Source organism: Erysipelothrix sp. P66 (assembly GCF_038682365.1).
Classification (GTDB): domain Bacteria; phylum Bacillota_I; class Bacilli_A; order Erysipelotrichales; family Erysipelotrichaceae; genus Erysipelothrix; species Erysipelothrix piscisicarius.
Genome location: NZ_CP152290.1, coordinates 403,700 through 865,072, shown reverse-complemented (window position 1 = coordinate 865,072; position 461,373 = coordinate 403,700). Strand labels below are relative to the sequence as shown.

Here is a 461,373-nt window from a genome sequence, read left to right as displayed (position 1 = left end):
CTGATAGAATCATTGATTGTAAATCTCGATCTAATGAATGAATTACACCTTTATCAATATTCATAATTACCTCCACGATGATACCTAACTAATATAACAAAAAACAACATGGAAATCATGTTGTTTTAAGTAAATAATGTGTCATCCCTAACTTAGATACGTTCTTGTTTTTGCTTAATATAACAAATTGATCCAATAGCCACAACCACAAGAACACTTGTATATAGAACAATGTACGTCCAAGGTTCAACGCGCGCTTGGATAAATTCCTCACTCAAAATGGGTGCCTTATGCTCAGAACTTTGCAGCAATTCAACATATTTATCTTGATGGGACCCATCTACATTGATTGCAGGACGTTCAATTGAATTCACCCGAATTTGAGGACGCTTTTCATCTTCTTTAGCGGGAATTGAACCAAAAGCTAGAATTGACACGGATAATGATACTGCTATTATTGTTGGTTTAAACATCCAATGCCTCATTTCTTCCCTTATAATTTATCACAATAAGTTCACATTGTTCAATGATATTTGCAGAAAAGAAAAAAAGACGATTCTTGGATCGTCTTTTTAGGAAATGGTTGCACGAATTAATTCTACCGGATCTTCTACATTACCACTTGGCATGGTTACCGACTTACGGAAGATGCCTGGTGTCATGTTTTTTTGTTTTACAAAGTTTCGATGAAATGTTTTACTGTTGTTATAACCTACAGCGATGCCGATGTCGACAATCGCCAAATCGGTTGATAAGAGGAGCTCACACGACTTATTGATCCTAAGATAATTCAAGAAGTCTTCAAAGTTCATTTCAACTTGGAAAAGCAGAATCAAATTTAACTCAACAAGTGGTATGTTGAACTTATCCGCTACTTCTTGAATTTTTAAGTTTTCTTTGTAGTTGTTATACATGTAATTTAAAACTTGATAAGAAAGACTTAATTCCTTATCATTAATCACTTGATGAATATTTCGATAAATCTTACGATATTCATTCGGTGTGGTTCCAATACGTTCATTATATACTTTTGATAAATGTGATGCATCTGCAAATCCCGTCAATTCCGCAATCTCACTCAGTGACATCCCTGTATAAATAAGCAAGTCTAAGGATTTCACAATACGCATCTCATTAAGTAACGCAGTAAAAGACAACCCTGTTACATCATAAATGTACTTACTGATGGCAGACTCACTCATATAGAAAAAGCCTGATAGTTTCGAAAGTGTTAATTTTTCACTCAAATGCGAGTATAAATATTTGAAAATTTTATAACGATGATCAAGTTCAATTTCTTGATTTGACTTCATCTTACATTCCTTCTTATTCGCAAATCGTTGGAAATGAATGACAAGTTCGATCAATTTATTAGTGACGTAAAGTTTCGATAAACTTTGTTCTTCAGGAATGTCGAGGTTTGATTCAACGCCGACTTCATCACGAATTTCATCTAAAACCTTTAAAATAACGTCTGCCTCTTTGGCAGTACATTGAATCACGTGATTTTTTTCTAAGGGTCCTGTCACAGCAATCATATCATTACTTGGATTCGCTCCACACTTCATCGCTTGAGAAATGTAATCGATATTATAGATTATGCGCACAAATTGGAGGGGCCTGGCCACGCTCTCAATTTCTGTAATTTCCCAAGGAAGAATTGCGATAAGAGAATTTTCTCTAATAGGATAACTTATACCGTCAATCAAAATCGTTCCCTCACCTTTTTTGATAAAGAGAAAGCGTGACGCCTGATGAATGATCGGATAGGTTGGTAAGTCAATAAATTCCATGTCAAAACTGCATAGCTTTCGCTTATCAAATCGAGAGCAGTTTTTACCTTGTATTTCAGTTACAAAGTCCATGAAATATACCCCCTTTCACACTTCTTGATTACACTCTTATTGTACACTAAAAAAACACTTTTTTACAGTACCTAGATTGCCCTCTTACAGCATAAATTATTTAATCTTAATCATGTTTTACGACAAAAATAAAACGTGCAAGGATTGGCATCTTACACGTTAAATAAACTTAAAACCCCTTGAAACACCAATATATCGAAATCAATCTCACCAAGATACATATCGATAATCGTAAATAAGCATTGTCATGTTCTGGAAGATTGTTAATATCTTGCTAAAAGAAAAAGGAATGGAAGGCAACATCCATTCCTTGATTCATTTTTTTATTATAGTTTAAATTATAAGCATCGCTCCGGTTAGGATAATAACACTTACGATCGCAATTATTAGAATAATTTTCTTCGAGAATTTAATCCATGTAGAGTATTCAACTTTGGCGATTGCAAGACCACCCATGATAGCTCCACATGTTGGAGTAAAGAGGTTGACAAGACCACTACCCGCTACAAAGATCATTACCATAACTTCAGGACTAAAGCCTAATTCAGATGCAAGTGGAGCCATAATTGGCATCGACACAGTTGCAAGTCCTGATGAGGAAGGAATAAGGAAGGTTAGTACGAGATAGAGTAAGTATGCAAGCGGTGCAAAGATGATTCCAGACACCCCTTTTAGTGCGTTTGCAGCATTGGTTAAGATGTAAACATCTAGTCCTGTTTCAGTCATAAGAACTGAAGCACCACGTGCTAATGCAATAACGAGAACAACACTCATCATATCGGCAGCGCCATCCATGAATGTATCGACGATTTCTTTCTCGTTAAGTTTACCAACAATACCAATAATGATACCCATGAGCAGGAACCATGTTGTTGCTTCTTGGAAATACCATTCTCCAAATGGAATTCCTGTTAACCAAGCAGTCCAGCTATCAAAGAATGTAATTCCAAAGGATCCCCATGGAATAAAGGAAAGAATCATTACTAAGAATGTAATACCAAACAAAATAAGAACTGTTTTGTGTGTTCCGGTTAATTCAACAGCGGTTGCACCTTCTGCATGTCCATAATGTTTATCAATTTCTTGTTGTTCTTGAAGTGAAAGGATGGTAGATCCTTTATCTTGTTTAACTTTTTTCGCATAACTCATTACAAAGTAAATTGAGATTAAGAGTGCGGAAATCCATAATACAAGACCAATTAACATAACAAGTCCATTATTTACTGGAATGTCTTTAGGAATGGCATCCAGAGCTGCACCAACTGCAAATGGGTTAATTGTCGATCCAAGTACCCCAGCACCCGCACCAAGCAAGACAACTGCGGAACCAACAACAGCGTCAAACCCTGCTGCAACCATGGTTGCAGTAAGCAGTGCATAGAATGGCACAGTTTCTTCAAGCATTCCGTAGGTAGAGCCACAGATTGAGAAGAGTGTCATTAATACTGGAATAATTACAAGTTCATTACCTTTAAGTTTTTTAACTAAAGCAGCAATCCCCGCATCCAATGCACCAGTTTTTGTTACAAGTCCCAAAAATCCCCCTAGAATCATAACAAACACACAGACATCAATCGCATCTGCAAAACCTTTAACTGGAGCCATCATGACTGTTGATAATGTAGCACTTGTTACATCAGGAATTAAGACTGTTACAAGAGCTAAAACAAACAGAATGATGAAAAGAATTGAAAACGATGAAAGCATTTTTCTAGATTTCTTTTCTTTTGCCATATTTTTCTCCTCCGTATGTCATCTATATAGATTGACTATTTTTCGATGATCGTTCCGGTAACGCCTGCAAGTGCATCTTTTGCTCTCACAAGTGATGTAACAAGAGCTTGACCCTCTGATGCATGTTCAACAAAATCCAAACACGCTTCAATCTTAGGCAACATACTTCCAGGAGCAAAATGGCCTTCCTTGATGTATTGTTTTGCTTCTGCAACATTCATCGTTGCAAGTTCTTCTTGTTGTGGTGTGTTGTAGTGAATGCAAACACGATCCACTGCCGTTAAAATAATAAGCATATCGGCATTTAGGTCAAGAGCAAGCTTTGAGCAAGAACGATCTTTATCAATAACAGCTGCAACCCCTTTATAACCTTCAGCTGTTTCTATAACAGGAATACCGCCACCACCGACTGTAATGACAATATCGCCTTGACCTGTTAATTGCTTAATAAGATCAATTTCAACGATTTCTTTTGGTAATGGTGAAGCGACGACACGACGATACCCACGTCCTGCATCCTCCATAAAACTGTATCCCTTTTCTGCTGCAAGTTTCACAGATTCTTCTTCAGTATAGAAGAGTCCTACAGGTTTCGTTGGTTTTTCAAATGCTGGGTCGTTTTCGTCCACAATCATTTGAGTCACAACACTTGCACAGTGTTTATCTATTTTACGTTTACGCAATTCGTTTTGAATAGCTTGTTGTAGATGATATCCAATGTAGCCTTGACTCATCGCCCCACATTCTGGAAAAGGCATGGCTGGAGTTCCACCGCCATTATTTGCAGCGAACTCCATTGCCAAATTAATCATACCTACTTGAGGACCATTACCGTGACCCACGATCACTTCATAGCCTTCTTCAGCCATATCAACGATTGTTTGTGCTGTTTGTTTAACGAGCTCGATTTGCTCTTCAGCATTATTACCGAGTGCATTACCACCAAGAGCGATTACAATACGTTTTCCCATAGAAATCGCCTACTTAAGTGTTGCATACATCACAGCTTTGATCGTATGCATTCTGTTTTCTGCTTCATTGAAGACTTTTGATTGTTTTGATTCAAATACTTCGTTTGTTACTTCCATTTCTTTTAAACCATATTTTTCATGGATTTCTTGTCCAATTGTAGTCTTAAGATCGTGGAATGAAGGTAAGCAGTGTAAGAAGATTGCATCATCAACTGCATTTGCCATAACATCACTATTTACTTGATATGGACTTAAGAGTTTAATACGTTCTTCCCAAACACTATCAGGTTCACCCATTGATACCCAAATATCAGTGTAAATGACATGAGCACCTGTTGTTGCTTTTTTAACATCTTCAGTTAATGTTACAGTACATCCGTTTTCTTTTGCGATTGCACGGCATTCTTTAACTAATTCTGCGTGTGGCATTTGTGCTTTTGGTCCACAAGCTGTAAAGTTAAGACCCATTTTTGCACATGCTACCATAAGTGAGTTTGCAACGTTATTTTGAGCATCCCCCATAAATACAAAGTTTAGACCTTTGAGATAACCGAAGTTTTCTTCAATTGTAAGTAAGTCTGCGATCATTTGCGTTGGGTGGAATTCTGTAGTTAAACCATTCCATACTGGAACGCCTGCATCATCTGCTAATGCTTGAACAATTTCTTGTGCATAACCACGATATTCGATTCCATCATACATGCGACCAAGTACGCGTGCTGTATCAGGAATGCTTTCTTTTTTACCCATTTGGGAACTACCTGGATCTAAGTATGTAACACCCATACCCAAGTCCATACCTGCTACTTCAAATGAACAACGTGTACGTGTTGACGTTTTTTCAAAAAGTAATACGATGTTTTTTCCTTCGAGGTAACGGTGTGGTGTTCCTGTAAGTTTTAAATTTTTAAACTCTTTTGATAAGTCTACTAAATATCTAATTTCTTCTGATGTGAAATCCAAAAGCTTTAAGAAGCTTCTTCCGCTTAAATTTACTCCCATGTGATCTTAATCTCCTTTATATTATTTTTTATTAAATATCTTCACGAACTAATGGCATACTCATGCAACGAGGGCCTCCACGACCACGAACAAGTTCGGCACCACGCAACTCGATTAATTTGAGTCCATGTGATTTTAATAACTCGTTACTAATTTCGTTACGGTCATACACAACAACAACACCTGGTGCGATTGTTAATGTATTGGAACCATCATTCCATTGTTCACGTTCTGAAGCCATCATGTCTTCCCCACCACATTTAATTAATGTTACAGGACGTCCAACATGTTTTGATAAGATGGATTCCAGATCGGTATCAATCTTAACAATATTCACATCACCATTTGTACCTTTAGTAATCTCAAATACTTGAAGTGGTCCAAGGATACCTGGGTGAATTGTAAATTTGTCATAGTCAACTTGTGTAAACACTGTATCCAAGTGCATAAATGCACGACTGCTTGGAATATCAATTGCAAGAATTGTTTCAATTTCTGTGCCCTCAACATTGAAGATATTATGTGCGATGTCTTCAATTGCTTGAGCTTGTGTACGTTGTGAAATCCCAATCGCTAATGTTTTAGCGTTGATGTTTAGGATATCGCCACCCTCAATGTGGAAATCTGCTGTACGATCATAATAGTAAGGAACATTTCCTTTGTATTCTGGATGATATTTGAAGATGTAGTCTGCATAGATTGTTTCACGATTACGTGTTACAGAATACATACGATTCAAGCTTACACCATCACCAATTGATGCAAATGGGTCACGTGTAAAGTAAAGGTTTGGAAGTGGATCCAAGATTAAATCTTGAACCTCTCCAGCCATTTCAACTAATGACTTTTTACCTGAATGATCAAGTTCATGTGTGCGAACACCTTCCATTGTTTTTAATACAAGTTCTTTTTCATCTTTAATTGAATCTAAGAAATTGTAAACCATGTCGTGTTCACGTTTGGTTTTGATGCCGCCTTCTTCAATGAATTGATCTAAGAATTGTTTACGTAGATTTGAATCTTTAATTACTTCTGCCATTAAATCTTCAAGGTAAACAACTTCAATATCGTTATCACGAAGTGCTTGAGCAAACTTGTCATGCTCATCTTGTGCATCCTTAAGGTAAGGAATGTCATCGAATAGAAGACGTTCTAGTGTATCGGGAGTAAGGTTTAAAAGCTCCCTACCAGGTCTATGTAATAAAACTTTTTTAAGCGTTCCAATTTCGCTTGTAACTCTAATTGCGCTCATTACGTTTCCTCTTTTCTTTTTTTCTAGGTTTTGAAAGTGAACTGATCAGGAACACTTTCATCAACCGAACATAGAGTGTCTAATTCCCATGGGTTGTGCGACCTTCTATGTTTACATTTACATTGTAAGCGCTTTTTTGATTGCGTGTAGGACAATTAACCCATTTCAAATTGTATTCTTAGCATTTGCGGAATTTCATGTGATTTTTTTGATTAGTTCCATTTAAACATATAAAAACCCACTTAAAAGTGGGTTTTTATCATAAATGAAATCTTCTCGCCTTTTTTATAATCATGCAAAGAACACATTCAAAGGCGTAAATTTCCGATTATTTCTTAATCGATGTCCTTTTCAAGTTTTAGAAGGGTCTGTTTTAAAGTGAGTCCGCCTCGAAATCCTGTTAGTGCCCCATTTTTCCCAATAACCCGATGACAAGGTACACAAAGAAGTAGTGGATTTTGAGAGACCGCGCGAGCAACAGCACGCGTCTTCCGTGTTGTAAACAACATGTCTGACAGAGCCTCGTAACTGATCGTGGATCCATAAGGTATGGATTGAAGCCCTTCCCACACTTGACACTGGAAGGATGTGCCAATCAACTGGTAGCGAAAATCAAAGCATGTACGCTCACCTGATAGATATTCGTTTAATTGTTCTACGACTTCCTCACAGGCCTGCATGTCCAATTCTAAATGATCCACTTTAAATTTTCGTTTAAAAAAATCAAGATCCTCTGCAGTACTAAGAAAAACGATGTTGTCTTGGTGTTCAACAATAAGATAATCATGTCCTTGAATATTACAGATTCGACCAATCATAGTTATCCCTCCGTCGGTTTATGATACCTGGCTTAATGTTCCATTTTCAAGTTTCCATACCTCATCCGCAATTCTAAGAGTTGAAGCTCGATGGGATACAATGAGAATGGTTTTGTCTTGTTTGTAAGCTACAATCGATTTTAAGATTACAGCCTCATTAAGGCTATCTAAATTGCTTGTGGGTTCATCTAAAAGGATAAAATCGCCTCCATGTAAAAAGACGCGTGCTAATCCAATACGTTGACGTTCTCCAGATGATAAGTTACTTCCAAGTTCTTCCATCATCGTATCATACCCTGAAGGAAGGGTCATGATAAAATCATGAACTGAGGCTTGGTTTGCTGCCTTATAAATTTCATCCTCGGTTGCATTCGGTCTAACCAAAGCAATATTATTCTTAATTGTATCTTTAAAGATATCCGTATCTTGGCTCATCATACTTTCAATACTTCTTAGATGTTGGGTTTCAATTTCCTTAATATTAAGATCATTAATGTGAACACTGCCCTCGTTCACATCCCAAAAACGCATAAACAGTTTCAAAATGGTGGATTTACCCGCACCGCTTTCACCAGTAAGTGCAATAATTTTATTTTTACCGATGTTCATCGAAATCCCATCCAAAATCACTTCTTGGTCATATTTAAAGGTTACATCCCGCATGGATGCTTCGTTAAAGGGTTCTTTTTCACCAACTGAAACCGCGTCAACCTGGGGCTTTTCATCCAATAAGTCAAGAATTCGTTGTCCGCTCGCTAATGTATGATACAAATCACCACTCAAATTTGACAATGCAATGACTGGGCCAAACGAACTCATATGCAACGTAAATATCAGTAATAGAATTTTGAAATCCAGATTTCTTCCATAATAAAGAATCGCAAATCCTGACAGCATGATGATGAAATCAACTACCACGCGCATCAGACTTTGATATCGATTGAGTGGATTTTGCTTTTCATTAAGATCATATGTTCGTTGTTTGAGTAAATCCATGGTTCGTTGTGAATTTTGATATTGTTCCAGTTCTTCAATACCTCGAATTGAATCCAAAACCCGTGTGTTTAAGTCTCCTAAGTCATTTCGTATCTCAAGTCCCAGTTCATTTCCTAATTTACTGCTCATAATTGGGATAACAACACCTACAAGAAGCAGTGCACTTAAAGAAATCAATGCTATGGTTCCAGCTCGGAAAGCAATTGTGAGAACCACTGTAACGGAAATTATCACTGCAATAATAATGGGCGAAATCGTATGGGCATAGAACACTTCTAATAACTCTACATCATTGGTTATCATTGCAATTAAATTTCCGCGATCTTTTGTCTCTAATTTTGCGGGGGCCAGGGCTCTTAATTTCTCAAAAACTTGATGACGGATATGGGCTAACAGTTTAAAAGCTATAAAATGATTTAAAGCTTGTTCACCATATCGAAACACCCCTCTTAATAAGCCACTGCAAATAAGAATGATGAGTAAAAAAGTAAATGAATTGCTTTCAATAATTTCGACTACAATACGTGCTGATAAATAAGGAATTCCGATGGCCGCGAAATGCCCTAGTACGCCAAGGGTAATTGCGCCCAACATCGGAAGATAGAGTGGCTTTACAAACCCTACAAGACTTTTCATAATACCTAATCCAGTTCGCTTTTTCATCGTTAACATGCCTCCAAGAAAATATAGTTTTCAAGATCTTGTTGTGCTTTTACAAGTTCTTGATAAACCCCAGGCGTTTCCATAAGGGTATGGTGATCACCACATTGAACAATCTCACCTTGATCAAGTACGTAAATGCGATCACATTCAAAACAGTTTGCCAAACGGTGAGAAATCATAATAATCCCTTTTCCGTCATGACGAAGTTGTTGAATGGTATTAAGAATAATCATTTCACTCTCAACATCAATATTGGACGTTACTTCATCAAAAATATAGAATGGGGTATCGTGAACTAAAGCACGTGCAAGAGCCAAACGTTGTTTTTGTCCTCCAGAAAGATTAGAGCCACGTTCCTTAATTTCATGATCAAGACATAACTCAAGATTTACACGATTTAAACATGCTTTAAGACTCTCATCGGAATAAGAACCGCCCATCATCAGATTTTCGCGGACACTCCCCTTAAAGATAATACTGTCATGACTTACATATGTTACATGTTTATAAAGTTGACTGCAGTTAATCTCTTGACCACCAAAATAGAGGTGTCCGGATTGCGGAAGAATGCGTCCCATAAGCAAGGCGACCAACGTGCTCTTCCCCGAGCCACTTTCACCAACAATACCAATAAATTCATGGGACTCTGCATAAAAGTTTATTTTTGATAAAACGGGCGAATCTGTATATGAAAACGATACGTCTTCGACAACATACCCTTGATCACTGAATGAGTCCGATAAGATCTTTTTACAATCTGCCTCCGTTGCAAGTAATTTAAATATTTTCTCGCTTGCAGCCATTCCATTCATTGCGATATGGAAATAGGAACCCAGCTGGCGCATTGGAATAAAAAACTCGGATGAAAGTAAAATAAAGAGTAACATTCCTGTTAGGGAGAGAGTCCCTGATTTATAAGCAAAAACTGAAATGACAAGTGCCAACATGGCTCCCCCATAGGCGACCAAATCCATCACGGATATAGAATTCAATTGCATAATCAAAACCCGCATGGTCACTTTCCGAAAAGATTCGGCATCCTCATCCATTTGTTCTTGACGCAAACGATCTGCATCAAAGACTTTTAAGGTTGTCAGACCTTGAAGGTTCTCAAGAAAATGATCGCCTAAACGTGTGTATTTCGACCAATACTTATTTAATAATTTTTTGGCAAGCTTCTGAATTACAATGATTGATAAAGGAATCAACGGAACACAAATAAAAAGAACAAACGCTACACGAAAAGAATACTGAAGCAAAAACACAAAGAGTGTTAAAGGTGCAAGAAGACTATAAATAAATTGGGGTGTATAAAGGGCAAAATAATTTTCGAGTTGTTCAACCCCTTCTGTCGAAACTTGCGTAATTTCACTGCTCGTTAAAACCGATTGATAATCTGATCCAAGCTCAAAGATCTTCCCAAAAATTAACGATCGCATTTTAATTTTTACACATGAACTTGTCTTTTGCATTGCACGCGAGCTTTTAAAAATTGCAATCCCCTTTAAAACAAGGGCAATCCAAAAATAAAATGGAACATGGAACGACATGCCTATATAATGGTCGCCTAAAACCTTAACAAAAACATACGTTAATACGATATTTGTAATGAGTGCGACCCATTTATAAAAAACTGTTTCCAAAATTGGTTTTTTTGCTTCCTCAACAGTCTTTATGAGTTGAATATTGATCATACTTTGAATCCTCCAGCATCGTTACGTCATCTTCATCTGCAATTTTAAAGATAAAATAATAATATTTAAACAGAATAAGCAAACCGATTATGATGCGTGCGTAAAAATTCTTTGAAAAATAAAAAGCACACGCCATCATGATCGTAGCCAAGCATAAAATTTTCTTTTTAGTTTTTCGCTTCATCGTATGTTTCGTGACAAAATCATCCAAATGATTTTGATATACCGACGTATGCGTTAACCAGTGATGAAATCGGTCAGAACTCTTTGCACCACATATGGATGCACATAACAAAAAGGGCGTTGTGGGTAGCACTGGGAGCAATACACCCAACAGGGCTAATCCTAAAAATAGAATTGCTAAAATCATCATAACTGTTCGTCTCATAATCCACCTCGTCAAGAAATTATAAACGATAAACAACGCATTAATCATGTGAAATCATTTGAATTCATATATTTTTAAGAAGTGAAATCTAAATAGTGTCCGAAATGCACGCACTTGTGTAATTTCACCTCAAATTAACAATTGTTTTGCGCGATACTATTCTTCTCTTTTTAGGCTTTTATCTGGATTCACCACATGATATAATTTCCAAGTAAAAAATAGAGGTATGAATATGGAATCATGGATTATTACGTCGAAGACAATTGGACAACGCATTGACCATTTTTTAAATGAACACCTAGACCTATCACGAAGTAAAATTGCGAGTATGATCAAAGATGGAACCATCTTATGTAACGATATGCCCACGAAAGCAAATTACAAAACGAAGCTCAATGATTGTATTACCGCTTCAACCTATCAAGTAAAAACATTGGATATAGAACCTGTTAAAATGAACATTGATGTCGTTTACGAAGACGAATACCTTCTTGTCGTGAATAAACCCAGAGGCCTTGTCGTACATCCGGGTCATGGTGTTAAATCTGATACGTTACTTCATGGATTGATCTATTATTTAAATCACAACAAAGATCACTATATTCGCCCCGGTCTTGTTCATCGCATTGACCGAAATACATCTGGACTTCTTGTCGTTGCCAAAGATGATAAAACACATCAATTTCTCGCTGAGCAGTTGCTTGATAAAACAATGAATCGAACGTATTACGCCTTAGTTCACGGCGTATTGCCACAGGCCCATGTTCTGGTTGATGCGCCCATCGGCCCTGATAAATCAAACACCAAGATTATGACTGTGAATCAAGCACGGAGCAAACCAGCCCGAACCCATTTCGAGAAAGTTGAAACTTATATAAACTCAAGTTTGATTCGTTGTAAACTTGAAACTGGAAGAACACATCAAATACGTGTTCATGCGCTTTACGCTAAGATTCCGCTTCATGGTGACCCCCAATACGGGCACCCGCTTGATGCAGATCAAAGTGGCCAATACCTTTGTGCTTCAAAACTTGAATTTATTCACCCTAAAAGTTTAAAACTCATGCAATTTGAAGTGCCACTTCCTGAATATTTTATCGAGAAAATTAAAACAATCACACATGCAAAGTAAGTTTTTTTCCCAAAAGAAAAACAAACATCACTGAAGTATTTAGCGATGTTTGTTTTTTTATGCTTCCAATCGACTCATAATTTTAAATAACAGACTCATTCCAAAATTCCCCAAAGCCATCCATAGACATGTCCTAAAGGGATTCTGTTTCAATGAAATTTCCGTACCGAAGCGCTGTTGGAGAGCATCCAGGATTACAGGCGAAATAAGATAGAGTGCAAGCATTAAAGCGGCTGTAATGAATGCAATCTTCCCAAAAAGTTTCGTCCAATGCCAGCCCGTATTCATAAGCATGAGCGTTAAAAGAATGAGTGCTATACTGACAAGGGTCCCTATGATAATCTTACTGCGTTTGTTCATAAACCAATGAACCCCAGTTAACACGCGTTGTTGGTTGGGAGAAAGTTCTTGTTGAACACGAGTAATGATGGTTTCATACGTACGCTGCACATCGGGATGATTTAAAGCCTCCTCCACAACTGCACTGACTTCTTCAACCGAAACATTGCCCTCGCTCAATGACTCAATTTCAGGGGCATAGGATTCAATATAGGATTGAACCTCTCCCTTTAATGCAAGCTCATTCATACTGATGTCACCCGTCACGACATCACTTAAAGCATTCGTTACCAGTGTTTCAGAAATTTCTTGAAATTTTGGATTTTGAACGACCTCTTTTTGCAATGCATCAAACTCATTTTGCTTTGGTTCTGGAATCATGGCGCGAATCGGCTCAAAGTAGTGCGCTACCTGTGTTTCAACATCCATAAATGTTGGTTCAATAAATGAAGAGATCTGTCCCAATTGGGATTGTACCATCAATGTGCCAACCAATACGAACATAGCAACAATTACAAGCAAACTCAAAAGTCCATTAACAATTTTTTTCATAATCCACCTCAAAGTCCATTATACATGATTCGAATCATTACGGTAACAGCCTTTGGTTATGATCTTGTGTACGTTGCATTGCCTCTTGAAATTGATTTTGATCTAAATCATCCCGTTTTCGAAACTCAATAAAATCACAACGCTTAGATAGTTCATGAATCAGAAGATCACCGATGTATCGTGGTGTCAATTCATACCCTGTAAGCATGTCCAATGATTCCATGGAATGGGGATTAACATCGACGACATCGCCCCGGCAGTGAGCATAAAAATCTCGCACCAGTTCACCTCGTTTTATTTGGTCACCGCAGACACTAATGTAACATACCATTGATGTTTTTGACCCTGAACGACGTTGCGCAGTACCACAGAACTTTTTCCCGTGTATACTCATATCCGTATCACCAGGACAATATGCACCCGTTACTTTATATATCTCAATTTTATTTGAAATGGGTTGAAGTGCTTCACGAATAAAATCACCATACATAAGGTAGTTATCGTTCATCGACGCAGAAGAATGAAATGTAAGTGACATATTCAAAACCCCTTCATCCGCCACGATTGAACGACCCCCCGAGTTACGAATCATAACCGGTTGTCCTTGTTTTTGGTAAAACGCAAGCCCTTTATCAAAATCATCCATTCTTACATCATCAACACCCATATTGATGCCTTTATGTTGAAAAAGATGTAGAATCAACTCATCTTCTGCAACATTTTTTAACGAATATGCATCTATTGAAGTCGATATAAAAGCATCCTCCGTTTGCATAATTTCATCAATAACAATTCCCTTCATACAATCCCCTACTTTCTAACTCAATCTTAGATTCATCAATCCTCCAAGTCAACAACCATGACCTTTCACAAACACATGATATAATCGAGACAAAGGAGGCATTTTATGGAAAAACAACAATACGATGTGTTGCAACAGCTTTATCTTTTGTACCAAACCCGTTGTGATCGAAAAGATTGTTCGCGAACGGTTTCTAATTTCAACAGTTCATTCATACAAGAAATTGCTTCAAACCTCGACCTAGATGAAGAACAGGTTAAAGAGAGCATCACGTTACTCCAAGAAGCGGGTTATACGAAACTATGGGTTGTTGGTGGTTTTGAGCTCACGCGACGTGGCATTCGAGAAGCGCAACGATTATTTCAATAAAATCTAAAAAAAACGCTCAACAAAACCTGCGAGCGTTTTTTTTGATACCCTTTAAAAGCGGTCATAACTTATTCAAATGTATGTTTCAAAATCCGTTTTAACGTCTCATCATCATTAAATTCAAATTGGTCAACAAGACTTGCATCGAGATGCGTTAAAAAACGACTGTTTCCCATTGAATCCATGGCGATAATTGCTTCTCCATCTTCAGATCCCGCATACGCACGTTCGATATTTCTAAAACCACGAGCATCTGCTTCTTCCATTATTTTTCGTGCAAGAAATTCACGTTTATCAATATAAGACGCTACTTCTTCATTGGTTACAAGATATGCATCCACTTGGGTTGCATCATCAACCATCCCTGTCTCTGAACTATCCATGTATACTACTGGAATCACAAAGACCGAAATTCGTTCATTAGGAACAAACATGTGTTTTGTGATTGGGACACGCTTACCACGGTAGTGAATTTCCTCATAATCAGGCAAGTTTTCTCGATTGATCGAGTAATCCGTAAACGGTTCTTCGACCCCTTCAATTTGGTACTGTTCAATTTCAATATGAGGAATTTGTTTGATAAAGTTAAGCGCATTTGCTTCTGTATCAAAGATCCCTAATGTATGATGACGCTCATACTGCATTATTTTAACAATAAACATTGTCTTACTCCTTCCGACGCTCCAGCGCTTTAAACGATAACGTTATTTGCTCAACATTTATATTTCGACCGATAACTACGAAATGACTTTGCGTTTCTTGGTTTTCATCACCATAATCAATCATAAAGGTGCTCGCAACCCCCTGAACGACAATGGATGCATCGATTCCCTCTACCGACAAAAGCCCTTTATAACGAAGAAGATCATGTCCCATTGATTCTACCAGTTCCACAAGCCACTCTTTAAAATCAGAAAAAGATAGTGGATTTTCAGCGTAAAGTGTCAAGGTATCCACGTGTGAATGACGATGATGTTTGGTTTCATGCGATTGATTTAAAACCGTTTGATTTAACGAGGCATACTTGGTATGTGATGCATCAAAACGGTCTTCATTTAAAAGATGAAGATAAGTTTGATCCTGTTTTAAAAGAGAAACTGGAGCTAATGGATTAATAGCTTTTAACTTACCTAAAAGGGAATACGGTGTTGATGAGGCTTTCGTGATGTAAATCCGATCAGCAAAAGCGATTTGCTCCAACGATTCACGGTAGTGTTCCAATGCTTGATCCCCATTGAGTGCATCCACAAGGGTAATAATTTCGTTTAAAAAGAAATGGTTTTGGATTGGTTGTGACTTTAAAATCGTTTGAATTAAGGGATTTACTTCCGCAAGTCCGCTTGTTTCAATGATGATTGACTTCAAGTGCATCTTTTGGGCCTCAAACTGTTGCTTTAAGTCTAGAATCGCACGTTCAAATTCACGATCATCGACACAACATAAACACGCACTGTTAATTTCAAAAATACGATCTTGATCATATTTAATAAATGCTTTATCCAGGTTTACAGATCCAATTTCATTGATAATTAAACCAATTGTATCGTCTTGAGACTCACGTAGAATTTGATTGATGAATGTTGTTTTTCCAGATCCTAAAAACCCAGAAATAATTGTAATTGGGATCATAGCGCCCTCCTTATTAATAATTCTATTATGCGTGAGCGACAGAATTCACGCAAGTAAAAAGTGTCTTAATTCAAAATAAAAAGATCCATTGATGCCAATTCAATCAAAGTAGAGAGGTTTGTTTGACAAAACCGGTTTACTTAATTAGAATGGTTAGTGTTGTCGTCACCGATACGTGATGATTTGTGGAGGAAAGAATAACAATATGAAAAACAAAACAATCTTAAGAACCTACTTTAGTTTCTTCTTAAGTGGGATCTTTATCCTAGGTATTGGCGCAATTATGCCAGACCTTATTACAAACCTGAATCTCTCTTATAGCGATGCAGGAACCTTACTCTCAATGTTTGCGGTAGGTAACCTACTTTCTAACTTTATCAGTCCCTTTGTATCTGAACGCTTCGGAAACAAAATTGCGATTGGTATTCTCGCTGCACTTGTACCCTTAAGTTTTTTATCGATTGTAGTATTTACAGAATCCATTCGTAAAATATTATGGCTTGGATTTATCTTAATGGGAATTGGACGTGGTGCCGTAAGTATTTTAAGTAATGCCATCGTTAATGATCTTAGTGATAATAAGTCACGAGACATGAATATGCTTCATACAATTTTTGCGATTGGTGCCGGTCTTGCATCCTTTGTAATTATTGGTTTGAAAAAAATTGGATTTGACTTTAATCAACTCATTCTATTTTTAACTGCAATTACAACCATTTCATGGATTAATTATCTCACCATGGATCTCGATTTAAATGGACAACAAAAATCCACAAATGTTGTGGAAACGCAAAAATTAGACTTCGCTTTCTTTGCAGTTGCATTTGTTATGTTCTTCTATCTAGGTTTGGAGAATACGATTAACGGTTGGTTTATGACCTACTTAAAGAGTATGAACATTTTGTCCGACGCATTTGCTGCAACCTTAGTTTCCTTGACATGGATTATGATAATGATTGGACGTTTAATGACTGCATTTATTTCTCAAAAAGTTAAAGGATCCAAACTGGTGTTGGTTTATACCGTTGGAGCCGCAATCGCATTCTTTGGTCTTGTATCAACAATGAATCCAGTCATTATTACAATTTCGATTTTAGGACTTGGATTATGTCTTGCAGGAATCTATCCAACAAGTATTGCGAATACATCAAAATATGTTATTGGGAACCAAAAACGTTTAGCCTTATTGCTTACATGTGCTGCATTAGGTGGAATCATTACCCCTCAAATTATTGGATCAATTGCAGACCGTACAAGTATGGTTTTCGCGATTAATGTTCTTGCAATCAATGCAATTGCAATGGTATTCTTCGCATTTATCTCTGATCGTAAATTATAGAAATAATTCAAACCACTTTCGAAATAAAGTGGTTTTTTTTTGTTAAAAAAAACCAATTCTTCATGAATTGGTTTAAACGCGTAATGTATGCTACGACTCTATCGTAAATATGATTTCATCAGCATCCTGATGTGTTGCGATCTTACTTCCTGCTAATACCACACCAACATAGATCATGAAGTAGCCACATGTATAAATGATGCTTGGAACGCCATTTAGAAAACTTAATGCTACCGGTGGTGTTGAAACATACCCATAATTTGTTTGGATTAGATGGTTAATAAAACTTACGATGATAAAATAACCACCCACCATCTTGATGACACCTAATGTTGCACTTTCCTGCATGGAGAAATGATAACGATACTTCATATAGAGTGGCACTAAAATCATTAATGAATGTCCTACAAAAAATTGTATAAACATCGCATTCGGGAAGCTAAACCCACTGGTATCTGCTAAAATCAAGGCAGTTACGGCTGCAGGAATTCCAAGCAATCCCAAAACTTCATAGATACGTTCCTGTTTCGATACAAGTAGGATAATTGTCATAATCTGCAAAATACGACATGGATAAAGCGGTAACGCGTCATGTAAGGTCAGTTGATGATTCATCGCATACCAACTATAAAGTAACCCCTGTTGAATCAAATAGACGCCAAGGAAAACCCATCGTAACCAAGCATATTTCCCCATTGCAATTTCATCACGTTTTTTAATCACTATTCCGATACAAATCCCCGCCAATATTAACATTAAGAAATGAATCGGCGTATAGAGTGTAAAAGGGTTTTGACTAAAGTATAACTTTTCACTTAATTGACTCATAAAAACTCCATTTTTCTTTTTTTAAAGTAACATTCATTATACCCTATTTCACAATAAAATCACACTGATTTTGGCTGAATCAAAATGAAAGGACGTTAATAATTACAAAGAATGCATTCCTCCAAATCTAAAACAGAAGGGCTTTAGGTTCTAGCTTTTCTATTAAAACATTGTGAATAAAAAACACCAAAAAGAATTTGGTGTTTGGATCGATCAAATCGATTCACGAATTAATCTATCGTTAAGGATTTAATATAGACAGGATGATTGTTTTTCGCGCGATAACTTCGGTCAAGGATATATCCATTTTTTAAGTAAAGATGCTGCGCGGAATCGGTGGTTAGGATGAGTTTAAAGACTTGATTTGTCTGCGCTTCGCTTTCGACTTCCATCAGTAATTTTGAAGCCAACCCATGTGTTCGATGGGATGGCTTGACCCAAAGTTCACGAACAAACATCACATGCTCCGTAAAAAACCAATGGCTAAGATGATCATATCGATACATGATAAACGCAATGATCTGACCCGCTTCTTCATACGCTAAAACTTCATTGTTTTCTTCACGATTCATTGCTTCAAAAAATTCATGATGATTGCTTATTTCATAACCAAATTCATGAAAATACGCCATAAATGCATCTTTAAAGAGTGCATCGGTTAAGTCATCAATACATACTTTTTTCATTTAATTACCTTCCTTTTGAACCTTTATAATCGTGTCTGCTCTAAAAATATCCAAAGGTATTTTAAAAAAATAAATTTAGAGGGATCTCATCATATTTTTTCATCATTAATCCCTCCTTTCTCTAAAAAAGTATAACATAGAATACATTTCATAATCGATGTTTATTATCATTAACAGACCCTATCAAAAAAAGAACTCATAATCATGAGTTCTTTTTAAACCATTATTGTTGTTTACGTTTCTTTTTAAGACTTACAACATACATCAACCCACCAAGTGTAATCAGTGTCGTCACATTTCGTGATCCAACACCGGTTGTTGGTAATGTGGTTGGTGGTGTGGTTGGTGGTGTGGTTGGAGTTTCTGTTTTCTCATTTGGGTCAATGACAATAGGTTTGTCTTCTTCCTTTTGAATCGTTACATCAACTTTAAATTCTTTTACATATGGATTGGATTTCATGCGGAAGAATGAACGCTGTAAGCGTGTAAGACGTACCGTTACCGCATAAGTTCCTTCCGTATTTTGGTCGACAAGTTCCATAAAATTCGTTTCAATATCAAACGCAATGCCGTCTGGGTTTTGAATATTAAGGGCTTCAATAAATGCCGCTTCTGTGATTGGTTTTGAACCATCTAACGTAACATTTGGATTCAAGGTAATTGAATCTAAAGGTCCCTTAATGGTTTGATCACGATATTCTAAACCAAAAATCGCTTCACGAAGATTATTCGTAACAACCTCAAGGATTGAAGTTGTTGCGGATGCATCATTAAAACTTACATTTGCAAATGATAGTTGTTTATCTAAAGCTGCAAGACTTTCCTCAGTATAAAGTGATCGATCAATGCTCTCAGCAATTTCAATCATCGCTTTAAGCGATGCACGTGCCTTCTCAATTTGATTGCCAACTTCTTCTAAGTTATCGATATGCTCTTGCAATAACTGTGCGAGACTCTCCAGTGTTTTCACATCTGAATTCAGATCATCCACAGCATCTTGCGCTTTAAGAATTGATGCTTGCATCGCTTGTACACCAGTACTTTCATACCCTTCGATATCAATGTTTTTAGCCTTTGTAATCATCGCTACTAAAGCATTGCGTGCATCGCGTATCGTTGAGTCATAAGTAACTGTGTATGTTTCTGTATTAATACCATCCTCTGCTCTTACAACATATTTCATCCCATTATCGGTTTCAATAGCAGTAATGCTCGCATTCTGCGATGTCTTAAGTTCGAGTTCAGGTAGATTATTTGTTTTTTGTTCATAAACAAAATTGTTATTTTGCGCGAATGCATCAATTTCTTTTCCATCAACAAGTAATGTCACGTTAAAGTCTTGATGTGCTTTAGCGATGCGATCATAAACTTCCACTTCTGTAATCGCAATTCCTTTTTTGTTGGCTTGTTTGGTCATGTTAATGCGTACCGCATATGTTTCCACACCATCAAATGTTAACGTATTCATGGTTTCATACGCAAACGGTTTTGCCTTCAGGTTTTGTACTTCAACCCAATTATTTGGATTATTCAGGACTGAATCCTCACTGCTTATATGACCAAATTTTGTTGGCAATTCTGGTTTAATTCCTTCTTTCAAGACTTCAACTACATACGAACCAGGGAATCCTGTTCCATTATCTTCGAAGAAACCAATATTAAAGTTATCAACGAAGCGTGGTGCCATAGTCCCTGCATCCGCAAAGACAATTCCCACCCAGTCTTTTTCGCGACTTTGTGCTTGCCAGTTGGTCCAACGGTTTGCAGGACTGTTAGTATACGAGATAACCGCATCGTTCATTGCACTGACACGATCGTTAGAACCTGGACCATCGTTTGTAAAGGATGCGATTGCAGCTGGCAATTCCGAACCGGTCCACATCTTAGCGATGTTATCGCCTTTTTCGTAATTGGCGGTAACGCGGATCGAAAGCGTTGTTTCGGCATTTGCTGTTTCGACCATACCTTTGAGTATATAGGTCCCTGGGGTTTTTAAGTTTTCTTTATCAAAGGTTTCCCAAGTGACATTAAATTCATCAACACGACCCGTATTGTGGTATGCCTTTGCTTTAAGTGGTAGTTTAAAGGATTTATCTTGAGGTGTCACAAGACTAAAGCTTTCAACACCGACATAACCCTCGACAATAACCTTAGCGACAGGTTGAAGTTTTGTACCCTCAACATGACCCTTAATTTCAAAGGTTCCGTATTCTTCAAGACGTTGTTCATCAAATGCATCCCAAGTTACTGAAACGTCTTTATCAAAGAGTGTTTCATATTGGGCTGTAACGGTTTGAGGCAGTTCAATCTTCTTACTGCGATCTGTTCTTATCACGATTGGTTTAAATGCTTTAATCGGTTCTTGAACATCATTTTTCGTTACCGTAAAGGTAACATCGTTGCTTTCGTATGATTTACCACCGTAAGCAATATGCGCTTTAACAGTATACGTTCCCTCTTGATGTAAGTAGATTAAGCCCGATTCCATACGAACTCCTGATTTTTCACCTTGGACCACTTCATATGTGATATCAAGTAGTGAAGGTGCAATCACTGTTCCATCTTCAAGGAAACTTTCCAATTTAAAGGCAATGGTTTCCTGAGTTTTACCTTGTAAACGATCGAGTGTAAGGGTTGAATGATCATAAACTGGATCGGAAACAACATAAGTCAAATCATAATCTTTCGAGTTTAACCCATCTTCAGATGTAACACGAACTTTCCCTTGATAATTATTATCGCGGGTAGGTTGGACGACATTTACAAAAGAACCTGGTTTTGCTGTACCCTTAAGAATTGGTAATGCTTTTCCAAATGGTACGCTTACAACATAAACATTTTGATCGGATTTAAAGTTTTCTAACGGTTTGTCATCAAGATGAATCATTTCCAATTCAGCTTTAGAATTGGCTTCAATCTTAAGGGTATCACCGATTACTTTTAATTCAGAAAGACCCATAGGTCTTGGCTTATCGCCATTCATTTGTGAAGTCATATTGAGGCGAATAAACTTCGCATCAACTGTATCAAAGGTGATTGGAATTTCCTTGGTCACATCCCCTGCTGTCACCACAAAATTATCATTTTTACTTTGATTTACAACAGGTGTAAAGGATACACCATCAACACTTGTTTCAATGATTAAGGAAGCAGGTACTTTCGTTGTATTGTCTGTAAAGAAATGAATTCCAACTTGATGGATTGTTTCAATCTTTTCAAACTCTAACATGACCCATTCTTCTTTTTTGTCACCATAATTATTAACCCAGTTGGTCCATCGGTTTTCAAAAGCAATGGTACCATCATTAATCCGTTCGATTCGATCACCACCACTCATGTAGGAGCTTGTAGCGATTGGATACGTATCTTGTGGACGACGCACGGCAATATTTTCTCTTACCGCTTTCGGTTCTAACACTGTAATATGGGCAGTGACCGGATAATCCTGACCACCCGAATGTGCTTGACCGGAAACCTTGATAATGCCTGCTTTCGCAACCATAGCTTCAGAAATAGAGTCCCATGTTACCGGTAAGTTTACTTCCGCACCATTTGAATAATAAGCGGTAACGGTTGAGGGTAAGGTTGGTACGGTGCCCTTTGGCGTCGCAAGGATTGGATCAATAAGATCAGTAATCATGCGCACCCATACGGTTGCCGTTACAGGGCGTGTTACCCCTTCGACGGTTCCATTCACTTTAAAAGATCCAGGTTGTTCAAGGTTCGATGCATCGATGGTTTCCCAACTTACATCCACTTTCTTTTCCGTTCCGTCAGAGTAAATAGCATTTACAGTCGTTGGGAGTTCAGGTTGGACATGTGTTTCGGTAAATACAGAAACATCATCAAATCCTAAAATTTCAGGGGTCTCAGGTTGTTTCTCAATCGCAAAGACTTCAGTCTTTGCTTCAGATAAGTTTTCAGCTTTCGCAGTCAACTTAAAGGAACCTGGTTGGCCATCCGATTTCACAATGACAAGTGCTTTACCATTGAACGCTTTTCGTTGCCATGTACCATCATGTTGTGCTTTATAACGTTCATTACTTGCAGGATCCCCATTATCGACCCCAACAATCTCACCATTTCCCTCTAGGGTAAAGATGATATTATTTTGAGCATTCGGATTCATCACACCGTTTTCATCTACTACATTCACATGAATGTAGGATAAATGATCACGACCATTTTGAATCACACGTTTTTCAGGAGCTAATGCTACAGCTGCAGATCCTTTTGAAGTCTGAATCACATCTTCAGCGATAACGTTGCCCTCTGCGTCTTTCGCAACGGCTTTTAAAGTACCAGGTTTAAAATCCAAGCGCCATTCTAAGTATAATTCTTTAGCATTGGCACCTTCCTGATAAGGACGACCATACGCTGTTGTTTTTTGAACAAATGCTTTTTCGCCCAGTGAGACGTCATCTAAGAACAACTCAACCTTCGCCGCATTGGAGAAGATACGTACGGGAATTTTCCCATCGCGTGTTCTCATATTGTAGTCTAAAAGCGATTCTTTCTCCCAGTTCCAGTGTGGTAAGATGTGCACCATTGGATCAGTCTTTACATCTTTCCATTGACTTTGATAGAGGTAGAAATCATTTTTAGGGAATCCAGCGGTATCTATGATACCAAAGTAAGATGATTTTGGTGGCGTTTGATTTTGGTTGTGCCATGGTGTTGGCTCACCAATATAATCAAATCCGGTCCAAATAAACTGACCCGCATACCCTTTTTCATCACGATCTGGAATCCATGAATTGGTTGCTGTTTTACCCCAACCAACATGATCATTACCATAATCCGATTGTTGATACTTACGCGCTGCACTGTTGTCATGCGAACGTAATTCATCCGGGAATGCATAAACACCACGACTTCGTGTTGCTGAGGAGGTTTCAGATCCATAAATTAACCAATCTGGATGTTTTGCACGAATCGTTTTATAAGAATCTTCAGCATAGTTGATTCCAACTGCATCAACTTCAGCACTGATACGCTCATGTGCACCTGTTGCAGCCCAACGGTAAACATCTTGTCCCATGGTTGTATAGCGCGTTTCATCAACTTCTTTCGTCCATCGGTGTAAATTACGGATCGTTTGAACCGCTTTTTCACTACCTCCGTTGGACTCTCCAATTTCATTACCTAAAGACCACATAATGACTGCAGGTGAGTTTTTACCACGTGCAATCATACGTTTAAGGTCATATTCTGCCCATGTTTGGCCTTCAAGTGCTTCGGGATGGGTTGCTTTTGCATCGAAGAAACGACCATAATCATAAGGCTTTTTACCACCATACCATGTGTCAAAGGCTTCATCGATAATCATAAGTCCCAAATCTTCAGCAATCGCAAGGAGCTTATCATCTGCAGGGTTGTGCGTAATTCGAACAGCGTTAACGCCCATATCTTTTAGAATTTCCATTTGACGTCGCATTGCATCATAATTCGCAACTGAACCCAGTGCCCCTTGATCATGGTGCATTGAAACTCCATAGAACTTAACATCGTTACCATTTAATGAAAAACCGCCATCAGGAGTCCAATTCATAAAACGATAACCAAATCGTTCGATTGTCTCATCGACGACACGGTTATTTTTTAAAACTTGTGTTTTAACGCGGTACGTTACCGGTGTGTCGATATCCCATAACGTTGGATTTGTAACCTTTATGGTTGAATCCAAGGTGTGTTCTTTCCCAGCTTGAATTTCAACTTCTTTCGTTTCGGATGATCCCATTGAAGTTCCATCAACCGTTACAACTTCAGTTTTAACTTTAACTTTTTCAGCTTTTTTTGATTTATTTACGATGGTCGTCTTAACATCAGTCGTAACCTCATGACCAACTTCTTTTTCTAAGTTTGGTGTTAAGACGGTTGTTCCATACTCTTTTACGGAAACATCGTCAGTATACGTTAAGGAAACATCACGATAGATTCCACTTCCTGAATACCATCGACTACTTGGCTGTTTATTCACAACTTTGACCGCAATCGTATTCGGGCCTTCTTGATTGATATAATTCGTTATATCATAAGAAAAAGGCGTGTAGCCGTTCGGATAGTTTCCAACTTCTTTACCATTCACAAATACCGTGGAATCCATATAGACGCCACCAAAATTTAAACGAACATGTTTGTCCATCTTTTTATCAAAAATAAATGTTTTGCGATACCAACCCGTACCACCATTTAACAAACCACCCTCATTTTGTGCCGGTGAGTTATGGTCAAAATCAAAAAAGATTGACCAGTCATGAGGTAATGATAACGATTGCCAATCTGTTTCATCATAATCAACTTCGCTTGGACTTGATGCGCCTGAAACATTCAGCTTAAATTTCCAATCATCATTAAAATCAACATTTCGTGAATCTGTTTTGATTACAACAGGTTCCACGACAGCAGCATGGATTGGGGTTTTTTCTATGAAAACACTTGAGCACGTCACAGCTACCACCACCCCCATAATTTTAACTGCTTTTCTAAATGACGAATTCATACTCTTCCTCCTATTTAGTAAAAACCAGTAAACATTTAAATATCTTTAATCGATATCTTTACCAAAGATATTTCTCATGTATTTCATATTGTTAGCGCTTACGTGTCCATTATTGCGTTTGCAAGCATACTTGTCAAGTGTAAACGGTAACATTTCACAAGTAAAATATTGGTAAACTTTACTTAATTCCCGAATACCCTTGTATGAGTGCTTTTAACCCTAAACGTTACTTGATTATCGTTGTTCGTCAATTAACCTTAAAAATCCTTTGGTAAAGCGTAAAAATAGAAATATGATATAATAATAGAAAAATGGAGGCACTATGAAAAAAATCACAACCTTACTTGTTATGAGTTTTTTTGTTTTAATTTCACTGACTGGGTGTTCACAGACCCCTAACCAACCGAAACCGGATGCGTCATCAGAGGTTCAAGACTTCTCAAAAGACACCAATCCTGTCGTCACAATCGAAATGGAAGATGGCGGTATTATTAAAGTAGAACTTTATCCAGATATCGCTCCAAACACCGTAAACAATTTTATTAGCTTGGCTCAAAATTCGTTTTACGATGGCTTATTATTTCATCGCGTCATTCCGGGATTTATGATTCAAGGTGGTGATCCTAAAGGAACCGGAACTGGTGGTCCTGGCTATACGATAAAAGGCGAATTCGCTCAAAACAATTTTGATAATCCTATCAAACACCAACGTGGTGTTATATCGATGGCACGCAGCAAAGGCAATGATACAGCAGGTTCACAATTTTTTATCGTAACCAGCGATTCCCCTCATCTTGACGGAAGTTATGCCGCTTTTGGAAACGTTATTGAAGGCATGGAGACCGTTGATCGGATCGTGAATGTGAAAACAAATCAGGAAAATCGTCCTGTCGATGGAAGCGAACAAGTTATGAAGCATGTAACAGTGGATACCAAAGGGAAAACCTATACCACTCCGACTCAAAGTTAGGTGTATTATGTAGAGACAGAGGATGCGATAACCGTACAGAAAATGTACGGTTTTTTATGTTATAAAAAAAAGGAGTTTCCATGAAATGGAACTCCTTATAATCCGTTGATTCTTTAGTCTAGTTTGAGGTTGGGAGGACTCGATTGACTTCTCCCGCCAAATTCGAAATTGGAAGTGTCTGAAGCACTACTTGACCGGGTCCAGTCAACTTAACCAAGAAGAACCCTTCACCACCGAAAAATTTATTACTTAAACCTTTTACGGTTTCAATTGCATAAGATACACCGGATTCAAACATAAATAAATTCCCTTGATCGACTAATAAGGACTCACCTTCTTGAAGATCATACGTAATGAGTGACCCATCCGCTTCAAGAAAGAGGTTCCCAATGCCTGAAAATTTTTGAAGAATAAAACCCTCACCACCAAAGAATCCAGCCGATAATTTTTTGGTGAATTCGTTGGAAAATTCAACGCCTGGTTCCGAAGCGAGAAAGGCATTTTTTTGAGCGATAAAGGTTTTAGAACCGTCCATAACGATATGTTTAATTACACCTGGCATCGACATTGCGAACGCAATTTCTTGATTGGAAGCCTCAGCAGTATACGTATTTTGGAAAAATCCTTCTCCCGAAAAAGCACGACCAAACGCTTTCTTAAAGCCGCCTCCCGAATGTACCTTATAAGTCATATTGGAGGTCATCCAAGACATATTTCCAGCACTTGTAACTAAGGACTCCCCCTCATTAAGAAAACAGCGTAGGACTGGATAAGTCCCTTCAATTTTAAATTCCATAAACGTTCTCCTTTTCTTGAATTATATCATAAACAACAAAAAGAGGCATTATGCCTCTTTAGTGTTCTTTACGATAAGACTTATAAACGAAAACCATTCCCACTAACGCTACGCCCATTGCACCGTATAGCAGTGTTTTTGATGCGGAAACCCCAGTGTTTGGCAAGGTTTTTGAAGTAGGTGTTGCACCTTGATCCGATGGACTTGGAGTATCTTCTTTTGTTGTTTCAGAACCACTAGGTTTTTCCGTTTTCGGCTCCTCCACCTTCGGTTCCTCTGTTTTGGGTTCCTCTGTTTTGGGTTCTTCTGACTTTGGTTCGATTCCCTTAAGTTTTTGATCCAATGCCTTCAATTTATTAAACGCATCATCCGCAATTTGCAGCGTGTGTGCTTGGTAATCAAAATCAGCGGAACGCATCATAAAACGCTTCTCTATATTCAGTTGATCTTCAATTAAAGCATCTTCAAGTTCCTGCCATTGATTCTGAATTTCTTTACGTTTCGCATCATCTCCAAACACTTGATGCGCAATTGAATTCGCATTCCAATACCATGAGTTTTCATCAAATGATGTACTCGTAACTTGGTAAGATTTATGCGTATCCGTTATGGTTCCCATATAAGGAATATAAGGTGAAACCAAGGGTGAACCCACAGCAAGCCACATTACCGCACCCGCATCTGTTGGCAGCGAATCTTTAATTTGAAAGATATGTGCTTCCATTGTATTAATATTACCAATTGGATATTTAAGTCTTCCTTTATCGTATTCTCCGATAATATTCCCTTTGTTATCCAATTTAATTTCATCGGAAGGAATAAAGTCTGTACCTTCGAGTCGGTTCCGTTGGAATTTCATCACATCCTTCAACCCAACCTTACCATCCATCGATTGTAGTAATTCAAAGGTATCATCATTATAATTAATGGTGCTGTTTGGGTTGATTGCTTTGATCCCAGACCAAACGCGAGAACGGTTCCCCTCACTCATTTTTATTGGATTGTATGAATTTGCGATATGGAATGATCCATTTTGTTCAACATAGCGACCGGCTGCTATCGCAGTCTCTTTAAGATTTTCGGACTGGATTACCGCTCCCTCATCAAAACCATCAAGCGTTCCAAGGTAAAAAGCATTTGGAAAGACCCCAAACTTATCATCAGGGAATTTAATGGCCGCATATTGGTGACCGGAAAGAATTTCCATATACCACACTTCATCCTTGTCCGCTAAAACAACAATATTTCCTTCGCCAGCACCCTTTTCATCAATTACGTTTGCAATAAGTTCGATCCCTTCACGAGCAGATTGAATGCGTGGTAAAATTAACGTTGTGATGGCCGCCTCTGTTAATCCATCCGATAAATAGGGATCCACAGTTTTATAAGCTGGATCATATTTTGCAGATACCGTAGCCGTCATCACAACCCCTTTTTCATTAATTCCAGCAGCATCATACATACCTTCTTGCGGGGTTACATCAGGAATCGCCGTGTATTTAAAATTATGTTCACTTTGTGGATAGCTAAATCCATTCGATGGGTCTACAAATGGAACCGAATTATCAATCATCCGTTCCCCCACATTTTTAACAACAAAGGTTTTATTATGATTTAATTCAAGGTCTTCAGTACGACCAATAATTACAGAACCATCCTCGGTTAAATTTTTCCCAACAATGATACCGGTACAAGCAAAGGCACTTGTAATGGATAAGCTCATACCCACAAGACTTAATAGACCTGTTAATGCAATTTTTTTTATTTTATTCATAGTTTCCTCCATTTATAAAAAAATGCACACGAAAACACAACGTAGTTTGTTCTTTTATACCTCCCTTTCTATGTCTAAATTCATAGTATCATAATGTTTATTTTTGAAAAGATACGATTGGAAACTGGGCAATCATGTAATATTTTTCATCCATTAAGGTCTGGGCATGACACATCTAAAATAAAAAAAACGATATACATGATGTATATCGTTTTCGTTCTTATGACTTCACAAGTACGGGTTCCTCATTTTGTAAGGATTGAGGGGATTCATGATACGTTTTAAGATTTAATTCTTCTAAGTCGTGTGCAACACAGACCGCACTGACCCCATCATCCACAACATTAATTGCCGTGACAAGCATTTCGACAGGACGGTTAATTGCGAGAATAAAACTGTATGCAGCAAGAGCATATTGGTTTGTATATCCCATTCCTGTAAGGATTGTAAAGAGTAGAATGGCTCCCGATCCCGGTGCAGCTGGCGTACTGATGGAACCAATGATGGTTAGAAGAATAATTGAAACTAACTCAACGATTCCAACATGATACCCTGCTACCGATGCAACAAAGAGCGTCGCAATAATTTGCATGACTGCAGTTCCTGTCATGTTAATGGTGGAAGCGAGAGGCACAATAAAGGAGGCGACCGCTTCATCAACACCAAGCTCATTCATTACGGTCTCTTGTGTCAATGGCAGCGTCGCTGCTGATGATGAGGTAGAGAAGCCAAATACAGCAACTTTATACATCTTCTTAATAAATGGAATGGGTGATAACCCCGTCTTGATTGCAATAAAGAGCGGAAACAACACAAACCCTAAAACAAGAAGTGTTAACGATGTTAAGATCATGTAAATGAGAGCGGGTTGTAAGTAATCCGTTCCATATGATGCGAGCGTACGAACAAGCAAACAGAAAATTGCAATCGGACCAAACTTCGTAATAACGACATCCAATAATTTCATAGAAAGAAGATAAATTTCATCAATAAGTTTCGGTAAAACTTCCATTTTCTCACCGAGTTGTTGAGCCATAACACCTACAATAAGCGCCAGCACTACAACCGCGATAATATTTGAATTACTGCTGAGTGTTCCTAAGGCGTTATTATTAAACGCATTAAGCAACATCGATAATGGGTTGGTCTGATTCACAACCCCTTCAGTAATCTCAATTGCACCGAGATTCGCAATTTGGAAGACCCCTAATTTATAAGCGGTAAATCCAGTAACACTTGCTAAGACGATTGCGATGGCCAAGAGTTGCATAAAATTACCGAACCCTTTTTTGGCGAGTTTATTTAAAACGCGTGTTTCTTGAATTTGTTGAATTGAACGCACAATTGATGTGAAAATGAGTGGCACTAATACAAGTTGTAATAAGCGCATAAAGATCTGACCAATAATATAGAAAATACCAATTGCTGTTGTATTTGCCGGCTGCAAGATATCCGCAAACAATAAATCATTAATTTGCTTCCATAGTGAAGCATTACCATTTCCAATCAAGGTTTCTCTTAAAAAGATAAAACCAAGACCGACCCCTAAACCTAAAACCAATGTCCAAATAATTCTACGTGTGAAGTTGTTTTTCTTCATATTTCCCTCCTGTATTTGGTTCCAAATAATAAGTTTTCCAAAAAAAAAACTTATTTTGAATCAAATAAGTCCGAAAAGAATATAAATATATACTAAAAAAATATATTTTTACTCCTTATAAACATCTCGTGCTTACTTAAAGGATTCGTATGTAGTGTATCAAAGTTACTCTAAGAATTCAAGACCCATAATACGACAAAATATGATTTTTAAAACAAGGGTCCGAAACGGAAATAAAATAAGGTTTCATGATTGCTTGTGTTTTCTGTGCTTGGGATGAGGCAAGTACAATGGTTGGATGATAAACCCTAAACCCCATCTTTCCCGGTGTATGAGCCGATTTTAAAATTTTAAGCTTATCAAAATCATCGCCACAAATCGCAAAAAAACCCGGATTCGATTCATCTGATACATAGATGAGCAGACCATCTTTTAAATCTGATAGGCAGTATGGAATGTTTTGTAAATCTTGAATATCTTTTTTCCAAAGTGTTACAAAATGACCCTTCTTTTGAGGCGTGCTCCGCCCCTCTCGAAAAACAATTTCAAATTGATGGTTAATCATAACATTCATCCCTGAATAGGCTTCATTATAGGGATCTCGTGACATGATATTTACCGGAATACCTGCTTTAAGCAGTGCTTCAATGCCTTCTGACATATAAACTCCTCTCATTAAAAAGAAGTCCTAAGACTTCTTATTTGTTTATTTCGTATTCAAGAACATCCTTCGCAATGTCCGCTTGTGTTACCGTATGGTCGTCGTTCACAATCATGATTTTCTTACCATCTAAAGCATCTTCACCATATTTTTCTTTAAGGTAATTCAGGGCTTCACGTTCTTTAACTTTATCTTGAATAATGTCTTTTTCGATTATTTTTTTAACGATTACACCAACACCGAGTACGGCTGCTGCACCGAATGCTACTTTAAATAATTTATTCATAATAGTACCTCCTTGTTAGTAATATTATAACACGCCCTCTCACGATTATCATTAATTATCATAAGACGTTCACATCAATTAAATGTTCCGCAATATATTCCGCCACGCCATTCTCATCATTACTTCTCGTAATTGTATCCGCAACGATTTTTAAAGTATGTCGAGCATTTTCCATTGCAACACCAATCCCCGATTGTTTTATCATGGTTAGGTCATTATCACTGTCACCAAAACAAATTATCTCATTAGGTTGTATCCCACGACTTGCGGCATATGCCATTATTGCATCGCCTTTATTAATGCGCTTAGGCATTATTTCCGCCCACCCAGGCGCAACCATTAACAGATCAAAATCCGACTCCATTTCAAAAGCAATACGTTCCTTTACCAATTCCGTATAGTCTACATTTTGAATATAGACGATTTTCAGAATTGAATCTCCCTTTTCAAAACGGTCGTGAATATCGTCTAAATGATTTATTTTAGACACTCTTGTGCCATCACTAAAAAATCTCAAGCGATCTTCATCTTCACCAAAAACAAAATCTTCTTCCGATTTGGAATCCATTTGAAAATATATAATGTCATCAAAGCAATAGAGAATGCCCATAAAATACTTCGTACCCAGTGCCTCCATGCGCTCACATGCTTCATAACTCATTGGAGGTTCAATTGCCTTATAATTTCGAATAGGATGCTCTACACGCATCCCATTGAGTGACACAATGGGAATTTCATTTGGATCAAGACCCAAGGCTTCCGCAATCGCTGCAGCACTTTCATAATTTCGGCCCGTCGCAAGCATGAACTCATATCCTTGATTGCGCGCTGCATGAATCACCTCCCGTGTACGGTCCGTAATGACATGTTCAGAATTCAATAAAGTACCATCAATATCACTTGCTATTAACTTAATCATAAAAAGCTCCTTTATCTATTTATTTTCAAGATTTTTCATTACTTCCACTAATTTGTTAAACATCGCGTCCTCATAAGGGCTGTGTCCACTTGCCTCCACCAAATGAAATTGTACCTGATCCAGTTTTTGTGCTAACGCATAAGCACCACTGGGGCGACAATCCACATCATACCGTCCATGCACAATTTCAGTTGGAATCGATTGAATACATTCAATATGATTGAGAATGTATTGATCATCATCCCAAAACATGTTATTCGCAAAGAAATGACACTCAAGCGTCGCAAGACTGATGTCACCATCAGAGATTTCTAAATCCTGTGCCTTAGGTACCAAATGTACTAACGAGCTTTCCCATGTTGACCACGCTTTTGCACACAGTCGTTTTTGCTCATCATCGCCTTTGGTGAAAACATGATAGTAAGCACTGATTAAATCATGACGCTTATCAGGAGCAATGACAGCTTTAAATGCTTCATGTTCTTCTGGGTAAAAATACGATGCCCCTTCTTGATAGAGCCAATCAATATCCGATTTTCTTCCCAAAAAGATACCTCGCAATACCAATTGCGAAACACGATTTGGATGTTTAATCGCATATAACAGTGCTAATGTTGATCCATAACTCCCACCAAATACAATCCAAGACTCAAGACCATAATGTCGACGAATCATTTCAAGATCTTCAACACCTGTAAAGGGCGTATTATCTACCAAGGTCGCAAAGGGTTTTGACTGACCGCAACCGCGTTGATCAAAAGCAATCACAAACCATTTCGATAAATCAAAAAAACTAAAGGATTTCTCAGAGATCGACCCACCCGGTCCACCGTGTAAAAAAACAACCGCAGGATTCTCGCGATTTCCACGCGTATAAACCGCTAATGTTTGACCATCATGCGTTCTTAATTGTTCTGTTATTTCCATCTTTAACCTCTTTTTCTTTTTATTATTATATCATGAATTTAAATTTGTCTAGAAAACTTGAAATAATATATCGTAATCGCTATTATAAGTATGTTATGTAATTGAAAAGAGGTCAAACTATGAACGAATTACAACGCGAAGATTATAATATTTTAGTTTGGGTTAAAGCATTTTGTGAACGAGAGAAGATTAATTATTTCCTTTATGCAGGGACATTACTGGGTGCGATTCGTCATCAAGGTTTTATTCCCTGGGATGATGATGTTGATATCGCAATGGAGCGCGAAGATTTCGAACGGTTTGATACACTCATGGCCAAAGAACTTGACCATAAATCACCTTACCGATACCAATCACGCATTAAGGATAAATACCTTGCGATTGAGTATTCCAAAGTACGCTCCGATGTTTTAAAAATCAAAGAAACTGTTTCAAAAACACAAAAAGGATATGAAGGTGCATGGGTTGATATTTTCCCAATGGATCGCGTTCCAGACGACGAGACGCTACGTCGTGAACAATTTGAGCAGGTCAATAAGTATACGCGTCTTCTACGCATTTTCTTATTAGTTCAAGAAACGGAGAATGATAAAGGCGTTAAACTGATCGTAAAGAAAACAATGCAATTCCTTAATGAAAAATTATACAAGATTAATGTTTTTATTCCAATTTTGATGAAAAAACGCTATAAAGCCATGACCAAATACAAGGACGTCGATACGACATATATTGGAGACTTAAGTTATTTATACTTTGAAAATTACGACCAATTTAATGCAACGTTAATTGATCGTAAATATATTGAAAACCCAGTCGAGGTTCTCTTCGAAGATGAGATGTTTAAGGTGCCAACCGATTCCGATGCAGTGTTAACACGTGCATTTGGTGACTATATGACACTCCCAAAAGAAGAAGACCGAAAGATACACCGTATTGAAACCTTAGAATCATAAAAAAAAGTGTATGTTCCCATATCTGGAACATACACTTTTTTCTTTTATCAAATCTCAACCGCACCACTTTTACTTTTATTAAAGTCTATCTCATAGGCCGTTTTGAAGTCAAATATTTTTCGCGGCATTGAGTTAATTTTGAAGCAAATATCATCAAGATATTGTTGCGCTATATCATACATTGATTTTCCTTTTGGTATAAACCTTCTCACGATTGCATTCGCTCTTTCATTGGTTCCACGTTGAAAAGAACAGTATGGATCACACTTATATAGTTTCACACCCAACCGCTTGGCTGTAATCCCTAATGTTTTAAATTCAAGTCCATTATCTACTGTTATCGATTTCGTTGTTATATTATTCTCTTCAATAAATTTTCGAATTAAGTTTGATGTGTAATAGTCATATCGATATTCTGCTTTAATAAGCCAGGTCATTCTTGAGCAGCGGTCTACAATGGATATAATCGCTGCAGATTCATGTTTCTTACCGATTATAGAATCGATTTCGAGATGGCCAATCTCGTTACGTTTCTCAATGTATTTAGGTCTAAGGCTAATTGGAAGTACTGTTTTCTCTTCCAAGTTCCATCTCAAGTGATTCATCATTCCACTAATTCTCTTTTTACGTTTTCGACGTTTATAGCACATTTTATTTGGTTTTATATCAAGTTTACCTTGATTAATCCAGTTATAGACTTGCTGCGATGAAACACACGGTTTATATGGATGATATCGTTTATAGTTACTCAAGCATACTTCTACCGAATGAACTTTAGGATCATAGTGAGAATGCAGATATTCGATTAGGTGGGAATATTTTTCTCGAATATCAATCGTTCGTTTCTTATAGACATTATTTTTATATCTAGAAATCGTAGAATGAGATATATTGAGTTTACGTGCTGCCTTGCGCATAGAGTAGCCGATGCTTAATAGAATATCAATTTGGTCTTTCATTTTTTTATCTAATTGTTTATACTTCATATGGGAGCTCCTTTTAGTCGGGTGGGCTCCTTTTATTATACAAAAACAACCGCACCTTGGGTGGTGCGGTTGAGATTTGAATTTAGGAAAAAAGTGTATGTTCCCATATCTGGAACATACACTTTTTTATTTAATCTGCAAAGTTATCAAAATACCCTTGAACAAACACAATAGGCGTTCCTTTATCGCCAGAACCACTTGTTAAGTCACAAAGTGAACCAATAAGGTCAACCAAACGACGCGGTGTCGTTCCTTGTGCAGCCATATTGCCAACTAGATTATCATCTTTATCTTTAATATGAGCTTCAATTGCTTTCTTAAGCGCTTCACCTTCTAAATCTTTAAAATCATTATCGGCAAGATACTTAAGTTTCAATTCATTCGGTGTACCTTCAAGCCCTTTTGTGTAAGCTGGAGAAACTGTAGGATCTGCAAGTTCCCAAATCTTTCCAATTGGATCCTTAAACGCACCATCTCCATAAACCATAACTTCCACATGCTTTGAAGTTGCTTCAAGCATACGTTTTTGAATATCTTCAACTAAATCTGTGCATTCTCTTGGGAAAAGTTTTACAGAATCTTCAGTAGATTTATTTGAGCCAAGGAGACCATAGCGTTCATTATAACCACTACCATCAACACTTTCATTTAAAATATCGTCGAGACCACAAACAATTTTCGCGCCATTATCGCGTAAAATTCGTTTCGTACGTGGATTGGTATGAATATCACACGCTAAAACTTTATCTGTATAATCTAAGATTGTGCGTGGGTTGTTTGAGAAAATAATTTCAACTTCCGCACCTGCTTCTTCAATAATACTTGCGTAATAAGCAACGTAATCAATTCCAGTGAAAGGGTGTTTGTTCTCACCAAACAAACCACGATATTGCTCAAGATTTAGAACATCACTATATGGGTTAATACCTGATGCATCAAGCTGATCAAGACTCACAAGTTCATTACCTACTTCATCTGAAGGGTAACTTAACATGAGCACTACCTTATCAACACCTTTAGCGATTCCACGTAAACAAATTGAAAAACGGTTCCGTGAAAGGATTGGGAAAATCACACCCACAGTTCCACCTTCCATTTTCTTATTTACATCTTTTGCAATGGCATCAACAGAAACATAATTTCCTTGAGCACGAGCAACAATGGACTCCGTTAATGCGATAATATCACGATCACGCACATCAAAATTTTCACTCTTTCCAGCTTCCAAAATGCTTTCTGTAACGATTTGAGCTAAATCATCACCTTCACGAATGATCGGACAACGAACACCTCTTGAAACAGTACCAATTTTTCTTTCCATATATAACATCCTTTTTCTTTATAAAACACTGAAAGCCTCGTATAGAGGCAATCCATTAATGATTCTAACACATTTAAGCATAAATTTAAATAAAAAATATAAAACAGTATCACTTTAGGATACGTTTATGCTATGATATCACTAAAACAATTTTAGAGGTTAACCAATGAAGTCAATTCGTTATTATATTTATTATATGAAAGTCAAAAATAAGAAAGCAAAAGATCGAGGGATGCAATTTGAGCTCGATGCCTTTAAACAATTATCACAAATTCCAAAGTCGTATACGTATCATGGCACATATATTCCGATCCATCGAAATAATGGCATTACAGAAATTGATCTCATTGTCGTAAATTGTCACGGTATCTTTTGTTTTGAGGTTAAATACACAAAGCACCCGTTCATAGGATCACAAGATGCTCAGTTTTGGTATAAAAAAGGTACTCATCAACGTATACGTAATCCTTTTATCCAAAATCGCTATCACGTCGAAGCACTGGCCACCTATTTAGGTATGGATGCTGCCTTGATTAAGAATTGTGTTCTTGTTAATCAAATCGATCAGCCTTTACCCGATCTATTCACCCTTAAATCTGCGATGACTCAAACACGTTCGAGCTCAAATCGTCTGTCTCAATCCGAGATCCGAAGCATTAATCGATTATTACTCAAACGACAGCGGTGGATGCTCTTTAAAAAATGGAAACATCGTCGTTATCGTAAAAAAATGTCCAAAAAAAATAGAACGCTCAATTAAGCCGTTCTATTTTTTTAAGGCACCACTCAAATCAAAATGATATTGCGTTGTATTAATGGTTAGGGTACCTACAGCCATTCGACCACTTTTTTTAAGATAATACCATTGATTCTTATAGTGTTTCCAACCGGTTTTCATGGATCCTGATGATTCTAAATAATACCAATCTCTACGAACCTTTTTCCATCCTGTTGCCATGGCCCCTGACGATTCGAAATAATACCATTTTTGATTGATTTGCTTCCAGCCTGTCACCATGGATCCCGATGATTCCAAATAGTACCATTTCTGATTAATTCGCTTCCAACCAGTCGCCATCATTCCGGATGGTTCAAGATAATACCATTTATTCTTATCTTTTTTCCAACCAGTCGCCATAGCGCCTGATTTTTCAAAAAAATACCACTTATTTTCAATTTTACGCCAACCACGAATCATGGTAGCATTCTCATCAAAATAATACCATTTTCCCTGAATCTTTGACCACTGTTGACTCAAAGCACCGTGTGGTGTTAGATAATACCACTTATTCGAAATCTTTTTCCAACCTGTAATCATGCCTTTATGAGGATCAATCACAAATCTTTTATTCATAAGCATAATCATCCCGGTTTTTGGATTACCCTTCTCATCAAAATAGTATTTAGAACCCGAAATTGTTTTCCATTGTCCTTTTACTAACTTAAGATTCTCGTCGCGATAGGACGATCGACCTTCTAAGCCTTGCCAACCCGAGTAGAGTAACGGTTCCTTTAGTTTAACCTTGGTCTTTATTTTCTTCTTATCTCCCTGATTTATAGCAGGATTTTTCTTTTGACCCTTTAATTCGAGCGTTTCAATTTCCTTAAGAATCTGAGCCAACTCAATAGAGTCACTGCGTTCTTGTGCATTTTGAAGTTTTTGCCTTAAAATCGCTTTATCTTTTTCCGAGATTTTATGACTTTGAGTTATTTTGAAACTAACATGTTCCACGCTTGTGATAAATAAACGATGCTCCTCATTTAATTGACTTGCTTGTTTACGAACCTTATCAAGTTGATGCTCATCTTTACTCGACTCAATCGCCCCCACCAGCTTTTCAAAATCTTCAACGGTCAGAAATTGAAATGTTTCGTGCAACGTTTGTTTTAACTCATTCTTTTTATTTTGAAGATTAACACGCTTTTCCTCGTCTGTGATCATCTTTTTAATTGCTTCAATTTTGCGACGTTTCGTTTCTCCTTCAAGTGCTTTTATTTGATTGAGGTAATCGTTGCGTCTTGAATTTGTAAGCATCGCCTTACCTTCAAGATATCTTTGAAATTCGATGTCATCCGGATTACTTGATTCATCCAACACAGGATTTTTTTGCTCATCCTTATCTTCTTGATCCATGCGTTTCCATGGCTTGCCACCTTTTTTTATATGTTCTAATTCAATCTTCTCAAAAAAGGGAATCACTTGTCCCTCCAAGTCTTTTGAATTCATCCAAATGCTCGCGAGCTGCTCCGCATAGTAACTGCGACTATTTTGATCGAGACGATCAAAGGACTGAATCGCTTTAAGATACGACGGTATTAGATTGCCATTTCGCTCTATTTTTTCTTCTAAAGCTTGAATTTCCGCTCTTAACTGATTGAGCTGCATGTCATCGATGGTTTCTTTTGAGCGATCAATAAAGTGTCTTATTTGATAACCGGATAAAAATCTATTTTGGCTCAATTCACGTTCAAAACGTTCAAGATTGCGTAATCGTTTTTTCTGTGCAACACTTTTTTCAACGATTGATTTAATTTGATTTATTTTTTCTTGTCGTTGATGAATTGGTGTTCGTTCAATCATACGAATATACTTTTCGATATGATCAACATGACGTCCAATATCTACTTGATCATCATCCATATCTTCAAGTGAAACCAAATAAGCTTTTAAAGCAACCAAATCACGGGCACGCGGCACGCTTTCATCAGCGTAAATCGACGCATCAAATCCTATAATACTTGCAGTACACAATACAGTACATGCCAATGATAACAGTCTTATTTTCATGTACAAAATCTCCTTAAACTGTAGAATGCCCTTAGGATAATTGAGAACGTTTCAAATGTAAAGACTAAAAATTAAATACGCCAAAGGGTAGTTAAAGTGAATTTAAAATGAGACAAAGAAATCAAAAGCAAGATAGTCACAACACGTAAAATTAATACGACATCTAAAAATCATCAATGAAGGCTTTACGGTCCCCTATCCGCAATCCATAACGATTTCGAAGATCATGTCATAAGAGCATGATACATCATGTAGGAACGCAAGCTGATTTGGTATAATAAAAAGGTAAGAAGGAGGCATAATATGAAACTAAATATTGATTGTGTAAGAGATATTCTACTCCATCTCGATCACCCCGAACCAACCATCACCTTTGAAGCACTGTCACTGGGTGATTTGCAAAATGTTTATCAACAGCATGAGTGTCTTGATCATCTCCGTAAAATGCATCATGCACATATTGTAACCTTGTCACAATCGGATTCGGAGAATCCTTCAATTCAATTAACTCCAAACGGACGGAATCTTATCGAAGCTGTTAAAGATGATCGACTTTATCAGGAATTCAAAAAAGAAATCAATGAAAAGTATCCAATCTATACAGTCGAAATTTTTGCTTATGGACTGTTTGCATACCGTTCTACACGATATGGACTCTAAGAATGCACTGTCGTTGCATTCTTTTTTTTGTCTTTAAAGGAATGATACATTTGAATTAGGATGAAAGAAATTACTGCCGGAACTACCCAAGCCAAACCCTGTCCATTTAGCGGGACTCCTTTCAAAAGCGATCCATTCGTAAACACATACACATCAATGATTGAAACCATCGACATTAAGGTCGTGACACCAATTGTTGCTTTATATACTGAATGCTTGAGATCCGCAAACAATTCAAGAAAGCTCAATACAATAAGAACCATGGCAATTGGATAGATTGCTTCCAATAAAGGAACTGATATCTTTAAAATCTTACTTAACCCTAAATTTGAGGTAATAAAACTCCATATTGAAATCGCAATAACCCAATTTTTATATGAATACCTTGTTTTCGATGAAAAATACTGGCTGCACGACGTAATTAACCCCACCGAAGTTGTAAGACATGCTAAGGTAAAAATGATTGCTAATAAAAGAACCCCAACTGGTCCAAAAATATGCGTGATGATATGCGCAAGGGTTTGTGCGCCGTGTTCTGAATAACCGTATGCATGACCACTAAGCGCACCTAAATAGGCAAGAGATCCGTAAACAATCATCAACAAGACCCCTGCAAATAAACCGGATCGAACGGTATTTTTTACGACATCTGATTCTTCCGTTATTCCAAGACTTTGAATGATTTGCGCAATGACAAGTCCAAAGTTTAAAGCAGCAATGGTGTCCATCGTAAGATAACCATCAAGAAAGCCTTGAACAAAAGGTGTGGTTTGATAATTTCCAATTGGTGTCGTAAAACCATCAAACGGTTTTATAAAACTTCCTACAAACACAATAATCATAAGCACAAGTAAAAGGGGTGTTAGGACTTTCCCCATTCGATCTACCAATTTCGTCGGATTTTTAGAAATAAAATACGCAATCGTAAAAAAAACAAATGTAAATAAAAATAAACCAATTTGCTGATATCTTGCCAAAGAACCCAAGAAGGGTGCTACCGCCATTTCAAAAGGCAGACTTCCCGCTCTTGGAATTCCTAAAAGCGGTCCAATAGAAAGATAAATTAAAAACGTAAAAACCAATGCAAATTTAGGGTGAACTTTTGATGCAAGAGGAAAGAGGCCTCGATGCTTTGATATGGCAATCACCGCAAAGATGGGAAAACAAACCGCAGTAATATAAAATCCTGCTAAAGACAACATTGTGTGGGATCCGGAAAATTCTCCGAGAAACGGTGGAAAGATTAAGTTTCCCGCACCAAAAAACAATGAAAACAGTGTTAATGAAACAAATAATGTATTTTTTCGAGATAATTTCTGCATATACTTCTCCTTAATTCATAAAATAATCGACAAAAAAACCTCATCCACAAGGGACGAGGTTATCGCGTTACCACCCAAATTCCATACAAAGTATGGCTCTCAACGTACATAATAATACGCGTTTCGGGTAACGGGGAACAGCCGGTATCACTTACTTATTTCAGCAATACATCTAAGTGATGATTTTCAGATACTCTTGAATCATTGACTCTCAGCTAATGTCAACTCTCTGTGCACGCAACAAGTATCGTACTCCTTCACTATCGTAGATTTATTTTCATAATAATAATCAATCTACGGTGGCTTGTCAATACATAATCTCTCAAAAATATTTATTGATGTTTACGACGAGAATCCAAGAACATCAAGAATCCCATTACAATCATCACAAATACAAACCCTGGAAGATCAGACGCACGACCTGTTGAAGGTAAATGACTTTCATCATTTACACCATTGTCATCTGAATTTGATGTTTCATCGCCTGCACTTTCATTTGTGCCAGGCTTTTCATTCGGCGTTTCTCCAGGTTTTTCTTCCGGTTTTTCTTCCGGTTTTTCAGGTGTGATACCACCATTACCATTTTGATCTTCTTTTATCAATTCTATGGTTTGAGTACGTGTTTGACCATTTTGGGGATTTAGATCAAATGAAAGTGTTTTTATATTTGATGCTGAGCGCATCAACATGTTTTGATCATTTAATGAAATTTCAACGTCAATCGTATCAACAGATTGCGATGGATCACTAACACTTACAGTTAGCTTTCCATTTTCATAACGGAAAAGATAAGAACCAGGTTGAAGGTTTAATGAACGAATTGGTAAGTCTTCAATATCAAGATTTAGGTGATCTTCCTTAAAGACATTCACCGCAATAATCTGTTGTTGTTCATCATATGCTGCGTGCATTGACGCATCATTTCTTAAAATATGAATTGGATTTGCTTGACTCAATGATGCTGTTTCAGCTTGGTTGTACTGCGGTAAGATCATGACAGCGTAGGATGCATTATCTGCATGAGCTGAATGATTTTGTCGAATGGATACGAAATCATTTTCATACTCTTTATCATTACCAAACAAGGTATTAATCGATTGGTAGGTTCCTTTACGCGTTTCATATTCAAATGTAATAGGTGCCTCTTCTAAGAATACATAGCCAACAGCATCATGATAATGACTGGATTCATAATGAGCCCACATATTTGGTGTGACGGTCATTTCATGTTGTGAATCGGTCAAGACTTTACCATTAATTGAGAATTGATCTCCAAGACGTGTATCGATTATGCGATTTTCAAAAATCGTTTCAATCGTGTCTGGTGAAGTTCCATGAATGTTACTTCCCATTAAAATTACTTTATCGTCTAAGAAAAGATAGGATTTCTGTGCAGTAAGATCTTGTTGATTGAAGTTAGATTTATCGAGCTTCATTACTGCAGCACCATTAGCACCTTGTTCAACCCCACCAACAAAACTTTGGGGTGATAGCAATCGTTCTCCACTGCTTAAGGCGAGTTCACGCGTATCCAATGTTACACCTGGTAAACGATATGGATTCACAGTTGGCCAATAACTGACTCCGAACTGGCGATCATCATGGGTATAGAGGTAATACATACCATCTCCGGTATACCACCCTTGCCCATTTTCACCACTGAAGGACTCAAAATTAGCAATACGATTGGAGTACATACTCAATCCGAGTGTATAACGATCATGATGTACGGCAACACGATCCATCGCAGAGAAAATTGACACTTTCTTTTCAAGTTCAACAGGATCACGATCTGCACTTAATGCTTTTGTGATCTGTTCTGCATGTTTCATATCACGCACATGATCGAGTGGATTAATGGCTTTTTCGATTTTCGGATACCAAAGCGCTGTGACACTTTCCACCTTATCTCTAAATAAGTCAGGGGCAATCTCACTGACAAACAGAAGGTTACCGAGCATGCTGAAGCCACCACCATATGCACTGGAGGACTTCATAAGTTCAGGAGCACGCGACATTCCGCGTCCTTGAACCATTGCCATAAGTTGCCCTTCATGGAGCATACTGATAAATCCACGTTCTAATACAGGGAATAACGTTTGGTATGTTGATTCATCCAAATGCCATGGACTTGGTTGTAATAGCGTTAAAAGGCTTGATACCCCTTCTAAATAAACGGAACCGTATCCGCCTGTATAGGGAATTGTTTTATGTTGAACCATTGATCCATCTTCATAGATACCATCTTCCGATGTCGCAAGTTCAAATAAAGGAACTAAATCGTTTTGAAGTCGCTCTAGCTTGGAAACATCTTCACTTAATAAAGCGGTTCCTAACAAACTCATTGCTAAATCCGTACGGTTTGCTCCAGTCGCAATATCGCCTTTTTTACTCATCTGGTCAACTGCATTCGGTACATAGCTTGCCACAACCGCTTCTAACGCCTCAAGGCGTTGATGAGGAAGATAGTCTGCAAGTAAGATTAAACTATCGGTAATTGCTTTGGCACTACCAATTTGATAATCCCACCAATTTCCTTCAAAGACCGATTGATTTCCGTTATAATTAAAGACTTTATAAAGGTGTTCCATACCCGAAACAATTTCTTCATAAACATCTCGTTGTTGATAAAGAGCCGATTCTGGCATTTGATATGCAAGTACGACTGCTTTAAGATTACGGAATTGTTTTGTCATATTCGAAGATTTTGTAGCACTGGTGTTCTCCCAAAGATCTTCACGATAATCATTTGTTTTTTTCATACTACGATAGAGTGATTCGCCTTCACGAATAACTTTATCTTTAAATGAATCTTTAAGAGGACTTGAGATACTGCTATCACCAATATAGCGCGCTTGCCACTGATGAATCATCGATTGCATCGCTTCATTTTTTTCAGTCGCTATAACTTCTACATGAATCGTTTTTAAAAGTCTTGTTCCTGAGAAAATTTGAATCTCGGTTACCCCTTGTTTTTGCGGTAACAGTAATCCTTCTTCTGTTACATTCACGATTTTTTGATCTTTAGAAATAAATGTCAAATCACGATAGTTAGCATGACGGGGTGTTAATTCAAACTCAATGAAATACCGTTGATTTTCATCAATTTTAAGATTGTCTGATGCAACTGAAAGAGACTGAATCGGTAATGAGGTCGAATTCAAAACCGTCACGGTTACTTCATCATAAACACTTGGATCAAATGCAGATCGAACTTGAACTTTTGCGATTCCCGGTTTTAAACCAACAATCGATCCTTGATCAACAGTTACAACGGACGGATCACTGGATGACCACTCTAAAGTTTTTTGATTGATTGTCTTAGGCTCTGTGGAAACCGGTAAGAATATTTTTTGATTCAATGCCATTTCAAGAGCATTCGTATCCAATTGAATGGATGTTGCTCCAATTGGCTTTTCATAAAGCATTAAATCATCAAGGAAGTAAGATCCTTTCGTATTATGCATCCGGAATACCGGTAAAATCTGTGTCGTTTTATCATCAGTTGTGAATTCCACTTTAAAACGAACCCATTGATCGGAAGCATTAATGGTATCCGCATGGACTACACCTGATAATTTGTTGGCAGCATAACCATCAACTTGTAAATTAATACGAGCTTGAGGTGCATTCAACGTTTCAAGGTTTTCAGATTTAAACCATCCCTCATACACATACGTTGTCTCAGGTTTCACATCATAACGTTTTTGAGGTTTAAAGAAACTTAAAGCACTTTGATCATTACGCTCAAGATTTATCTTCACAGCATACGATCCATCTTTAACATCCGATTTAACCATTTCCGCACTGTAGTACGATGCATCGAGGTTTGAAGATTTATAGCGTTCAAAAACCCATGATTCAGGTTTTAAATCTTGATCCCAGAAACCAACATCCTGATGCCAATTGATTTGACTTGTGTTGCCTTTATTTGGAGCCTTAACGAGTTTTTCAAAACTACCATTTTCTAAAATATTTACGGCAAATAAGTTTGTATCTTTCGGTGCACGTACACTTACATGAATCGTTTTACTCAAACCACTTTTAGAGTCGAATACTGTAATCACACTGTTTCCCTCTGAAACTGCAGTCACAATCCCTTGAGCATCAACGGTTGCGATACCGAGATCACTGGATGACCACTCCAAACGATCTACAGGATAATCACTGGGTTCCACAATCGATTTAATGCTGGCTTGATCTTGAGGTGCTAAAGTCATTGCATCTTGCACCACATCAAGACTTGTAAGCTTAATATCCGAAGCAATTTCTTTTTCCTGCAATGAAATATTTTTAATTGAATACGATCCTTTTATAAATGAAAATTTAAATACGGGTAAAAAGTCTGTTGCGGATTCAATTTTAAATTCATGCTCGAAGTCAGTCCACGTGGACGCTTCAGGAAGTTCAAATTCTATTGAAGGTTTGATGATCGTATTTTGATTGTATTGATCAATGGTTAAATTGACGGAAGTGGGTTTTCCGTTTGCAACGATACTAAAATCAGTTTTATACGATCCTTTCACAATATAGGTTGTATTCGGTTTTGCCTTGATTTTTTTCTCGGGTTTGAAAAAAGACATTGGGGTTTGGTATTGACTGTTTGAAGAAACAGTCACCACACCTTGATTTAAATCTGCCTTATATTGAGAACGATCAAGGGATGAACCACTATAACGTTCAAACATCCACCCAAGTGGCTTTAGATCATTTGTCCAAAAGCCAATGTCTTTATTGTTTGTTTTATTACTTTCATCCATGGGCACAACATTTTCGGTCAATGAAAAATCAGAATTGACAAAATACTCATCTGCTGAAGCGGGTTGCCCAACATCCAACGCTTCGATACGTTGTTGAGTTGGGAACAACGTAATCGTAAGAAGCAGCGTGAGTAAAAACATAACGGTTTTTCTCATAAATGTAACCTCTTTCTTTTCAAGGTGATTATAAGGTAAACCGGTTAGGTTGTCAATTACTTTTAACATTAATCATTAAAAAACAGATTCTTATCGAATCTGTTCGTTTATTTTATTTTTAGGTATGTTCGAAATCCACGTGCTGCATAATAGGAATCTGCACCATTATGATAAATGAAGACTGTCCCATAACGATAATCTCCAAATATTGCGCCTCCACGATCACGAATGTTTTTTGGGGTCTTAAGCCATGATGATGTTTTCTTATCGACCACATCATAGGTTTGTAGAAATTGGTACAAGTTCTCATCCAACAATGCAACCCCTGCTTCATGCGCAATTTGAACTGCACTACCGCTTGGTTTGTTCTTTTTACGTTGTTCTAATGCTAAAGCATCATAACACAAGCTACGACGCCCAGAAGGACTCTCTGGGGCACTATCCATATAGAGCCATGAATGCTCTTCTACAACGAATAAATCTGGTTCACCATTCGTTTCTTCCATCCACATTAATGAATCCACAAATTGCGAATTGGATGAGATCACATCCAAAACATCATCCCAAACAATTGTTGGATGACGGTGTTCATTCATTTCAAAACGTTCTTGTAACGTTACAAACAATTCTTGTTGGTTCATGCCATACTCCCTCTATCCTTGTTTCATATCTTGATAATACATTAAAACCGATTTACGCGTAATAATTCCCATAAACTTATTACGGTCATCCACAACAGGAACAAAGTTTTGATCTAAGATCCGATCTAAAACATAACTCAGATCGACATCAATGGTCACGGGTGGATTCCAAGAATGACGCATAATATCTTTTAAATACACTTCTTCAACATCTTTCATATCGGTAATTTTTTCATGAATTAAATACCAAAGAAAATCCCCTTCATTAATGGTTCCGTAAAATTGACCATCTTCTGTAATGACTGGCATTGCGGTATAACCATGAAATTTCATCTTTTCCAATGCTTGCCGCACACTAGCGGTATTGGTAATATAGCCAATCAACCCTTTGGGTTTTAATAAAAATGCAATACTTGTATAAGGTGCTTCATTTAAATGTTTTGAATTAATATTATTTAATGTTGTCATAGTCCCATCCTTTTACATGCTTATTTTACCATGACTTCCAAAGACGTCTGTCAAATCACATAACATTACACATTCCGCTTCAAGATTGCATCCATCCAAAGGGGTGCATACGCTGACGTACACCCTTTAGAAACTTTCATCTCTTTATAGACACCACATGCTTCACCAATCGCATACGCGCGATCCACAAATTCAGGATAGCCAAAGCCAATTTCACACAACGCACGATTCATCATCCATTGCGTTAAAGGTTGTGCCTGCTCTAATTGCATTTCAATTTCATCAAGAACATGTATGAGCTCATCCTTGGATTTTTGCTTACGTTTAATGGCATCCACGACAAAGGTCCAATACGCCCGACCAAGTCGATCTTCCGACTCACTCCTTAAGCGTTCAATCCATGCATCTTTATCCTTTGAAAAAATAAGACAGCGAAAAATTAAATCTTCTTGAAGCGTCATGACGCGCACCTCATTTAAGAATTGAAACACCGTCGGTTCATCCAGTTTGTTGGGATCAAAAAGAAGCACAGCGAGCAATTGATAATCAATAATCCCTGACTTCCATAGGCATCGTGCCAACTCGTGTTCAAGCCCGATTTCTTTTGCCAGTTTACGGATAACGCCTAAAGGAATTCCCACCGTATTATCATCAGCGCCTTGTTTGATTAAAGTTTTACGACGACTCTCATTTTGAAAACGCTCCAAATCCAATACCACCGATTCATATGTCCATGATTTCATGCCATCACCTCTCTTCTCATTATAACGATGTATTCAACATTTGACGCGTCAAACGACCATCACACCTTTCACTTGATTTATCTTTACAAAGACGTATGCTTATTAAAAAAGGAGTTTTTATGTCAAAAAATATGAAACGCATTCTAGTTGGTATCCTTTGTGTATGCTTGGGTTACCTTTACGTTCATGCACAAGCACCTTCCCTTACTAACTATACAGTGAAACATCAACCAGGGATGACACCCCATGAAACCATGAATGCATGGCTCACAGGCTACTTACAAGCGCATCAGTCACGATGGAATCAAAACGATCCGTTGATTGATTTTACGATTGAATCGTTGGAACCTGTTGAACCCATCGGCGAAGATGAAGGTTGGTTGATTTTTGACGTAACGTTTACCGTTGAAGCAGGAAGACGTCCGGACAAACTCTTTCAAACACTACCCCTTCAAAATAATAACCACTACACATACCACCTAATTCTATATATGAATGTTGAAAACAATGTACTTAAATACCAAAATGATATGACAGAAAAAACGTATCGGGAACAACACTTCCCTACGACACCCAGTTATGAATCCGATACGCAAGCATCGTTTTACGATGATCAAAATATGTTTCTCCGTATCCGTGAAAACGAAAACAAGCCTTGGATTGAAACACCCATCGCGTCTGCAGACTTCACAACATCCTCTCAAGGTCATTTCAAAAATGACAAACGAATATTCAGTTTTAAAAACCATCATGAAGTTTTATATCAAAAAGACGGGAATGTTATTGTGGGTGGAACGATGGATGGTGGAACAACGTGGTCCTCAACAACAATCTTTGATGAGCCGCCTTTATCCATCATTACGGCAGGCTATCTTGATTTTGTGGGCGAGACCGGGATACTCGCATTATCCAGTCATGTTGCATTAAACGCAGAAATTGTAAGTTATCATTATACCTTGGACAATGGACAAACATGGACTTCACAACCCATACCAAACTATACCCATAAGATTACGGATGCATCCCTAAGTGACTCTAAAACACTATGGGTAACCCAACCCAATTCACCACACCTTTATCGAAGTCTTGATTATGGTGAAACATTTACTGAGGTTGCCTTACCCGCTCAAACGCTCAACGATACATCAATTCTCTGGAATGATATCTTTATTCAAGCAACAGCACCACAACGCGTGGATCATCACCTCAAAGTCCGCATCACCCAAAATAACGGAGACTACCGTCAGAATGCCGATGCAATCTTTATCAGTAACGATAACGGTAATACCTGGAACTTTAGTGAATACATCATTCCTCAAAAAGTATTTTTCAAATAAAAAAGACACCCGGTATTGAACTGCCCCCAATATCTTGGACGGTTTAATTAAGAGTTAAACTAAAGGATTGATTTCTGTACTGTGCAGGAGTCAGTCCTTTTAGTTTGCTCTTAATTCTTTTGTTATTATAATAGTCGATATATTCTTCGATTGCTATTGTTAATTCTTTAATGCTTTTGTACGTCTTTTCTAAACCGTAATACATTTCTGATTTCATTATGCCAAAGAAACTTTCCATTAACCCATTATCAATGCTATTCCCTTTTCTTGACATACTTTGAATTATGTCTTTTTCTTTGAGAGTTTCTACAAAAAATGCATGTTGATATTGCCACCCTTGGTCAGAATGAAATATCAGATCTTTAACGAATGTGTTTTGTCGAAATGCTTTTTCAAGCATGTCTTTGATTTGATCTAAATTAGGACTTGTAGAAACATTGTACGAAATAATGTATCGTCCACATGCATCTAGAATTGGAGAAAGATATAACTTCTTGTCACCGACTCTAAATTCAGTCACGTCAGTGAACCACTTTTCATTAGGGATGAGCGATTCGAAGTCCCGCTTTATATGGTTTTCTGCTACAGAACCTACCGTTCCCTTATACGATGAATATTTCCGTTTCTTGCGTATCAACGAGTGTATTCCTAGTTTCCCCATTAAGCGCAGCACTTTCTTTTGATTCACTACATGACCACGATTCTTAAGCTCCAAGGCTATTCTTCTATACCCATATAGTTCTCTATTTTCGTAGTAGATTTCAATAATTAAATTCATTAATTCATCATTCTTAAAATCTGTATCAACTTTTGAAACATAAAAATAGTAAGTTGATCGCGATAAACCAGCGATTTCAAGTAAGAGCTGTAAGGGATACTTCTGTCGTAGTGAGGAGACTGCCTTTACTTTGTCTTCTTTTCTCGCTCCACCCTTTGTTTCACTACGGCATTCAATTTTTTTAGATATTCATTCTCTGCTTCAACGTATTGAAGTTTTTTCTTGAGTTCTTTGATCTCTTCTTCAGTAGTTAAATTATCTTTATCGTTTGTTTTCTGTTTTGTCATGGAAGGTCTTCCTCGTTTCTTCTCAATGACATTATAACCGTTTTTCTTATAGGCTTGTATCCAATTATAAAGTATTCCTACAGAACTCAGCCCAATTTCTACAGCAGTTGCCGACATCGATTCGTGGTGGATCAAGACACGGGTGATTACCTCGAGTTTGAATTCAGGAGAATAATAACGGTTTCTATCCTTTCTTAAAATCTCAATACCATGAGTATCAATAAGACGCACTAGGTGATTGATAACACTCGCTCTAATACCATAGGATTTTGAAAGTGATGGAATTGTTTTTCCGTTCTTTCTTAACGTATATATTTCTATTTTCTCTTCTCTTGTTAACTTTGACATATAAAAACCGAACCTCCTCATCTTTGTTCAAGATTTGGGGTTCGGTTCATATTCAAATACCGAGTGTCTTTTCTTTTATCAAATCTCAACCGCACCACTTTTACTTTTATTAAAGTCTATCTCATAGGCCGTTTTGAAGTCAAATATTTTTCGCGGCATTGAGTTAATTTTGAAGCAAATATCATCAAGATATTGTTGCGCTATATCATACATTGATTTTCCTTTTGGTATAAACCTTCTCACGATTGCATTCGCTCTTTCATTGGTTCCACGTTGAAAAGAACAGTATGGATCACACTTATATAGTTTCACACCCAACCGCTTGGCTGTAATCCCTAATGTTTTAAATTCAAGTCCATTATCTACTGTTATCGATTTCGTTGTTATATTATTCTCTTCAATAAATTTTCGAATTAAGTTTGATGTGTAATAGTCATATCGATATTCTGCTTTAATAAGCCAGGTCATTCTTGAGCAGCGGTCTACAATGGATATAATCGCTGCAGATTCATGTTTCTTACCGATTATAGAATCGATTTCGAGATGGCCAATCTCGTTACGTTTCTCAATGTATTTAGGTCTAAGGCTAATTGGAAGTACTGTTTTCTCTTCCAAGTTCCATCTCAAGTGATTCATCATTCCACTAATTCTCTTTTTACGTTTTCGACGTTTATAGCACATTTTATTTGGTTTTATATCAAGTTTACCTTGATTAATCCAGTTATAGACTTGCTGCGATGAAACACACGGTTTATATGGATGATATCGTTTATAGTTACTCAAGCATACTTCTACCGAATGAACTTTAGGATCATAGTGAGAATGCAGATATTCGATTAGGTGGGAATATTTTTCTCGAATATCAATCGTTCGTTTCTTATAGACATTATTTTTATATCTAGAAATCGTAGAATGAGATATATTGAGTTTACGTGCTGCCTTGCGCATAGAGTAGCCGATGCTTAATAGAATATCAATTTGGTCTTTCATTTTTTTATCTAATTGTTTATACTTCATATGGGAGCTCCTTTTAGTCGGGTGGGCTCCTTTTATTATACAAAAACAACCGCACCTTGGGTGGTGCGGTTGAGATTTGAATTTAGGAAAAGACACCCGGTATTCAAATACCGAGTGTCTTTTTAAAACATTATCCAAAGAATGTGAGGAGTAATCCTGCAGCAACTGCAGAACCAATTACACCTGCAACATTCGGACCCATTGCATGCATGAGTAAGAAGTTTGAAGGATCTGCTTTTTGCCCTTCAACTTGAACAACACGTGCTGCCATTGGAACCGCAGAAACCCCTGCAGCCCCAATCATTGGGTTAATCTTATCTTTTATAAAGAGATTCATTATTTTAGCAACAATAACCCCTGAAGCGGTTCCTACCGCAAAGGCTACAAGTCCTAAAGCAATGATCCCTAAAGTTTGTGTATTAAGGAAGGTTTCAGCATTCGCTGTCGCACCAACTGTCATTCCTAAGAAAATTGTGATGGTATACATCAATGGATTCTTAGCCGTTTCAACAAGATTTGGAACAACACCGACTTCTTTTATTAAGTTTCCAAACATCAACATCCCTACAAGAGGTGCTGCACTTGGAACAATTAAAGACACTAAGATCGTTACAACAATCGGGAAGAGAATTTTTTCTTTTTTAGACACTTCACGAAGTTGAACCATTTTAATTTCGCGCTCTTCTTTTGATGTTAGCGCACGAATAATAGGCGGTTGTATGACGGGTACAAGCGCCATATAGGAGTAAGCAGCAACAGCAATTGGACCTAATAGATGCGGTGCCAATTGGCTTGTTAAGTAGAGCGCTGTAGGTCCATCAGCGCCCCCAATAATTCCAATACTGGAAGCTTCCATCACATTAAATCCAAGTGCAATCGCACCTAAAAACGCAAAGAAAATACCAAACTGTGCCGCAGCACCCAGGATTAAACTTTTAGGGTTTGATAGGAGTGGACCAAAATCAGTAGCCGCTCCAACCCCCATAAAAATCAGTGGTGGAAATAGACCAAGGTGAACCCCTTGATAAAGAAGGTTTAAGACACCCCCTTCTTCCATAACCCCTGATAACGGTAAGTTTGCAAGCAACATACCAAATGCAATAGGAATCAATAAATAAGGCTCATAGCCTTTTTTAATCGCAAGAAATAACAGTGCGCACGCGATTAGAATCATAATAAATTGTCCCAAAGTCATGGCCGCAAAACCCGTTTGATTAAGAAAATCAAATAGTATGTTTAACATATCTTAACCTCGGTAGGTCAACAAGTCTTGACCATTATCGACGACTTGTTTCTCAGAAACAAGCACTTGATCAATCACACCATCCTGATCGGCTACAATTTCATTTTCAAGTTTCATAGCTTCAATAACCATAACAGGTTGTCCTTTTGAAACGGATTGTCCTGGTTTCACAAGAACACTCAGTACTGAACCTTGAATGGGTGCTTTCAATGCAGAACCAGAACCGCTTGATGCGATGGGTGTTGAGGCTGTTGGCTCAAAATCTCCAACTTTTTCAATTTCAACCTCATAAACTTTTCCATCTACAGATACTTTATATTTTTCCATTCATATCTCCCTTCTACTTAACTCTCTTAATTGATTTAATACGAATATTTTGAGCTTCATTTCCTTGAGCTAAACAACTTACGACCAGTTTCGCAACCAGACGGTGTTCTTCATCGTTCTCGTCGACGCCATGTTGTATTGGCGCTTCCGGTTTATCAAATTTTGATAAAACTGCCGTAAAGCCTTGAAGTACAAGCGCTAAGAGTAAAAGAATTACAAATACGACAAGCATCGAAAATAAACTCACGGTTAATCCATCTAAAAATGTAAAGGTTGGAATCATATTGTTTCCCCTCCATCAAACATCTTAAACTCGATAACATCAGGACGTGCTTTCGGTTCTTCACCTTCTAAAATAGCATTTTGCGGGAAAAGAATATAGGATAATACTTCCTCTTCCAATGCTTCCCGTCCTAATTTCGCTTCAAGTTCGACTTTATTTGCTTCAAAGACACTTGGCATGGATTCCACAGGTTGCTTTTCAACACGTTTTTCATCCTTCAAAATAAGATTGATTACATCTTCATTAACTGGTCCTGGGAATGTGCCATAAAGTCCCATTGCATAGTCTTTAATCTCCTTAGGTACCATTTTATAACGTGTTCCTGTTAATACATTTAATACCGCTTGTGTCCCTACCATTTGTGAAAGTGGTGTTACTAACGGTGGGTAGCCCAAATCTTCACGAACCTTTGGAATTTCTTTAAGAACCTCTTCGTAACGATCGGATGCTCCTTGATCTTTTAACTGACTCATCAAATTACTAAGCATTCCGCCCGGTACTTGATAGGTTAAAATATTGGGATTAATCATTAATGCTTTCGCAGGATATTGACCACTTGCAATGTATTTAGTTGCAAGTTCATTTGCTTCTTCGTATGCGCCTTGTAAGGCTGTGTGTGTAATTGTTGTTTCACGATTTGTAACATGTGCTGTTTCAAGCAATGTTTCCAATGCGATATGGGATGTCCCATTTGAAAACGGTGAGATACAACCATCCACAATATCGACGCCTGCCTTCATCGCTTGTTCAAAAACAAGACTTGATAGACCGGTGGTTGCATGTGAATGAAGGTTAATTGGAACATTAAGTTCATCTTTTAAACGTTTTACAAGTTCAAAGGTAACGTCCGGTAATAAAATCCCTGCCATATCTTTGATACAAATAGAATCAGCTCCAGCATCTACCAATTGTTTTGCATACGTAACATAATAATCAATATTATGAACGGGACTTACCGTATAAGAAATTGCACCTTGACAGTGCCCACCATGTTTTTTTATAAAGTAAATTGCATTCTTAACATTTTCGATATCATTCAAAGCATCAAATACACGAATGATATCAATACCATTTTCAAGACTTAAACGAATAAAGCGTTCTAAAGTATCGTTATCATAATGGTGATATCCTACAATGTTTTGACCTCGTAACAACATTGAAAACGGTGTATTGGGTGCAACACGTTTCATATCTCTTAAATTTTGCCATGGACTGCGTTTAAAGAAACGAAGCGCACCATCAAATGTGGCCCCACCCCAAACTTCAAGTGAATTCAAACCAACTTTGTCCATCTCGGCTAAAATTTTAAGGATGTCTTCATGTTCCATACGGGTTGCAAGTAACGATTGATTTCCATCACGTACCGTTACATCATTAATTTTAATTGTTTGCATAGATCTCCTTTCTGAACTATTGCATTACGGAATGAAAGAGAGACTTTATAGCCTCTCTCTTTCCATCATTCATTACATAAAGATTGAGAATAATATGGATCCAATGATGAGCACGATCGCCCCACCCAGACGGGAGGATAATTGTGCGTAAGCCATAAGACCCATACGGTCTCCAGCTCCAAGAACAGCAAGGTCACCAGAACCTCCACGGTTTGCCATACATAAACCAGCTGTAATCGCTGCATCAATTGGGTAGAATCCTACAAACCAACCAACGATTGCGGAACCAAGTGTTGCACCTACAACAATTGCAAGAGCAAGAATGACATTACTGAATGATAATGCAGCTGCAAGTTCTCCAAGGTCTAAATCAACACCAACCCCAACCATGATAATTAATACAAGGTATTTTGAGAAGAATGATTGAAGACGTTTTGCACCTTCACGAATATTTTGAGGAACAACACCTGTTGCAGCTAAGATAACCACAAAGATAATCATGTAAGCAAGGTTATGAATCTTAACCCCAAAGATACTTGGTAAGATTAGTTTACTCATTAAGAATCCAAAACCAAAGCAAGCAAGACCTAATACAAGTCCAGCAGCAACATCTTGAAGTGTTGGATCATATTTTTCATCTTCTTTAACAAGTTCTTCAGATTCATTACGTAAGATTGTATTCTTGTTTCCGGTTAAATTAGGACGTAATTCACCAAGACGGTCAAGTAATGATGCCATCATGATTGCAAAGATATTTGCGACTGTAAGAATAATGATTGCGAATTGGTAGTAGTTTTCACTTGGAAGACCCGTAACATCCGCATACATTTGTGATAGTGGAACTGCTCCACCACCATTACCACCACCCATTACAGGTAGAACGTAGTTTAAGATAATATCTTGTGGTGCTTTACCAAATAGAAGTCCCACAACAGCTGCAAGTAAGAATGCGCCTAACAGCCCTCCAAGGATTGCAGGAATGTACCCTACAAAACTCTTAAGTAAAACTTTACGATCAAGTGATAAAACACTACCAGTAATTAATACAATAATAAATAAGTTTAAGAAGTTTACTTTTTCTGTAAAGTTTCCAATTGATTCGACATATACTTCTGGAAGAATGTTGAAGTATACCATTGCGGATGTTCCCAAGAACGCAAGAACAATTCCTCCCCCAACATATTTATTCCAAATTGGGATACGTTTTCCAATTTCATAAAGTGGAATACCGATTGTAAACATAACTAATAGTGTTGCTGGCATATCGGTTCCGAAGGTTTCTGTAAAAATTCCAAGTGCACCGATTGCAAGGATTGCTAGCATAATTGGCCATTGAATCCCATAAAACTTAAGTTGTTTTTTCTCTGACATAATGTCCCCCTAGATGTTTTTTACTTGACGAATCACGTCAATAAGTGTTCCATCGCGATATTCTACTAATGCTACGACATTATCCTCAAACTCAATGTCTGCAGGTTCCCCTACAATGTCGTAAGCCATATCACGCAACGCTTCAATTGTAACTAATGGTAAATCTGTTTTCTTTAGTGCTTCAAGAATATCAGGTCTTGCTGGATTAACCGCAACCCCATAATCGGTAACAAGAATATCAACACTTTCTCCTGGTGTTGTTACGGATGTTACAGATGTACGTACAGTCGCCAAACGACCACGAACTAATGGTGAAACAATAATACAGCACTTCGCACCTGCTGATGTATCAACATGGCCACCTGGTGCTCCTTGAATGGTTCCATCGGAACCAACAACAACGTTAACGTTGAAATCAACGTCAATTTCAAGTGCTCCTAGAATTACATAATCTAATTTATTAACATATGCACCTTTATTTAAAGGGTTTGCATATTCTGAAGTTGAAATTTCAAAATGATTTGGTGTTTCATGCACTGATTCAACACTTGCGATATCAAAATCTTGTGTATCTGCAATTGCATGAATATAACCTTCTTTAAGCATATCAACCATTGGTTTAACGATACCACCTAAAGCAAAACTCATTTTAATATCTTGTTCTTGCATCGGTTGTTTTAAGAATTGTGTTACCGCTAAACTTGCACCACCAGCTCCAGTTTGGAAGGAGAAGCCGTCTTTAAACCATGGCGTGTTTACAACACATTTGGTTGCATATTCTGCAATCATTAATTCACGTGGATCTTGTGTCATACGAATTGCATTTCCTGCAATTTTTGATGAGTCTCCAACTTTATCAACCTCAACAACATAATCTACATCAATTCCTTTAATTGAATATGGATTATTTGGGTAAGGTACAAGCGTATCTGTAATCACGACAACTTTATCAGCATAACGTGCATCCACATCAGAGTAGCTAAGAACACCACAATCTGCTTTTCCACCTTTACCCGAAGCGTTTCCGTATACATCACTTGTTGGTGCCCCAATAAAGGCAACATCAATTTTAACTTGTCCGGTTTCAATAGCGCGAACGCGACCACCATGTGAACGAATTAATGCTGGATTTTTAAGTTTTCCGGCAGAAATTGCATCCCCAATTTCATCACGAACACCTGAAGATGAAATGGTTGTAATCGTACCATCTTCAATTAATGGAACAATTGAAGCATGTGCTTTCCCTAAAGAAGAAGCGCAAAGATAGAGATCCTTAATTCCCATATCTTTAATTACTTCAAAGACCATTGCCGCAATGTAATCACCATTTCTAAAGTGGTGATGGAATGAAATACACATACCATCTTTAAGCCCTACTTTTTCAATGGCTTCACGAATGGAAGCTAAAACTTTTGAATCATGTGGGTTTACTTGAGCTTTAATGGTTGGTGCAGCTTTTGTATACTCATAATTATCACGATAATATTGACCTTGGAAGGCTTCAACACCATCTACTAGAAATTCATCAGGAATTATACGATTTACTTTGTTTTTCATATTAAATCCCCCTTATATACGCCTGCTGCTTGTGCGAGTTCAAGGGTACGTTTCGCCCCTTCAACATGGGCAACGTCAACCATTTGTCCATCAACAATAAGAACTCCAATACCTTTGGCAGCACTTTCCTTAACACCTTCTACAATATGCAGAGCATGTTCAATTTCTTTTTGTGTTGGTGTAAAGACTTTATGGATTGTTGCAATTTGTCTTGGTGAGATAATTGACTTCCCATCAAATCCCATGTCTTTAACCAATCGTGTTTCTTTTTCAAGACTCTCAAAATCACTTAAATCTGTATGAACCGTGTCAAATGCCATGATTCCCGCTGCACGTGCCGCAATCACAAGCATTGATCGAGCCATGAAAAGCTCTTCCCCAGTTTTTGTACGTGTAGCGCGCATTGTACGGGTAAAGTCTCCAGCACTTAATGCAACCCCCATCATACGTGGGCTCGCTGTACAAATTTCATAAGCGTTGATCACTCCAAGTGGTGATTCAATGGCTGCCATTAACATTGTTGATCCCACTTCACGACCAAATTCTTTTTCTGCTTCCGCCATTAAGCGTTCCACATCATAGATTTCTTCTTTCGTTTCGGTCATCGGTAAACGAATCCCTTCACATCCTCCAGCAATTGCTGCACGAATATCTTCATGATAATACGGCGTTGTTGCGGGATTAATACGAACCCAACGTTCCACGCCATGATAATCTACTGATTTTAATGTATGGTAAAGTTGAACACGTGCTGAATCTTTTTCACTTTCCGATACCGCATCTTCTAAGTCTAAAATGACACAATCTGGCTTGTAAACATAAACATCCTTCACAAGTGAAGCACGTTGTGCATTTAAGAACATCATCGTACGTCTAATTCTATTTTTCATAATTTAGACCCCCAAGGTAGGTTCTCTACTGTATCGCTTGCACGAAGAACAGCAGTTTGTACGCGTGCTTTGATTGTACAATCTAAAGCACCTTGATCTTGAACGACAATTTTCGCATCCTTGACTTCCAATGTGTCTAAGACTTCATGAACCGTTTCAAGAATCTGAGCGCCATATTGTTTAATGACACTACTGTTTAATTCTACAGAGACTCCATCTGTAGAAGGTTCCACCATAACTTGTACATCACTTGATTCCAATGTACCAGCTATTGCGCTGTGTTTTATTTCCATCTCTTCTCCTTCCTCCTATATCACAAACATCACACTTGTAACATAGGTTCCTGTACTTAATTAATACCATATGGCAAACGCTTACATCAAGGGTTCAGGTCCTTAAAGAACATTCAAAAAACACTTATGAAACAATTCTTTGGTATGCTATTATTGAATTGTGAAGAAAAGGAGATTATTATGATTAAAAAACTCTATATTAAATCCAATCCACGGGTAAAGGAAGAATGGTTAAACCTTTTAATGCAAGAGGGCATCCGAGAAGAGTCTACATTAGAAGAGACATACGGATATTATAATGATGCGGATGAATTGATTGCGACCGCATCACGTTATCAAAATGTCATTAAATGTGTTGCTGTTGACGCCACCCATCAAGGGGGTTCCTTGTTTAATGAAATTATTTCTCATGTCATGAACCAAAATGTTCAGGAAGGTTATTTTAAACATTATGTTTACACAAAACCTGGGTGTAAGAAAGGGTTTGAGTATTTGGGATTCCATGAAATTGAATCGGTAGATCATACCTTAGTTTTTATGGAAAAAGCCATCACCGGATTTGATGCTTTTATTAAAAATCTTGAATCAATAAACCAAAACAAACCCAACACGGCTGCGATCGTGATGAATGCAAACCCATTCACTCTGGGCCATCAATTTCTCGTAGAAAAAGCTGCTTCAGAAAGTTCCTTTGTTTATGTATTTGTTTTAAGCGAAGAAATGAGTGCTTTTAAAGCAGCCCAACGCATTGAACTTGTACGTCAAGGAACATCTCACCTTGATAATGTAAAAGTGCTGCCTACTGAGAATTATATGGTTTCCAGTGCAACCTTCCCCTCTTATTTCTTGAAGGAAGATGATGATGTAACCTTTGTGCAAGCACGCCTTGATGCACGTGTATTTGCCCATCACATTGCTCCAGCCCTAAACATTACAAAGCGCTATGTTGGCTCCGAGCCCTTCTCAAATGCCACAAACCTCTATAATGAAGCGTTGCAAGCAGAGTTTAAGGGAAAACTTGATTTAGAGATCATCGATCGCATCGGAAATGATGAGAGTATTATTTCCGCAACCAAAGTACGATCACTGCTTGCAGAAGGAAACCTTGAAGCGGTTCAAAAATTTGTACCTAAAACAACTTACGCCTTCTTTGAAAGCGACGAAGGAAAACAGGTAATCGCCTCCTTAAAAGGAGCACTGTGAATGAATGAGGTTTCGTTAGAAGCAATGCTGACAGCGCGCGAAAAACGCGCTCAAACCATCCAAGCGTTGAAACAACAATTCCCAAATCAAACCATAATTAGTTTTAAACTCAATATACCTGGTCCCATTAAATCAACGCCCGATTATCAATGGGCATTCAAACAAGGTCTCATTGAACTCGACCAGATTGCAACGTGTTATGAGTGCCAACTTAATAATCATACCGGACCTGAAGCGTATTATATGAGTCATCTTGGACCCGATTCAGTCAAGAAAAGCATGGTTATGATTGAGGATACACATCCTCTTGGCCGTCTTTTTGATCTTGATGTTGATGGTAAAAGTCGTAAAGATCTTGGACTTCAACCGCGAAAATGTCTTATTTGCGATGATGACGCGCATGCTTGCAGTCGCAGTCGCAAACATACGTTAGAAACGGTAGTCGAAACGATAAACTTGCGCATTAAACATGCAATGAAGAACCAATAAACACTGAAAAAACACCCTATTGTAAACTCTTGGTATTTTAAAGTTTACAATAGGGTGTTTTTATGTTAATCTTCAATCGCAAAGGAGGATTCTATGAAAACCAAAACAGTCCTTGATTTACTCATTGAAAACCAACATTCATTTATAAGCGGTGAACAGATTGGTGACATGCTGCATATGACGCGTGCTAACGTATGGAAAGAAGTAGATAAGTTACGAAAAAAAGGCTATACCATTCATTCAGTTCGTAATAAAGGGTATCAATATGTTCATAATGCCAACAATTTATCCAGCGCTGCAATCCGTACACATTTAAATCACAGTTTTATTGGAGACATTCACTGTTACGACAGTACCCCTTCCACAAACGCACTTGCAAAAGAAATGATTCCCGAAGGTTTTAAAGAACCGTTTCTAATTGCAACCGACCATCAAAGCGAAGGACGGGGACGTCGGGGACGCTCTTTTTATTCTCCATCCAAAAACGGTATCTACATGAGTCTGGCTTTTGTACCGACATTGACCCTTGAAGATACTCAACTAATCACGATAATTGCAGCACTTGCGGTTAAAGAGGCATTAAGTACGCTTTACCATCTTCACGTTGATATTAAATGGCTTAACGATATCTACGTGCATGGAAAAAAACTTGCAGGAATACTCACCGAGGGTGAAATCATCCTCGAAAGCAATCAATACCGTTATTTAATTCTTGGCATTGGCCTGAATGTATTCCATGACCCAAACCTTCCTGCGGACCTTAATGAGATTTATACATCACTCGATCAATACGTCAACACAGACATTGATCGCAATAAACTCATTGCAACCATCACGGACTGTTTTTTTAGCCTCTACGCTGATTTCCCTCAAAATCGTCAAACCATCATCGACGACTATCGTGCATCATGTTTTATCATCAATCATTATATTTATATCAATCAAGACCTCTCTGAGCGTTTTTGGGTCAAGGATATTGATGAAAAAGGACAACTTATTGTTTGTGACGAATCCCAAAATATCCGCACCTTAAACTCAGGAGAAGTAAGTATTCAAGGAGAAACATATTATGAACGTTAAAGATCTTGCACTCTCATCCCTATTTTCTGTATTTATTATCATTGGATCGATGATTAAAGTTCCAATTCCATATGTACCCTTTACATTGCAAGTCCTTGCGATTTGCCTAAGCGCCTTGCTATTAACACGTAAACAAGCCGTCATGGCGGTTTTAATTTATATTATGATGGGGCTCATTGGATTACCCGTATTTGCAGGGGGAATGTCTGGCCCAAATATCGTGATATCACCAACATTTGGGTTTATTCTAGGATTTATTCCAATGGTCTATGTGATTAACACCCTCTACCATAAATTGCCTAAGAATCGTCGTTTTATCGCCTTCGTATCTGGAGAAATCATTCTTTATACTTTGGCTCTTCCAATTCTTTATTTTAATCTTAAAACGTATCACGGTATTACACTACCCATATCAAAATTATTTATTTCATATTGTTTAATGTTTGTTCCTACCGATGTTTTATCCATGACACTCAGTGCATTCATTACATCCCGTATGCCTGAACACATAAAAAACAAAAAGGATGCCTAATCAGCATCCTTTAATCTTTGGTCTCGATACATTTGAATAAAAATACTTAGTGCAAGCAAATCAGCCGTTCCACCCGGGCTTAAATTCCGTTCGATAAATGCATGATTCATCTGTATTAGGTGCGCATCTAAATCGTTATAATCGCAATGTGCCAAGAATTTACCGTACTCCAACCCTTCAATCCCCCCACGCTTTACCATATTCGTATCATTATTGGATCGCATTAAGGCTAGGAGGGCTTTCTTTCGAGCAACCTCTTGATCATCTTCAGAATCTAAAATTGGTAGTGCAACTTCAAACACATGCGGAATGCCCATCTCTACCTCGCCACGAATGCCGGTAAAGCCATAATCTCGAAACATCCGTTCTCCATGCGTCCTAAATGATGTAAGCGAGGATAATTCAGCTTCCACAAGACCTTCCGTCATGGCTTGAATTCCTTCACGAAGTGTCTTTAAATCAGGTGTTTTGAGATAAGCAATGGCAGCAATGACCACACCATAGAGAAAATTAGCGCCTTTGTGCGTATTGACATTTGAGGTTGCATCAAACATTGCTCTCTCATTTTCAATACCAACCTTTCGAATCACATTGAACAGTTCTGGAAGCGAACCTTGATGCTGCAATCCTGCATCAAAATACGCTTCAAAGCCAGGAACGAGTGCAAAACAACTCTCTATAAACATATTATAATCCATATCGTCATGTGATCCTGAATCTAGAGGATCCACCAACCCTGGTTTCGGATACAAACTGACTTCTAAAATTAATGACTTTAACGCAAGTAAGACAATTTTATTTTTTTTCATATTGTAATTGACGGTCCATTTCTAAGAGAATAAAATCTCGAGATTCTAAGAGATGTTCCGTAATCACCATTTGAACTTGTTCAACATCATTGTTTTTTAAACATCTAAAAATAAGGCGGTGCTCATGCAGCGCTTTAGCACGGCGACTATCTGCTTTTAATGAAATATCTCGGAAACGAATGATATAATCTCGAAGACGATTTTGAATCGTCTCCAATCGAGGCATTTCCGCAAATCGGTAAATCATCGTGTTAAACTCTTTCGACATCTCAATAACCTTTTCCACGTCACCAACCGCTTGTGCAGCTTCTGTTTCAGTCAGCAATGCTTCCATAACCGCTTCACGTTCTGGTGTCATAAGACGCATCGCATTTGTGGTTGCTAAGATATCTAAAGCAGTACGTATCTGGTAAATCTCGTAAACATCCTCATGGGTAAAGGTTGTAACCACAATACCGTAATTTGGCACATATTGAACAATTTCTTCATTTTGAATGCGGTGCAGCGCTTCCCGAATTGGTGTACGACTTACATTCAACGCTTGTGCGTAATGCTTCTCATTAATCCGTTCCCCCATTGGAATCACTCCATGAATGATTGCAGATCGCAATCCTTCATAAATGATCTGATTTAAGGGAAGATTCTGATTTAAATCAATCATACCAATGACATCACTCATATAATCTCTCATCATTACCTCCTTCTATTCAAATCGCTATTTAAGTCCATTATATGAAGAAAGAACTCAAATGTATACATTATAAACACTTAAAAAACACTATGAAATCCGTGTGCAATTCGTGTGTCTTATGACCGAAGATTCCATTCATTTTTATTATACCCTAAGATTTTAGACCAAAAAGTGAAAAATTCGTATATATTCATGATATCTTTAGGATTTAGATGTATATTGATCTCTAACAAACAAAAAAAACACCTAAGATTCAGGTGTTTTTTTGTTTATCTAAGTAATAATATATAAAATTTTTAGTTAACACGGTTTGCAGTTGTGCCTGTTTCGAGAATTTCAAGCACAGATGTTAAAGCAAATTCCATAATATTACGCACAGAAACATCTGTATAGTGAGCAATATGTGGTGTGAATAAGATTTTTTCGTGATTCAAGACTTCTAAGAATAGTTCATCTTCGATTGTTTGATTTGAGAAATCTTTCGGAATAAATGGACTTTCATTTTCGTAAGTGTCCAATGCAGCACCTGCAAGGTGTCCTTGGTCAAGCGCTTCAATAAGTGCTTTGGTATCTACAACTGATCCGCGAGCAGCATTAATGAAGTATGCATTTGGTTTAAATTTACGGAACATTTCCGCATTAAATTGATGATGGTTGTCTTTTGTTGCAGGAACATGTAGGCTCACAACATCTGACATTGAAACAAGTTCTTCTACTGAATCAACATAAGTAACAAATTGTTTTGCTTCATCATTTTGATATACATCAAAAGCAACAACACGTGCACCAAAAGCGCTGAATAATTCTGCTGATTTACGGCCAATATGACCTGTACCAACAACCCCTACCGTCATTTCTTTTAGAAGACCAGCACGGATTTGTGGTTGCCAACGGAAATCGTGTTGACGTGTTTTTTCTTCAATCACGCGAAGTTTACGAATTAAGCTTAATGCTGAAGTCACACTAAATTCCGCAATGGACTCTGGTGAATAACTCGGAACGTTTGTAATGATTAAGCCATTCTCTGTCGCTAAATCAAGATCATAGTAATCAAAACCTGCACTACGTTGTGCAATTTGTTTAATTCCGTATCCTTTAAGAATTGAATACATTTCTGGCTCTAATGCAGTATTTTGGCTTGTTGAGAGACCATCAAACCCTTCAACCATATGGATGTTATCCATTGATAATTGACCTTCTGCCATGGTTACTTCAACGTTGTTACGTTTAGCCCAATCAAGTGTGAGTTCGCGTTCTTCTTCACGAACATTAAAGACGATAAATTTATACATTATGTTTACTCCTTCTCTTAACTATTTGCTTGAATTAAATGTAAAGATTTCATTTTTGTAAAGATCCATTTTTGTAAAGATCGTATGGGTAACCATAGCAATCCCTAATGGAACAACAAGATATTGCACAAGTAAGATAACAATACGTACAACAGGTGTTGCTGTCATAAAGCTATAAGCATTAATTGGACCCGCAAGTCCTGTTATACCAAAGCCAGCGGATGCTGTTGTACCTTGAATTTGGAAAATATAAGCAACAACACCGGTTACTGCCGCATTAATAGCAATTGGTAAAGACATAATCGGATTTTTTAAATAGTTAGGCATAAGCATCTTTGGACCTGCAAAGAAGAGTGCAAATGTTGTCCCTTTATTATTTACTTTTGATGAACCATAAGCAAGTGTAAATACTGTTGCTGCGATTCCTACGTTTGCTGCACCAGAACCAAGACCAGCTAGTGAAATTGCATATGCAATTGCAACTGTTGAGAGTGGTGTCACAATAATTAACGCGAAACATACTGCAATTAAGATCATCATCAAGAGTGGTTGTAACGTTGTAAAGTTTGCAATTAATGATCCTAATAAACCTGTGATCTTACCCACGTAAGGTAATGTTAATAAACCGATAAATCCAGGAATCACCCCACCAAGAATTGGTGTAATAACGATTGCAAGATTTGGAATACGGTTGTTATACCAACGAATGATCATGATTGCAACTGCAACTGTAATCATCGTATTGATTAAATCACCCGTACCTTTTAATACCCATGCACCTTCAACAAGACGTGCAGCTCCACTACCAATAAAGGCAGCCCCAATAACTGAAGCCATTTGTAGACCATTTAGTTTAAATTCAAGAGATGAGAACATCCCTACTAAAACAGGAACTGTAAATTGGATTGCAAATACAATCCCCGCAAGTGTTGCAAATACTGCAAAGTGGCTTCCGAGAGCCTTAAAGATTTCTCCAAAAATTGCATTTGGAATCAATCCAACAACGATCCCCATCGCTGCTCCTTGTAAAATCTTATTCATAAAATCTTTGGAATTCATTTTCTCCATAATTTCCCCTTCTAAGTTGTGAATCAACTAACAACTAGTGTAAAGTGATATTATCATGCAGTAAAATGACTGTCAATCGGCTCTCTACACATTCTTAATTTTATATATTCTAATCAAATTTCGTCATTTTTAAACAAAAGGACCAAAAAGCCACTCTTTAGTTAATCAAACGATTACTTTTTCGATTCTGCGGTTATATTTTCCCGTTTTTCTTTGCTTTGAACCGACGTCGTTTGTGAATTAATTCGTTTAATGTACAACTTTTATCGTTAAATCGTTAACTTTAGATTTGCAGAGGATATAAAAAAACTCATCGTAAGACGACGAGTTCTAAATATATTCATGAATGCATTCTAAGAATTGCGTTCCATATAGTTCCAATTTTTTCTTCCCAACACCTTTTACAGATAGAAATTGTTCTGGATTTCGCGGCATTAAACTGCACATATCAATTAACGAAACATCTGAAAAAATAACAAACGGTGGTACGCCGCGTTGATCTGCCAATTCTTTACGAATTGATTTAAGTGCTTGAAGCAATTCGGTATCCACTTCATGAATTGTTGACCGCGCCTCAATGTGTTGATTATCTTTCGGTAGACGAATGCTTAAGACGTTTCGTTCCATTAAAAACAACTTTCCTTTGGCCGTAATTTTTAGGATGTTATATTGATCCGTAAGTCGTTGGACATAACCGACATCAATTAATCCTTGAATGATCATTTCAAGCTGTGCTTTTGAATGCGCCCGCATAATTCCATAAGTGCTGAGTTTGTCCAATTCTAAATCCATAATCCGTTTTATTTTTGATCCTCTTAAGACATCAATGACTAAGCTTGAGCCATAACGTTCATCCATCCGTAGAATACACGACATAATTTTCTGCGCCTCAATGGTCACATCAACTTGCTTATAATGGTTTAAGCAGTTAAAGCATTGGTTACATTCCATGGGTGCTGGTTCATCAAAATAGGTCATGAGTTTATAGCGAAGACATTGGGTTGTTTTACTGTAGTCGACCATTTGTGACAAGCGTTCATTTGCACGTTTTTTGATTACTGTAAGATATTCGAGATCTTCGTGACTTTCATCGAGTTGTTCGATAAAAAATTGATTTGTACGAATATCTTTACCATTATAAAGCAAAATACATGTGGCAGGTTGCCCATCCCGTCCTGCACGGCCGGCTTCCTGGTAATAACCTTCCAATTCTTTCGGCATATTATGATGAATCACAAAACGAACATTAGACTTATCAATACCCATACCAAAAGCATTAGTTGCGACCATCACTTGAATATTTTCTTGAATAAACGCATCTTGGTTTTGAATACGAATTGCACTGTCCATCCCTCCATGATATCCGAGTGCCGAAATATCATGACTTCTTAAAAGTTGCGTAACAGTTTCAACTTCATTGCGCGTTTGACAGTAAACAATCCCAGAATCCGTGGTTTTTTTACATATATCGAGAATAAACTTCTTTTTATCCGCATCGCTTAATTCTCGTGTTTGAAAGAATAAATTTGGGCGATCAAAAGACTGAATGGTTTCAAGGGGTTTTGAGAGTTTGAGGTTAATCTTGATTTCTTCGCGTACGCGTTCGGTTGCAGTTGCGGTAAAAGCCGTAACAACAGGCCGTGGATGGATCATTTCGATAAATTTTGGAATGTCGAGATATTGCGGTCTAAAATCATTGCCCCATTGTGAAACACAGTGTGCCTCATCAATCGAAACTTGAGAAATTGTAATCTTTTGAGCTAATGCACGAAATCGTTGTGTTAGTAATTGTTCCGGTGCGACGTAAATGAGTTTGTAATGATGTGCCCATGCACGTTCATAAACCAATTGTTTTTGATGGTCATTTAAAGAACTGTTAATGTAGGCAGATGGAATCCCCATCAGATTTAGAGCATTCACTTGATCTTTCATCAGTGAAATTAATGGTGATACAACAATAGTAATTCCTTCCAACATTACTGCCGGCACTTGATAACACAAAGACTTGCCGCCACCAGTAGGCATTAATGCTAAAACATCTTGACCACTTAAAATAGCCTCAATAATGGCTTCTTGGCCACTTCGGAAAGCATCAAACCCAAAATAATCTTTTAAAACATGGTATGTGTTCATGATGCCTCCTCTTTACCTTAAACTGAAAGCAGTACCTCACGATGTTCTTTTTCAAATGCATCTAAGATTACACGTGCCTCATCTGTCGTTTTGGTATCCATTAATGCAGTTCTTAAATCATTTGCCCCCTTAAATTCTCGAATATAGATCTTAAAGAAGCGGTGTAAGTGTTTTGATAAACCAGGTTCTTGTGCTGAATACAGATCGTATTGATCAAGATGATAACGGAAAAGATCAAGAAGTTCTTTCGCACTATGATCTTGCGGTTCTTTTTCAAAAGCAAATGGATTATGAAAAATACCCCGTCCAATCATCACGCCATCGACACCGTATTGATCTGCAAGGTCTTTACCCATTTGATAATCCATAATATCACCATTAATTGTAATTAAAGTGTCCGGAGCAATCGCATCACGTAGTTTTAAAATTTCAGGAATCAGCTCCCAGTGAGCATCAACCTTGCTCATTTCCGTCTTTGTTCGAAGATGAATCGACAAATTCGCAATATCTTGACGTAAGACATGTGCAATCCATATTTTATACTCTTGAACATCGCGATGTCCTAATCGTGTTTTCACACTTACTGGAAGACCGCCTGCCTTTGCGGCTTGGATAATTTCAGAGGCTACATCCGGTCGTAAAATCAAACCCGAACCTCGACCATGTTTAAAAACATTGGGTGCAGGACAGCCCATATTGATGTCGATCCCTTGAAATCCCATTTCTGCCAATCCAAAACTCATATCACGAAAATAATCAGGGTTATCACCCCAAATATGTGCAACAATTGGCTGTTCATCCTCAGTGAAAAGCAAACGACCGCGTAGACTTTCACGGCCTTTCGCATGGAAATAACTCTCACTATTCGTAAATTCCGTGAAATAAACATCGGGTTGTGCTGCTTTTGCTACAACATGACGAAATACCACATCCGTAACATCTTCCATCGGTGCTAGTATAAAAAAAGGTTTTGGTAATGTCTTCCAAAAATTATGTGTCATGATTTTTCCTCGCTTCATATCTTACTCATTTTTTTAGAGCCTTTGTGACTTATTGTCCCATTTTTTTATCATTTTTTCAACACATATAAATCGTCGCTTCCCATAAAAAAAGACCTAAGCGTCGCTTAGGTCTTAAAATAATTCAATTGATTTATTTTCGTTTGCGTTTTAGAACCATTAATACCGTTCCTGCAACCATGAGTCCCAAACTGATTCCCCGTAATGGTAACGCAGATACTCCAGTACTAGGGAGTAATGGTTTATGTGGCTTACCCGGTTCTGGCGGATTTATCGGTGTAATAGGAATGGTTGGTTCATCAGGTGTTTTAACGGGAACTTTCACGGACGTTTCAATTTCCTCAAACGGATTTGAAACCGTTGCAGTATTCACAAATTCCTCGACACCTTCGAGATTGGACATTGCAGTAACCTCAAAGGTTAACGTTAATTCATCAAAACCACCAAGATTTACAATTATACCCTCGACTAAGTCCGAAACGCATAAGGAGGTATCCCCTACAAGCGTTGAGGTGACCGGTTCATCATTTAGATTTTTAAACGAATAATTCAAGACAACTTGATCTAGATGATCCTTTTCTTGAATGATATTTATGATATCTTTTAAATTATCACGAATAATTGTTTTATATGACATGACATTCGACTGATTTCGAACGTGAATTGTATACGTCAAGCCCTCATTCTCTTCCACAAAATCATCCCCGTTAGTTTCCGTAACAAGCTTTTCAAGATCAAGTTTTGGAAGATCTACAGGAACCTCAATTTCAGTAGTAGGAACATCATTTACAGTCGCAATATTCGGAATCATCGGGAACCCGGATTCATTCATATTAGGTATGGTGCTGACATCTAGTGTTGGTTTTAATGTCACGGTAAACACCAATTCCACAAGTTCTTGATCATCAAGATTCGCAAGAACAATTCCTTGAATTAAATCCGCAAGTGTATAGGTATTGCCTTGTGTCGATACGACACTTACCGCTTCAGGTTTTTCTTCAATGACATCAAGAAGCGCAGTCATCGGATCAATAACATAAACATTCTTAGCAGCCATCGGACCTTTATTTAAAATTCCTATTGTATACGTTACCGTATCGCCAGGTTCAGCAAGATGTTTGTCATCTTCAATTTCTGCTTTTTTATAAATGCTTAATCCTGTATTCCCCGCAAAGATAATGGCCGTCGCATCAACTGTTTCATAGATATTTTTAGCAGTCACTTTATTCACAAGTGATCCTGAAGCTAATGCGCTGAGATCATCCAATGCTGTTACACTAAAGGTTAGTGTTATGGATTCTTGTGAGCCAAGATGGGCTTTAAATCCATCTACGAGATTTTGGAGCGTTAAGTCTGTTCCGTCATCAAGCGTTGAAACAATGGGTTTTCCTTCTAAATGATTAAATACATAACTTACCGCAACATTAGAAAGCGCAGTTTTTTCTTTAATCGAATCCAGTACATCTGTAAAAGGATCTTGAATGGTTACACCATGGGCATAACCGAGTCCTATATTGGTAACTTCAATCGTATACGTGAAGGTTTCATTTTGAGTCACCCAACCGTTTTCATCTGCATCCAGTACACTTTTTTCTATTTTAAGTTTTGGTAATTCAACTGGAATTTCCACTTCAGGAGATGGATCAAAATCTGCATAGGCAACATTATAAAGTACCGGATTTCCCGCTTCATTATGATGGGTGATCGTTGAAAGATCTAAGGTCGCTTTTAAAGATACCGTAAAATTGAGTTCCGCGGTTTTACCGGGATCAAGGCGTACAAGATAAATCCCGCTCATCAGTTCCGCTAAAGAATAGGTCGATGTTACGCCATCGTGGATCATCGTTACAACCACATCTTCCGGACGTTCCGCAATGAAGGGTGCTACCCCATCAAAATCGTCCATGATTTCAACATTATAAGCGGGTGCATTTCCGTCATTTTTTACTACAATCTCATAAGTAAAGGCTTCACCTTGACTTACAGCACCGCTTAGATCATCATCTGTAACTTTTTTATGGATGATTAAGACACTGGATCCAATTGGAATGGATGTGGATGAATCTTTAAGTTCTTCCTCATGTTTTGCGAAGGCTTTGTTTCTGAGCAGTTCGCCTTCCAATTCATCGATCGTTGTTACTTTAAAGCGAAGGGTAACCCGATCCCCCGCACTGAGTTTAACCTCAACGCCTTTATTTTTATCTGTTAATGTTTCAAGGGTTAATGGTTCTGTCGTAATGAGACTTGATGTCGCTGTATTCCCATCGGCTCGATCAAAAACAGCTTCAACTGTTACACTTCCTAAGCTCTCTTTTTCTTTAATACTATTTAGAATTTCTTTGAGTTCATCATAAATAACGACAGAATCAAGCACAGTTTGTTTCGTATTCTCAACTTCAATTTCATACTCAATTGCTTCACCAGGACTTACAATCCCATTCACTTCATGACCACGATCAATCGGTAATCCTAAGTCTTTTACTCGCTTCACAATTTCAAATCCCGACTCACCCGTGAGAATAAATGCACTGTCGTCATTTTCGTATTCCGTGGTAACGATTTGCCCTTGTTCATTTAACTCATCAACATCCCAATAAACATGAGCGGTATTGTCAAGATGATGGGGTGCTGGAATGGAATTGATGTTCGCATTTGCGGTAAAGGTTAAGGTAATCTCAACCTCATCTTGGATTGCGCCCGAACTATTTAGAGGCAGCATGCCTGTAAATTCTAGACCGCCTCCCATTAACGATGCAATCGTATGACCTGGAACCGCCACATTGTTTCGCTTAACCTCAATGGTACCATCACCAACTGTTACGTAGTTTTGAACTTCAGTTAGAAGATCCTTTATTTTCATATCACTCATAACACTGCCTTCATTATGAGCTTTAATGGTATAGGTAAACACTTCTCCCGGTGTCAAAATTAAATCACCGGTATCATCAACGACCTCTTTAGTGATTTGAAAGTATGGATTGAGACCTGGAATTTCACGATCAATTTCTACCGGTGAAAGTAATTTTTCGTACGTCCACTCATGAATGTATGCGATATCCCCAAAGGATTTTCCTTGTCCACTGTTTGCGCCAAAGAAAGGTCCATTTCCTTCAAGTTGACCATCAACACTACGATAAATACAGTCATTACCATAGCGCCATTTAAAACTACCGTTAGACTCTGTCCCAGCAGTCGCGTCCATTTGACCTTCAAATGGACCACAACCACTAACGATACGATCATTTACAGGACGATGATCCCAATAAACTACATCTGCATTCGCTATCGGACGCATTAAACCATTAATACGTTCAATTGTAATACCCGAACGCAAGTCTTCAATATCATACCCTACAAAATGGATCTCACCACTTCGATCTATATCTGAGAAAATATGGACCGTTTGAGTAATTGGAACAGGAACACCCAGTCCATTTAAACCATGCCAACTCAGTGTAACAGGTTGACCACTTCGGTAAATCGTACTTAAAGTCACATCGACATCATCATCGTAGGATCCATTATTGTTGGTATCAACCTTTACTTCCACAAGTCCTTCATAGTTATTAATATCAACACGCACATCAACAGCTTGTGTATCATGAGATGTACGACTGTAGGTCATACTTACAAATTCAGGAAGCTTGATTTCTTGAGTTAGCCATGTCGATTCACCATCTGCATAGGTTGCGGTTTCGGGCATATCGTCATCCGGAACACTTGCAAAGAGTTTATAATTTGTTACTCGACTTGAACAATCCGAATCATCGGCTGCTAAGATATAATTGGGAATCCCAAATGCCTCATCCTTAAAAGCAATACCACCTTTTTTTAAGGCACTTTCATAGATTGGAGCACAAGCACTATCGGACTCCTCAACCAAACCTGCAGCATCACTTGTAATGAGAGAATCTTGACCGTTAAATCCATACAGCGATTGTTTGTAAATATAGCCGTCAATCATCATATGATAAAACACAAAATCTTCAAAAATATTTGCATTTTGAGTCAATTCAATCTGTTCAGACCATGTTCGCCCTAAAGCACGCGTTCCATCTGCTTTTAGAATGTGGAAACGATAGCGTGCTGTTATGTTTTTTGTCTTCGGTATAGTAAAAAGATAAATCCCCGAAGCGGGAGCTTTCAGCCAGTGATTTTCATTAGTTGCATCAAATTTATTGACCTCAGGATTTCCAGCTAAGGCATCCTCAGTCACTTCACGAGCATCACCAACATCAAACATCGTTTGATTTGACCCTGCATTTGCCGGTGTATTATTAATCGCTACAAATTTCAACGATTTTGAAACGCCCGGTCCCTCAAGGGTATAGTCCAAGTTATGTTTATTATTAATCCCTGACTTACGAATAAAGGTCCATTCGATTGCAAGGCTTTCACCCGCATTTAAATAGACATCAAATTTTGTATTGAATGCATTTGAAAAAGTATCAAAAACACTCACATCGCCTGGATTCATGCGCGTAATCGAATCCGAAGGCGTATCTTTTTGGACTGCATCTTCTTTAGACTTTGTTTCGCGTTCCGGTTTAACTTCCGGTGAATGCGCATCCTCATCATTTTCATGAGAAACTCCATCGTCGATGTGTTCCGTTTCAATCACATCATCGTCCAAAAGTTCATCATCTGAATCTTCATCACTTGGTGTTTCAGTTGGAACGACGACCTCTTCTTGAATTTCATTTATAAGTTGATCATCTTCCTTAATACCTTCTGTCACTGCGTTCACACCTATGCTGGATAATACCATCATTCCAACAAGTGTGAATAACATCAAACGACTTTTTCCATTTTTAATTTTATTCATGACATCCTCCTACCCCATAATCAGTTTTAGACACAAATTTTTATAGAATTCGTTGAAAGCGGATCTTCACAAAGATGTCCGATAAAATACATGAAATACTTATACAAAGTATAGCATACCGCCATTGTTTAAGAAGCGCTTACACCTCTTTTCATCTCCTTTTCATCTACCGCTACGAAAGTATAAAAAAAAACACTTCTAAACGAAGTGTTTCCTTATTATTTATAGCATCGCACCATTTTGGTTAAATCGATACCATTTCCCTTGGATTTTGTGTCGTCCGGTTATCATGGCTCCTGAATCATTGAGATAGTACCATTTTTGATTTATTTTCTTCCATCCGATTGCCATCGCGCCCGAATTTTCGAGGTAATACCATTTGTTGTTTACCTTCTTCCATCCAGTTGCCATCGTTCCAGCATTTTCAAGGTAGTACCATTTGTTGTTTACCTTCTTCCATCCGGTTGCCATCGCGCCCGAATTTTCGAGGTAATACCATTTGTTGTTTATTTTTTTCCAACCAGTTGCCATCGCACCAGATTCCTCAAGATAATACCACTTGTTCGAAACTTTTTTCCAACCCGAAGCCATTTCACCTGAGTTCTCAAGATAATACCACTGATTCTTAACCTTTTTCCATCCCGTGGCTATGGAACCATCGTGTTCTGTTAAGTACCACTTTTTATGAACTTTATGCCACCCTGATGTCGTTCCTTTTTCAGCCGTTGCATAATAACGTTTTTGATTTACATTAAAAAACCCAGTTAAAGGCAGTCCATCTTTACTAAAGTAGTAGTTGTTTTGACCGATTTTTTTCCATGTATTTTTAACACGATTCCCGTGTTCATCAAAGTATGCTGATTTTCCCGCTGTTTTTTCCCACCGATTCTTAAGGATAACCTCTTTTGGTTTTTCTGGTGCAATCGGCTTGATTGGCTGTTTCTTATATTCTTGGATGGCATCTTCAATCCGTTGAAGTCGTTTATCTGCTACAAACGATAATCCTGATAAATCGCCTTGAGGCCATGTTTTAAATATATCTTCCGCAAGATAAGTTTGAACGGATGACAGATTTGGATAGCGTTGAGCTAAACTTAACGCTTTTCGTGCGGAATACTCTAATGAGACAAAATCCATGTGGTGCATTACCTTTTGAGAAACATACGCTTCAACATCTTCCACGCGATTTTTATTTTCCAATTCCGCTAACATCGCTGCTTTTGGAATCCGCATCGCTTGATATTGTTTCCAAAAAGGTTTATATCCTTGGTAAAATGCTGTATTCGGTAATGCCTTAAATTCATGATCGATTGATGCTTCCATGGTGTACAAACGATTTATTTGACTTCTTGCTTTTACTTTAGCGTTTTCAAGAAGTGTCTCGGGTGCTTTTAAACGTGCTTTTTCGTTTGCCTCTTGTGCTCGCTTAAAGACACTTTGCATCATATATTCATTTTTATCATTGTACGCAGACTCCATCTCATTATCATAATGATTCTTTTCACTTTGAGTTAGAAACTTCATCTTAAAAAGATCGTCTCGAAGTTTTAAATAAATATCTGCCATCAAGGAATTCTTTTTATCCAAGGCAAGAAGTTCTTCGCGATACGTAGCCAGTGCCTCAAGGGGGGCACTTTGTATAAGCTCGATATAATTTTCTTTCACCCCAGATGGAATGTAAAAGAATTGTCCGCGAATCTCTTCGGTTAGTGCTTCAATTGCCTTAAGTCGCGTTTCTCGAATTTTACGTTCTTCAAACGGTTTCTTGAGCGCCACAATTTTTGCTGCTTGTTGATCTACCGGTAGTTTTTTTACCTGATTAATATAATGATTGGCCCGTTCTTCAGTCATGCCTTCAAATGAGTATAAATATGCTTTAAACATTATCAATGCTCGGTCAGGTGTCAACTCTGAATAATATTTTAAGTCCTGTTCGGCTTGTGTTAGTTCTTGCGCATTAATCAGTGTTGTTTTATGCATCAAAACCGTAAAACCAATACAAGCACATAAGACACATTTTAAAAAACGTGTTTTGTGTTTTGTTCTGTATGTCATAACGTTTATCCCCTCTGTTCTTTTTTGAAACATTCTGTTGCATTTTGATATGTTTCTGAAATTAAAATAAAATATTTCGAACGTCATGTAAAGATTTTTTTTCGTTTAGCGGCTATTTAAGGTCTCTATTAAGATTTCTTAAGATTTAGGCACCTAAAAACCTTAAAAAATAGACCTTTAACGCAATCCATTGTGAAATTAATGATACCGGTATCATTTTTATCGATAACCTCTTGACAACACAGTTGTTCTCATGTATTTTGGTAATGTAAATGAATGTTCACATGTTACTATTTAATTAGGCAGGGTGATTACAAAACGTCGTTTTTGTAATTGTCCTGTCTTTTTCTTTGGAAGGAGGTTAAAGTAACGTGAACCGAAACTATAAGGAGGAAACAATGAAATACTTAAAGAAGCAATTCGTAATCTTAGCATTAAGTTTTGGATTAGCACTCGCTGGTTTTGGAAATAAGGTCTATGCGGACGAACCCGCCAACGTCCCTTTAAGCATTCTTTCGATTGATGCCGGTCGAAAATACTTTTCTGAAGATCAATTAATGGACATCATCAATCACGCGCATCAAAATGGTTATACTGGAGTACAGATACTTCTTGGAAATGATGGTCTACGCTTTGTTTTGGATGATATGTCCATGAATGTACAGGGGAAAACATTTGAAAGCGATGCAGTTAAAAACGCAATCACAGCCGGAAACAAAAGCTATTATGATGATCCTCACGGTGATGTTTTAACTGAAGTGGAAATGACGCGCATTTTAAAACACGCTAAATCAATTGGAATCGATATAATTCCTGTTATCAATAGCCCAGGACATATGGATGCTATTCTTGTAGCTATGGAAGAACTTGGATTAACAGACGTTCGTTACCAAAACAACGGTAAGATTTCGAAGCGAACTGTAAATATTGAGAACAAAGAAGCGATTGCCTTTGTTCAGGACTTAACTAAAAAGTATGTCGATTTCTTCGGCGATTCAGGTGCATCATCCATCTTCAACTTTGGTGCTGATGAATATGCAAACGACGTCTTCACATCACCAGGATGGGGTGAACTTCAGAAAAAAGGCCTCTATGATGACTTTATAGAGTATGCTAATACTTTAGCTAAGATTATCAAAGATGCCGGGATGAAACCCATGAGTTTTAATGACGGAATCTACTACAACAGCAACGACCAATATGGAACCTTTGATCAAGACATCATTATTTCTTATTGGACCTCAGGATGGTGGGGATTTAATGTCGCAAAACCGCAATACTTTGCATCAAAAGGACACCCAATTCTTAATACAAATGATGGTTGGTACTGGGTTTTAGGTCGCATCGATAAAGATGGTTATAACCTCAAAGACGCGCTTAAACGAACACAAGCGAACGATTTCAATGTATTAGCTGGCGGCAGTACGATTCCATCAATTGGAAGCATGCAAGCCATTTGGGCTGATGATCCTTCACAAGATCATGGTATGAATCATATTATGGAACTCATGGATGCTTTTGCGACACGACACGCAGATCACATGGTGAAACCTGCAGACTATTCAGAGCTTGATCATACACTCGGTGCAATTCCTCAAGATCTTGACCTTTATACTGATGAATCTGTTGCGAAACTTCAAGAACTTGTGGATTCTATTGTTCGCTCCTACCGCATTCCCGAACAAACTAAAGTAGATGAAACAAACAAACACCTTGGAGCAGCTATCAAAAATCTTCAATTAAAAAAGGCTGATTACTCGAGACTTAATGCATTAAAAGATCGTGTCGCAAAATTAAACGCAGATGACTACGAAAACTTTGAAGTGATTACAGATGCATTAGCTTCCATTGAAGAACATCGTAACATCACACAACAACATGATGTCGATGCGTGGGTTACAGCTTTAGAGAATGCTATGAGTTCCTTAAAATTCCGTAACAGTGAACCTAGCATGCCATCACCTAAAGATGATGACACCAAAATCATTGACACGATAACAGATAAGAAGCCCACACCTTCAACCACAACTCAAACAACAGTTCAAACAACAGCAGAAACACTACCTCAAACAGGCGTGCAAAGCAATGTTTCAGCCAAAGTTATGGGAAGTCTAGTATTGGTCGCTGGTGCTTGGTTCATAAAACGAAAATCTTAACCATTGAATTTATATAAGCAAAAGACACACAAGAATCGTGTGTCTTTTTTACTTTATGTTTTTTCTAAGGTTTATACGTCAAAATGTCATTTTTGATTTTTTCCATAAAACATTTGTTTCTACTCTTATGGCTATATCTACACCGTAGTTACTGACGTGGTGGTATATGGTAAATCTTCAGATGTTTTTTTAATCCTTCACGGGATCACTTAGAATCGTAATATGTCGAATAACATCCCAACTGACAATGTTGTTTCCAACATAAAGATACATGTAATCTGAGTAACCCGTAAAGGAACCCGTAATCGTATCGATGAGGCGATTGTTTCCATCCCGTATGTTGACTTGAATGCTGATGCGACAGGACTTGGTAAAAGCATGTTGGAGCACTGAGTCCATTTCTTCTCGAGTCATTTGTGGAAGTTCAATGACTTCCTTTGTCGCATGAGTTTGTCCTTCATTAATTGTTTTTGTAAGTTCTGATAAAGCAAAGGCAGTTCCCCATTTCAAACCAAAAGGACGATCATGATAGTCGTTATAATTTGTAAATGTTTTTTTTGTTCTTCTCCGTGTCATCATCACAACCTCGACTTTCAATCCCTTCCATGCCCCCTGCATGCCCTCCTACTAAGGAACTTCGAGCAATGGCACGCCCACCTTGTGTCAAACTGCTCGCGTAAACAAGTTTTGTAAAGCCAAACTTCGTGCGTACATCATCAACCACTTGATCCAATTTGCGATCGCGATCCACAATTTCAATCGGCTCAAAAAGATTAAGTTGATCTTGGGTTGGACTTTCCAGTTGAGTGCAATTAATACCGAGATTTCGTACAACTTGAACATCGTAATACTGATCAAAAATTTTGAGTAACGCTTCCGCAATCCGTGCACTGTTATTGGTTGCCTCAATTTTCACTTGCTTACTAAATCCCGTTTTTCCAGTATCATCAATATAGCTCAGTGAATAGCCAATCCATAACCCAATGCATTTGGTGTATTTATTTTCCTTACGAAGCCGTGTTGCGACTTGGTCGGCCATTTCACGAATGACCACGATAATTTCCTGTTTGTTAGTATAATCGCGATTTAAAACCTGGGAGTTTCCAATTGATTTTGATTTTGGCGTATACACTTCACCTAAAAACGTACGGTCGATACCCCATGCATGGGCATAAAGTTGCAAACCAATTACGCCCATCTCTTTTTTTAGATGATTGTAGTTGGCGTGTGCGAGTTGCTCAATGGTCTCAATCCCCATACGTTTAAGACGCAAAGCAGTACGATTTCCAATCCCCCAAAAATCGGTAATGCTTTCAATCTTCCAAAGTTTTGTTGCGACATCTTCATAGCGCCATTCCGCTTTCATATCGCGAGTATGCTTCGCTTCATTATCAAGTGCAAGTTTCGCAAGCAATGGATTATCACCAATACCAACCGTCGTATAAATTCCCGTATCATTGTAAACATGCGTTTGAATCATCTTCGCCAGTTCGTAGGCACTCTTACAATTAAAGTATGTTAGTGAATCCGTAACATCTAAAAATGTCTCATCGACCGAATATGTTGAAACATTTTGATCATCAACATAACATCGGAAAATTTCATTAATCTGTCGGTGAATGGCCATGTAAAGATTCATTCTGGGGGGTGCAATCACGAGGTCTTCAGGATATGGAAACGGTAAATCACGTGCACGACTTACATTGCTGATTCCAAATGCTTTCTTAGCCATCGGACTTGAAGCAAGTATCAGTCCACTGCCACGTTCACGAACGCTCTCACTGGGATAACTCATCACCACTAATTTCGTTTTTAATGGATTTAAACCCCGGGCAACGGCCTCACACGATGCGTAAAAACTTTTACAATCAATGCATAATATATCGCGTGACGGCTCTTTCTCATAATCAAAGACCAGATTCATGTAAACCACCTCCTGTCTAAAATTATAACGAAAATAGACGACACTTAATGACGTCTATTTTAAGTTTCTAAATAAATAACATGATCTGCGAGCGCGATTAAATCTTGATCATGCGTTACAACAACAACCGTTTTCCCACGCGCCTGTAAATCTTTTAGAAGATCAAAAATAAGATATTTATTCGCTGCGTCTAAACTACCCGTAGGTTCATCCGCAAGAATCAGATCACAAGGTTTAAGGAGTAATCGGGCAATCGCAATTCGTTGTTGTTCTCCCCCGGAACATTGATAAACATGTTGATCTAAAATATTGGGCAGTCCTACCTGATTCAAGGCATCAAGCATCGTATCTTGAGAAGTCTTTAACCCTTCCATCGCAATTTTTAAATTATAGGCTACGGTCTTTTCTGGAACCAATGCGAAGTTTTGAAATAAATAGCCAATATGATTGCGTAACATGGTGGTTGCCCTCCGTGAAAAGGGTTTAAGATTTCGCTGGGTTAAAATTGTGACATCCCCGCTATCCGGAACATCCAAAAGCCCCATGATATTTAAAAGCGTACTTTTTCCAGATCCCGAAGGACCGGCAATAATCGTAAAACTGTTTTGAGGAATCGTAAGCGAATAATCTTTAAGAATTACACGATTTCCAAATGTTTTGGTAATGTTTTCAAGTTGAATCATCCTAAATCTCCTTTCAAGAAATACAACACATGTTCATTTTCAAATTTTCGAATTTGGTAAATCATCCAGATAAAATCCGTTAAGAGTACAAGAAATGATAGAAATGTTAGACTTTGAATCGAAATCTTTGGACTCCCTTCTGAAGCCATCCTCGTTGAATACATAATCACAATCACATAGCCAACCACAACAGACATCATATTCCACACAATCACGCCACCATAGCGTTCCATGTGATGTTTCCCCTGGAGATACTGTACTGAAACTTCCATACCTTTTTGGTCGATAAACATCTCAAAAATCAAGCTTGAAAACAAGACCATGAGCGATAAGATTGCACCGAACATCACATAAAATTTAAATTGATTTTCTTTATACAGTGTCATCGTTGTTTCAAAGACGTCTTCTAATCTTGTGATTTCAGGCATATCGCTCCACTTTGAAATCTCTTGAACAACGTGATTAAAAGAAGCTTCCTTCGATTGTGAAGCAAAGACTGAATTCGTACTAATCCACTCCACAAATTGTGCGTCTGGCGTCACTACTATTAAGATGGGGACGTTCCTACGAATGCTATTGCGGGTATTTTGGTACGTTGTTGAGGCGACGTTTGGTGTTTGACGGACTGGGATGGTATCCACTTCAAAATGTGGTATTGGCATATCCTCACTGCCTTCAGGTACAAGCATCGTGTTCCTTTCAAGTCTCCTTAAATCAAGAACATGACCCTCTCTTGTGAGAATTGACTCACCGTTAAGTGCATTCCGATTTGTAATAATGTATCCCAGGTCTCCATAACGATCTATCATTGAATCACTATTGATATACGATAAACCATAATGTTCTACCAATTCAAAGACCTTCATATTAAACGCATCCGATTCACTCGATGTCGTGTCATAACCATAGTTAATTGAACTGATCATTAATCCTGATTGCAATGCTGGGGTCTTCGAAACAATATGTTTATATTGTCGAATGTTTTGATAGGAATCATAGATTCCTACCAAGGGAATCGCTAAGATTACTACCGCAACGATTTTAAACCATGGAATAACAATCTGGATAATCCTAGATTTTGTACGTCTCTTTAGAAACATGCTTTTTACAGTAAAAGTTTGAAATAAGAAAAACAGGATTATTGTAACCATGACAAACCCAAAATAGATTGCTGTAAGTATGCCTAAATTACGAAGATATCGTAGTGAGATCGTGTGAATGAAACCAATGTTTATCACACTCATCACGATGAATGTGCTTATGAAAACAGCGAGATATCCTAAAACGGGTCTTAGAAAGATTTTCTTAAAGATAAGAATCGGTCGGTTGCCATGGAGGTGTCGAATGGTGATTTCACGATTTTCTTCCAAATTAATCATGACAAGAATGGTAAATAACGTCCCAATCGTTAAAATTAAGAGTGAATTGGGAAATTCAAACGGATTGGTGAAAGCGTTCAGCTGCATGAGTTGATCAAGTACTTCAACTTCTCTAGAATCATCTGAAATCACCATACCACAGTAGGCGTGATCACTTACATCCGCACAGGGAATCAGTGGTTGCAGAAAATCGTTATAAAATGCATCTTTAAACGTTCCCATCTTTTCCGGTTGCACAAATACTTGAAGACCAACAATGAGATGCTCCGACTGATTGTCTCTATTTTCCAAAAAGTGAAGCGGATAGTAGTTGATTTCTGGATTGTAGGAATCACTTTTTGGCGCGTTTTCATTACGATTAAACGGTAATACGTACGCAGTCGCATCTTTGTGAAGCGGATTGTTTGAAATAGAGCGCTGTTCTTCTTGAGATTTAAAATTGAAATCATCGATACGGTCACTCAGTTTTAAGTGGTTCAAAACTTGACTTTGATCCGTATAGACATAGAAATTATTGGTATAACGATCTTGATTATTAATCACACCATCATAATTATATTTTTGAAAAAACGCAATCAGTTCGCCAAGAAACGATGATTGGCTTCCTTGATACCGTTCCATACTCAAACTCATAGTTACTGTCTTCATTGACCCATTAAGCTGTTCTTGTTTAAAAAGCAAATTTTGACTTGCTTTATAGCCTCGATCAAATTGTGTAAACGTAATATTAAACAAAAGCAATGCCGTTAAAATCGTAAAAATGTAACCAAGTTTACGCATCAAATCCCCCCTTATTTTACGAAAAAACACAGAATTTTTACTGTGTTTTTTCAATTAAAACGTTTATTTCAGGCTTACCGTGGATGAATCATGGATTCGGGTTTTAAAGCCTCATCCACCTCAGCCTCACTCATCAAGCCTTGTTCAAGGACTAAAGTCTTAAGTGATTTATTTTCTTTAAGGGCTTGTCTGGTAATTTCAGAAACTTTCTCATAACCCAAATATTTCACCAATGCTGTTGCCATCGCAAGTGAGTGTTCCACGTAATCTTGAATGCGATGTTCATTAACTTTAATATCCTGAATTGCATGAATGCGTAACGTTGCGCATGCATGGCGTAAAATCTCCAAGGATTCAAACAAGTTATCGAATAAAACGGGTTCAAACACATTCAACTCCATTTGCCCGGCTTCGGCGGCAAGAGTAACCGTCGCATCATTACCAATCACTTGAAAACAAACTTGATTCACAACTTCAGGTATCACTGGATTAACTTTACCCGGCATGATTGAACTTCCCGGTTGTTTTTCAGGAAGAAATATTTCATTAAACCCTACCTTGGGTCCTGATGCCATCATCCGGATGTCATTACAAATTCGCGATAAGCCTACCGCAAAGGTCTTTAATGAACTATGAACATTCGCAAAGCCATCGACGTGCTTGGTTGCATCGACGAGGTCTTCTGCACTTACAAAAGATTTTCCTGTAATTCGACTTAAGTGCGAAACAGCTTGTTCGCGATACCCTTCAACTGAATTAATGCCCGTCCCTACTGCGGTTGCCCCTAAATTAATAACTTGCATTTCACTCAGAGACTGTTTTAACCGTTGGATATCACGGCGTATTACAGACTCATAACTATGAAAGACTTGCCCCATTGAAATCAAAACGGCATCTTGAAGATGGGTCCGTCCGACTTTGATGATCTTACTAAATTCCAGGGCTTTCGCATGAAATGTATCTGCGAGAAAGGTCATCTCTTCAACCAACAACATCCCAAGATTTAAAACCGTTAGTTTTCCAGCTGTTGGAATGATGTCGTTTGTAGACTGTGCCCGATTCACATGATCATTGGGATGGATGTAGTCATAAACACCAATCGGCCGGTTTAATATTTGGGCTGCCCGATTAGCGATAATTTCATTTACATTCATATTCATGGACGTCCCCGCACCTCCTTGAATCGCATCTGTGATAAATGCATCTTTATACTTACCACTTATAATCTCATCACATGCAAAAACAATTGCATCACAGCGAGGTCCATCCAACTCACCCACTGATTTATTGGCAAGGGCACACGCCTTTTTAACCTGAGCCAATGCTAGGTACATCATATCATTGACACGTCTTCCTGTTATCTGAAAATTTTGAAGTGCACGGACTGTTTGTGCACCATACAAAGCATCCTTAGGAACCTTAACGCTCCCTAAAGAATCATATTCAATACGAACATTTTGGTTTTTCATACCGTTCTCCATTTTGTCTTTAAGTTCATTTAAATATTACTGGGCTTCGTCAGGTTTAATCATTTTTTGATAATCAAAAAATGCATCAAATTCATCGGGACGCATTGCCCCAAGTTCTACTACGACCGTTTTTATGCTTTTACCCTCTTGATGAGCTTGATTCACAATTTTCGCGGTCTGATCGTAACCAAACTTACGATTTAAAAATGTGGCAGTCATTAAAGATTGATGCAGATTATCGGACATTTGGTGTGTATCAACATCAAGCCCTTTTAAACATCGAAGGTTAAAAGAATTCAAAGCATCCGAAAGTAAGCAAATTGACTGACTGGTGTTATGGATAATTAATGGCATAAAGGTATTTAATTGGAAATTCCCCAATGCCGCACCAATGGTAATGGCAGTTTGATTTCCCATAACTTGTGCACACACCATCATTAAGGCTTCACACTGTGTTGGATTCACCTTTCCAGGCATGATCGAGCTCCCCGCTTCATTTTCAGGCAATACGATTTCTCCCAAACCACAACGCGGTCCACTGGCTAAAAAACGGATATCATTTGCCATCTTCATACTGTTTGAAGCAATAGCGGCTAGGGCGCCTTGTAAGAAAACAAAACTGTCTTTAGAACTGATGGCATGGAATTTATTGGGAGTCGGTCTAAACGATTCGTGATACATTTGATTCAAAGCATCACATACCGCTTGGTCAAACCCTTCGTAAGCATTTAAACCCGTACCGACCGCTGTGGCACCAATTGCAAGAGATCGCAAAGACTCTAAGCACATATGTAATTGTTCAAGGCCTTCATGATACATATGCCGCCATGCCCCAAGCTCTTGACCAAACGTAATCGGTGTTGCATCTTGAAGATGTGTTCGACCGGTTTTCATTATAGATCCATATTCTGCGATTAATTGATCAAATGTTTCAATCATGTGTTCCATACTTGGAATGAGCCGAGTTTTAATCAACAAAACCGTACTTAAATGCATGGCAGTTGGGAACATATCATTAGAACTTTGAGCATAATTAACATGGTCATTGGGGTGAACGCCTTCCCCTTTAAAGTGCGTGTTTGCAATGTGTGCAATCACTTCATTCACATTCATATTTGTTTGGGTACCACTTCCGGTTTGCCAAATTGAAAGCGGAAATGCATCGTCTAAATCATTTTCTAAGATAAAATCGCATGCATCAGTTATTGCACGAACCGTGTGTTCCGCTATTTTATGATGAGCATGGTGAACTTGGGCCGAAACTTTTTTTAAAACAATCAAGGATTCAATCAAGGATTTAGGCATGGTTTCCTGACCAATTGGAAAATTTTCAATGCTCCGTTGGGTATTAACACCCCAAAGTGCATCGTTTGAAATCTCAATACGTCCAAACTTATCTTCAAATGTTGACATTTAGTCCTCCTTTGCAACACCCGTTTCAATGGCTTTTTGAGCTACTGCGTTTGATACTGCATCCACAACACGTGGATCAAGTACACTTGGAATAATATATGTTTCACTCAGTTCTTCTTCGGTAATTAAACTTGCGATAGCTTGTGCAGCAGCAAGTTTCATGGATGCATTAATTTCCGTTGCATAAACGGAGAGAGCACCTTTAAAAATTCCTGGAAAGGCGAGGACATTATTAATTTGATTGGGATAATCGGAGCGTCCCGTCCCAACAACACGTGCGCCGCCTTTAATTGCTTTGTCGTAAGGAACTTCTGGATTTGGATTTGCAAGTGCAAAAACAATAGCATCTTTATGCATTGACGCAATATCTTGTTCCGTCAATAAATTCGCAATGGAAACACCAATAAAAATATCTGCATCCACAAGTAAGTCTTGTAATGTTTGGGCTTCCAAGTCATCGCTTAGATACTGACATAAATCCGCTACAACCGCATCATCTTCATATGACTGTGTTGTTGAGATAATGCCTTGGCTGTTTGTCGCATAAAGATTTCGTGCACCGTATGCATAAAGCATCTTGATAATCGCACTCCCTGCAGCACCCGTTCCTGAGATCACAATCTTGGTGTCAGCTAACGCTTTTCCCACAAGACGACAGGCATTGATTAGTCCTGCCAGAACAACAATTGCGGTCCCGTGTTGATCATCATGAAATACAGGGATTGATAATGAACGCTGTAATGTTTCTTCAATAAGGACACATTCAGGGGCCTTAATGTCTTCTAAATTAATCGCACCAAATGATGGTGCAACCATCTCACAAAATGCAATGATGTCTTCAGGTGTTTGCGCATCAATCACTAAAGGAATCGCATTGAGACCTGAAAAGGCTTTGAAGAGCATTGCCTTTCCTTCCATAACCGGAAGGCCCGCCTCCGCACCAATATCACCTAACCCTAAGACAGCAGAACCGTTACTGATCACCGCGACCGTATTGCCCTTCCATGTATAGTCGTAGACCTTATTGAGATCTTCTTTTATTTGAAGACAAGGCTCTGCAACGCCTGGAGAATACAAAAGTCTCAGGTCCTCTTGTGATGTTACCGGTTGTTTAATATCGACTTCAATTTTCCCTTGAAGTTTTCGATGTAATTCTAGTGATGCATCTTTTAATTGACTCATACAATACTCCTTCTATTTTATCTCTATTTTATCATTTTCATCTATTAAATAGGTTAAGGCTGTGTGTAAATCCAAAAGAAAGCAATTATGAACAACATGATTATACAAAAAAGCCCGAAGCAAAGGCTTACGAGCTTTTTCAATCTAAAACTTTAAGATCTATTCACGATTTTTAATAGCCATCAATGCCATGCCTAAGAAAACAAAGATTGATCCGATCTGATTATCTGTAATTCCAGTTTGCGGCAAAGTCTTCGTTTTGGATTGGTGTTGATAATGATTGGTGATATCAAATCCGTCGACTGTTGATTGATAATTTTGAATTGGTAGTTCATCAACTGTATAACGAATACGTTTTCCTTCTTTGTATTTTGGTAACATATCAAAGGAATACTTCCATCCATCATTTGCATAAACATCTTTCGATTGGACATGAACCCCATCAGCATAAAGTCGAATCGAAATAGAGTTTGGTCTCATGGTTTCTCGATTTTGATCGTTCCACAGTTTCTGGCCTTGGATTGAAATAGTTTCGAGAACATGAGTATTAGTAAGAATTGATTTTGTTCCATTTTCAAGCACTGAACTGCTTTGATATCCTGGAACTTCCGACACCTCTTGAACATGATAATCAACTATTACTCCGTTTGAATCAAATCTTGGCAAATCACTCCAAGTAAACATCCATTGCATACTTTCATCAAGGTTAACTGGATTACCATAAGGAACTTGGTTCGCATATAATTGCACCTGAATCGATAGCGGACGTAGACCATCCCGATTATTGTCATCATCCCATACCTTTAAAACCTGATGTGATATAGTATTCGATTGATAACGATTATGAAGGTCAAAGCCATCTACGGTTAAATCGAATCCTGCCACTTCATCTTCGTCAATTGAATAGAGAATTTCTTTTCCATCCAAAAATTTCGGGAGATTTGGGAATTGATATGCCCATCCTTGATCTTTGGTCACAGTTTTCGATTCAATTTTAGTTCCATTTGCATAGAGATTAACCGTTATTTCACTTGGAACCACACTTTGATTGAATGGTTGAGTATTTGGTGACACCGCTTCGCTTTTTGTGTCAAAATGCCAGTATTTCTTACCTTTAATTTCAATCTGTTCTGGACTATGACGGTTCGTAATGGTTAAGCCCTCAACAACAGAATCATAACCCGGCACTGCGTCCTCATGGACTGTATACACAATTTCATTGCCAGCATCATCCAACTTTGGAATATTTAAAAATGTATACTTCCAATTTGTTTCGGCTGAAACAAATTGTTTATAAGTCGTGTCTGCACCGTTTGCACGTAAACGAACCGCAATTTGATCGGGTCGAATTCCATCACGATTATAATCATCGTCCCATATTTTTTCACCCGATATTGAAATTGTATCGATAAAACGCTTATTAATAATCTCAGTATAATATTCTTTCGTCCCATCAAAATCATTTTCTGTGATGCGCAGTTCTTTATCTAGTCGCATATACCCTTTTGGAGCTTCAAGTTCTTTTATTGTATAGTGATCTTTTAAAAGACCCGTGAGTACTCCAATCCCAGTTTCATCAGTTGTGATTGTACCTACTGACTGCCCAACTGAATCACGGATGACATCAAACTTCGCACCGGCTAAGGGTGTGCCCGATTCATTTTTCTTAAGAATTCGAATCGTGTAATGATATCCATTTGCGTATCCTCCCGATGTTTGAAATGTAAGCTCCGTATCTCGTTCCCTAATTATCTCCTTATTGGCTTTCATAACGGCATAGTTTTCAAACGATTCACCATTTAAGGCATCATGGTTCGAAAGTACTTTGTAATCAATTCGATAACCGACTTTATCTATATCACCGAAATCTACAGAAAATTGGGTTGCATCTTCATTTATCAATATTTGAAATTTATCCGTTACATCGCGACTTTCGTCCAAGACAAATGAGCCTGCATCATTTACACGCCAAATACCTTGTGTAATTTTAAAGCTTGAAACATCATATCTTAATCCCGGTGATTTCAATGAATCTTCAACATGAACATCATTATACGTTGCGGCTGAGCCATTGATTCTTAAGACATAACGGAGTTCAGTTCCGTTATCATTATTAAACCAAGCATATTTAGTAAATTTTTCAGAAGGATTATCACCAACTTTTTCGTATTCCAAATCACCAACAAAGTAAGATTGACCGTCAATATCAATCCATATAGGAACCGATTGCTTTTCAGTAATGGTTTGTGTATCAATGCGAACATTTACAAAAAGACCTCCACTGACATCTGAATGATGTTCGGGATAATCGGTATAGGTCATTAATATTGTTTTAGTTTGAGCATCCACTTTTGCGACAGCAATAACATCGCCTTTTTTATTTTCAATATTAAATTCTTGATCTTTTAGAAGTCGTAATGATTTTGGTAATTGAATAAGGGTGGTATCCCCTTTTTTCACTGTATTGTTAGGAAGTTCAAACTCAAAATTTAATTGGACATCAGTCCATTGATTAATGTTTGAAAGTGGCTTCCCTTTACTATCTGTAATTGTCATTTTGGTAATATAACGATTATCCGCATATACATTACGAACTGAAGCGGTCCCCAAAATGTTTAGAATCAAACCAGTCATGAGTATAAATACCATAAAATAATGTTTTTTCTTAAACATCACATACCCTCCTCTGCATTTATGATTATATACATTCACAAATAAATCTTATATTACCTAATTTATGATCTCAACACGAACTCTACCATTCATAGTTGAACGGCAGCAATTCGTCAAAAGTCATTGGTATGACTCACTTTCAACTACAATAATTTGTTATTTTAAATGAGTTATTCACATGTGCGATGGCGTACAAATCGACAAACGAGAAGTAACATACCAAAAACAATTAAGTAGTGTGAAACAGTATCACGTTCGCTAACGCCCGTCAACGGCAAGGTATTTGGTTCGTCCTTATTATTTGTTATCGTTTTGGATTTATTCGTAGATTTTATTTCAGGTGGCATCACTGAGTGGGATTTATCCTCGTGTTGTTCTGGTCGATTTTGGGTATCTAAATCATGTTTTGGGGTGTTCTTTTCCTCTTGCGAAATCTTTGGCGAGATTACAATTGTTATTGGATGAGAAACCACATGTCCTGATTTAAAAACGACATTAAGATTGCGCTTGAGCGTACCTTCAACATCATAGTCGACAGGTACATCCAACGTCATTGTTTGAATCTCTGGATGATCCTTTAAAAGTGACTCAAACAAATACGGATTTCCTAAAGATGTCATAAATTCTTGAGGTAAATTTACTTTGGGCATTGGCTGCAGCGGAATAAGCGGGCTCGTTTTCACAATACGACCAATTTTCAAGCGACCCGTCATCATTTTTTCTCCATCACTCAAATCTTTTTTTAAGAAACGAATCTCATGAACTAAATCAAGATCTTTAAGTGTAAATTGATGGTTTTCATTATCATATGTGATTTTATCCGAGAAAATATCAGGCTTAATTACGTCTCCATCAATCCACTTAAATGGATTCTTAAATGAGTACACACCTTCATGTTCTAAAAGGTCAACTTCCGCAACTTGGTCAAATGCTTTCAAGTCTGTAACTGAACTTGGGATATGACTCAAATCAGAGATTCTATTTTTGGAAAGATCAAGTTCTTTCAGTTGCGGTAACGTCTTCAATAAATCTACATTTTTCAATTCATTATTTTTGAAATTCGCAAAGACAAGTTGGTTTAGTTGGGCTACATCTGGCAATGATTCAAGCCCCAACGATTCAAGCGTCAAATATTGGAGTTGGGGATGATTAAGACTCAACGTCCTTGGATTAATCCGTTCATCCCGAACGATAAGACGCTCAAGTTCTTGGTAACCTCTCAGAAAGTTCGCATCTTCCATTCCGGTATTTACCATCGATAAATCACAGATTGTGTTGGGCAAACGCTCTGGATTAACGACATTAATATTTTGAAATCCAAGTTGAGTAAGATGAATATTTTTCAGAACATCCGCATCAAATTGTGTATCATTTTTCTTGAACTGAGTAATCAAGAGACTCTTTAATTCATTTAAGTGCTTGAGTGGGGTATAGTCCCGCACTCCTGAATTCATAATCATCAGTTTCTTTAAGTTTGGAATGTATTCAAATTCATCTAGACTTTTGGTATTGCGAACTGGAAATCGATTTAAATCCTCTATTCCCTTTAAAGACTCTAAATCAAAGGCATTTTCTTTTGATTTCAATGCCCGTTGGACGGCATTTCGAATCCCTTCATCCTCGAGGGTAATGGATGCAGCATGTACAGGTATTTGAAACCAAAACATAAATGCACACAGTAAAACAACAATTTTTTTCTTCACGGTATCCTATCTCCTTTATTCTAAATGCAAAGTGTTCGCATTTAGAATATTCGATTTTTAGCGATTCGTCAACCTCTTTTATATAAATTTGAAGGATATACTCTAAAATAAAAAAATCGTCATGTACTGAAAACATAAAAAAACAGACATGATAATTTTCATGCCTGTTTAAGAAAAACATACGTTTTAGTGTTCGCTACGCTTTGCTTTTATCACTTCTAAAACAAGTAACAAAGCACCGAAGCCAATGACTGCTTCACCATAGTATGATTTTGAAATTCCTGTATTAGGAAGTGGATCGGGTGTTTCAGGTTTCTCAGGAATTACCGGTGCATTATCATCAATAACGTGAACTGTTATCTCTGCATAAGTATTCTTTTCATCACTACGTGTCTTAGATTTTAGGCTATACATAATCGTGTATTCGCCTACTTGTTGTGTGTCGACGGAACCTTTGACGTCAATAGTATCCAGTGAGAACGCGATAGCATTCCCGTCTTTGTCTGTTGCGGACACGAAGTTATCTTTAGCATCCCACGTATCACCAACATGAATCGTCGAGTCTTTTGCGTTAATACGCGTTAAGTCTTCTTTGACCACAACCGTCGCAATTGAGGAAGTGGATCCATATCGATAGGTAATTAAATACGTACCTGGCTTAGTCGTATCAACAACCCCTTCAACAGTAATATCCTCAAAGGCAATCTCATTTCCCTGAGAGTCACTTGCTTTGACGAAATTATCTTCCGATTTCCACGTATCACCAACATAGAGCGTACTGTCTTCAACATCAATTTTTACCGTTACTTTTGAAAAGGGTGTGATTACATTTCCTTTAAACTCAAGTTCACCACCATTATAAACACGGTGATAAGACCATTCAGTAATCATTTCACCCGTGTCTACCGTAAAATTAGTCCAGTTCATCGTGGATGTCGTGTCATCAAATGTTCCCGTTGCATGACTTCCAAGCGGATCGACCCACACGAGTGGTTGACCCTCATAATCGATAAGTTCAATTTTTTGAGCATATGAATCACCTTGAAGTTCGACGGCATCTTCATAAATTCCCTGCTCATTAACGTAAATCATAACACCCGGACGAAGTGCTAAAATATCATTTAAAGATGAAATATCAGAAATATGATTTTGATCGAGGCTGATACTATTGGCATAACCAACATTAGGACCATCTGGCGCAATCGCAATGCTTAAGATGACACCAATATCATCATTGTTTAATCCTGAATTATCAAGGTTTATCGTTGAAATCTTCTTGCCTTCTAAAGCAACAATTGAACTTAACGGATTGTTTCCAATTGATAAGTAACCGATGGCATCAAAATGAGCAAGTGCACTAATGTCTTCGATTTCATTGACACTTAACGTAATCATATCCATTTCAGTTTGTGGCATTTGATTTAAAAATGAAATATCGCTAATTTTATTTTGTGCTGCACCAAACGTTCTTAAATGAGCTAGGCTTGAAACAAACGAGATATCCGTTAAACCATTTTTTGTTAATAGTAGGGTTTCAAGATTATCCAATTGACCAATCCAACTAAAATCAGCACCGGCATAATGAGCTTCCGCAAACGTAATTGATAAGGATTCTAAGCTTGCCTTCGCATCGACAATAACTTCTAAATCCGTAACATGATCCCCTTTAATCTCAAGCGTTTTCAACACGGGATTGGTTCCAAGATTTGGACCAATTTCAATCGCATTCGCATTATTACGCAAAACGATATTTGATAATACCGGTAAATTTTTAATGGGTTCAAGGGATGTAACATTTGTATTTTGAATGGTAATGGTTTGAACATTAACAAGTTGGTCAATTCCCGTTAAATCCGCTACATCTGCTTTATCAATATCCAATATCGTAACATTTAATAAATCGGCTGGTGTTAAATCTTCAACAGCTATATTAAGCTTTGTTGCAATAATCTCACGTAAAGCAGCATCCGGTATTAAATCTTCTACCGTTCCTGCTTTTAAAATAGGCGTGACAGTGTTTTCTGAAGCTTCCAAAGCCATTAAAGGGGTAATTCCTGAGACAAGTAAACTTAATGCAGATGCAATCATAACCTTCTTTTTAATCATATATTATTCTCCTCTATACTTTAATTAGAAATATCATCAATACAAATAGAAAGCCTGGCTTCGAAAAAACACATTTTGAAAAACACAACCCCCTTTCACATGATCAATGACCCCCTCTCATTTGTTTTTCAATTAAAAGTTGACTGATTGAAGTTAACGCGGAAACACGACCGCCCGTAACAGTTGAAACTATCACGGTATCTTTCAGACGGTCCACCCCAACGGTAAATGAGTCTGTAATGATAAGGGCGGCGGATGTTGGTTCAAAAACAAACTCAATCAACGATGGATTGTAGATATGACTTAATTCCGTCTGAATTTGGTCTCGTAAAATAAAATCATAAGCAAAATCCAAATAAATCGATACTTTTGGCAAATGAGTGGGTTTAAAAGGCATGGTGAGGGCCAAAAAATTTAGAAATGATTGGGGGAGTTCATACGAACTCAAGAGCGCTTCAACATTAATATCATGGACATTTGACTCAAATAACGTTTGAAGCTGTTCATGCAACATCGATTCTCCGACCACGATATTTTCACACAGCGTGTAAATCACAAGCAACTCAGTCACATCCAGCGTCTCATTGGTCCAACCATAATAGGATGCAATTTGATGTTTGATACGTTCCATAGTATGAACATGATCGATATCAGTTTGCATGTACAAATTAAGAATACGATCATGAACTTCTGAACTGTATAATGTTTGATTTAATTGGAACGTATCATGCAGAACTTGATCGATTGGAATATTAATGAAAGAGGCTTTATCTGTATTTATAAAAAGTGAGTATTGCCCCAACACCGATGTCGCATTTTGGTAATGACACTGAATCATCATTAGATCGGCCAAAGTAAATTGACGTGGCGTAAATAACTTAATAAAGCGGTAACTGTGATACAAGCAATTTAAAGGATGACCCGCAAGCACAATTGAATTTTCTTTCAAATCAAAACGCAAATCGTAGTTGGAAAACACATCATTAATTTCTTGAATGCGACGATAGGCCGTACTGCGCGAAATATGTAATGCGTCTTCGATCTTATTTAGGTGACAGTGTCCATCCGACCTAAAATCCTCTAAGATTTGCGAAATCATGGCCACACACTTACTTTGACTCGCATAAAACGCAAACATTTTATAAGCAATATTTCTTAAATAGTACTTTTCTTCTTGTTGAAGAGCACCGAGACTCTCATATTGAGTTCCCGTTACTTCGTAAACATCTTGCAAAACATCTTGAACAAGACGACTTTCATGGCGTTGTGAATAGAAGGTTTCTTGGGAACCCGACTTCAATGAAACGATCAATAATTCAAGTTTAAATTTTTCAGATTTATTCATCAATTCAATCATAGAATCCCCTCCTGTTTTTAGCCTATGGATTAAAAATTTAATGTAGTATATTAAGATGATAATACCATGTGATTGAACCTCACACTATGAAAATACATTTCACAGTACATCGGTAGTATTTCTGTAGCGTTATTTTATTATAGATATTCAACATGTGCGGTTCAATCTTTGTCTTGAAACGCCAAAAATTGTGACACAAAGACCTGAAAATGGAAAAAAAACTCACAGAGACGTGAGTTTTCCTAAATTCAAATCTCAACCGCACCACCCAAGGTGCGGTTGTTTTTGTATAATAAAAGGAGCCCACCCGACTAAAAGGAGCTCCCATATGAAGTATAAACAATTAGATAAAAAAATGAAAGACCAAATTGATATTCTATTAAGCATCGGCTACTCTATGCGCAAGGCAGCACGTAAACTCAATATATCTCATTCTACGATTTCTAGATATAAAAATAATGTCTATAAGAAACGAACGATTGATATTCGAGAAAAATATTCCCACTTAATCGAATATCTGCATTCTCATTATGATCCTAAAGTTCATTCGGTAGAAGTATGCTTGAGTAACTATAAACGATATCATCCATATAAACCGTGTGTTTCATCGCAGCAAGTCTATAACTGGATTAATCAAGGTAAACTTGATATAAAACCAAATAGAATGTGCTATAAACGTCGAAAACGTAAAAAGAGAATTAGTGGAATGATGAATCACTTGAAATGGAACTTGGAAGAGAAAACAGTACTTCCAATTAGCCTTAGACCTAAATACATTGAGGAACGTAACGAGATTGGCCATCTCGAAATCGACTCTATAATCGGTAAGAAACATGAATCTGCAGCGATTATATCCATTGTAGACCGCTGCTCAAGAATGACCTGGCTTATTAAAGCAGAATATCGATATGACTATTACACATCAAACTTAATTCGAAAATTTATTGAAGAGAATAATATAACCACGAAATCGATAACAGTCGATAATGGACTTGAATTTAAAACATTAGGCATTACAGCCAAGCGGTTGGGTGTGAAACTATATAAGTGTGATCCATACTGTTCTTTTCAACGTGGAACCAATGAAAGAGCGAATGCAATCGTGAGAAGGTTTATACCAAAAGGAAAATCAATGTATGATATAGCGCAACAATATCTTGATGATATTTGCTTCAAAATTAACTCAATGCCGCGAAAAATATTTGACTTCAAAACGGCCTATGAGATAGACTTTAATAAAAGTAAAAGTGGTGCGGTTGAGATTTGATAAAAGAAAACTCACAGAGACGTGAGTTTTTTATTATGATATCTTTCCATTATGATCATGTGTTCGCTTAATCAGTAGAGCATGTTTAAAATCCATACCGAGATCTTCAATATATAAACTTAATAGTTTTTGGTAATCCGATGCATTCGCAATCACTCCAATCAAATCGACCTGTGAGGCCACACACGCTTCCACAAACTTAAACAATCCTTGCCCAACCTTCTGATTTCGATAAGGTTTCGAGACAAACAATTCATCCAGCTCGAAGACACGTTCACCAACTTGATTGTACGATGTCGCTTGTGATAATTCTTTAATTGTTCCCAATGCATAACCTATAATCTTTGCTCCATCCATTGCCATAAATAATTCCTTATCCCTATAGTAGTCTTTAGTATTGGCACTATAAGCCGAACTGCATTGTTCCTGTTCCCATTCTTCTGATAATTTAACGAATGCATCCAGATTGACTTCATGCATTGTTTCAAAATTCACTTTTCGATATTTTATCATCATATTTGTCTCCTGTGTTCAATTTAGAGTTATTATAATTGTATAATTACGAATTGAAACTATGATACACATTTAAAAGCGTTTCCTAAAAATAGCCCATGCCATTAAAATGACATAAACCATTAAAGATTTTTAATAAGTTTTTATACCTTTTCCCTATCTTTTATTTATTCGATTTAAAATAGGACACCAGGATGATTAATATCCTCTGGTTGGAATTGATTGATTTGAACTGGAAGGTAAATGCCATCCGATTTAATGCCCCCTCCTAAACTTTCCAAAAATATTTTCTCTGAGTTGTTACTCAAAGTTATACAATCATGTGTCAACAAGCGATCTACTTCCGAGATAATTCTTTCTGAAACTTCAAAATAATCTTGTTGATTGATATTAAAATTCTCTTCTGATTGTAAAGAATCAACAACAACCGCTTGACTTAGTATTCGATACTCATAAGCAAAACGCATCATCGCAAAAACCAATTCCTGTAAATGTGCCTCGTATGCATCATGACTCATTTCGTATTGCGATCGATCAATCATTACATCTACTGCCTCCTTAATGGATTCCGATGGAACGATTTCTATTGTGCTTTTCGATTCGGTTGACACATTTCGATTGAACTTCTTCTTAAAGAAGGGTTTTGCCTTATTAGTCCACCATGGCATAATAATATGTTCACTCACCTTAACAGCCACAATTACAGACAATAACCCAATTAGGCTCTCTTTGACTGAATCATCACGTGCTTGATTAAGATGATCCGATTCATAGTAGGAATGATCGAATCCATAATCATCATCAACGACTTCCCATTCCACAATATCTGTAACACGATTATGACTATCTTGGCTCACGCCTCTAACACGATGTTCATTCGTTTTCGATTGAACGAGATGTTCACCTTCCCTTAAAATCGGACGATACTTTTTATTTGTCATATTGGATACCCGCCTGTTATCTCTTAGTAATGTCTGTCGTCAAAAACCACTTTAAACCCTGATACTAAAATTACGATAGACAGATTTCTTATAAACCCATCATATCATAATCAAAGTAAAAACAAATAAATATTATCGATGGATAAAATATAACGAAACGAGAATTTAAATCATAAAAAAAAGATTTCAAAATGAAATCCTTTTAGTCTTCTAAAATTTCTTGGACGCGTCCCACTCGTCCGTCAGCTAACATTACTTTGATGCCATGTGGATGATGTGAACTGTTTGTAAGAATACGGTCTACATACCCTTCTGTAAGCTTCCCTGTACGTTGGTCTTGTTTCAACACAACATTAACATGGGCGCCTATTGTTATATCTCGACGATTTTTTCCGTTCATGTAATTCCCACTTTCAATTTTCTTATTCATATTATATCATATCGACTCCCATCCGATTCAAAACAATGTATACGATTCACGATCGATGCTTATTCAATAAAGTTCATAATTGATTACCAAGGTCGATGTTCATCTTAATTTCATCTTAGATTGATGTATATCCATGCGTTATCAGACTTAAAACTGATATACTTTATCCATGGAGGAACCTATGAAAAATACATATACTTTAAATAATGATTTGGAAATTCCTGTAATTGGTTTTGGTACATGGCAAACACCAGATGGTGAGATTGCGGAACAATCCGTACTCGATGCACTGGAAGTTGGATACCGCCATATTGACACTGCTGCCGTTTACGGTAACGAAGAAAGTGTTGGTCGTGCAATTATTAAAAGTGGCATTCCTCGTGAGGAGCTTTTCATCACAACAAAACTATGGAATGACGCTCACTCTTACGAAGGTGCTTTAGAAGCCTTGGATATATCATTGAAAAAACTTCAATTGGATTATGTCGATCTCTACCTTATTCACTGGCCCAACCCGCTCCCACTTCGTGATACTTGGGAACAAGCAAACGCTGAGGCGTGGAGAGCCATGGAAGAGGCTTATCGTGCCGGTAAGGTTAAGAGCATTGGGGTATCTAATTTCCACCCACATCACCTTGACGCACTTTTAAAAACAGCTGTGATTAAACCAAGTGTGAATCAGATTTACTTTAAGTCCAAGTGACATGCAAGAAGAACTTGTAGCATACAATAAAGCACATGGTATTCTAACCGAAGCATACAGCCCACTTGGAACAGGCAGTATCTTCGAGGTTAAAGAACTCCAAGAAATCGCTCAAAAGTATAACCGCACAGTAGCGCAGGTTGTTCTACGTTGGTCGATTCAACATGGTTTTTTACCTCTACCAAAATCAGTAACTACAAGTAGAATTATTGAAAACCATCAAGTATTTGATTTTGAATTAGATCAAGAAACAATGACTTTCATAGACTCGTTAAAAGGTACCGCGAAAGTAGCACTCGATCCTGATTCAGTAGATTTCTAAGATTTAACGTACCCAATCATATACAAAACACGCTCTTTGACTGACATAGATTCAGTTACATGAGCGTGTTTTTTAATCAATGTTTAATTGATTGGTTTTTATGCGTAATCAACAATGACATTTTTATCTTGTATTGTTAAGACGGTATCTGCTAGGTGCTCGATATGTTGATACTCATGGCTTGTGAAGATAATGATTCGGTCTTTATTAATATATCTTTTCATTAAGTCAATGAGTACCATTGTTGACCTTTTATCAAGAGCATTAAAGGGTTCATCTAAGAGTACGAGATTGGGTTGTTCCATGAACGCTTGAATAATTCTTAACTTTTGTTTCATTCCTAACGAATAAGCCTTATATCGCTTGTGAATATTGCGTTCCATATCGAAGATTTGAATTAATTCGTTAAGGAAGGTTTTATCCGTTTGTTTACGAATATTTATCAAGTACTCGAGATTCTCCATACCTGTGTAATTTTTGATGAAATGCGAGTCATTAATTAAAACACCAACACTCCTTGGAAAGTCACGGTTTACACCTAATGTTTCACCATACACATTGATTGCTCCTGTGTTGGGTTTAGAATAGCCGCATAACATCTTCATTAGGACGCTTTTTCCAGATCCATTCTCGCCAACAAGTCCTACAATTTTTCCCTTCGGAAGTTCCAAAGAGACGTCTTCGAAAATTTCTGTTTTTTTAAATCGCTTCGATACATTTCTTATCTTAATCATAATATTCTCCAATCTTTTTTGAATGACCCCAGTATAAAAAATAAGTCATAACAATGAAACATATATAGATTGAGATATACCGTAAATTGATATCATACGTGTCAGGCATTACAATTAAATGATACTTGCCGATGATTATATCTGCTAACAACAACATAAATACAGTAAATATTTTGTGAATTGATCGGGAACCGTTTTTTGTTGCTATGTTTATAAAATTATAAAGTAGTTTTAAAAATACCATCAAGAGTGCTATCTTGATGCCCTGTAAAAAAAGTTCAACTAAACTATTAGGAGACAAAACGAAACGAACGTGTTGAGTGTTCGAAAAAGCAACTAAAAGTGCTCCATAACCCATAATTATCACGAAGGAGTTCTTTAAATATTTTAAAAATAGATAGATCCAATAACGGGTTATACTTTTAAATCGTGACATCATAAACATATGAATTGACGTTTCTTGTTCACTTACGGTATCTGTATAGAGAAACAAGTAATACACAATCAGATTCAATACCCCAAAAATTATTATGTCTTTGAAATAGAGTCCGACTCTGCTGAATGCAGATGAGTTCATAAAATATACCTTATACTCATCGTAAATTTGGAATCCATGTGCCGTATCAAGGTGTACGTTTACTAAGTGTATAAAAGTGATGGTCAGTAATGGGAGGACCATCATACAAGGTAAGATTTTTTTTATTTTTCTAAACTTCATAGCGACGACAACTTATAAAGTACAATACTACTGCTGAGATAATCGGAACCAGCAGTGACGATAGATACATAAGTGTATTAGGATAACTATAAGCTCCTGAAACGATCACAGCTGATGGATCGAACATATATCTAAAAACGGAGTTATAAGGGATAAATAATGAACTTGCGATTGAAAAAGAAATAAAATACATCGTAAATGCTAGTGTTGCCATAGGCAAATTTGTGAAATAAGGGACTACAAAACCATATGCGACACCATAGATTAATGGGACTACAAAGAATACAAAAATTCCCCATAATAAGTGATACAGCCTACAGTGGTTTAAAAAGAAATCTTTCGGCAGCCAATCTATGAATAGTTTTACCGGAATACCAAATTGTATATCATCTGCACTCACTTTGCTTCCAAACAATGAGGCGAATATATAGAAAATTAAATAACCCACGAAGATTGCTATTGAGACTTTAAGCGACTCTTCAAAAATCTTCTTCCGTATGAATTTTGAATAACAATCAAAACGATAACACTCAAAAAAGTACTCATTGTTCTTCTTTAGGTAGATGTTTATCCCAACAATAGTGATAAATAGAGGAAGTAATAATTGAAATAAATTCGAGCCCCAGATCATCATACTAATGTAGGACCCTACACTTTGATGAAAAAATGGCCACCAATTATTCTCTCCACCGAATTCCAACGCATCGATTCCCGAAAACTTAAAACCATTCTGAAATCCTTCCCAAAGCGTTGATAGCGTGTGATTATTAGATTCAAGAGAAATGAAGAATACAGATGTAGAAAGCAATACAATTAGTAGATAATCACTATTTTTTCTTACGTTACGTGAAAGCATCTTACAATTCCTATCCTATTTTAAAGTCTTACGGTCTCCAAGATCCCGAAACTTGTGTATACCCACTATCCCATATATTTTGTCTGCGAGCTCGTAGATCATATTGAGTTCCTCTCTTTGTATTGGTATTTGTTATTGTAAAACAACCCGAGTCATGATTCATAAAAAGAACTTCTCTTTGTTCCTTACCCGTTCTAGAATTATGAATCGAAAAAAACATGTTGAGTCCTTTTAAAGACGAATAATCCCATTCAATACCACTTGGGCTATACGTCTCTTTATCAACGACACTTGAAACTATCGCTCTTTTTCTATTTGCACGACCGTCGAAACCATAATAATAACAATTATAGTCCGTTGGTCCAGCAGGTTCATTCGCTTGGACGGATAAATCAACGATGCTTCCTAACACCATAGTAAAAATCAAAAAAACCAATACACAAAACGTTTTTCTCATAATCACCCTCCTATTCTTTTGTGTACGCATAAAATATAACACAAAAAAAGCCCCTATTTTACTCCGCTATTTCGTATTAAAGACACGATTTTATTTAGGAAATATTTAGATTATTGCATATAATACTTCCATTTTATATCTCAGTATTAAATTAGATACGGAATTTTTTTAATTGTCGTTTTACTCTTAAATGACAAAAAAGTGCGAATGATTTCGCACTTTGCATATATATTCTTTTATCGAGTAATACCTAATTCAATAATTCTCAATAATTTTTCGAAAGTATTAAATCAGTATAAAGTTTATCGCTACAATACCGCATCGACCCACCTATCAAATGGTTTAAAACTATTATTTTTAATAACATAATTCTCATTATTCACGATCAAGTAATAATTACCTACATTGTTAAATTCGTAAGTAGTTCCACTCTTTAGATTTATTGTTAGTACTATCATTCCACCATAGATAACTTCCATTTTACTCTTAGAGATTTTCTCTACCTCAAATTCATTTAATGCGTCTTCGAGTTCTGGGATATCTTCAGCATTCACTTCACGTTCTAAAACAGTTGGACCGATATGTCTCTCTATGCGAACACTTTCAATACCATTTAACTCAATATCATCTTGCATTGTCTTAAGCATGTCTTGCTTACTACAACCGGAAATGAACGCTAAAACAAGTACCCATACGATCATGAACCTTTTCATTCAAATTCCTCCTGTTAATTTTATTATACATGTTTTTTATCAACTTTAATCTATGTAGGATTATTCCAATTTAAGGAATTTACCACATAAACATAAGACTTATAAACATAGTATTTTCATCTTATTCATTGTCTAACATCATGGTGTTAAACTGTGAATTTCTACATAATGAAGAAAACCCATTTTTTATAAAAAAGTGCGGTCATTTACCGCACTAACAAAGCTATACTCATTTATAGGGCTGTAGATATTCAAACTAAATGATTTCTTCCAAATAGATAGATTGAATCTGATTTTTTTGATTCATATCCATATGGGCTATTCTTTAACAATATTAAGCAAAGAATAAATAAAAGCTATTATCGAAAATACAAGTAATGCATATGACAAGAGATTAATCATTGTAAGTCCTTTAAATTGTAAGAAGATGTTCCATGAGTCTCCACTTATACTCCGATCGGCAGCATAAAACACATGTGCGATTCTTAGTGCAACAAAAGCAAAAAAGCCTGCACCAAATGTTGTTTCTCCAAGTTTCATTGCCTGTTTACTTTTATTCATAATATTCCCCCTCATAATTTTATTAATAATAAACTACACTCAATATTTGAATATAATTCTCTTTTTTAACACTGCACTTACCTTGTACAAATAGATCTAGGGAGTACGAATTATAAACAAATCTTCCCCTGAAGACCCGTTTCTACTATGACTAGGTGCTGGTAAGCCAATTCGATGACTATGTCAGAACATGCATTCTGCTCTATTGATTTGAATCTATAAGATTAAATAACTTGTTCATTATGTATTGGATCATAGGTTACGTTTTAAATGCTAAAATTGAAAATAAAAAGCTACTATCTAATAGTTTATAGTCGATTCTTTTCTCAAAGAAATACTCCGATATTGATTATAGAAAAAGCATCTATCGATATTATTCATACCTTATAAAATCATGCTTCAACTTAGAAAGCCCTTACACAGATTTTACCATAACGTGGTCAATAATCAAGACACTTTGTCAAAATAAAAAATAATAAGTGCATTGGTAATCTGTCTTCCGATATAGATTCATTTTAAGTGAAACATCAACCTACCTCAAAAATCATATCGAGAAAATTATTTCTTCTATTATTTTGCGTATCCATCTGGTAACAATTCAAACACCTTCATCATTAAAAATAAAATAATAAAACCTAAATGTGATATAAATTGTGTTCGAAGATGAAAATAATCTATAAAGAATTACCGTGAATTGAAGTATTTATAGCCACTATTTACAGTTAAAATGATTCTAGTTATATATGGATTTATGAAATGTATCCCTTCAATCTTATTTATGCTATATTATATTCATATATGGGAGGGGTTATTATTATGTGGAAAGCTAAAAGTAAAAAAGAACAATGGATTGCAACCGTAATAATATGGATTGCTGGATCTATCGTGTTTGGGTTAACAGGAGAGTCTGATACAATTGCAACACTTATGGGCGTAATTTGTATAAGTCTTACTATTTATGTGTGGGTTGCTACATCGAATGATTTCACCAGTAAGCCTAAAATTACAAAAAATACAATTCAATCAGAAGAATTTCAGAAAGATAGAGATGATTTTAAACAAACTAAAAAATTGAACAGAGTGGCTAAGATTTCTCAAAAACGAGGTAAAGAATTAGGAACAGGCCAATTGTGTTGTCCTAAATGTGGATGTACACAATTATCATCTAATAAAAAAGGCTTTACCTTCTGGACAGGTATTATAGGATCAAAGAAAGTGTTTATCACTTGCATGCAATGTGGAAAGCGTTGGAAAGCCGGAAAATATAGATAAACATAGGAAAGTGCTTAAAATTTAAGTCTCAACCGCACCACCAAAGGAGCGGTTTTTTTGTATTGATTAAAATAGTAAATTAAGTGCAACACCCCTAAAAAACCATAATCCATTCGTAGAATAATGTATTTGACAAGACAACCAATGGCTAGCACTATGAGTTATAATCATATGCACATAACTATTGTAACTTTTTGGTAAACATCTGGTAACATTTTTATATTCAAATACGAAAAAACCCACTTAATAGTGGGTTTAAATTTTAAATGGTGCCCGAGGACGGTTTTAATTAAAGAAATCATACATAGAAATTAATTATACATAAATTAATAATAATCCACTTAATAGAGTATATTTTTTCGAATTTTGTCATTTATGAACAAGTTAGTATCACTCTAATTCAGTTTTTTTGTAGATTTTTGGTAACCTTTTAATATGTTCGTATGAAGCATATCATTCATACTCCAAATAAGATCTAGTAATCACTCTTGCACTTCCATAAATTTTTCTAAGTGTATTAATACGTTCAATTTCTTCTTGCAATTCTTTGTTATGAGAGTAAACAATTACTTCGCGAATATTACACAATTCATCAATACCTTCAAAAAAAATCCTTATCAGCCTTAATGCTATGACCTAAGACAATTAATGTATCAACAATTTTTAGTTTATCTTTTGGGATTCCAAATTTAAAAGGAATAGATTTATAATTATTACTTAAATCTTCAATAAAAGCTTTGATACCATACTCCAATAATTTTGAATAGTTTTTCACGATCAGACCAGCACCGTGGCCATCAACACCTCTATTAATCGATATCTCCTGAACATAGTAATTATGTGCTTCTTCGATTTGATTACTCGAATAATTATTATATTTAAGACCCCTTATAAATCTTAGCTCATCCCTTAGATAGTCTTTATTATATCTGTCATAGTGACCACCTACAAAGTTATGAGGAATCGATTCTAGACCATGCCCCAAAACAATGAAATTTTCTTCGAGACTACCGTGAGGATGAATACATTCTATACCATATACGTCTTGAACTGTATTAGTATAGTTGAAATTAACAACTAAATTACCAGGTTTTAAAATTTCATGTAAACAAAGATTTTTTTCGATATTTCCAGGTTTATAAATTTCTAACAGATATTTTATAAATTGTATTTTAAGATCCTCTATGGTTTTTGAAAATTCTGAATAGTACCCTGTAAACTCATTATTGTTACGAATTATTTGGTCGGTTTCCTCACGCGCACTCTCTTTTCGTGCTATAGCAATAAGTTCTTCTATGTCTAGCCAATTATTCGTCAAATCTAGATCAACATTTTCTGCTAAGATCCTCTGGAATTTAGCAACACTTTGTTCTTCGTAATAACTACTAAAAAAATCACTGTATTGAGTTTTTAATCCATGATGTAAATCAAAACCATTACCAATAATAATTAGTGTATTATTATGTGTATTATTATGCATATAATTATCTTCTTTCTACAATATTAAAAATCTAATTTCATAAAAATTTGCTAATTAGTTATGGAAATAATTTTTTCAAGAACAACTTCCTTGTATTTCTGATTACCATAGGGAAAGTCTAGTACATCTCCATAAACTAGGTACTGCCCAATCTTTGAGTCAGTTTCTGGTCTAATTCCAAAAGCATCCCAAAGTGCCAAGTATTCATTATTTTTTAGCTTTTCAATTAACTCTTTATTTTCTTCGAATTCGTAAATACTATCTCTATTTAATTGTGTATTCATTAAAACTAGCAAAGCCTCCACATCATAATCTTTTTTTCCGAAATCTTGTGATTCTATTCTTTCATTAGCATTACTAGAATAAGTCTCTTTAATACGATCATAATTTAAGTAGGGAATTTGTCCGATTTCAATATTATTTTCAAACCAAAAAGTTCCCTCTAAATTTAAAGTACTCCTATAATAAAAAACTCTTTCTAAAATTGGTATTGTCAACTCGTGTTTTTTTTCATAACTATCGAACATTTTATCAAAAAGAATGAATACTTTCTGTGAATTTAAACTATCACGTCTACTTTGATGAGGAAAATAATTGTTTGTTTCTTCCACCTTACGTTGGAAAATATGTTTAATTAAATCATTTGGAACGTGACGAACTTCAGATTTCAGTGCTCTTATAGCGTTTTCTTCCAATATTAATTGTACTTTTCGGTATTCATCCTCACTCATTCGAGTAATATAATTCAAAAACTCTGAATATAGTAGTGAGTTGTTGGAATCCAAAAAGATTTTTCTCAATTTTAGATTATTATCATTCAAAATACTTTGTAACTGAAAAATGGAGTGTGTATTAACAATTTCATTAATATAATAGGCATTTCTATTTGAAATATAGTCAGTAGGATTATTGACATTCGGTTGCAACAAATAATTTGTATATAATACTGCATCGGATTTTATATCGTCATTCACATTAGGGTCAATTACGTAGTTATCCGTCCCTTTGATATTATATAATTCCTGTTTTTTTTCATCTATTTGAGGTAATAGTTGGTCTACAAGATTTTGATAAAGTCTAACGTGGAATAAATAGAGATATATTATTAAGATTTGCTGAGAAATTTGAACTTTCCCTAATTTATCATTACTGATTAATTCCTGATGAATATAGGTAAGAAGATGATTCGCGTCTCTGGCTGTACGCTTCTCTTTTTCAAAAATATCTTTTATATTATCTAACTGGATATAATTATTACCAATAATTTCCTTGATTTTTTTTAATAATTCTACCGCAATATTAGATGAATGCAGTGGATAGGGTAAACTAACTTTTTTATCTATTATTTTTGAAATATAATCAAGTTTAATATTATCAAGATTGTGTAAATCTCCTATAAAAACCACTCTCGTTCTACCGTGTATTGAATTAAAAATCAAAAACAATTCATTACGTACACTCTCTTCTAATCTATCGAAATCATCAATAATTAAAAGTTTAGGCCTTCCAATATCAATAAGCGATTGCATTGATTTACCCATGTAGTAACGATCCAAATCAACCCATTTTGCACCAATAAACGTATATAACGTTGTTATGATTGTTGAAATTGACAAGATCATCCCAAATAACATTGATTCAGATTCCGATACTGAAAATTCTTTTGGTGAAAAACCTTTAAATGCAATAAATATACTCCCCATAACAGAAAGGAATATAAATAACTTAATAGTTCTATTTATTAATTTAGATTTAAACGGATAAATGCTCTCAAACATTAATTGAGATAAAGTGCTTTTATCTTTGGGTTTCCACAACTCCACATTTATAACACGGATATCTTTTCGTAGATATTTCTCAACCTCTTTTATATATTCAGTTTTTCCACTTCCCCATTTACCATCTAAAAAGTATGTTTTAGGTGAATCATTAATCATATTTGCAAAAATTTTAGCATTGTTAGATGTGTCAATTTTTTCAATTCTAACCATTTTATAGAAATCCTCCCTTTTTTTATAATTTAACTACAAATTATTACTTATTCAAAATGAGGCTAGCCATATCAAAAAGAAAACTAATAAAGGGTTTTAAATTTTCATACGTTTCTTTATTTATCTTTTTTCTTAAAAGTCTAAGTGAATTTTGAACTTCCACAGAATATGTGATTTCAAATTCTTTCCTACATGTTTTTAAAAACTTACTATACCTAATTAGAATATCCTTCTCGTAAATGCTTAACTGCCTATTCTTAATTAACTTTATAAATTCCTCCTGCACAGTGAGTAATAATAAACCTTTTAATAAATATACGTAGAAAATATCATTCTGCTTTATTTCCCGTCCATTTGAAATTAGATTAATTGCACAATCTTCTAAATTCATGAAGATAGAGTAATTTATAGAATTTGATATAGTTTTTTCTACAAAATTATCTACCGAAAAGGTAATATAACGTTGCTCCTTAGATTTTAAAATGTCAAAATTAAAATTTTCTTTTATTATGATATCTAATTTGTAGTTTAAGGAATATGCCAGAATATTTTTCCCATCAATAATAGAATGTTCCCGAACACATTTGTATTTATATAAATTATCGGGTCCCAGAATTGCTGAGCGTGCTGTGCTATCAAATGAATGAATAAAAGTATTAGTAAATATATTCAATTCCTCTGCCGTGAAAAAACTCTTATTAGTTGGGTCAGCATGAAATCCTAAGTCCGAATGATATGGCAACTCGCTAATCGGTTCGACAACAATGAACCATTTTACTCCAGTAGACAGCTCTAAACAAGAAAAAAAAGTTTGAATAATATGACCACTCTTCGCATTTATTCTAAAGAAAGGCGTTAATTGGACATAACTAATAATTGTATTCTCGTTAAATAACTTAGATATAAATGTATTCATTGCTAAACTAATCCCCTTTAGATTTTTTTTACATTCTTTTAAACTTTTGTTATAATTCCTCTCAAAGCGATATGTAGGCTCATTTTTTTTAAAAAACTTTAGATAGTTTAAAGAATCTTTCAAATCTACAATATTGATGAGATCACTAAAATCATAATCAAAATTATCTCCATGATTAACATTTGATAATACTAATCGATGATTTATACTATTTAACTTATATTCTTTTGGTAACTGGTACGCTTTGCAAATATATGACATATTCTCCCCCCCCTGCAATAAATAAGAAATACACTCTTAATTCATATGATAACGGATATTTTCTGATTTATCCATCAGAATTAAATTTCTCTAATAGACTTTATATTATACAATTTTATTAGTTCCATACTCATACTAGCACTGCCATAAAAATATTGGATTTAATTAATTATTAATCATTCCCATTCTTTACTAATAAGTCACTTCCCATCCATTGAAAATAAAAAAAGCCATCGCTTCGGAAACCCCTAATAAATGAGGTCCTACTTCCAATGGCTTTGATACTAATATATTATCATTTTCTCTTATGTAATCAATAAGCTGCGGTAAATTGGATAATTAATCTCTAAAGACGAATGAATTTCTCAAAACCACCTTCAATTCAGAAAGTGTTTTTTTTATACTCTATCATTAATAAAGTTCGTACGTTCAATCTTTTCTAAACGTCCCTCATATTCATTCAGTCTGCGGTCTTGCTCGACATCTTTATCATCTTTGGACTTTTGCCATTCAAGTAAGTTGTCAACTGATACCGTGAACTTCGTAATCGAAACGGAGAGTTTGAAAATTGATACAATTGTTAGGATTCCTACTAGAAAGAGTAATCCAATAAATTCTGTATTACTCATAATCTATCCTTTAAATCCAATTCCTGATTGCCACTTAACCCCTAACAAGAAATTAACAAGAATTATGATAATTATGTTGAAACGGTAACATTAAATCATGTGGTAGAATAATATCTCAACAATATTTCTTTGTCGAAAAAGAAATCAACAATCTTAAGATCAGAACAAACCATCAGTAAACACATATTACCTTACTTTGGGAACACAAACATTGAACACATTACAGTTCGTGATATCCAACGGTGGCAAAATAATCTGCTAAAAAAGAGAGTTCGTGGTAAAAAAGATGGTCCTTTTTTCAGAAATAAGTATCTTGAAAACATTCAAACACAATTTAAATCTGTATTAAATTTCGCACGAATATACGAATACATAGAAACTAATCCGTTTGAAAAAATACCGATAGCGTTACGAAGAGAGTATGAAGAAAAGAAAAAAATGACAATTCTAACTAAATCTCAATTTGATACATTTATGAGAGTTGTTGACAATCCAATCGATTATGCAATATATAGTGTTTTATATTGGTGTGGACTTCGTTCAGGAGAATTACTAGCTTTAAAAATCAAAGACTATGACAAAATAAAAAAGACACTACATATTCGGACTAATTATGATACCAAGAATAGAATTATTACACATACAAAAAATGATCATGAAAGAATTATTAAAATACCAGATGTATGTGCATCAGCACTTGATAGAGTACTGAATGAATATCCTAATAATAGTGAAAATTATTTTTTATTTGGTTATCATCATATAATACCTAAATCTACACTAGATAATCGCAAAATAGCATATTGGAATAAAGTGAACCCAGAAGTTGCTCAAGAAATTGAAGCATTAGGTATTTCAAGAAATAGTTATGGTGGATTTTTAAATGTCCCTTGGTTCACATTTCACGAATTAAGACATACTCACGTTTCGACGCTGATTGACATTGGGTGGGAAGCCAAGGATATTGCTGATAGACTTGGCCATAGCGTCCATGAGGTAAACGAAACATACGGTCATTTATTCCCTCAAAGAAAAGACGAGATGTTTCAAAAATTAAACGATCTATAATTTTTGGTAACTTTTTGGTAACCTTCTGGTAACATTTTTATATTCAAATACGAAAAAACCCACTTAATAGTGGGTTTAAATTTTAAATGGTGCCCGAGGACGGAAACAATTTTTTGTTTTTATGAGTGTTTAAATGTATGTCGAAGCCTCTATTTAGTGGTTTTTACTTCTTCTGTAATTTTTAATATTTTTAAAATGTATCCCCACAGTATCCCCATAGAAAACTTGACTATTAAGTTCTCATTGTATATCGACTTAAACTATTTAAATTGTATGAACTTAACCTAAAATATTAATATAAATGAACCTTGTAATGGTATAGTGAATTTGTAACACCTGTGTATAATCCAGTACAATGGAAGAATCAGGAGAAAACATATGAAACGTTACAGTACAGAAATGAAGAAGAAAATCGTTACAGCTAATATCCAAGATGGACGTACCATTGCAAGCCTTGCCTCTGAATATGGTGTATCAACCGCGTCCATTAATAACTGGATTCGTGATTACCGCAAAGAATGCCAAGCAACATCTGAAGCAATGAGTGAACTAGAGTTAATGGAAGAGAATCGTAAACTCAAACAAAAACTCGCTGAAGCCGAAAAGGAAAATGACTTTCTAAAAAAGGCAGCAGCATTCTTCGCGAAGGAAACAGGCAAGTAATCTATAAATTTATTGATCAGCATAAGAACCACTTCGGCTTACGTTGGTTATTAAAACGATGTGGTGTTTATGCCAACGGCTATTATAACTATCTCAGAAATACAAAACGGGTATATCATCAAACCAAGCAAGCCATCAAAAATAAAATCAAAGATATCTTTCATTCCACAGGCGGCATTGTAGGTCATCGTGGAATGGTCATATTCTTAGCTCGTGATGACATTAAGGTCAGTAAGACTACCGTTCATAAATATATGAATAAAGAGCTACAACTCTACTGTATCCCCGCTAAGAAGCGCCCACGATACGTTGAAGGAACGAAGCATGAGATATTCCCCAATCACTTATCGCAAGACTTTGATATTGGAGAAAAGAACACAGTTTGGTGTACGGACTTTACTTATATCAAAGGATGGGATGGCAAATTCCAATACAACTGTAGTATTTTAGACCTTTCGGACCGGAGTATTGTCGCTACTAAAACAGGTCGAACGATGACAAGTGGCCTTGCGAAAGAGACTTTAGAGACAGCACTGTCATCACAGAAAGAACGTCCAAAAGACTTAATCCTCCACAGCGACCAGGGTAGCCAATTCGCATCGTATGATTTCACAGAATATTGTCTAAAAAACAATATCAAGCAAAGTATGAGTAAAGCAGGATGTCCCTACGATAACGCAGTGATGGAACGGTTCTTTAGAACCATGAAGTTTGAACTCATCAATCGATTCCGATTTAATAATAACAAACAACTTGAAACCGCAATATCAGAATATGTATTTGGGTGGTATAACCAAGTGAGGCCGCATGCATCAAACGGCTATAAAACCCCAAACGAAATTAGAAACACTTAGGTCTATTTATACACTAGTGTTCCAAAAACGCTTGACCACTACACAAAAACGCTTGACCACTACAATTTCATGCTAGATGATACTATATTTAATGATTGATATTACTTTATTTATCTATATATAGAATACTTCTCCGATAAAAGATTTGGTGTATTAAAATTGCTAATAATACTAAACATTTGATATAAATCATTATAAAATTCTCTGTCCGGGATAATTATGGAGTTGGATATAATGTCCGTCGAAGTACGTGCCATTTTTTTTAAGTATTCATTTTTTAATAAAGATGACTCTATTTTCGGACTGAAATAAACGTCTTCTACATAAGTAATTAGAATATTTGAAATTAGATGTAATTTCTCTTCATTTGAATATTTCTGAAATTGATTAAGAAAGCTTTTATATCTAAATCTATTTATATTCTCAATAAATAATAGAATTATAGAATAATTATCTTGTGGATAAACCGCAATTTGAATGCTCTTCATCATAGTACTAGGATCATGACTAAATACATCATTGATAATCTTACCATCTAAGTCAAAAACTAAAGCTACTGAAACTTGAGAAGCAATCGGCACGACATAAGGAAGTCTAGTTTCATATATTTTTGTGAATCTAGGTGAATTTTGTTCAACAGCTTTTTTAGATCTAACAAAATCATTATTAATTTCATGTAAATCAAGTTCAATTTCTTTCAATTTATTGATTATAGATACGATTGGACCATGCTCTTCAAACTGAAAAATATGTTGTTCGAATAATTTTTTCTCAACATTTCTTTTATGTAAATTTTGTAACATATTTTTCACAGAAATCTGAGCCATCATTTTCTGAGTAATCTCTCTACTGATTTGCTCAACGTCTTCATAATCTCTAAAAAATGTACTATCACATTTATTGCATATATTATGAAAAACACCTGTGTTATTCAAACCTACTTCAATATCAAAAAAATCAAATTTGATAAAATTGTTCGTTGTTATAATTTTACCATTATCAGCTATTGATTTCAGAACAAATTGTGGTATTGAATGTGAATTGCAGAAACTAGACACCTCTTCATCACACAACATACATGTGAATTTCTTAGAATTAATTCTTGCTTCTTTGAAAGCTTTACCAATTTTTTTCTTTGATTCAATTGAAATATCCTCATTATCAAGTTCTGCTAAGATAGATTTCATTTTTAGGCTCCTTTTTCACAATCAAAAAAACTATGTAAAAAAACACTTATCTTGAAGTGTTTTTTATTTATTTAATTAAACTAAAATTGTATGAACTATTACCCAGCAAAGTATTGCTACTTTTACTATTATTATATGCACTTGGCATCACGTAATTATCAACTGTAGTAGGATTAGGTATAATTGAGAGACTTGACATTCGAATCGAATTTTCTCTAACTATTACTACATTTTTTAAATTCTCTTTAATTTTATTAATATTGTTTTTCATAATAGCTCTCCTTTTTATAATTATATATACCAATTAGTATGTTGTCAAATATTTCAAATCTAGACTATTAGGAAGCATTAGCATATATTTGATACGATTTGTTATTACTATTTTCAATGATTTTGACAGTCGGCGTCATATCCATTAACAGTATATAACAGTGATGCAATGAAAGTAATGCTTCTTGATAGTCTTGGTGATTCTCTGCCAATGATACTTTTAAGCCGCATTCCGAACAGTGTTTATAATCAAATGGTCGACCATGTATTTTTGATGCCTTATTCTCATTAAAGGCACTGACAATATTGCTAATCACCTCTTGATCATTTTTTTTATCGAACATGCAACTTCCTAACCAATCATTAGCCAAAAGTTCCGATAATTCAATAGATTTTCTCAATAATCTCTCAAACGCTGGAGGGTATTTTTGGAGTTCAATATACCAATAACTAGATTTTTCAGGTGATTTTTCCAATTCGTGTTTTGCTTCGACAATTGTGTCTAATAAATCAATCGCTGCTAGTCCATTAAATTGTGGATCAATTGGTCCAAGACATGCATGTTTTGTCATAATTATTTCTTTTGCAGAAAATGCTATCATTGTCCCAGCAGACATCGCCTGAGAAGGAACAATAACTCTAATATCATCTTTGAATTTCTCGCGAATATATTGAACTATTCTTTCCGCGGCCGCAGGAGAACCACCAGGTGTATGTAAAATTAAATCAAGTCCTTTATCGAAATCTAATCCACTCATGGCATTAGTGATTCCTGTCATATCAGAATCGTTGATATCTAAATTTGGAACACTCTTAGAATTGAATGCTGAGTAATACACAATCACTTCTCTTCCAGTTATTCTTTTATACTCTTTTAAATACTTATATCTAACAACATCTATGTTATTCTCGTTGGCTTTTACCTCTTCGAAAATATCGCTCCACGACGGCATACATCTTCCTCCAATTCTTATTTTAATCATAACCTATTAAAACATAAAATGCCACCTCTAGATGGGAGGTGGCTTTGCCTATATTCTATCTTTAATAAAGTTCGTACGTTCAATCTTTTCTAAACGTCCCTCGTGCTCATTCAGTCTACGGTCCTGCTCGACATCTTTATCATCTTTGGACTTTTGCCATTCAAGTAAGTTATCAACGGATACTGTGAACTTCGCAATCGACACGGAAAGTTTAAAGATTGATACGATTGTTGGGATTCCTACTAGAAAGAGTAATCCAATAAATTCTGTATTGCTCATAATCTATCCTTTAAATCCGATTCCTGATTGCCACTTAATTCCTACAATTTGCGGATCAGCATAAGGAATGTTGACGATGTAATGACCATCCGCGATTTGACGTAAGATTTTGAACTCACGATTACGAGCACTTAATCCATCAGGATATTGATACGTAAAGTCTTCATTATAAAGAGGTACGTATCCTGCGTAGTCATAAATGACAAGGGTTTGCCCTGTGTAGTCTGTGACTTTGCTTGATTGCTTTCCATAGACACGTCCAACAGGTTTGTCGGTTATCGTTGCACGTGTTGAATCCACAAAGATTTGTTGTTTACCAAAATCACGTGTTTCGATACATGCTACCTGTGGATTTATCCAGTCTACAATCTCATAGGAAATTCCTGTATTGGGTTCAAGTTCCATCACTTCAATGTAGTGACTAATATTCTGTGCAACCGGCACCACACCCATGTCATAAGTCCCATATCGTGGATAATCTTTAAGCGGTAATAGGTTAATATATTTTCCTTTAGTGTTCTTGCTTGGCACTGGTGCTTCATAAGATGTTGCAGGTTTAAGCGGTGCTAGATAACGAATGACTTTCATTCCCCATTGATGTTCCACATCCTGGATACTACGGCCATATTTGAATAAGAATCCATTGGTTCGTTCACTGTAAGCAGACTCCGATAAGTATGCACGACCATTTTCTATTTTTTCGATAAAAGCGACATGGCCATAGTCATCAAGGTCACCGGGTACACCGAAGACAACAATACCTCCTACTTCAGGCTTATCACTGAGAACTGCACCATCACCGTCCCCCCATCGCTTTGCATCCCATCGACAACACGGATAGTCTGGACGAATTTTAAAAACTTCAAGCATACGTCCAAAAGCATACCAGGTACAATTCCCAAGCGCATATTTGTTCTTTAAACCACTCATGGTTCCTTGCACACTTAATGGTGCAAATTCGTCATGGTAGGGGTTCATGGTGCCATTCGCGTATGAATTGTATTCGGGAAGACGATGTAAATCACTCCCTGTGGTTCGTATTTTAAATAATATCATGATGACCTCCTTCACTAATTTGCAAGGCATCTTTATGATTTAAACCTCCCACAAAGGCTTCAATCCACATCGTCAATTCCTCATCGGTAATATCAATACCGACTTGATTGAGGGTCACTTTTGCACGATGTTTTGCCATGCTAAATTTATCATCCGACAACACATGTTCTCCCGCTACTTGCTCCACAAACATAACGGCTGCTTTCGCAATATTCGCAATTTGTTTTTGTTGTTCTAAAGATATCTTAACATTGTAGTATTTTTTCATTTTCATCCCTAAAAAACTTAAAATAATTGTTCCAGCTGTGATTAAAGTTGGATGCAATAGATTTAATAATTCATTTAATAATTCACTCATGTGGTTTCACTCCTTTATCGTTTGAAAGTTGTTCAAGATACGCTTTAATCGAATCAAGACGTTTAATTTCTTCAGTAATGCGATCATAAGGTGCTTTCTTTTCAAGCATCTTGTTTAAAGCTTGTTGGTGTTCGCGTTCTTTACGCTCCACAATAATTTCATCTTGTGAATAATCATATTGACTGCGTTCCACTTCAAGCGCTTTAATTTTTTGATTAATTAGGTTCAACATTATAACTCCCTCCTATTTCCAACGGCCAATTACGTGGTAATGGGCCCAAATCCAGTTTGATGTCGTGCGATATGTATATAAGGTCATTTGTGACGAACTATCTGGTTCAAATGAAACGTGTTCTTGAACATCCGGTGCAGTCGTATTTACTGAAGTGATTACCGTATACTTTGTATCGATAAATGAAATTGGAAAACGTACAACTGCGGATCCTCGATTTTTTGCTTGGATATCGATTCTTACCCTGCCCCATACTTCTAAACGGCCACTTTGATGTTTAATATAGCCACCCTCTCCATTAAGTTTTTCTTCCTCAGCTGATAATACCGTGCGCCATCTACCGTAGTTCCAAACACCATTACCATCCGTCATCATAGAACGTTGGTATTCAACGCCATTTAAATCAAAATAGCTTTGCATCACATACATCCAGGGTGCATTTTTATTTGGATACTGTCCTGCTCTTAATGTACGAACTCTAAAAATTCCTGCATAAGGACACGGTGCGTTGTATGACTTAGATGCATTGGCATTCGAACTGATGAGATAGTCTCCATCGTTATAGTAGTCGTTGAAATTTATCACACCGACACCGATTGGATATCGTCTTCGACCTGTTTCTGTATCGAGAACTTGAATTTTTTCTTTTTGATAAATATTTCCCTTAACACGCAACAAGTCTTTGTCAGATTCATTCACCACCATCCCAATCCCAACACTTGTTTCATTCCAACTCATCGTGACATTTGATGTTGGAATCAATAGCGGATAGGTTACTGTTTTTAAGCCATCAAATAGTTCAACGATTAAAGCATATTGTTCGTGTACTAAAAAACCACTCAACAATCGGTCAAGTGATCCATTTTGGGTATACGTGTTTTCTGCATGTGAAACACTATTTTTAAGAATGCGTACACGAAGTTTATTGTAACCAAGTTGGGTAAATCTCAGTGCACCTTTAATATGAATGTAGGTTCCTAGTGTTGCAGGGTTTCCAACCGAATCGGTACGGGTTTGCGTTAAATTCTGAACACTTGGATAGGTATAGGGTTTTACATCATACAGATACTCAAAGCTTGCCTTACGGTTTCGTTTGGTTTCAACCGTTATAATTGCTTTCTGCTTTAACCCTGCTTTCAAGAGAACACTGGTAACACCACCGGTATTTGAGTAGTTTTTCCCTTCAATTTGAATTGCAGTCGATTTAATACTTGTTCCTGTTGGTGCATTGGGTTTATACGCATAACGGATTGGCGAATTGTGTTGCAGGAATCCATTTTTCACTAAGGCGTTTGCTTCACTGAGTTGAAGTCCTGATACCGTAATTTTATTATCTGCTTCTTTAATATTGACGGTTATCGTATAGACGTTATAGCCAATACGATTGCCACTTGCATTAAGGGTTGTAAGCCACAGATACATCTTGCGACTTGAGACGGTAGGCATTCGATTGAGTAAACTATTTTTTTGACTTTCTGTAACATTAAACGTCACAAGTCCTGCGCCAATATTTTTTTGTTGCAACCAATAATCGGTACTGCTATCACTATTTTCATACATTACATAAACGTTATGTCTAAATGAACTGTGTTTTGCTTCAATACGAAGCGACAGGACATCTCCAATGGAGTATACACTTGGATAGGATGATAAACTCGATTTTCGTGGAATTGTTTTTAAAACAACACTACCTTGAGCTCTTACTGATCCATTCCCTAATGGATTGACTAATGAAACCGAAATATCATAATAGACCGTCTTGGTTCCATTGTCATTGTGACCAACATTACGCCAACTCCAAGAATCTAATACAATGTAATCTGTATTTCTAAAATCATAGGCAAAGGAACTTGAATACGACTCACCATAAATCGTTTGGTTAAGACTTGAGTTTGCATCCGCGTTCCATCGCGAACCGGTTGAACGCAAGCCAATTTCCCAACGCATCGGTGTGAAGTTCGATTCAATACTTTGATTCCCGACTTCATACCAAACCTCAAGATAAACACCACCTGAATTTGGTATTTCGCGATTTTCTTTTCTCACCCATGCCATTACTGCATCTCTCCTTCTACCGGTTTAATAATCGTAATGGTTTTTGATTGAGGGTATTTCATAATAATATGATTTCCAACAATAATATCCATTAAAGCAATAACACTGGTAATCCGTAATTTTTGATTATCCATAACCGCAACCGCTACACCATTTTCAATAAACTCAATGACATTATGGCCAATATGAACGGAAACAGGGTTTCCACTTTTTCCAATGATGGCGCCATTTTCATCGATACGAAACCAAGACTTCATTTCCTCAATACCATTAATGAGCTTTACAATTTCAAAATTATATTGATCTTGAAGTTGTCGGTAAATTGTACGTGTTTCTTGACGTATCTGTTCCTGAAATTGATCTCGTTTATTCAGTGCTTCATCGACTACTTCTTGAAGTTCAGACTGTGATTGCGTAATAAGCGTTATCGCTTCATTTGAAAATAGATCTAACGATGAACCTATGTCACTTTGAAGCATATTTGCTGTGATTGAGTTCGCGCCAATAAAACTAGAGTTAAAACGCCCATCTTGTGTCAAAGCATATTCGAATGGACCCTCATTACCATTTTTTGAAAAACCTAGTCCCCCAAGACCAAAGCGCCAAACATTTTTAGCCTTTTCTTTAGGTAATGCGTCGAGAACTAAGATTTCATGGTCATCAATATAAATTTTTCCGGTTTTATTAAGTTGGTTGATTGTTTTCGTTTGTTCTTGAGTTAATTTTTCAAGTTCAGATGTTTTCGTATATGCTTGCTTTATTTGATCCTGAATCGCTTCAAACCGTTGTTTTACATCTCGTGTGACATTACCAAAAACAAGTGACTTAACCCTTTTCAAACATACATCATATACGTACTCTTGCACCTCCGTATTGAGAAAAACAAGCGGATGCTTTACCACAACTAAATCACCAATGTCTAATTCTTGGTTTACATCACTTTTAACGGTGTAGCTTACCATTGGAACCGCATGTTGTGTAAGATGTTTAATTGCATAATTTCGCAATTCCTCAATCAGTGCTTCTTCCTTAGGATTCTCTTCTTCAAGTTTCGATTCAAACTGTATCGTTTTAACATACGGTGTTGAATACTGTTTCTTAGACTTCAAAAACCGTTCGGGTAACATGAGTCCGTTTGGACCTGTTGGATAAAGGGTTGTAACAACTTGGCTCCAATCCTCATAAACTTCCACATTTTGTAAATCACTTCCGTAAGTTAGCGTTGCTCCTTTATCTACCGGTTGATTCCGATTAAAAGTTACTGTGAAGTTATCTGCATCAAATACACCGTTCCACCGTTCTTCCATAACTTGCCATGCTTCAAAAAGCGTTTTACGAATAAAGTATGCCGTTTGTACATCATTAACGTTCGAAAGCAGTTTAAATGGAGATTTTTCATGGGTATTTTGATTTAAATAGTTTAATGCTGCAATTGCACTCAACTTTGTTGGACGAACATCCAGTAGAAAATATTTTTGCGCATCAAACATAACGTGATGAGCTTGAAAAAGAATACGTCGTGATGTGAATTTTATATTCGAAATACGAAAAGCTTGTGGATTAAGTTTTGACTTCGTTTTAACAACACAAAGATAGTCTTGTAAAATATGCCGTTTATAACGAGAAGCACATTCTACTTCGATATACCAACCACTCAGTGACCGTTTTTTTGTTTCAACACACTTGTAAGCATCAATACAAATATTCCCATTCGAATCAAAATTATCGTCGTTAGGGTTAAAGATTTTAATCATAGCCAACGATCCTTTCGTTTAAACTCAACAATGCACATCCCTTTATGAAAACGCACTTCATTGTTTCCAGACTTAAGTATGGGGAAATCCCATCCAATTTTAAGATTCCGATTACGATTCAAGCCTTTATACGTGCATATTTTACGATTACAATCAATGATTACTTCATGCTCTTGATCACCAAATCGATAACCGAGCCGAATTCCATTAATACTGATTTCGACATCACTGCTTTGTACCTTTGTTAATCGAATTAGCGGTCTTGAAAAAACTGTCCCGATATTGGTGCTATTTGTAGTGTAACGATCATCCACATACCAAAATGGTTCACGTTCAAGTGACAACGTAAATCGCTGCATCGTCACAAACCGCTCAATGTTCAACGCGTCATAAATATCTGCAAAGGTATAACGTCCTTGATACTCCACTTTAATCTTTTCTACTAAGGTAGCAAGGAGGCGATCTGTTTTGCTTGGATCGATAATTTGAACCTCTAAAGAAATTGGTAACGAACTGTAACCAAGTGGTATCCGCTCACTACCATCCTTTCCTTCAATATCGATTTGTTCAAAGCGTAAGGGAGCCCGACCCAATATTTTAGTAGGTTCTTCAATTAAGATACCGAGTTCTTTTTCTGTTAAATTATTAAATTTCATCATGACATCACCTCTAATAATCGACGGTCGATGAGGCGCACAAACCCTTCATCATCCAACTCTAATTTAAGTCCCGATAGTACACGTTTTAAGACTCGGGCCAATTTATCATAATCAATCAATGGCGTTTGATTGGATCCGCCGCTTCGTGTCAATGGAACAACAGATGTACGGCCATTTTCATGTCTTAATAACTCAGGACCCGCTTCACCAACAATAGCCGACCCAGTAAGCAAATCACCACCAGTGGCAAGGTATGTCATTTTCCCAATATATCCGATATCAAAGCCCATTCCGCCAACACCGGGAACCCAACTAGGAATTTTAATTTGATTGATGCCTGAGATAAAAACATTGAGTCCTTCAATGAGTGTGTTAATACCTGCAATAATCAAATTAATCGGTGCCTTTACAATGCCATAAAGAATATTGGCAACACCATCTACAATCAGTTTAATACCATTCCAAGCACGAGACCAATCTTGAGTAAAGACACCTGCAACAAAATCAACAATACCTTTAAATACACGAATTACCCCTTTGGCAATACTTTCAAAACTACTTAGCATGATTTTAATAATATCGATGATGATTGAGACACCGCCCTTAATTGCGTTCACAAATATTGTTACATTTGCCACTAATAGTGATCCAAAACTTTCAACAAACCACGCAACAAAAGGTTGGATTGACGACCATAAATTTAATAACTCATTAGAAATCACACCGATAAATTCAACCCAATGGTCCCACAAGGGTTGAATTGCTTCGTCCCATAATGTATTAAGTGCATCTTTAAACACTTCAAAGATAGGCTCGATGATCTCTTTATAAACTTGATATAGTAACTCACTAATTCCTTGCCATGCTTCGCTCACATTGCTTCTAAAGGTATCATTGGTGTTCCATAATTCTAAAGTCGCGGCAGTAAATGCCGCAATGACGGCTATGATGGCTGTTATCGGAAGGATTAAACCACTAACTGCAGCACCTACTGTTCCAAACATCGGTACAAGTGTTGTTGTAAACAAAGTAATGAGATTGGAAGCTGCTCCAGCGAGTGTTCCAAAGATAAGTAATAGCGGACCTATCGCAGCTACAAGACCACCACTTATTAAAATAGTTGCTTTCACAGGTTCTGATAGGCCATTTAACCATTCAACGGTATTTTTAAGCCCACCCACGAATCCTTGAACCGATGGAAGGAGCAAATCACCAAAACTAATGGCTAAATCGTTAGTAACATTTTTTAAAATTTTCATCTGTGATTCGGTCGTTTCATATCGTGTGGACGCTTCGTTCGTTAATGCAGTATTTTCTTCCCACGCCACATTTCCTAATTCAATTGCATCGCTGAAAATCTCACTTGCATTTGCTGAACGCAAAAGAGCGTCACGAAGTCTTGTTTCTTTGATTCCCATATCATCAAGAATTTTAATCGCGGAATCACCTTGTTCGGTAGCCTCGGATAATCCTTTAATAAAACTCAACAAGGCTTGCGAAGCATCTTCTTTAAAAGCTTTTGAAAATTCATCCGAAGTCATCCCTGCAATGTGGGCGAACTGGCTTAATTCGTGGCCACCTTCTTCAACCGCCAATTGCATTTGAACCATTACCTTACTGAATGCGGTCCCTCCTGCTTGCGCTTCAAGACCAACACTCGATAATGCTGTCGAAAGCGCTAGAATATTACTCTGGCTCATTCCTACTTGCGCTCCTGCGGCACCTAAATTCATGGCCATGTTAGCAATATCGGCTTCGGTTGTCGCAAAGTTATTCCCTAAAGCAACAATAACCGACCCTAGACGAGTAAAATCTTCGCCACTCATCTTTGTTATGTTGGCGAATTTTGCAAGCGTGGTTGCCCCTTCTTCTGCACTGAGATTGGTCGCCTCACCAAGATCAATCATGGTGCGTGTAAATTGAACAATATGTTCCGACTCAATCCCAAGCTGACCCGCAGCTTCTGCAACAGCACTAATTTCTTGTGTAGAAGCCGGTATTTCTTTGGCCATCTTTCGAATTTCATTCGTAGTTTTATGTAATTGTTCCTGAGTTCCTGGAAAAGTTTTAGCAACCCCTGCAATGGAACTTTCAAAATCTACTGAACTTTTAATCGCAAGACCAGTTGCTGCCGTGTATGCACCAGTGAACACGGACATTTTTTTTCCTGCACTTTTAAGATCATCTGATGTTTTGTCGAGTTTTTTTGAAAAGTCTTCCAAATCAGCCGTTCCCGAATTGATTTTTGAAGCTGTTTTTTCAACCTGACTTCCGTAGCGTGATAGTTCCGCTTCCGCCTGTTTTAAGGATGCTTTCTTTTTGTCAATTTCTGTAGTGGATGCAGATTCATCTTTTTGAAGTTCATTTAATTCGGTTTTGAGTAAACGAACCTTATCCGCTTGGATATCATAGGCATTTCTTAAATAATTAAGTTTATCTGCAAGTTTTTCACTTGTCTTAGTAGATTCCGTCCACTGAGTTTGAACCAACTTAAATTGTTGGTAATTTTCACGTAAAACCGCATTTACAGATTGGTTTGTTTTAATGAAATCGACGGCACCGTCTGCTTTAAAGACTAAACCTACCCTTTTTAAATCATTTGCCATATTATTGTCGCTCCAATTCTAGGTACAATCGAACAATTTCATTAAACTCAATTGGATTCATGTGCATCAACTCTTTTTCGCTTAAACCGACTTTGAGCGCAGTAAACTTGAGTTGCGCCCAATCTATCGTCGCTTCCTTTTCTGACTGCGGTTTCCAGATTTCTTGGATGTTTCTTTTTTTTTATATGCTTTTTGAATTTCGAGTTGCTTTTTAATAAAATTAAATACTTTTGCATAATCATTGGGATTCACAAGGCGAATTGCTTGTTTATAGGTTAATACATCATCATGATTTGCTTGAATAACTGCGTAAACAAATGAATTAGACAACCGAACTTGACTTCGTGTATTTAATTCATTAATACGGTCTTGTAATAACTCAATCGACCCTTCACGCTCTTCCAAATATTCAAGAACAAGATAATTCCACTCGAGCTTAATATTGGTTCCATTTTTCAATGTTAAAATCATGGTCTACTCCTTTCCATAAAAAAGGGGGCTTATCCCCCTACGCTTACTTGTTTTAATTGCTCTTTTGTTAAAATTGGTTTTTCAAAAAACTTATCTTCCGTGATGCCCTTTGGAAACGATGAAATTTCACTATCAATATAGTTTTTAACATCATTCATCTCATTAAAACTATATGCCCGAATTTTGATGGATGAATTTTGTTCGCTAAATTTTTCTTCACTTGTTTTAATATCATCGCTATTTTCAACAAGTTGACACTTCGGATACCACACATAACGAACTCCACCCAACTTACGTTCTACATATCCAAAAGCAAAATAGGGGCGTTTTGAAGCTCGTCCACTTGAAATAAGCCCACTTTCATCAATAACATCACCACGTAGCTTTGCGAGCGTTTCAACATCAAATGCAACAACATCAAGCGCGAGTTCAACTGACGAAGTTTGAGATATTGTTTCATATAAAATACCTGAAGAACGTACGTTACTACTCTCTGAATTCTCTGTAGTACCCAGGGTTTTAACGGTTTCTTGCTTAATCGTTGGCGAAAACTTTGCGGGATCATATTCACCTTGTGCATTAGGTGTATTAATTGCAATATATTGTGCACCAACTGTTAGTTTTAAAAACGGTTTTTTTGTTTCCATAACTTTCCTTTCTATAACTCTAGTTTGAGTTTTTCTATCATAATTTTTGTATACTTACTCTGATTTAATGCGTACGTTGGACCCAAGAATGGTTGGCGTGGTGTTCCCCATCGACGTTTTGATGAAGCACGTGTTCCGAACTCAACAAATCGCAACCAGTATACTCCTGATCCAACTTCAACTTCTCCATGCTTCGCACGACGATACGCCATCTCATCTAGCATGTGTTTGTGTTGTGATGATCGAATTTTCGAATAAGGTTTCGGAAGTCTTTTTAAATCATTGACATATGCTTCTGCTGCATCTACTAACACATCTTGAATATGTTCTACATTATATATTAGTAATTTGAGTTCTTTTTCGAGTGCATCAAATCCAATTCGTAAATTTTCAGGTTCATCAATGAGATGCATTATAAATCCTCAAACACAGTGACAACAAATGTTGAATGAATCATTTGTTCTGACTCAATATATTCATGAAAAATTGGAATATAAAGTCCTTCATCAGCCAACTTGTTTTTTAACTCAAGCAATTTAGCGTGGCGTGGTGTTTTCGAAAAAAAAGATACCTGATACGTTACAGTGCTTTGATATTCATCACCACTTGATAAAACAGAACTCCATTCATTTTCAAAATAAACAAGACGAGGAAATAACTTAGCATTCCGATCATTTTGAATACCTTCATTAACACAAATTTTTAAAGAATCTAAAAGTTCCTTAAGTTTTTCTTTAGTTAGCACAGTCTTAAACCTCCTCAATTTTGGGATTTTCATAGTGAACAAGTGTCAAATCCGTTTGCGGAAAGCCATAGCGATCTGTGTAATGATACACATTGTATATTTTATGATATGACTCGTTTATTTTTAATACATGCAAACTTGTTAGTTCGAGAATCTGCGGAATATTAATTTTTAAGCTGATATTAAGTTCACGTGCTTCAAATTCATATCTGAGTCTGTCAGTTACCGATAAAAGACGAAAAGCTACTTTCTTTTGACAATCTTCCAAGTATTCTTCCGGAAAGTGACCTTCTGTTTGATTAATTTTGAAAAGATGGGCGCCACCACTGTTATAAGTTGGAATTGTAGTAGCGAATTTGGAGATTGGTGTAATCACCCGCATACACCTCCTTAAATTCCGCAAGTCTTGAAAATCTACGGTAAAGCACATAATTTTTAAGGAGTACACGCGCCTTTAAATCACGATCGTAATCAATGATACATCCTGCAATCGCGTTAATATCTGCTTTACCTTCTTTAATGTATGTTTCTAGCAGTTCATCAGAAAAAAACGGAGAAATTCCTTGTTCAAAGCGAATTTCTGATACTAAATTCATGTGTTAGTTACCTTCTTTTTAGTTTTACGACTGTTATTTTGAATCGAACTGGAATCATCAATGTGGGTGTTATTTCCATCAGTTTCTTCATCGAGCACCTTCTCTAAATTATCATTTTCAAGTTCTTCATCAGATTCGTTCTTTAAAACACTGTCCTCGGAATCAGGAATATTCATCGGTTTAATTAATGGAATACCAGGAATATTATTTGAAGAACTTAATTCTAAGATGCGGTTTTCGGATGGCTCCAATCCTTCGCGTGGATAGATATCACCCACCTCATATTGGTAGTTATTATCCTGTAGATCGTGCCAACGCTTGATTACTATGTATTTCATGATTGTTCCTTTCTAACAAGACTTAGGCCCCCACACCTAAGTCTTTAACATTAAAAGCAAGGGGCGCTAGTGTTGTGATATTTAATAAGACGGTCATGTTTTGCTTTTTGAGACGTCCATTACCGTAGGTAACAACTTTAAAAGCACGAACATGATCTAAGAATTTAAATTCATCCGATTCATACAGACCCATGCGGCTAATACCTGCGCTATATCCCATTGGAACATATAAGATTGCTTTGTTTTGTGGCACTGAAGTTGCTTGGACAATTTCAATATTAAACGGAAGCACTTGTCGATACTCTCCAATTGCTGATAAATAAGTTGTCGCTGGTAGTACTTTTGTAAAATAATCACTTGGATTAACTATTAAAACTAATTTGGAAAGTGTACGTTTTCCATCATCACTTAACGTTGCAAGGTGGGGTGCAAGAGCCTCAGCTGAAAATGATTTGATTTCTATAGCATCGGCATCAGGATATACACCACTTTGTACATTTCCTTTCAAATTTTTAATCATTCCTACCGGCGCATTCTTCCCGTTTCCTGCAATAATTCCTTCTTCTAGTCCTTCTTCATTAACCTCTAATAAGACTTCACGAACATACTTATCAACCCATTCATGTCCAAGTTCGATAATCCCTAAAGGAATGAGTGAAAATGCCGCTAATTTATGGATTTCAAAATCAATGATTTCGAGTTGTGCAGTAATTTCTTTAGTGATTGTTTCATCCAGTGCACCCCAAGCAGCTTTGCCGACTTTCTCTGCTAAAATCCACTTTTTAACACCTGCTGGTGACCAATCAATATATTGGAATAAAGGACGTGATTGTTTTAAATCTTCAAAGACATAATTTGTAATTGATGTCGGAATTAAATCTTCTTGCTTTCCTTTTGTGAAGCCATGACTTGCTTGCATTGGATCTGTAATTAACTCATAAAATCCATGTTCTTCTGCTGATAGATTACGCAAGCCATATTTGTCAAAGAGATGATTATTCGCAGATACTTCTTTTGCCATACTTTGATATTCATTAACAATCGATTCAAGTTTGTCATCCAATAGTTTTTGGACTGACTCGATAATTACTTGCCCTTTTGCTTCTTTAGGGGCATTTTGGATTAATTGTACAAGTTCATTTGTTTCTAATTTTGATAGTTTCATAGGTTCTCCTTTTCCTTTCTAAAAGAAATCATCATCTTGTTCACCCAAGTTTGTGATTTTTGTTCTCAGTGCTTTGTTTTCTTTAATGAGATGAGCAAGATAACGGTCATTTAAACATTGATTTGCTTCTGCCTTTTCAAGCACGGTCGCAAATCCAAATTCATAAGCTTCCTTTGCCTCAAGCCAAGTTTCTTGATCCATCATATTGCGAATTTCCGCTTCAGTTAAGATTGTTTTTGATGTGTAAATATTGATACTTGGCTGAGTAATTTTTTCTAAATCATCTGCTGCTTTACGCATCGTATGGGCATCACCTTCCGCTTTGCTCCATGCATTATGAATCATTAATAGTGAACTTTCAGGAACAATACGCTTCGATCCTGCCATAAATATGACTGATGCAATACTGCAAGCAAATCCATCAACAATAGTAGTGACGTTACCACCAAATGAATTCAATAGATTATAAATAGCAAGCCCTTCACTGACACTTCCACCCATTGAATTAATGCGAACACATAGACTTGGTGTATCTACCTGATCCAATGCATCTTTAAAGCTAAGTGCAGATACATGTTCTGATTCAACATCAAACAATATTTCCCAGACTTCTTGCTTTCGTATTTCACCGTATATATAAAGTTCTGTTGTAGTATCGCTTTTCTTAACAAACTGCATTACTTCATTCATCTTTGTCTCCTTTCTCCTCATGCTCTACATTCATATAGTTTTTTGTGACGTACCGTCGATTAGCCCACGGCTCATCAATTTGAGGCTCTCCCATGTTGTGTTGTATATCATTGAATGAATACCCCACACTTCGCAACTTATCAATACTAGAGGCAACATCCATAATGTTGAAGTATTGTAATGCGAATTTATTGGCAACAATTTTTTGGCCACTCAAATATTCCTCCTCTGAAATTAAATGCGCATTCAGCCCATCTTCGATTATTTTTAAAATCGGCAACACTGCAAAGGTGATGAAATCATTAGTTCCAGTTGACTTATCCGTCTTACTTCCGTAGAAAACGTCGAGTGGAATTCCAAAAGCCATCGCAACCATATCTCCGTATTTTCGAATGAGCTTCAAGTAATCATCCGAATTAGACTTTGACTTACTTGTAATTTCTTCAAGTTTCATGCTCGATGGTAGGGGTACGACAACTGAATCATCAGACTCTAAGTGACCTAAGACATTCTTTACATAATCCTTCATGTTAACCGGATTTCCATCTTGATCGCATAACTCGATATTTGACTGTGGCATTGTAAATACATACTTAATTCGATTTGATATCTTAAACGCATTGGATGCAACGTGCAGCATCTCAACATACGACTGATAGAATGTTTTCATGAATGCATGTACTTTACAGTTCCCTAAAGTTAAAAAAATTACATCCTCTGATGTAATCGTTTTATTTAAAAGCAGTTCATTCCCATTAGAATCTTCAAGAATAACGGAAGTATATGTTTTATCCAACATAACTTCTTCTCCAGTTTTGAATGATTTTGCAAGGTATAGTTTTTTTCCTGAGATTACAATAAGACATTCATTCTCTCGGAAAAGTTTACGCACCACTCGCATCCAAAATGTAGTGCCTGTGTCATTACAATTTGGAACAACATTAAGGGTATAGTAAACCTCATTAATTACTTTTTGATTACCATCGTAATATTGAAAGTCTACCTTGGCGATTGTCTTTGCAATCATTTCAATTGCGCTCTCAATCATCAATTCTTGAAGTTCAAGATGCTTTGCCTTTTTTTCAACAATATCATCTAAAAAATCGACGCGGTAACCATTTTTCTTAAAGACATTAAAAAAATTCAAAGATTTCCCCCTCCTTTCTACATCCAAATTTGGATGATTTTCTTTTCCAAAAGTTCTCGTGCTTGACATGCATGAACTAATGCCATAAATGGATCATTTTTACGTAATTTAGGCTCTATTTTTTCAAATGTAAGTAGGCCATCTTTTTTAATTTGTAATGCTGTGTTATTTATAGCCCAACGCATAATGGCACTGTCACCAATATTAATCGTACCATCCACAAATAATTTTTCGATAAAGGGAGCAACGATGTTATATACTGATTGATTAATGCGTATCATACGTATCATTCCAGATGGATTATCGCGTGACTCTACTGCAATCCCATAGGCTTCAAACGAGCGCTTCATTAATTGATAGCGATGACTATCCAAAACAATCTTCTGAATGCGATATGTGCGCATCGCATCAATAACCCATCTCACCAAATAATCTTCGTGAATGTAGTCTTCGTCAATCACCTCAAAATCAATAAAACCAGGTGACCCATACTTATCAAATGGAAACTTAATTTCAGAAAAATGCTTGCTTCTTCCACAAATCCACGTTTTACTTTTCCAAATGTATTCTTCATTTTTCATAAATAAAAGACCCACAGAAGCAAAGTCATTAAATTGAGCAAAATCAATACCGACAACCGCATTGCTTCCCGGCTCAACGTAAGTATCGCGCGGAATCTTCTCCTCAACATCACTGTAAGATGCTTTGAGAATGTTGTTCCATGATGTTAATGCTTGTTCATGATCTTGCATGGGTATATTCATCCGTTTTGAATAGAATTCTGTTTTATAGGATGGTTTTGTTAAAAAATTGTAATAGTCAAAGATTAAAGCAGATCTAAGAATCGGAAGATATCGCAAGCTCGGATTTGCCTGCTCCCAAAGTGTTGTATCAATATCATTGGGATCATTGGTTTCTAAGTTTTTTTTCATTGGTTTATGAATATCTTCGCGTTTCATCCGACAAATAAAAGGAAACATTCTTAAATAGTTTGCTTCTCCATGAAGTACGGACATTGAAAGTTCAATTTTTTCATCAAGAGGACCATCTCGGACAATACCATTCGTGGAGATTGTCCATGTTCGCGCATGTTTAACCTTCCCAAATCCTGATGTGAATACATTAAGTTGTTTGTAGTCCTCATAACCATGTAATTCATTAAAAATAAGCATTCCACTTTTCTTTCCATCCTTTGTTTTCGCATTTGATGTGTTGTACTTGAGCCGTGATCGTGTTTTACGGCCAATGATCACAGTTTTATTCCAATAGAACATCTTTCGCATTATTTTCTTGTTTGCTTCCAGCATATCGTAAAGAATCTCAAATGAGTCTTTTGCCTGATCTTCACCATTAGCGATAATATCGATGTTGTAATTAAAGACACCATACATTGGAGACAGTAAAAAAAGTGCAAGTGGCATGAGATATCCGTCTTTTCCATTACCACGCCCCATCAAATCAAAAATATCTCTAAAAATTACATTTTCTGGATTTTCTTTTTCATACATGAATACAAAAGCATAATGGAATTTTTGAAATGGAAATAAGGGATAAAACCAGCGTTCACAAAACGCGATACACTTGTCCAACGTTTCAGAGTCAAAGAAAATATCATCACGCATTAATGTAGGCGTAACAATATTTTTTATGAGCAATTTAACTTCTTCGCTAATAGCGTCAGGATTCTCATCAACAAATTTCAGATAATCATCAATTGCATCATGTGTAATCATCTTCTTCATAATCATCGAAATCATCCGGAAGTGATACATTTAACTCTTTAAGAACACGAAGGATTTGTGAGCTTACCGTGATTAAACTTTTTACGGATTCATTAGAAGTGTCTTTTTTAAATCCATTTCCCGTTGTAACTTGAATACGTAATCCATTTTTGATAATGTCATCCTCTAATGTATCTTTTAATTTGAATAAAAATACTGTATGATCAACCAAATCATCATAAAATTGACCGTATTTATTCAATTTTGCAAGTTGATCTTTTAAATCTTTTTCAATTAAATCATACTTTTCAAGACGGGCTTTCTTGGTTCTTTTCGACTTTGACATGGCCATACCACCTTTCGCGCGCGTAAATCAAAAAAATCTGGACAGTCACCACTCCACACCCGCTCCTCTTAAGCGATATACTACGCTAGGATTTAAGGGGGGGGTATTACACTTCCGCAATGGTAACAATAAAAAGTCCATCCACTACTTCAACCTTCAACAAATAGTCATAGAGACTCATCTCTTTGCCAAATTTAAAGGAAAGGTCAAACAATCCTAAGTGATCCATAACCAATTTAATATCTTCATCATCATACGCACACAATAGTGTAAGAACTGATTTGAATACTTTGAGGATGCTTTCTGTGTGTTTGATTTGTTTGATTGGAACTTTTGATACACAAGCTGTTGCAAACAATTGAACCGCAGTTACATCATCATTTTGACAATAGCAAGTCTGGAAAATATCCTCAGAATGTTTTAATACGAAACTACTTTTATCTTGATGAATTACTTTCGCGTTCATACTTTTAATAAACTCAATTCGCTTCATACTACCACCTTTCTTGCGTTATCTTTTTCTTAGGTTTAAAACGATGCTGTTTACGCTCTTCAATAATTTCATGAGCTTCAAATGAGAGACTGACAAGGTTATCTAAATCCAAACACAGTTCTGGACATTTTCTAATCGGAATAATGTGATGAACAGTATTCGCCCTACGAACTTCTAATTGCTTTGGTCTGTGTTTGTCATCATGCCATTTGCCTATAAAAAATTGACATACATGTTTATCTCGCATTAAAGCTTTTTCACGAGCAATATCCCAGTCTGTAGATTTATAGAACGCATTAACATTCCCTTTTGAAATTTCTCTAACCCAGTCTTTAGGTTCACTTCGACGTGCTCTTCGTTTCTTCATTTCACTTCACCTTAATTTCTACAAAATTATTTCGACACTGTTCCACAGAAACAATTAAGGTTTCACCCTTTCGAAAACACAGAAGATGATTTCGTGTCACTTTAAAAGGACTGACTACATCACCTAAATTCAGTTGAACTTTGTACGCAGACTTCGTACACATTACAATCGTTGGTCTTATACATTTTAGAATCATGCTTTCTCCTTTCAAGAAAAAAAGACACCTTTTCAAGTGTCTTTCCAAAAGAAGGATAACAGCCCATATATGTGAGACATCAAGATTCACATTACCATATTAACATGTAAAATGTACTGACAGTGTCGGAGTTAGAGGTCATACTCTTTTAGGACTTCTGATAACTCTTTGTCGATCAAATAAATCATTACTGTTCTCGAATAATTATAACTTTCGGCAACTTTCGACTGAGATTCTTTAAGTACATAGATGCGAATCAACATATCTTTCACATTAGGAGAACATTTATTTAAGACTTCTTCAACGTCCAAAATGCGCATTCTCCATTTATTAATTTCGCGATTCAATAATTCTTCTTTTTGCATGAGATCTAATTTTGGGATCAAAGACCATTTAACCTTTACATCTCCAGACTTTGAATAATCTATACCGCTTATTTCATAGAGCTTCGTGCAGACTTGTTCTAGCTTTAAATTAAGATTAATTATTCTTAAACAGTAGTAATTTACGGATTGTAATTCATTTTTTAAAAAATTTAGAGCATTTTGCTTTTTTCTAAATGTCATAACATTGACTACCTCCTATTTTCTTATTATTTAAAATTTAGCGTGACATATTATTTTAGAAAACACCCCATGACTCCCAATATTTTATGCATTTTTGTATAAAATTGATTCTAAAATCTGTATGTCGTACTATAAGAGTAACTATATTAGAGAGGGGATAATTTAATAGGATGTTAATGAATAAAAACTCAATAGAGGAAATTAGTAAAATCATAGGTGAGCATTTAACAGGAACTGAAATAACTAAACTACTAGAAGTAGCCGAATTCCCAACAAGTGATTATCTTGAAAACATGACAAAATGGCGAAGATTGGACAAGTTATTTAATCAATACTCAGATAATCATCATTCGCAAAATCACGTAATAAAAGTAATCGAGCTTTTTCTTGATCCGAGAAAATTTATTAATAGAGATGATGTCCATAAAGATATTCTAGAAAAAATGAATTTATTATTAGCTTTTGACGGTATTAAAGTACTCGATTCTGGAAAATTGCAGAAAACGGAAATAGTAACTACTTTAAGTGAGGCAAATATCAACGTATCATCTTTCAAAAACAGACTAATAGAGTTGAAAGTTCATCAAAAAATTATAGTTTATTGCACTCCAGATATTCTTAATGAAGACTACACATCTATTATCTTGGAATCAACTAAAGGATTATATGAAGAAATACGTAAAAAAACAGGACTTACTAAAGATGGTTCAAGGTTAATTGATGAATGTTTCTGTATCCGTGATCCCTATATTGTTTTTAATACCTTAGAAACGGAGAGTGAAAGAAACGAGCATAGAGGTTATATGGAACTTCTAAAAGCAATCACTAGTCTATTTAGAAATCCAAGGGCACACACTCCGAAAATATATTCTGTAGATAATGAAAGTGACTGTATTCAAATTCTTAATTTAATTTCATTTGCATATTATAGACTTGATATTTCTACTACTATCAAATCTCAAGTCTAGTAAACTGATGAGGCGTTTTTATTATTCAAAAAAGTAGTTCCCTACTTTCAAAAAACTTATTTTGTATCGATAGGTTTCTATTCATGTTTGGATGGCCATAGCATTAATATCAAATAGGAAGATAACCTGTATGTTATTTTAATTTTTGAAACACTCAAAATACGTTATTTTAAAGGCGTATGATGAGTGTTTTTTATTTTGATACTTTTTGTAATTTTGCACACTCACTTTTATGCATCTTCTAGCATTATATTCCCTCTATTCTCTAATTTTTGCCGAGTATGATTTGCCCATTTCTCAACTGCGTTCATTACTTCATCTGGTGCGATTTTATTATGTTTACCTCTACACTGAACAACTGTATTACGATTAAATTCGAGTGTGTACAAAGGTTTTTCTTTTTGATTTTTTTCTCGAATAAATACAATTGTGGTTTTACCCTTTGCATGATTATTTATATACATTGCCCCGCCTACACAATGGTGCAACATTTTTCCCTCTAAAATTAAATCATTAGCACTTTTAGGAATCAAAAAACTGTAATCATCAATCACTTCCTCCAGATGCTTTAGTTCTTTAAATCTTTCCTCGAATTCTTTCAATTCTACATCTCGTTTTCGCCGATTCAATAATTCAACTGCGTTATCATGCGCATTGCATAAATTGCTTGGCAGCAGCACATTGGTTCCTTCAAGTGGAATATTAAGTTCTTTCATTAGATCAAGATAATCGAAATAAGTCTTTAAATCAATTTTGTATTTCAAAACCCAATTTTGAAACTTAGTAATTCCAATTCTTTTGGGAACACGTTTGATATCGTGGTAATTTATATACTTATGGATTCCAGGAACAACAGTTCCCCCTTTGTTTAATATCCTTCGATTTAACTCAAACTCTTTAAAGGACACGTTTGAGTCTCTGAGTAAATGTTTGTTTTTCTTTAACCATTTTCGGTTAATGGTTCTCATATCTACATTGATGTTATTCAAGACTTCATGCGAAATTATCTTGGCATTTATTTTTTGTAAAAATTCAATTTCACGTCTAAATCTATATACATGACTTAATTGACATCGTTTGATTTGGTTCTCGCCAAAAGAAATATACTTAAGCTCCGACACCGTTTGAATACGTTTTTCCCAATTATTATCAAAAAAATGTGTTTGACAATAAGGTCCTCCCATGATTCCGTAGATGTTTGATAACCCAAATATAAATTGATTGAAGTATTGAGTTATTTTAATGTGACGACCGTTCTCAAATATCTCAAAATTGGTTAACCTTCGTTCTAAAAATTCTTTACCTTGCTTTATAACAAGCCAATAGCCATACGATTGAATTTCTATTCTCTTTGTTGTGACCAATACAATAGCAAACGAATAAAACTTGCTAGGAAGCGATAAACATGAATTCTTCATAAGTCGTTTTGAGACGATTATCGAAGATCGTCGCGTTGAGGAAATGATTTGCTTCTGTTTGTTCTTCCACTCATATACAGGTATTTGTGATTCACACCAATCAAAAAAATGCTTTGGTGGTTTTAATTTACGAGTAACGTAATCCTCTGGTTTCATAGATCAAAAATAGATAGTTGTACTTCGTCAGAAGTATCATTCCTTCTTTTCATTGCATTCCGTCTTTTACGTTTCTCATCATTGTCCACTTTTTGCTTAGTATTAGTTTTTACAATGACGTTTTCTTTTGAAACATTTGTGGAAGATAACATAAAGTATTCTTTAACCCAACTAAATACAGCTTCATCAGTAGCAATTCCGTAATTGCCACTTCTTTTAACTTTCGAGGCACAATATGATAATGCTTCTGCTAAGTTTTTGCCCTTCTGAAGTATCCCTGCAAATAATTCAGTATCGTTTTGATCTGAAATCCAATTATGAATCTTGTCAATAGCATCGTTATTCGAGCGGTTTACTTCTTCGAGTAATTTGTTGAGTGCTTGCTCTTTGATTTTATTCATGATACTTCCTCCTCGAATTTCTTGAAAAAGTCACCGATGCCCATATGCGAGGAATAGATTTTGCTAATTTCATAATTGATAATGATGTCCTTCCCTACCATTACCCCCACAACTCTAATCAAATCTCCTTGATTTAGCCACTTTCCGTTCAGATATTGGCTCTTTTTTAATCTCCAAGTGGTATTTACCCTTGGAACACAAATCACGCCGCTATAGCGATTTATGAGCGTCTGAATTTCTTTCAAGTATATACTCTTGTTCTTGCTTGATTTTGATTTTTGATATCGCTGCACAAGAGAGAGTAGCAATTCATAATCTAGATGTGCTTGTTTCAAAAATTTATATGATGTCACACTCTTTCTCCTTCTCTTTTTGACTATTTGTGTTTTTCTGATGAATCAGATTCCGAATGTTACGTTTTACCTGATCTACATTTATTTCAGTTTTGCAATCATTTGTATAAGTCGGCTGTTTAATTTCAAAAGCATGAAATCTTTTGGACGACATTGGTTTATCACAATTTTTGAAATCTTTTATTTCATCCTCCCACCGCTCACCATTCAAATATGTTGTTGGTAACGGAATGTATTTCCCATCAGCTTTCTTCCAATCTTGACAATTTGCTCTTCTCTCCAAATCTGAAATAATCGTTTGCGCAAGTTTTGGATTTTTTCGAATAATCTGAATTAATTTTGTTTTAGCTTTCTTCTTGTCCTGCCGTTTTGGATAAAGCTTCCAAAACATCTCAAAAACTTCATGGGGACTATAGGGGTTATTATTAATCTTGTAATATTCATTACTTGTATTATTATCTACGACAATTTTGCGGATAGGGGTATCCTCAGATTTGCGGGTACCCTCCCCGCAATTTTGCGGATAGGTATCTGCAATTTTGCCTATAGGGTCGTGTGTCATTATTTCAACTTGTATGACCCGTTTATCGATTTCTTTAGAGTTCTCTTTATACAAAATTTGAATGCTGATATAACCCAATTTAGCAAGTTTATTAATACGTCTCGAGATTGTGTCTTTTGAAACATTATAAAGACTTGCGAAATACTGGTTTGAGGCCCAACATTGACCGTTCTTTTGAGTGAGTGCGGTAATTTCAGAATATAAGATCTTATCACTATCACTAAGTCGTGTATCATAGCGAACATGCGCTGGAATTATTGAGTAAAAGTTTGGGTGTTCGATATTCATAATAATGTCTCCTTCTTTAATTTCATTACTTTGAATCTGCCATTCATAATTTTTACATTTTGATTTACGCTCCAAATCAAACGATTTATTTCAATTCCTGTTTTTTCAGAAATCTCTTGTAATGTTCCTTTACAGATTATTTTTTGATCAATTATGTCATAAATTGAATACAATCTTATCGCTCCTTCTTTAAGTTTTTATAGTGAACAATTAGCACAGAATATCGTCTCAAATGCGGTAGATAACCTGTATATTATTTTATTTTTTAAAAACTACTTTATACGCAGTCTTTAAGGTGTTTAAGACACTTTTTAAAAATGTATACTTTTTGTGTTTTTCTTGATATGATTTTAGTAGTAGAAAGCAGGGAAATAATGGGAATTTATGACAATAACTATTGGGCAGCTAAAATTTGTACTAATGGACATATAGTTGATTATGGCAATGGAGAAACAGACTCATTTTGTAATAAATGTGGTTCAAAAGTTCTTGATAGTTGTAATTCTTGTAAAGCACCAATTCGTGGAGCAAGTCGTTATATCAGTATGGCTTATGATGATTGGTACGTGTATAGTAGTGCGGAATTAGAAAATATGGTGCTTCCATATTACTGCCCAAATTGTGGAACTGCCTATGAATGGACTCAGAATATCTTAAATAGTGCAGTTGAATTACTCTCTCTTGAAGATTCAATTAGTCAAGAACACAAAGACCTAATTAGAACAGCGATACCCGACTTGATCGTCGACACACCTAAGTCACCAGTCGCTATAGCTAAGTTCAATAAGGGCTTTTCTAAACTTTCAAAGCCAATTAAAGATGGAATGTATCAACTTTTAGTCGATGTTTTATCTGCTTCAATTAAACAACAGCTTTTTCCAACCGACTGAAATTTTCCACATCTTAAACAGAAATTATCTGTACTAAGAATCGTCGTATTACACCAGTAGCACTTTATCAAGTGGGCAGTGTCTTTATTGACATCGTCCACTTTTCTAGTTTTATCAATCATTCTACATCTTCCTTTCTCTTGTGATAAGGTTCTATTATTATGATTTTTTATTATCTTATTTACATACACTTGTACAGTGTGTATATCTCCATTTTCGTAAATCTACACTTTTTATGATTTTATTGATATTATTTTGATGTGAAAGGAGGTGAATTGAATGAAATTGAATCATGAATGTGTACGTGATTTACTCTTGTATCTCGAATCTCATCTAGAATTGAACGACTACTATGATCTTGCTAAGTCTGAGCTTCTTGAAACCTCTAATTTTGATAAAGAAGTAATTTACTATACTGCGATGAAATTAATTGAAGCAGGATACATTGATGGAAAACCTAGTTATGCTTCAAATGTATTACTTAGGTTCCCAATTTCTTCTATAACTTGGGAAGGTCATAAATTTTTAGATAACATACGAGATGATGATGTTTGGAGAGAAACCAAGGGTATCATTAGTAAATTTACATCCGTTTCGGTCTCTATGTTAGAAAATATTTCAAGTCAAGTAATAACAAATATTATCTCTAAGCAGTTGGGCTTAAACTAATCAACAATCGCCCAGTTATCTGCAGTTAGATCATCTAAATCAGGATTCCACCGAATACAACTGCGGTTTTCTATTGTATCAATTACAATGCAACAAGCGGGAGTGTTTGTCGGTTTAATTTTTAAGTATACTCTTCCATCTTTTAACGGTCTGGCTATAAAGCGGTTCTCTTCAACCGCTTTTTTTGAAGCTTCTACAATATTCATCTAATTTCCTCCATCGATTTTAAATAGTCCTCTAATGTACCTCTTGTATATATTCGTGTCGTTTCTACACTAGAGTGTCCTAAGATATCACTTAATTGAGCGAGTTTAAGCTCGCCTTTTTTATTTACAAAGTTGAATCCGAAATAATGTCTAAAGGCGTGAGGATTTACTTTTTTCTTATTGATTTTGCATAATCCTGCAATCATTTTTAAACCATCATAAATTTGCCTGTAATCGAGATTAACAACCTCTTTGACATCTTTATCAAGTGTCTTAACAAATGCTCTTATTTCACGTCCTAATGGTCCTGGTAATGGAACTTTTCGGATTTTACCCTTGTTATCAACCGATACATATTTGTTTTGAACTGCACCAATCGTAAAGCTCGATAGTTCATTGACTCGAACTCCAGTTTCTCCCATAATACGAATAGCAAAATATAAGTTCATATCTCCTAATGATTTAGCCTTCATCCACATTCTTTTGAACTCATGATCATAGATACGGTGTGGCAATGTATTATCACCTTGACCTATCATTTTGGTAATTTTCAAAATACCTAAATCGCAATAAAATAAGAAACGATTAACGGATGTTATGTAGGAATTTATTGTTGACACTTTCTCATATTCATCCAACAAATCTTGTTTAAAACAGATAAGATCATCTTTTGTTAAATATGAATCATCTGAAGTATATCGATCAATGAGTCGCCTTGCTCCCCTTAAATAAACTTTCTTTGTACTTTCCGAAAACTCATGTTCATGCAAGCTCTTGGGATATTCCAAGTAGTATTCTTCAAGGTCTGATCGATACAATGTAGGAATCTCTTCAAGTTCTTTTTGAATCGCTTCAAGTTGAGTTTGTAAAAAGGCTCTTTTTGAATTCTGATTTAAGTTTTTTGCCTTTTTGGGCATTTTACCTCCCCCTTTCAATTATTGTGAAATTAAGTTCTCGCTATTTCATACCCTTTTGACACATCATTTCGTTAGACTGCTACGATGTGGTTAGAAAGGAGGGATTAAGTGAAAGAGTATCTATACAACAGAAGTAAAACGGATGGAGTTTACCATGAAGTTCATGTCACCACCTGCAATCATTTGCCTGACATGGAAAACCGTGTTTCACTCAAAAAGTACAACAACTGTCATGATGCGATTAGAGAAGCAGAAAGGCTGACCGGCGACCATGATTTTGATGGATGCAAGTACTGCTGCAAAAATTGTCACAACGGATAAACTATTAAGAACAGCGTGGTTTAGTCTAGCGTTGTTCTTTTTTTAGTTCCTCTTGGTAAATATCCATAAATTGTTGAAAGTCATCATCTCCACACTGACAGTAACGTTGCCTTATTGCCTTTATATCCATGCCGTATACTTCCCAATATTCGATTAGTAGTGAATTTAAAGCTTCCAATCCTGACTTTTTCGAATCATAAAAGCAATACTCTGATCCACACTTAATCCCTCCTGGATTGTTATATTCGAGCCATAATTGGCTCGTACCATTTCCTGTTTCAAGTCGCCATGTAGTACTTACGAACGCATCAAATTTAGGATCTCTTCATTTAGGTTCATTCGTAGTCGAACTCTCTAATAATAAACTTTGATTGTTCTTCATTATTTCAATTTCTTTAACCAAGTTTGTTTGCTCTTCAAATAAATTATTCGTTATAATTTTAACGTCATTAATCAAGCTACGATTCTCTGCCACTAAGATAAGCGTAAAAATTGAAAGCAGTAATAGAACTATGGTGACAAGCATTGTTATGCCACAAAAAATTCGTTTTAATCTATACATTTTCACTTACGAAGACCTCCTTAATCATTGCTTAATTTCTCTCAATAACGGGTAGAATTTCTTTTTCCTTTAATAACTCATACAAGAAAAGTCGCCCCTTTTGCGTCCATTTCGTATTCATCACTGTCTTTTCTAAATTAAAAGCATCCTCAATAATAATTGTTTCCGAATGGGTGTATCCCTTACCTTGATGCTGCTTATACAATAGCCATTGATCCGATTGTTTGTATTGAACTCCATACTCATGGAGTAATTTATTCATTGCTTGACCACTCATTCCATAATCTTTAGCTATCTGGGTAATTGTTACCAAAGATTTAGATTTCAAGATTTTATCTGTATAATCGGCCTTGGGCTTCAATTCTCCGATTATTTGGTTTTTAATCTCCAGTTCTTTTTGTTGTTGAGCGGCTAGTGCTAATGCATCCGAAAAAGTTGAAGGAACTTCGTATTTTTCGAAACGACGAATATCTTTTAAAATTATTTTTATTCTTTTCTTGAACTGCTTTGCAATGGGTTTTCGCGATTGCATCAATACTTCATACAAACCGTCTTCAGTGAGAAACCACATTTCACGTTTTTGACCTGAAGCAAGGATTGTTTGCATCAGCTTTTCATCTTCATCTACAGTTTTAATCATTTCACTCGCACGACTATGTTCAATCCATTGAGCAACATCTTGAGCTAAGAATAGAGGATTATCAATACTTCCATAAATTTTGAATCTTTTATCCAAGATTTCAGTTTCTTTCAATACAATAATATCTTTCATTTAAATCTCCTTTCCATTAATTACTTTGCAGGTAGTATTCTTACTCTTTTCAAAAATGATAACTACGTTTTATCATTTCTGCATCGCTTCTTCTTTTTATTCCGCCACTCATGAAATAATTTTTGAGGGACTCTATTTTCAAACATTTCAAACTCTAGTGTTTCAATCTCGTATTTCTTAACATCATCAAATATGCGAGATGCATGTTCATAACTACATGCTAAATAGTTCTTAATATCTGTTTTATAAATATATTGTTTTTCCTTGCCATTTTTGGAATAAATCATGTTATATCCTATCCTCCGAAAAAAGTACATGAAAAGTAACAATTATAACGAAAATTCAAAATTTCAATCTTAAGAATCAACTTCAGTGTTTTTCGAATATAATAATTAAAATCTTGATTGGTATTCAAGATACCATTTTGATTTAAAAAAATTACAAGTTCAACTTATTCAAAACTTTCTTTTCCATTGACTTAAATTCCTCAATATCTTCTAATTTTACATTAAAGTTTCGCTTTATAAATATAAAATCTGGCAATGTCCAATTTATCAATCCTTGCTCTTTTTGCGAGTATGTAGATTGAGCAAGACCCATTTTAGATGCCATCTGTGATTGTGTAAGATTTGATGATTTTCTTAACATACGAATATTAATATTATTCATTGCACCCCTCCTGTTTGGTATCCTCAATACCAATTTATAATAAGATTTCGGTATTGTCAATACCAATTATTAGATTTATTGATATTTTTTTTGTTTATATTATAATGGTATTACCAATACAAATTAAGAGAGAGGTTAATTATGAATCAAGATGAAAAAGAAAGATTAGGACTTATTTTAAAAAAATACCGTATTAAAAACAATATGACTCTAGAGTACGTTGCTGATAAGCTCAATATTACTCATAAGTCTGTCCAATTTTGGGAACAAGGTAAAAATGAAATCAAATTATCAAAACTGATAGCTATTTCTAAACTCTATAATATTTCAATAGACTCTATATTAGAAGAAGCAAATATAAAATAATGGAGACATTTTAAATGGGGGGACTATGTTAAATCGTAAAAATAATCTAATCAAAAAGTTAAATATATTATTGAAAGATATCATATTTCTGTTACTCAAAGCGCTATACTTTTTTGTTAATGTCGCAGCGATATTTTGTATATTTAGCGAAATTTTCCTATTCTTTTCTCTTTTTAAAGATCAAGAAAACGTCGGCGCTTTTTATACCTGTTCAATAATTTTGGCTATAGTTGTATACATACATTTACACCTCAAAAAAGAAATTAAGAAATTAGAACTACAAAGGACTTCAAATATAAGCCCACAAATATATCATATCAACAATGATAATTTAGTTTCTTCTGACAAATACGAACCTAAAAACTCATTTATAAATATTGATATAGAGAAGAAAAGCGATTATATAGATGAAAATCTAAATAATAGTAAAATTGGAGTTCCTGAAAACATAACAAAAAAAATAGTAAAGAATAAAGTTTATTCTAGAGTTTCCAAGAAACAATCAGAATATGAATTAAGCGAAGCAATAGCTTTAGACCAAAACGTTTTGAATGACCACGACTTGTTAACTCGTATCGTTGAATTTGTTGTTCATGAGAGTACTTTTAGTCAAAAAAAATTACAAAATGAATTTGATCTTGATTTTATAACACTCTCTTCATATTTAGATACACTAAGAACGCTTCAACTTATAGATTACAAAAACGAACGGATTAATATCCATTTTGACCTTTCAGATATTATTTTAAGAATAGAAAATGCGCGTACATTTCATAAAGATTTAATAACACGAAAGAGATTTGAATCACTTAAAAATCATACTGAATTTGAAGATTTTATAATTGACCTTGTGACAAAGCTTGATTATGAAATTATTAAAATAGTACCACAAGTCAATAATCAAAGCGTTGATTTTATTGCAACAAAAGATAAAGTTAAATTTGCATTTCAATGTAAATTTCATAACGCTCCAATAAGCTATGGTACCATCAAAGAAATAATTTACGGAGTAAAATTTTTCGACTCACACGTTGGCGTAGTTGTAACAAACAATAGTTTTAGAAAACCTGCAAGAGAACTTGCAGATTCAAATAACATTGTACTTTGGGATGGCGATGATTTAGTAAGACTCATTAACTCTATAAATTACTAATAGCTATAGCTAACAAAAAGATAATTAAACAAACTACCTTTTAACGATCTCATGAATAGTGAAAGGATGATTTTAGTATGCCTGTATATAAAGATCAAAAACGAAATACCTGGTATTTTGATATCAGGTACCGAGACAGTTTGGGAAAGGTAAAAAGCATAAAACGACGCGGATTTGACAGTAAACAAAAAGCAATAAATGCAGAGCGAAAATTCTTAAAAGAAATGAAAAAGGACGATTTACCAAAATCGAGAATGTCTCTTAGAGAAATAGGAATAGAAATGGTTGAATTATCAAAATATGATGTTAAAGAACAAACATATAAAGCAAATTTATACAAAGTAAATCAATTTATCCCTGATACTGCTATTGCATCCATTACACTAAGAAAAGCATTAGCTTGGAGAAATTCATTGGCAGAGATTAAAACACCTATTCGCCATAAAAAAGACGGTTCAACCATAGGTGGTAAACCGTATTCAGTTAAATATAAAAATGAAATCATTGCACTTTATAAATCGATATTCAGATATGCAGTAAAGATGGAGTATATATATAATGATGTCTCTATCAATTTATCCCCATTTAAAAAACAATTTGAAGATATGACCAAATACAATATTATCGATTATGAGACTTTTATGGAGGCCTGGAAAAAACTCCCGGAAAGGACCCTCGTAAATATTTATTTCAAATTATTTATTTTACTCGCATTTTCTACAGGTGCTCGACGAGCTGAGTTAAAAGGACTCACTTTTAAAGATTATGATGGTAAAGGAATTTCAATTAATAAATCTGTCACAGGAAAAAATTCTGATCGTGCAAAAATAGAAAAGACTAAAACTGCCGCTTCCGTCCGATATGTTGAATTAGATAACTTTACGGTCACTCAAATGAATAATTATATCGAATTTATTAAATCAAAATTTGATGTAAAACAATCAGACTTTATTTTTGGAATCAAAACTCCTCTTCCAAATAACACGATACAATACGCATTCAAAAGAATGGGGCTTGAATGCAGGTTACACGATTTAAGACATTCACACGCGACGCTTCTAATACAAAATAACGTCCCAATTAATATTGTTTCAAAAAGACTAGGACATTCAACAGTTGAGATGACTCTAAAAGTATATACCCATGCATTTGCTGAAAGTCAGGATAAAGCTGTTGATGTATTAAACAAAATGTCCTCTACCACTTAAATGTATCCCCACTGTATCCCCATGCCAAACTTAAGCATAAAAAAGCCCACTATATAGTGGGTTATTTTCATATTGGTGCCCGAGGACGGACTCGAACCGTCATGAGTTTTACCTCGCTGGATTTTGAGTCCAGTGCGTCTACCGATTTCACCACTCGGGCATGTTGTTTGCTTAATAATAATATCTTAAAAGGGGCTTAAATGCAACCTAAAACTTAAAGTATTTCACATAAATAACGAATTTATTTATTTCCAATGAAAATAAAAGAGTTCACGCATGTGAACCCTTCTATTTCTTTAAAATTTGATCTTTTAATACTTGGTATTGTTCTTTATTAATCTCGAGGGGTTCATGGCGCATAGCACGCTCGATTTCAGTAAGTGCGCGTTGGTCATGACCATTTTCTTCCAAGATCATCGCTTTACGGAAATACCAAACACCTTTAAGTTCCTCGGGGGATTGTTCGATCAAGGTATCAATGGCTGCGAGTGAGTCCATATCGTGATTAATAAAAATTGATTCATCCAAATCCAGTTTCTCAAGAAGCTGGGTGCGATTATCCATATCCGATTCGCGAATAAAGGTACGCAGTGCTTCAAGTGCTTGTTTGGTGGATTCAACTTCATCACGCATTAATGCATATTCATAAAGTTTCATTAAGTACTCTAATTTTTGATTGCGGTTCATATGAAGTTTCTCCATACCCTGCGCAATGCTTTGAACCTGCTCACTGTCATTGACACTCATAAAATAATTAAGTTTAAAGAAGTTACGGTTAAATGTGGGGATGGTCAGTTTCGCAAGCCAACTATCAATATTTTTCGTGAAGGTTGGGGTGTCACTTTCCATAAATGCTTTCATTGCCTTATCACTCGCTCTTTTACCCAGTAATCGGATTAAAAGTTGGATCGCGATAAATGCAACGACAAAGATCATAAACAATTTTAAGTAATCCATGGCTTCCTCCTATTTGGAATATCTAGTACTATAATAGACTATTTCACGTAATAATGAAATCCCTATCACCATTATTCGAAGTTTTCAAATTCGATAATCCCACATGCAACCCCAAGCATTTCCGGATGTTTGTATGCATCACGTTGTAATTGGGTTGTTTTGTCCATGCGACTGATTTCATACATATCGGTTGTCCCATAGATGCGTTCCAGTGCTTGATATCGGTTATGTGAAGAAGCAATGACTTCGAAGCGATTTCCAAACTGAACGATATGGCTGTTTGGATCACCAATTAAAGCCATAATCCCGCGATGAATTAACCATGTTCGGGTAATAAACGCTTTAAAATGATGTTCGGGGAAGGTCTTTGTAAAGAAGTCATGCGCTTGTTTGAGGGATGCATCGATGGCTTGTGGTGATAAATTGGCATCACGTTTTATATGAATGTTAAGCATCATGGTGTTTTCAGGAAAACGGTGTTTTTGTTGTTGGGGTAAGTGCATGGTGTCATGACCACTCCGTTCAATCTCCGCATAACTGAATGGAAAAATTTGATAACGCAAACTTCCAAGTTCAAACATTTCAAAACGGAACATAAAACGTAACCAGATGACATCACTATCGCTGAGTCCATAATGATCATTGGATTTATGATAACGTTCAATACGATAGTTTAGGTCTTGAATGCTGGCGTTAAAGATTGCATCGTCAATACCACGCTGAATATATTGTTCTTTGAGCTCAGGAAGCATATAAAGCGTCCGCATGAGGCGTTCTTGGGGATTGAGTTTCAATATAGGGAGTGCGTTCTTTTCACCCGTATACGGCTTCGCACACGTTTCTAAGACATATTGATAGTTATCGTATTGTGAGATTAGGATTGAAATTGCATCGTCATTAAACTGTGCTGTTTTTAATAGTTTCTTAAGCATTAGGGCACCTCTTTCATAAATTGGAAAAAAAGACATCATGAAGATGTCTTTTAAGCATTAATTGAGAAAATGTCTTCAGACTCGGGTGTTACCGATTCCCCTTCTTTAAGAAGCGTAATGGATTGTCCTGAAGTTAGAATAAAAGGACTTACTAAAGATTTTCCGTTTTCACGAATATAATCAAGATCCACAGTGGTTAACAGATCACCTTGGGTAACCTTATCACCTTGCTTCACAACACCATTAAATCCTTTACCATTAAGTTCCACCGTATCAATTCCTAAATGAATTAACATCTCCACACCACTTGCATCCGTAATGCCAAAGGCATGACCTGTAGGAAAGACCAAAGTTACATCACCGCTAATGGGTGCATAGACCTTACCATCAGTGAGTTCAAGGGCATAGCCATCCCCCATCATTTTGGTTGAGAACACTTGATCTGGAACATCCTTAAGCGCTAAGACGGTACCGGTACCAAATGAACGGTATGATTCTTTATTTTTTTTAAACAAACCAAACATAATATCGTCCTCCAATCAGTTACTCTAATTTTATCATATTATTTTAAAAATATAATTGTTAAGTGTTTGAAATTTACGCATAAATTTCGTAAACGATTTCGGATTTGGAAACTAAGCCTTGAAATCGTGAAGGGATTCAAGCAGCGCCACTAGGAATTCATAAGTACGGTCAAACGACGCGATATCCAAACGTTCATCCGGTGTATGAATATCAAACATAATTGGACCAAAACTTACAATATCGATATGAGGCATTTTACCCTTCCAAATACCAAGTTCCATTCCACCATGTGTTGCTTCAGTTTCCATGTCTTGACCACGAAGTTCTTTATAAACACTCATTGTACGTTCGCGTAATTTTGACTTCGCATCGTAGTTCCATCCAGGGTAACGTGACGTAAACTCGGTCTCAAGATCATTTTGTGCTGCAATCCACTCAACTTGACGCATTACCGTATCCAAGACAAACGCTTGCGTTGCACGAATCGACATGGTGATTTCAAGTTCGTTTTCGTCTAATCGTACTGTCCCAATATTTGAAGACGTGATGACCAAGCCTTCAATTGCTTTACTCATTTGAATTACACCGTAAGGAAGCATAAAGAGTGCATCCACAACACGACGTGTGTCTGCTTCACATAAAGCACGCGTTGTATGACCTTCTGTTAAGGTAAAGTTTAAACCCGCGTCACTGAATTCATATTGTTCTTTAAAGCCTGCTTCCATTTCTTTAAACCATGCTTTAAATCCTTCAAGATCTTTCATGGCTAAGGTGAAATCATGTTCACGCGTGATCGCGTTCATTTTTAAACCACCCTCTGCAGCAACCACACGGAAATCAAATTGATCGAGTGCACGACGCATAATGATTCCTGCAATCTTGGAAGCATTCCCACGCTCTTGATCAATTTCACCACCTGAGTGACCACCTAAAAGACCACGAATTGATACGGTAATTGTATCCGAATCAATATCTTCAAATTGTACTGCCTTCGCAAGACGTGCACGCACACCCCCACATGAGGATACATACGTTTCAACTTCACCCGATCCATCCAAACCAATGCATAATTCTGACTTAAGCATTGATGTATCCAGTTCAGTCGCACCCGTTAAGCCCGTTTCTTCTTGAACCGTAAAGACGCATTCAAGGGCAGGATGTCCCATTTCTGAGTCCGCTAAAACTGCCATCATATACGCAACCCCGGCACCATCATCAGCACCCAACGTTGTATTATTAGCATAAAGCATCCCATCTTTAATAATCAGTTCGATAGGATCCACATCAAAATCATGATTACTGTCTTTGTTTTTTTCCGCAACCATATCTGTATGGGATTGAAGCATTACAGTCGGTGCATTTTCATAACCTTGAGTTGCCGGCTTAAAGATAATCACATTCCATAATTCATCTTGGATGTAGTCTAAACCTAATCCTTTCGCAAAATCAACTAAGTGATTACTAATTGCTTCTTCATTAAACGAAGCACGAGGAATCGCACTGATTTCTCTAAAATATTTCATTACAACTGATTCACTCATAAAAGACCTTCTTTCTTGTTCTTTGTCGTATAAATCATATCACATTCCTTTGAAATATCACATAAATCAATTATATTATTAATAAGGAGGAGCAGTATGAAAAAATTTATCACAGAATTCAAAGAATTCGCAATGCAAGGGAATGTGATTGACATGGCAGTTGGGGTTGTTATCGGGGGTGCGTTTGGGAAAATCGTAACGTCACTGGTAGCAGATATCTTTACACCACTCATTAGTTTATTAACCGGAGCCGCAAACTTTGAGGACTTGAAGTGGGTTATTAAACCTGCAGTCGGTGAAACACCCGCCGTTGTCATGAGTTACGGAAACTTCCTACAAGCAACAATCGACTTTATTGTCATTGCTTTATGTATCTTCATGGTTATCCGCGCTATGAATAAATTTAAAAAAGCACCTAAAGTTGTGGAAGAGGCACCTGCACCAAAATCAGATGAAGTTGTGTTACTTGAAAACATCTTAGATGAACTCAAGAAAAATAAATAATCGCTGAAAAAGCATAAAAAAATAACACCTATTATAAGCGGTGTTATTTTTCTTATAGTAGTATTATAGCTACCATAATAGATTTTGTCTCCCAAACTAAATCCACCATGTCTAAGATTCATCACGTCTCAGACACGTCTATTATATCAAATTTTTCTTACTTTTCAAATGCTTCTTGCAAGCGTTCAGTTAAATATGTATTGCGTTTGGCTTCGTGGTGATTTTCAACTGCGGTGTGAAAGGCATCCAATTCACCAACCAAGACGAGTGATTTTGAAGATCGCGTTGCCCCGGTATAGTAAAGTCGACGGGATAACATGCGGTAAAAATCTCGCACTGCTACAAGAATCACAATGGGATATTCCGACCCTTGAGCTTTATGAACGCTCATGGCATAAGCATGGGTAATGTTTATATAGGAAGATGGCTCATACTCGACGAAGTTTCCATCAAAATCAACAACCAAACGTTTGGCTTCAACTTCCACAAGCATCCCAATATCGCCATTAAATACAAAATCATCCGGTTGATTTTTAAGTTGTAAGATTTTATCCCCTTCTCTAAAAATCCGTGTCCCGTACATGATTTGTGCTTTTTGAGGACTTTCAGGATTACACATTTTTTGAAGGAAGTGATTTAAATTATCAATCCCAGCTGGACCTGAGTACATGGGTGCTAAGACTTGAATATCGCTTAAATCATAACCACGCTGCATAGCTTCATCCACAACCTTTAAGACAATATCTTTGACACTGCCATAACGGCTATCAAAGAACCGGACATCACGATGATAATTTGAAACATCCAGAAGACCTTGATTCATATTAACCGCTAAGTCAATAACTTCAGATCCGGCCTCTTGACGGTAGTTTCGTTCTAAGGAAATTGTTTTAAATACCTTCGATGCAATTAAATCCCCTAACACAAAACCACTGCTCACTGATGGAAGCTGATCTTTATCACCCACAAACAGCAGTTTTTTTACCCTCTCCGATGCTTTTAAGATATGAGCAAGAAGCCATGTATCGACCATTGAAAACTCATCGATAATTAAAATATCGGTTTCTAATGGGTTTTCTTCATGCATACCAAACTTATTGGATTCCAAATCCCATTTAAGAACAGAGTGAATCGTAGCGGCTTGGACGTTGGTTAATTCTTCCAAGCGTTTTGCGGCACGCCCAGTCGGCGCACATAAGGTAATGTGTAGCCATGGACAATTTGCTTGGAGTAATGTGACCACACCCGATAACAAGGTACTTTTCCCCGTTCCCGGACCACCGGTGAGAATCATGACATCTTCACATAAAAAGGACTCAATGGCTTCGCGTTGGGTATCATCAAATTCAATGCGAAGCTGAGATTCTATTGAAGCGATTTTAGATTCCAAATCATCCAGATCAAAATCATAACCTGTGTATTTAAAATTCTTAAGGGTTTCGGTAACATAAACTTCACTATCATATTGCGTACGGTGGTAAAGACGATCACCATCTTCAACCAATTCACCGCTTTGAACCAGCGCTTGATACGCCGCTTCCACTCGCTCTGCATCCCCCATTCGCACACCATCAAACAATTTATCTTTGGTAATAAAACTGTCACCCGCCCCAAAACAAATTGTTTTATAACGGTCAAGAACCAGTGCCTCAACACGCAAGGGATCATCCAGCGCATAACCAAGCGACATTGCGACTTTATCAGCGGTTTTAAATCCAATACCATCGACGTCATAAACAAGACGATAAGGATTTTCACGAATCACTGAAATCGCATTATCACCGTATTCTTTGTTTATTTTAATAATTTGCTTATTTCCAAGTCCATGGGCAAGCAAAAACGATACCGCATCTTCTTGCGCGTCTTGTTTGCGAATCACCGAAACAATCATTTCCGCTTTCGCTTCCGTAATCCCTTTAACGTCAAGTTTAAAAGACTCATCCTCACGAATTTGATCTAAAACATCTTCGCCATAAGTATCCACAACTGCAGTTGCCGTTTTTTGACCGATACCGGGAAAATTGGGTCCACTTAAAAAACGAATAATAAAATCACGGTGTTGGGGAAGCATTTGTTTAAACGCAATGACATCAAACTGCATGCCATAACGTGGATCTTCGACGTAATCCCCTGTAAACTCATAAAATGAATCCAGCTCTAAAGTCGCCAATGGCCCCTTAATGGTCATTGGCTTTTGATTGCTATTGAAAAGAACAATCCGGAAAATACCATATCCAGATTGTTCATTTTTAAATATACATGTTTCGACAGATCCTTTAATCGTTTGTTCCATAATATTGACCTCAAATCTAACCTAAAAACATTGGTAGAATTACAGTTAATGTTGCGAAGGTATTGTTCAACATATGGACAAAAATTGCTCCCCATATTGAACCTGTTACTTCAAATGCCATAATCATAAAAATTGCCATTCCTGAATAAGGAATTAAGTAAATCAATTGCGTTAAATCTCCGGTAAGCATCATATTGGGTAAGATATGGATTAACCCAAAGAGCAAACACGAAATTACGATGCTTGATCGGTATGATTTTTCAGAACGCAAGGATTGGTAAAACGCTCCACGAAAGACAATCTCTTCCACAATGGGCGCAAACACTATTGTTGCAAACATATTTAGATACGGAAAATTACGCAACCCTTCATTGACCGCTTCTTGATTGGCACTTACGACACCACTTCCCAGAATTAATTGAACCAACAAACCCAGTGCAATATTAAATAAAAGCAAAAGACCCGCAATCCTAAAAACAGGAATTATATTTGTACGTATGTTTCGTTTAAAGAAATAATAGCTTGCACGTAATTGTCGATGGACAATAGCGACCGTGGATATCAGCGTAAAAAGATAGATAAACATTGCGACACGAGGTGTCACAACAGTTTGGGAACCACTAACCCAAGCTCCTAAGCGTGGGTAAAGGTATTGATATCCACAAAAATAATTTATAATCACAAGAATCAATTGCAGGGGTGTAAATTCAAACCGTCCCTGATCAAGATCATAATTTCGAATCATAAGTGACTTCATTTCCATTTGTATCAAAAACACGGTCAATGCGACCACCACCAAGACAAGCTTCACCAAGGTAGAATACCGCTTCTTGACCCAACGTTACCGATTTCACATCATCAATCATTTCAACACGGAGTCGCGTCGCATCAATCCAAGCAATACGCACTCGCACATCTTTTTGACGATATCTAAATTTTGCGGTACATTCAAGATCCGCTTTTTCATCCGCAAACCAGTTCATTTCCGCAATTTCGGCAGCACCGGCAAAGAGCATTGGATGGTCTGCGCCTTTTCCAACATAGATACGGTTTGTTGATAGGTCTTTTCCCACCACAAACCATGGGCCTACAGCCGTACTGATGTCCAAGCCATGGCGTTGACCTATTGTATAGAACATAACACCTTGATGTTTTCCGAGTACTTTTTGTGTATCCACATCGATGATATCCCCTTCCACATCTTTAAGGTAGTTTTTAAGGAAATCACGATATTGACGTTCACCAATAAAGCAGATGCCCGTAGAATCTTTTTTGGTTGCTACCGGTAAATCTAACTCTAAGGCGATACGACGAACCTCGTCTTTGGTTAAAGAACCTAATGGGAATAATACCCGTGGTAACACTTCAGGACGAACACGGCTTAAGAAATACGTTTGATCTTTATTTTGATCGACGGCACGATACATTTTCCCATCACGTGTAATGGCATAATGACCGGTCGCAAGTGCTTCAAAACCATTCGCATCCATAAAATCATAGAATGCATCAAACTTCACAAAACGATTGCATAAAATGTCCGGATTCGGAGTATTTCCGCGTTCGGTTTCTGCTAAGAAAAATGAGAACACATGATCCCAATATTCTTTAACGTAATCCACACGAAGCAATTCTAAACCCAAATGGTCAGCAACACGTTTCGCATCATCATAGTCCACTTCTTGTGAACACATATCATCTTTAATGGTTGGGTTTCCCAGAATATCATTATTCGCAAAAGAATCCCAATTACGCATAAAAGCGCAAGTAACATCATGTCCTTGCGATTTTAATATATGAGCCGCGACTGCGCTATCGACGCCTCCAGATAAACCTACTAATACTTTCATTTTTCATCATCTTTCATTGCCATGCTGCATGACCCATACTTTGGACAGGTTGGATCACACGAATGTCTATTTGCCGAACGTAATTCCGGCGGTAGAAATGCATCGATTTCTTCTTCATCATACCCCACTAAGAATGATTTATCATTCATAATGATTGGACGTTTTAAAACGGATGGATGTCGTTGAATAAATGTAATTAATTCACTCATCGATAATTCCTCTAAGTCAAGTTGTGATTCTTGCATCACTTTTGAACGTTTCGAGATAATATCTTCCGTACCGTTTTCACTTCGCATAAGTAAATGTTTAATTTCTTTCTCGCTAAGAACCGATGTAAATATGTTTTTTTCAATAAATTTTAAATTCCGATCTTTAAGCCATTGTCGAACTTTTCGACACGACGCACAACCAGGAGATGAATAAAGAACAATCATGTGCAAACCTCCCTTTTAATCAATTATACATTTTATATGTATATTTTGAAAGACCTAGAAAATAATTCTAGGTCATAATTCATGAATCTTTTTGATATTTATGTTAGGCGAACTTAGTTGCGTTTCCAATCAAGACCAAATTTCGATTGCACATCATGCAATGTTGCTTGGGCTTGAGGACGGACACGGGATGCGCCTTCCGCTAAAACATCATTGAGTGTATTGGATTCAATACACTCGTGATAACGTGCTTGAATCGCCTCTAATTCAGCGCAAACAACGTCTGCGACTGCCTTTTTAAAACTTCCATATTGTTGGCCTTCAAATACTTTTACGGCGTCATCAATACTGATTTCTTTCAGTGAAGCATAGATGGTTAGTAAGTTCGCAACCCCTGGTTGGTGTTCTGGATCATATTGCACAACACCAATACTATCCGTCACTGCTGACATAATTTTCTTACGTGCTTTTTTAGTGTCTTCTTTTAAATAAATGACCCCTTTGTCCCCTTCGCGATCTGATTTACTCATTTTCTTGCTTGGATCTTGTAAGGACATAATGCGTTTTCCAACCTTCGCAATGACCGGTTCTGGAATTTTAAACGTATCCCCAAATCGATTATTAAAACGTTCGGCTGTATCACGTGCTAACTCAACGTGTTGTTTTTGATCTTCACCAACAGGTACAAGCTCGGCACCGTGAATTAAAATATCGGCTGACATTAAGGTTGGATACGTATAAAATCCAGCACTTAAGGAAACACCGCTGTCTTTTTTATCTTTATATTGAGTTTGACGGTTTAATTCACCCATTGGGGTAACACACGATAATAAGAAACCAAGTTGCGCAATTTCAGGAACATCACTTTGGAGAAAGATGTCTGTTTTTTGCGGATCAAGACCACATGCCAAATAAAATGCCAAGGCATCCCTTAAATTGGTCTCAAGTTCTTCCGGATCAATCGGCATGGTAACACAGTGTAGATTTGCGATAAAAACACTTAAATCGTATTCATCTTGCGATGCTACAAAAGGCTTTAACGCGCCAATATAGTTTCCTAATGTTAATTGTCCTGTTGGTTTAATACCACTAATCATTCTCTTTTTCATTTCATTGTCCTCCATAAACATCCATTAAATAGATTTCTTCGGCACGTTCTGCTGTAATTTCTTGGGCATCAACCAGACGATTTAATACATGACGTTGCCGCGCTTTCGCAGCCTCAAAATTAGAACTCAAGGCATAATAAGACGGTGATTGTGGCAACCCCATCAAAAGCGTCGCCTGTCCTTCATTCAATTCGAAAGGTAGGACCTCAAAATACCCCATGCTTGCATGGTATATCCCGGAATAACCATCACCGTAATAGATTATATTTAGATACATCTCCAGGATTTCTTCTTTAGTATACGTTAAAAGTAAGTCACGTGTTACAAAATATTCGGATACTTTCCGCACAAAAGAGGCATCATGATCAAAATATATATTTTTAGAAACTTGTTGTGGAATGGTTGATCCCCCTTCCACAAGTTTACGACTTTGAATATTATGAACAATCGCACGTAAAACTGCACGCAAATCCATTACCGATTTCCGAGTAAACAAACGGGAGTCTTCCGTAGCAACCATGGCCTTTAAAGCAAGGTCAGGGATTTCATCGATTGTAGTATATGCTTCATCTTTTTTTAATTCGATTAAAACCGTATCAATTGGTTTTTTCAGGATAACCGATTGATACTCTTTGTATCCGAAAAAGAGGATGACCCCCGCAACCACCAAGGCAACGGTCACCATCATTAAAACAAGTTTTCGTATCAGTTTTCTCATATTCACACATCGTAATAAAAAACACAGTCGCCTGTGTTTTTTATTGTCCCATCGACTTCATGATCTGACGAATTTGCGCTTCGGACGGTTTACGTCCCATTTGCATGTACATCGCACGAATCATTTTTTCGTTAATTGGTGGGTTTTCTTTTAATTGTTTTTCAAAATACTTCTTACTTAAGAAGAAAGCAACGACACCTCCAACCAATAACCCTAAAACAAAATAAGTAATTGATAAACCTGTTGTACTTAGTAGTGTTAGCATACTCTCACCATCCTATATCTATCTATATTTTATAACGATTCCTTGATAAACACAAGGACCGATTTAATCATTCAAAATAAAAACCCAAAGGGTTGATATTATTCCCTGTGTTAACAGGTGGGTATCCTGTCATGGGTTTAGGATTCTAATAAATTAGCTTTCACACCACGCATAAACATCCGGATTCCCTTATATCAAAGTGTCGGAAATATATTTCCCTTTGGGCACCACTATTATAACACACAATTCATGGTTTCGTGATATACTATATGAGAAAATTACGAGGTGAATGTATGAAATTAAGTAAAAGTTTCTTTTATACCATTAGGGAAGATGTTCGTGATGAAGATTCTACCAGTGGTAACCTACTCGTTCGAGCTGGGTATATTAAAAAAAGTTCTTCCGGGGTATATATGTATATGCCACTTGGTTTAAAAGTTAAAAATAAAATCGAAAACATTATCCGTGAAGAGATGAACGCCATCGATGCACAGGAAATGACCATGCCTACCTTGATTCCTGAAGATGTTTATGTAGCCTCAGGACGTCGTGATATTATTGGTACCAGCATGTTCCAATTGGATGACCGTTTTAAAAAACCATTTGTTTTAGGTCCTACGCATGAAGAGTTGTTTGCGCAAGCAGCACAAATGAAAATTCGTTCGTATAAAGATATGCCATTTAGCCTTTATCAATTTCAAACGAAATTTAGAGATGAAGCACGTCCTCGTTTTGGTTTAATTCGTGTACGTGAGTTTGTGATGAAGGATTCCTATACCTTTGATGCTGATCTTGAATCCGCTGACAAGTCCTATGACGCGATGTTTGAAGCGTATAAACGTATCTTTAATCGTGTTGGACTGGATTATCGTATCGTTCGTGCAGACACAGGTATTATGGGTGGTTTACTCTCTGAAGAGTTTCAGGCTGTTACTGATATCGGTGAAGACATCTTAGTACTTGGCGAAGAAACAGGATATTCAAGTAACCTTGAGGTTGCGGAAAACGTAAATCGTATTCAATCTGATGAACCATTCTTAAGTATAGAAAAAGTCTATACGCCCAATGCACGTACAATTGAAGAGGTTGCTTCATTTTTACAACAACCCGTTCAAAAATTTGTAAAAACATTAATCTATCGCTTGGATGATCAATATGTTGCCGTTTGTGTTCTTGGAGACCGTGATGTAAATGAAACTAAGCTTGCGAAATTATACAAAGCAACGGAAGTTGAACTTGCCGACTTTGAAAATGTTCAAAAACATACGGGTGCTTCTGTCGGATTTGCAGGACCTGTAGGTCTTGAAATTGATGTTGTTGTTGATAAGATGATTGAAGGATTACGAAATTTCACAGTGGGTGCAAATGAAAATGACCACCACTTCATTAATGTGAATCATTCTGATTTTAAAGCAACACACATTATCGACGTATCAAATGTTAAAGAAGGCGATCCAAACCCAGATGGTAAAGGCGTTCTTACATTCTCAAAAGGGATTGAAGTTGGAAATACCTTTAAACTGGGGACAAAATATTCAAAAGCAATGGGTCTTGAATACCTAGACCAAAACAACAAACTTCAAGATGTGTATATGGGATCTTATGGAATTGGACTGGGTCGTACTCTTGCAGCTGTTGTTGAACAAAACAATGATGAAAACGGTATTGTATGGCCCATGAATCTTGCGCCATTCCAAGTAGCAATCGTTGTTATCAATAATAAAAACGAAGAACATATGGCCTTCGCAGACGATTTATATCAAGAATTAACCCAAGCAGGACTGGAAGTGATTCTCGATGATCGTAAACAACGTCCAGGTATTAAGTTTAACGATATGGATCTCATTGGGGTTCCATTACGAATTACCGTCGGACGTGATGTGGAACACGGTGAAGTCGAACTGAAGGAACGTAAAACTGGTGCGGAACAAAAAATTAAACGTGAAGACATCTTGAGTGTTCTTAAATCTTATATGTAAAATACAAAAACTGGACTTAATCATCCAGTTTTTTTTATGCTTTTATAAAAAAAAGAAGAAGCCGAAGCTTCTACTCTTTTTCCTCACGATGATGTTTCAATACAAACATACCGATTCCTGAGATTAATAATAAACTACCATAGAGTAAGACATTGTTTGCACTTACACCTGTTTGAGGCAATTGTTCTTTACGAACACCCAAGACTTCAGGTTTTGAAGGTTCACCAGGTTTCGTAGGTTCAACAGGTTTTGTAGGTTCTTTTGGTTCGTGTGGATCTACAATGACCGGTTCATCATAATAGTTTGTAACGGTTAAACCGTCTTCACTGTAAACCGCAACATAACCTTTTGGTACATCAAGTTCGATAACGGTATAAACATAATCTTTTCCATTAGGATCTGTTTTTGGTAAATCCTCAAAGACTGCTGTTTCCTCACCATTGACTAAATCTACCGTAATTCCCATTTCAATGCCATCACGGACTAACCCAAATGTGATGGTAGGTTTAACACTTGGACCACCGTCCCAGATTTTGTGTGCGGTAATATCGATTTTCTCAACGATAAAGTGATTGGTAATTGTGAGTGCATCCGTTTGTTCCATTTCATAGCCTACCGGAACATTGACTTCTTTTGCGGAATAAACGATTTCATTTCCTGCTTTGTCAAGAATTGGTAAATTCTTAAATGTTACCACATCAGTACCTGATGTTAAGGTTTCAAGATGATTTTCAAGTGCAATATCATTTGCATAAAGTTGAATTTGAATGGTTGGGTGAACCGCAGGTCCACCAACCCATACTTTGTTTACAGCTACATCACGTAGGTTATAGGTATTGGTTACTTCAAGTCCATTTTCATGTTTGATATAGTTTTCTAAATCTGTTGTTTCTTTAACAAAATATGTGTATTCATGACCTTCTTTGTCGAATTTTAACTGTTTTCCAAAATCAGCGGTTGTTTGACCATCAACCAATTCCATGGTTGCACCTTCAACACGTTCTGAAACACCGTTTGCGCTACGGTAGAGATCAAATGTTACCGCAGGCCGTGGTGACGTACCACCCACCCATTTCTTTGTCGCAACAACATCAATTCGTTGGTAATCGTTGTAAATTGACTTCGATTGGGATTTTTCAGTCATTTCAATTTCATATTCTGTTGAATCCAACTCAAACCCATCACGCGTTTTGATTTCTTTTAAGGTATAACTACCGGGTTCAAGATTGAAATCAAAGATACCATCTTCATTGGTAATTCCTTCTATTTTCTTGCCATCTTTATCTGTAATCTCAAAGGTAACGCCTTCGAGCACTTCATCTGTATCTTTAATAAATTTTTGCACGCGGAATACACCTTTTTCCTTCATTTCTCCACCGATTGTCGCATCATCAAACATATTCACAACGGATGTATCAGTATAATGTTTGGGTGTATCCGTCACAAGATTTCCGGATTCATCTTTATATTCAATTGTTGACGCATTTTTATAATTTTCAAGTTTCTTATCAAAAGCACGCGTATCATAAGTAACGGTAAATGTTGTTTTTGCTGCTTTTTCTCTTGGAATCATTACCGTTAGAACTTGACCCTCAACAGTAATTGTTCCATATTCTTTATTAAATTCTTCAGCACTGATGTGTTTGAGTTCTCCATTGGCTTCCACGTCAACCATGATTGATCCATCAACCAGTTTATGACCTTCACCAATTGTATCGATTACCTTCACATCGGATTGCACTGCTTCTTTAGGACTGTTGATGTTTAACCACCAGTTCATATCGCCGTGAACTTCTGTTGAGAATGTTCCGGTTTTCCAGTAAAAGATTGGACTTGGTTCAACACCTGTAGGGGTTCCAGGTTGTGAGATTGTAATCATTTGTTTATCCAATGAACCCAATCCAAGATTGGTTGGAAGTTCCGCAATTTTATCTTCTTCACCACGGTATGCATTATCGTATACCGATTTTAGATTAATCGTACCTGTAACGTTTTCAAGTTGAAGTACATCCTCCATAAATTCAAAATGAATGTGACTTCCATTAAAGGTTAACTCACCAAGGGTGATTTGTTTTCCATTTTTATCAAATGCATGTACAGGCATTTTTGAACCCATAGCACGAAGGGAACGTAAACTTACCTCATCATTACTTGGTAATGTTAACTCGAAATAATCACCTGGTTTAAATTTAACTTTTTGACCATTGTTCATATCGCTGAACGCTAAGTTAAACTCAATAGGTTGACTTGGATTGTTAATTAATCCCTTAGGATTAACGTCGAATTGGGTAAAGATCGCTTCATTTGTATAATCTTTAGGACTGCTTGATGCATTCACATTTGTGGTAATACCTGAAACGATTAGAACTAAAGCAATAAGTGACCTTAGAATCAACTTTGTCTTCGTATTTTTCATATTCTCTCCTTTACTTGTGAACTTTCATGACCTGTTCACAATCTCTTTGTATATGTAGTATATGACCTTTGTCACAAAACTTACACATTTTTGCACCTTTTCATCACAAAGTTATCACGATTCCTTACAAAATGTATCTAATGAACAAACTTAAGCAATTGTTCACTTATTTATGGCATTAAATACACAAGATTTTGCACAATAAAAAAAACCTACGTTTATGTAGGTTTTTTAGGCTATTTTCTTTTTTTGCGTCTTAGAATTAATCCCATCGCAATAAGACCCAATGCAGCAGTATACTGCATTTGCGATCCACCAACCCCTGTATTTGGAAGAGCACTTAAGCGATCTTTACTCATTCCTAATACATTAACTCCATGAAGTGGTGGTACTGATGGTTTCGTTGGTCTGTTGTTTAGGGAACCAACTCCATTATCTATTTTTGTATAGGTATTAATTGCGGTTAAACCATCCGCACTGTATGTAATTTTATAACCGGGAACATCATGTTCCACAATATGATATTTAATGCGTTTTCCAAAGTCATCAAAAACAGGCTGACCTCTGAAACTAACCGACTTCACACCCGACCCTAAGATTTTTTTCACACCAAGGGGTTTGTTGTTGGCATAAAGTTCAAAGACGACATCCGGTTTATCATCTGGTCCACCAACCCATACTTTATGGGCAGTGATGGTTTGAGAACCTGGATTGAAGGTATTCGTTACGGTTAATCCGTCTGCACTATAGCTTACGTCATACGCTTCATGTTTCGTACGTTCTTGAACCGAATAGTGAATGATTGATCCATCTTGATTACGAACTGGCAGTTTTGTGAAACGTGCTTGTGTCGTGCCGTCTTGCAAGGTTGCCGATTGATCCGTCTTAACGCCATCTGCATATAAATCAAAAATCACGGTTGGACGATTGCTTGATGCACCACCCACCCATTTCTTCGTTGCAATCACATCACGAATTCCTTGCTTATACGTATTGGTTACGGTAAGTCCATCTGAACTATAACTTACGTCATAATGTTCAGGTACATTCACTTCTTCAACACGATACACAATTTTTGTTCCTTGTGCTGTATAAACAGGCACATCCGCAAAGGTAACCGTCTTCTCGCCAGAAGCAAGAACTTGGGTCATCCCTGTAGCCTTTTGATCAGCGTAAAGCTCGAAGGTAACATTTGGACGTGACATTGGGCCACCATTCCATCGTTTTGTCGCACTTACATCACGCATGCCTTGATTAAAGGTATTTGTGATTGTTGTTCCTTGATAGGATACATCGTAATTTTCAGGAACATCACGTTCTTGTACTGTATATACAATATCAATACCTGCCTCATCACGTTTTGGTAGGTCTGTAAAGGATGCTTCATGTTCTCCATGTTGGAGCGTCAGTGCATGTTCTGTTTTAACGTTATTCGCGTATAAATCAACTACAATTGTAGGATGTGTTTCGGGACCATCAATCCATACTTTTTTAAATGCAACCTCCGTTACACCTGGATTGTAAGTATTGGTTACCGTTAAGCCATCATCGCTGTAAGAAGCATCAAAGAACTCAGGTCCTTGTATTTCTTTTACGCGATACTCATAACGTCGTCCTTGCGTATCAAACTCAGGAACGTCTGTAAACGATACCGAAGCCATCGAAGGTGTCAGTGTCTCTTTTTGATTCGGTACAGCTTCAAAGGCTTTATCTTCAACACGACGATACAACTCAAAAACAACATTGTCCCGTGCTTTTTCGCCACCAGACCATACTTTAAAGGCACTCACCGTTTTTAATGGCGCATGATATGTATTGGTAACCTCGATTGTATTCGCGTCTGTTATCGGTGCTACGGAAACTGTATAGTTTTCGGGTACAGAAACTTCGCGAACAGCGTATTCATACGGTTTACCTTGATGATCATTTTGAGGAACATCCACAAAATCAAGATGGGATTGACCCGAAGGTAATTGTTCTTGCATACCTAATACATCTTTAAATTCATCGTGTGTCCCTTTTAAGCGTCGCGTTAATTGGAATGTGGTGTCAGGACGAACTTCAGGTCCATCAACCCATGTTTTTAGAATACGAATGGATGTCGTCGGTGATACGTAGTGATTATAAACTGTTAAGCCATCGGGACTGTATTGCGTTACCGTATTGGGTACCGACGTTAATTCCTTAACAAAATACGTATACGTTTTACCTTCGTCATCACGTACTTCTAAATCTTCGAAAACGGTAGTTGTTTCTCCATCACGTAAGGTTTGAATCATACCCGTTGACTCCCCTACTTTATCGGATGGGGATGTCGTACGACGTAGTTCAAACTCAATATCAGGACGTGGACTGATACCATTAGTCCATACCTTTTTCGCAATCACATCACGCAAACCATAATCATAGACATTCGTTAAGGTTACACTGGTATCACCGTCATGCGAAATATTTTCAAGACTATAATGTTCAATCTCATTAACTTCACGAACACTATATAAATAAGGCACATTGTCCTCATTAAATTTCGGTAAGTTCGCAAAGACAATATCGTTATCGCCAGGCATCATGCTTTGAATCATCCCCGTCGACTCACCATTGCGAATGAGCTCAAGTTCTAATGGAATTGAAGGTCCAGGACCTCCCTGCCATATTTTTTTGACGTTTAAGTGTGTCACCCCTTCTTGGAAGGTGTTGGTAACCGTTAAGCGATCAGCACTGTATGTAACAGCATAATTTTCTGGTACTCCGGATTCACGAACAAAATACGTAATTGTTTTCCCATCCATTGTACGTTTGGGTAAATCTGTAAATGTTACAACTTGTTCTTCTGATTCTTTTAAAACACGTTCCCCATTAGGTACTGGTGTTTCAACACCATCTATGGCTTGATAAAGTCGTAGTGTTACCGTCTCCTTGTGTCCACCCACCCATATCTTTCGAGCGGTAACTGATGTATTACCTTGATCATAAGCATTGATTAATTCAAGGTTATTCAAGCTTTCAATTTGAGTGTAACCATTTGGTATGTTCACTTCTTTAAGTTTATATTCAATACGACGTCCATCAAGTGCAAAGGTTGGCATTGAATCAAATCGTACCGTATCACTACCACTTTTTAAAATTTTTGATGCAACACCGCTGTCACGATAATCTGTTTCGCCTTCATAACGCTCTTGAAGCTTAATCTCGATTTCCGGTTTAAGTTCCGGTCCACCACGCCATACTTTTTTACCATAAATTGGGCCTGTTTTGACGTCAAAACGATTAATAACCGTTAAAGGATCTGAAAATGAATTCAAACCTAAATAACCCTGCGGCACTTCGACCTCATTGGCGAAATAGGTAATCGTTTTCCCATCCAATGTTTTAATTGGAAGGTCACCAAAATGAGCCTCCGTTTCACCATCTTTAAGTTCGATTGGTGCAAGTGGAACCGGTAGAATTTCATTGGAGCCTTCAACCCGTTTTGACAGCACAAGTGAGATGGTAGGTCTTGGACTCGGTCCGCCTTCCCATACTTTACGCGCAATAATGGCTTTGGTCGGTATTTGGTAATCATTAATAATCTTCAAATCTGTACCCGACCCTTCATATCGAGTTACATAATGATCCAATTGCGTTAATTCCTTAACAGAATAGACAATATCTCCATCATGATCTTGTTTTGGTAGATTTCGATAAACTAGATTCGTTTGACCATTTCTTAAAGTTCGTTTTCCATTTGAAACCGGAACTCCATTTGCGTAGAGTTGAATCTCAATTTCAGGACGTACTTCCGGACCATGATTCCATATTTTCTCAACATTTACAGAGATCATATCCGGTTTGAACGTATTGGTAACGGTTAAACCATCGGCACTGTAGTGAACCTCATAGTGTTTAGGAATATTCGCTTCGCGTACAAAATAACGGATTGATTTTCCGTCTTGAGTTGTTTTAGGAAGGTTCTTGAATGTAACAGATCCCTCACTTAAATCTTGATAGACCCCATTAACTGCCGAAGAAACGCCATCAATACTTTGGAATAATTGAAATCTTACAGTAGGATGATTGCCTTGGTTCAAGGAATCCACCCAAACTTTATTTGCAGTCACATCGACATACTCCATACGGAATGTATTTGTGACCGTTAAACCATCGTCGCTATACGATGCATCATATCCTTCTGGAATGACAACTTCACGTACGCTGTAAACAATTTCTTTGCCTTGTTCATTATACTTAGGCATATCTTTGAATGTATGACTGGTTTGTTGGGTTAGGGTTATCGTATTTTGTGTATCAACACCATCCGCAACTAAAACATACTTCGTTTCAGGACGAACAGGATTCCCTCCGACCCATTTTTTGGTCATTGTTACGTCTTTTAATAAGTATTCATTTTCAATATGATTCGGTTTAATAATGTTTTCTTTATAATTTTCAGGTACGTCAACCTCACGAATACTATAATCAATCGCAACACCACCCTTATAAGCCGGTAAATCTTTAAACGTTACAGAGCTTTGACCGGATGGAATTTCAAGGATGCTTCCTTCAACAAGTTCACCATTTGCATAAAGTTGAACAGAAACAGATGGTTTCGCAGAAGGTCCACCCTTCCATGTTTTAAAGACTTTAAAATCCGTCAACTCGGTATCTTTAATAAATGTATTCGTAACAAAAATTTCATTGTTTTCATTAATTGGTGTGATGTCAACCTGATACTCATCCGTTGCGAAACCTGCTTCTTCTACAGAATAGGTAATCGTTTGACCCGTAGCGGTTGCTTGAGGAAGGTCTTCAAAAACAACAGATGATTTTCCGCCTTCAAGCGTCAAAATACGACCTGATTCGGTTGTAACGCCATCAACTGTTTGCATTAAGTTAAATGCAACTACAGGATGTGGCGAAGGACCACCAACCCATTTTTTGGATACTTTAACATTTGTTTTCTTAATTTCATTTTTAAATACGGCTAAAGTACCAACTTCCGCATTTTGATCTACATCTACCGTGATTGGTTTTGAATCAACCACAAGCCAAGAAGGTGCTTCAACTTCTTCAATGGTGTAACGACCATCTTTAAGCGAAAGATTAATTACGCCAGATTCATCTGTAGTAACACGTTCAATAAGAGCACCACGATCATTTTTCACAGTAAAAGTAACACCAGATACAGGTGTTTCAGTTCCATCAACGACTTTCACAATTCGTAAAACACCAGGCTTTGGCTTATTACCAACAATCGAACCGGATGCATAATGATTTTCAACAGATACATCTTTTTCAATGGTTTGGGGATAGCCTTCATGATCATAAAAACTCGCCACAGCTTTATTTTCCATCTCAGCCTGTTTCAAATCTGTGATTTTGGTGTTATACATGACTTCAATTGAAGTATAGTGTAATTTGCCTGGATGGGTTGCCACAATTAAAGACTGACCATTAATCCATACGCCACCATACTGATCTCGAAACGCCTGTTCACTAACCGTAAAGCGATTTCCGGTATGATCGGTAACCATAAATACTAAGGATCCTGGCATGTATTCATGACCCGTTCCAATTGTATCGCGTACCGTCATCTCAGACATAAAGGGTTCGCGTTCACCGTTTAATAGAAGAACCCATCGCACGACCTCTTCCTCTTCACGGGACATTCCGCCCAATTTCGCAAACATCTCATAAGAACCACTTCCTTGAAATTGACCTTCAATTTGTACCGACTTTTGAGAAACATTCGTTCCAAGATTGGTATACAGTGTTTCTTTGATGTTTTGTGTATTATCATTAAATCCTTCAACTCTAAATGTGAAAGAACCTGCAATATTGTTGAGTTGATCTACTTCATCTGTAAACACAACATGAACATTACTTTCTGTCACATAGACATGACCGAGTGGTTTTTCAACCCCAGGCATGGTAAGCTTAATCGTTTGTGAGATTCCTTTGAGTCCCACGGAATAAGGAGATCCATTCGAATCTACTTTCTGCTCCATTGGTAATCGGAGTTCCATAACATCACCAGAATTCAACTTGCGATTTCCGGATTCCGCAAATTGAACTGTAACGCTGGTTTCATACCCATGGTTTAAATTAGTATTTGAGAAATTAAAATCAGTTATAAGACTGTTTTGATTTGCGACACGTGCTGTATCTGCATCCAACTGAACTCCAGTTGATACAAACATGACCACAGCCATCAAAAGTGCAAATAGCTTTCTTTTCATATACCCTCCCATGAATCCAAATATAAAAATTTAGACTAACGGTATCAATATACACTATTTTTAAGAAAATTTCACTACATTCGCACAATTTGTTCTCGTAATATACATAAACTTAACACAACTCCCATATATTTAACGATAAATGACAAATATAAGGTAATGGAGACAAATAAAAAAGCGCTATAAAGCGCTCTCTTGTTCAAGATCATCTAATTTTAAATAAACATCGCGGGGTTTACTACCCTGAGCTGGACCAATGACACCATTTTGTTCTAAGGCATCGATCATATTGGCTGCACGATTATATCCAATTCTAAAACGGCGTTGTAATAGAGATGTTGATGCTTTTTTCTGACGAACAACATATTCTTGAGCTTCTTGGTAAAGTGGATCTTCTTCCACACCCAAGACCCCTTGGTTTCCATCAACACCATCTAATTTAATAAAGGAATCATCAAATCGTGGTTTTGCTTGGGCACTTGCTTTATCCGCAATTTTCTTAACTTCGTCATCACTGACATAACATCCCTGAACACGAATTGCATGCGGTTCACCCATTGGTACATACAACATATCGCCATATCCAAGCAATTTTTCGGCACCGGTCTCATCCAAGATGGTACGCGAATCAATTGCACTTGACACCGCAAAAGCAATTCTCGAAGGAATATTTGCCTTAATGATTCCTGTTACAACATCCACGGATGGTCGCTGCGTCGCGACAATAAGATGTATCCCCGCAGCACGCGCAAGTTGAGTAATTCTTTGAATACTTGTCTCAACCTCTTTACCGGCAACAGACATTAAATCTGCCAACTCGTCAATAATAACGACAATCCACGGTAATTTTGTCAGATTTTCCGCAGGGAAGGCTTTCACTTTCTCATTATAAGATCCAATATTTCGCACCCCAGCTTTTGAAAATAAATCATAACGTTGTTCCATCTCCTCAACAACAACTTTCAAAGCTGCTGATGCCTTATGCGGATCATCAATAACCGGACCAATTAAATGTGGTATTTCAGTATACGGTGTAAATTCTACTTTTTTGGGATCAATCAAGAGAAGTTTCAAATCTTCAGGTGACTTCGTAAGAAGTATGGATGTAATAATTGTATTCATACATACCGACTTACCACTTCCGGTTGCCCCCGCCACAAGTAAATGAGGCATTTTATTTAAAGCAACTGTAATCGGTTTTCCAGTTAGATCTTTACCCAAAGCAACATTAATGTTATCTTCAGCCATAAATTGTGACGAACCCATCACAACATCTTTCATCTTAACTGGAACCATTTCCACATTGGGAATTTCAATCCCCACTGCACTCTTACCTGGAATTGGTGCTTCAATACGTAATGTTTTTACTGCCAATTCCATCATTAAGTTATCTTGAATTGAGGCAATGCGACTGATTTTCACATTACTATCCGGTTTTAATTCGAACTTAGTAACTGCTGGTCCAATATGTATATCCATAAGAGCAGCATCAATACCAAACTGTTTTAAAACTGCAATTAAACGGTCACCTTTATCTTTAGCACTGCTAACATTTGCTTTTGAGGTATTCGAACCACGTCCCGCCTCTAATAAGTTAATGGAAGGAACTTTGTAATGATCAAATGAACTGGATCTAAAATCCTCACCGTGTTCAAGTGCTTCTTGTGTACTTGTTTTATCTGATAATGAAACCGGATCTAAACCTGCATTTTCAAGACCAAACGGATTCTCATCAGATTTAGCGACATCACTTGGAATCGTTGCGGCTGGTTCGTCCATTGTCATAAACGGAGTTTTAGAAGTCGGTTCAACACCACTTTGAGGTGGATCAAAAGAAATAAACCCAGCTTTCGTTGGCTCTGTCTCAGATGCATAATCATTTAATTTCTCATCCAATTCAACTTGTTTTTGATGAAGTGCTTTCTCACGTCGTTTTGCTTCTTTTTGTTCACGACGTTTTTCAAATGCAGACTTGGTAGCATCCGTACTCTTTTGAGCACTACGCAACATTTCTCGAGGTGTAAACAAGAGAGCAAGACCACTTAGAATTAAGACAATCACAAAGAGCAATACACCCGCACGATCTACAAGATACGATAACAAACCAAATAAAACGGCTCCCACTACACCACCATAAGCATTCTCATTCGAATTCATAAAAATCTTAGGAATTCGATTAAAATACTCGGATATAACCGATAAACCGGATGCTTGAGGTTGTAGAAAGAAATTAACCGAAAGAATCATTGCTGTAAACAAAAGTCCAACAGCTGTCCAAAAACGCCACGTTTTATGTTTATGATCAGTATCAATCATTTTATAAAAGGTAATACCTATGATTAAGATATGGTAAGGCATTGGATATTGACCTACTAAAACACGCATGCATTGATTTAAAAAACGACCAATGACACCCAGTTCAAACATCGCAATAATTGCAAGTGCAATCAAAGAGAGTTCAACAACAAATTTAATAAGCTCTTGTTGTTTAAGCTGTTCTTTTTTAGTTTTCTTTCCCTTAGAACTCACTCAATCACCCCTATCAGATATGAATTTCGATAATAACAGGTAAAATCATCGGACGCTTTCCTGTTTGTTTGTAAATGTATTTCGCAATAACATCACGAGCTTCATTACGTGCCGTAACATTATCGTATTTATGCTTCTCAACAAGTTTCAAAATCGTTTGTTCAAGAATAACACCGACTTCTTTCATAATATTATCGGCATCTTTTAGGTAGATAACACCGCGTGATTGCACATCGGGTCCGCCCAAAATTTCTTTAGTTTTATTATTAATTACCATACCTACGATGATTGATCCATCCGTTGCCAATGTTTGACGATCACGGAGCACTAATCCTGATGTATCTAAATGATCTTTACCATCAATCAACATATCTTCTAATTTCAGAATTTCTGAAGTAGCCTTTAAACGTCCTTCATCAAACTCTGCAACTTGACCGTTGTCTAAGATCACGATATTACCAGCACTGATACCCATATCAACAGCAACACTCGCATTCGCTACAAGATTTTGATATTCACCCTTAACCGGAACATAATACTTCGGTTTAAGAAGTGCAATCATCATTTTTAAATCTTCTACCGATGCATGCATTGGCATAACATCTTTATAGTTGAGTGACATCACTTTAACGCCATCTTTATACAATTCGTTAATCATTGCACCTGCGACCGCTTCAGTACCAGGAACAACTGGAGATGCAACAATCACATGATCGTTTTCATTCACTTCAACAAGTTGATCTTCCCCCATCGCAATGCGTCCCATTTTATTGAACACACTTGGACCAATATCGGATACAATCACGACAACATCTTTAATATCATTATTAAACTGCTCTGGCTTAATTTCTAAACCTTTAGGCATGTGGTAATAGTTAAGACGTTCAAGATGCTTCATCAAACGGCGTTGCTTTTCACCGTAGAAAAACACTTTACGTTTAAATTTCTGTGCTGTCTCAATAACTTCGATAAGTCGGTAAATATTTTGTTCGTATAAAGTAACAAGAATACGTTCATTTGTCTCTTCAAAAACACGTTCAATTCGTTTTGTAATACGATGATTTGGGGAAGTAAATCCTTGACGTTTCGAAGCAACAGACTCGGCTGTTAATAAGAAAACACCTTTTTTCCCTAATTCAGAGATGTTTGCGACATCACACATAAAACCTTGATTACGCACATCAAAATCAATAATAAACTCACTTGAATGAACAACATAACCTTGATCTGTATCAATTGCAATCCCAAATGTATCCGGAATTGAATGTGTCAAACCAAAGGCTACAAAACGACGCTCACCAATTTTAAAACGACTGTTACGTTTAATTTTGTGAATGTGCGCATTCTTGACTTTATTTTCTTTAAACAAGTCTTCAATCATCAGCGCAATCAAAGGTGTTGCATATACCGGTGCATTTACTTCCTTTACAAGATAAGGGAGTGCACCCATTACGTCATCATGACCGTGTGTGATAAAAATTGCTTTAACACGCTTTTTATTTTTCTTTAAATATGATAAATCGGGAATGACAATTTCGACACCCAATTGATCAGTTTGTGGATATTTTAAACCTGCATCCACGACATAAATCTCGTCATTAATCTCAATGACCGACATATTCTTGCCATCTTCATCAAGACCTCCTAATGCGAGAAAACGAATTTTATCCATAAAATCTCCTTTTAATTAATTTCTATTATGATGTAAACCATTTCCTATATTATACACTAGATTTCCTTCACTTAAAAACGAAGCACTAATGTTTGCACAGAAACTTCAATAAAAAAACCAAGCAAGGCTTGGTTTTACTTACTTTAAATTGCAATTCTTTGAATTGACTTCGACTTCATCGTCTTATCATCAACATCAATCACTACAGCATTTAAGAATGCATCACCTTTGGCCACTTTGAAGTGTGTTTTTTCATTTAATATTACGCGATCATACAACTCATCAATGTCACGTCCAATAACACTATCACAAGCGCCACACATTCCGACATCCGTAATATAGGCTACCTGGCCAATAATACGTTCATCTGCAGTTTGAACATGTGTATGGGTTCCAACCATCGCATCAATTTCTTCAGAATAAATATGTGCAAATAACATCTTTTCGCTGGTCGATTCTCCATGGAAATCTACAAAGTAGTAATCATACTCCGTATTTTCTAAAAGCCAGTCCATATAAGGATAAGGCCGATCACCTACACGATTCATAAATGCTTCACCATAGAGGTTTACCACACAAATTTGTTTTCCCTGAACATCAAAAACTTTATAATAGTTTCCAAAATCAATGGGTTCAATATTCGCAGGTATCAATAGATTCGGACATGCATCATAATCATCGATAATTTCGCGTTTTGCAAATGTATGGTTTCCCATTGTAATGCACTCCACACCTGCTTCGGTTAATTGATTGTATATTTTCTTTGTAATGCCTTTACCATGTGCACTGTTTTCACCGTTTGCAATCGTAAAGTCTATTTCGTATTGCTCTTTTAACATAGGTAAGTGGTCAACAACAATTTGTCGACCACTTGCTCCTACGATATCACCTATAAATAATATCTTCATTACTTAGCTAACTCCATTGCGCGTAATTCACGAATCACAGTCACTTTAATTTGACCAGGATATGTGAGTTCTTCTTCTATTTGTTGACGAATATCGCGTGCTAGTTTTACCGTTTGAAGATCATCGATTTCATCTGGTACAACCATAACACGTAATTCACGACCTGCTTGAATTGCGAATGCACGTTGAACTCCTTCACGAGTTGATGCAATCGCTTCAAGTTCTTCAAGACGTTGAATATAATTTTCAAATGACTCAAAGCGTGCGCCTGGTCGTGCTGCACTTAATGTATCCGCCGCTGCGACAAGTACGGCAATCGCACTGGTTGCTTCAGTATCACCATGATGTGATGCAATTGCATTAATCACAATTGGATGTTCATTATGTTTCTTCGCTAAACGTACCCCTAAATCCACATGGCTACCCTCGATTTCAAAATCAAGACCCTTACCAATATCATGGAGCAGACCTGCACGCTTCGCAAGTTTTTGATTTAAGCCAAGTTCAGCGGCCATCATCCCCGCTAAATTCGCAACCTCAATACTATGAGCCAAGGCATTTTGACCATAGCTATAACGATATTTCAGACGTCCCAGAATGGTTACAATTTCTTTATCCATCTTACTAATACCTAAATCAAACAAGGTATCCTGACCCGTTTTATTAATAACTTGATAAAGTTCTTTACGTGCTTTATCAACAACTTCTTCAATACGACCTGGTTGAATTCGACCATCAGTCATAAGCGTATCCAATGCCATTCGTGCAACTTCACGACGAATTGGATCAAAACATGATAATGTAATAATTTCAGGTGTGTCATCGATTAATAGATCGACACCCGTTGCATTTTCAAATGCACGGATATTACGTCCTTCACGACCAATAATACGGCCCTTCATTTCCTCACTTGGCAAGGTAATGACCGAAGAGGTCCGTTGCGTTGTTTCTTCTTGTGCATATCGCGAAATAGCAAGAGAAATTATGTTTCTTGCGATGTCTTCAGCCCGTTGATGAGCCATTTCTTCTTGTTCACGAATGTAAGTAAGAACTTCTTGCTCCATTTGTTTTTCAACAACTTCGAATAGTTCTGTTTTTGCTTCTGATGCAGGCATATGAGCAACTCGTTCTAATTCTCTTAATTGAACTTCTGTGCGTTCGATTAACGCCTGCTCCATCTTATCTAGTTTGGCAGTTCTAGCCTCTAAGTCACGTTGCTTATTCAACATTTCTTTATCTTTAGTCACTAAGTTTGCATCGCGAAAATTTAGATTTTCTTCACGGCGATCCAATTTATTTTCATATTCTTGGAGTTCCTTACGCTGCCCCTTAAGTTCCTTTTCAGCATTTAGTTTGATCTCATAAGCATGAGTTTTCGCTTCTAAATGTGCTTCTCTTTTTATTGATTCTGCTTTTTCTTCAGCATCTTTAATTAATGAATTTGCACGTTCCTTTGAACGGTTTAAACCTAATTTATTCACGACAATCATCGCAAAAATTGTCAAAATAAAAACAATAATACCAGTTAAGACGGAATATAATAGTTGATTGTCCATTCTATTCCTCTTTCTTTATTAAAAAAATATTTAAAAATTAGTTTCCTAATACCTATATAATACTTTATTAATGTGAATTCCACAAGGACAAAAAAAAGAATGATATATATTATCATTCTTTATCCTCTTTTTTCTCTAAAACTTCACGTTTCGGTAAAATAATCTCGCGAATCTGTGCAGCAATCTCTTCTGTTATCTTAGGATTATCTTCTAAGAAACTTCGAACCGCTTCACGACCCTGTCCGATTTTCTCATCTTTGTAAGAATACCAAGATCCACTCTTATTGATAAAGTCATATTGAACACCGAGATCAATGACTTCACCAATATAACTAATACCTTTACCATAAATGATTTCAACTTGTGTGGTTCTAAAAGGTGGTGCTACTTTATTTTTTACGACTTTAATATTGGCTTTATTCCCAACAATATCCGCCCCTTGTTTAATTTGTTCACTGCGACGAATATCGAGTCGAACTGAAGAGTAGAACTTCAACGCACGGCCACCTGGTGTTGTTTCAGGATTACCAAACATAATTCCCACTTTTTCACGAAGCTGATTAATGAAAATTGCGGTACATTCCCCTCGGTTCATGCCACCGGATAGCTTACGCATTGCTTTAGACATCATTCGTGCTTGTAAACCGACTTGAGCATCACCCATTTCACCATCGAGTTCCGCTTGTGGTACCAGTGCCGCAACACTGTCAACGACAATTAAATCAACAGCACCGCTACGAACTAAGACATCCACAATTTCCAATCCTTGTTCACCACTATCCGGTTGTGAAAGAATTAAATCGTCAATGTTAACACCTAAATTTTGAGCATAAATAGGATCAATCGCATTTTCAGCATCGATAAATGCAGCTTTACCACCCGCTTTTTGCACTTCCGCAATCGCATGTAATGCAAGCGTTGTTTTACCGCTTGATTCAGGGCCATAAATTTCAATAATACGACCTTTAGGGTATCCGCCAATTCCTAGTGCAGCATCCAAACTGAGCGATCCTGAACTAATAGCGTCAATATCAACCGCAGCTCGATCACCCAAGCGCATAATTGAACCCTTACCAAATTGTTTTTCGATTTGTTTTATTGCATCATCAAGAACTTTATCTTTTTTTGCGTCTTCCATACGATCCTCCATATATGAAACTAAACAAAGACTACATACTTTCTGTAAAGAATGAACGGCTTTGAATTACATACGAAGCCCCACTTAATACTGACATCAAGGTTGCAAACCATACTGCAATCGATGAAACTGGAATATGATATAACTCAAATGGCAGATTATTGAGTAAGACTAAAATAATTGCAATCATTTGCGCAACAGTCTTTACCTTACCTAAATACCCAGCAGCCATAACCATTCCTTTTTGAGCAAGTAACATTCGCACTGCATCCACAATGGTATCGCGCCAAATCATAATTAAGACTGCTACAACAGGAACAATGCCTTGGTAGGCGAAAATAATAAATAATGTATTTACAAGAAGTTTGTCTGCAATTGGATCTAAAAACTTCCCAAATACAGTAATCATATTACGACTGCGTGCAAGATAACCATCAAGGAAATCCGTAAAGGATGCGACCGCAAACAGTACAAGCACTGCAATATTTTTATACGACAACATCACGGTATCAATATTTATGTAGGGAACCGTAATCCCAAAATGACTGTAAGGAAATAATTCCACCAATACAATAATTGGTATTAGAATAATTCGAAAGACGGTTAGTTTATTTGCGATATTCATTAGTTAGCTCCTCCAACAAACTTGAAGGTAATTGTTGCATAGTCGGGTAATGTTGCAATTGATGCATCCATTTCGACTTTTTCACCATTCAGTTTAATCTCATTACCATTCATGTAACCAAATGTTACTTCCAGTGACTTCCCATCCGCAACATTGAGAATAACACTTGCTTTCTCATTAGCATTAAAAATCTTAGCAGCTGGATTTGCAAGCTGTTGTCCATCTTCGGTAAAAGAGGTCCAAGAAGCATTATGGAATTCAAAATCAAACGTTGCTTTTTCATCCTTAACCCAGTTTTTCACTTCATAAACAACACTTGATCCTTCAATCGATTTTTGAGCGACTTCAAGTTTTGTTTTTTCAGGTTCTTTTGGCTTTTCGGTTTCTGGTTTTTTCTCATCTTCTTTCTCATCTTCTTTTGGATCTTCTTTTGGAACTACGATGGTACTTCCTGGATCTTCAATCGGATCTTTGACATTGAGACTTCCACTTAATAATTTATAACCACCAAAGAATAATAGTGCGAGAATCGCAATCGCAAACAAGAGCATCGCAATTGTTTGTAAATCCATTTTCTTACGGCCTTTCGATGCGGGTTTGCTCTTAACTTTAGCTTGCTTCGATTTTTTTTGGACATTGCTTGTAATTTCATCTTGCTTTTTGATTTGTGAAACCGTAATGGAATCTGTATACGCATTAATCGTATCATCCAACTCACTTCGCAATTCATTATAATCAATATCTAAAGCATTCGCGTAATAACGTACAAAGTAGCTCAAATACGATAAATCGTCTTTGAAAAATTGAATATTTCCTTCTTCAATTGCACTCAACTGTACGGTTGATAATTTCGTTTTAACACTCATTTCTTCTAATGAGTAACCTTGTTCTTTACGGCGTTCTTGTAGTATTAAGCCAATTTTTTCCAAGTTATGCTCACCTTCCTTACACATATAAAATAATTATAACAATCATTACACTTTATTACAATGTAATACGTGTGCATTTGTGAAATTAAAAAAAGGAGTATTTCTACTCCTAATTGCATTAACACTCATTAAGCCATGTTCTGTTGCGATAATCATTTATCTACGTTTTAAAAACGTCTCACGTTACCTTCATTTCAGTAGTGTGAGTTCCCCTACCAATTTTGGGTTTCTCGCTTATGGGGTTTACCTCGTTCCACTTCCTAGGTTTCCCTAGAAACTTCGTCACTGTGGCACTTTTATAGCCTCCATCCATAGTTTCCCTTAGGATTTTGGTCTGCCGTTATAGATGCCTCTATACCTCAGCTTATTGATTCACTGAGCACAAACACTACCACCATCTCAGGTGGTGCGAGCATGGACTTTCCTCTACATTTTACTGCAGCGATTATCTTTCGTGTTAGTAAGATTTATTTTTTATTATTAAAGACCGCTTCCTCAAGCCGTGAGACACGTTTTAGAATGTCTACATGACTGAATTGAGTTGGCATATCCTTAGACACACGATCTCTTCCTTCATATTCTAAAAGCATGCGTTTTTGTTGACCTAATGTGGTTTCATATCGATCTAACAACTCTTTTTGTTCTTTGATAATGCCTTCAAAGAATTCATAGTCGTGCATTACTTGATCAAGGAATTGATCAACTTCAACTGCATTATATCCTTTAAAGTCCACATGGAACTCTTTATCCAGGATTGCTTGCGTCGTTAATTTTTGTGCCATAAATTCACCTCTCATCTATTATTACAAATAACCGTTTGAAGTTCAATAGGAAACCTCCGCTTTCCCCTAAGATTTTTAGTATATGATATTTGATGGGAATTATAGTATAATATTGTTGGTGATTAGATGATTCAATATCCAACTGGAAAAAAAACTTACAACAAACCCAGTGGTACTGGCGTTACAAGTAGACGTGGTATGAGTCTTGAAGAAGATATCAACAAGACCAATGACCACTATCTTATGAAGGACATGGCGGTAGTTCATAAAAAACCTACGCCGATTCAAATCGTCAATGTTGACTACCCTTCACGTAACAAAGCAAAAATCACTGAAGCTTATTTTAGACAGGCATCCACGACCGATTATCAAGGTGTATATAAGGGATACGCTCTTGATTTTGAAGCAAAAGAAACCAAGAACAAAACCTTGTTCCCACTTGCTGCGCTTCATAAACATCAGCTCGATCATCTTGCTGCGGTTTCACGGCATGGTGCCATAGCATTTCTTATCATTCGTTTTTGGACGATTGATGAGACGTATTTGATCTTTGCAAAAGACTTTGTACCTTATATCAGTGAGAAACATGTTCGGTCGTTACCCCTTTCGTGGATTCGATCTGTCGGTTATCAACTTGAAAGTACATATCAAATACCTTGTCATTATCTTGACATTATTAATAGAGTCTATATAAAGGAGTGTCTATGACAAATAGAAAAAGTAAAAACGAACCTGAGATTCCACATATTAAGCGTGGATCATCAAATAATACGGATGGTTCTCAAAAGAAAACAAAAACAAAAAAAGATAAAAAACCCTTAACACCTGAACAGAAAAAACTGAAACGACAACGCATTGTCGCATGGATTTTAATTGTTTGTGTATCAATCGGAATTATTGGCGTTACAGGCGTCGGTGCACTTACCGTAAAAAACATGAAAAATGCACCTGTATTAAAAAAAGATGACTTTTTAACACAATCCGCATCAACCATTTTTGATAAGAATGGGGAGCCTATTTATAATACTGCTGCAAAGAAATCCGATCCTACAACATTTGATCAAGTGCCTCAATCGTTAATTGATGCATTTGTTGCGGTTGAAGATTCTCGTTTCTTTGTCCATGGCGGTTGGGATGTTCCACGCTTTACCAAAGCAGCACTTTCCAATCTCCTTGATTCGTTAAGACATGGTTCGATTAGTTTTGGTCAAGGTGGGTCGACACTCACAATGCAATTAATTAAAAACCAGTATTTTATGGAAAATGAAGATGCAGCAACGGGTGTAAACCGTAAACTGCAAGAAATTTATCTTTCTACTAAACTTGAACGCGAACAAGTTCTTAGCAAAAAAATGATTTTTGAGCTCTATATTAATATGATTAATTATGGTGTTCCACGTACAATGGGTGCCGATGCTTCGGCCCAAGCATATTTTGGTAAGCGTCTTTCCGAAATTAACTTAACTGAAGCTGCATTCTTGGCTGGTGTTATTAATGCACCGAGTGTGAATAACCCTTACTACAGCATTGAAGCAGCCGACGAACGTACAAAAGAAGTACTCTACTTAATGAATTATCACGGATATATTACTGATGAAGAGTACCAACTTGCGAAAGCAGTACGCGTCGAGGATTTACTTGTTGAATCATCTGCTTCCGAAGGCGAAATGTTTGAGTATCAAGCATTTATCGATGTCGCCTATCAAGAAGCCCAAGAACTTACGGGTCTTGATCCAGGAAAAGTTTCCATGAATATTTATACAAGTATGGATCCTACCGTGCAAAAAGGGATTGATGATTTCCAAAATCGTAAAATTACAGATTTAAACCCTTCATTGGTTGATGAAGAAAAAAATGAATACCGACCTATTCAAGTTGGTTCGGTTATTCTTAATAACCATACCGGTGAAATTGCTGGGATTGTAGGTGGTTTCGATTATAATGGTGCATTCCTTCATAACCGCGCCATTGCGAGAAACTCTTCACCTGCATCTGTTATGAAGCCTCATATTGCTTATGCACCTGCATTTGAATATCAAGGTCTTGCGACATCACATGTGTTCTTAGACGCACCGATGAATTATCGTGGTACGGATATTCTAATTGGAAACTATGATGGACGCTATTTAGGACAAGTTCCATTGATGATGGCCGTTGCCGATTCACGAAACATTCCTGCCCTTGAAGCAACACAAGGTACAATTGATACCATTGGTAATGAAAAGATGGTTGAATATTTAAATAAACTTGGATTCAGTTCTGTATCCGAGGATAATTTCCGTCCTGGTTTCGCGATTGGTGATGGAACCTTCACTGTAAGTCCAGTTGAATTGGCAGGTGCCAATGCTGTTATGTTTAATGATGGAAATTATATTAAGCCTCATACAGTCACTCGAATCGAGTTCTTGGATAGTGATCGGGAACCTTATGTTCCTTCGCACACTGCAACACCTGTTATTTCGGATGCATCGGCATGGCTTACAACTCGAATTATGAAATATGCAGTTGAAAGTTCATATAACCCGGTTATCTCGCCAGTACGTCGTAACTACCCTGTATTTGGTAAAACTGGAACGAATAAATATGATGATGAAACAGCTGATGCTACAGGTGTTCCACGAAATTCAATTAAAGACCGTCTCATGATTACCGCAACATCGGAATACAGTATTGCGACATGGACCGGTTTTGACTCAAAAGATAAGAAGAATCCTTACTTCATCGATGAGTACGGTGTTGATGAAGCATCACAAAATCTTACAGGTAAACTCAACAGTTACCTCCTAACACTCATTGAAGAATCCTATGGTGCTGGTGATGATGTTGCCCGCCCGGGTTCAGTTGCCGATATTCAACATATCTTGGGAACATTCCCATATCAAGCGCCAGTAGAAGGTATGGACCAAAGCCTCCTTGCTACAGGTTATATCAAACGTGATTTCTTAAAACTTGCCGAAGCGAGTCCAAAAGACTTAGCAGCACTCAGTGATCATAAAGTTATGATGAATCAAAAAGGAAATAAATTTAATTTTGATATTAAGATGGCAACCTATCCCGATGCGTCGCAATTAACCGTTGCACCATCTACCATAACCATGAACTATCCAAGTGGTGGTACGGTTGATGGAAAACGTCTGTATGATCCATCATGGCTCTTTGGTGCCGTGCGCTATAAATCTGAAATTCGTGTTGATGGTAAACCCATCGCTGAATCGATGACCGAAGGACCAAATCAAGAAATCTCAGTAACGATTGAGAATTTAAAAGGTAAAATTGAGGCATGTTCTTACTACACCTTCGATAAGAGTACCGGTAAGAAGAGTAATGTAGTCTGCACAGCCGTTGATGCCAAGGAAATTAGTGTTTTAGTTCCCTCTGCAGGAACTGCATTTAATGACTTTGTAGAACAAATGGTGGCAGCAGGCTTTAATCGAGACCTCATTCAAGCAAATTATGTTCTCGAAGGAAACAAGTATAAATCAGTTGTTTCCTCGGATCCAAATATCCTTGGTAAAAATGTAAAACCGGGTGATTATTCTGGAACTGTTATCAGTGTTAATGTCACCGATTTAGAAATCACTGCTTCGGGCGACTATCTTCGTTCTAATCTCAAGCGTGCAGCTGATGCAGGATATCTCACAGTTGACACACAAGGTAAAGCATCTGGAATAATTGATTCCTTTACTGTAGATGGTACGGCGATGAGTTCATTCAGATTAAGTGATCATGAAGGATCTCAAGTTGTTGTAAACTTTAAATAGAAGGCTTCGGCCTTCTTTTTTTGCGTGCATAAAAAAAAGAGACGGATTGTCTCTTAGATTTTATGTATATAGATTCGAGGAATATCGTAAAGAATATGACTGATTAATTCATTAATCGATTGTCCTGTGATTGCGATGTAATCATAAATTGTTTGCTTCTCATGACCAAAGAGAATCACGCGATCTTCCAGCGCACAAGGAACTCCGGTCACATCAACCATAAATTGAGACATCGCAATATCACCCACAATCGGACACAGTGTATCATTAATAACAACATGACCACCATTGAGGGACAAGGACTTCATAACCCCATCACAATAGCCTGCTGAGACCGTAGCAAGCATCATATCGTGCGTTGCTTGGAATGTGCGACCATAACCTACATACTCCCCTTTCTTAAGCTCACGCACCATGCAAACGCGTGATTCAAAAGATAGGACGGGTTCATACCCCGCATTTAAAGACATCTCCAGTTGTGAAGGGTGATAGAGACCAAACATAATCATACCGCAACGAACTGCATCAAAGCCTAAATCACCAAAATTAAGGATGGAAGGACTGTTTTGAATATGGGTCATCTTTGGATCAATGCCATCTTGATGGAGCTTTTCAATAACTGTCTTATAACGTTCAAGTTGAAGCATTGAAAATGCAACTGCATCTCCATCATAAGACTGCGCTTCCACAAAATGACTGTAAATACCACAAACTTCAAGACCCTCAAGTGCATAACAAGTCTTAATCTCTTCATAATCTTCCATACCCAAGCGATGAAGGCCTGTATCAACTTTTACATGTGTTTTAACTTTAACACCGTGGTCAAGACCAAATTGATTCAGTTTTAATGCATAGTCATGATTAACAATAACTTGCATTAAATCATACTCAATCAAATACTTAAAATTTGACTCGAGGGTAGCACCAAGAAGAAGAATCGGTGTCGTAATTCCATGGGATCGAAGGTCACGGGCTTGTTCAATGTTTAAAACTGCAAGTACATCAATTTTCATCTTTTCACAAGTATGTGCTACTTCCACAAGACCGCAACCATAACCATTGGCTTTAATGACCGCAATGATTTTCGTTTCAGGTTTAATAATTTCACGCAGTTTTTCAGTATTGTTCAGGATTTTTTGTTCGTCTACAAATACAGTACAGTTGTTAATCATAGTAAATCCTCAATCATTTTGGTAATCAATTCTGGATAACTTACACCGGCACGGTCTAACATTCCCGGATAACGTGATGAACTTGTAAATCCTGGGATTGTATTAATTTCGTTTAAGAAAATACGATGATCTTCAGTTACAAAGAAATCAATACGCGAGAATTGAGCGCAATCTAAAACATTGAATGCAAGCTCACCCAAACGCTGTACATCTTTTCGGACCGATTCAGGGAATGTAGAGATAGGGAGTGTCTCGGTTGCATGTGGGTGATATTTCTCTTGGAAGTCAAACACCTCACCGGAAACATTAACCTGGTCCACTTCACTGATAATCATCTTTTGATCGGTTTTAAGAATACCGAGACCGACCTCAGTTCCTTTGATATACGCTTCAATGAGAACACGGGTATCAAATTCAAACGCAAACAAACATGCTTTCAGTAATTCATCATAATTACGCACATAGGTCACACCAAAAGAAGACCCTTCACGACTTGGTTTCACAATACAAGGATAAGTTACTTTTTCAATATCAATATCGTTAATATGGGTGATTAATTGATAATCAGCCATATTAATGCCTGCTGCTTCACAGATTATATGTGTAAAGCCTTTATCCATACATAGTGCGGAAGAAAGTACATCACAGCCTGTAAAAGGAATGTTTGCACATTTTAGAAGTCCTTGAACTTGTCCCCCCTCACCCATACGACCATGTAACATTAGAAATGCCACATCAACCGGTAAGAGACTTTGATCATCTGCATAAATAAAACCGGGACGATCATAATTAAATTGTAAATAAAGTTCACGATGTCCCTCAAGTTTATTTGATTGCATCATCGCTAATGTATAATCACCCGTATACCATTTTCCATCTTTGCCAATGTATAAAGGTACACAGTCAAACTTATCTTTAGGAAAATGTTCAAATACAGACGCTGCACTTGCAACTGAAATATCATGTTCACTATTAATTGATCCAAAAACTAATGCCACTTGTAACTTATCCATTTACTTTACCTCTTCCATTAAACGCTCGAGTTGATACGAACGTGATCCTTTAATTAATATCATCGCATGCTCATTAAAACAGGGTGTGACCCGTGCCACAAATGCCTCAAACGTTTCATCATTTGTGAATCGCGACGAATCAAGTTTACGTTGAGAAATCGCTTTATTAAATTCTGGTCCTAATGTATGAACCCTTTTAATATCTAAATCTTGGATGCAATCAAGAACTTCAAGATGTGCACGTTGACTTTCAGGACCTAACTCAACCATATCACTCAAGATAGCAATACGTTCCCCTTCAAATTCATAGTGTGCAAGCAAATCAAGAGCATATTTCGCACTGATTGGATTGGACTTGTATGCATCCAACAAGACTAATGCATTCCCTTTGTTTACAAGCTCAGTTCTTAGGGAGGTTAATGCAACGTGATTCAAACCCTCACGAATAAGTCCATCATCAACGCCAAGTTTACGCATTAAGGCAATTACCCCTGCACAATTGCTCGCTTGGTGATTCCCTAAAAGATTGCTTGAATATTCAATACCATCTACTTTAAATGTGATGCCATCATTATTTGAAGCGACATCTGACACAATCCATTCATTATCTTGATTAAAACCAAAAGTGTGCTCACCATGGCTTATATTACGATAGTGTTCAAAATCTCCTTGGTAAAACGATAAATCTTTATGCGTCACAAAATCGAAGATTCTCATTTTTTCCGAAGCAATGTGTTCAATGCTTTCAAAATTCATCATATGTGCTGGTGCTAAACTCATTACAAGTCCTGCATCCGGACGAATACATTCAGCCATGACAGCGACATCCCCGACATAATCAAGACCCATTTCAAAAATACCGAATTCTGTATCCTCATTCATGCGAAAGAGATTGAGGTAAGTTCCAATTTCAGTATTTTGATTTTTGTATGTTGCGATAGCACTTCCAACACGACTTAGAATACTAAAGAGAATATCTTTCGTCGAAGTCTTTCCATTACTGCCTGTAATACCAATAAATGTCGCATTTAACGTTTCACGGTATGCATGCGCAAACATCTGTAAGCCCACCATTGTATCCTCAACGATAATCTGACATACATCAAGATTATCAATTTTATGATCAACAAGAACCGCTACAGCTCCCTTACCAATCACATCTTCAATATAATCATGACCATCTACACGAGCCCCTTTTAAGCACACAAATAAATCTCCTGCTTCCACAGTACGTGAATCGACCTTAACCCCTTGAATTTGCGCTGAACCCAATACAGAACCTTTTACCCAATCCGCAATGATATCGGTTTTTAAATTTTTCATAATTGATGTTTCTCCTTTAATTCTTCTAATAACTCAAAAGCATCCCGCTCATTTCGTGCGGTGCTATGATAACGTCCAAATAATAATAAGAGATGATGAGCACGAGCCCAATCCTCTCGCGGAATTTTACGCATTAACTTACGTTCAACATCCTCTACCGAATCACTTGGTTTGGCAAGCTTTAGCCGTTTGGCAACACGTTCAACGTGCGTATCCACTGCGATTGCGGGAAGCTTAAAACCTTCCGCTAAAACAACATTCGCTGTTTTTCGACCAACACCCGGTAATTTCATCAGTTGAGTGCGTGTTCTGGGAACTTCCCCATTAAAATCCTCAACAAGCATCCGAGCACATGCGACAATATACTTCGCTTTGTTTCGGTACAAACCAATCGTCTTTAAATACGACTCAACCACTTTAACATCTGCCTGTGCAAGTGCTTCGGGCGTTGGATAAGCTTGAAAGAGGGCAGGTGTCACTTTATTCACTGCAACATCGGTTGTCTGAGCCGACAAAGTAACTGCAATCAACAATTCAAAAGGATTGCGATAATCCAAGTCACTTTTCGCATTTGGAAACTCAGCATCCAAAATTTTAATCATTTCAGCTACGGTCATCCTAAACGCTCTTTTTGCTTATTCGCAAGGATTGCATTGATGTATTGCATCGATACTTTTTTATAGATCACAGCATTTCTTAAACCGTCCAAAATATCGGCTTCCGAATATTTTGATAACCATGTATTAAGCGTCATCAACTCATTTTGAGACAACAATCGTCCAAATTCCGATTCAAACACCTCAAAAATCCCTTCATTAACGTATTCATATCGAACCCCGTCTTGAAATAGTCCGTCAAGGTTAAACTCAAGGGCATCTTTCGATACCTTAATCGCAAGAATATTTTGGCGTACTAAATCATGGATTGTTTCATCCACAACTTGACTGTCTAAAGCCGTACGTTCTGCCAACAGTTCAAGCGTAATCGGAGCATCTTGTTGATTCAAGAAATCAATCATTAATAAAACTAGGGTCTGGGTAGGCGTCAGTTTCAGCGAACCCAAATTCTCTAAAATCCAATCACGGCGATTAATATAAGCCTTATTCCACCACATAACTAAAAGTCCTCCAATTCAAAAACTACGGATAAATCATCAACATCTACAAATACTTCTTTATTTTTAGTTTTTAATACATATACAAGTTTGTCATTATAGACACCCAAACGAATTTTACGATTTGAAATGCCCATTGACTCTGCCAAATCATAAACCGGCTCATAGGTAATCATTTCATGTTCACCGAAAGCATCTAAACCTTTATTGAACCACACAATTTTAGAGCCTTCATCTTCTTTTATTTCTGTTATGTAATAAACTTGATCAAGTGAAAAACGACTCAATAAGCGAGCCTCTTCATAGCCTTTTAATTTCATCATCGCTTCAACATGTAATTGATCTTCACGTTCATAAGCACGGCGAGGTCCACCAATAAATCCTACATAGCCGATATAGATTGTCAAAACGATTAAAAAAATCAAAAATACATTTGTTGAAAATGCTTTAACTCTATTTTTCATGTTCACACCTCAATCATTATTTTACCATAATTACAATGAAAACGGCGGACATTCCACTGGAATTTCTTGAAATCAAACTTCTTTTTATCACGGTGCCACTTCGATAATTTATGCGTAAAAAAAAACTGAATTGCTTCAGTTATTTTTTCTTAAATTTAAGGATGCCTTTTCGTTCTAATACACTTGCAACCAATCCACTTGATACAACAGCAAGTGCACCAGAAAGTCCCCAAGTAGCTGTAACATAAGCATTATCGACGTGATCAAAACCGACAACGGACCATTCGATATTTTTGTCGACATCTAGATTATAAAAACCTTGTTTCCCCTTAGAATTGATACCATAAAGCAACTGTGATTCATCTTCTAAATCCCAAGCTTTATAAGTTTGTTTAAATTTCAACTCTGGATCAATTTCAAGAATTTTTTTATCCAATTCCAAGGTATGGTCAACATACGTCGCTTTATTAACCTTTTCATGGTCACTACCATTTGTTGTTGATTGGATAAAGAATGGTTCTTTCTCAGAACGCATCATCATAACCGCATCCCCGAGATAGGCATCATCGTTGCTGAATACACGCCATGATGCTTCGCCATTCTCAAGAGTTAACATCGCTTTTAGATTACCGTTACCAAACCCATTGATTTTTTGGTCCCCAATTTTGATTTCGGCTTGTTTAAATCCAATTGATTCCATGTAGCGATCTAACATCTCATCTTCATAAACCGTCAGATCGTGGTCATCAACCTTTACGACTGTGGGTTCATCTAAATTACGTTTTAATGTGACTTTATATTCCTTCACGACATCCTCTTGAGCACCACGAACGGTGATAACATGCTCTTTTACGTCATCTTTGAATTCATACTCTTTGTCAAACGTTAAGGTAACATCATTGCCGGTTGAGGCAACATCTAAAAGAACTTTATTGACACGTTTAGGTAATGTATACTCGTATTCTGTTTTACCTTCTTCGATTTTTATTGTCTTTAACGTTTCACCATAAAGTTTGGTATCACTGGAAATAATATCGATAGACTCAACTAAAAATGATTTCGCAATTTCTTCCTTGCGCTCTTTTTCTGCTTGTTCAGCTTCTTCTTTGAGTTCTTCAGGTGTCTTTGATGGCGCTTCTGCACCACCTTGACTTGACCCACCTGATGACCCACCAGTCGAACCTCCTGTTGACCCTCCTGATGATCCACCGTTTCCCGATGAGTTTCCCCCACCTGAAGATGCAACGATTGCAACTTCTTTCGATCCTCCAATTGAGAATTCTGAAGCATTCGCAGACGTCGTTGCAGCAACACCAGAGACTGAGATCACAACCGTTCCACTTGATCCCGCAGTTACAGAAATACTCGCACTTTCAGTTTTACTCTCTCCACTTCCAAACGCACCACTGGATGTTTCACCGCCCGCACTACCGTTTGATACAGACGTATTATATGAAAAATACGCTGTTTCGCTAGCACTGAATGTGAGTGTATAATACCCAGTTTCTCCGGGCGCAAGTGATGAAGGTCCTGAGATAGAAATGCTGCCACTTGCGGCATGAACTGTATTCGCATTAAACGGTAATAAGAGGACCGTCATGAGCCCCACAACAACTAATTTTAATATTTTTTTCATGATTCACCTCTAGTTTAAATTACTATTTCCTAATAAATGACTTTTAATCATCGCTAAATCTAATAATGAAATTTTACCATCACCATTAACGTCAGCTCGTTTAAAACTGTCACCACTGAGTTTTGAATTACCTAATAGATGACTTTTGACCATCGCAAGATCGATGAGTGATATTTTCCCATCACCATTCACATCTCCACGTTTTAGATTTGCTTCGTTATGCAACTTACCCGCTACGATTTTAACTTCACTCCCTTTTACATAACCATAGTTATGATTTTCATTATAGGGTGTTTTAAAAGGTCTTGTCTCAGTATCCCAAGGCATTAAATCACGATTTGATGTTAATAATGGATCTGCAGCAATTTTATACCACACCTCTGATCCTTTCTTAATCTCATCAAGAATTAATACATGTTGTCCTGTAACGTTTAATTTGTAGATTGAAGCAGAACTTCCATTTGCCTCTTTATAAACTGATGGTGTTCCACTTGATGTCACCAAACCGATGGTATATTGCTTGTAATCTTTCATACCAATATACCAATCCATGATGTAGAAATACTCTGCAGCTTTCTCGCCCCAAAATGGATCTGATGAATACTTAACGTTAATACCACTTTGTTTATCCCCTAGATAACCGCCATAGTAATTCGCTTCCGTAACATCCATATAATGCCAGTTCAAGAAATGGGTCATATGGTTAGAAATGGACATCCCAATACTCTCATAGACAGTCGCCGATTCAGGTGCAGAATCATAGGCTGAATGCCCAAATATATTTTTATCTTTTAAGGCAATATTACTTCGTCCCCATGCCGACTCATTTACTGCAGTTCCAAATGTAATTAGAGGGTTAATCCCATACTTTTTCCCTTCATTTATAAAGTGACTTTCCGAGCCAACCAATAGTGACTCATGTGGCTGTAAATTCTCAACCTCAGTTACTTTAGGTGAAGGGGCTGCGGTATAACCCTTGCGTGCTAAATATTTATTGATATCTTGCGCAGTAACGGATGATTTTGCACGATTTGATAAATATTGATAGTAGTTATACCAAGGATTTGAAGCATTGACTGCCGCTGCATTTTTATTAAGTTTTAAATCCGCAACCATGGTCTTGAGATTTGTGTAAAAATAATGACCATCTGCCGAATAATAATTGACTCCTTGACGTAAAAAACTTGGTGCTGGTCCAAGAAGAATTGATGCTGCATTCGTTTGATTTGCACCACGACTGATATAGTGAACCAATTCGTTATCTCCATTCACTTTATACATATTCATGGATTTTGCTTCATCGAAACTATATTCTCTAAAGTTCGAAGCATTAACCCAACCTATAGCGCCAGCAATTTGAACTTTATAACGATTGTTTTCTTTGCCATAAAACGGAAAGGCACCACTGTAAAGGACTCCATCTGAAAGATACGTACGTGCTGCTTCCCCTGTTGAATTATTGTATAGAAGAATGGTAGATTTTCCCGATCCATTGGGTTCAATAATCCCCTCTGTACGTTGTGCACGGGCTCCAGAAGAAAAATTCCGCATTTGATTTAATACGGTTACTGTTTCATTGTCTTCACCACCTAAGGATGGGACATCTGGATTTTCATTCAAATCAATTTCCCCCAAATCCTCTTCATCACGAAGCTGTTCAATTTCAGGATCAAGTTCTTGTGTAAATCCCTCCAACCCTTTATGGTCCGCATACGTCGATGCACTTGAATTTACCCCCACAAATCCTAAAATCACAGCACAAATTATCAGTTTTAAGAGTTTCTTTTTAAGTTTAAAACGTTTCATTATTACCCACCGCCTTGGAATAAAATATACCATAATTCCCTCACAATCACAATTGAATGGGTGCATCATGAACAATATTTCACATACGCACACACTTGAATTTACTATAAGTTTATATGTGGATAGTGTAGAATAAACTTAGGAGGTAATTATGACAAACGAAAATTCAATGAAGCACATGATTAAACTTTCTTTTATAGAAGAAGTTCTTAACTGTGTCTCGCACGGAATCATGGCGCTCGCACTTCTTATAAGCCTTCCCTATGTTTCCATTCATGCATATCAAGATGGTGGCGCACTCCTTGCTACTGGAGAAGCGGTATTCGTAATTTCATTATTCTTTATGTTTTTAGGATCTACCCTTTATCATTCAATGGAGTATGGTTCGAATCATAAGTATATCTTTAGATTTCTGGATCACAGTTTTATTTTTGTGGCAATCGCTGGAAGTTATACTCCAATAGCACTTTATGCCATTGGCGGTACATTTGGAATTGTGATTGTTCTAATTCAATGGCTTATGGTAGTATTAGGAATTCTTTATAAGGCTCTGGCTAAGAATGCTAAGCCATCCATTACAGTTGGGATTTATCTAGTGATGGGATGGACTGCTGTCGTCTTAATTCCACGCTTACTAGAAAATACAACGCCCTTATTTCTCGGACTGATTGTCCTTGGTGGTGTCTTGTATAGCATTGGGGCATGGTTTTATATGCAAAAAGATAAACAGTATTATCATTTTATTTGGCATTTATTTATTAATTTAGCGTCGCTTGCGCATTTTATCGCAATTGTATTCTGTATGGCATAAAAAAAGAGCAGATTAATCATCTGCTCTTTTATATGGGCAATCAAAGACATATTCTTGATCTGCATCCACAACACGTCTCATATCGCCATCCGCGACATAATCATGTTCATGCATCCATTCTGCAATTCCCGTATGAACATCCACAAATGAATCCGCAACAATACGTATCAACTCATCGGGTTTCTCTTGAACAAACTTAATCGGTCCAAGGTCTTCAATCGGCTCTTTCACAGCAATGAAAAGCTTAACATCAACAAGTTCGATACGGTCTTCTGAATCATATGCCACTGTATAGTTATATTCTGGCTCTGTTAGTTCTACATTAAGACGAATCAACTCATTGCGTAATGAATCAATTGCTTTTAAGTATAGATCACGAGAATAATCGGGTACCGTAATCTCCATTGTAGCCAGCCACATTTTATCTAATGAAAGTTTTTCAATCTTATACGCCATAAAATACTCCTTTTTACCATTATAACATAAAAAAAGGCTCTTGCCTTTTTTTAACTTAAATCAACTTCTGTTACCCAATAAGTTTACGAATATCGTTGAACATTATGAATACAAAGAGCGCCATAATCATTGCAACGCCAAGAGACATAATGGCATTTTCAATTTTTTCTGGAATCGGTCTTCGAATAATCATCTCGATAAGGGTTAAGAGCGCACGTCCACCGTCCATTACAGGAATCGGAACAAGGTTGATAACCGCTAAACTTACGGATAATTGTGCAATAAGGCTCAAGAAGAAAATAAATCCTTGACTTGAAATTTGAGATGTTACTTGGTAAATCCCAATTGGACCACCCACAGCATTGAGACCCACACCATGAACAAGTCTGCTTAGTACAAAACCAAGTTGCTGGATAATTGTTCCCAGCATTGTAAAGCCCATCATGATCGATTCAAAAAACCCTAAATCGCGATGTTCACCACTAACTGCTTGAACACCAATGAGATACCGTTCTTCTTCTTTATTGAATTCAGGTTTTAGTTTTGTATCAACTTCTTGACCATCTCGCATTACCGTAATGGTAACTTCATGATCTTCATAAACCATAATACTCGTAACGAGCTGATTAAAATCATGAGGAATCACGACTTTCCCATCATCAAATGTTAGTTTTGTAATTTCATCTTGAACGCGTAGTCCAGCCTTTTCTGCCGGTGACCCTTCCGCAACACCTGCCACAATGGGTTTGGGTGCATCAACCGTACCGAGATGCATTGAAAGCCCTGTGAAAATCACAAACGCTAACACTAAATTCATAAAGATACCGGCAAGCATCACAATAAGACGCTTCCAAGGTTTAATCCCAACAATGGTTCGTTCACGTTCGACACCAAAGTCCGCTTCACCTGGTTCACCAGCCATCGATACAAATCCCCCTAAGGGCAAAGCACGAATTGAGAAACTGGTTTCCCAATTTTCTTTCTTATATTCGAAAACTTTAGGTCCCATGCCAATTGCGAATTCATTACAATAGACGCCAAAAGCCTTTGCCGCCATAAGATGACCTAATTCATGAATGAATACAATCAATCCCATAACGAGAACAAAATAAAATATATTAAGTAATACTTGCATGCAAACCTCCTATACAAAGATTGTAAGTATAATATTGAATGTCAAGAGTGCGAAAATCACACTATCAACACGATCCAAGACACCCCCATGACCTGGGAATATATAGCCAAAATCCTTAACATCAAAATGGCGTTTAATTGAGCTAAATGCTAAATCGCCAATTTGACCAATAAAAGGGATTATAAGTGACCCTGCAATGACAGCATTTAAGGGTACGTAGTTAAGAATAAATACTGAACCAAAGATAAAGGATAATATTGCGGACATCGCATAACCGATCACCGCACCTTCAATCGTTTTCTTTGGAGAAATCCGCTCAATGAGTTTATGCTTTCCAAATAGCATACCTCCAAAATACGCAAACGTATCAGTTAGGTATGTAGCAAGAAGTACATAAATAAATACAAACTTATCATAGTTCAATACTACGCTCACAGCTTGCACCGCAAGAACTAACATCATTATGAGGATAAACATATAGGAAACATTATCAAAGGTAAACCATTCGAAAAATACCGTCAGTGCAAAAAGCGTCATGATTAAGACAGCAGTATAGGATGGCAAATAATCGGCTTGAATTAAGCCACCTGTTATGGTAAATGCGATGATAATAGGGACAATAACGGGCTTTAATCGCGATTTATTGAGAAGATATATTTCATATGCTCCCAAAAGAATTAAACCCATGATTAAAGTAAAAAGAGCCCGATTCCCTGCAAATAAGGCTGCACCAAAAACAGCGACTAATACAATGGCAGTGGTTATGCGCTCTTTCATACTAAAGTCCTCCAAATCTACGATTTCGTTGATTGAAATCCTCTACACACGACTTAAACATTGGACGATCAAACTCTGGCCATTGAACATCTACAAAGAGAAGTTCCGCATACGCTAATTGCCACAATAAGTAATTCGAAAGTCGACGATCGCCTCCTGTACGAATTAAGAGATCAACAGGGGGTAATCCAAACGTATCTAAATACGATTCAAATACTGTTTCCGTAACAGTTTCAATACCTTCATCCACAATTGATTGGGCCGCCCGAACGATTTCATCACGTGAACCATAATTCAATGCGAAATTAAGAATTAATTTGTTATTATCTTTTGTGCGTTCAACCGCATTATCCATTACCTTACGCGTACGTGCAGGAATTTTCGTAAGATCACCAATTGTTCGGATCTTAATGCCCTTTTCCATCAATTCATTTAAAAACTTTTCAAAAAACACAGCCGGTAATTTCATCAGATAATCGATTTCTTTTTGAGGACGTTTCCAGTTTTCAGTCGAAAATGCATACAAAGTAATGACCTCAACACCCAAATCTAAGGCTTCCAAAGCAATATCACGTACATTCTCACTCCCGTAGTAGTGACCGAATGTACGCTCTTTTTTTTGCTTTGTTGCCCAACGTCCGTTGCCATCCATAATGATGGCCACATGTTTTAGGCTATTCATAATTAAATTGTCATGATTTCCTTAACTTTATCTTTTGAAATCGCATCAATTTTCTTTGTAATATCATCTGTAAGTTTTTGGACATCATCAAGAAGACGTTTTTCTTGATCTTCTGGAAGATCTTCAAGTTTCTTAATTTCATCATTTAAATCTCGACGAACATTACGTGCAGCTACTTTTGCATCTTCTGCTAAAGTACCAACTTGTTTTGAAACTTCTTTACGTGTTTCTTCAGTTAATTGAGGTACATTAATACGAACCACCGTACCATCATTTTGAGCAAGTAACCCTAGGTTACCGTTATTAATTGTATGTTCAATTTCTTTAAGTGCAGATGGATCAAATGGCTTGATTACCAATTGACGCCCTTCGACTACTGAAATTTGAGCAATTTGTTCAATGGGTGTTGCTGAACCATAATAGTCAATTGACACCCCATATAACATTGACACATTCGCACGGCCTGAACGTAAACCGCCTAAGCGTGTCTCAAAGTTTTCAATTACTTCGTCCATTAAAAGACGACCATCGTTAATGATTGATTGCATCTTTATTTTCCTCCCTTAGATACACGTGTTGCTACTGCTTCACCTTTTACTGCTTTTATTATATTATTTTTTTCATTCATATTAAATACAATTAAATCAATATCATTATCCATACACATCGATGTTGCAGTTGTATCCATGACAGCAAGTTCTTCTTGAATTACATCCATATAGGATAAACTATCATATTTTAAGGCATCTGGATTAACTCTTGGATCTGAATTATAAACACCATCCACACCATTTTTTGCCATTAAAATAACATCAGCTTTAATTTCTGATGCACGTAGTGCAGCAGTAGTATCCGTTGAAAAGTATGCAGAGCCTGTACCCGCACCAAATACGACAACACGTCCTTTTTCTAAATGACGGATTGCACGACGTGGAATAAAGGGTTCTGCGACCTTAGTCATATCAATTGCTGTTTGAACGCGTGTTTCAACACCGTTGCGTTCTAAAGCGCCTTGGATTGCTAAAGCGTTGATTACTGTGCCCAACATTCCCATGTAGTCAACTTGCATGCGATCAATACCTAAATCATCAGCCATACGACCTCTTACAAAGTTTCCTCCTCCGACAACAATAGCGACTTCGACACCATCGTTGACGATTGTTTTAATTTGTTCTGATAAATCATCGAGAACGATCGGATCAAATATTTCTCCATCTTTTGATAGAGCTTCACCGCTTAATTTTAACAATACGCGTTTGTACATGTTGCACGTCCTTTCAAAAAGGACACAGTAACTGTGTCCTTATATCATTAATTAAACTTGAGCTGCTTTTGCAACTTCAGCTGCGAAATCTTCTTCGCGTTTTTCAATACCTTCACCAACTGCATAACGAATAAATGATTCTACGTTAGCATTTGCTGATTTAAGTACTTGTGAAACCTTAGCTTTACCATCTTTAAAGAAGATTTGGTCAACTAAAGAGATGTCTTGCATTGATTTGCTTACACGTCCCTTGATGATTCCAGCAACTACTTGTTCTGGTTTATTTGAAAGTGATTCGTCATTTTTAACGATTTCAACTTGAATGTTTGTTTCATGATCAATGATTTCTGAAGGAATTTCAGCTTGTGATACATATTGTGGAGACATTGATGCAATTTGCATTGCCATGTCTTTTGCTAATTCATCATCTGCGTTCTTTAGAACTGCTAATGCTGAAATTTTTCCACCCATATGCATGTATTCACCGAATACTTCATCATCTGATTTTTCAACGATTGCAAATCGACGTAATGTAATTTTTTCTCCGATTGTAGCTGTTGCAGCAACAACTAAATCTGATACTGTTTGTCCATTAACATCAACTGCTAAAGCTGCATCTAAATCTGCAGGATTAGCTTCAAGAAGTACGTTGCTTAATGTATCAACGAGTTCTACGAATTGATCATTCTTGGCAACAAAGTCTGTTTCTGAGTTTACTTCGATAACAATACCGCGGTTTCCCTTAACAGTAACCTTTGTTGTTCCTTCAGCAGCAATACGACCTGATTTCTTTTGAGCATTTGAAATACCTTTTTCTCGTAACCAGTCAACTGAAGCTTGAATATCGCCTTCAGTAGCTTCAAGAGCTTTCTTACAGTCCATCATTCCAGCTCCAGTAAGATCACGAAGTTCTTTAACTAACTTTGCACTAATCATCTTTACGCCTCACTTTTTTCTGTTTTTGTTTCTGTTTTTGCTTCTACTTTTTCATCACGGTTATTTGTTGGACGGTCATTACGTGTGTAACGTTGTTGACGACGACGATCATCGCGTTTACGACGTTCTTCGAAACGTTGACGACGACGACGGTCATTTTCAGCAGCTTGTTGTTCTACATTAACGATAACGTCTTCCATTGTGATATCTTCAACATCTTGATCTTGATAAGCAACTTGTAATACGCCACCTTTTGGTTCGATCATTGCATCAGCCATTAATCCTACGATTGTACGGATTGCGCGGATTGCGTCATCGTTACCAGGAATTGCGTAATCAACTGCATCTGGATCACAGTTTGTATCAACGATTCCAAATACTGGGATTCCTAATTTACGTGCTTCAGCAACAGCGTTAGCATCTTCAATTGGGTCTACCACAAATAATGCATCTGGAAGTTTCTTCATTTCTTTAATTCCACCTAAGAAGTTTTCTAGACGGTCTTTTTCTTTAAGTAATAATGACACTTCTTTTTTAGTATAAACATTGATTGATCCGCTGTTTTCCATTTCTTCAATTTCAACTAAACGACGAATTGATTTTTGGATTGTACGGAAGTTTGTTAATGTACCACCTAACCAACGTTGGTTGATAAAGAATGATCCACTACGTAATGCTTCTTCTAATACGATTGTTTGAGCTTGTTTCTTTGTACCTACAATTAAAAGTTTACCGCCTTTTTCTGCGATATCTTTCATTGCTGCATATGCTTCATCAAGTTTTTCTTGAGTTTTATTTAAATCGATAATGTAAATACGATTCTTTGCAGCATAAATATATGGTTTCATTTTTGGATTCCAACGACGTGTTTGGTGTCCATAATGAACTCCGCTTTCTAATAATTTCTTCATTGTCACAACTGACATAACTAAATTCCTACCTTTCCGTTAGTCCTCCATCATTTCTAAAGTAGACAACTCATCGTGAGCACGGGGTCTACGAATCCATGATGTGTGAATTAGGCATTCTTTTGATGCCATTGTTTATTTTATCATAATGTCCTTGCTTAAACAAGGCTAAATCACGATTTATCCTTGTCAAAATCCGTGATAAATTGTTCCAATCGATCAAGGCCTTTTTCAAGTACATCCATAGGACTTCCATATGAAATTCGAATAAATCCTTCAGTCCCAAAATAGATTCCAGGGATGGTTACCAACCCATATGCTTCCGCAAGTTTCGTGGCAAAAATTTCCGAAGGCATCCCAAACCTTTGAATCGAAGGAAAGACATAAAATGCACCTTCTGGTTTTACATACTGAAGCCCCATTGCATCCAAGCGCGCTAAAACATACGTTCTACGTTTTGCGTAGGCATCGACCATATACTGTGTATCCACATCCAATGCAGCAATACATGCCGGTTGGGAGAAACTTGAAATTCCAGTTACAAGATTTTGATGAAGACGATGCATCAACTCGATTAAGTGCGCTTCAGCCAAAACATACCCTACACGCCATCCAGTCATTGCATGCGACTTTGAAAAACTCTGCGTAATAATGATTTGGTCTTGAATTGATTCATCCATGCGTAATGATGGAATATTTCCTTCATACAACATTGAACGATACACCTCATCGACAATTACATAAATATCTGATCGTTTTGATAGCACCTCACGGATTGCTTGAATGCTTGCTTCATTATAAACGATCCCAGTTGGATTATTGGGTGTTGCGAAAAGGATTGCACGAGTGCGTGGTGAGATGACCTTCTCAAGCATCGCTGATGTAACTTGAAATTGTGATTCACTGGTATCAAGAAGTACCGGTTTTGCTCCCGCTAGTGTAACTTGCGTTTGATATAACGGAAAACTGGGTGTGAAAATCACCACTTCATCCCCTTCCGTCACAACCGACCAAATCGCCAACGTTAATCCTTCCGTTGCACCATTAGTGATAATCACATTATCAGTTTTGTAAGGATGGATGTTAAATTGTGATTCATAACGAGCGATCGCATCGCGCAAATCAAGATTACCAATCGCTGGTGGATAATGCGTTTCATTACGCGTCAATGCATCCACTGCCGCTTGTTTAATTATTTCAGGTGTATCCAAATCCGGTTCACCAATCGTTAGAAATATCATATCTTCACGACCTTGAAAACGCGCTGAAAACTGACGTATACCACTTAGGGTCAAAGCCTCAATCCTATGCTTCATCCACATACCTCCAATCGCTTGTTTTATAAATTGCATATAAAGGAACTTCTTTACCGTTAATGAACAGTGTTGTTTTTCCAAAAGCATTTTCACGTTGGCCGTTCCAAGAATTGAACTGACCAAATAGACGCGTCACAATTGTCCCTAACCATACATAATCAGTTAATTCACCCACAACAACAATCTTATCCGGATGAATCGATTCAATTTCTTGACGGACAACACGACACAACTCCGGTTTTTCAATCTCATAGACATCCATTAATTGTTCATTGGGAAATCCTTTTCGCAAATCCAAATATTCAAAATCACGGTTTAAATCGGTAAGCTCTTGCTTTACGGAGTCCCGATCACTGATAACTAATAATTTCATGATTGACCTCTTTTCTCTTTAGTATTATTTTATCATAGAACTTCTAAAATCAAGTCATCAATCCTCTACCTTATACATTTTTCAGTTGTTTTTTACCCATTTCTGTCTATTTTGTCGTATGATTAATTAAACTTATATTGAGGTATTCTTATGAAACAAAAAATTGTCCTAACACTTCTGATCCTAGCCATGACACTTCTTCCCATAAACGCTGCGGGAAATCATGATTTAATTCCGATCTACGATTTAGATTTGCAGAGTCAAAATTACATCCTTGTTGATTCCAATACAGGTCAAACACTCGCCGAAAAAAATCACGACACACCGATTCACCCCGCTTCCATCACAAAAGTCCTCACGGTCATTACCGCAATTGAAGCATTGGGCGATACATCACTTGACACGATTTATACCTTGCCCCCCGAGGTTTTTGAGGGCTTGGATCCCATCGCCTCTGTTGCCGGATTTCAAGAGGGAGATGCATTAACACTCAATGACCTGCTTCACGGAATCATGTTACCTTCCGGAGCTGATGCGACACGGGCTATGTCAACCTATCTAACACAAGATCCCGAAAAACTCGTGGAAAAAATGAACCGACTCGCACAACGCATTGGAATGAAAAACTCCCACTTTGTAAATACGAGCGGCCTTGATGATCCAAAGCACCTAACAACGTTAGATGACCTTGCATTACTGTTAAGGTATTCATTAAAAAACCCCACATTCGAAACTATCTATAAAACCGAAACCTACCTTACATCATCAACCCCTACTCATCCCAACGGCATCGCACTCACTAACGAAGCCTTAAGTGTTGCACACCAAAAAGGCTATACGATGATTAAAGGGGCAAAATCCGGGACAACCGATCTCGCAGAACGTGCACTTTCAAGTGTTGCAGAAGATGCATCACAATCCTACATTTTCATTTCAACCAATGCCCCTTTTGAAAACAGGCTGTATACTCAGATTATCGACCACGGAACCGTCTATCAACACGTCCTTGAACATTATCGTTATGTTCCTTTATTGTATAAAAACACAACCATTCAAACCATCCCAATTAAACACGGGCGATCCGATTTTGATATCTGGTTCGAAGACGATATCATGAGCTACTTACCCAAAAATTATAATCAAGACGACATCAAAATCGAATTTATCCCAAGTCAGAAAGAATTTGAGGCTCCCATCTCAGAAGGTATGAAGATGGGTGAAATTCGTTTCTCTTACAAAGGAAAAACACTTCTTGAAAAAGAAATCATTAATGATGAAGTAATAAAAATTTCCTATCTTCAGATTGCTTTTGAAGCGATAAAAATCATCGGTTTTATCTTAGCCGTTGGATTCGGGATTCTCGGGATTGTCTATCTAATTTATCGACAATGGAAAGATTACCGTGACCATAAGTACTATCTTAAAAAATTAGATCGACGCTCTCGAAAAGAATAGAAAAAAGGAACCTTTAATCCATGACCCGCACACCAAATCTTGAAAAGATTCGGTATTGCGATTCACAAAGGTTCCTTTTTTTATTTTTCTTCCGCAACAACTTCTTGAAGCAATTTCGCCTCTGTCGGGGTAAGATTTCTACTTTCCAAAAGATCTGGACGAACACGGTATGTCTTACGCAATGATTCTTTTAAACGATACGTTTCGATATTCGCATGATGTCCGCTCATTAGCACTTCAGGAACATCATGCCCTTTGTAAGAACGAGGTCGCGTATAATGTGGATATTCCAAGAGTCCATCACTAAAAGAATCATCTTCATGAGATTCCTTGGTAATTACACCATCAACAAGACGAATCACAGAGTCAGCAATAACCATCGCTGCAGTTTCTCCGCCCGTAAGCACATAATCTCCAATAGACATTTCCATATCAACATATGAGCGAATGCGTTCATCAAACCCTTCATAATGGCCACAAACCAAGATTATGTGTTGCTCCTTACTTAAGTCATACGCCAAGGATTGCTTTAAAGTCTTCCCTTGAGGCGTTAACATAATCACTAAAGAATCCTTGGTACGGGTTGCTTCAATTGCATCAATTACCGGCTGACACATTAACACCAATCCTGCGCCACCACCATATGGATAATCATCAACACGATTGTGTTTATCTTCGGTAAAATTTCGCATATCCACAACATCGATTTGAATTAAATCACGTTCGATGGCTTTACTGATGATGGAAGACTCAACAAACCCGGTAAACATTGACGGAAAAAGGGTCAAAATACTTACACGCATTAAAGTCCCTCCATCCAGTTAATATCAATACGCTTCGCTTGCGTATCAACTTTTTTAATAAATCGTTCCACAAAAGGAACTAAAATATCACGATCTTCAGCCTGAATACGCAATACAGGATGTGCAGGTGTTTCCATTACTTCAGTTACTATCCCTAACTTAACATCATCAGAAAACACGGTGCAGTCCTCTAAATCGATGAAATAATATTGATCCTCTGGGAGTTCATGTTGAGATTCTCGGTCGATCGATATCTCACCTTTATGGAAAAACTCAACATCATTAAGCGAATTCAGTCCCTCAAACTTTATCAGAATGGATCCGTGATGACGGCGGAACGACTCAATAACGTAATCCGTTGATTTCCCACCCAGTTTGAAATGAACGCGTTGACCAGGAGCAAAACGCTCCTCCACAAAGTCAGTCTTCGGCGCAACTTTTAATTCGCCCTTAATACCAAAGGGCTTTTGAATAATACCAATAATAATATGTTCCATATAACCTCCAAAAAAAGGATGTATTGCTACATCCTTAATATGATTCAAATTTAATTGAAATACGTTGATCAAGGACACGAGAACCAATTGCCATTGTTTGACGAATTGCATGTGCCATCGTCCCTTGTCGTCCAATTAAACGAGCAATATCTGCGCTATCCGCATAGATTGCAAGAATAATTTCATTTTCATCTAAGCTCGGTAACCTTTTGACACTCAAACTCTTCTCTTCCTCCACAAGTGGAAGAACTAAATCATAAAGAATATCTTCAACCGGTTTCATGATTATTTCGCTAATTTTGATTCGTGGTAACGAGTCATGATTCCTTCTTTTGAAAGAATGCTACGAACTGTGTCTGATGGTTGAGCTCCAACTGATAACCATTTTAATGCTTTTTCTGCATCAACTTTAACTTCAGCTGGTGAAGTTGTTGGATCATAGTATCCAACGATTTCGATGAAACGTCCATCACGAGGTGCGCGTGAATCTGCTGCAACAATTCGGTATGAAGGTTTTTGTTTTGAACCCATTCTTCTTAAACGTAATTTAACTGCCATGTGTATAGCCTCCTATTAATTTTAACGTATTTGTTAATTTCCTTGTTAAGTATATCATAACAGGAAGTGGTGTCAAGTGTTTTTACTTGACACCCTTTGCTTTATAGAAATTTCGATTATCAAGTGCAAACATTCGCGTACTAAATTCGCCTTCCTCAAGGTCATCGTAGAACTTTTCAAACATATTGGTACGTGCATCAATGTTATCAATAAAGGTTAACATCTCCGCTTCTTTAATCATCGGTAATACGGGTGAACCGTATTCTAATTTCCCGTGATGCGATAAAATCATATGACGCAATAACAACACTTGCTCTGTATCGTGATAGCCAAGACGGGTTGCTACTTCTACAAAGTTTGAGTGTTCAATAGAAATATGACCCAATAATTTTCCTTTAGCACTGTATTCACTCAACATCGCTGCTGTATATTCCTCAATCTTACCCATATCATGCAGAATTACACCTGCAAGTAATAAATCGCGATTATAAATTGGATACAGGTCACAAATGCTGTTGGCAAGTTGACACATCCCAAACACATGCGTTGCAAGGCCTCCAACAAAATCGTGATGGTTACGCGTTGCAGCGGGATATTGGTAAAATTGCTCCCCACAATCCTCAAGCGATGCTTCAACCAATTCTTTTATGATTGGATCCTCAATTTGATCTTTAAATCCATTTATTTTTTCTTTCAAAAATTCAATATCATATTTGGATGCGTTCACAAAATCACTCAATACATATTCAGACTGTTCTTTAATTTCAATGCTGTGAATTCGCAATTGCAAGCTTTGACGATACTGAAGGACATCGCAATGCACTACTCCAATTAAACCTACTTGAATCAATAATTCTTGTTCTGGTTTGACATCCCAGATCTTTCCTTCAATTTCTCCGGTATCATCTTGCAACGTAATCGACATATAGGGAGCACCATTTTGTGTCACGCCTTTTGTATAACGTGAAATCAACAACGGCACTGTATTTTTTTGACCGGCTTCAAATTCTTTAATCTTCATTTTCATACTCCTCCAGAACACGTGCAATCATATCGTAATCATAACCACGTGATAATGCATGTCGTACAACACGATTTCGTGTTTCACGGGCGTCATATTTACGAGCATAACGTGCAGTGCTTTTTTCCATAACTTTTTTAAGACTTTCAAATTCATCGGTCTCATCAAATTCATCTTTAATCAAACGACCCACAATATCGTTAATCACTTCAAATCCATAACCTTGACGTTGGAGATGTTGACGCAATTTTGACTCACGTTGACGGCTCGAGCCATCCCTTAAAGTCTTCATAAAGGTCTCAGCCCGGCGTACACCACGCTCTGTATAGTCATCGTAGTCTTCATCTTCTAAAGCAGCCAAGATGCGATCTGCTTCAAACCCACGTTTACGCAAGTCTTCAACGATACGCTGATTTCCTCGCATTTGTTCACGATGATAGTCTACTTTATCTCTAAAGTAACGATCATCATCAATAAAACGGCGACGCTTTAGCAATTCAATAACAATATCAACTTGCTCTTGAGTCAGTTCAAGTTTTTTATGCAAATATTCCGACATTTCAAACGAGGTATAATCTTTGACTCCAATTCGCGATAACGCTAACTGGTACGCTTCATAAACGGCTTGATCATCCTCAATCTCATTTAGCTCATTTCGTGACAACTCGCGACCCACCTCGATTCCTCTCCGTTCAAACACATAGTGATCAATCACCATGCGCTCATCACTATCTTTTGATTCAAAATCAATAAATACTTCATCTCCCACTTGTTCGATTGCTGTAACAACATAACGTCCAAAGTATGTATCAATGGCACGTTGGTATACGGTCAGTACACTGTCTGCAAACTTCGAACTATCAAAGGTTGATGCTTTTTCAAGTGCATTCGTTTTAAATTGATCTAGAAGGTCTTTATCTGATTGTAGAAGATGCTGCGCTTTGTCTGCGAACTCTTCAGATGACTCAAATAAATATCCCGTCTCATCATCAACAATAATCCCCTCAAGTGGTTTATCAGGGCGTGCAAAGACACATAAACCACATGCTAACGCTTCAATATAGGTTAATCCTTGTGTTTCTGTTAATGACGCCGAAATAAACGCATCCGATACATGATAAAAATTCACAACATCTGTGGAATCCACGGGTCCAACAAAAATGACTGCATCTTGGATACCAAGTTTCTGTGTTTGATGTAAAAGATCTTTATCCGAAGGCCCACCACCAACAATTAAGAGTTTCGCTTCGACATCCCTTTTTAAAAGTTCAGCAAACGCATCAATAACAACATCTATGCTTTTTTCTTTGGCCAGACGACCGATATATACAAATGTTGGTTGTGTTCCTAAATTATAGGATTCACGAATTTCTCGAATCCGTGTTTCATTCCGAGTCGCAAACCGCGTCAGATCCAAACCCGTAGGAATTACGGCAATCTCTTTACGAATATCATAACCAAGCAACATTTTCTTAGTTTTCTCAGATGGCGAAATAATCACTTGAGCTTGCTTGGTAAACATACGGCTCATCTTCGCGATCGCCTTTCTTGAAAGCTGATCAACGGACTTAAGCCCTAATAGATTTACATAATGGGTATAATCTTCATAAGTCGTATGATAGGTTGAGACAAGCGGTAGGTGAAGGTTCTTCGCAACAAGACGTGCAAACATCCCCACACCAAACTCTGAATGAACATGAAGCACATCCAAATCCATTTCTTCTATAACACTCATTGCTTGAATATGTAACGGACTGCTCATGACATAACCATATAAAAATTTCAATTCTAAACCCGGCAGTCGTAATACGCCATCTTCATAAGTCGTGCTTAAAATTGACGGTTGGTTTGTTATCACAAAAACATTATGTCCTTGCGCTTCTAACGCATTTTTTAAAGTAACAATTGATGTTACTACACCATTTATATCCGGTGTATAAGTATCTGTAAATAAACCAATTCTCATCGAGAATGCCTCCTTTGGCATTTAATTTCACTGTATTAATAATAATCTAATTTAGGAAAAATATCAAAAAAAGACACCCCGAAAATGGGGTGTTCATTAATAAAGGACCACACATTCTTCTGAATCATCTTCACGAAGTTTTACTTTTACGGTTTCATTGAGCGATGTTGGAATGTTCTTACCAACAATATCGGCACGAATTGGCAACTCACGATGACCCCGGTCAACCAAAACAGCTAGTTGTACGCGTTCGGGTCTACCGTTATAGATAATACCATCCAACGCTGCACGAACCGTACGACCTTTAAAGAGCACATCATCAACAATAACCACAACACGATCTTGGACACTAATCGGTAAGCGGAATGCTTGGTCTGATGCTTTCACATCATCACGCCAGTAACTGATATCAAGTGATGCCACAGGTACTTTAATATTTTCAAACTGATACATAAGTTTTGCCATGCGAAACGCAAGCGTGGCACCACGTGTTTCGATTCCCAACAGTACAACTTTATCGAGCCCCTTATTTTTCTCAATAATTTCGTGCGTCATTCGAATGAGCGATCGATTAATTGCACTTTCATCCATTATAGTTTTCATAATTTAACACCTCAAGAAATATTATATCAAATACCTATTGATATTGATATACGACTATGGTATTATTTGTTGGCAGTCAGTTAAATATCGTCTTGCAAAGCCTTTTTAGGGGTATAGTTCAATGGTAGAGCAACGGTCTCCAAAACCGTTAATGTGGGTTCGAGTCCTGCTACCCCTGCCAACAATATAATTACAGCCACTTATAAGTGGCTTTTCTTATGTTCACAAATCGATTTATGGCCTACAAAAGGCCTACAATTATTTACAGATTAAAAATCATTTGCCTAAACCTTCTCTTTACTTAAAAATAGTTAATAGAACAAAATAATCGTTCTTCAAACATAGTGGATTGCTAATTCTAACCATATCAAATTTAGATAGTATACTCCTAGGTATTCTTCATAATTTGAAACGAAAAAATAATTATAAAGAAAATAACAGATTATAATATTTGACATAGAAATGATAAATGATATAATTTCAGTGTAAATTATTGAATTTAATTTAGAGAATTTCTTAGAATGATAATAGGAGTGATGACCCTGAAAGCTACAGCTAAATATCATCATAAAAATAAAAGAGAGGCAAATAGCCTCTTTTTTATATATTTAATGCTTTAGATAATCCCCAATGTGTTTTAAACTCGTGATCAAAATTCGGTTTTATTTTTCCAGAATAATAATATTGAAAAGTAACCTTTTGTCCACTAGGAACCCATTTTTTTTCTACTGTATTACCTATTACACTAAATTCAAACAAAATTAACAGCATATTTTTTAGGTCCTCATCGCTATATGTATAATTCCGTTTAGCAACCTCCAGGAACTCCTCAAAAGTAAATCTTATTTCACCAATCAAACGTAGAATATCAAAAGCATCATCTACAAATTCTTTTGGATAGTGAGTTCCCAATTCATTCTTCAAGTCTCTCTCAAGGTTTGCTGAATATTCCATTAAACACTGATTTACTAATTTTTTTGAAATTTGTGTGTGTTCTGGATAATTGCTGCATATGATATTTATAAACGTCACCAAATCTCTTGGCCTTCCCATAGAATTTTCCATCATTTTCTCTAAGGGTGCATTTTTGACTTTGTTTTTAGAAAGAACAAAGAATTTTTCTGCTAATTCTTCTTTTGTATACTTCACTCCTGTTTCCATACGAACAGATTGTTGAATTTTGTAAAAAATAAGTGCCTCTAACTCTTCTTTATTATGTCCGTTTGTCCAGTTAATAGATACTTGCCCACCTGTTAATTTTTTTCCCAAATTTGGCACCATTGCATCTGTTTCTTTCAATAAGTCTTCTCTAATGACCGCAACAATCCTACTTCTTTTATCAATGGTCTTAATATAATCATTCAAATCTTTAATATTTTCAAGTAAATTTGAAAGGTATTCAGGTAATTGCTCTTTATTGAATCCCAAAACTTCATCCAGATCATCAAGAAACAGTTCTATAGAGACATAATGTAGTGCCTCTTCCATCAAACTTTCAAGATATTTCAGATTAATTGCATAACTGCTTTTAGTAAATTGATAATTTATATCCGACTCTTGATTGCTTCCTAGCTCGAGACTTCCTTTCTGATTGGTCCCCTTCGCTTTAATATTTGAAGTTTTTCTAGTTGATTCACTATGAGATGAATATACACCTTTTCGCTCGTTTTTCGAATCCTTGAAAAATGAATAGTCATTGATTTTTTTTATCACTTTTTTATATCCAAGATAATCAATATATTTAAATAAAGAATCTGATTCATTTTTAAACTCAGAATATGTCAATACTGAGCTTTCTTTAATTAATGCCCCTAATATACTAGTCAACAAAAAGTATCTTTGAAAGTGAGCTCTGACCTCTAGATTTTCGATATTATTAGAAAACTCCTCTGCTTCATCATCTTGAATTCTTTTGAATTTTTTGTAATACACGATATGTCTATTTTTTTTCGAATGGTTCTCTTTTTGATAATAAAGAGCTAGCAATGATTTCCCTGTACCTTTTCTCCCTGCAATTGTAAAAGTTATCGGTTTCAGCAACTCCTGATATTTGTTGTTTTTTGTATAAAACAATTGGCTAAAATCTATTTCGGAATTAACTTCATCTGTTGCATCTGCCTCTCCAATATGCAATTGTCCCAATTTCATTTTATCCACCCTTCCACTATGTATCATTTATGCAAACTTCTATACATTAGTATTATACATATATATGTATAATAGTTCATGCACGCAAAAAAAGCCACCCTTAAAATCAGATGGGTGGCCTTTGTCTATATTCTATCTTTAATAAAGTTTGTACGTTCTATCTTTTCTAAACGTCCCTCATGTTCATTCAGTCTGCGGTCCTGCTCGACATCTTTATCATCTTTGGACTTTTGCCATTCAAGTAAGTTATCAACGGATACAGTGAACTTCGCAATCGAAACGGAGAGTTTAAAGATTGATACGATTGTTGGGATTCCTACTAGAAAGAGTAATCCAATAAATTCTGTATTACTCATAATCTATCCTTTAAATCCAATTCCTGATTGCCACTTAATCCCTACAATTTGCGGATCAGCATAAGGAATGTTGACGATATAATGACCATCCGCGATTTGACGTAAGATTTTGAACTCACGATTACGAGGACTCAGCCCATCAGGATATTGATACGTAAAGTCTTCGTTATAAAGCGGTACGTATCCTGCGTAGTCATGAATGACAAGGGTTTGCCCTGTGTAATCTGTGACTTTGCTTGATTTCTTTCCATACACACGTCCAACAGGTTTGTCGGTTATCGTTGCACGTGTTGAATCCACAAAGATTTGTTGTTTACCAAAATCACGGGTTTCGATACATGCTACCTGCAGATTTATCCAGTCTACAATCTCATAGGAAATTCCTGTATTGGGTTCAAGTTCCATCACTTCAATGTAATGGCTAATATTCTTAGCAACCGGCACCACACCCATATCATAAGTCCCATATCGTGGATAATCTTTAAGCGGTAATAGGTTAATATATTTTCCTTTAGTGTTCTTGCTTGGGACCGGCGCTTCATAAGATGTCGCAGGTTTAAGCGGTGCTAGATAACGAATGACTTTCATTCCCCATTGATGTTCCACATCCTGGATACTACGTCCATATTTGAATAAGAATCCATTAGTTCGCTCACTGTAAGCGGACTCCGATAAGTATGCACGACCATTTTCTATTTTTTCGATAAAAGCGACATGGCCATAGTCATCAAGGTCACCGGGTATACCGAAGACAACAATACCTCCTACTTCAGGCTTATCACTGAGAACTGCACCATCACCGTCCCCCCATCGCTTTGCATCCCATCGACAACACGGATAGTCTGGACGAATTTTAAAAACTTCAAGCATACGTCCAAAAGCATACCAGGTACAATTCCCAAGCGCATATTTGTTCTTTAAGCCACTCATGGTTCCTTGCACACTTAATGGTGCAAATTCGTCATGGTAGGGGTTCATGGTGCCATTCGCGTATGAATTGTATTCGGGAAGACGATGTAAATCACTCCCTGTGGTTCGTATTTTAAATGATATCATGATGACCTCCTTCATTAATTCGCAAGGCATCTTTATGATTTAAACCTCCCACAAAGGCTTCAATCCACATCGTCAATTCCTCATCGGTAATATCAATACCGACTTGATTGAGGGTCACTTTTGCACGATGTTTTGCCATGCTCAATTTATCATCCGACAACAAATGTTCTCCCGCCACTTGCTCCACAAACATGACTGCTGCTTTCGCAATATTCGCAATTTGTTTTTGTTGCTCAAATGATATTTTTACATTATAGTAGTTTTTAATTTTCATGCCAAGAAATCCAAGAATGATGGTTACACCCGTCATGATTGTTGGACGCAAAAGATTTAGTAATTCATTTAGAAATTCACTCATGTGGTTTCACTCCTTTATCATTTGAAAGTTGCTCAAGATACGCCTTAATCGAATCCAGACGTTTAATTTCTTCTGTAATACGATCATAAGGCGCTTTCTTTTCCAACATTTTGTTTAGAGCTTGTTGGTGTTCGCGTTCTTTACGCTCCACAATAATTTCATCTTGTGAATAATCATATTGACTGCGTTCCACTTCAAGCTCTTTAATTTTTTGATTAATTAGGTTCAACATTATAACTCCCTCCTATTTCCAACGGCCAATTACGTGGTAATGGGCCCAAATCCAGTTTGATGTCGTGCGATAAGTATATAAGGTCATTTGTGACGAACTATCAGGTTCAAATGAAACGTGTTCTTGAACATCCGGTGCAGTCGTATTTACTGAAGTGATTACCGTATACTTTGTATCAATAAATGAAATTGGAAAACGTACAACTGCTGATCCTCGATTTTTTGCTTGGATATCGATTCTTACCCGACCCCATACTTCTAAACGGCCACTTTGATGTTTAACATAACCACCTTCTCCGTTAAGTTTTTCTTCCTCAACCGATAACACCGTGCGCCATCTGCCGTAGTTCCAAACACCATTACCATCCGTCATCATAGAACGTTGATATTCAACGCCATTTAAATCAAGATAGCTTTGCATTACATACATCCAGGGTGCATTTTTATTTGGATACTGCCCGGCTCTTAATGTGCGAACTCTAAAAATACCTGCATAAGGACACGGTGCGTTGTATGACTTGGATGCATTTGCATTCGAACTGATGAGATAGTCTCCATCGTTATAGTAGTCGTTGAAGTTTATCACACCGACACCGATTGGATATCGTCTTCGACCTGTTTCTGTATCGAGAACTTGAATTTTTTCTTTTTGATAAATATTTCCCTTAACACGCAACAAGTCTTTGTCAGATTCATTCACCACCATCCCAATCCCAACACTTGTTTCATTCCAACTCATCGTGACATTTGATGTTGGAATAAACAGCGGATAGGTTACTGTTTTTAAGCCATCAAAAAGTTCAACGGTTAAAGCATATTGTTCGTGCACTAAAAAACCACTCAACAATCGGTCAAGTGATCCATTTTGGGTATACGTGTTTTCAGCTTGCGAAACACTATTTTTAAGAATGCGAACACGCAGTTTATTGTAACCAAGTTGAGTAAACTTCAATGCACCTTTAATATGAATGTAAGTTCCCAGTGTTGCAGGATTCCCAACCGAATCGGTACGGGTTTGCGTTAAATTCTGAACACTTGGATAAGTATAAGGTTTTACATCATACAGATACTCAAAGCTTGCCTTACGGTTTCGCTTGGTTTCAACCGTTATGATAGCTTTCTGCTTTAATCCTGATTTCAACAGAACACTGGTAACACCACTGGTATTTGAATAGTTTTTCCCTTCAATTTGAATTGTAGTCGATTTAATACTTGTTCCTATCGGCGCATTGGGTTTATACGCATAACGGATTTGCGAATTGTGTTGCAGGAATCCATTTTTCACTAAGGCGTTTGCTTCACTGAGTTGAAGTCCTGATACCGTAATTTTATTATCCGCTTCTTTAATATTGACGGTTATCGTATAGACGTTATAGCCAATACGATTACCACTTGCATTAAGGGTTGTAAGCCACAGATACATCTTGCGACTTGAGACGGTTGGCATTCGATTGAGTAAACTATTTTTTTGACTTTCTGTAACATTAAACGTCACAAGTCCTGCGCCAATATTTTTTTGCTGCAGCCAATAATCGGTACTGCTATCACTATTTTCATACATTACATAAATGTTATGTCTAAAAGAACTATGTTTTGCTTCAATACGAAGCGACAGGACATCTCCAATGGAGTATACACTTGGGTAGGATGATAAACTCGATTTTCGTGGGATTGTCTTTAAAACAACACTACCTTGAGCTCTTACTGATCCATTCCCTAATGGATTGACTAATGAAACCGAAATATCATAATAGACCGTCTTGGTCCCATTGTCATTGTGACCAACATTACGCCAACTCCAGGAATCTAATACAATGTAATCTGTACTTCTAAAATCATAGGCAAAGGAACTTGAATACGACTCACCATAAATCGTTTGGTTAAGACTTGAGTTTGCGTCCGCATTCCATCGCGAACCAGTTGAACGCAAGCCAATTTCCCAACGCATCGGTGTGAAGTTCGATTCAATACTTTGATTCCCTACTTCATACCAAACCTCAAGATAAACACCACCTGAATTTGGTATTTCGCGATTTTCTTTTCTCACCCATGCCATTATTGCATCTCTCCTTCTACCGGTTTAATAATCGTAATGGTTTTTGATTGAGGGTATTTCATAATAATATGATTTCCAACAATAATATCCATTAAGGCAATAACACTAGTAATCCGTAATTTTTGATTATCCATAACCGCAACCGCTACACCATTTTCAATAAACTCAATGACATTATGGCCAATATGAACAGAAACAGGGTTTCCACTTTTTCCAATGATAGCGCCATTTTCATCGATACGAAACCAAGATTTCATCTCATCTAAGCCATCGATGACTTTTACTATTTCAAAGTTGTACTGATTTTCCAGCTGTTGAAATACACTTCGAGTTTCTTCTAAAATTTTGTCACCCATTTCAATGCGCGAACTAATTTCACTCTCTATCCTTTCAGCAGTCTGTGTGATTTTAGTTTGATTGTCTTCAACGAGGTCCGATAAATAATCATTCTGATCTTGTATCTTCCCTGTTTCTCGAGCAAGTGAAGTAATTTTTTTATTCACTCTATCTACATCGATGCTCATATTCAACAAGTCTTGGCGCTCCCCTGCCAATTCATACTTCGTCACAGTTTCAGGCAATTGAGGACACTTCAACGTTCCTTTCATTCCACCACCAATCCATGACCATGAAATATCAGTTAAGACAACTCGATATAAGTAACCATCTAAGTCTTCATACCCAAGAACATCACATGAATCATAATCAGGTCTCATGATTAAATTACTTTCAAACTTATGATAAATAAATCCTGATATTTTGGAGAACATTTCATCAACATAATTTTGTTGCGTTGCTTTATCCATGAAATCAATAAATACATTATCTGTAATTTTCAATTCTGTTAATCCATGCGTTGTAATACTCACTTCATCTTTTTTAAAAAATGGATCATTGATATCTTTTTGTTCATATACTAATGAGTTGAAAGGTTTAACGGTCTTGTCTATTTTTAAGTCATTATAGTCATAGCCAGTTATTACTTCACTAATTGAATTATTAATAAAGACACTTCTAAACTCTAATTCACCACGTCGATTAATATGTGCTGAGCAAAAATTGAAGCGCGCAAATTCATTGATAAGTTGTCGATAAGAAATAATTTCTTTTTCGTTTACATTGATACCCTGAATCGGCTTAAGATAATACGATATTTTAGATGTACATTCAATATTCAAATTAACACCGACAGCTTTACATACTGCGGTTAAAAACACTTCTCCTGTCATTGGCCATTCTAGGTGTTCATACCGCTTATCGAAACAAATAGTTTTATCATAAGCTGTTATCGTATATTTTTTCTTTACCTCATCAAATTCAACGTCTTCTTTATCTGCATAAAACTTACCAATTGGGACTTTAGTTTCGTCTCCTTTAAATTGAATGAATGGTTCAATTTCCGCACCTATCAATTCACCTGCATATGCATCCCTATCAATTTGTAGGACAATGTATTTTGCAGCGAAACCACCAATAAAAGTTTCTCTTGGTTCCTTGAATTCTAAACTAATGATGTCAATTTCAATACCATTGATTTGTACAATTGGAATCGGTGTACGTGTTTGCGCATTTGCAAGTTTTTTATAGACCTCCGATGTTTGCCACATCAAATCACCTCAGTTCCCGTAAACTTAATGTTTAGTGGTCTGTGTAAATCTTGACTAATTCTCACAACTTCTAAGTCTGAATGATAAAACGTAGTCTTCATACGCTTTCCCTCAAACACATTATAAAATTCCATTTCTACAACAAAGGGTGAAAGTGCATCTGCAATCTTCTTATATTCAGTTTCTGGAAGAGATGGGAGCGTAAACTCTACGCCCCATACATCTCCTAATTGATCAATGCGCATCGTCTTTGCAGTTCGCTCAGCAAACGCATTGTATTTAATTTTCTTAACAGAGAACGTATCTCTCAATGGAGAAGGGAAAGTGTATCCTTCTACAACAATCCTCAAATCATTTTTACTAGCCATGATACACCTCCTATCCGACTCCTAATGCTTTTAATTGTTTTAACTCTGCTTTTTTAAGCTGTTGATTCAGTTTGACTGAATCCATATAGATATCTGTATCTTTTTCATAGATACGACGCAAGTGAATATTCATTTCCATAAGGATTTGAATGATTTCAAGGCGTTCTTGCACATTCTCACGATAGGGAGCTCCTTGTTTTGCAGGTACAACAGACTCACCTTTATGGAGTAACGCATATCCAGTCTCCGGTACATAGTTTGTACCTTTTTCATATGCTGGAAGTTTTGGAATTTGTGGTACTGGCAATGGATTATAATCCCAAAAACCACTAAATGGTTTAGCACCCAATATCGATATATTCTTGATACCATTGAGGATGCCATTTATCGAGTTGAATGGTAGTGCAATTATTTTGTTAATTCCACCAATCAATGCATTAACGATCGCAGAGAACGCATTGACAATACCTGCTTTAATTCCGTCAAAAACTTTACCACCCGTGTTAAAGACCTTGAGGATAAAATCCCAAGTATTACCCCAAATCTTTCCGATAGCCGTTGTTATAGAATCAAAGATTTTAACAACGCCATTCCATGCCATTTTCCAATCACCAGTAAAAACACCACGAATAAAGGTAATTAATCCTATGAACACTCCAACAAGCCCTTCTACACGTGCTCCAATGTTTTTAAAGACTGTTCCAACAAGACGACCAATTGTAGACATTGCAAACGAGAATGCTTTCATAACGATGTCTAAAACGTTAGAAAGAACCGGTCCAAAGGTTTTAATAAACCAATCTACGTAATCTTTCAGGACATCATTCCAAAAACCTAAGAGTGCGCTTGAGATAGAACGAACAAACTCAACCCAACCATCCCATAATGGTTGAACACCATCCGTCCAAATCATCATTAGAGCCTCTTTAAACGACGTAAAAACAGGTCCAATTACTGTGTCGTAGAATAAGGATAATGTTTCTTTAAGCCCTTCCCACGCCGCTGTAACTTTGTTTCTAAACTCTTCATTCGTCATCCAAAGTTGAGTTAAAGCCCCGGCGACTGCAGCAACAACCGCAACAATTCCTGCAATAATAAGTGTTGCCGGTCCTATTGCTGTTACTAGCAAGTCCAATGTCCCTTTGACCAAGCCCATTTCTCCTGTCCAAAGTTTAAATAGTCCAACGACTTTAGAAGCTACTTCGGCAACTTTTTGAAATTTACCATATAATGCAATTAATCCTAGTGCACCCAGTCCTGCACTTACTGCGGCAAGCGTAGAAACAATTGGAACTTTATGCTTCTCTACAAAAGCTCCAATCCCTTTTACAAATCCAAGAAGTTGTTCCACTTTCTCATTTACTTTATCAATACTATCCGCTTGCTCATCCCAATCGAATTCAAGTCCTGATAAGTCAACCGCTCCTCCACCAACATTTGGCACACTTGCACTACCACCATAGCCGCCTGAATCACCCGAATCTCCAACGTCTTGTTTCATTACGTGAAGATCACCATCAAAATCCGCAAGTGAACTCATTTCTTTATTTAGTTTCTTGGCAGCCTTAGTAGCTTTATTGATACCGCCTGTAGCATTTCCTGCTTGGTTACTTAAACCACCCATAGAGCTTGTTGCACTTTGTACATTGCTTCCAAGTGTCTTTGATTGTTTAATTGTCTTTCCAAACAGTTTAGCAACCCACGCAACCGCCATTTGTACTACTTTAATAAATGCTAAGATATACGGAATCGTTGCATTGATTGCATTTGTAATTGCATTAAAAAAGCCAGCAATATTTGCTTGGCCAATTGTATTGATAACATCTGCAATTCCACGAGTAATTGCAGTTTTCAAATTTGCAATAGAGGTTGCAATTCCTCCAGTAGAATTTCGAGCTTGTGCCTCAAAGCTTTGAAAACCATTAATTCCTTGCTTGTTTAATTGAATCATTGCAAGCATAAACTCATTCATCGAAACACTACCGTTACGAAGACTTTCTCCAAGTTGATCAGCACTAGCATATCCCATGGCCATCGCAACTTGTTTTAATTGAGCGGGCATTGCAGTCATCGCTGCACGCCATTCTTGCATATCAGGTTTCCCTTTTGTATAGGCTTGCGATAATTGCTCTAAGGCGGTTTTTTGTAGCTCAATAGGCGCTCCACCCGCTAGAATAGCATTATTCATTGCTAAAAACATTTCAGTTGATGCTTTAATGTTTCCGTTCGCACTTGTAAATCGTTGAACAGAAAGTGCTGCATCATTAAGTGTTGTTGGCAAGCCTTTAAGCTTGTTACTTAATCGGTCAATTGCCATTTTTGAATCACTTGCACTGATACCAAGATTACTCATCGTTCGTGGGAAGTTATTCATTGTATCAACACGCGCTATGGCACCATCGAGTCCATTAGTGATACTTTGAATAAGTTTACCAATTCCAAGTGCTAAGATAGCAGTTTTCATGAATCGAAAACCACTCACGACACCTCGCGATGTTTTCGCGGATTTGCGTTCTAAACCTTGTAAAGTGTTATTCGTACGAGAAATCTCTTTACGTAATTCATTTGTATTTGCAGTAATTAAAATCTGTAATTCTTCAATGGTCATTGTACAATGTCACCTCCTAACATAATTGTGTTTCGGCGCGCCATTTTTTCCATCTCAAAGTCACTCATTCTATCTGAATTCGTGTTTGCTTGAGATAAAAATGAATCCTTTGGATAACTTCCTGGATCATGAATTGCAAGAACAATGTATTGACCTAATAAATGATTAAGTCTATCGTCATACATCATTCGTTCTGATTCTTTCTTATTGAAAATATCAACATGCTTTTGAAACTGTTTTGGGTTCAAACTCCAATAATAATTTAAGTCTAAGCCTATCTCAATCGCACTTGATTCATTCTCACGCCAATGGTCGCCGAAACGATAAGAGATTATTTGTTCAATTCTCTGTCTACTGCTTTCGCAAACTCTTGAACTTTCGATTCCTTCAACGCTCTCATCTTCTCTACTGAGAGACCCCGCGATAAAAAACCGTCAGCAACCAGCTGTTCTGTAATATCGAGAACTAAATCGTCCATATCATTTTCTTCTTCAAGATAAGCGTCAATGCTCTTGAGTGCCAATGAACGAGACATCCCAACCTTTCCTTCCTCTGAAACTGATGCAAGTTCTACGAATGTTGAAATATTACTAATCGTTGTATTAGTCAATGCATTACCGATTGATTCTCCAGTACGTTTTTCAATTGAATCAACTGTTGAAGCATTGAATTTGAATAAAATTTTAGTCATACTTACCTCTTTCCATTAAACAGATTTTTTGAATGTTGGTGCACCAGACACACGTAAGTTTGCAGTAAAACTTGATACATCATCGAGACCTTTTGCGCCATCTTTTAAAGATTTTACGAATGCTTTAAAAGACCAAACCGCACCACTTGGGTATTTAACTTCCCAATCACGAACTTCTCGAGAGTTCGCAAGAGCCAATAATTTTTCAAAGGTTTCTTGATTGAATAGATATCCTTCAACAGAAACTTCGCCTCCATCTTTAGATCCTGCAATATATTCCTTGAAGTCACCTTCACTATCATGTGTTGTTACATCAATCTCTTCAGACTCTAATCCAATTTCTCCAATATTCGTTAAATCACCGATAGCCAAGTCTGCTTGTTCACTACCTAATTTCTTTAAGAGTAATTTTGTACCAATTGTACGTTTGGTTTCTTTTTCCATATTTACCACCTCTCTACTTTCTTCTATTTCATTAATTGTTCTAGTTCTTCTCCACACGATTACACTTTCCTTTCAAAAGTAAGATTTTGTCTGTAATATTCAGCATCAGGAATACTTCGATTGCTAACATTAATCCAATCATATTTAAATAATTTTTCAATTAACTGGAGCTCGAGTGCACTTCGTTCTTCAGAAGTTTCTGTAAAAATTTCTACACGAGCATATTGCTTAAAATATGCAATGTTATTGAGGGAATAAGCAGCAGTATAATCCAAGTCAAAAATTAAGCAAGGAAATGAAGTGTTTTCATCTGGATAGTCTTGAAATACATTTTGACAAACTGTACATAGACATTCATAGAATTCTTTTCTCATTTTATTAGTTCCTTTCTAATCTGCTTAGATATTGCCGTTCCTACTGATTTTCCTACTGTACCACTGTATCGTTTGGCTGCTGGTGACATAAACTGTTGCGCTTTCTGACCTCGAATTAAGACAAACGTTTCTTCGCCAACCGTGTAAGTTATCAGGTTGTACCGCTTGTAGTCAGGAAAATCCTTTATATTAACAAACCATGGCGTTTCTCGATATTGAAGTACAACGCCTTTAGGCACAATACTTGCTGATCCTTTACCTTTTGGACCCGTACCAAACTCTACAAAAAGTGCATGGTCATTTTTGGTATAAACCCGACCGACGATTTCGTCACCCTCGACTCTTACTTCTTTTTTAATTGAATTTATTAAATCACCTGCTGCTGATGGAGCATTGAGCTTTGCATCTTTTTGGATAGCTAAAGCCTTTCGAGTAATTTCTTTTTTACTTTCTTGAAGAACAAGTTGATGCGTACGTGATAGCTTTTTGGTTAATTTATCAAGGTTTTTAATCACTGACATAAAATCATCAAATGGGAATCATAGTGCAATACCTCTACAACTTCCATTTCCTCTCCTTTGAAATAAAGTTGCCATCCTTTTTCAACATGTTCACTGACTCCACATGTAACGACATATTTCGCATCGATATCAATACCATACGTCTCTTTTATCAGTTTATGAGATGTTGGCTGTATATTACATTGAATACTTCCTAAAGCTACCTTTTCGCCTTTTTTAGATCTACCACCTTCACTTGAACCAATTTTTTCGTATTTGTAAAACTCAACTGACTTATCGTAGAAGTACTTGCGCATCAAATTATTCATTTTTGAAGGGATGTACACCTATGACACCTACCTTTCGAAAGCGATTTAAGATAGCAGTGTGTGATGCAAATAAATCTACGTCTTTTTGTGACATCATCGACTCAAAAACTTTATTACTAAATGATATGGATTGCCCATTATCTGAAATTGAAGAAATTGTATCGTCGTCGTTTTTACGATTCATTTTCGCTTGTTCAATAATCATTTCAGCAATCGTCGATGACAAAATAAAAGGTATATCTGATCTATTGAGATATACCTTTATTCGATTTAAAATCATGTCAATTTGAACGTCAGTAATCGTGATATTTGGTTCCAAGACTTGAAGGTATTTCTTTATTTCTTGGACCATTTCCATCATTATCTAACCTCTTAAATTAAACAGATCCTGATGGATTTGCTTTTACAGTTTTTAAGAGTGCTACAAGTTCTTCTTTCTTAGTTTTTTGCCCGTAGTCAACTCCTAAAAGTTCTGCTAGTTGTTTAAGTTCAGGTACCGTCATTTCTTCAAGTGTTTTCTTTGCTGCAAGAGCATCCCCTTCAACTGCTTTTTTCTCAGGTTTCTCAATAGTTACTTCAATAACACCATTGGTAATTTCGGCAAACAATTTAATTCCGTTGAATAGCGTTGAACTTGTAGTAGCATTAACTGTATTTGCCTCTTTTACAAGACCAATTAACCCTAATTCATCCGTAACCACTGGTTTACCTTCAAAGACTTTTTTAGCCTCACCATTCACATCAATATACATTAGATTGATATTATCAACCGCAGTTGCATAAACCTTTCCACGAGGTACAGACGCATTTGTCATTACAATTCCAGCTCCCGTGAAATCTTTTAAGAGTGTTAATCCAAAACCAACGGATTCACCATTAGCAATTGCAGCTTCACCAAGGTATTCTCCTGCATCTTCCGGATTAATAAATTGAACAATTTGGAACTCACCATAATCCTCAAATAATGCATTAATTTTACCCCATGACTTACCAAATGCCCCTTGTAAAGAATCTGCTTTTAGTTTTGTTGGTGCAGTTGCTAAGAAATCGAAGAAATCAGTACGGATGTTCTTTTGCATTAAACCAAGAACTTGATTATCTGATTTATTAACGGCAGCGTCATAACCCACACGTTGTACTTCTTCCATCGTTACTGCTTTACGGTATTTACGGAAATCAACAGTATACTCTTTGTCTTTTTCACGTTTAACGTGAGTTAGTGGAATATCTTCACCTTCTCCTACAATACCTTTTGCAGCATCACCTGCTGGCTTTGTCAAAATAAATTTATATGTTTGAATCTTATTTCCTTGTTTCAAAGGAAGTGGACGTGTAACACCTAAGGCTTCTGATAGTTTGATTAAAGAAGCACTAAAGCGCTCCACAAAGTCAATATCTTGTGCAACACCCATATTAGGAGTTTTCACTAAGTTATCTTCTGCGAACAATTGAATGTCCAATGGAAACTTCATTTTTTGTTTCATTTTTCTATCCTCCATAATTAAATAATTCTGGGTGAAGTGCAATTTGTCGTAATCGCTCTTCACTATCTTTAATATCCATGATTTCTTTCTTAGTTAGTGTCTTCGTTTTAGGTCGTGTAGGAACTCCAGGTTTCGTTACAACTAGTTTTATTTGTTCCTCTACCTGCTTATTGATGATTTCCGTCAAAGCATCAATTTTAGCGACTGAATCATCTAAATCTTTCCCTAAAACAAAACTAAGTAAATCTGGATTAAGTCCACGCTTTACAAGTACTTCACCAACATCAAAACGCAAAATCTTTTCATCTAAATCTTTTTGTTTTTGTGCTACAGCTTGATCCGCAAGCTTACGGGCTTCTTCTTTGCGTTCTTCTTCCGTTAGCGCAGCCAGACGTTTCTGCTCGGCAATCGCTGCTTCAACCGCATCTTTTAATGCCTTGCTATGTTTTTCATCACGTGTTTTTACTGCTGCAGTAACAGCACGGTCAATATCTGCTTGCGTGAATACTTTCGGCTTTTCTGCTCCACTTAAGTTCTCATTACCTTCTTGTGTATCATTAGGTGCCTCATCACCAAACAATTGAATGTTTAGTGGGAATTTAATTAAATCTTTCATTTTTACCTCCTGCCCTTTAAGTTTTCTACCTTAAAGTTCTTTCTTCAAATTAAGCACTTTATAGCGTCATACTCAGGACAAATAAAAAGACGCATCATGAGCGTCTAAATTATTTTTCTACTGCTTTCCTACACATCCTTTCATTAAAAAAGACGGGGTTACCGTCTTAGTTGATATTATAGTTATTCTTCCATTGTTCAAATTCTTTTTTCAAGTCATCGAACTCTGTAGATGTTGGGTCACTTTCACTATTCCAACGCGCTATCATAAACGCATTAGTGTTGCGACCTGTTTCACTTAAAAACTTTTCAGAAAGCTCGCGATTCTTTTTAGCTTCTGTAAAAACTTTTATCTTCTTGTCTTTATCAGACAATGATCCGTGCTTTGACATGTGTGTAACCCTCCTTTTCCTTTATTGATTCAACATTAATTCGTGTATTATGTGGTAATAAAAACTCTTGTTCACTACCATATTCGGCTAAATTTGAGATGTATAACCCTTTTGTTCCTTTGGGAGCTAAAAACTCCATATAAACTTTCTTAGGTTGTTTATGCATAAATAGCATTGAAATATTGGGATTTATGGTCGTTGAAGTGAACCCTTTCAATTGAACTTCTCCAAGACCTTTTATTCCCATCTGTTCGATAGTCACACCACTTACTCCGCGCCTTAATAATGCATCTTCTTTTAACTCATGACGATTTAGTACATTGTTAAGTTTTCTCGCGTTAATTTTGAAGATATCTGGTGCAAACTCAAACTCACCTCTTAGATATCTATTCAAATCTTGATAGAGATCCCTTGAGTAAGACTGAATAAGTGATATTTCATCCAGTTCAAGAGATTGAACTAAATCAATATCCCTCATTTGATGAGTCTCTGCAAAGATGTTTCTATCATACTTTGATGTGATTCTATCTCTATCTATATTATACTTCGACTCTGCTTTTTCTTCAATATCGCTTAGCCAGTCCTCATAGGATTTTGTTGTCTTTTCTCTCAATCCAGTAATCGGATTTTTATAGACGCGATAGTCATCTACAAAATCTAAGTCCGGCACAGTTGTACTTCTGCAATTAGGATGCATGGGCGGATAATTAAGTCCTGCCTGAGCATCTTTAACTGCAAATCGTTGATTATCCAAACCAGAGCATATCACACTTGTACGACTGTCACGTGTTGCGATGTAGATATAATGTTCAATGCCTGCATCCTGATACGATTTTAGCTCGGATTGGTTCTCAAAGTAATTCATTTCTGTTCTTACCAAAACTTCAGCACGATACCGCGCAACATCGTATCTTTCTTTTAGATCATTGATAATGTCATTTCTCGAGGCCCCTGAAATCAAGGACGAATTAATAAGTTTATTCACATCATTGCTTAGTTTCCCTGTATTATCCCAAATTCGCTTTGAATAGTTTTTACTCGATATCCAACGTTGATTTAACAGTGAATTTTTAGCACTTTCACTTAAATGCTTTGTCTGTCCAGTTAAATCACGCGTCATTGATAAGTAAGTACGTTCAATTGTATTCTTATAGCCAAGCGTACTGAGTGATTTTTCATGTGACGCAATAATTCTCCGCTCATTTTCCAATTGTAGCTTTATACTCTCCTGGTCTGTTAAGCGTTTAAGATAATTACCACGAAGCCAATTCATATTGGCATTCGTATTTGCACCATTTTTAATTAAATCCTGCTGCAAGTCCTCAAGCAGTTTTTGTTTATCATGCTCGGATAACAACGCCTTTAACTGGTCAGCGGGCATTTGAATCGATTGCGAATAGTTTTTGATAATATTATCAATTCTCTTCTCTACACGTTGTAAAGAATCATTGTAGACATCCATAATTTGAGCAATTGTTTCGTTTGAAATTCGCTCCGAATAAGCAAGTCGTTCATCCTGTCTTTTAAGCCAATAATTATAGCGCTTCTTCGTCTTCATCTTGACCTACACCTAAATCGCCAAAGTTAGGAATTGCATACTTTTTACGAGCCTCTTCTTCATCTGCATCCATAGCATCAAGTATTTCCTGAGCGTCTTTGATATCTGGAAGCCAACTAATGAGCGTTGCTCTATCAACCTTGCCCCACAATAGACCAATAATTTGAGCAATTTCAAGCTTGTTTTGAGGTAGGTTATGTTTAAAGATTACATCCATGTTTGATGCATCTACATCAGCATCCATGCGTTTTAAAGCCTTCAAAACATTTGCATAAATCTCAAATCGTTCATCTAGCCCTATCGACATAAATGTCTTTTTGTTATCGATATTTTGGATAAATGGAATAATCTTTAATTCAAGCGCAACACCTGATGCATTACCAGCAAACTTTTCATCAGACAAGTTCGGAGTCATCGTAACGGTATAAATGTCATCTACTATTGATTTCTTTAAAACCTCAATTGAATCCTCATCCATGGCTTTAATAAGATATTCTGCCTTTGAGCCTTCTGGAAACATGATAACGCGATTTGCTTTAATTGAATCCATATCTTCGTCATCAACGTTTGCCCCATAAATGGCCAAAATAGCAGCAACAAGTTGTTCCTTGTCATTGATACGATCAGACTGTAATACATTGAGTGCATCATTAAGACTAATCGCTTGCTCAAAGTCACCTTGTTTTTCGTCGTTATTAAAATACTCAATCATCGGAATACGACCAAATAAATGCGGTGTCGAACGCTCTATATCAAGGATAATTCTGCCTTTCTTATCCACGAGATAAATGTTAATTTCTGAATCATCAACAATCGTCCATTCTTCAGTCTTTGCCTCATCATCTTCACTCCAAAATACACCATAAAGCTTATTTCTCTCTATGCTGTTATCATACTTAATAAATGAATAATTTGGATCTAATAGCGTTGAAATAATACTTATTTCTCCATCAACTTCTTTTGCATAGATATATTCATAAGACTTCCCGTAGATTCCTACTTTCTTACCATTGGCCAAATCAAGACGTTCGATAGTTTGCTTATTGTATTCCTCTAAAATAGGTGAAATGTCAACATCTTCATCTGCTTGATACTGTACGGGTTGATTGAATAGTGCACCTGCATTAATATCGACAATTCGCTTACAATGATTAACAACAATTCGGTAATTGGATAAATCAGGATCTTTAAGCCTATCTAAAATACGATGTCTTCCCTTATAGTAATCAAGTTGAAGATTTAACTGTGACGTTTCTTCTTTTTTTCGTTTCTTAATGTATTCAATTCGTTCACGTGTTAATTCCATTAGAATAATCCTCTCCTTGTTTTTACTTTCTTCTTACTTAAATAAATTCTATGTAAAGCCTGTGTAAGTGCATCGACTTGGTCGTCATTTGCGCCGTTCGGGAACGCTAGCAGTTCTGCAATCAGGTCATTGACCCATGGTTGTTCGTCAGGATGTGGGAACCAAACATTGCCTGCTTCCATAAACGGTGTAATTGCATTGGCTCTGGCTATCTTTGACTCCTTTGGATTGATATCAACTATCCCTGTTATGTCATCCTTCAACGAGTCAATGACAGCTGCCCCATTTGCTTTCTTCTCTACAAGTTTCGTCTTTGCTTCAGGAAAACGATTCGTCACCGTGCGGATTGCTTTAACTGTTTCTGTAAAAGATGCTCTATCACGCCATTGGTACTCCAAATATGCGTTGATACCTTTCTCGCCCCAAACTTGACCAACAACATAGTCTGATGTTTTCTTGCCTTCAAATGCCAAATCCCATGACTGTATCTTATTGGACACTTCAATTTCTTCATTTATCCGATAAAAACGGAACCAACTTTCTTTAAATATTTCACCATCACTTGGTACCGGTTTTTGTTGATACAAAGCACTCCAAACACGAGAACCAACTTCTAATTTCTTCGCTTCAATCCAAGCTTTATCGTAACCTCGTTCTGGCCATAATGGCTCACCAACTTCACGTCCTAAAATATCATTCACTTCAGCCTCACAAGGTATGATAATTGTCTCCCAATCTTTTCTAATAAAACGATTAGCTAGGTCATCTTGATGCCACATCGTCATGATCAGGATTACATTTGCTCCTGGGTGAAGACGAGTTGAAAATGTTGCCTCCCACTCATTCCATACTTTATTACGATATGTTTCAGACAAAGCTTCTGCCATGTTTTTAATCGGGTCATCAATAATTAGCAGGTCAGCTCCTTTACCAGTTACACCACCAAGTATCCCTGCACTAATCAAACCACCTATCTTATTGTCCATTTCCCATTCATTTTCGGTCGCTTTTTCTTTACTTAATCCCAAATTAAAAAGAGTCCTTCCGAACTCTTCAATTTTTTGTCTATTACGTCTACTAAAACCATCTGCAAGGGTAGAAGCGTATGCAGCTAAGATGACACGTTTCTCTGGACGCTTACATAAATAAAAACTTGGAAACGTTTCAGTGATTGTCATCGACTTACTGTGCCGTGGTGGCATTGCAATAACAATTCTTTGATTCGTTTGATAAATAAGTTTCTCTAACCGTTCACAGATAAGACGTGTATGCTTGGCATGCTGATAATTCCCGCGATGCGTATATGATACATAATCTGCATAGTGTCTTCTTGCAAGCTCTTGTCTTGCACCATCAGCAATCTTTGTTTGCAATATTTCTCAACTCCTCAGTCGTTAAATTCGCAAACGGATTGTTAATCTCACCACTATGCTCATATGAGTGTTTATCACGCCAATGTTCAGGATCAAAATTTTTTAATGCGAAAATGAGTGACGTTGGGTCTGGTGGATAATATACCTCTTCCGTATACCGAACCACATCGCCATCTTTTGTTACCTTGGCTCGCTTCACTTCTTCAGTAAACCCAAGTGCTCGTTTAACAAGAGCATTCTCGATTTCAGATACTAGAACTTCCTTACCCCGTCCAACTGCTTCACGTATCTCAGGATACTTGTTCATCCAGGCATACAACGTTTTCGGAGCGATACCTATGTTCGCTGCGATTTGTTCGTTTGAAATCTTACGAGCCCAGCTTTCGAGAAGCACTAAATTTTGGGGTTCAAGCCATTTTGCGTATTTCCCTCTTTTATTTGACATAGATATCACCTCCTTTGATTATAATTAGTTTATCAGAACTTTTTTGATTAGAAAGGAATATTATGGAAAATATACTAAACCAAATTCTGAATGAATTGAAAAGTATTAATGAACGTCTAGTATCAATTGAATCATCAACTGACGCAATTAACATTGATTCTTATAATTTCATGAATTATAACGAACTTACCGCTATAAGTAATGATGTTCGTGATATTTCAGACAAAATTAAATAATTCAAAACACCTTCGGGTGTTTTTTGTTACACACAAAAACCCAACTTAGTGGGCCAAGCCATCAATTTATATGAAATTTTAACTATCAATGTTTGGGAGATTTTTAATTTATTTTTTCCATCCCCTCTAAACATTTTTTGGAGTTTTTTTTAAAGTCTTCTCGAAGTTAATTCTCTTATTATATGCTTCAATTATAAAATCAAATTTTCCGACTCCAAGAGGATTCTGAATTTCTTCTGTAATCAGTACAGCATAAAGAATACGCCTCATCATTTGCAATGATTCCAGATCAAAAGAATTGTAGTCATGATCTTCTTTGTCATCATTGATTTGTAAGTGAACTTTATTTCTCAAGACCTTCAATTTTTTTACTGCAGGAAAATTATTACTTTTTATACTAAGAAGTTTCTTACTATCTACTTTTTTTATCATTGAATCAAAATCCATTCGCATGTCATATTCTTTAACTTCAACAAATTCTTCGATTTTTAATTTAACCTTTTTACCATCTTTTTTTTTGGAATTAGTTTCATAATCATTATTTTTTATCCATGTTGTACGGTTCCAATTGCCAGTGTCATGTAATAAGTTTTTAAAAAGCATTTCGATGATTCCCATTCCAGTCACTATATAACTCTTGATATTAATCTTAAACAAGACCTCTGATAAATTTAATTCATCAAACTGCAGTTCCAAATATTGTAAATACTGCATGCTATACGCAAAATTTTTGCGTTCCTTGTAGCTACCTAATAGAATAGAGCGCTCTAAACTATTAACCGATGTTGGATACCATCTGTTTTTATTATTCTCTTCCTTTATTAGTGTCTTGAACATAATTACCCTCCCACTTTTCAGCATCCCAATCATAACAAAACCCCACCAGAGATACTAGTAGGGTTTAAGGGGGTTGACTCAGAAAGGAAAAGTCAATGAATGAATAAGTGTATTAGTCACAACTGCCACACTACCATAATAGCACCGAAAACAGGGTCGCGACGGTCATTAATATAGATCACGGCTCAATTTTCTAGATAAGCTAGATGACTTACTAAAAGCCAACTTATCTTGCTTTGCAAGTTCCTCTCCCTTTTCGATTATCGAATCAAAAATGTTGTCGAAATCAACTAACATTGTTGGTTTAATTCTTATCATTATTGCTGTTCCATTATGGTTTGAAATACTTTCTTTAATTAATAATCCGCTATTTTCAGAGCTACGTCCTATATGCTTTGAATTACTGCCGCTAGTTATAATAAACGACCCATCCAACGCGAGACATAATTCACTAACAACATATAAGCCAAATCCAGAATTTTTATCTGGATTAAATATAGGATTTTCCGACTGACTATAACTTTTAGAAACTCCAGGTCTCATCGCTAATTTAATTGCGTCATTATCATTTTCAATCAAATTTATATAATTCATATTCGATTTGAGGGAGTTTTTTATACCAATACCGTCATCTGCAATCGCTATTTCAATCAAATCATAACTAGGCCAGTATTGACCACAGATATATGCACATTCTGATTCACTATGCTCAAATATATTTCTAATCATTTCGCGAATTAAGTACTCAAACGCAATCTCCGATTCCGGATAATTTCTACTTAATACCTTCGCTACTCGAAATGAGTACTCCCTCAATGCGTCAATAAACTCTTTATTTTGATTTCTACACTTTTCCATAAGTATACTTTTCCGTACAATCGTAATGGGAATGTGTTTGGTAGATCCACTCCTACTATTCACTTTTAATCCTAAATTTTTCACACCAATGAAGTCATAAAAACACATGCTACCTGCATAGTCATTAATATCATTAAGATTTTCCGCAATGACTTCTCTATCATGCAGTATATCTCGTATTGCTAGTCCTACAATGATCATTGCAAAAGGATCACAATTGCGAATTGCAGTCAAATTAAACTTCACTTTAGGTTCTTGGTTAAGTATTAAATTTGCTTTTAATGTTCTTGCACTTTCTATAGAATTATATGTAGATAAATTTGGTATAGTTATCATTAATTGCCCTCCTCATCACTGATTAAACCATACCAAAACCTACACCGCTTGGTGTAGGTTTGTTCAAAATTTCACCATTAACTCATCTACTTTTCGCCTTAGTGTTCTTTCTGAACAATAAAAGCGTGTAGCTACTTTCTCAATGTTAATGTTTTTGATGTAAATATCAGTCACAATAACGCGATCAGAATATTCGAGGCTATCTAGGAAGTTTTTAATCTTATCAGTTCGATAACGAACGAGTGCTAACTCCTTTTGATAAATCTGCAGTTTATCTCTAAGCTCATTTTTACGCTCTTCAGGATTTAAACCGCTATTGCCGAGTATCAAAGGAGCAGACGATGATTTTACGGCTTCTAGTTGCGTTTCTAGCTCAATAATTCTACTCTCGTATTTGTGACACACGTTAAGAAGATACATGTAGTTTCGAAGTTCAGACTTAGCGTGATTTATCTTGGCGCGTTTATCAGTCACAGCAATCACGCAGATAGTTACTATTTTGTCGCATTATCTATCAACTCCTTTTAAGGTCTTACTTTCGTTACTTGCTATCAGGATCATCATGATTTTGAATTACTACTTCTCGAATTACTGAAAATATAATTGCCCAAACAATTGCAATGACTAGCATTAAAACTGAAGCCTTCAAAAACAACCATAAGTTGTCAATCATACCTCCAACTCCAACTCTTCAATTTTGATATAAATTCCTGGCACTTTGTCATACATTTTCTCGACTAGCATAGACGTAATCTGAGCATCATCATTCCAGAATCCTAAATCTGTCATACAATCGATAAGTAATTTTTGCATATTATCTAAATCGGGCTTTGTAGGCTTATAGGCGCCTCTTTTATGTCGCGTGGTTTCTTTGTATAACCAAACAACTTTCAAGCGAATTGGGCCATTTATTGAAGCCTCAGGAGCAAATTCGTAAAGATATCCCATCAACTTCGCGCGAGCTGCTTTCAATTTGGGCGGTTCATAGAACACTGGCTTGCCACTTACCACACGTACCTTCTTTTGCTGATGTGTTGTCGTAGGAGTAATCATCGGAATGAAAAACTCAATCATCAGCTTCACCAACTACAAGTTTAATAATCGCAGAAATAAATGGTTCCAAACACATCATCACTTCCTCTACCGCACGTTTAATCGCATGAAATAGTTCAAAAGCAAAATTTGTATAATAATTTACAATCTTATGCAAGTGAAAATTTAATCTACGTTTGAACTTATACTTTGAACAGTCCGAGAGATATTGGAAGTCTTTTGAGTTCTGAAACTCCAACAATTCAGTTATCTTTGCCATATGCATTTGTAAATCACTCATAATAGCCACGCTCTCTTTCGATATCCGACTTTGATGCTCTAAAGTAATTCGTGTAATTATCTGGAATCACAAGTTTCAATCGAAACGCTTCGATGAGATCAATCCACCCCTTACCTTCAAGATACACGTCGTAATTCGATACAACGTCATCATCAATCCAAAATTCAGTAGCAACAATAATTCGATTCAAGTCATGTTCGTGGAACATGTTGCTGTTCCCAATAACTCCTGTTAATTTATTTCTTACTCTCATAATCAACACCTTGCCATTGTCCAGTTATAGGATTAAATTTTAAATCGCCTGACTGTTTAAATTGATCCCAAACAAAACTCAAAATATCAGGTTGACTAATTAACCATTGGACAGTTTCACTTTTTGTTATATCGAATTGACAATTCGGATGTCTATGATATGACGGTGGCATATTTCTACCGACTAATAATTTTTTGCTTCGTCTAACTTTTCTCATTAAGGCGTACTCCTTTCTTTTTTAAAATTTGCCTTTGTCATGGAAAGGGGAAAGTAGGTGTGGTGGGCAGCGCTTAAGCCCACCTACCTTTTACCCCATGACCTCGTGAGAGGGAAACACAACTTATATTATTTATATAATATGTTTTTCTTTCCCTAGGGAAATTATCGACTTTTTCCCTACTTTCCCTGCCTTTTAGGGAAAGGAAATTTACGGTGTTTTTCCCTTATTTTCCCAAAGGAAAGAAAGGGAAATTTCTCGATGTTTCCTTCATCCTTTTTTACCTACAATTCCTTCTTCTATCCAAAAACCACCATGTTCTTTAATTCTATTTCGAATAGTTTTTTCAGTTACTTGTAAGTATTCTGCTATATCTTTTATCTTAATTTCTTCTCCTATGTCTAGAGCAAAATATGCAGACTCAAGTTCATCTTGACGTTCTTTTTTTCGTTCTTCAGGAGTTTTTTTCTTACTAATGTTTTTACTCCATACCGGTTGAATCATCCCTTTAGGATCTACATCAGCTAACACTCCCACCTCATCTACTTTGTGGATTGGATACTCGAACCAGAGGTTTAGTGGTGGGAATTTAGGGTATTCTCTAAGCGTCCCTTCTACACGCCATGCAGAGCGATTTACGAGTGATATTTCCACTTCTTGAACTCTAGAATCTACCTCGAATATTTCGTCTTTCTTTAAAGCTAAATTGATATATTCCTTCATTTGGAATTTACTTAATACATCATCTTCACCAACAACTTCTTCATAATATTTTGGATTTCGCTTTTTAAGTTCCTCAGCATAGATACTTGCAATAATTCGATTATGTTCTTGATTAACTAATTCAGGTGTTAATTCTAATTCTACTAAATCAATAAGTGCATCAGGGTCCCGTGCAAACACGCCCGAACCACTTGCTCTATCCATTGATTTTTTACTACCTTGTGAGCCTTTACTGTGATGGTGACAATAAATAACCGAAGCACCTAACTCACTGGCTACTTTATCGAATTGATTTGTAAAATGAGCCATCTGCTCTGCAGAGTTTTCATCTCCTGTAATTACCTTGTAAATTGGATCAATAATCACTGCAATATACCCTTGTTTTTGAGCCCGTCTAATGAGCTTAGGAGCGAGTTTGTCCATTGGCACTACTTTGCCTCTAAGATTCCAAATATCGATGTTCTTGAGGTTTTTAGGCTTAATTCCAAGTGATTTATAAACGTCTTTAAAGCGATGTAGGGCTGATGCTCTATCAAGCTCTAAATTGACGTATAAGACTCTTCCTTGTGTACACTGCCAGCCAAACCATTTATTACCTTCTGCAATAGCAATTGTTAGTCCAATCAATGCGAAAGACTTCCCTGCCTTGGATGGTCCCGCCATAAGCATCTTATGGCCTTGGCGTAAAACACCTTCAATTAATGGAGGTGATAATGGTGGCAAGTTATCAAACACTTCAATCAAAGGTTCTGGATCAGGTAAATCATCATTTACACCTTCAATCCATTCTTCCCACTCAGCCCATGATCCTTTTCCAATATTTGTGGCCATCAGAAATTGTTTCTTACCATTTCTCACGACACCGGGCATTCGACTTAGGCGTGCTGCATTTCTGTTTTGAGTATCGACTTCAAGACCATTCTTCTTACAAACATCATAGAGATAATTAACACGTTTTCGATATTCTTCCATTGTTGCAGCTTCAACTTTGACCACTGCATGAATGGACTTACCACCACTATATACAAGTGTCGCTACAGGAAGTTCTAATTCTCTAATGATGGCATGTTGTCGTTCAACAGGAATCGAATCTGACTCTACAAGTGCATATCGATAATCTGTTACATTTTCATTTTTAACACCCTTACCATCTAAAGGGTTGAATCGTATCCATGCACCTGCTTCTGGTTTGTAATCACCAATGACTGCACCAATATCATTTTTGTACTTATGCAATTCTTGGATTAACTCACCTGCAGTTCGGTCAAAGTTTCCTTTTTGAGGTAAGTATTTACCATCATCATTTTTATAGGTGGAGGTGACATAGCCAACATTTTCAGTTGACTCAAATAAAACTTGTAAATATTTTATAAGTTCTTGAACAGGATGCCAATTATCCTCTGACGGCTCATCAATTTCTCTATCTTCAAGCCAATACTTATCGATGACAACGAGTTCATCTTGTTCAATTTCATCATCCCAGTCGAGTGCATAACCCGCATCATATTTTGGGAATTCAAATCCTTGTTCTCTCGCGAGTTGAACAATTGTTCCACCTGTTACAATCGTTCCTGCTTGTTCATTGAATGTTTCCCATTTCAGATAACACTCTCCTGGTTTATACCTTTCGGTATCTTTAGATGACCACAAATCCCAATCATAAGCAGAATAACCTTCATGCTTCAAAGCCATTCCGACTTGAACCCATTCTGTATATGATAATTTGGATGGATCAATATTTTTTATTATACTTAATAGATTTACTTCATTCATGTTTTCTCACTTTCTAATTCATTATTTGTAAGTATAGTAATATACAGATACATTCAATCTTTTATTTTGGTATCATTACTTTATTAAGGGGGAACAAAAATGTTCATATTAACTTTTTTCGAAAGAATTCCAATCACTCTCGCAACTACAATACTGGCAAATATTGATAACTCAATCTCAATATCAAATTGGCCCGACTATAAATTTAGTTTTCCTGAATTCCTCATCAACCATTTGCTTCCAATTGTTATTACGACTTTTTTAACTCTATTCATTACTTTATTTTATGACAAATCGCGAAATCGAGAGTTGAAAAAAATTCAATTTCTTGAGGGCGTAGAAAAATATGTTGAGGAGTATATTTCCATAAACGAAACGCTTTTATCGTTATATTTTGATGAACAGAATATCAATATATATAAAAACTATTTTCTCTTAGCTTCTAGAATTAGAGAAAACCACAATAGAGTTATATTACACATCACACGATTCAACTCTACATTAGACAGGATAAGCAGTACAAAATTCATCAAGAACCGGAAGAATAGTGAAATCCTAAAAACAAAATTAGATGACTTTAAATCTAATATTTTACTTGCTAAAGATTCTTTATTGAATGCTTTAGAATTGTTAAATCAAGAGGAAAAATCATACGATAAAGATACCTTTCTTGAACTATTAAGCGAATCAGTAATATATGATCTTAATCACCAATTAGTGGAAATAACAGCATTACTTTTATAGTTATTATAAATATCATCTACATCATCTACTAAATTACTAAATTTAAATTAATCTACGAGCGTTTTCAGACGTTCGTTTTTTATATGTCTTAGAGTTGTAGAAAAGAACTGATTCAGGTTTAATTCTTAATATCTTAGCAATTTCTTCAATTGTTCCGATCGCTAAAATTTCCTCTCCTTTATAGACTGCATAAACTTTCATATCATTACTACTCCTCTTATTCTGGCTTATACGTTCTCGGTTCAATACCCGGAGGGACTTGTCTCCATCCTTGAGCAGCAATTCTACTGATCATTTTATTTGCTGCTTCAAAGGACCAACTTCCTACATGTTGGAAATCAAATCGTTCCAATAGTCTTATCTGTTTTGGTGTGGCAAGACCTGCATCGCGACGCTTATTAATTCTGTCAATGAGTAGTGATGCCTTGCCTGCATTATCGATTTCATCAGGTAGTATCCCTGCTTTCTCTAATTGCTGAAGTTGCTTACTTGTAGGTGGTCCCATTTCCCATCCAAAACTTGGTACATAATTAGATAGGTCTTCTGCTTGAATGCTTAATTCAAATTGTAAAGGATCTACAAGTGCTCGCTTACGCTTGCGCATCTGCGCTAGCTGTTCTGCGAGGGCTTCTTCCCTTTGCGATACAACATCTTCTTTTGCCCTTTCCTCAAGAAGTTCTATATCTAGAGCAATACCTGCATTATCTTCTGATATCTTAGTAATTGCTTTTGCAACCTCCTCATTTTCTGCAATTAAGTGAGCCGGGTGTACTAAGTCATGACGTTCGGTATGCCATAGGAAATCTAAGAGTAATAATTCCTCTTTCCCAGGATAAAGTCTCGTCCCACGACCAACCATTTGAGAATATAAGCTTCTCACTTTTGTTGGTCTAAGTACGACGATACAATCCACGGCAGGACTGTCCCACCCCTCAGTAAGTAGCATAGAATTGCAAAGCACGTTGTATCTGTTGTTTTCAAAATCTTCCAAGATTTCAGTTCTATCAGAACTACTTCCATTTACTTCCGCTGCTCTAAATCCTTTTTCATTTAAAATATCTCTAAACTTTTGTGAAGTAACAACTAACGGTAGAAACACTACCGTTTTTCTATTTTGGCAGTGCTTAGCCATCTCATCGGCGATTTGATATAAATACGGGTCTAGGGCAGTTCCAATATCACTTGCCTTAAAGTCTCCTGCTTGTTGTGAGACACTTGATAAATCTAATTGTAGCGGAATTGTGAGAGCCTTAATCGGACTTAAGTATCCTTCTTTAATCGCTTGTGGTAATGAATACTGATAGGCTAACGTTCCAAAGTATTTACCTAGATTTTTCATATCACCACGATCAGGAGTTGCAGTAACTCCAAGTACATCTGCATTTTCAAAGTAATTTAAAACTGTCTGATAACTATCAGAAATACAATGATGCGCTTCATCAACAACTATAAAATCAAAGTGTTCTTTGCTAAATTGATGCAATCGTTTTTCACGCATCAAGCTCTGAACACTACCTACAACAACACGTTCCCAACTATTGAGACTCGTAGACTCTGCTTTTTCAAGAGCAGTCCTAATTCCTGATGCCTTATACAGTTTATCGGACGCCTGTTCAAGAAGTTCTCCTCGATGTGCGAGGACAAGCCCACGCTTGCCCTCTCTAACTTTTTCTTCTATTACTTTAGAGAAAACTATTGTTTTTCCGCATCCAGTTGGTAGCACGAGTAATGTTCTCTTAGTGCCATTATTCCATTCATTAAGAATCGCATTCTTAGCTGATTCTTGATATGGTCTTAACTCCATGGTCTAAAAACCCCAGGATGCTTGTTGATTTACGACTTCCTCTTCTTTTGGATAGAACTTATCGACTTCGTTGTATAAGTTACCATTATATTCTCGGTTCTTAATTTTACATTTACCGACTTTACCAACAATCATGTTCCATTGTGGTTTAATTTTTTCACCTTTTTTCTTCATGCCAAGTGATGCAAAAAAGGCACTGATAGTCCATTCCGTTCTGCTGTGAAGTAGTATTCGATTTTGAACATCAACTTGTCGACCAGTGTTAGGGTCTTCTACAGTCAATGTTACTAAAGCCATATTACAAGCTGGCATTTTCTCACTTCCGTCAAAACGACCTCGTTCAAATTTCTTAACTACAAAATCATAGTTTCCAGGATTTAAAATAATAAAATCTTCTCCATCATCTTGAATTTCATCATCCCATCCTAGTTCGCGTTCAATTTGATTATTATTTAATGTCATTATTTTTGTCCTCCTATTTTAAAATGGTAAATCGTCACTGTTTATATCTAAAACAGGTTCTCTCATATTTCGAATCTCTTGAATAACTTTTGGCCAATTAGCCACAAGTGCTCCATCAGTATATTCTTGTGGTAGATTTTCTAAAGGTGTTCCTTTTGGAAAATGCCCTTTTATATCGATTATGTAGTGCATCAACTCAGATTTAGTTACCTTATCGGTTTTAAGTAAATCTTGCAACGCTATACTTAAACACTCAAAATCATTTTCAGTATCAGTCGAAATATTTTCCTCTGATGTTTCTTCTTGCACTTCGTTTTGATATGAATTATCTTCATTCACAACTTGTTTGGTTTCAATAATTGGACCAACAAGATGATCAGGAATATGTAATGCAATTTCTTTAAATTCAAATGCAAGTTTATCAGCAAGGCCCCAACGATTTTTAGCATCCCATGCTGGATTATGAGAAGTAAACATTACACGTGCACCACCTTGTGCTTTATTTTTACCCTTTGCAGCACCTTGATTATCGACATTGACTACATGAATTTCATAAGTCGCAAATAAAACTGCATCCGCCCATTCTTTAGTTAGAGGCGACGTTTTCTTTTCAAGTTTAAGCTCCCATCTATCATAAGAACCTAATTCTTGAGGTTGTTCAAATTTACGCATCATGGCATGCGCTAGGATTAAGACATTGATTCCAACGTCAACAACTTCCTGTAATTTATTAAGGAATCGACCCCACTCCTCTGCAAGCATCGTATACCCTTTCCCATATCCAAAATCCTCAATGGACTTAATCTTTGGATACTGGCCTATAAGATACTCTTTGGCCAGTTTTTCAGCCCAATCAGCAGTGTCAATAACGTATGTTAGACAAGGTTTATTTTGTTTAACATATTCGATTTGCGACAATAACATTGGCCATGAAGTTGGTTTATCGAATCGCGCTACATCAAGATGCATCGTAGATCCTTCTGTGTCGCTAAATAATGGATTTGGAAACATTGAAGCAAAGGTAGATTTCCCAATTCCTTCAGGTCCATACAAAATAACTTTTTGAGCCTTTATCACTTTACCTTTCGTTATATTCATGACTAAAATTCCCATCCTTTCTCTTCAACTTTCATGTCGTTTTCTTTTGGTAGTGTCTCCTGTCCCACGACATATCCATCTTCAATAATAATTTGACACTCATCTCCGCTTGAGACACGTGTCGCAATCGCTTGTAAATCTTCTTGCTCCAACCATTCACCAAATTCTTTCATGGTATCGATATCCATTTGTTCTAATTTATCGATTAGAACAAACCCACATTCAGGTTTAAGTTTTCGTACAATTGCTGTCGCAACGCGTAATTGTTCAGAGCCTGACATGTTGTCCCAATGCTGATCATTGAATGTTAATTCCCCATCAACAATACTTAGCCCTGGTAGCGGTAAATCTGCTCCTTTCAATAAATCGAGACGTTCCTTACGAATTGCATCGATTTCTTCATTTAAATCCTTATATTGTTGACTGTAATACTCCGCTTCTTGTTCTGCTTGGTCTTTCTCTAAATTGATTCGAATTTTTGCATTCGTTTTATCAATATTAGCGATATTAGCTTCAAGTTCAGCTGTTGATTCATCATGCAAGTCTAATGCAGACTTACGAGCTTCTACAAGGTCGTTTTCGTTGGCTTCTAGCTTAGTTTGGTAATCTTGAAGTATTTCTTTTAGACGTTTATTTTCGTCCTCTAGATGGGCTAAATTGCGTCGTTTACGCTCTTTTTCTGCGTTCCGTGCCAGAATATCCTGCTGCTGTTTAATTAAATCTGATGCACTAATCAGCTCTTCAGGAACGCCTTCATGACGTGGCATTTCTTGAGCATGTTTCTTTTTAGTATCAGCAATTTTACCGATTGCCAAACGTTCCTGATAGAGTTTATTTTCTAAGTTATCAAGTTCAAATAACTTATCGCCTACCCCAATAATTTCTAAAAGTGTTCGTGCCTTTTCTTTGCTTGTAGCTTCCATAAATTTGGGTAAGTCCAGTGCAAGTTCTTCTACAAAAGAATCTAGCAAAGCCTGTCCTGCTTTATTGCCTGATGGATCAATTACTTTTAAATCGCTATTTTTCCCTTTGCGTTCTACGATTAAGCCATTACTTAACTCAACTCTAAGTGATGGTGGTGTTACGGAACCTTCTCTTCGTGGATTTGATGGCTGATATTTTTTACCACCTAGTGCCCAAGCAATAGAGTCTAGTACAGATGTCTTCCCTTGATTATTTTTTCCACCAAGGACTGTCAGACCTTTTTCAGATGGTACAACATGTACGGCTCGTACACGCTTAACATTTTCAATTTCTAATTTACTTATTTTAATGGAATTCATTCAAGTTTCCCTCTCTTTCTAGTTTTTCTGTAAATTCACAAGAACCCAGGATTGTTAAAATTTGTAACTCAGTTGGAATCCCTGCTTCATGGATTGCTTTACATAAACCTACTAATGCATTTAATAGAAAGCATTGTGTTCCATTACATTTGATATCAATTCCATCTTTTTCTTTCTTAATTATCACACTGTTTTTATCATTCATATATTTTCCCTTCTTTCTTTCCAATGATTGGTTTTTCTGTAAATACATCTATCCTTTGCAGTTCTTCACCATCTACCCCATGACATGCACCACACACATCTAAGACAATTCCTGTTCTTAAGACCCCATTTAATTCATAACTAACAGTTTCATACAGATCGTATGACTTAAATCCTTCCTTTAATCGTTCACACCAGCGAGTTGAATTCGCAGTTGCAAGTACATCTTTACCTTGATACTGATAAATTCCGTCAGATACCGTAAAATCTTCTATCGTTAATCCTGACGCAGTATTGTTTGTTGATTCCCCATCCCAAGTTCCATATTCAGTAATATACACTCTAACGGAAGATACCTCTGCACCAACATTTGAGATATGTTTCATAGTTTCAATTTTGGTTTTATTCTCAATTTGTTGTTTATCTAGTCTCACCATTTCTTGATTGATTAATTGTATTTTTGACTCTAAAACTTTTCGTTCTTTTTTGGCCAATTCAAGAGATTGGACAGTTAAATAAGTTAATGTTAAAATAAAGCCGTAAAGGATTACTTTTCCGGCCAAGGTGAGTGTCCTTTTTTTGTTTTGTTTTTTCACTGATACTTCTCCTTCTTTTGATATCCTTTACTAAGAGAGGGGGTGATTATATTGGCAACTGCAATTATCAGATTTACCAACGGCAGTTCAAAGAAAATTGGTAATATTACGAGTGTAGTCACATATAATCCTAATGCAGGGAAAGTTACTCATGACATAAACGATTATATTGCTAATGATGTACTGACTCCTATTTATGCAATATTGTCTAATGATTCTAAATATGTTATTTACAACAATGAGTCACTTCTTGATATTCAGTTCTTTAATCAATAGTTTTATATTTATCATGAATCCGATAACAGGTTTCTACCACTAGCGAATATAGGTATAAATCATTGACCGATGCACAGTTAGTGTTTTCTATTGCTGTTAATAATGAAGAAAGTATTCTATCATGTAGAGTGCTTTCTTTTTTTAGAACCATTTCTACATGTTCTTTACCTTCTTTTGTTATCACAATTTTATCTTTCTCAATAACTACACGATCATCTGATCCTAATTCAATAATTTGCGTCATCTATTCACTTCCTCTCTTAATCTGATAACACATCAACATCGATTCTAAATTTAACCCTAATACTTGCAGTACAGCCCCTTTCCTTACCCTCTCTGGAAAGATATCCAAGTATCCATTATCTTCATCCCAGTTCTTTGCCTTGATGAAGATATCCTGGGCATCTATTTTGCTTAATGAAAAATATCTTTGAATTGTCGTTACTGCTATATAATCATCAAATAACATTTTTTCTTCATCTGTTCGTTTAGGCATTTACTTCTCCTTTCTAAATTAGTGCTAAGAGATTTATTCCGAATTCGGAACACTCAAGATAAAAAAATATCAATTTTTTGAGAGTTATCTAGTTCTAGAATATTACTAATCTTCTGAACTAAATCAAGACGAGGGCTTACTTTGTTATTAATCACTTCGTTAATATGATTTAGTCCTTTACCTGTCTGATTAGCAAGATCTCTCTGAGAAATATTCATCTCAATCATTCTTGCTTTTAATTTTCTCTCATTGATCATTTGTTCACCTCCATTCCACATATGGAACAAACAAATAATATCATTGAAAAATAATCAAGTCAACCGAATTCGGAACAGAATTTTCACTTTAACTTACACCGTGTTGCAAATACGGAACAATAATTGTATAATTCTAATAGAAGGATCTATGAGGTAAAATGTATGTGTAAAACAATAACAGAAAAAAGAATTCGCGAGCTGATGGAAAAAAATAGTTGGTCATTAGGTGATTTGTCAGAAAAAACAAATATTCCAAAAACAACTTTACATAGATATTTGAATGACTCTAGAATTATACCGCTAGACCGACTAAGCATATTATCCGATACTTTGAATACTACGCCAGAGTATTTATTGGGGTGGGAAATAAACACTGAAGATTCTACTTCAGATAATGATACAGAAACTTTTAGTTTTATATCAGATAAACCAGAATTGTTTGACATATATCGTCAAATTCATGATAGCGAACAACTACAACAGTTATTCAGTATCTCTAAAGACCTATCACCTATTGATTTAGAAACGGTATTGATGGTCGCTAGAGGAATAAAAAAAGAGAGAGGGCAGGATTAGAATCCCTCTTAAAAATATTATTAAAATTATTCAACACTATGATTTTTTCAATGTTGTTTAGTTTACACTTGATAATTTTCGATTTAGTTATATATGCATATCGAATAGATTGGAGAATTCGTAAATGAATAAAATAAGCATAAAATACCTAGAGCAAAGAATGGACATTAAAAAAGAAATGGAAAAGCTTCATGATTTAATTTCCCATAATACAATCGGTAGAAGTATTGTTAGTGGAGGGCAACATACTTTTCTTGAGGATATATTAGAAAATCATTTTGAAGAATTTCCATTATCAGGTACTTCCAGAGATGTTTTCGAATTTTTTGAAGATAGAAATATACATAGGGACCAAGATGACTACTATATATATTTATTAAATTTTTACTCAAATTTCTTAAGTTGGATTACTACAAACAATGAGGTATTTGGAATTAACATAATCGATCATGATAGTATAACCACTATTACAAAACGTATTGATTTAATTTTAGAAACTCAGAATTATAAAAATATCTTAAGTGAATCTATAAATGAATTTGGATTCTATGATGTATATACTGTAAAAAGAGACGAGGATATAGACTCAGTCCTTGAATATATTTCTCCGGACCTACGGCTAGATTTATTATCATATATCGACTTTAGATTCGAAAAAAATATCCAACATAAAGAATCGATAATTGCGAGATTATACAAAGATATTGAAAGTAAGAAAACAACCTTGAACTCTGATTCTTTTAAATCATTATATACAGATACAAAGTTTGCATTGAATATTCCTAGACATCATCGCGAATATACTATGACCGACGAGGAAAAAATTCTATGGTATGATAGATCTTTTCGTATGTATGTACACTTAATTAGATCTCAAGAAATTAAAAAATATCAATCTGAATTAAAAAAACTAGGACCACTTATCAAATAATAAAAATATTAACGGACAGAATAAAATGAAAAAAAATGGCAATTAATTTTATTCTATCAAAAATTATTATCTAATTTGGAGGTGATTACAGATGGCTATTACTGAAATTACTAAAGATAAAAAATATCTTGTTCGTATCTATTTTCGTGATGGAATGGGAAATCCACGTGATCGTAAACGAATTGTCTACGGAACTAGAAAAGATGCAGTTTTAGCTGAAGCACAGCTTTATAACGAACTAGCTATAGGAATAACTTCAAATATGACTTTCAAGAAACTATTTGATGCTTATCATGAGTCAAAACCAAATGTTAAACCCGAAACGTTAAGAAAAGAACGTGAATTATTTACAAAGTATCTCATTCAGATTTCTAATAAAAAAATCGAATATATCACACCTTTTAACTTAATCACTCTTAGAAATAATATTGAAGCAGCTGATGGATCAATAACACAAAAAAATAAAGCCATCTATCTTCTTAAATCGATTTATAAATTTGGTAAGAGAATTTTTGGTATCAATGATATTGCTTCTGATGTAGAAATCATCAAACCTAAAGTTAAGGAAAAATTCACTTATAACACCCTTACTCCTGAGGAATTCCAGGAAATCATTCAGTATGAAAAATTAGAAGTATTTAGACTTCTATATGAAATTTACTTTTGGGCAGGACTTAGACGTGGTGAAGCACTAGCTCTTTTCAAAAAAGATTTGCTTCGTACAAAAGAGTTGGATGTTTATAACTCAATTAATTCTTATCAGGAAGTTGGTCCACCAAAGAACGAGAGTAGTTATAGGAGAGTCAAAATACATGACGACCTCTATAATCGCCTCCTACCGCACGCAAAGAGTAAAGGTAAATTCTTATTAGGCGGAGAAACAAATCTCGCTCCTAACACTGTTAATCGTCGTTTTAGTTCATGTTTGTATAAAGCTAATGTCTCTCGCAGGAAAATTGGCTTAAAAGAAATTCCACATGTTAGAATTCATGATCTGAGACATTCTCACGCTACATTCCTTGCAAGTCAGAATATTCCAATAACTGTAGTAAGTGCACGACTCGGTCATAGTTCAATTTCAGAAACAATGCAAACTTATGTTCATTTATTTAAAGGTGATGATATCAGAGCGCTCGAAGCAATAGATAATTATTTAAATCACGCATCAGATACCGAAATCATTAACTCAACGGGTAACTTCAAACAAGATGTCTTAAATCTTGCGAAGGGTATGTCATTCTTTGAAATAGAGAAGGAATTAAACAGTATAATCACTGATTTAAAGCAATCAATTACGATATAAATTTATGGCCTACAAAAGGCCTACAAACCATGAAAAATAGCGATATTTGATGATACCCTATGATAGCAAAACCCACTAAATAGTGGGTTTCAGACACTGTATGATACAACCAAGACAGTCCTGCTACCCCTGCCAATTATATAAATACAACCACTTTCGAGTGGTTTTTTTGTTTTTCACACACATATTCCTGCCATACATCTGCCATACAAATCTTTTTTTCCATCGTAAAATTAGTAGCTTCAGAATAAACTCTCTTTTAAAGGGACATGATTTGAAGCAAAAAAAAAAGGGTACTGTTTAATTATCTAATTAAACGAACTGGGACTTCTTTTCTATCCTATGTCGCTTAATCCTTATCCTTATGACTACCGAATAAAAAATCCCATATTTGATGTAAGGGATTTTTTATTACCTATTTAACTTTATACTTATATTTGTCATCTACTGTTCTTAAACCATCAATATGTTCAAATAAATTAGGTTTTATAGTTGTACCCATAGGATCTAAGATAAAATCAATCCCTTCTCTTCTTGCTAATTTTGCAGCTGATACAAAATCGCTATCACCAGATATTAAGACAATTTGATCGACTTGTTTTTTATATGACAATGAGGCGATATCTAATCCTATCTTCATATCAACACCTTTTTGTTCGATATTTAAATAGATATCGTTAGCAGTTAACTCAGAAACTTGAATAGAGTTATGCAAGAGTTTCTTAAGTGGTTCACCTTTCAAATGATATCCCATTGATACGCTTGAAATTTCACCCATTCTCAAAGAGAACTTTCTTTTTCTTTTTAGACACTCAAAGAATTCGGTTATCCACGAATAAGTCTCCGATTTTCCTAAATCATCATTCGATTTAGTGAGAGGATTATAGACACTTTTCCTTACAGGTGGACAATCATAGTAGAATATTCGATAAAGTGAGTGGTTATAAATTTCACCCATTATTCTTTCGTTAAGATGTCTCTTACAATATACCTCTAACTCATCTGCCGCATCTTGCGGCGCAATATCTTTAGAAACGGAATTTAATCTTTTTCTAAAAAAGCCCCCATCCACTAATATAGCAGTAATACAATTATCTTGAATGACTGGTCTTCTATTTTTACATTTCTTACGAGTCATACTTACCTCCATAGTAAATAAATAAAGCCATCGGTTCGGACAATCCCTTATCGATGGGAACCTACTTCCAATGGCTTTGATATTGTTATTTTATCATTCTTTTTTTGATAATCAATAACTTCAAATAAAATAACATAATTTTCTTTCATATTATCATGATTACTTTACAGTGATTGATTGTTTACTAGATGAAAAAATTCAATAATTTTAGGTACATACCTTTTTGATTAGCTACATCATTGAAATGATACTTTAATCCTTTGGTCGCAAGTCTTGTAGGTAGTTTTGAACATAATCTGTACCGTGTTTAAATCAATTACCTGCATTAGACGACCATCCATCTTTGCATCTAATTTTTTCTCAACTTCTCAACCATTATTATCTGCCTTTGATATAACATGAACCTATTTTTTATCTCTTGATTTGATAGGTCAACCACGAATTACGAAAACTGACAAGATTAAAGTCACGCTTGGGGAATATAATTATGTTGACTTTGTAATTTTTGCTTATTTATTTAGCTGTGATATTATTGTAGATAGAGTATACGTGTAAAATTTTATTTGTTTTTGCTTTTATTAAAAGGAGGGGAACATGGCGGTTATTCGTAAGAATAAAGGAAATAGCATTTTAGAATTTCGAAAAGATTACACAATTTTAAATGTTTCCACAACAGACTTTGATTATTTCTATGGAAAAATAATTAGAATTCAAGCTAAAAAATATAGAGACTTTAACCTAGTCTCCGAATTTGATCAATTTATCAATCCCGGTGAGTCTATTAACCCATATATTACCCAAATTACAGGAATCACAAATGAGATGGTTCAAGATATGCCTCTCATACATACCATTGCACCAGAATTTCTTAACTATATAGAAGATGACATTATCGTAGGACACAACATAAATTTCGATATTAACTTTTTATATGATTCGTTTATCGATTCAAACATAAATATTTCCAATGATTTCATTGATACACTCAGACTTTCGCGAATCATTGTCCGAGATTTATCAAATCATAAACTGAATACACTCGTCGACTACTTTAACATAGACGATCGTTTTAATCGCACATTCTCAACCGAATATCGAAACAAGATATATCTAGAATTATATAAAACAAATATTCGTGAAAATTCAATAAATAATTATCTTCAAGCGAAAAAGAAAAAGCAATGTAGTAAAAGTACAGATTTCTCATTAATTCGTTCAAAACTCAACAACGAGGATATCGATGACTCTAATCTCTTTTTCGGTAAGCATGTTTGTATCACAGGAAAATTGATCTACTCAACAAAAGCCGAACTCTATCAAGCACTCGCAAATCTTGGTGCGAAAATTCAAAATAACGTCACAAAAGATACTGATTATTTAATTCTTGGCGATCTAAATTACCAACATCAAATATATGGCACAAAATCAATAAAACATTTAAAAGGCGAGAAAATGATAAGAGAAGGTTCTAATTTAGAAATACTCACTGAAGTTAGCACTCGAGAACTCATTAATTCATGACTATAAGGATTATTTTCTAAAAAATTTTAAATAATATTAATCAAAACTTCAAAATGATATGAAATAATTATATCAACGAAGACATCTTTACGAATTGAAACGTTTTACGCATATTTGCGCTTCTTGATAATTTGATAATAAGGTTTTTTTATTTTTAATTTGGTATCAAACGCATAAAAGCAAGATACAAGCCAAAAAAGGAGGAAAAATGGAATGAATAAAATAAAAAAACCATTTTATAAAAAATGGTGGTTTTGGCTGATTGTTATTGTATTTATAGGCGGTATTGGATCACAGTTAGGAAATAGTGACAGGGATAAAAACAATGTTCCTCAAAAGAAAGAATTCTATGAAATTGGAGAGGTTGTTGAGACAGACGAATATACATTCGTCGTTAATTCAGTTAGGGAAATGGAACCCTTTGAATATGCAGCACCTAAAGAAGGTAAAATAATAGTGGCCGTAGATGCAACATTCACCAATAAAACCGACAAAGAAGTACACATCACTGCACTCAATAATGTGATAAAAGATGCAGATGGAAGATCTGCGGATATCTATTTATTCGGAGATAACGATGGTGGACTTGGCGGAAGTGTGATGGCCCACGAAAAACTAAGTGGTGAATCTGCATTTGAAGTAAATCCCGAAGGAGACCTATATTTCTATTTTGAGACTTCAGTTATCGGTGGCGATAAGATTAAAGTTAAGATTAGATAAGCCATTTGAAAATATAATATCTTGAAAGCACCCTCGCATTGTAGTGGGTGCTTTCATTTCTTAATATTCATTAACATTTTATTAAGAATACCTAATTCTTAGTTTCATTTGGGTGGAGCTTGTTATAATTTTGATGTAGCGATGCATGTCTTTCTCCATGAAAATAAGTTATCATCTGTACAATCGTTACAAACAAGACTCAAGTTCTCATACAGGCTCGAGTCTTTTTTTATGTTACAATCCTCTTAGGGGGATGGAAATATGAAACAATCGATCATTAAGCATCAAAAGATGCTTTTAAGTTTTATCGCTTTTATTTTGGGATTATCTTTATCAAGGCTTCCACAAATAATTCGAACAGGCGTTTTTTGGTTTATGCTTGCTTATGGTATTTACGTTATCTATGATGCAATTCAAATTCAGAAAACGATTAAAAATAAATCAAACAAAAAAGCGTGAATCCTCACGTTTTTTCTATTAAAGCATTATGTTATCTTGCGTGAATTTCATAAACCCTTTCCCAAGAATGATATAATAATCATAGGTGATAATATGGAAAACATACGACACGATCTTGAACATCGAGGATATCTCGACTTAAATATCGTGACACAGTGTGCAGACTTAAGTGATGACGCATTGGTAAAACAATTAAATGCGAAAACTGCACAAGAACGCACGGCAGCTGTCCATGTCGGCGCAAGAAGATGGAATTATGAACCCTGGTTTGTTGATTTGCTCTTGAAGCAATTAATGAATGAAAAAGCGCTCTATACACGACTTGAAATATGTCGTGTTTTAGAAGGTGGCAATAATGATGTCGCCGCTGCGATGATGCCCTATCTTGGAGAGATTGGGCACAACCAACATCAAAACATCCCAAAGGCAGTCTCGCGTAAACGAAGCTATCCTTTACCGCGTGATATCATTGCACGTACATTGGGTAATATGAATGCCGCAATTCTATACACAATGATTGATTCCTTAGGTTCGCTCTCACAAAATCAAGTCAGTGAGTTTGTTGATGCTTACGGTTATTTTATTTCAAAGCATCCTCATTTGGCGACACAAGCACACTTAAATGTCATCGAATATCTCATCAATACTTACGCAGATGATGATTTAATTCTTTGGAAATGCATGCAATGTCTTTCAGTATTTCCACTTGATCGTGCGCTCGAAATTTTAAACAGCCAGTACTTAACCTGCGACCATCCGACGATTCAGTCCGAAATTAAACGCAGTATCCATCAAATTTCACGAAAAAGAGAAGCTATTTAGCTTCTCTTTTTGTATAGGGTTCCAGTTGGAAAAAGTAGCGATGTTTATGAGCGTATGCCTCAAGTTGGCAAATCCCTTGATACACCCCTTCATCCGATGCATCTTCCGTTACCGTCTGAAATAGCTCAATCTTTGGATTTTGCTTACGTTCATGAGCCATGGCTTTCTGAAACCAACCTTTGATGCGTTCAGGGGTAGATGTACAGTAAATAATATCCATAATTTGTTCCCGTACCGTTTCGAAATCATCATTTTCTTGCGAGGCGAGCATCTGACCCAGAGTTCGAGCTTTGGTATCATCAATTTCTTGACATAAAAATTTAGTCGAATACCAAAGATGATAAACATCAGACCAAGTACACAATGATGTCTCCTTAACATAATCAATGGTTTTTACACGACGAACCACATCCCATGATTTCAAATTTGATTGTACCGTTTCAGATGTCACAGTAATGCCTTTATGAGGAAAATTCGCAACCCAGATAAAACGATCTGCTTCTTGAACTAAAATCGAATTGGGGATAATCCCTTCTAGTAAATAAATCGGCTCTTTCATGTTTGAATTAGACTGCGAAAATCGCGACTACGCCCAATGTATTCCAAATCATATGTAAATACATTGCAGCTTTGATGCTGTTTGTCTTTTCATAGATATATGCGAAAAATGCTCCCATTCCTGCATAAATTATAAGATTAAACATCATCACCCATTGCCCAGTCACAAGTTCCGTCGTAAGATGCATCAAGCCAAACAAAATCGAGCTTACTACATAGGCTGCAAAGCGGTTTTTATGAATCAACTTGCGGAAAATTAATCCTCGGAAGAGCAGTTCTTCTTTAATTGGACCAGCAACAACCGCAAAAACAAAATACATAGGGAATCCAATCCCTTTCATTGCAATCAGCGCTTCTTGATTAATCGGTTGACTGGATCCACCCAGTGTTTCAATAAGAATTGCCACCAATGGACTTACAATAAAATTCGCAAAAACCATTACTACAAAATAGAAACCGACCTTCCGTAATATGTGTATACGTGTTAATGGATTTGGAAGCGTACGTGCCTCCTTGATTAATGGTAAATTAATCCATAATAAAATTACCGTAGTTAACAACATCATTACAATGGGCGTAAACGCAGTCATGTTTATTTCTTGAACCATTTTCATCTCAATAAACACCCCGACAAATGCATCTGAAAATGTCGATAAAATAAAAATGGAAAGCACACTCCAAAATAATCGTTTTCCTTTTAAAGGGGATTCAATGTCCCCAATCCCAACCTCGTGGTTAACCGTCTCACCGTAGAAAATATCTTCTCTGTAATCCATTGACATACATCCTCCTCAAAATTACTTGCTTTAATTATACCTTAATTTAGCTCATTAATTCATCCTTCATGAACCGACGCTCTTGGAAGCAATAAAAAAATGCACCTAAGGTGCATTTAAGAAACCTGAAAGGCACACTCCGAGGATAAACGCACCTCGTCATTGCATCCGATTAACGTCTTACACATCGCAACCATTTCAGTTGCGTATCCATTCCCTCGAAACGCTTCCTCGACATAAATCATTTGAAGTCGTGCGTGATTCTTATTAAAGGAATCTTTTTGAATGTGCGCAAACCCTGCTGGAAAGCCACAATCATATTTAATAACAAAAACATCTTGATCTGAATTTAGTTGTTCTTGTATTACGGCATGTCGATGTTCGTAAGAACAATCAGTCTCACACATAATGCTTAGATATACCAATTCTTCAAGTTGTTCTGGGGTACCAAGACAAATCATTACGACATCCTCCATAAACCTATCTTATCGTATTCATGGTCATGTGTCATGAAAATTAAATGAGCGTTTATGTAACGGCGCTCACAACCGTAACACCATAACGCGGTCGCGTATCAATGTCAATTATTTCAAGCATTTCTAATAAAAAATATCGTTTTTACGACGGTGCGTGCTATACTAAAAACAGTAAAAAGAGGTGTACTATGAAATCAATCGATCTTCAACACGAGAACAGTCGTTTCGCATATGTTTTTTCATTTATTTCCGGTTATTTAGATGTTTTAGGAATCCTTGCCATTGGTGGTGTATTCCTGTCTTTTATGAGTGGTAACTCAACCCGCTTAGGGATTCATTTGATTAACCAAGAATGGATTGAAGTTCTTCGCTATGTTTTGGTACTCATTTCCTTTGTTCTAGGATCTTTTATCGGTAACCTTTTCTGCACTGGTAGTCATGCGCAATCCATCAAAAAAATTTTAGAACTTGATATCCTCTGTTTGGTCGTCGCTCTGGCGTTTCAATTTACCACCTATCAAACGTGGAGTTTTCCCCTCATAAGTTTTGCGATGGGAATTCAAAACAAGGCCCAAGTTGAAGTTAATAACGCAACAATTGGGAAAGGATTTATGACCGGAGTGCTTTATGGTATTGGTGAAGCGTTTGCGCGCTTTGTACGCAAAGAGACGAGCTGGCATGAAGTATCAACATTAATTCTAACATGGTTCTTATTTTTTTTAGGCGCCATGACGTCAACCTGTCTACTCTGTTTCATCAATGCTACGCTTGCATTAGGATTGATTGTTGGTTTTATATGTTTCATTTATTTTAGTTTTTGTTTCTATCATCAACACTAAAAAGAGCCACCTCGGTGGAGTTGTCAAACAAAAGTAGACATTAATAAAAGACTAGAAACCCTTATCCATTTTATATTGGATAGGGGTTTTGTAATTTAAACAGTAAGCAGGTCTTTCAAAATTAAAATAATGTACATATTCTTCGATAAAATTTTCAAAGTTATCTACAGACCAGTATTGATAATCACACGCCATTTCTGCTTTAATCCATCCATTTAATGATTCGATAATTGGATTATCTGTAGGTGTTCCAGATCGCGACATAGATCTAATTATATTATAATTTTCATGCGCTTTAGCGAAAGCTTTAGAGTAGTAGACAGCTCCTTGATCTGTGTGAAGAATCGTGGGAGCTGTTTTTTTATTATCCTTAAGTAGCTCAAAGAGATCCTCGAGACACTTGTAGTAAGGCTTAGGATCACCAGTTGTACGCGATAATGCAGAACTTATAATTTCATTGTTAAAGGTATCAACCATTAAAGTCCATTTATTATTTAATCCACCTTTGGGTCTTCCCATCATTAATACCTCCGTTTTATCTTTGATTTTATTATTACACAAAAAAAGTAGACAAGTCTTTTTTACTTGTCTACTTTTAGTTTACTACTCCACCGAGGTTGCTCTTTTTAATTTAAGCTTTTATGAGGCCCAAGAATATGAATTTCAAACTCATGATCATGTGCATCAATTTCAAGGATGCTGTTATCTTCCACATCCTTTTCAATAAGAAGGTATGCAATTTTGGTTTCAATTTCACGTTGTATAAAACGCTTCATTGGTCGTGCACCATAGGTTACATCGCTACCTTCCGCAACAATTAAATCAATTGCCTTGTCTGTAACACTTAATTTAAGGTTACGTCTTCCAATACGGACCGCAAGCTCATCAATGAACTTACGAGCAACATCATGAAGCACTGCATCGTTTAGGGCATTAAAGACAATGATTTCATCAATACGATTGATAAACTCAGGTTTAAAATGTGCTTGGACCGCTTGCATGTATTGTTTATCTCTACTTGCTTGATCCGATTCAAAAGCAAACTGACTTCCAAGATTCGAGGTCATAATGATGATTGTATTTTTAAAATCAACCGTTACCCCTTTACTATCCGTAATGTGTCCATCGTCCAGAATTTGAAGGAGTACATTAAACACATCCGGATGTGCTTTTTCAATCTCATCCAAAAGCACGATTGAATACGGATGACGACGTACTTGTTCCGTCAATTGTCCACCTTGTTCGTAACCAACATATCCAGGAGGGGCACCAATAAGTCTTGATACGCTGTGTTTTTCCATATACTCGCTCATATCGATACGAATAATTCGGTTTTTATCGTCGAAAAGCTGTTGGGCTAAAACACGAGCAACTTCTGTCTTCCCAACACCTGTTGGACCCAAGAACATAAATGAACCTAAAGGTCTATTCTCATCTTGTATTTGTGCCTTCGAGCGAAGAATTGCATCTGTAACTGTTTGAAGGGCTTCATCTTGTCCTTTAACATACATTTCCAACTCATGTTTAAGGTTCAAGAGTTTTTCACGCTCGGAAGCTACAAGTTTTGTGATATCAATTTGTGTCCAACGCGATACGATTTCAGCAATCAACGCTTCATCAACTACTTCTTGAATCATGCTTCCAGAATTTTCGTTATCATTGCTTTCTTGAATTTGACGTTCAAGGGCAGGAATGGTTTCGTATTGTAGACGTGCAGCTTCTTCATAACGCGCTTCATTTTGTGCTTTCTCAAAGTCTAAACGTGCACGTTCTAAAGCCTCTTTCGCATCTTTAACCCCATCAACTTGTGCTTTTTCTTTTTCCCATCGTGCATAAAGATCTTGATAGGTCTCTTTGAGGTTGCTGAGTTCTTCTACAATCTCATCACGACGTTCAAGCGTCTTCGCATCAGTTTCTTTTTTTAGGGCAGCTTCTTCAATTTCAAGTTGGCGTATTTTCCGTGTTAATTCATCCAATTCTTCTGGCATCGATTCCATTTCGACGCGAATGGAAGCACATGCTTCATCAATCAAGTCGATGGCTTTATCCGGCAAGAAGCGATCTGTAATATATCGATCCGATAATTTCGCAGCCGCTACAATGGATTCATCCAAAATTTTAACACCATGATGCGATTCAAAGCGATCTTTAAGACCTCTTAATATGGAAATGGTGTCATCTACTGAAGGTTCACTTACAGATACACGTTGGAAACGACGTTCAAGTGCGGCATCCTTTTCAATGTGTTGGCGGTACTCATTATACGTTGTCGCACCAATTAGGTGGAGTTCACCACGGGCTAACATCGGTTTTAATAAGTTTGCGGCATCCATGGATCCTTCTGTTTTACCTGCACCTACAAGATTATGAATTTCATCAATAAATAGAATGATGTTTCCATCTGCTTGTTCTACTTCTTCGAGAACCGCCTTCAATCGCTCCTCAAATTCACCGCGGTATTTTGCGCCGGCAATCAAAGAGCCCATATCCAACTCGATGAGTTGTTTGTTTTTCAAGCTAAAAGGCACATCACCACGCATAATACGCCATGCAAGTCCTTCAGCAATCGCAGTCTTACCAACACCCGGTTCTCCAATTAGAATTGGGTTGTTTTTGGTTTTACGTGATAGAATTTGGATTACTCTTCGAATCTCATCATCACGCCCGATAATAGGGTCAATCTTACCATCACGAACATCCTTCACCAAATCACGTCCGTATTTTAACAAGGCATCAATTTGATTTTCAGCTTGGGGTGAATCCATGACTCTTCCGGACCGATGACTGAGAATTGAAGCCTCGATTGTGCGGGTATCCACAAGATTACGATATGCACTTACAGCTTCCAAAATTCCCAGAAAAAGGGCAAATAGGGAAATATAGGTATCCCCTTGTTTCGTTGACCATGCTTGAGCTTTCGCAAAAACATGTGTGATTTCTTGGTCCATGGTCAATTGTGCACCTTGCACCTTTGGAAGTTTATCCAACCGTTCATCGGCAGATTGAAGAAGTTTCGACTTATTCGTTCCTGTCTCTTCCAAAATTAAATCGAGATCACCTGAATTCAAAAGTGCTTTCATCAAGTGGGCTGACGACACGGCACTGTGTTGCATTTGTGTCGCATAGTTCACAGCTTCCATTAAAGCTGCTTGAGCTTTTTCAGTTAAATTTTCGTAGTTCATGCAATTCACCTCCGTTTTAGCAATTAACTACTTAGAGTGCTAATATTTAATTTAAAGAAAAGTGACGTGTGTCACTTGAACGCTTTTTTAAAGCGGTCAAAGACACTATCACCTTTTACTTCTGTTTCTTTTAACGCTTCTAAATGTTCACGTTGTTGACGTGATAATTTAGTTGGAACTTCTAATTTAACTTCAACATATTGGTCTCCCATACGTCCTGATCGAAGGTCTTTAACCCCTTTTTCACGAAGTCTAAATTTAGTATTAGGTTGTGTACCTGCAGGTATTGTTAATTTTACATCACCATGCACAGTTGGTACTTCAATCTCCGTACCCAATGTGGCATCGATTACTGATAAAGGAATGTTAATATGGATGTCATTCCCATCACGTCTGAAGTGCTTATGTGTTCCAACTACAATCTCGATAAAGAGATCGCCGTTTGGTCCACCATTGGCGCCGCGCTCACCCTTACCAGAAACACGTAATTGTTGTCCGGTAACGATGCCCGCAGGAATTTTAATATCCACTTCGACACGCTTTGTATTATATCCTTTACCATGACATTCGCCACAGCGTTTTGTAATTGTTTTACCAGTACCACCACAGTCTGGACATGTTGCTTGAGATTGGAACACACCAAAAGGTGTACGTTGTTGCGTTACCGTTTGACCCGTTCCACCACAACGTGAACATGTCTTGATATCATCTTTGCTGTGTGCACCCGAACCATGACACGATGTACATTCTTCATCGACATTTAAAGTCACGGATTTGTTGGCACCAAACACAGCCTCCATAAAGTCAATTCGCATACTCATAAAGCGATCTTGACCCTTCATAGGTCCATTAGGATTACGACGTTGGCCTCCGCCTCCGCCGCCGAAGAATGAACTAAAGATATCACCGAAATCATCAAATCCACCGCTAAAGCCGCCTCCAAACCCGCCGGCTCCTTGATCAAAGGCAGCATGGCCAAACTGATCATAGTTCGCACGTTTTTGAGAATCACTAAGGACTTCATAGGCTTCTTGGACTTCTTTAAATTTAGCTTCAGTACCATCCTCTTTGTTAATATCAGGATGGTACTTCTTCGCTAACTGGCGATAGGCTTTCTTAATTTCTGCATCTGTGGCAGATTTACTTACTCCAAGTATTTCATAAAAATCTCTTTTATCTGCCATATCTACCTCCGAAAGTTTTTAAACTAGTTTTTTTCTTCAAATTCAGCGTCAACAACTGTTTCATCACTTGACGAAGCATCTGCTTCAGCTTGACCTGCTTGTTGTTCATACATTGCTTGTGACATTGCTTGAGCGGCTTGTTCTAATTGATCAAGTTTTTCTTTTAATGTTTCAAAATCATTGTTATCCATTGCTGTTTGCAATTCATCACGTAATTTTGTAACTTCTTCTTTTTGAGCATCATCCACAGGTGAATCTTCACTTGCTAAGGACTCATCAATTTGATGAATGAATTGTTCTGCACGGTTTTTAAGCTCTGCTTCTTCTTTTAATCGTAAATCTTCGGAAGCATTTTCTTCAGCTTCTCGAACCATGCGTTCGATTTCTTCATCACTTAATCCTGAGCTGTTTGAAATTGTAATGGATTGTTTTTTGTTTGTTCCCTTATCCATTGCTGAAACGTTTACGATACCATTTACGTCAATATCGAATGTAACTTCAATTTGAGGAATACCTCGTTTTGCAGGAGCAATACCATCTAATTTAAATAAACCCAGTGATTTATTGTCTTTAGCCATTGGACGTTCACCTTGTAAGACGTTAATGTCTACAGCGGGTTGATTATCTGCTGCTGTTGAGAATACTTGTGATTTTGATGTTGGGATTGTTGTATTACGTTCAATAAGAACGGTCATCACACCACCCATTGTTTCAATACCTAATGATAATGGTGTAACGTCAAGAAGTAACACATCTTTAACATCTCCTGAAATAACACCACCTTGAATTGCGGCACCCATTGCAACAACTTCATCAGGGTTAACAGATTTATTTGGTTCTTTTCCTAATTCATTTTTAACAGCTTCAACCACAGCTGGAATACGTGTTGATCCACCAACAAGCAATACTTGATGAATATCATTTTTAGTAAGTCCAGCATCTTTTAGTGCTTGACGAACTGGAACCATTGTACGTTCAACAAGGCTCTTTGTCATTTCTTCAAACTTAGCACGTGATAATGTTGTTTCCAAGTGTAATGGACCATTTTCGCCTGCTGAGATAAATGGTAATGAAATTGAAGCATTTACAGTTGAAGATAAATCTTTCTTCGCTTTTTCTGCTGCTTCTTTTAGACGTTGCATAGCCATTTTATCGGATGATAAATCAATACCATTTTCTTTTTTGAAAATATCGACTAAATAATCAACAACGATGTGGTCAAAGTCATCTCCACCTAATTTGTTATCTCCAGCAGTTGATAATACTTCAAATGTACCATCTGCTAATTCAAGAATGGAAACGTCGAAAGTACCACCACCAAGGTCAAATACTAATACTTTTTCTTCATCTTTATCTGTTTTATCGATTCCAAATGCAAGCGCAGCCGCAGTTGGTTCGTTAATAATACGTTCTACTTCTAAACCTGCAATCTTACCAGCATCTTTTGTTGCTTGACGTTGTGCGTCATTAAAGTATGCAGGTACGGTAATTACAGCCTTTGTAACTTTTTCACCAAGATAATCTTCTGCATAGCTCTTCATATAGCCTAAGATCATTGCTGAGATTTCTTCTGGTGTATACTCTTTTCCTTCAAGTGTAACTTTTTCGCCTGTACCAATTAAACGTTTAACTGATACTGCGGAGTTAGGGTTTGTTACAACTTGACGTTTCGCTGCATCCCCAACAATACGCTCACCATTTTTAAAGCTGACTACAGAAGGTGTTGTACGATTTCCTTCTGGGTTTGTAATTACTTTTGCTTCTCCACCGTCCATTACGGAAACAGCTGAGTTTGTTGTTCCTAAATCAATACCAATAACTTTACTCATAATATATATCCTCCTATTGACTCACTTTTACAAGACTCGCACGTAGAATGCGATCTTTTAACATATATCCTTTTTGGAATTCTTCAATAACTATATTGGATTCAACACCCTCTTTTTCCTCTGTCATCATTGCTTGATGAATATTTGGATCAAAGGGTTGGTTCAATGCATTAATCGGTTCAACACCTTCTGCTTTAAGCGATGCCATTAACTGATCGTAAATCATTTGTACACCATCTCGTAAAGCCTCATCAGTTGTTTCTTGTTTTAATGCACGTTCCAAATTATCTAACACAGGCAACACATCTGCTGCAAATCCTTGAATACGGTATTTGCGCAGTTGATCATGCTCGCGTTGCAGACGTTTTTTTAAATTTTCTGTATCTGCTAACATTTTAAAATAGTCGTTTTTTAACGTTTCAATTTCTTTTCGTAAGGCTTCATTCTCATCAATTGCTTCATCATTTTCAGAAGTATCATTTACTGAGTCTGAAGTTTCAATTTCTTCGCTGTTTGTTGATTCAAGTACTGTTTCATCTTGAACTTCTTCATGCAATTCTTCAGCGGTTTTATTCGTCTTGCTCATCATTGCCACCTTTCCCATACACCGTTTCGATCATCTCCGAAACATAATCCATCAACGAGACAACGCGACTGTATTCCATTCGACTTGGTCCCACAATCATCAACTTATGCTCATGATTATCGAGTAAATTAAACGAACTGGATACAACGGCCATATCATCAACCCAAACAATTTCACTTTGATCGCCTTTTTTAAGACTCAAGTGATTTTGTCCTGTGGATAAGTTACGCCACATTTCACTGTTTTCGAGCATATCCATCATTTCACGAAGTTTCTCTATGTTTGAGAATTCTGGCTGGTATAACATATTTCGTTCACCGCTTAAATAGACTTCGTCTTGAGCAAATTTAATAAATGCTCCTACAAACGCTTCAAAGAGTACCTCATATTTTTCAATTCGTCTTGATAAAATTGGTCTTAAACTTTCCATCTTATCAACAACTTCTGAAAGTGCTGTACCTTTTAATCGTTCATTTAATATTGAAGTACACGCCTCAAGGTCATTCACATCGACTTTACTATCAAAATTAAAAATTCGATGCTCTGCATGCCCTGACTCTGTAACGAACACGGCCATTGCATTAAATTCGCTCAATGGAATTAATTGAACACTTTTCAGTGTTTCATTCATCGCACTGGGACCTAATACAACCGTGGTTAGATTCGTCATCTGTGATAAAATATCACAGCTTTGTCGAATCGCTTCATCAATACCGAGTCGTCGATCGGAGAAAATTTGAGCAATCGCGGTTTCAATCCCGTAATTCTCTTCTTCATCCATGAGGTGTTCTACATAGAATCGATACCCTTTTGTTGAAGGAATGCGTCCACTGGACGTATGTGTCTTTTCCAGTAGTCCTATTTTTTCTAAATCTGACATCTCATTTCGTATTGTCGCAGACGAGTATGATAAGTTATATTTATCGATTAACGTCTTCGAACCCACTGGTTCAGCAGTGTTAATAAACTCTTTAACAATCGCCTTAAATATCTCTATTTTTCGTGGCGTCAACATATTATTCTCGCCTCCTAAACACTCTATTCTTTGTGTCTAGTATTATTCTACACCACGAGTTTAGCACTGTCAACCTTTAAGTGCTAAAAAATAAAAAAGGACCTAATTGTCCTTTTTGTAGTATCGTACTTTACTTATACAATAATCCTTAACGCAGTCTAGATAAAACCCGTCAATCACATCCGGCAAATCATAGTTCTTATCCGTCTCACAAATTATTAAGCCATCCTCTGCAACCAAATTACGCTTAATAATGATTTTGATAATTTCAAGGGTATGTTCGTATCGATATGGAGGGTCAAGGAAAACAAACTCGAAAGATCCAGATACCGTCTCCAATAATTTCATTGAGTCGCCTTTTTTAAGTTGGACACATCCTTCAAGATCAAAAGTCTTGATGTTATCTCGAATAACGTTATAAGCACGCACATCTTTCTCAAAAACAACTGCATGTTCGATGCCTCGACTGATTGATTCAAGAGCCATAGCTCCCGATCCCCCAAAGACATCTAACATTTTTCCTTCATTAAAAAATGGCCCAATCCGATTAAAGATTGCTGCGCGAACTTTATCGGTCGTCGGGCGCGTTGTATCTCCCTTTAACGTCTTAATTGGTCGCGAACCAAATGTTCCTGCTACAACTCTCATTACACTACCTCTGTTAAGCGTTTCAAATTCTCTTTGCGTTTCATTTCTTCTTGTTTTATGCGTAATTGATCTTTACGTTTGATATTAATAATTCCCATTTCATAACGTGAAATGACATTTTGTGTTAACCCGATCGCCAACATAATCGCCATACGACTGGATCCCCCTTTAGAGATAAACAGAAGTGGTACTCCAGTTAACGGAATCAACGCGGTAATACCTCCGATATTAAAGATAAAGTGAATCATGATATAAGCAACAGTACCCATTAAGATAACTTTATCCGATTCTTGTTTCACTTTGAACGAATACTTAACGAGTTGATACAACATCGTACCATATCCAATTACAATAATTGAGAATCCAATCATGCCTAATTCTTCGATTGTGACAGCGAGAATAAAGTCAGTATGCGCTTCAGGAAGATACCCATATTTGATTAGACTATTTCCATAACCCATCCCAAACATTCCACCTTTAAACATTGCAACCATTCCATTAAAGATTTGGTAGCCACTACCATAGCGGTCCAAGAATGGATTTGAGGACGTTTTAAAACGACCAATCATATAAGGTGGGATATTTAATTTTTCAATAAGACTAATACCAAATGAGGAATCTAAAAAGATCAGTCCAACAATTCCCACACCTGCTAGGATGAACATCCACTTTTGTAATCGCGTTAGTTTATCATGAGATGGAATTAATACACAGATATAAGCAATTCCAAGAATAACAACCGCCGACCCAAGGTCATGCTGTGCTTTCACAACAAAAAGGAAAATCGCAAGAATAATAAAGAACGGCTTCTTTACTAAATCAAATGTGCTTGCCTTCGTCCGTTTATTTCGATCTGCGAGAAACGTCGCAATGGTTAAAATTCCGAAAATCTTTGCAAACTCACTGGGCTGAATGGTCATAATTTTAAGATTAATCCAAGCTTTTGCACCATTAATGGCCGGGAAAACGAGCGTAATCCCCAAAAGACCCACCATTAAGAGTAATATTTTGGCGTAATTCTTTCGAAAATAATTAAGCGAAAATCGCCGCGCAACCATAACCATCATAATATAGGATACAATTACAAAAACAAGCTCCTTAACTCCGACTAAGACTAATGACTTGGCTGTACTTCCTGATGTCATACTTCCGGAGATAACCATAAGGACCCCAAAGATATTTAATATTAACGCTGCTGCATGAATTGGGCGGTTATAGCCCATTGGCATTTTAAGTGATATTTTTCTTTTCTTCATGGCTTTATTCTATCATAGATATAATGAAAAATAAGCGAAAGCCTTTCAAAAAGAGTAAAAATACGATAAACTATGCTTAAAGAGTTTGAATAGACCCACATATAATTCATACTTAAATATTATAATATATGTAGTGTATATTATTTATTTTTATCATGGAATAGAGGAATTTTAAATGCACGATATAAATATGGACACAATTGTCCTAGATCCAAACCCAGTTCTGCGTCAAAAATGCGAACCGGTGTCTTTTCCTTTGTCGGAAGAAGACCGTAATACACTTGAAAACATGTTGCAATATGTTCGTGATTCAAGGGATCCTGAACTTGCTGAAAAGTATAATTTGCAACCAGCAAATGGCATTGCCGCACCTCAAATTGGTGTTGCGAAACAAATGACAGCCCTTGTTGTTGATCTTGAAGATAAGCATGGCAATGTCAAAACCGTTGAATATGCCTTAGTGAATCCTAAGATTGTTTCTCACTCAGTAAAACAATGTGCGCTCAGTTATGGTGAAGGGTGCTTATCCATTCGGAAAGATTATCCTGGCCTCGTACGTCGTAGTCAACGCATCAAAGTTTTAGCGTACGATATGATTACAGACCAACGTATTGAGATTGTCGCAAAAGACATCTTAGCAATTGTTTTACAACATGAAATTGATCATTTAAATGGTGTGCTCTTTTACGATCACATTGATTCAAAGGACCCATGGATGGCTGAAAAAGGACTTAAAATCATAGAATAGGAGATTATATGGACGAAAAAAATATGAAATTAAGAAAAACCGATACCCTAGTCTATGCTTTAGGTGGCTTGGGCGAAGTCGGTAAAAATATGTACTGTATTGAACATGATGATGAAATTATCATTATTGACTGTGGGGTAATGTTCCCCGAAGAAAACTTATTGGGTGTTGATTATGTCATTCAAGACTATGCTCACTTAATTCGCAATCAAAAGAAAGTCAAAGCGCTTGTGATTACACACGGCCATGAAGACCACATCGGTGGAATTCCTTTCTTACTCCAAAAAGTTAATGTTCCTCAAATCTATGCACCTCAATTTGCGAAAGCACAAATTGAGCGCAAGCTTGAAGAACGTAAAATAAGAACAAAACATAAGATTCAAGAAATTGATTCAAAATCTACCATTAAAACAAAACATTTTGTTATTGGATTCTTTAATGTCGTTCACTCAATCCCAGATGCTCTTGGTGTTCTTGTAAATACGCCAAATGGTCGTATTGTTTCAACTGGAGATTTCAAATTTGATTTAACACCGGTTGGAAATAATCCTGATTACCAAATCATGTCATATATGGGCGAGATTGGTGTGACCTTATTGATGAGTGACTCAACTAATGCGGAAGTTAGCGGATTTTCCATCAGTGAAAAAGAAGTTGGTCGCGAAATTAAACGCATTTTCAATAAAACGGAAGGACGCATCATTATCGCAACGTTTGCCTCAAATGTTTATCGCGTTCAACAAATTATTGAAGCAGCTATTGCGGATGGCCGCAAAATTGCAATCTTTGGTCGTTCCATGGATAACGTTGTAAATATTGCTCGTAAACTTGGACATATCGATGCTGCGGATAAACATTTCGTTAATGCGCATCAATTAAACAAATTACCTGCAGATCAAGCCTGTATTATTTGTACAGGAAGCCAAGGTGAACCACTCGCTGCTCTAAGCCGTATTGCGAATGGAACACACCGTCAAATCAGCATTATGCCTGGCGATACTGTTGTATTTTCTTCAAGCCCAATTCCTGGAAATGCTACCAGTGTTTCCCATGTTGTAAACCAATTGACACGTGCAGGGGCAAATGTTCTCACGAACTCACCTCTAAATTCAATTCATACAACAGGTCATGCTTCAAAAGAAGAACAAACACTGATGCTTCAATTAATCAAACCAAAATTCTTTATGCCAATGCACGGTGAATACAAGATGCTAAAAGCACACCGTCAAACAGCAATCGAAACGGGTGTTGATCCAGATAACATCTTTATTTGTTCAAATGGTGATGTCGTTGCCCTTCGTGACGGTGTTGCGTTTATGAGCGATACACGAATTCAAGCAGACGATATTTATGTTGATGGCAATGATTCCAGCGGTTTATCCACAGCTGTTCTTAAAGATCGTAAGATTTTATCCGACAGTGGTCTTGTTTCAGTCGTTGTTACCATCGATTCACGTCAAAATAAAATTTTATGTAAACCAACGATTGTGACACGTGGATTTGTATTTATTAAAGAAAATCAAACATTACTCAAAGAAGCTGAGCTTGTTGTCTATGAAGCGTTAAAAAAACGCATGACAAAAAAAGTTACCTTCGGGGAAATCAAAAACACAATCCGTGGTTCGCTTGAGCCATTTTTATACAAACATACACAACGTAACCCACTTGTTATTCCTGTAATCTTAAATCAAAAAACAGCAATGGCACCGGTTAAAGGTGAATCAAAAAAAGAAAACACGACTCAAGAAGCGAAACCTGTAAAAAAACAGAAAAAAAATAACAACAAACCCAATCACGAACCGAAACAACAAAAGGATGCTAAAAAACCAAAATCACCAAAAGCACCAAAACCTCAACAACCGCGTAAAGCATGAGCAAAAAAAAGTTAGCGGTTTTACTGGGGTTAATCGCAATTACGTCATCTCTAATCTATTTAGAAATGACACATTTTGCACCCCAGCGTGTTAAGTTGCGTATTGAAATGGTGGAATCAACACGCATTCCTGCATCCTTTAACAATCTTTCGATTGGATTTTTATCCGATGTGTACAGTCATGATGATAATCTCGATAAGGCCTTAAAAGAACTTGATTCGTTTAAGCCAGATATGATTATTTTTGGTGGTAATCTATTTAAAGCAGCACCATCAGAAAAAGAACAAACTGAAATGATTGAAAAACTAAGTAAGTTGAATGCGAAACTTGGTAAGTATGCGGTATTGGGTGAAAATGATATCCGTAAAGCAAACGAAGTAACACAGGCTGTGTTAACGAAAAGTGGATTCAAACTTATTTCAAATACTAAAATTGATGTTCATAACTTTACCAATGAATCGATTCAACTCGTTGGAATCGATGCAAACAATGACATCAACAAAGAAACTGAGTTCCCTTACCCTTCAACATCCGAAGACATCTTCAACATTACCATTGCCAATAATCCGGATAATGTTAAAGAGTTTAATGATACTGAAGTCGATCTGATGCTCTCTGGAAAAACCATGGGTGGTTACATTCGTTTACCACTCATTGGATCGATTACCGAGTCCTCAGATTATATTAATAAACGTCAAACGGTTGATGAAACAACCCTCATCATCTCTTCAGGAATTGGTTTAAAAGAACCTGAAATGCGCCTTTTATCAAATCCTGATGTAATGATTGTTATTTTAAAAAGCCCAGAAGCATAGGGTTTTTTTTGGAGGTATTATGAATCATAAAGAACAATCTCATAAATGGATGCAACAATTCCTCAACAATGACGCTGTTGTTGTTGATATGACCTGTGGTAATGGCTATGATACACAATTTCTTGCGTCACAAGCAGGTCATGTATATGCAATTGATATTCAAGAAGAAGCGATCGAAAGTGCAAAAAAACTGAATCAAGGATCCACGAATATAACCTATATTCATTCCGATCACAGTCGTGTCAATTTCAAAGAAAAAGCACCCTTTACAGGTGCTATCTACAATCTTGGATACTTGCCTCGAAGCGATAAGTCGATCATCACAACATCACATACGACGGTCGCTTCCCTCAAAATTATTATACCTTTGCTGACTGATTTTTTAGTTATCGCTTGTTATTTAAAACATGAAGGCGGTTATAAAGAGTATGTGGCTGTTCGTGATTATATCGTCTCAACCCACTTGCCTTATGAGACCTTAGAATATGAAACACCGCTTAGTCCCATTACATTTCTTGTTGATCTAAGAAATAACGCATCATAACCCGCTCTCGTGCATGAACCAGCTCATTAACCCCTTCTTGAGGCTGATTGAGTGTTTCAAGCCACATTTCAGGGAAACACCAAATAACATCGTCAAATAACTGTTCTTCAAGACGCGTTCGAGCTGAATGCGTCTTTTTTGTAATGTAACAGACAAAATAATTATGCACCGTTGTGCGATTTAATAAATTATAGACGTCCACAATACTTGCGAGATATGAAATTGAATCAACTTCATATCCCAGTTCCTCATGAATTTCGCGATGAACCGCTTGAACCATCGACTCACCAACTTCAATGCCACCGCCGGGTGATTCGTAGTGATTTCGTTTACCAAATAAATCCTGGCCTTTTATCAAAATCATCGCACACTGTCCCAATTCATTCATGACAAAACAACGAACGGTATTACGAACATGACAGATATTAGCCTCTTTAAATTGATCATCCTCGAGATACTTAACGATCATTTGAAACCTCCTTGTAATAGAAAAAAAGACGCACGCTGCGCCTTTCAATGAAGTTGTTGAATCACACAAATATCTTGGGTGGGGGGGTAAAGAATATTTGGTGTTCAACCGGTCATCACTGACCATGTACAATAATACGCTCTTGGTCATTTATTGTCAAGGATATAACCAAAAATTAAATTTTTATTAAGATTTACTTTGATAACAAAGTAACAAGTATCGAGTAACGTAACAAAAAGAGGGTTTCCCCTCTCTTCAATTAATCATTATGACGTCGTTTTAATGCAATTCCCAACCCTAATAGAATAATGCCATTGTAAAGGTTAGCATTTGAAACTCCTGTTTTAGGAAGTGTCGAAGTCGCGGTGACTTCATTATTTTCCAGTTTGGAAGTGCCATCTACGGAGTCCACTTGGTTTGTGTCTTGCTCCGGTTTCACTTCTGGCTTCTCTTCTGGCTTTTCTTCTGGCTTTTCTTCTGGCTTTTCCTCTGGTTTTTCCTCTGGTTCTTGAGGTTCTACCACTACATCTTTCAGTTCAAGTGAATTCCTTGCATTTTCGAGATTTTCCACCGCCTGATTCAACTCTTCTGGTGAAACAGGTTTGGGTATTGCAATGCTTCTAAATTGACGCCCTTGAATTCGATTCAAGATTGCCTTTGCCTCTTGAAGTGCATTTTCAAATTTTGAGAAACTTGCTTCAGTATACTTTGATTCATCAAGATTGCGCGCCTCTTCGATTTGTTGTTCCAATCGCTGAATCAATGCTTCATCAAGCTTAATTGGTTTTAAGTTTAAGATTGCATCTTGAAGTTTATCCACAAGTGCATCAATCTCATCTTGGGGGAGATCATGGTTTCCACGCATTGCTTTCACAGTTTCAATGGATTCATGCAGGGCATTAAAGGATGACGCGTCATAACGGTTTGACTCAAGTTCATCAAGGACTTCCATGAGTTCATCAACGGCTTCCCAATCTTGAGGGTTATCAATTCGCTCAAGCAGTGACAAGGCGTGTTTTAAGTTTTCAGCTGCATCGTCAATATCTTGTTGCGTTGATAATTCTAATGCCGCAATCGTACGCGCGTGTTTATGTGCATCATGAAGACGAATGAGGCTGGATTCTGTATAGAGATTTAGATCAACTGCATCTGCTTCTTGAATCAATTCCTCGAGGTATTCTGTATTGCGGATACGTTTTAAGCCATCCATGGCCTCCTGTAGCGTTTGTACCAATGCATCTATCACCTCTTGACTGTCTACATCATTTCGTGATGCTTTAACATGTTCCAGCACATCTTTAAGTGTTGCGATGCTCGCGTCTGTGTAAAGCTTGATATCAATGGATGCTGCTTCTTCAATGAGAGCATCAAGTGCTTTTGTGTCTAATTTTAACACGAGCTGTTCCAGTGCTTCATGGAGTCGTTCATGCATTGACTCATAGTCTTTTTCGGTTCCTTCATTACCTGAAACCAACGCTTTAGCTTCTTCGTAGACTGCATCAAGTTTAGCTAAAGAGTCTTCCGTATAGACACTTCGATTCATCGCTTCGATTTCATGCAGACGTTCTTGAAGTTTCACATACTCAATATTTTGAATTTTTTCGAGTTGTTTAATTGCATCAGTCAACGTGGTAACCATCATTTGATAATCGTTTCCTTGGCTACTTTCTTGATCAATCAGTGATTGTGCTTCATTGATCACGGCATCCACAAGCTGAAGGGATGCTTCAGTATAGATTTTACGATCAAGCGCTTGATATGCTTTGAGCTGTGTAACCAGTGCTTGATATGATTTCGATTGAACCAGTGTGATAAGGACTTCATCAAGAGCCACATCACCTTTCACATCAAAAGCATACTCACGGACATTATCCGGATATCCTTTCGGTAATGATTTGAGTGTCAGTGTGTATTGTCCCAGTAGCAATTCCGTTTGTAGATGATCTGCACCACTTATCCCCTCAAATACCGTTTCACCAACACTATTTTTAATCATAAACGGTACTGTCACAGCTTCCCCTACATCACTTGTAATGTGAATTGAGGTCAAGGCCTTGGTTTCAGTTGGAATTTCAAAGGCAATACTGTTTTTAAAACTTTCCTCTGAAAAATCGGGTTGAATGGTGTAATAAATTAAACCATCGTATTCCTTAAAATTAAATTCTTTAAGTGCAACCGTTCCTTTTTTCTCATTTCGAATAGATTGAACCGGTTTTGTATCCTCAAGTTTGCGGTAGAGATGAATCGTTGTTTTTTCAGGAACATGTTTAAATGTTAAGGATCCAATCCCATTTGATTGTGGTTTTGCTTCTACTTGACTAAGCAGTAGATTATTCGGTTTTGGGAAAGAATCTGTTTCAAACATCTGCCATTCATAAATTCGAACGGCTTGCCATGGCGATGATCCCGCTAAGTCGATTTTCAATTTCCATTCCTGAGCCGTAATCGGTTGATCCAACAAGACATCCGTCACCGCTTCACGATTGTTTCGTATTTCTTTTGCTAGGACCCAATTTCCCTGTTCATTTTTATAATGTAGCGAGAAGTTAATCGTATTCATGTCTTTCGCTTCACCGCCACACTCAGCATGTTCAACACGCCAACGTTTAATCGTGCGTGCAGCATCAAGTTTAATATCCATATAACCGCTACTCTTAGGTGATGATGCCCATTTACTGTTTCCTTGTGCGGTTCCATCCAGTGCTTTTGACGCTGGTTCCGCATCGTTTTGGTGACTGACACCAGTAACTTCCGCATTTAATGCTACATTGACCGGAACTTCCATCTCAACCACTTCACTTCGGTTTAAATCGACACCCCAATCAAAACGACCTACACTTGGTTCACCACGATACCCCTCTTTATTAACTGTTTTAATTTGAATGGTTGTATGATTGTCTTCAAATGCATTCGCATCACTTCGGGTGATCTTATCCGCATAGAAATGGTTATTTGTACTGGTTCCTAATAATACGGGTACACCGTCATTATTAACTTGATAGACTTCATAGTACTTGGCACCCTCTACCGTGTCCCATGTCGCTCTAAATTGGCCCATACGTGCATCCGAAAGTAATTGTTCTGTAACAACAATATTGGATGGACCTGCTAGAAGCGGTGCGGTGTTTGTATAGACCTGAATTTGACCGAGATTCACTTTAATCGGTCCCGTTTGATTAGCTCCAACGTTTAAACTTAATGCATACATAACAGAACCACTATAATCCGCTAAGTCAATCGTATGGCGTACCCATCCGTTTTCATCGGATGCAAGCGTAAAATGTGTTGCATTATGGTCTTTATAGTTTTCATCAAAAGATACCCCTAATTTTAATGATGTATTCGGAGTTGTTTTGGTAACGATATCAATTTTTGTCGTATCGGTTACATTTAATTTGGTACTATATAACATCACTTCATTGGCGTCCCCTGCTTTAAAATCACCTTCTATTTTTAAAGAATTGCCGCCATTATACGCATCATCAAAATCGTAAGCAATGGCGGCACGTGGCGCACCTTCTTTGAGATCTTTAACCCAGAATCGCCATGTTGGCATAATATCTTGAATTGCGCGATTATGCCATGCGCCTTCACGGGCTAAAACACCATCTGCAAACCATTTACGTCCGTGACCGGAATTAAAACTTGTTTGGAATTCAGTTCCGGTAATTACAGATTTATCCACTACATAACGTGACATCCCCTTCCAATTTTGGGAATCATCCGCTAAAGTTGGATCGCCTTGTGGACCTGTATATAAGATGTTTTCTTGGTTATGGAAATCTTCAGGATCTTTCGCAAGCCCCATGGTTGAGTTTGATGCATACAATGCAATGGATGATAAAATACGTTTATCCGTACCAATTAAAGTCCGTGCATCAATATTTGTTTTATGTGAACGTTGTTGGATTTCAAAACCGGTATAAGCCGCAAAAGGATCACGACCGATTGATTTTAAGTAGTCTGAAGTTCCTTGCACACGACCTTGCCAGTTATAGTTAATAAAGAATTCATCAACACCAAAGTCATTATCGTGATCAACCGGTTTCATCCATAAATCATTATATTGATTGATGGCATTTTGGTGACTCACGTTCCCATTATTTGCCATAGCATCATACCACGAGATATTTATTGGGTAACCCATATCTCTTGACTTTTGACGCATATAACGCAACATTGCATTCAATTGATTTGCTACACGCTGGTTGGAACCATACGTCTCTTGGTTAAAGAAATAGCCATCAAAGCCAAAATATTGAGCAATCTCAATCATCTTATCAGCTGCTGGAAATGAACCGTCAGGATTTTGTTGGACCATGGCTTCAAGTTCTTTTAGGGAGTCGGGTTGACCACTTCCCCAAGGAAATCCTAACGTAGCATAAACCGGTACCCCATTTTTATGCGCCGCATCAACGATATCTGGTGAAGGCAACGCAAAAATCCCTTCATCCGTACCCGCCCAGTATATAAGGGAATCAATGTACTGCCAGTTATCAAATGCGTAAATATTAAAATCACTACCGCCCGTTGATGGTGAGCTGTCATGATTTGCATTAATGATTGCCGCATTCGTGATCTTTGCATCGGGATGCGCAAGATCATTAATTTGATGCCCTTTAAAACGATTGGTATTTAACGGTATGGTTGATCGATTTAATTCAGCATCAGGATCAGTTTCTGGACTCCATTTCATCAATGTTTCAAGTCGAAATGCAGGTGATAACGGTTGAAGCGATAGACCCTCGTGATATGCTTCATTCACCTCATCCGTTCCATCCCCCGTTACAAGTGCGTGAGATGGCATTACAAAAAAAGGTAATAGTAACGAAAAACTGGTGACAACCACAAGTGTTGTCTTGAGATAAGACTTAAATCTAGAATTTCTTTTCATAAATATCCCCTTTCAAGTGTGCATACGTTTCCGGAAAACGCTTACACTACTATGGTATTTTGAATCGAAGTTCTGAACAAGTCACAAATCATATGTTTTTGGGTATAAAAAAAAGACCTTAGGGTCTTTTAGTTTTTGGTTGATTGACGTGGTGTGTATAGATAACTGAGTTCGATCTCTTTATCTTCAACCTCATCTTCATTGAGCATCTTGGTAAGAACACGCATTGCTACGGCACCAAGATCATACGATGGAATTGCGAAACTTGATAAACGAGGACGCACCATTGAGTTGTATTTCGTATCAATTAAGCATACAATTTCTAAATCTTCAGGAATATTCATATTACGCTCATGCGCTGCATTCATTGCGGAGATCGCTTGAGAATCACGGTTTGCAATTAAGAAATTGTAATCCATGGATTCAATATGGTCTAAGAAATAGTCATAGGAACGTCGATATTCTACAGGAATTTCAATATATCCGTCATCATCGATGCCTAATTCTTTATATGCACGTTGTACCCCAGAAACCATTTGGTTTGTAGTAAAATCATTTTTACGGTCTTGAATTACCGCAACACGATTTTTAGGATCCATTTGCATCTTTTGCATTGACAGTTCATAAACTGCCTTTTCAATATCAACATAAACAGATGAAATTTGTTTATCAGACATTTTATTTCCAATAATTACGATTGGGAATTGATATTTATTCAATTCAGCCAATTCATTTTCCATAAGTTTATCATTATAGATAATTACACCATCCACACGAGATTTAATGATATCATCAATAACATCTTTAATATCCACAATACCTTCGGTCATTGTGTGAAGCATAATATTATATTTATAAATTTTTGCGACATCAATCAAACCATTGATGATTTGACCGGTATAGCCAAAACTTGCTTCAGGTACGAGTAACGCAATCGTCGTAGTTTTTTGTAAAGCAAGGCCTTGGGCAATAGCATTTGGTTTGTATCCTAATTTATCAATTGCAGTTTCTACTTTAACACGTGTCTCTTCACGAACAATTTCGAGACCATTGATTACACGTGATACAGTAGCGAGTGATACCCCTGCTTCTTTCGCTACATCATAAATCGTTACACGTTTCATACTTCTTCATCCTCTTTTACTTCATCTAATTTTTTATCGAGTTCACGAACTTGTTTTTCTGCCGCTTCCACAATATTTGAAGATTCAATCATGGATTCAGCATCTTTAGATACTTGATCCAGTTTTTCTTCTAACGTATCCAGGAAACTAAATGCGTCTTCTTCAAATTCTTGAGCTTTTGTTTCAACGGTTTCTTCAACAAAATCAGCAACTTTTTCTGCACCATCTTGAACTTTAACTTTAACGGTTTCAGCACCTGCATGAACTTCTTTTGAGACTTTTTCAGCCTTAGCCTTTAATTCTTGTTCAGATACCCAATCCGTAACGTTTTTTGTGGTATCTTTGACAATTTGAGCGCCAGCATCAACAGCCTCTTTTGTTTTTTCTTTTACAATATCAGTGCTTTTAACAACACTTGGATGTTTTGAAAGATCATCCAATCCTTTTTGCATTTTCTTTAAACCCGATAGTGCCCCTACTTTTAAGCGGTCAAACGTTTCAGATTCTTCAACTTTTTGAAATGTAGTCTTTGCGGATTCAAAAATACCCGACGCAAGATTACCAAGATCATCAAAGAATTCATTGCGTTCTGGAGCTGCACGAAGCACTTCTAATGCGGAATCCACAATATCTCTATTCTTAACAAGTAAATGTTCTGCGCGTTCTTGAATAAGTTGACTATCCTTAAAGCTTGCAATAATTTCCAATGAACGGACATTCATATCATTAATGGTATTTAATGTTTTATCTCTAAACGTTAAAAGACGTTCTTGACCATTTTTAGCGGCAATAATTTCATTACTTTCACTATAAAAGTTATAAACAACATCATCAATTTGATAAACAAGTTCATTTAAAATTTCATCATATTTACTCATAAATTCCAAAATCCTCCTCTTTTTCATCTCCAGCTTTTTGAACATCCGAATTCTCTGGGTTTCGGCCATTTCGACGTTTATCGAAGAAATCTTTTGTCCAATTTACAATGGTATCCGAATGCTTGGCCCCATAACTTGCGACCGAGCTGACAGCACTAACGGCTGATTGATTGACTAAATCCACTGTATTTGTGACATTATTTAATGTATTTAAAGGTGCTTGAAGTTGATCCACTGAACTTTGTGTCGAGTCAATAACACCGTTTACACGGTCAATTGTTTTCGGCAAATCCCTCACAACAACATAAACACGATACAAAATCATTGCCAATATAATTAAACAAACTACACCCACAATTGGTGCAATTAAGATTGATACTTCACGTAAATTCTGAATTAATGCATCCATTCTATCACCTCTCTAATGTCATTATAACTGTATATGAAAAAGTTTTCAATCGTTGAAACGTATTTTCAATGCATCTTTTAAATCATAAATATCTTTGGAACTCATAAACACATAAACTGCTGGTCCAAAGGATTCAAGCAGGTCCAAATCTTGATCATTTAAATCAACAATATGACTGCCTTCTATGCGATCTTGAAGGTATGTAATATCAATATCAATTCCTTCTTCCGCATCATCGATACTTGTGAATGGACATAAACACACCTCATCCGCAAGGCTTAGCGCTTCCGCAAACTCATCTGCGAAATAATACACACGTCCTACACGATGTGGTTTAAAAATACCAACAATTTTACGATCCGGATAACGTGTTCGTGCTGCTTCAAGTGTTACACGAACTTCAGTTGGGTGATGCGCATAGTCGTCAATATAGACATTCTCTTTACCCGTTTCGATGACAAATCGGCGTTTCGCACCGGTAAAGGTTTGAAGACCTGCTTCAATATCGCTGGGTTCAATGCCTTCATAAAGCCCCACTGCAATCACTGCAAGTGCATCCAAAATCATATGATCACCTACAATTGGAAGGGTAAATCGGTGAACATGCTTACCATCCACCTCAACATTAAAAATGCTGTGAGTGGTTGTTTTCTCAAGTTCGGTTGCACGAATTTTATTGCCTTCACCAAAACCATAAGACCACGTTTCCACATCGAATGTTAGGTCTTGGTAATGTGGATCATCACCCCAAACAATGATTAACGATTCCACATTCTGAGCAAACTCCTTAAACGCAGATAAATAATCATCAACCGATTTAAAATAGTCCACATGATCAATCTCGAAATTTGTCATAATCGCAATCTTAGGTTTATAGGCTAAGAAATGACGACGAAACTCACATGCCTCTACCGCAAAGTATTCATCATCACGCTGCAAATCTCCGCGTCCATCACCGATAAGATATCCAGTTTCTTTGGAATAACTCAACATATCACGTAAAAGTGTCGTTGTCGTTGTTTTACCATGGGATCCACTTACCGCAATGGTACGATAAGAATCCATAATCTTACCCAGATATTCATGATAACGATACGTCTCCACAGTTGGATTGGCTATCGCAGCTTGAACCTCTTCATGATCATCTAAAAAGGCATTACCAATAATAACGACTGTATTATCTTTAATATTGTCTTTACTGAATGGAACGATTGGGATGTTTAACGCTCTGAGTGCATCCTCTGTAAAGAAATGACGATCAATATCAGACCCCATCACTTCATATCCCATTTTGTAACAGATACGTGCTAATGCTGCCATACCTGTCCCTTTAATACCAATAAAATAAATTGGTTTATTCTTCATGCTCATCAATTCCTTCTAAATAATCATACAGAGAAACTTGAACGGTTTCTCCTTTTCCTTCATTTGAAATAATATCATCAACACGTAAATCCATAAGGGATTCATCAATTTTACGTGTTTCTGCTTTTGACTCTTCTTGAACTTTTCCATACATTGGACTAATAACTTCCGCAACAGGCACATGCTTTGATGGATACTTCTTTTTGGGAATATCCAATGGCTCTGAAGGTTGTGAAGGGCCTCCGTACATAGGACTGATAATATCTTTTCGTTGGTATTCAAATTTTTTGACTTCCAATTCGGATGTGCGTGCTGCTTTAGCGCGCTCCATCTTACGTTTTGCAAGGTCATCATCAGCCGTAATCATGCGTGATTTACGGTTTAACTCACTGGCTGTATTCGCTACCTCGTCAGGAGTCATATCAGTAATAGGCTTTTCACGTATAACAGTTTCTGTTATATCAACATGTTCTGTTACGATTTTGGGCTTTTCTACAATTTTCTTTTCTTTGGGAAGAATTGGTTTCAACTCAGGAATTTCCACTTCACCAACATGATCAGAAATTTCTTCTTCAATAACAATTTCTTCTTCTTTAAATAAAACTGATGCTAAACGACGAAACATGATATTACCTCTACCTTTCTATCCTACTCCGTTTTTGGAGCTGTCTTATCAATTATATCCGAGATTGCTCCAGATTCTGGTATCGCATGCTCAAAGAATTCTTCATATCGCTCATGATATGTAATAATATCTTTCTTTGAGAAATCTTGGACTACTAAATCTTCATTTACGGTAATGCTTCGCATTGTCGTAAACATTGATTGCACAATCATATCCATATTGGCATCATTCACAATTGCCATCATATCAACTTGACCATTCTCTAAGACCACAGCTTTGTTTTTTTCGAGATCAACGATGCTAAAGATAAAATGTTGTTCCTTATCTGAACCGTCTACATAAGTCCCCGTTGTCCGGTAGGACACCGCTTCTTCTTTGATTAAGGAGGAAAATTGAATTTTAGAATCTTCTTTTTGATCGCCTTTTTCTTTTCCCTCAGTATTTTCTGAAATTTCGGTATATCGTTTCGCTACAATATTCGCAACATCCAAATCAAGCATGATGGGTTTACGATCAATTTCATAAAGCGTTGAAATCTGTGTTGATTGTTTAATCCCCACATCAGGCAATAAATAATAACGATAGTATTTTTTATTATGATTTGTCGCCTCAGGCATTGGTCGACTTAATGCACTCTTAACAAGGTCATCATAATTTACCGCTGCTGGTGTACAACCACTTACAAGAAGTAACAGTACCAATGCAGTCATTAACTTACGCAATGACATCACCCCATGTCTTCTTATCAATAAAGTGTAATAACGCTTCACGCGCCGCTAAATAATCATCCGTATCCAAAATTGAACTGGATGTATGAATATTACGTGCACATAAGCAACATGTTAACGTTTTAACCCCTGAATTTGATTTGTGTACAGCCCCTGCATCCGTCCCACCTGGTGAAAAGTAATATTGGTGCTTAATATCATGTTCTTTACAAATATCCACAAATTTATAGATCAAATCTTTTGTCGCAATCATATTACCATCCATTACACGAACCAAAACACCACCACCCAGTTTCCCGATAGCTTTTGAATCTAAAGCATCATTTGCAGGCGAGCAATCAAGAATAATGGCAAGGTCGGGTTTCACAAGGTTTGCGACCGTCTGTGCACCACGCAACCCAACTTCTTCTTGAACACTACATCCAACATAGAGGTCATAATCCAATTCTTGGTCTTTTAATGCTTCAAGTAAATCCAAGCCCATTACACATCCATAACGATTATCAAATGCCTTGGACAAAAGACGTTTCCCTTTGTTTAATACATTGAATTCACCATCAACCACAACCATATCACCAACTTGAATACCCATCGCATGTATTTCTTCAGGTGTTGTAGCCCCAACATCCACAGTCATTTGAGGAATTTGAATTGGTTTTAAACGATCCTCAGCTGAAAGCATATGAGGCGGTGTAGCACCAATCGCACCATTATAAACCTCACCATGACGTGTTGTCACGCGTACACGATGACCTAAAAGCACTTGACTAAACCAACCGCCAACAGGATGAATCTTTAATACACCGGTCTCAGTAACTTCTCGAACTAAAAATCCAACCTCATCCATATGACCTAAAACCAAGACTTTAGGTGCATTTTTTTTCTTACTTCGACGTACCGCAAGAATACTTCCTAAGTTGTCACGGAGAATTTCATCCGTATAGTTTGAATATTCGTTAAATAAATATTGAGCTACTTGATGTTCATGACCACTCACTCCATCAAGTTGTGTTAAGGTCTCAAACCAATTTAATTGTTTTTCATTCAACATTATTTTTTCCTCCAAATCGCTCTAAAAATCGGTTGTCCCATTTCGTGGAACTTACGTTCATATTCAGTAAATGGATCTTCATGTTCATGACTTCTAAAATCAACATCCACCTCCACAAGTTCAAACTTATGTTGGCCAACACTTACAAGTGAATAGTTAAAAAGACCCACATTGTCTGTTTTCATCCAAATCTCGCCGTTTTCCGATAAGACTGAATAATATTCATCCAATTTATCCTTATACGTCAAACGACGTTTTGTATGACGCTTCTTCGGCCATGGATCACTAAAGTTTAAATGAACCACATCCACTTCACCGGGCGCAAACATATCATTCAGATTCTCGGCGTCACCATAAATAAACTTCTTATGATCTCCAGGATTGTTTTCTATTTTTTTCAATGCAATCGAAGAAGCCGTAAAATCACGCTCCATCGCAACAATACCACGATCTGGATAAAGGGCCGATAACTGATGCCAGTAATCGCCTTTCCCCGAACCAATCTCTAAATGAAGCAATTCACTACCGAGTGCTTCCTTCCAATTTCCTTTAATTGTTTCAAATTCTGTTACTGTGTAGTCTGCAAAAGTTTCAAAGACTTCTGAGCTCCACTCTTTTTTACGTAATCTCATGCAATCATCCTCATTTTAATATGTACATTGTACCATGCTTCAAGACTTCTTACCTCGTTTTTTACATTATTTTCATGAATATGTGATAAAATACAAATATGAAAAAGAAACTCACTGCAACGGGGATTATAGTTGAGTATAATCCCTTACATAATGGTCATGTTTACCATATTAAAAAGACACGCGAAATCACGAATAGTGATGTTTTAATTGCGGTTATGTCTCCCAATTTTGTGCAACGTGGTGAACCGGCATATTTGGATAAGTGGGTTCGTACCGAAGCCGCACTGGATGCAGGCGTTGATCTCGTTTTAGAGTTACCCACACTTTATACACTTCAAAGTGCTGATGTTTTTGCGTCAAAAGCGGTTGAAATCTTAAATCATGTACAAATTCAATCACTCGTATTCGGTTCAGAAACAAATATTTTACCAGCAGAACCACAGTTTGATAAACGTTTGCTTGAACAAGGTCACTCCTTTGCACATGCCGCAAACACATCAAACCACCAAGCCAATGATATTTTAGGGGTTTACTATGTACAAGCATGTCAAAAGTATGGCATTACACCCCTTACCATTCAGCGTACCAACACCTACCATGATCTTTCAATCACCGCTAATATCGCAAGTGCCTCAGCAATCCGAAAGGCCCATCACGAAGGCACATCGGTAAGCCATACAACACCCTTAAATCTTAATGCCTTAACCACCTATCGACTCGAAGAATATGAACCATACATACGTTATTTGCTTTCGGTACAATCATCAGAGACACTCAGTCAAAATTCACTCGTATCGGAAGGCATTCAAAATCTATTTATCAAACATCGACACTTACCCCTATCCGATTTAATTGATACATGCACCTCAAAACGTTATACACGATCACGGATCCAACGAACCTTGATGAATATCCTTTTAAATTATTCCAAGGATCTTGAACGTCCCTTAAAACAAGTGCGGGTCTTAGGGATGAATTCACGTGGTAAAGCTTACTTACGTCAATTATCCGATGAAGAGATTCCCTACACAACCCAGTTTAAACATTATCAGTTCAAAGATCTTGAACTGCGTGCCACCGAAGTCTACGCCTTACCCAAAGATATAGCGACACAAAAAAGACTTCTTAAACAAGAAGTCTCCGAAATAATTATTAAAACTTAAGGGGTTTAATGACTTCCCATGGGAACCCATCGCGACCAAAATGACCGAAATTAGCGGTATTACGATAGATTGGACGTAATAAATCAAGTTCCGAAATAATATTGCCGACTTTAAAATCAAAGTTGGCTTTTATTATGTCCAAAATCTCTGATTCAGGACGTTTATGCGTTCCAAATGTATCAATATGAATCGATAAAGGATCAGATAAACCAATGGCATAACTTAATTGCAATTCAATTTTATCACAAAGCCCTGCCGCAACCACACTCTTAGCGACATAACGTGAGAAGTAAGCGGCTGAGCGATCCACTTTGGATGGATCTTTTGAACTAAAGCAGCCACCACCGATACGGCCAAACCCACCATAGCTATCCACGACAATCTTACGACCTGTCGTACCACTATCACTAAAAGGACCCGCAATACTAAATTCACCACTTGGATTCACAATAAAACGTGTTTCTTCAGTAATCCATTTTGAATCAATAACAGGTTTGATTACAGACTCCATAATGGTGTTCTCGATGGTTTCGTGATCAATGCCTGCACGATGAGATGCACTCACTAAAACAGTATGCACAAACTTCGGTTCATTCCCTTCATATGCCACTGTAACTTGTGTTTTTCCATCCGGATAAAGCCAATCAATTTCTGATTTCGCATCACTTAAACGTTTTGATAAAGCATGTGCCAAATGAATCGGAAGGGGCATATAGTTTTCGGTTTCATTACATGCAAATCCAAACATAATCCCTTGGTCTCCGGCTCCCACATTTTCTTGGGAAACAACCGCGTTATTAATTTGAGATGACTGTTTATTAACCTTTACCATGACTTCATAATCTTCAGGATAACCAATATCTGCAATGACATCTTTCGCAACCTGTGCATAATCAATCACTGCTTTTGTATTCGCCTCCCCATAAATTAAAACAAAATTATCTTTAATGGTCGCTTCTACTGCCATTTTAGAATTGGAATCTTGTTTTAATGCTTGATCTAAAATTGCATCGGCAATTTGATCACACATCTTGTCCGGATGACCATCCGTAACACTCTCTGATGTAAAATATACTAAATTCATACTAGCCTCTTTTCTAACGACATAAAAAAAAGTCCTAGCAACAACACTAAGGCTCAGAAATACATCTATAGCTTCTTATCGTTGTTAGCTGTACCACCTTGCTCTAGCAGGTTGGTATGAGGTTAATGAGCTAACTCTCTACCTCAACTCTTGATAATCGTGCCTATATCTTAAACTAATTGTTCCCAAAATGCAATGAAAATCATGCAATTTATCGGTACTTATGCAAGACCCATCAACAAATATAAAAAGGAATAAGCATAAATGCCTATTCCAGAGGTTTCTGACGATAATTTCCTTCGATACGTTCTACAGATGAAATCTCAATAAACGCCTTTGGATCTGTATGCGTAATCGCATCAATGATGCATGCAAGTTCAAACTGATTCACAACAATATAAAGAACTGCTTTGTATTTTTGTTTAAACATCCCAATACCATCAATTTTGGTAATCCCATGACGTGTAACAGCCATTACCGCCTCCGATACTTCCGTAGGGATATCGGTAATAATGTGTAAACTCGACAACTTATAGCGATCATGATAATGATCAATAACCTGTGTCGATACAAATTGATAAATAATTGAATACAACGCAAGCATCCAACCATAAACAAAGCCTGAATAAATCAGTAACGTAATATTGAAATACATAATCTTATCCCACATTGGCTTATTTTTAACCATGGAATAATAGATTGCGACAAAATCCGTACCCCCTGCAGAACCACCTACTTTTAAGGCAAATGACGATCCAACCCCATTCATGACCCCTCCAAAAATTGCCAGGAGGATCAATTGATCGTTCGGATCGACATTAGGCAAAACGGAAACTGTAGGTAATAATTCAACAAATAACGACACCAATCCTACGTGTAAAAAAGATAATGCAAGGAAACGACGACCGAGTTTTTTCCATACAAACATCAACACAATAGCATTAATGAGGAAGAACATAATTCCATAAGACAATTCTATTCCAAATAATCGACTGCTCTCTTTCAGTAATAAGATTGTTAATCCACCAGCTCCAGCGGGAATTAAATTCCCGGGACGAACAAAGGTCTTAATTGCCAGCGCTGAAAACAACGCACCAACAACAATTCCAACGATATGTTTGGGTTTAATTAACCTTAAATTTTCCATATTTATCATAACTGTACTTTGAGTACATCCCTTCTTAACTCTAAATTGATAATACCACATTTTTATAAAAACCCAATCAATCAATCCCTATTTTTGAAAATCCATGATAAAAACTATGTGAATACACGCACAATCGCAAGCAGATATAAAAAAAAGAGGTTGTCGTCTAATCACAACAACATCCCTCACATCCTTCATCTTCATCTTCTTCTAATTCCAAATCATCACGCGCTATTGCTACACAATCAATCGAAATCTTGGCATTTTTAGGCAAACGTGAGACTTCAACACAGCTACGCGCTGGATAAGGATATGAAAAGTAAATTGCATACATTTGGTTCATCTTATCAAAATCTTCAAAATCGGTAAGATAAACGGTCGTTTTCACGACATCACTTAAACTTAAACCGCTGGCTTCCAAAATATGTTCCATGTTTTCAATTGTTTGAATTGTTTGTTTCACAATATCTTCCGCAACAACATTCGCTTCCGCATCAATGGGTAACTGACCTGAAACATAAAGCGTCTGATCAATCAGTAATCCCATTGAATACGGACCTACAGATTTCGGACCGGATTCGGGACGGATTTGTTTTCGAACCATGATGTATGCCTCCTACAATAAATCGCGATAGTACTCGTCGATTTCTTCATCTTTCTTAAAGCGTTTATTTAATTTGAAGTAACCCACAATCGCACCAACGACGATAATTAGAAGGCTTCCTAAACTCAAAAACCCATTTAAATCTTCAATCATCTTTGTCACCTCATTTCTTATATTATAGTTTAATGGTTTTTTGAATTCAACGAATCCGCACCATGCATGTTTTGTTCTTTATTCATTAAAATCTTTTAAAAAGTCTTTTCCTTTTAATACCTCATGCGTCGCTAATTCTGGGTATCCGACTTGACGTAATACCTCAAATACACAAATCGCTACTGTATTTGAAAGATTCATACTGCGCGCATTGGGAGCCATGGGAATTCGAAAACAATGGTCATAGTTTTCTTTTAGAATTGATTTAGGAATCCCCGTACTCTCCTTTCCAAAAACAAGATAAATATCTGTTTCTTCAAGAGCCGCATAGTCAAAGTCGCTGTGAGTATATTCGCCATAACGAGTAAGATAAAACACGGGACCGTTCACTGTCTCTAAAAAACTTTCCCAATCCATATGACGTGTTAAGACTAAGTCATCCGAGTAATCCATTACACTTCGTTTAACGCGTTTCTCATCTAAGATAAACCCGAGTGGTTCAATTAGATGAAGTGCAGCACCGCTTGCTACACATGTTCTCATAATATTACCGGTGTTCTGAGGAATCTCCGGTTCGTAAAGCACGACGTGAATCATATTTAACCTTCCAATCTAAGCCAAAATAGGCACCGCCCATAAGGGCAAACAGCGCTGCCGTGGCAGCAAGAATCTGATAAACAAGCCCCATAAAAAAAGGTTCGGGAACCAAAAGTATTAATCGGTCCACTCGAGGATTTAAAAGCCATAAGTCATTACTAAAGACAATATTGTGGAAAGTAAGCCAGAACGTATCAAAATCCAAAATCGCAATCATTCCTATCGTTCCCAAAATCATCAATAAAATCATTAATGATGAGCCGAGGACATCACGATTAAGAACGAGATCAAGATAATCACCTGAACCCAAACTTACCACTATCATCATTGCCACAAAAATCATCCCTAAATTACGAAACAACATCGCTTTTTGATATAAAACCTTTACATCTTTCATATGCTCTTGTTCACGTTCATTAAACATAGGAACCGTTTCTCCGTTAATGACAACCGTCTGGGACAAGCTCGGTTCGCGATCTTTTAGATAATTTAACAGTTGCACCGTAACATCTTCCAATTCAGTTTCAGTAATTCCAATTTTTTGTGCTGTTTGATCACGTTTATAAAATGTTTCATACATCCTTCTGTTAAAAGACAACAAATCAATTGCTGTAATCATCATACAAATAACAAAAATCATCACAGCGAATCCGTAACATTTTCGCTTCATGATTACCCCCTTAAATAATTCAAGAGTAATTGAACTGCACGACCACGATGCGATATGTTGTTCTTATCAGCGCGTGACATTGTACCAAACGATTGATCTGAGCCTTCCGGATAGAAAATCGGATCATAACCAAATCCTGTACCATCATTTTGAATCTCACCGATGACCCCCTCAACAACACCTTCAAAAATCTCATCACATTCAGGGCCATACAAGGATATCGCACAATGAAAATGAGCACTGCGATTTTCTACACCTTCAAGACGTTTTAGTATTTCATTATTTTTTAATTCATAAGATGTATCCTCACCCATAAAACGTGCTGATTTCACACCAAGAATATCTGGCAGCGCATCAATCACTAAGCCTGAATCATCTGAAATTACTATTAGGCCCGTTTGTTCAGATAAATATTTTGATTTAAGACGGGCATTGCCTCGAAATGTTTCCTGATTTTCAATTACAGCATCCATTGAAATGCCATAATCCTTTGCACTGAGTACAGAATAGCCTAAAGGTTCTAAAAGTTCGCGAAACTCTCGAATCTTTCCTTCATTATGGCTTGCAATTAATAGTTCCATAGAATACCTCCAAGTCTTATGAAATTATAACACTTATGCTATAATTACACTATGAAAATTCAAAAAACCATTGTACAGATTTTAAATGAAGCACCCCTTCAGATAGAACACATCGAGACTGGGCTTACGAATGATAACTACCACGTAAAAACCAGACACTATGATGTGGTTTTAAGAATGCCAAAACCCGAAAACCAAGGCTTGTTTGACTACCACCATGAAGCGTCTGTTCTTAATCTTTTAAAAACGACTGAACTGGAACCGCATTTGTGGTATTTCGATCCCAAAACAGGAATTAAATGTGCCGATTATGTTCATGGCGCACAAACTTTCTCGATTGAATATCTTGAACGTGCCGCAAAGCTTATGGCTTCACTCCATAAACGTCATCTTAAGTCTGCAAAAATCTTCAGTATCAAAGCGCATTTTGAACTATACTGTAGCCGTATTCAAAATCCCTATTATCATCTAGATTTTGTTGAGAATCTAATGGATCAAGCAGACCACTATACTCATGATGATCCGATTTTATGTCACAATGATCTCGTTCCTGGTAATTTTTTATTTACAGATACGCACGATTATCTTATTGATTATGAGTATGCTATGGATAACGATCCCTGTTCAGATGTGATGTCCTTTATCACAGAAAATGACATTATCGATCACGAGACCCGAAATCGCTTTTATATAGCCTACTTTGGTTCTTTACCCGATGCAGCACTACAACATAAGCTTGATGTCTTTGAAGTCGCTCATAACGCGTTATGGTGCGCTTGGGGGCAAATGATGTTTGAGTCTCATCAGCAACCCATCTATCAAGAAATTGCTGATTTAAAGTATCAGCGGCTCTGTGAAGCATATCAAAAAACAGCACATGCCAACGTTTAAAAGGTGTGTGTTGTTTTTATTGATAATAAAAAAGATCCCGAAGGATCTAATTAATTTCATATAACTCTTTAAAGAATTCATTAATTTCCGCAATGGAATCGATGAGTTCTTCTTTATCTTGTAGATGAAGTAGCAGTCGGTCAGACATCGCTTCATGAAATTGATTATGAATTTCCATAACCGCTTCACCTTTATCCGTCAAACGGAGTCGATAAACACGTCGGTCGTTCTCATCTTGTTCACGAAGAACATAGCCTTTCTGACTTAATCGATTGATTGTTGTTGTTAAAGTGCCTTGTGTTATTCGAAGCGCCTCCGCAACATCCCGCATCATTTTCGATTTGCTTTTTTGAATGCTTTCAAGTGCATGAATTTCCGTCATAGATAATCGAACACCATGAACACGATGATATCGTTCTTCTAATATTAAAATTTGATTAAAAATATCCACCAATAATTCATTAATTACTTTACCAGCATCATCTCTCATGATTTATTATTTTTCTAAAGCTTTTTGAGCTTTTCCTACTAAAGTTGTAAATCCTTTAGGATCATGGATAGCAATTTCTGATAACATTTTACGGTTAATTTCAATGTTTGCTAAACGTAGACCATGCATTAATTGGCTGTAGCTCATGTCATTGAGACGAGCAGCAGCATTAATACGTGTGATCCAAAGTTTACGCATTTCGCGTTTTAATTGTTTACGGTCACGGTAAGCATAACGTTGTGAACGCATAACTTGTTCATTAGCTGTACGGTAAAGTACATGTTTTGAACCATAGTAACCTTTCGCTAATTTTAATGTTCTTTTACGGCGTGCACGTGACGCTACTGAATTTGTTGATCTTGGCATACTAATTCATCCTTCCTTAATCTTGTAACAAATGCTTGATGCGTTTGTAATCGCTCTTAGAAACTAATGTAGCTTTACGTAGTTGGCGATTTTGTTTGTTTGTCTTATGTCTAGCAAAGTGAGAAACATAAGCTTGTTGTCTTTTTAATTGTCCTGTTCCTGTACGTTTAACACGTTTTGCTAAAGTACGTTTTGTTTTCATTTTAGGCATAACTGGCCCTCCTCTTATAAACTATTTCTTTTTATTTGGAGATATTACTACAGACATTGTATTTCCTTCGAGTTTCGGACGTTTTTCAACGGATCCTAAATCTGAACATTCCTCGATGAAACTATCCATTGTCTTTCGTCCAACCTCTAAACGAGTGATAAGACGTCCTCTAAATCTCATGTCAACTTTAACTTTGATTCCTTCTTCTAACCATTTACGAGCATGACGTAACTTTGTATCAAAGTCATGTTGATCAATAACTGGTGATAAGCGAAGTGGTTTAACCTGCGTAACATGTTGATGTTTTTTCGCTTCTTTCGCTTTCTTTTGTAATTCAAAACGATAGCGACCGTAATCCACGATTTTACATACTGGTGGGTTTCCATTAGGCGCAACACAAAGCAAATCAAGATTGTGCTCATAAGCTTTCTCTAACGCTTCGCGACGCATAAGGATACCAAGTTGTTCACCTTGAGGTCCAATAACAAGAACTTCTTTAAAACGAATTGCTTCGTTCACTAAATCCTCGGGTCCTTTTGGCTTTTCATTTCCATATCTTCTACTAATAAAATTCACCTCCTTGTGGTGTAAACAATAAAAAATGTGTCTCATTATAGGAAACACACTCAAAGGTATAAATTAATAGTGACCTAAGCTTATTACCTATGAATGAATCATCAGGTGAGAAGTGTGCTTCTACTTTCTTATTGCTTGGTAAGTATATCACGGTCATATCAACATGTCAATGAAATACTCAATAACAGCTCCGGAAACAAAGTCCACAAAGCGTGAATTATTAGCCAACATATTATACATTTATTTTACGATTCTGCCTATACTTATTTTAAATATAATTTTTGAAAAGCCGACAACGAAGAAACGCACCCAGTGGGTGCGTTTCGTTTATTCAGAATCTTTCTTTTTATGAACAATCTCTAAGTGTAGCTCTTCAAGTTGTTTATCAACGGCAGGGGATGGCGCATTGGTTAATGGACAACGTGCTGATGCATTTTTAGGGAACGCAATAACATCACGAATTGTATCCGAATGTGTTAACGCCATCGCAAAGCGATCCAATCCAAACGCAATACCACCATGTGGTGGTGTACCGTATTTAAAGGCATCTACAAAGAAACCAAAACGTTTTTGAATTTGTTCTGGCGTAAAGCCAATAATTTCAAACATTTGTTCTTGTAATTCTTGACGGTAGATTCGCATCGATCCACCTGCAATTTCAAATCCGTTTAATACAAGGTCATAAGCCTGCGCAATAACTTTAAGGGGTTCAGTTTCTAAGAGTGCTTCATCCGCTTCTCGTGGTGCTGTAAATGGATGGTGACGGGCAATAATAACGTCCTCATCCATTTCAAACATTGGGAAATCCACAACCCAGCAATATGCAAATGCATCTTCAGGAATTAACTGATAATCTTTAGCAAGTTGAAGTCTAAGTGCCCCAATTGCCGTACATGTGTTTTCCCACATACCACTTCCAATAAAGACAACATCACCGACTTCTAAATCATATTCTTGAATCATTTGAAGGCGTTCTTGTTCATCGATAAATTTAGCCGCACCACCGGTGAAACCTTCTTCTTCAACTTTCAAGACGACAAGACCTTTTAATCCGTTTTTCTTTACAAGATCTGTGTACTTATCCATGACTTTACGGGTCATCGATTCAGCCTGTCCCTTAAGGACAAGACCTTTCAAGACACCACCCTCTTTAAGGGTATCACTGAACACTTTAAACTCACTCAGCATAAAAATTCGATTAAAATCTTGAAGATACATTTCAAAACGCATGTCAGGCTTATCGGAACCATAAACATTCAATGCATCTTCAAAGCGAATTTGAGGAATACGTGGTTTTTCGAGGTTTAATACATTGACCATCACGTTATTCACAATTTCTTCAATAAGACTCATAAATTGTTGTTGATCCAAAAAGGATGCTTCAATATCGACTTGGGTGAAGTCTAACTGACGGTCAGCACGCAAGTCTTCATCACGGAAACAACGTGCGACTTGGTAATAACGCTCAAGGCCACCAATCATGAGTAATTGTTTAAATATTTGCGGTGATTGCGCAAGGGCATAAAATTCCCCTTCATGAACACGGGAAGGAACAAGATATTCACGAGCGCCTTCTGGTGTTGATTTGGTAAGCATTGGCGTTTCAACATCAATAAATCCCATCTCATCAAGGGTACGACGCATCTCCGTGACAATACGTGCACGGGTAATTAATTTATTTTGCATCACAGGACGACGCAAATCAAGATAACGATACTTTAAACGTGTTTCCTCTAATGCATCGGTTTCATCCGCAATAATCATTGGTGTTTGTGCTGCTTTATTAATAATTTTAACGTCAGTTACATCGATTTCAATATCCCCTGTAGCCATCTTAGGATTTTTGTCCTGACGCTCACGAACCGTTCCACGAACCGCGATGACAAATTCATTCTTTAATTCTTGAACAATTGGATATTCATCATGATTAACAACTAATTGAACCAAGCCACTTCGGTCTCTTAAATCAATAAAATTAATGGACCCAAAGTTACGACGTTTCGCAACCCAACCAACAAGTTCCACATGTTCCCCAACATGTTCAATTCTTAACATTCCATTATGATGTGTTCTTTCCATTATTTAGCTCCAATCCATTTTCTAACTTGTTCCACAACATCGGTCTGTGCAACACGACATTGTTCTTGTGTTTCAATATTTTTTAAGGTTACTGCATTTTCCGCAACTTCATCACTCCCACAAATCATTGCAATCTTCGCATTAAAGCGATCTACTTGTTTAAATTGTGCTTTCATGGATTTGTTGTAGTAATCCATATCCGCATCATAACCTGCTTCACGTAATGATTCGACCATCTTAAACATTGATGCATTTGCTTCACTTCCCAAAGGCATCCCAAAGACGTCAATGCGATCTTCTGTATCAAATTCAACGCCTGCTAAATCTGCATACAGGAGTAAACGTTCTAATCCCATCGCAAATCCAATCGCATCCACAGAAGGTCCACCGAAGTATTCGACGAGTTTACTATAACGGCCACCTGCAAAAATTGTTGATTGCGATGCAGCTTTAGGATCTGTAGAAATGAGTTCATAAACCGTGTGATGGTAATAATCCAAACCACGAACCAAACGAGAATCAATTTCATATTCGATTTGTTGTTCATCAAGTGTACGTTTTAAAGCTTCAAAGTAATCGCGTGAAGCATTGTTTAGATAGTCATGATTACATGGAGCCGTCTTCATGGCTTCATGGTCTTGATCTACTTTACAATCCAACATTCTTAATGGATTTTGCTCGTAGCGACGTTGACAATCCGCGCACATTGTATCTAAATGGCCACTGAAATGATCACGCAATGCTTTTTTATATGCATCTTGTGACGCTTGATCACCCAATGTGTTTACAACAAGTTTAAACTGAGTAATTCCAACTTCTTTTAATATATTAATTCCAACGAGCATGGATTCAATATCGATATATGGATTTGCTTCCCCTAAAAATTCAACACCAAATTGGTGAAAAATTCGCAAGCGTCCTGCTTGGGGTCTTTCATAGCGGAAATTTGGTGCAATATAAAAGTAACGTTGCAGCGCCCCACCAGTTGCATACAGTTTGTGTTCAACAAAACTTCGAACTAAGCCCGCAGTTCCTTCCGGTTTTAGTGTAAGCGATCGGTGACCACGATCTTCAAACGTATACATTTCTTTATTCACAACATCACTACCATCATTGCCTCGCGCAAATACATGCGTATGTTCAAAGATTGGCGTGCGCATTTCAGTGATATGGTAACGATCACACATATCTCGAGCAATGCGTTCAATATATTGCCACTTTTTAGCCTCTGCTCCAAAAACATCTTGTGTACCGCGAGGTGCGCGATAATTTTCTGACATAATTCTACCTCCTATAGTATATAAAAAGGTGCTACCAAGGACGCTATTCGCGTGGTACCACCTTTGTTGTTTACTTAATCTCTTAACGCGAGTCACGACAATTTCTACTGATTCAAAATTGTATCTCCCATGTGTCCCATTCCTTTATTGATATGCTTTTCACCAACCAGCATTTCTCTACCATCAAACCAGAATTTAATCATGATCATTGAATATGATATTACTTTAACACAATCGAACTCGAGATGCAATTACAATGTGATGCGATCAACACGAATCACACTATCAACTTTTCGCAGATTCGCAATCAATGTTTTCAAGTGATCTGCATCCCGTACAACAGCGCGCATCGTTGTGGTCGCATGAATACGATCCTCGTTGATTTCTGAATTAACAGCATTCAAACGCACTTTAAGCTGTGAAGCAATGGTGATGATATCTGTAAGCAAGAAGTTACGATCCGTTGAGAGAATTTGAAGCACTGCTTCATACTCCCCTTGTTCATGATTTTCTTCCCACTGCACTTCAATGAGACGGGCTGTTTCATGGGCAATGTTTGGACAATCCTTGCGGTGTACCTTAACACCACTCCCCTTTGTAACATAACCTACAATTTCATCGCCATAGACTGGATTACAACAATTGCTTAAACCAATCATCATTGAATCAATTCCGGAAACACTAACTCCAGATTTACTGGTTGACTTGCTTTGTTGCGTTGCACTGCGAGCAACCACTTTTTCAACTTTACTGTTTTCATCATTGATGTTTTTGTTAAGGTCTAATTTTTCAAAAAGAGCAGGAAAGGATAGTGATTTAGAAGCAATCGCATACATTAAATCGTCAAAAGAATTTACTGAAAACTGACTGTATACATGTTCAAATCGTTTTGAAGCCTTGAGTTCCTTCTCATCGATACCACGACGTTTACATTCTTCTCTAAACATAGACTCGCCTTTATCCACAACTTCTTTGCGGTTATCCATTTGTTGTTTTAGAAGAAAGTTACGAATTTTATTTCGGGCATGCGTTGTTTTGACTACTTTCAGCCAATCTTCACTGGGTGTCGATTGCTTCGATGTCTTAACCTGAACAACATCCCCCGTTTTAAGGGGTGTATTTAAAGGTACTAAGGTCCCGTTGACAATAGCACCAACGGTTTGATGTCCGACTTCGGTATGCACTCGGTACGCAAAATCAATTGGCGTTGCACCATTTGGCAAGCCAATAACGCGACCTTTGGGAGTCATCACATAAACATTTGCCTCAAAAATATCTTTTTGAAGCACATTCATATAGTCTTGTGCATTTTCATCCACACCTTCGGTAAGGATATTGATATCTCTAAACCATGAAAGGCGATCTTCAATTTCTTTTTGATTTGCTTCTTGATTGGTGTTGCCTTCTTTATATCGCCAATGCGCTGCAACCCCACGCTCCGCAATTTCATCCATTTGTTTCGTTCGAATTTGAACTTCAAAAATAGCGCCCTCATCACCAACGATTGTGGTATGAAGGGATTGATACATATTCATTTTCGGCATTGCTATATAATCTTTCAAACGCCCTGGTATCGGGCGATAATTCGCGTGAATATGACCCAGAATTTCATAACAATTTAATTCGGTTTCGGTAATAATTCTGATTGCAAGTAAATCTAAAATTTCATCAAAACGTTTATGTTTGGTCGTCATTTTTTTATAAATCGAATAGAGATGTTTAGAACGCCCAAAAATATTAAAACGAATATTATTCTCGAGCAATAGCTCGGCAATATCTTCAATCATGCGTGTGACCTGTGCATCGCGTTCTGCTTTACGATCATCCACGAGTCTTGCAATCTCATAATATTTATCACGGTGAAGATAACTGAAACTTAAATCCTCGAGTTCATTTTTAATTTCACCAAGACCCAATCGATGGGCAATCGGAGCATAGACATCTAAGGTTTCTGCCGCAATCTTTTTTTGTTTTTCTGGAGTATGATATTGGAGCGTTCGCATATTATGGAGACGGTCTACAAGTTTAATAAAAATAACCCGGACATCTTTTGCCATCGCAATAAAGATTTTACGATGATTTGCCGCAAGATACTCCTTCTCATCTTTAAATTCAATATTTCCTATTTTGGTAACACTTTCCACCAGTGTTGCGATTTCTTCATTAAATTCTTCTGCAAGTTCTTCTTTACTTACATCACAATCTTCAATTACGTCATGCAACAATCCTGCAGAAATGGTGGTTGGAGACATGCCTAAATTTGAAAGGATATAACCCACGTGCAAAATATGAACAATATACGGTTCACCACTTTTACGATATTGACCTGAATGCTTCGCTTCCGCAAACTTATATGCATGCGTAATTAATTCAATGTTTTCAGGTGATGTAATATATTTTGACGTCTCTTCGAGTATCATATCAAAACTAATATCTTGAAATTGTCTCATCGGCTACCTCCAAATTTGTGAAAAGAACGAAGGGATCTTCGTTCTTAGTATTGCATAATTGTAAAGACTTCATAGCCTTCAAGTTTGTCGCGACCATTTAAATCTTCAAGTTCAATAAGAAATCCACATCCTACAACTTCAGCACCCAATTCTTCAATAAGTGCTACCGACGCTTCAACCGTTCCACCAGTAGCAAGTAAGTCATCGATGATGAGCACTTTTTGTCCTGGTTTTACACCGTCTTTATGGATATGAAGTTCATTGGAACCATATTCAAGATCGTATTTGTAACTTACCGTTTCACGAGGTAATTTACCCGGTTTACGAACAGGAACAAACCCAATATTCATTGCATAAGCAACTGGACACCCAAAGATAAACCCTCGGGACTCCGGTCCTACAATAACATCTGCACCGACTTTACGGGCAAAACCTTCAAAGAGGCGCGTTGCTTCCGCAAAAGCTTCACCATCGGCCATTAAAGGGGTAATATCTCGAAACTTGATGCCTTCTTTAGGGAAATCATCAATTGTTGCAATATAGTTTTTTAAATCCATAACATCCTCCAAAGTACATTATTTATTATATCATAGTTTCTTCTTTTTCTTGTACTTATTAAAATAGAAAAAACCACTTCCTCCAATTATTGTTAGGACAATAATGAGTAACGAGATAATGATAAAATGATCATCGGTTTTCGCAAGCTTATTGAATGTAATCACATAGTCATTATTGGTTACCGAAAATTTAAGTCGATCTTCATTGGATACAGAGACTTCTTGATTGGTAAACTCAAGATCGTTTTTGTTAGTACGTTCATAGATAAAATGCATCTGGGAGAACGTTGACTCAATCAATTTCGCAGACAACTCTACGGTCGTCCCTTCACCAAATTGTGATTGATTCGCAAAAACCAACTCAAAAGCCCGCCCTGATAACTGTTCATACAAGGGTGAACGCTCTGTGATTTGGATGATTTTAAATCGTAAATCCACATCATGTGGATAGGCACCTTGAAAATTATAGATGATTAGAGGTACGTTACGCTTATCAACCAAATGAATGGATAATGTTTTATCCGTTAAGGCGCTCATGACTGCTTCAGAAACAACAAAGGACTCTAGGTTTGCCATATCTTTTTCTAATAACACATCATCCAAAACCAATATCACTTCTGAATGATCACGAGCTTCAATAAACTTCGTTAAGATTTCATCCGGTAATGTAAGCGCGTATTTTTGATTATCTGCCTTACTAAGATTATCTGTAACGAGAACCAATCGATCGCCATCTTCTTTATCAACCTTCAGTTTGATAATATCGGCACCGGATTCTGTTTGCTTTGATTTAACTGTAACCTCAAGTTCAGCATGATGTTCACCAATTGTTGCGGTAACTTTGGTTTTACCAATTTTCTTTGCAACCAAATGATCTCCGATAACTTCCACAATACCATTATCTTCCGAAACATAACTTGCATTGCGTGAAGTCGTTGTATCATAAGGTACAAAAATAAGATCAGGGATTGCGACTTCATCTTCCAAAACAATGGTGAGATTTGAAGGATTAAACTCAATATCACGTAAAGGAATGGTTACGGTAACTTTCACACTGGATGTAATGGTTCCAATCTGCGCAGTTATCGTTGTCGTCCCCGCAGATTTCGCGGTTACCTTGCCATTTACAACATCCGCAACGGCCGTATTCTCAGATGACCAAATAATGCTTTTATCTTTCATGGCGTCATTGCTTAAGGTATATTCAAGTTCATATTCAAATCCACGGTTAATATAAATGTCTTCATTTTTAAAATTGATGGTTCCATCCAAAACATTTACTTTAACACTGATTTCTTTCGTATAAATTTGTTCCCCATCCACTGCAACAATAGTGATGATGGACGATCCCTTTGAAAGCGTTGTAAGCAAGCCTTTTTCCGACACACTTACAATATCTGGATTTTCACTTTTAAAGGATACCGTCGCTTGCTTGCTCAGCCCTTCTAAGGTGTAATCAATTTGCATGCTTGAATTTTCATACAAATCATATTTGGTTTGTTTAATTTTTATTGGATCTTTAACAACTTCCGTATCATCTTGCGATACCGCAACACGATGCGTAGCAGGAGGAATCTTATCCGCAATGGGTTGCTTATTAATTTGTGGATTTGGCCCAATACCACTCAGAAGTAATACTGTGGCTAAAAATGTTTTAAACATAACATGCCTCCTCATCAATATTTCTATCATATCATAAGTTATTCAAAATCTTCTACGAACAATACATTTTTTGAACGACTGTCTAAATCTAATGTTCCAATTAAACTGCGTGCAGCTTGCAATTGATATTTTTGATATTGTTGGGTAAAAAATACCGCTTCATCAAATGGAAACCCATTAAATGCATATTTAAATCCATATCCATTAAGATTGTATAATTGAAAATCACGTGGGATATCAATGCGCATTAACGGCAATTTAAAACCCTCACCAAAGGGTTCTAGATGGCGTAACTCATCCAAGGCTGTTTGAGTGATCCAAGCCGGATCAATGGAAAGCACGGTCTCATGACGTCCTTCAAACGCTCCAAAATCGGATACAACCTGATTAACATCTGCTCTAAAAGCATCAAAGGTTGCTTTGTTTAAAGTCATGCCGTATGCGAAATCATGGCCACCCATGGCCACAAAGTAATCTGAATGAACTTCAGTAAAAATATCTTGAAGTGAGAACGTCATGCTTCGAGCACTTCCTTTTAAGACATTATCATATTCCGTAAGAACAACAGTTGGTTTCATGGTTTCTTGTGCAACTTGGTTCGCAACAATACCGAGCAACCCTTCATGGAATCGCTTATCAACAATAATTTGAATGGGATCATCATTAACCTGAGCCATGGCTACTTCTTTCAATGCTTTTCCTTGTTCTTTACGGTAATCATTAAGTTTGAATAATTGTTTGGCATATGACGTAATTACCGATTCATCCGGTGTTGTAAAGTATTGGACTAAGGTATTCACATTCGCAAGATCACCCAAGCGTCCAACCGTATTGATTTTTGGAATTGCTTGAAATGACAACAGTTTTGCGGAGTAATGCGTAAAGCGATTTCGTTTAACTAACGCATCAAATTGCAAGAATTGATTTTGATTCAATGCCTGAATTCCGTTACGAACAAGCTCACGATTTTTACCCCAAAGCGGCATTACATCCGCAACCGTAGCAGTGCATGCCAAGGCAAGCATGTATGAATCACTTAAACCCATGCGTTCCGCAACACAATATATGAGTCCACTGGCACACATTGATGCTTCATACGGACCGCATACGTCGGGATGTAAAAATGCATCAGCGGTGACGGGTTCATCAATGATATGATGATCAACCACCGCAACACGCATTCCTAACGCTTGCGCATACGCAATCTCTTCATGAGCCTTAACCCCGTTATCGATAATTAAGACATCCTTATAGCCCCGTTTGTGAGCCATGGTTATGGTCTCCTTTGAGACCCCGTATCCTTCTTTAAGTCGATTTGGAATATAATAACCGACTTCAAGATTACATTTTTTTGCTAAAAGCACCGCAATACTTGTTGAAGAAACACCATCACAGTCATAATCGCCACAAACAATGAGTTTAGTAGCACGTTGATAGAAATCAATGATGGAATCGATGGCCTTATTGGAAACAATACGGTCTGTTGGATTGAATAATTCCTGTAATTGAGAGTCCGTTAAGTTCATCGTTTTAAGCGTTTCTTGTACAAGGGGTGATAAAGCGTTAGTCATATCGTTCACGTTTGTGTACCCACCTTTTAATTAACCAAGCAATACAATAGAGGATGATTAAAGCTAAATAAATCGCAAAAACCATCATCATTAAAATCGCAATCATTTCAACCGTTATTGGAACCGGAATAATAATTAGAATCGGTGTTGAAATAATCGCAAATAAAATGAGATTAAGCATCAATGAGTCCATAAACTCCGATTCAAACAAATCTAAATTAAAAAATCGATTTAAGGAATATTGAGAACTGTAATAACATCCAATGATTAATGGAATCGTCCAGACAATGTAAACCGTCTCTCGACTCCACTTAATATGATAAACCATCGTTAAGAAGACAAAGAGCATTGAGGACAACACACTTAAAATTGGAATCAAGATACTCCGTTTAAATCCAAAAATACAACTTACCATAATCCATGATGCAAGAATAAACACACCTAAGGTTAGATAGAAATCGACATCTTCAAGAGGAAATAGATTCTCATGGGTATCGTAATAAGTTCCCTTAACATTAAATTTCGTCTTAACCCCACGCGCAGCAGCACCCAATTGTTTGGACGTGACATTTTCATCAAAATGAATCCATGTGTCGCCCTGTTCGGTTACCTCATAGCTTAATTGATTATCAAAAATTCCCACTTCATAAAGCGTCGCTTGAAGTTCAAGGTATGCCGTTGATCGCGCATCATTCATAATTAATACATTTTGATTTGCAAAATCCCAACCCTTGTGTAAATCAATCCCCTTGGGGATCGCAAACAGGGTACTTAATAGCAAGACTGCAAGCATAACTGACACAGTGTTTTTAAATAACGCATGGGTAGGTTGGGTTATTTTTAAAACATTAACATTTTGAAAATGGATAAAACTCGATGATTTTGGAATTTTTAATAGGAATCGTTCAAATACAAAATTAAATAATAGGAATTGTATTAAAACAATATAGCCTAAGAAAATCATGTACCAGCCGGTACGAACAAGCCCATATCGATTCAAAACGACCGCAACAAAACCAAAAATCAAATAAAATGCGGAATGAAGCAACGATACACGAATGTGTCGCTTACGGATATCTTGACGCGACTCCACAACCTCATGCAAGGTTAAGCCTTCAGAGTCCACTAAATACATCTGTTTTTGGTAAACAAGCATCATAAAAGAAATCAAGACTGAATACCAGAGCGATTTTGTAAACGGATAACCAAATAACGAAACTAAAAGCAGGGATAACATCACACCAATTACGATTTCCATCCCTGCAATCCATCCAAAAAACCGAAACCTAAAACAAAAATAACCGACCGTTAAGGCCATAAATAAAACCAGATACAAACTAATAAAGCTCTGAGTACTCATCAATTTTGTAACCGATCCAAATGTTCCTGTATTCCAAACCACTAAATCTGATACATGAGCATCAATACTATTAACAAGGTCGGTTATATTTTCGACACCTGAAAAGGATAACGCATAGTGATTTGAATCAATCACACGTTTACGCCATTCACGATTATTGCGTGTTTGGTTTGAAAGAAAGTTGTTTAAGCCCGTACGATCTTTTGTTTCAACGATTAGACGAACATCGTGACCAAAGCCCAAACCCGTATTTAATCTCCCAACCGTCGTAAGCGTCAAAAAACCTACCAAAACAGTAACAATGATTACAATAAACGAAACTCTTAACTCAGCTTTTGTTTTCATTGAATCTCCTCATCCTCAAATAAATTCTGATAGTCTTCAAGAGATGATTTTAACCCATTGATTTTAGATTCCGTCGCAAGCCACCTTACAACATCTTCATCCGTCGTTTTAAAAATATCATCGGCTAATTCACTTAACCGAGATGGCTCTTTATGACGCCATACATAGGTTGTAAACATGCGGTACAAATCATCATATGAAACGCCTTCTAATCCATTATTATGTATTTGACGAAGCCTTAATGTTAGTAACAATTTAAATTGTTGTGTATTATCATCTTTCATACATTCACCTCGCCTCATCACGTATATGATACACGAAAAACACAAAAGAAAAAACTCTAACTAGAGAGTTTTAACGTATTCTTTAAATATGTTACCACGAATTTCAAAATTTTCAAATTGGTCATAACTTGCACATGCAGGAGACAATACAATGATATCGCCAGGAATTGCATGCGATTTCGCCTCTATAAACGCTGTTTTCATCGAATCGACTTTGATGGCAAACGGAAATACTTCACAAATTTGATCAGCACTCTCACCAAATACATACAAGGTCTTAATGCGTGATTCATAAGGTTTAAGGAGATCAAATGAAATATGCTTATCAAAACCACCCGCTAATAAGATAATGGGTTTTTCAAAGGCTTGAAGACATACCTCTGTAGACTCTGGATTGGTTGCTTTTGAATCATTATAATAACGAACCCCATCCACTTCATCCACAAATTCAATACGGTGTTCCACACCACTAAATGTTTGAATCACATTTTGAATGGCTTGAAGATCAACACCCGCTAGAAAAGCAAGGCTCGCCGCAAAAGCCGCATTCATTAAATTATGCGCCCCCACTAATTTTAAAGACGCAACCTCGAACAATGCTTGGTCCAGGAAATATACCCAACCTTGACGGACACATATATCGGCATCGTGAGTAATTGATAAATTATAAACCGTTCCTTGATAATCGCGTGTTAAGCGCATAATGTTTTCATCATCACAGTTACGAATAAATGTTTTAACGTTGGGTAGGATATTTAGCTTTGCCTTGTAATAGTCATCAACCTGGTCGTAACGATCCATATGATCGGGACTTAAATTCATAAGCGCATAAACTTCCGGTGAAAAGGTCGGTGTTCCTTCCATTTGGAAAGCCGATATTTCTAAGGCGACATCACGAACAACATCTCCATCGCGATAAACCGCTTCACTCAATGCATATCCCACATTCCCTGCAAGCAATGCGTTCGAATCTTTCTTTAATAACATTTCATGAAGACATGTAGTTGTGGTTGTTTTACCATTGGTCCCCGATATCGCATAAAACATTGCGTTTTTCGCATACCGTGATGCAATTTCGATTTCATTATAGGTACGTGAAAATTGGGATACAAGTGGATGATCATTTGGAATCCCAGGATTTTTAATTACATAATCGTAAGGTGCAACAAGACGCAGATCTTTATCATCTAAAGAAACTTTGATCCCCAAAGCTTCAAGTTCATGACGCTCCGGAAAGTCTTGATTTGTCGTCAAAATTACTTCAAAACCTTCTTTATTGAGAAGACGAGCACATCCAATCCCTGAACGTGCTCCTCCAATAATTAACGCATTCATATTATGCAATCGCGTTTAAGGCTAAACCAATGATGGCAAACGCTACACCAAGTGCATAGAAGAAATTGACGACATTTTCCTCTTTCCATCCATTGAGTGTAAAACTGTAATGAATCGGCGTATATTTAAATACTTTTTTATGTCTTAATTTCCAAGACGTCCGTTGAATAATAACACAGAGTGTTTCAAAGACAAAAACGCCTCCAACAATCGCTAAAAGAATTTCTTTATTGAGCAATACCGATACCCCAGCAAATAAAGCCCCTAAAGCAAGCGATCCGACATCACCCATGATAATCTTGGCAGGCTTGCGATTATAAACCAAAAATCCAAGAAGACCACCGATAACCGCTAAAAGAACCATAAATACATCCATGCGGTTCAAGGTGTATGCAACAAAAGCAAATGCTGCAAACGCAATAACACTTGTACCGCCCGCTAATCCATCCATCCCATCAGTTAGGTTTACGGCATTTGAAGCACCCGCAAAAATAAACATTAACAGTGGTAAATAGAACCAACCCAGATCAATGGGTTCTTTCATAAATGGAAGTGCGAGTTTGTTATCACCACCCATTTTTATATAGATAACATAAAATAAAACAGCCAATAACAACTGTGAAAACATTTTAACTTTTGGTGAAAGACCGTCGTTTTTGCCTTCTTTCACAATTTTATAATCATCAATGAGACCAATCAGTGCATACATTGCGTACACACCGATAAGTAAAAGAACCGAGCCATTGAAATTAAATCCGTTAAAAACAAGAGCAACTAAAACCGAAACAACAACAAAAATAAAGCCTCCAAAAGTTGGTGTTTTTTGTTTGTTTTTAAATTCTTCTAATGCGTATTCACTGACTTTTTGTTCCATATTGCTTGTTTGAAGATATTTAATAAATCTTGGATAAGCAACAACACTGAGCGCAAATGCTGTTAACATCGCGATAATTCCTACAATCATAATCTTTCTCCCTTACATCTTACTTATTATAACAAATTCTTAATTCAGTTTAAGTGAAACCGTATCTTCTTTTGTGAAAATTGTTCCTGGCGGAATAGACTGTTCGGTAACATATCCCGAACCCGACAGTTCCGCATTTAATCCCGAAATACTCATAAAACTGAGTACTTCTTTACGTGTCCACCCTTTAAAATCTGGTAAGGTCATATTATGATCGCCAGCATAGAGATAAACCCGCTCATTATTGATAACTTGACGATTTACTTCGGGTTTCTGGTTAATAACCGTTTCACCATCACCAATTACAACAGGTTTGTAACCTAAAGACTCAAGTGACTCTTTCGCTTTAGGAACCGGTGAATTAATATAATTTTGAAGTTCCTGAACTGTTATTTCAGAAATAGATTCCTTACCACCTTCGTTGGTCATACCGTAAGTCGCAGCGATTTTATGAAGGACATCACGAATGTAAACCGCTGAATAATCAACATCATGACCATAATTCGCTTTATAGGCTGTATAAACAAGCACTTCCGGATCTTCATACGGTAATGCTACCGCACTTGAAAAGTTATAGATTGTTGGGGAATAACCCGGTACCCCTTCAACAACCGTTTGCGCAGTACCTGTCTTTGCAATCACATTAGTCTCGGGAATATTAAAACGATACCCTGAACCCGTAATATCTACAACATATCGCATTAAATCTTGAACTTTTTTTGCGGTTTCTTCAGAAAAGACTTTACCAAGATTTTGGGTTTGTCCTTTATAAATAACTTCACCAGTCTGTGAATTTTTAATTTCATCGATGTAATAAGGTTTAACCATAACACCTTTATTTAAAACAGACGTGTAAGCTTGAGCAAGCTGTAAGATCGAAGCACTTGACCCTTGACCAAAACCGTTACTGATTTTCTCTAGCGGTTCTTGCCATAAATCATAGCCTTGTTCTTCTGGTATTTTATCCGTATTTACGTTTTTATAAAAACCAAGTTTATATAAATAATCGTGGAACACTTCTGGATCTAGTTTATTCGTAAGTAATTCCGCGATCATAACGTTCGAACTTAATGCATACCCATAGTCATATCGCATTTGACCATAAGTATGACCCCCTGCATTGGTAATGGTATGAACACTGCCATCCTCAGAGGGTAATCGGTATGCTTTATTATTTTCAACCCCAACATGGAATGGATTGGAATCAAATGTTTCCTCATTATTCCAGACACCTTCTTCAATGGCTGCAGCGACGGTGAATGTTTTCATCGTTGAACCCGGTTCAAAAGTACTTTGAGATACACGGTTCGTAAAACCATTACTGAAATCAGGCGCATTCGGATCAAAACTTGGTGCATCTCCCCACGCTAAAATCTTTCCAGTTTTAACTTCCATAACTAGTCCCCAAGCTTCTGATGCCTTAACACCCGGATCTTGGGTGATGCCAAGCAGTGCACGTTCTAATGAATCTTGAATCCCACGATCAAGGGTTAACTTTACATCATTACCATTAATTGGATCTTTCCGCTGTCCATCATCGAAACGAAGTCTAAAATTATCACGATCATGGGTGTATTGTTCAAATCCATTGGTTCCTTCCAATACATCATTATAGGCACTTTCGAGTCCCATCTGACCAACTTGCCCCTCTTCCAATTCATCATATTGTGAGTAACCAATCAACTTCGATGCAAAAACTTTTAAAGGATAATTCCGGGTAATAATTTTTTCAAACATCAATCCCGGAATTCCCGAGTTTTCAAGCTCTGTTTTTTGATCTAAGCTTAAATACTTACCGGCATATCCAAACTCTACTTGAAGCGCATCTTGACTAATAATTTCCATAACTTTATCATATGGCGTTCCAATAACCTCGCTAATAACCTGTGCTGCCTTTTCTTTGTCATCAATATGTGCAGGCGTTTTATCCGAATGCATCCGTGATTCGTCAAGACTTGCTTGTAACGTATAGGCAACAAGATCTTGTGCGATTACCGTATCATTTCGATCAACAATTTTACCACGATTCGCAGGAATTTTACGTTCTACTGTATGGATTCCATTGATGTCATCACGAAAATCCGTACCCGAGTTTAAATGATAACCCAGTACGGATACAACAAAAACATTGGCACCCACTACAACAAAGAGGAGCGCCATTGTGATTGATACAATTAAAACTTTATAGTTTGCACTTTTTCGTAACTTCTTCTTTTCCAAATCTAATCACCATGCTTTACGGTTACAACATTATGTGTGTTATCTAATCCAGCTTCCGTTGCGATTGACACCACGCGGTTTGAATCACTTAAATCTTGAATCTCAGCTGTTAGCTTTTCATTATTGACATTAATATCTGCTTGTTGTTGTTTAACAACTTGAATTTCTCGTGCAAGACGTGCATTTTCAGAACGAACAAAAATTTGCGTAACAAATGAAAATAATAATGCTATCGTGAATACAAAACCAACAAGTCCACTCCAACGAATTGTTTTCTTTTTTCTTTTAATTACGTGTTTTGCCATAATTATTTCACCCTTTCGATCCCTCTTAAGATTGCACTATGTGCGCGATTATTAAACTCTAATTCTTCTGCAGAGGCCTTGAGTGCCTTTGAAACCAATTTATAATTAAGTACTTGTTCTTCAATGATTGGTAGTTTTGGATCAACCTTTTTGGGTTTACCGTAGTTACTGAAGATTCGTTTAACAATTCTATCTTCGATAGAATGGAATGTGATAACAACAACACGGCCACCTGGCTTAATAACATGAACCGCTTGTTCAACTGCATCCTTAACTTCTTCAAACTCATTATTAACTTCGATACGCAAAGCTTGAAATGTTTTCTTAGCCGGATGTCCCTTTTTAAGTTCTTTTCCTGGATATGCACGTTTGATCAGCTCAACGAGTTCAAATGTTGTTTCCACGGGTCTATTTTCAATTATCTGTTTAACAATACGACGTGCATACCGCTCATCCGAATTGTCTTTCAGTATCTGTACCAATTTTTCTTCATCATATTCATTCACAACTTCATAAGCACTGAGCGCTTGGGTTTGATCCATACGCATATCCAACCTGCTATCAAAACGATAACTGAATCCACGATCTGCATCATCAAACTGAGGTGATGAGACGCCTAAGTCAAATAGAACCCCATCCACTTCGTGAATACCCAACTCATTGAGTTTATCCGTAAGTTGCGTATAACTCCCGTGAACCATCGTGACTTTATCACCGAAACCTTCGAGGCGTTTGGAAGTACGTTCAATCGCATCCAAATCTTTATCGAACCCAATAAGTCTTCCTGTTGTCAATTGCTTACAAATTTCATAGCTATGACCTCCGGCACCTAATGTTGCGTCAACATATATTCCTTCTGGATTTATATTTAATAATTCAATTGTTTCATCAAGCATGACTGATATATGTTTCATTAGAAAAACTCCGTTAGCGATTCTGCTATTTCTTCAAAATTCTCGCTCGCTGCATCACAGTATTCAGTCCATCGTGTTTGATCCCAAATCTCAACATGATCGCTTACCCCAACTACAACACAATTTTTTGTTAACTTTGCTTCTTGTGTTAAATGTGCAGGGATACGAATCCGACCTTGCGAATCCAGATCACATTCGGCGGCCTTGGACATAATCATATGTGTATACATACGAACTTCTCGTTTCGTTGATGGCAACTTTTTTAAGTTCTCATAGACTTGTTGCCATTGTTCAAGTGTGTAAAGTGCGAGGCATCCATCGAGCCAACGCGTAACAATCATTGCTTCGCCGAGCTCCTCACGGAATTTAGCGGGAACAATGATTCTTCCTTTGGTATCGATATTGTGCTGATATTCTCCAATAAACATTGAATTGTCCCCACTTTCCTCCACTTCTTACCACTTTGTACCACTATTGTATCATATCACCTGATATATGGGAAGAAATCAACCCACAGAAAAAGGAGTGACATAAGCCACTCCCAAAGCGTTTTTTTATCATTTCACGATTATTTCAGAAAACTTAAGATTAAATTTCGTACAAATTGAACTTTTAAGGCTAAGATTGCGATTATATACGCCAATACTGCTACAAGGATGATGACAATCGTCGACAATTTACCCGGAATCAAGTATTGAACAGGATTTTTGAGGAGTACAACCACAACACCCATAATGAATGCTGCCAATGTAATCTTGATGAAATCCAATGCGATAAAACGCAAGCGCGAACGCGGTATATGTTTCTTCATACTCTTATATAACGGAACACATGAAATCAATGCCGCCAAGGAGTACGCAAAGGACAATCCAGCCAAAGGCATTCCAAATTTACCGAAAATAAAACTAAACAACACCATTCCGACAACAAACAGTACCGATACAAGAACGGTATTGCGAACCGGCCCCTTCATATCGTGATACGCATAATGGATTCGGAACATTAACTCCCGCATCGCATATGCAAAAAGAACAATCGTATCACAAATAAAGATTGGAACAATCACAGAGATATCCGCAGGTGTTACTGCACCACGCAAGAATACAAACTCCACAATACCACGTGCTAAGGTTATAAATCCAACCATCGCTGGCAATACAAACAATGCAATCATCAGCACCGCATCGTTGATCGAATCATTCACCTTACGCATATCCTTCTCAACCACACTCTTTGCAATAGTTGGGTAGGTTACTTGGAGAATTGCGATAATAAAGATCCCTTGCACAAAACCAATAAGCTTCGTGGCATAAGTCATATAACTATAACCACCCTCACCTTGTAAAACGGTCGCATAATTTTTCATTACAATATCATTAAATTGACCTAGAAATGAAGATAGTACCAATGGCAACGCTAAAGCAACCATTGAACGTAAATCGTCATCTTTTAAATCAATAACAGCATGATATACAAAACCACTACGCCACATAAAGAATAAAATGATTACTGCTTGCACAATCAGCGCAATAAGTTGCGCATAACCAAGAATGTAAGGATTCCCTGCTTTACTACTAATGGCAATCCCTGCAATTACAATAAGATTCATTGGAATTGTTACCATTGCGGGAACGATAAAATTTCCTTTTACATTAAGATATCCTGTTCCCAGTTGCATCACCGCTACTGAGAAAACACCGAGGGATAACGTTCGGACGAAAACAACCGCATACGCCAATGTTTCACCTTTAAATCCACCCGCTACTATTTTTAGAACAACTTCCGGAACTAAAAACATAAAAAGCGATAACACTAAAGAAAACACAATCATAATGTTAAGAACATTACTTGCAAATCGATCACCACGTTTTTTGTCTTCATGAGAAATCTTTGTCAGCATTGGAATTACCCCGGTAATCAAAGCCGAACCAATCACTGACAACACAACCGTAGGGATTGCTACCGAAGCATTAAATGCATCGGTGATGGCCCCCATACCAAACATTGAAGATAAGGTAATATCACGGATAAAGCCTAAGACTTTAGACAGGACACCGATAAACATTACAATAATCGTCGTTTTTTTCATGTTAGATTACACGCCATTCTAGTTCTAACTCAACATCGTATTCATCTTTAACACGTTTCTTACATTCTTGAATCACAGCTTGAACATCTTCAACGGATGCTTGACCCACATTCACAATAAATCCAGGATGCTTCTCAGATACCATCGCATCACCCACACGGAATCCACGAAGATCAACACCATCAAAAAGTTTCCAAACAAAGAGTGATTCACCGTTTTTATCTTTTGGTCGCTTAAACACACTTCCTGCATTCGCATAATTACGTGGTTGTTTCACATAACGCTCATGGCGATAGTAAAGCATTTTTTCCAACGCTTGATTATAATCGCCTTCAATTGTTTTTAATCCACTTCGTAAAACATAAACCGGCAGGTCATTCAAACGTGAATAACGGTAACCGAAAAATGCTTCATCGGGAACAAGACGTTCAACTTCTTGTGTTTCATAATTAAACACTTCAATCCAATTTACAAATTGCCCAATCGCATATTGCCATTGACCTGCATTCATAATTAATGCACCACCAACAGTTCCAGGAATATCTTCACAGAATTCCATATCACCCAAAGATTGCTCACACGCAAACCAAGCAAGACGATTTAAACGAACCCCTGATTCTGCAACAATCTCATTATCAACAATTTCCAAATCATTTAATAAAATTGTGATAATAAATACGGTATTATCATCATAATGCTCTTGAGAAAAAATCATGTTTGATCCATTTCCAACAAGAACAATGCGTTTCCCTGTATGATCGCGTAATGCTTCCACTAATCCATCAACAGTATGAGGAATTATCACCGTATCCGCTGTTACATCTAACCTCATTGTATTATAGCGTTTTAACGACGCATTTTTCATCACAAAATAATCTGCCATAAGAACTCCTTTTATATAGTGTTACCAATGATAAATATACACGTTACTGTTCAATTATTCAAGTTCACGTATAAGATTTGGTAAATCCGCAACGGTAAAAATTCCGAGCGGTTTTTCATTTTGTTTTCCTGTTTCTGTCACAATAATTGCAATGACACTTTTTCCACGATTGTGATTTGTCTCATAGACCTCCAACAATTCAGGAATCGACATGGTCAAGGGTACAAAAACAACTCGATCATCTGGTTGATAATATTTGAGTAAGTCCTCAACACGCATCATCGCTAAATCATAAGACGTACGTGACGCATCCTCCATCAGTCTTTGGTATAATCGCGGATGCACCACTCCAACATAAACATGTTTATTATACACCGGAATTGCCGAGTAATGTTGATGGTTTTGTTGCTTCACCATATCGAGCAATAACGTATCCGAAGGGACACTGAATGGTTTGTCATGCACTAAGTCCATCACTGTTTTACGATTATAAATTTTCGAGACAATTGTTTGAATATGCGTAACAACTGAGTCATGCGGTTCTGCAATCGCTTCTTCATTACCACCACGATTATGAACAATCGCATTACGCAATTGAGCATACTCCACTAAATCTGTTTGAAAATGACGAATAACTTCATCTTTTCGCGCACCCATATGAACCATTTGCACAAAACCAACACTGGGATTATTTAATAAATTTCGCAAATACATTTCAATTTGTACAAAAGCATTTAAAAATAAAACTGAATTCGCTGTGGTATCGTCCACTACGACCCCTCCTTATTTGCGACGATTAAATCGCTAATTTGTTTTTGTATCGATGCAACACTTTCTTCTGAAGGCCAATATACATAATATTTATAACGACCATCTTGGCTGTAGGTTGGTTGCATATCACCGGTACCGCGAAGATAATCTTCTTCAAAATGCCAACGATCACTGGTTTCAATTTGTTTAGAAATCAATTTAGAGATACTACCATCATCCAGATTAGTATCAACAACTCGGCTTACAAGCCCTGTTAATTGTGGTGCCTTGATCAGGTTTTCAGTTTGTGTAGCTTTTTCAAAGATTGCCTTGACCAATTCTTGATGGTGTAAACCACGGGCAACATCACCATATTCTACATGGTCTCGCTCACGCGCAAAAGCCAGAGCCTTTTCACCATCAACATGATTCATGCCTTTCATAAACACATCCCCATTCTCAGTGATAAAATCATAATGAGAGAGAACATCCACACCTTCTAAGGTATCAACTATCTGAACCAAGCCTGTGAAGTTAACACGAATATAATAGTTAATATCAATATTAAATAGCTTTTCAAGCGTCTTAACGGAACAAGTAACGCCATAAAGACCTGCATGTGTCAACTTATCCATTTCACCATTTTCACACCCCAACGGAGCATATGTATCACGCGGGACAGAGACCGTTAAGACTTCGTTGGTATTAGGATTCACAGATAACAGAAGGTTCATATCACTTCGTGATCGTGTAACAACATCTCCATATACATCAATACCACTTAGATAAATGGTAAACGGTTCTTTTAAAACATCCACATGTTTCACAATAGAATCACGGCTTAGACGGTATTCATAGCTATTGACTAAAATCGTATCTTTTAAAAAGTCGGGATACAGAAAGGATAAGTTCGCAAGCATTGCTTTGTTTACAAAAAGCCCATCAATCTCTTGATCATAAAACGAAGAAACAACTTCATCTATATCCGAGAATTTCTTAAATCGATCGGTTCCAATCTCATTTTTAAGGTCATCAGAAATGGCCTCAAGATGATTTTCTTTTACACCATAGAGTCCAATAATCGGATTATTCGCGAATTCATGATCTTTCATTCGCAATAAATCATACTTAATGAGTTCGTATTCTTTAGTATCCGCCATTTGATCGACAAATCGTTGAGAACTAAATACAAATACACTGGTTATCAGGATACAAATCGCAATTAAATAACGCCAAAATGGTCGTTTGGTCACAATCATGACCACCATTGCAACGATAACCGCCACAACTAATATTATAAGACGGTTCCGTATCGGCATATACTTCGTAAATACTAAAACGCATGCTAAGCATGCGAATGAAAAAAATACTGCCAATGGACCGAAAACGACTGATTTACGATTCATACTAAACACTCACTTTCCCAAATTTTCCCATATTTTCACATAAAAAAATCTTGGATATCCAAGACTTAATTATATTATTTAACCTCGTCGCGATTTGCACGGTGTGGTAATTTCCACTCCCCAGTTTGAGGATCTTTAGCTAATGTCACATTAGGTAATTTGTAATGTGTACGACGTTTGTTTTTTCTTGCTTTAGATGTGCGTCTTTTTGGAACTGCCATCGTCTCACCTCCATTTAATCAAACTTAAAGTCTTTTAGTTTTGCAAGTCTAGGATCAATCTCTTGACTCTTCTCTTTTGTATAATCTTCTTCAGTCATAACCTGCCAGCCATCTCCCTCTGGATATTCCTTAAGATCCGGATGGATTGCCTTTAGGGGAACTGCAGCTAAGATAGAATCCACGATATATGGATCAAGATCAAGCTCTTCACCTTCAATTTCAATACCTACTTCGTCATCTTCGAGTTTCTCGAAACTAAACACATCACCAACTGGAATCGAAAATTCGATATCAAATGGTTCAAGTGTAATGGCGCAGGGTACTGTCATAATACCTTCTATTGTCAGATCGGTAATTAATTTAGAAGTGTGTTCGTCATAATAACCATGACCTACTGCGAAGATCTCACGTAAAGCAGTACATAGAGAAAAACCTTTCAAGAGATCTTGATCGATGATAATTTCCTCGTCTATTTCTAAACGTGGTGATTTTAACCGATCTAAATCAGCTCTATAAAATTTCATACTCTCACCCTACTCTTTAACGCTACTTAATTATATAGATTACAAACTGGAATGTCAAACGAAACCGTTCATGTTTTCGATGATTCGTTTTTTTATAAAATCAACCTTAATTTTGTATAACCTGTATAATTGTAAAACTAAAATAACATACTCTTTATATCCTTAATAGCATAACAAGTCAAGATTTATTTATTTTAGACCAATAAGATTCTTATACACAAAAAAAGAAAAGCTCTATTATCAGCTTCTCTTTTTTTCTATTTATTTATAAGGGGAAAGATTATGTATGATTTTTGGTTATTCATAAGGGGATATGAATAAAGGAGAAGAGGAATCATACGTGTAAGAATTTCTTCTTACACTTGAATCATACACAAATAATATGTAAGAAATATACCAGAAGTATGTAAGATTATGTGACTGGTATTTTTTCAATCGCATCCTCATAGACTTCTTTAATTTTTTGCATACTAACGTGCGTATAAATCTGCGTTGTACTCAGAGATTCATGACCCAAAAGCGTTTGAACAACACGTAAACTCGCACCATTGTCCAATAAATGCGTCGCAAAGCTATGTCGCAACATATGTGGATGCAACTTCATCCGAAGTCCTGCGGTCTTACCTTGGTGCTCTAGAATGTGTTGTATTCCGCGTGACGTAAGTGGATTTCCTCTTTGATTTAAAAAAACAGCATGTGATCTTGAACTATTGGCAATTTGAGGCCGATATACATTGAGATACGACCAAAGCTTAGGAACCAATGATTCATAGAAAAAAAGTTGACGTTCTTTATTTCCTTTACCAACTACCCGTAACGATCGTTCTGTGAGATCTAAATCATGAATCTGTAAATCAACAACTTCACTTACCCGCAAACCACATGCGTACATCAATTCAATCATCACCTGATTTCGCACACCTAATACAGAATTATCACAACTTAGGAGTAGTGTTTCAATTTCATCGTACATGAGAAAATGGGGAAGATGTCTTCCTTGTCGTTTAATCTTAATTTGTTGAAACGGATTGTCTGCAAGTCCGTAATTGACCTGCAGAAATTTATAGAAAGATCGTAATGTCGATATTTTACGTGCAACACTTGCACTTGACAGTTTTGAATCATAAAGCATATTTAAGTAATCGTATGCTGTCGAGCGCCCTACATCTTTTAACGGTATGTCTTCAATAAAATCAAGAAATTGCCGAATATCACGTTCATATGCAAGATTTGTATGCTCGGATGACGTATTGGTTATCGCAATATGACGCATAAAATCGATTACAATATCTTCAGTCTTCATTCAATCACCTCTTTTTTTTATTATACGCTAATCTCAAGAAAAAAAGACACCGAAGTGTCTTAACCAAACTGTGAAACGAGCTTATCGATATGTGCAAGACTGCGAACCGACATTGCTTCACGATCTTTTAAACGATTGCCTACAATTCCAAAGTTTGCATTCATCGGTTGGAATTGTGAGGGATTCGCATGTGAAACATAATAAGCCATCGAACCCATGACTGTTTCTTGAGGTAAGTCAATCAACGGTTCTTGTTTAAGGAATTGAGCCATATTAAGTGCCGCTACAAGTCCACTGGCCGCCGATTCAACATACCCTTCCACGCCACTCACTTGTCCCGCAAAGAAAAGCGTTGGTTGCGTTTTTGATTGATAGTGATGGTTGAGAAGTAATGGTGATTTAATGAAGGTATTACGGTGCATCACACCATAGCGAACTATTTCAGCATTTTCCAATCCTGGTATCATTTGAATAATCCGTTTTTGATCTCCCCATTTTAATCGCGTTTGGAATCCTACGAGATTATACAGTGATCCAGCAGCATTATCTTGACGTAATTGTACGACAGCATAAGGGCGCGTACCATCTGGTTTTTCCAAACCAACAGGTTTTAACGGACCAAATAGCATGGTTTTGATACCACGGCGAGCCATAACTTCAACGGGCATACACCCTTCAAAAACTTTGACATCTTCAAAATCGCGCATTGGAGCTTCTTCCGCTTCTAAAATAGCACGATGGAATGCTTCAAATTGATCACGATCCATTGGACAGTTTATATAATCCTGACCATCACCCTTGTCATAACGTGATTTACGATAGGCAATATCAAAATTAATGCCATCCACAGAAACAATCGGTGCAATCGCATCATAAAAATACATCTCTGATTGTCCAAGATAATTCATTAAGTACTTTGAAAAATTATCAGATGTAAGGGGACCTGTCGCAACAATCGTTGGCAAATCATCCAGTTCCGTCATTTCACGATTTGAAATGATAATATTGTCCATTTTCGAAATTTTTTCTGATACCTTTTCACTAAAACCAACACGGTCAACGGCTAGCGCACTACCGGCTGGTAAACGATGTTCATCCGCTGATTTCATAATAATACTATCAAAACGACGCATTTCTTCTTTTAGTAGTCCAACAGCGTTATTTAAATCATCCGAACGAAATGAATTTGAACATACGAGTTCCGCAAAATGTTCTGTAACATGAGCTGGCGTCATTTTAACTGGACGCATCTCAACAAGTTCTACAATAAATCCACGTTTCGCAAGTTGATAAGCAGCTTCACTTCCTGCTAATCCTGCCCCTATAACTCTAACTTGAGGTTGTTTCATAATTACCATCCTTATCTTAATTTATGCCAAAGAAAACTGACATACACTTCAAATTATACGCGATGCATCACCTTCAAACGTGTTTAATGCACCATAATTTTAAAAGCGATGTCAGCGTTTATTTAATCTTTAATTTCTTCACCTAATGGTTCATGCTCCGTTGACGCTTCTTTCGGCTTTTTCGTCTTTGGTTTCTTAGCATTTTCATTGGGTTGAATGTATCGACATTTAGGGAATCCTGAACATCCTACAAAGAACGTTCCGTAACGGCTCTTGCGTTTTACTAAAGGTTCACCACAATCCGGACACATTTCGCCCGTTTTCTCAGGCTCTGGACGTTTATCTTGATCCAGCGCACGATTGTATCGACACTCAGGGAAGTTACCACATGCAATAAATTTCCCAAAACGTCCAAATCGGTAAACAAGTTCACCGCCACAGTCGGGACAAACCTCTCCAACTTTCTCAACTTCGATTTTTTCCATTTTTTCATCAGCTTCTTCAAGCAATGGATAAAATTTATCGACAAATCGTTGCAGTGCTTCAACATTGTTTTCTTCACCTTCCGCAATACGATCAAGCTCATCTTCCATATTTGCGGTGTAATGAACGTTGATAATATCCGAAAAATGTTCTTGAAGTTTTTCGTTTGTAAGAATTCCTTGGTCAGTAGGTTTAAAGACTTTAGTTTTAGATGTTTCCGAAACTGCACCAAATGTTGCATATGCACGGTAAACGATCGTTTCCAAAATCATTGAATAGGTACTTGGACGACCAATTCCCAATTCTTCCAATTCTTTGATCAAGCGCGCTTCTGTATAGCGTGCAGGTGGTTGTGTAAAGTGTTGGTTCTTTTCAATTTTTTGTGCATTATAAGCTTTTGCTTCATCCAACTCACCCATGACCTTATCGGTTGTCTTTTCGTATTCATATACTCTTAAGTAACCGTCAAATGTCATAATCGATCCACTACCATTAAAATCATAATCATTTTGACTGAAAACAACACTTACTGAATCGGAAATGGATGGTGCCATAAGCGATGCAAGTGTTCGGTAATAAATAAAACGATATAATTTATATTCATCAGGGGTCAGGTAAGATTTCACAGCTTCGGGGCGACGCGAAATACTTGTTGGTCGGATTGCCTCGTGAGCATCCTGAGTATTTTCAGTTTTCTTACCTTGACGGTATTTACCTAAATATTCTTTACCATATTCTTCTACAATAAATGCCTTTGCGTCATCCACAAACACATTGCTAAGACGTGTAGAATCCGTACGCATATAGGTAATCAAACCTTCTGTATCTGCACCCATCTGAATTCCTTCATAAAGCTTTTGAGCGACACGCATGGTTTTCTTTGCAGGAAAACCGAGACGTGTCGATGCTTCTTGTTGAAGTGTCGATGTAATGAAAGGAAGTTTTGATTCTTTCTTACGTTTCTTCTTCTCAAGCTTTGTAATTTTAAAAGGTCCTTGTGAGGCATCCAATACTGCTTGTGCTTCTGCTTCATTCGTAAGTTTTAGTTTCTTCCCTTTATAACGTTCTGCACTTGTCTCAATGATATTTCCCTCATTTTCAAAAAATGCGAGAACAGACCAGTATTCTTCTGGTGTAAATGCATCAATCTCTTTTTCGCGATCTACAATTAGTTTTAACGCAACTGATTGCACTCGGCCTGCGCTTTTACTTTTAATTTTAGCTTGCAATAATTTTGAAAGTTTAAAACCAATAATTCGGTCAAGTATGCGTCGTGTTTCCTGTGATTTTACCAAATTCATATCAATATGACGTGGTGATTCAAATGCACTTAAAACAGCATCTTTTGTAATCTCGTTAAAAACAACACGATTATCTTGATCGAGATCAACGCCTAGTTCATTCGCAAGATGCCAAGAAATTGCCTCTCCCTCACGGTCGGGGTCAGTTGCAAGATAAACAGCATCCGCTTTCTTCGCTTTTGCTTTTAATTCTTTTACAACATCTTTCTTATCTTTACTTATTTTATAAGTTGCTTCAAAGTCATTATCAAAATCAACACCCAGACCGCCTTTACCGGTCGTCGCTAAATCTCGTATATGACCTTTTGAAGAAACAACCTCAAAATCCTCACCAAGATACTTCTCAATTGTTTTAGATTTTGAAGGTGACTCAACAATTACTAAATTTTTCATAGCCAACACTCCTTAGTTTATATATTGGATAAATCTTCGAGGTTTGTCAACACCTCGGCTCCCTCCTGGATCAAAAGATTGCATCCGACTCCTGAAATATCATCCAGATTATGAGGAAGACATACAACCCTTCGATTTAATTTCAATGCTTCATTAACCGTATGCATCGTCCCACTTCGCGCTAAAGCACTCATCACATAGATGCTTTGTGATAAAGCTGCAATCAAACGATTTCGAAATGGAAAATAATGCTTTTGTGGATGCACACCTATCGGATACTCCGAAATCACAAGATGCTTTTGTTTCATAACATCAAAAACTTCGCGATGCTTAAATGGATAACATATATCTAAACCACACCCTACCACAGCTATCGATTGAAAATCAAGTGCACACCGATGCGCCATGATATCAATGCCGTAAGCCAGACCCGAAACAATGGTATAGTGTTCCCTTACATTACGAACAAATAATTCAGTCATTCTTAGAGCGTATTTACTTGGAGTTCTCGAACCCACTACTGCAATACAACGGGTATGGAGTAACGAGAGATTCCCTTCATAAAAAATAACGAAGGGTGGATCGTCCAACTCATAAAAACACTTTGGATAATCTCGATCTCCATAACAAATATAGTTTCCTTGATATTCATATGAGGGAACCCTTTTTCCCTCATGAATGAAACGACATATACTAGAATAATCCCCTCTTAAATGGATTGCAAGATTTTTTAAGTAATTTCTCACATTATCACCATTATTAGTTAAGCAATAAAAAAAACAAGACCTAAATATCAAACGATATTTGTGTCTCGTCTTTAAATCGAAAAGATTTTCGATGAATGGGACAACGACCAAACTTGAGAATTGCTTCTTTATGTTGTTTCGTCCCATATCCTTTGTGTTTCGCAAAGCCATACTCTGGAAACTCAAGGTCATAAACTTTCATGAGCCCATCTCGAACCGTTTTAGCCAAAATACTTGCGGCAGCTATCGAAAGCGAACGTGCATCCCCTTTAACGATTGCTTCACACGGAACCGTGAGGTCATCTAAAGGCATGGCGTCGGTTAACACAATATCTGCTTTGCTCTCAAGAGCAATTTTTTTCATAGCATTTTGAGTTGCTCGATAAATATTATCACGGTCGATGACATCCACTGGAATAATCTCTGTAAATGTCCATAATGCATTGGATTCAATAATGGAAACCAACGCATCGCGTTGGTTTTCACTTAATTGTTTAGAATCATTAATACGAGCGTCATAAAATCCTTTTGGGAAAATAACACCCGAAACAACACAGGGACCAGCCATTGGACCTCTACCTGCTTCATCAATCCCAACAACAAGTTTTCCTTGCTCCCAGTAATTGATTTCAAATTCTTCTATAAGCGATCCCATGTAATGCGTCCAATCCGACCGTTTTGAATATCACTCAAAAACGCGACTCGTGTTTTATCGTCGTTCACCGTTCCACCTTCACCAAGAAGACCGCGATAACGTCCCACTTGGTCATAAAAATTATCAAAGGATTCAAGTTCATAACGACGCTTTAACTCTTCAGGTTTATACTGAATATAGTAATCACGAGCATAATCTGTAACCAATGCCATTGGATATCCTGTATCTTTTACAGATCCAATCACAGCACAAATAATCCCCATTTCCTCCGATTCAAATTTAGGCCACAACACACCGGGTGTATCAACCAATTCAAGATCTTGGGTTACTTTAATAAGCTTTAACGATTGGGTAACACCCGGTCTATTTTCAACACCTGCAGCCTTTCGAGCTGAGATTTTATTAATAACACTGGATTTCCCAACATTTGGAACACCTACAATTAATGCACGTGCGGTTCGAGGACGAATTCCACGACGTTTATCGCGTTCACGTTTCTCTTTTAAGACGATATCCGTCTTTTCAATAATCATTTTACGTACGGGATCGTTAATCACATCCACCAAAAGTACGACATTCCCTTCCGATTCAAGCTTTTCAACCCACATTTCACTCTGTTTTGGGTCCGCTAAATCTTTTTTTGTCAAAACAATAAGACGTTTCTTTTGTCCAATTGACCGTGACAAAACAGGATTTCGAGTCGACATCGGTGCACGAGCGTCACGACATTCGATGACAAAATCAACGACTTTGATTTGTTCTTCAATCAAGCGAATCGCTTTTGCCATATGACCCGGAAACCAATGTACCTGTGACATCAAATCACGCTCCTATTTTCCTACTGTTCTTATTTTGTTAAATGGTATAAAGACAAAGACATCTTTACTTTTAATTGCTTCACGTTTAAAGGTTCCATAATCTCGAGAATCACTTGAACGAATACGGTTATCCCCTAGCATAAAATACTCACCTTCGGGCACCGTTATCGGACCAAAATCACGTGAAAACTCTTTCCCTGTCGACGTCATTTCACGTACGTAATCTGTATCCAAGAAAGGTTGTTCAACTTCTTTCCCATCGATATATAATTTTTCATCACGTATTTCCACAACTTCACCTGGCAAACCAATTACACGCTTCACAATATGTTTTTTCTGTGAATCAAGATAGAGCACAAGAACATCAAAACGCTCTGGATCTTTCATTTTCATGCTTAAAATATTTGAAAAGCCTAATTCTTTATCGTTAAGACTCGGGTACATGGATAACCCTTCTACCCGAACAGGACGCGCAATAAATTGCGTTACTAAAATAACCAAAACAAGACTGATTACCATACTTTTAATAAAGTCTTTAACCGCGATTAAAAACTTATCATCGCCTTTATTCATTTCATACCCTCCCTACAATAAAGAAAAAGCCGTATAAATACGGCTAATACTAACGAATTTCTTTAATACGTGCTGATTTACCTGAACGGTCACGTAAGTAGTATAGTTTTGAACGACGTACTTTACCTTTACGTAATACAGTTACGCTGTCAATAATAGGTGAGTTGATTGGGAATGTACGTTCCACACCAATTCCTGATGACATTTTACGAACTGTAAATGATTCTGAAATACCTGTTCCTTGAGTTTTAATAACAACACCTTCAAATGCTTGAATACGTGTTTTTCCACCTTCTTGGATTTTAACGTCTACGCGTACTGTACATCCAGGACGGAATTCAGGAATGTCGTTACGTAATTGTGACTTTGTAATTTCTTGTACTAATGCTAATGACATAGTAATTCTCCTTTTTCTGTCTATATATGTTAAAACTGGTTCATAATGATTCCAACAGCGGAACCAGAGTGCTTTAAGCCTATATAATTTATCATAAACAGCTTAAATAATCAAGTAAAATTTTTCTAGGCTTTAAACATTGCTCTTATCAATATTTTGAAATCTCTGACATTGTCAATTTGAAATGAGATTATCTTTGAGATTCTTTTAAATATAGTTTATAAGACGTTTCTATTTACCCATAAAACGAGAGAGCATCTTCATTTGCTTCTGCATTTTTTCGTATTGGCTTAAAAGACGGTTCACGTCTGTTGTAGAGGTACCCGATCCTTCAGCAATACGACGCTTGCGTGTAGAACGAATAATTTTAGGATTGTTACGTTCTTCCGGAGTCATACTTAGAATCATTGCCTCAGTTTTTTTCATTGTACTTGATGCATCTGCGTCATCAATTTGACCTGCTAATTGATTCGCTCCTGGCATCATTTTCATTAGACCTGATAATGGACCCATTTTTGAAACTTGTTGTAATTGAATAAGCATATCATCAAGTGTAAATTGACCCTTCATCATGCGTTCCGCTGAACGTTCAGAAGCTTCGATATCCATTTTTTCTTGCGCTTTTTCTACAAGACTTACGATATCACCCATCCCTAAAATACGAGAAGCGGTACGATCTGGATAAAACTCATCCAACTCATCAATACCTTCCCCAACCCCAACAAACTTTACGGGAACTTGAGTCATGTATCGTACTGAGAGAATTGAACCACCACGCGAATCACCATCAAATTTAGTAGCAACAAGACCTGTAATGTTGAGTTTTTCTTTAAATCCATTCGCAACATGAATAACATCTTGACCACTCATTGCATCAACACTTAATAGAATTTCATCTGGTTTTGTTAGCGATTGAATATCGACAAGTTGTTGCATTAATGCTTCATCAATTTGTAATCGACCTGCAGTATCAATGAGAATAAGATCGAAATCCTTACCGTGTGCAAGCGCATTTTTTACCACCTCAACTGGGGTGCTGTTTTCTTGCGCATATACTTCCACACCGATTTGTGTTCCCAGGATTTTCAGCTGTTCAATTGCAGCAGGACGCGCTAAGTCTGCCGCAACCAACAAGACTTTTTTTCCTTCTTTGTTGAGCTTGTTTGCAATTTTCGCAATTGTCGTTGTTTTCCCTGAACCTTGCAAACCAACCATCATTAAAATTCCGGGTTTTTGATTAAAGCTAAGTTCGGATTTTTCTTCACCTAAAATCTCAATTAATTTGTCATTCACAATCTTGACAAACATTTGTGAAGGTTCAACATCGCGCGTCACTTTCATTCCAAGCGCTTCGTTGCGCGTATGTTCTAACAGTTCATTAATTACTTCTAAACTTACATCTGCTTCTAAAAGTGAAATTCGAATCTCACTTAATGCATCGGTAATATTTTTTTCGGAAAGTTTCCCCTTTCCGGTCATATTTCTAAATGTATCTTGTAATCGGTTTGTTAAATTATCGAATGCCATAACTTCCTCCTATAAGAACGATGGTGTATCTTCTTGTTTTTTCTTTGTAACTTCTACTACTTCGATGTTTTTAATTGCTTCATCAACCAGCGCATCAATATCAAGTCCCTCTTCAAAACGTAAAATCTTGTCCCCATGCGGTTTTGTTGTAGGGTTTTTCGGTGTAAAGATTGTACAGCAATCTTCAAATGGCAATATTGATGTTTCATAGGTATCAATCTTACGTGCGAGGTCAATTATCTCTACCTTATCATAAGTAATGAGAGGGCGTAAGATCGGTAATGTCCCAATATTTGTGATTTCTTTCATACTATGTAGTGTTTGTGATGCAACTTGACCAAGACTTTCACCATTGGCAATTGCAAGACAATTACGACGGAATGCAAGACGTTCCGCAATACGAAGCATGAAACGACGCATCATCGTAATGGCATAACTCTCTGGAACTTTTTTATAAATTTCCAGTTGAACATCAGTAAAAGGTACTACATTAATACGAATGTGATCTTGGTAATTTGTAAGTTGTTGGGCAAGGTCCATAACTTTCTTTTGCGCCTCGTCAGAAGTGTATGGCGGTGATGCAAAGTGGATTGCTTCAATACGAACCCCACGCTTCATCATCAAGTAAGCAGCGACCGGCGAATCAATTCCCCCCGAAAGCATCACCATAACTTTACCTTGAATCCCTACTGGATATCCACCAGCACCTTCAACGCGCCCCATCATGATATATGCTGAGTCACTTCGAACTTCAATGATAATCCCCACATCCGGCTTACGAACATCCACTTTGAATTCTGTTGTTTGTAAGATTTTGGTTGCAACATGGCGATTAATAACGTCAGAAATATGTTCATAGGATTTGTCATGACGACGAGCAATCACTTTAAACGTCGATTTGCCTTCTTCTTTTTGAATCATTTCTGCAGCGACATTCGCAATAACATCCAAATCTCGCTCAACTTTAACTGCAAGTGAAAAGGAACTTAAACCAAACACATGGCGCAGTTCATCACTAACAGCCAATCCATCTTCTCCATTTAAAGTAATATACAGACGATCGTATGTCTCACGATACGTTAGATTCGGAAATGCTACCAATTGCGAACGAACATTACGCACCAATTGTGCCGTAAAATTACGTCGGTTTTTCCCTTTTGTTGAAAGTTCACCATAACGGCAAACAATAAATTCATAGTTAGTGTTGTACATAATTTTTTATCTCCAATATTGTTTCACAAACTTTTTCGAGTTCTTCCATTGTCGTTAGGTGTGATAAACTGATGCGAACACTTGTAAGTGCGCATGTTTCATCACAGCCCATGGCTTTTAATACATGAGAAGGTTCCAACGACTTCGAATTACACGTACTCTGTGCTGATACGTATATGCCTTTTGCATTTAAGCCATTCATCATTATTTCCGATCCAACATTTAAAACTGACATATTAAAGATATACGGTGAACCGTGAATATCTGAGTTAATGTGGATGTTTTCCATTCCATCGAAAGTATCGTATAAAAATTTATTCATGCGTATTATATCATTAAATGAGCGTTTGTGGTCCTCAACTGCCAATCGGAGTGTTTTCGCCCACAAAATTGCGGAAACATTATCTAAAGTTCCTCCACGCAATCCACCTTCTTGCTGTCCCCCATTAATCAGTGACAAACACTTAACATTTGCTTTTTTAACGAGCAATCCACTCCCCTTCAAACCATAAATTTTATGTGCAGAATAAGAAACACTATCAATTTGTTTCATGGGGAAATCATGGCGAGCGAGCGCTTGAACACCGTCAATATGAACATACGCACTCGAATATTTTTTCGTTATACGCGCCACTTCTTGAACATCGGTAATACTTCCAACTTCATTGTTAACAGCCATAACTGTGACAAGAACTGTATCTTTTCGAAGTTTTTGCTTCAATTCATCAAGTGAGATACATCCTTTTGTATCAACACTGAGATAATCAACTTCAAATCCAAATTCATCTTTTAATTGTTGCACAGCACCCATGACGGAGCTGTGTTCAACACATGTTGTGATGATATGTTTACCACGATGACGGTTTGCAAGGGCAATTCCCTTAATTGCAGTACTGTTTGATTCACTGGCTCCAGACGTGAAAAAAATCTCATGAGGGAGTACACCAAGCATTTTTGCTAATGCATCACGAGATTGCACTACAAGATCAGACACACGCTGGCCACCATAATGAAGTGAATCAGCATTTTCGTAATATTTTTCCATAATCACCAACGCATCCTTCAAAATTTCTGGACGCGTCGGTGTTGTACTTGAATAATCTAAATAAATTGGTTTATCGTGCGCTTTTTGCATTGTCACGAATCATCTCCTCATAAGCCGTATTCGGTCTATATCGATCAATAGAATTAATGATTGTAGTCAAACTCTGTGTATAATCACCACTATTGAAGGATAACTCTGCACGGGTTAATTCGGCATCGATATCGGGAACAAAAGCTCTAAATTTGTTTGCATAAACAATTGCATTTTCACACATGTCGACTACACCCACCAAGTTATTGACGTTGTTGTGTAGTTTGTAGATATAATCGATTGCCTCATCAACTGTAGCGTTTAAGAGTTTAACATCGATTACATCTTGACCTAGCATTTCTTTCACTTGATCAGTATATTTATAAGCACGTTCTAAATCCGAAGCATATTTATCGGAAATCGAAGGTAATGAACGTTTTTGAATTCTTACTTGAACATCATTAATGATAAGATGGAGTTTAAGTAATTGCTTCGTTGCGCGCACTTCATCTGCATTCGCACGTTCTACTTTTTCATTCATGGCAAGATACTCATCTTTAAGCATTGAAACATCTTGACCAAGTTCTTGCAGCGAAATAAGAATCGTTGAGGCCGGGATTTTTTCTTCCTCGATCATTCTTGAAACCTTCACACCGGATTCACTAAATTCTTGAATGCGTTGTGAGAATACGCCAACATTTTCAGTATACCCGTCGAAATTAAAACGCGTCTCAACTTTATGTGCATCCTTGCACATCTTACTGATGCTATCCACAAGAAACTCTAAGTTCTCAAACACTTCTTCACTTAACGCATCAACCTCACGTTGTGCTTTGTCTTCTTTTTGAATTGAGAGGGCAAGTTGTTCAAGTCGCTTTTGACTTTCCTTAAGACTCGTCCGTGACTTTTCAATTTCGCCTTGACCAATATTAATCAAGTCATCTTTAAGGATCTCACTTAAAACACCAATGTTTTTAGGAACTTCAAGATGCTCTACAAAAACTCCGTTCTGACGAACACCTTGATAAAGTTTTGAGACTTCATCCAGCAATTGTGGAATTAATCCTTTAGCGTGCTCATAAAGTTTGGGAATCTCTGTAATTTTAATTTCTAGATCATCAATTGAAGCACGTGTCTCTTCACTGATTTCCTGAGCTTTCATGAAATCAGATGCATACATCCATTCTTCAAAAACCGAAAAGTTTTGTTCAATTTCTTTAATTTGATCTTCAATTGTCGGGAATGCATCCCCCAATCCCGATGTATTTTCAATCGCATTTTTTTTCAATTCTCTAAATCGATCTTTTAATGTTGTAATCTCCATGCGTTGACGTGTTTCTTGCTCGAGTAACGTTTCGAGATTATCATTTAGGGAAACCGTCTGTTCCATGGATTCAGTAATCAATACATCCAAACGTGTTAAGTGTTTTGAAGCTTCTTTTAGTTTCCCAAATGCAAGTGCATCTTCAGAATCTGCAAGTGCATCTGAAATTTCTTCTTGACGTGCATTGATCTCACTAAACTCCGCCTTGCACTCTGAAACTTTTTTCTCAACATCCGGGTTTAATTTAGCCAACCCATTTGCTTTGTTTATTTTGAACAACACAGGAATACTCATGAGCTCGTTGTATCGCACCTCTAAGGTTTCAAAGGCTTTATTCAATCGACGTTTTTTAGCCATACGTATGTAGACAAAAACCCCAATGATTAACAGCACTAGGACAACAGCAATTATATATTTGTAGTCATTCATAAACTTTAATATCATCTGAAAATTCATACGTTCACCTCGTTGAATTTATTGTACCATAGATAGCTTAGTTCTTAAATGTGTTTCGTTGACTTTTCACCTCAATTTAGGTATATTATATAAGCGTCATATTTTTAGTGCAGCACGCAAAGTTATTAGCCACGTGTTTATCCCGCGGCAGGAATCAAAGTACCTACGCTGTACAGGGAAACGATTATAGATAAACTCAACTAGTAATAATTTGTGGAACTCGCTAATGACATATTAGGAGGTCAGTATTATGGCAAGAATTAAAGGTCCAGTTTGGAAAAAAGCACGTCGTTTAAGTTTCTCAATCCTCGAAACAGGTGAAGAGCTACAACGTCGCGATTATGCACCAGGACAACATGGTAAAGCACGTCGTCCAAAATTATCAAACTACGGTTTACAATTACGTGAGAAACAACGTATTCGTTATACATATGGAGTTACTGAAAAACAATTCTATAACACATTCAAAAAAGCTTCAAAACTTGAAGGTGTTGCAGGTCACAACTTCTTATTCATGTTAGAATCACGTTTAGATAACGTTGTATACCGCATGAACTTATCACGCACACGTCGTGGAGCGCGTCAATTAGTTAACCATGGTCATATCTTAGTAGATGGAAAAAAAGTTGACATTCCTTCATACATTGTAAAACCTGGTCAAACAATTGAAGTTAAAGAATCTTCACGTTCAATGGCAGCAATCAAAGATGCTTTAGAAGCTAATGTATCAATGGTTGATTATGTTACATTTGACAAAGATAAATTCAAAGGTGAATACAAACGTTTACCAGAACGTAGCGAATTAAACCAAGAAATTAATGAAGCATTAGTTGTTGAATTCTACAACCGTTAATCTTCATAATCCTAAAACTTCCTCATTGAGGAAGTTTTTTTATGAGTATTTGAACACAAAGAAAAAACCATTCAATTATTTAGAATGGTTTTCTTTAAATCGTATGCTACTCATCGTCTTCTTCGGTTTTATCTACTACTTCTTCTTTTTTAGGTTCCTCTTTTTTTGAATCATCTTTATTGGATTTGGATTCCTCTTTTTTAGGTTCCTCATATTTTAATTTAAACTGAATAAACTCACGTTGTGTTTCAAGTTTTGTATTATTACGCCATGAAACCAGAATATTCAATGTTACTTCTGGAACATCCACTTCCCCAGCAAGACTGATCCCACCCATATAGTTACGATCTTTTCGAACTTGCCCTGGAACTAAATTATATTCCGAATCAAAAATACCCGCAGTTGGCATCATTTTATCCGCATGGTAATCTTCGTTGTTTTCTAGAACAACAATTTCTACACCATACATGGCAATCTTTGGCTTATCAATCACAACGCCATAGACATATAAATCTTCATGTTTTTCAATGGTCGCCGAAATATCAAAGAAACGTGATGACTCAACAAAACGGTCATTATCGTTAATTGCATTCCAATAAGACTCATACCGTTTCAATTTTTCAGTATAGAGTTTTTTTTCATTCACTGAACACCCTGTTAACAACATCATGCTCAAGAGTACCAAAAATAGTTTTTTCATATTATACCTCTTACGATTTAGTTTGTGTGGTTAAAGATATGATACGTCTTCTTACCGCGGCGTACAACGGTCACTTCTTTACCAATTGCATTTTCCTTAGAAACGACAAAATTTGTATCACTCACAACTTCGCCATTTACGCGAATTGCTCCACCTTCAATGAGCTGACGTGCTTCACGCTTGCTTGGACATACTTTAGTATTAACCAGTAACTCAACAATATTTTCATCAGCCGTTACTTCAATGGATGCACTGTCTGCAAACACTTGACGAATTTGGTCAACGGTTAGCTCTTGTACATTACCTGAAAAGAGTGCGTTGGTGACACGTTCTGCCATTGCAAGACCTTCCTTACCGAAGACAACTTCTGTTAATTCCTTTGCAAGTTCCTTTTGCGCAAGTCTTAAATGTGGTTCTTTAATAAATGACGCTTCGATTGCTTGAATTTCTTCAACACTCTTAAACGAAAGACGTTTTAAGAAATCAATCACATCGTCATCACTTGTATTAATGAAGAATTGATAGAAACTATAAGCATCCGTACGGTTTTCATCCAACCAGATATTTTGACCTTCACTCTTACCGAATTTTGTGCCATCTGATTTCATGATTAAGTGTGAGGTAATACCAAATACTTCAGCTTCTGGCCCTTCAACCTTACGAATTAGATCTGCACCACTAACAAGGTTTCCCCATTGATCAGACCCACCAATTTGTAGTTCAATACCATAGTTTTTGTATAAATGAAGGAAATCAATCGATTGTAAGATTGTATATGAGAATTCTGTAAAAGAAATTCCAGTGCTTAAACGCTTTGCAATCGTATCTTTTGCCAACATATTACTTACGCTGAAAAATTTACCATAATCCCGTAAGAAATCAAGAACGGTTAAATCTCCCAGCCAATCACGATTGTTTACAATCGTAACTGGATTATTATCACTTGAGAGAATACGTTCAATCTGAGCCCCAATACCATCTACATTTTTTTGTAAGTCTGCATCATCGAGCATTGAGCGTTCTGTTGTAGGACGTGGGTCACCAATCATCCCGGTTGCGCCTCCAACCAATGCAATTGGCTTATGACCTTGCATTTGGTAACGCTTTAATAAAATTAGTTGTTGAAGATGACCGACATGGAGGGAATCCGCAGTTGGATCAAACCCACAATATAGCGTAATTGGCTGCTCTAATCGTTTTTCCAACGCTTCATAATTGGTAACATCCTTAACAAGACCACGCCAGTTTAATTCTTCTAAAAAATTCATTTTCTTTTCCACCTTTATTTTTCTTGTGTATCAAATAACATTTTAATTTTTAAATAATATCGTTGCATAATATCAAGCATGCATGTGACCGCTAAAAGCGTTGTCGCATCATGAGGATATATATACCCAGATGCACAAAACTTATCAAGCTCTGGCCACTTATCTTCTTTAAAAATCAAGTTTTTAGCTAAAAATTGTGTTTTTAATAATGCTTGTTCTCCATTATGCATTAAAACCGCTTGATCATCATGACGACTCATAATATAGAGTAACGTTGATGTAATCGATTTATTTTTTTGTAAGAACGGAACGTATTGATTAAATACTTCGCGCATTCCGTTATTTAAGATTTCATAGCGCTTCGGTTCCTCAGTGAACATATTATTCTGAGTAAACCCTTCACTTATTTTTTTAATTTGTTTCGTTATATCTGCATAGCCTCGTGAATTAATAAATGCAAACATTACTGTGCTGGTAATGAATACGGTATAGTGGTAGGATTGCTGATTTAAAACGGCACGTTGAATCTTCGTTTCAACTTCGTTTTGGAAACGAGCAATATCAACCGTACTTGTGCTATTCACTGAGAATATCCGTTGCATTTCATCTTTGTATGTACGAACAAGATGAATAAACTTTTCGAAATTCATTTGTTCATTACTGCCACGATAATTGGGACCATACATACCAAAACCCATTGTTTTGGTAAATGAACTCACATACCCATAAACTAAGATGTTCGACAGAATTGTCTGTTTATCACCTTTTACAATATAACCTTCAACTCGTTTAGTATAATTATCAATGTATTTTGGATCTTCTACAATATCATTCATCAATTCTTCAAGCGAGGACTTATAGTAGTCATCAAGTCTATTTTTATATCCCAGCGCTTCACGGGTCCACTTTTGATCACAATCGAACACATCACTATCAATTGCAAAGCCTAATGGATGGTGATCTTCATAGTGAACCAAAATATCTTTGACCGTTTTTGCGCTTTCGTCCAGTTTAATGTAGAACATTAGTCCTTCTTCATCAAACGTATACGACCAAGATTCCATATTGAATCGTTCCCAAAGCTCAAAAAAGATGGTGAATACTGCATAGGACACAATGTTACGTTGGCGATCTTCCCCCGCAAAAGACCCACCTAAAACAAGGAGGGATCCATCCTGCCCTTCAATCATACTTTTCATGATACCATTACGTTTTTCACGTAACTCACGAATTGATTCAGATGTTAATTGAACAATATTCATAATAATACCTCTTTCAACATATAATATTCTACCATGAAATCATCGTTTAAGGTAATGTAAAACTCAAAGAGCCATAAAAAAAAGGCAATACGCCTTTTTTTCGGAAAAATATTATTTAACAAGGGAAATCTGTAACCATATTTATTTTTAAGGAGAAGAAATATAGTCATTGTAAACAAAATGTTTACGTGTATAGAATACAAAAACATTATGGTATGAATTCGCCGAAACTGTGTTAATTTGTGTGAGCCGGTTTAAAGATAGAAATCATGACTGTAGGAACCACCATAATAGCTCCGAAAATAAAGATAACCGTTTGAATTGGCATCTGTTCAACGAGAATCCCTGAGACAAGTGGTGTAATGATTGCCGAGAATCCAATACTCATTGAAATCGAGAACATCTGTGCTGTTGAACGTAAATGACTTGGTGATTCTCTAAAAATTAAATCTTTTTGTGCCACCAGAATAAGTGGGAATGTGATAGCTTGAAGTGTTGATAGGACAATAATTTGGAACACAGATGTCGCCATGCCATAGGTTATCATTCGAATGATCATAATCATACTGGAAAAAACCATTAAGTTTTTGCCACCGTATTTTTTCAGTAGGGCGCCCCCCACTAACATCAGTGGAATCTCACTGAGTGCCTCCACAAACCATTTTACCCCAACATCTTGAGCATTACCCCCAAGATGAAACATATAATCCGTAATGGTAATTGAATCCACATTGATTACAAAATAGGTCAGTGTAAAAACAAGAACCAAATACATGTAACGTTTATTCGTGAAAAGTACTTTTAAATCTTTAAAACTGAGTGTCGTCGCCACACCATCCCGACTTTGTTTGGACGCATCTTCAAGTTTAAAAGAATAAAAAATAACCACAAAACTTAAAATGCCAGACAAATAGCCTAATGATGCATAACCATAGCGATGGATAAAAAATCCAGACACGAGCGATGCTAAGGCCCACCCAAGCGAACCAAAACTCCGAATAAAGCTAAATTGATGATAAATGCCATCAACTTCCAACACCCATGTCTCAAAAAGATTCGAAAGAATTCGAACAACACCTGCCATCGTTCCTACTAAGAAGAAGTGATAATAAAAATTATGTATATTTATAGAGTAGGAAAGCATCCCTGTTGCCGCTAAAATAAATGTTCCGTAGATAAAAAATCGCTTAATCGTTCCAAATCGATCACATAAATAACCGGATAGAATTTGGCCTACCATCGCAATGATGGCTAGAAAAGAAAGAATAAGTCCCCGTTGTGATGCCGAATAACCAAGATGCGTTAAAAAGGGCACTACTTGTGGAAACAACAATCCATGTGAAGCATACATCAAAAACATAACAGCACTAAAATTGATAATCTTTGATTTATTAGACATTTTTATACCTCATACACTCTAAGCCTCATTATACCATTTATTTCTCTAATGTTTTCACCAATTGGGTCAAAAAAACCCTAATCGCGATTAGGGTTCATAATTGCATTTTCAGTAATAATAACATCACAACGAATATCATGATCTTGTTGGAATGGAATATCTGTTTCTTGAAACGAATACGCAACACCAATTTTTATTGCATTAATACCTTTAAGAAAACGATCATAATAACCACCACCATAACCAATACGATAACCTTGTCTATTAAAAGCAACCATGGGTACGATTACCACATCAATTTCATCTGCTGAAATTTTATGATTGGTTGTGGGTTCAAGAATCCCCATCACCCCAAGTTGTAACTGTTCAAAACCTGTTATCGCGTAGAAGTCCATCGATTCCCCTTTAATTTTAGGCAAACAAATTGTATAGCGATCATCCCAAAATAACGTTTCCATCATTCCATAAGTATCCACTTCATGATTAAATGCAGCATAAAGTGCAATTGTTTGATGCCCTTCTAAACGATCCATTACAGCATTATGAATTACGCTATCCCAGGGAGCACGCATCAGCACATCGTATTGCTTGCGCTTCTCTAAGACTCCCTGAGCAATCGTTTTTTTATCCAACAGAGCCTTCCATCTCCATTTTCATAAGTTGATTTAATTCAACCGCATATTCCATCGGTAATTCCCGAGTAAAGGGTTCCAAAAATCCCATAATAATCGTTTCAGACGCTTGTTCTTCACTTAATCCCCGACTCATAAGATAGAAAAGTTCTTCTTCAGAAATCTTCGACACACGCGCTTCGTGTTCAATGATGGACGCATTGGTATCGACAACATTGACTGGCATGGTATCACTCATAGAAAGCGGATCTAGTATCAACGTATCACACTCAATTTTAGTTTTCGCATTTATTGAATTTTTATCATGGTGCACAATACCTCGATAATTCACAGTACCACCATTGCGTGATACTGATTTTGAGATAATGGTACTTTGAGTATTGGGTGCTTTATGAATCATTTTCGCTCCAGCGTCTTGCCATTGATTAGCCCCCGCAACAGCAATAGAGATGGTCATACCTTTAGCATATTCTCCAATTAAAACACACGAAGGATATTTCATAGTTATATAAGCACCAATATTACCATCAATCCACTCCATCATTCCGTGTGCCTCAACTTGGGCACGCTTTGTGACAAGATTATAAACATTTGATGACCAATTTTGGATGGTCGTATAACGACATTTGGCATTTTTATGAACAAATATCTCCACGACTGCAGCATGCATTGCATCTTTTTTGTAAATCGGTGCTGTACACCCTTCAACATAATGCACATCGGCACCTTCATCCACTATAATCATGGTTCGTTCAAACTGCCCCATTTGCTCAGCATTAATTCTAAAATAGGACTGCAATGGTTTATCCAATGTTACTCCTTTTGGAATATAGATAAACGATCCTCCAGACCATACCGCTGTATTCAATGCCGCAAACTTATTATCATTGTAAGGTACAAGCTTTCCAAAATATTCCTTTACAATTTCAGGATGTTCGCGCAATCCCGTATCCATATCAAAAAATAAAACCCCTTTAGATTCCACTTCCTGAAGCATGCTTGCATAAACGACTTCGGAATCATATTGAGTCGCCACACCTGATAAATATTTAGCTTCTGCTTCTGGAATTCCAAGACGATCAAAAGTATTGCGAATTTCTTCAGGAACATCCTCCCACGTGCGCTCCACTTGATCACTCGCACGCAAGAAATAGATGTATTCATCAAAATCTACCTTAGAAAGATCTGCACCCCATGCAGGCATTTTTTGCTCCTTAAAGGATTCATAAGCCTTTAAGCGTATTTCAAGCATCCACTCAGGTTCATTTTTAAGCCGTGAAATTTCACGCACCACTTCTTCATTTAAACCTTTATCAAATGCTACAACACTTTCGATTTCATCATGAAAACCGTATTGATATTCTTCGTTTGGTAAGCGATCGCGATCATCAATTTTCTCTTCACTCATCTTTATCCCTACTTTCTTCAATAATATCCGTCAAACCACGCCACCCTAACGTTGCGCACGTAATCCGATTCGCTTGTCGCCCAACATTTTTAAACGCAACCGCTTCTTGAAGAAGCTCCTCATCAAAAGATTCCAGATGAATCATTCGATTATATTCAGCAATAATCTTTTCGGCTTCTTCTAAAGTCTTCCCTTTCACAAGTTCGGTCATAATTGAGGCAGCGGAAGTCGCAATTGTACACGCTTGACCATCAAAACAAACATCTTCAATAACGCCATTTTTAATGGATGCTTGAATGGTTAAATCATCAATACAGGAATCCGTACTGACACGTTTTTTTGTATATGCTTCGTCGGTCCGCTTATTTCGTGGATTTTCATAATGATCCATAATTAGTTGTCGAAGAAAACGGGGATCTTCAAAATAATTCATTTTATCACTCCAAATCTATAGATAGAGGTCGATACATTTTTCCAACGTAATCGTCTCTAACGCTTTTATCAATTTCGTAACATCCGCATCATTATTATAAAAATAGAATGAAATACGAACACTTTTTTCCATATTTAATGCCCCATTAATAAGTTTTGCACAATGCTCACCCGATCGAACGCTAATACCCTCACGATTGAGATATGCTGCAACATCCTGAGCAAAAATTCCCTTCACACTAAATGTAATAAGCCCCATATCCGCATGTTGATTATAAACCGTTATATGATCCATCGCATTCAATGCATCCAATGCACGTTGATGAAGTGGCAAGATAATTGCGTGAATGCGCTTCATACCAAATTGAGTTAAATAATCAAGTGCTGCGCCAAAACCAAGCACGCCCTCAATATTCGGTGTACCTGCTTCAAATTTCGCAGGTCCAGATTTTAATTCCACGATGCCACAGGCATCAAAACGAATATTACTGCCGCCTCCATGGGAGATGGGATACATTTTCGTTTGTATTTTGGGTTTGACATAAAGAACCCCTACACCTGTAGGCCCCAGCATTTTATGCGCAGAAAACGCCATAAAATCAACATCTAAGTCTTTGACATCAATTGGCATATGTCCGATTGATTGAGCTGCATCAAGACAAAATAACGCGCCATGGTCATGTGCATACTTTGCGAATGATTTAATATCATTAACATATCCCAAAACATTGGATACATGAGCCATCGATACCAGTTTTACCTTATCGTGAAATGCACTCGAAAGCATTTCAAGTGTAATATGACCCGCATCATCCAGGGGAACAAATTCAACTTTAAAACCAATTTCTTCCGCCATTGCATACCAAGGAAGAATATTGGATGCGTGTTCTGCTTGATTTAACAGCACCACGTCATCTTTTTTGAGATAATATTTAGCATACCCACTTGCAACAAGGTTTAAAGATTCACTCGCTCCCGAAGTAAAAATAATAGACTCCGGTGTTGTTTGAATAAAATCCGCTGTTTTCTTTCGAACGGCTTCATATAAATCACTGGTTTCAAGGGATGTATCATAATCTCCGCGATGAATATTGGAACTTAGACGTTCATAATAATCAACAACAGCATCAATAACACATTGAGGTTTTAAAGCTGTAGCGGCATTATCAAGATAACTAACATCTGGATGGTGCTTAAAAAAAGGAAAATCTTTTTTTATTGAATCCATTGTGTATTCACCTTCTCTGTAATTTCTTCTTTTAATTGTGTTTGAATCGTTTCATCATCAATTGCATCTACAATTGGCATGAGATAACCCATTATAATAAGACGCAAGGCATCCTCACGTGTTAAACCACGGGATTGAAGATAGTAGATGTGCTCTTCATTCGGTTGGCCCACAGAAGCCGCATGTGATGCTGCTACATCATTTTCATCGATAAGAAGCATCGGATACACTACACCATGAACATCTTCTCCTAAATTCATAATGCGACTCATTTGATGGGTTTCAGATCCTGAATTTCCTTTAGCAATACTTCCTATTACTTCTAGATTTAGACTTCCTTTATTAAGGACGATCGCATTACACTCAACCATTGCATAACTTTTACGGGCTTGATGATCTGCCTTTACCGTCCATTTTAGTTTATTAAAAGCAATAACTGCGCCTTTAAATTCACAATGACTTCCCAAACCAAGGTACTCAATATGGGTATATTTTTGATGGTTTCCTTGACTCATCTCACCATAGTTTGCGATTAAGTGCGCGTGTTCATACAACTTAATGTGCTCATTCACTTCCAAAGCTTCATCACTTTGATTGATCCACAAATATTTAAAATTCGCCTGTTCTGATACATGAAGTGTTAGATCAAGAGACCCTTGACCTTTCGCAATAATATAGAGGGTACCCGTTGCACGTTTAGGAATCGTAATGGATACTTTTTCTTCACCTTGAATATCAAGTACGATTGAATTCATCGGTTCCGTCAAGCTAAATTCCGTCATTATTTATCACCCATTGCTTCACGCACCGCACATGTTCCAAGGACACTTGGACGTTTTGTCACTTTCTCTTTTTCAAGCGTTCCTTCAATCCAATCATAACCTTCGCGATCAATTTTACTTACAAGTGTTTCATCCGAACTTAATACAATACGACCATCAATCATGATGTGTGTATGAGTTGGTTGAATAAGCTCAAAGAACCGTTCATAATGACTTACAATAATTAATCCCATTTTTTGTTTATCTTGTTCCTCTTTTAATACCTTAGCAACCAGTGCGAGTGCATCAATATCAAGTCCCGAATCAATTTCATCCAACATCGCAAACCGTGGTTCTAACATAATCATCTGCAAGATTTCATTTCGCTTTTTCTCACCACCACTAAATCCTTCATTTAGGAAGCGATGTGCAAGATCTTCTTTCATTTTAAGACGTTCAATGCTGCCTTCCATGGACTTCACAAATTCAAATAAACCGATTGGTGTTTCACGACGCGCATTTAAAGCGGACTTTAAAAAATCAGAATTTGTTACTCCAGAGACTTCTTGTGGATATTGCATTCCTAAAAACAATCCGAGTTTACTGCGCTCATCCACTTCAAGTTCAAGAACATTGATATCATCTACATAAACAGATCCTTCCGTAATCTCGTAACGCGGATGACCCATTATAGCAGAAAGAAGTGTTGATTTCCCATTCCCATTGGGACCCATGATTGCATGGATTTCATTCTCATTAATCACAAGATTGACACCCTTGAGTATTTCTTTTCCTTCAATTGCTACATGTAAATTTTCAATTCTTAATTGTGCCATATTATCACTTTCCTCTACTTATATCTTAATTCTTATATTATAGCACAAGATTAATCCGAATAAGGCGACCATCGCTCACGAAACGTATTCGTAACGTGTTGCATTGACCCCTCAAATAACCTATAATTAATGAGACAAAAGGAGGATTGTAATGATTGACAATTTAAAAAAATATTGGTTTGTCGTCGTTATAGGTTTGGTACTGATTGTCGGTATCGGGTATTTTACTAAGGAACAGATGAACGCTGTTTTGAGCGGTAAAAAAGTAGACGGTAAAGATGTAATATATGAGGTTGCTGGGAGTGATTATACTGCAGATGCATATTATAATGAACTCTTAGAATCGAAAGGAACCGCAGAGATTTATAAATTATTCGAACGCGCTGTTCTTGATTCAATGGAAACAACTGAAGATATCGTTAAGAAATCTAAAGAAGAAGCTGAAACAGTTAAAACTAATGTTTCTGCACAAAATGGTGCAGCAGGGTTAGAACAATTGGATAAAGCCCTTGTTTCATTAGGTTATAAAGGTGTTGATGAAATGAACAAGTTTTATGAAAACTCAAATAAACTTGATGTTATTTTAGGTGATTACCTTGAAGCAAATTACGATCAATATGTGAAAGCATTTATCGAAGAAAATCAACCTCGTGTTGTAAGTCACATCCTTGTCAAGATGGACGATTCAAAAAATCCTACTGCTGAAGAAACAGCAAAAATGGAGAAAATTGATGCAGCTTTAAAAGAGGGTAAATCTTTTAGTGATGTTGCTATGGAATTTTCCGATGATGGAACAGCCCAAAATGGCGGTTTACTCGGATATATGGATAAAACATCAAGTTTAGTTCCTGAATTTATTGAAGGAGCTACAAGTATCAAGAAGGGTGAAACAACTGGGTGGGTTACTTCACAATACGGTCGTCATCGCATTACAGTTCAACAAGACTCTTTCGAAGAAATCAAATACGATAAAGATTTCTTAAAAGCAATATCAACAAATAATCCTAAAATCCAATATCAAGCAATCTGGGAAAAAGCAGAAGGCTTAGATATTAAGTTTGCGGATGATTCTGTCAAAGCAGATTTAATGGCATTTATGGGTCTAGGAGGTAATCAATAATGAAAAAACTTCTAGTTTCACTCCTCGCACTGCTGATGCTTGCGGGATGCAGTGATGCACGTGCAATGATTTCCACAGATGAAGAGATATTCTCTGTCGGAAGTGAAAAAATCACATCAAAACGTCTTTTTGATGTTATGAAACTCAGTGATGGTGGAATGACTGTTGTTAAGTCAGCACAAAATAAAATTACTGAAAATGTTGCGGATGCAGATGTAAAAGCAGAAGCAGATAAACGTCTTGAAGAGATCAAAGAAGTTTTTGGTGATCAACTTGAAGAACGTTTAAAACAAAGCGGTTATGAAAGTGTTGATGCTTTCATGGCACAAACTGTTTATCCTGAGCTTAAAATGACACATCTTCTTAAAGAAAAAATGGTTGCAGATTTTGAAGCATTAACGACAGAAAACGCACCCCGCAAAGCGCGCATTCTTCAATTAGAGAATCAAGAAAAAGCGGACGAAGCTCTTGAGAAAATTAAGGGCGGAGAAAACTTCGATGATGTCGCAAAAGATTACAAAGTTACGGGTTCTTCATATGATGGAAGTGCTAAAGTACACCTCTTGAAATCAGTGCAATATCCTCAAGAAGTTGCGGATGCACTTAAAAATGCAACTGAGCCTACATTATCTGGTGTTCTCAGTGATTCAAGTGATGATAGTAAATATATTGTTCAAATCATTGAAATCGATGCCAATCGATATCAAGATGAAACCATTGAAGCATTTGTAGGATCCAAAGATATCGTTAATCAATATCTTGCGCAACTCTTTGTGGATAATGGATTTAAAATCTATGACAAAGATGTTTATGATGCGGTAGCTGAAAAGTTCCCACAATACTTAAACATTCAAAAAGACAAAGACGCTAAATAAGCGTCTTTTCTTTATGCTATAATAGCGCTAGAGGAGGTCTACTATGACACTTTTTGAAAAAATTATTAACCGAGAAATCCCCGCAAAAATAATATGGGAGGACGATGATGTCATCGCATTTCTAGACATATCACAGGCGACTAAAGGCCATACCTTAGTTGTACCAAAGGTTGCGACAGAATCTGTACTCACCGCGACACCAGAGGTCGTCTCAAAGGTCAATTGCACGGCACAAATGCTTGCGTTAAACCTTATGAAAACCTTTGGCGCATCCGGTGTTAATATTTTGACGAACGCCAATGAAGTAAGTGGACAAACCGTCCCTCATTACCATGTTCATATTATTCCACGCTATGACGTAGAGGAATTAAAATTTGTACCTGTACCCAATCATCATGACCTTGATGAAGTTTTCAAAATCTATCAAGATTACCAAAATAGTCAATAGAAACATAAAAGTATTGAGTTGTACATTCAATACTTTTTTTTATATCTTGGCACCGCAGGCATCGTCATTGAAAAAAATAATTTACTTATTATATAATCAAATTAGATCATACATATTCATGATTCGTATTGAATTCGCATAGATTCTCTATGTCTCTGAACTTCTTGATTTATTCAAAGAAGTATATCCTTATTTAGAAAAGGAGTAACTACATGAAAATAGAATTAGGTATCAGTACTTTTGGAGAAACAACACCTCTCGAACATACGGGCGTTGCCCCTGCTCACGATGAACGCATTCGTCAGCTTGTTAAGGAAATTGAATTAGCCGACCGTGTCGGACTCGATATTTATGGCATTGGCGAACATCATCGCTCTGATTTCGCAGTTTCAGCCCCTGAGATTGTTCTGGCTGCAGGAGCCGTCAATACGAATCACATTCGTTTAAGTTCAGCCGTTACCGTCCTCTCTTCAATTGATCCTGTACGTGCGTATCAACAGTACGCAACCATCGATGCGCTATCTAACGGACGTGCCGAGATGATGGTAGGACGAGGTTCATTTACAGAATCGTTCCCACTGTTTGGCTATGATTTAAAGAACTATGAGGCCCTCTTTACTGAAAAATTGCAGATGCTTCGTACCATCGTCGAAAACGAAACCGTTACCTGGGAAGGTCACCATACCCAATCCCTTGATCATACAGGTATTTACCCCCGTTCTGTCCAAAAAAACCTTCCTATTTGGGTCGCAACAGGGGGAAATGTAGAGTCAACTGTGAATATAGCGCGACAAGGCTTACCCATCACCTACGCGATAATCGGTGGAAACCCTTTACGCTTTAAATCACTGATCGAAGCTTACCACGCAATTGGGAAACAAATGGGATACCCGAAAGACCAGCTTCAAGTTGCAGCACATTCTTGGGGATTTATAGCGGATACATCGGAAGAAGCAAAAGATAACTATTTCTACCCCACGAAATTATTGATTGAAGCAATTGCGAAAGATCGCTCGAATTGGGTTCAAACCTATCGTCGTGAAGATTTTGACGTTGCGACAGGACCGGGTGGTGCGATGTTTGTAGGAAGTCCGGAAGACGTAACACCCAAACTCATCAAGATGATTGAAGACCTTGGACTCAATCGATTCATGCTCCATCTCCCTATTGGGTCAATGGAACATGAAGATGTTCTGCATGCTATTGAATTGTTTGGAACACGTGTCGCCCCTGCTGTACGCGATTATTTTAAAGATAAATAACAATAAAAAAAACATCAACGATTTCGGTTGATGTTTTTTTCGCCTATTATTCCGCAGGCTTAACGTCTTCTTTTTTGACTTCCGGTTTTGGTAATAATGCTTTACGGGATACGTTTACACGGCCCTTTTCATCAATTTCCATAACCTTAACTTTAACGATATCCCCTAATTTAACGATATCTTCTGGTTTTTCAACACGACTATGATCCATTTTTGAAACGTGTAAGAGTGCATCCGTTCCCGGGAATAGATTTACGAATGCTCCAAATTTTTCAATACGCACAACCTTAGCATCATAGATTTCTCCAACTTCTGCTACACGTACGATATTTTCAATCATCGCTTTTGCTTTGTCAATTGAAGCTTGATCTGTATGGTAAATCACAACACGACCATCATCTTCAATATCAATTTTAACATCATTACATTCTTCAATGATTTGATTAATGATTTTACCACCTGCTCCAATAACATCACGAATTTTATCCGGTTTAATGTTCATTTGAGCAATTTTAGGTGCATATTCACCCACAAAGGTACGAGGTTCTGAAATCACGTCATCCATTGCAGCCATCATTTCTGCACGACCTTTTTTCGCTTGAGCTAATGCTTCACGAAGAATATCTTCTGATAAACCTTTAATTTTGATATCCATTTGAAGTGCTGTAATCCCTTGTTTTGTTCCAGCAACTTTAAAGTCCATATCTCCAAAGTGATCTTCCATTCCTTGAATATCTGTTAGGATGGTGTAATCTTCTCCATATTGAACAAGACCCATCGCTATTCCACTCACTGCGGCTTTAACAGGAACACCTGCTGCCATCAACGCTAATGAACCCGCACAGATACTTGCTTGAGAAGAAGAACCGTTTGACTCAAGAACTTCCGCTACTAAACGAATTGTATATGGGAATTCCTCTTCAGAAGGAATAACATAGGATAGAGCCCGCTCACCTAAAGCACCATGGCCAATTTCACGACGCCCTGGCGCACCCATACGGCCTGTTTCACCAACACTGTAAGGAGGGAAATTATAGTGATGTAAGAATCGTTTAGAATCCACATCCGATAAGTCATCAATTATTTGAGTATCTGCCATTGCACCTAGGGTACAAACAGAGAGTACTTGAGTTTCACCTCGTGTAAAGAGTCCACTACCGTGAACACGACTTAATAAATCAATTTGAACATTTAATGGACGTACTTCATCAACACCACGGCCATCAGGACGAATTTTTTCAATCGAAATAAGGCGACGAACTTCATCCGCAACCATTCCGTGCGTAACTTCTTTAACGTATTTTACCGTTTTATTTTTTTCAGATTCCGTTTCATAGGATTTCGCTTCAAAATGTAAAACCGCTTTTTCTTCAAGTTCATCAATCGTTCCATAACGTTTTAATTTTTCATGAATCGCAACGGCTGCACGTAAATCTTTACCTACAAGCGCTTCAACCTCATCAACAATTTCTGTTGGAACTTCATAGAGTGTAACTTCCATCTTTTCTTTCGCAACTTCTTGTGCGATTTCAATTTGGAAAGCACAAAGACGTTTGATCCATTCATGACCAAATAACATCGCTTCAAGCATTAGTTCTTCAGAAACTTCCTCAGCGCCAGCTTCAACCATATTGATTGCATCTTTTGTACCCGCAACAATCAAATGCATTTTTGATTTTGCTTGCTCTTCAAGGGTTGGATTTATAACAAACGTTTCGTCAATATAACCAACAGTAACCCCTGCAATCGGTCCTTCAAAAGGAATATCCGAAACCATCAAGGATAAAGATGCCCCAAACATTGCTGCCATATCAGGTGCACTGTCTTGATCAACAGATAAAACTGTATTAACAACTTGTACTTCATTACGGAACCCTTCCGCAAATAATGGACGAATTGTACGATCAATTAAACGTGATGTTAGTGTTGCATGTTCACTTGGACGTCCTTCACGACGTAAAAACCCACCTGGAATCTTCCCAACTGAATATAATTTTTCTTCATATGTAACTGTAAGTGGGAAGAAATCGATGTCTTTCGCTTTCTTGCTTGCAGTTGCAGCGGATAATACTGCAGTATCTTCATAACGCACTAAAACAGACCCACCAGCCTGTTTTGCTAATTCTCCCGTTTCAACTTTTAGACTTTTTCCACAAAAATCTAGTTCAAATACTCTCTTGTTCATAGATTCACCTCAATATCTTATTCAATTTTAACACATTCTATACGTATTTGATATAACAAAAAAGGAGCAACTGCTCCTTTTCATGTTTTTTATTATTTTCTTAATCCTAGGCTTGTGATTAATTCACGATAACGGTTAATGTCTTCGTTACGTAGATAAGTTAATAAATTACGACGACGTCCAACTTTTTTTAGAAGTCCACGGTTTGAGTGGAAATCTTTTTTATGTTCTTTCATATGTTCTGTAAGCAAGTTAATTTCTGCTGTAAGAACAGCTACTTGAACTTCTGCTGAACCTGTATCGCCTTCATGACGTGCATATTGAGTCATGATTGCTTGTTTTTCTGATTTTGATAACATGTATGTATCCTCCTGTTTTTCAGACCTTCATCACCGAGAGTATCGTCGAGGAAACGGATATCCCAGTCATAAAGCCTATAAATAATAACATATTGATTTTAAATAGGCAAGGTGGTTTTGATTTTTTCACCTTTGTTTTGAAGTCGGAAAATCTGTAGTTTGAAGATTATCGATTTTCCATTGAAATCGATGACATTGTAACTAAGAGATAGAACATCAACCAGAAAGACAAATTAAATAAATTGTAACGTAAGAACTACAAATTCATCGACATTTGACCCCTCTTGAATTTGAGTATAGAGGTCCGTTAAGGTTGAATTATAAGCATAAATCGAATTTGAAGCATACCCTAATATATAACTTTGACCAAACTCAAGATTTTGAATTGATTCAGAACACATATACCGATTGGTTAGCGCTTCAAGTTCCACAGATTCCGTGAATGTTATAATCTTTTGGTCTTTCGTCACTAACTCAACAATTATTTCTCGATCCCAAAAACGGAACTTAATTGTGTCCAATTTATAATCTTCAGCGCTTTCCACTTTGAGACGGCTTTGATCTACGATTACTTTATTTTCGATGATTCTTCCATCTCGAATTGTCACACGATTGATTTGAAAATCTTGACTCTGAAGGCGTTTCGATAGTACGAACGTGTTAGGTTCTCGGACTGAAATATCATGTCCGGGATTCAACATTTGAATCCCAACACCTAAGATAACTACTGCAATGAGCCCCAAAAACATCGTTTTATATTTCATAGTTCCCCCTTTTTTTATTATTATAGCACAGTCATGGTATAATTGATTTTACTTAAGGAGGGTATATTTATATGAAAAAAGTTGCATGGATTGGTACAGGTGTTATGGGGAAACCCATGGCGTTACATTTAGCACAAGCAGGTTATGCTGTCTCAGCATATAATCGCACATTCTCAAAAGCAAAAGCAATGGAACCATCAGTCACGGCATGTCAAACCATTGAAGCAGTCGTACAGGATGCGGATGTTGTCTTTGCGATTGTAGGGTATCCAAATGATGTTAAGAATGTTTTCGAAGAGGTCATGAAGCATGCGAAACCAGGTTGTCTTTTGGTAGATATGACAACATCTTCTCCATCACTTGCGAAATCCTTGGCGGATGATGCAGAAAAACATGGATATAGAATGCTTGATGCCCCTGTGACCGGTGGAGACTTAGGCGCAATCAATGCGACCCTCTCAATTATGGTGGGCGGCGATCACGCCGATTTTGAGTCCGTACTGCCTCTTTTGAAGGTTATGGGTAAAACAATTAATTATATGGGTACGCATGGTAATGGACAACATGCTAAATTAGCGAATCAAACAGCCATTGCTGGAGCCCTAGCAGGCACTGCCGAAGCGTTGCATTATGCACACCATCATCAAATCGATATGACAACCATGCTTAATGTCATTACGGGTGGTTCAGCAGCTTCATGGCAAGCTGCAAATAACGGTCCAAAAATGATATCAAAGGATTTTGAACCTGGATTTTACCTTAAACACTTCCTCAAGGACTTAAAGTTAGTGATGGATGAAAAAGATGATTTGTATCTTCCTATTGTAGAAAGTGTATGTAAAATCTACCAAACACTTAGCGAACATGGATATGATGAAATGGGAACACAAGCCATTATCGATTACTATATAAATCAATTATCATGAAATCACGCATAAACCGAGATTTACTCATACCGCTAATCGCCTCTGTTTTATCATTGGTTGCATTTATTTATATCTATCTAAAGCAAACACAGTTTGGTCCATTCAATCTAAGCTTGCTGATAATTCTTCTCGTTTGCGCTTTAAATGCATTATTGTTTGGTATCTATAAGCAGTTTTCAAAACGTGTTGATACACTTGAGTTGAAATTTCTAACTGTTATTTGGATTGGACTCAGTCTCTGTCTTGTACTGATTTCAGTTGCTACTGTATTGGTCTTAGTTTCATTATAGAAAAAACCTGTATGATTCCATCAATTTGGAACCATACAGGTTTTTTATTCATCATTTAAGATAGACATGAAAGGAAGCAACGTATCATCCAACATTACAAATCCTTCAAATGTCGTTTTTAACACATCTTCTGTTTGGTATAGAAGTTTACGAGAAATACCTTCTTCAATCGCATCGTTGAAAACCTGTGTCATAGGAATACCAAAGCGTTCTTCAAATCGCGAAAAGGCGACACCGTCTTTAAGACGCAAGCCCATCATCATAAACTCAAACATCTCGTCTTCGACCGTGAGGTCGATGACTTCATGGTACGAATCTTCTTTGAGATACATCCCAAGTTTAGTTGTCCAAGTCTTACGTTGATGATTATGTTTCAAACTCGAACCCGGACCAAGGGCATAAAAATCTTCATAACGCCAATAAACTTGGTTATGTTGACTTCTCGATCCCGGAAGTGCAAAATTTGAAATTTCATACTGTTCATATCCTGCATCCTCCATTAATTGAATGCACGAAAGAAACATTTCAGTTTCAAGTTCAATCGGAACAGGTTGAATGCCACGTCTTCCAAATAATGAATTGGGTTCAACAGTTAAGGCATAAATGGATACATGATCAGGTTTCAGTGCAATAACATCGCGCATCGATGCTTCAAAACTTTCAAGCGTTTGTCCAGGAAGTCCATACATCAAATCTAATGAGATGTTTTCAATTCCAATTTTACGCAATAACTTAACCCCTACCTCAACATCATAAAATTTATGGTGTCGGCCTATTTTTTCGAGGAGATCATCATGTGTTGTTTGAACACCCAAACTCATTCGGTTCACACCGTAATCGTGAAGCATCTTAACATTTTCTTCCGTAAGATTTTCTGGATTGCCTTCAAACGTCCATTCATAATCATCTGCAAGTTTCGGTTTCAATGCTTTAAGTAACGCTTCTAATTGATCATCTTCAAGAGAAGTTGGGGTACCACCCCCAACATAAATTGTTTTTAGGTTACCGGGTAAACCATTAATTTGTTGGATCAAACGAATCATAAACTGATCTGAAATTTGCCGTGCGTAATGAAAGCGCGTAAAATCGCAATATCCACAGATATGATCACAAAATGGAATATGGACATAAAGTGCTTTAGTACTCACGTTTCATCACCTCATCAATTTTATCGTTAATCAACAATTCGATATCGTAGTCACGATCGAGACATATGGAAATTGTATACATGAGTACATCCGCAATCTCTTTCTTAAAGTTCGCTTCATCATTCAAACTTTCTTGCAATTCAAGCGCTTCTTCCACAACACATGCGGTCATAAATTCGATGGTATCTGTTTTATCCCAACCAAAGTGTTCTCGCATCGCTTGAATGCGTTTATTAACGTGACTATTCATCATCCATTGACAGAACAGACATAAATGCTTCTTGAGGTATTTCCACTGAACCAACTTGCTTCATACGTTTCTTACCTTCTTTTTGCTTCTCTAAGAGTTTCTTCTTACGTGAAATATCACCACCATAACATTTCGCAATAACGTTTTTACGGAGTGCTTTGATGGTAGAGCGGGCAATAACTTTCTGATTAATAGCCGCTTGAATTGGAACTTCAAACTGTTGTCTTGGAATCAGTGTTCTTAGTTTTTCAGTAATTGCTTTTCCACGATTAAACGCAAAGTCGCGATGGACAATGGTTGATAGTGCATCGACAATTTCTCCATTGAGAAGAATATCCATCTTCACAAGATTGGATTGTTGATAGCCAATAAACTCGTAATCAAAAGATGCATAGCCTCGAGTCGTTGATTTAAGACGATCGAAGAAATCAAAAACAATTTCCACAAGTGGCAAATGATAAACAATGTTCATACGCGTACCATCAATTGTTTGCATATCCATATATATTCCACGTTTATTTTGACAAAGTTCCATTACAGCACCAACATAGTCAGATGGCACCATAATTTGAGCCTCGACAAAGGGTTCTTCAACATGATCAATCACATTTGAAATTGGCATTCTTGATGGATTGTCTAATTTTAACATTTCTCCATTTGTTAGGTAAACATGGAATTCAACTGAAGGTGCTGTCGCGATTAAATCAAATTGAAATTCGCGTTCCAAACGTTCTTGGATTACATCCATATGAAGCAGGCCTAGGAAGCCACAACGGAATCCAAACCCAAGTGCTTGTGATGTTTCTGGCTCAAAAACAAGGGAGGAATCATTCAATTGCATTTTCTCTAAAGCTTCTCTTAAATCTGTATAACGTTTACTATCAATTGGATAAAGCCCACAATATACCATTGGGTTTAATTTACGATATCCTGGTAGTGCTTCTTTGGCAGGATTATCCGCGAGGGTTATTGTATCCCCCACGCCAATTTCTTTAATGGATTTGATGCTAGCACTAATCCATCCTACTTCCCCCGTTACGAGTTTATCTTTTTTGATTTCAGTGGGTGTCCGCACACCCAATTCAGTCACCTCAAACACTGCACCAGAAGCCATAAATTTAATCTCGTCGCCAACTTTAACTTGGCCTTGTTTAATATTTACAAATGCAATAACACCACGATAGGTGTCATAAATCGAGTCAAAAACCAAGGCTTGTAAAGGTGCATCAAGATCCCCTTGTGGGGCTGGAATTTGCGAAACAATCCCTTCCAAAACTTGGTCAATATTTAAACCTGTTTTCGCACTGATTAACGGTGCATTACTTGCATCAATACCTAATACGTCCTCAATCTCACGTTTTACACGTTCTGGATCTGCAGAAGGTAAATCGACTTTATTGATAACAACCATAATTTCCAAGTCGTTTTCAATTGCAAGATATGCATTTGCGAGTGTTTGTGCTTGAATCCCTTGTGTCGCATCCACAATAAGAATTGCGCCTTCACATGCAGCAAGAGAGCGAGACACCTCATAAGTAAAGTCAACGTGGCCAGGAGTATCGATTAAATGGAAGATATACTCTTGTCCATCATTTGCTTTATATGCAAGTTGAACAGCATTCAGTTTAATTGTAATCCCACGTTCGCGCTCAAGATCCAACTGATCCAATAATTGCGCTTGCATATCACGGTGTGCAACCGTATGTGTTTGTTCTAAAATACGATCCGCTAATGTTGATTTTCCGTGGTCAATATGAGCGATAATAGAAAAATTTCGAATATTTTTTTGATTCATTTAGTTACCTCTTAAATATTTCATTAGTTTTTGTAATCTTGGATAAAACAATGTCGCCAATATGACTGCGAAAATACCTTGAACCAAATCACCTTTTAAGGCCACAAAAAAGGATGGCCAGCTTTTGGTTAAGAAAACCGCAACAAACCCATACATCGTCATCATCCAAAGTGCTGCCAGTGAAAAGGGAATCCATCGTTGACGTGTATCAAGGTAGCGTTCTAAAAGCTTAATAATAATAACTTCCCCCGCTTTGATAAAGAGAGAAAAAATAGCGTAGACAGCATAACCACCTGCAATGTCGGCTAAAGCACACCCAACACCTGCCGCAAAGATCGCACCTCCAAGCGGAAGCATAATTGGGGATACCATAATAACAAAGTCACTAAGATTAAGATATCCTCCGGTTGCGGATGGTATTTTAATGATGAGTGTTACCGTCGTAATCAACGCTGTAACAATACCAATCATGACTAAAGTCTGTGTACGTTTTACTTCATAATTTTCTCTCATTCAAATCGTTTCCCCTTCCAATTTCGACCCAGTCCATTTGCGAAATCATGAGCAGACGTTATCGGTTTTCCTGCTGGCTGTATCAAAGTAATTGTAACGGATCCATTAACACAAGCAACGGTAAGCCCGCTCTCATCTACTGATATGACTTCCCCAGGTGCATACGAATGACTTGATTCGGACATTGTAACCCCATGAAACTTAACATTCATCCCTTCCACAACACCATATCCAACCGGCCATGGAATTAGACCTCGAATATGATTATAAACATCAAAAACAGATCTATTAAATGAAACAAACTCATCTTCGCGTTGAATTGTGTAAGCGAGTGTGACGTGTTCTTTATTTTGTGGTACAAATGATAAATCGCCTTCAAGATAAGCTCTTAAATCCTCTTGAATTAGAATTTTGGAAGCCGCCATTAATTTTGACTCGACATCGCCCATCATGTCATGATCATCAATTGATACGCGTCGAGATGCGAGCATATCCCCACTATCCATACCGACATCCATTCGCATTAACGTAACGCCTGTTTCCTTTTCGCCACGAATAATTGACCAATGAATGGGTGCCCCTCCACGATATTTTGGGAGCAATGAAGCATGAACATTCAAACAAAGAAATTTTGGATAGTCTAAAATGGCTTTAGGGACAATCTGTCCATAGGCACATGTAACCACTAAATCGGGTTCAAATTTTAAAACATCTTCAATTGATTCTTTAATTTTGATGGGTTGAATCACCGGAATTTCGTGCTTTAAAGCTAATTCCTTAACAGGGGGTGCCTTTAAAACCTTTTTACGTCCAAAAGGACGATCTGGTTGGGTCACCACTGCAACCACATCATAACCATCATCTAATAATTGTTGTAACACAACACAAGAAAAATGTGTTGTTCCCATAAACATAACGCGCATATTATCACATCCTAGCACATATTATAACACGTGCTCGAAACAAGTGCATCGTTCATTCTTAATTTCCAAAAAACATTATTTGAACCAATGTGAAATTTATATCACTGAACTTACACATTGAGCAAAGTTCAAACGTGTTACAATGTTTCTATACTGGGAGGTGGCAATTTATGGCAATTATCGCAAGTAATGCAAAACGAACAAAAACAAATCGTAAATCGGAAGCTGCAAACAAGAGCCAACGTTCAAGTTTGAAAACAGCACTTCGTAGTTTTAATTCCGCAATCGAAGCTGGTGACAAAGAAATGGCAGAACGCCTATTCAATCAAACCAATTCATTGTTGGATAAATCGATTACAAGCAACATTCATCACAAAAACTACGTAGCCCGTAAAAAATCCGATTTATCATTAAAACTTAACACATTAAAATAACCTTCATACGAAGGTTATTTTTTTTATATTATTGCTTCAATCATAAACAATTCAAATGCTACAAATCGATCAATTTTTCCTTGTTTCACATCCTGATCGATTTGGGCAAGCTGATTTAAGAGTTCCAACAAACCAAATGACGGACGCATCTGGTTTTTCACCAGAAAATAGACTTGTTTTTCTGAGAGCGACAACCGATCAGCAATCCCCTTGTTTGAAATCCCTTGTTCGTATAAGGCGCTGATTTGATAAATCTTACGAAAACTGCTTCCTATAAGTCCTAAAAGAGCAAGAGGGTCTACTTTCTGCGCGAGTAGATTTTGATAAACAGAAAAAGCCTTCCCAATGTTTTTATCTAAGAGCGCATTTGAAATCGCAAAAATATCCTCATCGATATTTTTAGAGATTAGCTTAACAACGTGCTCTTTTTCAATATCCTGTCCGACCAAACTTAATTTGTTTAATTCTTGATAAAGACGTGTCGTATCGTCACCAACTCGCTCAAGCAATTCAACCATGGCAGCATTCGACATTTTAAATTCAAGCCGTTCAATTTCTTGTTTCATCAATATACTTAGCTGACCCACATCTGGATCCTTAATTTGATGGACACGAGCATGCTTCGCAATTGCTTTACCCATCACAGATTTTGCCAGCGGTTTCTTCTCAAAAATAACAATTAGACTTACATCAAACATTGATTGTGCCATTAATTCACTTAAGGATGTTTCCATTTCTTTTATCAAATCATCATGAGTTGATAATACAACCGCCTTTTTATCGCCAAAAAGTGAAACCGTTAAAGCACTTTCCAAAACATGATCAAATAAAAACCCCTTATCACGTGTGTCAAAATGTGACACATCGAAAACACCATACTGGTTTTCATATTCTTTTATGATACTCTCTACCTTACGTTTAATCAGCGAAGGTTCTTTTCCTACGATTACGTCTATCATCTTATCACCATCCCTATTATACCAAAGTGACCACGATTTGAAACAAAGTAATCAAAGAATGGCGTAAACACAAAGTCAATCGTGCCCATCTTCGACGTTTCTAACACTTCAACATCATTCGTTTTTAATATGTCAATGACTTCTTTGTGTGGATGTCCGTATTGAGAAGGATCAGAACTAATTAAACCAAATTGAGGTTTTAAATCCTGTATAAAGCGTGAGTCAGTTGCGGTCCTGGATCCATGATGGCCCAATTTAATTAGAAAAATTGGGTCATCAAAATGATAGAATCGGAGCAATTCGCGCTCTTGTTCTTTTGATGCATCCCCCATAAATAAAAATGCATACTGTTTTACTTTTAAACCTAAAATTAAACTGTTGTCATTTTTTGTTCGATAAACCTTATCGTGCAACAATTCATGGAGCAATTTGAGTTGTGCACCTTTTTCTTCAATGATGTTCACGACTTTATAGTCTTTTATTACGCGATTTTGTGACCCATTATGGTCTTGGTCGCCGTGCGTAATAATCAATTGATCGATTGTTTGAATTCCATACGCTGAAAGAACGCGGCGAACCTCAGGATACGCTCGCGGACGACCCGTATCGATGAGTGTTGTATACAAAGAAAATGGAGTTCGGATTAAAATACTGTCCCCTTGACCGACATCAATAAAAGTAATGGTATAACATGGATTATAGAGGGTCATCAAAGCAATGCACAGAATGCGCATCAAAGCACTCGTATCCGACTTTACTTTAAAGAGGAAAAGCAAACAAATAAGTGGTGGTGCTCCGTAGACTGTAAAACGTTTCTCTATCCAAGTATTTACCGTATTCATCACCGCAAAGAACCGGTCACAATAATGCAAAGGGAGTCCAAGAAAAATGCATCCATACAGTATCAAAAAGATAAATCCCATAATGGGTTTCAAAACGCGAACCATGACAATACTCAACAAATCCAAGCGTTTGCACGAATAAAAAACTAAGACAAAACGTATAAACCATCGCGGTGCATGTTGGCATAAAGAAGTTAAGTTTGATATAAGTAGTGGACCATAAATAATAAGAAATGATGGATTTTGGAGCGGTTTTGGCAAGAAAAAAATAAGAATTATTATTGTTACGTGTGGTGAAAATACTTGCCGCAACAAAAAATTTAAATTTGATGCATTCATTCCAAAAAGATACTGATACCAAAATGTCACACCTGCATTAATTACGTGAGTACTTATTGAAATTTGAAAACGTTTTTTTAAAATGATGAGCAGTTCTGAAAGGGATCGAATTTGAAATGAAATCAAAGCAAGGTAGGATTCGCGACGGTCGAAAAAGTACGATTCAAGGTAGGGATATTGATGGATTGTTTGATAAATAGAGTCAATCAAGGGTAATTTCACAACCTTAATGTAATTTCCTGAGTGCACATCATTCCCAAGAAGCCACAGTAAATCACCTACCTCGCCTGTATAGTTCATCAACAATCGCTGCTTGGTATTAAAACGGTTGAGCCATAAACCCGTATCATCCACCGCAACAACAACTCCCAGCGGAAATGAATATTGATGAATTTGCGTCATTAACAGAAAAAGCAGTGGAAAAAGAAAGCGATGTGGATGTTTTCGAAAACAGAGTAAACCAGTCCAAGCACAACCTAAACACATTTTTAAAAGAATTTCATCAACCAAGGTCCCAAGTAACATTCCATAGATTAAATGCATACAAAATCTTTGATCCGTTCCAAGAGTTTAGGTCCAATTCCCTTGATATTGAGGAGTTCATCGATACTCATAAACTTTTGATGGTGAAGCCGATATTGAAGAATTGCTTCAGCTTTGCGAGGTCCAATTCCCTTTATTTGCACTAAATCTTGTTCACTTGACGTATTAAGTGAGACACATGTTGTTTTCTTCATTTCTAGTTTAAGGTGTTGGCCTTCATAGAAAGAAGTTATGTTGGGTAAGTTTTTAATGTTTGAGGCCTGAATACCAAGCCGTTCAAGAATTTTTAGTATGGTATCATTACTTTCTAAAGCAACATCATAGGACTTATCATCGATATCAATCCGTATCGATGTCTTCTTTTGAAACGTCAATTCATTCATATTCATGATGAATTGAAACGACGCAAGACACACGATTAATGCAATAATTACAATAAATTTCATGAACCACCCCTTAGTTAATTATGATATTTACAAAGTAATTCATAAAAAAAAGAAGCTTACGCTTCTTAGTTAATTTTTAGAACTTTAACCTCATATGGTTCATCAACTTGAACTTCAACAACGTCGCCTTCTTTGGCTTCGTTCATTGCTTGTGCAAGTGGTGAAACGTTTGAAAGTTTACCATTTTCAGGATCTGCTTCAACAGAACCTACGATTGAAAATGTTTCTTCAATTTCCATTTCCATATCATAAATCGTAACAGTAGCACCCAGACCAACTGTCTTGTGTTTTTTTGCTTTGTCACCATCAATAATTTCAACTTTTGTTAAAGTTGCTTCAATTTCGCGGATTCGAGCTTCAACACGTGCTTGACGATCACGAGCTGCATCGTAATCAGCATTTTCAGACAAGTCACCTTGTGCGCGTGCTGCTTTTAAATCTTCAATAACTTCTGGACGTTCAACTTCGATTAATTGGCGAAGCTCACGATTTAATTCATCTAAACCAGCCTGTGTTACAGGAATTCTTTCTGTCATGTTCATCACTCCTTGAATAAAAATTATAACACACTCGTACCAATGATACTACTTATTTTAGTTGTAAGTAAATCAATCGCAACGGTGTTATGAGCCCCTTCGGGAATAATAATATCAGCATAGCGTTTTGAGGGTTCAACGAACTGTTCGTGCATAATACGAACCGTTGACATATATTGCTCAATAACGTGTTCCAACGTACGTCCACGCTTATTTACATCACGTACAAGACGACGTATAAATCGAATATCTGCAGGTGCATCCACAAAAACTTTGATGTCGAGTAAATTACGTAAACGAGAATCATCTAACGTCATGAGACCTTCTAAGACAATAACATCATTACATTGAATTTCTTCTGAATACTGGCTGCGTGTATGATTCATAAAATCATACACAGGTTTTTGAATTGATACCCCTGACTTTAAAGACTCCATATCGGAAACTAATAAATCCATATCAAATGCAAATGGATGATCATAATTGGTAGCCAAACGTTCTTCCATAGGTAAGTGACTTTGGTCCTTGTAATAGTCATCCATTTTAATGATGACTACTTTTTGTGTCTCATCGAAGTGTTTTTTTAATTTCTTTGCAATACTAGATTTACCGGATGCACTTCCACCAGCAATCCCAATAACAATTGGACTCATTATAGCCTCCTAATACTTAATTGAGTATCTCTTTGACACGTTGGTCATGTTCTTCAAATGTTTTTGAATAATATATTTTTCCATAATCTGGATCGTTTTTGTCTGCTTTCACGTTTGCGACAAAGAATAAATAATCATGAAGGGAATAATTAAGTACCGCTTCAATGGCAGACTCCGAAGGATTCAAAATAGGTCCCGGAGTAATCCCTTCATAACGGTATGTGTTATAAGGCGAATCAATTTGATTGTTCGTCATCGATTCACAATCATCCCAATCTTCAAACTCATAAAGTGCATAACAAATGGTCACACTTGATTCAAGCTTCATTCCTTGTTTTAAACGATTGATAAACACACCCGCAACATCCTGCATATTTTCATAACCTGGTGCTTCATACTCTACAATCGAGGCAAGACTCAAGAGTTGATAAGGTGTCATACCTGAAGCATCAATACGATTTTTATAGTTTTGATACTTATCATTACCATTTGAAATAAGACGTTCCGTAATTTCTTCTTCGGTATTGTTTACATTAAATTCATAGGTATCAGGATAAAGATACCCTTCTAACAACACCTTCGCGTCTTTATTTTTGAGTAAGTCTTGTGACAATACTTCATATTGAGACATTAAAGATTCAATGTATTTTGGATCATTCCAAAGTTCTAAAAACCGTTCCGCTTTGGTATTGGTCTTCAGTGAAATTTTCTTTGCGATATCTTTTGCCCAGCTTCCTTCAATCAATGTGATGGTTACTGAACCTGTCTTATCATGCTCATAGGAAGGTTGCTCAAGATACTCAAGAATGCGTTCCACATCCCAACTTTTATCGAGGTTAAACTGCCCTTCATAAAGTTGATCATGATTTCCTAATTTCGCTTTAATTTTGGTGAAAAAAGAGGATCGAACAATGCCTTCATCGGCTAATCGATCAATCACAGCAGACATTGTGTCACCTTCGTTCACATTAAAAAGAACAGTTTGACTGTCCTTTGAAATGCTTTGTGTGTTGATATTGAAAAGAAGCATAAATCCTATAACCGCCATCACACACACAAGCAAAAGGCCACCAAGAATTTTCTTAGTGTGAGTGGTCATGGCCACATCCACAACTGCACTCATGATCTTCAGACGCTTCGTGATCTTGACCGCAAGCACATCCGCCTTCTTCACTTGATTCATCGTGTTGGATAATAAATGCATTAAATACTTCTTCAATCATAGCCCATTCTTTTGGATCTGTAACAGCATTTAATGTTCCATCTTCAACATAACTTGAAACGAAAACTTCGCCTGTTGTATCTTCTGGACTTACATATAAAACATATTTTTTGTTGAATGTATCATCATCAAACGTAAATAAAATATCCATTTCTTGTTCAGTTCCGTCATCATTGATGACAATAAGTGTTTTTTCTTCCATTTTAATTTCCCTCCATAAAACGGCGTTTATCCAAATACGTTTGAAGTATATGAACGGCCGCAAGTTGATCGACAACTTTCTTTCTTTTTTTTCGTGATACATCTTGATCAATGAGTTGACGATTTGCCACCACACTTGTAAGTCGTTCATCGATGAGTACAACTTCACAATTAAACCAAGACTCCAATGTCATTTTAAAATCTTCAGAAATTTGGGCACGCTCCCCAACATCATTATTCATCATCTTAGGAAAACCCAATGCAATTACTTTAACGCGCTCTTTTTTGATTAAAGCTTCCAATGGTTCCTTTAACTCATCTACTGAGACTTTGTAATACAATGTCTCAACTGGATGAGCATACATTCCAAGCCCATCAGACAGCGCGACACCGCACGTTTTCGATCCAAGATCGAGACCAATTATTTTACCTATCATTTATTTTTCACTAAGATAAAAACGTACTAACTCTTCAATAATTTCGTAACGTTCAACTTCCTGAATCTTCACACGTGCGTTATTGTGCGAAGAGATATAAGCTGGATCATTTGAAATCAAATACCCAGAAATCTGACTCACGGATTGATAGCCGCGTTCCTCGAGTGCTGATTCTACTTCAGCAAGGATTTCTTTAATTCGATCACGACGAACTTCATCTGAATTAAAAGCCATTGTTTCTGTCACATTGTGTTTCGACATTTATATCACATCCTTTATTTCTATTTTATCGTATAAACCTTAAAAGATAAAGTTATTAAGCAATTTTGTTAGAAATCACTAATTTGGCATCATTTATTTTAGTGATATCTTTACCACCGGCTTGTGCAAAATTAGGTTTACCACCACCATTACCACCAGTTGTTACTGCTGCTTCTTTCGCTAAATCTCCCGCTTTAATACTAGCTTGAATTGCTTTTTCACTGCATCCCACAACAAAGTTTACTGAGGATGCTTTATGATTTGCAACAAAAACAATATCGACATGATCACGAATGCGTTCAACAAGTTCTTTGACAACATTCATCTCTTGATCTTCCATATCAATCCAAACAAAACTCAAGTCATTTCCTACCTGTTCAGCCATTTGAATATACTCTTGCGTTTTAGCCTTGAGAACATCCGCCATCATGAGTTTGTATTTGCCTTCTAACTGCTTGATTTCTGCTTCCATCTCTTCAATCTTAGTTTGAATTGATTTTTGTGGTGACAATTTAAGTTGTGTGCGAATTTGATCGACTTCCAATTCTGTTTCTTTATATGATTCATAAGCACCGAAACTTGTTTTTCCTAGAATACGGCGAACACCTGAACCAACACTTTCTTCTGATACTAGTTTAAAGACACCGATTTCACCTGTTCCATGCGCATGGGTTCCACCACATAATTCCATAGAAGCATCTCCCATTGTCACGACGCGAACAACCGATCCATAATTTTCTGAAAATAATGCCATCGCCCCCATTGCTTTTGCTTCTTCAAGTGGTTTCTCAACAACCGTAATTGGTAACGACTCCGCAATCCATTGATTAATCATCAGTTCAACTTTTTCAAGTTGCTCATCCGTTACCTTTTCAAAGTGTGAGAAATCGAAACGGAAATAGTTTTCATCAACATAAGAGCCTGCTTGCGACACATGATCGCCAACGACAGTCTTTAATGCAGAATGCAATAAGTGAACACATGAGTGATTTTTTCGAATTAAAATTCGACGTTTTGCGTCAATTTTCAAATCAAACACTTGACCCATTGTAATGGTTCCATCTACTTCGACAAAATGAAGTGGCTGTCCACCATTCGCTTTCTTAACATCAAGAACATTTCCTTTAGCACTATCGGATTCAATGGTACCTGTATCCGCAACTTGTCCACCACTTTCAGCATAGAAACATGTTTTATCAAAAACAACATGCCCCTTACCTGTAAAGGCGTCAACTTGCTTGCCATCCACAAATAAACCCACAACGCGACCCTGTGTTTCAAACGAATCATAAATAAACTCACTGTTTTCTTTGAAATTTAGAAGATCTTCTTGTTGCGAACCCATAGATTCAACTTTTTGACGACTGCTGCGTGCGCGTTCTTTTTGTTCTTCTAACGACGATTTAAAACCTTCCAAATCAACAGAAACGTGATGTTCTTCTGCAATTTCTTGTGTTAATTCAATTGGGAAACCGTAGGTATCATAGAGTTTAAACGCAACTTCCCCTGTGATGATTGCCTCTTTGTTTGCTTCAATTGTATCAAGTAAGAGTTTCTCTCCGCCTGCCAATGTCTTCGCAAAACGCTCTTCCTCACTCAAAATCAATTTCACAATCATATCGCGATGTTCTGCTAGGTTTGGATATGCATCTCCCATAACTGCAATAACATCATCTACTAATGTATGAAGGAAGGTTCCTTCAATTTCTAACACTTTACCAAAACGTACAGCACGACGTAAAATGCGACGTAAAACATAACCACGTCCTTCATTAGAGAACACGGCACCATCTGCTAGTGTAAAGACTAATGAACGAATATGATCAGAAATAACACGGTATGCCATCACATTGTCGTGATATTTAAGCGGTGTCAACGCTTCAATTGCTTGGATGATTGGAATAAATAAATCTGTGTCAAAGTTTGTATCACCATCTTGAACAATACTTACAAGACGTTCAAAACCCATTCCTGTATCAATGTTTTTCTGTGGAAGTTCTTTAAAGGTATGGATATCCCCACCTTCAACACCATCAAATTGTGAAAATACAATGTTCCAAACTTCAACATAACGGTCATTTTCAAGATCTTCAAAGAAAAGACGCTCTCCGATATGTTCGGGATCATATTTTTCACCGCGATCATAAAAAATTTCTGAGTTCGGACCACAAGGACCATCACCAATTTGCCAGAAGTTATCATCCGTGCGTAAAATACGTGATGGATTCACGTTATATTTATTAACCCAAATATCAAAAGCTTCTTGGTCATCTGTATGCACACTAAAATACGCTTTACTTACATCCAAATCAAGCCATTCTGGAGAAAATAAAAACTCATATGCAAACCCAATGGCTTCTTCTTTAAAATAATCTCCGATTGAAAAATTTCCGAGCATTTCGAAAAATGTATGGTGACGCGCTGTCTTTCCTACATTATCGATATCATTGGTGCGCAATGACTTTTGGACGTTTGCGATACGTGGTTTCTTAGGTTTAACACGACCATCAAAATATTTTTTAAGTGCAGCAACCCCAGAATTAATCCATAAAAGGGTATCATCATCGATTGGAACAAGGGGTGCACCCGGTTCAATCATATGATCTTGTGCTTTAAAATAATCCAAAAACATAGTTCTTATTTCACTACTTGTAAGTTGCTTCATAACTTCCTCCTAAACATAAAAAAAACATTCCATCCAGGAACGTTTTCACGCGGTACCATCCTGATTTATACAAGTGTATACATCTCTCCTGTTTTTAACGCAAACAATACGGAGTTTCCTCATCTTCTAAAGGAGCATTGATTTCGTGTTCCTCAAGTTTTTCACCAACCAACTTGTCTCTAAAAGTTCCAACAAAACCAATATATCTTTAGTACGATTTTTCAAGATTATCTTATCACATCACACTTTATTTGACTAGTCTTGAACCAACATTTCTACCTTAACAACATCCGCCACATGTCCCACTACCACCAAAACATCGTTTTCTTCAAAAACAGCATCCGGTCCAGGGGATAATATCATCGTACCTTGGCGATTTAAAGCAATGATTGTCATTTTTGTAGTCTGATAAAATGCGGAACTCCCAATCGTTTGACCAATTAGTTTTGAACCCGCGTGTAAGGTAAATTCAAAACGTTTTAAGGGATCTGAGAATGAAAATCGACCAGACAAATCCACAATTTGACTGATTATCGTTCGAATTTCCTCATCAATCTCATGACGCTTATCCATCAATGCATTCAGACGATGCTTGAGTTGAGTGACATCAGAAACCGAAGAAAAAGAATCTAAATAAGCAATCGCAGCTTCTTTCGCACCGATAATCACACCATAATTATTGGCCACATGAACCACCTCAACCTCTTCAAGAAGACTCATCGCTCTTCGAATTGTTTCAGGTGATACACCGTATTCACTTGATAAAATGGATCGCCCCGAGATCCGTTCACCTTCAAGCAAATCATTGCGTGCAATTCGAGCTGCAATATCCAGGGCAATTTGTTGATATCGTGCTTGTTTTTTCTTCGTCATCATCTCTATCCTCGCATTCACTCTATATTCTAAATATTACCATAAATTATCGATGTTACGAAAGAAAACAATATTTCGCATACAATGACCCACAAAAAAGGCATCCCTGTATTCTTTAGGGATACCTGATAGAACTTCAAACAATCTAATCGTGTGGTATATGCACACGATTGTTTTGATTCAATTACCGTGTTCTTTTATACTTATTCGTTAAACATGGGTGTTGATAGATAACGTTCCCCGGTATCTGGAAGGACGACAACAATCGTTTTGCCTTCATTTTCAGGTCGTTGTGCTACTTTAAGTGCAGCAGCAACCGCAGCACCGGAAGAGACACCTACAAGTAAACCTTCTTTTTGGGCCAATTGACGACCCATAACAAATGCCTCTGAATCCGTAATTCGTAAAATCTCTTCATAGATATCTGTTTGAAGAATCGATGGTACAAACCCTGCACCCAAACCTTGAAGTTTATGTGGGCCGGGTTTCTCACCCGAGAGCACTGCTGAATTTTCGGGTTCAACCGTAATCACTTGAATATTTGGATTTTGTTCTTTTAGATACATACCCGTACCCGTAATGGTTCCGCCGGTACCAATACCTGCAATAAAGATATCTACTTTACCATCAGTATCCGCATAAATTTCAGGACCTGTAGTTGTGTAGTGAGCTTGTACGTTAGCTTGATTATCAAATTGTGATGGAATAAATGAATTTTCGTATTCCTTTGCAAGTTCCTCAGCCTTAGCAATAGCCCCTTTCATTCCAGCAGCACCATCCGTAAGAACAAGTTCTGCACCATAAGCTTTTAATAAATTACGACGTTCGACACTCATCGTTTCAGGCATCGTTAATATCACCTTAAGACTCATGGATGCACCAATTGAAGCAAGCCCAATACCAGTATTCCCACTGGTTGGCTCAATAATAACGGTTTCATCATTAACGAAACCTTGTTTACGTGCCTCAGTTAACATTGCGAATGCAATACGATCTTTAACACTACCACCTGGATTAAAAAATTCTACCTTAGCAAGAATTGGGTTTTTAAGTCCAGCTTCTTTTGAAATGTTCGTCAACTCAACAAGAGGCGTGCGTCCAATTAATTCTGTTATATTTTTATATGTTTTCATATTATCACCTTTACCTATATGTTATATATGTATTATACAACTATTTGTATTCATGTCAATTCTAACACTCTTTCAGTTTCATTGACATTACCTAGTAAAAGACATAACATTATAGGTAATAAGGAGTGATGACATGAAATTATCTGCACGAACACGTTACGGTATTGCCGCGATGACATATATGCACATCAACGATCAAGAACTTACCACCCTGGTTAATATCGCTGAGCATTTAAATATTTCCAAAATTTATCTTGAACAAGTTTTTTCCAGTTTAAAGCAAGCGAATCTCGTTGACGCTGTAAAGGGTCCTGCGGGCGGTTATTATCTAAAGTCCAAGGAATGTAATATGTTTAACATTCTCAACGCCTTAGAACCATCGCTTTTTGAGAAAACCCCTGCTTCAACAGATGATAATATTATTAATGCTGCACTGTGTACGCATTTATATACCCCTATTGATGAAGCATTACGCGAAACATTAAAAGGTATTAAACTAAAAGAAATCGCCGAACTCATAAAAAATGAATCCGGCGACGGTAATATGTATTATATCTAATCTTCTAGGGAGTCGAGATCGACTTCCTTTTCTTTTGTAACACGAACCCGTGCAATGACCTTTTCATCAAGCTCCATGATTGAAAAGCGGTATCCATGATAAATTACATCTGATAAATCTTCACGCACATCTTCTTCTGTTGGAAGACGCCCGATTTGCCCCACTACAAAACCACTTACAGTATCATAATCTTCAACTGGGAGATTAATTTCTAAAACATCTTCCAAATCCTCAATATCACAGGCACCATCTACTAAATACTCATCAACATTAACGGGAACAATTTCTTGTTCTTCTTCCTCATCATATTCATCCATGATGTTACCCATAATTTCTTCAATGAGATCTTCCATCGTAACAATCCCAGCCGTACCACCATACTCATCGATAACGACCGCAAAGTGCATCTTACTGTTTTGTAATTCTCTGAAAAGCTCATCGGTACGTTTAGAATCGGGTACGTAATAAGGTTCACGAATAATTTTCTTAATTTCAAATACTTCATCCTCGCGATGATCTTTAACATAACGCAATAAGTCACGCAAATGAATTAAACCAATAATATTATCGATACTATCCTCATAAACTGGATAACGTGTATAGCGTTCTTCGTCCACAAGTTCCATAATCTCCGCAAAAGAGCTGGATACATCAATACCCACAACTTCTGTACGGTGCGTCATAATATCAGCAACATCCAGATTATCAAACTCAAAGATATTATTAATCATTTCTTTTTCTGTGACATCAATTTCACCCGCATCAACCATGATTCGAATTTCTTCCTCAGTCACTTCATCTTCAACTTTGTTTGGATCAATTCCAATAATTCTTAATACAAGATTGGTGGATACTGACAAAAATTTCACCAAGGGCTTCGTGAACACAGCCAGCCACGAAATAGGATAAACAACAAAAAAAGCAAATTTTTCTGGACTGGTCATCGCAATGCGCTTTGGCACAAGTTCTCCAAAAACAAGCATTAAATATGATGTCAACAGTGTAATCAAAATCATAGAAATTGGCTTCATAACCGAAGCAGCCATCCAACCATTTTGTACAACCCAATCAGTGAGTACTTGTGCAAATGCTTCTGAAGCAAAAGCCCCTGACAAAATACTTGCTAATGAAACACCAATTTGAATGGTTGATAAAAAACGGTTTGGAATTTCTTTAAGATCCAATACACGTCGTGCCTTTTTATTTCCTTCCTCAGCCATACTTTTTAGTTTGTTATTATTAATTGAAACAAACGCTAATTCACTTCCGGCAAAAAAAGCATTTAAAAGCACTAAAAATACTAGGGTTATAACTTGAACAATCATTATTGAACTCCCCCTATAACTACACTGTAATTTTGATCCCTTTTAGGATAACTATCCTGGTCACTGTTTTCCACAAACAATCCTCCAAATTTTCTATAACAGTAATTCTACAAATTACAGCCTCAATTGTCAATACTGAGGCATTTTCACTTAAACGATATACCTTATTATATCATAATTTCAAAATGATACTACAAACGAAGGCAAAGAGGCAAGCGCCTCTTTGTCATCATTTAATCATCAAAAGTCTTTAAAGCTTCACTCATATTAACATTATTTGCGCGTCGTGCCATTAAGATGTTAATGACGATTGAGAGGGCAAAGGTCAGCACGATGGCCAACACAATACTCATTGGTAACAGCTCACGATTAAACATGATTGCATCCAATTCTGCTTGAACAACTACAAATTGATGGAGGAAATATCCGAAACCAACACCAAATATCAAACTCATTAATGTAAGAATAATGTTCTCGCGCAAGATATATGTCGCCAATTCTTTTGGATAAAAACCAAGCACCTTGAGTGTCGCCAGTTCTTTATATCGCTCACTAATATTCATGGTAATGAGGTTTAAAAGAACAATCACTTCTAAAGCAAATGCGGCACCCACAATTACATAGATGACAATATCAAAATTACCCATCATATCCTGATAGGACTCACGCATATCACCCAAGAAACTAACATTAAACACAGAATCTTGGCTCAGTAGTTTTTCCGCAACCTGATCGTGATCATCCGATGTATTAAAGAGATACATATTCTCAGGAAGTTTCTTTCCTGTCAAGACTTGATGCTGTGCCTCACTCATAAAGATGTAATGCGCAACATAGTTTTCAGAAATTCCACCGATTTCAAACTCATATTCTTGTTCATTTACCCTGAACGTCATCACATCGCCAACATCCACATTTTTTAAGATGGCAAGTTTTTCGGTAATGACAATCGGGTCCTTTTCGACCGAAATCGGTGCTTTTGTATGACGATCTTTTAATTGAATAAAGTTCGGTAAGGCTTTAAAATCTTCCGCAACATAAAGCGTTACATCTAAATCATCTACTTTTGCTGCTTCGGTTGCAAGATGAATGGAATCGGTCACCGTAATATTTTCAGTTGAGATGTCACGATCATAGAGAACCATACCGTCGTATTGGATCACTTCATCAAATTGTTTATCTACAATCGAATAGATTGAATGTTTAATACCAAATCCCGTAATTAAGAGCCCACAACAACCGCCAATTCCGACAACGGTCATCGCAAAGCGCGTTTTATTTCTAAATAAATTACGCAGGCTCACTTTATAAAGAAAGCTAAGACGATTCCAAATCATCGGAATCCGTTCGAGAAGAATTCGTTGACCGCTTTTGGGAAGGGGTGGACGTAATAGGTTTGCTGCTTTCTCACGGCTGACTGACATGGATTTAATCATTGCAACGCCAACACTTGATACAAAACTAATCAAGAGCGGAACTGCTGCATAACTCCAAACAAAACCACGCTCAAGTTCGGGTGTAAGATACATAATGCGATATGCATTATAGATAAGTGTTGGAATCATGTAGAAGCCCATGATAAGCCCTAAGATTGAACCCAAAATCCATGCAAGACCTGTAAAACCAACAAACTTCATTGCAGAAGCAAACCAAGAGTATCCAAGCGCTTTATAGACACCCATTTGCATGCGTGATTCATCAACCATTCGGGTTACAGTACTGAGCGTTACAAGAATTGCAACACCAAAGAAGATTAATGGAAAGACCTGACCAATCGCTTCAATACGGTCACTATCTTGGTAAAACTCACGATATCCAATTAGCACATCTTCCCGATCAAGCAGATAGAGTTTCCCATGATCTGCTTCTTCAAGCTCTTGTAATCCTTCATCAATTTCTTTTTGACCCGACTCAATTTGGTCATACGCTTCTGTTTTTTTAAGATTAAATGCTTGTTCTGCCTCGGTTAAACTTTTTAATCCTTGATTATATTCTTGAATTCCTTTTTGAATACGTTCTTGACCTGCTTTAAATTCTACCTTACCCTGTTCAAGACGCTCATATCCTGTTTTAATTTCTGTTTCGTTTTGATCAAGTTCCAGCTTCGTCGCGTTAAGCGTTGCTTCTGCTTTATCAAACGATGCAATCGCCGTCAACGCTTCTGTTTTTTGAGGTTCAGGCAGTGAGTCGACAATTTCTTTTAATGCATCAATTTCTGGACGTTTTGACTCTAAAGATTCTAACCCCGAAGTATATTGGGCCTTCCCTTCTTCAAGTTCTGTTTCATATCCTTTTAGAATATTCTCACGCTCACCCACCGTTTGCGCAAAACGACGCACGGCACTGTCAAGCTTTGTTTGTAAATCACCAGGTCCAGGCTGCGATGATAATTCAAGAATGCCATTTTCAAGTTCTTCATGGGCATCTTGCAGTTGAAGCTTGGACTGCGTGAGGGCTTGAGCCCCTTTCGCAAATTCACGATCTGCTTCAAGACGTTTTTGATCTAATTCTTCTTGCGCATCTTGGAGTTTTTCAAACGCCGGTTTAGAAGCACGATCAAATCTTTGTGAGGATAGCGATGCTTCATGGTCTTTAATCCGTTGCTTTTGATCTTCGACATCCGCGCCCTCTGCAAATACAAATCGCGCACTGGTGAACACGTCAATCTCTTTATCCAGATCAAATCCATACATAAATCCTAAAACATTACCCGAGCCTACTTTACTCTGTCCACGTTCTAAATTCATATACAGACTTGATTCCGCAAACCCAACTATTTTTAGATTTGCAGGTCTAAAGACATCATTTTTCTTTAACTTTATTGTGTCCCCCAACGAAAATCCACGGTGCTCTTGGAGCACTTTATCCACGACCACTTCGTTTTTGTGACTCGGCATCCTCCCGTCAACAAGTGTAATGTCTTTTTCTGTCTGATCGTTTAGGTCAATAACTTTCATAACCCCATCAACATCACGCAGATTCATAAAAGCATCGCCATCATAGACACCGACGGCATCACCATCGACAATGTCACTCAGTTGATCCAACATGGCTTGATCGATACCAAGACTGTGACGGTATTCTAAATCCATCACTTCACTTTCTTTCATATAACGATCACCGGTTGCACGCATATCGTATCCGGTTACACGAATCCCAACAAAAAAACCAACCCCCAACGCGGTGATTATAAGGATCGCAACAAACTGAAACCATTTCGCCTTAATTTCGCGTAGGATATCTTTTACCATGAGATGTCATCCACTGACTTTACATCATCATTAACCCAATTACGTTCGACTCTACCGTTTTTAATCTCGATAACGCGATCAGCAATTTGTGTAATGGTTTGATTATGCGTAATAATCACCACGGTCATATTATAAATATCGGAACAATCACGTAAAACACGCAACACCTGTTGCCCTGTTTCTGTATCAAGTGCACCGGTTGGTTCATCACAAAGAAGTAACTTCGGATTCTTTGCAATCGCTCGTGCAATCGCCACCCGTTGTTGTTCACCACCGGACATTTGTGCCGGGAAATTTCCCATCCGTTTATCAAGACCAACTTGTTCTAAAATCATCTGGGGATTTTTTGCATCATTACAAATTTGGGTTGCCAGTTCAACATTCTCTAACGCCGTAAGGTTTGGAATTAAATTATACGACTGAAAAACAAAACCCACATCGTCACGACGGTACGCCGTCATTTCGCGATCACTCATTCCAGTGATTTCTTTTTCATCAATTGTAACTGTACCGGAAGTGGGCGAATCCATCCCTCCAATAATATTCATCACCGTTGTCTTTCCTGCACCAGATGGTCCTACAATGACAATAAACTCACCTTTATTAATTGAAAAATCAACACCTGCACAGGCTGATATTTCAACATTTCCAACTTTATATATTTTTGTAATATCTTTAACTTCAATATAACTCATACTGCATTAACCTCCTTGATGCAATTCAACAGTGATTTTTGTGTATTGGGAAGTGTTCCTTCGATGACACGATCCAAACACAGATTGAGATACTGATTTATCCTCTTTCCTTCAATGCCCAACTTTTTTAAATCTGATGCCGAGATATCAAGATCTCGTATGGATGTGGGGCGTTTTTGACTGATAACTTCATCAATAATATGATTGATATGCGTGCAACGTTGTAATTGATACTGCGCACCCAATCCTTTTGCCAAGTTATCTGCGCGCTTCACAATCATCAAATCTCGAACCCAATCGATACCATGAACCCGAATAAGTTGCTGGATTTGTGCCGACTCGGGTTGAATTTTTAAATCGTGTTCGAGAATCAATCGCTCTAAATATGTGACTTTCTTTTTTGAATATTGAAACCCTTCAAAGAAAGGACGTGCGATGACACCGCTTGCTTGCGCATGACCGGGATAATGAGCAATTCCAGAATCGTCTACAGTTTGCACAAAGACCTTTCCTAAATCATGAAATAATCCAACCAACTTTAAATCCATTCGATTGGGAATTCCTTGTACGGTACGAATCGTGTGCTCGTAAAGGGTGTATTCATGAAATGGATTCTGTTGATCAAACGCGAGTGTATCCTTTAACGGTGGAAATACCGTCATTAAAAACTCGGGACAAATCAAACTCGTCTCTACAAAATAGGGCCCATTTAGATATCGCGTAAGGTCTGGATAAAGTTGCATAAGCTTCAATCGGTGAAGCGACTCCAACTGATTTTGAGCTGCATGCAATGTTTTCGCCTCGATGTCAAAACCGAGCTCAGATTTAAATCGATACAAACGTGCAAGACGCAATACATCTTCTCCGAAACGAACCTTTGGGTCGCCAATGACCCTTAACTTACGATTGTGTAAATCGTCAACACCCTGATGGTAATCAACCAAACCATGCCGTGGATGATAATAAAGCGCATTGACCGTAAAATCACGACGCAATGAATCATCATAGAGATGATTGATAAACTCGACGCGTGATGGACGTCTGCCATCTTCATAATCACCCTCAAGTCGCATAGTAGAAATTTCAAAATGCTCTTCATCCACCCTAAACTTAATACCATAATCGTGACCAATCGGTTCAATTGAATAATTTTTATAAATTTTTAGAAGTTGTTCGGGTAAAGCGTTAGTACATAAGTCAATATCAAATGATCGATGGCCCATAAGCGCATCACGAACAAACCCACCAACCACAAAAGCTTCAAAACCTTGGTCAGTAAGTTCCATCATTACAGATTCGATTTGTTGAGATAACGTAATCATTTGCATCAACTCCATATAAATTATAACACCCTTCGCACGAAGGTGAGCATTGTTCACCAAAAATTAACAAATCAAAAAAAAGAGGAATTACCCTCTTTTTTATTTAACACTAATCTTATTCGAAAGCTGTTCTTCAACTTTTGTCGGTAAAGTAATTGATAAGATACCGCGTTCGTAAGTTGCAACAATGGCATTTGCATCAACATCCGCAAAGCGAATTTGTCGTTTAACGCTCTTTTGATTTCGTGAACGATAGAAATAATTCTTTTCTTCTTTTTCTTCAGATGTGCAATGTTCTGCTTTAATCGATAAGATGTCACCACTAAATTCTACATCAATATCTTCTTTTTCAAATCCAGGCATCTCAATATCAACATGATAATTCCCAGATTCACGATAAATATCAATTCCGGTGCCAAAGCCTGCATTATTCATAAAATCATCACCAAATAAGCTTTCTAAAAGTGTTGTCGGTCTAACTGTTTGTTTCATATGTCCGCCTCCTATTTTAGCACTCGCTTGTACAGAGTGCTATTACACCTTTAGTATATCACATTCATTAGCACTGTCAATACATGAGTGCTAATTCGTGAATAATTAGGTATACCTTTCTTGACACCATAATTAATCAGGCGTATAATACCAATTAAATTAGGTGACCCTAATTTAATATAGGAGGTCTTATAATGGCTATTTCAAAATCATTATTATCCGAATTCAAATCGGAATATCAAAATAATAAAACGGCGCGCACCCTTGAAAATGCAGTAACACACAGCGGCATTCACGATACTGCCGTCGATCACACACTCTCATCACGTTATCCTGATGCATTTTCTGTTCAGGCTAAAGGGGGTCACATTACCAATCAGAAAGCAAGCGGACGTTGTTGGATGTTTGCATCACTAAACACAATGCGTGCTGATGTTCTGGGTTGTCTTAATGTTGATACCTTTGAATTCTCAGAAAGTTACCCTTTCTTTTGGGATAAATTAGAGAAGGCAAATTACTTCCTTGAAAGCATTATTGAGACAAAGGATGAACCAACTGATGGTCGCTTAATCCAACATCTACTCTCTGGTCCCATTCAAGATGGTGGTCAGTGGGATATGTTTAAAGGAATTTTAGAAAAATATGGTGTTGTACCGAAAGAAGTCATGCCCGAAACATATCACAGTTCAAACTCTGCCTTCATGAACAAAATCATCACGTCAAAACTGCGCGAATTTGCTTATGAACTGCGCGAATCTGAAAACCCACGTAGCAAAGATGAAATGTTATATGAAATCTACCATATTTTATGTTTATGTCTTGGAACACCTCCAGAAACCTTTAGCTACGAGTATCATGATAAAGATGGTAATTATAAAAAAATCGACACCATCACACCTGTAGCGTTTATGAATGAATATGTTGGATGGAATCTTAAAGATAAAGTAAGCATTATCAATGCACCAACCGCTGATAAACCTTATGGAAAAGCATTTACAGTTAAATATCTTGGAACGGTGAAGGAAGCAGATCCCATCAAGTATGTGAATGCACCGAGTCAAATTTTAAAAGAAGCAGCCATCGCACAACTTCAAGATGGAAAACCAGTATGGTTTGGATGCGATGTTGGGCAAATGCACGATCGTGAAAATGGAATTATGGCTAAAGATGCCTTTGATTTCAAAGGCGTTCTTAATACTGAATTAAACCTTGATAAATCCGGTCGTCTTGATTATGGCGACAGTTTGATGACCCACGCCATGGTTTTCGTTGGGGTTAATCTGGATGAAAACGGAAAACCAACACGTTGGAACGTTGAAAACAGTTGGGGAACAGATCGTAATGCACGTAAAGGCTATTACACCATGACTGATGAATGGTTTGATGAATACAACTACCAAGTTATGGTCGACAAGAAATATGTACCGAAAGATTATCTTGCAGCCCTTGAAAGTGATCACGTCATTGAGCTTCAACCATGGGATCCAATGGGAGCTCTCGCCCTAGTGAAATAGTGGTTAAGATGATTGGAGATTTATCCACGTACTGACCGTCAAAAGAAAAACGTATCGAAGGATACGTTTTTCTTTGTTATTCTACGGTAACTGATTTTGCCAGGTTTCGTGGACAATCGATGTCGCAGTCTCTGATTTTTGCACTGTAATAGGCAAACAATTGATGTGCAATAATGCTGATAAACGGCATGGTTTTATCATCAACCTTTGGCACGACGAACACATCATCACAAAAACTCGTAAGCATCGGGTCGCTAGTCATCAACAGAAGTTGACCTGATCGTGCTTGCACCTCCTGTAAATTGCTCAGGGTTTTTTCTTTAGTATCCATTTGTGTTAAGGTCACAATTGAAAGTACTTTTGGATCAATAAGAGCAAGGGTTCCATGTTTTAATTCCCCTGCCGGATAAGCATCACTCATAACATAAGAAACTTCTTTGAGTTTCAGCGATGCTTCAACCGAGGTTGCGAAGTCCAGTCCACGACCTAAGAAAAACACTGAAGAAATCCCCAAGTATTTTCGTGCGAGCGCTTGAATGTCATCTTTTTGTTCAAGCAGATCTTGTTGTGCACGAATACATTGTTGAAGCATCACAAGGGCTTGATGTGGATGTTTCGATTCTTGAAGTAATAATGTAATAAGATACAACAATGCGATCTGTGCCGTGTAGGCTTTTGTACTCGCCACAGATTTTTCAAACCCCGCACATGTATAAATACACACATCGACCTCGCGTGCGATTGAAGACCCTTGAGTATTCACAATTCCAAGCGTCTTAATTCCTTGCTCAGAAACCATGCGTAAACAGGCAAGACTATCTGCCGTTTCACCACTTTGCGAAATAAACCATGCACAATCTGCTTCACCGAGCTTTAAAGGATAATAACGGAACTCACTTGCTGTATGAATCATGACTCGATAATCTGTTTCAGCTTCAATCCAATACTTTGCGCATAACCCTGCATAAAGGGCCGTTCCACATGCAATAATGTGGATGGTTTTAATGTTTGTAAAGAAATCACACGGGATGGGCAAGGAAACATTTAACGAACCCTCATCATCAGCTTGTGTATAAGTTCTTAAAGTTCGGTCAAGTACATCGGGTTGTTCATGTATTTCCTTAAGCATAAAATGCTCAAACAATTGTCGATCGGATGATTCTTGATTCCAATTCGCAAAATGAATTACTTTATCTTTAACTTCGATACCATCGGATCGGTACACCACAAACGAATCCGACTCAACACGGACAATTTCACGATCATCAAGAAGTATATACTCATTGGTATAACTCAAAATGGGTGACATATCCGAACCAAGAAACATTTCATCTTTTCCAATACCTAAACACAATGGACTGCCGTGCCGAACACCATAAAGAACATCCTGTTCGTTTAAAAACATGATCGCAAAAGCATAACTACCACGAATCCGGTCACACAGTAATTCAATGGCTTTTTGATTTGAGATTGATTGTTTTATTAGATAATCCAAATACTTGGCCGCAACCTCAGAATCTGTCTCTGATACAAAACTGTAACCAAGTGCTAATAATTCTTCTTTCAACTCTAAATAATTTTCAATAATGCCATTATGTACCAACACTACATTTTCTGTGCCATGTGGGTGCGCGTTATTTTTAGATGCACGACCATGCGTTGCCCAACGCGTATGACCAATACCACAGGAAGGTTCACCTTTACGAGCTGCTTCAAGTTGCATTTCTAAATTCTTAATTTTTCCTTTTTCTTTATACGTTTTTATTTTTTTTCTTTCTTGAATCGCTAAACCAACTGAGTCATACCCTCGGTACTCTAAGTGGGATAATCCCACGCTTAAAACGTCGACAGCATTACGCGTGCCAACATATCCTACAATTCCACACATATTATATATCTCCTATTATTTTAAGATTATGGTTGATAAGGGATTTGTTCTATTTGTCCTTATCTTACGATTCCATATAACCGAAGAGGCATCCGCCGAAGTCTCGATTCTCCTCTTTCCTCGTCGCTCAATATGAGCCAGGCGCTTGTATTCCTAAAAAACCTCCTTTCGATTTTTATTTTACCATACTCTTTTTTATCCTAATAATTTTTTTTCTTAAACAACTACATCGTGTAATTTAGAGAACTTAATCATTCTTTGTGTTTTATTACAAAGAGTTTGCTATAATGTGGATATTGTAATTTTGGAGGTTACACAATGTCTTATTTCAATTTTATGGGGCATGAGATCTTTTATGAAGAATTCGGTATGGGAGACCCCTTGATTTTCCTACATGGTAATGCATCATCATCTGATGTATTTAAACCGATTATTGATTTATATAAAGATGACTTTAAAGTCGTTCTCATTGATTTTTTAGGTTATGGAAAATCTGAGCAGATTGATACATTCCCACTTGATATTTGGGCTTATGAGGCCGCTCAAGTTTTAGAATTGATTCATATTAAAGATTATCGAGATGTAAAATTAGTTGGAATGAGCGGTGGTGCAATTGTTGCAGTGAATATTGCACTCAAAGAACCCGGACGGATTCATAAAATCATTGCCGATAACTTTCAGGGTGAATCATCAAGCCCGCAATTTCTTGAATCGCTTGCACGTGAGCGTCGCAAGTTACTTTCCAGTATACCCGGAAAGTTTAACCTCCGAAGGATTCATGGAAAAAAATGGCATACAACAGTGGTTAATGAAACCAATGCAATCTTAGAATTTGGGAATACACCCTACTTCGATGATTTGAGTAACCTACGTGCTCCCCTTCTTTTAACGGGATGTCGTGATGATCAGCGCATTCGTAAATGTCATTACATCCAAATCTATAATTGTTTGCTCAAAAAGGTACGTCACACATCGATCTATTTATTTAAAAAGAGTAAACATCCCGCAGTTTTGGCTCATCCCGAATCGTTTTCCGATTTGGCATACCATTTCTTCGATGACGATGACACTATTCAAATATATAAAGTAGAATAAAAAAACAATCAGTTTCGATCTGATTGTTTTTTTATTCTTATTTAAAAACTTTAACTTTACCCTTCACATCTTGTAGTGTTTTGGGTTGGACTTCATCAATTGCTTTACCAAATGGCATTTGCGCAACTAATTTCCAACTTGATGGTATTTCAAATGCCTCTGCAGCACTTGCATCCACAATTGGATTGTAATGTTGGACGGATGCACCGATTCCAGCTCCGGCAAGAGCAGTCCATGTTACCAATTGCAACATACCATTCTCTTGCTCAGCCCAAATTGGGAAATTATCCGCATAAAGTGCAAATTGGTCTTGTAACCCCTTCACAACATCGGTATCAATATAATAAAGAATGGTACCTTGACCTTGTTTAAAACTTTCCAATTTCGCAACAGTATTTTCAAAGCCTTCTTCAGGTGCTACTTTACGTAATGCTTCACGTGTTAAGTCCCAAAATGTATCACTGTGTTTTCCAAATAAAACGACTGCTCGTTGTGTTTGAGCATTAAATGCTGATGGTGTATGTTGTACTGATGACTCCACCAACTCAATTACTTCATCTTCGGTTAATACCGCTTCCTTTGATAATCCATATCGAGAACGTCGAAGTTCTAAATCTTCAAAAATCTTCGTCATGACATTTTACCTCCTGAGTCACTATGTTTTACGAATTATATTATATAGTTATTGACTATGTTAATTCAAACCATATGCTCTCAAATTGTTTGTGTAATTTTCAAGTTTGTGAACTAATCTGGTTAATGTAGATTTTAGAAAAGGAATGGTGTAAAATGATTAAAGAACTAGGAGGAATTGATTATGATGAAATTAGTTGTTGTTCGTCACGGTGAAAGTGAATGGAACGAAAAAAACCTCTTTACTGGATGGGCTGATGTAGAACTTTCAGAAAAAGGTGTAGAAGAAGCTAAACTTGGTGGACGTATGCTTAAAGAAGAAGGTTACGATTTCGATATCGTTTATACTTCATACTTAAAACGCGCAATCCACACAATGGACAATATTTTAAATGAAATGGAACGTACATGGTTACCAATCGTTAAAGATTGGAGACTTAACGAACGTCACTACGGTGCGTTACAAGGTTTAGATAAAGCAGAAACTGCTGCAAAATACGGTGAAGATCAAGTTCTTATTTGGAGACGTTCATTTGATGTGAAACCTCCAGAATTAGATCCTACCGATGAACGTGCTCCACGTAATATGGAAGCATACCGTAATGTAGAAGATAAAGATATTTTACCATTACACGAATCCTTAAAAGAAACAATTGAACGTGCTGTTCCTTATTTTGAAGAAACAATTAAACCTCAAATGTTAGATGGAAAACGTGTTCTTATTGTTGCTCACGGTAATTCATTACGTTCACTTGTTAAATACTTCGACAATATGACTGATGATGAAATTATGAAGGTAAACATTCCTACAGGTGTTCCTTTAGTTTATGAATTTGATAATGACTTTAATGTCGTAAACAAATACTACCTCGGTGACCAAGAAGCACTGAAAGCTAAAATGGAAGCAGTCGCAAACCAAGGAAAAGCGAAATAAGTAAAATAAAACGAGTCTCACTCGTTTTTTTTAATATTGGTCTAAGTTATTAGGCTAGTTTATTAGCCCGGATTTTTGTACAATAGTAATAGACTTTGGAGGTAATTATGAAAAAAAATGATATAGGTGTTATTGGACTTGCAGTCATGGGGTCAAACCTAGCCCTAAATATGGCTGATCACGGTTATAATGTATCGATCTATAATCGTACATATGCTGTTGGTCAAAAAGTAATTCAAGAAAACCCACACGAAAATTTAAGCCTTTTTGAAAGCTTAGAAGAATTTGTGACTTCACTTGAAGCTCCGCGCAAGATTATCCTAATGGTAAAAGCAGGACCTGCTGTCGATAAAGTAATTGAAAATTTAATTCCACTCCTTAATAAGGGTGACATCATCATGGATGGTGGTAATTCAAACTTTAAAGATACGATTCGTCGTACCCAAGAAATCGAAGCACTCGGATTCCGTTATTTAGGTGTTGGTATTTCAGGTGGGGAAGAAGGCGCACGTTTTGGCCCTGCTATTATGCCAGGTGGAAGTAAGGACGCATATCAATTTGTTTCAAATATATTGGAAGATGTTTCTGCTAAAGCACAAGGTGAGCCATGTTGTACGTATATTGGTGAAAATGGTGCCGGTCATTATGTCAAGATGGTTCATAATGGCATTGAATATGCAGATATGCAATTAATTGCAGAAAGTTATTCAATTTTAAAACATGTTGGCGGTTTTACGAATGAAGAACTTGAAGCAATCTTTACCGATTGGAATCACGGTGAACTTGATAGTTTCTTAATTGAAATTACAGCACAGATTTTTGGTGAAATTGATCCGGATACCGGTAAACACATGGTGGATGTTATTTTAGATACAGCCGCTCAAAAGGGAACTGGTAAATGGACAGCCGAAGAAGCATTAAATACAGGTACCGATGCTTCCTTACTTGCATCCGCAGTCTTTGCACGTTTTATTTCAGCGAAAAAAGAAGAACGTGTACAAGCACAAGATATTCTTGGGTTTGAAGCACCTCATGCACAAATCAATGATCGTGAAGCCTTTATCGAGCAAGTTCGCCAAGCGTTATATGCAAGTAAGATTATTGCCTATGCACAAGGTTTTGACTTGATGAAAAATGCATCCATTGAATATGGATGGGACTTAGACTTTGGTGCGATTGCGAAAGTATTCCGTGAAGGATGCATTATCCGTGCGAAATTCTTAAATCGTATTACAGATGCTTATACATTAAATCCTGAGTTACAAAACTTAATGTTGGATGCATCATTCAAAGAAAGTCTGCTTGATTATCAAGGTAGTTTACGTGATGTGTGTGGTCTTGCCATTCAATCTGGAATCAGTGTTCCTGCCTTTACCAATGCAATCAGTTATTTCGATGCATACCGTAATGGTCGTTCAAATGCAAACTTGATTCAAGCTCAACGTGACTTGTTCGGAGCGCATACCTTTGAACGTGTTGATAAACAAGGTAGTTTCCACCACGAATGGAATCCTAGTAATGAAGGCAAATAATCATATAGTCGCAATTTTCGGAGGTACGGGTGACCTAACCTACCGAAAGTTGTTACCTGCATTTTATAACCTTCTTGAAACCAAGAGTCTTCCTGATTCATTTCATCTTGTTGTAATTGGACGACAAGATTTAACGACAGCGGCATACCACGAGTTGGTAAAGCCATGGCTTCGTGAACAGGCTCGTTTTGATGTCAAAGAAGAAACATTGGATGTCTTTCTCGAATACGTGTCCTATTTTAAAATGACATTTACGGAAGATGAAGGATATCCACGTCTTAAAACATATTTTGAGGCGCTTGATCCTCAAGCACACGTTCTTTATTATTTTGCCGTTGCACCTTCTTTCTTTGAAACAATTGCAACACAATTAGCGCGTCATCAATTGGTTTCCAAGAGCAAGGTTATCATTGAAAAACCTTTTGGAAATGACTTAAAATCCGCAATCGATATCAATAATACGTTAACGCATATCTTTGATGAAGATCGTATCTTCCGAATTGATCACTATGTTGCGAAAGAAATGGTTCAAAACATCTTTACGATTCGTTTTTCTAATATGATCTTTGCGGATAGTTGGAATGGTGCATCCATTAATAATATTCAAATCAGCGCCGCGGAAACGGTTGGTGTTGAAAATCGTGGGAATTACTATGATCATACAGGTGCTTTAAAAGACATGTTTCAAAATCACTTGCTTCAGTTATTATCCATTGTTCTTATGGATGAACCACAAGCATTTAATGCTGCTGACATCCACCGTGAACAAGAAGCTGTGTTGGAAAGTCTGTATGTTAAAGATTACGAAAATGATATAGTGTACGGTCAATATCTTGAAAATAAAGATTCGAAGTCTTATATACAGGAAGATAAGGTGCAGTCTGACTCCACAACCGAAACCTATGTTGCATTAAAACTTGCCTCATCACTTCCTAAATGGCAAGATACCCCTATCTACATTCGTACGGGGAAACGTATGCATAAGCGTTCCACGGAGATTATGATTGAATTTAATCAAAAAGACCACGAACAACCTAATGTACTCATTATCAAAGTTCAACCGGACGAAGGGGTCTATCTTCGTTTTAATATTAAAAAACCGGGCCAAACTCACGATAGTCAGACAGTCTTTATGGATTTCTGCCAGAGCTGTAATTACGAAAATAGGGAAAATACGCCGGAAGCGTATGAGCGTCTTCTCAAGGCAGCCATGGATTCCGATCAGTCCTTATTCGCAAGTTTCAAGCAAGTCCATCTAAGTTGGAGTTTGGTTGAAACTATCCTAAAGCATAAAGGCAATGAGAGTCCTGAAGGCTATGCTGCTTATTCATCCGGTCCGAAACGTGCTCATGATTTATTAGCACGTGATGGCAATCAATGGATTGAAGAACAGGTTATGGGCGAAATATTTAAATACTAAACATAAAAAAACTTCTTAAAGTGCTAAGAAGTTTTTTTATGTTTACATTCCTGTTCCTAAGTACTGCGAGATTGCTGCAGACAAACGTGGAATAATTTGATTCTTTCTTGAAACAACATCTTGTAAGAACGTACGTGCTTCACCATCTTTATTTGGGAATGCATCCAAGACAGCTTCTTTTAGACTTCCTGAAGCGACAATAATGGATCCATTATCTTCTACACTGGTAAAGACGACAACCAATAAATCAAGATGATGTTGAACTACAAACTGTTCCATTACTTCTTCAAATGAATCTAAGATATCATCCAATTCATCAAAATGGTAAATGACCAATTGTGATACCATAACCTCTTTTTGAGAGATGTAGAATTTCTTAATATCTTGGTTAATGATGTCTTCATACGGTTTATTTTTTAGACCGGATGTGACTTCATACATATCGCGTGCAAATTCATTACGATCAAGCCCGGAACGATCTTGAAGAATCTGTGCAATCTCAAAATCTTTAGGCGTTGTTGTTGGTGATTTTAAGTTTAACGTATCGGATATCAATGCTGAGAGCAGTAAAGATGCAATATCTTTGGGAATTTCAACACCATGCTCCAGATACATCTTTGTGATGATCGACGCAGTTGAACCGATAATCTCATTTCTGAAATATATTGGTTTAACGGTTCGTAAATCGCCAATACGGTGATGATCAATGATTTCGAGTATTTCTGCTTGTTGGATCCCATCAACGCTCTGTGAAGCCTCATTGTGGTCCACAAGAATCATTTTTTTACTGGATGAATTGAGAATATGATAACGTGAAACAAAACCATAAATCTTATTTTGATCATCCAATACTGGATAGGCACGATAACGTGTTTTAAGCATGCGCTTTCCAACATCATCCACAAATTCATTCCAATTAAATGTTACCAAGTCTGTTGACATGACTTCCCGAACACTTGGTGCAAAGAGTAAATAACGCGATGTATTCATCGTTCCATGTGTTGATCGAATAATCCCACAATCATGAAGTTTCGCAAGCGATAACACAGATTCCTCAATCTCATCCGTCCATACCGTCACGATACACGAAGCACCTTTACGTATAGCCGTTAATTGTGACTCCGTATCATTCCCAATGATCACCAAACGGTCTGTTAATTCATAATTATCCAATTTCGTCTTGGAAATCGCAATAATGCTTGTTTTTCCATTAAAATGAAAATGTTTGGGTTCATAAATTAATTCACCGTCGATCGCCTGCGCAATATTACACATAGGGGTTTTCTTTAAGAGTGCGATTGAATGTTTCGTATCCCCCATCGCGATATGCGCAAGATTTGAACTGGTCACAAGCCCAATAAGTTGATCCCGATCATCAACCACCGCAAGTGTTTGTCTTTTATCTGAAATAATTTCCATTGCTTCCTTAATGGAGGTATCCAAATGAATCTTAACCGCATCATCCATTTCAATTTCATCAAGCGTTGCTCGTGCATCTTTAAGGAGTGTTGGCGTTTCAAAACCAAAGCGATCGAGAAGATAGCTGGTCTCATCACTCAGTTCACCCAAACGACATGGCACTGCTGGAGCACCAAGAATGTTTTTTAAATGAGCATATGCAATTGACGATACAATTGAATCCGTATCTGGATGACGATGTCCACAAATATAGATTAAATCTTTTTCGTTTTTCATATAATTTCCCTTTCAGTCATTAATATTAGTTTATCATATCTACTCAATATATAAAGATGACCCTGTGAAAAAGAACCGCAATTAAACACTATTTATGGGTATAACTCACCGATTCTATTTCAATGTTGCGTTATTTATTCTGTTTATATTTCATACACCAAGTTTCTTTGAGCATCTTGCTTTTTTATTACTTTATAAAAAAACACTGATTTCTCAGTGTTTAGTCTTCATGAATCATATCGTAGCGATATGATGAATGCTTTATCATATTTGGATTTGGTTTACGTGTTCGATGAATTTCTTTATGTACATCGCTTCGCTTAAAGTTTGTATAAGCATCTTCATTTTCCCAAACAAACGATACATCTACACAATCATAACTATGGCATGATTCGTTCAATCCTACACGAATACTTACAAACCCTGGAAAATCTTTAACTACCGTACGATTATAAAAATTCTCGGCAAAATCACGACCAGTTCCTTTTTTCATTTCAAAATGCTTAACTTCTACATATTTCATTGTGATACCATCCTTTTTAAAATCGTAAGTTCTCTACTAATATTTTATGCAAAGTGCAACAATGAATCAAGCATTCTATAAGTTAAATTTACCAAATATTTCACAAAGACTCTATAATGGGAATGATTTGTTCTAAAAAACGGAACTCATGTCACAAAATAAAAAGCACCGTAAATCGTTTGTGATTTGTGGTGCTTTTATACACAAAGTTATTTTGTAAGACGTGGCAAACTTAGAACGTCTTCAATTGAGTCAATAATATATTGAGCACCATGTTCTCGAAGTTCTTCAACACTACGAAAGCCCCATGACACGCCTACAGGTATCATACCCGCATTTTTTGCTGTCTTCATATCCACATCACTGTCCCCTACAAAATAAATTAGAGAAGGGTCGATCGCCATTTTTGAAGCAATCGTTAATGGGTAGTATGGATTGGGTTTATGCTTGCCATCAAAGCTATCACCAATCGTCGCAACAAAATCAATATCTCCATAGTAATGTTTCACAATACCATCTGTATACTCTTGTTTCTTATTTGTACAAATTGCGATTGGAATGTTACGCTGATTGAGCGTTTTTAACGTTTCACACACCTTATCATAAGGAACGGATGCCTCCGTGTAGTGATGACTGTACTCATCAAGGTATTCTTCAAGGATTCTTTCAAATCCTTCGTAATCACTTGGTAAAGCCCGTTCAACAAGTTTTTTCATCCCATTTCCAACAAATTTTTTGTATTGGGTGCGATCATATGTGGGAAGCCCATGACGTTGCAGTACTGTATTTAAATTATTTCCTAAATCATCAATTGAATCTAATAACGTTCCATCTAAATCAAAAATAAATGCCATTTGAGACCAACTTTCTAAATTACATGTCTAAATATTTGATTATCATGCTTTGGTTCATAACATGTAGTGATTGGACGGGAAGCCGCCCATTTGAAAAAGCGTGAATCATCATGTTTGGTTTTAATCGGAAAAAAGCAAAGTGGTTGAAGTAAATCCAGCGCTTCACGGGCACCACGATCAAAATTTTTCCCCATTGAAGGTTCAAGCGTAAACATCATGAGGTCAATGGGCGCAAAGTCCGCAATATTGTGGAGGATTTCATGAAAGCGATGTGTTTCAAAGCGTGATTCCGCAACGGTAAAGGTATCATCCCAATGCCAATTATTCAAAGAGCCTGCATGTAAGATTTTTAAGTCACCTTCTTGAATTAAGTAACACACTCCACCACCCGTACTTTCATATGTACGCACTTTCGCAAATCCCAAGTGAATTTCATCACCCGGCTCCATCATAAATACATTACGATAAGGCGAAACTAAAATATCCGAAGATAAGATAACCGTCTTCCCATAGCTGTATATTGCATCATTATAGTGATTACGATGGCGACTTGTCACAAAAAAGAATGTTTCTTTTTCACTATACAAATATCGAGACGGTAACAGTCCCTCCACATAATCAAAAATATAGATTGCTTTTTCTGTTTCCACAACATAACCCGCATTATTAATATATTCTACATTTACCATGATAATGCCCCCCTTCCTTTTATTATAACACGAAAAAGAGTAGCATTATGCTACTCTAAGATAACTGTGATTGACCTGAATACAATGAAGCATATCGTCCGCCTAATTGTATCAAATCATCATGACTTCCACGTTCAATGATTTCACCGTGTTCCAAGACAATAATTGCATCCGCATTCCGAACTGTTGATAGACGGTGCGCAATCACAAATGTAGTACGTCCTTCCATAATTGAGTCCATCCCTTTTTCAACCATACGTTCCGTACGGGTATCAATGGAAGAGGTGGCTTCATCAAGAATAAGAATTTCAGGATTGGCTACGGCTGCACGTGCAATATTGAGTAATTGCATCTGCCCTTGTGATAAATCATCCCCATCGCCTCCAAGAACGGTTTGATAGCCATGTTTAAGTTGGCGAATGAAGTGATCAGCATTCGCCAACTTCGCAGCTTCAATACACGCCTCATCACTTGCTTCAAGGTTTCCATAGCGAATATTTTCCATAACAGTACCACTGAACAAATGAGTGTCCTGAAGTACCATCGCAATATGTTTTCGTAAACTGTAACGATTTATGCGATCCAAGGGTTTTTCGTCAATTAAGATTGTGCCTGCGTCAATGTCATAAAATCGCGAAATAAGGTTTGTGATCGTTGTTTTCCCTGCTCCGGTAGACCCTACAAAAGCAATTTTTTGTCCCGGTTTCGCCCAAAACGAAACATCTTTTAAAACAGGAACCCCGGGATTATAACCAAATGTTACATTTTCAAATCGAACCGATCCTTCAACCTCATCCAGAATCAAATCGGTCTCATTTTCAGATTCCAAACTCCAGTCCAATAATTCAAAGATTCGTTCTGCGGAAGCAATTGCAGATTGAAGTGTTGTGAATTGGCTGGAAATTTCATTAATGGGTTTTCCTTGAGTACGTGTCATATTTACATAAGCACCCAAGTCTCCAATACTTAATCCATGATTAATTGCAAGATATCCCCCTACAATCCCAATGATTGCATAACTTATCGTATTCACATTTTGCATTAATGGAAACATCATGATTGAGGTGATTTGGGCTTTTTGAGAATTCTTCCGGTAATCTTGATTTAGGACTTGGAAATCTTTCTCTGCCTCTGTTTCATGATTAAAAAGTTGCATAACCATCTGACCTTCCATTGACTCTTCAATATACCCGTTTAAGGTTCCCAAAGAACGTTGTTGGCGTTTTGAGTAAATACGACTTCGCTTCACAATCGCATTCGCCATAATTGAAAGAAGCGGAAGAATTATCAAAGTCACAAGAGAGAGTGTTGGACTTAAGATAAACATCACAACAATGGTTCCCAATAAGGTAAAGATATTGATCACAATCGACGCAGCTGCAGAGTTTAACCCTTCCCCTACAAGGTCAATGTCGTTTGTAAAACGACTCATTAAATCCCCATGGGCATTTTGATCGTGATACTTAACATCCATTTTCAATACATGATCAAACATATCTTTTCGGATTGTTTCTACCGTACGCTGCGAAATTTTCACCATCATCCGGTTTGAAAAAAGCATCGCTAAAACCTCAATCGCGAAAATGATTGCAAGAAAAATAAGTTTACTAAAGAGCTGTTGGAACATCAAATCTCGGGTAATCGTTCCATTTAACCCATTTTCAATAATTTTAATTAACGGAGAAATCGAATAGGATCCATAAAGCCCGCCAAGGGTAGAGATAATGGATGCGATTATAACCATGATGAGCAGTACTCTATTTTGCCCTAAATATCCCAATAATCGTTTTAGCGTTTTTTGTTGGTTTCGTGGTTTATGACCAATTACAACTTTACGTTCACTCATGCTATTCATCCCCCTTTCGTAGTTGGCTCTCATAGATTTCTTGATATACATTACAGGACTCCAACAAGCCTGTATGGGTTCCTTGTCCGACAATTTGACCTTCATCCATGACTAAAATCATATCACTGTCGGAAACAGAACTAATTTTTTGCGCAATACTAATTACCGTAACATCTTCATAAAGACTCTGAACGGATTCTTTAACGCGTTGTTCTGTAGATGCATCCAATGCACTGGTACTATCATCTAACACAAGAATTTTAGGTTCTACGACAAGAGCCCGTGCAATACACATGCGTTGTCGTTGACCTCCTGATAGATTGGTCCCACCTTGTTGGATTGGGGCCTTAAAGCCTTCTTCTTGTTCCATAATAAAGTCATAGATTGAAGCAGCCTTTGTTGCACGCACAAGATCTTCATGTGTTGCATTTGGATTTCCAAGTTTTAGGTTTGATTCAATCGTTCCAGTAAATAAAACATTTTTTTGCGGAACAAAGCCGAATTGACTTCGTAACGCTTTTATATCAAGAGTTCGAATATCTTTCCCATCGAGATAAATAGTTCCTTCAGTTACATCAATCAAACGAACCATGAGGTTAATTAACGTTGATTTCCCAGAACCTGTCGATCCAATAATTCCAACGTGCTCACCGGGTTTAATTGCGAAGTTAATATTGGTAAGAATATCACTTGCATCTTCATAATAACGGAATGAAACATTATCAAAATGTATATCTCCTCTTGGATTTTCCGGAAGCGTATCTAAAATTGATGCATTGATAATATCCGGTTCCGTTTCCAATACTTCTTTCAAACGAATTACGGATGCTTTTGATCGTGAAATCATCATTAAAACGTTTGTGATCATCATCATTGAGAACATCGTAAAACGTAGGTAATTAATAAAAACTAATAGATCTCCAATATTAATTAAGTTTTGATCGACAATAAGAAAACTTGATATCCACACAATAAATAGGGTGGCAAAATGAATGGCTCCCATTAATGCAGGATTCATGACCACCATTAAATTCATTGCACTTACGGAAGCATCAAACAACTCACCGTTTTCATCTTTGAATTTATGTGATTCCTCATCCTCGCGTACAAAAGACTTAATAACACGAATGTTCATGAGGGATTCTTGTACTTTTCGATTCATCTTATCGACTTTATCTTGTAACTTTACAAAGCGTGGAAACCCTTCTTTGATTACATAAAAAAGAACGAGAGATAAAACAATTACTGCCCCCAACATAACAAGTGATAAATCTGGACTTATCATGTACGTCATCACAACAGTACTAATAAGAAATACAGGTGCCCGAACCAAAAGACGTAAGCACATCATAATCGTTCGCTGTAAAAAGTTAATATCATTGGTAAGTCGTGTCACTAAAGATGCGGTTTGAAATTGTGACATATTTTTTAACGAAAAGGTTTGGACTCGTTTAAAAATATCACGACGTAAATTTAACGCAAAATTATTGGACGCTTGGGATGGAAAAATCAATCCAAGCATCGCAATCACGGCACCCAGCAAGGCTAACCCCACCATCTTGAGTCCGACATTTAGGATTACTGTAAAATCTTGATTCGCAATCCCTACGTCAATAATCTGCGCCATCAATTGAATTTGATACAATTCGATGAAGGCCACACTACCGACAAAGATTATCCCCAATAACGCGATTGGGATTTCAGGTTTAAAATATTTAAAGAATGTTTTCATTTGTCTCTCTTGCCTCCAATCCTTTAATCATTTCTGTAAGTAACGCTTCTAACTGAAGTTGTTGTTCTGGGTTTAAGTTTAGGAACATTGAGTTGTTTATGGAATCAAAATTTTTCTTTAACTCAACGATTGTTGCTTCTCCCTTATCGGTTAGATAAAGCTGACGACAACGTTTATCATCTTCGGGTATTTCCCGGCGAATAAAATCACCTTGTTCAAGACGCTTGATTGCAATCGACACTGTTTCCTTTGTAACCACCAATGCCTCTGCTAACTCTCTTTGGGTCATTCCGGGATTTCGATAGAGTTCAAACAAAAAACGTGGTTGTCCAATATAGAGTCCTAAGGTATCAAGATACGTTTGAACAACACTACGATGTTTTCGCTCTAAAGCACGATAAAGTTTTGATAATACAGATTCCATAATCTTCTCCTTTAGTTAAACGACTAACTAATTATATCAAAAAAGAAAAAGACACTGTGATAAATAAATGAAAGCCGTCCAGAGACGGCTTCCTTAGTGTCTTTAGCCAATGAAGATCAACCATAAAAGTCCATAAATTAATCCTAAAACAAGGAGTAATGCCGGTAAGAGTGTGACAATTGCAGCAATAATCATTGCTGTCGTATCATTTTTCTCAAACTCAACACCTTTAAACTTTTCTTGAATCTCTTCTTCAGTTAGTAATTTTCGCTTTTTTCGTTTATTCAACATAACTATTTCTTTAAATTACATGCAACATAATGGTTTTCGCCAACATTATGCCAATCAACATCTGCAACTGCATTTGTTTTAAAGTTATGGAAATCATAAACATCGTTTTCAGAAGCATAGAGGTCTGCCTCAACTTCTTTACGATCTTTACGTCCACTAATATCGGTTTTTAAGAACGCATTTAATAAGCGTTTTGTATATGGATGTTTTGCATCCGTAAAGATTGCTTTAATTGGTGCAGCTTCAACAATCTTACCACCATACATAACAATAACATCATCTGCCATTTGGCTGATAACACCAAGGTCATGGGTAATAAAGAGAATTGAGGTGTTGTAATCATTTTTAAGATCATTCATAAGTTTTAGAATCTCTGCTTGAATGATAACGTCAAGCGCTGTTGTAGGCTCATCCGCAATGAGAAGCTTAGGATTACATGCAAGTGCCATCGCAATCATAACACGTTGACTCATCCCACCTGATAATTGGTGAGGATAGTTTTTTAATACTTTTTCAGGGCGAGGAATTTTAACAGATGCAAGCATCTCAAGTGCACGTTGACTTGCCTCTTGTTTACTCATTCCTTGGTGAAGCATTAATACTTCACTGATTTGACGTTCAACGGTAAAGACAGGGTTTAGACTTGTCATTGGTTCTTGGAAAATCATTGAAATATCATTTCCACGAATTTTACGTAATTGTTCCTCAGTGTAATCAGAGAGCACTTCACCATTAAAGACAATTTCACCCTCATAAATACGTTGGTTTGACTCAAAAAGTTGTAAGATTGACATCGCTGTCTGACTCTTTCCACTTCCTGATTCACCAACAATACCCAGTGTACGTCCTTCATCAACGGAGAAGGATACACCGTTAACAGCTTTTACTAACCCGCGTTTTGTATCGAAGTAGGTATGTAGGTTTTTAATTTCTAATAAAGCCATGCTTACATACCTCCTTTCTTGTTCTTCGCTTCGGCATTGAGCAGACGACATGCTACAAAGTGATCTGGTGCCACTTCATACCAATCTTTATCGGCTTCACCCGTTTCTTCAAATGTGAAATCGAAAATGCCATTAGGAACAACTTTAAGGAGTTCGGCAATTTCTGCTTCATCTTTTTCCATACGAGGAATCGCTGCAAGCAATTGTTTCGTATAAGGATGTTGTGGATTGCTAAAGATTTCTTCAGCAGGTGCAAGTTCAACCAAATTACCAAAATACATAACACCAATACGGTCACTAATATAGCGAACCACACCCAAGTCATGTGTAATAAAGAGGTATGTTAGGTTATGTTCATCCTTCAGATCTTGAAGTAAGTTAATAACTTGTGATTGGATTGAAACATCCAATGCACTTACCGCTTCATCACAAACGATAAACTTAGGACGAAGTGCTAATGCACGTGCAATCCCAATACGTTGACGTTGTCCACCTGAAAATTGGTGAGGATAACGGTGAATAAATTCTTTCTGAAGTCCACATTTTTCCATTATATCAATAATGTATTCATTGTATTCATCACTGTTTGCATCCTTGAAGAGTTTATGAGCAATCAGCCCCTCTCCAATGATGTTTCCTACGGTAAAACGAGGATCAAGTGATGAATATGGATCTTGGAAAATAATTTGTAAATCCTTACGTAAGAAACGCATCTCTTGTTTATTTAATGATGATAAATCGATACCATCATCAAGTAAAGATTCATATTCTTCAAAATTATCATGAGATGATAATTTCGCCTTCATTTCGTTAATAACCACATTAACGTCATTCAACTCTTTTTGCGCTTGTTCTAATTTTTCTTTTAAACTTGTGACATTACCATTCGCTTTTTTATCGTGCATGGTATTGCGTAATGTTTCCATTTCAAGTTCTTTATGTAACTTCGCAACAGCACTCCCTTTTTGATATTTTGAGAGGAGTAAATTGCTTACTTCATTCAGATTATCATGAACAAGAAGCCCACCGGCAAGACGGAAAATATTTCCGTAAGTTGTCTCATATGCAATCTTTAAAAGACGCAATGATTCATTAAGTTCAATAAATTCTTCGCCTGATGTTCCTTCAATTTTTGATTCAAGGTCTTTAATCGCTTGGTATTCCGCATCATGTTTACCAAAAACTTTTGGTATTGATTTGTATACTCCGCGTACGTACTCAGGCATCATTTCTTCAATTGTTTCACCATAATAAAGTGATACACCACCTGTTTGATCGTACAATTGAATTAATGTACGACCAAACGTGGATTTACCACAACCTGACTCTCCAACAAGTCCTAATGTTTCGCCTTCAAAAATTTCAATTGAGATATCTTTGTTCGCTTTTACATATTCTTGTTTACGTTGGAAAATACTTGATTTTTTGATTGGGAAATATTTTTGTAAGTGTTCAACCTTAATGAGAACGCGATTATCTTTATTTTCCATTATATAATCCCATCCTTACTTTTTAATTTTACTGTATTTGTCATTTTATCTACCATCCCCTATTTCTGGTTCGACTTCGGATCCATAGCATCACGAAGTGCATCTCCCATTAAGTTAACAGACAAGGCTGTAAGCATAACGCAGAGTGCTGGTAGAAGCCATTGCCACCAGTAATTTTCAATAACTGTTGTATTTGCAACACCATTAAGCATATTACCCCATGATGGTGAAGGTGGCTTAACACCAAATCCTAAATATGAGAGTCCGGCTTCTGTTAGCAAGCTGGAAGCATATCCAAGCGTCATATTAACAATAATAAAGTTAAATACACTTGGTAGGATATGGCGAATAATAATTGTTTTTTCTTTTAATCCTAAAGCGCGTGCGGCCAGAACGAAATCTTTCTCACGTTCAGCTAGGATTTGTCCACGTACAAGACGTGCAACACCCGGCCACGAGATAACCCCCAAAATAACCATAATCATCGCAAGACGTTGTGATTGTGTTGTTGATGAAGGTAATAAAGCCGATAAGGTAATTGCAAGCGGCAAGAATGGGAAAGCACTAATAACTTCAGCAATACGCATTAATAAGTTATCAACCCAACCACCGTAGAATCCAGCAATTAAACCAACAAGAACACCGATGAGTGTAGAAATAATCATTGAAATCGCTCCAACGGTTAATGAGATACGACCACCGTAAAGCAAGCGTTCTCCAATTGAGCGTCCCATGTCATCGGTTCCCAAGATAAATCCTTTATTTCCCCAACCGTTAATTTGATTATCTTCGCTCACAGCAAATGATTGGAAGTGATCTGAGAAAATTTGTTTGTTTTTAACGTTTGTTACTGATGTTGGAACATCTGTTAAATTAAATTTGCCCTCACCCCAAGCATAGACGTGACCCGATTCAGTAAGTGCGTTTAAGGATGTTAATGTTGATGAAATTTGAACAACTTTACCATCAAGTTCAGGAACACTTTGGAATTTACCATGTGAACCCCATGTATGAACATTACCATCAGCATCTAAAGCCATTGCTGATGTTTTTGTAAGCTCAACTTGAGTGACTTTAACAGAACCATCTGTTAATTCTGTCGGGATAGCACCAACTTCAGTACCACCTTGACCGAATGCTACTAATGATCCGTCATCAAGTAAAGCGATGATATTAAATTGTCCAATGGCAATGTCTTTAACACGACCTTGGATACTTTTGGGAATATTATCGAGGTTGTTCTCAAGAACACTACCCCATGTATAGATTTTTCCTTTATCTGTAACAATTGCAGTAAAGCGTTTCCCTGCTGCTACTTTAACAATGTTGTCACTACCAAGTTCTTCCATGACATCAAATGGTAGTTCTGTTTGAGAGAAGGTATTTTCACCCACACCAATAAATTGATTGTTTTCGGTGACTGCAACAACAAATTTATCTCCGGATGCTAGTGATTTAATTTTACTATTTTTCGTCTTTTCGACAATTTGATCAACTTTAAATTTCTTATCAGGACGTTGTCCCCAAAAATGTACTTTTCCTGCGTCATCTAATGCAACAGAATAGGAAGTACCACTGCTAATTGTCTCAATGTTTTTCCCTTGTATTTCCTTGGGAATATTTAAATACTTCGTTCCTGGAGCAAGGTTATTTAATACGGTTTCATGTTCGTATGAGTTATACGGTCTGAATGTCGTTGTCCCAAAAACAATCGCAAAAATTAACACAAAACCAATAAGTCCCGTTACTCCAAGTTTGTTTTCAAAAAAGTTTCTCGCAATTTGTTTTGATGGGCTGATAACCACATCTTCTGCGATTAAATCTTCAAGTTCTTCGCGTCGTTGTCCACCACTCTTAAATAGATTAGCAAACATCGATTTGATATTTGACCAAAATGAATTTTTCTTATTATTGTCCATATCAAAATCCCCTAATCTAATTTAACACGTGGGTCAACCATCGCGTATCCAATATCCATAACAATGTTTGAAACGAGTGATAAGATTGCATAGAACATGTTCATCGCTAATACAAGCATGAGGTCACGACTACCAACTCCTTGAATCAAGACGTTTCCAATCCCGTTCCACGAGAAGATTTGTTCAGTAATTGCGGCACCCCCAAAAATACCAGCAATCGAACCTGCAAGAACCGTTACAACTGGAATTAGAGCATTTCTAAACGCATGCGAATAGACAATGACTTTTCCTGATAACCCTTTGGCACGTGCAGTACGAATATAATCACTGTTTAACACTTCAATCATTGCATTTCTGACATATCGAATTGTCGATGCAAATGAACCAATGGTTAATGTGATAATTGGTAAGGCAGCATAACGGAACCATTGCCCCACATATGCAATCCCTGTAGTTCCAGCAAGTGGCATCCCACCTGTAGGGAAGATGCTTAATTTAATTGCAAAGAAGTAAATTAACAAGATCGAGATTAACAATGTTGGCATTGACATTCCGACAAGTGAAAAGACTTGCCAAAATTTATCAAATTTTCCGCCACGATTCACGGCTGATTTAATACCTACAATAATTGAAATAACAAACGCAATTGTTGTAGAAATTATATTAAGAAATACTGTATTTTTTAGAGGTGTTGCAATAACCTCTTTTACGGGTTTATTTTTAGAAGTTGAAATTCCTAAATCACCCGAAAGTGTGTTTTTTACCCAACGAACATATTGTTCTGGGAGTGGCTTGTTATGACCGATGCGCTCTGCAGCCTCATCGTAAGCCCTTTGGTATTGTTCTGGATCTTTGATCGCTGGGTTTATCATTCCTATTACGGGATCACCAGGCATCATTTTCACTAATGAAAACAGCATGATTGAAATGATGATCACAACAGGAATCAACGACATAATCCGTTTTATCATATACTTAAACATCGTTTTTCTCCTTTTAACACGACTATAAGAAGTGCCGATTGACACTTCTTATAGTACTTACATTCAATTATAACTCAAATTATCCTTCGATTGAGATATATTCCATAGTTTTTGACCAGTCCATCTCTGGTGTTACTTTTTCTAAACCTTTAACACGGTTTGACGCGATGTCATGGTATAGATTTGAGTAGAGAGGGATTTGGAACAAGAGGTCATTCCAAAGTTGGAAGTATTCAACAACTGCTTCTGAATAAGCTTCACGATTTCCTGGTTCAATACGACGTACCTTTTCAATAGCTGCATCAAGTTCTGGATCTGAAATATCACTCCAGTTTAAACCTGTTCCAACATATTTTGAATGGTTTTGCCATGGATCATAAAGTGATGTGAATGATGTTGCAAGGTTAAATGCATTAAAGTCATTCTCTTCACGTCCTTGCATGTATGCACCTAAAGTAGCAAATTCACCTTGTTCAATGTAGTATTCCATACCAGCTTTTTCAGCTGCAGGAACTAATTGAGATACAATTAAATCTGTTACTGAGTTCTTCTCAGAACCAAAGTGTTTTACAACAAGTTTATTTCCATCTGCATCATAACGAGCATAATCTTTACTTGCTTTACTTGCATCAAATGGTGTAACACCATCTTTTTCGAATTTGTAGATTGATTGATCTAGTAATTCGTTTGCTTTAGTAATGTTGTAAGTATAGTCGATAAGTGAACTTTCAATCTTGTCCTTGTTATCTTTATAGAACCATTGTGATAATCCGAATGGTCCATTAACTACAGAACCGTATCCACCAGCAATTTTTTGAACAAATTCGTTACGGTTTAACATGTAACCAATTGATTGACGTACTTCTTTGTATTGAGTAGGTCCTTTATTTGCTTTTAATGTGATGTTACCAAATCCATTACGTGGATAGTTAACAGTTTGTAATTCAAGTTCTTTTGCTTTATTGATGTATTCACCCTCAATGTTTCCTGGTGATAAATCAACTTCACCTTTTTCGATCGCTTGTACTGTAACGTTTGAGTCAACTTGACGGATTACAACTTTTTCAACTTCTGGTTTTTGACCTTCGTAGTTTCCTACATATTGATCATTTTTAACAAGAATTGTTGTACCATTTTCATAGCTTTCTAACTTATACGCACCTACTACAACAGTTGGTTTGTATCGTTCAGTTGTTGAAACATATTCAACAGCTGCTTGAATTTCTTCAGGTGTGTTGTCGAATGCGTTTCCTTCAGCATTTAATTTAGCATCCTTAAACCAAACATGCATTGGTTCAGGTGAGATATCAGCTTTACTTGCTTCAAAGTAGTATGGCAAGTTTGCTTTATCGATTGTTAATGAGAATGTATTGTCGTCGATTAATTTAACCCCTTCGAAAACTTTTGATTCCCCTGTGCTATATGCGTTATAACCTAAAAGTTCATCTCCGGTACTTTCCATTGATGCAACTTTCATCCAAGCTGGATGTGAACGGAACAACATAGCCATAACGTAGTCTTTAGCTGTGATTTCTGTTCCATCAGAGTATTTATTGCCACCTTTGATTTTGAAGGTATAAGTTTTATTTCCTTCGCTGTCTGCTTTAACTTCATGGCTTTCTACGAAGTTAGGATTTGGCTTGATCTCTGAAGTATCGCGATCAATATAGAAAACGCTTGCACCTAAGTGCATTAAGTTAGTCGCCCATCGGTCATAGGCATTCGATCCGAACCCTTCCACAAAGTCACCATTTTGTGAAGCAGGGGCCGCAACCGTTAATGTACTGGATGAACCTTGTGATCCACAACCAGTAAGAACCAATAACGCTGCAACGAATGCAATCATTAATTTTTTCATGGTAATTCTCCTCCTTTTGTTGTCAAACATTGATACAGATAAGTGATACTGTATGAATGTATTATATAGGATACAGAAAATTTGTCAATTGGTTTTTCAGTATATTATCAATTTTATGAAAATAAATCATAAAATCTCTGAAACAATTTACATTTGCTGTTATTCTATGAAATATCCACTGTTTAGTGCGTTTAATGACGAATATTTTAAGTTGTATGAATATTTATCATGAAAAGTAATTCTAATATATCACAAAAAATCCATAGTTTGGCGTGAAGCGTCCGAAATACCTGAAACAACTTTCAGAAATTAATGCAAGATAATACAAAAAAACTACAAATTCGAATGAATAAAAAAAAGGATGCTTTCGCATCCTTATTATATAGATTAAATATGAATTGGCAATCCGAGTGAAATTTCAGATGCATCCATAACTGTTTCTGATAGTGTTGGGTGAGCATGGATTGTTAATGAAAGATCTTCAACATTCATGCGTGCTTCAACAGCTAATCCGATTTCAGCAATAATATCACTTGCTCCAACACCGGCTACTTGTCCACCAAGTAGTAATCCTGTGTCTTTTTCTGATATAAGTCTTACGAATCCTTCACCTGCATTAAGTGAAAGTGCACGACCGTTTGCACCAAATGGGAATTTTGATACTTTAACTGTTAATCCTTGATCTTTAGCTTCTTTTTCAGTTAATCCAACAGTTGCTAATTCAGGGTCTGTGAAACATACCGCTGGAATCGCAACATAGTCGATTTCTGAAGGTTGGCCTGAGATTGCTTCAGCAGCAACTTTTGCTTCGTATGAAGCTTTGTGCGCTAATGCTAAACCTGGAGTTACGTCACCAATAGCAAAGATATGTTTTTGGCTTGTACGTCCTTGTTTATCTACAGTAATAAGTCCACGTTCGTTTGTCTCAACACCGGCAACTTGTAAGCCAAGATCATCTGTGTTAGGACGACGTCCAACTGTAACCATAACGTAATCTGCTTCGATTGTAGCGGGTTTGCCATCTACTTCATAAGTAACAACAACTCCATCTTTTGTTTCTTTAGCATCTTTTGCCATAGCATTATTTACGATTGTAACGTCTTTTTTCTTAAATTCGTTTTCAACAAGTTTAATCATGTCTTTATCGAATTGAGGTAAGATTGAAGGCGCTCCTTCAAGAATTGTAATTTCTGATCCTAAATTAGCATAAACACCTGCTAATTCTGAACCAATATAGCCTCCACCGATAACAACAAGTTTCTTAGGAATTTCTTTTAAGTTTAATCCACCTGTTGAGTCAATGATACGTTTTCCAAATTTAAATCCTTTGATTTCAATTGGACGACTACCTGTTGCAATAATACAGTGTTTAAATGTATATGATTGAGCTGACTCATCATTTACAACACGTAATTGATGCGTGTCATTAAAGAATGCTGTACCACGGATGATTTCAACTTTATTTTTCTTTAATAACATTGCAATTCCAGATGTAAGTTTATTAACAACTTGCTCATCTTTCCATGCTTGTGTTTTTGTAAAATCAATTTTAACATTTTCGGCTGTAACACCAAATGTTTCTGAATTCATTGATTCTTGGTATCGATGACCTGCATTAATTAACGCTTTTGAAGGAATACATCCAACGTTAAGGCAAACGCCACCAATATTATCTTTTTCAATAATTGCTACTTTTTGTCCTAATTGAGCTGCACGAATTGCCGCAACATATCCACCAGGACCTGAACCAATAACAATTGTATCTAATTCAAGAGCTAAATCTCCTACTACCATGTACTATTCCACCTTCCAATTAAGATTCCATTAATAGAAGCTCAGGATTGTTTAACAATCTCTTGAGTTCGTTCATGGCATTTTGTGCTAGGGCACCATCGATGATACGGTGGTCGAAGCTTAATGATAATGCTAACATATTTCCAACGCCGATTGTTCCATCTGCTAGAACAACTGGTTTCTTATCAATACGTCCTACACCTAAGATCGCTACTTCTGGGTAGTTGATGATTGGTGTAAACCAGAGTCCACGTGCTGATCCAATATTACTAATTGTAATTGAACCATCGCGCATATCTGCTCCAGCTAATGTATTATCATTTGCTGCGGCTGCCAATGTTGAGATTTCTTTAGCAACTGTAAAGATTCCTTTTGAATCAGCATTTTTGATATTTGGAACATATAAACCGTGAGGTGTATCTGCTGCAAAACCAATGTTAATGAAGTTTTTGTAAACAATTTCTTGTGTTGAGTCATCAACACTTGAATTTAAGATTGGGTATTTACGCACAACTGCAGTTAGCGCCTTAACAATGTAAGGTAAGAATGTTAGTTTAACATCTTGTGCAGCTGCAATTTCTTTGAATTTCTTACGGTGATTTACAAGTTCTGTAACATCCACTTCGTCAAATAATGTAACGTGTGGTGCTGTTGCCTTACTTGTAACCATTGCTTTAGAAATTGCTTTACGTGTTGGTGTCATTTTTTCACGTGTAGTTGATCCTGTAACAACAACTGGAGCTGGTTTAGCTGCAGGTTTTGCTACTGGTGCTGTTTCAACGGATGGTGTAGCTTCAACGACTGGAGTTTCAACTGCTGGTGCAGCTGCGCCGCCTGCGATAAATGCTTCAACATCTGATTTACGGATATGTCCGTGTTTACCTGTTGCTGTAACAAGTGTTAAATCAACATTATTTTCACGTGCAAACTGACGAACCGATGGCATTGCTAGAACGCGTCCAGCAATTTTATTTTGTGCAAACGATTCACCATTTCCCGCAACAGCCTGGCTTGCAGTTGCAACTGGAGCTGCTGTTTGTGCAGGAGTTGATGCTGGTGCATGTCCTTCTGCCGCAAATTCAACGAGTGGTTGTCCAACTGTTGCCACTGTACCCGCTTCAATCATGATATTCATAATTTTTCCAGATACTGGGGATGGGATTTCTTGAACAAGCTTATCATTTTGAACTTCTAATAGTGGTGCATCTTCTTGGATGTCATCACCGACTTTAACGAACCATTGTACAATTTCACCTTCAGCGATACCTTCACCCACATCTGGCATATTAAACACAAATGATCCGGCAGCTGCTGCAGGTGCAGGTGCTGCTGTCTCTTCTTTAGCAGGTGCAGATGCTACTGCGCCTTCTGCTACGATTTCAACGAGATCGTCACCAACTGTAGCTACAGTTCCTGGTTCGACCATAATTTTTGTAATTGTTCCTGATACTGGGGATGGGATTTCTTGAACGAGTTTATCGTTTTGAACTTCTAATAGAGGTTCATCTTCTTTAATTGTGTCGCCTTCTTTAACGAACCAACTAACGATTTCTCCTTCAGCAATTCCTTCACCTACGTCAGGCATTTTAAATATAAATGACATTATGCACTTCGCCTCCTAAATTAATCAAAGTTAACAATTTCACGTACTTTATTAGTGATGTCTTCTTCGTTTGGTAACCAATCGTTTTCAGCTAAACCAAATGGGAAAATTGTATCTGGTGCTGCAACACGACCTACAGGTGCTTTTAATGTAAGAATTGCGCGTTCTGCGATTTCCGACATAACATGTGCGCCTACTCCGGCTTGACGTTGTGCTTCTTGTACAACAACTAAACGTCCTGTTTTCGTTACAGATTCGATAATTGTATCTAAGTCAATTGGTGAAACTGTACGTAAGTCGATTACTTCTGCAGAAATACCTTCTGCTGCAAGTGTTTCAACAGCTTTCATTGATTCACGAACCATTGCACCATAAGTAATAATTGTTACATCATTACCTTCTTTAACAACATTCGCTTTTCCTAAAGGAACTGTATAGTATCCTTCTGGAACTTCCTCACGGAATGAACGGTATAATTTCATGTGTTCTAAGAAAACAACAGGATCGTTATCTTCAATAGAAGCTAAAAGTAAACCTTTCGCATCATATGGGTTTGATGGGATAACCACTTTAATTCCAGGTGATTGTGCCATTAGACCTTCTAAGTTATCTGAATGGAGTTCAGGGGTGTGAACACCACCACCAAATGGTGAACGAATAGTAATAGGCATGTTACGTGTGTTTCCTAAACGGTAACGTGTACGTGCCATTTGTGCAACAACTGAGTCCATTACTTCGAATACAAAACCGAAGAATTGGATTTCAGGAATTGGACGGAATTTTTCTAATGCCAATCCGATTGCTAATCCACCAATACCTGATTCAGCTAATGGTGTATCAAATACGCGGTCTTCACCGTGTTTTTCTTGAAGTCCGTCAGTTGCACGGAATACTCCACCGTTTTTCCCAACGTCTTCACCGAAAATCAATGTATTTTCGTCACGTTCAAGGGCAATATCAAGCGCTTCAGTAATGGCTTGAATCATTGTTAGTTGTGCCATTATTTGTTACCCTCCTTGTTTTCAAAATATTCAATTTGTTCTGCAATAGTATTTGTTGGTTCTTCGAACATATTCTTCAAGAAGTCAGAAACTTTTTGTTTTGGTGCTGAATCAGCAAGTTTAACAGCTTCTTTGATTTCATCATCAATTTGAGCAATCAATTCAACTTCTTTTTCTTCGTCCCAAAGACCTTTTTCTGTTAAGAAATTACGCATTCTGATCAATGGATCTTTTTTATCCCATTCATCAAAACTTGCTTGCGTTCTGTATCGTTTTGGATCATCACCTGAAAGTGAGTGAGGACCGAAACGTGATGTCAGTGTTTCAATTAACACTGGACCATTTCCTTCAATTGCCCAATCACGTGCTGCTTTTGTTGCAACATAGACTGCTAGGGGATCCATACCGTCTACTTGAACACCAGGGATACCTGCAGCTGCTGCTTTTTGAGCAAGTGTAGGTGCTGCTGTTTGGACGTGACGTGGTGTTGAAATCGCATATCCATTATTTTGAATAAAGAACACTACAGGTGCTTTAAATGCTCCCGCATAGTTAAGACCTTCATAAGTATCACCTTGTGATGATCCACCATCTCCTGTATATGTAAATGCTACTTGTGCTTTTCCACGTTTTTTCAGTGCAATTCCAGCTCCTGCAGCTTGAATAATTTGTGCACCAATAATAATTTGTGGTGGCATTGCATTGAAATCTTCTGGATAGTTGTTTCCTTCAACGTGTCCACGGCTCCATAAGAATGCCTTATGTAGTGGTAATCCGTGTTTTACTAATTGAGGAATATCACGATATCCTGGGAATAAAATATCCCCTTCATTAAATGCAAAGTGACTCGCCATTTGACTTGCTTCTTGTCCAGCTGTAGGAGCGAAGAATCCAAGACGTCCTTGACGTGCTAATGTAGTTGAACGGTCGTTTAATGCTCGTGACCATAACATATTTTCAAAGAGTTCTACTAACTCCTCATCTTTTAAGTCTGGTAACATTTCTTTGTTAACAACTTTCCCAGTTTCATCAAGAATCTGGAATGTTGGGTAAAGCTTTTCAACATTTTTCAGTTGAGCAGCGAAATCCAACGCTTTATCTTTCTTAACTTGTGCCATTGAAATTTCCATTTCCCTTCTATATCTTGCTTAGGTCATTAAGTGGTAATGCCTAATTACAGTTTAAATGTAACACGTAAGCGCATTTCATTCAACGATATTGCTACTTTCGAGCAAAATTCATCTGATGTTTGAACCTAATCAAACATCAACTCTAATAATTCCTCTTTTGTGATATTACCAAAGTATTTTCGTAAATCCATTTCCGAAAGCACGGCGTCGACATCGCTTTGTTTGAAACGAGCACCTTGAAGGCGCGCTTCGACATCCGCGACATCTTCTAATCCGAGGTAATCTCCAATAAATCGAACGTGATCGATATGGCCTTCGCTGACATCCATCAAGACTTCAACACGTCCGCCCGCAAATCGTTTACTGTTTTTAAGATTAAACTCTGGTGATGCACCATAAATCCAATCCCATGTGCCAAATCGGTTGATTGCCTCATACTCGATTTTCGCAATTTCTTCAGGTGCGAGAATAATTTCTTCATCTTGCCCCTTATTCGATAAAAAGTATTGTAACTCATCCCAGAAGGTTTTAAGATCAGTCCCTTCAGGTAAATGTTCCTTAATATTGGTTACACGTGATCGCACTGATTTTACACCCTTTGATGTAATTTTATCAGGATCAACATTTAACGCTTGAACCATATCCTCAATATTAACATCAAACAACAACGTACCATGGTGCATGAGCTTTCCATTTGCCATGCGTTGTGCATTTCCTGAAATCTTAAGTCCATCAATTAAAATATCATTACGTCCTGACGCCTCCGCATTGATACCCATACTTGCAAGTGCATCAATAATTGGCTGAACATACTTTTTATAATTGACTTTTCCTGGGTCATCCACATTAATCACAAATGTAAAATTAAGATTTCCAAAATCGTGATACACTGCACCACCACCTGAAACACGACGTGCAACTTTGATTTTGTTATCATCAATAAATTTCTGATTAATTTCTTCGACGGTATTTTGATTTTTCCCAATAATTACCGCTGGCTCATTTTGCCATAGAAAGAAAAAATCCTCATCACAATTGATGTGCTTCATCGCATACTCATCAAGTGCTAAATTAAAATAAGGATTTGTTGATGGATTTTTTAAGTATCTCATACTTGTTACCTCACTCTCTATCTCCCACATCCACTTTCATTTTAAAGACCATTGCGATATAATTCAACTAAAGTGAATTTATATTTCACATTCACTTCGTTATCGTTTTGACAACTAAAAAGGAGATTAAATTATGGAATTCACATTACAAACACCCGCTATGATTTTTCCTGCAATTTCTCTGCTCATGCTCGCTTATACAAACCGTTTTGTCGTGCTTGCTGGGCTGATACGCGATCTTTACGAAAAACATCAAGATTCCCCAAATAAACAGATTCTCGCTCAGATAATTAACCTTCAAACACGGATGAAATACATTAAATCCATGCAGGTCCTTGGAGCTATGAGTTTTATTGGGGCTGTGCTTAGCATGCTCCTTACGCTCTTTGCACAATATAACGCAGCCATGGTTACGTTCTCTCATATAGTATTTGCACTCAGTTTAGTTCTACTTGTTATTTCATTGGTCTATTTACTAAAGGAACTTTCTATATCAATAGAAGCACTTACCATTCAGTTACAAGATATTAAAAATAAGAACGAAAACAATTAGCACTTACGTGCTTTTTTTATTAAATAGAATAAAGGAGTCCTATGAAAACAACAATCTACCTCATTCGTCATGGAAAAACATTATGGAATCAAGAGCATCGAATGCAGGGATCTAAAAATTCACCGTTAACGGACGAAGGGAAACAACAAGCCCTGCTCCTTCAAAAACGATTAGAACCAATATCATTTGACGAGATTATCGTAAGTACAAGTGAACGCGCACAAGAAACAGCATCCCTTGTCTTTCCGAATCAGTCGCTAAAATTAGAATCACGAATTCGTGAAATTGAAATGGGCGCTTGGGAAGGCGAACTGCACCAAGATGTTAAGCAGCAATACCCGAATCAATGGCATGCTTTTTTCAATAATCCACTTCACTACAGTCCCGTTGGTCATGGTGAACGGTTTAAAGATGTCCATCAACGCATCGCCCCTGTGGTTGATGACATCAAAACGCAATATGCGGGGAAAACCATCGCATTGGTTTCGCATCGAATTACTCTTAAAGTTCTTACAAATTATCTGATTAATGAAAATTTAGAATCGATTTCATCTCAACAAGACTTCGATTCAACAAGTCTTACAAAAATTGTTATGGATGAAAATGGAACGCATCTCATTTATCGAAACGAAACATCTCATTATCAATAAAAAAAATCTCCTGAGGGAGATTTTTTAGTGCATTAAACGATTATCATCATTAACCAGTGTTATAAATTCCTTTACCGCATCAAAGATCATCTTTAACTCGTCGGGATCCATATTTTCAATATCACTTGAAATAAAATACTCAACGATTGGTAGGACATCCCCTTCTTCCATCGATTCTTTAAAAGCAGATACAAAAAGAACGATGCGCTCAGCAACTTCTTGATTTATAATTTTTGTTTCGATTTCTTGTTTAACTTCTTCAAAATTATCTTCAATTTCAAAAAGATTTATCGGACGAAACGGCGGTATGACAATTTGAATACTGGAATCGTAAGGATTACGATTTACGATAATTACTTGTGATTCTTGTCCTTGTTTCATAGTGTATCATCCTTTCTATAGTATTCTAACATACTTATATGTACATTGCATTTGCCTTAATACCGAGCGTATAATGGTGGAAAGGAGTGATATTATGAATCGAATCGAAAAACTCACAAACCTCATGCTCGAAAAACAACTGATTATCTCAGATAAAATGATGATTTTTTACTACACCGGATATCGTTTTGATGTTGGCGAACGCATGATCGCATTACTGGTTGGCAAAGACCATGAGCCCATTCTGTTTTTAAACAAACTTTTTGAGGCACCGAAAGATTTAAAGACGATTGTCTATGAAGATGGTGATGATACGACATCTCTTATTGAGACCCATCTGACCGACAACCAATTTGCCGTTGATGGGAATTGGCCATCACGTTTCTTAATCCCGTTTATTCACAAAGGGTATACCGTTGTAAATGGGTCGCCATATTTGGAACAAATCAGAACTATTAAAGATGATGTTGAACGTTCAACACTCATCGAAGCATCGCATCATAATGATCGCATTATGCTTGAAATGGAGCAGCTACTTAAAGTTGGCATGACGGAAATTGAACTCGCAGAAATTGTCCGTGAAAAACAGAGCGCAGCACCTTTATCGGGTGTGAGTTTTGATCCCATTGTCTTGTTTACTGAAAACATTGCCGATCCCCATGGTGTTCCATCAAATCGAGTTTTACGTGAAAATGATGTTGTTCTAATCGATATGGGTGGAATCTACCAAAATTATTGTTCTGATATGACTCGATGTTTTTTTATGGGTGAAAATCCTGAGATGGAACACCTCTATAAAATCGTACTTGCAGCGAATAAAGCTGGAATTAATGCTGTAAAACCCGGAGCACGCTTATCCGATGTTGATAAAGCAACGCGTTCGGTTATCGAGGCGGCCGGCTATGGTCCATATTTTGTTCATCGTACAGGACATGGTATTGGTATCGAGTGCCATGAAAACCTCGATGTTTCTTCAAAAAATGACCGCATCATTGAACCAGGAATGTGCTTCTCAATTGAACCTGGAATTTATATTCCAGGAATCGGTGGTATCCGAATTGAGGACCTCGTACATGTCACAAAGGATGGCGTCTTCGTCATGAACCAATGTAAGAAGGAGTTTACTGATATTAAAAAGTGAAACACTCGTGAAATGAACTCGTATTAATTTACATCTGTATCTTTAGGGGGTATGATGTATATGCAGTCATAAGATTGTAATGCTTTACATCCCCTCAAAGCATTTGGCAGCCAATGGCTGCCTTTTTTTATTAGAAAAGCTGATCATATTATGATCAGCTTTTCTTTTATCCAAATACAACATTAACAATTTGTTCTGTAGCATTACCACCATAGGTGACATGATTTTCTTTCATTACCTTAGTTTTCGCAACTTGTTCTTCATAATTCATCGATTTGATGTGTTCGATAAGATGCGCTTCATCACGAATGATACCACTAGGAATCACTGTCTCTAAGTCAATATAAAATCCACGTTTTTCTGAATACGCTTCATAGTCATAACCAAAGCAGATTACAGGTCTTTCAAGGACACAATAATCAAAGATAATACTTGAGTAGTCTGAGATAAGGATATCTGAAATCATCATCAAGTCGTTTACACGAGGATACATCGTTCCATCATAGAAGAAATCATCAAAGGTAACGCCCATCAATTCATTGGTATAAGGATGCGTTCTTAAGATAACAACATATTCATCACCCAAGGCCTTTTTCCAAACGTCACAGTCAATGGGTGGTTTAATTTGATAACTCTTACCGAAGTCTTCACTATCCCGCCATGTCGGTGCATAGAGAATCACTTTTTTATCTTCAGGGATGTTTAAACTTCGTTTAATTTCGATAACTTTATCCGAGTCCACATGGTACAATTCATCATTACGAGGAAGTCCTGTAGGGACCATTGACTCTGGACGTGCATTAAAGTCTCGATAATAGATGGGTCTTTCATTTTCCGCACTATAACAAATATAATCCGTATCGGACCAATCAAAATCGGTTCGACCCGCTACCGCATTGCCCATCTCATTAATTGCTACACCGTGCCATGTATTGAGAAAGACCGTCTTTTTCTTTTTAAAATGCAAGCCGCGTTCAATATTAACACTTGTAATCCAATACTGTGCTTTCAACGCAGTTTTAAAATATTGCCACGTGTCCGCTTTAACAAGATCGGCACCGTCGATTGTTTGTGTAACATCATCAACCGCCCATACAAAACGATACTGTGCGTATTTCGAATCTTTTTTCATATATTCATAAATGGCACGGGGACTATCGTTATAGCCGCGAGAGTTTGCAGATATTAAGATTAAATTTTCTTCAGTACGAATAAACAAACCAATAAATCGGAAGACCATGGACAGGGTCTTTGTAAATACGATTAACAAGACTTTATTGTGTTTTAATATATAATCAAGTTTTTTCTTCATTCATAACCTCCTTGAAAGGTTTTATATACATGGGGTATTATACTATAAATAATCAACAATTCCTATTCTCTTTGAAATAAAGAAAAGGTGCATCACACACCTTTCCCCAATTAAATTAACTCGATTGTTTGAATGATTTGAGGCTCAAGTGGCTTATCATTTCGATCACGTTTAACATGAACGATTTCATCAACCACTTCAATACCATCCACAAGTTTACCAAAACTTGCATATTGACCATCTAAATGTGGTGCATCCTCAGCCATAATAAAGAATTGACTTCCAGCACTGTTTGGATCCATAGCACGTGCCATCGATAGAACCCCTTTACTGTGTTTTAAGTCATTTTTAAAACCATTTGATGTAAATTCACCTTCAATTTCATATCCAGGACCACCCATTCCTGTTCCATTAGGGCAGCCTCCCTGAATCATAAATCCAGGAATTACACGGTGAAAAATTAATCCATCATAAAACTTTTCTTCGATGAGCTTCACAAAGTTTGCAACCGTTTTAGGTGCGATGTCTTCATAGAGTTCGGCAGTCATGGTTTTACCACTATTCATTGTAATTTTAATTGTTTGTGTCATAAAAATACCTCCGTGACAATCATAGCAAAAGTGCTATACTTTTACTAGGAGGAATTCTTGAAAGGTTTAAAACCACATCTTAACAATATCGGTTCGTCGCAAGTCTTAGACTTACCTTTCGAAGTCAGGTCATCATAAACCCCTAAAGGACGTTCGCGTTACTTTTCTTAGTCCATGTTATAATTGAGATAAAGGAGCACATTATGTCACATAAGTATCGAATAATTAGTACTATAATTGAAGATCGTATTATGGATGGTATCTATCCTTCTAATACAAAAATTCCAACCGAAGAAGCTTTAATGCAGGAGTTTGATGTTAGTCGAAATACCATTCGAAAAGCCATTGGCCTCTTATCACGACAAGGTTATATTATCTCCGTTCAAGGAAGTGGTATGTTTGTTCGTGATGTGGATCATATCAATGCAATTAATTTAGAAAATTTTCATGGCTTATCCTCAAATCATAAAAAAAATCGAATCGAAACCAAAATCTTAGACTTTCAAGAGATTTCAGCCAATCGAGAAATTGCCATTGAGATGAATTGTGAAGTTGGAACCCAATTGTATTTTGTGAATCGATTACGAATCGTCGATGGCAATCGATGGGTTGTAGAGTATTCATATTTTAATCGTAATCTTATTCCGTATTTAAATCGAGAAATTATTGAAAATTCGATTTATTCTTATATTCAAGAGGGGCTAAGACAAGAAGTTGGATATATTGACCGCTTAATTGAAGCGTGTTCTTTAGATAATACAAATGCGGAATTACTGGGACTGCATCTCGGTGATCCGGCTTTAAAAACAACCAGTAAGGCAATGCTTAAAAACGGAGAAATTTTTGACTATTCGATTGACTACCATCATTATAAGTATGCACGATTCTTAAAATTATCCAGTCCAATTTAAAAGGGAGCTATGCTCCCTTTTCTGCTTCAATCATCAATTTAATTTGTTGGAGTCGTCCCTTAAGTTGTTTACGAACTTTTTGTTTGATAAACGGAAGACGATATAACATTTCACCCTTACTCTTCTCATCATATGAAGAAATAAACGTGCCATCTTTGTCTTCAAAAAATTCATAATGGGTTGTAACGGTCTCTTTAGGGTTCTCGGATACAAATGCGAAATGTTTATAGCGGTCATGAATAATAACACGTTGCTTTAATTCAATATCATGACCATTCATGGTTTTAACCTTAGCCTTCATTTCACGATTCAGCATCTTTTTAGGGCTACACTTGAAAAGCTTTGCGAACTCAAGTTCGAAACGTTCCCATGCTTCTTCTAAAGGCGCCTCAATAAAAACTGTTTCTTTAAGCATACATTACCTCACTTTTCTTTATTATAACCGAAAAAACGATAAGTCTACGACTTATCGTTCCTAAATTCAAATCTCAACCGCACCACCCAAGGTGCGGTTGTTTTTGTATAATAAAAGGAGCCCACCCGACTAAAAGGAGCTCCCATATGAAGTATAAACAATTAGATAAAAAAATGAAAGACCAAATTGATATTCTATTAAGCATCGGCTACTCTATGCGCAAGGCAGCACGTAAACTCAATATATCTCATTCTACGATTTCTAGATATAAAAATAATGTCTATAAGAAACGAACGATTGATATTCGAGAAAAATATTCCCACTTAATCGAATATCTGCATTCTCACTATGATCCTAAAGTTCATTCGGTAGAAGTATGCTTGAGTAACTATAAACGATATCATCCATATAAACCGTGTGTTTCATCGCAGCAAGTCTATAACTGGATTAATCAAGGTAAACTTGATATAAAACCAAATAGAATGTGCTATAAACGTCGAAAACGTAAAAAGAGAATTAGTGGGATGATGAATCACTTGAGATGGAACTTGGAAGAGAAAACAGTACTTCCAATTAGCCTTAGACCTAAATACATTGAGAAACGTAACGAGATTGGCCATCTCGAAATCGATTCTATAATCGGTAAGAAACATGAATCTGCAGCGATTATATCCATTGTAGACCGCTGCTCAAGAATGACCTGGCTTATTAAAGCAGAATATCGATATGACTATTACACATCAAACTTAATTCGAAAATTTATTGAAGAGAATAATATAACCACGAAATCGATAACAGTAGATAATGGACTTGAATTTAAAACATTAGGAATTACAGCCAAGCGGTTGGGTGTGAAACTATATAAGTGTGATCCATACTGTTCTTTTCAACGTGGAACCAATGAAAGAGCGAATGCAATAGTAAGAAGGTTTATACCAAAAGGAAAATCAATGTATGATATAGCGCAACAATATCTTGATGATATTTGCTTCAAAATTAACTCAATGCCGCGAAAAATATTTGACTTCAAAACGGCCTATGAGATAGACTTTAATAAAAGTAAAAGTGGTGCGGTTGAGATTTGATAAAAGAAAACGATAAGTCTACGACTTATCGTTTTAAATTTAGATATCAACGATACCGAAAGAAAAATCATTGGATGAAAGGGCATGATTTTTTGCGCTTAAACGACATTAACCCATCAAATTTAAAATGCTACGACTGAATTTGAAAAATGAAAGAAACTATGCTGTCTCTTTTTTTAGTATTATTTTTCGAACCATAACAAAACAAAGATAAAAAATAAAATAAACGGTCACAATTATATTTGAGTCCGGTTTCTCTATATAGAGAATAATCGGAAAAATTAATAAATAAATCGCGTTGGTATATTTGAATAGTTTTCTATTCCAACACCCTTTGGTCTCATTTACTATTAACACTAACATAATCATTATCAGCAATAAACACAGTATGCTTACGATGGTAAAAAACACATCATGATTGTGAATCATCATAACCCTCCCCCAAAATTAGTTATACAGAGAATATCTTGGTATCATTGCGAGCAACTAAGCAATATCGAGTCCGAACTGATGCATCAAATGCGCCCTACTAGATCAACCCGTTTTATTTGACAGAGCATCCAAATCAGCCATTATCACAACCGTTTTGACGAATGATTTTTATTTATTACTGCAGCTGCGTACTTCTACAATTTTTAAAGATGTTCCCCTTCAATAATTTAAATGTACCATATCTTATGATTAATACAAGCTGATTGAAACAGAACAAGGCCTCTTTGTCAGATAAAATCGCATCTTATCGTTCGAGTTTGTGAAAGGATATAACGATAATTCGTCGTTAAGGCTACAGTCAAGACAAACCGAGAAATAAATACTCAAAGCTTACTCGATATTAAGACGTCTCGAGTAAAAGAAAAAGATAAGTCATAGACTTATCTTTTGTAGTTTTGTAAGGATTCAAGCACATCCGCATCGCATCGTTTACAGAATTCAGTAATGAGAGCAACTGTATCTGCGTAATCTTTACGATGAATAATACCTAAGTGTGAGTGAATGTAACGCGCAGGAATTGAAAGGGTTAACGTAATAACACCATCATGAACTTTATGGATTTCCCCAGAATCCGTTCCTCCAGCAGCCAGGATTTCAAATTGTGTATCAATATTCATCTCTTCAGCAAGATCTTGAAGGTAATAGAGAAGTCCTTTATGACCAATAACAGAACCATCCATCACTTCTAAAGTTGCACCGACACCCATTTTAATACGGTTATCTTCACCTGGTGTATCGGTAGCGATAGTGACATCCACAGCAAATGCAATATCTGGATTAATTGTTTGTGCTGCAGTACGTGCACCACGTAATCCAACTTCTTCTTGTACAGTTCCCACTGAGTAAATATGGGATGCTGTTTGTACATCTTTAAGCTGTCTCATAACATCGACAACAATAGCCGCACCAATACGGTCATCCCAAGCCTTTGACATTAAGAAGTTTGGGTTTGCCAACACGTGGAAGTCAGATTTTGGAGTTACGGTATCCCCAACTTGAATTCCTAATAATTCAACTTCATCTTTTGATGCTACACCAAGATCAACGAAAACCTCAGTGATGTCCATAACTTTATTACGTACCGCCGGCGTCATTCCGTGCGGTGCCTTGGAGCCTGTAACACCAACATACATTTTTCCATCACGTGTTTGAATTGTAACTGGTTGAGACAGCAAGACATGTGGCCACCATCCGCCTACTGGGTGAATTCGTAAAAAACCATTATCATCGATGCTACGAACCAAGAAACCCACTTCATCGATATGACCTGCTAACATAATCTTAGGTCCATTTTCAGCACCTTTTTTATGAGCAATAATTGATCCTAAATTGTCAAAACAGATATCATCCGCACTCTCTTCAACCCATGATTTAAAGACATTGGCAACATCTTTTTCGTGACCTGAGATACCATTTGTAAGCGTAAAATCAGCAAGCATTTCTAAATTTACATCACCATATGCTTCTTCAAGTGTAATATTTTTCTTCATATCATTCTCCTATTTCTAGACCCTCACTATAATCCAATAATCTTACAGTATTAAGACGGTAATTATGATGTAATACGACACCCTACAAAGATGCGACCGAATCATCTAAAATCAATGAATCCCTTAAACACATGTAACGTCAATTGGTGGGAATGAGAGAGCCTCTTTTTTCTAAACTATCATATCACAAACATTTCGTCAGAACACGAATTATGATAGCGAATATTCAAGATGACAAGAATAGCGACAAAAACACCTATTTGGAAATAGGTGTTAACGTATTCATTATTTTTGTTTCATTTTTCTCGTTAAACTGGTTCATATAGAGTTCATAATATCGACCTTTTTGGTTCATAAGACTCTCATGATTACCATCTTCGATAATGGTTCCTTTATCAATAACAAGGATACGATCTGCACTCACAATTGTCGAAAGACGATGCGCAATAATGAAACTTGTTTTTTCTTTAAGAACGGTTTCAACTGCGTTTTGAATAATCGCTTCCGTTTCAGTATCAATTGAGGCTGTAGCTTCGTCGAGGATAAAGATTGATGGATTTACAAGAATTGCCCGAGCAAAGGAAATCAATTGTTTCTGCCCTGTCGACAATCGGTTTCCGCCTTCACCTACATCTGTTTGATATCCATCTTCAAGTTCCGTGATAAAGCGATGTGCATCAACAAGTTTTGCAGCCCGCATGACCGCTTCATCAGAAGCATTGGGTTTCCCATACGCGATGTTATCACGAACCGATCCAGAAAAGAGATGGGGTGCTTGTAAAACATATCCAAGATGTGAGTGGAGCCATCCAATCGATCGTTCTCGATAGTCTACCCCATCAATCCGAATCGAACCTGAAATGGGTTCATAAAAACGACAAATAAGGTTTACAATGGTTGATTTACCACTTCCCGTCTCTCCAACTAAAGCGACGCGTTGTTTGGGTTCAACGGTTAAATTAAAGTTTTTTAATATCGGTTCCGATGCTTGATAATAAAAATCAACATCTTTAAATTCAATATTTCCAACGATCGGTTCATAGACCGATTCTTTGGGATTTAAGATTGTTCCATATTTTTCAATAACATCTGGACGATCGATGAGTGATGAATCTTGTTCCAATAATGAAAGAACACGCTCTGCAGATGCTTGGGCCATTTGTAACTGTGCAAACACATTACTAATATTACGAAGCGGTTCAAAAAAACGTTCCGCATATTGTGTAAATAGGATTAAAGTTCCAATTTGAATAACACCTTGTAACGCCATGTTCCCGCCAACATAAATAATACCCGCATTGCCTAACGAAGAAATAATGGTAATGATAGGCATATACAGTGCACTGAGTATGACAGCATGAATGGACTTTGATCGCATGGCCATGGTGTTGTTTTTAAATTCACTGTAATGAATCGACTCCAATCCCATTGACTTAGTAGTCTTTGCTCCGGTAATCCCTTCACTAAATCCATGGGTGATTTTTGAATTCTCCGCACGAACGTTTCGATAGTTTTTTAGGATACGTTTTTGAAACCACGAGCTTACAAAGTAAACCATAGGTACAATCACAAGAATGATTAACGCAAGTTTCCAATTGACCGTAAACATGACCACCAACAACATCATCATGACTAAAAATCCCCAAACTAGATCGTTAAAACTCCAGGAGAGGATTTCCGACAACCGTGAGACATCACTGGTCATTCGAGCCATAATCCATCCTGTAGGCGTTTTATCATAATATGAAAAAGGAAGATTTTGAAGTTTTTCCATAACATTTTGACGGATTTGATAACTAATATCCATCTCAATAAGACCACTTCGATAAATAAATTCATAAATTAGAAATGCTTGGACCGCAACCAAACCTCCATATAAAAGCGCAAACTTCAATATGGCTTCTGTTGAACCTTGACCTTGATAGAAAACATCAATGGCATATCGATTCAAGATGGGAAGGATAATCCCAATAACCGCTTCAAACAGAACAAAAAACAGCGCTAAAAACAGATTCTTTTTGTTCTCAAGCAGCATCATTAGGATTTTTTTCCAAAGCCCAACATCTAATTTTTCAGAAGTAAACTGCTCTTCTTCTCTATAACTCATCAACAAATCCTCCTTTCTGATTGGTTTGAATATCATAAATATTTCGATACAGTCCATCAACGTTCAATAGCGAATTATGTGTACCAATTTGCTTGATTTCGCCATCAAGAATAACAATAATTTTATCCGCATTTTGTGCACTGTTAATACGATGGGTAATGATGATGGATGTGGCATTTTTAGTATGATTTAATGCTTCTCGAATGGAAGCATCAGTTTGAGAATCTAATGCAGATAATGAATCATCAAAAATTAAAATCGGTGTATTTGCGATAAGCGTCCGGGCAATCGCAACACGTTGTTTTTGTCCACCGGATAGGGTAACACCTTTCTCACCAACGGGTGTTTCATACCCTTGGTCAAAAGAAGTTATAACATCATGAATCGAAGCAATTCGAGACGCGTCATAGACGTCTTGCTCCGAAGCGTGTGGAATGGCAATACGAATGTTTTCAAAAAGGGTTTTTGAATAGAGATAAGGTTCTTGTAAAACAAGTCCTACTTGCTTACGGAGAGAACTTTTCGCGATCTCGTTTATGTTAATCCCGTCAATTTTAATGGACCCTTCAGATACATCATAAATGCGCGTAAGTAAATGAACCAAACTTGATTTACCACTCCCTGTTGGTCCCATAATCGCAACCGTCTCTCCCGGTTGAATGGTAAAATTCAAATTTTTAAGAACGGGGGTGGATGCATCATCGTATTGAAACGATACATTTTCAAAAATAATTTCACCCTTAATTTCAGGCTTTAATCCTGACTCAAGATCTTCAATCGGCAGGTCTAAGATTTCGTTCAAACGATCAATACTTACACTAACCTTTCCCATATCGGATAAGGTTCGGCCAACATTACGTATTGGCCACAACACCATATTTACATAAGAAATAAAGACAATCGCATTCCCAATGGATAAATTGCCCGCACGCACTTCAAAAATACTTGCGATAAGCACAATTAATGTCTGCATAAAACAAAGTAAATCAGAGGTCCCCCAATAGATTCCGAGAAGTCTGATCATTTCCTTTGTTATGGAGGCATAGGCTTGGTTTTTAGCTTCAAATTTCGTAACTTCAAACTTTTCTTGATTAAATGCTTTCACAACACGGACGGCATCCATGCTTTCTTGAAATGTATTCGATAATGCTGCTTCCGCTTCATCACTTTGCTTAAACACTGCCTGCATTTTTTTAAAGAATAGAAACGCAAACCCAAAAATAAAGGGAAAAGAAATCATGGTAATCCAGGTCATCGTTACATTAATACGGAATAATACCGTCAATGCGATTACAACCATGGTAAAAGCATAAACAAGTTCCTGAATTTTTGATTTGAGAAAACGTCCAATCTGATCGACATCACTGGTACAACGTTGTATTAAATCACCGGTTTTTGCTCGTACATGGTAGGCGTATGGAAGTTTCTGTAGGTGATCAAACACATCATTACGTAAACTTTCTGAGAAAAATTCAGAAAAAGAACCAATTGAATAACCTGCACAAAAATGTGCAACACCACTTAAGATGTTCAGCACAACAATTACCACACCAACATACCATAAATGTTCACGAACGGAATGCATTCCACCTAAAAAATTCGTAAGTGTGTTCATCCATGATGTCGTTATGGGTAAATCATTTAAAACATGATCAATGGTGTATTGAAGTAATAAGGGATTGACTAAAAGCACTGCACAATAAACTACTACCGAAAAGATCATCACAATTATTTTTTTTCGATGACCCTCAGTATATTTAGAAATAAATCTAATATTTTTCATATTCACCTCGATATTATTGTATCTTCTCCTTTAAAGCTTAAAAAACACATTTTCATGTGTTTTTATGAATATCTATGCTGAAAAATAAGTGGGCTAGGAGACACTTAAAGAATCACACAGACAATCATAAGTATTTTGTTCAAAACAAAATGCGACGCTCGATAATGCAACATTATCATTTTTATTCACTTGGGTTAAAAGGTGCTTACTATTTCTTGGAGACACAAAAGCCCCTTGCTGATTAAAAAAGTCAAAAACTATCTCTGCCATAATCATTAGAAATAAAACAACACACATTAAACATTTATCTGAGCGATTCATAAGTTCCTCCTTTCATTTGTATATATTTTATCATATATTTCAAAAAAAGTAATCAATACCCAACATCGTGATAGAGATTTGGTATAATAGAAATGGTGATAAAATGAAACTTAAAATCGTCGTCACAACGGACGTCCATGGAAATATCTTTCCAACAAATTATACAAGTCGTGAAAACCTCGAAGATTATGGGCTTGCACGCATTAGTACTGCAGTAAATCAATTCCGAAAGGAAGGAAATGTTTTACTCTTAGATAACGGGGATGCTTTTCAGGGAACTCCGTTATTAACTTACGCACATCAACATGCGCAATCCGTACCCAATCCTATGGCACAATGTTTTAATGCCATGAATTATGATTTTATTAATTTAGGAAATCATGATTTTAATTATGGACCTGAAATTCTCCAAAAATACATAAGCGAAAACAATGCACCCCTACTTACTTCAAATCTTGAAATAGATGGGTCTGTACCGGGCCAAACTCAAATTCTTACTTATGAAGGTAAAACGATCGCACTTATTGGTGTTTTAACGCAATATATTCCACATTGGGAACGTCCTGCTCATATCGAAAACATGGTTTTCAAAAGTGCTTTTGACCAGCTCCAACAAGAAGTTCAGCGTGTACGAAATGATGTCGACTATGTCATTGCTATGTACCATGGTGGTTTAGAGCGTGATCCGCAAACGGGTGAACCGACTGAACGGCTTACTGGTGAAAATGAAGGATATGCTATGACTGAGATTGAAGGGTTAGATATTCTAATTACAGGACATCAACACCGTTCCTTTATCGAAACCGTTAACGGGGTTTTAGTAACTCAAAACACCTTTAAAGCAAAGGAATTTATTACGATTGATCTTGATTTGGAAACCGGAAACGCCTCAGCAAAACGACTCAGTGCCTCCGATTATGATGTAGACCAAAATTTATTGGAACCACTACAAGGCTTACAAAACGAAACACAAACATGGTTGGACCAACCCGTTGGAACCTTAGAAAACATGGATGTGATGATTAACGATGAATTGGATGCACGCCTTCATAAACATCCGCTCGTTTCACTCTTAAATCAAATACAACTTGAACGATCGGGTGCACAAATTTCTTCTGTAGCCCTTTTTAACGGGGCTCAAGGATTTAGAAAATCAATCACAATGCGTGAATTAGTAAGCACCTACCTATATCCGAATACGTTGGTGGTAAAGCGAATGAGTGGAAAAGCACTTCGTGAAATGATTGAATTTAGCGCCCATTATTTTACCGTCGATGCCCACCAACACATTGTTCCCTCACCGGAATACGTTGAACCCAAGCCACAACATTATAATTACGATATGCTTGATGGCGTGGATTACACCCTTGATATCTCAAAACCGAGAGGTTCACGTGTTGTAAGTCTCACTTACCAAGATAAACCCGTTCTAGATACCGATGAATTTACGGTCGTTGTTAACAATTATCGAGCAATGGGGGGCGGAAACTATACCATGGTTGCGGAAAGTGAAACATTAGAAGATATCCAAGAAGAAATGGTCGATATCATTATGGATTATTTTATTCAACATTCCCCAGTTTACGTCAATCATCGTGATAATATTAAAGTAATTGCATCAAGATAAAAAACCAAAATACAAAGCTTCGAATACTTAGAAGTTTTGTATTTTTTTTATTCAATCGAAAAAAAATCTTGACACTCGAAAAAAATAAAAGTATTCTAGTTCGTGTACAGTGAGACACAATGGTGTCTCATTTTGTATTTTTAGGAGGTAATTATGATTAAAGCTATAGTAGGTGCCAACTGGGGCGATGAGGGTAAAGGAAAGCTCACAGATGTATTCGCAAGTGAGTCTGACATTATTGTTCGGTTCCAAGGGGGCAATAACGCAGGTCATACAATTATCAATGACCAAGGTAAGTTTGCGCTAAAGATGTTACCATCCGGTGTTTTCTATAAACATACGATTAATGTTATTGGTAATGGTGTTGCGTTAAACATTCCGGCATTCATTCATGAATTGGAAGAATTAAAAATGCGTGGTGTTCATCCTCAAGTTATTGTAAGTGATCGCGCTCAAATTGTGATGAGTTACCATAAAAATTTCGATGTTTATGAGGAAGCCCGTATGGGTAAAGATCAGTTTGGATCCACAAAATCCGGAATTGCACCTTTTTATTCCGATAAATACGCAAAGATTGGGTTCCAAGTCTGTGAGTTATACAATGAAGACTGGTTACGCAGTAAAATTGATCGGGTTCTTGATATCAAAAATACTTTATTAGTAAATTTATATCATCAAGAACCGCTGTCAGCGGATGCAATCTTTGAAGAATTAATGCAATACCGTGATTTAATTGAACCTTATGTTCGCGATGTCTTCACCTTTTTAAATGAAGCGCATGATCAAGGTAAAAACATTCTCTTCGAAGGGCAACTTGGTGCATTACGTGATCCCGACTTTGGAATTTATCCTTATTCAACCTCTTCATCTACTTTAGCTTACTATGCGACCATCGGATCAGGATTACCACATCCTATTGACGAAGTATGGGCGGTCACAAAAGCTTATTCAAGCTGTGTTGGTGCTGGTGCATTTGTCTCAGAAATTTTTGGAGAAGAAGCCGAGGCATTGCGAAGACGTGGTGGTGATGCGGGTGAGTATGGCGTTAATACTAAACGTCCTCGTCGTGTTGGCTACTTTGATGCGGTCGCAACACGTTTTGGATGTAAAACCCAAGGGGCAACTCATGTTGCACTCACAAACATTGATGTTCTTTCCTATCTAGATGAAATCAAGGTTGTAACGGCATATGAGTATCAAGGACAACAATCCATGCGATTTGGAAATATTACAGAATTAGAACATACAACCCCTGTAATTGAAACATTCCCTGGATGGAGAGAAGATATTACACACATTACATGCTATGATGACCTTCCTGAAAATTGTAAAAACTATATTAATAAACTTGAAATGCTCATTGATACAAATATTGCACTTGTTTCAAATGGTCCAAATCGAAATCAAATTATGAAGCGTACGCCTTTACGGTAAAAGAAAAACGAACAGAATCTGTTCGTTTTTTTCTATAATCTTCCCTCATCACTACATTTATTGCGTATTGTACGAGCAGGAATGCCTGCAACAATATCACAACGTGCGACATCTTTAGTCACAACACTCCCCGCACCAATTACGGCTTCATCATGAATCATAATATTACCAAGTACCTGTGCTCCAGCACCAACATGAACTTTATTACCTAAAGTCGGGTGTCGTTTTCCAGGCTCTCGTGACTTACCACCTAATGTAACACCATGATGAATCAAACAATCATCACCAATAATTGCAGTCTGTCCAATCACAACTCCACTACCATGGTCAATAATAAATCGACGACCGATTTCTGCACCGGGATGAATTTCAATTTGAGTCAAAAATCGTCCAAGTTGCGAAATGAATCGAGCCACAAAGAAAAACTTAATACGATAGAAACAATGTGCGATTCGATAAAACCCCATCGCATGGTATCCTGGATAGAGTAAAATTACCTCCAGAACTGATCGTACAGCAGGATCTTGTTTTTTATATGCACGTGCTGTCTCTAAAAATCTCATAAAATACTCCTTATTTTAATTCGAGTAACGCTTCATTGATAAGTTTTAGAACATAAATGCGATCTGCTTCATTATTTTCAAAATCAAGATGATCAACATTAATCTTAAGCATGGGTGAAAGATCGTAATTATCAAAATAATTACTGTATTCACGATTGAGTTTTTCCCAATATTCGCGTTCAACAATTAATTCATAATCTCTACCACGTTTCTTAATGCGGTTCATTGCCTCATCAACACTTATTTCAAGATATACCATTAATTTGGGAACATGAACATGTTCAAGCATATTTTGTAATAACTCAGAATAAATTTGAAATTCTTCGTCACTCATTTCTCCACTTAAGTTTAACATACGGGCGAATATTGCGTCCCCATATATGCTTCGGTCCATAACCGCTTTGCTTACGTCTTTCGCTTGTTTGATATGCTCAAAACGCTTATTTAAGAAAAACACTTGTAATGGAAATGAATAGCGACAACGGTCATGATAAAACTTATCCAAAACAGGATTATCAACTACCGGTTCTTCAAACTCTTCATATCCCTCTTGACCAAGAATACGCATTAATGAACTTTTCCCAACACCTACAACACCTTCAATAACTATCATGTCATAAACCTCTTTCCGTGATACATAATTTAATATATCGCTATAATTAAATCCCATAACTCACCACCATCTCATGTCCCTAAGAGACACTCTATTCATAAGTTTAGCTTTGTAATGACAAAAAAGCAAGCCTCTTAACGATAGAGTTTCGTAATTTTATGACATTCATCAACAATCCATTCGCGAAGCCACTCCGGTTTTAAAACCGTAATGTGAGAACCGCCTTGTAAAATAAAATCTTTAACGGCAAGTTCATTCGAAAACTCGACTTTTAGAATAAAGCGATGATCATCCAACCACGTAATTTCTTGGTGTTCACCCCAGATATACTCACTAATATAATCTTGCTCAAAAACTTCCAATTCTGCGAAGACGGGTTTTATTTTATAGCCGAATTTTGAAAATACATGCTTGCTTGAAGTTTCGTCATCAAACCGAAAAACCTCATCACGTAATGATAATTCATGAATGCGATTTACTTTTAGGCTCAAATAGCGATTCTTTTCATCATAACCCAAAAGATACCAAAATTTATTGACAATCACAAGCTCATAAGGCTCAAAGACATAGGAACGCTTCTCCCGATGATTTTTACTATAAACAATATCAATACGCAAATGATGCTCAATGGCGTTCTCAAGCAGCTCTATATGTTTTTGATAGAGATTTGGATCAACATTAAGCTTAACCGATTGAAAAGCAGATACAGATACATTCCCACTATAATCCAACTGGTGTGATAATTTTGAAACAACAGCTACAAAGTCATTTCCGAGTGTCGGGTTATCCTGTGATAACAAAACCGCAAACGCTTGCTTTAACATCTTGCGTTCATTACGTTCAAAAGCGAGCGGTTGTATTTGCGTTTTAGATTCTAAAACATAACCCCCACCTGGACCCATGACCGTAGTAATTTCATACCCTACCGATTCAAGTTCTGCTTTGAGTCGCTGCACACCACGCTCACTGATTTCCAAAAGATCCGCCAGCTCTGAAAGGGGAACAACAGAGCGTGCGGATAATACGTCTAACATAACCAAAGCATTGCTTAACTTACTCATAGATCGTTTGACCTTTGATAACATAACAGCGTGTTAAAAGATCATTAAATTCAGATTCACTTCGGGCTATTTGACAAAGTCCACCCAGTGAGAGTTCCGGAAGCAAGTCACTCACTTCAACGATACACTGACGACTTAACAATTCCCCTCGGTGAACCGCACCGGTAAATTCGGTTCCGGTATATGTCTGGATAAATGAAATTTCAAAATTTAAGTCTAAATCACGACTCACCGTTAATAGATTCGGTTCGTTGGACCCAAAATAATCATAAAGTGTTTGCGCTCCCGATACCGTTAAATAATTCGCACCACGATCTGATGAAGCAACCGAATAGTCGTTGGAGTAATGCGTATTGAATTTTAACTCATTATAGAAATCCTGTGCATCCTCATGAGAAACAAACTTTAAAGTCACGGAAACACTGTCTTCAAATGAGAGACCAAAGGTTTCTGTAAAACGAAGTGCCTGATCATTAATAAATGAGCTCACATCATTTCCTTTCATTGCAATCATCAAATCTTTTAAATTAAATCCTTTTTTCATCATGTATCACCTCTTGACTCAAGTATACCAACAGTATACGACAATTTTGGTCGTATATTCAAGAAAGCGAAAAAAAGTGGATTTATAATCCACTTTCGATTTAATTATTGCCAGATTGATTGTAAAGAAGTTTTGTATGACTCCATAACAGATTCTGGTGTTTTTGATGTGTCAGAAAGTAATTCTTCCATCTTCACAGTTGCTTCTGTATAAGCAGCATCTGAGTTAGCGGATACTGGAATTGTAAACACATCTTTTGTGATTTCTTGAATTAATGGCGCAATCATTGAACCACTTTCTAAGTATTCTTTGCTTTCGATAACACTTGTACGTACTGGAATATAACCTGTTGATTTAGCCCAGTATAATTGTGAATCGGCAGATACTAAGAATTTCATGTACTCAAATGCAGCAGTTTTTTGTTTTGGTGTAGCGGATGAGAACATGTATAAGTCAGTACCTTGTTGTAAGCTGATTTTTTCAGGACGTTTCACAACGCCAATTTCGAAACGACCGTCTACACCTTTAAGTACGTGTGATTCTCCTGCTGTACTTCCAACGTTCATTGCAAGTTGACCATTACCAAATGGTCCTGATAAGTATTTGTCAGTTCCTGCGACACGTAGGTAACCATCTTTTACACCTTCTTGGTAGAATGATGCAACTTCAAGACTTTCTTTACTTGTAGGATCCATATCCTTATTGAATTCGACGCCTTTATTGATTAATCCTGTAGCATAGTAGTTATTGAGTGAGTCAAAACCTGCTCCCACAATATTTTTCTTTTCATAAACAGTTTTACTTACTTCTTTTAATTCTTCAAGAGTTGTAGGTGCTTTAAGACCTAATTCATCAAGAAGTGTTTTATTGTAGTAAAGAACCTCTGTTGATTTGTTAAATGGCATACCATACGTTACACCTTCGATTTTACCACCTTCACGGAATCCTTCAACAATATCACTATAGTCTTTCATTCCGATTGTATCGTTTTCGATATACGGTGTTAAGTCTGTAACGAGTTTATCTACTGACGCATTAAACATCCATGCTGGGTATGCTTGTGTCATGGTTGGTAAGTCTTTAGGACTTACAAGTGTAGCAGATAATTTTTGACGTAAATCCGGATAACTTGATTGGTTTTGTAATACAACTTTAACCTTTGGATTTGCTGCCATAAAATCTTCAGTAAGTTTTGTTAATGCTTCTTCTTGTTTACCATTCATTGCATGCCAGAAACGGATTTCTGTTTCTTCTGTTAGTTCTGTAACGATATCAGCAGATGCTGTATCATCACCTTTATTTGAACATCCTACAAGAACAAGTAAAGCAAGTAATGCTACTAAAATCTTTTTAATATTTCCCATATTTGTTTTATGTGTCTCCTTTAGATAGTTTCCCCACGGGTTGGTAAATGACGCATTCCATATTTATTCTCAAGTAAATCTGGTCTTAAGGAATGAATAGGAACTAATAACTTCGGTTGAATTAAGCTCACAATACGATCTAAATCTTCAGGGTAAGCATGTCCAGAACACGCTATACGATTAAATTCAATATTGCAATCCTCCAACAACTGAATAAATGGTAAATATGCTGGATCAAATTCTCCTAGCGGCGAAGCGTCGCTATGGATATAGACACCACCTCCTTTAAGGTTTTCGTGATGATCAACAACCTGCCATAGATAATCTCCCTCATCTTGAAGTAGAGTGTTGTAATCGACCTCTAGATTCTTATCAAGGTTAAAGCTGTTGTCATTTGCATTGTAATACTTACACTCCATATTTAAACACTCTTTCAAGATATTTGCAAAGGATGCTTCAAGCACCACTTCACGTGGACTTTGTTTTACAATCTCAGCTAATCGTTTTACATTCGCCGGATAGCAATTAAAAGTCACTTGTTTATTTGGGTTGCTGTTTACAATATTCACGATTTTCTTAAGTAAATCTGCTTCGGTCTCAATACGACCCGTTGCGCGGTCTTCTTGAGGGAAACTAATTGATACACCCTCAATAATGAGCATATCTGTATTTTTTGCTTGTTCACAATAGTGAAGTGAATCTTCCACATCAAAACCATGGAGACGAAGATCACCTGTGTAAGCAATATGCATATCTGGGGTTGTGATTAAAAGACCACAGGCACCATAAGCATCATGATCAACACGACTTAATTCTACTTTAATGCTTCCCACTTCGATAACATCATGATTATCACACCCGATAATATCGCGTGTAAATGAATCTGAAGGGTTCGCTTTTGGTAGAATAAAGTCATTTTGTGCATTTAAACTGTTTAATAAAACTTTGGTTTCTTTAAGTGCATACATTGGAATGTTCGGATCCAAATAGTTAACCATACGCGTATGATCTAAATGACAATGACTTAAAAAGACAGCCGTATGGGCATAGTCAGGCCCTTTTTCAAATGGATACGTATATCCTAATTCGGGATCATAAATATTCTCTAAATGGGGCACTAAACGATGTTCAATCAATTGTTGCAATGATTCATTTTTAAGATTCAACTCTGGTTTGAATTCTGTACCAAAGTCAAAGAAAATATGTGAATCTTCATATGCAATTTCAATAACAGTACCACCAATTGTCAGGACACCGCTATGAAATGTAATTTTTGTTTTTCTATCCTTTAAGTCCACTCTTCGACACTCCTTTAATAATTTGATTTCTAAAGATAAAGTAAATAATAAGTACCGGAATAATCGTTAATGTTGCAGCTGCCATTTGAAGATGAACATCCGTTCCACTCTCAGTCGCAAATGCACTTAAACCATTGTTCAATAGACGCATGCTTGAATCATTTGTAACCAACAATGGCCACAAGAATGAGTTCCAATGCGAAATAAAACTAAGAATACCAATTGTTACAAGCGCAGGTTTGGATAAAGGTATCATAATTTTTCGAATAAATTCTAAATCTGTACATCCATCAATTTTAGCCGCTTTATAGTATGAAATTGGAATACTTGTTAGATATCCTTTTAAATAGAATATATAGAATACACTGGCAAGTGATGGAACAATCAATGCAGTATACGTATTTAATAAACCAAGACGTGCAATCGTTTGGTAATTTGTAAAGACTGTTGACTCATACGGTACCATTAATAGTGATACCATCACTAAGATAATTAGACCCTTATGTTTAAACTCTAACTTAACGAGCGCAAAGGCTGCAAGCGTCGAGGTAATTAAAATTCCAAGGGTACTAATCCCTGCAACTACCACTGTATTAAAGAAATACCGAACAAACGGTGCCGTTTGAAATACTTCCACAAAGTTGTGGAACTGTGGGGCTGATGGAATTAGCGTCGGCGGAATACTTGTCGCCTCTTGATAAGTCATCAAACTTGCAAGAATCATGTAGACAAATGGAAATAAGGTAATAATTGCCATAAAGACAATAAAAATTGTCGCAAGAATTTTAAATATTTTTGTTAGTACTATTTTTAAATTTGGTGAAAATTCAGATTTTTCGTTCACAACTATCTCTCCTCTATCTTCTTCAACACTTTATTCTGAATAAGTGTTAATACGAGGATAAACACAAACAGAAGTATTGTTGCGGCCATTGCCGGACCATATCGATTATCGACATGGAAGGTAGTGAATATATAGAATACGGCAGTCGTGGCACTGTTGGCGATTCCTGCCTTACCATTAAAGATCGCAAAGACTTGAGTATAAACTTTAAAGGCATTAATTAGGTTGACCGTTAACAAGAACGTTAACGTTGGAATAAGCTGTGGTAAAGTAATTCGGAATAATTTTTGAAGTTCCGTTGCACCAAACATATCTGCAACCTTGTAGTACTCGCGATCAATATTTCGAAGACCTGATAGTAAAATAATGATATTAAACGCCAAACCATTCCAAATTCCAAAAATGACAAGGGTGGGTAAGCTCATCATAATATCATCTAAGAAGTTGATCGGTCCAACATTTATAAAACTAAGTAGAAAGTTTATAAATCCATAGGAACCGTTAAAGAGATAGCGGAATACAACCCCAATCGCAATAACACTTGTTAGATAAGGAATAAAGAAAATCGTTTCAAAGAAGCTCTTATTTTTAATTTTTTCAAAAATAAGAAGTGCAATAAACATTGAAATGATTAAACAAATTGGCACCACAAGAAAGGCATAAACAGCTGTATTTCGCATCGCAATATGGAACTTTGGATCTTGTAGCACAAATTGATAATTACTAATTCCTGCCGGTTTAAGATTCGTTAAAGTCCCGGATTGAAACGACATAATTAATGCACGAATTAATGGATAAATATTAAATAAAGCAATAATTACCAAAGCAGGCAAAAGAAACAACCATGCTTGTCTTTGATTTTCAGCGCTATACTTAAACTTTTTCATTAGTAGACCCTCTCGCCAGATTCTTTAAACATAAAGATACGTGGGTAATTAAACTCACAATTAACGATTGTCTCTGGTTCAATGAGAGCTTCAATACTTACAATACCTTTAGCATTCTTAGATCCGATTTTGAAATTAAGGATACCTTCTCGACCAATGAGTTCCACAGTTTCAATTTCTGTATTAAAAATCCCTTGTTCTCCAAAAATAATATCTTCAGGACGAACACCTAAAAGATAAGATCCATCAATGATGGTTTCTTTAATACGATCTTGGACGAGGGTACTTTGACTAAATTCAAAATTCTCACCAACAATCATGCCATTTTTTACTTCAATAGGAAGAATGTTTATGACAGGGTTACCAATAAATTGAGCAACAAATAAATTATTAGGTTCTAAATAAAGATTTTGTGGGTCATCATATTGTTGAATCACACCCTCATTCATCAGAACGATTTTATCACTAATGGATAACGCTTCTTCTTGATCATGCGTAACAAAAATTGTCGTAATGTTAATTTCTTTAACAAGGCGACGAATTTCTTCACGGATTTTCAAGCGCAAACGTGCGTCGAGGTTACTTAGTGGTTCATCAAGTAGTAATATTGAAGGATTCTGAACTAAAGCACGTGTAATCGCTACACGTTGTTGTTGTCCACCGGACATAGTCCCTGGCTTTTTATTTGCTAATTCTTCAATATCTGTTAATGCCATGTATTTACGAGCAATTTTTTCAGCTTCTTCTTTAGGCATTTTTTTATCTCCAACACGTAGTGGGAACATGACATTTTCTAATACTGTCATATGTGGGTAGAGTGCATAGTTTTGAAATACAAAACCAATATCACGATCTTTCGGATGCTTATCAACCATTGAGATCCCTTCATTGTGAATTGTACCGTCGGTAGGATCGAGCAATCCAGCAATTAAATTAAGAATTGTTGTTTTACCACAACCACTTGGTCCAAGTAAGCAAACCAAATCACCTTTCTCAATTGAGAATGTAACTTGTTTTAATGCTTCAAAACCATTATCAAACACTTTCCGTAAGTCCTTGACTTCAATCATTCATCTTCCTCCTATAAACACAATATTACGTAATTTTAATATATTCGATATTATTTATTTCGTGAACACCCACGAATTTTACGTACAGTTGTTACTTCATTATTATAACAGTCAATACACGTATTTGTGTTAAAAACCATTAACAATATTAAATAAACATGTGAAAAAAATATAAACCGTCACATAATTCTGTTTTTTTACGCATAAAAAAAAGACACTCTAAATAGAGTGTCAAATTACCTGGCGATGAACTATCTTCACTAGCGCTTGGCTAGATATTGTCGCCGCTAAAGTGCTTAACTTCTGTGTTCGAGATGGGAACAGGTGTGACCACTTCGCTAAAACCACCAGATCTTAGTGCTTTAGAGAGATGAACTCTCAAAACTGAATAACAGAAATTTGATCTTTTTCGAATCGTTGTATCTTTTGTGATTAAAACCTCGACCTATTAGTATCAGTCAGCTCCACATATCACTATGCTTCCACCTCTGACCTATCAACCTGATCGTCTCTCAGGGGTCTTACTACTTACGTATGGGAAATCTCATCTTGGAGTTGGCTTCGTGCTTAGATGCTTTCAGCGCTTATCCAGTCCATACTTAGCTACCCAGCGATGCCCTTGGCAGAACAACTGGTACACCAGCGGTATGTCCATCCCGGTCCTCTCGTACTAGGGACAGCGCTCCTCAAATTTCCTACGCCCACAACAGATAGGGACCGAACTGTCTCACGACGTTCTGAACCCAGCTCGCGTACCGCTTTAATGGGCGGACAGCCCAACCCTTGGAACCTAATTCAGCTCCAGGATGCGATGAGCCGACATCGAGGTGCCAAACCTCGCCGTCGATGTGAACTCTTGGGCGAGATTAGCCTGTTATCCCCAGGGTAGCTTTTATCCGTTAAGCGACGGCCCTTCCACGCGGAACCGCCGGATCACTAAGCCCGACTTTCGTCCCTGCTCGACTTGTAGGTCTCGCAGTCAAGCACCCTTCTGCCTTTACGCTCGTCGATTGATTTCCAACCAATCTGAGGGTACCTTTGGGCGCCTCCGTTACTCTTTAGGAGGCGACCGCCCCAGTCAAACTGCCCACCTGACACTCTCCCGGTACCGGATCACGGTACGCGGTTAGAACTTCAAACATACAAGAGTGGTATCCCAATGGCGACTCCACATATACTAGCGTACATGCTTCATAGTCTCCCACCTATCCTGTACATGTAGGCTCAAAGTTCAATATCAAGCTACAGTAAAGCTCCATGGGGTCTTTCCGTCTAGTTGCGGGTAACCGGCATCTTTACCGGTACTAAGATTTCACCGAGTCTGCTGCCGAGACAGCGCCCAAATCGTTACACCTTTCGTGCGGGTCGGAACTTACCCGACAAGGAATTTCGCTACCTTAGGACCGTTATAGTTACGGCCGCCGTTCACTGGGGCTTCAGTTCAATGCTTCGAACGAATTCTAACATATTCCCTTAACCTTCCAGCACCGGGCAGGTGTCACCCCCTATACTTCGTCTTGCGACTTTGCAGAGAGCTGTGTTTTAGTTAAACAGTCGCTTGGGCCTCTTCACTGCGGCTCTTACGAGCACCCCTTCTCCCGAAGTTACGGGGTCATTTTGCCGAGTTCCTTGGCAACAGTTCTCTCGCTCACCTTAGGATTCTCTCCTTGCCTACCTGTGTCGGTTTTGGTACGGGCCAATACATAATTAACGCTAGAAACTTTTCTTGAGAGCTGGCATCAGTTACTTCGCTACTTCCTCACGGGTTCACTCCTCATAACGCCTTTGCTTTGCATGGCGGATTTGCCTACCATACAGCTCCTTCGCTTAAACCAGCACTTCCAGTCGCTGGCTTAACCTAGCCTTCTCTGTCATTCCTTCACTTATGTATCGGGTACAGGAATATCAACCTGTTGTCCATCGACTACGCTTTTCAGCCTCATCTTAGGTCCCGACTTACCCAGGGAGGACGAGCCTTCCCCTGGAAACCTTAGGCAATCGGTGTGTCAGATTCTCACTGACATCTCGCTACTCACACCGGCATTCTCACTTCTATACACTCCACTGCTCCTTACGGTACAGCTTCAACGCAGTATAGAACGCTCCCCTACCATTTATTGAAACAATAAATCCATAGTTTCGGTATCATACTTAGCCCCGGTACATTTTCGGCGCAGGGTCACTCGACTAGTGAGCTGTTACGCACTCTTTAAAGGATGGCTGCTTCTGAGCCAACCTCCTAGTTGTCTGTGCATCCCCACATCCTTTTCCACTTAGCATAAATTTTGGGACCTTAACTGATGGTCTGGGCTGTTTCCCTTTCGACTACGGACCTTATCACCCATAGTCTGACTGCCAACTACTATCCACTGGCATTCGGAGTTTGATTATATTCAGTACCCCGAGATGGGGCCATCATACATTCAGTGCTCTACCTCCAGTGGCCTTACATTGACGCTAGCCCTAAAGCTATTTCGGGGAGAACCAGCTATATCTGAGTTCGATTGGAATTTCTCCGCTAGCCACAACTCATCCGCCAGCTTTTCAACGATGGTCGGTTCGGTCCTCCATTTGGTTTCACCCAAACTTCAACCTGGTCATGGCTAGATCACTCAGTTTCGGGTCTACCACAATGTACTATATCGCCCTATTAAGACTCGCTTTCGCTTCGGCTCCGTCTCTTCAACTTAACCTCGCACATTATGAGTAACTCGCCGGTTCATTCTACAAAAGGCACGCCATCACCCATTAACGGGCTCTGACTTCTTGTAAGCATACGGTTTCAGGATCTATTTCACTCCGCTTCCGCGGTTCTTTTCACCTTTCCCTCACGGTACTGGTTCACTATCGGTCACTAAGGAGTATTTAGCCTTACCGGGTGGTCCCGGTTGATTCCGACAAGGTTTCACGTGCCTCGCCGTACTCAGGATACCACTAGAGTATCTTACGCTTTCGTCTACAGGGTTTGCACCTTCTTTGACTGGCCTTTCAATGCCATTCGACTAGCTTCGATATCCCACGTTGTGGTCCTACTACCCCATCACGAAGATGGTTTGGGCTTTTCCCGTTTCGCTCGCCACTACTCAGGGAATCACTTTTGTTTTCTTTTCCTCTTGCTACTAAGATGTTTCAGTTCGCAAGGTTGCCTCATCATAAACTATGTATTCATTTATGTGTAATACTGCATAACCAGTATTGGGTTTCCCCATTCGGATACCCCCGGATCGTTGTGTACGTACCACTCCCCGAGGCATTTCGCTGTTAGTCGCGTCCTTCATCAGCTCTTAGTGCCTAGGCATCCACCGTACGCCCTTACATATTTAATCACATGTAATTTCGCGCCCTAATTCTTAAAATCAGGTTTTTTTACGCTTATCGCTTGATAAGCTGTGTGTTTGCTTTGATTGCTTACTTAATTGCTTAAGTTACTGTTTTTGTTTAACTTGATGTAAATCTAGTTTTATACAACTATTCGAAAAGATCATGTTGATAACATTTATTTCTTTGTCTATCTCTTTTTCTTTTCTGTTATTCAGTTTTCAAAGATCATTTTTCTTGAGATTCCAACGGACTCTCAAAACTAAACAGGAAACTTTAGGTGTCAACTTCACGTCTTTCTAATTACTCCTTAGAAAGGAGGTGATCCATCCCCACCTTCCGGTAGGGATACCTTGTTACGACTTAACCCCAATCATCGATCCTACCTTCGACGGCTCCCTCCTAGTAAACTAGGTTAGGCCACCGGCTTCGGGTATTACCAACTCTCATGGTTTGACGGGCGGTGTGTACAAGGCCCGAGAACGTATTCACCGCGGCATTCTGATCCGCGATTACTAGCGATTCCGACTTCATGGAGTCGAGTTGCAGACTCCAATCCGAACTGAGACGTACTTTCTGAGATTCGCTCCGCATCGCTGCTTCGCTGCCCTCTGTATACGCCATTGTAGTACGTGTGTAGCCCAGATCATAAGGGGCATGATGATTTGACGTCATCCCCACCTTCCTCCGGTTTATCACCGGCAGTCTCTTTAGAGTCCCCAACTTAATGCTGGTAACTAAAGACAAGGGTTGCGCTCGTTGCGGGACTTAACCCAACATCTCACGACACGAGCTGACGACAACCATGCACCACCTGTATCCGCCATAACTATTACACATCTCTGTGCTTTTGCGCGGTATGTCAAGACCTGGTAAGGTTCTTCGCGTTGCTTCGAATTAAACCACATACTCCACCGCTTGTGCGGGCCCCCGTCAATTCCTTTGAGTTTTACGCTTGCGCGCATACTCCCCAGGCGGGATACTTATTGCGTTAACTACAGCACTGAATTTCTCCAACACTTAGTATCCATCGTTTACGGCGTGGACTACTAGGGTATCTAATCCTATTTGCTCCCCACGCTTTCGAGCCTCAGCGTCAGTTACAGGCCAGTTAGCCGCCTTCGCCACTGGTGTTCCTCCATATATCTACGCATTTTACCGCTACACATGGAATTCCACTAACCTCTCCTGCACTCTAGTCTACCAGTTTCTATGGCATCACGGGGTTAAGCCCCGAACTTTAACCATAAACTTGATAAACCGCCTGCGCTCCCTTTACGCCCAATAATTCCGGATAACGCTTGCCACCTACGTATTACCGCGGCTGCTGGCACGTAGTTAGCCGTGGCTTTCTGGTAAGGTACCGTCATATAAGAAGCATTCCCTCTTCCTATCGTTCTTCCCTTACAACAGAGCTTTACAACCCGAAGGCCGTCTTCACTCACGCGGCGTTGCTCGGTCAGGGTTTCCCCCATTGCCGAAAATTCCCTACTGCTGCCTCCCGTAGGAGTCTGGGCCGTGTCTCAGTCCCAGTGTGGCCGGTCACCCTCTCAGGTCGGCTACGCATCATCGTCTTGGTAAGCCGTTACCTTACCAACTAACTAATGCGCCATAAGCCCATCTCGTTGTGATGTATCCCATCTTTAATTAATCTAAGATGTCTTAGATTAACGTATCCGGTATTAGCAGAAGTTTCCCTCTGTTATCCCAGGCATCGAGGCAGGTTGCTTATGTATTACTCACCCGTTCGCCACTAAGTTCCAAGGAGCAAGCTCCTCTTCACTTCGTTCGACTTGCATGTATTAGGCACGCCGCCAGCGTTCATCCTGAGCCAGGATCAAACTCTCCATTTGATTCTTTCTCTTTTTAACTCTGACGAGTTTTGTTTATTTATTTATCCGTATTTCTTTTTGAAATTGACGTTTCCTGTTTAGTTTTCAAAGACCATTTTCTGCACTCGGTTTCCCTTAGCGCTTGTATATAATACCACCCTCTTTATCCACCGTCAACACTATTTTCACTTTATTTTGTTTTATTTTAATTCGGTCTTTTACATCACGAATCATAGATTTTTTCTTCCTTATATATAGTCAACCCGGTGATTAATGAACTATAAGTTAAAAAAGGCATTTCTGCCTTAAAGTGTTTCAATATAAGCATCGTCATAAGACGCAAACATTTCTAACAAATCTTTTTTTGTGAGGTGCTCCTTTTCGGGATGAGCGATATCACGAATTATATTTCCATTGTGAAACATCAATAAACGCGATCCATAATCAAGTGCGTGCTGTAAATTATGCGTCACCATGATTGTCGTAATGTTTCGTTCAGCAACCATATTTTGCGTAAGTTTTATAATCGACTCTGAACTTTTCGGATCTAAAGCAGCGGTGTGCTCGTCAAGTAATAAAAGATCTGGATTATTCATCAATGCCATCAGCAAGGACAGTGCTTGTCGCTGTCCACCTGAAAGTTGACCCACTTTCACATGAAGCTTATCTTCAAGTCCGAGATTCAATGAACTCAATAAATTGACAAACTCTGCTTCATGTTTATGATTGATTGCTTTCGTTAAACTCATAAGTTTTCCTTTATTCGAGGCAAGCGATAGATTTTCTAAAACTGTGAGCGAAGGTGACGTTCCAGCCATCGGATCTTGGTAAACCCGAGAAATGGTCTTAAAGCGCTGATGATTTTTCATTTTTAAAAGGTCACGATTTCCAAATGTTAAGGTGCCTTTATCAGGATTAATTTGGCCACAAATTAAGTTTAATAATGTAGATTTACCACTTCCATTCGAACCAATTATCGTGATAAACTCCCCCTTCTCAACACTTAAATTTAAATTATGATAAAGCGTTGTTTCCATTGGGGTACTTTGGTTGAATGTTTTTGTTATTTTATTGAGTTGTAACATCGTGTTTCTCCTTTGCGTTTTTCCATTTTGGAAGCCTAATTTTATTCAACATTATTGCACTAATAAAGATCACAACAGTGATGAGTTTCATAAACTGAGCATCAATTCCCATTCGAATTGCAAGTGCTACAATCAAGCGGTATACAATCGCACCAAAGATAACCATGGTGGTCGATTTCAATTTTGTTCGCCCCAAGATTGTCGTACCTAAGATAACGGACGAAAGCCCTAAAACCACCATACCTGTCCCTAATGAAATATCAAAATATTTATTCACCGAAACTGCCAAACCACCACTGAAAGCGACGATTGCGTTTGCCAATGCCAAGCCAAAAATTTTCACAAGTCCAACATTGTGGCCCAATGTGGTCACAAGTTGCTCATTATCTCCCGTTACTTTAAGTAAGTAACCTGTTTTAGTCGTGAGAAGTTGATCAATAATTACTTTGATGCCTAAAACGAGAATAACCATTACAATTAATTGGAAATTATTAATTAAAAACGGAGGTGCACCGAGTTTTTCCAACCATTGAGTTGAGAAGATGGTTTCAAATTTAAAAAGGGGAATATTGGGTTTCCCTCCAGCAACTACAAGATTTATAGAATAAAGTCCCGTCATCACTAATATACCACTGAGTAGTGAGGAAATTCCGAATTTAACATGGAATAAACCAGTAACAATTCCGGCCGTTGCACCCGCTATGGTTGATATTAAAAGAGCCATCCATGGATTCAGTCCATTAAGAATCAAGATTGCACTCACCGCTGCACCTAATGGATACGTTCCGTCCACCGATAAGTCCGGGATATCCAAAATTTTATAAGAAATAAGAACTCCCATGGACAAAATACCATATAGAAATCCTTGAATTAAAATATCAGAAATAAAGGTTGAATTTAGAACACCCATTATTGATTTACCGCCCTTTCACGTATCGAATCAGGTATCTGAATACCCAATTTTGATGCTACAGCCTCACTAACATACAACTGCGTTTCCTCAGAAACATAAACAGGGAGTGATGCAATGGTCACGTTATTTACCAAAATTTCATAAGCCATCGCCCCTGCTTTTTCACCAAGATGTTTATAACTTACAGATTCTGAAGCTAAAACACCTTGATCAAACTGCCCAACCTCAGCCATAAAGACTGGTTTGTTTACACTATTAGCAGTGTCAACAACTAATCCAGTAGCCGAAGCAATCATATTGTCATTGACGATATAAATCACATCGGTTTCTTGAACTAATTGTTGTGCAGCAATTGCGATTTCATTCGCTTGACTTACACCTTTTTCATTGACCTTCATACCTAATTTAGCGGCAATGTTTCGCACCTCATCAATTTGGTTTCTACTATTAATTTCGCTCGTATTGTATAATATCCCAATATTTTTGGCATTTGGCATTATTTCTTGAATCAACGCTACTTGTGTATCCAATGGGGGTAAGTCACTGACGCCCGTTAAGTTTCCACTTGGGTGAGCGAGATCATCCACCAATCCTGCCTGTTTCGCATCCGATACCGCGCTAAAAATCACAGGGATATCGGTGCCGTCTACCGCATTCATAGCGGCTTGAGCAGCTGGAGTTGCAATTACAAAAATTAAATCAACAGCATCTCGTACAAATTGATTTGCGATAAGGTTAGCCGTCCCAACATCTTCATTCGCATTTTTCACTTCTAAAGAAACTTTCTCTGTTAACCCAGTAGCATCCAACCCCATCTTAAATCCATCCAAAGAATCCGAAAGTGCCGGATGTTCCGCCCACTGTATCACACCAATTCTAATTTCATTTTGTTCACCACTCATACATCCCGTAAGCAGCACTGCACTTATTATGATCATTAATACTTTTTTCATATTTTCTCCTCCATTATCCAACAAAAAAGCCATGTACATAAATCTACACGGCTTTGTTAAAATGGTATGAGATTAATGGGAGCCTGTAGATTTTAGTAACACAAAACAGTTAATATCCACACGGCATATTAACTGATTAACTAAAATAATAATAGTAGCTCCATTGTTGGGCTTGATTTATTTTACTTATATTGTTCATTGGAATACCCAACCTTTCTTAACAACCATAACACTGATATTTTTGAGATGCAAGTAGTTTTTTCATTTTTATTCATTTCTTACAGAATGATGAATATTGTTTCATTTTAGCTCATTTCGATTTTCAAGGTCAGATGGAATTTCTATTCCAAACTGACTAGCGACCTGTTTATTTATAAATAATTTTGTCTTGTTTGACGTTAAAACCGGCAACTTATTGAGATCGCTTTTCTCCACAAGAATTTGATATATTAATTCTGCTGCATGCTCGCCAAGGTTATCGTAACTCAAGGATTCAGTAGCTAGAATACCTTCGTTGATTTGTCCATCTTCTGATGCAAATACAGGTACGTCGTATTTTGACGCAATATCTACAATGTTCGCAGTTGAAGCCACAACCATATTATCCGTTATATTAAATATAACATCGACTTTTTCGGCTAATTGTTGAGTTGCAATCGGTAATTCCTGCATGTTTGTTATTCCAACCGCAACCACTTCGAGTTCTTTCTCTAACGAGGAAATCACCTCAACTTGCGTTATGGAATTAATTTCACCCATGTTGTAAACAATTCCCATCCGTTTCGCTCGAGGTAAAAGCATCTTTATCAACGCTAATTGTTCTTTAATAGGTGCTTGATCACTAACCCCTGTGACTGATGATCCTGGATAATCCATAGAATCGACCAAGCCTGCCGCAACCGGATCGGTAACGGCATTAAATACAACCGGAATACTTGTACCTTCTGTCGCATTTTTCGCACTTTGGGCCGAGTTTGTTCCAATGGCATATATCAAATCAACGTGTTGCGATACAAACCCATGAGCCATTAATTCATTATTGCTATTTTCACCCTGTGCATTTTGATAGATAATACGATAATGCTCCGACCCAATCGTCTTATCAAGGGCTTCTTTCATCCCTTCATACGTCGCATCCAAGGAAGGATGATCCGCAAACTGTAAAACACCAATCGTATATAATTTTTCTGGATTTGCATTCACACACCCACTTAATAAAACTAAAAGCATACAGATAATCATCGATTTTTTCATCTTTTCCTCCTTCAAACAAAAAAAGCTGCGAATGCAGCTTTTTAAAGGTATTCAGCTACATTCTACTAACCAAGACTAAAGGGTTAATATCGTGTAGCGATATTAACCTTTACCTAAAGTTAAAGAAAGTGCTGTTTTGTTTATGATTTGCGTTGGTCATAGGACACCAACCTTTCTGTAAAGAAACTTTAACATAATATGAAAATGGTTTCAATATTTTTCTGATAATTTAACCTGTATTTTCATAAATATGTAACACCTTTACATTATTGTGGTATAATTTTGGTATATTTTAAAGGAGAACCATATCACTATGTATACATGGAATTTAGATGCTCTATACAAGGGCTATGATGCAACCTACACTGCAGATGTAGAAAAGCTCAAAAAAATTATTAAGTCAATGAACGACCTCGCACCCAATTTAAAAGATTGTGAAGATCTCGAGTCATTTTTAACGCTTGACTCAGAACTCAACACCCTCGCTAACTCATTAGTGAGTTTCGCCAGTTTGCAAATATCAGCAAATGCAAGCGATAATGAAAGCAATCGTTACATGGGGCAACTTCAGAATATTCTAAGTGAAACATCACGCGCTTATGCGTTATTTAGTCAATTTATGGCTGATTCAAAAGACGTTTTCCCACAATGGGTTAAAGCAAGTGACTTAGTTAAAGAACACGAATTTATCTTGCAAGAAATGATTGACCTCAGCAAACACAACTTATCCCCAGATGTTGAAGAGGTAATTGCTAAGTTGAATATTAATGGTGCCAGTGCATGGAATCAATTGTTTGGACATTTAACATCAATGACGACAATTGAGTTTAATGGTGAAAAGCACACTATGGCTTCAATTCGAAATCTCGCATACTCACATGATCCAAAGATTCGTAAGGATGCCTATTATAAAGAACTTGAATTGTATGAAAAAATGGATGATTCGATTGCCTTTGCACTTAATAGCATTAAAGGAACCGTGAATACTATTTCTGATTTACGAGGTTACGAATCCGCATTGGATAAAACACTTTTCGATTCACGGATGAGCATGGCCACCCTCGATGCATTGATGGAAGCAATCGAAGCGTACCTTCCAGTCTTTAGAAAGTATCTTAAACATAAAGCGCACCTTATGAATTATGAGAATGGCTTGCCTTGGTATGATCTCTTCGCACCTTTTGAAACCACAAACCCTAAGACTTATACAGTCGAAGATTCTAAGGAAATGATTCTTACTAGTTTTGCGGAATTTTCCGATGATCTTGCAAACATGGCAAAAACAGCTTATGAAGATGCATGGATTGATTTCTTACCGCGTGAAGGAAAACGCAGCGGTGCCTTCTGCAGTAATCAATCTCAAATAAAACAGAGTTATGTCCTTACAAACTTTGATGGTTCTATTTCTGATATCGTAACGATTGCTCACGAATTAGGGCATGCATACCATGGCATGATGATTGAAGACTTGCCTATTCTCAATACAAGTTACTCGATGCCGGTCGCAGAAACTGCTTCAACATTCTGTGAAAATATCGTTTTCAACGCTGCCTTAAAAGTGTCAAGCGACGAAGAAAAACTCGTATTAATTGAAAACTCACTTCAAGATTTAACGCAAATTATTGTTGATATTTTATCCCGCTTTAAGTTTGAATCCGAGGTCTTCGAACGTCGTAAATCTGAATTCTTATTTCCTAAAGATTTAAAAGAAATCATGATTGAAGCACAACGTCAATCGTATGGAGATGGTTTAGACGCAAGTACATATCATCCATATATGTGGGCATGTAAAGGTCATTACTACAGTGGTGGTTTAAGTTATTATAACTTCCCTTATGCATTTGGTGGCTTGTTTGCTCTTGGGCTTTATGCTAAATTTGAAAAAGAAGGGGATGCATTTGTCCCTGCATACCGCAATCTCCTTAAAGCAACAACAACATCATCATGTGAAGATGTCGCAGCACAAGCCGATATCGACGTTACAGATGTTGAATTCTGGAAATCTAGTTTACAAGTTGCAGCTGACCGAATTGAAATGTTTATCGCATTAACGCAATAATATCTTAAAAAATTCTATAAAAAAACCATAATCACATACAGCGATTATGGTTTTTTTATACTAGAGCATGCGACCTGAACGATCAAAGCGATAACGCGTTCCATTTATGGTCATTGTTGTATTTGATATCATTACGCAATCACTTGGATTTAAATAATACCAAGAACCGCCCAATTTAATCCAACCCTTTTGAAGTGCACCCGAACCTGTGGCATAATACCATTTTTGATTCAGTTTAACCCATTGATTCGCATACATTACAGAATCTGTACCAAATGCATAACTCGAACCACCAATGCGATGAATGCCGCGAGCAGTTCCGCCATGACTTAAGAAGTAGTACCATTTACCCCCTGACTTTGTCCATTGGCTTGTTAACGCAGCCCCTGATCCTGAAACATAAGACCATGACCCACTTGCATTTTTATACCATTGATTCGCAAGCATTGCTGTACTGGAATCAAAGACGTACCAACTTCCATTGATTTTTTTCCATCCCGTGACCATTTCACTGTTTGCATCAGCATAGTACCATTTTCCACTCACTTTAACCCATGCATTTTTTACAGCAGCACCACTTGAATTGAGATAATGCCATTTTCCTTTTGAATTTTTAGCCCATTTATTGAGTTTCATATCAGCATCTGAACCAAATTCATACCACGAACCTTTTATGAGGTGAAGACCTGATCGAAGCATTTTGCCGTCATTAGCTGCATAATACCATTTCCCTGCAGATTTAAACCATTCATTTCTTAATGCCTTCCCATCCGCATTGAGATAACTCCAACGGCCTGATGCATCCTTAGTCCAGGTGTTTGCATACATCACTCCAGTGCTATTATTAAAGAGGTAAAAACTACCACCTATTTCACGCCACCCTTTTACCGGTTTATTGTTTTCATAATAATACCATTTTGAAGCTTCTTTAATCCAACCCTTTTTAGGAGCGGTTGGAATTGATTCAGTCGTTAGATAATCTTGAGAAACATAACCAATATGATTATTGTAAACAAGTTTAGCCCAACCATTTGTAGTCGGATATGCTTGAACAATCGTTTTTGCCGGAATTGTAGCTAAGATCCGGTTTGATGTCCCCCAACCACTGCGCATGTTAAGATCTTGTTTAACTGTATATTTCTTGGACGCGTCCGCAACAGTCACACGTAAATTTGGGGCACTCGCCTTTTTGACACCATTCGCTTTAAGTTTATTTACCGCATTATTAGCAATATAACCCAGATTTGCAGGTAAATCAACAGGCATCGCCTTTACAGATACCGAACCATTCACAACAGGCATTGAGAGATAAGTCTTCATATAACCCGATGCCTCACCAAGATTGATAACTACTTGATCATTTAGACCCGAGTTCGTCGCATAATAGACCCCCGAATGAGTGTTTGAGCCTTTATATACGGACGTGCTTGTTTGATTTTTAATCCGCGCTAAATCATAACCATTATGATCTTTAAAGCCAGCAGCTCGATCTGTGGTATACGCAATACCCGCTACTTTGATACCGTAGAAGGGATCTGATGCATACCTTACTGTGATTCCCGATCCTTTATTTCCAAAACTAAGTCCCGCATTGCGCCACTCCCCAACATCAAAGTAAGAACTTAATTGCTTTGACATATGATAATTAATGCTATTATAAACACCTGTATAGGCCAATGCTTGACTTGGATCAGAATCAACAGCATTCCATCCAAATAAATTAAACTTATTTTTCGCAAGCCACGATGTACCATATGCAGATTCATGCGCAGCCTGTGCGAATAAAAGCAGTGGATTCATTCCATAGAGATGACCACTTTCAATAAATGCTTGTTCATTTCCATACATTATTGAATCAGTTTTATCCAAATAACGAAGACGAGCATTTAAATCGTCGGCCCCTATATTTGAAAAACTTCGAACGGGGAGCCATTGATAATATGCATAAAATTCCCCAGGTTGATTGCCATCCATCATTGGTCGATTCAGTTCTTTGTCACTAAAAAAGTGTACTCCATCTTCTGAGTAATAAGGGTTCCCCGATTCAGGAAGCCATGATGGTGCTTGGGCATAAGTTATCCCCTGTTCACCACTGTTTGCGTACGTTTGAGAGAAGTACAGTGACATTTCACCATTTTTCACCCAATAGTAGTCTGGAGAAACTACTTTACGGTACCCATCATCATTAAGATTCCCACCTAAATAAATAGGAATCTTTTTATCAACATAATACATTGGAATTAAGTCAACTTTATTAAAATCAACATACCCTTCAGCACCTTGAATATTAACACGAATTACGGGTTTCCCTGAATCTGTCAACTCAGTTCCTTTATATTGCATTTTGTAATTACTTGATATATATGTCATTGCAGATCCTGAAAGATTACGATTATCATAAATTTTAAGCGTCTCACTACTTGCAAGATCTTTAATTAGACCTTTTCGATCTGGAAGTGAATGCGCATATCCAGAACTCATTGCGACAATCCCTAAATGGCTTAACCCATCCTTTGACGTAACAACATAGCCACTTCCCATTTGGTTCATTTTTCCAATCGCCTCAGTCAGACTATTGCTTACAAAACTTGGTTTTCCGGGTGCGATACTGCCGTCATCTTGTATTTTTTTCACTGAATACGTATGTGATGCACTGGTTTCACGAATGAGGTGGCTGGATGCATCAAAATAATAGGCAGAATCCCCCACCTGTTTCCATTGCGATTTCACTGCACGTCCCTCTGAATCAAGGTAATAAGAATGACCTCCGGACTGCGTCCACTGATCTTTAAGCATGACTGACTTCGCATCAAATAAATACCAATATCCACCAATTTGAGCCCAATCATCTTTGACTGCACTTCCACTTTTACTAAAATAATACCATTCGTTCCCACTTTGGTGCCAAACTTCCGACTTCATCACTCCATCTGGTTTAAAGAAATACCAGAAACCGCCAATTTCTTTCCAATTTTTAATTGGATTTCCATTTTCACAGTAATACCAAGCAGACCCTTTTTGAATCCAACCATTTTGAACACAAAGTTTATCAACAGAGCTCAATGATTGAACAGGAATTTTCGAAGAAACTTCCGGTTTTATTTCTTGAACTTCTGGGCGTTCTTGTTCTTCAACTTCTGATGATGCCTCACCTTCCGTAGTCTCAGACTCCTTTTCAAATTCCATTTTTTGATTTACATCAACTTCTTGGGTGACATCTGTATTTAATCGTTCATCAAAAGCAAACGTATTATACGTAACAGATGTTACAAGAATTACCAGCGACAATAACAACGCGAGCATTTTTTTACTTTTCATCACTACAACCCTCCTCGGCACTCCTATTATAAACGATTCCAATCCATTAAAACCGTTCTATCCAATAATCATATATTAATTAATCTTAATTTTACCACGAATCCACCAAATAATTAAAAAAGCACTCTTGCGAGTGCTTTAACGTGCGCCACTGCCTGTAAGAACCACACGAATTGTTTTAAAAATAATCACGACATCTTGTTTAAACGAAAACGCATCAAGATACTCACGATCAAACACAAGTTTTTCAGCAGGTGTAATGTCATAGCCTCCATTAACTTGAGCCCAACCTGTAATTCCCGGCTTAACAAGGAGTCTTTCTTTAAATCCAGGTATTTCCGCTTCAAATTGATCCGTTAAATCTTTACGCTCTGGACGAGGACCAATTATACTCATCTCTCCAATTAAAACATTTAAGAATTGTGGTAATTCGTCGATACGAACCTTGCGAATAAAACGCCCTACTTTCGTAATGCGTGGATCATTCTTTTCGGCCCACACAGCCCCGGTATTGACCTCTGCATCAACACGCATCGAACGTAATTTATAGATTTTGAATTCCTTACCAGCTTGCCCTACACGTTGCTGTGTATAGAAAGCTGGCCCCTTAGAATCCACCTTAACAATAATTGCGAAAATCACAACAATTATAATAATAATTGGTGAAAACAATAGTGTTAAGATAAGATCAAAAAATCGTTTTAAATAAACGTATGGGTGTTTTTTCTTAAACTCTTGATACTTTTCCATTAATTCTATATTTTCACGAGCATCGGAGTTGTTGTTTATCATATTTTTCATCCTCATTATCTTAACAGAATGTTTATTGCTTAATAAACACTGCTTTTTTATATTTTACAAACAGGTCAATTATAGCATATTCGACATATGCTAACAAGGTTATGTGTCGGTTGTAAAATCGAATCAAAGAAAAAGAATCTTTCGATTCTCTCTCCCAAACTATTATTTTTGTTATTTTTTAATAAAAGCCATGATTCGCTCATAGTCTTCAATATAATCAACTTCACCCCAGAAATTTGGCGCAACATTTTTCACATGAATTGGTTGTTCTTCAATCATGGAATATAAAATATTTTCCCACCATAATCCATGTTGTTGCGAATCAATTAAGATTTCTAAACGTTGTAAGAATTCAGGTAAGAAGTCTGAAGATAATTTCGCAATCCCAACATACTCCCCAGTAATATCATCCCCTGTTAATTCCTTACCATGTTTGATGAGGATATCATTTTCATAGTAGAATTTGTAATCACTTTCTTCTTTACGAGTATCATCCGAGAACAATACCGGTGATTTTTTCTCAGCTAAGATAATATCAAGAGTTTTTTGTTCCAAGAATACATCCGCATTCATGATTAATACATCTTCTTCTGGTTCAAAGAAATCTTTCGCAAACCAAATTGAAGCAACACTGTTTGTTACGTCATAGAATGGATTATAGTAAAACTTAACATCTTTACCTTTAAGTGCTTCACGAATGTATTGACCTTCATATCCTAATACGATTGCAATATCGTTGATGCCATTTTTATTGAATAATTCAATTGTGTATTCGATAAGTGGTTGTCCCCCGATATCAACAGTACATTTAGGTCTTCCTTCTAAATAACGGCTAATACGAGTTCCTCTTCCTGCTGCTAATAATACTAATTTCATTAGATTATACCTCTTTCTTTAAGTGAATCGAGCGCATTATATAATGTCTCCATATTTTCTTGAGTGATTTCACCAATGTGCGAAACCCTTAAAACAGAATCTGCATAAACACCACCACTCGGTGTTACCCAGATTTCATATTCATCCTTTAGAACCGTAAAAATTTCTTTTGCTGATTTACCTTCTGGAACAAAAAGCGCCGTTACTGCATTCGAACTAGAATTGGTGACACACTTGAAACCGTAATCTTCAATTTTTGATCGAAATGACATTGCGAGTGCTCTTGTATTTCCAATTGTTTGTTCAATGCCATCTTGCTTAACTTGTTTAAGTCTTAGATTCAGTTGTAAAACAATACCAACAGCCGGTGTAAACGGTGTTTGGCCCCGTTTCGCATTTGATAGTGCACTCTTTAAATCTAAGTAATAGCATGGACGTTTGTTCTCATCGACACGTCGTTGAGCATCTTCAGACAACACAAGAATTGAAAGTCCTGGAGGCAATGCTAAAGCCTTTTGAGACCCGGTAATGAGAATATCAATATTGGACTTCTCCATCATAATTTCATCCGCTAAAAACGCACTGATTGCATCCACAATCAAGAATAGATTATTACGTTTACAAAACGCCGAAATTAAATCGATATCATATAAAACACCTGAAGATGTTTCATCTAAATTCACCAGAAATCCTGTAAATCCAGCATTCTCATAACGTTCTAAATCAGATGATGTCAAACTTTGACCAAAATCTAAATCAATGGATTCAAAATTGACATCATAAACAGAACATATTTCACAAAAACGAGCTCCAAAAGAGCCGCCATTAACAATTAAAAACTTATCGTTTTCCTTTGCGCAATTCACAATTGCTGCATCCATAGCAGCTGTACCCGATCCCGTTAAGACCACTACTTTGTCTTCATCTCGAGCACCGCAAATTTCCTTAACGATTGATTCATTTTCCAACATAACATCTGAAAATTCAGGTGTTCTAAAGTATGGAACAGGCTCAGCACCAACATCCATTATGTCTTGACGCATCATGACCGGCCCAACTGTAAAATTAAGCATATTTTCCTCCTTAATTGTATCATCATATATTTATTAAGCAACATCGACGAAAACAATCAAACTTTATATATTAAACAACACTATTATACCTTATTTTCGAATCTAATAAAATTCTTAAATACAAATTATTTCCGATGAGACCGCATTAATACTAATTTTTATTGAATTGGTATATAATTGAGAGACCGTTAATCCCCATTTTTGATACAAGGAGGTATCACTGTCTTGAAAAAATATATTGTAGTGATTAGTTTAGGTTTGATGTTGATGATTTCAGTTATCTCAATATTAAGTCCCGATCGATCTCGTTCAGCGTTAGAATATCGAAATCTTGCCCAGTTTCCAACTGCCGATATTCCAACCATAATCGATGGAACATTCTTCGACAATCTCGAAACATATTCACTTGATCAACTTGTGTTTCGGGATCACATTTTGAAATCAAGTTCCAAAATTGATAAATATTTGTTGAAGTCAATTCGAAAGAATCATTTTATCAGCAAATCTGGTTATCTTTTGGAATTTGAAGATTATCAAGAACAAACTTTAAATTCGTTAGAAGCATCTTTTGAAAAACCCTTATCGAATCTACAAAGCATGAAGGATGCCACAGAACATCAGGATGGTCGATTTATTTTTATTGATATCCCACAAAAGTTCGATTATCACCATGACCTCTTCCCTAATTATTTTGCAACAAATACTGTCCATAAATTAAACTACAATCACGCACTTCGTACACGTGCCGAAGCGGAACATATTCGGTCCATATCTGGCTCCAATGTTTTTTCTGAAAACAATTTGCTTGAGCCGTATTACAAAACCGACAATCATTATACCGCCGATGCATCGTTATTAATCTATCAAGAACTTATTGCTACCTTAAGCGACACACGCATTCAAGCAAGACCACTCAATCAGTATGAACGCATTGACTACCACAGTCCTTTTATTGGCAACAATTCTCGGACAATGGCCGATACAAGTTATTCACAAGGCGAGGTCTTTTACTATTATAAACCGCTCGATCAATCCCTACCAGAGTATCGACGCTATGAAAACGGTTCGCCATCCGATGAACCCGTTATGATCGAAGATGAAAACATCTCACTTTATAGTAATTTTATGAATGGCGATAAGGCGAATACGATTATCCAGACAAAGCGTGATCATTTACCTAAAATACTCTTTATCGGAGACTCATTCACCAATGCACTCGAATACCTTGCCATTTATGATTTCAATGAAGTTCATTCTCTGGATTTACGGTCTTATAAAGGTAATGTGTTCGAATACATTGAAAAAAATAAGTTTGATGCAGTTGTCTTTGTTCGAAATACACAGCTCAATTTAGTTGAAAAGGAGTAGGAGATACCATGCCCCTCACAAGTTATACATTTTTATTTATATTTCTTCCGCTTGCAGTTCTTATAAACCTTGCTACGCACGGAAAATACAAAACTTCACTGCTCGCAATCCTCAATTTAATTTTTATCAGTTATCTCGGACTTGTTCCGTTGTTGATTATTATCATATCGATGCTAACGTATTTTTATGCAGCATCAATCTTACATAAAAATCCTAATAAGGTTCTATTTATCACCACTATTAGTGTAAATATCCTTGTCTTGGTTTTCTTTAAGTATAAACCACTTTTTATCGCAACAACAAATCTTACATTTTTAGAAGGAATCATGGCTCCTCTTGGAATCTCTTTCTATACATTCCAAGGGATTGCATATCTGGCTGATGTCACTTATCGAAACCGTAAGCCTGAAACAGATTTACTCAAATTTAGTGCTTTCTTTATGTTATTTATGACTATAACTTCCGGTCCGATTTTAAGATATGATGAAACTAAGATCGATGATCATGCTGTATCCAGTGACATGCTCTATAATGGTTTTACCCGCTTCACAATCGGTTTATTTAAGAAAGCTTATTTAGCTGCTAATTTTGGATTAATCGCCTCAAAAGTTTATGAAGGCCTCTATACAACTGCTTTCTTTACAGGAACAGCATGGCTTGGTTCCATTGCTTTTATGCTTCAATTATATCTCGACTTTTCAGGCTATACTGACATGGCATTGGGAATTGGTGAAATGTTGGGAATTAACCTTCCTGAGAACTTTAATTTCCCCTACCTCGCAACCTCATTTAGTGATTTTTGGAAACGATGGCATATCACCCTTACACGATGGTTCAAAGACTATATTTATATTCCACTTGGCGGCAATCGCAAAGGACCAACACGCACTTATTTGAATATGTTAATAGTTTGGCTCATTACCGGTTTTTGGCACGGGTCTTCCCTTAACTTTATTATTTGGGGATGCTTCAACTTCTTAATTATCATCTTAGAACGCAATGTATGGGGTGATACGCTAAAGAAAACACCACGTGTTATCCAGCATCTTGTTACCTTACTCTTAATTAATATTGGTTGGGTCTTCTTTCGTGCCTCCTCGCTTGAACAAGCATTCGATTTTATCTCGAAAATGTTCATCTGGGATATGAATCAAATCGGCGTTAAACAAATTCTAACGTATGTCCTATCACGCCCACTCGATTGGGTCCTTGCAATTTTATTTTGCACGCCAATCGTTTCAACATTCTTTACGCGATGGAGCGAGAGTGAAATAAAATGGCAACAGATAGCAAGTATGATTCTAATCGTAGGATTATTTATACTCGGAATTATCTTTGTCATTACAAGTTCATTTAAGGCCTTTATTTACCAACAATTTTAACCCTCGAAACAAACAAAAAGACCCATGTGATAGGGGTCTTTCTTTTTTTTATTTCTACTCATTAAGTAGATTCATTTAAATTTGGCGGAGAACATGAGATTCGAACTCACGGAAGCTTTCACTTCGCCACCTTTCCAAGATGGTGCCTTAAGCCACTCGGCCAATTCTCCAGTGCTTACTTATTATACATAATAATTAAACAGAAAACAATGTATAATATACAAAAAGGAGGCTTTCTTTGTGCTACTTATCAATCGAATCAAAAACAGTACGCAACTTTCCGATACAGAATCGAAAATTGCGCAGTATATCCTTGAAAATCCGCAACAGGTAACCCAGCTTACAATCCACGAGTTATCAGAAATCACATTCGCAAGCGCATCAACCATTACTCGTTTTTGTCGTAAAATGAAAACAGAGGGGTTTAGTGATTTTAAAGTTAAACTCGCGAGCGAATTAAGTTCGTTTTCAATTACAGAAACACGCATTCGCGACGATGTCCCCTTTCAAAACAATCAATCAAGTGCAGAAATTGTTCAATCTATTTTATCCCTTAATTACCAATCTATGAATGACACCTATAATCATATTGATCTTACACAACTTGAACGTATTGCACATCGCATCTACAACGCACCACACATCTATCTCTATGGGTCGGGACAATCGTTAATTCTCGCACAGGATTTCCAATATAAATTATTCCGTATTGAACTTGATTGCAATCTCGAAACATCTTTAGGTTTCCAATCGCTCAAGGCCCACACCCAACCGCTCGACAGTATTGCACTCATCATTTCCTATTACGGTCAAAACGAGCATAACAAAACGGTTGTCGATTCTTTAGTAGAGCGAAACATCCCTTATATTCTCATTACCGGTCCTTTAATCAACCCCTTGTGCGCACATGCCACAGAAGTTGTTCATGTCTCACCACAAGAAGAACTTGTAACCAAGATGGCCTCCTTCTCGTCGCGTACCTCGATGCAACTGGTTTTGGATTTTATTTATGCGCTAATCTTTGCAATTGATTATGAGAAAAATCAAGAGATTATTGAGAAACACCCCTGGTACATAAAAAAAGACTCCAATCACCTTTGATTGGAGTCTTTTTAAAATTTGTATTGATCCAGATATCGTTTGACACCATCTTCAGAATTCAAACCACATATCGCGTCCGCAACGTTCTTTACAGATGGTGTAGCGTTCTCCATTGCAACACCATGACCTGCATCCTCAATCATATGCAAATCATTATTGTTATCACCAAACGTCATAATTTCTTTCGCTGTAATACCATATTTATCCATATAGTATTGGAGCCCTACCATCTTATTAATCCGTGGATCCATAAACTCAATCAACTCTTTTTGGGAGTAAAATGCAACATACCTTGGATCTGGATTCGCAAGAACATGAGCCTCAATACGTGCTAAGGTTTCTGGTTCTCCACTAAAAATAATCTTTGCATGTGAATCTAAAACCTTTGAACGGACGTCCACATATTCCAAATCAATATGGGTTCGGACTTCAATATTATAAAAATCCTCAAACTCTGTGTATAACTTGCCAGGTCCCGTTAATACCGGATTTCCTCCCATTGGCATAAAGGTATCCAAAATTTCACGAATTAAATCTCCGCTTAACGGAAATTGTTCATGAATCTCACCATCCGCAAAATCATACACAAATCCTCCGTTATCACAGATTGCGAAATCAAATAATTCTGCAATATCGGGTATACCAAAGACTGCGGAATCCATGGGTCTGCCCGTCGCAACCCCAAATTTAATCCCTTGGTGACGTAATTCAAGAATCTTTGCTCGCATTGATGGTGTTAATTCATGATTTGCGTCCAAAAGTGTCCCATCCATATCCGTCGCAATTAACTTAATCATATACTTCCTCAACTTTCATAAAAAAACAGAAGGCAATGCCTCCTGTCCATTATAGCAATTTAATTTCTAATCGGCGATGTATTTAACGCCTTGAGCTTCCAGTTCCGCAATTTTATCTGCAAACTGAGGCAGATAATCTTTATGGGCCACAAGCATTTCATGAAGCATATCTGTCGTATAATGCCCTGCTTGAATCATCGGATTAATTGTAAATGCCTGAACCGCTTTCGCATAATTACCCGTAACTGCAGCTTCGATCACCGTTTCTTCCATTGCTTTCATCATTTGTAATTGACCGCGTGCGGAAGGAGCAAAAGAACCCCAGTTAAACGGTTCTGCACCATGCGAGGTAATTACACTGGTTACCTCCACAACACAATCATAAGGTAAATCCGTAATGGTTCCATTATTTTGAGTACTTACCGTCATCACCGTACGTAAGTCATTATGGATGGATGCGATTAATTGACATGCTGCATCAGAATAATGCGCACCGCCACGTTGTGTAAGCTCTTCAGGTTTATAATTTAAATTTGGATCTTTATATAAATCGAATAAAGCCGCTTCGGTTTGTTGAACGGTTTCAGCACGTGTCTTATGATTTGACCAATTTTCCATAAACTCTTCTGTCATATTCCGCGCAATATAATAATAGCGGTGGTAAGAACAAGGAATCATCCCTAAATCATGGAGTTGATCAAGATTATACGGTATTGGTGTGATATTTTTTACTTCTTGTACTTTTGAAAATGCACTGTTAGGATCAAACAAACGCTGAATTAATTCTTGCGTTACTTCTGTTCCATCTTTATCCCAGACACGGTGCCAGTGAAAATGATTAATCCCCGCAAATTTTTCAAACAAGACATTCGCGTCTTCATCATATCCCATCGCTTCATGATTAATTTTTGTACATCCAACCGGGATATTGCAAAGACCAATCGTACGTTTCCATCCACCCCATTTAATTGCTGCTTCCGTTATAATCCCTGCTGGATTTGTAAAGTTTATAAGCCATGCATTGGGACATAATGTTTCCATATCGTGAATAATATCAAGAATTACAGGAATGGTTCGAAATGCCTTAAATATTCCGCCTGCCCCATTTGTTTCCTGACCCAATGATCCGTATTTCCCGGGAATACGTTCATCACGTTTTCTTGCCTCAAGTTGTCCAACACGAAATTGTGTCGTCACAAAATCCGCATCTTTGAGCGCTTCACGACGGTCAAGTGTTAATTTTACTTTCCAGTCAAGACCTGCTGCCTCAACCATACGTTGAGCCATTGCGCCGACAATTTCTAATTTTTCTTTTCCCGCTTCAACATCGACCAACCACAATTCTGAGATATCGATTTGATCGGATCGCTTGATGAAACCTTCCATTAACTCCGGTGTGTAGCTGCTGCCACCACCTATCGTAACAATCTTTATTTTTTTAGTCATAGCCGCCTCCTAAGTACCCAAATTGTATCTCGACTTAAACCATCTCACAACCAACTGAATCAAAGATGATTTTCAGTTTCATTTAAGTGTTTTTTACGACGTTAATTATGAAATTAAATTCCAAATTCTTATGGTATAATTCATTTAGGAGGGTTTTATGACAAAAATATTACTTGGAACTTATACAAAATCTGAAAGCAAAGGAATTTATGAGATCGATCTAATCAATGATCGTTTACATAATTTAACGCACATTGCGGACGTAGAAAACCCAACTTATCTTGACTACGATCCATCCACGCAAACGCTTTTTAGCGTTTATCAAAAAGAAAATCAAGCAGGAATTGCGACATGGAAGTATCTTAGCGTGAACACCGAGTTGCTTGAGTCTTTCACCGAGCCTGGACCTGCACCATGTTATGTTGCATACGATCAAAACGAAGATCAAATTTACGACGCAAATTACCATAAAGGACGTGTCAATGTTTATAAGAATCATCAAGTCTTTAAAAAAATTGAGTATAAAGACGGATCGCATGCCCATTTCGTAAACAAGAAGCCCAATACGGAATTTGTTTATGTTTGCGATCTGGGGTTGGATACAGTTCGTAAATACGAACTCATGAATGAAATCGCAACTTATAAGGCACCCGAAGGGTCTGGTCCGCGTCACCTTGCCTTTCATCCACAATTACCACTTCTCTATCTATTTTCGGAGCATACATGTCATGTTACGGTTTTAGAAGATGCCGGATTTGATTTTATCGAGCACGGTGTGTTTGATGCATTGCCAGAAATTGATGCAATCCGATCTGCAGCTGCAATTCGAATCTCTAAAGACGGAAACTATCTCTATGTATCCAACCGTGGTCACGACTCCATCACAGTCTTTAAAATCAGTCAAGACGGACTCCAGCTTGAATTCATTCAAAATATTTCAAGCTTTGGTGAACATCCTCGTGATTTTGCCCTTAGTCCAGATGATGAATACCTGGTTTGCGCAAACCGCGATACCAACAATCTCACCTTATACGCAAGAAATCACGAGACTGGCATGCTGACATTACTCCAATCAGATGTTTACGCTCCCGAATGTGTCTCAGTCCTTTTCATCTCATAATCTTTAACCTAAGACATCGTGATCATGCGATGTCTTTTCAACATACAAAAAAATCACGCGGTATAGGCGTGATTTTCCTAAATTCAAATCTCAACCGCACCACCCAAGGTGCGGTTGTTTTTGTATAATAAAAGGAGCCCACCCGACTAAAAGGAGCTCCCATATGAAGTATAAACAATTAGATAAAAAAATGAAAGACCAAATTGATATTCTATTAAGCATCGGCTACTCTATGCGCAAGGCAGCACGTAAACTCAATATATCTCATTCTACGATTTCTAGATATAAAAATAATGTCTATAAGAAACGAACGATTGATATTCGAGAAAAATATTCCCACTTAATCGAATATCTGCATTCTCATTATGATCCTAAAGTTCATTCGGTAGAAGTATGCTTGAGTAACTATAAACGATATCATCCATATAAACCGTGTGTTTCATCGCAGCAAGTCTATAACTGGATTAATCAAGGTAAACTTGATATAAAACCAAATAGAATGTGCTATAAACGTCGAAAACGTAAAAAGAGAATTAGTGGAATGATGAATCACTTGAAATGGAACTTGGAAGAGAAAACAGTACTTCCAATTAGCCTTAGACCTAAATACATTGAGGAACGTAACGAGATTGGCCATCTCGAAATCGACTCTATAATCGGTAAGAAACATGAATCTGCAGCGATTATATCCATTGTAGACCGCTGCTCAAGAATGACCTGGCTTATTAAAGCAGAATATCGATATGACTATTACACATCAAACTTAATTCGAAAATTTATTGAAGAGAATAATATAACCACGAAATCGATAACAGTCGATAATGGACTTGAATTTAAAACATTAGGCATTACAGCCAAGCGGTTGGGTGTGAAACTATATAAGTGTGATCCATACTGTTCTTTTCAACGTGGAACCAATGAAAGAGCGAATGCAATCGTGAGAAGGTTTATACCAAAAGGAAAATCAATGTATGATATAGCGCAACAATATCTTGATGATATTTGCTTCAAAATTAACTCAATGCCGCGAAAAATATTTGACTTCAAAACGGCCTATGAGATAGACTTTAATAAAAGTAAAAGTGGTGCGGTTGAGATTTGATAAAAGAAAATCACGCGGTATAGGCGTGATTTTTAATTGTTGCTTAATTAATTATAAATTAAACCGTTCTTTCGTGAGCCGTTCTCATAAGAACATCAAGTTGTTGTTCTTTTGTAAGTTCGACAAATCGAACAGCATAACCGGATACACGAATTGTTAAGTTAGGGTATTTCAATGGATTGGCCATCGCATCTTCAAGAAGTGCATTATCAAATACGTTAACGTTTAAGTGGTAAGCTCCTTGTGCGAAGTAACCGTCCATAATACCACGTAGGTTTACGATACGTTCGTCTGAAGTTTTACCCATTGCAATTGGCGCAATTGTTTGTGTATTTGAGATACCATCAAGTGCACAGTTATAGTCTAATTTAGCTGTTGAGTTTAATGAAGCTAATAAACCATTCTTTTCTGCACCGTATGATGGGTTTGCACCAGGTGCTAAAGGAACACCTTGTCCACGTCCATCAGGTGTATTACCTGTAGCTTTACCATAAACAACATTTGATGTGATTGTAAGCAAGCTTAATGTTGGTGTTGAGTTGCGGTATGTATGGTGACGTTTGATTTGTCCCATGAAGTATTGTAATGCCCAGTTTGCAAGATCATCTGCACGGTCATCATCATTACCATATTTAGGGAAGTCTCCTTCGACTTCATAATCTACAACTAAACCTTTTTCGTCACGGATCGTCTTAACCTTAGCGTATTTGATTGCTGATAAGGAGTCAGCAACGTGTGAAATACCTGCAATACCAGTTGCAAACGTACGTTTAAGATCGGAATCCATTAATGCAAGTTGTGCTTTTTCATAAGCATATTTATCATGCATGTAGTGAATTGAGTTTAATGTATTTACGTATAATTCAGCTAACCAGTCCATCATGTCTTGGTAAGCAACTTTAACTTCATCAAAGTTTAAGTATTCTGAAGTAATTGGACGTAAACGTGGTCCAACTTGTGCTTTTGTCACTTCATCAATACCGCCGTTGATAGCGTAAAGTAAACATTTAATTAAGTTCGCACGTGCTCCAAAGAATTGCATATCTTTACCAATTACAGTAGCGGATACACAACATGCAATCGCAACGTCGTCTGAACCCCATTTTTCACGAAGTAATGTATCATTTTCAAATTGAATTGAAGATGTTTCAATAGCAATTCGTGAAGCAAATGTACGGAATCCTTCTGGTAATTCTTTACAGTAAAGAACTGTTAAGTTTGGTTCTGGTGAAGGTCCCATGTTAATGAGTGTATGAAGTAAACGGAAGTCTGTCTTTGTAACGAGTGAACGTCCATCAAATCCCATACCTGCAATTGATAATGTTGCCCAAATTGGGTATCCACTAAATAGTGCATTATATTCAGGTGTACGCGCAAATTTAACCATACGTAGTTTCATTACGAGGTGGTCAATAAGTTCTTGTGCTTCTTTTTCAGTAATCACACCATTGTCTAAATCACGTTGGATATAGATATCAAGGAATGCTGAGATACGTCCAATTGACATCGCTGCACCGTTATTTTCTTTGATTGCTGCTAAGTAACCAAAGTATAACCATTGAACTGCTTCTTTTGCATTTCCAGCAGGTTGTGAGATATCGAATCCATAAGCTGCAGCCATTTCTTTAATTTCTGCTAATGCATGAATTTGATCACTAATTTCTTCACGAAGACGAATGACATCGTCAGTCATTGTTTTATAACCTGTATGTGCTAAATCATTTTTCTTTCCAGCTACAAGACGATCGATACCATAAAGAGCAATACGACGGTAATCACCAATAATACGTCCACGTCCGTAAGCATCTGGAAGACCAGTAATAATCTTATTCTTACGTGCTGCACGCATTTCTGGTGTATAAACATCAAATACCCCTTGGTTGTGTGTTTTACGCCATTTTGTAAAGATATGTACTAACTCCTCATCGGGTTCATAACCATTACTTTCAAGAGCTTTCACAGCCATTCCAATTCCACCGAAAGGAATAAATGCTTGTTTTAATGGTTCATCTGTTTGGAACCCAACAATTTGCTCTTTATCCTTATCCATGTAACCTGGACCGTGTGAACTTACAGTTGATACAATTTTTGTATCCATGTTGTAAACGCCAGCTTTTTCACGTTGTACAGCATTCATTTCTTCAAGTTGTTCCATAAGATCCAACGTATTTTGAGTTGGTCCTTCTAAGAACTCATCGTTACCAGTATACTCTGTGTAGTTATTTTTAATAAAATCACGAGTATCAATGTTTTCTTTCCAATAGCTTCCTTTGAAGCCTTTCCATTGATTATACATTAAGATACCTCCTTATTCTCGGGTTTGATTCCCAATATCTTATTTGTATTACACGCATATTATATCAAACTTAGTACAATACGTTTTATTTTTCACATCCTTTTTAGGCACGTTCTGGTATACACTTGTGCTTAATTGCTTCAAATCATACTAGTTTGCGAATTCACAGACTTTTTTCACAAAATTAATTACACCACTTGGAATTCAAAAATACTCACTTCTAAGTGAACTTCGTTCAAATGAAAACCTTTTCGAATTGTATACCCAATTCACAAACTCACTCGCACCAATTAGCACTATATTGCTCTATACTGTTCGTGTTATCGACAAGCGAGAGACGATTTAAGTATGGTTTTAATGTTATTCATTAAGAATGTATTGCTTTCTCTATGGATTTAAAGATTTAAAAGCAAGATTGTTTCAATTAAAATAAAAAGACTGATATAAAATCAGTCCTTAAGTGCTTCAATCAACATTGGTAAATAAATTGGTAGATCCGGTGGACGTCTCCCAGAAACAACATGCCCATCTCGAACTGCAGGTTCATCAACCCAATGTGCACCGGCATACATTAAGTCATGCTTAATCCCAGGCGTACTGGTCACTGTTTTCCCCGTTAAGACCCCTGCTGAAGAGAGTACCCAGCCCGCATGACATATTTGTCCAATAACTTTTTTATGGGAATCCATGTACTTCACAAAATCAAGCACAGGATCCAATCGTCTTAAATAATCTGGAGCCCATCCTCCAGGAATTACAAGCCCATCATAAGTTGTAATATCCACATCATGAAATGCTAAATCACTTACAACCGATAGCCCATATTTTCCACGATAGGTCTTCGCTGACGCTTCAGCAGCAACATCAACATGAGCACCTGCTTCACGAAGCCGAAGGATTGGATACCATAATTCTAAGTCATCAAAATCATCACTTACAAGGGTTAAAACGCGTTTTCCACTTAATTCCATGTCATCACCTCTTATATAAACCCTATCAATATCCTTTTTGAATGTATAGTTATTTGCTTAAAGATTGTAGTCTCAGAGACATCTTGTTACGATACATATATATAAGGAGGAATTTTTATGTTTTATCTTGGTTGTCATCTCTCATTTGCGAAAGGTTATGAAGCAATGGGACATGAATCACTTCGTATTGATGCCAATACGTTTCAGTTTTTCACGCGAAGTCCTCGCGGCGGAAAAGCAAAACCCCTCAATCTTGAGGATCTCGGAAAGCTTAATACGTTAATCAAAGCAAATCATTTCAAACATATCCTTGCTCATGCTCCATATACCATGAACCCATGCAGTAATAAGGATTATACGCGTGATTATGCAGAAGAACTCATGCTTGATGATTTGTCTCGTATGAGCCACATCAAGGGAAGTCTTTATAACTTCCATCCGGGAAGTCATGTCGGACAAGGCGTTGAACCCGCGATTGTTATGATTTCTGATATGTTAAATCGTGTCTTAGATCCCACTCAAGAAACCATAGTTTTACTTGAAACGATGGCGGGCAAAGGAACTGAGGTCGGACGTACGTTTGAAGAAATTGCAGCAATCATTCATAATGTAACGGTCAAAGAAAAGATTGGCGTATGTTGGGATACCTGTCATATCTATGACGCAGGGTATGATATTGTTAATGATTTAGATGGGGTTATAGAACACTTTGATAACGTTGTTGGATTGGATAAGCTTTATGCAATTCATCTCAACGATAGCAAAAATCCATTTAAATCCCACAAAGACCGTCATGAAAAAATTGGTCAAGGGTCCATCGGTTTGGAGACATTTGAGAAAATCATCAATCACCCTAAATTACGTCATCTTCCTTTTTATCTTGAAACCCCACAAGATGATAATGATGGTTATAAGGCAGAGATTGAACTTCTAAGATCTCTCCGTAAATAACAACTTACCACTTATTTATGACATCTTGATCCTTTTTTATATCGAATCAACGATAATTATTTATAATAGTATCAGGAGGAACATCCGTGAAAATTAAGGTTATTATCAATCCAAAACTTGAAGACGATATTGTTTTGGAATGTCGTGAAATGACACCGCAGATTGAGAAATTAATTAAAAATTTGGAAACACAATCGATTCACGCAAGTCACCGTGGGAAAGATATATCGATCGATCTCAATGATATATGTTTTTTTGAAACAGAGGATGATGCTGTGTACGCGCATACAGCCAGAGATTCATTTCGAACACACTATCGTTTGTATGAATTAGAATCATCTCTTCCCAGTTCATTTATGAGAGCATCAAAGTCGACCATCGTGAATTTGAATCAAATCGATTCCATCGAGCGTAATATCACCTCTTCACGAAGTGTTCAATTTAATGGCAGTCATAAAATAACGTATGTTTCACGCATGTATTTCCAACAGATTAAAAAACGATTAAAGGAGGAAAGCATTTAATGAAGAAAAATGATTATTTTTGGGGATTTGTACTCGTATTACTTGCATTTGGGTTATTTGGCAGTGCCTTTAACCTTTATAGTTTCGGACCTAATGTCTTTAAAATTGCCTTTACAGTGGCGCTTGTTGCTTTCGCAATTTCAAACATGCCTAAATTAAATTTCTTTGGGATAATTTATCCACTTACTTTGGCACTTTGGATTAACCGTGTATATTTTAATATTCATGGGAATGGTGGCATGTTGTTTTGGGCAAGTACGTTTTTAGCAATTGGTCTTTCAGTAATTTTTAAACGACGTAAACGTCAGGTAAATTTTAAGAAGTATGAATCATACCGTGAAAGTACAACCTATGCCACAGACGAAGATGGCAATCATTATGAGTACCATACTGGGACACAACATAACCGTTCCGGTTATTGGGATGATGATCACGCCGACTTTATAAATATCGAAGCAATTTTTACCGATCGCACGCGTTATATTCGTTCAAAGAACTTTACAGGTGGATATATTGATAATACATTTGCTTCATTGTCAATCTATTTCGACCAAGCACAGTTTAATCCAGCAGGTGCACAACTTGACGTAAATTGCGCGTTTGGTCAAGTGAAATTGTTTATCCCTTATAACATTAATGTCATAAACAATATCGATAATACATTGGCAAGTGTAAACGATCCACACCGTAATACGGTCGTTGATGGTCCTACATTAACTTTAAATGGCGATGTAACACTCGGTGAAGTTAAAATTGTATACGTATAATCACTCTTTAAGCGGTTTTTAACCGCTTTTTTTATTTTTTTAATTTTTTTTAATTTTTATTGAATTTGGGTATTGCTTTCTTAGAAACGGCTTGTTATAATCTATTAGCAATACAAAGTGAATACGCGGGCGTGGTGAAATTGGCAGACACACTAGACTTAGGATCTAGCGCTTCGGCATGGAGGTTCGAGTCCTCTCGCCCGCACCAATTATTAAATCACAGTCATTACTTCGGTAATGACTTTTTTATGCCGGAATGGTCTCTAATTGTTTTCAAAATAAGAATTTGTTATAGTTGGTGAAAAGGAGAGCACAATGAAACTTTCGATCAACCAACGAATCCTTAGATACCAAGAAAGCATCAATAAAAACGACATACCTTCAACGTATAAATTTCTAATTGACACAATGAGTGCGATTCAGCGCAATTTCAAACTTGATTCATTCACAGCGAAATCTGTCCTGAATGGCTATCTTGATTACACCTATTTTTATTTCGATGATAGTTTTCTTCGTTCAAAGGGTTTAAAGTTAGGCCTTATCTTAAATCATCAAGAAATGAAGTTTGAGCTTTGGCTTATGGGACGAACAAAACCGATTCAAAAAAAATATTGGGATGTCTTTAAAGCGTCCCCCTTGAATAGTTTAAAGGAGATGCCTCAGTGGTTTATTGTCTCAATCGATTTGGAGACGCATCCGAACTTTGAAGATCTTGACGCACTCACACAAAACCTTCTCCAAAAGGTTCCTCGTGCTTATGCTCTAATGCACGCTTATCTCTAAGTGAAAAACTTGATACACGATCAAGTTTTTTTATTTTGAGCCGTTTTAGAACATGGTTTTTCTTTTTTCATCACATTTACAAGCACACCCTCGCACCGGTGTACTATAATAAGCATATAGAAAGAAGGTACTTCCATGAAACAATTTATTATATCCGATGATTTTTGGTCTTTATTTCCTGACGCTTGTTTTGGGATTGTGCTCGCACACAATGTCCGAAACAAGGATATCAACCCTGAATCTATGAATGCAATTACTAAATTTCTTGAAGCGAGTCATCATGACGCTCACAAGTATCTTACCGAAGATGTTTTGAGTCAAAATGATGTCATTGCAGTTTGGCGTGATGCGTATCAAAAATTTAAAACCAAGAAAGGAGCACGTGTATCGATTGAGGCTTTATTAAAGCGTGTCTCAAAGGGAAATGGGGTTGGATCAATTAATCCCCTTGTCGATATATATAATGGAATCTCGCTGACTTATGGCCTTCCTTGCGGTGGAGAAGACATCGATACCTTTGTAGGTTCGTTACAGTTAATAAAAACTCAAGGTGATGATCACTTTATAGCACTTGGTGATTTGGAACCTGACAATACCCTCCCTGGCGAAATCGCATACGTTGATGATGTTGGTGCGGTCTGTCGTTGTTGGAATTGGCGTGATGGTCAACGAACCATGTTAACAGATGACACAACGAATGCATTCTTAATTATTGAGTGTGTCGATCCAACACGTCGTGACGATTTAGAAAAGGCTACTCAACACCTTGCAACATGTGTTGAGAAGTATCTTGACGGATCCGTTAAACATGTTATTATGGACCGGAATAATGCAATTCTAGATCTCGAATAACTAAAAGGAGAATCATAATGGCACGTCCACAAACAAAAGAAGCACTACTAGAAGCAGCAAACCTAAATTTCAATAAACTCATGAGCTATATTGATGCCTTAAGCGAGCAAGAACGCCATGCGACATTTGTACTTGAGGATCGAGATCGAAATTTACGCGATGTTTTATGTCATCTTATTGAGTGGCATAAGATGCTCGCTGGATGGTACCAGGTTGGTGTCGTTGAAAACGGAATGCCAGATATCCCTGCAAAAGGATATACATGGAAAACGACCCCTGAACTCAATCAAAAAATTTGGGAAGCATATCAAAACACATCTTTGGAAGCGGCGCTTCAAGAACTCAAAAAAACACACACAGAAATTGTAGCGTTAATTCCTCAACATTCCCAAGAATCCCTGTTTGATCGTAAGGTTTATCCTTTCACCAAAACAACAACATTAGGTGCCTATTTTATTAGTGGCACTTCATCCCACTATGACTGGGCTCTAAAAAAATTGAGAAAGCATTATAAGGCGTTGAAGCGTGATATAATAGATTAAAAGGAAGTGATACCATGAGTATTGAGGATTGGTTTAATTTTCGTCCTAAAGAAGTCCTCGAACACGATCGCGCAAACTATCAAAAGAAAATCTTTCCACGAGGCGATCAACAGAAAGCGATGATTCAAACGGTTTTACTCGAATTGTTTCCAAAACGAGATCAGATGGAATTGCTCTACCATTATATTGTTTGCAAAGAGATAATAATGAATGATGCATTGGATCCCTTTGATCAAATTCATAGAATTGAAAAAGCACTGAAACGGATCCGTCCAAAATTAGATTTTACTGAAACAGAGACGTTATCCAATCTCCTTTATATCGATGCGAATGAATTCGATATAATTGATGCACAAAAACTACTTAAACGTGTTAAACATAAAGCCATCGTATGATGGCTTTTTTATTGAATCTATCGCAATTTTTGCCCTTTTAGTACCCGTTTCTTGTGCGATTGAACGCGTAATCTTGTAAGTATTTCGTTCCTTAATTATGATGTGTATCGTTACTAAAGGAGATTTATTGTGTCTAATCATTTAAATTTAAATCGTGTCGATGGCGATCTTTATATTGGTAAAGGTGCCGGAAAAGAAATTATGGCCCGATTTAATCAAAGCAAACATACAATTAAAATTGTATCCCCTTATGTTAATAAGGAATATGTCGAGAAGTTGATTCAGCAACATCAATCAGGTATTACAACAGGTTTAGTATTTACCTGGGATTATAAACAAGGTCAAAAAGCAAATCAAGAATTAGCGCGTTCCCTCTTTACTCAAACGCGTACTCAAAGTGATGATGCACTTCGAAAAAAACGGATGGGTCGTTTGATTGCTCTTGGATGGTGTTTTGTTAATTTCATCATTTTGGCTCATGCCATAACGCTTAAAGGTAGTGTCGGTTTTTGGTTTGAAATCAGTGTAGTTATCTTGCTATTCGCTGCAAATTTTAAATACTTTGATCGAGTTCATAAAACCCCTATTTATAGTTATGGTTACGAACCTAAAATGCCCATCGCAATTTGGAAAACAAATCGTTATCAAAAACTTCATACGAAGCTGTATCTTGTGGATGATATCGCATTTATTGGTTCGTTGAACTTTACAAAAAATGGATTTTATACAAATTATGAATCCTGCATGAGCATTCATCAAAAAAATGAGGTAGACGATTTACATCGGTATATTGATTCCCTCTTAAACGACAAAGAATATCAACAGTTTTATTTTAATGAGATTGGAAAACAATATTTTGAAGAACCTGCATATTAAAAAAGTCCGAATACGGACTTTTTTAATATGCATTCGTTTGAATGATTTTCGCGGGATTTCCCGCAATGACGACATTATCACCAAAACTTTGTGTCACAACTGAACCCGCACCAACCACGACATTATTTCCCAATGAAACACCAGGTAAAATCACACAACTCCCGCCCAACCAGACATTATTTCCAATTGTTACCGGTTTTCCATACTCCCACCCAGAATTACGCTGTGTAGGATCGATTGGATGTGTTGCAGTATAAATCTGTACGTTTGGTCCGCACATACAATGATCTCCAAATCGGATCTCGCAGACATCCAACATCACACAGTTATGATTCGCAAAAAAATGATTACCCAGATGGATATTTATACCATAATCGCACGCAAATCCCGGACAAATACAAAAGGTTTCCGGAGCTGTTCCTAAAATCTCACGATAGATTTCTGATCTTAGCGCTCCGCTCGGTTCCAAGTTGGCTCGAATCGTACACGTCAATGCCTTTAAATTCAGTTGCATTAGGGTTGGATCATCACTTCGATACATCTCCCCGCGAATCATTTTCTCAAACATTTCCATGGTTTTGTTTCGCTTCGAAATCCATGAGTTCTTTATAGATTAATTCTACATCATGACGATAAGGGTAATGTTTGGTATCCTTTAAAAATGTCGCAAGGATATGAGCACCACGTTCGGGGTTTTTATCAACCACAACCGCTTTTAAATACTCAAACTTAAGGCAATCCGGATTGCCCTTTATTTTCTTTACAATTGTATTCATCATGGGGGTCGGTTCGACGATTTCTCCTTCCAACATCAAACACGAAGCATGATCAATCTCAACCAAAACTTTTTGAAGTGGAATCATATTCATTTCTTGAAGAGCTTCATATGCCGCAATACGTTCACGATTTGATGATAGCGATTCGATATAAATAAGCTGTGCTGTGAGTCCAATCGGATTGTCGCAATCACGAAGTGGAATCGATTGAAGGAGATGAGGATCAAGTTCATCATACCCTTTTCCAAGTGCCTTCATGCCAATAACATAGAGTTGTAACCAGAAATAAGGACGCAATCCTGGTCGATGTCTCAATAATGAAGCATTATAACCATCGTTGGGTGTATCTTCCATGATGAGTCCATTAACCAGAATTGCGAAAATCCCAAGTAAGATGAGTAATGTTAGGAATATTTGCATATAGGGCCCAACGGGCACAGCCAAGAGTACACCTAAGGACACTAAAGCAATCACTCCATTGGTAATAATTCCGCCTAGATTATAAAGTTGCGTTGGAAATGGTTCATTCATCGTTTTGGGTGGCATCATTAAACATTGCCCTGCTGTTCCTGGAATATTTAACGACTTTAATTGATAACCCTGATCCGTTTTAATCAAAGTAATGGAAAAAAAACGGATCAAGATAAATTGATAACCGGTGATGCGTCCAAAAATAAGATGACCGGTTTCATGCATCACAATATGAATGACAAAACTGAGTATGATAAACCCCATTGAAGCGAGAAAAATATTAAGGGGCCCCATACTGTAAGTAAAAGATAATTTTTGGGCCATATGACCCCCTGCAAATCCTAAAAATGCACAAAGAAAAACTAACGTTGCTTTCATTAATTTATTTTTCATAGAATCCTCTTTTCATGTTTATTAGACCATAAAAAAACCACTCATGCAAGAGTGGTTAATCCTAGAAGATCCGATTTAATTCGTTTTGAAGTTTTGCTTGTTCACGAACATATTCATCGAGCTTCGCTTCATTTTCTTCATAGTTGTTTTTAAGACCCGCAATTTCTTCTTGTAACGTTTCAGAATCATTGGTTTGTGCTTGTCCCTCTAGACTCGCAATCTTAATTTTAATTTTTTCGTTGAGTTCTTCTAAAGCATCACAACGTACATCAAGAAGTTCAAGTTCTTCTTCAATTTCATGACGACGGGATTCTTGTTGATTAAAATCGCGATTTTTTATGCGTGCATAGAAATCGTCTTGAATGCTTCTAAAGGTATCCCATAGTTTTGGCTCATGATCACGTCCACTATGACCTGCCTCTTTCCATTCATTAAACAACGCTTCCATATTTTCGCGTGTCGTTGCATCATTGAATGATTCCACGAGCGCTTTTGCCTTTCCAATAATCACTTCTTTTTTCTCACGAGCACTATCTTGTTCTGCACGCAATCCGTCAAAGAATTCACGTTGCTTTTGATAGAAACTTTGACGATGACCATTAAACACTTCCCATAGACGGTCTTCATGTTCACGTCCCGCAAAGCCAGCTTCTTTCCAACGTGTCATTAAGTCACGCATTGCATCGGATGTTTCTTTCCATTCCGTTGAATCTTTAATGGCTTCGACTTCTTCAATTAAGGCTTCTTTCAATGCTTTCGCATCTTTACGAAGCAATGTCATCTCTTCGAAATGAGCACTGCGAGCATCAAAGAACTCATCATTAATTGCACGGAATTTTTCCCAAAGTTCTTGATCAACATCTTGACCTGCAAACCCTGCTTCTTTCCATTGTTTTTGAAGTTCTTGTAATTTAACTGCAGTTTTATTCCAGTCTGTAGATTTTTTTAATTGATCAGCTTGTTCAATCAAGTCTTTTTTAATTGCACGTGCACTTTCAAGTCGTTCTTGACGATGTTCGTATTGATCAAGTGCTGCTTTAAATTTTTCTTCCAAATCTTCATCGATTCCTTCTTCTGATAAAGATTCCCACTCTTTCTTGACAAACTCAATGCGTTCATCATCCCCTGTACTCATAACACTGTATACTTCTGAAATTAATTGGTTTTGTCGAGACGTTTCCACAGAAGCAAGACTTTCCCAGCCAAAATCATGTCGTGAAAATTCAGGCTCTCTTACTTCCTTTTCTACTACTTCTTCTGTCTCATTAATTTGTTTCTCGTTAATGTCGAACACCTCTTTCTTATCAATAAAAATATTTTATCATACGCAATTCATACGTAGTGTAAAACACTTCTTTTTTATCTAATAAATCATATCATTTATATGTGATTGAAACGTGAAAATCATGTGTGCAAACGCACGTTTTTCGATTTCTTACATTTATTTTGATTTATTTTTTCAGTTTATCACGCATTCCACTCTGAAAATCGCTGAAACCGTTAAATACCCCCTGTTTAAAGCCTCAATTCTTTGATTTGTGATTAATTTTTATCGCATAAATTCATGAAAATAAGTTGGTTTTTGGAAGTTGATGGCTTCAATCATAAAAATACCGACGTCTTATAGTTGTAATGAATCCTGTTTCATTTTATAATCTTACGTATAGTTAAATCTATACGAGAGGAGAAGTGTATGGTCGATACTGTTAATCTTTGGCTCCTAGTTGGAGTACTTATTATTGTTGTTGGATTTGCAATGAAAATTGATTCAATCGCTGTTGTTTTAGTCGCTGCCGTTGTTACCGCGTTAATTGGTGGTATGAACTTTGGCGAGATTTTAGAAACATTGGGTTCTAACTTTGTTAAGTCCCGTGGTTTAACAATCTTTGTCCTAACGTTACCAGTAGTTGGGGTATGTGAACGTTATGGATTAAAAGAACAAGCTGTAAAACTAATTCAAAAAATGAAAGTTCTTACAGCAGGACGTGTAATTTGGGTTTACCAACTAATTCGTCAAGCTGCCGCTGCTGGCGCATTACGTTTAGGAGGACATCCACAATTTGTCCGTCCACTCATTCATCCAATGGCTGAAGGTGCTGGAATTCAAGAAAAAGGTTCTGCACTTACGGTTGCCGAGGAAGAAGAAATTAAAGCAGGGGCTGCTGCCGCTGAAAACTATGGTAACTTCTTTGGTCAAAACTTATTTCCTTATGCAAGTGGTGTTATCTTAATTGTTGAAACACTGGTTGAACAAGGTTATGACGTAACACACCAAGGCATTGCACTTTGGAGCGTTCCAGTCTTTGTAATTGCTCTAGTACTTGGAGGCGTTCAAACAGTTCTGTTAGATCGCCGTATTAAGAAAGGGGCTAAATAATTATGACAGCAAATTTTTGGGAATTATTCTTAGAAATGTGGTATATGATTGTCGGATGTATTTTTATCGCTACAGCGATTTCAGCATACCGCAATATTGATGATAACCGTAAATACGGTGCCGCATCATTTTGGATTATTTTAGCCGTACTATTTATGTTAGGTAAATATATTCCTAATAATATTAATGGATTACTTGTCTTAGCACTTGGAGTTCTTTCATTTATGAAGACGGTTAATATTGGAGATATTGAGCAAATTTCTCAAGATTTCCGTGATGAACAATCAGATCGAATTGGATTTAAAATCTTTATTCCTTCTGTATTTATTGCAATTGGAGCATTCTTATTCTCCTTTGTATTACCCAAAATTGCGCCCGGTGTTAGTGCTGGTGTTTTAGGGTATATTGCAATTGGATTATCTGCAGCATGTGGATTAATCGCAACCTTTATTATTACAAAAACAAAACCTAAAGGGGTCGTAAATGATGCAACGCGTCTCATGCGTACAATGGGTTCATTCAGCATCTTGCCACAATTACTTTCAGCGCTTGGCGTTGTCTTCACAACTGCAGGTGTCGGAAATCTTATCGCAACACTACTTGGTAGCTTTATTCCTAATGGAAACATCTTTGCAGGTGTTGTTGCTTACTGTGTTGGTATGGCCATCTTTACTATTATTATGGGAAATGCGTTTGCGGCATTTACCGTTATTACAATTGGAATTGGGATTCCATTTGTATTTGCTCAAGGTGCAAACCCACTCATTGCAGGTGCGCTTGCAATGACAGCAGGGTTCTGTGGTACTTTACTTACACCCATGGCTGCGAACTTCAATATTGTTCCTGCTGCTTTACTTGAGACAAAATCACAATATTCTATTATTAAATATCAAGCACCTATGGCTCTTATTATGCTCGTAATCCATATCTTCTTGATGTATTTCTTAGCTTTCTAATTAATTATTGAAGGAGGACGTATCTATGAAAGTTTTAATTACAGGTTTTGATCCATTTGGTGGGGAAAAAATGAATCCTGCTTATGAAGCAGTTAAATTACTCCCTGATACAATCGAAGGGGCCGAAGTACTTAAACTCGAAGTTCCAACCGTCTTCAACAAATCGGTTGAGGTATTAGATGAAGCGATGGCTAAACATCAACCTGACATTGTCATCTGTGTTGGTCAAGCTGGAAATCGTTTTGGGGTTACACCAGAACGTGTAGCCATCAACCAAGATGATGCACGCATCAAAGACAACGAAGGGAATCAACCTATTGATGAAACAATCTTTGAAGATGGTAAAGCAGCCTATTTCGCTACCTTGCCAATCAAAGCAATGGTTGAGAATATGAAACAAGCATCAATTCCTGCAAGTGTTTCGAACACTGCGGGTACCTTTGTATGCAATCACCTGATGTACGGATTGCTTTATCTTGTTGATAAAAAATATCCTAATGTTCGTGGTGGATTTATTCATGTTCCTTTCGCAACACAACAAGTTATGGACAAGCCTACTGCACCAAGTTTAACCTTAGAACAAATCGCTAAAGGTTTAGAAGTGTGTATCGCAACAGCTGTAACCGTTAAAGAAGATCATAAGATTCAAGGTGGCGCAATCAGCTAATGAATAATCAAATGTTTGTTTATGGATCTTTAATGGAAGGGTTTTTTAATTATAATAAATATGTCGATGGACATGTTGTTTCAATTGAAAAAGCATATGTTCTTGGAACCTTGTACGATATGCCTTATAAAGGATATCCCGCGCTTCTTCAAGAAGGCGACACAAAGGTTTGGGGTGAAATCATTACAGTCAAAGACCTCAGTCTTATCATCGATGATATTGATGCAATGGAAGGGTATAATGGCCGTGATGATGATGAGTATAAGCGCATCCCCTCTACCATTACCAAAGAAAATGGTGAAACCGTAGAGCTAGGAGTTTACTTCTATAACCTTAAAGATCATGATGTTCGGTTTCATGAAGCAATTCTTCTTCCGGAAGGAAGTTGGAGAGCATTCAAAGCCTTAGAAAAATAAAACATGCCTTATCGGTGGAGTTGTCAAACAAAAGTAGACATTAATAAAAGACTAGAAACCCTTATCCATTTTATATTGGATAGGGGTTTTGTAATTTAAACAGTAAGCAGGTCTTTCAAAATTGAAATAATGTACATATTCTTCGATAAAATTTTCAAAGTTATCTACGGACCAGTATTGATAATCACACGCCATTTCTGCTTTAATCCATCCATTTAATGATTCGATAATTGGATTATCTGTAGGTGTTCCAGCTCGCGACATAGATCTAATTATGTTATAATTTTCATGCGCTTTAGCGAAAGCTTTAGAGTGGTAGACAGCTCCTTGATCTGTGTGAAGAATCGTGGGAGCTGTTTTTTTATTATCCTTAAGTAGCGCAAGGAGATCCTCGAGACACTTGTAGTAAGGCTTAGGATCACCAGTTGTACGCGATAATGCAGAACTTATAATTTCATTGTTGAAAGTATCAACCATTAAAGTCCATTCATAATTAATCCCTTTGTTTCGAATATGTGTCATATCTGAAACAATAATTTCTAAAGGTTTGGTTGCCTTCCATTGATTCTTTATAATATTAGGATAAATTCGACTTTGTGTTCCAGGTTTTTTATAGGAATAGTGTTTAACTTTTGATTTAATATTTAAAAACTTGCAACACTTGTGGATTAAATTATCGGAAAATTCAATCCCTAAATCACTTTGCTTTCTCATGACTGCAGCGATATCATGATAACCATAACTTGGAAAACGGCGATGCCAGTCTTTAATCACAAAGCTAAGAATCGCTCTTTTTTGTTCATAAATATTGAGATCATCCTTATGCTTTAACCACTTGTAATAACCAGATCGGTTCAAATTCATAAATCTAAGAATGAACGTAATCGGATGTTTAAAAGATAAGTCATGTGCTATTTGGAATTCTTGTCTTTTAAAGTAACGAACTCCTTGTTTACACCAACTCCTTTCACCTGGTACCCTTTTTTTAATCGTGCAATCTCAATATCTCGTTTTAGAATTTCGAGTTGAAGTCGTTCGATCTCAGTTAATGATTTACTCGTATGAAGCGCAGAAAAATGATTTCCTGTCTTTTTCTTGTTTTTTAAACCCTCTTTACCATCGCGCATGAATCGATCAATCCAACCATTAATCGTTCCTTTAGGACTTGTGATAGTTTCGCAGCACTTATATGTTCATCAATATGACGTGTAACGACTTTAATACGATCCTCATAAGTCCATTTATTATTTAATCCACCTTTGGGTCTTCCCATCATTAATACCTCCGTTTTATCTCTGATTTTATTATTACACAAAAAAAGTAGACAAGTCTTTTTTACTTGTCTACTTTTAGTTTACTACTCCATTATCGGCATGTTTTTTTATATCATTTTTACTTTATAATACGCATCTTCTTGTCCCTTTAAAACAGGAATCAATTCAAATTCATAATGATATTCACGATGTACATCTAGAAATTGCGGATCATGCTTCGAGAGCCATCCAACTACATCAATCGCTACAATCCATTCCACACTTTGATCAAGTGCTCTGCGTGCTCCAACATTTAACGG

At 37.1% G+C, this 461,373-nt stretch carries 442 protein-coding genes, 4 tRNA genes, 3 rRNA genes, 2 other RNA genes and 2 other annotated features (2 of these 453 only partly in view); of the genes, 89 read left to right on the top strand and 362 right to left on the bottom strand.

Going from position 1 to position 461,373, the window contains the following annotated elements; all coding sequences use genetic code 11:
* From AAG186_RS04205 to AAG186_RS04155, 11 genes are all read right to left on the bottom strand, one after another.
* A protein-coding gene (locus AAG186_RS04205; protein WP_342622087.1) for a nucleoid-associated protein crosses the window boundary here: on the bottom strand, nt 1–64 show its 5' portion. It extends 905 nt beyond the left edge of the window; 64 of the gene's 969 nt are visible here — the first part of the coding sequence; the start codon lies at nt 62–64; its stop codon lies beyond the left edge, outside the window.
* A gap of 88 nt (nt 65–152) precedes the next feature.
* Nucleotides 153–473, bottom strand: coding sequence for an acriflavin resistance protein (locus tag AAG186_RS04200; RefSeq protein WP_161636496.1), 321 nt, complete (start codon nt 471–473; stop codon nt 153–155).
* 99 nt (nt 474–572) lie between these two features.
* A complete protein-coding gene (locus tag AAG186_RS04195) occupies nt 573–1,865 on the bottom strand; it encodes a helix-turn-helix domain-containing protein (protein ID WP_342622086.1) in 1,293 nt (430 codons plus the stop codon).
* Between the two features lie 333 nt (nt 1,866–2,198).
* Nucleotides 2,199–3,599, bottom strand: a complete 1,401-nt coding sequence (locus tag AAG186_RS04190) for a YfcC family protein (RefSeq protein ID WP_161636497.1) — start codon at nt 3,597–3,599, stop codon at nt 2,199–2,201.
* A gap of 35 nt (nt 3,600–3,634) precedes the next feature.
* On the bottom strand, nt 3,635–4,570 hold the full coding sequence (gene arcC / locus AAG186_RS04185; RefSeq protein WP_200542396.1) for a carbamate kinase: 936 nt from the start codon (nt 4,568–4,570) through the stop codon (nt 3,635–3,637).
* Between the two features lie 9 nt (nt 4,571–4,579).
* Nucleotides 4,580–5,572 carry an ornithine carbamoyltransferase gene (argF, locus tag AAG186_RS04180; protein ID WP_125164552.1) on the bottom strand — a complete coding sequence of 331 codons (993 nt, stop codon included), beginning with the start codon at nt 5,570–5,572 and terminating at the stop codon, nt 4,580–4,582.
* Between the two features lie 31 nt (nt 5,573–5,603).
* Nucleotides 5,604–6,824, bottom strand: a complete 1,221-nt coding sequence (arcA, locus tag AAG186_RS04175) for an arginine deiminase (protein ID WP_125164553.1) — start codon at nt 6,822–6,824, stop codon at nt 5,604–5,606.
* Between the two features lie 335 nt (nt 6,825–7,159).
* Nucleotides 7,160–7,642, bottom strand: a complete 483-nt coding sequence (locus AAG186_RS04170; RefSeq protein ID WP_331836039.1) for a methylated-DNA--[protein]-cysteine S-methyltransferase — start codon at nt 7,640–7,642, stop codon at nt 7,160–7,162.
* A gap of 18 nt (nt 7,643–7,660) precedes the next feature.
* On the bottom strand, nt 7,661–9,301 hold the full coding sequence (locus tag AAG186_RS04165) for an ABC transporter ATP-binding protein (RefSeq protein WP_342622085.1): 1,641 nt from the start codon (nt 9,299–9,301) through the stop codon (nt 7,661–7,663).
* Nucleotides 9,302–9,303: 2 nt separating this feature from the next.
* Entirely contained in the window at nt 9,304–10,995 is a 1,692-nt protein-coding gene (locus AAG186_RS04160; protein WP_342622084.1) for an ABC transporter ATP-binding protein/permease, read from the bottom strand.
* Complete coding sequence (locus tag AAG186_RS04155) at nt 10,964–11,383, bottom strand: YbaN family protein (protein ID WP_125164555.1); 420 nt, start codon at nt 11,381–11,383, stop codon at nt 10,964–10,966. The genes AAG186_RS04160 and AAG186_RS04155 overlap by 32 nt, the downstream gene beginning before the upstream one ends.
* Nucleotides 11,384–11,615: 232 nt before the next feature.
* On the opposite strand from AAG186_RS04155, the gene AAG186_RS04150 reads away from it, so the two are divergent.
* Nucleotides 11,616–12,515: an RluA family pseudouridine synthase gene (locus tag AAG186_RS04150; protein ID WP_161636502.1), complete on the top strand. Its 900-nt coding sequence runs from the start codon at nt 11,616–11,618 to the stop codon at nt 12,513–12,515.
* Nucleotides 12,516–12,572: 57 nt separating this feature from the next.
* On the opposite strand, the gene AAG186_RS04145 is transcribed toward AAG186_RS04150, so the two are convergent.
* Both AAG186_RS04145 and AAG186_RS04140 read right to left on the bottom strand, forming a co-directional pair.
* Nucleotides 12,573–13,406, bottom strand: coding sequence for a hypothetical protein (locus AAG186_RS04145; protein WP_342622083.1), 834 nt, complete (start codon nt 13,404–13,406; stop codon nt 12,573–12,575).
* A gap of 37 nt (nt 13,407–13,443) precedes the next feature.
* Nucleotides 13,444–14,208 (bottom strand): protein ligase, encoded by a 765-nt coding sequence (locus AAG186_RS04140; RefSeq protein WP_342622082.1) that lies wholly within the window; start codon nt 14,206–14,208, stop codon nt 13,444–13,446.
* 105 nt (nt 14,209–14,313) lie between these two features.
* Between AAG186_RS04140 and AAG186_RS04135 the strand changes: the two genes are divergently transcribed.
* Nucleotides 14,314–14,577 carry a signal peptidase gene (locus AAG186_RS04135; protein WP_125164559.1) on the top strand — a complete coding sequence of 88 codons (264 nt, stop codon included), beginning with the start codon at nt 14,314–14,316 and terminating at the stop codon, nt 14,575–14,577.
* A gap of 68 nt (nt 14,578–14,645) precedes the next feature.
* Here the strand turns inward: AAG186_RS04135 and AAG186_RS04130 are convergent, their stop codons facing one another.
* Nucleotides 14,646–15,239: a hypothetical protein gene (locus AAG186_RS04130; RefSeq protein ID WP_331836050.1), complete on the bottom strand. Its 594-nt coding sequence runs from the start codon at nt 15,237–15,239 to the stop codon at nt 14,646–14,648.
* A gap of 4 nt (nt 15,240–15,243) precedes the next feature.
* Entirely contained in the window at nt 15,244–16,206 is a 963-nt protein-coding gene (locus tag AAG186_RS04125) for a GTP-binding protein (RefSeq protein WP_200542392.1), read from the bottom strand.
* Between the two features lie 205 nt (nt 16,207–16,411).
* Between AAG186_RS04125 and AAG186_RS04120 the strand changes: the two genes are divergently transcribed.
* Nucleotides 16,412–17,545 carry an MFS transporter gene (locus AAG186_RS04120; RefSeq protein WP_161636507.1) on the top strand — a complete coding sequence of 378 codons (1,134 nt, stop codon included), beginning with the start codon at nt 16,412–16,414 and terminating at the stop codon, nt 17,543–17,545.
* Nucleotides 17,546–17,635: 90 nt separating this feature from the next.
* Here the strand turns inward: AAG186_RS04120 and AAG186_RS04115 are convergent, their stop codons facing one another.
* From AAG186_RS04115 to AAG186_RS04105, 3 genes are all read right to left on the bottom strand, one after another.
* Complete coding sequence (locus tag AAG186_RS04115; protein ID WP_200542391.1) at nt 17,636–18,373, bottom strand: TIGR02206 family membrane protein; 738 nt, start codon at nt 18,371–18,373, stop codon at nt 17,636–17,638.
* A gap of 230 nt (nt 18,374–18,603) precedes the next feature.
* Nucleotides 18,604–19,059 carry a GNAT family N-acetyltransferase gene (locus AAG186_RS04110; protein WP_161636509.1) on the bottom strand — a complete coding sequence of 152 codons (456 nt, stop codon included), beginning with the start codon at nt 19,057–19,059 and terminating at the stop codon, nt 18,604–18,606.
* Nucleotides 19,060–19,282: 223 nt separating this feature from the next.
* Nucleotides 19,283–25,561, bottom strand: a complete 6,279-nt coding sequence (locus AAG186_RS04105; RefSeq protein ID WP_342622081.1) for an Ig-like domain-containing protein — start codon at nt 25,559–25,561, stop codon at nt 19,283–19,285.
* A 322-nt stretch (nt 25,562–25,883) separates the two neighbouring features.
* Here AAG186_RS04105 and AAG186_RS04100 point away from each other — a divergent pair, with 322 nt between their 5' ends.
* A complete protein-coding gene (locus AAG186_RS04100; RefSeq protein ID WP_125164563.1) occupies nt 25,884–26,531 on the top strand; it encodes a peptidylprolyl isomerase in 648 nt (215 codons plus the stop codon).
* A 118-nt stretch (nt 26,532–26,649) separates the two neighbouring features.
* Here the strand turns inward: AAG186_RS04100 and AAG186_RS04095 are convergent, their stop codons facing one another.
* From AAG186_RS04095 to pip, 7 genes are all read right to left on the bottom strand, one after another.
* Nucleotides 26,650–27,327 carry a TIGR00266 family protein gene (locus AAG186_RS04095; protein ID WP_200548662.1) on the bottom strand — a complete coding sequence of 226 codons (678 nt, stop codon included), beginning with the start codon at nt 27,325–27,327 and terminating at the stop codon, nt 26,650–26,652.
* Between the two features lie 58 nt (nt 27,328–27,385).
* The gene (locus AAG186_RS04090) at nt 27,386–29,101 is read right to left on the bottom strand and encodes a C69 family dipeptidase (RefSeq protein ID WP_342622080.1); all 1,716 of its coding nucleotides are present in this window, start codon (nt 29,099–29,101) and stop codon (nt 27,386–27,388) included.
* Between the two features lie 220 nt (nt 29,102–29,321).
* Complete coding sequence (locus AAG186_RS04085; RefSeq protein WP_342622079.1) at nt 29,322–30,701, bottom strand: dicarboxylate/amino acid:cation symporter; 1,380 nt, start codon at nt 30,699–30,701, stop codon at nt 29,322–29,324.
* Between the two features lie 178 nt (nt 30,702–30,879).
* Nucleotides 30,880–31,362, bottom strand: coding sequence for a MepB family protein (locus AAG186_RS04080; protein WP_161636514.1), 483 nt, complete (start codon nt 31,360–31,362; stop codon nt 30,880–30,882).
* A 37-nt stretch (nt 31,363–31,399) separates the two neighbouring features.
* Nucleotides 31,400–31,648: a hypothetical protein gene (locus tag AAG186_RS04075; RefSeq protein WP_161636515.1), complete on the bottom strand. Its 249-nt coding sequence runs from the start codon at nt 31,646–31,648 to the stop codon at nt 31,400–31,402.
* Nucleotides 31,649–31,706: 58 nt separating this feature from the next.
* Nucleotides 31,707–32,567 (bottom strand): Cof-type HAD-IIB family hydrolase, encoded by an 861-nt coding sequence (locus tag AAG186_RS04070; protein WP_161636516.1) that lies wholly within the window; start codon nt 32,565–32,567, stop codon nt 31,707–31,709.
* 15 nt (nt 32,568–32,582) lie between these two features.
* Entirely contained in the window at nt 32,583–33,494 is a 912-nt protein-coding gene (pip, locus tag AAG186_RS04065) for a prolyl aminopeptidase (protein WP_342622078.1), read from the bottom strand.
* A gap of 119 nt (nt 33,495–33,613) precedes the next feature.
* Between pip and AAG186_RS04060 the strand changes: the two genes are divergently transcribed.
* Entirely contained in the window at nt 33,614–34,447 is an 834-nt protein-coding gene (locus tag AAG186_RS04060) for a LicD family protein (protein WP_342622077.1), read from the top strand.
* Nucleotides 34,448–34,494: 47 nt separating this feature from the next.
* On the opposite strand, the gene AAG186_RS04055 is transcribed toward AAG186_RS04060, so the two are convergent.
* Both AAG186_RS04055 and AAG186_RS04050 read right to left on the bottom strand, forming a co-directional pair.
* Nucleotides 34,495–35,433, bottom strand: coding sequence for an IS30 family transposase (locus tag AAG186_RS04055; RefSeq protein ID WP_342621390.1), 939 nt, complete (start codon nt 35,431–35,433; stop codon nt 34,495–34,497).
* A gap of 130 nt (nt 35,434–35,563) precedes the next feature.
* Nucleotides 35,564–36,754 carry a coenzyme F420-0:L-glutamate ligase gene (locus AAG186_RS04050; protein WP_125164572.1) on the bottom strand — a complete coding sequence of 397 codons (1,191 nt, stop codon included), beginning with the start codon at nt 36,752–36,754 and terminating at the stop codon, nt 35,564–35,566.
* 196 nt (nt 36,755–36,950) lie between these two features.
* On the opposite strand from AAG186_RS04050, the gene AAG186_RS04045 reads away from it, so the two are divergent.
* Nucleotides 36,951–37,514, top strand: coding sequence for a nuclease-related domain-containing protein (locus AAG186_RS04045; RefSeq protein WP_342622076.1), 564 nt, complete (start codon nt 36,951–36,953; stop codon nt 37,512–37,514).
* Nucleotides 37,515–37,520: 6 nt separating this feature from the next.
* Here the strand turns inward: AAG186_RS04045 and AAG186_RS04040 are convergent, their stop codons facing one another.
* A complete protein-coding gene (locus AAG186_RS04040) occupies nt 37,521–39,542 on the bottom strand; it encodes a choline-binding protein (protein WP_342622075.1) in 2,022 nt (673 codons plus the stop codon).
* Nucleotides 39,543–39,845: 303 nt separating this feature from the next.
* Between AAG186_RS04040 and AAG186_RS04035 the strand changes: the two genes are divergently transcribed.
* Nucleotides 39,846–40,202: a DUF2513 domain-containing protein gene (locus AAG186_RS04035; protein ID WP_342622074.1), complete on the top strand. Its 357-nt coding sequence runs from the start codon at nt 39,846–39,848 to the stop codon at nt 40,200–40,202.
* Here the strand turns inward: AAG186_RS04035 and brnQ are convergent.
* The 5 genes from brnQ to AAG186_RS04010 form a co-directional block, all read right to left on the bottom strand.
* A complete protein-coding gene (gene brnQ / locus AAG186_RS04030) occupies nt 40,199–41,524 on the bottom strand; it encodes a branched-chain amino acid transport system II carrier protein (protein ID WP_342622073.1) in 1,326 nt (441 codons plus the stop codon). The genes AAG186_RS04035 and brnQ overlap by 4 nt on opposite strands.
* Nucleotides 41,525–41,570: 46 nt before the next feature.
* Nucleotides 41,571–41,800, bottom strand: a binding site (T-box leader).
* Between the two features lie 56 nt (nt 41,801–41,856).
* Nucleotides 41,857–46,440 (bottom strand): polysaccharide lyase family 8 super-sandwich domain-containing protein, encoded by a 4,584-nt coding sequence (locus AAG186_RS04025; RefSeq protein WP_342622072.1) that lies wholly within the window; start codon nt 46,438–46,440, stop codon nt 41,857–41,859.
* Nucleotides 46,441–46,547: 107 nt separating this feature from the next.
* Nucleotides 46,548–47,081: a DUF4256 domain-containing protein gene (locus tag AAG186_RS04020; protein WP_342622071.1), complete on the bottom strand. Its 534-nt coding sequence runs from the start codon at nt 47,079–47,081 to the stop codon at nt 46,548–46,550.
* Between the two features lie 12 nt (nt 47,082–47,093).
* The gene (locus tag AAG186_RS04015) at nt 47,094–47,549 is read right to left on the bottom strand and encodes a CBS domain-containing protein (RefSeq protein ID WP_161636526.1); all 456 of its coding nucleotides are present in this window, start codon (nt 47,547–47,549) and stop codon (nt 47,094–47,096) included.
* Between the two features lie 65 nt (nt 47,550–47,614).
* Nucleotides 47,615–48,292 carry a DNA alkylation repair protein gene (locus tag AAG186_RS04010; protein WP_342622070.1) on the bottom strand — a complete coding sequence of 226 codons (678 nt, stop codon included), beginning with the start codon at nt 48,290–48,292 and terminating at the stop codon, nt 47,615–47,617.
* 119 nt (nt 48,293–48,411) lie between these two features.
* On the opposite strand from AAG186_RS04010, the gene AAG186_RS04005 reads away from it, so the two are divergent.
* Nucleotides 48,412–49,629: a sialidase family protein gene (locus AAG186_RS04005; RefSeq protein ID WP_342622069.1), complete on the top strand. Its 1,218-nt coding sequence runs from the start codon at nt 48,412–48,414 to the stop codon at nt 49,627–49,629.
* Between the two features lie 43 nt (nt 49,630–49,672).
* On the opposite strand, the gene AAG186_RS04000 is transcribed toward AAG186_RS04005, so the two are convergent.
* The 10 genes from AAG186_RS04000 to citD all read right to left on the bottom strand — a co-directional run bounded on the left by AAG186_RS04000 (nt 49,673) and on the right by citD (nt 59,417).
* A protein-coding gene (locus AAG186_RS04000; RefSeq protein WP_342621362.1) for an IS3 family transposase occupies nt 49,673–51,042 on the bottom strand; the annotation gives its coding sequence in 2 pieces (ribosomal slippage) (nt 49,673–50,575 and nt 50,578–51,042; 1,368 coding nt in all).
* 78 nt (nt 51,043–51,120) lie between these two features.
* A complete protein-coding gene (locus AAG186_RS03995) occupies nt 51,121–52,059 on the bottom strand; it encodes an IS30 family transposase (RefSeq protein WP_342621390.1) in 939 nt (312 codons plus the stop codon).
* Between the two features lie 130 nt (nt 52,060–52,189).
* Nucleotides 52,190–53,302, bottom strand: coding sequence for a sodium ion-translocating decarboxylase subunit beta (locus tag AAG186_RS03990; RefSeq protein ID WP_342622068.1), 1,113 nt, complete (start codon nt 53,300–53,302; stop codon nt 52,190–52,192).
* A 3-nt stretch (nt 53,303–53,305) separates the two neighbouring features.
* Nucleotides 53,306–53,629, bottom strand: coding sequence for a biotin/lipoyl-containing protein (locus AAG186_RS03985; protein ID WP_125164580.1), 324 nt, complete (start codon nt 53,627–53,629; stop codon nt 53,306–53,308).
* Between the two features lie 13 nt (nt 53,630–53,642).
* Nucleotides 53,643–53,912: an OadG family transporter subunit gene (locus AAG186_RS03980; protein WP_125164581.1), complete on the bottom strand. Its 270-nt coding sequence runs from the start codon at nt 53,910–53,912 to the stop codon at nt 53,643–53,645.
* A complete protein-coding gene (locus AAG186_RS03975) occupies nt 53,909–55,306 on the bottom strand; it encodes a pyruvate carboxylase subunit B (protein ID WP_342622067.1) in 1,398 nt (465 codons plus the stop codon). Before AAG186_RS03975 ends, AAG186_RS03980 begins: the two co-directional genes overlap by 4 nt.
* A gap of 72 nt (nt 55,307–55,378) precedes the next feature.
* On the bottom strand, nt 55,379–56,677 hold the full coding sequence (locus AAG186_RS03970) for a 2-hydroxycarboxylate transporter family protein (protein ID WP_161636530.1): 1,299 nt from the start codon (nt 56,675–56,677) through the stop codon (nt 55,379–55,381).
* A gap of 9 nt (nt 56,678–56,686) precedes the next feature.
* A complete protein-coding gene (gene citF / locus AAG186_RS03965; RefSeq protein ID WP_342622066.1) occupies nt 56,687–58,234 on the bottom strand; it encodes a citrate lyase subunit alpha in 1,548 nt (515 codons plus the stop codon).
* On the bottom strand, nt 58,231–59,124 hold the full coding sequence (locus tag AAG186_RS03960) for an aldolase/citrate lyase family protein (RefSeq protein ID WP_161636532.1): 894 nt from the start codon (nt 59,122–59,124) through the stop codon (nt 58,231–58,233). Before AAG186_RS03960 ends, citF begins: the two co-directional genes overlap by 4 nt.
* Entirely contained in the window at nt 59,121–59,417 is a 297-nt protein-coding gene (citD, locus tag AAG186_RS03955; protein WP_125164586.1) for a citrate lyase acyl carrier protein, read from the bottom strand. The genes AAG186_RS03960 and citD overlap by 4 nt, the downstream gene beginning before the upstream one ends.
* Before the next feature lie 180 nt (nt 59,418–59,597).
* Here citD and citC point away from each other — a divergent pair, with 180 nt between their 5' ends.
* From citC to AAG186_RS03935, 4 genes are all read left to right on the top strand, one after another.
* The gene (citC, locus tag AAG186_RS03950; protein ID WP_161636533.1) at nt 59,598–60,620 is read left to right on the top strand and encodes a [citrate (pro-3S)-lyase] ligase; all 1,023 of its coding nucleotides are present in this window, start codon (nt 59,598–59,600) and stop codon (nt 60,618–60,620) included.
* Nucleotides 60,621–61,109 carry a citrate lyase holo-[acyl-carrier protein] synthase gene (gene citX, locus AAG186_RS03945; RefSeq protein ID WP_342622065.1) on the top strand — a complete coding sequence of 163 codons (489 nt, stop codon included), beginning with the start codon at nt 60,621–60,623 and terminating at the stop codon, nt 61,107–61,109. It abuts the gene before it with no gap.
* A gap of 93 nt (nt 61,110–61,202) precedes the next feature.
* Nucleotides 61,203–62,189 carry a biotin--[acetyl-CoA-carboxylase] ligase gene (locus AAG186_RS03940; protein ID WP_200542381.1) on the top strand — a complete coding sequence of 329 codons (987 nt, stop codon included), beginning with the start codon at nt 61,203–61,205 and terminating at the stop codon, nt 62,187–62,189.
* Entirely contained in the window at nt 62,179–62,721 is a 543-nt protein-coding gene (locus AAG186_RS03935; RefSeq protein WP_342622064.1) for a biotin transporter BioY, read from the top strand. Before AAG186_RS03940 ends, AAG186_RS03935 begins: the two co-directional genes overlap by 11 nt.
* Here AAG186_RS03935 and citG read toward each other — a convergent pair.
* From citG to AAG186_RS03895, 8 genes are all read right to left on the bottom strand, one after another.
* Nucleotides 62,718–63,530 carry a triphosphoribosyl-dephospho-CoA synthase CitG gene (gene citG, locus AAG186_RS03930; protein ID WP_342622063.1) on the bottom strand — a complete coding sequence of 271 codons (813 nt, stop codon included), beginning with the start codon at nt 63,528–63,530 and terminating at the stop codon, nt 62,718–62,720. The two genes, AAG186_RS03935 and citG, sit on opposite strands and share 4 nt — an antisense overlap.
* A complete protein-coding gene (locus tag AAG186_RS03925; RefSeq protein WP_342622062.1) occupies nt 63,517–64,224 on the bottom strand; it encodes a GntR family transcriptional regulator in 708 nt (235 codons plus the stop codon). The genes citG and AAG186_RS03925 overlap by 14 nt, the downstream gene beginning before the upstream one ends.
* Nucleotides 64,225–64,517: 293 nt before the next feature.
* Entirely contained in the window at nt 64,518–65,513 is a 996-nt protein-coding gene (locus AAG186_RS03920) for a D-2-hydroxyacid dehydrogenase (protein WP_161636539.1), read from the bottom strand.
* A 21-nt stretch (nt 65,514–65,534) separates the two neighbouring features.
* Nucleotides 65,535–66,581 carry a PTS sugar transporter subunit IIC gene (locus tag AAG186_RS03915; RefSeq protein ID WP_161636540.1) on the bottom strand — a complete coding sequence of 349 codons (1,047 nt, stop codon included), beginning with the start codon at nt 66,579–66,581 and terminating at the stop codon, nt 65,535–65,537.
* A gap of 330 nt (nt 66,582–66,911) precedes the next feature.
* Nucleotides 66,912–68,714: a DNA helicase RecQ gene (gene recQ / locus AAG186_RS03910; protein WP_342622061.1), complete on the bottom strand. Its 1,803-nt coding sequence runs from the start codon at nt 68,712–68,714 to the stop codon at nt 66,912–66,914.
* A 17-nt stretch (nt 68,715–68,731) separates the two neighbouring features.
* Nucleotides 68,732–69,733 carry a tRNA-dihydrouridine synthase gene (locus tag AAG186_RS03905; RefSeq protein ID WP_342622060.1) on the bottom strand — a complete coding sequence of 334 codons (1,002 nt, stop codon included), beginning with the start codon at nt 69,731–69,733 and terminating at the stop codon, nt 68,732–68,734.
* A 133-nt stretch (nt 69,734–69,866) separates the two neighbouring features.
* Nucleotides 69,867–74,558, bottom strand: a complete 4,692-nt coding sequence (locus AAG186_RS03900; protein ID WP_342622059.1) for a hypothetical protein — start codon at nt 74,556–74,558, stop codon at nt 69,867–69,869.
* Nucleotides 74,559–74,780: 222 nt separating this feature from the next.
* On the bottom strand, nt 74,781–76,613 hold the full coding sequence (locus AAG186_RS03895) for an N-acetylmuramoyl-L-alanine amidase family protein (protein ID WP_342622058.1): 1,833 nt from the start codon (nt 76,611–76,613) through the stop codon (nt 74,781–74,783).
* Nucleotides 76,614–77,011: 398 nt separating this feature from the next.
* Here AAG186_RS03895 and AAG186_RS03890 point away from each other — a divergent pair, with 398 nt between their 5' ends.
* On the top strand, nt 77,012–78,769 hold the full coding sequence (locus tag AAG186_RS03890) for a family 20 glycosylhydrolase (protein ID WP_342622057.1): 1,758 nt from the start codon (nt 77,012–77,014) through the stop codon (nt 78,767–78,769).
* Nucleotides 78,770–78,958: 189 nt separating this feature from the next.
* Here the strand turns inward: AAG186_RS03890 and AAG186_RS03885 are convergent, their stop codons facing one another.
* The 11 genes from AAG186_RS03885 to AAG186_RS03835 form a co-directional block, all read right to left on the bottom strand.
* On the bottom strand, nt 78,959–79,348 hold the full coding sequence (locus tag AAG186_RS03885) for a hypothetical protein (RefSeq protein ID WP_237558260.1): 390 nt from the start codon (nt 79,346–79,348) through the stop codon (nt 78,959–78,961).
* Nucleotides 79,305–80,693, bottom strand: coding sequence for a Y-family DNA polymerase (locus AAG186_RS03880; protein ID WP_161636545.1), 1,389 nt, complete (start codon nt 80,691–80,693; stop codon nt 79,305–79,307). The genes AAG186_RS03885 and AAG186_RS03880 overlap by 44 nt, the downstream gene beginning before the upstream one ends.
* Nucleotides 80,694–80,752: 59 nt before the next feature.
* Complete coding sequence (locus AAG186_RS03875; protein ID WP_161636546.1) at nt 80,753–81,376, bottom strand: ATP-binding cassette domain-containing protein; 624 nt, start codon at nt 81,374–81,376, stop codon at nt 80,753–80,755.
* On the bottom strand, nt 81,373–83,535 hold the full coding sequence (locus AAG186_RS03870) for a hypothetical protein (RefSeq protein WP_342622056.1): 2,163 nt from the start codon (nt 83,533–83,535) through the stop codon (nt 81,373–81,375). The genes AAG186_RS03875 and AAG186_RS03870 overlap by 4 nt, the downstream gene beginning before the upstream one ends.
* Before the next feature lie 74 nt (nt 83,536–83,609).
* A complete protein-coding gene (locus tag AAG186_RS03865; protein WP_342622055.1) occupies nt 83,610–85,004 on the bottom strand; it encodes an aspartate ammonia-lyase in 1,395 nt (464 codons plus the stop codon).
* 36 nt (nt 85,005–85,040) lie between these two features.
* Nucleotides 85,041–86,417, bottom strand: a complete 1,377-nt coding sequence (locus AAG186_RS03860) for a class II fumarate hydratase (RefSeq protein WP_342622054.1) — start codon at nt 86,415–86,417, stop codon at nt 85,041–85,043.
* Nucleotides 86,418–87,599, bottom strand: a complete 1,182-nt coding sequence (locus AAG186_RS03855; protein WP_342622053.1) for an NADP-dependent malic enzyme — start codon at nt 87,597–87,599, stop codon at nt 86,418–86,420.
* 159 nt (nt 87,600–87,758) lie between these two features.
* A complete protein-coding gene (locus AAG186_RS03850; protein WP_342622052.1) occupies nt 87,759–90,272 on the bottom strand; it encodes a Cna B-type domain-containing protein in 2,514 nt (837 codons plus the stop codon).
* Between the two features lie 170 nt (nt 90,273–90,442).
* Nucleotides 90,443–91,975 carry a leucine-rich repeat domain-containing protein gene (locus tag AAG186_RS03845; protein WP_342622051.1) on the bottom strand — a complete coding sequence of 511 codons (1,533 nt, stop codon included), beginning with the start codon at nt 91,973–91,975 and terminating at the stop codon, nt 90,443–90,445.
* A gap of 186 nt (nt 91,976–92,161) precedes the next feature.
* Nucleotides 92,162–94,081 carry a bacterial Ig-like domain-containing protein gene (locus tag AAG186_RS03840; RefSeq protein ID WP_342622050.1) on the bottom strand — a complete coding sequence of 640 codons (1,920 nt, stop codon included), beginning with the start codon at nt 94,079–94,081 and terminating at the stop codon, nt 92,162–92,164.
* Nucleotides 94,082–94,184: 103 nt separating this feature from the next.
* Complete coding sequence (locus AAG186_RS03835) at nt 94,185–95,438, bottom strand: helix-turn-helix domain-containing protein (protein WP_342622049.1); 1,254 nt, start codon at nt 95,436–95,438, stop codon at nt 94,185–94,187.
* A 328-nt stretch (nt 95,439–95,766) separates the two neighbouring features.
* On the opposite strand from AAG186_RS03835, the gene AAG186_RS03830 reads away from it, so the two are divergent.
* Complete coding sequence (locus tag AAG186_RS03830) at nt 95,767–96,705, top strand: IS30-like element ISErh4 family transposase (RefSeq protein WP_342621592.1); 939 nt, start codon at nt 95,767–95,769, stop codon at nt 96,703–96,705.
* Between the two features lie 33 nt (nt 96,706–96,738).
* Here the strand turns inward: AAG186_RS03830 and AAG186_RS03825 are convergent, their stop codons facing one another.
* The 3 genes from AAG186_RS03825 to AAG186_RS03815 form a co-directional block, all read right to left on the bottom strand.
* A complete protein-coding gene (locus AAG186_RS03825) occupies nt 96,739–97,221 on the bottom strand; it encodes a GNAT family N-acetyltransferase (protein WP_244660407.1) in 483 nt (160 codons plus the stop codon).
* 173 nt (nt 97,222–97,394) lie between these two features.
* Nucleotides 97,395–98,159: a hypothetical protein gene (locus tag AAG186_RS03820; RefSeq protein WP_342622048.1), complete on the bottom strand. Its 765-nt coding sequence runs from the start codon at nt 98,157–98,159 to the stop codon at nt 97,395–97,397.
* A gap of 202 nt (nt 98,160–98,361) precedes the next feature.
* Nucleotides 98,362–98,589 carry a YwbE family protein gene (locus AAG186_RS03815; protein WP_342622047.1) on the bottom strand — a complete coding sequence of 76 codons (228 nt, stop codon included), beginning with the start codon at nt 98,587–98,589 and terminating at the stop codon, nt 98,362–98,364.
* A 181-nt stretch (nt 98,590–98,770) separates the two neighbouring features.
* On the opposite strand from AAG186_RS03815, the gene AAG186_RS03810 reads away from it, so the two are divergent.
* On the top strand, nt 98,771–99,292 hold the full coding sequence (locus tag AAG186_RS03810) for an aldo/keto reductase (protein WP_342622046.1): 522 nt from the start codon (nt 98,771–98,773) through the stop codon (nt 99,290–99,292).
* A gap of 1 nt (nt 99,293) precedes the next feature.
* Nucleotides 99,294–99,614 (top strand): aldo/keto reductase, encoded by a 321-nt coding sequence (locus AAG186_RS03805; RefSeq protein WP_342622045.1) that lies wholly within the window; start codon nt 99,294–99,296, stop codon nt 99,612–99,614.
* 98 nt (nt 99,615–99,712) lie between these two features.
* Here AAG186_RS03805 and AAG186_RS03800 read toward each other — a convergent pair whose 3' ends face one another.
* The 5 genes from AAG186_RS03800 to AAG186_RS03780 form a co-directional block, all read right to left on the bottom strand.
* Complete coding sequence (locus AAG186_RS03800) at nt 99,713–100,348, bottom strand: ABC transporter ATP-binding protein (RefSeq protein ID WP_342622044.1); 636 nt, start codon at nt 100,346–100,348, stop codon at nt 99,713–99,715.
* 707 nt (nt 100,349–101,055) lie between these two features.
* Entirely contained in the window at nt 101,056–101,280 is a 225-nt protein-coding gene (locus tag AAG186_RS03795; protein WP_342622043.1) for a hypothetical protein, read from the bottom strand.
* Nucleotides 101,281–101,950: 670 nt separating this feature from the next.
* Nucleotides 101,951–102,379: a hypothetical protein gene (locus AAG186_RS03790; protein ID WP_161636567.1), complete on the bottom strand. Its 429-nt coding sequence runs from the start codon at nt 102,377–102,379 to the stop codon at nt 101,951–101,953.
* A gap of 308 nt (nt 102,380–102,687) precedes the next feature.
* Nucleotides 102,688–103,092, bottom strand: coding sequence for a hypothetical protein (locus tag AAG186_RS03785; RefSeq protein ID WP_342622042.1), 405 nt, complete (start codon nt 103,090–103,092; stop codon nt 102,688–102,690).
* A 318-nt stretch (nt 103,093–103,410) separates the two neighbouring features.
* Nucleotides 103,411–103,653: a hypothetical protein gene (locus tag AAG186_RS03780; RefSeq protein ID WP_342622041.1), complete on the bottom strand. Its 243-nt coding sequence runs from the start codon at nt 103,651–103,653 to the stop codon at nt 103,411–103,413.
* Between the two features lie 816 nt (nt 103,654–104,469).
* On the opposite strand from AAG186_RS03780, the gene AAG186_RS03775 reads away from it, so the two are divergent.
* Nucleotides 104,470–104,925 carry a hypothetical protein gene (locus tag AAG186_RS03775; RefSeq protein WP_342622040.1) on the top strand — a complete coding sequence of 152 codons (456 nt, stop codon included), beginning with the start codon at nt 104,470–104,472 and terminating at the stop codon, nt 104,923–104,925.
* Nucleotides 104,926–105,526: 601 nt separating this feature from the next.
* Here AAG186_RS03775 and AAG186_RS03770 read toward each other — a convergent pair.
* The 4 genes from AAG186_RS03770 to AAG186_RS03755 all read right to left on the bottom strand — a co-directional run bounded on the left by AAG186_RS03770 (nt 105,527) and on the right by AAG186_RS03755 (nt 110,202).
* Nucleotides 105,527–106,405, bottom strand: a complete 879-nt coding sequence (locus AAG186_RS03770) for an AbiH family protein (protein WP_342622039.1) — start codon at nt 106,403–106,405, stop codon at nt 105,527–105,529.
* Between the two features lie 50 nt (nt 106,406–106,455).
* Complete coding sequence (locus tag AAG186_RS03765; protein ID WP_342622038.1) at nt 106,456–108,396, bottom strand: P-loop NTPase fold protein; 1,941 nt, start codon at nt 108,394–108,396, stop codon at nt 106,456–106,458.
* A gap of 43 nt (nt 108,397–108,439) precedes the next feature.
* A complete protein-coding gene (locus AAG186_RS03760; RefSeq protein ID WP_342622037.1) occupies nt 108,440–109,573 on the bottom strand; it encodes a hypothetical protein in 1,134 nt (377 codons plus the stop codon).
* 398 nt (nt 109,574–109,971) lie between these two features.
* Nucleotides 109,972–110,202 carry a hypothetical protein gene (locus AAG186_RS03755; protein ID WP_275164229.1) on the bottom strand — a complete coding sequence of 77 codons (231 nt, stop codon included), beginning with the start codon at nt 110,200–110,202 and terminating at the stop codon, nt 109,972–109,974.
* A 123-nt stretch (nt 110,203–110,325) separates the two neighbouring features.
* Between AAG186_RS03755 and AAG186_RS03750 the strand changes: the two genes are divergently transcribed.
* Both AAG186_RS03750 and AAG186_RS03745 read left to right on the top strand, forming a co-directional pair.
* Complete coding sequence (locus AAG186_RS03750) at nt 110,326–111,270, top strand: site-specific integrase (RefSeq protein WP_342622100.1); 945 nt, start codon at nt 110,326–110,328, stop codon at nt 111,268–111,270.
* Between the two features lie 378 nt (nt 111,271–111,648).
* Nucleotides 111,649–112,787, top strand: a protein-coding gene (locus AAG186_RS03745) for an IS3 family transposase (RefSeq protein ID WP_342622036.1) whose coding sequence is annotated in 2 segments (ribosomal slippage) — nt 111,649–111,888 and nt 111,891–112,787 — 1,137 coding nt in all. Because the reading frame shifts where the segments join, the coding sequence is not laid out codon by codon here.
* A 110-nt stretch (nt 112,788–112,897) separates the two neighbouring features.
* Here AAG186_RS03745 and AAG186_RS03740 read toward each other — a convergent pair.
* The 27 genes from AAG186_RS03740 to AAG186_RS03610 form a co-directional block, all read right to left on the bottom strand.
* Nucleotides 112,898–113,974 carry a hypothetical protein gene (locus AAG186_RS03740; protein WP_342622035.1) on the bottom strand — a complete coding sequence of 359 codons (1,077 nt, stop codon included), beginning with the start codon at nt 113,972–113,974 and terminating at the stop codon, nt 112,898–112,900.
* A 67-nt stretch (nt 113,975–114,041) separates the two neighbouring features.
* The gene (locus AAG186_RS03735; RefSeq protein WP_342622034.1) at nt 114,042–114,245 is read right to left on the bottom strand and encodes a hypothetical protein; all 204 of its coding nucleotides are present in this window, start codon (nt 114,243–114,245) and stop codon (nt 114,042–114,044) included.
* A gap of 67 nt (nt 114,246–114,312) precedes the next feature.
* On the bottom strand, nt 114,313–115,227 hold the full coding sequence (locus AAG186_RS03730) for a hypothetical protein (protein WP_342622033.1): 915 nt from the start codon (nt 115,225–115,227) through the stop codon (nt 114,313–114,315).
* 48 nt (nt 115,228–115,275) lie between these two features.
* On the bottom strand, nt 115,276–115,506 hold the full coding sequence (locus AAG186_RS03725) for a hypothetical protein (RefSeq protein ID WP_003773244.1): 231 nt from the start codon (nt 115,504–115,506) through the stop codon (nt 115,276–115,278).
* A gap of 3 nt (nt 115,507–115,509) precedes the next feature.
* A complete protein-coding gene (locus AAG186_RS03720) occupies nt 115,510–116,562 on the bottom strand; it encodes a CHAP domain-containing protein (protein ID WP_342622032.1) in 1,053 nt (350 codons plus the stop codon).
* The gene (locus AAG186_RS03715) at nt 116,549–116,920 is read right to left on the bottom strand and encodes a phage holin family protein (protein ID WP_342622031.1); all 372 of its coding nucleotides are present in this window, start codon (nt 116,918–116,920) and stop codon (nt 116,549–116,551) included. The genes AAG186_RS03720 and AAG186_RS03715 overlap by 14 nt, the downstream gene beginning before the upstream one ends.
* On the bottom strand, nt 116,913–117,152 hold the full coding sequence (locus tag AAG186_RS03710; protein WP_115354745.1) for a hypothetical protein: 240 nt from the start codon (nt 117,150–117,152) through the stop codon (nt 116,913–116,915). The genes AAG186_RS03715 and AAG186_RS03710 overlap by 8 nt, the downstream gene beginning before the upstream one ends.
* Nucleotides 117,153–117,164: 12 nt before the next feature.
* Nucleotides 117,165–119,207 carry a hypothetical protein gene (locus AAG186_RS03705; protein ID WP_342622030.1) on the bottom strand — a complete coding sequence of 681 codons (2,043 nt, stop codon included), beginning with the start codon at nt 119,205–119,207 and terminating at the stop codon, nt 117,165–117,167.
* Nucleotides 119,207–120,961: a phage tail spike protein gene (locus AAG186_RS03700; protein ID WP_342622029.1), complete on the bottom strand. Its 1,755-nt coding sequence runs from the start codon at nt 120,959–120,961 to the stop codon at nt 119,207–119,209. The genes AAG186_RS03705 and AAG186_RS03700 overlap by 1 nt, the downstream gene beginning before the upstream one ends.
* The gene (locus AAG186_RS03695) at nt 120,958–121,620 is read right to left on the bottom strand and encodes a hypothetical protein (RefSeq protein ID WP_342622028.1); all 663 of its coding nucleotides are present in this window, start codon (nt 121,618–121,620) and stop codon (nt 120,958–120,960) included. The genes AAG186_RS03700 and AAG186_RS03695 overlap by 4 nt, the downstream gene beginning before the upstream one ends.
* Nucleotides 121,617–124,226: a phage tail tape measure protein gene (locus AAG186_RS03690; protein ID WP_342622027.1), complete on the bottom strand. Its 2,610-nt coding sequence runs from the start codon at nt 124,224–124,226 to the stop codon at nt 121,617–121,619. Before AAG186_RS03690 ends, AAG186_RS03695 begins: the two co-directional genes overlap by 4 nt.
* Nucleotides 124,227–124,349: 123 nt before the next feature.
* On the bottom strand, nt 124,350–124,697 hold the full coding sequence (locus AAG186_RS03685; RefSeq protein ID WP_275141052.1) for a hypothetical protein: 348 nt from the start codon (nt 124,695–124,697) through the stop codon (nt 124,350–124,352).
* A 29-nt stretch (nt 124,698–124,726) separates the two neighbouring features.
* The gene (locus AAG186_RS03680; protein WP_342622026.1) at nt 124,727–125,344 is read right to left on the bottom strand and encodes a major tail protein; all 618 of its coding nucleotides are present in this window, start codon (nt 125,342–125,344) and stop codon (nt 124,727–124,729) included.
* An 11-nt stretch (nt 125,345–125,355) separates the two neighbouring features.
* Nucleotides 125,356–125,757 (bottom strand): HK97-gp10 family putative phage morphogenesis protein, encoded by a 402-nt coding sequence (locus AAG186_RS03675; RefSeq protein ID WP_342622025.1) that lies wholly within the window; start codon nt 125,755–125,757, stop codon nt 125,356–125,358.
* Nucleotides 125,757–126,089 carry a hypothetical protein gene (locus AAG186_RS03670; RefSeq protein ID WP_275143768.1) on the bottom strand — a complete coding sequence of 111 codons (333 nt, stop codon included), beginning with the start codon at nt 126,087–126,089 and terminating at the stop codon, nt 125,757–125,759. The genes AAG186_RS03675 and AAG186_RS03670 overlap by 1 nt, the downstream gene beginning before the upstream one ends.
* 4 nt (nt 126,090–126,093) lie before the next feature.
* Nucleotides 126,094–126,465, bottom strand: a complete 372-nt coding sequence (locus tag AAG186_RS03665) for a hypothetical protein (RefSeq protein ID WP_342622024.1) — start codon at nt 126,463–126,465, stop codon at nt 126,094–126,096.
* Nucleotides 126,419–126,685, bottom strand: a complete 267-nt coding sequence (locus AAG186_RS03660; protein WP_342622023.1) for a hypothetical protein — start codon at nt 126,683–126,685, stop codon at nt 126,419–126,421. The genes AAG186_RS03665 and AAG186_RS03660 overlap by 47 nt, the downstream gene beginning before the upstream one ends.
* Nucleotides 126,682–127,023, bottom strand: a complete 342-nt coding sequence (locus AAG186_RS03655; protein WP_342622022.1) for a hypothetical protein — start codon at nt 127,021–127,023, stop codon at nt 126,682–126,684. Before AAG186_RS03655 ends, AAG186_RS03660 begins: the two co-directional genes overlap by 4 nt.
* A gap of 22 nt (nt 127,024–127,045) precedes the next feature.
* Entirely contained in the window at nt 127,046–128,188 is a 1,143-nt protein-coding gene (locus tag AAG186_RS03650) for a phage major capsid protein (protein WP_275168789.1), read from the bottom strand.
* 18 nt (nt 128,189–128,206) lie between these two features.
* Nucleotides 128,207–128,878, bottom strand: a complete 672-nt coding sequence (locus AAG186_RS03645) for a head maturation protease, ClpP-related (RefSeq protein WP_275143763.1) — start codon at nt 128,876–128,878, stop codon at nt 128,207–128,209.
* Nucleotides 128,871–130,025, bottom strand: a complete 1,155-nt coding sequence (locus AAG186_RS03640) for a phage portal protein (RefSeq protein ID WP_275168787.1) — start codon at nt 130,023–130,025, stop codon at nt 128,871–128,873. The genes AAG186_RS03645 and AAG186_RS03640 overlap by 8 nt, the downstream gene beginning before the upstream one ends.
* Before the next feature lie 17 nt (nt 130,026–130,042).
* Nucleotides 130,043–131,773: a terminase large subunit gene (locus AAG186_RS03635; protein ID WP_342622021.1), complete on the bottom strand. Its 1,731-nt coding sequence runs from the start codon at nt 131,771–131,773 to the stop codon at nt 130,043–130,045.
* Nucleotides 131,745–132,092, bottom strand: a complete 348-nt coding sequence (locus AAG186_RS03630; protein ID WP_254006329.1) for a hypothetical protein — start codon at nt 132,090–132,092, stop codon at nt 131,745–131,747. Before AAG186_RS03630 ends, AAG186_RS03635 begins: the two co-directional genes overlap by 29 nt.
* Nucleotides 132,093–132,198: 106 nt before the next feature.
* Nucleotides 132,199–132,585 (bottom strand): hypothetical protein, encoded by a 387-nt coding sequence (locus tag AAG186_RS03625; RefSeq protein ID WP_275161072.1) that lies wholly within the window; start codon nt 132,583–132,585, stop codon nt 132,199–132,201.
* Nucleotide 132,586: 1 nt separating this feature from the next.
* The gene (locus AAG186_RS03620) at nt 132,587–132,952 is read right to left on the bottom strand and encodes a hypothetical protein (protein WP_275143759.1); all 366 of its coding nucleotides are present in this window, start codon (nt 132,950–132,952) and stop codon (nt 132,587–132,589) included.
* Between the two features lies 1 nt (nt 132,953).
* Nucleotides 132,954–133,148, bottom strand: a complete 195-nt coding sequence (locus tag AAG186_RS03615) for a hypothetical protein (protein ID WP_275161071.1) — start codon at nt 133,146–133,148, stop codon at nt 132,954–132,956.
* 131 nt (nt 133,149–133,279) lie between these two features.
* Nucleotides 133,280–133,714: a hypothetical protein gene (locus AAG186_RS03610; protein WP_342622020.1), complete on the bottom strand. Its 435-nt coding sequence runs from the start codon at nt 133,712–133,714 to the stop codon at nt 133,280–133,282.
* A gap of 176 nt (nt 133,715–133,890) precedes the next feature.
* Between AAG186_RS03610 and AAG186_RS03605 the strand changes: the two genes are divergently transcribed.
* Nucleotides 133,891–134,682, top strand: coding sequence for a TIGR02391 family protein (locus AAG186_RS03605; RefSeq protein ID WP_342622019.1), 792 nt, complete (start codon nt 133,891–133,893; stop codon nt 134,680–134,682).
* A gap of 230 nt (nt 134,683–134,912) precedes the next feature.
* Here the strand turns inward: AAG186_RS03605 and AAG186_RS03600 are convergent, their stop codons facing one another.
* The 4 genes from AAG186_RS03600 to AAG186_RS03585 form a co-directional block, all read right to left on the bottom strand.
* Nucleotides 134,913–136,100, bottom strand: coding sequence for a PcfJ domain-containing protein (locus AAG186_RS03600; RefSeq protein ID WP_342622018.1), 1,188 nt, complete (start codon nt 136,098–136,100; stop codon nt 134,913–134,915).
* 152 nt (nt 136,101–136,252) lie between these two features.
* Complete coding sequence (locus tag AAG186_RS03595) at nt 136,253–136,657, bottom strand: Cas9 inhibitor AcrIIA9 family protein (protein WP_275164314.1); 405 nt, start codon at nt 136,655–136,657, stop codon at nt 136,253–136,255.
* A complete protein-coding gene (locus AAG186_RS03590; RefSeq protein WP_275144811.1) occupies nt 136,654–137,010 on the bottom strand; it encodes a hypothetical protein in 357 nt (118 codons plus the stop codon). Before AAG186_RS03590 ends, AAG186_RS03595 begins: the two co-directional genes overlap by 4 nt.
* Nucleotides 136,997–137,935, bottom strand: a complete 939-nt coding sequence (locus AAG186_RS03585; protein WP_342622017.1) for a helix-turn-helix domain-containing protein — start codon at nt 137,933–137,935, stop codon at nt 136,997–136,999. Before AAG186_RS03585 ends, AAG186_RS03590 begins: the two co-directional genes overlap by 14 nt.
* A 269-nt stretch (nt 137,936–138,204) precedes the next feature.
* Here AAG186_RS03585 and AAG186_RS03580 point away from each other — a divergent pair, with 269 nt between their 5' ends.
* Nucleotides 138,205–138,750 carry a DUF2321 domain-containing protein gene (locus AAG186_RS03580; RefSeq protein WP_275164318.1) on the top strand — a complete coding sequence of 182 codons (546 nt, stop codon included), beginning with the start codon at nt 138,205–138,207 and terminating at the stop codon, nt 138,748–138,750.
* Between the two features lie 279 nt (nt 138,751–139,029).
* Nucleotides 139,030–139,419: a DUF2513 domain-containing protein gene (locus AAG186_RS03575; protein WP_275164319.1), complete on the top strand. Its 390-nt coding sequence runs from the start codon at nt 139,030–139,032 to the stop codon at nt 139,417–139,419.
* Here the strand turns inward: AAG186_RS03575 and AAG186_RS03570 are convergent.
* Together AAG186_RS03570 and AAG186_RS03565 are read right to left on the bottom strand one after the other, a co-directional pair.
* A complete protein-coding gene (locus tag AAG186_RS03570; protein WP_275164320.1) occupies nt 139,416–139,625 on the bottom strand; it encodes a hypothetical protein in 210 nt (69 codons plus the stop codon). The two genes, AAG186_RS03575 and AAG186_RS03570, sit on opposite strands and share 4 nt — an antisense overlap.
* The gene (locus tag AAG186_RS03565) at nt 139,622–140,542 is read right to left on the bottom strand and encodes a tyrosine-type recombinase/integrase (protein ID WP_275164322.1); all 921 of its coding nucleotides are present in this window, start codon (nt 140,540–140,542) and stop codon (nt 139,622–139,624) included. Before AAG186_RS03565 ends, AAG186_RS03570 begins: the two co-directional genes overlap by 4 nt.
* 108 nt (nt 140,543–140,650) lie before the next feature.
* On the opposite strand from AAG186_RS03565, the gene AAG186_RS03560 reads away from it, so the two are divergent.
* Nucleotides 140,651–140,863 (top strand): hypothetical protein, encoded by a 213-nt coding sequence (locus AAG186_RS03560; RefSeq protein ID WP_275168769.1) that lies wholly within the window; start codon nt 140,651–140,653, stop codon nt 140,861–140,863.
* A gap of 325 nt (nt 140,864–141,188) precedes the next feature.
* Here the strand turns inward: AAG186_RS03560 and AAG186_RS03555 are convergent, their stop codons facing one another.
* The 4 genes from AAG186_RS03555 to AAG186_RS03540 form a co-directional block, all read right to left on the bottom strand.
* Nucleotides 141,189–141,389, bottom strand: coding sequence for a hypothetical protein (locus tag AAG186_RS03555; protein WP_342622016.1), 201 nt, complete (start codon nt 141,387–141,389; stop codon nt 141,189–141,191).
* A gap of 67 nt (nt 141,390–141,456) precedes the next feature.
* Nucleotides 141,457–142,197, bottom strand: coding sequence for a phage antirepressor KilAC domain-containing protein (locus AAG186_RS03550; RefSeq protein ID WP_342622015.1), 741 nt, complete (start codon nt 142,195–142,197; stop codon nt 141,457–141,459).
* 62 nt (nt 142,198–142,259) lie between these two features.
* On the bottom strand, nt 142,260–142,484 hold the full coding sequence (locus AAG186_RS03545; protein ID WP_342622014.1) for a hypothetical protein: 225 nt from the start codon (nt 142,482–142,484) through the stop codon (nt 142,260–142,262).
* A gap of 151 nt (nt 142,485–142,635) precedes the next feature.
* Nucleotides 142,636–142,866, bottom strand: coding sequence for a helix-turn-helix transcriptional regulator (locus AAG186_RS03540; RefSeq protein WP_275157870.1), 231 nt, complete (start codon nt 142,864–142,866; stop codon nt 142,636–142,638).
* Nucleotides 142,867–143,007: 141 nt separating this feature from the next.
* Here AAG186_RS03540 and AAG186_RS03535 point away from each other — a divergent pair, with 141 nt between their 5' ends.
* The 3 genes from AAG186_RS03535 (at nt 143,008) to AAG186_RS03525 (ending at nt 145,593) form a co-directional block, all read left to right on the top strand.
* Complete coding sequence (locus AAG186_RS03535) at nt 143,008–143,232, top strand: helix-turn-helix transcriptional regulator (protein ID WP_275157871.1); 225 nt, start codon at nt 143,008–143,010, stop codon at nt 143,230–143,232.
* A gap of 25 nt (nt 143,233–143,257) precedes the next feature.
* Nucleotides 143,258–144,385 carry a restriction endonuclease gene (locus tag AAG186_RS03530; protein ID WP_342622013.1) on the top strand — a complete coding sequence of 376 codons (1,128 nt, stop codon included), beginning with the start codon at nt 143,258–143,260 and terminating at the stop codon, nt 144,383–144,385.
* 77 nt (nt 144,386–144,462) lie between these two features.
* The gene (locus tag AAG186_RS03525) at nt 144,463–145,593 is read left to right on the top strand and encodes a site-specific integrase (RefSeq protein ID WP_342622012.1); all 1,131 of its coding nucleotides are present in this window, start codon (nt 144,463–144,465) and stop codon (nt 145,591–145,593) included.
* Nucleotides 145,594–145,666: 73 nt separating this feature from the next.
* Here AAG186_RS03525 and AAG186_RS03520 read toward each other — a convergent pair.
* From AAG186_RS03520 to pepD, 5 genes are all read right to left on the bottom strand, one after another.
* Nucleotides 145,667–145,753, bottom strand: a tRNA-Leu gene (locus AAG186_RS03520).
* 128 nt (nt 145,754–145,881) lie between these two features.
* Nucleotides 145,882–146,550, bottom strand: a complete 669-nt coding sequence (locus AAG186_RS03515; protein WP_161636576.1) for a hypothetical protein — start codon at nt 146,548–146,550, stop codon at nt 145,882–145,884.
* Between the two features lie 71 nt (nt 146,551–146,621).
* Entirely contained in the window at nt 146,622–147,482 is an 861-nt protein-coding gene (locus tag AAG186_RS03510; protein ID WP_342622011.1) for an acyltransferase domain-containing protein, read from the bottom strand.
* Between the two features lie 50 nt (nt 147,483–147,532).
* Nucleotides 147,533–148,006 carry a PTS glucose transporter subunit IIA gene (locus AAG186_RS03505; RefSeq protein ID WP_123171605.1) on the bottom strand — a complete coding sequence of 158 codons (474 nt, stop codon included), beginning with the start codon at nt 148,004–148,006 and terminating at the stop codon, nt 147,533–147,535.
* Between the two features lie 111 nt (nt 148,007–148,117).
* Nucleotides 148,118–149,548: a beta-Ala-His dipeptidase gene (pepD, locus tag AAG186_RS03500; protein ID WP_342622010.1), complete on the bottom strand. Its 1,431-nt coding sequence runs from the start codon at nt 149,546–149,548 to the stop codon at nt 148,118–148,120.
* A 96-nt stretch (nt 149,549–149,644) separates the two neighbouring features.
* Between pepD and mscL the strand changes: the two genes are divergently transcribed.
* Entirely contained in the window at nt 149,645–150,052 is a 408-nt protein-coding gene (gene mscL / locus AAG186_RS03495; RefSeq protein WP_200542684.1) for a large-conductance mechanosensitive channel protein MscL, read from the top strand.
* A gap of 157 nt (nt 150,053–150,209) precedes the next feature.
* Here mscL and AAG186_RS03490 read toward each other — a convergent pair whose 3' ends face one another.
* From AAG186_RS03490 to ssrS, 8 genes are all read right to left on the bottom strand, one after another.
* Nucleotides 150,210–152,345: an ATP-dependent RecD-like DNA helicase gene (locus tag AAG186_RS03490; protein WP_200542683.1), complete on the bottom strand. Its 2,136-nt coding sequence runs from the start codon at nt 152,343–152,345 to the stop codon at nt 150,210–150,212.
* A gap of 16 nt (nt 152,346–152,361) precedes the next feature.
* Nucleotides 152,362–153,108 carry a type II CAAX endopeptidase family protein gene (locus AAG186_RS03485; RefSeq protein ID WP_342622009.1) on the bottom strand — a complete coding sequence of 249 codons (747 nt, stop codon included), beginning with the start codon at nt 153,106–153,108 and terminating at the stop codon, nt 152,362–152,364.
* Nucleotides 153,074–154,192 (bottom strand): tRNA 2-thiouridine(34) synthase MnmA, encoded by a 1,119-nt coding sequence (gene mnmA, locus AAG186_RS03480; RefSeq protein WP_342622008.1) that lies wholly within the window; start codon nt 154,190–154,192, stop codon nt 153,074–153,076. The genes AAG186_RS03485 and mnmA overlap by 35 nt, the downstream gene beginning before the upstream one ends.
* Complete coding sequence (gene spx, locus AAG186_RS03475) at nt 154,189–154,626, bottom strand: transcriptional regulator Spx (protein WP_003773302.1); 438 nt, start codon at nt 154,624–154,626, stop codon at nt 154,189–154,191. Before spx ends, mnmA begins: the two co-directional genes overlap by 4 nt.
* Nucleotides 154,627–154,739: 113 nt before the next feature.
* Nucleotides 154,740–155,735 (bottom strand): tryptophan--tRNA ligase, encoded by a 996-nt coding sequence (gene trpS, locus AAG186_RS03470; RefSeq protein WP_161636583.1) that lies wholly within the window; start codon nt 155,733–155,735, stop codon nt 154,740–154,742.
* A 1-nt stretch (nt 155,736) separates the two neighbouring features.
* Nucleotides 155,737–156,453: a biosynthetic peptidoglycan transglycosylase gene (locus tag AAG186_RS03465; protein ID WP_200548771.1), complete on the bottom strand. Its 717-nt coding sequence runs from the start codon at nt 156,451–156,453 to the stop codon at nt 155,737–155,739.
* A gap of 40 nt (nt 156,454–156,493) precedes the next feature.
* A complete protein-coding gene (locus AAG186_RS03460; protein ID WP_125164623.1) occupies nt 156,494–156,718 on the bottom strand; it encodes a YneF family protein in 225 nt (74 codons plus the stop codon).
* Between the two features lie 77 nt (nt 156,719–156,795).
* Nucleotides 156,796–156,948: non-coding RNA, 6S RNA (ssrS, locus tag AAG186_RS03455), on the bottom strand.
* A 63-nt stretch (nt 156,949–157,011) separates the two neighbouring features.
* Here ssrS and AAG186_RS03450 point away from each other — a divergent pair.
* Nucleotides 157,012–158,697, top strand: a complete 1,686-nt coding sequence (locus AAG186_RS03450) for a proline--tRNA ligase (protein ID WP_342622007.1) — start codon at nt 157,012–157,014, stop codon at nt 158,695–158,697.
* A 70-nt stretch (nt 158,698–158,767) separates the two neighbouring features.
* On the opposite strand, the gene AAG186_RS03445 is transcribed toward AAG186_RS03450, so the two are convergent.
* From AAG186_RS03445 to AAG186_RS03395, 11 genes are all read right to left on the bottom strand, one after another.
* Nucleotides 158,768–161,113: a Cna B-type domain-containing protein gene (locus AAG186_RS03445; protein ID WP_161636586.1), complete on the bottom strand. Its 2,346-nt coding sequence runs from the start codon at nt 161,111–161,113 to the stop codon at nt 158,768–158,770.
* Between the two features lie 236 nt (nt 161,114–161,349).
* Nucleotides 161,350–167,328 (bottom strand): Cna B-type domain-containing protein, encoded by a 5,979-nt coding sequence (locus tag AAG186_RS03440; RefSeq protein WP_342622006.1) that lies wholly within the window; start codon nt 167,326–167,328, stop codon nt 161,350–161,352.
* A gap of 180 nt (nt 167,329–167,508) precedes the next feature.
* On the bottom strand, nt 167,509–169,857 hold the full coding sequence (locus tag AAG186_RS03435) for a DNA translocase FtsK (protein ID WP_342622005.1): 2,349 nt from the start codon (nt 169,855–169,857) through the stop codon (nt 167,509–167,511).
* A 13-nt stretch (nt 169,858–169,870) separates the two neighbouring features.
* The gene (locus AAG186_RS03430; RefSeq protein WP_003773289.1) at nt 169,871–171,529 is read right to left on the bottom strand and encodes a ribonuclease J; all 1,659 of its coding nucleotides are present in this window, start codon (nt 171,527–171,529) and stop codon (nt 169,871–169,873) included.
* A 143-nt stretch (nt 171,530–171,672) separates the two neighbouring features.
* Nucleotides 171,673–172,437 carry a TIGR00282 family metallophosphoesterase gene (locus tag AAG186_RS03425; protein ID WP_125164625.1) on the bottom strand — a complete coding sequence of 255 codons (765 nt, stop codon included), beginning with the start codon at nt 172,435–172,437 and terminating at the stop codon, nt 171,673–171,675.
* A complete protein-coding gene (gene rny / locus AAG186_RS03420) occupies nt 172,437–173,993 on the bottom strand; it encodes a ribonuclease Y (protein WP_161636590.1) in 1,557 nt (518 codons plus the stop codon). Before rny ends, AAG186_RS03425 begins: the two co-directional genes overlap by 1 nt.
* Before the next feature lie 112 nt (nt 173,994–174,105).
* The gene (recA, locus tag AAG186_RS03415) at nt 174,106–175,131 is read right to left on the bottom strand and encodes a recombinase RecA (RefSeq protein WP_331836117.1); all 1,026 of its coding nucleotides are present in this window, start codon (nt 175,129–175,131) and stop codon (nt 174,106–174,108) included.
* Between the two features lie 31 nt (nt 175,132–175,162).
* A complete protein-coding gene (gene pgsA, locus AAG186_RS03410) occupies nt 175,163–175,756 on the bottom strand; it encodes a CDP-diacylglycerol--glycerol-3-phosphate 3-phosphatidyltransferase (protein WP_125164628.1) in 594 nt (197 codons plus the stop codon).
* Nucleotides 175,756–176,685 (bottom strand): helix-turn-helix domain-containing protein, encoded by a 930-nt coding sequence (locus AAG186_RS03405; RefSeq protein WP_237558265.1) that lies wholly within the window; start codon nt 176,683–176,685, stop codon nt 175,756–175,758. Before AAG186_RS03405 ends, pgsA begins: the two co-directional genes overlap by 1 nt.
* A 126-nt stretch (nt 176,686–176,811) precedes the next feature.
* Nucleotides 176,812–177,143: RNase P RNA component class B (gene rnpB, locus AAG186_RS03400), an RNA gene on the bottom strand.
* A 9-nt stretch (nt 177,144–177,152) separates the two neighbouring features.
* Complete coding sequence (locus tag AAG186_RS03395) at nt 177,153–177,467, bottom strand: DivIVA domain-containing protein (RefSeq protein WP_013852834.1); 315 nt, start codon at nt 177,465–177,467, stop codon at nt 177,153–177,155.
* Between the two features lie 126 nt (nt 177,468–177,593).
* On the opposite strand from AAG186_RS03395, the gene recU reads away from it, so the two are divergent.
* Complete coding sequence (gene recU, locus AAG186_RS03390) at nt 177,594–178,175, top strand: Holliday junction resolvase RecU (RefSeq protein WP_161636593.1); 582 nt, start codon at nt 177,594–177,596, stop codon at nt 178,173–178,175.
* Nucleotides 178,172–181,228 carry a transglycosylase domain-containing protein gene (locus tag AAG186_RS03385; protein ID WP_342622004.1) on the top strand — a complete coding sequence of 1,019 codons (3,057 nt, stop codon included), beginning with the start codon at nt 178,172–178,174 and terminating at the stop codon, nt 181,226–181,228. Before recU ends, AAG186_RS03385 begins: the two co-directional genes overlap by 4 nt.
* Nucleotides 181,229–181,281: 53 nt before the next feature.
* Here AAG186_RS03385 and alr read toward each other — a convergent pair whose 3' ends face one another.
* From alr to AAG186_RS03345, 8 genes are all read right to left on the bottom strand, one after another.
* On the bottom strand, nt 181,282–182,400 hold the full coding sequence (gene alr / locus AAG186_RS03380) for an alanine racemase (protein ID WP_125164631.1): 1,119 nt from the start codon (nt 182,398–182,400) through the stop codon (nt 181,282–181,284).
* Nucleotides 182,397–183,413 (bottom strand): D-alanine--D-alanine ligase family protein, encoded by a 1,017-nt coding sequence (locus AAG186_RS03375; RefSeq protein WP_342622003.1) that lies wholly within the window; start codon nt 183,411–183,413, stop codon nt 182,397–182,399. The genes alr and AAG186_RS03375 overlap by 4 nt, the downstream gene beginning before the upstream one ends.
* The gene (gene murF, locus AAG186_RS03370; protein ID WP_125164633.1) at nt 183,414–184,736 is read right to left on the bottom strand and encodes a UDP-N-acetylmuramoyl-tripeptide--D-alanyl-D-alanine ligase; all 1,323 of its coding nucleotides are present in this window, start codon (nt 184,734–184,736) and stop codon (nt 183,414–183,416) included.
* On the bottom strand, nt 184,733–185,353 hold the full coding sequence (gene nth / locus AAG186_RS03365) for an endonuclease III (protein ID WP_342622002.1): 621 nt from the start codon (nt 185,351–185,353) through the stop codon (nt 184,733–184,735). Before nth ends, murF begins: the two co-directional genes overlap by 4 nt.
* Nucleotides 185,350–185,850, bottom strand: a complete 501-nt coding sequence (locus AAG186_RS03360; protein WP_125164635.1) for a DnaD domain protein — start codon at nt 185,848–185,850, stop codon at nt 185,350–185,352. The genes nth and AAG186_RS03360 overlap by 4 nt, the downstream gene beginning before the upstream one ends.
* 2 nt (nt 185,851–185,852) lie before the next feature.
* Nucleotides 185,853–186,314 (bottom strand): transporter, encoded by a 462-nt coding sequence (locus AAG186_RS03355; protein WP_331836125.1) that lies wholly within the window; start codon nt 186,312–186,314, stop codon nt 185,853–185,855.
* A gap of 139 nt (nt 186,315–186,453) precedes the next feature.
* The gene (locus AAG186_RS03350) at nt 186,454–187,950 is read right to left on the bottom strand and encodes a hypothetical protein (RefSeq protein WP_342622001.1); all 1,497 of its coding nucleotides are present in this window, start codon (nt 187,948–187,950) and stop codon (nt 186,454–186,456) included.
* A 9-nt stretch (nt 187,951–187,959) separates the two neighbouring features.
* The gene (locus AAG186_RS03345) at nt 187,960–189,756 is read right to left on the bottom strand and encodes a dockerin type I domain-containing protein (RefSeq protein ID WP_161636599.1); all 1,797 of its coding nucleotides are present in this window, start codon (nt 189,754–189,756) and stop codon (nt 187,960–187,962) included.
* Between the two features lie 151 nt (nt 189,757–189,907).
* Here AAG186_RS03345 and AAG186_RS03340 point away from each other — a divergent pair, with 151 nt between their 5' ends.
* Nucleotides 189,908–190,567, top strand: coding sequence for a hemolysin III family protein (locus AAG186_RS03340; protein ID WP_342622000.1), 660 nt, complete (start codon nt 189,908–189,910; stop codon nt 190,565–190,567).
* Between the two features lie 12 nt (nt 190,568–190,579).
* Here the strand turns inward: AAG186_RS03340 and AAG186_RS03335 are convergent, their stop codons facing one another.
* The 10 genes from AAG186_RS03335 to AAG186_RS03290 all read right to left on the bottom strand — a co-directional run bounded on the left by AAG186_RS03335 (nt 190,580) and on the right by AAG186_RS03290 (nt 198,414).
* Nucleotides 190,580–191,023, bottom strand: a complete 444-nt coding sequence (locus tag AAG186_RS03335) for a hypothetical protein (protein ID WP_125164639.1) — start codon at nt 191,021–191,023, stop codon at nt 190,580–190,582.
* A 70-nt stretch (nt 191,024–191,093) separates the two neighbouring features.
* Nucleotides 191,094–192,158, bottom strand: coding sequence for a M50 family metallopeptidase (locus tag AAG186_RS03330; protein ID WP_125164640.1), 1,065 nt, complete (start codon nt 192,156–192,158; stop codon nt 191,094–191,096).
* Between the two features lie 9 nt (nt 192,159–192,167).
* Nucleotides 192,168–192,935 (bottom strand): phosphatidate cytidylyltransferase, encoded by a 768-nt coding sequence (locus AAG186_RS03325; protein WP_125164641.1) that lies wholly within the window; start codon nt 192,933–192,935, stop codon nt 192,168–192,170.
* A 1-nt stretch (nt 192,936) separates the two neighbouring features.
* On the bottom strand, nt 192,937–193,617 hold the full coding sequence (locus tag AAG186_RS03320; protein WP_125164642.1) for an isoprenyl transferase: 681 nt from the start codon (nt 193,615–193,617) through the stop codon (nt 192,937–192,939).
* Nucleotides 193,618–193,619: 2 nt separating this feature from the next.
* The gene (gene frr, locus AAG186_RS03315; RefSeq protein WP_125164643.1) at nt 193,620–194,165 is read right to left on the bottom strand and encodes a ribosome recycling factor; all 546 of its coding nucleotides are present in this window, start codon (nt 194,163–194,165) and stop codon (nt 193,620–193,622) included.
* 2 nt (nt 194,166–194,167) lie between these two features.
* Nucleotides 194,168–194,881, bottom strand: a complete 714-nt coding sequence (gene pyrH, locus AAG186_RS03310) for a UMP kinase (RefSeq protein ID WP_125164644.1) — start codon at nt 194,879–194,881, stop codon at nt 194,168–194,170.
* Between the two features lie 51 nt (nt 194,882–194,932).
* Nucleotides 194,933–195,817, bottom strand: a complete 885-nt coding sequence (tsf, locus tag AAG186_RS03305) for a translation elongation factor Ts (protein WP_161636601.1) — start codon at nt 195,815–195,817, stop codon at nt 194,933–194,935.
* A gap of 2 nt (nt 195,818–195,819) precedes the next feature.
* Nucleotides 195,820–196,743 carry a 30S ribosomal protein S2 gene (gene rpsB / locus AAG186_RS03300; protein WP_161636602.1) on the bottom strand — a complete coding sequence of 308 codons (924 nt, stop codon included), beginning with the start codon at nt 196,741–196,743 and terminating at the stop codon, nt 195,820–195,822.
* A 155-nt stretch (nt 196,744–196,898) separates the two neighbouring features.
* Nucleotides 196,899–198,041, bottom strand: coding sequence for an aminotransferase class I/II-fold pyridoxal phosphate-dependent enzyme (locus tag AAG186_RS03295; protein ID WP_342621999.1), 1,143 nt, complete (start codon nt 198,039–198,041; stop codon nt 196,899–196,901).
* A complete protein-coding gene (locus AAG186_RS03290; RefSeq protein ID WP_161636604.1) occupies nt 198,031–198,414 on the bottom strand; it encodes a hypothetical protein in 384 nt (127 codons plus the stop codon). Before AAG186_RS03290 ends, AAG186_RS03295 begins: the two co-directional genes overlap by 11 nt.
* Before the next feature lie 150 nt (nt 198,415–198,564).
* On the opposite strand from AAG186_RS03290, the gene AAG186_RS03285 reads away from it, so the two are divergent.
* Complete coding sequence (locus AAG186_RS03285) at nt 198,565–199,869, top strand: serine hydrolase (RefSeq protein WP_342621998.1); 1,305 nt, start codon at nt 198,565–198,567, stop codon at nt 199,867–199,869.
* An 80-nt stretch (nt 199,870–199,949) separates the two neighbouring features.
* On the opposite strand, the gene trmD is transcribed toward AAG186_RS03285, so the two are convergent.
* The 7 genes from trmD to pyrR all read right to left on the bottom strand — a co-directional run bounded on the left by trmD (nt 199,950) and on the right by pyrR (nt 205,317).
* A complete protein-coding gene (gene trmD / locus AAG186_RS03280; protein ID WP_161636606.1) occupies nt 199,950–200,672 on the bottom strand; it encodes a tRNA (guanosine(37)-N1)-methyltransferase TrmD in 723 nt (240 codons plus the stop codon).
* Complete coding sequence (gene rimM / locus AAG186_RS03275; protein WP_125164650.1) at nt 200,672–201,169, bottom strand: ribosome maturation factor RimM; 498 nt, start codon at nt 201,167–201,169, stop codon at nt 200,672–200,674. The genes trmD and rimM overlap by 1 nt, the downstream gene beginning before the upstream one ends.
* A gap of 34 nt (nt 201,170–201,203) precedes the next feature.
* Nucleotides 201,204–201,452, bottom strand: a complete 249-nt coding sequence (locus AAG186_RS03270; RefSeq protein ID WP_003773251.1) for a KH domain-containing protein — start codon at nt 201,450–201,452, stop codon at nt 201,204–201,206.
* Between the two features lie 2 nt (nt 201,453–201,454).
* The gene (rpsP, locus tag AAG186_RS03265) at nt 201,455–201,727 is read right to left on the bottom strand and encodes a 30S ribosomal protein S16 (RefSeq protein WP_161636607.1); all 273 of its coding nucleotides are present in this window, start codon (nt 201,725–201,727) and stop codon (nt 201,455–201,457) included.
* An 82-nt stretch (nt 201,728–201,809) separates the two neighbouring features.
* On the bottom strand, nt 201,810–202,754 hold the full coding sequence (locus AAG186_RS03260; protein WP_237558266.1) for an HD domain-containing protein: 945 nt from the start codon (nt 202,752–202,754) through the stop codon (nt 201,810–201,812).
* Nucleotides 202,738–204,714, bottom strand: coding sequence for a RecX family transcriptional regulator (locus AAG186_RS03255; RefSeq protein WP_161636608.1), 1,977 nt, complete (start codon nt 204,712–204,714; stop codon nt 202,738–202,740). The genes AAG186_RS03260 and AAG186_RS03255 overlap by 17 nt, the downstream gene beginning before the upstream one ends.
* 96 nt (nt 204,715–204,810) lie before the next feature.
* Complete coding sequence (gene pyrR, locus AAG186_RS03250) at nt 204,811–205,317, bottom strand: bifunctional pyr operon transcriptional regulator/uracil phosphoribosyltransferase PyrR (RefSeq protein WP_003773247.1); 507 nt, start codon at nt 205,315–205,317, stop codon at nt 204,811–204,813.
* Nucleotides 205,318–205,424: 107 nt separating this feature from the next.
* Here pyrR and AAG186_RS03245 point away from each other — a divergent pair.
* A tRNA-Trp gene (locus AAG186_RS03245) sits at nt 205,425–205,498 on the top strand.
* 419 nt (nt 205,499–205,917) lie between these two features.
* Here the strand turns inward: AAG186_RS03245 and AAG186_RS03240 are convergent.
* The 32 genes from AAG186_RS03240 to AAG186_RS03085 form a co-directional block, all read right to left on the bottom strand.
* On the bottom strand, nt 205,918–207,465 hold the full coding sequence (locus AAG186_RS03240; protein WP_342621997.1) for a hypothetical protein: 1,548 nt from the start codon (nt 207,463–207,465) through the stop codon (nt 205,918–205,920).
* 125 nt (nt 207,466–207,590) lie between these two features.
* Nucleotides 207,591–207,821: a hypothetical protein gene (locus tag AAG186_RS03235; RefSeq protein ID WP_003773244.1), complete on the bottom strand. Its 231-nt coding sequence runs from the start codon at nt 207,819–207,821 to the stop codon at nt 207,591–207,593.
* Nucleotides 207,822–207,824: 3 nt separating this feature from the next.
* Nucleotides 207,825–208,877, bottom strand: coding sequence for a CHAP domain-containing protein (locus AAG186_RS03230; protein ID WP_342621996.1), 1,053 nt, complete (start codon nt 208,875–208,877; stop codon nt 207,825–207,827).
* Nucleotides 208,864–209,235, bottom strand: a complete 372-nt coding sequence (locus AAG186_RS03225) for a phage holin family protein (RefSeq protein ID WP_342621995.1) — start codon at nt 209,233–209,235, stop codon at nt 208,864–208,866. Before AAG186_RS03225 ends, AAG186_RS03230 begins: the two co-directional genes overlap by 14 nt.
* Nucleotides 209,228–209,467 carry a hypothetical protein gene (locus AAG186_RS03220; protein WP_275164279.1) on the bottom strand — a complete coding sequence of 80 codons (240 nt, stop codon included), beginning with the start codon at nt 209,465–209,467 and terminating at the stop codon, nt 209,228–209,230. Before AAG186_RS03220 ends, AAG186_RS03225 begins: the two co-directional genes overlap by 8 nt.
* 12 nt (nt 209,468–209,479) lie before the next feature.
* Nucleotides 209,480–211,522, bottom strand: coding sequence for a hypothetical protein (locus AAG186_RS03215; RefSeq protein WP_342621994.1), 2,043 nt, complete (start codon nt 211,520–211,522; stop codon nt 209,480–209,482).
* A complete protein-coding gene (locus tag AAG186_RS03210; RefSeq protein ID WP_342621993.1) occupies nt 211,522–213,129 on the bottom strand; it encodes a hypothetical protein in 1,608 nt (535 codons plus the stop codon). The genes AAG186_RS03215 and AAG186_RS03210 overlap by 1 nt, the downstream gene beginning before the upstream one ends.
* Nucleotides 213,129–213,497 carry a hypothetical protein gene (locus AAG186_RS03205; RefSeq protein ID WP_200548783.1) on the bottom strand — a complete coding sequence of 123 codons (369 nt, stop codon included), beginning with the start codon at nt 213,495–213,497 and terminating at the stop codon, nt 213,129–213,131. The genes AAG186_RS03210 and AAG186_RS03205 overlap by 1 nt, the downstream gene beginning before the upstream one ends.
* 10 nt (nt 213,498–213,507) lie before the next feature.
* Entirely contained in the window at nt 213,508–216,105 is a 2,598-nt protein-coding gene (locus AAG186_RS03200) for a tape measure protein (protein ID WP_342621992.1), read from the bottom strand.
* Nucleotides 216,102–216,353, bottom strand: coding sequence for a hypothetical protein (locus AAG186_RS03195; RefSeq protein ID WP_200542656.1), 252 nt, complete (start codon nt 216,351–216,353; stop codon nt 216,102–216,104). Before AAG186_RS03195 ends, AAG186_RS03200 begins: the two co-directional genes overlap by 4 nt.
* 83 nt (nt 216,354–216,436) lie before the next feature.
* Nucleotides 216,437–216,796: a hypothetical protein gene (locus AAG186_RS03190; protein WP_275143481.1), complete on the bottom strand. Its 360-nt coding sequence runs from the start codon at nt 216,794–216,796 to the stop codon at nt 216,437–216,439.
* A 15-nt stretch (nt 216,797–216,811) separates the two neighbouring features.
* Nucleotides 216,812–217,240, bottom strand: a complete 429-nt coding sequence (locus tag AAG186_RS03185; protein WP_275141632.1) for a phage tail tube protein — start codon at nt 217,238–217,240, stop codon at nt 216,812–216,814.
* Between the two features lie 59 nt (nt 217,241–217,299).
* Complete coding sequence (locus AAG186_RS03180; RefSeq protein ID WP_275139393.1) at nt 217,300–217,614, bottom strand: hypothetical protein; 315 nt, start codon at nt 217,612–217,614, stop codon at nt 217,300–217,302.
* Complete coding sequence (locus tag AAG186_RS03175; protein ID WP_342621991.1) at nt 217,611–218,135, bottom strand: HK97-gp10 family putative phage morphogenesis protein; 525 nt, start codon at nt 218,133–218,135, stop codon at nt 217,611–217,613. Before AAG186_RS03175 ends, AAG186_RS03180 begins: the two co-directional genes overlap by 4 nt.
* Entirely contained in the window at nt 218,126–218,443 is a 318-nt protein-coding gene (locus AAG186_RS03170) for a hypothetical protein (RefSeq protein ID WP_342621990.1), read from the bottom strand. Before AAG186_RS03170 ends, AAG186_RS03175 begins: the two co-directional genes overlap by 10 nt.
* Nucleotides 218,436–218,804, bottom strand: a complete 369-nt coding sequence (locus tag AAG186_RS03165; RefSeq protein WP_342621989.1) for a hypothetical protein — start codon at nt 218,802–218,804, stop codon at nt 218,436–218,438. The genes AAG186_RS03170 and AAG186_RS03165 overlap by 8 nt, the downstream gene beginning before the upstream one ends.
* A 16-nt stretch (nt 218,805–218,820) precedes the next feature.
* Nucleotides 218,821–219,927, bottom strand: coding sequence for a Rho termination factor N-terminal domain-containing protein (locus tag AAG186_RS03160; RefSeq protein WP_342621988.1), 1,107 nt, complete (start codon nt 219,925–219,927; stop codon nt 218,821–218,823).
* Between the two features lie 4 nt (nt 219,928–219,931).
* Nucleotides 219,932–220,543, bottom strand: coding sequence for a DUF4355 domain-containing protein (locus AAG186_RS03155; RefSeq protein ID WP_200542642.1), 612 nt, complete (start codon nt 220,541–220,543; stop codon nt 219,932–219,934).
* Nucleotides 220,544–220,709: 166 nt separating this feature from the next.
* Nucleotides 220,710–220,934: a hypothetical protein gene (locus AAG186_RS03150; RefSeq protein ID WP_200542640.1), complete on the bottom strand. Its 225-nt coding sequence runs from the start codon at nt 220,932–220,934 to the stop codon at nt 220,710–220,712.
* Nucleotides 220,909–222,492, bottom strand: a complete 1,584-nt coding sequence (locus tag AAG186_RS03145) for a minor capsid protein (protein ID WP_342621987.1) — start codon at nt 222,490–222,492, stop codon at nt 220,909–220,911. Before AAG186_RS03145 ends, AAG186_RS03150 begins: the two co-directional genes overlap by 26 nt.
* Nucleotides 222,470–223,798, bottom strand: a complete 1,329-nt coding sequence (locus AAG186_RS03140) for a phage portal protein (protein WP_342621986.1) — start codon at nt 223,796–223,798, stop codon at nt 222,470–222,472. Before AAG186_RS03140 ends, AAG186_RS03145 begins: the two co-directional genes overlap by 23 nt.
* Nucleotides 223,798–225,171, bottom strand: coding sequence for a phage terminase large subunit (gene terL / locus AAG186_RS03135; RefSeq protein WP_342621985.1), 1,374 nt, complete (start codon nt 225,169–225,171; stop codon nt 223,798–223,800). Before terL ends, AAG186_RS03140 begins: the two co-directional genes overlap by 1 nt.
* Complete coding sequence (locus tag AAG186_RS03130; RefSeq protein ID WP_342621984.1) at nt 225,152–225,616, bottom strand: helix-turn-helix domain-containing protein; 465 nt, start codon at nt 225,614–225,616, stop codon at nt 225,152–225,154. Before AAG186_RS03130 ends, terL begins: the two co-directional genes overlap by 20 nt.
* Nucleotides 225,617–225,978: 362 nt before the next feature.
* Nucleotides 225,979–226,689 carry a hypothetical protein gene (locus AAG186_RS03125; protein ID WP_342621983.1) on the bottom strand — a complete coding sequence of 237 codons (711 nt, stop codon included), beginning with the start codon at nt 226,687–226,689 and terminating at the stop codon, nt 225,979–225,981.
* A 168-nt stretch (nt 226,690–226,857) separates the two neighbouring features.
* Nucleotides 226,858–227,883 carry an ATP-binding protein gene (locus AAG186_RS03120; RefSeq protein ID WP_342621982.1) on the bottom strand — a complete coding sequence of 342 codons (1,026 nt, stop codon included), beginning with the start codon at nt 227,881–227,883 and terminating at the stop codon, nt 226,858–226,860.
* A gap of 63 nt (nt 227,884–227,946) precedes the next feature.
* A complete protein-coding gene (locus tag AAG186_RS03115) occupies nt 227,947–228,357 on the bottom strand; it encodes a hypothetical protein (protein ID WP_200548796.1) in 411 nt (136 codons plus the stop codon).
* A gap of 67 nt (nt 228,358–228,424) precedes the next feature.
* Nucleotides 228,425–228,556: a hypothetical protein gene (locus tag AAG186_RS03110; protein WP_342621981.1), complete on the bottom strand. Its 132-nt coding sequence runs from the start codon at nt 228,554–228,556 to the stop codon at nt 228,425–228,427.
* Entirely contained in the window at nt 228,553–228,957 is a 405-nt protein-coding gene (locus AAG186_RS03105; protein WP_342621980.1) for a RusA family crossover junction endodeoxyribonuclease, read from the bottom strand. Before AAG186_RS03105 ends, AAG186_RS03110 begins: the two co-directional genes overlap by 4 nt.
* The gene (locus tag AAG186_RS03100; RefSeq protein WP_342621979.1) at nt 228,950–229,216 is read right to left on the bottom strand and encodes a hypothetical protein; all 267 of its coding nucleotides are present in this window, start codon (nt 229,214–229,216) and stop codon (nt 228,950–228,952) included. The genes AAG186_RS03105 and AAG186_RS03100 overlap by 8 nt, the downstream gene beginning before the upstream one ends.
* Nucleotides 229,209–229,469 carry a hypothetical protein gene (locus AAG186_RS03095; RefSeq protein WP_342621978.1) on the bottom strand — a complete coding sequence of 87 codons (261 nt, stop codon included), beginning with the start codon at nt 229,467–229,469 and terminating at the stop codon, nt 229,209–229,211. Before AAG186_RS03095 ends, AAG186_RS03100 begins: the two co-directional genes overlap by 8 nt.
* Nucleotides 229,453–229,686 carry a hypothetical protein gene (locus tag AAG186_RS03090; protein WP_275144309.1) on the bottom strand — a complete coding sequence of 78 codons (234 nt, stop codon included), beginning with the start codon at nt 229,684–229,686 and terminating at the stop codon, nt 229,453–229,455. The genes AAG186_RS03095 and AAG186_RS03090 overlap by 17 nt, the downstream gene beginning before the upstream one ends.
* A gap of 270 nt (nt 229,687–229,956) precedes the next feature.
* Complete coding sequence (locus AAG186_RS03085; RefSeq protein WP_342621977.1) at nt 229,957–232,182, bottom strand: AAA family ATPase; 2,226 nt, start codon at nt 232,180–232,182, stop codon at nt 229,957–229,959.
* 99 nt (nt 232,183–232,281) lie between these two features.
* Between AAG186_RS03085 and AAG186_RS03080 the strand changes: the two genes are divergently transcribed.
* The gene (locus tag AAG186_RS03080) at nt 232,282–232,926 is read left to right on the top strand and encodes a hypothetical protein (RefSeq protein WP_342621976.1); all 645 of its coding nucleotides are present in this window, start codon (nt 232,282–232,284) and stop codon (nt 232,924–232,926) included.
* Between the two features lie 42 nt (nt 232,927–232,968).
* Here AAG186_RS03080 and AAG186_RS03075 read toward each other — a convergent pair whose 3' ends face one another.
* Genes AAG186_RS03075 through AAG186_RS03045 form a run of 7 tightly spaced genes read right to left on the bottom strand, consistent with a single transcriptional unit; the run spans nt 232,969 to nt 238,373 of the window.
* On the bottom strand, nt 232,969–233,127 hold the full coding sequence (locus AAG186_RS03075; protein WP_342621975.1) for a hypothetical protein: 159 nt from the start codon (nt 233,125–233,127) through the stop codon (nt 232,969–232,971).
* A gap of 16 nt (nt 233,128–233,143) precedes the next feature.
* On the bottom strand, nt 233,144–234,730 hold the full coding sequence (locus tag AAG186_RS03070; RefSeq protein ID WP_342621974.1) for a DEAD/DEAH box helicase: 1,587 nt from the start codon (nt 234,728–234,730) through the stop codon (nt 233,144–233,146).
* A 3-nt stretch (nt 234,731–234,733) separates the two neighbouring features.
* Nucleotides 234,734–235,192, bottom strand: a complete 459-nt coding sequence (locus AAG186_RS03065) for a DUF669 domain-containing protein (RefSeq protein WP_342621973.1) — start codon at nt 235,190–235,192, stop codon at nt 234,734–234,736.
* An 18-nt stretch (nt 235,193–235,210) separates the two neighbouring features.
* Nucleotides 235,211–236,290 carry an ATP-binding protein gene (locus tag AAG186_RS03060; RefSeq protein ID WP_244660774.1) on the bottom strand — a complete coding sequence of 360 codons (1,080 nt, stop codon included), beginning with the start codon at nt 236,288–236,290 and terminating at the stop codon, nt 235,211–235,213.
* Between the two features lie 2 nt (nt 236,291–236,292).
* A complete protein-coding gene (locus AAG186_RS03055) occupies nt 236,293–237,573 on the bottom strand; it encodes an AAA family ATPase (RefSeq protein ID WP_342621972.1) in 1,281 nt (426 codons plus the stop codon).
* Nucleotides 237,560–237,760, bottom strand: coding sequence for a hypothetical protein (locus tag AAG186_RS03050; RefSeq protein WP_342621971.1), 201 nt, complete (start codon nt 237,758–237,760; stop codon nt 237,560–237,562). Before AAG186_RS03050 ends, AAG186_RS03055 begins: the two co-directional genes overlap by 14 nt.
* Before the next feature lie 10 nt (nt 237,761–237,770).
* Nucleotides 237,771–238,373 (bottom strand): hypothetical protein, encoded by a 603-nt coding sequence (locus AAG186_RS03045; protein ID WP_342621970.1) that lies wholly within the window; start codon nt 238,371–238,373, stop codon nt 237,771–237,773.
* Nucleotides 238,374–238,424: 51 nt separating this feature from the next.
* Between AAG186_RS03045 and AAG186_RS03040 the strand changes: the two genes are divergently transcribed.
* Nucleotides 238,425–238,649, top strand: a complete 225-nt coding sequence (locus AAG186_RS03040) for a hypothetical protein (protein ID WP_342621969.1) — start codon at nt 238,425–238,427, stop codon at nt 238,647–238,649.
* Here the strand turns inward: AAG186_RS03040 and AAG186_RS03035 are convergent.
* The 3 genes from AAG186_RS03035 to AAG186_RS03025 are packed head-to-tail and all read right to left on the bottom strand — an operon-like array spanning nt 238,639 to nt 239,402.
* Entirely contained in the window at nt 238,639–238,893 is a 255-nt protein-coding gene (locus AAG186_RS03035; RefSeq protein ID WP_342621968.1) for a hypothetical protein, read from the bottom strand. The two genes, AAG186_RS03040 and AAG186_RS03035, sit on opposite strands and share 11 nt — an antisense overlap.
* Entirely contained in the window at nt 238,894–239,145 is a 252-nt protein-coding gene (locus AAG186_RS03030) for a hypothetical protein (RefSeq protein ID WP_342621967.1), read from the bottom strand.
* A 53-nt stretch (nt 239,146–239,198) separates the two neighbouring features.
* The gene (locus AAG186_RS03025; protein WP_174905036.1) at nt 239,199–239,402 is read right to left on the bottom strand and encodes a helix-turn-helix transcriptional regulator; all 204 of its coding nucleotides are present in this window, start codon (nt 239,400–239,402) and stop codon (nt 239,199–239,201) included.
* A gap of 162 nt (nt 239,403–239,564) precedes the next feature.
* Between AAG186_RS03025 and AAG186_RS03020 the strand changes: the two genes are divergently transcribed.
* The 3 genes from AAG186_RS03020 (at nt 239,565) to AAG186_RS03010 (ending at nt 242,212) form a co-directional block, all read left to right on the top strand.
* Nucleotides 239,565–239,978: a helix-turn-helix domain-containing protein gene (locus AAG186_RS03020; protein ID WP_342621966.1), complete on the top strand. Its 414-nt coding sequence runs from the start codon at nt 239,565–239,567 to the stop codon at nt 239,976–239,978.
* A 124-nt stretch (nt 239,979–240,102) separates the two neighbouring features.
* The gene (locus tag AAG186_RS03015; protein ID WP_342621965.1) at nt 240,103–240,909 is read left to right on the top strand and encodes a hypothetical protein; all 807 of its coding nucleotides are present in this window, start codon (nt 240,103–240,105) and stop codon (nt 240,907–240,909) included.
* Nucleotides 240,910–241,000: 91 nt separating this feature from the next.
* Nucleotides 241,001–242,212 (top strand): site-specific integrase, encoded by a 1,212-nt coding sequence (locus tag AAG186_RS03010; protein ID WP_342621964.1) that lies wholly within the window; start codon nt 241,001–241,003, stop codon nt 242,210–242,212.
* A 415-nt stretch (nt 242,213–242,627) separates the two neighbouring features.
* On the opposite strand, the gene AAG186_RS03005 is transcribed toward AAG186_RS03010, so the two are convergent.
* Nucleotides 242,628–243,350, bottom strand: a complete 723-nt coding sequence (locus AAG186_RS03005) for an NYN domain-containing protein (RefSeq protein ID WP_342621963.1) — start codon at nt 243,348–243,350, stop codon at nt 242,628–242,630.
* Between the two features lie 594 nt (nt 243,351–243,944).
* Between AAG186_RS03005 and AAG186_RS03000 the strand changes: the two genes are divergently transcribed.
* From AAG186_RS03000 to AAG186_RS02985, 4 genes are all read left to right on the top strand, one after another.
* The gene (locus AAG186_RS03000; RefSeq protein ID WP_342621962.1) at nt 243,945–244,871 is read left to right on the top strand and encodes an exonuclease domain-containing protein; all 927 of its coding nucleotides are present in this window, start codon (nt 243,945–243,947) and stop codon (nt 244,869–244,871) included.
* A gap of 213 nt (nt 244,872–245,084) precedes the next feature.
* Nucleotides 245,085–245,591: a DUF4352 domain-containing protein gene (locus AAG186_RS02995; RefSeq protein WP_342621961.1), complete on the top strand. Its 507-nt coding sequence runs from the start codon at nt 245,085–245,087 to the stop codon at nt 245,589–245,591.
* Nucleotides 245,592–245,852: 261 nt separating this feature from the next.
* Nucleotides 245,853–246,050 carry a hypothetical protein gene (locus tag AAG186_RS02990; RefSeq protein ID WP_200542586.1) on the top strand — a complete coding sequence of 66 codons (198 nt, stop codon included), beginning with the start codon at nt 245,853–245,855 and terminating at the stop codon, nt 246,048–246,050.
* 93 nt (nt 246,051–246,143) lie between these two features.
* Complete coding sequence (locus AAG186_RS02985; protein WP_200542585.1) at nt 246,144–246,872, top strand: hypothetical protein; 729 nt, start codon at nt 246,144–246,146, stop codon at nt 246,870–246,872.
* Here AAG186_RS02985 and AAG186_RS02980 read toward each other — a convergent pair.
* The 3 genes from AAG186_RS02980 to AAG186_RS02970 all read right to left on the bottom strand — a co-directional run bounded on the left by AAG186_RS02980 (nt 246,865) and on the right by AAG186_RS02970 (nt 248,667).
* A complete protein-coding gene (locus AAG186_RS02980; RefSeq protein WP_342621960.1) occupies nt 246,865–247,431 on the bottom strand; it encodes a hypothetical protein in 567 nt (188 codons plus the stop codon). The two genes, AAG186_RS02985 and AAG186_RS02980, sit on opposite strands and share 8 nt — an antisense overlap.
* Nucleotides 247,432–247,438: 7 nt before the next feature.
* Entirely contained in the window at nt 247,439–248,212 is a 774-nt protein-coding gene (locus tag AAG186_RS02975; protein ID WP_342621959.1) for a CPBP family intramembrane glutamic endopeptidase, read from the bottom strand.
* 110 nt (nt 248,213–248,322) lie between these two features.
* Entirely contained in the window at nt 248,323–248,667 is a 345-nt protein-coding gene (locus tag AAG186_RS02970; RefSeq protein WP_125164661.1) for a GNAT family N-acetyltransferase, read from the bottom strand.
* 203 nt (nt 248,668–248,870) lie between these two features.
* Here AAG186_RS02970 and AAG186_RS02965 point away from each other — a divergent pair, with 203 nt between their 5' ends.
* Nucleotides 248,871–249,521, top strand: a complete 651-nt coding sequence (locus AAG186_RS02965) for a YoaK family protein (protein ID WP_342621958.1) — start codon at nt 248,871–248,873, stop codon at nt 249,519–249,521.
* A 51-nt stretch (nt 249,522–249,572) separates the two neighbouring features.
* Here AAG186_RS02965 and AAG186_RS02960 read toward each other — a convergent pair whose 3' ends face one another.
* The 8 genes from AAG186_RS02960 to AAG186_RS02925 all read right to left on the bottom strand — a co-directional run bounded on the left by AAG186_RS02960 (nt 249,573) and on the right by AAG186_RS02925 (nt 259,221).
* Entirely contained in the window at nt 249,573–250,043 is a 471-nt protein-coding gene (locus AAG186_RS02960; protein WP_342621957.1) for an integrase core domain-containing protein, read from the bottom strand.
* A 104-nt stretch (nt 250,044–250,147) separates the two neighbouring features.
* A complete protein-coding gene (locus tag AAG186_RS02955; protein WP_200542713.1) occupies nt 250,148–252,703 on the bottom strand; it encodes an AAA family ATPase in 2,556 nt (851 codons plus the stop codon).
* 71 nt (nt 252,704–252,774) lie between these two features.
* Nucleotides 252,775–253,887, bottom strand: coding sequence for a molecular chaperone DnaJ (dnaJ, locus tag AAG186_RS02950; protein ID WP_342621956.1), 1,113 nt, complete (start codon nt 253,885–253,887; stop codon nt 252,775–252,777).
* A 23-nt stretch (nt 253,888–253,910) separates the two neighbouring features.
* Complete coding sequence (gene dnaK / locus AAG186_RS02945; RefSeq protein WP_161636616.1) at nt 253,911–255,716, bottom strand: molecular chaperone DnaK; 1,806 nt, start codon at nt 255,714–255,716, stop codon at nt 253,911–253,913.
* Nucleotides 255,717–255,729: 13 nt separating this feature from the next.
* Complete coding sequence (gene grpE, locus AAG186_RS02940) at nt 255,730–256,302, bottom strand: nucleotide exchange factor GrpE (RefSeq protein ID WP_161636617.1); 573 nt, start codon at nt 256,300–256,302, stop codon at nt 255,730–255,732.
* The gene (gene hrcA / locus AAG186_RS02935) at nt 256,286–257,317 is read right to left on the bottom strand and encodes a heat-inducible transcriptional repressor HrcA (RefSeq protein WP_125164666.1); all 1,032 of its coding nucleotides are present in this window, start codon (nt 257,315–257,317) and stop codon (nt 256,286–256,288) included. The genes grpE and hrcA overlap by 17 nt, the downstream gene beginning before the upstream one ends.
* Nucleotides 257,318–257,419: 102 nt before the next feature.
* Nucleotides 257,420–257,965 carry a 16S rRNA (guanine(966)-N(2))-methyltransferase RsmD gene (rsmD, locus tag AAG186_RS02930; protein ID WP_342621955.1) on the bottom strand — a complete coding sequence of 182 codons (546 nt, stop codon included), beginning with the start codon at nt 257,963–257,965 and terminating at the stop codon, nt 257,420–257,422.
* Nucleotides 257,965–259,221, bottom strand: a complete 1,257-nt coding sequence (locus AAG186_RS02925; RefSeq protein WP_161636619.1) for an FtsW/RodA/SpoVE family cell cycle protein — start codon at nt 259,219–259,221, stop codon at nt 257,965–257,967. The genes rsmD and AAG186_RS02925 overlap by 1 nt, the downstream gene beginning before the upstream one ends.
* 175 nt (nt 259,222–259,396) lie before the next feature.
* Here AAG186_RS02925 and def point away from each other — a divergent pair, with 175 nt between their 5' ends.
* From def to AAG186_RS02905, 4 genes are read left to right on the top strand one after another with little or no spacing between them, the layout of a single operon-like run.
* Entirely contained in the window at nt 259,397–259,969 is a 573-nt protein-coding gene (def, locus tag AAG186_RS02920) for a peptide deformylase (RefSeq protein WP_161636620.1), read from the top strand.
* 8 nt (nt 259,970–259,977) lie between these two features.
* The gene (locus tag AAG186_RS02915) at nt 259,978–261,843 is read left to right on the top strand and encodes a ribonuclease J (protein WP_200548816.1); all 1,866 of its coding nucleotides are present in this window, start codon (nt 259,978–259,980) and stop codon (nt 261,841–261,843) included.
* Nucleotides 261,840–262,658: a metallophosphoesterase gene (locus AAG186_RS02910; RefSeq protein WP_342621954.1), complete on the top strand. Its 819-nt coding sequence runs from the start codon at nt 261,840–261,842 to the stop codon at nt 262,656–262,658. The genes AAG186_RS02915 and AAG186_RS02910 overlap by 4 nt, the downstream gene beginning before the upstream one ends.
* A 19-nt stretch (nt 262,659–262,677) precedes the next feature.
* On the top strand, nt 262,678–263,202 hold the full coding sequence (locus tag AAG186_RS02905) for a class I SAM-dependent methyltransferase (protein ID WP_342621953.1): 525 nt from the start codon (nt 262,678–262,680) through the stop codon (nt 263,200–263,202).
* Here AAG186_RS02905 and AAG186_RS02900 read toward each other — a convergent pair.
* The 10 genes from AAG186_RS02900 to trmB form a co-directional block, all read right to left on the bottom strand.
* Nucleotides 263,165–263,671: an NUDIX hydrolase gene (locus AAG186_RS02900; RefSeq protein ID WP_161636623.1), complete on the bottom strand. Its 507-nt coding sequence runs from the start codon at nt 263,669–263,671 to the stop codon at nt 263,165–263,167. The two genes, AAG186_RS02905 and AAG186_RS02900, sit on opposite strands and share 38 nt — an antisense overlap.
* A 259-nt stretch (nt 263,672–263,930) precedes the next feature.
* Nucleotides 263,931–268,565 (bottom strand): glycoside hydrolase, encoded by a 4,635-nt coding sequence (locus AAG186_RS02895; RefSeq protein ID WP_342621952.1) that lies wholly within the window; start codon nt 268,563–268,565, stop codon nt 263,931–263,933.
* Between the two features lie 128 nt (nt 268,566–268,693).
* Entirely contained in the window at nt 268,694–269,689 is a 996-nt protein-coding gene (locus AAG186_RS02890; RefSeq protein ID WP_342621951.1) for a LacI family DNA-binding transcriptional regulator, read from the bottom strand.
* Complete coding sequence (locus tag AAG186_RS02885; protein WP_342621950.1) at nt 269,686–270,567, bottom strand: hypothetical protein; 882 nt, start codon at nt 270,565–270,567, stop codon at nt 269,686–269,688. Before AAG186_RS02885 ends, AAG186_RS02890 begins: the two co-directional genes overlap by 4 nt.
* A complete protein-coding gene (locus AAG186_RS02880) occupies nt 270,560–270,976 on the bottom strand; it encodes a hypothetical protein (RefSeq protein ID WP_125164675.1) in 417 nt (138 codons plus the stop codon). Before AAG186_RS02880 ends, AAG186_RS02885 begins: the two co-directional genes overlap by 8 nt.
* 45 nt (nt 270,977–271,021) lie before the next feature.
* The gene (gene murC, locus AAG186_RS02875; RefSeq protein WP_342621949.1) at nt 271,022–272,347 is read right to left on the bottom strand and encodes a UDP-N-acetylmuramate--L-alanine ligase; all 1,326 of its coding nucleotides are present in this window, start codon (nt 272,345–272,347) and stop codon (nt 271,022–271,024) included.
* Nucleotides 272,331–272,966, bottom strand: coding sequence for a hypothetical protein (locus AAG186_RS02870; protein ID WP_125164677.1), 636 nt, complete (start codon nt 272,964–272,966; stop codon nt 272,331–272,333). The genes murC and AAG186_RS02870 overlap by 17 nt, the downstream gene beginning before the upstream one ends.
* A gap of 23 nt (nt 272,967–272,989) precedes the next feature.
* Nucleotides 272,990–273,676 carry a hypothetical protein gene (locus AAG186_RS02865; protein ID WP_342621948.1) on the bottom strand — a complete coding sequence of 229 codons (687 nt, stop codon included), beginning with the start codon at nt 273,674–273,676 and terminating at the stop codon, nt 272,990–272,992.
* A 4-nt stretch (nt 273,677–273,680) separates the two neighbouring features.
* On the bottom strand, nt 273,681–274,745 hold the full coding sequence (locus tag AAG186_RS02860; protein ID WP_200542711.1) for a M42 family metallopeptidase: 1,065 nt from the start codon (nt 274,743–274,745) through the stop codon (nt 273,681–273,683).
* Nucleotides 274,745–275,377, bottom strand: a complete 633-nt coding sequence (gene trmB, locus AAG186_RS02855) for a tRNA (guanosine(46)-N7)-methyltransferase TrmB (protein ID WP_342621947.1) — start codon at nt 275,375–275,377, stop codon at nt 274,745–274,747. Before trmB ends, AAG186_RS02860 begins: the two co-directional genes overlap by 1 nt.
* A 98-nt stretch (nt 275,378–275,475) precedes the next feature.
* On the opposite strand from trmB, the gene AAG186_RS02850 reads away from it, so the two are divergent.
* A complete protein-coding gene (locus tag AAG186_RS02850) occupies nt 275,476–276,543 on the top strand; it encodes a nucleotidyltransferase family protein (protein WP_342621946.1) in 1,068 nt (355 codons plus the stop codon).
* Here the strand turns inward: AAG186_RS02850 and metK are convergent.
* From metK to rdgB, 7 genes are all read right to left on the bottom strand, one after another.
* A complete protein-coding gene (metK, locus tag AAG186_RS02845) occupies nt 276,533–277,627 on the bottom strand; it encodes a methionine adenosyltransferase (RefSeq protein WP_125164682.1) in 1,095 nt (364 codons plus the stop codon). The two genes, AAG186_RS02850 and metK, sit on opposite strands and share 11 nt — an antisense overlap.
* Nucleotides 277,628–277,895: 268 nt before the next feature.
* Nucleotides 277,896–278,774 (bottom strand): YitT family protein, encoded by an 879-nt coding sequence (locus AAG186_RS02840; protein ID WP_228410300.1) that lies wholly within the window; start codon nt 278,772–278,774, stop codon nt 277,896–277,898.
* Nucleotides 278,775–278,940: 166 nt separating this feature from the next.
* Nucleotides 278,941–279,378 carry a Rid family detoxifying hydrolase gene (locus AAG186_RS02835; RefSeq protein WP_342621945.1) on the bottom strand — a complete coding sequence of 146 codons (438 nt, stop codon included), beginning with the start codon at nt 279,376–279,378 and terminating at the stop codon, nt 278,941–278,943.
* 12 nt (nt 279,379–279,390) lie between these two features.
* Nucleotides 279,391–279,531, bottom strand: coding sequence for a hypothetical protein (locus tag AAG186_RS02830; RefSeq protein WP_003773197.1), 141 nt, complete (start codon nt 279,529–279,531; stop codon nt 279,391–279,393).
* Nucleotides 279,532–279,609: 78 nt separating this feature from the next.
* The gene (locus AAG186_RS02825) at nt 279,610–280,128 is read right to left on the bottom strand and encodes a tRNA (cytidine(34)-2'-O)-methyltransferase (RefSeq protein WP_125164684.1); all 519 of its coding nucleotides are present in this window, start codon (nt 280,126–280,128) and stop codon (nt 279,610–279,612) included.
* Nucleotides 280,079–280,798: a TIGR01906 family membrane protein gene (locus AAG186_RS02820; RefSeq protein ID WP_161636630.1), complete on the bottom strand. Its 720-nt coding sequence runs from the start codon at nt 280,796–280,798 to the stop codon at nt 280,079–280,081. The genes AAG186_RS02825 and AAG186_RS02820 overlap by 50 nt, the downstream gene beginning before the upstream one ends.
* 2 nt (nt 280,799–280,800) lie before the next feature.
* On the bottom strand, nt 280,801–281,379 hold the full coding sequence (rdgB, locus tag AAG186_RS02815) for an RdgB/HAM1 family non-canonical purine NTP pyrophosphatase (RefSeq protein WP_331836167.1): 579 nt from the start codon (nt 281,377–281,379) through the stop codon (nt 280,801–280,803).
* Between the two features lie 51 nt (nt 281,380–281,430).
* Between rdgB and AAG186_RS02810 the strand changes: the two genes are divergently transcribed.
* Nucleotides 281,431–282,270, top strand: coding sequence for a phosphotransferase (locus AAG186_RS02810; protein ID WP_342621944.1), 840 nt, complete (start codon nt 281,431–281,433; stop codon nt 282,268–282,270).
* 46 nt (nt 282,271–282,316) lie between these two features.
* Here the strand turns inward: AAG186_RS02810 and AAG186_RS02805 are convergent, their stop codons facing one another.
* The 36 genes from AAG186_RS02805 to AAG186_RS02630 form a co-directional block, all read right to left on the bottom strand.
* A complete protein-coding gene (locus AAG186_RS02805; RefSeq protein WP_161636633.1) occupies nt 282,317–282,760 on the bottom strand; it encodes a MarR family transcriptional regulator in 444 nt (147 codons plus the stop codon).
* A gap of 6 nt (nt 282,761–282,766) precedes the next feature.
* On the bottom strand, nt 282,767–283,126 hold the full coding sequence (rplT, locus tag AAG186_RS02800) for a 50S ribosomal protein L20 (RefSeq protein ID WP_003773184.1): 360 nt from the start codon (nt 283,124–283,126) through the stop codon (nt 282,767–282,769).
* 16 nt (nt 283,127–283,142) lie between these two features.
* On the bottom strand, nt 283,143–283,337 hold the full coding sequence (rpmI, locus tag AAG186_RS02795) for a 50S ribosomal protein L35 (RefSeq protein ID WP_125164690.1): 195 nt from the start codon (nt 283,335–283,337) through the stop codon (nt 283,143–283,145).
* Nucleotides 283,338–283,358: 21 nt separating this feature from the next.
* Nucleotides 283,359–283,913: a translation initiation factor IF-3 gene (gene infC, locus AAG186_RS02790; protein WP_125164691.1), complete on the bottom strand. Its 555-nt coding sequence runs from the start codon at nt 283,911–283,913 to the stop codon at nt 283,359–283,361.
* An 11-nt stretch (nt 283,914–283,924) separates the two neighbouring features.
* Nucleotides 283,925–284,045 (bottom strand) — a sequence feature (ribosomal protein L20 leader region).
* Nucleotides 284,046–284,240: 195 nt separating this feature from the next.
* Nucleotides 284,241–285,992: an aspartate--tRNA ligase gene (gene aspS / locus AAG186_RS02785; protein ID WP_342621943.1), complete on the bottom strand. Its 1,752-nt coding sequence runs from the start codon at nt 285,990–285,992 to the stop codon at nt 284,241–284,243.
* Complete coding sequence (hisS, locus tag AAG186_RS02780) at nt 285,992–287,272, bottom strand: histidine--tRNA ligase (protein WP_342621942.1); 1,281 nt, start codon at nt 287,270–287,272, stop codon at nt 285,992–285,994. The genes aspS and hisS overlap by 1 nt, the downstream gene beginning before the upstream one ends.
* A gap of 251 nt (nt 287,273–287,523) precedes the next feature.
* Nucleotides 287,524–289,722 (bottom strand): bifunctional (p)ppGpp synthetase/guanosine-3',5'-bis(diphosphate) 3'-pyrophosphohydrolase, encoded by a 2,199-nt coding sequence (locus AAG186_RS02775; protein WP_161636636.1) that lies wholly within the window; start codon nt 289,720–289,722, stop codon nt 287,524–287,526.
* A 44-nt stretch (nt 289,723–289,766) separates the two neighbouring features.
* On the bottom strand, nt 289,767–290,279 hold the full coding sequence (locus tag AAG186_RS02770; protein ID WP_003773173.1) for an adenine phosphoribosyltransferase: 513 nt from the start codon (nt 290,277–290,279) through the stop codon (nt 289,767–289,769).
* 30 nt (nt 290,280–290,309) lie between these two features.
* Entirely contained in the window at nt 290,310–291,941 is a 1,632-nt protein-coding gene (locus tag AAG186_RS02765; protein WP_200542706.1) for an Ig-like domain-containing protein, read from the bottom strand.
* A 38-nt stretch (nt 291,942–291,979) separates the two neighbouring features.
* The gene (locus tag AAG186_RS02760) at nt 291,980–293,512 is read right to left on the bottom strand and encodes a DHH family phosphoesterase (protein WP_342621941.1); all 1,533 of its coding nucleotides are present in this window, start codon (nt 293,510–293,512) and stop codon (nt 291,980–291,982) included.
* Complete coding sequence (locus AAG186_RS02755) at nt 293,505–295,217, bottom strand: hypothetical protein (RefSeq protein WP_342621940.1); 1,713 nt, start codon at nt 295,215–295,217, stop codon at nt 293,505–293,507. Before AAG186_RS02755 ends, AAG186_RS02760 begins: the two co-directional genes overlap by 8 nt.
* Entirely contained in the window at nt 295,214–295,501 is a 288-nt protein-coding gene (locus tag AAG186_RS02750; RefSeq protein ID WP_161636639.1) for a post-transcriptional regulator, read from the bottom strand. The genes AAG186_RS02755 and AAG186_RS02750 overlap by 4 nt, the downstream gene beginning before the upstream one ends.
* A gap of 60 nt (nt 295,502–295,561) precedes the next feature.
* Nucleotides 295,562–296,836 carry a UDP-N-acetylmuramoyl-L-alanine--D-glutamate ligase gene (murD, locus tag AAG186_RS02745; RefSeq protein WP_161636640.1) on the bottom strand — a complete coding sequence of 425 codons (1,275 nt, stop codon included), beginning with the start codon at nt 296,834–296,836 and terminating at the stop codon, nt 295,562–295,564.
* 1 nt (nt 296,837) lies between these two features.
* A complete protein-coding gene (gene mraY, locus AAG186_RS02740; protein ID WP_125164699.1) occupies nt 296,838–297,800 on the bottom strand; it encodes a phospho-N-acetylmuramoyl-pentapeptide-transferase in 963 nt (320 codons plus the stop codon).
* Between the two features lie 39 nt (nt 297,801–297,839).
* Nucleotides 297,840–300,020: a penicillin-binding protein gene (locus AAG186_RS02735; RefSeq protein WP_161636641.1), complete on the bottom strand. Its 2,181-nt coding sequence runs from the start codon at nt 300,018–300,020 to the stop codon at nt 297,840–297,842.
* Nucleotides 300,021–300,022: 2 nt separating this feature from the next.
* Nucleotides 300,023–300,325 carry a cell division protein FtsL gene (locus AAG186_RS02730; protein ID WP_125164701.1) on the bottom strand — a complete coding sequence of 101 codons (303 nt, stop codon included), beginning with the start codon at nt 300,323–300,325 and terminating at the stop codon, nt 300,023–300,025.
* A gap of 2 nt (nt 300,326–300,327) precedes the next feature.
* Entirely contained in the window at nt 300,328–301,239 is a 912-nt protein-coding gene (gene rsmH / locus AAG186_RS02725; protein ID WP_161636642.1) for a 16S rRNA (cytosine(1402)-N(4))-methyltransferase RsmH, read from the bottom strand.
* Complete coding sequence (gene mraZ, locus AAG186_RS02720; protein WP_181950055.1) at nt 301,239–301,667, bottom strand: division/cell wall cluster transcriptional repressor MraZ; 429 nt, start codon at nt 301,665–301,667, stop codon at nt 301,239–301,241. The genes rsmH and mraZ overlap by 1 nt, the downstream gene beginning before the upstream one ends.
* A 140-nt stretch (nt 301,668–301,807) precedes the next feature.
* Nucleotides 301,808–303,328 (bottom strand): murein biosynthesis integral membrane protein MurJ, encoded by a 1,521-nt coding sequence (gene murJ / locus AAG186_RS02715; protein WP_161636643.1) that lies wholly within the window; start codon nt 303,326–303,328, stop codon nt 301,808–301,810.
* A 1-nt stretch (nt 303,329) separates the two neighbouring features.
* Nucleotides 303,330–304,211 carry a UDP-N-acetylmuramate dehydrogenase gene (gene murB, locus AAG186_RS02710; RefSeq protein ID WP_161636644.1) on the bottom strand — a complete coding sequence of 294 codons (882 nt, stop codon included), beginning with the start codon at nt 304,209–304,211 and terminating at the stop codon, nt 303,330–303,332.
* Between the two features lie 54 nt (nt 304,212–304,265).
* Nucleotides 304,266–304,982, bottom strand: a complete 717-nt coding sequence (locus AAG186_RS02705) for a CBS domain-containing protein (RefSeq protein WP_342621939.1) — start codon at nt 304,980–304,982, stop codon at nt 304,266–304,268.
* On the bottom strand, nt 304,982–306,367 hold the full coding sequence (locus AAG186_RS02700) for an LCP family protein (protein WP_342621938.1): 1,386 nt from the start codon (nt 306,365–306,367) through the stop codon (nt 304,982–304,984). The genes AAG186_RS02705 and AAG186_RS02700 overlap by 1 nt, the downstream gene beginning before the upstream one ends.
* 74 nt (nt 306,368–306,441) lie before the next feature.
* The gene (rpmF, locus tag AAG186_RS02695; RefSeq protein ID WP_003773155.1) at nt 306,442–306,588 is read right to left on the bottom strand and encodes a 50S ribosomal protein L32; all 147 of its coding nucleotides are present in this window, start codon (nt 306,586–306,588) and stop codon (nt 306,442–306,444) included.
* Between the two features lie 14 nt (nt 306,589–306,602).
* Nucleotides 306,603–307,112 carry a DUF177 domain-containing protein gene (locus AAG186_RS02690; RefSeq protein ID WP_018578853.1) on the bottom strand — a complete coding sequence of 170 codons (510 nt, stop codon included), beginning with the start codon at nt 307,110–307,112 and terminating at the stop codon, nt 306,603–306,605.
* A 412-nt stretch (nt 307,113–307,524) separates the two neighbouring features.
* Nucleotides 307,525–308,415 carry a site-specific tyrosine recombinase/integron integrase gene (gene xerA / locus AAG186_RS02685; protein ID WP_342621937.1) on the bottom strand — a complete coding sequence of 297 codons (891 nt, stop codon included), beginning with the start codon at nt 308,413–308,415 and terminating at the stop codon, nt 307,525–307,527.
* Nucleotides 308,416–308,474: 59 nt separating this feature from the next.
* Nucleotides 308,475–309,764, bottom strand: coding sequence for a methylenetetrahydrofolate--tRNA-(uracil(54)-C(5))-methyltransferase (FADH(2)-oxidizing) TrmFO (gene trmFO / locus AAG186_RS02680; RefSeq protein ID WP_161636648.1), 1,290 nt, complete (start codon nt 309,762–309,764; stop codon nt 308,475–308,477).
* A gap of 122 nt (nt 309,765–309,886) precedes the next feature.
* The gene (topA, locus tag AAG186_RS02675; RefSeq protein WP_161636649.1) at nt 309,887–311,941 is read right to left on the bottom strand and encodes a type I DNA topoisomerase; all 2,055 of its coding nucleotides are present in this window, start codon (nt 311,939–311,941) and stop codon (nt 309,887–309,889) included.
* Nucleotides 311,942–311,958: 17 nt separating this feature from the next.
* Nucleotides 311,959–312,687: a DNA-processing protein DprA gene (dprA, locus tag AAG186_RS02670; RefSeq protein WP_125164711.1), complete on the bottom strand. Its 729-nt coding sequence runs from the start codon at nt 312,685–312,687 to the stop codon at nt 311,959–311,961.
* A gap of 40 nt (nt 312,688–312,727) precedes the next feature.
* Nucleotides 312,728–313,342 (bottom strand): ribonuclease HII, encoded by a 615-nt coding sequence (locus tag AAG186_RS02665; RefSeq protein ID WP_342621936.1) that lies wholly within the window; start codon nt 313,340–313,342, stop codon nt 312,728–312,730.
* Nucleotides 313,327–314,130 carry a ribosome biogenesis GTPase YlqF gene (gene ylqF / locus AAG186_RS02660; RefSeq protein WP_342621935.1) on the bottom strand — a complete coding sequence of 268 codons (804 nt, stop codon included), beginning with the start codon at nt 314,128–314,130 and terminating at the stop codon, nt 313,327–313,329. The genes AAG186_RS02665 and ylqF overlap by 16 nt, the downstream gene beginning before the upstream one ends.
* A gap of 42 nt (nt 314,131–314,172) precedes the next feature.
* On the bottom strand, nt 314,173–314,733 hold the full coding sequence (gene lepB, locus AAG186_RS02655; protein WP_125164714.1) for a signal peptidase I: 561 nt from the start codon (nt 314,731–314,733) through the stop codon (nt 314,173–314,175).
* A 49-nt stretch (nt 314,734–314,782) separates the two neighbouring features.
* Complete coding sequence (gene rplS / locus AAG186_RS02650) at nt 314,783–315,130, bottom strand: 50S ribosomal protein L19 (RefSeq protein ID WP_003773145.1); 348 nt, start codon at nt 315,128–315,130, stop codon at nt 314,783–314,785.
* Between the two features lie 231 nt (nt 315,131–315,361).
* Nucleotides 315,362–316,657, bottom strand: coding sequence for a signal recognition particle protein (gene ffh, locus AAG186_RS02645; protein WP_342621934.1), 1,296 nt, complete (start codon nt 316,655–316,657; stop codon nt 315,362–315,364).
* Nucleotides 316,658–316,666: 9 nt separating this feature from the next.
* Nucleotides 316,667–317,869, bottom strand: coding sequence for a tRNA uracil 4-sulfurtransferase ThiI (thiI, locus tag AAG186_RS02640; RefSeq protein WP_161636652.1), 1,203 nt, complete (start codon nt 317,867–317,869; stop codon nt 316,667–316,669).
* A complete protein-coding gene (locus AAG186_RS02635; RefSeq protein ID WP_161636725.1) occupies nt 317,856–319,004 on the bottom strand; it encodes a cysteine desulfurase family protein in 1,149 nt (382 codons plus the stop codon). The genes thiI and AAG186_RS02635 overlap by 14 nt, the downstream gene beginning before the upstream one ends.
* Nucleotides 318,985–320,724 carry a septation ring formation regulator EzrA gene (locus AAG186_RS02630; RefSeq protein WP_161636653.1) on the bottom strand — a complete coding sequence of 580 codons (1,740 nt, stop codon included), beginning with the start codon at nt 320,722–320,724 and terminating at the stop codon, nt 318,985–318,987. The genes AAG186_RS02635 and AAG186_RS02630 overlap by 20 nt, the downstream gene beginning before the upstream one ends.
* A gap of 250 nt (nt 320,725–320,974) precedes the next feature.
* Here AAG186_RS02630 and rpsD point away from each other — a divergent pair, with 250 nt between their 5' ends.
* A complete protein-coding gene (rpsD, locus tag AAG186_RS02625; RefSeq protein WP_123171693.1) occupies nt 320,975–321,577 on the top strand; it encodes a 30S ribosomal protein S4 in 603 nt (200 codons plus the stop codon).
* 106 nt (nt 321,578–321,683) lie between these two features.
* Here the strand turns inward: rpsD and AAG186_RS02620 are convergent, their stop codons facing one another.
* From AAG186_RS02620 to sufC, 10 genes are all read right to left on the bottom strand, one after another.
* The gene (locus tag AAG186_RS02620; protein WP_125164718.1) at nt 321,684–322,277 is read right to left on the bottom strand and encodes a membrane lipoprotein lipid attachment site-containing protein; all 594 of its coding nucleotides are present in this window, start codon (nt 322,275–322,277) and stop codon (nt 321,684–321,686) included.
* Between the two features lie 17 nt (nt 322,278–322,294).
* Nucleotides 322,295–323,545, bottom strand: coding sequence for a tyrosine--tRNA ligase (gene tyrS, locus AAG186_RS02615; protein WP_161636654.1), 1,251 nt, complete (start codon nt 323,543–323,545; stop codon nt 322,295–322,297).
* Between the two features lie 14 nt (nt 323,546–323,559).
* Nucleotides 323,560–324,807 (bottom strand): citrate lyase holo-[acyl-carrier protein] synthase, encoded by a 1,248-nt coding sequence (locus AAG186_RS02610; RefSeq protein ID WP_161636655.1) that lies wholly within the window; start codon nt 324,805–324,807, stop codon nt 323,560–323,562.
* Nucleotides 324,808–325,042: 235 nt separating this feature from the next.
* Nucleotides 325,043–326,206 carry an MFS transporter gene (locus AAG186_RS02605; protein WP_342621933.1) on the bottom strand — a complete coding sequence of 388 codons (1,164 nt, stop codon included), beginning with the start codon at nt 326,204–326,206 and terminating at the stop codon, nt 325,043–325,045.
* A 77-nt stretch (nt 326,207–326,283) separates the two neighbouring features.
* The gene (locus AAG186_RS02600; RefSeq protein ID WP_342621932.1) at nt 326,284–326,838 is read right to left on the bottom strand and encodes a 5-formyltetrahydrofolate cyclo-ligase; all 555 of its coding nucleotides are present in this window, start codon (nt 326,836–326,838) and stop codon (nt 326,284–326,286) included.
* Nucleotides 326,831–328,246, bottom strand: a complete 1,416-nt coding sequence (gene sufB, locus AAG186_RS02595) for a Fe-S cluster assembly protein SufB (RefSeq protein WP_161636657.1) — start codon at nt 328,244–328,246, stop codon at nt 326,831–326,833. Before sufB ends, AAG186_RS02600 begins: the two co-directional genes overlap by 8 nt.
* Entirely contained in the window at nt 328,239–328,679 is a 441-nt protein-coding gene (sufU, locus tag AAG186_RS02590) for a Fe-S cluster assembly sulfur transfer protein SufU (RefSeq protein WP_125164722.1), read from the bottom strand. Before sufU ends, sufB begins: the two co-directional genes overlap by 8 nt.
* A gap of 15 nt (nt 328,680–328,694) precedes the next feature.
* A complete protein-coding gene (locus tag AAG186_RS02585) occupies nt 328,695–329,906 on the bottom strand; it encodes a cysteine desulfurase (RefSeq protein ID WP_331836196.1) in 1,212 nt (403 codons plus the stop codon).
* Nucleotides 329,894–330,688 (bottom strand): SufD family Fe-S cluster assembly protein, encoded by a 795-nt coding sequence (locus tag AAG186_RS02580; protein ID WP_161636659.1) that lies wholly within the window; start codon nt 330,686–330,688, stop codon nt 329,894–329,896. The genes AAG186_RS02585 and AAG186_RS02580 overlap by 13 nt, the downstream gene beginning before the upstream one ends.
* Nucleotides 330,688–331,503 (bottom strand): Fe-S cluster assembly ATPase SufC, encoded by an 816-nt coding sequence (sufC, locus tag AAG186_RS02575; protein WP_161636660.1) that lies wholly within the window; start codon nt 331,501–331,503, stop codon nt 330,688–330,690. Before sufC ends, AAG186_RS02580 begins: the two co-directional genes overlap by 1 nt.
* A gap of 151 nt (nt 331,504–331,654) precedes the next feature.
* On the opposite strand from sufC, the gene AAG186_RS02570 reads away from it, so the two are divergent.
* From AAG186_RS02570 to AAG186_RS02555, 4 genes are all read left to right on the top strand, one after another.
* Nucleotides 331,655–332,623 carry a peptidylprolyl isomerase gene (locus AAG186_RS02570; protein ID WP_125164726.1) on the top strand — a complete coding sequence of 323 codons (969 nt, stop codon included), beginning with the start codon at nt 331,655–331,657 and terminating at the stop codon, nt 332,621–332,623.
* Entirely contained in the window at nt 332,623–333,498 is an 876-nt protein-coding gene (locus AAG186_RS02565) for a peptidylprolyl isomerase (protein WP_161636661.1), read from the top strand. Before AAG186_RS02570 ends, AAG186_RS02565 begins: the two co-directional genes overlap by 1 nt.
* 43 nt (nt 333,499–333,541) lie before the next feature.
* A complete protein-coding gene (locus tag AAG186_RS02560; RefSeq protein WP_331836199.1) occupies nt 333,542–333,946 on the top strand; it encodes an HIT domain-containing protein in 405 nt (134 codons plus the stop codon).
* Between the two features lie 212 nt (nt 333,947–334,158).
* Nucleotides 334,159–335,208 carry an LLM class flavin-dependent oxidoreductase gene (locus tag AAG186_RS02555; RefSeq protein ID WP_161636663.1) on the top strand — a complete coding sequence of 350 codons (1,050 nt, stop codon included), beginning with the start codon at nt 334,159–334,161 and terminating at the stop codon, nt 335,206–335,208.
* A 46-nt stretch (nt 335,209–335,254) separates the two neighbouring features.
* Here AAG186_RS02555 and pnp read toward each other — a convergent pair whose 3' ends face one another.
* The 3 genes from pnp to AAG186_RS02540 all read right to left on the bottom strand — a co-directional run bounded on the left by pnp (nt 335,255) and on the right by AAG186_RS02540 (nt 338,516).
* A complete protein-coding gene (gene pnp, locus AAG186_RS02550; protein WP_200542694.1) occupies nt 335,255–337,393 on the bottom strand; it encodes a polyribonucleotide nucleotidyltransferase in 2,139 nt (712 codons plus the stop codon).
* A gap of 92 nt (nt 337,394–337,485) precedes the next feature.
* Complete coding sequence (gene rpsO, locus AAG186_RS02545) at nt 337,486–337,752, bottom strand: 30S ribosomal protein S15 (protein ID WP_003773100.1); 267 nt, start codon at nt 337,750–337,752, stop codon at nt 337,486–337,488.
* 233 nt (nt 337,753–337,985) lie between these two features.
* A complete protein-coding gene (locus tag AAG186_RS02540; protein WP_331836201.1) occupies nt 337,986–338,516 on the bottom strand; it encodes a hypothetical protein in 531 nt (176 codons plus the stop codon).
* A 71-nt stretch (nt 338,517–338,587) separates the two neighbouring features.
* Here AAG186_RS02540 and AAG186_RS02535 point away from each other — a divergent pair, with 71 nt between their 5' ends.
* Together AAG186_RS02535 and AAG186_RS02530 are read left to right on the top strand one after the other, a co-directional pair.
* Nucleotides 338,588–339,442 carry an NAD(P)-dependent oxidoreductase gene (locus AAG186_RS02535; protein WP_342621931.1) on the top strand — a complete coding sequence of 285 codons (855 nt, stop codon included), beginning with the start codon at nt 338,588–338,590 and terminating at the stop codon, nt 339,440–339,442.
* Nucleotides 339,439–339,732, top strand: coding sequence for a hypothetical protein (locus tag AAG186_RS02530; protein WP_331836204.1), 294 nt, complete (start codon nt 339,439–339,441; stop codon nt 339,730–339,732). Before AAG186_RS02535 ends, AAG186_RS02530 begins: the two co-directional genes overlap by 4 nt.
* A gap of 44 nt (nt 339,733–339,776) precedes the next feature.
* Here AAG186_RS02530 and hemW read toward each other — a convergent pair whose 3' ends face one another.
* From hemW to fmt, 5 genes are read right to left on the bottom strand one after another with little or no spacing between them, the layout of a single operon-like run.
* Nucleotides 339,777–340,880: a radical SAM family heme chaperone HemW gene (gene hemW, locus AAG186_RS02525; protein ID WP_342621930.1), complete on the bottom strand. Its 1,104-nt coding sequence runs from the start codon at nt 340,878–340,880 to the stop codon at nt 339,777–339,779.
* Nucleotides 340,870–341,133: a MazG nucleotide pyrophosphohydrolase domain-containing protein gene (locus AAG186_RS02520; protein ID WP_161636670.1), complete on the bottom strand. Its 264-nt coding sequence runs from the start codon at nt 341,131–341,133 to the stop codon at nt 340,870–340,872. The genes hemW and AAG186_RS02520 overlap by 11 nt, the downstream gene beginning before the upstream one ends.
* On the bottom strand, nt 341,123–342,925 hold the full coding sequence (lepA, locus tag AAG186_RS02515; protein ID WP_125164735.1) for a translation elongation factor 4: 1,803 nt from the start codon (nt 342,923–342,925) through the stop codon (nt 341,123–341,125). The genes AAG186_RS02520 and lepA overlap by 11 nt, the downstream gene beginning before the upstream one ends.
* Nucleotides 342,926–343,438 (bottom strand): ECF transporter S component, encoded by a 513-nt coding sequence (locus tag AAG186_RS02510; RefSeq protein WP_125164736.1) that lies wholly within the window; start codon nt 343,436–343,438, stop codon nt 342,926–342,928.
* A complete protein-coding gene (gene fmt / locus AAG186_RS02505; RefSeq protein ID WP_342621929.1) occupies nt 343,435–344,361 on the bottom strand; it encodes a methionyl-tRNA formyltransferase in 927 nt (308 codons plus the stop codon). The genes AAG186_RS02510 and fmt overlap by 4 nt, the downstream gene beginning before the upstream one ends.
* Nucleotides 344,362–344,531: 170 nt before the next feature.
* Between fmt and rpsT the strand changes: the two genes are divergently transcribed.
* Complete coding sequence (gene rpsT, locus AAG186_RS02500) at nt 344,532–344,795, top strand: 30S ribosomal protein S20 (RefSeq protein WP_125164737.1); 264 nt, start codon at nt 344,532–344,534, stop codon at nt 344,793–344,795.
* 23 nt (nt 344,796–344,818) lie between these two features.
* Here rpsT and holA read toward each other — a convergent pair whose 3' ends face one another.
* From holA to cysK, 12 genes are all read right to left on the bottom strand, one after another.
* A complete protein-coding gene (gene holA / locus AAG186_RS02495; protein WP_125164738.1) occupies nt 344,819–345,754 on the bottom strand; it encodes a DNA polymerase III subunit delta in 936 nt (311 codons plus the stop codon).
* Nucleotides 345,751–347,478, bottom strand: a complete 1,728-nt coding sequence (locus AAG186_RS02490) for an MBL fold metallo-hydrolase (protein ID WP_342621928.1) — start codon at nt 347,476–347,478, stop codon at nt 345,751–345,753. The genes holA and AAG186_RS02490 overlap by 4 nt, the downstream gene beginning before the upstream one ends.
* Nucleotides 347,469–347,924, bottom strand: a complete 456-nt coding sequence (locus tag AAG186_RS02485; protein WP_237558270.1) for a helix-hairpin-helix domain-containing protein — start codon at nt 347,922–347,924, stop codon at nt 347,469–347,471. Before AAG186_RS02485 ends, AAG186_RS02490 begins: the two co-directional genes overlap by 10 nt.
* 65 nt (nt 347,925–347,989) lie before the next feature.
* Complete coding sequence (gene greA / locus AAG186_RS02480; RefSeq protein WP_003773073.1) at nt 347,990–348,460, bottom strand: transcription elongation factor GreA; 471 nt, start codon at nt 348,458–348,460, stop codon at nt 347,990–347,992.
* A gap of 23 nt (nt 348,461–348,483) precedes the next feature.
* Nucleotides 348,484–349,113: a uridine kinase gene (gene udk / locus AAG186_RS02475; RefSeq protein WP_161636673.1), complete on the bottom strand. Its 630-nt coding sequence runs from the start codon at nt 349,111–349,113 to the stop codon at nt 348,484–348,486.
* 16 nt (nt 349,114–349,129) lie between these two features.
* A complete protein-coding gene (gene mltG, locus AAG186_RS02470) occupies nt 349,130–350,236 on the bottom strand; it encodes an endolytic transglycosylase MltG (protein ID WP_342621927.1) in 1,107 nt (368 codons plus the stop codon).
* Complete coding sequence (locus AAG186_RS02465; RefSeq protein WP_125164741.1) at nt 350,196–350,537, bottom strand: DUF1292 domain-containing protein; 342 nt, start codon at nt 350,535–350,537, stop codon at nt 350,196–350,198. Before AAG186_RS02465 ends, mltG begins: the two co-directional genes overlap by 41 nt.
* Nucleotide 350,538: 1 nt before the next feature.
* A complete protein-coding gene (ruvX, locus tag AAG186_RS02460; protein ID WP_125164742.1) occupies nt 350,539–350,973 on the bottom strand; it encodes a Holliday junction resolvase RuvX in 435 nt (144 codons plus the stop codon).
* A complete protein-coding gene (locus tag AAG186_RS02455; RefSeq protein WP_125164743.1) occupies nt 350,974–351,234 on the bottom strand; it encodes an IreB family regulatory phosphoprotein in 261 nt (86 codons plus the stop codon). It lies immediately after the preceding gene.
* A 55-nt stretch (nt 351,235–351,289) separates the two neighbouring features.
* Nucleotides 351,290–353,899: an alanine--tRNA ligase gene (gene alaS, locus AAG186_RS02450; RefSeq protein WP_342621926.1), complete on the bottom strand. Its 2,610-nt coding sequence runs from the start codon at nt 353,897–353,899 to the stop codon at nt 351,290–351,292.
* 255 nt (nt 353,900–354,154) lie between these two features.
* Entirely contained in the window at nt 354,155–354,775 is a 621-nt protein-coding gene (locus AAG186_RS02445; RefSeq protein ID WP_125164745.1) for a TrkA C-terminal domain-containing protein, read from the bottom strand.
* A 200-nt stretch (nt 354,776–354,975) separates the two neighbouring features.
* Nucleotides 354,976–355,905 carry a cysteine synthase A gene (gene cysK, locus AAG186_RS02440; RefSeq protein ID WP_342621925.1) on the bottom strand — a complete coding sequence of 310 codons (930 nt, stop codon included), beginning with the start codon at nt 355,903–355,905 and terminating at the stop codon, nt 354,976–354,978.
* Nucleotides 355,906–356,038: 133 nt separating this feature from the next.
* Between cysK and AAG186_RS02435 the strand changes: the two genes are divergently transcribed.
* Nucleotides 356,039–356,464 carry an Rrf2 family transcriptional regulator gene (locus AAG186_RS02435; RefSeq protein ID WP_342621924.1) on the top strand — a complete coding sequence of 142 codons (426 nt, stop codon included), beginning with the start codon at nt 356,039–356,041 and terminating at the stop codon, nt 356,462–356,464.
* Here AAG186_RS02435 and AAG186_RS02430 read toward each other — a convergent pair.
* The 5 genes from AAG186_RS02430 to AAG186_RS02410 form a co-directional block, all read right to left on the bottom strand.
* Complete coding sequence (locus AAG186_RS02430) at nt 356,461–357,789, bottom strand: hemolysin family protein (RefSeq protein WP_342621923.1); 1,329 nt, start codon at nt 357,787–357,789, stop codon at nt 356,461–356,463. The two genes, AAG186_RS02435 and AAG186_RS02430, sit on opposite strands and share 4 nt — an antisense overlap.
* A 233-nt stretch (nt 357,790–358,022) precedes the next feature.
* Nucleotides 358,023–361,040, bottom strand: coding sequence for an FtsX-like permease family protein (locus tag AAG186_RS02425; protein ID WP_342621922.1), 3,018 nt, complete (start codon nt 361,038–361,040; stop codon nt 358,023–358,025).
* Nucleotides 361,034–361,735 (bottom strand): ABC transporter ATP-binding protein, encoded by a 702-nt coding sequence (locus AAG186_RS02420; protein WP_125164749.1) that lies wholly within the window; start codon nt 361,733–361,735, stop codon nt 361,034–361,036. Before AAG186_RS02420 ends, AAG186_RS02425 begins: the two co-directional genes overlap by 7 nt.
* Nucleotides 361,732–363,057, bottom strand: a complete 1,326-nt coding sequence (locus tag AAG186_RS02415) for a tRNA adenylyltransferase (RefSeq protein WP_342621921.1) — start codon at nt 363,055–363,057, stop codon at nt 361,732–361,734. The genes AAG186_RS02420 and AAG186_RS02415 overlap by 4 nt, the downstream gene beginning before the upstream one ends.
* Before the next feature lie 99 nt (nt 363,058–363,156).
* On the bottom strand, nt 363,157–363,549 hold the full coding sequence (locus AAG186_RS02410) for an Hsp20/alpha crystallin family protein (RefSeq protein ID WP_342621920.1): 393 nt from the start codon (nt 363,547–363,549) through the stop codon (nt 363,157–363,159).
* A 194-nt stretch (nt 363,550–363,743) separates the two neighbouring features.
* Here AAG186_RS02410 and AAG186_RS02405 point away from each other — a divergent pair, with 194 nt between their 5' ends.
* Nucleotides 363,744–365,063 carry a C1 family peptidase gene (locus tag AAG186_RS02405; RefSeq protein WP_342621919.1) on the top strand — a complete coding sequence of 440 codons (1,320 nt, stop codon included), beginning with the start codon at nt 363,744–363,746 and terminating at the stop codon, nt 365,061–365,063.
* Between the two features lie 76 nt (nt 365,064–365,139).
* On the opposite strand, the gene glmS is transcribed toward AAG186_RS02405, so the two are convergent.
* Nucleotides 365,140–366,951, bottom strand: a complete 1,812-nt coding sequence (gene glmS / locus AAG186_RS02400; protein WP_342621918.1) for a glutamine--fructose-6-phosphate transaminase (isomerizing) — start codon at nt 366,949–366,951, stop codon at nt 365,140–365,142.
* A gap of 318 nt (nt 366,952–367,269) precedes the next feature.
* On the opposite strand from glmS, the gene AAG186_RS02395 reads away from it, so the two are divergent.
* Nucleotides 367,270–368,046: an alpha/beta hydrolase gene (locus AAG186_RS02395; RefSeq protein ID WP_161636681.1), complete on the top strand. Its 777-nt coding sequence runs from the start codon at nt 367,270–367,272 to the stop codon at nt 368,044–368,046.
* A 37-nt stretch (nt 368,047–368,083) separates the two neighbouring features.
* Here the strand turns inward: AAG186_RS02395 and AAG186_RS02390 are convergent, their stop codons facing one another.
* Nucleotides 368,084–368,680 carry a nitroreductase family protein gene (locus AAG186_RS02390; protein ID WP_161636682.1) on the bottom strand — a complete coding sequence of 199 codons (597 nt, stop codon included), beginning with the start codon at nt 368,678–368,680 and terminating at the stop codon, nt 368,084–368,086.
* Nucleotides 368,681–368,863: 183 nt separating this feature from the next.
* Here AAG186_RS02390 and gpmA point away from each other — a divergent pair, with 183 nt between their 5' ends.
* The 3 genes from gpmA to zwf all read left to right on the top strand — a co-directional run bounded on the left by gpmA (nt 368,864) and on the right by zwf (nt 372,565).
* Entirely contained in the window at nt 368,864–369,613 is a 750-nt protein-coding gene (gene gpmA, locus AAG186_RS02385) for a 2,3-diphosphoglycerate-dependent phosphoglycerate mutase (protein WP_013852680.1), read from the top strand.
* A gap of 107 nt (nt 369,614–369,720) precedes the next feature.
* On the top strand, nt 369,721–371,145 hold the full coding sequence (gene gndA, locus AAG186_RS02380) for an NADP-dependent phosphogluconate dehydrogenase (RefSeq protein WP_161636684.1): 1,425 nt from the start codon (nt 369,721–369,723) through the stop codon (nt 371,143–371,145).
* Nucleotides 371,132–372,565, top strand: coding sequence for a glucose-6-phosphate dehydrogenase (zwf, locus tag AAG186_RS02375; protein ID WP_125164772.1), 1,434 nt, complete (start codon nt 371,132–371,134; stop codon nt 372,563–372,565). The genes gndA and zwf overlap by 14 nt, the downstream gene beginning before the upstream one ends.
* Nucleotides 372,566–372,607: 42 nt before the next feature.
* Here zwf and AAG186_RS02370 read toward each other — a convergent pair whose 3' ends face one another.
* The 18 genes from AAG186_RS02370 to AAG186_RS02285 form a co-directional block, all read right to left on the bottom strand.
* Nucleotides 372,608–374,260, bottom strand: a complete 1,653-nt coding sequence (locus tag AAG186_RS02370; RefSeq protein WP_161636685.1) for a putative manganese-dependent inorganic diphosphatase — start codon at nt 374,258–374,260, stop codon at nt 372,608–372,610.
* 220 nt (nt 374,261–374,480) lie between these two features.
* Entirely contained in the window at nt 374,481–374,783 is a 303-nt protein-coding gene (locus tag AAG186_RS02365) for an antibiotic biosynthesis monooxygenase (RefSeq protein ID WP_161636686.1), read from the bottom strand.
* A 209-nt stretch (nt 374,784–374,992) separates the two neighbouring features.
* Nucleotides 374,993–375,637, bottom strand: a complete 645-nt coding sequence (locus tag AAG186_RS02360; RefSeq protein WP_125164775.1) for an HAD family hydrolase — start codon at nt 375,635–375,637, stop codon at nt 374,993–374,995.
* A gap of 14 nt (nt 375,638–375,651) precedes the next feature.
* The gene (locus tag AAG186_RS02355; protein WP_202605988.1) at nt 375,652–376,326 is read right to left on the bottom strand and encodes a metal-dependent hydrolase; all 675 of its coding nucleotides are present in this window, start codon (nt 376,324–376,326) and stop codon (nt 375,652–375,654) included.
* Nucleotides 376,327–376,381: 55 nt separating this feature from the next.
* Nucleotides 376,382–378,172 (bottom strand): ABC transporter ATP-binding protein, encoded by a 1,791-nt coding sequence (locus tag AAG186_RS02350; protein WP_342621917.1) that lies wholly within the window; start codon nt 378,170–378,172, stop codon nt 376,382–376,384.
* A 1-nt stretch (nt 378,173) separates the two neighbouring features.
* Entirely contained in the window at nt 378,174–379,904 is a 1,731-nt protein-coding gene (locus AAG186_RS02345; RefSeq protein ID WP_342621916.1) for an ABC transporter ATP-binding protein, read from the bottom strand.
* Nucleotides 379,888–380,328: a MarR family transcriptional regulator gene (locus AAG186_RS02340; protein WP_161636690.1), complete on the bottom strand. Its 441-nt coding sequence runs from the start codon at nt 380,326–380,328 to the stop codon at nt 379,888–379,890. Before AAG186_RS02340 ends, AAG186_RS02345 begins: the two co-directional genes overlap by 17 nt.
* Nucleotides 380,329–380,430: 102 nt before the next feature.
* Nucleotides 380,431–380,619 (bottom strand): hypothetical protein, encoded by a 189-nt coding sequence (locus AAG186_RS02335; RefSeq protein WP_125164780.1) that lies wholly within the window; start codon nt 380,617–380,619, stop codon nt 380,431–380,433.
* Between the two features lie 2 nt (nt 380,620–380,621).
* Nucleotides 380,622–381,563: an ABC transporter ATP-binding protein gene (locus AAG186_RS02330; protein ID WP_161636691.1), complete on the bottom strand. Its 942-nt coding sequence runs from the start codon at nt 381,561–381,563 to the stop codon at nt 380,622–380,624.
* A 2-nt stretch (nt 381,564–381,565) separates the two neighbouring features.
* Nucleotides 381,566–383,053: an oligopeptide/dipeptide ABC transporter ATP-binding protein gene (locus AAG186_RS02325; RefSeq protein ID WP_125164782.1), complete on the bottom strand. Its 1,488-nt coding sequence runs from the start codon at nt 383,051–383,053 to the stop codon at nt 381,566–381,568.
* A gap of 59 nt (nt 383,054–383,112) precedes the next feature.
* On the bottom strand, nt 383,113–384,972 hold the full coding sequence (locus AAG186_RS02320) for an ABC transporter permease subunit (protein WP_342621915.1): 1,860 nt from the start codon (nt 384,970–384,972) through the stop codon (nt 383,113–383,115).
* Nucleotides 384,973–384,983: 11 nt separating this feature from the next.
* The gene (locus tag AAG186_RS02315; RefSeq protein ID WP_161636693.1) at nt 384,984–385,955 is read right to left on the bottom strand and encodes an ABC transporter permease; all 972 of its coding nucleotides are present in this window, start codon (nt 385,953–385,955) and stop codon (nt 384,984–384,986) included.
* Between the two features lie 79 nt (nt 385,956–386,034).
* Nucleotides 386,035–387,813, bottom strand: a complete 1,779-nt coding sequence (locus AAG186_RS02310; protein WP_161636694.1) for an ABC transporter substrate-binding protein — start codon at nt 387,811–387,813, stop codon at nt 386,035–386,037.
* Between the two features lie 387 nt (nt 387,814–388,200).
* Nucleotides 388,201–389,607, bottom strand: a complete 1,407-nt coding sequence (gene lpdA / locus AAG186_RS02305; protein WP_161636695.1) for a dihydrolipoyl dehydrogenase — start codon at nt 389,605–389,607, stop codon at nt 388,201–388,203.
* Nucleotides 389,608–389,626: 19 nt separating this feature from the next.
* Complete coding sequence (locus AAG186_RS02300) at nt 389,627–391,210, bottom strand: dihydrolipoyllysine-residue acetyltransferase (protein ID WP_161636696.1); 1,584 nt, start codon at nt 391,208–391,210, stop codon at nt 389,627–389,629.
* Between the two features lie 20 nt (nt 391,211–391,230).
* Nucleotides 391,231–392,211: an alpha-ketoacid dehydrogenase subunit beta gene (locus AAG186_RS02295; protein WP_125164787.1), complete on the bottom strand. Its 981-nt coding sequence runs from the start codon at nt 392,209–392,211 to the stop codon at nt 391,231–391,233.
* Nucleotides 392,211–393,341 (bottom strand): pyruvate dehydrogenase (acetyl-transferring) E1 component subunit alpha, encoded by a 1,131-nt coding sequence (pdhA, locus tag AAG186_RS02290; protein ID WP_161636697.1) that lies wholly within the window; start codon nt 393,339–393,341, stop codon nt 392,211–392,213. Before pdhA ends, AAG186_RS02295 begins: the two co-directional genes overlap by 1 nt.
* A 125-nt stretch (nt 393,342–393,466) precedes the next feature.
* Nucleotides 393,467–394,453 (bottom strand): lipoate--protein ligase, encoded by a 987-nt coding sequence (locus AAG186_RS02285; RefSeq protein ID WP_161636698.1) that lies wholly within the window; start codon nt 394,451–394,453, stop codon nt 393,467–393,469.
* 133 nt (nt 394,454–394,586) lie between these two features.
* Here AAG186_RS02285 and AAG186_RS02280 point away from each other — a divergent pair, with 133 nt between their 5' ends.
* Nucleotides 394,587–395,006: a DUF2721 domain-containing protein gene (locus AAG186_RS02280; protein WP_161636699.1), complete on the top strand. Its 420-nt coding sequence runs from the start codon at nt 394,587–394,589 to the stop codon at nt 395,004–395,006.
* A 41-nt stretch (nt 395,007–395,047) separates the two neighbouring features.
* The gene (locus tag AAG186_RS02275; RefSeq protein WP_342621914.1) at nt 395,048–395,656 is read left to right on the top strand and encodes a histidine phosphatase family protein; all 609 of its coding nucleotides are present in this window, start codon (nt 395,048–395,050) and stop codon (nt 395,654–395,656) included.
* A 24-nt stretch (nt 395,657–395,680) separates the two neighbouring features.
* Here the strand turns inward: AAG186_RS02275 and AAG186_RS02270 are convergent, their stop codons facing one another.
* Nucleotides 395,681–396,037: a hypothetical protein gene (locus AAG186_RS02270; RefSeq protein ID WP_161636701.1), complete on the bottom strand. Its 357-nt coding sequence runs from the start codon at nt 396,035–396,037 to the stop codon at nt 395,681–395,683.
* 94 nt (nt 396,038–396,131) lie between these two features.
* Here AAG186_RS02270 and AAG186_RS02265 point away from each other — a divergent pair, with 94 nt between their 5' ends.
* Nucleotides 396,132–397,178: a M24 family metallopeptidase gene (locus tag AAG186_RS02265; protein ID WP_342621913.1), complete on the top strand. Its 1,047-nt coding sequence runs from the start codon at nt 396,132–396,134 to the stop codon at nt 397,176–397,178.
* 166 nt (nt 397,179–397,344) lie between these two features.
* Here the strand turns inward: AAG186_RS02265 and AAG186_RS02260 are convergent, their stop codons facing one another.
* Nucleotides 397,345–398,490: a CDP-glycerol glycerophosphotransferase family protein gene (locus AAG186_RS02260; protein ID WP_125164791.1), complete on the bottom strand. Its 1,146-nt coding sequence runs from the start codon at nt 398,488–398,490 to the stop codon at nt 397,345–397,347.
* A 110-nt stretch (nt 398,491–398,600) separates the two neighbouring features.
* Nucleotides 398,601–399,080: a peptidylprolyl isomerase gene (locus tag AAG186_RS02255; RefSeq protein WP_125164792.1), complete on the bottom strand. Its 480-nt coding sequence runs from the start codon at nt 399,078–399,080 to the stop codon at nt 398,601–398,603.
* A gap of 203 nt (nt 399,081–399,283) precedes the next feature.
* On the opposite strand from AAG186_RS02255, the gene AAG186_RS02250 reads away from it, so the two are divergent.
* Nucleotides 399,284–399,991 (top strand): GntR family transcriptional regulator, encoded by a 708-nt coding sequence (locus AAG186_RS02250; RefSeq protein ID WP_161636703.1) that lies wholly within the window; start codon nt 399,284–399,286, stop codon nt 399,989–399,991.
* Between the two features lie 7 nt (nt 399,992–399,998).
* Here the strand turns inward: AAG186_RS02250 and AAG186_RS02245 are convergent, their stop codons facing one another.
* Nucleotides 399,999–400,406 carry a hypothetical protein gene (locus AAG186_RS02245; RefSeq protein ID WP_342621912.1) on the bottom strand — a complete coding sequence of 136 codons (408 nt, stop codon included), beginning with the start codon at nt 400,404–400,406 and terminating at the stop codon, nt 399,999–400,001.
* A 146-nt stretch (nt 400,407–400,552) separates the two neighbouring features.
* Here AAG186_RS02245 and AAG186_RS02240 point away from each other — a divergent pair, with 146 nt between their 5' ends.
* Nucleotides 400,553–401,491: an IS30 family transposase gene (locus AAG186_RS02240; RefSeq protein WP_254006434.1), complete on the top strand. Its 939-nt coding sequence runs from the start codon at nt 400,553–400,555 to the stop codon at nt 401,489–401,491.
* Between the two features lie 872 nt (nt 401,492–402,363).
* Here AAG186_RS02240 and AAG186_RS02235 read toward each other — a convergent pair.
* The 4 genes from AAG186_RS02235 to AAG186_RS02220 form a co-directional block, all read right to left on the bottom strand.
* The gene (locus tag AAG186_RS02235; RefSeq protein ID WP_003773008.1) at nt 402,364–403,473 is read right to left on the bottom strand and encodes a M42 family metallopeptidase; all 1,110 of its coding nucleotides are present in this window, start codon (nt 403,471–403,473) and stop codon (nt 402,364–402,366) included.
* A 256-nt stretch (nt 403,474–403,729) separates the two neighbouring features.
* Nucleotides 403,730–405,580 carry an ABC transporter ATP-binding protein gene (locus AAG186_RS02230; protein WP_342621911.1) on the bottom strand — a complete coding sequence of 617 codons (1,851 nt, stop codon included), beginning with the start codon at nt 405,578–405,580 and terminating at the stop codon, nt 403,730–403,732.
* Entirely contained in the window at nt 405,570–407,363 is a 1,794-nt protein-coding gene (locus AAG186_RS02225) for an ABC transporter ATP-binding protein (RefSeq protein ID WP_200549380.1), read from the bottom strand. Before AAG186_RS02225 ends, AAG186_RS02230 begins: the two co-directional genes overlap by 11 nt.
* 93 nt (nt 407,364–407,456) lie before the next feature.
* Nucleotides 407,457–407,684, bottom strand: a complete 228-nt coding sequence (locus AAG186_RS02220) for a hypothetical protein (RefSeq protein WP_125164796.1) — start codon at nt 407,682–407,684, stop codon at nt 407,457–407,459.
* Nucleotides 407,685–407,787: 103 nt separating this feature from the next.
* On the opposite strand from AAG186_RS02220, the gene AAG186_RS02215 reads away from it, so the two are divergent.
* Together AAG186_RS02215 and AAG186_RS02210 are read left to right on the top strand one after the other, a co-directional pair.
* On the top strand, nt 407,788–409,311 hold the full coding sequence (locus tag AAG186_RS02215; protein ID WP_342621910.1) for a bifunctional UDP-sugar hydrolase/5'-nucleotidase: 1,524 nt from the start codon (nt 407,788–407,790) through the stop codon (nt 409,309–409,311).
* Nucleotides 409,312–409,464: 153 nt separating this feature from the next.
* The gene (locus AAG186_RS02210) at nt 409,465–410,745 is read left to right on the top strand and encodes an adenylosuccinate synthase (protein WP_342621909.1); all 1,281 of its coding nucleotides are present in this window, start codon (nt 409,465–409,467) and stop codon (nt 410,743–410,745) included.
* 32 nt (nt 410,746–410,777) lie between these two features.
* Here the strand turns inward: AAG186_RS02210 and cysE are convergent, their stop codons facing one another.
* The 16 genes from cysE to AAG186_RS02130 all read right to left on the bottom strand — a co-directional run bounded on the left by cysE (nt 410,778) and on the right by AAG186_RS02130 (nt 428,344).
* Complete coding sequence (cysE, locus tag AAG186_RS02205) at nt 410,778–411,308, bottom strand: serine O-acetyltransferase (protein ID WP_254007357.1); 531 nt, start codon at nt 411,306–411,308, stop codon at nt 410,778–410,780.
* Between the two features lie 10 nt (nt 411,309–411,318).
* Complete coding sequence (locus AAG186_RS02200) at nt 411,319–411,921, bottom strand: deoxynucleoside kinase (protein WP_237558271.1); 603 nt, start codon at nt 411,919–411,921, stop codon at nt 411,319–411,321.
* 134 nt (nt 411,922–412,055) lie between these two features.
* A complete protein-coding gene (locus AAG186_RS02195) occupies nt 412,056–412,982 on the bottom strand; it encodes a WYL domain-containing transcriptional regulator (protein ID WP_125164801.1) in 927 nt (308 codons plus the stop codon).
* The gene (locus AAG186_RS02190; RefSeq protein WP_237558272.1) at nt 412,975–413,529 is read right to left on the bottom strand and encodes a hypothetical protein; all 555 of its coding nucleotides are present in this window, start codon (nt 413,527–413,529) and stop codon (nt 412,975–412,977) included. Before AAG186_RS02190 ends, AAG186_RS02195 begins: the two co-directional genes overlap by 8 nt.
* 101 nt (nt 413,530–413,630) lie before the next feature.
* Nucleotides 413,631–414,890, bottom strand: a complete 1,260-nt coding sequence (locus AAG186_RS02185) for an ABC transporter substrate-binding protein (protein WP_342621908.1) — start codon at nt 414,888–414,890, stop codon at nt 413,631–413,633.
* A gap of 20 nt (nt 414,891–414,910) precedes the next feature.
* Nucleotides 414,911–416,188, bottom strand: a complete 1,278-nt coding sequence (locus tag AAG186_RS02180) for an MBL fold metallo-hydrolase (RefSeq protein ID WP_161636712.1) — start codon at nt 416,186–416,188, stop codon at nt 414,911–414,913.
* On the bottom strand, nt 416,172–417,032 hold the full coding sequence (locus tag AAG186_RS02175; RefSeq protein ID WP_125164803.1) for a carbohydrate ABC transporter permease: 861 nt from the start codon (nt 417,030–417,032) through the stop codon (nt 416,172–416,174). The genes AAG186_RS02180 and AAG186_RS02175 overlap by 17 nt, the downstream gene beginning before the upstream one ends.
* A 2-nt stretch (nt 417,033–417,034) precedes the next feature.
* Nucleotides 417,035–417,919 (bottom strand): sugar ABC transporter permease, encoded by an 885-nt coding sequence (locus tag AAG186_RS02170; protein WP_161636713.1) that lies wholly within the window; start codon nt 417,917–417,919, stop codon nt 417,035–417,037.
* Nucleotides 417,919–418,989: an ABC transporter ATP-binding protein gene (locus AAG186_RS02165; protein ID WP_342621907.1), complete on the bottom strand. Its 1,071-nt coding sequence runs from the start codon at nt 418,987–418,989 to the stop codon at nt 417,919–417,921. Before AAG186_RS02165 ends, AAG186_RS02170 begins: the two co-directional genes overlap by 1 nt.
* 238 nt (nt 418,990–419,227) lie before the next feature.
* Nucleotides 419,228–419,341: ribosomal RNA gene (gene rrf, locus AAG186_RS02160) — 5S ribosomal RNA — on the bottom strand.
* A 76-nt stretch (nt 419,342–419,417) separates the two neighbouring features.
* A 23S ribosomal RNA gene (locus AAG186_RS02155) occupies nt 419,418–422,315 on the bottom strand.
* A gap of 306 nt (nt 422,316–422,621) precedes the next feature.
* Nucleotides 422,622–424,160, bottom strand: a 16S ribosomal RNA gene (locus AAG186_RS02150).
* Together the 16S, 23S and 5S rRNA genes form the textbook arrangement of a ribosomal RNA operon.
* A gap of 284 nt (nt 424,161–424,444) precedes the next feature.
* Nucleotides 424,445–425,224 carry an ATP-binding cassette domain-containing protein gene (locus tag AAG186_RS02145; RefSeq protein ID WP_342621906.1) on the bottom strand — a complete coding sequence of 260 codons (780 nt, stop codon included), beginning with the start codon at nt 425,222–425,224 and terminating at the stop codon, nt 424,445–424,447.
* Nucleotides 425,208–426,134, bottom strand: a complete 927-nt coding sequence (locus tag AAG186_RS02140) for an ABC transporter permease (RefSeq protein ID WP_161637070.1) — start codon at nt 426,132–426,134, stop codon at nt 425,208–425,210. The genes AAG186_RS02145 and AAG186_RS02140 overlap by 17 nt, the downstream gene beginning before the upstream one ends.
* Nucleotides 426,134–427,090 (bottom strand): ABC transporter substrate-binding protein, encoded by a 957-nt coding sequence (locus tag AAG186_RS02135; RefSeq protein ID WP_342621905.1) that lies wholly within the window; start codon nt 427,088–427,090, stop codon nt 426,134–426,136. Before AAG186_RS02135 ends, AAG186_RS02140 begins: the two co-directional genes overlap by 1 nt.
* A gap of 300 nt (nt 427,091–427,390) precedes the next feature.
* Nucleotides 427,391–428,344 carry an ABC transporter substrate-binding protein gene (locus AAG186_RS02130; protein ID WP_342621904.1) on the bottom strand — a complete coding sequence of 318 codons (954 nt, stop codon included), beginning with the start codon at nt 428,342–428,344 and terminating at the stop codon, nt 427,391–427,393.
* Between the two features lie 313 nt (nt 428,345–428,657).
* Here AAG186_RS02130 and AAG186_RS02125 point away from each other — a divergent pair, with 313 nt between their 5' ends.
* Nucleotides 428,658–430,403 carry a M3 family oligoendopeptidase gene (locus AAG186_RS02125; protein ID WP_342621903.1) on the top strand — a complete coding sequence of 582 codons (1,746 nt, stop codon included), beginning with the start codon at nt 428,658–428,660 and terminating at the stop codon, nt 430,401–430,403.
* Nucleotides 430,404–430,463: 60 nt separating this feature from the next.
* Here the strand turns inward: AAG186_RS02125 and AAG186_RS02120 are convergent, their stop codons facing one another.
* The 4 genes from AAG186_RS02120 to AAG186_RS02105 all read right to left on the bottom strand — a co-directional run bounded on the left by AAG186_RS02120 (nt 430,464) and on the right by AAG186_RS02105 (nt 436,471).
* Nucleotides 430,464–433,721 carry a glucosaminidase domain-containing protein gene (locus tag AAG186_RS02120; RefSeq protein ID WP_342621902.1) on the bottom strand — a complete coding sequence of 1,086 codons (3,258 nt, stop codon included), beginning with the start codon at nt 433,719–433,721 and terminating at the stop codon, nt 430,464–430,466.
* Between the two features lie 138 nt (nt 433,722–433,859).
* Nucleotides 433,860–434,513 (bottom strand): exopolysaccharide biosynthesis polyprenyl glycosylphosphotransferase, encoded by a 654-nt coding sequence (locus AAG186_RS02115; RefSeq protein WP_161637065.1) that lies wholly within the window; start codon nt 434,511–434,513, stop codon nt 433,860–433,862.
* Between the two features lie 180 nt (nt 434,514–434,693).
* Nucleotides 434,694–435,398 carry a phosphocholine cytidylyltransferase family protein gene (locus tag AAG186_RS02110; RefSeq protein WP_161637064.1) on the bottom strand — a complete coding sequence of 235 codons (705 nt, stop codon included), beginning with the start codon at nt 435,396–435,398 and terminating at the stop codon, nt 434,694–434,696.
* Nucleotides 435,398–436,471 carry an aminotransferase class V-fold PLP-dependent enzyme gene (locus AAG186_RS02105; protein WP_342621901.1) on the bottom strand — a complete coding sequence of 358 codons (1,074 nt, stop codon included), beginning with the start codon at nt 436,469–436,471 and terminating at the stop codon, nt 435,398–435,400. The genes AAG186_RS02110 and AAG186_RS02105 overlap by 1 nt, the downstream gene beginning before the upstream one ends.
* Nucleotides 436,472–436,696: 225 nt before the next feature.
* Between AAG186_RS02105 and AAG186_RS02100 the strand changes: the two genes are divergently transcribed.
* Both AAG186_RS02100 and AAG186_RS02095 read left to right on the top strand, forming a co-directional pair.
* Nucleotides 436,697–437,839, top strand: coding sequence for a DHHW family protein (locus AAG186_RS02100; protein WP_342621900.1), 1,143 nt, complete (start codon nt 436,697–436,699; stop codon nt 437,837–437,839).
* An 8-nt stretch (nt 437,840–437,847) separates the two neighbouring features.
* Nucleotides 437,848–439,221, top strand: coding sequence for an MBOAT family O-acyltransferase (locus AAG186_RS02095; protein WP_342621899.1), 1,374 nt, complete (start codon nt 437,848–437,850; stop codon nt 439,219–439,221).
* 82 nt (nt 439,222–439,303) lie between these two features.
* On the opposite strand, the gene AAG186_RS02090 is transcribed toward AAG186_RS02095, so the two are convergent.
* Nucleotides 439,304–439,391, bottom strand: a tRNA-Ser gene (locus AAG186_RS02090).
* A gap of 70 nt (nt 439,392–439,461) precedes the next feature.
* On the opposite strand from AAG186_RS02090, the gene AAG186_RS02085 reads away from it, so the two are divergent.
* Complete coding sequence (locus AAG186_RS02085) at nt 439,462–440,322, top strand: MurR/RpiR family transcriptional regulator (RefSeq protein ID WP_342621898.1); 861 nt, start codon at nt 439,462–439,464, stop codon at nt 440,320–440,322.
* Between the two features lie 11 nt (nt 440,323–440,333).
* Here the strand turns inward: AAG186_RS02085 and AAG186_RS02080 are convergent, their stop codons facing one another.
* The gene (locus tag AAG186_RS02080; RefSeq protein WP_342621897.1) at nt 440,334–441,119 is read right to left on the bottom strand and encodes an HAD family hydrolase; all 786 of its coding nucleotides are present in this window, start codon (nt 441,117–441,119) and stop codon (nt 440,334–440,336) included.
* 66 nt (nt 441,120–441,185) lie between these two features.
* Nucleotides 441,186–442,565 (bottom strand): 6-phospho-beta-glucosidase, encoded by a 1,380-nt coding sequence (locus AAG186_RS02075; protein ID WP_161637059.1) that lies wholly within the window; start codon nt 442,563–442,565, stop codon nt 441,186–441,188.
* A gap of 157 nt (nt 442,566–442,722) precedes the next feature.
* On the opposite strand from AAG186_RS02075, the gene AAG186_RS02070 reads away from it, so the two are divergent.
* A complete protein-coding gene (locus AAG186_RS02070; protein WP_342621896.1) occupies nt 442,723–443,685 on the top strand; it encodes a lactonase family protein in 963 nt (320 codons plus the stop codon).
* A gap of 163 nt (nt 443,686–443,848) precedes the next feature.
* Complete coding sequence (locus tag AAG186_RS02065; protein WP_342621592.1) at nt 443,849–444,787, top strand: IS30-like element ISErh4 family transposase; 939 nt, start codon at nt 443,849–443,851, stop codon at nt 444,785–444,787.
* Nucleotides 444,788–444,845: 58 nt separating this feature from the next.
* Here AAG186_RS02065 and pflB read toward each other — a convergent pair whose 3' ends face one another.
* Nucleotides 444,846–447,083, bottom strand: coding sequence for a formate C-acetyltransferase (gene pflB / locus AAG186_RS02060; RefSeq protein WP_342621895.1), 2,238 nt, complete (start codon nt 447,081–447,083; stop codon nt 444,846–444,848).
* Nucleotides 447,084–447,532: 449 nt separating this feature from the next.
* A complete protein-coding gene (locus tag AAG186_RS02055) occupies nt 447,533–448,054 on the bottom strand; it encodes a type 1 glutamine amidotransferase domain-containing protein (RefSeq protein ID WP_161637056.1) in 522 nt (173 codons plus the stop codon).
* A 117-nt stretch (nt 448,055–448,171) separates the two neighbouring features.
* Here AAG186_RS02055 and AAG186_RS02050 point away from each other — a divergent pair, with 117 nt between their 5' ends.
* The 9 genes from AAG186_RS02050 (at nt 448,172) to AAG186_RS02010 (ending at nt 453,744) form a co-directional block, all read left to right on the top strand.
* Nucleotides 448,172–449,005 carry a deoxyribonuclease IV gene (locus tag AAG186_RS02050; RefSeq protein ID WP_161637055.1) on the top strand — a complete coding sequence of 278 codons (834 nt, stop codon included), beginning with the start codon at nt 448,172–448,174 and terminating at the stop codon, nt 449,003–449,005.
* An 86-nt stretch (nt 449,006–449,091) separates the two neighbouring features.
* Nucleotides 449,092–449,529, top strand: coding sequence for a LytTR family DNA-binding domain-containing protein (locus AAG186_RS02045; RefSeq protein ID WP_342621894.1), 438 nt, complete (start codon nt 449,092–449,094; stop codon nt 449,527–449,529).
* Entirely contained in the window at nt 449,529–450,296 is a 768-nt protein-coding gene (locus AAG186_RS02040; protein WP_200549490.1) for a hypothetical protein, read from the top strand. The genes AAG186_RS02045 and AAG186_RS02040 overlap by 1 nt, the downstream gene beginning before the upstream one ends.
* A gap of 125 nt (nt 450,297–450,421) precedes the next feature.
* A tRNA-Leu gene (locus AAG186_RS02035) sits at nt 450,422–450,504 on the top strand.
* A gap of 107 nt (nt 450,505–450,611) precedes the next feature.
* On the top strand, nt 450,612–451,079 hold the full coding sequence (locus tag AAG186_RS02030) for a hypothetical protein (protein WP_200549488.1): 468 nt from the start codon (nt 450,612–450,614) through the stop codon (nt 451,077–451,079).
* A 135-nt stretch (nt 451,080–451,214) separates the two neighbouring features.
* Nucleotides 451,215–451,931, top strand: a complete 717-nt coding sequence (locus AAG186_RS02025) for a B3/4 domain-containing protein (protein ID WP_342621893.1) — start codon at nt 451,215–451,217, stop codon at nt 451,929–451,931.
* 17 nt (nt 451,932–451,948) lie between these two features.
* On the top strand, nt 451,949–452,473 hold the full coding sequence (locus AAG186_RS02020) for a ClbS/DfsB family four-helix bundle protein (protein WP_125164821.1): 525 nt from the start codon (nt 451,949–451,951) through the stop codon (nt 452,471–452,473).
* A gap of 14 nt (nt 452,474–452,487) precedes the next feature.
* The gene (locus AAG186_RS02015) at nt 452,488–452,868 is read left to right on the top strand and encodes a hypothetical protein (RefSeq protein WP_200549484.1); all 381 of its coding nucleotides are present in this window, start codon (nt 452,488–452,490) and stop codon (nt 452,866–452,868) included.
* A 129-nt stretch (nt 452,869–452,997) separates the two neighbouring features.
* Complete coding sequence (locus AAG186_RS02010; RefSeq protein ID WP_125164823.1) at nt 452,998–453,744, top strand: phospholipase D-like domain-containing protein; 747 nt, start codon at nt 452,998–453,000, stop codon at nt 453,742–453,744.
* Nucleotides 453,745–453,766: 22 nt separating this feature from the next.
* Here AAG186_RS02010 and AAG186_RS02005 read toward each other — a convergent pair whose 3' ends face one another.
* From AAG186_RS02005 to AAG186_RS01995, 3 genes are all read right to left on the bottom strand, one after another.
* On the bottom strand, nt 453,767–454,312 hold the full coding sequence (locus AAG186_RS02005; protein ID WP_342621892.1) for a sugar O-acetyltransferase: 546 nt from the start codon (nt 454,310–454,312) through the stop codon (nt 453,767–453,769).
* The gene (locus AAG186_RS02000) at nt 454,305–455,384 is read right to left on the bottom strand and encodes a hypothetical protein (RefSeq protein WP_331836307.1); all 1,080 of its coding nucleotides are present in this window, start codon (nt 455,382–455,384) and stop codon (nt 454,305–454,307) included. Before AAG186_RS02000 ends, AAG186_RS02005 begins: the two co-directional genes overlap by 8 nt.
* A gap of 61 nt (nt 455,385–455,445) precedes the next feature.
* Entirely contained in the window at nt 455,446–456,678 is a 1,233-nt protein-coding gene (locus AAG186_RS01995; protein WP_200549478.1) for a DUF349 domain-containing protein, read from the bottom strand.
* 399 nt (nt 456,679–457,077) lie between these two features.
* Here AAG186_RS01995 and AAG186_RS01990 point away from each other — a divergent pair, with 399 nt between their 5' ends.
* Genes AAG186_RS01990 through AAG186_RS01975 form a run of 4 tightly spaced genes read left to right on the top strand, consistent with a single transcriptional unit; the run spans nt 457,078 to nt 459,800 of the window.
* The gene (locus AAG186_RS01990; RefSeq protein WP_161637046.1) at nt 457,078–457,761 is read left to right on the top strand and encodes a DUF969 domain-containing protein; all 684 of its coding nucleotides are present in this window, start codon (nt 457,078–457,080) and stop codon (nt 457,759–457,761) included.
* 2 nt (nt 457,762–457,763) lie between these two features.
* Complete coding sequence (locus tag AAG186_RS01985) at nt 457,764–458,717, top strand: DUF979 domain-containing protein (protein ID WP_161637045.1); 954 nt, start codon at nt 457,764–457,766, stop codon at nt 458,715–458,717.
* A 25-nt stretch (nt 458,718–458,742) separates the two neighbouring features.
* Nucleotides 458,743–459,384 (top strand): pyroglutamyl-peptidase I, encoded by a 642-nt coding sequence (pcp, locus tag AAG186_RS01980; protein ID WP_003775477.1) that lies wholly within the window; start codon nt 458,743–458,745, stop codon nt 459,382–459,384.
* Nucleotides 459,384–459,800, top strand: coding sequence for a gamma-glutamylcyclotransferase family protein (locus tag AAG186_RS01975; protein ID WP_342621891.1), 417 nt, complete (start codon nt 459,384–459,386; stop codon nt 459,798–459,800). Before pcp ends, AAG186_RS01975 begins: the two co-directional genes overlap by 1 nt.
* Nucleotides 459,801–459,851: 51 nt before the next feature.
* Here the strand turns inward: AAG186_RS01975 and AAG186_RS01970 are convergent, their stop codons facing one another.
* The 4 genes from AAG186_RS01970 to AAG186_RS01955 all read right to left on the bottom strand — a co-directional run.
* The gene (locus AAG186_RS01970) at nt 459,852–460,715 is read right to left on the bottom strand and encodes an IS3 family transposase (protein ID WP_275143506.1); all 864 of its coding nucleotides are present in this window, start codon (nt 460,713–460,715) and stop codon (nt 459,852–459,854) included.
* Nucleotides 460,712–460,927 carry an ArsR family transcriptional regulator gene (locus AAG186_RS01965; RefSeq protein WP_125164248.1) on the bottom strand — a complete coding sequence of 72 codons (216 nt, stop codon included), beginning with the start codon at nt 460,925–460,927 and terminating at the stop codon, nt 460,712–460,714. The genes AAG186_RS01970 and AAG186_RS01965 overlap by 4 nt, the downstream gene beginning before the upstream one ends.
* Entirely contained in the window at nt 460,903–461,076 is a 174-nt protein-coding gene (locus AAG186_RS01960) for a hypothetical protein (RefSeq protein ID WP_164503749.1), read from the bottom strand. The genes AAG186_RS01965 and AAG186_RS01960 overlap by 25 nt, the downstream gene beginning before the upstream one ends.
* 105 nt (nt 461,077–461,181) lie before the next feature.
* On the bottom strand, nt 461,182–461,373 hold the end of the coding sequence (locus AAG186_RS01955) for a benzene 1,2-dioxygenase (protein WP_342621890.1). Its footprint extends 1,254 nt past the window's final position; the window shows 192 of its 1,446 coding nt (coding positions 1,255–1,446); its start codon lies off the right edge, out of view — the gene reads right to left on this strand; its stop codon occupies nt 461,182–461,184.

Bases quoted from the DNA above. Each gene is read 5' to 3' on its own strand.
- AAG186_RS04200 (WP_161636496.1), bottom strand. From the start codon at position 473: ATGTTTAAACCAACAATAATAGCAGTATCATTATCCGTGTCAATTCTA.
- AAG186_RS04195 (WP_342622086.1), bottom strand. From the start codon at position 1,865: ATGGACTTTGTAACTGAAATACAAGGTAAAAACTGCTCTCGATTTGAT.
- AAG186_RS04190 (WP_161636497.1), bottom strand. From the start codon at position 3,599: ATGGCAAAAGAAAAGAAATCTAGAAAAATGCTTTCATCGTTTTCAATT.
- arcC (WP_200542396.1), bottom strand. From the start codon at position 4,570: ATGGGAAAACGTATTGTAATCGCTCTTGGTGGTAATGCACTCGGTAAT.
- argF (WP_125164552.1), bottom strand. From the start codon at position 5,572: ATGGGAGTAAATTTAAGCGGAAGAAGCTTCTTAAAGCTTTTGGATTTC.
- arcA (WP_125164553.1), bottom strand. From the start codon at position 6,824: ATGAGCGCAATTAGAGTTACAAGCGAAATTGGAACGCTTAAAAAAGTT.
- AAG186_RS04170 (WP_331836039.1), bottom strand. From the start codon at position 7,642: ATGATTGGTCGAATCTGTAATATTCAAGGACATGATTATCTTATTGTT.
- AAG186_RS04165 (WP_342622085.1), bottom strand. From the start codon at position 9,301: ATGAAAAAGCGAACTGGATTAGGTATTATGAAAAGTCTTGTAGGGTTT.
- AAG186_RS04160 (WP_342622084.1), bottom strand. From the start codon at position 10,995: ATGATCAATATTCAACTCATAAAGACTGTTGAGGAAGCAAAAAAACCA.
- AAG186_RS04155 (WP_125164555.1), bottom strand. From the start codon at position 11,383: ATGAGACGAACAGTTATGATGATTTTAGCAATTCTATTTTTAGGATTA.
- AAG186_RS04150 (WP_161636502.1), top strand. From the start codon at position 11,616: ATGGAATCATGGATTATTACGTCGAAGACAATTGGACAACGCATTGAC.
- AAG186_RS04145 (WP_342622083.1), bottom strand. From the start codon at position 13,406: ATGAAAAAAATTGTTAATGGACTTTTGAGTTTGCTTGTAATTGTTGCT.
- AAG186_RS04140 (WP_342622082.1), bottom strand. From the start codon at position 14,208: ATGAAGGGAATTGTTATTGATGAAATTATGCAAACGGAGGATGCTTTT.
- AAG186_RS04135 (WP_125164559.1), top strand. From the start codon at position 14,314: ATGGAAAAACAACAATACGATGTGTTGCAACAGCTTTATCTTTTGTAC.
- AAG186_RS04130 (WP_331836050.1), bottom strand. From the start codon at position 15,239: ATGTTTATTGTTAAAATAATGCAGTATGAGCGTCATCATACATTAGGG.
- AAG186_RS04125 (WP_200542392.1), bottom strand. From the start codon at position 16,206: ATGATCCCAATTACAATTATTTCTGGGTTTTTAGGATCTGGAAAAACA.
- AAG186_RS04120 (WP_161636507.1), top strand. From the start codon at position 16,412: ATGAAAAACAAAACAATCTTAAGAACCTACTTTAGTTTCTTCTTAAGT.
- AAG186_RS04115 (WP_200542391.1), bottom strand. From the start codon at position 18,373: ATGAGTCAATTAAGTGAAAAGTTATACTTTAGTCAAAACCCTTTTACA.
- AAG186_RS04110 (WP_161636509.1), bottom strand. From the start codon at position 19,059: ATGAAAAAAGTATGTATTGATGACTTAACCGATGCACTCTTTAAAGAT.
- AAG186_RS04105 (WP_342622081.1), bottom strand. From the start codon at position 25,561: ATGAATTCGTCATTTAGAAAAGCAGTTAAAATTATGGGGGTGGTGGTA.
- AAG186_RS04100 (WP_125164563.1), top strand. From the start codon at position 25,884: ATGAAAAAAATCACAACCTTACTTGTTATGAGTTTTTTTGTTTTAATT.
- AAG186_RS04095 (WP_200548662.1), bottom strand. From the start codon at position 27,327: ATGGAATTTAAAATTGAAGGGACTTATCCAGTCCTACGCTGTTTTCTT.
- AAG186_RS04090 (WP_342622080.1), bottom strand. From the start codon at position 29,101: ATGAATAAAATAAAAAAAATTGCATTAACAGGTCTATTAAGTCTTGTG.
- AAG186_RS04085 (WP_342622079.1), bottom strand. From the start codon at position 30,701: ATGAAGAAAAACAACTTCACACGTAGAATTATTTGGACATTGGTTTTA.
- AAG186_RS04080 (WP_161636514.1), bottom strand. From the start codon at position 31,362: ATGTCAGAAGGCATTGAAGCACTGCTTAAAGCAGGTATTCCGGTAAAT.
- AAG186_RS04075 (WP_161636515.1), bottom strand. From the start codon at position 31,648: ATGAATAAATTATTTAAAGTAGCATTCGGTGCAGCAGCCGTACTCGGT.
- AAG186_RS04070 (WP_161636516.1), bottom strand. From the start codon at position 32,567: ATGATTAAGTTAATAGCAAGTGATATTGATGGTACTTTATTGAATTCT.
- pip (WP_342622078.1), bottom strand. From the start codon at position 33,494: ATGGAAATAACAGAACAATTAAGAACGCATGATGGTCAAACATTAGCG.
- AAG186_RS04060 (WP_342622077.1), top strand. From the start codon at position 33,614: ATGAACGAATTACAACGCGAAGATTATAATATTTTAGTTTGGGTTAAA.
- AAG186_RS04055 (WP_342621390.1), bottom strand. From the start codon at position 35,433: ATGAAGTATAAACAATTAGATAAAAAAATGAAAGACCAAATTGATATT.
- AAG186_RS04050 (WP_125164572.1), bottom strand. From the start codon at position 36,754: ATGGAAAGAAAAATTGGTACTGTTTCAAGAGGTGTTCGTTGTCCGATC.
- AAG186_RS04045 (WP_342622076.1), top strand. From the start codon at position 36,951: ATGAAAGTCAAAAATAAGAAAGCAAAAGATCGAGGGATGCAATTTGAG.
- AAG186_RS04040 (WP_342622075.1), bottom strand. From the start codon at position 39,542: ATGAAAATAAGACTGTTATCATTGGCATGTACTGTATTGTGTACTGCA.
- AAG186_RS04035 (WP_342622074.1), top strand. From the start codon at position 39,846: ATGAAACTAAATATTGATTGTGTAAGAGATATTCTACTCCATCTCGAT.
- brnQ (WP_342622073.1), bottom strand. From the start codon at position 41,524: ATGCAGAAATTATCTCGAAAAAATACATTATTTGTTTCATTAACACTG.
- AAG186_RS04025 (WP_342622072.1), bottom strand. From the start codon at position 46,440: ATGAGAAAAACCGTTATGTTTTTACTCACGCTGCTTCTTACGATTACG.
- AAG186_RS04020 (WP_342622071.1), bottom strand. From the start codon at position 47,081: ATGAACCAACAAGAATTGTTTGTAACGTTACAAGAACGTTTTGAAATG.
- AAG186_RS04015 (WP_161636526.1), bottom strand. From the start codon at position 47,549: ATGACAACATTAAATAATATTAATTCAAAACATTTAAATGAAGCACCT.
- AAG186_RS04010 (WP_342622070.1), bottom strand. From the start codon at position 48,292: ATGAAATCATGGACATATGAATCGGTGGTATTGGATTTGGAGCGTTTT.
- AAG186_RS04005 (WP_342622069.1), top strand. From the start codon at position 48,412: ATGTCAAAAAATATGAAACGCATTCTAGTTGGTATCCTTTGTGTATGC.
- AAG186_RS03995 (WP_342621390.1), bottom strand. From the start codon at position 52,059: ATGAAGTATAAACAATTAGATAAAAAAATGAAAGACCAAATTGATATT.
- AAG186_RS03990 (WP_342622068.1), bottom strand. From the start codon at position 53,302: ATGTTAAACATACTATTTGATTTTCTTAATCAAACGGGTTTTGCGGCC.
- AAG186_RS03985 (WP_125164580.1), bottom strand. From the start codon at position 53,629: ATGGAAAAATATAAAGTATCTGTAGATGGAAAAGTTTATGAGGTTGAA.
- AAG186_RS03980 (WP_125164581.1), bottom strand. From the start codon at position 53,912: ATGATTCCAACCTTTACATTTTTAGATGGATTAACCGTGAGTTTATTT.
- AAG186_RS03975 (WP_342622067.1), bottom strand. From the start codon at position 55,306: ATGCAAACAATTAAAATTAATGATGTAACGGTACGTGATGGAAATCAA.
- AAG186_RS03970 (WP_161636530.1), bottom strand. From the start codon at position 56,677: ATGTCAGAGAAAAAACAACTTAAGTTTTATGGGATTCAATGGCCAATT.
- citF (WP_342622066.1), bottom strand. From the start codon at position 58,234: ATGAAAAACAAAGTAAATCGTATAATTCCTGATGAATTTCTAGTAGAT.
- AAG186_RS03960 (WP_161636532.1), bottom strand. From the start codon at position 59,124: ATGAAAAATAGAATTAGACGTACGATGATGTTCTTAAATGCACAACGT.
- citD (WP_125164586.1), bottom strand. From the start codon at position 59,417: ATGGAAATAAAACACAGCGCAATAGCTGGTACATTGGAATCAAGTGAT.
- citC (WP_161636533.1), top strand. From the start codon at position 59,598: ATGATTAAAAAACTCTATATTAAATCCAATCCACGGGTAAAGGAAGAA.
- citX (WP_342622065.1), top strand. From the start codon at position 60,621: ATGAATGAGGTTTCGTTAGAAGCAATGCTGACAGCGCGCGAAAAACGC.
- AAG186_RS03940 (WP_200542381.1), top strand. From the start codon at position 61,203: ATGAAAACCAAAACAGTCCTTGATTTACTCATTGAAAACCAACATTCA.
- AAG186_RS03935 (WP_342622064.1), top strand. From the start codon at position 62,179: ATGAACGTTAAAGATCTTGCACTCTCATCCCTATTTTCTGTATTTATT.
- citG (WP_342622063.1), bottom strand. From the start codon at position 63,530: ATGAAAAAAAATAAAATTGTCTTACTTGCGTTAAAGTCATTAATTTTA.
- AAG186_RS03925 (WP_342622062.1), bottom strand. From the start codon at position 64,224: ATGATGAGAGATTATATGAGTGATGTCATTGGTATGATTGATTTAAAT.
- AAG186_RS03920 (WP_161636539.1), bottom strand. From the start codon at position 65,513: ATGTATAAATTTATCGTCTTTAATGTTCGTGAAGAAGAACGCGAACTC.
- AAG186_RS03915 (WP_161636540.1), bottom strand. From the start codon at position 66,581: ATGGAGAAAATGAATTCCAAAGATTTTATGAATAAGATTTTACAAGGA.
- recQ (WP_342622061.1), bottom strand. From the start codon at position 68,714: ATGAACACATACCATGTTTTAAAAGATTATTTTGGGTTTGATGCTTTC.
- AAG186_RS03905 (WP_342622060.1), bottom strand. From the start codon at position 69,733: ATGAAGCGAGGAAAAATCATGACACATAATTTTTGGAAGACATTACCA.
- AAG186_RS03900 (WP_342622059.1), bottom strand. From the start codon at position 74,558: ATGAATAAAATTAAAAATGGAAAAAGTCGTTTGATGTTATTCACACTT.
- AAG186_RS03895 (WP_342622058.1), bottom strand. From the start codon at position 76,613: ATGACATACAGAACAAAACACAAAACACGTTTTTTAAAATGTGTCTTA.
- AAG186_RS03890 (WP_342622057.1), top strand. From the start codon at position 77,012: ATGAAATACTTAAAGAAGCAATTCGTAATCTTAGCATTAAGTTTTGGA.
- AAG186_RS03885 (WP_237558260.1), bottom strand. From the start codon at position 79,348: ATGATGACACGGAGAAGAACAAAAAAAACATTTACAAATTATAACGAC.
- AAG186_RS03880 (WP_161636545.1), bottom strand. From the start codon at position 80,693: ATGAATCTGGTCTTTGATTATGAGAAAGAGCCGTCACGCGATATATTA.
- AAG186_RS03875 (WP_161636546.1), bottom strand. From the start codon at position 81,376: ATGATTCAACTTGAAAACATTACCAAAACATTTGGAAATCGTGTAATT.
- AAG186_RS03870 (WP_342622056.1), bottom strand. From the start codon at position 83,535: ATGCGTAAACTTGGTTACATTTTTACGATTTTAACGGCATTGCTTTTG.
- AAG186_RS03865 (WP_342622055.1), bottom strand. From the start codon at position 85,004: ATGAAAAACCAAAATGTTCGTATTGAATATGATTCTTTAGGGAGCGTT.
- AAG186_RS03860 (WP_342622054.1), bottom strand. From the start codon at position 86,417: ATGTCAACATTTGAAGATAAGTTTGGACGTATTGAGATTTCAAACGAT.
- AAG186_RS03855 (WP_342622053.1), bottom strand. From the start codon at position 87,599: ATGAGTCAATTAAAAGATGCATCACTAGAATTACATCGAAAACTTCAA.
- AAG186_RS03850 (WP_342622052.1), bottom strand. From the start codon at position 90,272: ATGTTTAAGAAAAAACATTATTTTATGGTATTTATACTCATGACTGGT.
- AAG186_RS03840 (WP_342622050.1), bottom strand. From the start codon at position 94,081: ATGATTAAAAAGAAGGTTATGATTGCATCTGCATTAAGTTTACTTGTC.
- AAG186_RS03835 (WP_342622049.1), bottom strand. From the start codon at position 95,438: ATGATTGAATTGATGAATAAATCTGAAAAATTTAAACTTGAATTATTG.
- AAG186_RS03830 (WP_342621592.1), top strand. From the start codon at position 95,767: ATGAAGTATAAACAATTAGATAAAAAAATGAAAGACCAAATTGATATT.
- AAG186_RS03825 (WP_244660407.1), bottom strand. From the start codon at position 97,221: ATGATGATAAAATATCGAAAAGTGAATTTTGAAACAATGCATGAAGTC.
- AAG186_RS03820 (WP_342622048.1), bottom strand. From the start codon at position 98,159: ATGACAAATAAAAAGTATCGTCCGATTTTAAGGGAAGGTGAACATCTC.
- AAG186_RS03815 (WP_342622047.1), bottom strand. From the start codon at position 98,589: ATGAATAAGAAAATTGAAAGTGGGAATTACATGAACGGAAAAAATCGT.
- AAG186_RS03810 (WP_342622046.1), top strand. From the start codon at position 98,771: ATGAAAAATACATATACTTTAAATAATGATTTGGAAATTCCTGTAATT.
- AAG186_RS03805 (WP_342622045.1), top strand. From the start codon at position 99,294: ATGCAAGAAGAACTTGTAGCATACAATAAAGCACATGGTATTCTAACC.
- AAG186_RS03800 (WP_342622044.1), bottom strand. From the start codon at position 100,348: ATGATTAAGATAAGAAATGTATCGAAGCGATTTAAAAAAACAGAAATT.
- AAG186_RS03795 (WP_342622043.1), bottom strand. From the start codon at position 101,280: ATGGCAACACTAGCATTTACGATGTATTTTATTTCTTTTTCAATCGCA.
- AAG186_RS03790 (WP_161636567.1), bottom strand. From the start codon at position 102,379: ATGAGAAAAACGTTTTGTGTATTGGTTTTTTTGATTTTTACTATGGTG.
- AAG186_RS03785 (WP_342622042.1), bottom strand. From the start codon at position 103,092: ATGAAAAGGTTCATGATCGTATGGGTACTTGTTTTAGCGTTCATTTCC.
- AAG186_RS03780 (WP_342622041.1), bottom strand. From the start codon at position 103,653: ATGAATAAAAGTAAACAGGCAATGAAACTTGGAGAAACAACATTTGGT.
- AAG186_RS03775 (WP_342622040.1), top strand. From the start codon at position 104,470: ATGTGGAAAGCTAAAAGTAAAAAAGAACAATGGATTGCAACCGTAATA.
- AAG186_RS03770 (WP_342622039.1), bottom strand. From the start codon at position 106,405: ATGCATAATAATACACATAATAATACACTAATTATTATTGGTAATGGT.
- AAG186_RS03765 (WP_342622038.1), bottom strand. From the start codon at position 108,396: ATGGTTAGAATTGAAAAAATTGACACATCTAACAATGCTAAAATTTTT.
- AAG186_RS03760 (WP_342622037.1), bottom strand. From the start codon at position 109,573: ATGTCATATATTTGCAAAGCGTACCAGTTACCAAAAGAATATAAGTTA.
- AAG186_RS03755 (WP_275164229.1), bottom strand. From the start codon at position 110,202: ATGAGTAATACAGAATTTATTGGATTACTCTTTCTAGTAGGAATCCTA.
- AAG186_RS03740 (WP_342622035.1), bottom strand. From the start codon at position 113,974: ATGAAATCTATCTTAGCAGAACTTGATAATGAGGATATTTCAATTGAA.
- AAG186_RS03735 (WP_342622034.1), bottom strand. From the start codon at position 114,245: ATGAAAAACAATATTAATAAAATTAAAGAGAATTTAAAAAATGTAGTA.
- AAG186_RS03730 (WP_342622033.1), bottom strand. From the start codon at position 115,227: ATGATTAAAATAAGAATTGGAGGAAGATGTATGCCGTCGTGGAGCGAT.
- AAG186_RS03725 (WP_003773244.1), bottom strand. From the start codon at position 115,506: ATGAGCAATACAGAATTTATTGGATTACTCTTTCTAGTAGGAATCCCA.
- AAG186_RS03720 (WP_342622032.1), bottom strand. From the start codon at position 116,562: ATGATATTATTTAAAATACGAACCACAGGGAGTGATTTACATCGTCTT.
- AAG186_RS03715 (WP_342622031.1), bottom strand. From the start codon at position 116,920: ATGAGTGAATTATTAAATGAATTATTAAATCTATTGCATCCAACTTTA.
- AAG186_RS03710 (WP_115354745.1), bottom strand. From the start codon at position 117,152: ATGTTGAACCTAATTAATCAAAAAATTAAAGCGCTTGAAGTGGAACGC.
- AAG186_RS03705 (WP_342622030.1), bottom strand. From the start codon at position 119,207: ATGGCATGGGTGAGAAAAGAAAATCGCGAAATACCAAATTCAGGTGGT.
- AAG186_RS03700 (WP_342622029.1), bottom strand. From the start codon at position 120,961: ATGATTAAAATCTTTAACCCTAACGACGATAATTTTGATTCGAATGGG.
- AAG186_RS03695 (WP_342622028.1), bottom strand. From the start codon at position 121,620: ATGATGAAATTTAATAATTTAACAGAAAAAGAACTCGGTATCTTAATT.
- AAG186_RS03690 (WP_342622027.1), bottom strand. From the start codon at position 124,226: ATGGCAAATGATTTAAAAAGGGTAGGTTTAGTCTTTAAAGCAGACGGT.
- AAG186_RS03685 (WP_275141052.1), bottom strand. From the start codon at position 124,697: ATGATTTTAACATTGAAAAATGGAACCAATATTAAGCTCGAGTGGAAT.
- AAG186_RS03680 (WP_342622026.1), bottom strand. From the start codon at position 125,344: ATGGAAACAAAAAAACCGTTTTTAAAACTAACAGTTGGTGCACAATAT.
- AAG186_RS03675 (WP_342622025.1), bottom strand. From the start codon at position 125,757: ATGCATCTCATTGATGAACCTGAAAATTTACGAATTGGATTTGATGCA.
- AAG186_RS03660 (WP_342622023.1), bottom strand. From the start codon at position 126,685: ATGAATTTAGTATCAGAAATTCGCTTTGAACAAGGAATTTCTCCGTTT.
- AAG186_RS03655 (WP_342622022.1), bottom strand. From the start codon at position 127,023: ATGAAATACATAGTAATCAAGCGTTGGCACGATCTACAGGATAATAAC.
- AAG186_RS03650 (WP_275168789.1), bottom strand. From the start codon at position 128,188: ATGAAACTATCAAAATTAGAAACAAATGAACTTGTACAATTAATCCAA.
- AAG186_RS03645 (WP_275143763.1), bottom strand. From the start codon at position 128,878: ATGAATGAAGTAATGCAGTTTGTTAAGAAAAGCGATACTACAACAGAA.
- AAG186_RS03635 (WP_342622021.1), bottom strand. From the start codon at position 131,773: ATGATTATGAAGAAGATGATTACACATGATGCAATTGATGATTATCTG.
- AAG186_RS03630 (WP_254006329.1), bottom strand. From the start codon at position 132,092: ATGTCAAAGTCGAAAAGAACCAAGAAAGCCCGTCTTGAAAAGTATGAT.
- AAG186_RS03625 (WP_275161072.1), bottom strand. From the start codon at position 132,585: ATGAAGCGAATTGAGTTTATTAAAAGTATGAACGCGAAAGTAATTCAT.
- AAG186_RS03620 (WP_275143759.1), bottom strand. From the start codon at position 132,952: ATGAAGAAACGAAGAGCACGTCGAAGTGAACCTAAAGACTGGGTTAGA.
- AAG186_RS03615 (WP_275161071.1), bottom strand. From the start codon at position 133,148: ATGATTCTAAAATGTATAAGACCAACGATTGTAATGTGTACGAAGTCT.
- AAG186_RS03610 (WP_342622020.1), bottom strand. From the start codon at position 133,714: ATGACATTTAGAAAAAAGCAAAATGCTCTAAATTTTTTAAAAAATGAA.
- AAG186_RS03605 (WP_342622019.1), top strand. From the start codon at position 133,891: ATGAATAAAAACTCAATAGAGGAAATTAGTAAAATCATAGGTGAGCAT.
- AAG186_RS03600 (WP_342622018.1), bottom strand. From the start codon at position 136,100: ATGAAGAATTCATGTTTATCGCTTCCTAGCAAGTTTTATTCGTTTGCT.
- AAG186_RS03595 (WP_275164314.1), bottom strand. From the start codon at position 136,657: ATGAATAAAATCAAAGAGCAAGCACTCAACAAATTACTCGAAGAAGTA.
- AAG186_RS03580 (WP_275164318.1), top strand. From the start codon at position 138,205: ATGATTTTAGTAGTAGAAAGCAGGGAAATAATGGGAATTTATGACAAT.
- AAG186_RS03575 (WP_275164319.1), top strand. From the start codon at position 139,030: ATGAAATTGAATCATGAATGTGTACGTGATTTACTCTTGTATCTCGAA.
- AAG186_RS03570 (WP_275164320.1), bottom strand. From the start codon at position 139,625: ATGAATATTGTAGAAGCTTCAAAAAAAGCGGTTGAAGAGAACCGCTTT.
- AAG186_RS03565 (WP_275164322.1), bottom strand. From the start codon at position 140,542: ATGCCCAAAAAGGCAAAAAACTTAAATCAGAATTCAAAAAGAGCCTTT.
- AAG186_RS03555 (WP_342622016.1), bottom strand. From the start codon at position 141,389: ATGCTTGTCACCATAGTTCTATTACTGCTTTCAATTTTTACGCTTATC.
- AAG186_RS03550 (WP_342622015.1), bottom strand. From the start codon at position 142,197: ATGAAAGATATTATTGTATTGAAAGAAACTGAAATCTTGGATAAAAGA.
- AAG186_RS03545 (WP_342622014.1), bottom strand. From the start codon at position 142,484: ATGATTTATTCCAAAAATGGCAAGGAAAAACAATATATTTATAAAACA.
- AAG186_RS03540 (WP_275157870.1), bottom strand. From the start codon at position 142,866: ATGAATAATATTAATATTCGTATGTTAAGAAAATCATCAAATCTTACA.
- AAG186_RS03535 (WP_275157871.1), top strand. From the start codon at position 143,008: ATGAATCAAGATGAAAAAGAAAGATTAGGACTTATTTTAAAAAAATAC.
- AAG186_RS03530 (WP_342622013.1), top strand. From the start codon at position 143,258: ATGTTAAATCGTAAAAATAATCTAATCAAAAAGTTAAATATATTATTG.
- AAG186_RS03525 (WP_342622012.1), top strand. From the start codon at position 144,463: ATGCCTGTATATAAAGATCAAAAACGAAATACCTGGTATTTTGATATC.
- AAG186_RS03515 (WP_161636576.1), bottom strand. From the start codon at position 146,550: ATGGATTACTTAAAATTGTTTATGATCTTTGTCGTTGCATTTATCGCG.
- AAG186_RS03510 (WP_342622011.1), bottom strand. From the start codon at position 147,482: ATGCTTAAGAAACTATTAAAAACAGCACAGTTTAATGACGATGCAATT.
- AAG186_RS03505 (WP_123171605.1), bottom strand. From the start codon at position 148,006: ATGTTTGGTTTGTTTAAAAAAAATAAAGAATCATACCGTTCATTTGGT.
- pepD (WP_342622010.1), bottom strand. From the start codon at position 149,548: ATGAGTGAATCAGTTGTAATGAAATATTTTAGAGAAATCAGTGCGATT.
- mscL (WP_200542684.1), top strand. From the start codon at position 149,645: ATGAAAAAATTTATCACAGAATTCAAAGAATTCGCAATGCAAGGGAAT.
- AAG186_RS03490 (WP_200542683.1), bottom strand. From the start codon at position 152,345: ATGGAACAAACGATTAAAGGATCTGTCGAAACATGTATATTTAAAAAT.
- AAG186_RS03485 (WP_342622009.1), bottom strand. From the start codon at position 153,108: ATGGAAATGAAGTCACTTATGATTCGAAATTATGATCTTGATCAGGGA.
- mnmA (WP_342622008.1), bottom strand. From the start codon at position 154,192: ATGAAAGTATTAGTAGGTTTATCTGGAGGCGTCGATAGCGCAGTCGCG.
- spx (WP_003773302.1), bottom strand. From the start codon at position 154,626: ATGATTGTTCTTTATTCATCTCCTGGTTGTGCGTCGTGTCGAAAAGTT.
- trpS (WP_161636583.1), bottom strand. From the start codon at position 155,735: ATGAAAAAGAGAATGATTAGTGGTATTAAACCAACAGGACAATTAACA.
- AAG186_RS03465 (WP_200548771.1), bottom strand. From the start codon at position 156,453: ATGAGAAAACTGATACGAAAACTTGTTTTAATGATGGTGACCGTTGCC.
- AAG186_RS03460 (WP_125164623.1), bottom strand. From the start codon at position 156,718: ATGCTAACACTACTAAGTACAACAGGTTTATCAATTACTTATTTTGTT.
- AAG186_RS03450 (WP_342622007.1), top strand. From the start codon at position 157,012: ATGAAATTAAGTAAAAGTTTCTTTTATACCATTAGGGAAGATGTTCGT.
- AAG186_RS03445 (WP_161636586.1), bottom strand. From the start codon at position 161,113: ATGAAAAATACGAAGACAAAGTTGATTCTAAGGTCACTTATTGCTTTA.
- AAG186_RS03440 (WP_342622006.1), bottom strand. From the start codon at position 167,328: ATGAAAAGAAAGCTATTTGCACTTTTGATGGCTGTGGTCATGTTTGTA.
- AAG186_RS03430 (WP_003773289.1), bottom strand. From the start codon at position 171,529: ATGGATAAAATTCGTTTTCTCGCATTAGGAGGTCTTGATGAAGATGGC.
- AAG186_RS03425 (WP_125164625.1), bottom strand. From the start codon at position 172,437: ATGAAGATATTATTTATAGGTGATATCGTAGGAGCAAGTGGTCGACAA.
- rny (WP_161636590.1), bottom strand. From the start codon at position 173,993: ATGGACAATCAACTATTATATTCCGTCTTAACTGGTATTATTGTTTTT.
- recA (WP_331836117.1), bottom strand. From the start codon at position 175,131: ATGGAAGACGCAAAAAAAGATAAAGTTCTTGATGATGCAATAAAACAA.
- pgsA (WP_125164628.1), bottom strand. From the start codon at position 175,756: ATGAATATCGCAAATAAACTAACCGTCTTTCGAATTATTCTAATACCA.
- AAG186_RS03395 (WP_013852834.1), bottom strand. From the start codon at position 177,467: ATGGCACAAAAATTAACGACGCAAGCAATCCTGGATAAAGAGTTCCAT.
- recU (WP_161636593.1), top strand. From the start codon at position 177,594: ATGATTCAATATCCAACTGGAAAAAAAACTTACAACAAACCCAGTGGT.
- AAG186_RS03385 (WP_342622004.1), top strand. From the start codon at position 178,172: ATGACAAATAGAAAAAGTAAAAACGAACCTGAGATTCCACATATTAAG.
- alr (WP_125164631.1), bottom strand. From the start codon at position 182,400: ATGATTAACAACTGTACTGTATTTGTAGACGAACAAAAAATCCTGAAC.
- AAG186_RS03375 (WP_342622003.1), bottom strand. From the start codon at position 183,413: ATGGATAAGTTACAAGTGGCATTAGTTTTTGGATCAATTAATAGTGAA.
- murF (WP_125164633.1), bottom strand. From the start codon at position 184,736: ATGAAAAATTTAAAAACCGATATCATTGCGGATTGGGTAAAAGGTTCT.
- nth (WP_342622002.1), bottom strand. From the start codon at position 185,353: ATGACCGTAGCTGAAATGATTAAAATTTTGGATGCTGAGTTTCCAAAT.
- AAG186_RS03360 (WP_125164635.1), bottom strand. From the start codon at position 185,850: ATGTGGTGGAATAAGGCTTATATTAATCGCCGTGATTGGATTTTAGAG.
- AAG186_RS03355 (WP_331836125.1), bottom strand. From the start codon at position 186,314: ATGAAAAATAGAGTTAAAGCATTTTCAACAAATGTATTTTTGATTTTT.
- AAG186_RS03350 (WP_342622001.1), bottom strand. From the start codon at position 187,950: ATGAAAAAAATATTAAAATTAGTTGTTGTGGGGCTCATGACGGTCCTC.
- AAG186_RS03345 (WP_161636599.1), bottom strand. From the start codon at position 189,756: ATGAAACGTTTTAAACTTAAAAAGAAACTCTTAAAACTGATAATTTGT.
- AAG186_RS03340 (WP_342622000.1), top strand. From the start codon at position 189,908: ATGACAAACGAAAATTCAATGAAGCACATGATTAAACTTTCTTTTATA.
- AAG186_RS03335 (WP_125164639.1), bottom strand. From the start codon at position 191,023: ATGGCGTATAAGATTGAAAAACTTTCATTAGATAAAATGTGGCTGGCT.
- AAG186_RS03330 (WP_125164640.1), bottom strand. From the start codon at position 192,158: ATGCAAGTATTACTTAATATATTTTATTTTGTTCTCGTTATGGGATTG.
- AAG186_RS03325 (WP_125164641.1), bottom strand. From the start codon at position 192,935: ATGAAAGAGCGCATAACCACTGCCATTGTATTAGTCGCTGTTTTTGGT.
- AAG186_RS03320 (WP_125164642.1), bottom strand. From the start codon at position 193,617: ATGAATAGCCTAAAACATGTGGCCATCATTATGGATGGCAACGGACGT.
- frr (WP_125164643.1), bottom strand. From the start codon at position 194,165: ATGCAATCAATCATTAACGATGGTCGTCTTTTAATGGACGAAGTAATT.
- pyrH (WP_125164644.1), bottom strand. From the start codon at position 194,881: ATGTACAAACGCGTATTGTTAAAATTAAGCGGTGAAGCTCTATCAAAA.
- tsf (WP_161636601.1), bottom strand. From the start codon at position 195,817: ATGATTAGTGCAAAGTTAGTTAAAGAACTTCGTGATCTTACTGGAGCT.
- rpsB (WP_161636602.1), bottom strand. From the start codon at position 196,743: ATGTCAGTTGTGACAATGAAGAAATTATTAGAAAGCGGAGTTCATTAT.
- AAG186_RS03295 (WP_342621999.1), bottom strand. From the start codon at position 198,041: ATGAAGCATAGGATTGAGGCTTTGACCCTAAGTGGTATACGTCAGTTT.
- AAG186_RS03290 (WP_161636604.1), bottom strand. From the start codon at position 198,414: ATGAAATTATTAGTTATCAGTGATCGGGACTCCGTAAAGCAAGAGCTT.
- AAG186_RS03285 (WP_342621998.1), top strand. From the start codon at position 198,565: ATGAAACAAAAAATTGTCCTAACACTTCTGATCCTAGCCATGACACTT.
- trmD (WP_161636606.1), bottom strand. From the start codon at position 200,672: ATGCGTGTAAGTATTTTGACCCTTTTTCCGTCAATGTTTACCGGGTTT.
- rimM (WP_125164650.1), bottom strand. From the start codon at position 201,169: ATGGAACATATTATTATTGGTATTATTCAAAAGCCCTTTGGTATTAAG.
- AAG186_RS03270 (WP_003773251.1), bottom strand. From the start codon at position 201,452: ATGAAACCGGTTGAAGATATTCTTTATGATTTAGTTCTTCCACTTGTG.
- rpsP (WP_161636607.1), bottom strand. From the start codon at position 201,727: ATGGCAGTTAAATTACGTTTAAGAAGAATGGGTTCAAAACAAAAACCT.
- AAG186_RS03260 (WP_237558266.1), bottom strand. From the start codon at position 202,754: ATGAAAATGAAGATTAAAGAATTTGAAGCCGGTCAAAAAAATACAGTG.
- AAG186_RS03255 (WP_161636608.1), bottom strand. From the start codon at position 204,714: ATGAGAATTGGTTTATTTACAGATACTTATACACCGGATATAAATGGT.
- pyrR (WP_003773247.1), bottom strand. From the start codon at position 205,317: ATGAAAACTATAATGGATGAAAGTGCAATTAATCGATCGCTCATTCGA.
- AAG186_RS03240 (WP_342621997.1), bottom strand. From the start codon at position 207,465: ATGAAATTGGGACAATTGCATATTGGAGAGGCAGATGCAACAGATGAA.
- AAG186_RS03235 (WP_003773244.1), bottom strand. From the start codon at position 207,821: ATGAGTAATACAGAATTTATTGGATTACTCTTTCTAGTAGGAATCCCA.
- AAG186_RS03230 (WP_342621996.1), bottom strand. From the start codon at position 208,877: ATGATATCATTTAAAATACGAACCACAGGGAGTGATTTACATCGTCTT.
- AAG186_RS03225 (WP_342621995.1), bottom strand. From the start codon at position 209,235: ATGAGTGAATTTCTAAATGAATTACTAAATCTTTTGCGTCCAACAATC.
- AAG186_RS03220 (WP_275164279.1), bottom strand. From the start codon at position 209,467: ATGTTGAACCTAATTAATCAAAAAATTAAAGAGCTTGAAGTGGAACGC.
- AAG186_RS03215 (WP_342621994.1), bottom strand. From the start codon at position 211,522: ATGGCATGGGTGAGAAAAGAAAATCGCGAAATACCAAATTCAGGTGGT.
- AAG186_RS03210 (WP_342621993.1), bottom strand. From the start codon at position 213,129: ATGTGGCAAACATCGGAGGTCTATAAAAAACTTGCAAATGCGCAAACA.
- AAG186_RS03205 (WP_200548783.1), bottom strand. From the start codon at position 213,497: ATGGCTAGTAAAAATGATTTGAGGATTGTTGTAGAAGGATACACTTTC.
- AAG186_RS03200 (WP_342621992.1), bottom strand. From the start codon at position 216,105: ATGACCATTGAAGAATTACAGATTTTAATTACTGCAAATACAAATGAA.
- AAG186_RS03190 (WP_275143481.1), bottom strand. From the start codon at position 216,796: ATGACTAAAATTTTATTCAAATTCAATGCTTCAACAGTTGATTCAATT.
- AAG186_RS03185 (WP_275141632.1), bottom strand. From the start codon at position 217,240: ATGGAAAAAGAAACCAAACGTACAATTGGTACAAAATTACTCTTAAAG.
- AAG186_RS03180 (WP_275139393.1), bottom strand. From the start codon at position 217,614: ATGAGAAAAGAATTCTATGAATGTCTATGTACAGTTTGTCAAAATGTA.
- AAG186_RS03175 (WP_342621991.1), bottom strand. From the start codon at position 218,135: ATGTCAGTGATTAAAAACCTTGATAAATTAACCAAAAAGCTATCACGT.
- AAG186_RS03170 (WP_342621990.1), bottom strand. From the start codon at position 218,443: ATGAATAATTTGATGCGCAAGTACTTCTACGATAAGTCAGTTGAGTTT.
- AAG186_RS03165 (WP_342621989.1), bottom strand. From the start codon at position 218,804: ATGATGGAAATGGTCCAAGAAATAAAGAAATACCTTCAAGTCTTGGAA.
- AAG186_RS03160 (WP_342621988.1), bottom strand. From the start codon at position 219,927: ATGAAACAAAAAATGAAGTTTCCATTGGACATTCAATTGTTCGCAGAA.
- AAG186_RS03155 (WP_200542642.1), bottom strand. From the start codon at position 220,543: ATGAAAGATTTAATTAAATTCCCACTAAACATTCAATTGTTTGGTGAT.
- AAG186_RS03150 (WP_200542640.1), bottom strand. From the start codon at position 220,934: ATGTCAAAGCACGGATCATTGTCTGATAAAGACAAGAAGATAAAAGTT.
- AAG186_RS03145 (WP_342621987.1), bottom strand. From the start codon at position 222,492: ATGAAGACGAAGAAGCGCTATAATTATTGGCTTAAAAGACAGGATGAA.
- AAG186_RS03140 (WP_342621986.1), bottom strand. From the start codon at position 223,798: ATGGAATTAACACGTGAACGAATTGAATACATTAAGAAACGAAAAAAA.
- AAG186_RS03130 (WP_342621984.1), bottom strand. From the start codon at position 225,616: ATGTCAAATAAAAGAGGGAAATACGCAAAATGGCTTGAACCCCAAAAT.
- AAG186_RS03125 (WP_342621983.1), bottom strand. From the start codon at position 226,689: ATGTTCAAGACACTAATAAAGGAAGAGAATAATAAAAACAGATGGTAT.
- AAG186_RS03120 (WP_342621982.1), bottom strand. From the start codon at position 227,883: ATGATAACTATACCAAATTTATCTACATATAATTCTATAGAAAGTGCA.
- AAG186_RS03110 (WP_342621981.1), bottom strand. From the start codon at position 228,556: ATGATTGACAACTTATGGTTGTTTTTGAAGGCTTCAGTTTTAATGCTA.
- AAG186_RS03105 (WP_342621980.1), bottom strand. From the start codon at position 228,957: ATGATTGAGTTTTTCATTCCGATGATTACTCCTACGACAACACATCAG.
- AAG186_RS03100 (WP_342621979.1), bottom strand. From the start codon at position 229,216: ATGAGTGATTTACAAATGCATATGGCAAAGATAACTGAATTGTTGGAG.
- AAG186_RS03095 (WP_342621978.1), bottom strand. From the start codon at position 229,469: ATGAGAGTAAGAAATAAATTAACAGGAGTTATTGGGAACAGCAACATG.
- AAG186_RS03090 (WP_275144309.1), bottom strand. From the start codon at position 229,686: ATGAGAAAAGTTAGACGAAGCAAAAAATTATTAGTCGGTAGAAATATG.
- AAG186_RS03085 (WP_342621977.1), bottom strand. From the start codon at position 232,182: ATGAATGAAGTAAATCTATTAAGTATAATAAAAAATATTGATCCATCC.
- AAG186_RS03080 (WP_342621976.1), top strand. From the start codon at position 232,282: ATGTTCATATTAACTTTTTTCGAAAGAATTCCAATCACTCTCGCAACT.
- AAG186_RS03075 (WP_342621975.1), bottom strand. From the start codon at position 233,127: ATGAAAGTTTATGCAGTCTATAAAGGAGAGGAAATTTTAGCGATCGGA.
- AAG186_RS03070 (WP_342621974.1), bottom strand. From the start codon at position 234,730: ATGGAGTTAAGACCATATCAAGAATCAGCTAAGAATGCGATTCTTAAT.
- AAG186_RS03065 (WP_342621973.1), bottom strand. From the start codon at position 235,192: ATGACATTAAATAATAATCAAATTGAACGCGAACTAGGATGGGATGAT.
- AAG186_RS03060 (WP_244660774.1), bottom strand. From the start codon at position 236,290: ATGAATATAACGAAAGGTAAAGTGATAAAGGCTCAAAAAGTTATTTTG.
- AAG186_RS03055 (WP_342621972.1), bottom strand. From the start codon at position 237,573: ATGAATTCCATTAAAATAAGTAAATTAGAAATTGAAAATGTTAAGCGT.
- AAG186_RS03035 (WP_342621968.1), bottom strand. From the start codon at position 238,893: ATGACGCAAATTATTGAATTAGGATCAGATGATCGTGTAGTTATTGAG.
- AAG186_RS03030 (WP_342621967.1), bottom strand. From the start codon at position 239,145: ATGCCTAAACGAACAGATGAAGAAAAAATGTTATTTGATGATTATATA.
- AAG186_RS03025 (WP_174905036.1), bottom strand. From the start codon at position 239,402: ATGATCAATGAGAGAAAATTAAAAGCAAGAATGATTGAGATGAATATT.
- AAG186_RS03020 (WP_342621966.1), top strand. From the start codon at position 239,565: ATGTGTAAAACAATAACAGAAAAAAGAATTCGCGAGCTGATGGAAAAA.
- AAG186_RS03015 (WP_342621965.1), top strand. From the start codon at position 240,103: ATGAATAAAATAAGCATAAAATACCTAGAGCAAAGAATGGACATTAAA.
- AAG186_RS03010 (WP_342621964.1), top strand. From the start codon at position 241,001: ATGGCTATTACTGAAATTACTAAAGATAAAAAATATCTTGTTCGTATC.
- AAG186_RS03005 (WP_342621963.1), bottom strand. From the start codon at position 243,350: ATGACTCGTAAGAAATGTAAAAATAGAAGACCAGTCATTCAAGATAAT.
- AAG186_RS03000 (WP_342621962.1), top strand. From the start codon at position 243,945: ATGGCGGTTATTCGTAAGAATAAAGGAAATAGCATTTTAGAATTTCGA.
- AAG186_RS02995 (WP_342621961.1), top strand. From the start codon at position 245,085: ATGAATAAAATAAAAAAACCATTTTATAAAAAATGGTGGTTTTGGCTG.
- AAG186_RS02990 (WP_200542586.1), top strand. From the start codon at position 245,853: ATGAAACAATCGATCATTAAGCATCAAAAGATGCTTTTAAGTTTTATC.
- AAG186_RS02985 (WP_200542585.1), top strand. From the start codon at position 246,144: ATGGAAAACATACGACACGATCTTGAACATCGAGGATATCTCGACTTA.
- AAG186_RS02980 (WP_342621960.1), bottom strand. From the start codon at position 247,431: ATGAAAGAGCCGATTTATTTACTAGAAGGGATTATCCCCAATTCGATT.
- AAG186_RS02975 (WP_342621959.1), bottom strand. From the start codon at position 248,212: ATGTCAATGGATTACAGAGAAGATATTTTCTACGGTGAGACGGTTAAC.
- AAG186_RS02970 (WP_125164661.1), bottom strand. From the start codon at position 248,667: ATGATTTGTCTTGGTACCCCAGAACAACTTGAAGAATTGGTATATCTA.
- AAG186_RS02965 (WP_342621958.1), top strand. From the start codon at position 248,871: ATGAAATCAATCGATCTTCAACACGAGAACAGTCGTTTCGCATATGTT.
- AAG186_RS02960 (WP_342621957.1), bottom strand. From the start codon at position 250,043: ATGATGGGAAGACCCAAAGGTGGATTAAATAATAAATGGACTTTAATG.
- AAG186_RS02955 (WP_200542713.1), bottom strand. From the start codon at position 252,703: ATGAACTACGAAAATTTAACTGAAAAAGCTCAAGCAGCTTTAATGGAA.
- dnaJ (WP_342621956.1), bottom strand. From the start codon at position 253,887: ATGGCAGATAAAAGAGATTTTTATGAAATACTTGGAGTAAGTAAATCT.
- dnaK (WP_161636616.1), bottom strand. From the start codon at position 255,716: ATGAGTAAAGTTATTGGTATTGATTTAGGAACAACAAACTCAGCTGTT.
- grpE (WP_161636617.1), bottom strand. From the start codon at position 256,302: ATGAGCAAGACGAATAAAACCGCTGAAGAATTGCATGAAGAAGTTCAA.
- hrcA (WP_125164666.1), bottom strand. From the start codon at position 257,317: ATGTTGACGCCACGAAAAATAGAGATATTTAAGGCGATTGTTAAAGAG.
- rsmD (WP_342621955.1), bottom strand. From the start codon at position 257,965: ATGAGAGTTGTAGCAGGAACATTTGGTTCGCGACCAATTAAGACGTTA.
- AAG186_RS02925 (WP_161636619.1), bottom strand. From the start codon at position 259,221: ATGAAGAAAAGAAAAATATCACTTAAAATGCCAATGGGCTATAACCGC.
- def (WP_161636620.1), top strand. From the start codon at position 259,397: ATGCACGATATAAATATGGACACAATTGTCCTAGATCCAAACCCAGTT.
- AAG186_RS02915 (WP_200548816.1), top strand. From the start codon at position 259,978: ATGGACGAAAAAAATATGAAATTAAGAAAAACCGATACCCTAGTCTAT.
- AAG186_RS02910 (WP_342621954.1), top strand. From the start codon at position 261,840: ATGAGCAAAAAAAAGTTAGCGGTTTTACTGGGGTTAATCGCAATTACG.
- AAG186_RS02905 (WP_342621953.1), top strand. From the start codon at position 262,678: ATGAATCATAAAGAACAATCTCATAAATGGATGCAACAATTCCTCAAC.
- AAG186_RS02900 (WP_161636623.1), bottom strand. From the start codon at position 263,671: ATGATCGTTAAGTATCTCGAGGATGATCAATTTAAAGAGGCTAATATC.
- AAG186_RS02895 (WP_342621952.1), bottom strand. From the start codon at position 268,565: ATGAAAAGAAATTCTAGATTTAAGTCTTATCTCAAGACAACACTTGTG.
- AAG186_RS02890 (WP_342621951.1), bottom strand. From the start codon at position 269,689: ATGAAACGTGTAACGATTTATGATGTAGCGAAAGAAGCAGGGGTATCA.
- AAG186_RS02885 (WP_342621950.1), bottom strand. From the start codon at position 270,567: ATGAGTAAATATGATGAAATTTTAAATGAACTTGTTTATCAAATTGAT.
- AAG186_RS02880 (WP_125164675.1), bottom strand. From the start codon at position 270,976: ATGGATGCATTAATTCAGAATTTACGTGAAGTATCAATCTTAATTGCA.
- murC (WP_342621949.1), bottom strand. From the start codon at position 272,347: ATGAGCATGAAGAATAAACCAATTTATTTTATTGGTATTAAAGGGACA.
- AAG186_RS02870 (WP_125164677.1), bottom strand. From the start codon at position 272,966: ATGTTTCGTCGTTTAGCATCAGTTTTATTTAAAGAAGAAGAAATTGTT.
- AAG186_RS02865 (WP_342621948.1), bottom strand. From the start codon at position 273,676: ATGACTGCATTGGTACTGTTACTTCTTGTAAGTGGTTGTACACCAGCA.
- AAG186_RS02860 (WP_200542711.1), bottom strand. From the start codon at position 274,745: ATGTTGAATGAAAAACAATTAAATTGGTTTGAGACCTTAACACAACTT.
- trmB (WP_342621947.1), bottom strand. From the start codon at position 275,377: ATGAGATTACGTAAAAAAGAGTGGAGCTCAGAAGTCTTTGAAACTTTT.
- AAG186_RS02850 (WP_342621946.1), top strand. From the start codon at position 275,476: ATGAAAAAGAAACTCACTGCAACGGGGATTATAGTTGAGTATAATCCC.
- metK (WP_125164682.1), bottom strand. From the start codon at position 277,627: ATGAATTTAGTATATTTTACATCAGAGAGTGTTACGGATGGTCATCCG.
- AAG186_RS02840 (WP_228410300.1), bottom strand. From the start codon at position 278,774: ATGGAAAATTTAAGGTTAATTAAACCCAAACATATCGTTGGAATTGTT.
- AAG186_RS02835 (WP_342621945.1), bottom strand. From the start codon at position 279,378: ATGGTTCGAAAACAAATCCGTCCCGAATCCGGTCCGAAATCTGTAGGT.
- AAG186_RS02830 (WP_003773197.1), bottom strand. From the start codon at position 279,531: ATGATTGAAGATTTAAATGGGTTTTTGAGTTTAGGAAGCCTTCTAATT.
- AAG186_RS02825 (WP_125164684.1), bottom strand. From the start codon at position 280,128: ATGATTCACGTCGTGCTTTACGAACCGGAGATTCCTCAGAACACCGGT.
- AAG186_RS02820 (WP_161636630.1), bottom strand. From the start codon at position 280,798: ATGAAGCGAAAATGTTACGGATTCGCTGTGATGATTTTTGTTATTTGT.
- rdgB (WP_331836167.1), bottom strand. From the start codon at position 281,379: ATGGAACTATTAATTGCAAGCCATAATGAAGGAAAGATTCGAGAGTTT.
- AAG186_RS02810 (WP_342621944.1), top strand. From the start codon at position 281,431: ATGAAAATTCAAAAAACCATTGTACAGATTTTAAATGAAGCACCCCTT.
- AAG186_RS02805 (WP_161636633.1), bottom strand. From the start codon at position 282,760: ATGAGAGATGATGCTGGTAAAGTAATTAATGAATTATTGGTGGATATT.
- rplT (WP_003773184.1), bottom strand. From the start codon at position 283,126: ATGCCAAGATCAACAAATTCAGTAGCGTCACGTGCACGCCGTAAAAGA.
- rpmI (WP_125164690.1), bottom strand. From the start codon at position 283,337: ATGCCTAAAATGAAAACAAAACGTACTTTAGCAAAACGTGTTAAACGT.
- aspS (WP_342621943.1), bottom strand. From the start codon at position 285,992: ATGGAAAGAACACATCATAATGGAATGTTAAGAATTGAACATGTTGGG.
- hisS (WP_342621942.1), bottom strand. From the start codon at position 287,272: ATGTCAGAAAATTATCGCGCACCTCGCGGTACACAAGATGTTTTTGGA.
- AAG186_RS02775 (WP_161636636.1), bottom strand. From the start codon at position 289,722: ATGAGACAATTTCAAGATATTAGTTTTGATATGATACTCGAAGAGACG.
- AAG186_RS02770 (WP_003773173.1), bottom strand. From the start codon at position 290,279: ATGGATTTAAAAAACTATATTGCAACAATTGATGATTTCCCTAAAGAA.
- AAG186_RS02765 (WP_200542706.1), bottom strand. From the start codon at position 291,941: ATGTTTAAAACATTTTTAGCCACAGTATTACTTCTGAGTGGTATTGGG.
- AAG186_RS02760 (WP_342621941.1), bottom strand. From the start codon at position 293,512: ATGACTAACGCTTTATCACCCCTTGTACAAGAAACGCTTAAAACGATG.
- AAG186_RS02755 (WP_342621940.1), bottom strand. From the start codon at position 295,217: ATGAAAACAAAAGCTGAGTTAAGAGTTTCGTTTATTGTAATCATTGTT.
- AAG186_RS02750 (WP_161636639.1), bottom strand. From the start codon at position 295,501: ATGAAAGATGATAATACACAACAATTTAAATTGTTACTAACATTAAGG.
- murD (WP_161636640.1), bottom strand. From the start codon at position 296,836: ATGAATGCGTTAATTATTGGAGGAGCACGTTCAGGGATTGGATGTGCT.
- mraY (WP_125164699.1), bottom strand. From the start codon at position 297,800: ATGATTGTAGGAATTATCGCGATGTTAACAGCATTTGCGCTCAGTGTT.
- AAG186_RS02730 (WP_125164701.1), bottom strand. From the start codon at position 300,325: ATGGCAAAACACGTAATTAAAAGAAAAAAGAAAACAATTCGTTGGAGT.
- rsmH (WP_161636642.1), bottom strand. From the start codon at position 301,239: ATGAAACATATATCAGTCATGCTTGATGAAACAATTGAATTATTAAAT.
- mraZ (WP_181950055.1), bottom strand. From the start codon at position 301,667: ATGTTTATTGGAGAATATCAGCACAATATCGATACCAAAGGAAGAATC.
- murJ (WP_161636643.1), bottom strand. From the start codon at position 303,328: ATGAAAAAAACGACGATTATTGTAATGTTTATCGGTGTCCTGTCTAAA.
- murB (WP_161636644.1), bottom strand. From the start codon at position 304,211: ATGGCAGATTATTTTGTGATGAAAAATGCGTCGTTAAAACGCTATAAT.
- AAG186_RS02700 (WP_342621938.1), bottom strand. From the start codon at position 306,367: ATGAATCGTAAATCAGTCGTTTTCGGTCCATTGGCAGTATTTTTTTCA.
- rpmF (WP_003773155.1), bottom strand. From the start codon at position 306,588: ATGGCAGTTCCAAAAAGACGCACATCTAAAGCAAGAAAAAACAAACGT.
- AAG186_RS02690 (WP_018578853.1), bottom strand. From the start codon at position 307,112: ATGAAATTTTATAGAGCTGATTTAGATCGGTTAAAATCACCACGTTTA.
- xerA (WP_342621937.1), bottom strand. From the start codon at position 308,415: ATGAAGACTGAAGATATTGTAATCGATTTTATGCGTCATATTGCGATA.
- trmFO (WP_161636648.1), bottom strand. From the start codon at position 309,764: ATGAAACAACCTCAAGTTAGAGTTATAGGGGCAGGATTAGCAGGAAGT.
- topA (WP_161636649.1), bottom strand. From the start codon at position 311,941: ATGAAAAATTTAGTAATTGTTGAGTCACCTTCAAAATCTAAAACAATT.
- AAG186_RS02665 (WP_342621936.1), bottom strand. From the start codon at position 313,342: ATGGGATCGCTTATAGAAGAATTTGAAATCAATTACTGGGAGCAAGGA.
- ylqF (WP_342621935.1), bottom strand. From the start codon at position 314,130: ATGGCAAAAGCGATTCGCTTGATTGAAGAACAAATCAAAGTCGTTGAT.
- lepB (WP_125164714.1), bottom strand. From the start codon at position 314,733: ATGAATAAAGGCGATGATAAGTTTTTAATCGCGGTTAAAGACTTTATT.
- rplS (WP_003773145.1), bottom strand. From the start codon at position 315,130: ATGTCATTAGCATTAGTACAAGAAATTACAAAGTCACAATTACGTAAC.
- ffh (WP_342621934.1), bottom strand. From the start codon at position 316,657: ATGGCATTCGATAATTTAACAAACCGATTACAAGATACATTTAGAAAT.
- thiI (WP_161636652.1), bottom strand. From the start codon at position 317,869: ATGTACAACACTAACTATGAATTTATTGTTTGCCGTTATGGTGAACTT.
- AAG186_RS02635 (WP_161636725.1), bottom strand. From the start codon at position 319,004: ATGCAAAAAGCGCACGATAAACCAATTTATTTAGATTATTCAAGTACA.
- AAG186_RS02630 (WP_161636653.1), bottom strand. From the start codon at position 320,724: ATGAATTTTCAGATGATATTAAAGTTTATGAATGACTACAAATATATA.
- rpsD (WP_123171693.1), top strand. From the start codon at position 320,975: ATGGCAAGAATTAAAGGTCCAGTTTGGAAAAAAGCACGTCGTTTAAGT.
- AAG186_RS02620 (WP_125164718.1), bottom strand. From the start codon at position 322,277: ATGAAAAAACTATTTTTGGTACTCTTGAGCATGATGTTGTTAACAGGG.
- tyrS (WP_161636654.1), bottom strand. From the start codon at position 323,545: ATGAATTTTTTAGAAGAATTAAACTGGCGTGGTCTTGTTAAGGATGTT.
- AAG186_RS02610 (WP_161636655.1), bottom strand. From the start codon at position 324,807: ATGAATATTGTTCAATTAACATCTGAATCAATTCGTGAGTTACGTGAA.
- AAG186_RS02605 (WP_342621933.1), bottom strand. From the start codon at position 326,206: ATGTCTAATAAATCAAAGATTATCAATTTTAGTGCTGTTATGTTTTTG.
- sufB (WP_161636657.1), bottom strand. From the start codon at position 328,246: ATGAGTGAAGAGAAAATTGATGATCGCGATCGCTTACCAAACGAAGAA.
- sufU (WP_125164722.1), bottom strand. From the start codon at position 328,679: ATGAATTATTTTGAAGATCCCCGTTTTCTTCGACAACTAATTATGGAT.
- AAG186_RS02585 (WP_331836196.1), bottom strand. From the start codon at position 329,906: ATGGATTCAATAAAAAAAGATTTTCCTTTTTTTAAGCACCATCCAGAT.
- AAG186_RS02580 (WP_161636659.1), bottom strand. From the start codon at position 330,688: ATGACGGAATTTAGCTTGACGGAACCGATGAATTCAATCGTACTTGAT.
- sufC (WP_161636660.1), bottom strand. From the start codon at position 331,503: ATGGCACAATTAAGAATTGAAAATTTACATGTAGCAATTGAAGGAAAA.
- AAG186_RS02570 (WP_125164726.1), top strand. From the start codon at position 331,655: ATGATTGACAATTTAAAAAAATATTGGTTTGTCGTCGTTATAGGTTTG.
- AAG186_RS02565 (WP_161636661.1), top strand. From the start codon at position 332,623: ATGAAAAAACTTCTAGTTTCACTCCTCGCACTGCTGATGCTTGCGGGA.
- AAG186_RS02560 (WP_331836199.1), top strand. From the start codon at position 333,542: ATGACACTTTTTGAAAAAATTATTAACCGAGAAATCCCCGCAAAAATA.
- AAG186_RS02555 (WP_161636663.1), top strand. From the start codon at position 334,159: ATGAAAATAGAATTAGGTATCAGTACTTTTGGAGAAACAACACCTCTC.
- pnp (WP_200542694.1), bottom strand. From the start codon at position 337,393: ATGAACAAGAGAGTATTTGAACTAGATTTTTGTGGAAAAAGTCTAAAA.
- rpsO (WP_003773100.1), bottom strand. From the start codon at position 337,752: ATGTTATCAAAATCAGAAAAACAAGCAATCATGACTCAATATGCACGT.
- AAG186_RS02540 (WP_331836201.1), bottom strand. From the start codon at position 338,516: ATGAAATATAAAACGATGTTTTTGGGGCTCATTGCAGTAGTTATCTTA.
- AAG186_RS02535 (WP_342621931.1), top strand. From the start codon at position 338,588: ATGAAAAAAGTTGCATGGATTGGTACAGGTGTTATGGGGAAACCCATG.
- AAG186_RS02530 (WP_331836204.1), top strand. From the start codon at position 339,439: ATGAAATCACGCATAAACCGAGATTTACTCATACCGCTAATCGCCTCT.
- AAG186_RS02520 (WP_161636670.1), bottom strand. From the start codon at position 341,133: ATGATGAATAGTCACGTTAATAAACGCATTCAAGCGATGCGAGAACAC.
- lepA (WP_125164735.1), bottom strand. From the start codon at position 342,925: ATGAATCAAAAAAATATTCGAAATTTTTCTATTATCGCTCATATTGAC.
- AAG186_RS02510 (WP_125164736.1), bottom strand. From the start codon at position 343,438: ATGAGAGAAAATTATGAAGTAAAACGTACACAGACTTTAGTCATGATT.
- fmt (WP_342621929.1), bottom strand. From the start codon at position 344,361: ATGCGCGTTATGTTTATGGGAACAACACATTTTTCTTGTGTTGTGTTA.
- rpsT (WP_125164737.1), top strand. From the start codon at position 344,532: ATGGCAATTATCGCAAGTAATGCAAAACGAACAAAAACAAATCGTAAA.
- holA (WP_125164738.1), bottom strand. From the start codon at position 345,754: ATGATAGACGTAATCGTAGGAAAAGAACCTTCGCTGATTAAACGTAAG.
- AAG186_RS02490 (WP_342621928.1), bottom strand. From the start codon at position 347,478: ATGCATTTAATCTATGGAATGTTACTTGGGACCTTGGTTGATGAAATT.
- AAG186_RS02485 (WP_237558270.1), bottom strand. From the start codon at position 347,924: ATGAAATTTATTGTAATTATTGCATTAATCGTGTGTCTTGCGTCGTTT.
- greA (WP_003773073.1), bottom strand. From the start codon at position 348,460: ATGACAGAAAGAATTCCTGTAACACAGGCTGGTTTAGATGAATTAAAT.
- udk (WP_161636673.1), bottom strand. From the start codon at position 349,113: ATGAGTCCAATTGTTATTGGGATTGCTGGTGGAAGTGCATCCGGTAAA.
- mltG (WP_342621927.1), bottom strand. From the start codon at position 350,236: ATGAGTGCAGTTGTGGATGTGGCCATGACCACTCACACTAAGAAAATT.
- AAG186_RS02465 (WP_125164741.1), bottom strand. From the start codon at position 350,537: ATGGAAGAAAAAACACTTATTGTCATCAATGATGACGGAACTGAACAA.
- ruvX (WP_125164742.1), bottom strand. From the start codon at position 350,973: ATGATAGGTAAAATAATTGGTCTCGATCTTGGATCGAAAACGTGCGGT.
- AAG186_RS02455 (WP_125164743.1), bottom strand. From the start codon at position 351,234: ATGTCGAAACACAATGTGACAGAAACAATGGCTTTTAATTCAGATGAA.
- alaS (WP_342621926.1), bottom strand. From the start codon at position 353,899: ATGAAGCAACTTACAAGTAGTGAAATAAGAACTATGTTTTTGGATTAT.
- AAG186_RS02445 (WP_125164745.1), bottom strand. From the start codon at position 354,775: ATGATGACGAAGAAAAAACAAGCACGATATCAACAAATTGCCCTGGAT.
- cysK (WP_342621925.1), bottom strand. From the start codon at position 355,905: ATGAAAACATATAAAAATATAACAGAATTAATTGGACGCACGCCTCTT.
- AAG186_RS02435 (WP_342621924.1), top strand. From the start codon at position 356,039: ATGAAATTATCTGCACGAACACGTTACGGTATTGCCGCGATGACATAT.
- AAG186_RS02430 (WP_342621923.1), bottom strand. From the start codon at position 357,789: ATGATTGTTCAAGTTATAACCCTAGTATTTTTAGTGCTTTTAAATGCT.
- AAG186_RS02425 (WP_342621922.1), bottom strand. From the start codon at position 361,040: ATGGTAAAAGATATCCTACGCGAAATTAAGGCGAAATGGTTTCAGTTT.
- AAG186_RS02420 (WP_125164749.1), bottom strand. From the start codon at position 361,735: ATGAGTTATATTGAAGTTAAAGATATTACAAAAATATATAAAGTTGGA.
- AAG186_RS02415 (WP_342621921.1), bottom strand. From the start codon at position 363,057: ATGATTACGTTATCTCAACAAATCGAATCTGTAATGATGGAACTTACT.
- AAG186_RS02410 (WP_342621920.1), bottom strand. From the start codon at position 363,549: ATGAAACAAACAGTTAGACCGACAACACTTTTAGAAAGCTTATTTGGT.
- AAG186_RS02405 (WP_342621919.1), top strand. From the start codon at position 363,744: ATGGCTATTTCAAAATCATTATTATCCGAATTCAAATCGGAATATCAA.
- glmS (WP_342621918.1), bottom strand. From the start codon at position 366,951: ATGTGTGGAATTGTAGGATATGTTGGCACGCGTAATGCTGTCGACGTT.
- AAG186_RS02395 (WP_161636681.1), top strand. From the start codon at position 367,270: ATGTCTTATTTCAATTTTATGGGGCATGAGATCTTTTATGAAGAATTC.
- AAG186_RS02390 (WP_161636682.1), bottom strand. From the start codon at position 368,680: ATGACGAAGATTTTTGAAGATTTAGAACTTCGACGTTCTCGATATGGA.
- gpmA (WP_013852680.1), top strand. From the start codon at position 368,864: ATGATGAAATTAGTTGTTGTTCGTCACGGTGAAAGTGAATGGAACGAA.
- gndA (WP_161636684.1), top strand. From the start codon at position 369,721: ATGAAAAAAAATGATATAGGTGTTATTGGACTTGCAGTCATGGGGTCA.
- zwf (WP_125164772.1), top strand. From the start codon at position 371,132: ATGAAGGCAAATAATCATATAGTCGCAATTTTCGGAGGTACGGGTGAC.
- AAG186_RS02370 (WP_161636685.1), bottom strand. From the start codon at position 374,260: ATGAAAAACGAAAAAGATTTAATCTATATTTGTGGACATCGTCATCCA.
- AAG186_RS02365 (WP_161636686.1), bottom strand. From the start codon at position 374,783: ATGAAATATGTAGAAGTTAAGCATTTTGAAATGAAAAAAGGAACTGGT.
- AAG186_RS02360 (WP_125164775.1), bottom strand. From the start codon at position 375,637: ATGGCATTTATTTTTGATTTAGATGGAACGTTATTAGATTCAATTGAT.
- AAG186_RS02355 (WP_202605988.1), bottom strand. From the start codon at position 376,326: ATGGTAAATGTAGAATATATTAATAATGCGGGTTATGTTGTGGAAACA.
- AAG186_RS02350 (WP_342621917.1), bottom strand. From the start codon at position 378,172: ATGAGTGAACGTAAAGTTGTAATTGGTCATAAACCACGAAACCAACAA.
- AAG186_RS02345 (WP_342621916.1), bottom strand. From the start codon at position 379,904: ATGAAAACATTCTTTAAATATTTTAAACCTGAAATCCCAATCGCGTTA.
- AAG186_RS02340 (WP_161636690.1), bottom strand. From the start codon at position 380,328: ATGGAATCTGTATTATCAAAACTTTATCGTGCTTTAGAGCGAAAACAT.
- AAG186_RS02335 (WP_125164780.1), bottom strand. From the start codon at position 380,619: ATGTTGAATAAACGAAAAAAGCGAAAATTACTAACTGAAGAAGAGATT.
- AAG186_RS02330 (WP_161636691.1), bottom strand. From the start codon at position 381,563: ATGGCTTTATTAGAAATTAAAAACCTACATACCTACTTCGATACAAAA.
- AAG186_RS02325 (WP_125164782.1), bottom strand. From the start codon at position 383,053: ATGGAAAATAAAGATAATCGCGTTCTCATTAAGGTTGAACACTTACAA.
- AAG186_RS02320 (WP_342621915.1), bottom strand. From the start codon at position 384,972: ATGGACAATAATAAGAAAAATTCATTTTGGTCAAATATCAAATCGATG.
- AAG186_RS02315 (WP_161636693.1), bottom strand. From the start codon at position 385,955: ATGTTTAAGTATATGATAAAACGGATTATGTCGTTGATTCCTGTTGTG.
- AAG186_RS02310 (WP_161636694.1), bottom strand. From the start codon at position 387,813: ATGAAAAAATTAATGATTGCATTCGTTGCAGCGTTATTGGTTCTTACT.
- lpdA (WP_161636695.1), bottom strand. From the start codon at position 389,607: ATGGTAGTAGGAGATTTAGCTCTTGAATTAGATACAATTGTTATTGGT.
- AAG186_RS02300 (WP_161636696.1), bottom strand. From the start codon at position 391,210: ATGTCATTTATATTTAAAATGCCTGACGTAGGTGAAGGAATTGCTGAA.
- AAG186_RS02295 (WP_125164787.1), bottom strand. From the start codon at position 392,211: ATGGCACAACTAACAATGATTCAAGCCATTACTGAAGCGCTTGATATT.
- pdhA (WP_161636697.1), bottom strand. From the start codon at position 393,341: ATGGAAATTTCAATGGCACAAGTTAAGAAAGATAAAGCGTTGGATTTC.
- AAG186_RS02285 (WP_161636698.1), bottom strand. From the start codon at position 394,453: ATGAGATACTTAAAAAATCCATCAACAAATCCTTATTTTAATTTAGCA.
- AAG186_RS02280 (WP_161636699.1), top strand. From the start codon at position 394,587: ATGGAATTCACATTACAAACACCCGCTATGATTTTTCCTGCAATTTCT.
- AAG186_RS02275 (WP_342621914.1), top strand. From the start codon at position 395,048: ATGAAAACAACAATCTACCTCATTCGTCATGGAAAAACATTATGGAAT.
- AAG186_RS02270 (WP_161636701.1), bottom strand. From the start codon at position 396,037: ATGAAACAAGGACAAGAATCACAAGTAATTATCGTAAATCGTAATCCT.
- AAG186_RS02265 (WP_342621913.1), top strand. From the start codon at position 396,132: ATGAATCGAATCGAAAAACTCACAAACCTCATGCTCGAAAAACAACTG.
- AAG186_RS02260 (WP_125164791.1), bottom strand. From the start codon at position 398,490: ATGAAGAAAAAACTTGATTATATATTAAAACACAATAAAGTCTTGTTA.
- AAG186_RS02255 (WP_125164792.1), bottom strand. From the start codon at position 399,080: ATGACACAAACAATTAAAATTACAATGAATAGTGGTAAAACCATGACT.
- AAG186_RS02250 (WP_161636703.1), top strand. From the start codon at position 399,284: ATGTCACATAAGTATCGAATAATTAGTACTATAATTGAAGATCGTATT.
- AAG186_RS02245 (WP_342621912.1), bottom strand. From the start codon at position 400,406: ATGCTTAAAGAAACAGTTTTTATTGAGGCGCCTTTAGAAGAAGCATGG.
- AAG186_RS02240 (WP_254006434.1), top strand. From the start codon at position 400,553: ATGAAGTATAAACAATTAGATAAAAAAATGAAAGACCAAATTGATATT.
- AAG186_RS02235 (WP_003773008.1), bottom strand. From the start codon at position 403,473: ATGAAGAAAAATATTACACTTGAAGAAGCATATGGTGATGTAAATTTA.
- AAG186_RS02230 (WP_342621911.1), bottom strand. From the start codon at position 405,580: ATGAGTTATAGAGAAGAAGAGCAGTTTACTTCTGAAAAATTAGATGTT.
- AAG186_RS02225 (WP_200549380.1), bottom strand. From the start codon at position 407,363: ATGAAAAATATTAGATTTATTTCTAAATATACTGAGGGTCATCGAAAA.
- AAG186_RS02220 (WP_125164796.1), bottom strand. From the start codon at position 407,684: ATGAATCGCTCAGATAAATGTTTAATGTGTGTTGTTTTATTTCTAATG.
- AAG186_RS02215 (WP_342621910.1), top strand. From the start codon at position 407,788: ATGAAACTTAAAATCGTCGTCACAACGGACGTCCATGGAAATATCTTT.
- AAG186_RS02210 (WP_342621909.1), top strand. From the start codon at position 409,465: ATGATTAAAGCTATAGTAGGTGCCAACTGGGGCGATGAGGGTAAAGGA.
- cysE (WP_254007357.1), bottom strand. From the start codon at position 411,308: ATGAGATTTTTAGAGACAGCACGTGCATATAAAAAACAAGATCCTGCT.
- AAG186_RS02200 (WP_237558271.1), bottom strand. From the start codon at position 411,921: ATGATAGTTATTGAAGGTGTTGTAGGTGTTGGGAAAAGTTCATTAATG.
- AAG186_RS02195 (WP_125164801.1), bottom strand. From the start codon at position 412,982: ATGAGTAAGTTAAGCAATGCTTTGGTTATGTTAGACGTATTATCCGCA.
- AAG186_RS02190 (WP_237558272.1), bottom strand. From the start codon at position 413,529: ATGATGAAAAAAGGATTTAATTTAAAAGATTTGATGATTGCAATGAAA.
- AAG186_RS02185 (WP_342621908.1), bottom strand. From the start codon at position 414,890: ATGGGAAATATTAAAAAGATTTTAGTAGCATTACTTGCTTTACTTGTT.
- AAG186_RS02170 (WP_161636713.1), bottom strand. From the start codon at position 417,919: ATGAAAAAGTTTAAGTATAGCGCTGAAAATCAAAGACAAGCATGGTTG.
- AAG186_RS02165 (WP_342621907.1), bottom strand. From the start codon at position 418,989: ATGATTGAAGTCAAGGACTTACGGAAAGTGTTTGATAATGGTTTTGAA.
- AAG186_RS02145 (WP_342621906.1), bottom strand. From the start codon at position 425,224: ATGTTACAACTCAATAAAATAACAAAAACATTCAACCAAAGTACCCCA.
- AAG186_RS02140 (WP_161637070.1), bottom strand. From the start codon at position 426,134: ATGGGTGTTCTAAATTCAACCTTTATTTCTGATATTTTAATTCAAGGA.
- AAG186_RS02135 (WP_342621905.1), bottom strand. From the start codon at position 427,090: ATGAAAAAAGTATTAATGATCATAATAAGTGCAGTGCTGCTTACGGGA.
- AAG186_RS02130 (WP_342621904.1), bottom strand. From the start codon at position 428,344: ATGAAAAAATCGATGATTATCTGTATGCTTTTAGTTTTATTAAGTGGG.
- AAG186_RS02125 (WP_342621903.1), top strand. From the start codon at position 428,658: ATGTATACATGGAATTTAGATGCTCTATACAAGGGCTATGATGCAACC.
- AAG186_RS02120 (WP_342621902.1), bottom strand. From the start codon at position 433,721: ATGAAAAGTAAAAAAATGCTCGCGTTGTTATTGTCGCTGGTAATTCTT.
- AAG186_RS02115 (WP_161637065.1), bottom strand. From the start codon at position 434,513: ATGATAAACAACAACTCCGATGCTCGTGAAAATATAGAATTAATGGAA.
- AAG186_RS02110 (WP_161637064.1), bottom strand. From the start codon at position 435,398: ATGAAATTAGTATTATTAGCAGCAGGAAGAGGAACTCGTATTAGCCGT.
- AAG186_RS02105 (WP_342621901.1), bottom strand. From the start codon at position 436,471: ATGCTTAATTTTACAGTTGGGCCGGTCATGATGCGTCAAGACATAATG.
- AAG186_RS02095 (WP_342621899.1), top strand. From the start codon at position 437,848: ATGCCCCTCACAAGTTATACATTTTTATTTATATTTCTTCCGCTTGCA.
- AAG186_RS02080 (WP_342621897.1), bottom strand. From the start codon at position 441,119: ATGATTAAGTTAATTGCGACGGATATGGATGGGACACTTTTGGACGCA.
- AAG186_RS02075 (WP_161637059.1), bottom strand. From the start codon at position 442,565: ATGACTAAAAAAATAAAGATTGTTACGATAGGTGGTGGCAGCAGCTAC.
- AAG186_RS02070 (WP_342621896.1), top strand. From the start codon at position 442,723: ATGACAAAAATATTACTTGGAACTTATACAAAATCTGAAAGCAAAGGA.
- AAG186_RS02065 (WP_342621592.1), top strand. From the start codon at position 443,849: ATGAAGTATAAACAATTAGATAAAAAAATGAAAGACCAAATTGATATT.
- pflB (WP_342621895.1), bottom strand. From the start codon at position 447,083: ATGTATAATCAATGGAAAGGCTTCAAAGGAAGCTATTGGAAAGAAAAC.
- AAG186_RS02055 (WP_161637056.1), bottom strand. From the start codon at position 448,054: ATGGAATTAAGTGGAAAACGCGTTTTAACCCTTGTAAGTGATGATTTT.
- AAG186_RS02050 (WP_161637055.1), top strand. From the start codon at position 448,172: ATGTTTTATCTTGGTTGTCATCTCTCATTTGCGAAAGGTTATGAAGCA.
- AAG186_RS02040 (WP_200549490.1), top strand. From the start codon at position 449,529: ATGAAGAAAAATGATTATTTTTGGGGATTTGTACTCGTATTACTTGCA.
- AAG186_RS02030 (WP_200549488.1), top strand. From the start codon at position 450,612: ATGAAACTTTCGATCAACCAACGAATCCTTAGATACCAAGAAAGCATC.
- AAG186_RS02025 (WP_342621893.1), top strand. From the start codon at position 451,215: ATGAAACAATTTATTATATCCGATGATTTTTGGTCTTTATTTCCTGAC.
- AAG186_RS02020 (WP_125164821.1), top strand. From the start codon at position 451,949: ATGGCACGTCCACAAACAAAAGAAGCACTACTAGAAGCAGCAAACCTA.
- AAG186_RS02015 (WP_200549484.1), top strand. From the start codon at position 452,488: ATGAGTATTGAGGATTGGTTTAATTTTCGTCCTAAAGAAGTCCTCGAA.
- AAG186_RS02005 (WP_342621892.1), bottom strand. From the start codon at position 454,312: ATGTTTGAGAAAATGATTCGCGGGGAGATGTATCGAAGTGATGATCCA.
- AAG186_RS02000 (WP_331836307.1), bottom strand. From the start codon at position 455,384: ATGAAAAATAAATTAATGAAAGCAACGTTAGTTTTTCTTTGTGCATTT.
- AAG186_RS01990 (WP_161637046.1), top strand. From the start codon at position 457,078: ATGGTCGATACTGTTAATCTTTGGCTCCTAGTTGGAGTACTTATTATT.
- AAG186_RS01985 (WP_161637045.1), top strand. From the start codon at position 457,764: ATGACAGCAAATTTTTGGGAATTATTCTTAGAAATGTGGTATATGATT.
- pcp (WP_003775477.1), top strand. From the start codon at position 458,743: ATGAAAGTTTTAATTACAGGTTTTGATCCATTTGGTGGGGAAAAAATG.
- AAG186_RS01975 (WP_342621891.1), top strand. From the start codon at position 459,384: ATGAATAATCAAATGTTTGTTTATGGATCTTTAATGGAAGGGTTTTTT.
- AAG186_RS01965 (WP_125164248.1), bottom strand. From the start codon at position 460,927: ATGCGCGATGGTAAAGAGGGTTTAAAAAACAAGAAAAAGACAGGAAAT.
- AAG186_RS01960 (WP_164503749.1), bottom strand. From the start codon at position 461,076: ATGATGGGAAGACCCAAAGGTGGATTAAATAATAAATGGACTTATGAG.